The organism is Bacillus sp. TH50, assembly GCF_016650565.1.
GTDB classification, from domain to species: Bacteria; Bacillota; Bacilli; order Bacillales; family Bacillaceae_G; genus Bacillus_A; species Bacillus_A mycoides.
In genome coordinates this window covers 1-461,373 of sequence record NZ_JAEKFM010000003.1, presented here as the reverse complement: position 1 = coordinate 461,373, position 461,373 = coordinate 1, and the positions used below count along the sequence as shown (strand labels likewise).

At 33.4% G+C, this 461,373-nt stretch carries 444 protein-coding genes, 54 pseudogenes, 2 riboswitches and 2 other annotated features; of the genes and pseudogenes, 310 read left to right on the top strand and 188 right to left on the bottom strand.

Going from position 1 to position 461,373, the window contains the following annotated elements:
- Positions 1 to 17: 17 nt before the first annotated feature.
- From hisC to JFU23_RS02440, 4 genes are read left to right on the top strand one after another with little or no spacing between them, the layout of a single operon-like run.
- The gene (gene hisC, locus JFU23_RS02455) at positions 18 to 1,118 is read left to right on the top strand and encodes a histidinol-phosphate transaminase (RefSeq protein ID WP_201031267.1); all 1,101 of its coding nucleotides are present in this window, start codon (positions 18 to 20) and stop codon (positions 1,116 to 1,118) included.
- Positions 1,111 to 2,211, top strand: coding sequence for a prephenate dehydrogenase (gene tyrA / locus JFU23_RS02450; protein WP_201031266.1), 1,101 nt, complete (start codon positions 1,111 to 1,113; stop codon positions 2,209 to 2,211). The genes hisC and tyrA overlap by 8 nt, the downstream gene beginning before the upstream one ends.
- Before the next feature lie 16 nt (positions 2,212 to 2,227).
- A complete protein-coding gene (aroA, locus tag JFU23_RS02445; protein ID WP_201031265.1) occupies positions 2,228 to 3,517 on the top strand; it encodes a 3-phosphoshikimate 1-carboxyvinyltransferase in 1,290 nt (429 codons plus the stop codon).
- Between the two features lie 17 nt (positions 3,518 to 3,534).
- On the top strand, positions 3,535 to 4,041 hold the full coding sequence (locus tag JFU23_RS02440; RefSeq protein WP_113709988.1) for a SpoIIAA family protein: 507 nt from the start codon (positions 3,535 to 3,537) through the stop codon (positions 4,039 to 4,041).
- A 44-nt stretch (positions 4,042 to 4,085) separates the two neighbouring features.
- On the opposite strand, the pseudogene JFU23_RS31155 reads toward JFU23_RS02440, so the two are convergent.
- Positions 4,086 to 4,203 (bottom strand): annotated as a pseudogene (locus JFU23_RS31155) (IS1595 family transposase); the annotation flags it as partial.
- 127 nt (positions 4,204 to 4,330) lie between these two features.
- On the opposite strand from JFU23_RS31155, the gene JFU23_RS02435 reads away from it, so the two are divergent.
- The 7 genes and pseudogenes from JFU23_RS02435 (at position 4,331) to ltaS (ending at position 14,475) form a co-directional block, all read left to right on the top strand.
- On the top strand, positions 4,331 to 5,494 hold the full coding sequence (locus tag JFU23_RS02435; protein WP_201031264.1) for a GNAT family N-acetyltransferase: 1,164 nt from the start codon (positions 4,331 to 4,333) through the stop codon (positions 5,492 to 5,494).
- A gap of 186 nt (positions 5,495 to 5,680) precedes the next feature.
- The gene (locus tag JFU23_RS02430) at positions 5,681 to 6,247 is read left to right on the top strand and encodes a TetR/AcrR family transcriptional regulator (RefSeq protein ID WP_201031263.1); all 567 of its coding nucleotides are present in this window, start codon (positions 5,681 to 5,683) and stop codon (positions 6,245 to 6,247) included.
- Between the two features lie 252 nt (positions 6,248 to 6,499).
- A complete protein-coding gene (locus JFU23_RS02425) occupies positions 6,500 to 9,616 on the top strand; it encodes an MMPL family transporter (protein WP_201031262.1) in 3,117 nt (1,038 codons plus the stop codon).
- 312 nt (positions 9,617 to 9,928) lie between these two features.
- Positions 9,929 to 11,554, top strand: a complete 1,626-nt coding sequence (locus tag JFU23_RS02420) for an ABC-F family ATP-binding cassette domain-containing protein (protein ID WP_002032778.1) — start codon at positions 9,929 to 9,931, stop codon at positions 11,552 to 11,554.
- Between the two features lie 159 nt (positions 11,555 to 11,713).
- Positions 11,714 to 11,898 (top strand): annotated as a pseudogene (locus tag JFU23_RS02415) (ATPase).
- 55 nt (positions 11,899 to 11,953) lie between these two features.
- Complete coding sequence (locus JFU23_RS02410; RefSeq protein WP_201031261.1) at positions 11,954 to 12,127, top strand: ATPase; 174 nt, start codon at positions 11,954 to 11,956, stop codon at positions 12,125 to 12,127.
- 374 nt (positions 12,128 to 12,501) lie between these two features.
- On the top strand, positions 12,502 to 14,475 hold the full coding sequence (gene ltaS, locus JFU23_RS02405) for a lipoteichoic acid synthase (RefSeq protein WP_078206849.1): 1,974 nt from the start codon (positions 12,502 to 12,504) through the stop codon (positions 14,473 to 14,475).
- Between the two features lie 47 nt (positions 14,476 to 14,522).
- On the opposite strand, the gene JFU23_RS02400 is transcribed toward ltaS, so the two are convergent.
- Positions 14,523 to 15,971 carry a DHA2 family efflux MFS transporter permease subunit gene (locus JFU23_RS02400; RefSeq protein ID WP_201031260.1) on the bottom strand — a complete coding sequence of 483 codons (1,449 nt, stop codon included), beginning with the start codon at positions 15,969 to 15,971 and terminating at the stop codon, positions 14,523 to 14,525.
- Between the two features lie 173 nt (positions 15,972 to 16,144).
- Between JFU23_RS02400 and JFU23_RS02395 the strand changes: the two genes are divergently transcribed.
- Together JFU23_RS02395 and JFU23_RS02390 are read left to right on the top strand one after the other, a co-directional pair.
- Positions 16,145 to 16,690: a TetR/AcrR family transcriptional regulator gene (locus JFU23_RS02395; RefSeq protein ID WP_201031259.1), complete on the top strand. Its 546-nt coding sequence runs from the start codon at positions 16,145 to 16,147 to the stop codon at positions 16,688 to 16,690.
- A 118-nt stretch (positions 16,691 to 16,808) separates the two neighbouring features.
- Positions 16,809 to 17,234 carry a WapI family immunity protein gene (locus JFU23_RS02390; protein ID WP_201031258.1) on the top strand — a complete coding sequence of 142 codons (426 nt, stop codon included), beginning with the start codon at positions 16,809 to 16,811 and terminating at the stop codon, positions 17,232 to 17,234.
- 42 nt (positions 17,235 to 17,276) lie between these two features.
- On the opposite strand, the gene JFU23_RS02385 is transcribed toward JFU23_RS02390, so the two are convergent.
- Positions 17,277 to 18,104: a peptidoglycan-N-acetylglucosamine deacetylase gene (locus JFU23_RS02385; protein WP_002127847.1), complete on the bottom strand. Its 828-nt coding sequence runs from the start codon at positions 18,102 to 18,104 to the stop codon at positions 17,277 to 17,279.
- A 218-nt stretch (positions 18,105 to 18,322) separates the two neighbouring features.
- Between JFU23_RS02385 and JFU23_RS02380 the strand changes: the two genes are divergently transcribed.
- From JFU23_RS02380 to JFU23_RS30410, 11 genes and pseudogenes are all read left to right on the top strand, one after another.
- Positions 18,323 to 18,979 carry a hypothetical protein gene (locus JFU23_RS02380; RefSeq protein ID WP_061674126.1) on the top strand — a complete coding sequence of 219 codons (657 nt, stop codon included), beginning with the start codon at positions 18,323 to 18,325 and terminating at the stop codon, positions 18,977 to 18,979.
- Between the two features lie 147 nt (positions 18,980 to 19,126).
- Complete coding sequence (locus JFU23_RS02375; RefSeq protein WP_201031257.1) at positions 19,127 to 19,810, top strand: DNA alkylation repair protein; 684 nt, start codon at positions 19,127 to 19,129, stop codon at positions 19,808 to 19,810.
- 16 nt (positions 19,811 to 19,826) lie between these two features.
- Positions 19,827 to 20,528 carry a nucleotidyltransferase domain-containing protein gene (locus tag JFU23_RS02370; protein WP_201031256.1) on the top strand — a complete coding sequence of 234 codons (702 nt, stop codon included), beginning with the start codon at positions 19,827 to 19,829 and terminating at the stop codon, positions 20,526 to 20,528.
- A gap of 15 nt (positions 20,529 to 20,543) precedes the next feature.
- Positions 20,544 to 21,083 carry a GNAT family N-acetyltransferase gene (locus JFU23_RS02365; protein ID WP_201031255.1) on the top strand — a complete coding sequence of 180 codons (540 nt, stop codon included), beginning with the start codon at positions 20,544 to 20,546 and terminating at the stop codon, positions 21,081 to 21,083.
- Positions 21,084 to 21,115: 32 nt separating this feature from the next.
- The gene (locus tag JFU23_RS02360; RefSeq protein WP_201031254.1) at positions 21,116 to 21,616 is read left to right on the top strand and encodes a GNAT family N-acetyltransferase; all 501 of its coding nucleotides are present in this window, start codon (positions 21,116 to 21,118) and stop codon (positions 21,614 to 21,616) included.
- 87 nt (positions 21,617 to 21,703) lie between these two features.
- Positions 21,704 to 22,642: a DMT family transporter gene (locus tag JFU23_RS02355; protein WP_201031253.1), complete on the top strand. Its 939-nt coding sequence runs from the start codon at positions 21,704 to 21,706 to the stop codon at positions 22,640 to 22,642.
- Between the two features lie 56 nt (positions 22,643 to 22,698).
- Positions 22,699 to 23,109, top strand: a complete 411-nt coding sequence (locus JFU23_RS02350) for a GNAT family N-acetyltransferase (protein WP_137059548.1) — start codon at positions 22,699 to 22,701, stop codon at positions 23,107 to 23,109.
- A gap of 155 nt (positions 23,110 to 23,264) precedes the next feature.
- Positions 23,265 to 24,428 carry a DUF418 domain-containing protein gene (locus JFU23_RS02345; RefSeq protein WP_201031252.1) on the top strand — a complete coding sequence of 388 codons (1,164 nt, stop codon included), beginning with the start codon at positions 23,265 to 23,267 and terminating at the stop codon, positions 24,426 to 24,428.
- Between the two features lie 796 nt (positions 24,429 to 25,224).
- A complete protein-coding gene (locus JFU23_RS30890) occupies positions 25,225 to 25,353 on the top strand; it encodes a hypothetical protein (RefSeq protein WP_274606693.1) in 129 nt (42 codons plus the stop codon).
- Positions 25,354 to 25,488: 135 nt separating this feature from the next.
- Positions 25,489 to 25,620, top strand: a pseudogene (locus JFU23_RS30885) (PAS domain-containing protein); the annotation flags it as partial.
- A gap of 45 nt (positions 25,621 to 25,665) precedes the next feature.
- Positions 25,666 to 26,169: a methyl-accepting chemotaxis protein gene (locus JFU23_RS30410; protein WP_242483475.1), complete on the top strand. Its 504-nt coding sequence runs from the start codon at positions 25,666 to 25,668 to the stop codon at positions 26,167 to 26,169.
- Positions 26,170 to 26,545: 376 nt separating this feature from the next.
- Here JFU23_RS30410 and rfbG read toward each other — a convergent pair whose 3' ends face one another.
- The 4 genes from rfbG to JFU23_RS02320 form a co-directional block, all read right to left on the bottom strand.
- Positions 26,546 to 27,634 (bottom strand): CDP-glucose 4,6-dehydratase, encoded by a 1,089-nt coding sequence (gene rfbG / locus JFU23_RS02335; protein ID WP_201031251.1) that lies wholly within the window; start codon positions 27,632 to 27,634, stop codon positions 26,546 to 26,548.
- Between the two features lie 28 nt (positions 27,635 to 27,662).
- The gene (locus JFU23_RS02330) at positions 27,663 to 28,622 is read right to left on the bottom strand and encodes an NAD-dependent epimerase/dehydratase family protein (protein WP_201031250.1); all 960 of its coding nucleotides are present in this window, start codon (positions 28,620 to 28,622) and stop codon (positions 27,663 to 27,665) included.
- Between the two features lie 88 nt (positions 28,623 to 28,710).
- Positions 28,711 to 30,780, bottom strand: a complete 2,070-nt coding sequence (locus JFU23_RS02325; RefSeq protein WP_201031249.1) for a glycosyl transferase — start codon at positions 30,778 to 30,780, stop codon at positions 28,711 to 28,713.
- Between the two features lie 20 nt (positions 30,781 to 30,800).
- Positions 30,801 to 31,550 (bottom strand): sugar phosphate nucleotidyltransferase, encoded by a 750-nt coding sequence (locus JFU23_RS02320; protein WP_201031248.1) that lies wholly within the window; start codon positions 31,548 to 31,550, stop codon positions 30,801 to 30,803.
- Between the two features lie 123 nt (positions 31,551 to 31,673).
- Between JFU23_RS02320 and JFU23_RS30880 the strand changes: the two genes are divergently transcribed.
- Both JFU23_RS30880 and JFU23_RS02315 read left to right on the top strand, forming a co-directional pair.
- Positions 31,674 to 31,808 carry a hypothetical protein gene (locus JFU23_RS30880; protein WP_274606692.1) on the top strand — a complete coding sequence of 45 codons (135 nt, stop codon included), beginning with the start codon at positions 31,674 to 31,676 and terminating at the stop codon, positions 31,806 to 31,808.
- Positions 31,802 to 32,314: a hypothetical protein gene (locus tag JFU23_RS02315; protein ID WP_201031247.1), complete on the top strand. Its 513-nt coding sequence runs from the start codon at positions 31,802 to 31,804 to the stop codon at positions 32,312 to 32,314. The genes JFU23_RS30880 and JFU23_RS02315 overlap by 7 nt, the downstream gene beginning before the upstream one ends.
- A 473-nt stretch (positions 32,315 to 32,787) precedes the next feature.
- Here the strand turns inward: JFU23_RS02315 and JFU23_RS02310 are convergent, their stop codons facing one another.
- Positions 32,788 to 33,465: a papain-like cysteine peptidase gene (locus JFU23_RS02310; RefSeq protein ID WP_201031246.1), complete on the bottom strand. Its 678-nt coding sequence runs from the start codon at positions 33,463 to 33,465 to the stop codon at positions 32,788 to 32,790.
- Positions 33,466 to 34,156: 691 nt separating this feature from the next.
- On the opposite strand from JFU23_RS02310, the pseudogene JFU23_RS30405 reads away from it, so the two are divergent.
- Positions 34,157 to 34,396 (top strand): annotated as a pseudogene (locus tag JFU23_RS30405) (penicillin-binding protein); the annotation flags it as partial.
- 17 nt (positions 34,397 to 34,413) lie between these two features.
- Here the strand turns inward: JFU23_RS30405 and JFU23_RS02305 are convergent.
- Positions 34,414 to 34,734 (bottom strand): hypothetical protein, encoded by a 321-nt coding sequence (locus tag JFU23_RS02305; protein ID WP_201031245.1) that lies wholly within the window; start codon positions 34,732 to 34,734, stop codon positions 34,414 to 34,416.
- A gap of 172 nt (positions 34,735 to 34,906) precedes the next feature.
- Between JFU23_RS02305 and JFU23_RS02300 the strand changes: the two genes are divergently transcribed.
- The 6 genes from JFU23_RS02300 (at position 34,907) to JFU23_RS30400 (ending at position 39,115) form a co-directional block, all read left to right on the top strand.
- Entirely contained in the window at positions 34,907 to 35,707 is an 801-nt protein-coding gene (locus JFU23_RS02300; protein ID WP_201032250.1) for an AAC(3) family N-acetyltransferase, read from the top strand.
- 12 nt (positions 35,708 to 35,719) lie between these two features.
- Positions 35,720 to 36,409 (top strand): phosphopantothenoylcysteine decarboxylase domain-containing protein, encoded by a 690-nt coding sequence (locus JFU23_RS02295; RefSeq protein ID WP_201031244.1) that lies wholly within the window; start codon positions 35,720 to 35,722, stop codon positions 36,407 to 36,409.
- A 184-nt stretch (positions 36,410 to 36,593) separates the two neighbouring features.
- Positions 36,594 to 37,067 (top strand): tetratricopeptide repeat protein, encoded by a 474-nt coding sequence (locus tag JFU23_RS02290; RefSeq protein ID WP_002084932.1) that lies wholly within the window; start codon positions 36,594 to 36,596, stop codon positions 37,065 to 37,067.
- Between the two features lie 12 nt (positions 37,068 to 37,079).
- Entirely contained in the window at positions 37,080 to 38,135 is a 1,056-nt protein-coding gene (locus JFU23_RS02285) for a hypothetical protein (protein ID WP_113709999.1), read from the top strand.
- A gap of 218 nt (positions 38,136 to 38,353) precedes the next feature.
- A complete protein-coding gene (locus tag JFU23_RS02280; protein ID WP_002013419.1) occupies positions 38,354 to 38,881 on the top strand; it encodes a ribonuclease FAU-1 family protein in 528 nt (175 codons plus the stop codon).
- A 141-nt stretch (positions 38,882 to 39,022) separates the two neighbouring features.
- Positions 39,023 to 39,115, top strand: a complete 93-nt coding sequence (locus JFU23_RS30400; RefSeq protein ID WP_001289318.1) for a putative holin-like toxin — start codon at positions 39,023 to 39,025, stop codon at positions 39,113 to 39,115.
- A gap of 228 nt (positions 39,116 to 39,343) precedes the next feature.
- Here the strand turns inward: JFU23_RS30400 and JFU23_RS02275 are convergent, their stop codons facing one another.
- Positions 39,344 to 40,165, bottom strand: coding sequence for an HNH endonuclease (locus JFU23_RS02275; protein WP_000189680.1), 822 nt, complete (start codon positions 40,163 to 40,165; stop codon positions 39,344 to 39,346).
- 149 nt (positions 40,166 to 40,314) lie between these two features.
- Here JFU23_RS02275 and JFU23_RS02270 point away from each other — a divergent pair, with 149 nt between their 5' ends.
- Positions 40,315 to 41,400: an AI-2E family transporter gene (locus JFU23_RS02270; RefSeq protein ID WP_000837889.1), complete on the top strand. Its 1,086-nt coding sequence runs from the start codon at positions 40,315 to 40,317 to the stop codon at positions 41,398 to 41,400.
- A 343-nt stretch (positions 41,401 to 41,743) separates the two neighbouring features.
- On the opposite strand, the gene JFU23_RS02265 is transcribed toward JFU23_RS02270, so the two are convergent.
- The 7 genes from JFU23_RS02265 to JFU23_RS02235 are packed head-to-tail and all read right to left on the bottom strand — an operon-like array spanning position 41,744 to position 42,901.
- Positions 41,744 to 41,884, bottom strand: coding sequence for a YrzI family small protein (locus JFU23_RS02265; protein WP_002065956.1), 141 nt, complete (start codon positions 41,882 to 41,884; stop codon positions 41,744 to 41,746).
- A 27-nt stretch (positions 41,885 to 41,911) separates the two neighbouring features.
- Entirely contained in the window at positions 41,912 to 42,052 is a 141-nt protein-coding gene (locus JFU23_RS02260) for a YrzI family small protein (RefSeq protein WP_000672237.1), read from the bottom strand.
- 25 nt (positions 42,053 to 42,077) lie between these two features.
- Positions 42,078 to 42,221, bottom strand: coding sequence for a YrzI family small protein (locus JFU23_RS02255; protein WP_201031243.1), 144 nt, complete (start codon positions 42,219 to 42,221; stop codon positions 42,078 to 42,080).
- 26 nt (positions 42,222 to 42,247) lie between these two features.
- Entirely contained in the window at positions 42,248 to 42,391 is a 144-nt protein-coding gene (locus JFU23_RS02250) for a YrzI family small protein (RefSeq protein ID WP_061674118.1), read from the bottom strand.
- Between the two features lie 26 nt (positions 42,392 to 42,417).
- Positions 42,418 to 42,561 carry a YrzI family small protein gene (locus tag JFU23_RS02245; RefSeq protein ID WP_201031242.1) on the bottom strand — a complete coding sequence of 48 codons (144 nt, stop codon included), beginning with the start codon at positions 42,559 to 42,561 and terminating at the stop codon, positions 42,418 to 42,420.
- Positions 42,562 to 42,589: 28 nt separating this feature from the next.
- Positions 42,590 to 42,733, bottom strand: a complete 144-nt coding sequence (locus JFU23_RS02240; protein ID WP_201031241.1) for a YrzI family small protein — start codon at positions 42,731 to 42,733, stop codon at positions 42,590 to 42,592.
- Between the two features lie 27 nt (positions 42,734 to 42,760).
- On the bottom strand, positions 42,761 to 42,901 hold the full coding sequence (locus tag JFU23_RS02235) for a YrzI family small protein (RefSeq protein ID WP_201031240.1): 141 nt from the start codon (positions 42,899 to 42,901) through the stop codon (positions 42,761 to 42,763).
- Positions 42,902 to 43,342: 441 nt separating this feature from the next.
- On the opposite strand from JFU23_RS02235, the gene JFU23_RS02230 reads away from it, so the two are divergent.
- From JFU23_RS02230 to JFU23_RS02205, 6 genes and pseudogenes are all read left to right on the top strand, one after another.
- Entirely contained in the window at positions 43,343 to 43,936 is a 594-nt protein-coding gene (locus JFU23_RS02230) for a DUF4825 domain-containing protein (RefSeq protein WP_201031239.1), read from the top strand.
- Between the two features lie 169 nt (positions 43,937 to 44,105).
- Positions 44,106 to 44,486, top strand: a complete 381-nt coding sequence (locus JFU23_RS02225; RefSeq protein ID WP_000805181.1) for a GntR family transcriptional regulator — start codon at positions 44,106 to 44,108, stop codon at positions 44,484 to 44,486.
- Entirely contained in the window at positions 44,483 to 45,355 is an 873-nt protein-coding gene (locus tag JFU23_RS02220; protein WP_201031238.1) for an ATP-binding cassette domain-containing protein, read from the top strand. The genes JFU23_RS02225 and JFU23_RS02220 overlap by 4 nt, the downstream gene beginning before the upstream one ends.
- A complete protein-coding gene (locus tag JFU23_RS02215) occupies positions 45,352 to 46,023 on the top strand; it encodes a DUF4052 family protein (RefSeq protein ID WP_172805423.1) in 672 nt (223 codons plus the stop codon). The genes JFU23_RS02220 and JFU23_RS02215 overlap by 4 nt, the downstream gene beginning before the upstream one ends.
- 32 nt (positions 46,024 to 46,055) lie before the next feature.
- Entirely contained in the window at positions 46,056 to 46,535 is a 480-nt protein-coding gene (locus JFU23_RS02210) for a CcdC family protein (RefSeq protein ID WP_201031237.1), read from the top strand.
- Positions 46,536 to 46,654: 119 nt separating this feature from the next.
- Positions 46,655 to 47,158: pseudogene (locus JFU23_RS02205) on the top strand (2'-5' RNA ligase family protein); the annotation flags it as partial.
- Between the two features lie 22 nt (positions 47,159 to 47,180).
- Here JFU23_RS02205 and coaW read toward each other — a convergent pair.
- The 8 genes and pseudogenes from coaW to JFU23_RS02165 all read right to left on the bottom strand — a co-directional run bounded on the left by coaW (position 47,181) and on the right by JFU23_RS02165 (position 53,138).
- Positions 47,181 to 48,002, bottom strand: coding sequence for a type II pantothenate kinase (gene coaW / locus JFU23_RS02200; protein WP_201031236.1), 822 nt, complete (start codon positions 48,000 to 48,002; stop codon positions 47,181 to 47,183).
- A 27-nt stretch (positions 48,003 to 48,029) separates the two neighbouring features.
- A complete protein-coding gene (locus JFU23_RS02195; protein WP_001021821.1) occupies positions 48,030 to 48,428 on the bottom strand; it encodes a 3-hydroxyacyl-ACP dehydratase FabZ family protein in 399 nt (132 codons plus the stop codon).
- Between the two features lie 55 nt (positions 48,429 to 48,483).
- A complete protein-coding gene (locus tag JFU23_RS02190) occupies positions 48,484 to 49,683 on the bottom strand; it encodes an LL-diaminopimelate aminotransferase (RefSeq protein WP_201031235.1) in 1,200 nt (399 codons plus the stop codon).
- 176 nt (positions 49,684 to 49,859) lie between these two features.
- Positions 49,860 to 50,228 carry a hypothetical protein gene (locus tag JFU23_RS02185; protein WP_002127817.1) on the bottom strand — a complete coding sequence of 123 codons (369 nt, stop codon included), beginning with the start codon at positions 50,226 to 50,228 and terminating at the stop codon, positions 49,860 to 49,862.
- A 179-nt stretch (positions 50,229 to 50,407) separates the two neighbouring features.
- Entirely contained in the window at positions 50,408 to 50,710 is a 303-nt protein-coding gene (locus JFU23_RS02180) for a hypothetical protein (RefSeq protein WP_078176542.1), read from the bottom strand.
- Between the two features lie 165 nt (positions 50,711 to 50,875).
- Entirely contained in the window at positions 50,876 to 52,078 is a 1,203-nt protein-coding gene (locus tag JFU23_RS02175) for an MFS transporter (protein ID WP_002032512.1), read from the bottom strand.
- 305 nt (positions 52,079 to 52,383) lie between these two features.
- Positions 52,384 to 52,816: pseudogene (gene exsC / locus JFU23_RS02170) on the bottom strand (exosporium protein ExsC).
- 169 nt (positions 52,817 to 52,985) lie between these two features.
- Complete coding sequence (locus JFU23_RS02165; protein ID WP_078176551.1) at positions 52,986 to 53,138, bottom strand: YqbF domain-containing protein; 153 nt, start codon at positions 53,136 to 53,138, stop codon at positions 52,986 to 52,988.
- Positions 53,139 to 53,623: 485 nt separating this feature from the next.
- On the opposite strand from JFU23_RS02165, the gene JFU23_RS02160 reads away from it, so the two are divergent.
- From JFU23_RS02160 to JFU23_RS02125, 8 genes are all read left to right on the top strand, one after another.
- Entirely contained in the window at positions 53,624 to 53,962 is a 339-nt protein-coding gene (locus JFU23_RS02160) for a hypothetical protein (RefSeq protein ID WP_201031234.1), read from the top strand.
- A gap of 218 nt (positions 53,963 to 54,180) precedes the next feature.
- Positions 54,181 to 54,966 carry a class I SAM-dependent methyltransferase gene (locus JFU23_RS02155; RefSeq protein WP_201031233.1) on the top strand — a complete coding sequence of 262 codons (786 nt, stop codon included), beginning with the start codon at positions 54,181 to 54,183 and terminating at the stop codon, positions 54,964 to 54,966.
- Positions 54,967 to 55,035: 69 nt separating this feature from the next.
- On the top strand, positions 55,036 to 55,224 hold the full coding sequence (locus tag JFU23_RS02150; RefSeq protein WP_002065918.1) for a DUF3970 family protein: 189 nt from the start codon (positions 55,036 to 55,038) through the stop codon (positions 55,222 to 55,224).
- Between the two features lie 77 nt (positions 55,225 to 55,301).
- Positions 55,302 to 56,267 (top strand): nucleoside hydrolase, encoded by a 966-nt coding sequence (locus JFU23_RS02145; RefSeq protein WP_002013369.1) that lies wholly within the window; start codon positions 55,302 to 55,304, stop codon positions 56,265 to 56,267.
- 124 nt (positions 56,268 to 56,391) lie between these two features.
- Positions 56,392 to 56,634, top strand: a complete 243-nt coding sequence (locus JFU23_RS02140) for a GlsB/YeaQ/YmgE family stress response membrane protein (protein ID WP_002013368.1) — start codon at positions 56,392 to 56,394, stop codon at positions 56,632 to 56,634.
- Between the two features lie 92 nt (positions 56,635 to 56,726).
- The gene (locus JFU23_RS02135; protein WP_002084959.1) at positions 56,727 to 57,122 is read left to right on the top strand and encodes a hypothetical protein; all 396 of its coding nucleotides are present in this window, start codon (positions 56,727 to 56,729) and stop codon (positions 57,120 to 57,122) included.
- Between the two features lie 254 nt (positions 57,123 to 57,376).
- Positions 57,377 to 58,222 carry a DUF5700 domain-containing putative Zn-dependent protease gene (locus tag JFU23_RS02130; protein WP_201031232.1) on the top strand — a complete coding sequence of 282 codons (846 nt, stop codon included), beginning with the start codon at positions 57,377 to 57,379 and terminating at the stop codon, positions 58,220 to 58,222.
- A gap of 24 nt (positions 58,223 to 58,246) precedes the next feature.
- On the top strand, positions 58,247 to 58,951 hold the full coding sequence (locus JFU23_RS02125) for a YjgB family protein (RefSeq protein ID WP_113769294.1): 705 nt from the start codon (positions 58,247 to 58,249) through the stop codon (positions 58,949 to 58,951).
- A 14-nt stretch (positions 58,952 to 58,965) separates the two neighbouring features.
- On the opposite strand, the gene JFU23_RS02120 is transcribed toward JFU23_RS02125, so the two are convergent.
- Positions 58,966 to 60,171, bottom strand: coding sequence for an MDR family MFS transporter (locus JFU23_RS02120; RefSeq protein WP_078176546.1), 1,206 nt, complete (start codon positions 60,169 to 60,171; stop codon positions 58,966 to 58,968).
- Between the two features lie 62 nt (positions 60,172 to 60,233).
- Here JFU23_RS02120 and JFU23_RS02115 point away from each other — a divergent pair.
- From JFU23_RS02115 to JFU23_RS02095, 5 genes and pseudogenes are all read left to right on the top strand, one after another.
- Positions 60,234 to 62,004, top strand: a pseudogene (locus tag JFU23_RS02115) (ABC transporter substrate-binding protein).
- A gap of 158 nt (positions 62,005 to 62,162) precedes the next feature.
- Positions 62,163 to 62,786 (top strand): YhbD family protein, encoded by a 624-nt coding sequence (locus tag JFU23_RS02110; protein WP_201031231.1) that lies wholly within the window; start codon positions 62,163 to 62,165, stop codon positions 62,784 to 62,786.
- 13 nt (positions 62,787 to 62,799) lie between these two features.
- Positions 62,800 to 63,510 (top strand): bactofilin family protein, encoded by a 711-nt coding sequence (locus tag JFU23_RS02105; protein WP_201031230.1) that lies wholly within the window; start codon positions 62,800 to 62,802, stop codon positions 63,508 to 63,510.
- A gap of 25 nt (positions 63,511 to 63,535) precedes the next feature.
- Complete coding sequence (locus JFU23_RS02100; protein WP_201031229.1) at positions 63,536 to 64,243, top strand: polymer-forming cytoskeletal protein; 708 nt, start codon at positions 63,536 to 63,538, stop codon at positions 64,241 to 64,243.
- Between the two features lie 23 nt (positions 64,244 to 64,266).
- On the top strand, positions 64,267 to 65,802 hold the full coding sequence (locus JFU23_RS02095) for an MDR family MFS transporter (protein ID WP_012261118.1): 1,536 nt from the start codon (positions 64,267 to 64,269) through the stop codon (positions 65,800 to 65,802).
- A 54-nt stretch (positions 65,803 to 65,856) separates the two neighbouring features.
- Here the strand turns inward: JFU23_RS02095 and JFU23_RS02090 are convergent, their stop codons facing one another.
- A complete protein-coding gene (locus JFU23_RS02090) occupies positions 65,857 to 66,177 on the bottom strand; it encodes a hypothetical protein (RefSeq protein ID WP_201031228.1) in 321 nt (106 codons plus the stop codon).
- Positions 66,178 to 66,432: 255 nt separating this feature from the next.
- Between JFU23_RS02090 and JFU23_RS02085 the strand changes: the two genes are divergently transcribed.
- Positions 66,433 to 67,212 (top strand): BC_2878 family exosporium-associated protein, encoded by a 780-nt coding sequence (locus JFU23_RS02085; RefSeq protein ID WP_098168353.1) that lies wholly within the window; start codon positions 66,433 to 66,435, stop codon positions 67,210 to 67,212.
- 286 nt (positions 67,213 to 67,498) lie between these two features.
- Here the strand turns inward: JFU23_RS02085 and ycaC are convergent, their stop codons facing one another.
- Complete coding sequence (gene ycaC, locus JFU23_RS02080) at positions 67,499 to 68,134, bottom strand: isochorismate family cysteine hydrolase YcaC (RefSeq protein WP_002185634.1); 636 nt, start codon at positions 68,132 to 68,134, stop codon at positions 67,499 to 67,501.
- Positions 68,135 to 68,581: 447 nt separating this feature from the next.
- Here ycaC and JFU23_RS02075 point away from each other — a divergent pair, with 447 nt between their 5' ends.
- The 3 genes and pseudogenes from JFU23_RS02075 to JFU23_RS02065 all read left to right on the top strand — a co-directional run.
- A complete protein-coding gene (locus JFU23_RS02075) occupies positions 68,582 to 69,364 on the top strand; it encodes a GNAT family N-acetyltransferase (RefSeq protein ID WP_201031227.1) in 783 nt (260 codons plus the stop codon).
- Between the two features lie 505 nt (positions 69,365 to 69,869).
- Positions 69,870 to 70,562 carry a CsxC family protein gene (locus JFU23_RS02070; RefSeq protein WP_201031226.1) on the top strand — a complete coding sequence of 231 codons (693 nt, stop codon included), beginning with the start codon at positions 69,870 to 69,872 and terminating at the stop codon, positions 70,560 to 70,562.
- A 162-nt stretch (positions 70,563 to 70,724) separates the two neighbouring features.
- A pseudogene (locus JFU23_RS02065) lies at positions 70,725 to 71,606 on the top strand (BC_2427 family protein); the annotation flags it as partial.
- Positions 71,607 to 71,840: 234 nt separating this feature from the next.
- Here JFU23_RS02065 and JFU23_RS02060 read toward each other — a convergent pair.
- Complete coding sequence (locus tag JFU23_RS02060) at positions 71,841 to 72,272, bottom strand: GNAT family N-acetyltransferase (protein ID WP_201031224.1); 432 nt, start codon at positions 72,270 to 72,272, stop codon at positions 71,841 to 71,843.
- Positions 72,273 to 72,499: 227 nt separating this feature from the next.
- On the opposite strand from JFU23_RS02060, the gene JFU23_RS02055 reads away from it, so the two are divergent.
- Positions 72,500 to 73,360 carry a DegV family protein gene (locus tag JFU23_RS02055; RefSeq protein ID WP_201031223.1) on the top strand — a complete coding sequence of 287 codons (861 nt, stop codon included), beginning with the start codon at positions 72,500 to 72,502 and terminating at the stop codon, positions 73,358 to 73,360.
- 189 nt (positions 73,361 to 73,549) lie between these two features.
- Here JFU23_RS02055 and JFU23_RS02050 read toward each other — a convergent pair.
- Positions 73,550 to 73,831: pseudogene (locus tag JFU23_RS02050) on the bottom strand (GNAT family N-acetyltransferase); the annotation flags it as partial.
- 285 nt (positions 73,832 to 74,116) lie between these two features.
- Between JFU23_RS02050 and JFU23_RS02045 the strand changes: the two are divergent.
- From JFU23_RS02045 to JFU23_RS02020, 6 genes and pseudogenes are all read left to right on the top strand, one after another.
- A pseudogene (locus tag JFU23_RS02045) lies at positions 74,117 to 74,485 on the top strand (DUF3888 domain-containing protein).
- Between the two features lie 210 nt (positions 74,486 to 74,695).
- On the top strand, positions 74,696 to 76,309 hold the full coding sequence (locus tag JFU23_RS02040) for a M3 family metallopeptidase (protein ID WP_201031222.1): 1,614 nt from the start codon (positions 74,696 to 74,698) through the stop codon (positions 76,307 to 76,309).
- 13 nt (positions 76,310 to 76,322) lie between these two features.
- Positions 76,323 to 77,024 (top strand): 5'-methylthioadenosine/adenosylhomocysteine nucleosidase, encoded by a 702-nt coding sequence (locus JFU23_RS02035; protein ID WP_201031221.1) that lies wholly within the window; start codon positions 76,323 to 76,325, stop codon positions 77,022 to 77,024.
- Between the two features lie 29 nt (positions 77,025 to 77,053).
- Positions 77,054 to 77,713, top strand: coding sequence for an HAD family hydrolase (locus JFU23_RS02030; protein ID WP_085311619.1), 660 nt, complete (start codon positions 77,054 to 77,056; stop codon positions 77,711 to 77,713).
- Positions 77,714 to 78,018: 305 nt separating this feature from the next.
- Positions 78,019 to 78,715, top strand: a pseudogene (locus tag JFU23_RS02025) (alpha/beta hydrolase).
- Between the two features lie 357 nt (positions 78,716 to 79,072).
- A pseudogene (locus JFU23_RS02020) lies at positions 79,073 to 79,199 on the top strand (GNAT family N-acetyltransferase); the annotation flags it as partial.
- A gap of 128 nt (positions 79,200 to 79,327) precedes the next feature.
- On the opposite strand, the pseudogene JFU23_RS02015 reads toward JFU23_RS02020, so the two are convergent.
- Positions 79,328 to 79,993: pseudogene (locus JFU23_RS02015) on the bottom strand (transposase); the annotation flags it as partial.
- A gap of 236 nt (positions 79,994 to 80,229) precedes the next feature.
- Here JFU23_RS02015 and JFU23_RS02010 point away from each other — a divergent pair.
- Both JFU23_RS02010 and JFU23_RS02005 read left to right on the top strand, forming a co-directional pair.
- Positions 80,230 to 80,555, top strand: a pseudogene (locus JFU23_RS02010) (serine hydrolase domain-containing protein); the annotation flags it as partial.
- 94 nt (positions 80,556 to 80,649) lie between these two features.
- On the top strand, positions 80,650 to 82,734 hold the full coding sequence (locus tag JFU23_RS02005; protein ID WP_201031220.1) for a serine hydrolase domain-containing protein: 2,085 nt from the start codon (positions 80,650 to 80,652) through the stop codon (positions 82,732 to 82,734).
- 422 nt (positions 82,735 to 83,156) lie between these two features.
- On the opposite strand, the pseudogene JFU23_RS02000 reads toward JFU23_RS02005, so the two are convergent.
- Positions 83,157 to 84,077, bottom strand: a pseudogene (locus tag JFU23_RS02000) (serine hydrolase domain-containing protein); the annotation flags it as partial.
- Positions 84,078 to 84,198: 121 nt separating this feature from the next.
- Here JFU23_RS02000 and JFU23_RS01995 point away from each other — a divergent pair.
- Both JFU23_RS01995 and JFU23_RS01990 read left to right on the top strand, forming a co-directional pair.
- Positions 84,199 to 84,510, top strand: a complete 312-nt coding sequence (locus JFU23_RS01995) for a GNAT family N-acetyltransferase (protein WP_201031219.1) — start codon at positions 84,199 to 84,201, stop codon at positions 84,508 to 84,510.
- Between the two features lie 97 nt (positions 84,511 to 84,607).
- Positions 84,608 to 85,105 carry a DinB family protein gene (locus JFU23_RS01990; protein WP_201031218.1) on the top strand — a complete coding sequence of 166 codons (498 nt, stop codon included), beginning with the start codon at positions 84,608 to 84,610 and terminating at the stop codon, positions 85,103 to 85,105.
- A 43-nt stretch (positions 85,106 to 85,148) separates the two neighbouring features.
- Here the strand turns inward: JFU23_RS01990 and JFU23_RS01985 are convergent, their stop codons facing one another.
- Positions 85,149 to 85,571 (bottom strand): hypothetical protein, encoded by a 423-nt coding sequence (locus tag JFU23_RS01985; protein ID WP_201031217.1) that lies wholly within the window; start codon positions 85,569 to 85,571, stop codon positions 85,149 to 85,151.
- 114 nt (positions 85,572 to 85,685) lie between these two features.
- Here JFU23_RS01985 and JFU23_RS01980 point away from each other — a divergent pair, with 114 nt between their 5' ends.
- From JFU23_RS01980 to JFU23_RS01930, 11 genes and pseudogenes are all read left to right on the top strand, one after another.
- Positions 85,686 to 86,333, top strand: coding sequence for a response regulator transcription factor (locus tag JFU23_RS01980; RefSeq protein ID WP_000865958.1), 648 nt, complete (start codon positions 85,686 to 85,688; stop codon positions 86,331 to 86,333).
- The gene (locus tag JFU23_RS01975) at positions 86,326 to 87,702 is read left to right on the top strand and encodes a sensor histidine kinase (RefSeq protein ID WP_201031216.1); all 1,377 of its coding nucleotides are present in this window, start codon (positions 86,326 to 86,328) and stop codon (positions 87,700 to 87,702) included. The genes JFU23_RS01980 and JFU23_RS01975 overlap by 8 nt, the downstream gene beginning before the upstream one ends.
- A 136-nt stretch (positions 87,703 to 87,838) precedes the next feature.
- A complete protein-coding gene (locus tag JFU23_RS01970; protein WP_201031215.1) occupies positions 87,839 to 89,635 on the top strand; it encodes a Xaa-Pro dipeptidyl-peptidase in 1,797 nt (598 codons plus the stop codon).
- 228 nt (positions 89,636 to 89,863) lie between these two features.
- Positions 89,864 to 90,625, top strand: a complete 762-nt coding sequence (locus JFU23_RS01965; protein WP_201031214.1) for a class I SAM-dependent methyltransferase — start codon at positions 89,864 to 89,866, stop codon at positions 90,623 to 90,625.
- Positions 90,626 to 90,737: 112 nt separating this feature from the next.
- A pseudogene (locus JFU23_RS01960) lies at positions 90,738 to 91,295 on the top strand (AAA family ATPase).
- A gap of 143 nt (positions 91,296 to 91,438) precedes the next feature.
- Complete coding sequence (locus JFU23_RS01955; RefSeq protein ID WP_002136786.1) at positions 91,439 to 91,702, top strand: hypothetical protein; 264 nt, start codon at positions 91,439 to 91,441, stop codon at positions 91,700 to 91,702.
- A 193-nt stretch (positions 91,703 to 91,895) separates the two neighbouring features.
- Positions 91,896 to 92,111, top strand: a complete 216-nt coding sequence (locus tag JFU23_RS01950) for a hypothetical protein (protein ID WP_002136785.1) — start codon at positions 91,896 to 91,898, stop codon at positions 92,109 to 92,111.
- Between the two features lie 209 nt (positions 92,112 to 92,320).
- Positions 92,321 to 92,820, top strand: a pseudogene (locus JFU23_RS01945) (invasion protein).
- A gap of 166 nt (positions 92,821 to 92,986) precedes the next feature.
- Positions 92,987 to 93,217, top strand: coding sequence for a hypothetical protein (locus JFU23_RS01940; RefSeq protein WP_000789035.1), 231 nt, complete (start codon positions 92,987 to 92,989; stop codon positions 93,215 to 93,217).
- 384 nt (positions 93,218 to 93,601) lie between these two features.
- Positions 93,602 to 94,093 carry an ankyrin repeat domain-containing protein gene (locus tag JFU23_RS01935; protein WP_113734860.1) on the top strand — a complete coding sequence of 164 codons (492 nt, stop codon included), beginning with the start codon at positions 93,602 to 93,604 and terminating at the stop codon, positions 94,091 to 94,093.
- Positions 94,090 to 94,686, top strand: coding sequence for a DJ-1/PfpI family protein (locus tag JFU23_RS01930; protein ID WP_201031213.1), 597 nt, complete (start codon positions 94,090 to 94,092; stop codon positions 94,684 to 94,686). The genes JFU23_RS01935 and JFU23_RS01930 overlap by 4 nt, the downstream gene beginning before the upstream one ends.
- Positions 94,687 to 94,734: 48 nt before the next feature.
- On the opposite strand, the gene JFU23_RS01925 is transcribed toward JFU23_RS01930, so the two are convergent.
- Complete coding sequence (locus JFU23_RS01925) at positions 94,735 to 95,661, bottom strand: aldo/keto reductase (RefSeq protein ID WP_033715770.1); 927 nt, start codon at positions 95,659 to 95,661, stop codon at positions 94,735 to 94,737.
- Positions 95,662 to 95,949: 288 nt separating this feature from the next.
- Between JFU23_RS01925 and JFU23_RS01920 the strand changes: the two genes are divergently transcribed.
- From JFU23_RS01920 to dltD, 7 genes are all read left to right on the top strand, one after another.
- Positions 95,950 to 96,306, top strand: a complete 357-nt coding sequence (locus tag JFU23_RS01920; RefSeq protein WP_078179081.1) for an FtsB family cell division protein — start codon at positions 95,950 to 95,952, stop codon at positions 96,304 to 96,306.
- Positions 96,245 to 96,520, top strand: a complete 276-nt coding sequence (locus JFU23_RS01915) for a hypothetical protein (RefSeq protein ID WP_201031212.1) — start codon at positions 96,245 to 96,247, stop codon at positions 96,518 to 96,520. Before JFU23_RS01920 ends, JFU23_RS01915 begins: the two co-directional genes overlap by 62 nt.
- Before the next feature lie 88 nt (positions 96,521 to 96,608).
- Positions 96,609 to 96,935 carry a DUF3870 domain-containing protein gene (locus JFU23_RS01910; RefSeq protein WP_201031211.1) on the top strand — a complete coding sequence of 109 codons (327 nt, stop codon included), beginning with the start codon at positions 96,609 to 96,611 and terminating at the stop codon, positions 96,933 to 96,935.
- A gap of 104 nt (positions 96,936 to 97,039) precedes the next feature.
- Entirely contained in the window at positions 97,040 to 98,101 is a 1,062-nt protein-coding gene (locus tag JFU23_RS01905; protein WP_201031210.1) for a dipeptide epimerase, read from the top strand.
- A gap of 39 nt (positions 98,102 to 98,140) precedes the next feature.
- The gene (locus JFU23_RS01900) at positions 98,141 to 99,142 is read left to right on the top strand and encodes a C40 family peptidase (protein WP_201031209.1); all 1,002 of its coding nucleotides are present in this window, start codon (positions 98,141 to 98,143) and stop codon (positions 99,140 to 99,142) included.
- 20 nt (positions 99,143 to 99,162) lie between these two features.
- Positions 99,163 to 100,785 (top strand): peptide ABC transporter substrate-binding protein, encoded by a 1,623-nt coding sequence (locus tag JFU23_RS01895; RefSeq protein WP_002142109.1) that lies wholly within the window; start codon positions 99,163 to 99,165, stop codon positions 100,783 to 100,785.
- A 335-nt stretch (positions 100,786 to 101,120) separates the two neighbouring features.
- A complete protein-coding gene (gene dltD / locus JFU23_RS01890) occupies positions 101,121 to 102,302 on the top strand; it encodes a D-alanyl-lipoteichoic acid biosynthesis protein DltD (RefSeq protein ID WP_201031208.1) in 1,182 nt (393 codons plus the stop codon).
- A 47-nt stretch (positions 102,303 to 102,349) separates the two neighbouring features.
- On the opposite strand, the gene JFU23_RS01885 is transcribed toward dltD, so the two are convergent.
- Entirely contained in the window at positions 102,350 to 102,574 is a 225-nt protein-coding gene (locus JFU23_RS01885; protein WP_002032598.1) for a hypothetical protein, read from the bottom strand.
- A gap of 145 nt (positions 102,575 to 102,719) precedes the next feature.
- Here JFU23_RS01885 and JFU23_RS01880 point away from each other — a divergent pair, with 145 nt between their 5' ends.
- A complete protein-coding gene (locus JFU23_RS01880; RefSeq protein ID WP_002165617.1) occupies positions 102,720 to 103,217 on the top strand; it encodes a DinB family protein in 498 nt (165 codons plus the stop codon).
- 28 nt (positions 103,218 to 103,245) lie between these two features.
- On the opposite strand, the gene uptA is transcribed toward JFU23_RS01880, so the two are convergent.
- Both uptA and JFU23_RS01870 read right to left on the bottom strand, forming a co-directional pair.
- Positions 103,246 to 103,851 carry an undecaprenyl phosphate transporter UptA gene (gene uptA, locus JFU23_RS01875; protein ID WP_002032601.1) on the bottom strand — a complete coding sequence of 202 codons (606 nt, stop codon included), beginning with the start codon at positions 103,849 to 103,851 and terminating at the stop codon, positions 103,246 to 103,248.
- 345 nt (positions 103,852 to 104,196) lie between these two features.
- A complete protein-coding gene (locus JFU23_RS01870; RefSeq protein WP_002085036.1) occupies positions 104,197 to 104,961 on the bottom strand; it encodes a DUF1836 domain-containing protein in 765 nt (254 codons plus the stop codon).
- A gap of 257 nt (positions 104,962 to 105,218) precedes the next feature.
- Here JFU23_RS01870 and JFU23_RS01865 point away from each other — a divergent pair, with 257 nt between their 5' ends.
- Together JFU23_RS01865 and JFU23_RS01860 are read left to right on the top strand one after the other, a co-directional pair.
- Positions 105,219 to 105,668: a hypothetical protein gene (locus JFU23_RS01865; RefSeq protein ID WP_002032604.1), complete on the top strand. Its 450-nt coding sequence runs from the start codon at positions 105,219 to 105,221 to the stop codon at positions 105,666 to 105,668.
- On the top strand, positions 105,656 to 105,964 hold the full coding sequence (locus JFU23_RS01860) for a YxcD family protein (protein WP_201031207.1): 309 nt from the start codon (positions 105,656 to 105,658) through the stop codon (positions 105,962 to 105,964). Before JFU23_RS01865 ends, JFU23_RS01860 begins: the two co-directional genes overlap by 13 nt.
- A gap of 394 nt (positions 105,965 to 106,358) precedes the next feature.
- Here JFU23_RS01860 and JFU23_RS01855 read toward each other — a convergent pair whose 3' ends face one another.
- The 4 genes from JFU23_RS01855 to JFU23_RS01840 form a co-directional block, all read right to left on the bottom strand.
- Positions 106,359 to 107,594, bottom strand: coding sequence for an NAD(P)/FAD-dependent oxidoreductase (locus JFU23_RS01855; protein ID WP_201031206.1), 1,236 nt, complete (start codon positions 107,592 to 107,594; stop codon positions 106,359 to 106,361).
- Positions 107,591 to 107,923, bottom strand: a complete 333-nt coding sequence (locus tag JFU23_RS01850) for a (2Fe-2S)-binding protein (protein ID WP_201031205.1) — start codon at positions 107,921 to 107,923, stop codon at positions 107,591 to 107,593. The genes JFU23_RS01855 and JFU23_RS01850 overlap by 4 nt, the downstream gene beginning before the upstream one ends.
- Complete coding sequence (locus JFU23_RS01845; RefSeq protein WP_201031204.1) at positions 107,920 to 108,192, bottom strand: (2Fe-2S)-binding protein; 273 nt, start codon at positions 108,190 to 108,192, stop codon at positions 107,920 to 107,922. Before JFU23_RS01845 ends, JFU23_RS01850 begins: the two co-directional genes overlap by 4 nt.
- 227 nt (positions 108,193 to 108,419) lie before the next feature.
- On the bottom strand, positions 108,420 to 110,081 hold the full coding sequence (locus JFU23_RS01840) for a sigma-54 interaction domain-containing protein (RefSeq protein ID WP_201031203.1): 1,662 nt from the start codon (positions 110,079 to 110,081) through the stop codon (positions 108,420 to 108,422).
- Positions 110,082 to 110,263: 182 nt separating this feature from the next.
- On the opposite strand from JFU23_RS01840, the gene JFU23_RS01835 reads away from it, so the two are divergent.
- The 7 genes from JFU23_RS01835 to JFU23_RS01805 all read left to right on the top strand — a co-directional run bounded on the left by JFU23_RS01835 (position 110,264) and on the right by JFU23_RS01805 (position 117,946).
- Positions 110,264 to 111,439 carry an NAD(P)/FAD-dependent oxidoreductase gene (locus JFU23_RS01835; RefSeq protein ID WP_201031202.1) on the top strand — a complete coding sequence of 392 codons (1,176 nt, stop codon included), beginning with the start codon at positions 110,264 to 110,266 and terminating at the stop codon, positions 111,437 to 111,439.
- On the top strand, positions 111,436 to 112,473 hold the full coding sequence (locus JFU23_RS01830) for a proline racemase family protein (protein ID WP_012261087.1): 1,038 nt from the start codon (positions 111,436 to 111,438) through the stop codon (positions 112,471 to 112,473). The genes JFU23_RS01835 and JFU23_RS01830 overlap by 4 nt, the downstream gene beginning before the upstream one ends.
- On the top strand, positions 112,470 to 113,411 hold the full coding sequence (locus JFU23_RS01825) for a proline racemase family protein (protein WP_137059032.1): 942 nt from the start codon (positions 112,470 to 112,472) through the stop codon (positions 113,409 to 113,411). The genes JFU23_RS01830 and JFU23_RS01825 overlap by 4 nt, the downstream gene beginning before the upstream one ends.
- 22 nt (positions 113,412 to 113,433) lie before the next feature.
- Complete coding sequence (gene dapA, locus JFU23_RS01820; protein ID WP_201031201.1) at positions 113,434 to 114,330, top strand: 4-hydroxy-tetrahydrodipicolinate synthase; 897 nt, start codon at positions 113,434 to 113,436, stop codon at positions 114,328 to 114,330.
- Positions 114,331 to 114,348: 18 nt separating this feature from the next.
- Positions 114,349 to 115,833, top strand: coding sequence for an aldehyde dehydrogenase family protein (locus JFU23_RS01815; RefSeq protein WP_201031200.1), 1,485 nt, complete (start codon positions 114,349 to 114,351; stop codon positions 115,831 to 115,833).
- Between the two features lie 132 nt (positions 115,834 to 115,965).
- Positions 115,966 to 117,456: an alanine/glycine:cation symporter family protein gene (locus JFU23_RS01810; protein WP_201031199.1), complete on the top strand. Its 1,491-nt coding sequence runs from the start codon at positions 115,966 to 115,968 to the stop codon at positions 117,454 to 117,456.
- Between the two features lie 124 nt (positions 117,457 to 117,580).
- On the top strand, positions 117,581 to 117,946 hold the full coding sequence (locus JFU23_RS01805; RefSeq protein ID WP_002085063.1) for a carboxymuconolactone decarboxylase family protein: 366 nt from the start codon (positions 117,581 to 117,583) through the stop codon (positions 117,944 to 117,946).
- A 54-nt stretch (positions 117,947 to 118,000) separates the two neighbouring features.
- Here the strand turns inward: JFU23_RS01805 and JFU23_RS01800 are convergent, their stop codons facing one another.
- Together JFU23_RS01800 and JFU23_RS01795 are read right to left on the bottom strand one after the other, a co-directional pair.
- Entirely contained in the window at positions 118,001 to 118,273 is a 273-nt protein-coding gene (locus JFU23_RS01800) for a P-loop NTPase family protein (RefSeq protein ID WP_002012986.1), read from the bottom strand.
- Between the two features lie 85 nt (positions 118,274 to 118,358).
- On the bottom strand, positions 118,359 to 119,000 hold the full coding sequence (locus JFU23_RS01795; protein WP_201031198.1) for an HD domain-containing protein: 642 nt from the start codon (positions 118,998 to 119,000) through the stop codon (positions 118,359 to 118,361).
- Between the two features lie 105 nt (positions 119,001 to 119,105).
- Between JFU23_RS01795 and JFU23_RS01790 the strand changes: the two genes are divergently transcribed.
- From JFU23_RS01790 to ppaC, 4 genes are all read left to right on the top strand, one after another.
- Positions 119,106 to 119,609, top strand: a complete 504-nt coding sequence (locus JFU23_RS01790) for a GNAT family N-acetyltransferase (protein ID WP_201031197.1) — start codon at positions 119,106 to 119,108, stop codon at positions 119,607 to 119,609.
- 261 nt (positions 119,610 to 119,870) lie between these two features.
- The gene (locus JFU23_RS01785; protein ID WP_201031196.1) at positions 119,871 to 120,386 is read left to right on the top strand and encodes a DinB family protein; all 516 of its coding nucleotides are present in this window, start codon (positions 119,871 to 119,873) and stop codon (positions 120,384 to 120,386) included.
- Between the two features lie 437 nt (positions 120,387 to 120,823).
- Entirely contained in the window at positions 120,824 to 121,489 is a 666-nt protein-coding gene (locus JFU23_RS01780; RefSeq protein ID WP_201031195.1) for a lytic polysaccharide monooxygenase, read from the top strand.
- 151 nt (positions 121,490 to 121,640) lie between these two features.
- Positions 121,641 to 122,570, top strand: a complete 930-nt coding sequence (gene ppaC, locus JFU23_RS01775) for a manganese-dependent inorganic pyrophosphatase (protein WP_201031194.1) — start codon at positions 121,641 to 121,643, stop codon at positions 122,568 to 122,570.
- A gap of 64 nt (positions 122,571 to 122,634) precedes the next feature.
- Here ppaC and JFU23_RS01770 read toward each other — a convergent pair whose 3' ends face one another.
- On the bottom strand, positions 122,635 to 122,823 hold the full coding sequence (locus JFU23_RS01770; protein WP_085311557.1) for a DUF4017 family protein: 189 nt from the start codon (positions 122,821 to 122,823) through the stop codon (positions 122,635 to 122,637).
- Between the two features lie 316 nt (positions 122,824 to 123,139).
- On the opposite strand from JFU23_RS01770, the gene JFU23_RS01765 reads away from it, so the two are divergent.
- Both JFU23_RS01765 and JFU23_RS01760 read left to right on the top strand, forming a co-directional pair.
- Positions 123,140 to 123,589 carry a DUF6884 domain-containing protein gene (locus tag JFU23_RS01765; RefSeq protein WP_085311555.1) on the top strand — a complete coding sequence of 150 codons (450 nt, stop codon included), beginning with the start codon at positions 123,140 to 123,142 and terminating at the stop codon, positions 123,587 to 123,589.
- A 129-nt stretch (positions 123,590 to 123,718) separates the two neighbouring features.
- Positions 123,719 to 123,904, top strand: a complete 186-nt coding sequence (locus tag JFU23_RS01760; protein WP_137056870.1) for a hypothetical protein — start codon at positions 123,719 to 123,721, stop codon at positions 123,902 to 123,904.
- 52 nt (positions 123,905 to 123,956) lie between these two features.
- Here the strand turns inward: JFU23_RS01760 and JFU23_RS01755 are convergent, their stop codons facing one another.
- The 3 genes from JFU23_RS01755 to JFU23_RS01745 all read right to left on the bottom strand — a co-directional run bounded on the left by JFU23_RS01755 (position 123,957) and on the right by JFU23_RS01745 (position 125,656).
- Entirely contained in the window at positions 123,957 to 124,409 is a 453-nt protein-coding gene (locus JFU23_RS01755) for a hypothetical protein (protein ID WP_201031193.1), read from the bottom strand.
- Positions 124,410 to 124,546: 137 nt separating this feature from the next.
- Positions 124,547 to 124,903 (bottom strand): hypothetical protein, encoded by a 357-nt coding sequence (locus JFU23_RS01750; protein ID WP_002012999.1) that lies wholly within the window; start codon positions 124,901 to 124,903, stop codon positions 124,547 to 124,549.
- 129 nt (positions 124,904 to 125,032) lie between these two features.
- Entirely contained in the window at positions 125,033 to 125,656 is a 624-nt protein-coding gene (locus tag JFU23_RS01745) for an acetylglutamate kinase (protein ID WP_201031192.1), read from the bottom strand.
- A gap of 1,099 nt (positions 125,657 to 126,755) precedes the next feature.
- Between JFU23_RS01745 and recQ the strand changes: the two genes are divergently transcribed.
- The 19 genes from recQ to JFU23_RS01650 all read left to right on the top strand — a co-directional run bounded on the left by recQ (position 126,756) and on the right by JFU23_RS01650 (position 142,964).
- Positions 126,756 to 128,873 carry a DNA helicase RecQ gene (gene recQ / locus JFU23_RS01740; RefSeq protein ID WP_201031191.1) on the top strand — a complete coding sequence of 706 codons (2,118 nt, stop codon included), beginning with the start codon at positions 126,756 to 126,758 and terminating at the stop codon, positions 128,871 to 128,873.
- Positions 128,874 to 128,898: 25 nt separating this feature from the next.
- Positions 128,899 to 129,282 (top strand): gamma-glutamylcyclotransferase family protein, encoded by a 384-nt coding sequence (locus tag JFU23_RS01735; protein WP_002127749.1) that lies wholly within the window; start codon positions 128,899 to 128,901, stop codon positions 129,280 to 129,282.
- 181 nt (positions 129,283 to 129,463) lie between these two features.
- Positions 129,464 to 130,207 (top strand): class I SAM-dependent methyltransferase, encoded by a 744-nt coding sequence (locus JFU23_RS01730; protein ID WP_201031190.1) that lies wholly within the window; start codon positions 129,464 to 129,466, stop codon positions 130,205 to 130,207.
- 117 nt (positions 130,208 to 130,324) lie between these two features.
- Positions 130,325 to 132,400 (top strand): HelD family protein, encoded by a 2,076-nt coding sequence (locus JFU23_RS01725; protein WP_201031189.1) that lies wholly within the window; start codon positions 130,325 to 130,327, stop codon positions 132,398 to 132,400.
- Positions 132,401 to 132,475: 75 nt separating this feature from the next.
- Entirely contained in the window at positions 132,476 to 132,808 is a 333-nt protein-coding gene (locus JFU23_RS01720; RefSeq protein WP_201031188.1) for a DUF952 domain-containing protein, read from the top strand.
- Between the two features lie 168 nt (positions 132,809 to 132,976).
- On the top strand, positions 132,977 to 133,324 hold the full coding sequence (locus JFU23_RS01715; RefSeq protein WP_002085093.1) for a PadR family transcriptional regulator: 348 nt from the start codon (positions 132,977 to 132,979) through the stop codon (positions 133,322 to 133,324).
- Complete coding sequence (locus JFU23_RS01710) at positions 133,311 to 134,312, top strand: HAAS signaling domain-containing protein (protein ID WP_201031187.1); 1,002 nt, start codon at positions 133,311 to 133,313, stop codon at positions 134,310 to 134,312. Before JFU23_RS01715 ends, JFU23_RS01710 begins: the two co-directional genes overlap by 14 nt.
- A gap of 78 nt (positions 134,313 to 134,390) precedes the next feature.
- On the top strand, positions 134,391 to 134,903 hold the full coding sequence (locus JFU23_RS01705) for a GNAT family N-acetyltransferase (protein WP_201031186.1): 513 nt from the start codon (positions 134,391 to 134,393) through the stop codon (positions 134,901 to 134,903).
- 196 nt (positions 134,904 to 135,099) lie between these two features.
- Entirely contained in the window at positions 135,100 to 135,864 is a 765-nt protein-coding gene (locus JFU23_RS01700) for a serine hydrolase (protein WP_307838360.1), read from the top strand.
- A complete protein-coding gene (locus JFU23_RS01695; protein WP_201031185.1) occupies positions 135,861 to 136,232 on the top strand; it encodes a hypothetical protein in 372 nt (123 codons plus the stop codon). The genes JFU23_RS01700 and JFU23_RS01695 overlap by 4 nt, the downstream gene beginning before the upstream one ends.
- A gap of 32 nt (positions 136,233 to 136,264) precedes the next feature.
- Positions 136,265 to 136,681, top strand: coding sequence for a GNAT family N-acetyltransferase (locus tag JFU23_RS01690; RefSeq protein ID WP_137059768.1), 417 nt, complete (start codon positions 136,265 to 136,267; stop codon positions 136,679 to 136,681).
- A 33-nt stretch (positions 136,682 to 136,714) separates the two neighbouring features.
- Entirely contained in the window at positions 136,715 to 137,119 is a 405-nt protein-coding gene (locus JFU23_RS01685) for a GNAT family N-acetyltransferase (RefSeq protein WP_137059767.1), read from the top strand.
- Positions 137,120 to 137,134: 15 nt separating this feature from the next.
- Positions 137,135 to 137,488 (top strand): MmcQ/YjbR family DNA-binding protein, encoded by a 354-nt coding sequence (locus JFU23_RS01680; RefSeq protein ID WP_085311530.1) that lies wholly within the window; start codon positions 137,135 to 137,137, stop codon positions 137,486 to 137,488.
- 92 nt (positions 137,489 to 137,580) lie between these two features.
- Positions 137,581 to 137,967, top strand: a complete 387-nt coding sequence (locus tag JFU23_RS01675; RefSeq protein ID WP_002032651.1) for a ribosomal maturation YjgA family protein — start codon at positions 137,581 to 137,583, stop codon at positions 137,965 to 137,967.
- 21 nt (positions 137,968 to 137,988) lie between these two features.
- Positions 137,989 to 138,495 (top strand): DNA topology modulation protein, encoded by a 507-nt coding sequence (locus tag JFU23_RS01670; protein ID WP_201031184.1) that lies wholly within the window; start codon positions 137,989 to 137,991, stop codon positions 138,493 to 138,495.
- Between the two features lie 59 nt (positions 138,496 to 138,554).
- A complete protein-coding gene (locus JFU23_RS01665; RefSeq protein ID WP_033715781.1) occupies positions 138,555 to 139,232 on the top strand; it encodes a formylglycine-generating enzyme family protein in 678 nt (225 codons plus the stop codon).
- Between the two features lie 92 nt (positions 139,233 to 139,324).
- Positions 139,325 to 140,521, top strand: a complete 1,197-nt coding sequence (locus JFU23_RS01660) for a macrolide family glycosyltransferase (protein ID WP_201031183.1) — start codon at positions 139,325 to 139,327, stop codon at positions 140,519 to 140,521.
- Positions 140,522 to 140,597: 76 nt separating this feature from the next.
- Positions 140,598 to 141,158 (top strand): phosphatase, encoded by a 561-nt coding sequence (locus JFU23_RS01655; RefSeq protein WP_201031182.1) that lies wholly within the window; start codon positions 140,598 to 140,600, stop codon positions 141,156 to 141,158.
- 438 nt (positions 141,159 to 141,596) lie between these two features.
- The gene (locus JFU23_RS01650) at positions 141,597 to 142,964 is read left to right on the top strand and encodes a lytic polysaccharide monooxygenase (protein WP_201031181.1); all 1,368 of its coding nucleotides are present in this window, start codon (positions 141,597 to 141,599) and stop codon (positions 142,962 to 142,964) included.
- 212 nt (positions 142,965 to 143,176) lie between these two features.
- Here JFU23_RS01650 and JFU23_RS01645 read toward each other — a convergent pair whose 3' ends face one another.
- The 3 genes from JFU23_RS01645 to JFU23_RS01635 all read right to left on the bottom strand — a co-directional run bounded on the left by JFU23_RS01645 (position 143,177) and on the right by JFU23_RS01635 (position 144,704).
- Positions 143,177 to 143,611 carry a GNAT family N-acetyltransferase gene (locus JFU23_RS01645; RefSeq protein ID WP_002085113.1) on the bottom strand — a complete coding sequence of 145 codons (435 nt, stop codon included), beginning with the start codon at positions 143,609 to 143,611 and terminating at the stop codon, positions 143,177 to 143,179.
- Positions 143,612 to 143,716: 105 nt separating this feature from the next.
- A complete protein-coding gene (rpiA, locus tag JFU23_RS01640; protein ID WP_002085117.1) occupies positions 143,717 to 144,379 on the bottom strand; it encodes a ribose 5-phosphate isomerase A in 663 nt (220 codons plus the stop codon).
- A gap of 4 nt (positions 144,380 to 144,383) precedes the next feature.
- Positions 144,384 to 144,704 (bottom strand): 2Fe-2S iron-sulfur cluster-binding protein, encoded by a 321-nt coding sequence (locus tag JFU23_RS01635; protein WP_201031180.1) that lies wholly within the window; start codon positions 144,702 to 144,704, stop codon positions 144,384 to 144,386.
- A gap of 143 nt (positions 144,705 to 144,847) precedes the next feature.
- Here JFU23_RS01635 and JFU23_RS01630 point away from each other — a divergent pair, with 143 nt between their 5' ends.
- The gene (locus JFU23_RS01630) at positions 144,848 to 145,534 is read left to right on the top strand and encodes an RNA polymerase subunit sigma-70 (RefSeq protein ID WP_085311521.1); all 687 of its coding nucleotides are present in this window, start codon (positions 144,848 to 144,850) and stop codon (positions 145,532 to 145,534) included.
- 20 nt (positions 145,535 to 145,554) lie between these two features.
- Complete coding sequence (gene clpP, locus JFU23_RS01625) at positions 145,555 to 146,136, top strand: ATP-dependent Clp endopeptidase proteolytic subunit ClpP (RefSeq protein ID WP_002136712.1); 582 nt, start codon at positions 145,555 to 145,557, stop codon at positions 146,134 to 146,136.
- Positions 146,137 to 146,189: 53 nt separating this feature from the next.
- Here the strand turns inward: clpP and JFU23_RS01620 are convergent, their stop codons facing one another.
- Complete coding sequence (locus JFU23_RS01620) at positions 146,190 to 147,047, bottom strand: glycine betaine ABC transporter substrate-binding protein (RefSeq protein WP_085311519.1); 858 nt, start codon at positions 147,045 to 147,047, stop codon at positions 146,190 to 146,192.
- Positions 147,048 to 147,220: 173 nt separating this feature from the next.
- Here JFU23_RS01620 and JFU23_RS01615 point away from each other — a divergent pair, with 173 nt between their 5' ends.
- Both JFU23_RS01615 and JFU23_RS01610 read left to right on the top strand, forming a co-directional pair.
- The gene (locus JFU23_RS01615) at positions 147,221 to 148,426 is read left to right on the top strand and encodes a quaternary amine ABC transporter ATP-binding protein (RefSeq protein WP_000370622.1); all 1,206 of its coding nucleotides are present in this window, start codon (positions 147,221 to 147,223) and stop codon (positions 148,424 to 148,426) included.
- Positions 148,419 to 149,255, top strand: a complete 837-nt coding sequence (locus tag JFU23_RS01610; RefSeq protein WP_002127727.1) for an ABC transporter permease — start codon at positions 148,419 to 148,421, stop codon at positions 149,253 to 149,255. Before JFU23_RS01615 ends, JFU23_RS01610 begins: the two co-directional genes overlap by 8 nt.
- Before the next feature lie 47 nt (positions 149,256 to 149,302).
- Here the strand turns inward: JFU23_RS01610 and JFU23_RS01605 are convergent, their stop codons facing one another.
- Positions 149,303 to 149,539 (bottom strand): hypothetical protein, encoded by a 237-nt coding sequence (locus JFU23_RS01605; protein WP_085311517.1) that lies wholly within the window; start codon positions 149,537 to 149,539, stop codon positions 149,303 to 149,305.
- Positions 149,540 to 149,754: 215 nt separating this feature from the next.
- Here JFU23_RS01605 and JFU23_RS01600 point away from each other — a divergent pair, with 215 nt between their 5' ends.
- The 4 genes from JFU23_RS01600 (at position 149,755) to JFU23_RS01585 (ending at position 151,727) form a co-directional block, all read left to right on the top strand.
- The gene (locus JFU23_RS01600; protein WP_002136708.1) at positions 149,755 to 149,928 is read left to right on the top strand and encodes a glycine zipper domain-containing protein; all 174 of its coding nucleotides are present in this window, start codon (positions 149,755 to 149,757) and stop codon (positions 149,926 to 149,928) included.
- 107 nt (positions 149,929 to 150,035) lie between these two features.
- Positions 150,036 to 150,527 (top strand): HIT family protein, encoded by a 492-nt coding sequence (locus tag JFU23_RS01595; RefSeq protein ID WP_080220990.1) that lies wholly within the window; start codon positions 150,036 to 150,038, stop codon positions 150,525 to 150,527.
- Complete coding sequence (locus tag JFU23_RS01590) at positions 150,511 to 151,347, top strand: PP2C family serine/threonine-protein phosphatase (RefSeq protein WP_201031179.1); 837 nt, start codon at positions 150,511 to 150,513, stop codon at positions 151,345 to 151,347. The genes JFU23_RS01595 and JFU23_RS01590 overlap by 17 nt, the downstream gene beginning before the upstream one ends.
- A 23-nt stretch (positions 151,348 to 151,370) precedes the next feature.
- Positions 151,371 to 151,727, top strand: coding sequence for a DUF4181 domain-containing protein (locus JFU23_RS01585; protein ID WP_201031178.1), 357 nt, complete (start codon positions 151,371 to 151,373; stop codon positions 151,725 to 151,727).
- 216 nt (positions 151,728 to 151,943) lie between these two features.
- On the opposite strand, the gene JFU23_RS01580 is transcribed toward JFU23_RS01585, so the two are convergent.
- Positions 151,944 to 152,453 (bottom strand): GrpB family protein, encoded by a 510-nt coding sequence (locus tag JFU23_RS01580; protein ID WP_201031177.1) that lies wholly within the window; start codon positions 152,451 to 152,453, stop codon positions 151,944 to 151,946.
- A 40-nt stretch (positions 152,454 to 152,493) separates the two neighbouring features.
- Entirely contained in the window at positions 152,494 to 153,339 is an 846-nt protein-coding gene (locus tag JFU23_RS01575; protein WP_207192996.1) for an oxidoreductase, read from the bottom strand.
- Between the two features lie 136 nt (positions 153,340 to 153,475).
- Here JFU23_RS01575 and JFU23_RS01570 point away from each other — a divergent pair, with 136 nt between their 5' ends.
- From JFU23_RS01570 to lpdA (JFU23_RS01540), 7 genes are all read left to right on the top strand, one after another.
- Entirely contained in the window at positions 153,476 to 154,435 is a 960-nt protein-coding gene (locus JFU23_RS01570) for a helix-turn-helix domain-containing protein (RefSeq protein ID WP_201031175.1), read from the top strand.
- 123 nt (positions 154,436 to 154,558) lie between these two features.
- Entirely contained in the window at positions 154,559 to 155,755 is a 1,197-nt protein-coding gene (locus JFU23_RS01565; RefSeq protein WP_201031174.1) for an MFS transporter, read from the top strand.
- Positions 155,756 to 155,796: 41 nt separating this feature from the next.
- Positions 155,797 to 156,276: a DinB family protein gene (locus JFU23_RS01560; RefSeq protein WP_002085139.1), complete on the top strand. Its 480-nt coding sequence runs from the start codon at positions 155,797 to 155,799 to the stop codon at positions 156,274 to 156,276.
- Between the two features lie 169 nt (positions 156,277 to 156,445).
- A complete protein-coding gene (gene acoA / locus JFU23_RS01555; protein ID WP_201031173.1) occupies positions 156,446 to 157,444 on the top strand; it encodes an acetoin:2,6-dichlorophenolindophenol oxidoreductase subunit alpha in 999 nt (332 codons plus the stop codon).
- Between the two features lie 17 nt (positions 157,445 to 157,461).
- On the top strand, positions 157,462 to 158,496 hold the full coding sequence (gene acoB, locus JFU23_RS01550; protein WP_201031172.1) for an acetoin:2,6-dichlorophenolindophenol oxidoreductase subunit beta: 1,035 nt from the start codon (positions 157,462 to 157,464) through the stop codon (positions 158,494 to 158,496).
- Positions 158,497 to 158,523: 27 nt separating this feature from the next.
- Entirely contained in the window at positions 158,524 to 159,723 is a 1,200-nt protein-coding gene (locus tag JFU23_RS01545; protein WP_201031171.1) for a dihydrolipoamide acetyltransferase family protein, read from the top strand.
- 15 nt (positions 159,724 to 159,738) lie between these two features.
- A complete protein-coding gene (gene lpdA / locus JFU23_RS01540; protein WP_201031170.1) occupies positions 159,739 to 161,118 on the top strand; it encodes a dihydrolipoyl dehydrogenase in 1,380 nt (459 codons plus the stop codon).
- A 168-nt stretch (positions 161,119 to 161,286) separates the two neighbouring features.
- Here lpdA (JFU23_RS01540) and JFU23_RS01535 read toward each other — a convergent pair.
- Positions 161,287 to 161,879: pseudogene (locus tag JFU23_RS01535) on the bottom strand (hypothetical protein).
- A gap of 220 nt (positions 161,880 to 162,099) precedes the next feature.
- On the opposite strand from JFU23_RS01535, the gene JFU23_RS01530 reads away from it, so the two are divergent.
- On the top strand, positions 162,100 to 162,756 hold the full coding sequence (locus JFU23_RS01530; RefSeq protein ID WP_201031169.1) for a DUF4085 family protein: 657 nt from the start codon (positions 162,100 to 162,102) through the stop codon (positions 162,754 to 162,756).
- A gap of 49 nt (positions 162,757 to 162,805) precedes the next feature.
- Here JFU23_RS01530 and JFU23_RS01525 read toward each other — a convergent pair whose 3' ends face one another.
- Positions 162,806 to 163,297 carry a hypothetical protein gene (locus JFU23_RS01525; protein WP_060751402.1) on the bottom strand — a complete coding sequence of 164 codons (492 nt, stop codon included), beginning with the start codon at positions 163,295 to 163,297 and terminating at the stop codon, positions 162,806 to 162,808.
- Between the two features lie 251 nt (positions 163,298 to 163,548).
- On the opposite strand from JFU23_RS01525, the gene JFU23_RS01520 reads away from it, so the two are divergent.
- The 6 genes from JFU23_RS01520 to JFU23_RS01495 all read left to right on the top strand — a co-directional run bounded on the left by JFU23_RS01520 (position 163,549) and on the right by JFU23_RS01495 (position 168,026).
- Positions 163,549 to 164,319: a DeoR/GlpR family DNA-binding transcription regulator gene (locus JFU23_RS01520; RefSeq protein ID WP_201031168.1), complete on the top strand. Its 771-nt coding sequence runs from the start codon at positions 163,549 to 163,551 to the stop codon at positions 164,317 to 164,319.
- A gap of 12 nt (positions 164,320 to 164,331) precedes the next feature.
- Positions 164,332 to 164,928, top strand: a complete 597-nt coding sequence (locus JFU23_RS01515) for a GNAT family N-acetyltransferase (RefSeq protein WP_085311489.1) — start codon at positions 164,332 to 164,334, stop codon at positions 164,926 to 164,928.
- A complete protein-coding gene (locus tag JFU23_RS01510) occupies positions 164,901 to 165,239 on the top strand; it encodes an NIPSNAP family protein (protein WP_002127705.1) in 339 nt (112 codons plus the stop codon). The genes JFU23_RS01515 and JFU23_RS01510 overlap by 28 nt, the downstream gene beginning before the upstream one ends.
- Before the next feature lie 314 nt (positions 165,240 to 165,553).
- On the top strand, positions 165,554 to 167,404 hold the full coding sequence (locus JFU23_RS01505; protein ID WP_201031167.1) for a sigma-54-dependent Fis family transcriptional regulator: 1,851 nt from the start codon (positions 165,554 to 165,556) through the stop codon (positions 167,402 to 167,404).
- A gap of 115 nt (positions 167,405 to 167,519) precedes the next feature.
- Positions 167,520 to 167,765: a DUF3977 family protein gene (locus JFU23_RS01500; protein WP_000873838.1), complete on the top strand. Its 246-nt coding sequence runs from the start codon at positions 167,520 to 167,522 to the stop codon at positions 167,763 to 167,765.
- Positions 167,766 to 167,786: 21 nt separating this feature from the next.
- Entirely contained in the window at positions 167,787 to 168,026 is a 240-nt protein-coding gene (locus tag JFU23_RS01495) for a DUF3953 domain-containing protein (protein ID WP_201031166.1), read from the top strand.
- A gap of 47 nt (positions 168,027 to 168,073) precedes the next feature.
- Here JFU23_RS01495 and JFU23_RS01490 read toward each other — a convergent pair whose 3' ends face one another.
- The gene (locus JFU23_RS01490; RefSeq protein WP_002136674.1) at positions 168,074 to 168,685 is read right to left on the bottom strand and encodes a TetR/AcrR family transcriptional regulator; all 612 of its coding nucleotides are present in this window, start codon (positions 168,683 to 168,685) and stop codon (positions 168,074 to 168,076) included.
- Between the two features lie 159 nt (positions 168,686 to 168,844).
- On the opposite strand from JFU23_RS01490, the gene kynU reads away from it, so the two are divergent.
- The 5 genes from kynU (at position 168,845) to JFU23_RS01465 (ending at position 173,336) form a co-directional block, all read left to right on the top strand.
- On the top strand, positions 168,845 to 170,131 hold the full coding sequence (gene kynU / locus JFU23_RS01485) for a kynureninase (RefSeq protein WP_002168240.1): 1,287 nt from the start codon (positions 168,845 to 168,847) through the stop codon (positions 170,129 to 170,131).
- 2 nt (positions 170,132 to 170,133) lie between these two features.
- Positions 170,134 to 170,763, top strand: coding sequence for an arylformamidase (kynB, locus tag JFU23_RS01480; RefSeq protein ID WP_201031165.1), 630 nt, complete (start codon positions 170,134 to 170,136; stop codon positions 170,761 to 170,763).
- 33 nt (positions 170,764 to 170,796) lie between these two features.
- Complete coding sequence (gene kynA / locus JFU23_RS01475) at positions 170,797 to 171,636, top strand: tryptophan 2,3-dioxygenase (protein WP_044444363.1); 840 nt, start codon at positions 170,797 to 170,799, stop codon at positions 171,634 to 171,636.
- 126 nt (positions 171,637 to 171,762) lie between these two features.
- Positions 171,763 to 172,680, top strand: coding sequence for a serine hydrolase domain-containing protein (locus tag JFU23_RS01470; RefSeq protein WP_201031164.1), 918 nt, complete (start codon positions 171,763 to 171,765; stop codon positions 172,678 to 172,680).
- A gap of 20 nt (positions 172,681 to 172,700) precedes the next feature.
- The gene (locus JFU23_RS01465) at positions 172,701 to 173,336 is read left to right on the top strand and encodes a Pr6Pr family membrane protein (RefSeq protein WP_085311477.1); all 636 of its coding nucleotides are present in this window, start codon (positions 172,701 to 172,703) and stop codon (positions 173,334 to 173,336) included.
- 55 nt (positions 173,337 to 173,391) lie between these two features.
- Here the strand turns inward: JFU23_RS01465 and JFU23_RS01460 are convergent, their stop codons facing one another.
- Positions 173,392 to 173,724 carry a DUF3889 domain-containing protein gene (locus JFU23_RS01460; protein WP_002032720.1) on the bottom strand — a complete coding sequence of 111 codons (333 nt, stop codon included), beginning with the start codon at positions 173,722 to 173,724 and terminating at the stop codon, positions 173,392 to 173,394.
- 145 nt (positions 173,725 to 173,869) lie between these two features.
- On the opposite strand from JFU23_RS01460, the gene sleB reads away from it, so the two are divergent.
- The 6 genes from sleB to JFU23_RS01430 all read left to right on the top strand — a co-directional run bounded on the left by sleB (position 173,870) and on the right by JFU23_RS01430 (position 178,297).
- Positions 173,870 to 174,631, top strand: a complete 762-nt coding sequence (gene sleB, locus JFU23_RS01455; RefSeq protein WP_085311475.1) for a spore cortex-lytic enzyme — start codon at positions 173,870 to 173,872, stop codon at positions 174,629 to 174,631.
- A gap of 15 nt (positions 174,632 to 174,646) precedes the next feature.
- Positions 174,647 to 175,987 carry a germination protein YpeB gene (gene ypeB / locus JFU23_RS01450; RefSeq protein WP_201031163.1) on the top strand — a complete coding sequence of 447 codons (1,341 nt, stop codon included), beginning with the start codon at positions 174,647 to 174,649 and terminating at the stop codon, positions 175,985 to 175,987.
- A 26-nt stretch (positions 175,988 to 176,013) separates the two neighbouring features.
- Positions 176,014 to 176,610 (top strand): YhcN/YlaJ family sporulation lipoprotein, encoded by a 597-nt coding sequence (locus tag JFU23_RS01445; protein ID WP_201031162.1) that lies wholly within the window; start codon positions 176,014 to 176,016, stop codon positions 176,608 to 176,610.
- 104 nt (positions 176,611 to 176,714) lie between these two features.
- A complete protein-coding gene (locus JFU23_RS01440; RefSeq protein WP_201031161.1) occupies positions 176,715 to 177,071 on the top strand; it encodes a hypothetical protein in 357 nt (118 codons plus the stop codon).
- A gap of 27 nt (positions 177,072 to 177,098) precedes the next feature.
- Positions 177,099 to 177,596, top strand: coding sequence for a GNAT family N-acetyltransferase (locus JFU23_RS01435; RefSeq protein WP_201031160.1), 498 nt, complete (start codon positions 177,099 to 177,101; stop codon positions 177,594 to 177,596).
- Between the two features lie 164 nt (positions 177,597 to 177,760).
- A complete protein-coding gene (locus JFU23_RS01430) occupies positions 177,761 to 178,297 on the top strand; it encodes a DUF1697 domain-containing protein (protein WP_201031159.1) in 537 nt (178 codons plus the stop codon).
- Between the two features lie 41 nt (positions 178,298 to 178,338).
- Here the strand turns inward: JFU23_RS01430 and JFU23_RS01425 are convergent, their stop codons facing one another.
- The gene (locus JFU23_RS01425; protein ID WP_012261049.1) at positions 178,339 to 178,743 is read right to left on the bottom strand and encodes a hypothetical protein; all 405 of its coding nucleotides are present in this window, start codon (positions 178,741 to 178,743) and stop codon (positions 178,339 to 178,341) included.
- Positions 178,744 to 178,952: 209 nt separating this feature from the next.
- Between JFU23_RS01425 and JFU23_RS01420 the strand changes: the two genes are divergently transcribed.
- Both JFU23_RS01420 and JFU23_RS01415 read left to right on the top strand, forming a co-directional pair.
- Positions 178,953 to 180,122, top strand: a complete 1,170-nt coding sequence (locus JFU23_RS01420) for a ParM/StbA family protein (protein WP_002013097.1) — start codon at positions 178,953 to 178,955, stop codon at positions 180,120 to 180,122.
- Positions 180,123 to 180,133: 11 nt separating this feature from the next.
- Positions 180,134 to 180,468: pseudogene (locus JFU23_RS01415) on the top strand (hypothetical protein).
- Positions 180,469 to 180,747: 279 nt separating this feature from the next.
- On the opposite strand, the gene mleBCA reads toward JFU23_RS01415, so the two are convergent.
- Complete coding sequence (gene mleBCA, locus JFU23_RS01410) at positions 180,748 to 181,605, bottom strand: BCA family alpha/beta fold macrolide esterase (protein WP_201031158.1); 858 nt, start codon at positions 181,603 to 181,605, stop codon at positions 180,748 to 180,750.
- Positions 181,606 to 181,841: 236 nt separating this feature from the next.
- Between mleBCA and JFU23_RS01405 the strand changes: the two genes are divergently transcribed.
- Positions 181,842 to 182,768 carry an NADP-dependent oxidoreductase gene (locus tag JFU23_RS01405; RefSeq protein WP_201031157.1) on the top strand — a complete coding sequence of 309 codons (927 nt, stop codon included), beginning with the start codon at positions 181,842 to 181,844 and terminating at the stop codon, positions 182,766 to 182,768.
- 61 nt (positions 182,769 to 182,829) lie between these two features.
- On the opposite strand, the gene JFU23_RS01400 is transcribed toward JFU23_RS01405, so the two are convergent.
- On the bottom strand, positions 182,830 to 183,534 hold the full coding sequence (locus JFU23_RS01400) for a class I SAM-dependent methyltransferase (RefSeq protein ID WP_137058584.1): 705 nt from the start codon (positions 183,532 to 183,534) through the stop codon (positions 182,830 to 182,832).
- A gap of 383 nt (positions 183,535 to 183,917) precedes the next feature.
- Positions 183,918 to 184,174: a binding site (T-box leader), on the top strand.
- Positions 184,175 to 184,257: 83 nt separating this feature from the next.
- On the opposite strand from JFU23_RS01400, the gene lysS reads away from it, so the two are divergent.
- Positions 184,258 to 185,811 carry a lysine--tRNA ligase gene (lysS, locus tag JFU23_RS01395; protein WP_085311463.1) on the top strand — a complete coding sequence of 518 codons (1,554 nt, stop codon included), beginning with the start codon at positions 184,258 to 184,260 and terminating at the stop codon, positions 185,809 to 185,811.
- Between the two features lie 61 nt (positions 185,812 to 185,872).
- Here lysS and JFU23_RS01390 read toward each other — a convergent pair whose 3' ends face one another.
- Positions 185,873 to 186,301 (bottom strand): cell wall hydrolase, encoded by a 429-nt coding sequence (locus JFU23_RS01390; protein ID WP_002085180.1) that lies wholly within the window; start codon positions 186,299 to 186,301, stop codon positions 185,873 to 185,875.
- Between the two features lie 159 nt (positions 186,302 to 186,460).
- Between JFU23_RS01390 and JFU23_RS01385 the strand changes: the two genes are divergently transcribed.
- The 4 genes from JFU23_RS01385 to JFU23_RS01370 all read left to right on the top strand — a co-directional run bounded on the left by JFU23_RS01385 (position 186,461) and on the right by JFU23_RS01370 (position 190,288).
- Positions 186,461 to 187,375, top strand: coding sequence for an acetamidase/formamidase family protein (locus JFU23_RS01385; RefSeq protein ID WP_085311460.1), 915 nt, complete (start codon positions 186,461 to 186,463; stop codon positions 187,373 to 187,375).
- Positions 187,376 to 187,500: 125 nt separating this feature from the next.
- Complete coding sequence (locus JFU23_RS01380) at positions 187,501 to 188,208, top strand: response regulator transcription factor (protein WP_201031156.1); 708 nt, start codon at positions 187,501 to 187,503, stop codon at positions 188,206 to 188,208.
- On the top strand, positions 188,205 to 189,188 hold the full coding sequence (locus tag JFU23_RS01375) for a sensor histidine kinase (RefSeq protein ID WP_201031155.1): 984 nt from the start codon (positions 188,205 to 188,207) through the stop codon (positions 189,186 to 189,188). The genes JFU23_RS01380 and JFU23_RS01375 overlap by 4 nt, the downstream gene beginning before the upstream one ends.
- 200 nt (positions 189,189 to 189,388) lie before the next feature.
- The gene (locus tag JFU23_RS01370; protein ID WP_201031154.1) at positions 189,389 to 190,288 is read left to right on the top strand and encodes a LysR substrate-binding domain-containing protein; all 900 of its coding nucleotides are present in this window, start codon (positions 189,389 to 189,391) and stop codon (positions 190,286 to 190,288) included.
- Between the two features lie 77 nt (positions 190,289 to 190,365).
- On the opposite strand, the gene JFU23_RS01365 is transcribed toward JFU23_RS01370, so the two are convergent.
- Positions 190,366 to 191,355 carry an aldo/keto reductase family protein gene (locus JFU23_RS01365; protein WP_085311454.1) on the bottom strand — a complete coding sequence of 330 codons (990 nt, stop codon included), beginning with the start codon at positions 191,353 to 191,355 and terminating at the stop codon, positions 190,366 to 190,368.
- A 511-nt stretch (positions 191,356 to 191,866) separates the two neighbouring features.
- Here JFU23_RS01365 and abc-f point away from each other — a divergent pair.
- From abc-f to JFU23_RS01340, 5 genes are all read left to right on the top strand, one after another.
- Positions 191,867 to 193,495, top strand: a complete 1,629-nt coding sequence (gene abc-f / locus JFU23_RS01360; RefSeq protein ID WP_201031153.1) for a ribosomal protection-like ABC-F family protein — start codon at positions 191,867 to 191,869, stop codon at positions 193,493 to 193,495.
- Positions 193,496 to 193,515: 20 nt separating this feature from the next.
- Positions 193,516 to 194,109: a GNAT family N-acetyltransferase gene (locus JFU23_RS01355; RefSeq protein ID WP_201031152.1), complete on the top strand. Its 594-nt coding sequence runs from the start codon at positions 193,516 to 193,518 to the stop codon at positions 194,107 to 194,109.
- 468 nt (positions 194,110 to 194,577) lie between these two features.
- Entirely contained in the window at positions 194,578 to 195,348 is a 771-nt protein-coding gene (locus JFU23_RS01350) for an ABC transporter ATP-binding protein (RefSeq protein ID WP_098776132.1), read from the top strand.
- The gene (locus JFU23_RS01345; RefSeq protein ID WP_201031151.1) at positions 195,323 to 197,254 is read left to right on the top strand and encodes an ABC transporter permease; all 1,932 of its coding nucleotides are present in this window, start codon (positions 195,323 to 195,325) and stop codon (positions 197,252 to 197,254) included. Before JFU23_RS01350 ends, JFU23_RS01345 begins: the two co-directional genes overlap by 26 nt.
- 69 nt (positions 197,255 to 197,323) lie before the next feature.
- The gene (locus tag JFU23_RS01340; protein WP_242483504.1) at positions 197,324 to 197,992 is read left to right on the top strand and encodes a lipoprotein BA_5634 family protein; all 669 of its coding nucleotides are present in this window, start codon (positions 197,324 to 197,326) and stop codon (positions 197,990 to 197,992) included.
- Positions 197,993 to 198,068: 76 nt separating this feature from the next.
- Here the strand turns inward: JFU23_RS01340 and JFU23_RS01335 are convergent, their stop codons facing one another.
- Complete coding sequence (locus tag JFU23_RS01335; RefSeq protein ID WP_088291878.1) at positions 198,069 to 198,410, bottom strand: DUF3914 domain-containing protein; 342 nt, start codon at positions 198,408 to 198,410, stop codon at positions 198,069 to 198,071.
- 278 nt (positions 198,411 to 198,688) lie between these two features.
- Here JFU23_RS01335 and JFU23_RS01330 point away from each other — a divergent pair, with 278 nt between their 5' ends.
- The 6 genes from JFU23_RS01330 to JFU23_RS01305 all read left to right on the top strand — a co-directional run bounded on the left by JFU23_RS01330 (position 198,689) and on the right by JFU23_RS01305 (position 205,528).
- On the top strand, positions 198,689 to 199,930 hold the full coding sequence (locus JFU23_RS01330) for an esterase/lipase family protein (protein WP_085311448.1): 1,242 nt from the start codon (positions 198,689 to 198,691) through the stop codon (positions 199,928 to 199,930).
- 86 nt (positions 199,931 to 200,016) lie between these two features.
- Positions 200,017 to 201,042, top strand: coding sequence for a homoserine dehydrogenase (locus JFU23_RS01325; protein WP_201031149.1), 1,026 nt, complete (start codon positions 200,017 to 200,019; stop codon positions 201,040 to 201,042).
- A 96-nt stretch (positions 201,043 to 201,138) separates the two neighbouring features.
- Positions 201,139 to 202,587 (top strand): MocR-like pyridoxine biosynthesis transcription factor PdxR, encoded by a 1,449-nt coding sequence (pdxR, locus tag JFU23_RS01320; protein WP_002032478.1) that lies wholly within the window; start codon positions 201,139 to 201,141, stop codon positions 202,585 to 202,587.
- Positions 202,588 to 202,591: 4 nt separating this feature from the next.
- On the top strand, positions 202,592 to 203,506 hold the full coding sequence (gene ddlB / locus JFU23_RS01315) for a D-alanine--D-alanine ligase (RefSeq protein WP_002013134.1): 915 nt from the start codon (positions 202,592 to 202,594) through the stop codon (positions 203,504 to 203,506).
- Positions 203,507 to 203,579: 73 nt separating this feature from the next.
- Positions 203,580 to 203,684: riboswitch (TPP riboswitch) on the top strand.
- Between the two features lie 124 nt (positions 203,685 to 203,808).
- Entirely contained in the window at positions 203,809 to 204,495 is a 687-nt protein-coding gene (gene tenA, locus JFU23_RS01310) for a thiaminase II (RefSeq protein ID WP_002032475.1), read from the top strand.
- Positions 204,496 to 204,826: 331 nt separating this feature from the next.
- Positions 204,827 to 205,528, top strand: a complete 702-nt coding sequence (locus JFU23_RS01305) for a pPIWI_RE module domain-containing protein (protein WP_002065619.1) — start codon at positions 204,827 to 204,829, stop codon at positions 205,526 to 205,528.
- Between the two features lie 38 nt (positions 205,529 to 205,566).
- Here the strand turns inward: JFU23_RS01305 and JFU23_RS01300 are convergent, their stop codons facing one another.
- Complete coding sequence (locus JFU23_RS01300) at positions 205,567 to 206,676, bottom strand: site-specific integrase (protein WP_201031148.1); 1,110 nt, start codon at positions 206,674 to 206,676, stop codon at positions 205,567 to 205,569.
- Between the two features lie 764 nt (positions 206,677 to 207,440).
- On the opposite strand from JFU23_RS01300, the gene JFU23_RS30875 reads away from it, so the two are divergent.
- The 4 genes from JFU23_RS30875 (at position 207,441) to JFU23_RS30865 (ending at position 209,073) form a co-directional block, all read left to right on the top strand.
- Complete coding sequence (locus tag JFU23_RS30875) at positions 207,441 to 208,028, top strand: AimR family lysis-lysogeny pheromone receptor (RefSeq protein WP_307873338.1); 588 nt, start codon at positions 207,441 to 207,443, stop codon at positions 208,026 to 208,028.
- Positions 208,025 to 208,591, top strand: coding sequence for an AimR family lysis-lysogeny pheromone receptor (locus JFU23_RS30870; protein ID WP_274606688.1), 567 nt, complete (start codon positions 208,025 to 208,027; stop codon positions 208,589 to 208,591). Before JFU23_RS30875 ends, JFU23_RS30870 begins: the two co-directional genes overlap by 4 nt.
- Before the next feature lie 40 nt (positions 208,592 to 208,631).
- Complete coding sequence (locus tag JFU23_RS01290; RefSeq protein ID WP_151304461.1) at positions 208,632 to 208,778, top strand: complement C1q protein; 147 nt, start codon at positions 208,632 to 208,634, stop codon at positions 208,776 to 208,778.
- A 166-nt stretch (positions 208,779 to 208,944) separates the two neighbouring features.
- Positions 208,945 to 209,073 (top strand): hypothetical protein, encoded by a 129-nt coding sequence (locus JFU23_RS30865; protein WP_272938034.1) that lies wholly within the window; start codon positions 208,945 to 208,947, stop codon positions 209,071 to 209,073.
- A 9-nt stretch (positions 209,074 to 209,082) separates the two neighbouring features.
- Here JFU23_RS30865 and JFU23_RS01285 read toward each other — a convergent pair whose 3' ends face one another.
- On the bottom strand, positions 209,083 to 209,433 hold the full coding sequence (locus tag JFU23_RS01285; RefSeq protein WP_050000402.1) for a helix-turn-helix domain-containing protein: 351 nt from the start codon (positions 209,431 to 209,433) through the stop codon (positions 209,083 to 209,085).
- A gap of 237 nt (positions 209,434 to 209,670) precedes the next feature.
- Here JFU23_RS01285 and JFU23_RS01280 point away from each other — a divergent pair, with 237 nt between their 5' ends.
- From JFU23_RS01280 to JFU23_RS01220, 13 genes are read left to right on the top strand one after another with little or no spacing between them, the layout of a single operon-like run.
- Positions 209,671 to 209,862: a helix-turn-helix domain-containing protein gene (locus JFU23_RS01280; RefSeq protein WP_050000403.1), complete on the top strand. Its 192-nt coding sequence runs from the start codon at positions 209,671 to 209,673 to the stop codon at positions 209,860 to 209,862.
- Between the two features lie 54 nt (positions 209,863 to 209,916).
- Positions 209,917 to 210,183 (top strand): helix-turn-helix domain-containing protein, encoded by a 267-nt coding sequence (locus JFU23_RS01275; protein ID WP_050000404.1) that lies wholly within the window; start codon positions 209,917 to 209,919, stop codon positions 210,181 to 210,183.
- Positions 210,183 to 210,329 carry a hypothetical protein gene (locus tag JFU23_RS01270; RefSeq protein ID WP_201031147.1) on the top strand — a complete coding sequence of 49 codons (147 nt, stop codon included), beginning with the start codon at positions 210,183 to 210,185 and terminating at the stop codon, positions 210,327 to 210,329. The genes JFU23_RS01275 and JFU23_RS01270 overlap by 1 nt, the downstream gene beginning before the upstream one ends.
- A gap of 46 nt (positions 210,330 to 210,375) precedes the next feature.
- On the top strand, positions 210,376 to 210,552 hold the full coding sequence (locus JFU23_RS01265) for a hypothetical protein (RefSeq protein ID WP_201031146.1): 177 nt from the start codon (positions 210,376 to 210,378) through the stop codon (positions 210,550 to 210,552).
- Positions 210,553 to 210,558: 6 nt separating this feature from the next.
- The gene (locus JFU23_RS01260; protein ID WP_201031145.1) at positions 210,559 to 211,443 is read left to right on the top strand and encodes a DnaD domain-containing protein; all 885 of its coding nucleotides are present in this window, start codon (positions 210,559 to 210,561) and stop codon (positions 211,441 to 211,443) included.
- Complete coding sequence (locus JFU23_RS01255) at positions 211,385 to 212,248, top strand: ATP-binding protein (protein ID WP_201031144.1); 864 nt, start codon at positions 211,385 to 211,387, stop codon at positions 212,246 to 212,248. Before JFU23_RS01260 ends, JFU23_RS01255 begins: the two co-directional genes overlap by 59 nt.
- Before the next feature lie 2 nt (positions 212,249 to 212,250).
- Complete coding sequence (locus JFU23_RS01250) at positions 212,251 to 212,445, top strand: hypothetical protein (protein ID WP_050000407.1); 195 nt, start codon at positions 212,251 to 212,253, stop codon at positions 212,443 to 212,445.
- 15 nt (positions 212,446 to 212,460) lie between these two features.
- On the top strand, positions 212,461 to 212,739 hold the full coding sequence (locus JFU23_RS01245) for an AbrB/MazE/SpoVT family DNA-binding domain-containing protein (protein WP_050000408.1): 279 nt from the start codon (positions 212,461 to 212,463) through the stop codon (positions 212,737 to 212,739).
- Positions 212,732 to 213,094 (top strand): cell division protein SepF, encoded by a 363-nt coding sequence (locus JFU23_RS01240; RefSeq protein ID WP_201031143.1) that lies wholly within the window; start codon positions 212,732 to 212,734, stop codon positions 213,092 to 213,094. Before JFU23_RS01245 ends, JFU23_RS01240 begins: the two co-directional genes overlap by 8 nt.
- An 18-nt stretch (positions 213,095 to 213,112) precedes the next feature.
- Positions 213,113 to 213,277, top strand: a complete 165-nt coding sequence (locus tag JFU23_RS01235) for a DUF3954 domain-containing protein (RefSeq protein WP_081085896.1) — start codon at positions 213,113 to 213,115, stop codon at positions 213,275 to 213,277.
- 25 nt (positions 213,278 to 213,302) lie between these two features.
- Positions 213,303 to 213,554, top strand: a complete 252-nt coding sequence (locus tag JFU23_RS01230; protein WP_050000410.1) for a hypothetical protein — start codon at positions 213,303 to 213,305, stop codon at positions 213,552 to 213,554.
- A 19-nt stretch (positions 213,555 to 213,573) separates the two neighbouring features.
- On the top strand, positions 213,574 to 214,029 hold the full coding sequence (locus JFU23_RS01225; RefSeq protein ID WP_050000411.1) for a nucleoside triphosphate pyrophosphohydrolase family protein: 456 nt from the start codon (positions 213,574 to 213,576) through the stop codon (positions 214,027 to 214,029).
- Positions 214,030 to 214,067: 38 nt separating this feature from the next.
- Positions 214,068 to 214,457, top strand: coding sequence for a hypothetical protein (locus tag JFU23_RS01220; RefSeq protein ID WP_201031142.1), 390 nt, complete (start codon positions 214,068 to 214,070; stop codon positions 214,455 to 214,457).
- A 186-nt stretch (positions 214,458 to 214,643) separates the two neighbouring features.
- Here JFU23_RS01220 and JFU23_RS01215 read toward each other — a convergent pair whose 3' ends face one another.
- The 3 genes from JFU23_RS01215 to JFU23_RS01205 all read right to left on the bottom strand — a co-directional run bounded on the left by JFU23_RS01215 (position 214,644) and on the right by JFU23_RS01205 (position 216,374).
- A complete protein-coding gene (locus tag JFU23_RS01215) occupies positions 214,644 to 215,129 on the bottom strand; it encodes a hypothetical protein (protein WP_151304466.1) in 486 nt (161 codons plus the stop codon).
- Between the two features lie 160 nt (positions 215,130 to 215,289).
- Positions 215,290 to 215,484 carry a hypothetical protein gene (locus JFU23_RS01210; protein WP_107134808.1) on the bottom strand — a complete coding sequence of 65 codons (195 nt, stop codon included), beginning with the start codon at positions 215,482 to 215,484 and terminating at the stop codon, positions 215,290 to 215,292.
- Between the two features lie 734 nt (positions 215,485 to 216,218).
- Positions 216,219 to 216,374: a DUF4021 domain-containing protein gene (locus tag JFU23_RS01205; protein WP_001065784.1), complete on the bottom strand. Its 156-nt coding sequence runs from the start codon at positions 216,372 to 216,374 to the stop codon at positions 216,219 to 216,221.
- A 100-nt stretch (positions 216,375 to 216,474) separates the two neighbouring features.
- Between JFU23_RS01205 and JFU23_RS30395 the strand changes: the two genes are divergently transcribed.
- Positions 216,475 to 216,657, top strand: a complete 183-nt coding sequence (locus JFU23_RS30395) for a hypothetical protein (protein ID WP_078214062.1) — start codon at positions 216,475 to 216,477, stop codon at positions 216,655 to 216,657.
- Positions 216,658 to 216,891: 234 nt separating this feature from the next.
- Here the strand turns inward: JFU23_RS30395 and JFU23_RS01200 are convergent, their stop codons facing one another.
- Complete coding sequence (locus JFU23_RS01200) at positions 216,892 to 218,268, bottom strand: BclA C-terminal domain-containing protein (RefSeq protein WP_201031141.1); 1,377 nt, start codon at positions 218,266 to 218,268, stop codon at positions 216,892 to 216,894.
- A gap of 408 nt (positions 218,269 to 218,676) precedes the next feature.
- The gene (locus JFU23_RS01195; RefSeq protein WP_002066656.1) at positions 218,677 to 218,892 is read right to left on the bottom strand and encodes a spore germination protein; all 216 of its coding nucleotides are present in this window, start codon (positions 218,890 to 218,892) and stop codon (positions 218,677 to 218,679) included.
- A 144-nt stretch (positions 218,893 to 219,036) separates the two neighbouring features.
- Between JFU23_RS01195 and JFU23_RS01190 the strand changes: the two genes are divergently transcribed.
- From JFU23_RS01190 to JFU23_RS01055, 28 genes and pseudogenes are all read left to right on the top strand, one after another.
- On the top strand, positions 219,037 to 219,210 hold the full coding sequence (locus JFU23_RS01190; RefSeq protein WP_201031140.1) for a hypothetical protein: 174 nt from the start codon (positions 219,037 to 219,039) through the stop codon (positions 219,208 to 219,210).
- A gap of 18 nt (positions 219,211 to 219,228) precedes the next feature.
- Complete coding sequence (locus JFU23_RS01185) at positions 219,229 to 219,351, top strand: DUF3983 domain-containing protein (RefSeq protein ID WP_002138060.1); 123 nt, start codon at positions 219,229 to 219,231, stop codon at positions 219,349 to 219,351.
- Between the two features lie 113 nt (positions 219,352 to 219,464).
- On the top strand, positions 219,465 to 219,635 hold the full coding sequence (locus tag JFU23_RS01180) for a hypothetical protein (protein WP_201031139.1): 171 nt from the start codon (positions 219,465 to 219,467) through the stop codon (positions 219,633 to 219,635).
- A 20-nt stretch (positions 219,636 to 219,655) separates the two neighbouring features.
- A complete protein-coding gene (locus JFU23_RS01175; RefSeq protein WP_201031138.1) occupies positions 219,656 to 220,126 on the top strand; it encodes an ArpU family phage packaging/lysis transcriptional regulator in 471 nt (156 codons plus the stop codon).
- Positions 220,123 to 220,665 (top strand): tyrosine-type recombinase/integrase, encoded by a 543-nt coding sequence (locus tag JFU23_RS01170; RefSeq protein WP_151304469.1) that lies wholly within the window; start codon positions 220,123 to 220,125, stop codon positions 220,663 to 220,665. The genes JFU23_RS01175 and JFU23_RS01170 overlap by 4 nt, the downstream gene beginning before the upstream one ends.
- Before the next feature lie 287 nt (positions 220,666 to 220,952).
- Positions 220,953 to 221,768 carry a TIR domain-containing protein gene (locus JFU23_RS01165; protein ID WP_307873341.1) on the top strand — a complete coding sequence of 272 codons (816 nt, stop codon included), beginning with the start codon at positions 220,953 to 220,955 and terminating at the stop codon, positions 221,766 to 221,768.
- A 389-nt stretch (positions 221,769 to 222,157) separates the two neighbouring features.
- A pseudogene (locus JFU23_RS01160) lies at positions 222,158 to 222,412 on the top strand (hypothetical protein); the annotation flags it as partial.
- Positions 222,393 to 222,761 carry an HNH endonuclease gene (locus tag JFU23_RS30390; protein ID WP_242483473.1) on the top strand — a complete coding sequence of 123 codons (369 nt, stop codon included), beginning with the start codon at positions 222,393 to 222,395 and terminating at the stop codon, positions 222,759 to 222,761. The pseudogene JFU23_RS01160 and the gene JFU23_RS30390, both read left to right, overlap by 20 nt.
- Positions 222,762 to 222,922: 161 nt before the next feature.
- Positions 222,923 to 223,303: a phage terminase small subunit P27 family gene (locus tag JFU23_RS01150; protein ID WP_050000425.1), complete on the top strand. Its 381-nt coding sequence runs from the start codon at positions 222,923 to 222,925 to the stop codon at positions 223,301 to 223,303.
- Positions 223,284 to 225,056 (top strand): terminase large subunit, encoded by a 1,773-nt coding sequence (locus JFU23_RS01145; protein WP_050000426.1) that lies wholly within the window; start codon positions 223,284 to 223,286, stop codon positions 225,054 to 225,056. Before JFU23_RS01150 ends, JFU23_RS01145 begins: the two co-directional genes overlap by 20 nt.
- A 15-nt stretch (positions 225,057 to 225,071) precedes the next feature.
- Entirely contained in the window at positions 225,072 to 226,286 is a 1,215-nt protein-coding gene (locus JFU23_RS01140; protein ID WP_050000427.1) for a phage portal protein, read from the top strand.
- Complete coding sequence (locus JFU23_RS01135; protein ID WP_201031135.1) at positions 226,264 to 227,016, top strand: head maturation protease, ClpP-related; 753 nt, start codon at positions 226,264 to 226,266, stop codon at positions 227,014 to 227,016. The genes JFU23_RS01140 and JFU23_RS01135 overlap by 23 nt, the downstream gene beginning before the upstream one ends.
- Positions 227,016 to 228,197: a phage major capsid protein gene (locus JFU23_RS01130; protein WP_201031134.1), complete on the top strand. Its 1,182-nt coding sequence runs from the start codon at positions 227,016 to 227,018 to the stop codon at positions 228,195 to 228,197. The genes JFU23_RS01135 and JFU23_RS01130 overlap by 1 nt, the downstream gene beginning before the upstream one ends.
- Before the next feature lie 22 nt (positions 228,198 to 228,219).
- Positions 228,220 to 228,474, top strand: a pseudogene (locus tag JFU23_RS01125) (fibronectin type III domain-containing protein); the annotation flags it as partial.
- Positions 228,475 to 228,482: 8 nt separating this feature from the next.
- Complete coding sequence (locus tag JFU23_RS01120) at positions 228,483 to 228,758, top strand: head-tail connector protein (protein ID WP_050000431.1); 276 nt, start codon at positions 228,483 to 228,485, stop codon at positions 228,756 to 228,758.
- Positions 228,745 to 229,092, top strand: coding sequence for a phage head closure protein (locus JFU23_RS01115; RefSeq protein ID WP_050000432.1), 348 nt, complete (start codon positions 228,745 to 228,747; stop codon positions 229,090 to 229,092). The genes JFU23_RS01120 and JFU23_RS01115 overlap by 14 nt, the downstream gene beginning before the upstream one ends.
- Positions 229,080 to 229,514: an HK97-gp10 family putative phage morphogenesis protein gene (locus tag JFU23_RS01110; RefSeq protein WP_050000433.1), complete on the top strand. Its 435-nt coding sequence runs from the start codon at positions 229,080 to 229,082 to the stop codon at positions 229,512 to 229,514. The genes JFU23_RS01115 and JFU23_RS01110 overlap by 13 nt, the downstream gene beginning before the upstream one ends.
- On the top strand, positions 229,511 to 229,870 hold the full coding sequence (locus tag JFU23_RS01105; protein WP_050000434.1) for a structural protein: 360 nt from the start codon (positions 229,511 to 229,513) through the stop codon (positions 229,868 to 229,870). The genes JFU23_RS01110 and JFU23_RS01105 overlap by 4 nt, the downstream gene beginning before the upstream one ends.
- Before the next feature lie 12 nt (positions 229,871 to 229,882).
- Entirely contained in the window at positions 229,883 to 230,461 is a 579-nt protein-coding gene (locus JFU23_RS01100; RefSeq protein ID WP_050000435.1) for a major tail protein, read from the top strand.
- Between the two features lie 59 nt (positions 230,462 to 230,520).
- Positions 230,521 to 230,916: a phage tail assembly chaperone G gene (gpG, locus tag JFU23_RS01095; protein WP_201031133.1), complete on the top strand. Its 396-nt coding sequence runs from the start codon at positions 230,521 to 230,523 to the stop codon at positions 230,914 to 230,916.
- A 17-nt stretch (positions 230,917 to 230,933) separates the two neighbouring features.
- The gene (locus tag JFU23_RS01090; protein WP_050000437.1) at positions 230,934 to 231,074 is read left to right on the top strand and encodes a hypothetical protein; all 141 of its coding nucleotides are present in this window, start codon (positions 230,934 to 230,936) and stop codon (positions 231,072 to 231,074) included.
- Between the two features lie 211 nt (positions 231,075 to 231,285).
- Positions 231,286 to 236,106, top strand: coding sequence for a phage tail tape measure protein (locus tag JFU23_RS01085; protein ID WP_242483472.1), 4,821 nt, complete (start codon positions 231,286 to 231,288; stop codon positions 236,104 to 236,106).
- A 39-nt stretch (positions 236,107 to 236,145) separates the two neighbouring features.
- Positions 236,146 to 237,603, top strand: coding sequence for a distal tail protein Dit (locus JFU23_RS01080; protein ID WP_201031132.1), 1,458 nt, complete (start codon positions 236,146 to 236,148; stop codon positions 237,601 to 237,603).
- Entirely contained in the window at positions 237,600 to 241,925 is a 4,326-nt protein-coding gene (locus JFU23_RS01075) for a phage tail spike protein (protein ID WP_201031131.1), read from the top strand. The genes JFU23_RS01080 and JFU23_RS01075 overlap by 4 nt, the downstream gene beginning before the upstream one ends.
- Positions 241,926 to 241,941: 16 nt before the next feature.
- Positions 241,942 to 242,307, top strand: a complete 366-nt coding sequence (locus JFU23_RS01070; protein WP_050000440.1) for a hypothetical protein — start codon at positions 241,942 to 241,944, stop codon at positions 242,305 to 242,307.
- Positions 242,308 to 242,400: 93 nt separating this feature from the next.
- A complete protein-coding gene (locus tag JFU23_RS01065; protein ID WP_073516187.1) occupies positions 242,401 to 242,637 on the top strand; it encodes a hemolysin XhlA family protein in 237 nt (78 codons plus the stop codon).
- Positions 242,637 to 242,876, top strand: coding sequence for a holin (locus JFU23_RS01060; protein ID WP_098082073.1), 240 nt, complete (start codon positions 242,637 to 242,639; stop codon positions 242,874 to 242,876). Before JFU23_RS01065 ends, JFU23_RS01060 begins: the two co-directional genes overlap by 1 nt.
- A complete protein-coding gene (locus tag JFU23_RS01055; protein WP_201031130.1) occupies positions 242,873 to 243,937 on the top strand; it encodes an N-acetylmuramoyl-L-alanine amidase in 1,065 nt (354 codons plus the stop codon). Before JFU23_RS01060 ends, JFU23_RS01055 begins: the two co-directional genes overlap by 4 nt.
- 217 nt (positions 243,938 to 244,154) lie before the next feature.
- Here JFU23_RS01055 and splB read toward each other — a convergent pair whose 3' ends face one another.
- The 3 genes from splB to JFU23_RS30385 form a co-directional block, all read right to left on the bottom strand.
- Positions 244,155 to 245,183 (bottom strand): spore photoproduct lyase, encoded by a 1,029-nt coding sequence (gene splB / locus JFU23_RS01050; RefSeq protein WP_201031129.1) that lies wholly within the window; start codon positions 245,181 to 245,183, stop codon positions 244,155 to 244,157.
- Positions 245,180 to 245,443, bottom strand: coding sequence for a transcriptional regulator SplA domain-containing protein (locus JFU23_RS01045; protein WP_201031128.1), 264 nt, complete (start codon positions 245,441 to 245,443; stop codon positions 245,180 to 245,182). The genes splB and JFU23_RS01045 overlap by 4 nt, the downstream gene beginning before the upstream one ends.
- 174 nt (positions 245,444 to 245,617) lie before the next feature.
- Entirely contained in the window at positions 245,618 to 245,791 is a 174-nt protein-coding gene (locus JFU23_RS30385; protein ID WP_000354585.1) for a hypothetical protein, read from the bottom strand.
- A gap of 272 nt (positions 245,792 to 246,063) precedes the next feature.
- Here JFU23_RS30385 and JFU23_RS01035 point away from each other — a divergent pair.
- Positions 246,064 to 246,440, top strand: a pseudogene (locus JFU23_RS01035) (carboxymuconolactone decarboxylase family protein).
- Between the two features lie 119 nt (positions 246,441 to 246,559).
- On the opposite strand, the gene JFU23_RS01030 reads toward JFU23_RS01035, so the two are convergent.
- The gene (locus tag JFU23_RS01030; protein WP_201031127.1) at positions 246,560 to 247,015 is read right to left on the bottom strand and encodes a TspO/MBR family protein; all 456 of its coding nucleotides are present in this window, start codon (positions 247,013 to 247,015) and stop codon (positions 246,560 to 246,562) included.
- A 784-nt stretch (positions 247,016 to 247,799) separates the two neighbouring features.
- Between JFU23_RS01030 and JFU23_RS01025 the strand changes: the two are divergent.
- The 4 genes and pseudogenes from JFU23_RS01025 to JFU23_RS01010 form a co-directional block, all read left to right on the top strand.
- Positions 247,800 to 249,535 (top strand): annotated as a pseudogene (locus tag JFU23_RS01025) (RNaseH domain-containing protein); the annotation flags it as partial.
- Positions 249,536 to 249,745: 210 nt separating this feature from the next.
- Positions 249,746 to 250,513, top strand: a complete 768-nt coding sequence (locus JFU23_RS01020; RefSeq protein WP_201031126.1) for a DUF3959 family protein — start codon at positions 249,746 to 249,748, stop codon at positions 250,511 to 250,513.
- Positions 250,514 to 250,658: 145 nt separating this feature from the next.
- Positions 250,659 to 251,075 (top strand): DUF3995 domain-containing protein, encoded by a 417-nt coding sequence (locus JFU23_RS01015; RefSeq protein WP_201031125.1) that lies wholly within the window; start codon positions 250,659 to 250,661, stop codon positions 251,073 to 251,075.
- 82 nt (positions 251,076 to 251,157) lie between these two features.
- A pseudogene (locus JFU23_RS01010) lies at positions 251,158 to 251,555 on the top strand (homoserine dehydrogenase).
- 596 nt (positions 251,556 to 252,151) lie between these two features.
- Here the strand turns inward: JFU23_RS01010 and JFU23_RS01005 are convergent.
- Positions 252,152 to 252,342: pseudogene (locus JFU23_RS01005) on the bottom strand (hypothetical protein).
- A 624-nt stretch (positions 252,343 to 252,966) separates the two neighbouring features.
- Between JFU23_RS01005 and JFU23_RS01000 the strand changes: the two are divergent.
- Positions 252,967 to 253,170, top strand: coding sequence for a hypothetical protein (locus JFU23_RS01000; RefSeq protein WP_002085220.1), 204 nt, complete (start codon positions 252,967 to 252,969; stop codon positions 253,168 to 253,170).
- 352 nt (positions 253,171 to 253,522) lie between these two features.
- Here JFU23_RS01000 and JFU23_RS00995 read toward each other — a convergent pair whose 3' ends face one another.
- Positions 253,523 to 253,726, bottom strand: coding sequence for a hypothetical protein (locus JFU23_RS00995; RefSeq protein WP_002085221.1), 204 nt, complete (start codon positions 253,724 to 253,726; stop codon positions 253,523 to 253,525).
- A gap of 298 nt (positions 253,727 to 254,024) precedes the next feature.
- On the opposite strand from JFU23_RS00995, the gene JFU23_RS00990 reads away from it, so the two are divergent.
- The 6 genes from JFU23_RS00990 to JFU23_RS00965 all read left to right on the top strand — a co-directional run bounded on the left by JFU23_RS00990 (position 254,025) and on the right by JFU23_RS00965 (position 259,375).
- Complete coding sequence (locus JFU23_RS00990) at positions 254,025 to 255,029, top strand: DUF1835 domain-containing protein (RefSeq protein WP_088291873.1); 1,005 nt, start codon at positions 254,025 to 254,027, stop codon at positions 255,027 to 255,029.
- A gap of 146 nt (positions 255,030 to 255,175) precedes the next feature.
- Entirely contained in the window at positions 255,176 to 255,580 is a 405-nt protein-coding gene (locus JFU23_RS00985; protein WP_044443784.1) for a hypothetical protein, read from the top strand.
- 160 nt (positions 255,581 to 255,740) lie between these two features.
- Positions 255,741 to 256,976, top strand: coding sequence for a cytochrome P450 family protein (locus JFU23_RS00980; protein WP_201031122.1), 1,236 nt, complete (start codon positions 255,741 to 255,743; stop codon positions 256,974 to 256,976).
- 267 nt (positions 256,977 to 257,243) lie between these two features.
- The gene (locus tag JFU23_RS00975; protein WP_201031121.1) at positions 257,244 to 258,527 is read left to right on the top strand and encodes an MFS transporter; all 1,284 of its coding nucleotides are present in this window, start codon (positions 257,244 to 257,246) and stop codon (positions 258,525 to 258,527) included.
- Positions 258,517 to 259,149: a Vat family streptogramin A O-acetyltransferase gene (locus JFU23_RS00970; RefSeq protein WP_201031120.1), complete on the top strand. Its 633-nt coding sequence runs from the start codon at positions 258,517 to 258,519 to the stop codon at positions 259,147 to 259,149. Before JFU23_RS00975 ends, JFU23_RS00970 begins: the two co-directional genes overlap by 11 nt.
- A gap of 70 nt (positions 259,150 to 259,219) precedes the next feature.
- Positions 259,220 to 259,375, top strand: coding sequence for a DUF1540 domain-containing protein (locus tag JFU23_RS00965; protein WP_000046089.1), 156 nt, complete (start codon positions 259,220 to 259,222; stop codon positions 259,373 to 259,375).
- Between the two features lie 102 nt (positions 259,376 to 259,477).
- Here JFU23_RS00965 and JFU23_RS00960 read toward each other — a convergent pair whose 3' ends face one another.
- Both JFU23_RS00960 and JFU23_RS00955 read right to left on the bottom strand, forming a co-directional pair.
- Entirely contained in the window at positions 259,478 to 259,882 is a 405-nt protein-coding gene (locus tag JFU23_RS00960; protein WP_307838459.1) for a PadR family transcriptional regulator, read from the bottom strand.
- Between the two features lie 218 nt (positions 259,883 to 260,100).
- Positions 260,101 to 260,622 (bottom strand): DinB family protein, encoded by a 522-nt coding sequence (locus JFU23_RS00955; protein ID WP_002168266.1) that lies wholly within the window; start codon positions 260,620 to 260,622, stop codon positions 260,101 to 260,103.
- Positions 260,623 to 260,878: 256 nt separating this feature from the next.
- Between JFU23_RS00955 and JFU23_RS00950 the strand changes: the two genes are divergently transcribed.
- The 8 genes and pseudogenes from JFU23_RS00950 to JFU23_RS00915 all read left to right on the top strand — a co-directional run bounded on the left by JFU23_RS00950 (position 260,879) and on the right by JFU23_RS00915 (position 270,346).
- Positions 260,879 to 261,181 carry a hypothetical protein gene (locus JFU23_RS00950; protein WP_002142659.1) on the top strand — a complete coding sequence of 101 codons (303 nt, stop codon included), beginning with the start codon at positions 260,879 to 260,881 and terminating at the stop codon, positions 261,179 to 261,181.
- Between the two features lie 93 nt (positions 261,182 to 261,274).
- Positions 261,275 to 262,141 (top strand): annotated as a pseudogene (locus JFU23_RS00945) (cytochrome P450); the annotation flags it as partial.
- 113 nt (positions 262,142 to 262,254) lie between these two features.
- Complete coding sequence (locus JFU23_RS00940; RefSeq protein WP_201031118.1) at positions 262,255 to 262,833, top strand: cysteine dioxygenase family protein; 579 nt, start codon at positions 262,255 to 262,257, stop codon at positions 262,831 to 262,833.
- Positions 262,834 to 263,010: 177 nt separating this feature from the next.
- Complete coding sequence (locus tag JFU23_RS00935; protein WP_201031117.1) at positions 263,011 to 263,862, top strand: Cof-type HAD-IIB family hydrolase; 852 nt, start codon at positions 263,011 to 263,013, stop codon at positions 263,860 to 263,862.
- A 351-nt stretch (positions 263,863 to 264,213) separates the two neighbouring features.
- Positions 264,214 to 266,001, top strand: coding sequence for an ATP-binding protein (locus JFU23_RS00930; RefSeq protein ID WP_201031116.1), 1,788 nt, complete (start codon positions 264,214 to 264,216; stop codon positions 265,999 to 266,001).
- 223 nt (positions 266,002 to 266,224) lie between these two features.
- Positions 266,225 to 268,350 (top strand): annotated as a pseudogene (locus JFU23_RS00925) (peptidoglycan D,D-transpeptidase FtsI family protein).
- 31 nt (positions 268,351 to 268,381) lie between these two features.
- Positions 268,382 to 268,912: pseudogene (gene lepB / locus JFU23_RS00920) on the top strand (signal peptidase I).
- A gap of 255 nt (positions 268,913 to 269,167) precedes the next feature.
- Positions 269,168 to 270,346 carry a macrolide family glycosyltransferase gene (locus JFU23_RS00915; RefSeq protein WP_201031115.1) on the top strand — a complete coding sequence of 393 codons (1,179 nt, stop codon included), beginning with the start codon at positions 269,168 to 269,170 and terminating at the stop codon, positions 270,344 to 270,346.
- A 49-nt stretch (positions 270,347 to 270,395) separates the two neighbouring features.
- On the opposite strand, the gene JFU23_RS00910 is transcribed toward JFU23_RS00915, so the two are convergent.
- Positions 270,396 to 271,079 (bottom strand): aspartate/glutamate racemase family protein, encoded by a 684-nt coding sequence (locus JFU23_RS00910; protein WP_002127641.1) that lies wholly within the window; start codon positions 271,077 to 271,079, stop codon positions 270,396 to 270,398.
- A gap of 150 nt (positions 271,080 to 271,229) precedes the next feature.
- Positions 271,230 to 271,345, top strand: a riboswitch (SAM riboswitch).
- Positions 271,346 to 271,484: 139 nt separating this feature from the next.
- Between JFU23_RS00910 and JFU23_RS00905 the strand changes: the two genes are divergently transcribed.
- The 4 genes and pseudogenes from JFU23_RS00905 (at position 271,485) to JFU23_RS00890 (ending at position 274,769) form a co-directional block, all read left to right on the top strand.
- A complete protein-coding gene (locus JFU23_RS00905) occupies positions 271,485 to 272,033 on the top strand; it encodes an ECF-type riboflavin transporter substrate-binding protein (protein ID WP_002127640.1) in 549 nt (182 codons plus the stop codon).
- A 10-nt stretch (positions 272,034 to 272,043) separates the two neighbouring features.
- The gene (locus tag JFU23_RS00900; protein WP_201031114.1) at positions 272,044 to 273,744 is read left to right on the top strand and encodes an ABC transporter ATP-binding protein; all 1,701 of its coding nucleotides are present in this window, start codon (positions 272,044 to 272,046) and stop codon (positions 273,742 to 273,744) included.
- Positions 273,737 to 274,535 (top strand): annotated as a pseudogene (locus JFU23_RS00895) (energy-coupling factor transporter transmembrane component T family protein). The gene JFU23_RS00900 and the pseudogene JFU23_RS00895 overlap by 8 nt, the downstream one beginning before the upstream one ends.
- Before the next feature lie 135 nt (positions 274,536 to 274,670).
- Positions 274,671 to 274,769 carry a YjcZ family sporulation protein gene (locus JFU23_RS00890; protein ID WP_000007808.1) on the top strand — a complete coding sequence of 33 codons (99 nt, stop codon included), beginning with the start codon at positions 274,671 to 274,673 and terminating at the stop codon, positions 274,767 to 274,769.
- A gap of 99 nt (positions 274,770 to 274,868) precedes the next feature.
- Here JFU23_RS00890 and JFU23_RS00885 read toward each other — a convergent pair whose 3' ends face one another.
- Both JFU23_RS00885 and JFU23_RS00880 read right to left on the bottom strand, forming a co-directional pair.
- Positions 274,869 to 276,188, bottom strand: a complete 1,320-nt coding sequence (locus tag JFU23_RS00885; protein WP_002141985.1) for a sensor histidine kinase — start codon at positions 276,186 to 276,188, stop codon at positions 274,869 to 274,871.
- Between the two features lie 46 nt (positions 276,189 to 276,234).
- Entirely contained in the window at positions 276,235 to 277,116 is an 882-nt protein-coding gene (locus JFU23_RS00880; RefSeq protein ID WP_201031113.1) for a protein kinase family protein, read from the bottom strand.
- Positions 277,117 to 277,242: 126 nt separating this feature from the next.
- Here JFU23_RS00880 and JFU23_RS00875 point away from each other — a divergent pair, with 126 nt between their 5' ends.
- From JFU23_RS00875 to JFU23_RS00830, 10 genes and pseudogenes are all read left to right on the top strand, one after another.
- On the top strand, positions 277,243 to 277,761 hold the full coding sequence (locus tag JFU23_RS00875) for a GrpB family protein (protein WP_201031112.1): 519 nt from the start codon (positions 277,243 to 277,245) through the stop codon (positions 277,759 to 277,761).
- A gap of 149 nt (positions 277,762 to 277,910) precedes the next feature.
- Positions 277,911 to 278,900: a zinc-binding dehydrogenase gene (locus tag JFU23_RS00870; protein WP_201031111.1), complete on the top strand. Its 990-nt coding sequence runs from the start codon at positions 277,911 to 277,913 to the stop codon at positions 278,898 to 278,900.
- A 273-nt stretch (positions 278,901 to 279,173) separates the two neighbouring features.
- Positions 279,174 to 279,773, top strand: coding sequence for an undecaprenyl-diphosphatase (locus JFU23_RS00865; RefSeq protein WP_201031110.1), 600 nt, complete (start codon positions 279,174 to 279,176; stop codon positions 279,771 to 279,773).
- A gap of 235 nt (positions 279,774 to 280,008) precedes the next feature.
- Positions 280,009 to 282,147 (top strand): penicillin-binding protein, encoded by a 2,139-nt coding sequence (locus JFU23_RS00860; RefSeq protein ID WP_201031109.1) that lies wholly within the window; start codon positions 280,009 to 280,011, stop codon positions 282,145 to 282,147.
- 189 nt (positions 282,148 to 282,336) lie between these two features.
- Positions 282,337 to 282,594 (top strand) — a binding site (T-box leader).
- Between the two features lie 65 nt (positions 282,595 to 282,659).
- Positions 282,660 to 283,897: pseudogene (locus JFU23_RS00855) on the top strand (MFS transporter).
- Between the two features lie 110 nt (positions 283,898 to 284,007).
- Positions 284,008 to 285,033 carry a serine hydrolase domain-containing protein gene (locus JFU23_RS00850; protein ID WP_201031108.1) on the top strand — a complete coding sequence of 342 codons (1,026 nt, stop codon included), beginning with the start codon at positions 284,008 to 284,010 and terminating at the stop codon, positions 285,031 to 285,033.
- A gap of 64 nt (positions 285,034 to 285,097) precedes the next feature.
- Positions 285,098 to 285,222: pseudogene (locus JFU23_RS00845) on the top strand (GNAT family acetyltransferase); the annotation flags it as partial.
- 154 nt (positions 285,223 to 285,376) lie between these two features.
- Positions 285,377 to 285,844 (top strand): CcdC protein domain-containing protein, encoded by a 468-nt coding sequence (locus JFU23_RS00840; RefSeq protein WP_085311398.1) that lies wholly within the window; start codon positions 285,377 to 285,379, stop codon positions 285,842 to 285,844.
- A gap of 79 nt (positions 285,845 to 285,923) precedes the next feature.
- On the top strand, positions 285,924 to 286,430 hold the full coding sequence (locus tag JFU23_RS00835) for a DUF3189 family protein (protein ID WP_002013190.1): 507 nt from the start codon (positions 285,924 to 285,926) through the stop codon (positions 286,428 to 286,430).
- 190 nt (positions 286,431 to 286,620) lie between these two features.
- Positions 286,621 to 287,427, top strand: a complete 807-nt coding sequence (locus JFU23_RS00830; RefSeq protein ID WP_002110177.1) for a DegV family protein — start codon at positions 286,621 to 286,623, stop codon at positions 287,425 to 287,427.
- 239 nt (positions 287,428 to 287,666) lie between these two features.
- On the opposite strand, the gene JFU23_RS00825 is transcribed toward JFU23_RS00830, so the two are convergent.
- On the bottom strand, positions 287,667 to 289,415 hold the full coding sequence (locus JFU23_RS00825) for an ABC transporter ATP-binding protein (protein WP_201031107.1): 1,749 nt from the start codon (positions 289,413 to 289,415) through the stop codon (positions 287,667 to 287,669).
- On the bottom strand, positions 289,408 to 291,210 hold the full coding sequence (locus JFU23_RS00820; RefSeq protein ID WP_201031106.1) for an ABC transporter ATP-binding protein: 1,803 nt from the start codon (positions 291,208 to 291,210) through the stop codon (positions 289,408 to 289,410). The genes JFU23_RS00825 and JFU23_RS00820 overlap by 8 nt, the downstream gene beginning before the upstream one ends.
- A gap of 702 nt (positions 291,211 to 291,912) precedes the next feature.
- Here JFU23_RS00820 and JFU23_RS00815 point away from each other — a divergent pair.
- Both JFU23_RS00815 and JFU23_RS00810 read left to right on the top strand, forming a co-directional pair.
- Positions 291,913 to 292,253 (top strand): annotated as a pseudogene (locus JFU23_RS00815) (MerR family transcriptional regulator); the annotation flags it as partial.
- A complete protein-coding gene (locus JFU23_RS00810; protein WP_201032249.1) occupies positions 292,251 to 292,634 on the top strand; it encodes a winged helix-turn-helix transcriptional regulator in 384 nt (127 codons plus the stop codon). The pseudogene JFU23_RS00815 and the gene JFU23_RS00810, both read left to right, overlap by 3 nt.
- 91 nt (positions 292,635 to 292,725) lie before the next feature.
- Here the strand turns inward: JFU23_RS00810 and JFU23_RS00805 are convergent, their stop codons facing one another.
- On the bottom strand, positions 292,726 to 293,424 hold the full coding sequence (locus JFU23_RS00805; protein ID WP_201031105.1) for a hypothetical protein: 699 nt from the start codon (positions 293,422 to 293,424) through the stop codon (positions 292,726 to 292,728).
- A gap of 505 nt (positions 293,425 to 293,929) precedes the next feature.
- On the opposite strand from JFU23_RS00805, the gene JFU23_RS00800 reads away from it, so the two are divergent.
- Positions 293,930 to 294,730: a GNAT family N-acetyltransferase gene (locus JFU23_RS00800; RefSeq protein ID WP_002127623.1), complete on the top strand. Its 801-nt coding sequence runs from the start codon at positions 293,930 to 293,932 to the stop codon at positions 294,728 to 294,730.
- 46 nt (positions 294,731 to 294,776) lie between these two features.
- Positions 294,777 to 295,652 (top strand): glycerophosphodiester phosphodiesterase, encoded by an 876-nt coding sequence (locus tag JFU23_RS00795; protein ID WP_201031104.1) that lies wholly within the window; start codon positions 294,777 to 294,779, stop codon positions 295,650 to 295,652.
- Between the two features lie 132 nt (positions 295,653 to 295,784).
- Here JFU23_RS00795 and JFU23_RS00790 read toward each other — a convergent pair whose 3' ends face one another.
- The 3 genes and pseudogenes from JFU23_RS00790 to pdxR (JFU23_RS00780) all read right to left on the bottom strand — a co-directional run bounded on the left by JFU23_RS00790 (position 295,785) and on the right by pdxR (JFU23_RS00780) (position 298,450).
- Positions 295,785 to 296,198: a magnetosome magnetite crystal formation protein family gene (locus JFU23_RS00790; protein WP_002141962.1), complete on the bottom strand. Its 414-nt coding sequence runs from the start codon at positions 296,196 to 296,198 to the stop codon at positions 295,785 to 295,787.
- Positions 296,199 to 296,342: 144 nt separating this feature from the next.
- Positions 296,343 to 296,809: pseudogene (locus JFU23_RS00785) on the bottom strand (DUF2306 domain-containing protein).
- Positions 296,810 to 297,016: 207 nt separating this feature from the next.
- On the bottom strand, positions 297,017 to 298,450 hold the full coding sequence (pdxR, locus tag JFU23_RS00780) for a MocR-like pyridoxine biosynthesis transcription factor PdxR (protein ID WP_201031102.1): 1,434 nt from the start codon (positions 298,448 to 298,450) through the stop codon (positions 297,017 to 297,019).
- Between the two features lie 152 nt (positions 298,451 to 298,602).
- Between pdxR (JFU23_RS00780) and JFU23_RS00775 the strand changes: the two genes are divergently transcribed.
- The 14 genes and pseudogenes from JFU23_RS00775 (at position 298,603) to JFU23_RS00710 (ending at position 308,715) form a co-directional block, all read left to right on the top strand.
- Positions 298,603 to 299,514, top strand: coding sequence for a DMT family transporter (locus JFU23_RS00775; protein ID WP_201031101.1), 912 nt, complete (start codon positions 298,603 to 298,605; stop codon positions 299,512 to 299,514).
- Between the two features lie 283 nt (positions 299,515 to 299,797).
- Complete coding sequence (locus JFU23_RS00770) at positions 299,798 to 300,721, top strand: nucleoside hydrolase (protein ID WP_002127616.1); 924 nt, start codon at positions 299,798 to 299,800, stop codon at positions 300,719 to 300,721.
- Positions 300,722 to 300,798: 77 nt separating this feature from the next.
- A complete protein-coding gene (locus tag JFU23_RS00765) occupies positions 300,799 to 301,263 on the top strand; it encodes a GNAT family N-acetyltransferase (RefSeq protein WP_201031100.1) in 465 nt (154 codons plus the stop codon).
- A 183-nt stretch (positions 301,264 to 301,446) separates the two neighbouring features.
- Positions 301,447 to 302,016: a DUF4256 domain-containing protein gene (locus JFU23_RS00760; protein ID WP_002013217.1), complete on the top strand. Its 570-nt coding sequence runs from the start codon at positions 301,447 to 301,449 to the stop codon at positions 302,014 to 302,016.
- A gap of 372 nt (positions 302,017 to 302,388) precedes the next feature.
- Entirely contained in the window at positions 302,389 to 302,835 is a 447-nt protein-coding gene (locus JFU23_RS00755) for an NUDIX domain-containing protein (RefSeq protein WP_002032390.1), read from the top strand.
- Positions 302,836 to 303,034: 199 nt separating this feature from the next.
- Entirely contained in the window at positions 303,035 to 303,310 is a 276-nt protein-coding gene (locus tag JFU23_RS00750; RefSeq protein WP_002032388.1) for a heterocycloanthracin/sonorensin family bacteriocin, read from the top strand.
- 168 nt (positions 303,311 to 303,478) lie between these two features.
- A pseudogene (locus JFU23_RS00745) lies at positions 303,479 to 303,784 on the top strand (penicillin-binding protein); the annotation flags it as partial.
- Between the two features lie 31 nt (positions 303,785 to 303,815).
- A complete protein-coding gene (locus tag JFU23_RS00740) occupies positions 303,816 to 303,959 on the top strand; it encodes a hypothetical protein (protein ID WP_002013225.1) in 144 nt (47 codons plus the stop codon).
- A gap of 279 nt (positions 303,960 to 304,238) precedes the next feature.
- Positions 304,239 to 305,447 carry an L-lactate MFS transporter gene (locus tag JFU23_RS00735; RefSeq protein ID WP_201031099.1) on the top strand — a complete coding sequence of 403 codons (1,209 nt, stop codon included), beginning with the start codon at positions 304,239 to 304,241 and terminating at the stop codon, positions 305,445 to 305,447.
- A gap of 179 nt (positions 305,448 to 305,626) precedes the next feature.
- On the top strand, positions 305,627 to 306,043 hold the full coding sequence (locus JFU23_RS00730; protein WP_002085307.1) for a GNAT family N-acetyltransferase: 417 nt from the start codon (positions 305,627 to 305,629) through the stop codon (positions 306,041 to 306,043).
- A 184-nt stretch (positions 306,044 to 306,227) separates the two neighbouring features.
- Positions 306,228 to 306,710: an NUDIX hydrolase gene (locus JFU23_RS00725; RefSeq protein WP_201031098.1), complete on the top strand. Its 483-nt coding sequence runs from the start codon at positions 306,228 to 306,230 to the stop codon at positions 306,708 to 306,710.
- Complete coding sequence (gene dnaN, locus JFU23_RS00720; protein WP_201031097.1) at positions 306,659 to 307,789, top strand: DNA polymerase III subunit beta; 1,131 nt, start codon at positions 306,659 to 306,661, stop codon at positions 307,787 to 307,789. The genes JFU23_RS00725 and dnaN overlap by 52 nt, the downstream gene beginning before the upstream one ends.
- Before the next feature lie 22 nt (positions 307,790 to 307,811).
- Positions 307,812 to 308,327 (top strand): NUDIX hydrolase, encoded by a 516-nt coding sequence (locus JFU23_RS00715; RefSeq protein WP_201031096.1) that lies wholly within the window; start codon positions 307,812 to 307,814, stop codon positions 308,325 to 308,327.
- Positions 308,328 to 308,469: 142 nt separating this feature from the next.
- Positions 308,470 to 308,715 carry a hypothetical protein gene (locus JFU23_RS00710; protein ID WP_201031095.1) on the top strand — a complete coding sequence of 82 codons (246 nt, stop codon included), beginning with the start codon at positions 308,470 to 308,472 and terminating at the stop codon, positions 308,713 to 308,715.
- 58 nt (positions 308,716 to 308,773) lie between these two features.
- Here JFU23_RS00710 and JFU23_RS00705 read toward each other — a convergent pair whose 3' ends face one another.
- Positions 308,774 to 309,736 (bottom strand): MBL fold metallo-hydrolase, encoded by a 963-nt coding sequence (locus JFU23_RS00705; protein WP_201031094.1) that lies wholly within the window; start codon positions 309,734 to 309,736, stop codon positions 308,774 to 308,776.
- A gap of 744 nt (positions 309,737 to 310,480) precedes the next feature.
- Between JFU23_RS00705 and JFU23_RS00700 the strand changes: the two genes are divergently transcribed.
- Positions 310,481 to 310,876, top strand: a complete 396-nt coding sequence (locus JFU23_RS00700) for a RidA family protein (protein ID WP_201031093.1) — start codon at positions 310,481 to 310,483, stop codon at positions 310,874 to 310,876.
- Positions 310,877 to 311,616: 740 nt separating this feature from the next.
- On the opposite strand, the gene JFU23_RS00695 is transcribed toward JFU23_RS00700, so the two are convergent.
- From JFU23_RS00695 to JFU23_RS00670, 6 genes and pseudogenes are all read right to left on the bottom strand, one after another.
- A complete protein-coding gene (locus JFU23_RS00695) occupies positions 311,617 to 312,432 on the bottom strand; it encodes a YwqG family protein (protein ID WP_016120278.1) in 816 nt (271 codons plus the stop codon).
- Positions 312,433 to 312,510: 78 nt separating this feature from the next.
- Positions 312,511 to 312,918 carry a DnaJ family domain-containing protein gene (locus tag JFU23_RS00690; RefSeq protein ID WP_002136558.1) on the bottom strand — a complete coding sequence of 136 codons (408 nt, stop codon included), beginning with the start codon at positions 312,916 to 312,918 and terminating at the stop codon, positions 312,511 to 312,513.
- A gap of 21 nt (positions 312,919 to 312,939) precedes the next feature.
- A pseudogene (locus JFU23_RS00685) lies at positions 312,940 to 314,136 on the bottom strand (alpha/beta hydrolase-fold protein).
- 87 nt (positions 314,137 to 314,223) lie between these two features.
- Positions 314,224 to 314,586: a hypothetical protein gene (locus JFU23_RS00680; protein WP_002127600.1), complete on the bottom strand. Its 363-nt coding sequence runs from the start codon at positions 314,584 to 314,586 to the stop codon at positions 314,224 to 314,226.
- A gap of 270 nt (positions 314,587 to 314,856) precedes the next feature.
- A complete protein-coding gene (locus tag JFU23_RS00675; RefSeq protein ID WP_201031091.1) occupies positions 314,857 to 315,228 on the bottom strand; it encodes a YxiJ-like family protein in 372 nt (123 codons plus the stop codon).
- Positions 315,229 to 315,240: 12 nt separating this feature from the next.
- Entirely contained in the window at positions 315,241 to 316,092 is an 852-nt protein-coding gene (locus JFU23_RS00670; protein WP_201031090.1) for a patatin-like phospholipase family protein, read from the bottom strand.
- 179 nt (positions 316,093 to 316,271) lie between these two features.
- Here JFU23_RS00670 and JFU23_RS00665 point away from each other — a divergent pair, with 179 nt between their 5' ends.
- The gene (locus JFU23_RS00665; protein WP_201031089.1) at positions 316,272 to 316,649 is read left to right on the top strand and encodes a PH domain-containing protein; all 378 of its coding nucleotides are present in this window, start codon (positions 316,272 to 316,274) and stop codon (positions 316,647 to 316,649) included.
- A 121-nt stretch (positions 316,650 to 316,770) separates the two neighbouring features.
- On the opposite strand, the gene JFU23_RS00660 is transcribed toward JFU23_RS00665, so the two are convergent.
- The 5 genes from JFU23_RS00660 to JFU23_RS00640 form a co-directional block, all read right to left on the bottom strand.
- Positions 316,771 to 317,295 carry a GNAT family N-acetyltransferase gene (locus tag JFU23_RS00660; protein ID WP_201031088.1) on the bottom strand — a complete coding sequence of 175 codons (525 nt, stop codon included), beginning with the start codon at positions 317,293 to 317,295 and terminating at the stop codon, positions 316,771 to 316,773.
- Entirely contained in the window at positions 317,235 to 317,756 is a 522-nt protein-coding gene (locus tag JFU23_RS00655) for a YfiT family bacillithiol transferase (RefSeq protein WP_002013255.1), read from the bottom strand. The genes JFU23_RS00660 and JFU23_RS00655 overlap by 61 nt, the downstream gene beginning before the upstream one ends.
- Positions 317,757 to 317,779: 23 nt before the next feature.
- Complete coding sequence (locus JFU23_RS00650) at positions 317,780 to 318,301, bottom strand: GNAT family N-acetyltransferase (protein ID WP_002127596.1); 522 nt, start codon at positions 318,299 to 318,301, stop codon at positions 317,780 to 317,782.
- A 63-nt stretch (positions 318,302 to 318,364) separates the two neighbouring features.
- Entirely contained in the window at positions 318,365 to 319,687 is a 1,323-nt protein-coding gene (locus JFU23_RS00645; protein ID WP_201031087.1) for an FAD-dependent monooxygenase family protein, read from the bottom strand.
- Between the two features lie 80 nt (positions 319,688 to 319,767).
- Positions 319,768 to 320,547 (bottom strand): undecaprenyl-diphosphate phosphatase, encoded by a 780-nt coding sequence (locus JFU23_RS00640; RefSeq protein ID WP_002013258.1) that lies wholly within the window; start codon positions 320,545 to 320,547, stop codon positions 319,768 to 319,770.
- A 156-nt stretch (positions 320,548 to 320,703) separates the two neighbouring features.
- Between JFU23_RS00640 and JFU23_RS00635 the strand changes: the two genes are divergently transcribed.
- Positions 320,704 to 320,910 (top strand): hypothetical protein, encoded by a 207-nt coding sequence (locus JFU23_RS00635; RefSeq protein ID WP_002127593.1) that lies wholly within the window; start codon positions 320,704 to 320,706, stop codon positions 320,908 to 320,910.
- Positions 320,911 to 321,036: 126 nt separating this feature from the next.
- Here the strand turns inward: JFU23_RS00635 and JFU23_RS00630 are convergent, their stop codons facing one another.
- The 7 genes from JFU23_RS00630 to JFU23_RS00600 all read right to left on the bottom strand — a co-directional run bounded on the left by JFU23_RS00630 (position 321,037) and on the right by JFU23_RS00600 (position 330,627).
- Positions 321,037 to 321,417, bottom strand: coding sequence for a nucleotide excision repair endonuclease (locus tag JFU23_RS00630; RefSeq protein ID WP_002013261.1), 381 nt, complete (start codon positions 321,415 to 321,417; stop codon positions 321,037 to 321,039).
- A 77-nt stretch (positions 321,418 to 321,494) separates the two neighbouring features.
- A complete protein-coding gene (locus JFU23_RS00625) occupies positions 321,495 to 322,058 on the bottom strand; it encodes a GNAT family N-acetyltransferase (protein WP_002141923.1) in 564 nt (187 codons plus the stop codon).
- 74 nt (positions 322,059 to 322,132) lie between these two features.
- A complete protein-coding gene (locus JFU23_RS00620; RefSeq protein WP_201031086.1) occupies positions 322,133 to 322,699 on the bottom strand; it encodes a YybS family protein in 567 nt (188 codons plus the stop codon).
- Between the two features lie 199 nt (positions 322,700 to 322,898).
- A complete protein-coding gene (locus tag JFU23_RS00615) occupies positions 322,899 to 324,329 on the bottom strand; it encodes a PQQ-dependent sugar dehydrogenase (protein ID WP_201031085.1) in 1,431 nt (476 codons plus the stop codon).
- 91 nt (positions 324,330 to 324,420) lie between these two features.
- Entirely contained in the window at positions 324,421 to 326,139 is a 1,719-nt protein-coding gene (locus JFU23_RS00610; protein ID WP_201031084.1) for an alpha-keto acid decarboxylase family protein, read from the bottom strand.
- A 370-nt stretch (positions 326,140 to 326,509) separates the two neighbouring features.
- Complete coding sequence (locus JFU23_RS00605; RefSeq protein WP_201031083.1) at positions 326,510 to 328,384, bottom strand: ABC transporter ATP-binding protein; 1,875 nt, start codon at positions 328,382 to 328,384, stop codon at positions 326,510 to 326,512.
- Positions 328,381 to 330,627, bottom strand: a complete 2,247-nt coding sequence (locus JFU23_RS00600) for an ABC transporter ATP-binding protein (RefSeq protein WP_201031082.1) — start codon at positions 330,625 to 330,627, stop codon at positions 328,381 to 328,383. The genes JFU23_RS00605 and JFU23_RS00600 overlap by 4 nt, the downstream gene beginning before the upstream one ends.
- Before the next feature lie 763 nt (positions 330,628 to 331,390).
- Here JFU23_RS00600 and JFU23_RS00595 point away from each other — a divergent pair.
- A pseudogene (locus JFU23_RS00595) lies at positions 331,391 to 331,911 on the top strand (CDP-alcohol phosphatidyltransferase family protein).
- Positions 331,912 to 332,359: 448 nt separating this feature from the next.
- Here JFU23_RS00595 and JFU23_RS00590 read toward each other — a convergent pair.
- Both JFU23_RS00590 and JFU23_RS00585 read right to left on the bottom strand, forming a co-directional pair.
- Entirely contained in the window at positions 332,360 to 333,475 is a 1,116-nt protein-coding gene (locus JFU23_RS00590) for an NAD(P)/FAD-dependent oxidoreductase (protein ID WP_002085346.1), read from the bottom strand.
- A 126-nt stretch (positions 333,476 to 333,601) separates the two neighbouring features.
- Positions 333,602 to 334,255, bottom strand: coding sequence for a YdeI/OmpD-associated family protein (locus JFU23_RS00585; protein ID WP_002085348.1), 654 nt, complete (start codon positions 334,253 to 334,255; stop codon positions 333,602 to 333,604).
- 114 nt (positions 334,256 to 334,369) lie between these two features.
- Here JFU23_RS00585 and JFU23_RS00580 point away from each other — a divergent pair, with 114 nt between their 5' ends.
- Positions 334,370 to 334,519, top strand: coding sequence for a hypothetical protein (locus JFU23_RS00580; RefSeq protein WP_201032294.1), 150 nt, complete (start codon positions 334,370 to 334,372; stop codon positions 334,517 to 334,519).
- 19 nt (positions 334,520 to 334,538) lie between these two features.
- Here JFU23_RS00580 and JFU23_RS00575 read toward each other — a convergent pair whose 3' ends face one another.
- The 3 genes from JFU23_RS00575 to JFU23_RS00565 form a co-directional block, all read right to left on the bottom strand.
- The gene (locus JFU23_RS00575; protein WP_201031081.1) at positions 334,539 to 335,306 is read right to left on the bottom strand and encodes an arylamine N-acetyltransferase family protein; all 768 of its coding nucleotides are present in this window, start codon (positions 335,304 to 335,306) and stop codon (positions 334,539 to 334,541) included.
- Between the two features lie 190 nt (positions 335,307 to 335,496).
- The gene (locus tag JFU23_RS00570) at positions 335,497 to 335,865 is read right to left on the bottom strand and encodes a DUF4180 domain-containing protein (protein WP_201031080.1); all 369 of its coding nucleotides are present in this window, start codon (positions 335,863 to 335,865) and stop codon (positions 335,497 to 335,499) included.
- 171 nt (positions 335,866 to 336,036) lie between these two features.
- On the bottom strand, positions 336,037 to 336,711 hold the full coding sequence (locus JFU23_RS00565) for an HAD family hydrolase (protein ID WP_201031079.1): 675 nt from the start codon (positions 336,709 to 336,711) through the stop codon (positions 336,037 to 336,039).
- A gap of 462 nt (positions 336,712 to 337,173) precedes the next feature.
- On the opposite strand from JFU23_RS00565, the gene JFU23_RS00560 reads away from it, so the two are divergent.
- Positions 337,174 to 337,839, top strand: a complete 666-nt coding sequence (locus tag JFU23_RS00560) for a response regulator transcription factor (protein WP_201031078.1) — start codon at positions 337,174 to 337,176, stop codon at positions 337,837 to 337,839.
- A complete protein-coding gene (locus tag JFU23_RS00555) occupies positions 337,832 to 339,304 on the top strand; it encodes a sensor histidine kinase (RefSeq protein ID WP_033709149.1) in 1,473 nt (490 codons plus the stop codon). Before JFU23_RS00560 ends, JFU23_RS00555 begins: the two co-directional genes overlap by 8 nt.
- A gap of 57 nt (positions 339,305 to 339,361) precedes the next feature.
- On the opposite strand, the gene JFU23_RS00550 is transcribed toward JFU23_RS00555, so the two are convergent.
- Positions 339,362 to 340,654 carry a hypothetical protein gene (locus tag JFU23_RS00550; protein WP_002168309.1) on the bottom strand — a complete coding sequence of 431 codons (1,293 nt, stop codon included), beginning with the start codon at positions 340,652 to 340,654 and terminating at the stop codon, positions 339,362 to 339,364.
- A 469-nt stretch (positions 340,655 to 341,123) separates the two neighbouring features.
- Between JFU23_RS00550 and bla the strand changes: the two genes are divergently transcribed.
- Positions 341,124 to 342,056, top strand: coding sequence for a class A beta-lactamase (bla, locus tag JFU23_RS00545; protein WP_201031077.1), 933 nt, complete (start codon positions 341,124 to 341,126; stop codon positions 342,054 to 342,056).
- Positions 342,057 to 342,313: 257 nt separating this feature from the next.
- Here bla and JFU23_RS00540 read toward each other — a convergent pair whose 3' ends face one another.
- On the bottom strand, positions 342,314 to 342,991 hold the full coding sequence (locus JFU23_RS00540; protein WP_000447830.1) for an ABC transporter ATP-binding protein: 678 nt from the start codon (positions 342,989 to 342,991) through the stop codon (positions 342,314 to 342,316).
- An 11-nt stretch (positions 342,992 to 343,002) separates the two neighbouring features.
- Positions 343,003 to 344,433: an ABC transporter permease gene (locus JFU23_RS00535; protein ID WP_201031076.1), complete on the bottom strand. Its 1,431-nt coding sequence runs from the start codon at positions 344,431 to 344,433 to the stop codon at positions 343,003 to 343,005.
- 513 nt (positions 344,434 to 344,946) lie between these two features.
- Here JFU23_RS00535 and JFU23_RS00530 point away from each other — a divergent pair.
- The 3 genes from JFU23_RS00530 to JFU23_RS00520 all read left to right on the top strand — a co-directional run bounded on the left by JFU23_RS00530 (position 344,947) and on the right by JFU23_RS00520 (position 347,946).
- Positions 344,947 to 345,408, top strand: a complete 462-nt coding sequence (locus JFU23_RS00530) for a GNAT family N-acetyltransferase (RefSeq protein ID WP_201031075.1) — start codon at positions 344,947 to 344,949, stop codon at positions 345,406 to 345,408.
- A 386-nt stretch (positions 345,409 to 345,794) separates the two neighbouring features.
- Positions 345,795 to 346,808 (top strand): alpha/beta hydrolase, encoded by a 1,014-nt coding sequence (locus tag JFU23_RS00525; protein ID WP_201031074.1) that lies wholly within the window; start codon positions 345,795 to 345,797, stop codon positions 346,806 to 346,808.
- Positions 346,809 to 346,989: 181 nt separating this feature from the next.
- Positions 346,990 to 347,946: an alpha/beta hydrolase gene (locus JFU23_RS00520; protein ID WP_201031073.1), complete on the top strand. Its 957-nt coding sequence runs from the start codon at positions 346,990 to 346,992 to the stop codon at positions 347,944 to 347,946.
- Positions 347,947 to 348,034: 88 nt separating this feature from the next.
- On the opposite strand, the gene JFU23_RS00515 is transcribed toward JFU23_RS00520, so the two are convergent.
- The 9 genes and pseudogenes from JFU23_RS00515 to JFU23_RS00480 form a co-directional block, all read right to left on the bottom strand.
- Positions 348,035 to 349,489, bottom strand: a complete 1,455-nt coding sequence (locus JFU23_RS00515) for a pyridoxal phosphate-dependent decarboxylase family protein (RefSeq protein WP_201031072.1) — start codon at positions 349,487 to 349,489, stop codon at positions 348,035 to 348,037.
- 55 nt (positions 349,490 to 349,544) lie between these two features.
- Positions 349,545 to 356,555 carry a non-ribosomal peptide synthetase gene (locus JFU23_RS00510; RefSeq protein ID WP_201031071.1) on the bottom strand — a complete coding sequence of 2,337 codons (7,011 nt, stop codon included), beginning with the start codon at positions 356,553 to 356,555 and terminating at the stop codon, positions 349,545 to 349,547.
- Positions 356,556 to 356,587: 32 nt separating this feature from the next.
- The gene (locus JFU23_RS00505; protein ID WP_201031070.1) at positions 356,588 to 357,565 is read right to left on the bottom strand and encodes a SagB/ThcOx family dehydrogenase; all 978 of its coding nucleotides are present in this window, start codon (positions 357,563 to 357,565) and stop codon (positions 356,588 to 356,590) included.
- Positions 357,566 to 358,092: 527 nt separating this feature from the next.
- Positions 358,093 to 358,170, bottom strand: a pseudogene (locus JFU23_RS31305) (DM13 domain-containing protein); the annotation flags it as partial.
- A 266-nt stretch (positions 358,171 to 358,436) separates the two neighbouring features.
- Complete coding sequence (gene pulA / locus JFU23_RS00500) at positions 358,437 to 361,007, bottom strand: type I pullulanase (RefSeq protein WP_201031069.1); 2,571 nt, start codon at positions 361,005 to 361,007, stop codon at positions 358,437 to 358,439.
- 516 nt (positions 361,008 to 361,523) lie between these two features.
- Positions 361,524 to 363,227 (bottom strand): M4 family metallopeptidase, encoded by a 1,704-nt coding sequence (locus tag JFU23_RS00495; RefSeq protein ID WP_033709145.1) that lies wholly within the window; start codon positions 363,225 to 363,227, stop codon positions 361,524 to 361,526.
- Between the two features lie 684 nt (positions 363,228 to 363,911).
- Positions 363,912 to 365,858, bottom strand: a complete 1,947-nt coding sequence (locus JFU23_RS00490; protein WP_201031068.1) for a bifunctional metallophosphatase/5'-nucleotidase — start codon at positions 365,856 to 365,858, stop codon at positions 363,912 to 363,914.
- A gap of 556 nt (positions 365,859 to 366,414) precedes the next feature.
- Entirely contained in the window at positions 366,415 to 366,930 is a 516-nt protein-coding gene (locus JFU23_RS00485; protein ID WP_201031067.1) for a DinB family protein, read from the bottom strand.
- 84 nt (positions 366,931 to 367,014) lie between these two features.
- Complete coding sequence (locus JFU23_RS00480) at positions 367,015 to 367,167, bottom strand: hypothetical protein (protein ID WP_201031066.1); 153 nt, start codon at positions 367,165 to 367,167, stop codon at positions 367,015 to 367,017.
- A 299-nt stretch (positions 367,168 to 367,466) separates the two neighbouring features.
- Here JFU23_RS00480 and secY point away from each other — a divergent pair, with 299 nt between their 5' ends.
- Both secY and JFU23_RS00470 read left to right on the top strand, forming a co-directional pair.
- On the top strand, positions 367,467 to 368,771 hold the full coding sequence (gene secY / locus JFU23_RS00475; RefSeq protein WP_201031065.1) for a preprotein translocase subunit SecY: 1,305 nt from the start codon (positions 367,467 to 367,469) through the stop codon (positions 368,769 to 368,771).
- Positions 368,772 to 368,852: 81 nt separating this feature from the next.
- Positions 368,853 to 369,296, top strand: coding sequence for a carboxymuconolactone decarboxylase family protein (locus tag JFU23_RS00470; RefSeq protein WP_201031064.1), 444 nt, complete (start codon positions 368,853 to 368,855; stop codon positions 369,294 to 369,296).
- 203 nt (positions 369,297 to 369,499) lie between these two features.
- On the opposite strand, the gene JFU23_RS00465 is transcribed toward JFU23_RS00470, so the two are convergent.
- Positions 369,500 to 370,417, bottom strand: a complete 918-nt coding sequence (locus JFU23_RS00465) for a DMT family transporter (protein ID WP_201031063.1) — start codon at positions 370,415 to 370,417, stop codon at positions 369,500 to 369,502.
- 148 nt (positions 370,418 to 370,565) lie between these two features.
- On the opposite strand from JFU23_RS00465, the gene pdxR (JFU23_RS00460) reads away from it, so the two are divergent.
- Positions 370,566 to 372,005: a MocR-like pyridoxine biosynthesis transcription factor PdxR gene (gene pdxR / locus JFU23_RS00460; RefSeq protein ID WP_201031062.1), complete on the top strand. Its 1,440-nt coding sequence runs from the start codon at positions 370,566 to 370,568 to the stop codon at positions 372,003 to 372,005.
- Between the two features lie 340 nt (positions 372,006 to 372,345).
- Here pdxR (JFU23_RS00460) and JFU23_RS00455 read toward each other — a convergent pair whose 3' ends face one another.
- From JFU23_RS00455 to JFU23_RS00440, 4 genes and pseudogenes are all read right to left on the bottom strand, one after another.
- Entirely contained in the window at positions 372,346 to 372,768 is a 423-nt protein-coding gene (locus JFU23_RS00455) for a DUF3995 domain-containing protein (RefSeq protein WP_201031061.1), read from the bottom strand.
- 158 nt (positions 372,769 to 372,926) lie between these two features.
- Entirely contained in the window at positions 372,927 to 373,460 is a 534-nt protein-coding gene (locus JFU23_RS00450; RefSeq protein WP_002085377.1) for a TetR/AcrR family transcriptional regulator, read from the bottom strand.
- 230 nt (positions 373,461 to 373,690) lie between these two features.
- Positions 373,691 to 374,187: pseudogene (locus JFU23_RS00445) on the bottom strand (DUF421 domain-containing protein).
- Positions 374,171 to 374,443, bottom strand: coding sequence for a Rossmann-fold NAD(P)-binding domain-containing protein (locus JFU23_RS00440; RefSeq protein ID WP_201031060.1), 273 nt, complete (start codon positions 374,441 to 374,443; stop codon positions 374,171 to 374,173). Before JFU23_RS00440 ends, JFU23_RS00445 begins: the two are co-directional and overlap by 17 nt.
- Before the next feature lie 127 nt (positions 374,444 to 374,570).
- Between JFU23_RS00440 and JFU23_RS30375 the strand changes: the two are divergent.
- Positions 374,571 to 374,812: pseudogene (locus tag JFU23_RS30375) on the top strand (hypothetical protein).
- Positions 374,813 to 374,847: 35 nt separating this feature from the next.
- On the opposite strand, the gene JFU23_RS00435 reads toward JFU23_RS30375, so the two are convergent.
- A complete protein-coding gene (locus JFU23_RS00435) occupies positions 374,848 to 375,051 on the bottom strand; it encodes a hypothetical protein (protein WP_000290880.1) in 204 nt (67 codons plus the stop codon).
- A 422-nt stretch (positions 375,052 to 375,473) separates the two neighbouring features.
- Between JFU23_RS00435 and JFU23_RS00430 the strand changes: the two genes are divergently transcribed.
- A complete protein-coding gene (locus JFU23_RS00430) occupies positions 375,474 to 376,127 on the top strand; it encodes a CPBP family intramembrane glutamic endopeptidase (RefSeq protein WP_002069901.1) in 654 nt (217 codons plus the stop codon).
- A 234-nt stretch (positions 376,128 to 376,361) separates the two neighbouring features.
- Here JFU23_RS00430 and JFU23_RS00425 read toward each other — a convergent pair whose 3' ends face one another.
- From JFU23_RS00425 to JFU23_RS00415, 3 genes and pseudogenes are all read right to left on the bottom strand, one after another.
- On the bottom strand, positions 376,362 to 377,240 hold the full coding sequence (locus JFU23_RS00425; RefSeq protein WP_201031059.1) for an SDR family oxidoreductase: 879 nt from the start codon (positions 377,238 to 377,240) through the stop codon (positions 376,362 to 376,364).
- A gap of 134 nt (positions 377,241 to 377,374) precedes the next feature.
- Entirely contained in the window at positions 377,375 to 377,791 is a 417-nt protein-coding gene (locus JFU23_RS00420; RefSeq protein WP_201031058.1) for a VOC family protein, read from the bottom strand.
- Between the two features lie 243 nt (positions 377,792 to 378,034).
- Positions 378,035 to 379,404 (bottom strand): annotated as a pseudogene (locus JFU23_RS00415) (aminotransferase-like domain-containing protein).
- 124 nt (positions 379,405 to 379,528) lie between these two features.
- Here JFU23_RS00415 and JFU23_RS00410 point away from each other — a divergent pair.
- Both JFU23_RS00410 and JFU23_RS00405 read left to right on the top strand, forming a co-directional pair.
- The gene (locus JFU23_RS00410; RefSeq protein ID WP_201031057.1) at positions 379,529 to 380,467 is read left to right on the top strand and encodes a DMT family transporter; all 939 of its coding nucleotides are present in this window, start codon (positions 379,529 to 379,531) and stop codon (positions 380,465 to 380,467) included.
- Between the two features lie 17 nt (positions 380,468 to 380,484).
- On the top strand, positions 380,485 to 382,176 hold the full coding sequence (locus tag JFU23_RS00405) for a M3 family oligoendopeptidase (RefSeq protein ID WP_201031056.1): 1,692 nt from the start codon (positions 380,485 to 380,487) through the stop codon (positions 382,174 to 382,176).
- Between the two features lie 68 nt (positions 382,177 to 382,244).
- On the opposite strand, the pseudogene JFU23_RS00400 reads toward JFU23_RS00405, so the two are convergent.
- Positions 382,245 to 383,320: pseudogene (locus JFU23_RS00400) on the bottom strand (helix-turn-helix domain-containing protein).
- Positions 383,321 to 383,708: 388 nt separating this feature from the next.
- On the opposite strand from JFU23_RS00400, the pseudogene JFU23_RS00395 reads away from it, so the two are divergent.
- Positions 383,709 to 384,212: pseudogene (locus JFU23_RS00395) on the top strand (phosphotransferase enzyme family protein); the annotation flags it as partial.
- A 114-nt stretch (positions 384,213 to 384,326) separates the two neighbouring features.
- On the opposite strand, the gene JFU23_RS00390 reads toward JFU23_RS00395, so the two are convergent.
- The 8 genes and pseudogenes from JFU23_RS00390 to JFU23_RS00355 all read right to left on the bottom strand — a co-directional run bounded on the left by JFU23_RS00390 (position 384,327) and on the right by JFU23_RS00355 (position 391,462).
- Positions 384,327 to 384,782 carry a cupin domain-containing protein gene (locus JFU23_RS00390; protein WP_201031055.1) on the bottom strand — a complete coding sequence of 152 codons (456 nt, stop codon included), beginning with the start codon at positions 384,780 to 384,782 and terminating at the stop codon, positions 384,327 to 384,329.
- 246 nt (positions 384,783 to 385,028) lie between these two features.
- Positions 385,029 to 386,408 (bottom strand): dihydrolipoyl dehydrogenase, encoded by a 1,380-nt coding sequence (gene lpdA, locus JFU23_RS00385; RefSeq protein ID WP_201031054.1) that lies wholly within the window; start codon positions 386,406 to 386,408, stop codon positions 385,029 to 385,031.
- 205 nt (positions 386,409 to 386,613) lie between these two features.
- Positions 386,614 to 387,209: pseudogene (locus JFU23_RS00380) on the bottom strand (TetR/AcrR family transcriptional regulator).
- Positions 387,210 to 387,365: 156 nt separating this feature from the next.
- Positions 387,366 to 388,073 carry a phosphotransferase family protein gene (locus tag JFU23_RS00375; RefSeq protein WP_201031053.1) on the bottom strand — a complete coding sequence of 236 codons (708 nt, stop codon included), beginning with the start codon at positions 388,071 to 388,073 and terminating at the stop codon, positions 387,366 to 387,368.
- Between the two features lie 114 nt (positions 388,074 to 388,187).
- The gene (locus tag JFU23_RS00370; protein WP_201031052.1) at positions 388,188 to 388,982 is read right to left on the bottom strand and encodes a VOC family protein; all 795 of its coding nucleotides are present in this window, start codon (positions 388,980 to 388,982) and stop codon (positions 388,188 to 388,190) included.
- Between the two features lie 117 nt (positions 388,983 to 389,099).
- Entirely contained in the window at positions 389,100 to 389,933 is an 834-nt protein-coding gene (locus JFU23_RS00365) for an alpha/beta fold hydrolase (RefSeq protein WP_201031051.1), read from the bottom strand.
- 136 nt (positions 389,934 to 390,069) lie between these two features.
- A complete protein-coding gene (locus tag JFU23_RS00360; protein WP_201031050.1) occupies positions 390,070 to 390,822 on the bottom strand; it encodes a class I SAM-dependent methyltransferase in 753 nt (250 codons plus the stop codon).
- A gap of 292 nt (positions 390,823 to 391,114) precedes the next feature.
- The gene (locus JFU23_RS00355) at positions 391,115 to 391,462 is read right to left on the bottom strand and encodes a winged helix-turn-helix transcriptional regulator (protein WP_085311273.1); all 348 of its coding nucleotides are present in this window, start codon (positions 391,460 to 391,462) and stop codon (positions 391,115 to 391,117) included.
- A gap of 186 nt (positions 391,463 to 391,648) precedes the next feature.
- Here JFU23_RS00355 and JFU23_RS00350 point away from each other — a divergent pair, with 186 nt between their 5' ends.
- Positions 391,649 to 392,365 carry an SDR family oxidoreductase gene (locus JFU23_RS00350; protein ID WP_201031049.1) on the top strand — a complete coding sequence of 239 codons (717 nt, stop codon included), beginning with the start codon at positions 391,649 to 391,651 and terminating at the stop codon, positions 392,363 to 392,365.
- A gap of 140 nt (positions 392,366 to 392,505) precedes the next feature.
- On the opposite strand, the gene JFU23_RS00345 is transcribed toward JFU23_RS00350, so the two are convergent.
- From JFU23_RS00345 to yqeK, 12 genes and pseudogenes are all read right to left on the bottom strand, one after another.
- Positions 392,506 to 393,318, bottom strand: coding sequence for a MerR family transcriptional regulator (locus tag JFU23_RS00345; RefSeq protein WP_201031048.1), 813 nt, complete (start codon positions 393,316 to 393,318; stop codon positions 392,506 to 392,508).
- A gap of 130 nt (positions 393,319 to 393,448) precedes the next feature.
- Complete coding sequence (locus JFU23_RS00340) at positions 393,449 to 394,909, bottom strand: serine hydrolase domain-containing protein (RefSeq protein WP_201031047.1); 1,461 nt, start codon at positions 394,907 to 394,909, stop codon at positions 393,449 to 393,451.
- Position 394,910: 1 nt separating this feature from the next.
- Positions 394,911 to 395,426, bottom strand: a complete 516-nt coding sequence (locus JFU23_RS00335; RefSeq protein ID WP_201031046.1) for a DUF1129 domain-containing protein — start codon at positions 395,424 to 395,426, stop codon at positions 394,911 to 394,913.
- Positions 395,423 to 395,764: a PadR family transcriptional regulator gene (locus JFU23_RS00330; protein WP_002085418.1), complete on the bottom strand. Its 342-nt coding sequence runs from the start codon at positions 395,762 to 395,764 to the stop codon at positions 395,423 to 395,425. The genes JFU23_RS00335 and JFU23_RS00330 overlap by 4 nt, the downstream gene beginning before the upstream one ends.
- A gap of 445 nt (positions 395,765 to 396,209) precedes the next feature.
- The gene (locus tag JFU23_RS00325) at positions 396,210 to 399,380 is read right to left on the bottom strand and encodes an ATP-binding cassette domain-containing protein (protein WP_201031045.1); all 3,171 of its coding nucleotides are present in this window, start codon (positions 399,378 to 399,380) and stop codon (positions 396,210 to 396,212) included.
- A gap of 78 nt (positions 399,381 to 399,458) precedes the next feature.
- On the bottom strand, positions 399,459 to 399,953 hold the full coding sequence (locus JFU23_RS00320) for an SRPBCC family protein (protein WP_201031044.1): 495 nt from the start codon (positions 399,951 to 399,953) through the stop codon (positions 399,459 to 399,461).
- A 441-nt stretch (positions 399,954 to 400,394) separates the two neighbouring features.
- Positions 400,395 to 400,955 (bottom strand): annotated as a pseudogene (locus JFU23_RS00315) (class I SAM-dependent methyltransferase).
- 195 nt (positions 400,956 to 401,150) lie between these two features.
- Positions 401,151 to 401,999: a GNAT family N-acetyltransferase gene (locus JFU23_RS00310; RefSeq protein WP_201031043.1), complete on the bottom strand. Its 849-nt coding sequence runs from the start codon at positions 401,997 to 401,999 to the stop codon at positions 401,151 to 401,153.
- 102 nt (positions 402,000 to 402,101) lie between these two features.
- Positions 402,102 to 402,737, bottom strand: coding sequence for an SDR family oxidoreductase (locus JFU23_RS00305; protein ID WP_201031042.1), 636 nt, complete (start codon positions 402,735 to 402,737; stop codon positions 402,102 to 402,104).
- 16 nt (positions 402,738 to 402,753) lie between these two features.
- A complete protein-coding gene (mtnN, locus tag JFU23_RS00300; RefSeq protein WP_044440808.1) occupies positions 402,754 to 403,464 on the bottom strand; it encodes a 5'-methylthioadenosine/S-adenosylhomocysteine nucleosidase in 711 nt (236 codons plus the stop codon).
- 24 nt (positions 403,465 to 403,488) lie between these two features.
- Positions 403,489 to 404,162, bottom strand: a pseudogene (locus tag JFU23_RS00295) (DUF3885 domain-containing protein).
- Between the two features lie 13 nt (positions 404,163 to 404,175).
- A pseudogene (yqeK, locus tag JFU23_RS00290) lies at positions 404,176 to 404,783 on the bottom strand (bis(5'-nucleosyl)-tetraphosphatase (symmetrical) YqeK).
- 197 nt (positions 404,784 to 404,980) lie between these two features.
- On the opposite strand from yqeK, the gene JFU23_RS00285 reads away from it, so the two are divergent.
- The 3 genes and pseudogenes from JFU23_RS00285 to JFU23_RS00275 all read left to right on the top strand — a co-directional run bounded on the left by JFU23_RS00285 (position 404,981) and on the right by JFU23_RS00275 (position 408,019).
- Complete coding sequence (locus tag JFU23_RS00285; protein ID WP_002016575.1) at positions 404,981 to 405,676, top strand: response regulator transcription factor; 696 nt, start codon at positions 404,981 to 404,983, stop codon at positions 405,674 to 405,676.
- Positions 405,666 to 406,823 carry a sensor histidine kinase gene (locus JFU23_RS00280; RefSeq protein WP_201031041.1) on the top strand — a complete coding sequence of 386 codons (1,158 nt, stop codon included), beginning with the start codon at positions 405,666 to 405,668 and terminating at the stop codon, positions 406,821 to 406,823. The genes JFU23_RS00285 and JFU23_RS00280 overlap by 11 nt, the downstream gene beginning before the upstream one ends.
- A gap of 181 nt (positions 406,824 to 407,004) precedes the next feature.
- A pseudogene (locus JFU23_RS00275) lies at positions 407,005 to 408,019 on the top strand (D-alanyl-D-alanine carboxypeptidase family protein).
- Positions 408,020 to 408,077: 58 nt separating this feature from the next.
- Here the strand turns inward: JFU23_RS00275 and JFU23_RS00270 are convergent.
- The 5 genes and pseudogenes from JFU23_RS00270 to JFU23_RS00250 all read right to left on the bottom strand — a co-directional run.
- A pseudogene (locus tag JFU23_RS00270) lies at positions 408,078 to 408,311 on the bottom strand (DinB family protein); the annotation flags it as partial.
- A gap of 20 nt (positions 408,312 to 408,331) precedes the next feature.
- A complete protein-coding gene (locus tag JFU23_RS00265; protein WP_201031039.1) occupies positions 408,332 to 408,892 on the bottom strand; it encodes a nucleoside/nucleotide kinase family protein in 561 nt (186 codons plus the stop codon).
- Between the two features lie 46 nt (positions 408,893 to 408,938).
- Positions 408,939 to 409,454, bottom strand: a complete 516-nt coding sequence (locus JFU23_RS00260; RefSeq protein ID WP_201031038.1) for a GNAT family N-acetyltransferase — start codon at positions 409,452 to 409,454, stop codon at positions 408,939 to 408,941.
- A 215-nt stretch (positions 409,455 to 409,669) separates the two neighbouring features.
- Positions 409,670 to 410,863 (bottom strand): group II intron reverse transcriptase/maturase, encoded by a 1,194-nt coding sequence (gene ltrA, locus JFU23_RS00255; RefSeq protein ID WP_242483470.1) that lies wholly within the window; start codon positions 410,861 to 410,863, stop codon positions 409,670 to 409,672.
- A 672-nt stretch (positions 410,864 to 411,535) separates the two neighbouring features.
- On the bottom strand, positions 411,536 to 411,892 hold the full coding sequence (locus JFU23_RS00250; protein ID WP_002032241.1) for a hypothetical protein: 357 nt from the start codon (positions 411,890 to 411,892) through the stop codon (positions 411,536 to 411,538).
- Between the two features lie 461 nt (positions 411,893 to 412,353).
- Here JFU23_RS00250 and JFU23_RS00245 point away from each other — a divergent pair, with 461 nt between their 5' ends.
- On the top strand, positions 412,354 to 412,656 hold the full coding sequence (locus tag JFU23_RS00245) for a hypothetical protein (protein ID WP_306426517.1): 303 nt from the start codon (positions 412,354 to 412,356) through the stop codon (positions 412,654 to 412,656).
- Between the two features lie 107 nt (positions 412,657 to 412,763).
- On the opposite strand, the gene JFU23_RS00240 is transcribed toward JFU23_RS00245, so the two are convergent.
- Both JFU23_RS00240 and JFU23_RS00235 read right to left on the bottom strand, forming a co-directional pair.
- Positions 412,764 to 413,144, bottom strand: a complete 381-nt coding sequence (locus JFU23_RS00240; RefSeq protein WP_002127497.1) for a hypothetical protein — start codon at positions 413,142 to 413,144, stop codon at positions 412,764 to 412,766.
- A gap of 166 nt (positions 413,145 to 413,310) precedes the next feature.
- The gene (locus JFU23_RS00235; RefSeq protein ID WP_170972723.1) at positions 413,311 to 413,478 is read right to left on the bottom strand and encodes a hypothetical protein; all 168 of its coding nucleotides are present in this window, start codon (positions 413,476 to 413,478) and stop codon (positions 413,311 to 413,313) included.
- 328 nt (positions 413,479 to 413,806) lie between these two features.
- Here JFU23_RS00235 and JFU23_RS00230 point away from each other — a divergent pair, with 328 nt between their 5' ends.
- The 3 genes from JFU23_RS00230 (at position 413,807) to JFU23_RS00220 (ending at position 415,306) form a co-directional block, all read left to right on the top strand.
- Positions 413,807 to 414,175: an FtsB family cell division protein gene (locus tag JFU23_RS00230; RefSeq protein WP_201031037.1), complete on the top strand. Its 369-nt coding sequence runs from the start codon at positions 413,807 to 413,809 to the stop codon at positions 414,173 to 414,175.
- A gap of 197 nt (positions 414,176 to 414,372) precedes the next feature.
- The gene (locus JFU23_RS31010) at positions 414,373 to 414,810 is read left to right on the top strand and encodes an exosporium leader peptide-containing protein (RefSeq protein ID WP_201031036.1); all 438 of its coding nucleotides are present in this window, start codon (positions 414,373 to 414,375) and stop codon (positions 414,808 to 414,810) included.
- A gap of 301 nt (positions 414,811 to 415,111) precedes the next feature.
- Positions 415,112 to 415,306 (top strand): hypothetical protein, encoded by a 195-nt coding sequence (locus tag JFU23_RS00220; protein WP_201031035.1) that lies wholly within the window; start codon positions 415,112 to 415,114, stop codon positions 415,304 to 415,306.
- A gap of 446 nt (positions 415,307 to 415,752) precedes the next feature.
- On the opposite strand, the gene JFU23_RS00215 is transcribed toward JFU23_RS00220, so the two are convergent.
- From JFU23_RS00215 to JFU23_RS00155, 13 genes are all read right to left on the bottom strand, one after another.
- Positions 415,753 to 417,693, bottom strand: coding sequence for an AMP-binding protein (locus JFU23_RS00215; protein ID WP_201031034.1), 1,941 nt, complete (start codon positions 417,691 to 417,693; stop codon positions 415,753 to 415,755).
- 48 nt (positions 417,694 to 417,741) lie between these two features.
- Positions 417,742 to 419,283 carry an acyl-CoA carboxylase subunit beta gene (locus JFU23_RS00210; protein WP_002017014.1) on the bottom strand — a complete coding sequence of 514 codons (1,542 nt, stop codon included), beginning with the start codon at positions 419,281 to 419,283 and terminating at the stop codon, positions 417,742 to 417,744.
- Between the two features lie 2 nt (positions 419,284 to 419,285).
- Complete coding sequence (locus tag JFU23_RS00205; RefSeq protein WP_002017012.1) at positions 419,286 to 420,074, bottom strand: enoyl-CoA hydratase; 789 nt, start codon at positions 420,072 to 420,074, stop codon at positions 419,286 to 419,288.
- A 4-nt stretch (positions 420,075 to 420,078) separates the two neighbouring features.
- On the bottom strand, positions 420,079 to 420,990 hold the full coding sequence (gene mvaB, locus JFU23_RS00200) for a hydroxymethylglutaryl-CoA lyase (protein ID WP_002017011.1): 912 nt from the start codon (positions 420,988 to 420,990) through the stop codon (positions 420,079 to 420,081).
- Between the two features lie 21 nt (positions 420,991 to 421,011).
- On the bottom strand, positions 421,012 to 421,227 hold the full coding sequence (locus JFU23_RS00195) for an acetyl-CoA carboxylase biotin carboxyl carrier protein subunit (RefSeq protein ID WP_001985297.1): 216 nt from the start codon (positions 421,225 to 421,227) through the stop codon (positions 421,012 to 421,014).
- A 26-nt stretch (positions 421,228 to 421,253) separates the two neighbouring features.
- A complete protein-coding gene (locus tag JFU23_RS00190) occupies positions 421,254 to 422,591 on the bottom strand; it encodes an acetyl-CoA carboxylase biotin carboxylase subunit (protein ID WP_201031033.1) in 1,338 nt (445 codons plus the stop codon).
- Positions 422,592 to 422,606: 15 nt separating this feature from the next.
- On the bottom strand, positions 422,607 to 423,752 hold the full coding sequence (locus JFU23_RS00185; protein ID WP_098636724.1) for an acyl-CoA dehydrogenase: 1,146 nt from the start codon (positions 423,750 to 423,752) through the stop codon (positions 422,607 to 422,609).
- Positions 423,753 to 423,968: 216 nt separating this feature from the next.
- Positions 423,969 to 424,937 carry a YbgA family protein gene (locus tag JFU23_RS00180; protein WP_002127490.1) on the bottom strand — a complete coding sequence of 323 codons (969 nt, stop codon included), beginning with the start codon at positions 424,935 to 424,937 and terminating at the stop codon, positions 423,969 to 423,971.
- A 4-nt stretch (positions 424,938 to 424,941) separates the two neighbouring features.
- Positions 424,942 to 425,595, bottom strand: coding sequence for a TetR/AcrR family transcriptional regulator (locus JFU23_RS00175; RefSeq protein ID WP_002065518.1), 654 nt, complete (start codon positions 425,593 to 425,595; stop codon positions 424,942 to 424,944).
- Positions 425,596 to 425,619: 24 nt separating this feature from the next.
- Positions 425,620 to 426,639 carry an ABC transporter permease gene (locus tag JFU23_RS00170; RefSeq protein ID WP_201031032.1) on the bottom strand — a complete coding sequence of 340 codons (1,020 nt, stop codon included), beginning with the start codon at positions 426,637 to 426,639 and terminating at the stop codon, positions 425,620 to 425,622.
- The gene (locus JFU23_RS00165; RefSeq protein WP_201031031.1) at positions 426,636 to 427,361 is read right to left on the bottom strand and encodes an ABC transporter ATP-binding protein; all 726 of its coding nucleotides are present in this window, start codon (positions 427,359 to 427,361) and stop codon (positions 426,636 to 426,638) included. The genes JFU23_RS00170 and JFU23_RS00165 overlap by 4 nt, the downstream gene beginning before the upstream one ends.
- 184 nt (positions 427,362 to 427,545) lie before the next feature.
- Complete coding sequence (locus JFU23_RS00160) at positions 427,546 to 427,797, bottom strand: hypothetical protein (protein ID WP_002017002.1); 252 nt, start codon at positions 427,795 to 427,797, stop codon at positions 427,546 to 427,548.
- Positions 427,798 to 428,013: 216 nt separating this feature from the next.
- Positions 428,014 to 428,856: a metallophosphoesterase gene (locus tag JFU23_RS00155; protein ID WP_201031030.1), complete on the bottom strand. Its 843-nt coding sequence runs from the start codon at positions 428,854 to 428,856 to the stop codon at positions 428,014 to 428,016.
- 644 nt (positions 428,857 to 429,500) lie between these two features.
- Here JFU23_RS00155 and JFU23_RS00150 point away from each other — a divergent pair.
- Positions 429,501 to 430,070: a hypothetical protein gene (locus JFU23_RS00150; protein WP_002065511.1), complete on the top strand. Its 570-nt coding sequence runs from the start codon at positions 429,501 to 429,503 to the stop codon at positions 430,068 to 430,070.
- 421 nt (positions 430,071 to 430,491) lie between these two features.
- Positions 430,492 to 431,906, top strand: a pseudogene (locus JFU23_RS00145) (phosphatidylinositol-specific phospholipase C).
- Between the two features lie 153 nt (positions 431,907 to 432,059).
- Here the strand turns inward: JFU23_RS00145 and JFU23_RS00140 are convergent.
- A complete protein-coding gene (locus tag JFU23_RS00140) occupies positions 432,060 to 433,436 on the bottom strand; it encodes a lytic polysaccharide monooxygenase (protein ID WP_201031029.1) in 1,377 nt (458 codons plus the stop codon).
- Positions 433,437 to 433,724: 288 nt separating this feature from the next.
- Positions 433,725 to 434,300: a TetR/AcrR family transcriptional regulator gene (locus tag JFU23_RS00135; RefSeq protein ID WP_002085457.1), complete on the bottom strand. Its 576-nt coding sequence runs from the start codon at positions 434,298 to 434,300 to the stop codon at positions 433,725 to 433,727.
- Positions 434,301 to 434,447: 147 nt separating this feature from the next.
- On the opposite strand from JFU23_RS00135, the gene JFU23_RS00130 reads away from it, so the two are divergent.
- Positions 434,448 to 435,572 carry an alpha/beta hydrolase gene (locus JFU23_RS00130; protein WP_201031028.1) on the top strand — a complete coding sequence of 375 codons (1,125 nt, stop codon included), beginning with the start codon at positions 434,448 to 434,450 and terminating at the stop codon, positions 435,570 to 435,572.
- A 182-nt stretch (positions 435,573 to 435,754) separates the two neighbouring features.
- Here the strand turns inward: JFU23_RS00130 and JFU23_RS00125 are convergent, their stop codons facing one another.
- Complete coding sequence (locus JFU23_RS00125) at positions 435,755 to 436,048, bottom strand: ArsR/SmtB family transcription factor (RefSeq protein WP_201031027.1); 294 nt, start codon at positions 436,046 to 436,048, stop codon at positions 435,755 to 435,757.
- 459 nt (positions 436,049 to 436,507) lie between these two features.
- On the opposite strand from JFU23_RS00125, the gene JFU23_RS00120 reads away from it, so the two are divergent.
- The 5 genes and pseudogenes from JFU23_RS00120 to JFU23_RS00100 all read left to right on the top strand — a co-directional run bounded on the left by JFU23_RS00120 (position 436,508) and on the right by JFU23_RS00100 (position 444,078).
- On the top strand, positions 436,508 to 436,831 hold the full coding sequence (locus JFU23_RS00120) for a hypothetical protein (RefSeq protein ID WP_002127477.1): 324 nt from the start codon (positions 436,508 to 436,510) through the stop codon (positions 436,829 to 436,831).
- 1,638 nt (positions 436,832 to 438,469) lie between these two features.
- A complete protein-coding gene (locus tag JFU23_RS00115; protein ID WP_085311219.1) occupies positions 438,470 to 439,513 on the top strand; it encodes a Fic family protein in 1,044 nt (347 codons plus the stop codon).
- Between the two features lie 843 nt (positions 439,514 to 440,356).
- The gene (locus tag JFU23_RS00110) at positions 440,357 to 441,865 is read left to right on the top strand and encodes a spore germination protein (RefSeq protein ID WP_085311217.1); all 1,509 of its coding nucleotides are present in this window, start codon (positions 440,357 to 440,359) and stop codon (positions 441,863 to 441,865) included.
- Positions 441,852 to 442,954, top strand: a pseudogene (locus tag JFU23_RS00105) (GerAB/ArcD/ProY family transporter). The gene JFU23_RS00110 and the pseudogene JFU23_RS00105 overlap by 14 nt, the downstream one beginning before the upstream one ends.
- Positions 442,951 to 444,078, top strand: coding sequence for a Ger(x)C family spore germination protein (locus JFU23_RS00100; RefSeq protein ID WP_201031026.1), 1,128 nt, complete (start codon positions 442,951 to 442,953; stop codon positions 444,076 to 444,078). Before JFU23_RS00105 ends, JFU23_RS00100 begins: the two are co-directional and overlap by 4 nt.
- Before the next feature lie 496 nt (positions 444,079 to 444,574).
- Here JFU23_RS00100 and JFU23_RS00095 read toward each other — a convergent pair whose 3' ends face one another.
- Positions 444,575 to 446,011, bottom strand: a complete 1,437-nt coding sequence (locus tag JFU23_RS00095; RefSeq protein WP_201031025.1) for an MBL fold metallo-hydrolase — start codon at positions 446,009 to 446,011, stop codon at positions 444,575 to 444,577.
- 66 nt (positions 446,012 to 446,077) lie between these two features.
- On the bottom strand, positions 446,078 to 447,277 hold the full coding sequence (locus JFU23_RS00090) for an NAD(P)/FAD-dependent oxidoreductase (protein ID WP_201031024.1): 1,200 nt from the start codon (positions 447,275 to 447,277) through the stop codon (positions 446,078 to 446,080).
- Between the two features lie 1,404 nt (positions 447,278 to 448,681).
- On the opposite strand from JFU23_RS00090, the gene JFU23_RS00085 reads away from it, so the two are divergent.
- The 3 genes and pseudogenes from JFU23_RS00085 (at position 448,682) to JFU23_RS00075 (ending at position 450,386) form a co-directional block, all read left to right on the top strand.
- On the top strand, positions 448,682 to 448,915 hold the full coding sequence (locus tag JFU23_RS00085; protein ID WP_193665755.1) for a CGEA protein: 234 nt from the start codon (positions 448,682 to 448,684) through the stop codon (positions 448,913 to 448,915).
- Positions 448,916 to 449,131: 216 nt separating this feature from the next.
- A complete protein-coding gene (locus JFU23_RS00080) occupies positions 449,132 to 449,377 on the top strand; it encodes a CGEA protein (RefSeq protein ID WP_085311207.1) in 246 nt (81 codons plus the stop codon).
- Positions 449,378 to 449,408: 31 nt separating this feature from the next.
- Positions 449,409 to 450,386, top strand: a pseudogene (locus JFU23_RS00075) (CgeB family protein).
- Positions 450,387 to 450,511: 125 nt separating this feature from the next.
- Here JFU23_RS00075 and pseI read toward each other — a convergent pair.
- The 9 genes and pseudogenes from pseI to JFU23_RS00030 all read right to left on the bottom strand — a co-directional run.
- The gene (gene pseI / locus JFU23_RS00070; RefSeq protein ID WP_201031023.1) at positions 450,512 to 451,561 is read right to left on the bottom strand and encodes a pseudaminic acid synthase; all 1,050 of its coding nucleotides are present in this window, start codon (positions 451,559 to 451,561) and stop codon (positions 450,512 to 450,514) included.
- Positions 451,554 to 452,113: pseudogene (gene pseH / locus JFU23_RS00065) on the bottom strand (UDP-4-amino-4,6-dideoxy-N-acetyl-beta-L-altrosamine N-acetyltransferase). The gene pseI and the pseudogene pseH overlap by 8 nt, the downstream one beginning before the upstream one ends.
- Before the next feature lies 1 nt (position 452,114).
- Positions 452,115 to 453,215 carry a UDP-2,4-diacetamido-2,4,6-trideoxy-beta-L-altropyranose hydrolase gene (gene pseG / locus JFU23_RS00060; RefSeq protein WP_201031022.1) on the bottom strand — a complete coding sequence of 367 codons (1,101 nt, stop codon included), beginning with the start codon at positions 453,213 to 453,215 and terminating at the stop codon, positions 452,115 to 452,117.
- Between the two features lie 39 nt (positions 453,216 to 453,254).
- The gene (locus tag JFU23_RS00055; protein ID WP_201031021.1) at positions 453,255 to 454,229 is read right to left on the bottom strand and encodes a cytidylyltransferase domain-containing protein; all 975 of its coding nucleotides are present in this window, start codon (positions 454,227 to 454,229) and stop codon (positions 453,255 to 453,257) included.
- A 21-nt stretch (positions 454,230 to 454,250) separates the two neighbouring features.
- Positions 454,251 to 455,456, bottom strand: coding sequence for a UDP-4-amino-4,6-dideoxy-N-acetyl-beta-L-altrosamine transaminase (gene pseC / locus JFU23_RS00050; protein WP_201031020.1), 1,206 nt, complete (start codon positions 455,454 to 455,456; stop codon positions 454,251 to 454,253).
- Positions 455,456 to 456,418 (bottom strand): dTDP-glucose 4,6-dehydratase, encoded by a 963-nt coding sequence (locus JFU23_RS00045; RefSeq protein ID WP_201031019.1) that lies wholly within the window; start codon positions 456,416 to 456,418, stop codon positions 455,456 to 455,458. Before JFU23_RS00045 ends, pseC begins: the two co-directional genes overlap by 1 nt.
- Positions 456,415 to 457,440 carry an SDR family NAD(P)-dependent oxidoreductase gene (locus tag JFU23_RS00040; RefSeq protein ID WP_201031018.1) on the bottom strand — a complete coding sequence of 342 codons (1,026 nt, stop codon included), beginning with the start codon at positions 457,438 to 457,440 and terminating at the stop codon, positions 456,415 to 456,417. Before JFU23_RS00040 ends, JFU23_RS00045 begins: the two co-directional genes overlap by 4 nt.
- Positions 457,441 to 457,668: 228 nt before the next feature.
- Positions 457,669 to 459,072 (bottom strand): CDP-glycerol glycerophosphotransferase family protein, encoded by a 1,404-nt coding sequence (locus JFU23_RS00035; protein WP_201032247.1) that lies wholly within the window; start codon positions 459,070 to 459,072, stop codon positions 457,669 to 457,671.
- A 6-nt stretch (positions 459,073 to 459,078) separates the two neighbouring features.
- Positions 459,079 to 459,843 (bottom strand): annotated as a pseudogene (locus tag JFU23_RS00030) (glycosyltransferase family 2 protein); the annotation flags it as partial.
- Between the two features lie 270 nt (positions 459,844 to 460,113).
- Here JFU23_RS00030 and JFU23_RS00025 point away from each other — a divergent pair.
- Positions 460,114 to 461,373, top strand: a pseudogene (locus tag JFU23_RS00025) (glycosyltransferase family 2 protein); the annotation flags it as partial.

Genomic DNA, 461,373 nt, shown 5'->3' with positions numbered 1-461,373 from the left:
GAAAAGGTGGATTTAACATGCGAGTAAAAGATCAACTATCATCATTACAACCGTATAAACCAGGTAAATCACCAGAGCAAATGAAAGAAGTATACGGGAATCATTCATTTGTTAAGTTAGCATCAAATGAAAATCCATTTGGCTGTTCACCTCGTGTTTTAGGAGAATTACAAAAATCGTGGCAGGAACATGCTTTATATCCTGACGGAGGTGCTGAAGTACTCCGTCAAACAATTGCAGAGAAATTACAAGTGCAAATGGAACAAGTGCTTTGTGGTAGTGGACTTGATGAAGTCATTCAAATTATAAGTCGTGCAGTGCTCTGTAAAGGAGATAATATCGTAACTGCTGGCGCGACATTCCCTCAGTACCGTCATCATGCAATTATTGAAGGCTGTGAAGTGAAAGAAATTGCTTTAAAGAACGGTGTATATGATCTAGATGAAATTTCTTCAGCAGTTGATGAACATACAAAAATCGTATGGATTTGTAATCCAAACAACCCGACAGGCACATATGTGAATGAGCGAAAATTGACTCAATTCATTGAAAGCATTAGTGAAAATACGTTAATTGTCATTGATGAAGCGTACTATGAATACGTAACAGCAAAAGATTTCCCTGAGACATTACCGCTTCTAGAAAAACATAACAACATTCTTGTACTTAGAACGTTTTCTAAAGCGTACGGATTAGCTTCTTTCCGCGTTGGTTATGCGATTGGACAGGAAGAGTTAATCGAGAAATTAAATGTCGTACGTTTGCCATTTAACGTATCTTCATTAGCGCAAAAAGCAGCGACGATTGCTTTTAACGATGAAGCGTTTATTGAAGAAATAGTTCGTGTTAATACAGAAGGATTACAACAATACGAGAGTTTTTGTACAGAAAATGAAATTCCATTTTATCCGTCGCAAACGAACTTTATCTTCTTGCCGGTAGATAATGCTGGGGAAATTTATGAAGCTTGTGCGCATGCAGGGTTTATTATTCGTCCGTTCCCAAATGGTGTCCGTATTACAATCGGAACTAGGGAACAAAATGAAGGAGTGATTTCAGTGTTAAAACAACACTTTGAAAATAAAAAAGGTAAGTCTCGAGATGAGGCAAATGTGTAAAAAGGTAGTATTAATCGGTACTGGATTAATAGGAGGCTCTCTTGCATTAGCGATTAAAAAAGAGCACGATGTAACGATTATCGGTTATGACATATTTAAAGAGCAAGTAGAGCGCGCAAAAGAATTACATGTAGTTGATGAAGTAGCAATAGATTTACAGCGTGCATGTGAGGAGGCAAATTTAATTGTATTTGCCTCTCCAGTTGAAGAAACGAAAAAGTTGTTACACAAACTTGCATCATTTCATTTACGAGAAGATGTCATTGTTACCGATGTAGGAAGTACGAAAGGGACAATCATGAATGAAGCGGAAGCTTTATTAACAAAGAAAGTTTCATTTATCGGCGGTCATCCGATGGCAGGTTCTCACAAAACAGGAGTTGAAAGTGCAAAGGCACACCTTTTTGAAAACGCATTTTACATTTTAACGCCAATGAATCACGTGCAGGCGGATCAAGTAGACGAGCTAAAAGAATGGTTAAAAGGAACAGGCTCTCATTTTCTTGTATTAAATACAAAAGAACATGATTATATAACAGGAATAGTTAGTCATTTTCCGCACCTAATTGCAGCAGGATTAGTAAAACAAGTTGAGAAACATGCTGGTGATAATCCGCTTATTCATCAACTAGCGGCAGGCGGATTTAAAGATATAACACGTATTGCATCAAGTAGTCCGAAAATGTGGAGTGATATCGTAAAGCAAAATCGCGGGCATTTATTGGAACTATTAGAAGAATGGATTTCAGAAATGGAAGAGCTATATAAGACGGTTTCTAAAGGAGATGCAGGAGAAATACAAAGTTATTTTGCAGATGCGAAAGAATATCGTGACTCTTTACCAGTTCGAAAAAGAGGGGCGATTCCTGCCTATCACGACTTATACGTCGACGTTTTAGATAAAGTAGGGGCATTAGCCCATATCACAAGCATTCTAGCAGAAGAAGAAATTAGTATTACGAACTTGCAAATATTAGAAGCGCGAGAAGGATTGCTCGGAGTTTTACGAATTAGTTTCCAAAGAGAAGAGGATCGAACGCAGGCAAAAATTGCGCTCGGAAAAAAAGAATACCAAACGTATGAAACAATTTAATGAGGAGGGTGACAACGTGAAAGAAAAAAGAGTACAAACTGTAAATAACGGATTGAATGGCACAATTACAATCCCTGGAGATAAATCAATTTCCCATCGCGCTGTCATGTTTGGCGCAATCGCGGAAGGTAAAACAACAATTAAAGGATTTCTTCCTGGTGCGGATTGTTTAAGTACTATTTCTTGTTTTAAAGAAATGGGAGTAGAGATTACACAAAATAGAGACGAAGTTACGGTAATTGGAACAGGATTAGAAGGTTTACAAGAGCCAAAAGCTGTATTAGATGTTGGTAATTCTGGTACAACGATTCGATTAATGTCAGGAATACTTGCAAACATACCATTCTTTTCTTGCGTGCAAGGTGATGCTTCAATTGCGAAGAGACCGATGCAACGTGTAACAAATCCACTAAAGCAAATGGGTGCAAAAATTGATGGCCGAAAAGAAGGAACGTTTACGCCGCTCACAATACGAGGCGGGAATTTAAAGGCGATTGAATATACTTCACCGGTAGCAAGTGCGCAAGTGAAATCAGCTATTTTACTTGCAGGCCTTCGCGCAGAAGGTGTAACAACTGTTACAGAACCTCATATTTCCCGCGATCATACAGAAAGAATGCTTGAGGCGTTTGGCGTTACAGTAACTCGCGTGGGGAAAACTGTAAAACTAGCTGGTGGACAAAAGCTAAAAGGAACAGATGTTCAAGTGCCAGGTGATGTATCATCAGCGGCATTTTTCTTAGTAGCAGGTGCAATTATTCCAAATAGTAAACTACTATTACAAAATGTGGGAATGAATCCGACTCGTACAGGTATTATTGATGTTCTTGAGAAAATGGGCGTTACGTTTACTGTAGAGCAGATTAACGAAGGAGCATCAGAACCTGCTGCAAATATTACAATTGAAACATCGCCGTTGAAAGGAATCGAAATCGGTGGAGATATCATTCCACGACTGATTGATGAAATCCCAATTATCGCTTTAGCGGCAACACAAGCAGATGGAATTACAGTCATTAAAGATGCACACGAGCTAAAAGTGAAAGAAACGAATCGTATCGATACAGTCGTTGCTGAACTAACGAAACTAGGAGCTCGTATTGAAGCGACCGACGACGGAATGATTATTTACGGTAAATGTAAACTAAAAGGAAATACAGTACATAGTCACGGTGATCACCGCATTGGAATGATGCTTGCGATTGCCGGCTGTATAGCTGAAGGAGAAACAACGATTGAAGATGCAGAAGCAGTAGGTGTATCGTATCCTACATTTTTTGAAGAACTGCAAACGTTAGCTAAATAAAGTGATGAGAAGCAGATATGCAATGTATCTGCTTTTTTATGTTGGCTTTTTTCGTAAATAATGTTGCTTTATTGTGTAAGAATTTTATCCTTATTGATTTTATGAGATTTTTACGCATAATTGTAACTAAGGGAGAGGATTCTAAGTTAAGTAAACAGAATATTAGCACAACGGTTTCGGGGGATTTAATTGTTACCCATCTAATTGGCAAGATTAATACAGCTGATGTTTATGAATGGTTTCATGGTTTCGAGCAGGTTTGTCAGCAATTCATTTCCGAGGGGCGGAAATACAAATTGTTGGTGGATAGAAAAGGATACACGCCAGATCATTTTTCTGTTCAAAAAGCATGGAAAGATAAGTTCTTCAATGAAACCATTTTGAATCACAGTAAGGCAATTGCGTTTCTCCTTGAAGAAGGGGAGATAATGAATTATTTACAACAATCCAATACGAAAGAATCCGTAAAATTTTTCGATGATTATGAACAAGCATTAATTTGGTTGAATGAATATCCAATATAAAAACTTTATTGAACCAGTTTCTCTCAATCAACTGGTTTTTTTATGCCCGTAATGTTGCCGTTGTTATAAGTTTCATCACTTTCAATGGTACCTCTTAGCTTCGCAAACCCAAGAGAACGCAAGGCGTTTAATATTCTTATGCCGCCAATATAAAGCAGTTGAAAAGAGCCTTTATGTTAGATTTTTTCTAAATCGATATCTTTTGTTGAAACATCCTCGTAATTTCACTTACCGAACTATAATAGTTTGAATTATGATATAATTCAAACGAGGAATGGAGGAGAAATATATGAACGTTATAAAATTAAAAGAAGATAAGTTTAGAGAAGCATTACGTTTATCAGAATATGCTTTTCAATATAAAGCAAATGAAGAATGGATAGAGCAGAAAATTGCAAGAATGAAGGAAAGCCATCAAATATACGGTATTATGGAAGGAGAAGAGTTAGCTGCAAAGTTGCACTTAATTCCTTTTCATATTTACATAGGAAAAGAAAAGTTTAAAATGGGCGGCGTTGCGGGGGTAGCGACGTATCCGGAACATAGAAGAAGTGGATATGTAAAAGAGTTACTTCAGCATTCACTGCAAACTATGAAAAGAGATGGATATAGTGTATCGATGTTACATCCATTTGCCGTTTCATTTTATCGTAAATACGGCTGGGAACTTTGTGCGAATCGAATCGTATGTCAGATGACAAAGAGCGATTTAATAATTAAAAAACAAGTGAATGGTACAGTGAAACGTTTTAGTAAAGATAATCATCCAGAAGAAGTAGAGAATCTATATGAAACATTTGCAGAACGATTTTCTGGTATGTTAGTTCGCGGACGTAAATGGTGGTTACAAGCGGTGTATCATGATTTAACATTGGCAGTTTACTATGATGAAAATAAAACGGCGGCTGGTTACATTTTATACAAAATAGAGAATTCTAAAATGAAAGTAGAAGAATTTGTCCCATTACATAATGAAGCAAGAATTGGTCTTTGGAACTTCATCTGCCAACATGATTCTATGATTAAAGATCTAGAAATGATACTAAGTGAGACAGAACCACTTCTTTACACATTACAAGAACCACGAGTAAAAGCAGAAGTAACTCCATATTTCATGGGAAGAATTGTAGATGTAGAACAGTTTTTCAAACAATATGAATGGAACTGGAACAACGAAGAGCAAGAAGTAATATTACATATTACAGATTCATTTGCACCGTGGAATAACGTAACGGTTCAACTTAAAAATAACGAAATAACAATCGTTAAAGAAGAAACAGCAAAAGAAAATGGAATTCAAATCGATATTAATGCGTTATCTACTATTATGTTTGGTTACAAGCGACCGCTAGAATTAAATGAAATAGACTTAATAAGCGGTAGCGAAGAGGAGATACGTGCATTTGAGAATGTAGTGCCGGTGCGTAAGCCGTTTATTTATGATTTCTTTTAATTTTGTAAAGCTTTGTGCGGCATACTAATGTGTAAATAGCAATGTACTATAATTAAACATAATTAGTTATAGTACATTGCTGCTTTTAACGAAGCATTATGAATGTTAACCACTTGACTTTTAATTCATGTAATTTATAATTATAAACGGAATGAATTTTCATTCCTGAAAATTGAGGTGAGAAAAATGGCTAAAAATAAGCAAGAGGATATTTTTGATGCTGCTATAAAACTTTTCGCAGAACGTGGTTACGATGGTACGACAATTCCGATGATCGCTGAAAAAGCAAATGTCGGCGCTGGTACTATTTATCGCTATTTTGAAAATAAAGAGGCACTCGTTAACTCATTATTTTCAAAAAGCATGCTACAGCTATCTGAAACAATAAAAACTGATTTTCCTGTTCAAGCAAATATTCGAGAACAGTTTAGTCATACGTATAACCGTTTATTTGAATTTGCGAGAAACAATGTGGATGCTTTTCTTTTTACAAATTCGCACTGTGATAGTTATTTTCTTGATGAACAGAGTAAGAAAATATTTGACGATTTTATAGGCTTCTTTATGAATATTATTGAAGATGGAATCGAAAAAGGTTTTCTTCGTCCATTGCCTATAATTGCTTTAATTATTATTGTATATCAACCGCTTGAAAAATTAATAAAAGTAATGGCGACAGGGCAGTTAGAATACTCAAAAGAATTAGTAAAAGAATTGGAAGAGAGCTCTTGGAATGCTATTAGAATCATTTGATTCTATAGCTTTATAAGGACAGGAATGAACATTCATTCCTAAATGAATATAAAAAACGATTACAGGAGATGATATATCTGTACAATTAAAGGAATGAATATTCATTCCGCTGGTAGTGATTTAATAGAATTGAAAAATAATTTAATAGGATAATAGGAATGAACGTTCATTCCGAAATGATATTTTCAAAAACAGGGAATGAATATTCATTCTCTATGCACCATGAAACTCTAATAACAGGAGATGATTCAAATGAGCAAGCTAAAAAGTTGGAGAAGTTTATCTTTTCTATTATGGATAGTTATTACTATTGCAATGATCGTAACGATGCCTAATATGGATCAGTTAGTGAAGGAAAAAGGGCAAATCACGATTCCTAATACAGAACAAAGCAGTATTGCTGACAAGATGATAAAGGAGATGGATAAAGAAGGGGCTGAAAAGTATGAAATTATAGCTGTCTTTAATAGTGGAAGTAAGAAGGCTTTAACAAATGAGCAAAAAGAGGAAATAACGAAAACAATCAATGCCCTGCAAAATGAAAAAGAGCAATTAGGAATTAAGGAAGTCGTTTCACATTTAGATAATAAAGAACTGGAGAAACAATTAGTTTCTAAAGATAATACGACTATTTTAACGCAAATATCGGTAGATAAAAAACATGGTAAAATACCAAAAATTGTAAATAATCTTCATGAAAAAGTACAAACGAAAGGAGTTACAACGTACTTAACAGGAAGTGATTTAATAGCGGGTGATTTTCTTACATCCTCTCAAGAGGGCGTGAAAAAGACAGAAGTTATTTCGATCATTTTCATTCTTGTAGTATTAATCATTGTATTCCGTTCACCAGTTGTTCCGATTATTTCTCTTCTTACAGTTGGTGTTTCGTATTTAATTTCAATGGGGATTATTGCCCATCTTGTTGATCAATTTAATTTTCCGTTTTCAAACTTTACGCAAGTGTTTGTAGTTGTCGTCCTGTTTGGAGTAGGAACAGACTATAACATTTTATTATATACGAGATTTAAAGAAGAATTAAGTAAACAAGAAAATGCATATTTAGCTACGCAAGAAACTTTTAAATCGGCAGGTAAAACCGTTTTATATAGCGGGATAGCAGTACTAATTGGCTTTGCATCTCTTGCTTTAGCAAGTTTTAAATTATATCAATCTACTTCAGCGGTAGCAATTGGTGTCGCAGTACTACTACTCGTATTAACCACTTTAAATCCGTTTTTCATGGTGCTATTAGGAAAAGGAATGTTTTATCCAGTTAAAACATTTAAAGGACATGAGGATAGTCGTTTATGGGGATTCTTTGCGAAAAATTCAGTAGCAAGACCATTTATCGCTTTAATTATCGTATTCGTGATATCGATTCCATTCGTATTAAAATATTCTAACACGCTTAATTACAATGATTTATTTGAAGTGGATAATAAATATGAATCAAAAATGGGGATTAACGTAATAGAAGAGCATTTTCCGCCTGGTTTTTCTTCACCAAGTACGTTAGTCATTCAATCGGATAAAAAGTTAGATGAGGCGACTTCTTTACAAACTTTAGATGAACTTACCGATAAAATCTCGAAAGTTAAAGGAGTCTCAGAAGTATATTCACCGACGCGTCCAACTGGAGATAAGATTAAAGAATTATATATAAATAAACAAGCCGGAGAATTAAATACAGGCTTAGGAGATGCAAATGGTGGCATAAAAGAAATTAATGAAGGATTAACTGATGCGAAAGATAAAATGGGTAGTAATGACTCAAATAGTCTTGCAAATGTTCAAAAGTTAATTGATGGAACAAATGAAGCGAAAAATGGCGTATCAGCATTAGGGACAGCTTTAAATCAATTATCGAATGGAATAAACAATGGAGCACAAGGAGCGAAGCAAATAGAGGATGGGCTAGCATCATTAAACGGAAATATCAATGCCCTGTCAAATGCAACTTCGCAGCTTCATGCTGGTTATGCTCAGTTAGAAAAAGGTTTAAGTTCGTACGATCAATATTTCGGAAGTATTTCTCAAGCGATTGATGGTGCGAAAAAAGGATATGAACAAATTGAAACGTTAATGAACAATTTCATTCAAACAAAACCAGAATTAGCAAATGATCCTAATGTGCAGCAAACATTAGGAATTGCAAAAGAAGCTCAGAAGCAATTGAGTGTTCTTTCAAATGAATTAAATCAATTAGCGACGCAGCACAAAGCAGCGATGAGTTCATTTAAAGAAGCAAATCAATCATTATTAAAAGTAGATAATGGTTTAAAGGAAATGAACAATGGAGTAACGCAACTACAAAAAGGAGCTGCTGAACTGAAAAATGGATTGAACGAAGGAGCTACAGGTTCAAAACAAATTTCGAACAAATCGGCTGACTTACAATCTGGATTAACGAAAATAAACGATGGGCAAGGACAGTTATTAACTGGACTGAAAGATTTACAAGAAAAGATGGGGCAATTGCAATCAGGTTTATCTAAAAGTACAGAGGGTTTAGGAAAAGTAAGTAACGGTCTAGGTGACGCTCAAAAATATTTAGGAGAGCTAAATGAGTCGAAAAGCTCTGAGAAATTTTATATTCCGAAAGAAGTTTTAGAAGGAGAAGATTTCCAAAAAGCATTGAATACGTACATGTCACATGATAGAAAGACTGCTAAAATGACAATTATTTTAGACGTAAACCCGTATTCAAAAGAAGCGATGCCTATCATTCAAGAAATTAATAAAACGATAGATGGTACGTTAAAGGGAACAGAACTAAATGATGCGAAAAAAGCAATTGGAGGGACAACAGCTAGAAACGTTGATTTAAAAGAAGTAACCGGGCAAGATTTCCTACGTACTGCTACGATTATGTTATTAGGGATTTCGCTTGTATTAATCGTGATTACACGCTCATTCTTAAACTCAATCTTTATTATTGGGTCGTTAATTTTAGCGTACTTTGCATCACTTGGTATAAGTGAACAAATTAGTGCACATGTATTAAACGTAGAGTCATTAAGCTGGAATGTTCCATTCTTTAGCTTCATTATGATTGTCGCTTTAGGAGTGGATTATAGCATCTTCGTTATGATGCGATACAATGAGCTAGAAGGGGATTCAGTAACGAAAATTGTAAATGCATCTCGTCACATAGGAGGAGTCGTATTATCAGCGGCACTTATTTTAGGAGGAACATTTGCAGCGTTAATTCCTTCAGGAGTATTGACACTTATACAAGTAGCATCCGTTGTTGGCGTTGCTCTTTTACTATTAGCTTTAATTGTAATGCCGATATTGTTACCTGCTTTAATAGGATTGACGAGTAAATTGAAGAGTTATAAAGAGAAAATAATAAATACGAAATAAGAAAAACCTGTAGGGAATGTTTTCTCTACAGGTTTTTTGTATATAAAATATGAAATGAAAAAATGATTCAATGTATTACAGAATGAGAAGCGAATAGGGATATTAGAAAGAGGTCGATGATATACAAAAAATAGCTAGGGGAATGGATAAAAACTATTCGATTTCGTTGTAGAAAGCTAATCAACCGTTGCTATTCATCCAGCTTCTACTATATAATAGCTATAGTCTACAATAATTGAGTCGTAATATGCGATTTTTTAAGACAATCGGTGAGAAAACGCTGAAATAAGCGGTATTAGTAGGAGGACACAAATGATTACAGTAAGTAACGTTAGTTTGCGTTTCGCAGATCGCAAATTATTTGAAGATGTTAACATAAAATTCACGCCAGGTAATTGCTACGGTTTAATTGGAGCAAACGGTGCTGGTAAATCAACATTTCTAAAGATTTTATCTGGAGAAATTGACCAATCAACAGGTGACATACATATTACGCCAGGTGAGCGTCTAGCAGTATTAAAACAGAATCACTTCGAATATGAAGAGTTCCCTGCACTAGAAACAGTAATGATGGGTCACACACGTCTTTATAAAGTAATGCAAGAGAAAAATGCAATTTACATGAAAGAAGACTTTAGTGATGAAGATGGCATGCGTGCTGCAGAACTTGAAGGTGAGTTCGCTGAGCTAAACGGTTGGGAAGCTGAGTCAGAAGCTGCAATCCTTCTAAAAGGATTAGGTATTGGTGAAGATATTCATGATAAAAAGATGTCTGAATTAACAGGGGCAGAGAAAGTAAAAGTATTACTTGCTCAAGCTTTATTCGGTCAACCTGACATTCTATTACTAGATGAGCCTACCAACCATTTGGACTTAAAAGCGATTCAATGGTTAGAAAACTTCTTAATGAACTTTGAAAATACAGTTATCGTTGTATCCCATGACCGTCACTTCTTAAATAAAGTATGTACGCACATGGCTGACCTTGATTTCGGTAAAATTCAATTATACGTTGGTAACTATGACTTCTGGTATGAATCAAGCCAATTAGCATTAAAACTAACGCAAGATTCTAACAAGAAAAAAGAAGAAAAAGTAAAAGAGTTACAAAACTTTATTGCACGCTTTAGCTCAAATGCATCTAAAGCGAAACAGGCAACTTCTCGTAAAAAATTGTTAGATAAAATTACATTAGATGATATTAGACCATCATCACGTCGTTATCCGTTCGTTGGTTTCACACCAGAACGTGAAGTAGGAAATGACCTATTAACAGTTGAAGGTATTTCGAAAACGATTGATGGCGAAAAAATATTAGATAATGTGAACTTCACTTTAAATAAAGGTGATAAAGTTGCATTTATCGGACGTAACGATATTGCGATGACAACATTATTTAAAATTCTTATGGGTGAAATGGAGCCAGATAGCGGTTCATTCAAATGGGGTGTAACAACATCTCAAGCTCATTTCCCAAGAGATAACTCTGAGTACTTCGAGAACAGTGATTACACTTTAATTGATTGGTTACGTCAGTTCTCTCCACAAGATGAATCAGAAAGTTTCTTACGTGGTTTCTTAGGCCGTATGCTATTCTCTGGTGAAGAAGTAAAGAAAAACGTTTCTGTTTTATCTGGAGGAGAAAAAGTTCGCTGTATGTTATCTAAAATGATGTTAAGCGGTGCAAACGTATTAACACTTGATGATCCGACGAACCATTTAGACCTTGAGTCTATTACAGCATTAAACAACGGTTTAATCACATTTAAAGGAACATTACTATTCACTTCTCATGACCATCAGTTCGTACAAACAATTGCAAACCGTATTATCGAAGTAACGCCAAACGGTGTAGTTGATAAGGTAGCAACGTATGATGAGTTCTTAGAAAGTCAAGAACTTCAAAAACAAGTTGATGCAATGTACAAAGGTCAATAATAAATGATTAAAACCCCCGCTCTCTTTTATGAGAGCGGGGGTTTTTTAAGTAAACAAATATTCGTTTTAATATAAAGTGGGGGAGGATTAAAATGAATAATTATTCAAAAATAACATTAGCGATGGTAAGAAATTTTTGAAGCGTGAATAAACCCTGAAATGATGAAGAAATGGTTTTTACATTGGAAGGGATGGATAAAGTAACGGGAAATACTCCTGAAGTAGGAGGGAGTTGGGAAATTATTGATTATCGTGGCGGAAAAAATCATCGAGCAATTGGGGAATATATCGAAATGAATCGTCCTAAAAAAATTAGTATTTACATTAAAAACGCTGCAGTTTAGTGAATTATTAGATAAAATCACAGTTGAAATAAAAGAGAAACAACAAGGATTTAAAATGATATTTTCACAAAATATAATCGTTGCTCATGAAGAAGATTGGACAAAATATGATGTTGAAAAAGCTTTAAAGGGGTGTCATGATGGCTCTGAGCATGGTTGGAATGTAATATTCATGGGACTGAAAGAATTGGTTAAAAGAAGAGGGAATAGCTACGATGATAAACGGTAGTCGAAGAAGTGTAGTTTGAGCAAATTGCCCAAACTACATTTTTTATTTTATGAAATTGGGTAGTTTACATGAATGTACCAAAATTGGAGATAGGTTAGTTTGCAAATGAGGAAATAAAGGATTATAGTTTGTGGAGTCATAATTAGTGGATGAGCCCCTGGGAGAAAACAGGAAATGTTACAAATGTATTTTGTTAAATAGAAACCAAGGTCAAAATGTTTAAAAAGAAATAGTTGAATAAATAAAAGCTACAAATTATAATTACTAATATTCTTCATATAGTTAAACAAATAAAATCTATTTGAAGAAGAAAAATTGAATAGAGAGACAGACTTATATAAAATAAGCCTTGGATGATCAAAAGAGGTGGAGAGATGCAACAATTTTTATTGAAGAGTAAACGAGTATTAAGTAATCATTTTGGATTTTTCGTATTTGCCGTTATTTTACTTTGGTTAAAAACATATGCCGCATATGTGACAGAATTTAATTTAGGGATATCGAACACAATCCAAAAGTTCTTACTGTTTTTCAACCCGTTAAGCTCAGCAGTTCTATTTTTAGGGCTCGCATTATTCGCAAAAGGGAAACGAGCTTACATTTGGTTAATTATTATTAATTTGCTAATGTCTATACTTTTATACGCAAACGTAGTATATTATCGCTTTTTCAGCGACTTTATTACGTTCCCGACATTAACACAAACGAATAACTTTGGAGATTTAGGTGGTAGTATTTTTGCATTGCTACACTTATATGATCCACTATATTTCTTAGATACAATCATTTTAATTGTTTTAGTAGCAACGAAATTTGTAAATCCTAAACCAATTCGTGTTGCGAAGCATAAATTATCTCTAGTATTTGTAGCAGGTATTTTATTCTTTAGCGTTAACTTAGGTCTGGCAGAATCTGACCGTCCTGAGTTATTAACTAGAACATTTGACCGCAATTATATCGTGAAATATTTAGGGGCGTACAACTTTACGATTTATGATGGTATTCAAAGTGCGAAAGCATCAACAGAACGAGCATTAGCGGATGGAGATAATATGACAGAAGTTAGAAACTATCTTACATCAACTTATGCAAGTCCAAATCCTGAGTATTTCGGTAAAGGAAAAGGAATGAACGTAATTTATATTCATTTAGAGTCATTCCAAAACTTTTTAATTGATTATAAATTAAATGGGCAAGAAGTTACACCGTTCTTAAACTCATTTACAAAAGATGCGAATACGTTATACTTTGATAACTTCTTCCATCAAACAGGACAGGGGAAAACATCTGATGCGGAGTTCATGTTAGAGAACTCAATGTTTGGATTACCACAAGGATCTGTTTTTACAAATAAAGCTCATAACACGTATCAATCAGCACCAGCTATTTTAGGTCAACAAGGATACACATCAGCAGTGTTCCACGGTAACTATAAAACGTTCTGGAACCGTGATGATATTTATAAATCATTTGGTTTTAATAAATTCTTTGATGCGTCTTACTATGATATGAACGAAAAAGATGTAGTAAACTATGGCTTAAAAGATAAACCGTTCTTTAATGAATCAATTCCGTTATTACAAACGTTGAAGCAACCGTTCTATACGAAGTTCATTACGTTATCGAACCATTTCCCTTATCCGATTGATAAAGCGGAAGCAACGATTGAACCAGCTAAAACAGGTGATTCATCAGTAGATACGTACTTCCAAACAGCACGCTATTTAGATGAATCTGTAAAAGGATTCATTGATTACTTGAAACAATCTGGTCTATACGATAACTCAATTATCGTTATGTACGGTGATCATTACGGTATTTCAGATAATCATAGTGCAGCAATGTCTCAAATAATGGGTAAAGAAATGAACGCATTTGAAAATGCTCAATTACAACGTGTACCATTAATCATTCGCGTACCAGGAATGGAAGGCGGCGTACAACATCAATACGGCGGAGAAATTGACGTTCTTCCAACGTTATTACACTTACTAGGTACAGATACGAAAAATTATGTCCAATTCGGATCAGATTTATTATCACCAGAGCATAAACAAGTCGTTCCGTTCCGTAACGGTAACTACGTAAGCCCAACAGTTACTGCACTTAACGGCAAATACTATGATACAGCGACTGGGAAACCTGTAGAATTTACAGATGAAATAAAACAAAATGAGCAAATGGTTCAAAAATCACTAAAATACTCCGACCAAGTTGTTAACGGTGACTTATTACGATTCTACACACCAGAAGGATTTACACCGGTAGAACCTTCTAAATATAACTATAACAATCGTGATAAAGATAAAACGAAAGTGAAGACGACTGAAGACGGGGAAACGAAATAAATAATAAAAAATCCTACTCGTATAGAAAACGAGTGGGATTTTTTGTTTTAAGATTTACTTTCGGATTTTTGGAGTGCTACTTTTTTAGGCATAAAACATGCAATAATCAAAGCTACAAAGGATAAGACTAACATAAATACGTAGGCATCACTTGAGCTGAAGATAGAAGCTAATTTCGTTACTTGCATAGCTGATATGCTTCCATTCTCACTAGATAACTGTGAAGTATGTGAAGTGGATTGAATTGTATACACAGTGATAATGACTGCTGTTCCAATAGCACCTGCTAATTGGCGAATTGTATTATTTACTGCTGAACCATGTGAACCCAGTTCTCTTGGTAAAGCATTTAAGCCTGCTGTATTTAAAGGCATCGAAATGAAACTTAATCCAATTCGTAGAATAATGGTACGAACCATTAAATACATATAAGTTGTGGATTCGGTCAAATCAATTACACCCGACATCGAAATAATGATACATATTAATCCTGTAATGAATAGTGGTTTTGCTCCGTACTTATCAAACATTTTCCCTGTGATAGGTGATAAGAAGGCATTAATCACAGCTCCAGGTAATAGAAGTAAACCTGATTCAAATGCAGTAAAACCTCGTCCATTTTGCAAGTAAATTGGTAATAGAATTAAATCTACATACATAATCATCGTAATGAGTACGTTAATGACTGAAGTAAGAGTGAAAACTTTATACTTAAATACTGATAAATTTAATAAGGGATCGTTAGACTTTATTTGACGTAAACAGAATAAAGAGGTAACGATTATACCAATGATAATTATTGTAACGACAACTGGATGATCCCATCCTTTACTTCCTGCACTACTAAATCCGAATATAATACAACCAAAGCCAATCGTTGATAAAATGACACTTACGATATCTAATTTTGCTTTTGTTGTCTCAGCAACATTCATTAAATATTTTAGCGCGAGAATAATAACGATTAATACAAATGGAGCGAATCCAATAAATAACCATCTCCATGATACATATTCAATAATAAAGCCAGATAATGTTGGAGCGATGGCTGGCGCAAAAATTATGGCAAAACCGATGGTTCCCATAATACTGCCACGCTTTTCACTAGGGTATAAATATAAAATAACTGTCATCATTAGCGGCATTATAATTCCTGCCCCAACTGCTTGAATCATTCTTCCAGTTAACAGAGTGCCAAAATTCATGGCGCATGCACACAAAACAGTCCCAATAAACAAAGAGAGCATTGAGCTAATAAATAGCTGCCTAGTTGTAAATCGTTTCATTAAAAATGCAGTAATTGGCACGAGAACACCATTTATGAGCATAAATCCTGTCGATAGCCATTGCACTGTTGCAGCTGTAACATCAAATACTCCCATTAAATTACTCATCGCTACATTTAATAGCGTCTGATTTAATGTTGATAAAAAACAACCGGAAATGAGCACAATTAATATAATTTTTTTATTTCTTTCTGATATTTCCTTTTGCATCAGTTAACTCCTTCATTGTTTTCTTGATTTATCAACACTGTGTCGATAAAATTAATGGTAACAAAATAAATTTTCTTTGACCATGAACAGTTTTGTTGAAAATGTTCACTACTCGACATAGAAGGTATGCACTGTCGAGTAAGTAAAGAGAAAATCTATAAAGGAGTTTCAAAATGTCTACACCTAAAAAAGAAGATCCTCGTACAGTTCGTTCAAGAGAAATGTTTAAAAATGCTGTTTTTTCTCTCCTATGTGAGAATCCTAGTATTTCAAGTTTAACGGTTCAGAAAGTCGCAACAAAAGCAGGATTAAACCGAACAACCTTTTACTTACATTATCAAGATATTCAAGATGTACTAGACCAAATCACGAATGAGATTTCAAATGAACTTTCAAATAAAATAGCTGATTTAATACATGCAAAAGATTTATCAGAAAAACAAAAGCTAACACAATTACTTGATTATTTATATATCCATCGAAATTATTTATTTATATTATTTAAAATGAATCAATTTGAGGAGCAATTATTTTTATTTTTAAAAGAGTTAATAGAAACGAGAAGAGAGAATACGAAAAAGGATTTACCAGACGATTATGTTGCAGTTGATATTAAAACAGCTTCATTAGTAGGTATCATCATGTGGTGGATAAGGAATGGACTTCACTTTAGTTCAGATTATATCGCAAATCAAATTTATTTTATGTATAAAGGGTAATAAATGCAAACAATTTATCCGTATTAAAAAAAGATTAAAATAACCTAGTATAATTTAAAGTATCGGGATTAATAAAAATTTATAAAACAAAAGATCCAGAGATAGAAGGGGGATATGCATGAATTTTCAAAATGAAAAAATATCATTACATTTAGAGGTTGTAAATTACCAATATAAAGATGCAAAAGACGAGTGTGATAGAAATTGGTTAAGAGTAAAAGCGAAACTATCAGAAGAAAATAAAGTTTTTGAAACGATGGATCCTTTTTTACAAACTGCCGACTTACAGTACATGATAAAATGGTTTCAAGCATTACCAAACCCTACATATAACGAACTAGCTTTCATGGAACCAAATTTAGAGTTTGAATTTATGGGAGAAAAAGAAGAGGAGTTTCACCTTGTTATTCGCTTATCGCTGGAACTTAAACCCGAATGGTGTAAGGAAGAGGAGTACGAATTTTCTATCAGTATAACTCAAGAGGATAGAGAGAATATGATTCGTTCTATTGAAGAGCAACAAAGGAAATTCCCAAAACGATAAAAAAAGACTTGATAACCTACAAGAGGGAATCAAGTCTTTTTATTACATACGATTATCATGCCAGAAGTTTAATGGGAAGTGTTCGTTCTCATTATAGGCTTCTAATTCATATCCTCTTTCTTTCAGTCCTTTAATAATTCCAGGTACTGCTTTAACTGATTGTGGATGAATATCGTGCATTAGAATAACTTCTGTTGGGTTTGTAGCACCATGTAGAACGTTTTCTACGATTTTAGCAGATGCAGCGTCTACTTGCATTTTGTTGTATTTCCAGTCTAATGAATCAATTGTCCAGTCCCAAACTTTTAAACCATTTTCTACAACTTTGTTGCGAAGAGCTTCATTTAACCCTGGCATTGAGCCGTAAGATGGACGAGTTAATACTGGAGATTTTCCTAGAACGCCAGCGATTAAGCCTTGGTCTTCTTTCATTTCATCAACGTAATGACCTTCTGTGTAAAGTTTCTTATAGTTATGAGTCATACTGTGCATCCCAACATAGTGGCCTTCAGCATCTTCACGTTTTACAAGATCAGGGAAAGCTTTTACGTTTGAACCAATTAGGAAGAATGTTGCTTTTGCATTTTCACTCTTTAACATATCTAAAAGCTCAGCTGTGTATTTTCCAGGACCATCGTCAAATGTTAAGTAAGCGACTTTTCTAACTTGCCCGTTATAGTGCTTTGGAGCTTCTTTCGGAGCAAGGGACGTTTGAATTTCACTTACAAGTTGAACAGATTTCGCTTCATCCTCTGTACTTGCTAGAGCGATATGTGTTGATCCGTAAGCAGCTTCGTATGTAAATAATACCCCAGCGCAAATCAACAGAGCCCTTTTCACTAAAGTTGTCATCCGAATTCCATTGTGCATAATTTTCCTACTCTCTATAAAAGTTCTACTCTACTATATTAGCAATTTTAGAGGGGGAAATGCAAAAAAACTTTTTTACAAGCGCAAAAAAGTTTGTTAAAAAGTATGTAAGATTTCACTGTTTTGCAGGTTTGAAAAAATGAAACAAGAATTAAATGAATGGAACTGCATGTAAAATGGTTCATTCGCGTTTTTTGTTTTAGAAAGGGAGGATAAGTATGAAAAAATTAGCTTGTTTACATGCTCATCATTCAAATATTGAATACATTGACCGAGCGTTGCAATTTTTTGAAATAGAAATACTCCATTTTGTAGATCCAATCTTATCACACAGACTAAAAATAGAACGAGAACAAGCACGAAATAATTTAAAAGATATTATAAAGTATATAGCTGAAAGTGATGTTGATACACTTTTAATAACTTGTACAGATTATATCACGTTATTAGATGAGAATTTCAAAATAGACATACCTATATTGAAAATTGATGAGCCATTCTTTGAAATGATTTGTCAGGTTGAAGAGCCACAGACAATACTATTTACAAATAACCGTACTGTTTCAGGAACGATGGAACGTTTAAGACTATACGCTCAGCAGAATAATAAATCCATACAAGTAAAAGTAGAAGTGATAGAAGGGATATTTGAGTTAATTATGCAAGGGCGTAAAGAAGAGCATGATGTTAAATTAGAAAAGTATTTATATGAAATTATGAAAGATAGAAACGAAATGCTTTCAGTTGCACAATTATCTATGGTAGACGCTACTACAAGGGTAGAAAATATAATAGGAAGGAACATAATAAATCCGTTGAATGCGCTTGTGGAGTATTGTATACAGAGTGTGAATGAACAACCGTGTGAAAAATAAGGAAGAGGATGTTTTTTATTTTAAAGAACATCTATAAAATTTCACATACCGTATTTAAAAAATAAATATAGGAAAACCAAAAAATAATGTAGAATATATCGTACATACATATGTGAAGGCAACAAAATATATAAAAGAGGTGGATCTATGTTACTTGAAGAAGTAATGCAGCAACTAGAAGAATATGGAACAGAACAAAACCGTAAAGTCTTTAAAAATCATGGGGCAAAAGAGCCGTTATTTGGAGTTAGTTTTGCAAATTTAAAATTGTTGAAAAAGAGGATAAAAAAGGATCATGATATAGCAATCTCATTATGGGAAACGAAAAATATGGATGCAATGACTTTAGCAACGATGATTTTTGATCCGAAGAAACTAACGTCAAAACAACTAAATAGATGGGTTCAGGATGTTGATTACTATTGTTTAATGGACGTTCTTATGACAGCTATATGTACGTCACCAATCGCGATAGAAAGAATGGAAGAATGGACGAAGTCTGATGATGAATGGATTGGAAGAGCAGGTTGGTCTTTATTAGCAAATATAGCGATTAAAAATAAAACGTTACATGATGAATTCTTCACTCCGTATCTAGAAGAAATTAAAGCAAATATACATAATGAAAAAAATAGAAAAAAAGAAGCGATGAATAGTGCTTTAATCGCGATAGGGATTCGAAATGAAGCTTTAGAGCAACAAGCAATTGAAATTGCACGTGAAATTGGAAAAGTAGAAGTTGATCATGGTGCAACGTCATGCAAAACACCAGACGCAGAACCGTATATAAAAAAAGCGAGAGAAAGAGCTGAAAAAAAGAAAGTGAAATAAGAAAAGGGGAACGGTTATGAAACCAATGGAAGCGGCACAAAGCATAATTACATCACAATTTTCGAATTGCGATGTTGCTTTACTAGGGGGAAGTGTTGCTAGAGGAGAGGCTACAAAAACATCTGACCTTGATATTGTAATATTCGACCAAAGTTTGTCATCTTGTTATAGAGAATCTTTCTATAGTAATGGCTGGCCTGTTGAAGTATTCGTACATAATTTTGAAACGTATAAAACCTTTTTTAAAAGTGATTGTGAGCGTGGGAGACCTTCATTACCTCAATTAGTTTCAGAAGGGATTGTGCTAAAAGGAAAAGATGAAATTGTAGATATACTTAAAAGAGAAGCGAATGATTTATTAAATAAAGGTCCTGAAAAATGGACAGAAGAAACGATGAAGCAGAAGCGTTATTTTATTACGGATACTTTGGATGACTTCATTGGTGCAACAAAGAGAGAAGAAGAATTGTTCATTGCCAATTTATTAGCTGATTTAGTACATGAATATGTTTTAAGAGTAAATGGTCAATGGCTTGGAAATTCAAAATGGTTTATTAGGGTGTTAAGAAGGTATGACGAGCAATATGCAGAACATTTTGTAGCGGCTTTTGATCATTTTTATAAAACAGAGGAGAAAAATGAATTAATTACTTTTGTAGAAAACACGCTAGATCAATACGGAGGAAGAATGTTCGAAGGATTTTCTATAGGGAAATGAAAAGGGGATAGCAAAATGAATGTACCATTCGTTCAATTAAGAGAATTGACACAAGACGATGTAGAAGATCGATATCAATGGTCATTAGATACAGAAGTAACAAAACATTTAGTTGTACCAGATCAATATCCACCGTTCACTCGTGGCGATACGAGAAGATGGATTGAAGCATGCATAAGTCGAAAGAATGGTTATGAACAACGAGCTATCGTTACAAAGGAAGGTATACACATTGGATGGGTAGACCTAAAAAACTTTGATAATACAAATAAAAATGCTGAACTAGGGATTGCAATTGGAAATAAAGAATATTTGGGTAAAGGATATGGAATGGCGGCCCTATACAGTATGTTACAAATCGGTTTTTCTGAATTCAAATTAGAAAAAATTTGGCTACGAGTAGACGAAGATAATTTACAAGCTAGAAAGAGTTATGAAAAAGCAGGATTTGTTTGTGAAGGAATAATGAGAAATGATAGATTACGTCATGGTAAATTCATTCATCGCTATCGTTATAGTATGTTAAAAGAAGAATATCAATCAAATAGTCTATAAAAATATTATGTAAACTTAAAGGGGATAGAGAAATGATTCGATTACTTACGAAAGAAGATGCGGAAAAATATTGGGACTTACGTTTACAAGCTTTACAAGTAAATCCAGAGGCATTTGTAACAACTTATGAAGAGGCGATTCGCCAGGAAAATCCTATTAAGCGAGTGGAAAGTAATTTAACAGCTACTACTAGTTGTACATTTGGTGCATTTAATGAAGAAAATCATTTGGTTGGAGTTGTCACTTTACTAACAGAAGAGAGGGAGGCGTATAAACATAAAGGTCATATCGTTGCGATGTATGTAGATGCACAAAACAGGCGGAACGGATTGGCACGTGAGTTAATAACAAATGCCATTCAAAGAGCGCGAGATATAAAACTAGAGCAATTGACATTAGGTGTTGTATCTACAAACGAACCAGCAAAAAAATTATACGGATCAATGGGCTTTAAAACTTATGGAATTGAAAAGAGAGCTTTAAAGATGAAGGGTGTATATAGTGATGACGAATATATGGTGTTGTTTCTTTAAAGAATAAATATATAATAAGGATTCCGAATTTTAATTATATTCATTTTGTTGTATAGTATAACAAGAAACTAAACAAGGGGTTTTAAAATGAAAGCTATTGCTGTAGGGATATTGGCATCGTTTTTCTTTGCCTTTACCTTTGTGTTAAACCGGTCGATGGACTTAGGGGGCGGGAGTTGGATTTGGAGTGCATCACTACGGTATTACTTTATGGTTCCAATGCTACTACTTATTGTCATGTATAGAGGGAATTTAAAACAACTCTTGCAATATATGAAAAACAATCCGAAAGAGTGGTTGTTATGGAGTATTGTAGGGTTTGGTCTCTTTTATGCACCGCTTAGTTTCGCGGGTGCGTTTGGACCGGGGTGGCTTGTCGCTTCGACTTGGCAAATTACAATAATTGCAGGGATTTTGTTAACACCATTTTTTGCGGTAGACCCATTACATAAAAAACTTCCAATGAAAGAATTAGTAATGTCAGGCATTATTTTATTCGGTGTTGTTCTTATGCAAGTAGAACACGCTTCTTCTTTAGGGATTCGTGAAACCATTTTATGTGTGGTTCCTGTACTCATTGCTGCGTTTGCATATCCACTTGGAAATAGAAAAATGATGCAAGTATGTAAGGGCGAATTAGATGTCTTCCAACGAGTTCTCGGTATGACATTAGCAAGTTTACCATTTTGGTTTTTACTATCTGGTTATGAAGTATCAACAGGCGGACTACCGTCAAGTAGTCAAGTTTTCCAATGTTTTATCGTTGCGATTAGTTCAGGTTTAATTGCAACAGTATTATTCTTTTATGCGACAGATCTTGTAAAAGATGATCCGCAAAAACTAGCAACAGTCGAGGCGACACAGTCTGGTGAAGTTTTATTTGCATTAGTAGGAGAGCTGCTCTGGTTATCGGCTCCAATTCCGTCTTCTTTATCGTGGGTTGGAATGAGTCTTGTAATTGTCGGAATGATACTTCATAGTTATGTAGCTGTAGTTGTGAAAAAAGAAGAGAAAATAACGGCGTAATGAGATTAGCTCTTTTTATAAAGAGCTAATCTTTTTTCATAGAAAGGCATGGAGATATGAATTTACAACATGTTGAACAAATTGAAAGTGATACAATTCTAAATGTACTACAGTATGCAGTCGGTCCGAGTGAAATAAGCTTAAAGAAAGCAGTATTATTTTATAAAAGTAATAAAGGGACATTATATAAATATGAAGAAAAGGCTTGTATAGGCATTGAAGTAATTGGGGCAACTAAAGCAAGAATATGCCACATAGCAGTCGCTCCACAATATCGTCATAAAGGAATTGCGTTGAAAATGATAAAGGGAGTAGTAACGATGCATCAGTTGACTTATGTAGAAGCAGAGACAGACAATGAAGCAGTTGAATTTTATAAGAGAATTGGTTTTCAGGTTAAAAGTTTAGGAGAAAAATATCCGGGGATAGAAAGATTTCATTTGTATTTTAAAAATAAAACATATTGAAATAATCTTAGAATATAATATCCGGAATAGGGCTTGCAGAGATAGTTCGTTTTTTATTTATCTGTTCTGATTTTTATAGCAACTATTTATTAGTTTTCAACAAAAATTTAAGAAAGATTGGAATATTTATTTGAGGCTAAGGAAGGAAGTAAAATATGAGTAGTTCATTAAACAATGGAACAATTGAGAAAAAGCGTGCAATCTCATTAGATTTAGCAAGGGGTACTATGTTGCTGTTAATCGTACTTGCTCATGCACCGCTGTATTTGTATGCTGCAGATCCTGGAATTATGCATAGAGTGGAAAGCAGTAGTTTCTTTGATCAAATTGTAAATCTTTTTGGTATATTCATAATTGATAACCGTGCAAGAGCAATGTTTGCCGTATTATTAGGCTACGGTTTAGTTCTAGCATTTGAAGGGCAAATATCAAAAGGGAAAAATGAAAATCAGGCTTTAAAAATAGTAAGAAGACGCTCTTTGTATTTAATACTGTTTGGGATTGTGTTAGCGGTCTTAATTGGAGGACAAGATATTCTTATGGCCTATGGTTTAGCGGGTATTTTTGTTTGTCCACTATTAAAGTGTAAAATGAAAACATTAATTCGAACGTTTATGATTATCGCTATATTATATACCATTTTCATCCCAATAATATGGGGATTTAATATGCAATCAATAGGCGATTATGATTTTTCACCAGATGTTTCGGCAAAAGACACGTATCTTAGTACTACAATGATACGATTACTTTTCTTTCCTATTATACCTGTACTCATCCATTTTATGTTCCCAATTCTTCCTTCTGTAATTCTTGGTTTGTGGATTGCTAGATATAAGTTATTAATAAAACCAGAGCAACAGTTAAAAAAATTATATTTTATAACAACTATAGGATTAGCAATTTCTATAATAGGCGCTTTGCCTTTATCTTTTATAGGGACTATATGGTATCCAAGTGTATTTACAGCTGGAATGATAAATGGAATCCATATTTTAACTGGAATTGCTGGAGGGTTAGCATATGCAACAGGTTTCGGGATAATAGGGAGTAGATTGAAAAATCCAGGGTACTTTAGCCTTGCATTAATCGCTCTAGGAAAACGCTCATTAACATTTTTTGTTTTAAATGAAGCACTGCTTGTTATATTTTTATCACCAGTAGCATTTAATTTAGGAGGGCATGTAAGTAACACTCTTGCTGCATTGATAGCAATAAGTATTTGGATATTGTCTGTCATATTAGCTTTAATAATGGAAAAAAATAATCTTAATGGACCATTAGAAATTTTATTGAGACGTTTAGTATATAAAAAATAAATAAAGTGAAAGACGACATAATACACGGTCGTCTGTCATCATAATCACCTCTTGTAAATTTTTTTAGGTTATTTCAAAATATATTCAATTAAGAAATTTAAATAATGTGGATGGACAAAGCTCTATGCGTGCAATAGTAAGGGATGAAATACTCGATAAAAGAAATTTACAAAATTAATTAATCTAGCATGGGAAAATCAAATTATTATAATTATAAGATTGAAACCAATTTCTTACAGTAAGTGGAATCTTGAATTAAATGTAAATCTAAATCTAAAAAATAAAACATACGCTCGTGCATTTTTCATTTTACATCTATGAATATTTTAAGGGAGATGAACATAATATCCTAAAGACAGGGGAAGTTCATTTTATCTTTTTGTTGTCTTTTTTTATATTCTGTTATACCCATTTATAATTTTACAGAAGAGCACCTTGAGTTTTGGGGTGCTCTTTTCATTTTGTCTGGATTTTTAATTTAGTTTGTGAGTTTTATAAGTTCTATAGTCTAAACGAAATTGGCTTCTGTATCAAGAGCGTACGTTCTTCTGAAGGGGAATATAGGACTTACGAAAAAGGTATATTATTGCTAAAGATAAAAATGATACAATTCAGTTAAATATGTGTTTTTTCTTTATGTCAAAGGATTATTATTGCTCCTAATTTATATACAAACTTAGATATACGCCACTTAAATAAGGACAAAAATTCTAATTATTATTATAACAAAATAGAGGAATTTTAAATGGAAAATGCAATGGAATTCAATTAATATTTGAAATGGGAGAATAAATATATGAAAATTAACTATATTTCTAAAACTATCTCACCTAGTACACAAATGCTAAATCAAGGAGCGGTACTTGCTGCTTTAGAACATTCACTTGCTAGGATAGAATTTGATTCTTACGGAAAGGTTATATGAGCAAATCAAAATTTTGCAAATGCGATGAGTTATAAAGCTGATGAACTACTAAACATACATCATCGACAGTTTTGTACATTACAATTTAGCCAAAGTCCAGAATATGATACCTTTTGGAGAAATTTTTGAAATGGAATTTCTTTTCAAAGGAAAATACAGAGAATTACAAAGCAAGGTGAAATTATATGGCTAGAAGCAACGTATACTCCTGTTTTAGATCAGAATGGAGAAATTCAAGCTGTAATTAAAATTGCTACAGATATTACTGCACGTGAGAATGGAACGGCCAAGAAAACGCATGGATTACAAGAAATGGAAGGGAATCTAAAAGAGCGTGCGCAAGAAGGAATTACGCGGAGTCATATGGTTGCCACGGCCATTAAGCAAATTGTTGAACAAACTAATGACAATATGAAATTGTTACAAGAACTTAGCGCTCAAACTAATATTATTCGGGATATGGTGAAAACTATTAATGAAATTGCCACGCAAACTAATTTATTAGCCTTAAATGCTGGAATTCAGGCAGCACATGCTGGTGTCTATGGTAGTGGTTTTAATGTTGTTGCAAATGAAGTTCGTAATTTAGCAAATAAAGTTAAAATCGTAACTAAAGATGTACATTTTAATGTAGAGAATATTACCAAGCAGGTGCAAAAGATTAGTACAGGGACTCTACAATCAGAAAGGACAGTTATTGAAAGTAACTCTTGTATAGAACAAGCAGTCCATGAATTTATTGGTATTGGTGAGGCTGCCCAGAGGCTTGATACGCAAGCTAAAACTATGGTAGAACAGCTACAAGGTCAAAAATAACTACAAATATTCCTAAATCTCGGCAAAATTCTATAATGTTTATATAGAACCATCATAATTTTTTATTTTTAATTTTTTGAGGGGGAGAAGTCGGAAATTGATAATACTTTATATAAACCAAAATTATTTAAAAGAAGCACATTTTTAAAATTACTAGAACAAATAATATTGCAATGACATATGCTATATTATCGTTAAAGCGAGACATTATTCTCTCATAGAAAAGGAATCACTAGCAGAATATGTGATTCCTTTTTTTGATATAATTTTTATGCTTGATTTGGAATAATTCAAGAAATAATATTGTTATTAATTAATAAACAACCGCATGTGTCTAGGTGGTATAGTAGGATATATAACTATAAAAAAATTATTTTTATAAATCGCCATATTGTTCGATTTGGCTAACACACAGCTTTATCATCTCTGTGCTAGAAAAAGAATTATAATTTTTATACCATTCTATTGTATTTTCTAAAGTCTGTTGTAGAGACCACTTTGGTTGCCAATTAAGGGAGAATTTTGCTTTACTAATGTCAAGATTTAGTAAATTTGCTTCATGAAAATTTACTTGGCCTAAATTTTCTGTTGTCCAATCTCCACACCCCCAAGTATCTATTATACTAGTCACTAGTTTTTCTACTGGAACAATATTGTTTAGGGATGGTCCGAAGTTCCATGCTCCGGAAAAAAGGATGCCATTATCTATAATTTTTTCTGTGAGAAGTAAATATCCGCCTAAGGGTTCTAGTACATGTTGCCAGGGTCTAATTGCATTAGGATTTCTAATGAAAATTTTTTTGTTTGATTCTAGTGCTCGTATACAATCGGGAATAATCCTATCTATTGACCAATCGCCTCCGCCAATTACATTTCCAGCTCGAACGCTTGCAATTATTTTCTTGTGTTGTGAAAATTTTTCTTCCGAAAAATAAGAGTTCCGATAGGACGAAATTAAAAGTTCACAGCATCCTTTGCTTGAGCTATATATGTCATGACCACCCATAGGATCATTTTCACGATAACCCCAAGGCCATTCTTTATTTTCATAACACTTATCACTTGTCACCATAATTCCTATTTTAGCTGACTCATGTAATCGAATTGCTTCTAAAATATTCATAGTTCCTATAATATTTACCTCGTATGTTTCTTTAGGTTTTTCATATGAATATTTAACGAGAGGTTGTGCAGCTAAATGGAATACAATTTCAGGTTTATAATCTGTAAAAACCTTATTTAATTTATCAAAATCCCTAATGTCTCCGCGAATATCAATTACATTATTTTGAAGGTTGGTAATATTAAAGTTATCGTTTTTATTTTTAGGATCCAATGAATATCCGATTACAGTAGCGCCTAATTGATTCAACCATAGGGATAACCAAGAACCTTTAAAACCAGTATGTCCTGTAATTAAAATTTTCTTTCCGTAAAAAGCGTTATTAAAGTTTTTATTTAACAATTAGTCCACCTCCTTTAGTACTATATTTTCAGGGAGTTAGGTATATATTTGTATTATTTTTATACCAATTAATAGTTTTAATAATTCCTTCTTCAATATTAATCCTAGGTTCCCAGGAAAGAGAGTTTTTGATTTTTTGAATATTTGCTTCAGGAATCCATCTTTCATTTGTTCTAGAGGAAATTGCACCGTAGTTTGGTCTGGAATGGTTGTTCAAATGTTTGAACAATAATTCTACATAATGTTTTAAGGGATAAATATTACCACTCCCAATATTAAAAATTTCATTCTGTACATTAGTGTTTTCAATTGCTAGGATACAGGCATCTATTATATTTTCTATATAACAATAATCTCTTAATTGATTGCATAAAGTTAAATTTACATCTTTGTTTTGTAATACTTGCAAGATTATATAGCTGAATAATTTATGTGGCTCCTCTGCTTCTCCGAATATGCCAAAAGGTCTTAGAGTTATAAGGTTAATATTGTTTTCGCTAGCGATTTGATGGGCAAGTATAGTGCTGGCAGCCTTGGTGCTTCCATAAATATCTACAGGAGTTAGTAGCATATTTTCATGAATAGGTTCCATCTTGTTGCCGTATTCAGAACTACTTCCCATATTAATGATTTTTTTACAATTCACGAATTTTGCTGCTTGAATAATGTTACATGTCCCTATAATATTTGTTTCTATAGCATGCATGTAATCTGTATGGGCAGAATTTACTCCATAGGCAGCCAGATGAAAAATATAATCGGGATTAATTTTCTTTATTGCGTCTTGTACTTGTGCTTTGTCTCGTATATCTACTTCATAGGTTTCAATATTTTTTAGAATATTTTTGAGTCGCCAAGAATCTGATGATGCTCTTATAAATAGAACAATTTTTGCTTGTAAATGTAAAAGTCTTCGTACCAAATGAGAACCAATAAAACCGTATCCACCCGTGATAAGAAAAGTTTTATTTTTAAATGAAGTAATCATAGTGTTATAATCTATCCTTTATTTATTAAGTTGTATTTTTAGTTAATGGAACAAATAGATGTATTTATAAAAAAGAAGAAAATGAACCTCAATTGTGATGCGAGGAGGAGTATTTAAAATGATTTTTTATTGTTGATGTATCAATTTGATCCGCAAATAAAGGGGATAGGGATATTTCAAAAGTATTATGAAGAATACTACATGTCTTGTTCAATTGTTCAATATAAGGAAGGTATATATAATCTAAAATCGTTGGAGGTAATTCTAAAGTTTCTTGCTTCCATAAATCGAATTCATTTGGATTAATAATCTGCATACTTCCAAAATGAAAAGCAATTAATTCATCTTGATCAATAAGAATTTTGTTATCTGTTTTTGATATAGAACTGCTATTTAGAATTACATTCCAAGGTGCTGCATCAATCCCTTTTTGAGTCATGATTTTTATATTAGAAAAAATGTTAGGAATGTGATTTAAATATTTTTGGTCGCCCCATCTATTCATTTCAACATCATAATGATTTTTGCAATATTCTAGGCATTTATCTTTCCACCATGTTAAAATTTCTTTACTATTTTGATCGTTTTTGAAACCTACTAAACCAGCTTGGTATATACCGTGTTTATTTTCAATTTCAGCAGAACTTCTTTGTGGGCAAAGAAATACAGAATATTTCCACCATTCGTCAAGGATGATATTAGGTGCTGTAAAGAAATACATATCAGCATCACAATATACAATGTGATCAACTTCCGGATAAAGACTAAGGATATGGAGACAAAGAGGCGCTTTTAATGTCCAACAATATTCTTGTAAACTCCGCTCATTTTTTATACTTAAGAGTTCATGATTTTCAATATCTTTTATCGGAATTAGTATGGCATGCTTTAACTTTAATTTCTTCAATATTTGATAAGTTGAATCATCCATACAACAGATCCATACAATAAATTTGGCATTGAAATTTTCTAAGGAATAATAAGAAGTCAATCCTTGGATTAATCGCTCTTTACTTATAATCATGGAAAAGTTCATAAAATGATTGGATTCATTCATTTTTCTTCTTAATTGTGAATCTTTATATAAGGTTTGAGCTTCATTTATATCTTTTTTACTTAAAAATTGTTTATTATTTTTATTGAATTTTTCTTTTAATTGATTTAAAACAAATTGGATTCTTTCTATATATGGGGTGTAAATATGGTTTAATATATTGTTGGGTATTGAAATTGCTCCTAAAGACCAAAGATCAAAATCATTTTCAGTAAAGATGGTAATACATGCAAAATGGTAAACAACTAGTTTATCGTTCTCAATAAATATATCGTTATTGGTCCTCTCAATTTTGTAATCGTTATTATATATACAGTTCCAAGGCGCAGCATTGATACCTAAGTTATTTGAAATTTTTACTTTTGGAAAATAAATAGGGATATAATCTAAATACTTTTGGTCGCCAAACTTTCCCTCCTCAGGTTCGCCACTGCACCAATCTAGACATTTATTTTTCCACCATCTTACACTTTTTAGTCCGTAGAGATCATTTTTAAATCCAATTAGACCAGCTTGATATTTTCCGTACATTTTTTCTACCCAATCACGATCTCTTTGAGGGGTAAGAAAAATAGAATGTTCACCCCATTCGTCAAAAATAATGGTAGGATCAGAGAAAAAGCATAAATCACCATCACAATATAGAATAGATGGCAAATCATAATTAACCAATAAATATTCAATCAAGACAGATTTTAAAGTCCAACAATATTCATTTACTTTTCTTTTTTTCTTAATTGCTTTTAGTTCACTATCTTCTAGTTCTTCAACTTGTAAAAGATTTACGTTACTTAGATTCATTTCTTTTAATAGTGAATATGCAATAGAGTCTATACAACAAATCCACAATGTGAATTTTTGTGAGTACTGCATTAATGATTGTTGTAAGACAATGATTTTCAAGACGTATTCACTACCTACTATGACACAGAAATGATTATTTAAGTCATGTTTTTGTTTAACTAATTGGGTATTGACCCTTTTTTGTGTGTTTTTTTTGGAGAGATTTAAAGCTTTAATTCCTGCTGGAAGTGGACTAACTATTTTCTCATTAGAGGGGATATACAAGCGCGGTAAACTTATTTTTTTATCATTAGAGTACAAACTTTATTCAGTCCTCTCCACTAGTTTTTATTAGGATTCCAACTTTCATTTACAATTTTTAAATCTTTAGGTGTATCGACACTAGCCCAAAAATCATTGTGTTCATATACCGCGAGCTCATTATCTTTTATTAAATTTCGAAGAGGTTCTTCTTCTAGGATACAATCCTCGCTATTACTTAAATAATCAAATATTTCTTTGTTAAATACAAAATATCCCCCGTTAATTACTGCATCAAGTAATGGTTTTTCTTTAAAATCAATAGCAATTCCATTTTCGACTGCCAATAGGCCATACTGACTATTCTTTTTAATTCCAGTTAATGTAGCGATTTTTCCTTTTGTTTTATGGAATGTTATAAGTTGATCAATATCTATATTGGCTAATCCATCGCCATAAGTTAATAAAAAGGTTTCATCCTGCACAAATGATTTAAGTTTTTTTAGTCTTGCCCCGGTCATGGTATTGATTCCTGTATCTATAAAGTGTATATTCCACTGTTCTAATTCCTGTAGTAATTTATATTGATTGGTTTTAAAATTTAAACTAAAATCATTTTCTTTCCAGCTAAAGTCCATAAAATATTCTTTAATTTTCTCACCTTTATATCCTAAGGGTAAAATAAAATCAGAATGTCCATATTTTCTGTACCAATCCATGATATGCAAGAGAAGAGGCTTTCCTTGAACCTGAACTAATGGTTTTGGAATATCCTCTAGAATCCCTTGCATTCGAAGCCCTTTTCCACCACACAAAATTATGACTTTCATAGACCTATCTCCTTCCTCTCAATATATTTTATTAATTTAAACTATGTGGTTTGTTTGTTAAATGTATACACGGTTGTACCATAATGATAATCATCTAAAAAAATGTTAGATTATATAATTAAAATGCGGATTAGATGTGAGGAATACGTATTGCAGTTAAATGACGGATGTATTACATTACTGCACATTAAAAAGTATGATATTTCTGGAGTTATTGACAATGGTGCAAAAAAAGGCGAAGAAATCGGTAGTTGGTAAAGAAAAAAAGCAAGGCGGTAAAAGAGGAAGATCATGAGGGGAATAAAATAACGGCAAGTGAAGAAGGGCATAAAGAAGTGGAGAATAAACAGAGTAAGGATGAAAGTCAGCATCATCATGATGACGGAGAAAAGAAAGAACACCAGGCGAGTGAAAAATCAGAGCATGAGGCTGAAAGTAATAGTCAACAAGAAAGAGAACATCGTCAAGGTCATAAAGAATATAGTGATAGCGGGCATGAAGTAGAAAGTAATAATAGTGAAGAAAATGTAAGTGAAAGAGCGCATAAAGAATCAAGTAATAACGAGCATGAAGCAAAAAGCAATCAGCACAGTGAAGGTGCAAGCCAAAAGGCGTTCGAAATGTCTAGTAATCGAGCTCATGAGGATACTTCTCATTCTCAACATAAGAATACAGATGACAAGGGTCAACACAGACATACTCATAGTGAAAGCGAAGCAGAAAATGAAAAGGTAAGTAGTCGTGAACACACCGCAACGGCATGAACATGAGCATTATATAAATAATTTCAAAGAAATTATTATGGTTTAAGCAAGATCTGAAAAGTTATACTGAAGTATATATAATGAAATTGTAGACGCTTTAGTAAAAGTCTATGCTGCAGAAGATATTCAGCGATTAGCAGTAAAGATATTGTTATGTATTGATTGAATAATTTATTAATCGTAGAAATAATTAGAATGGATTTGCTAAAATTAATTGCTCAAAGATTTTCGAAGGGAGAGGAAACAAATACTTTATTCTAAGTTTACTCGAAACATAAAAAGAGCACCGCATAAAGGTGCTCTAGTGATGAGATTTAATTTGTAAAGAACTATTTATCCTATAAAGAAAGTACTATGGAATATTATATGAACTTACTTTTAATTAAGTGCGTATCAATTTAATGGGAATTTTATTTCTCAACACCCGTGTAAATGCAACTAAGGATGCAATAATGTTAAGAATAAGCAAAAAGTTAGTAAGTTAATGTTATTTTATTTAAAATTTTATCCCAGTCTGAATTATCACCTTCCCATCTATCCTGATAACGTGGGATTTCAATCGAACAAACCCTTGCTATTCCCCAATTTAGTTCAACAACATCCGGTATGCCCTCTGCAAAATTAACAATAAGAATATTAAAATCTTTATTTGTAATTTTTGATAATACCTTTTGTAATTCAACTGCTTCATCTCGATTTCCCCATATCCTAACGAACAAAATTGTTTCACTGGTAGTTATTTTTTCAAGAAATCGATTAATTCTAGTAGTTAATTTAGCATTAAATAAAGGGTAGGTGACTTTCCAATCGACTCCTGGTTCAATTGGAAAGTCATGCATTGAAAAACAATTATAATAAGTGTCCTTTATACAGTAGGTAATTCGTTCTGCCCATTTAGTTTGATTATCAAATTCTGATTCAATAAGGCCGTAGCTTTCTGAACCTTCTACGACCATATTTTCAAGTTCCATAAACTTTTTAAATCGATTTTGAAGTAATCTGTTTGCATCCGAGAGTGATGGATAATAAAACCAATCTAATGGTCCTGAAAATGTTCTTAAATTATGCCTTTTTAATTGATTGGTGACTTGACATAAACCTCCTAAACTCACGACTACATCATATGAGTTTTTTAGATCTTCTAAATTCATCCTCATCATCCTTTTTGGTTAATGATAACTAACTATAAAATATCATCATGTATAAAACCGTTTTAATAGATAAGTTTATTTGTTCATTATTAACAATGAATACCTGTAAATAGAGATTTCATGAGGGGAGGAGAAGAATATAGTGATTTTCAAAAGAATATAAGAAAGTTATATAGCTGAATTTTTTGCGCACAAACAGTGAAGGAATGAGTACAATTTCTTTTTTGTTTGAAATAAATTCACGAAATTTAAAATGGATATGAATTGTATGAAATATAACAATGCATATAGATATTTGTTTTTTATTATATTTTATGATATTTTTTGTTCTGGTGTAAAAAATATATAAAATCAATCTAGTGACCTTAAGCATACTGATAGTAATAATCTATAAAAAGGCTTTTGAAATGAATACTTAAAAGCGGATTTCATTTGGAGTTTCTGATTTTGTAATCTTTATTTATTATTTGCATTAGAACCTTCTATATGAACCATGTACATACAAACCTTATAAGTACTTAAAGGAAAATGAAACATCATATATAGAAGTTAATAGAAAGAATTAAAAATTCATTTTTAAATATAAACAACTGTCTAATTCCTTCCTTAAAGTCAGTCGTTAAATTTATAATTCTTATTAAGTTAATAAATTGATTTAGTTAGAAAATAATACAAGTTTTCATAATATATCAGAGATGAAAAAGGTGCGCGTAGAAAATGCTAGTATTTAACGTTAGCAGGATATGCGCCATATGGCAATTCGGGAGTAGCACTTTCTATTGTTATGCCGTGGATTAGAGATGATAAATCAGGTATTAACTCTGCAATTAGAAGAGAGATATTAGATGCTTATTTCGATTTGAAAAACCAACGATTAAACGGAGAAACTACAAAAATAGACAATTCAAAAGACGTTTTTATATTTTCATAGCATTATTTCTTAGGTCTCTATTCTCTGTTATTGGTGGTAATGTAAATGTGAAAAGCTTTTTCGTCTTTAACTTCTTTTACTGTAATTTTTTCGTTTTTATACTTTTCTCCCAATGCTAAATATACCATTCTCTTTCCTTCACTAATGCTATCATTTGAGTAATGAATCATAGTTGGATCTTCTTGTGCTTTTTCGTATAAGTGTGAAGGACTATATCCACCTTCGTTATATCTAGATTTTTCTAACACCCGAAAATTTCCATATTCATTATTAGAAAAAGTACAGCCACTTAAGTTAATCATCCCTAATATGAAAAGGGATAATATCATTTTTTTCATCGTGTTCACCTTTCTATATTGATTTCAAATTAATACACCATAATTTAACTGTTTTCGATATGATAAGAACGATAGGTGTATAGTAATCTATATGATTATGTTAAAAATTGAGAAAAATATGATAATATATGTATGTATTAGTTTAAAGCAAAATGGGGGAACAATCGTGAAAATGAATGACATAGTGGCGAATACACAATTTCCAAATACAATCGAAACAATTACAAATGATTTAAAAGCATTAGGGATAGAAAAGGGAATGACAGTTATTGTACATTCTTCATTAAGTTCAATCGGTTGGATATCAGGCGGTGCAGTTGCCGTAGTAGAAGCGTTAATGAAAGTTGTTACAGAAGAAGGAACGATAGTTATGCCGACGCAATCTTCGGATTTATCCGATCCAAAACATTGGTCAAGACCACCTGTACCAGAAGAATGGTGGCAAATTATTCGGGATAACGTCCCAGCATTTGATCCGCGTATAACACCAACAAGGGCAATGGGAGAAGTAGTTGAATGTTTTCGTACATATCCGAATGTATTGCGCAGTAATCATCCACTCAGTAGTTTTGCAGCATGGGGGCAACACGCAGAAGAAATTACAGCGAATCATTCACTTTCCATAAGTTTTGGTGAAGAATCGCCATTACGAAAAATATACGATTTAGATGGATACATATTATTACTTGGTGTCGGTTATGACTCCAATACGTCCATACATTTATCTGAGGTACGTACAGGTGCACGCGAGTTAATAAAGGTAGGGGCGCCTATTATAGAAGAAGGTGTAAGAGTATGGAAAGAATTCGTTGAAATGGATTACAATTCTGACACGTTTGTAGAAATCGGAGTTGAATATGAGCTTAAAGGAACAGTTACGCGTGGGAAGATAGGGAATGCGACGTGCCGTTTTATGAGGCAGCGTGATGCAGTTGACTTTGGAACAGAGTGGTTTCGTGCGAAAAATCAGTAAGGGATGGTTATTATGCAGGAGAAAAAAGTATTAATTACGAGCGGCGGCTGCCTAGAAAAATGGGATCAAGTACGTGGGCATACAAATTTAGCAAAAGGTACGATTGGAAGAATTATTGCAGAAGAGCTAATGAAAAAAGGAGCAAATGTTATATATTTGCATGGCTATTTTGCTGAGAAGCCAATGGATGTAAATAACCAATTAGAATTGCACCCATTTGAGGGGATTATTGATTTACAAGATAAGATGAAAAGTATTATTACACATGAAAAAGTAGATGCAGTTATTATGGCTGCTGCTGGCTCAGATTGGGTTGTCGAAAAGATTTGTGATCAAGATGGAAATGTTCTTAATATGAACGGAAAGATTTCAAGTGACATCGCTCCAATTATTCATTTTCAAAAAGCGCCAAAAGTATTAAAACAAATAAAGAGTTGGGATCCAGAAACGATACTCGTTGGCTTTAAACTTGAAAGTGACGTAAATGAAGCAGAACTTATTGAAAGAGCAAGTAAAAGAATGGAAGATGCAAAAGCAAGTGTAATGGTAGCAAACTCACCGCATTCTTTATATTCTCGCGGTGCTGTGCATCACGTTATTGGACAAGACGGTAATGTGAAGTTATGTAATGGGAAAGATGAAACTGCAAAAGAAATTGTCAATATGTTAGAGCATTTATGTAATCGTATCACTACTATGTAGATTTAAGCTTTTAGAAAGAGATGCAGTCGCATAGTATATAATGGAGTTAATATTAAATTAGTGGGGGAACGTATCCCTCACTAATTATTAAATTGAATCAAATCAATGAAATAGGCCATTAGCTGCTCGTAAATGTGTAATACATGATATATGCATAATGAACATTTTGTGAGGAGTGGATTGTATGGAACATTTATTAAAGCAAGCTATTAAACTTAGAAATGAAAAGAAATATGCGCAGTCTAGAGAGATACTTATAGGATTAACAAACTTTACGAGGGATGCAGAAGTACTATATCAATGCGCTTGGATACATGATGTAATGGGTCTTGAAACGGAGGCGGTTCCGTATTATGAACAGGCAATTGCGAACGGACTTGATGGTGAATCCCTTTGCGGTGCGTATATCGGTCTTGGCAGTACGTATCGTTGTATAGGGGAATATGATAAAGCGATTACTGTATTAGAAGCAGGGATAAAGAAGTTCCCGGAAAATGACGTGATGAAAGTGTTTTTATCATTAGCAAAATATAACGTAAACGAACATGAAGAAGCGATGAAATTACTGTTAGAGACAGTTGTGAAAGTAGATGAGATAAAAGAATTTGAACGTGCTATTTCATTTTATAAAGACCATTTAAATGAGGTTTTTGAATAGAGGAGAGAAGGAATGAATCCATCAATTTCACGAAGGAAAAAAGGCATTTGGATTGGACTCGTATCTTTAATTATGTTATCAAACTATTTATTGTATGCCCTGCCAATAGTGCCAGCTGCCCCGAAAGAAGTAGTCCTCGGTTCATTATTAGATTTTATGTTTGTAATTCCAGTCATCACATATTTCTTTATTATACGGAAAAGATATTCGTTAACGTATATGTTTCCTGTAGTTATAGCTGGATATGTATTCGCAAGATTTATAATTCCTAGTGATTATTTACAAGCCTTTTCATTTGTTTCGTATGTAATAGTTGCTGGAGAAATTGTGTTCGTATGTTTTGAACTGTTTCTTATATATAAAATTATAAGAGTACTTCCTAAAATAATAAAACGATATAAAGAATATAGAAGTGAGTATTCTTCATTTTCTTATGCGATTGATGCAGCATTTGATGCTAATATGAAGAGAAGTAAGACAGTAAATATCATTCTAACAGAGTGTAAATTACTCTATTATGCTTTTTTATCGTGGCGTGAAAAAGTATTAGAAAGTGAATCCACATACTCATATCATAAAAAGACCGGTGCAATAGGTGTTTATATCATGATTATTCATGCAACATTAATTGAAAGTATCGGTTTTCATTATTTACTTCATCAATGGAATCCAGTAATAGCTTGGGTTTTACTCATCTTAAACATATATGCGATGTTTTATTTTTTAGCTGAAATACAAGCGATGCGTAAAAATCCAATTATCGTTGCGGAAGAAAAAGTGATTATTCAAATTGGATTAGGAAAGAAAATCGTTATATCATTTACACAAATTGATAACATTGCGTTTTATAAAGGCGAACCTTTAAAGAAAGAAGAAGAGAAAGAGGTTCTTGACGCAACTGTTATGGAATTTATAAAGGAACCTCCAACTTTTGAAATAACGTTAAAAGAGCCAATTAAAGCGCAGTTGTTATATGGATTTTCTAAAACAGTAAGTCGTATTCACTTAAATGTAGACGATGAACGGAAATTTTATGATGTAGTTAAGGGAAAGTTAAAACATGAGTAAAGCTCCTAAATATCATCGTGCGTTTGGTGTATATGGAGTTTGTATTGAAAAAAATAAAAGACCATATATGAATTGTGGTTAATAAAATAGTAGTAGTTCATTAACTCCTTCCATTATAGAAGGAGTTTTTATGATGCGGAATACGGTATACTTTCTTAATCAGGAGCGTAAAGGATATAATTAAAAACGGACTATATGATAAAAGGGGTAACTAAAAAATGAATTGTTTACGTACATCAAGGATTGAAATTATAGAAAGAAAAATACGTTATGATTCTACAACTGTAGATCACGTTTGTTTATTAGTAGAAGCACAACCGAAGAGAATCGTACTATTTCATGAGGTACAGTATCCTTTTACTATGACAGCAAACGAAATAAAATTAACTATTCCTAAAGGTAGTTATACAACCGCATATTATTGGGAAGATCGTCCGTATAACCTATACATATGGAGAGATGATGCTGGGCATTATTTAGGGTCATATTTTAATATCATAAAAAACACACATGTAGGAAATGAGTTAGTAACATTTGAAGATTTAATCATTGATATTATGGTTCTTCCTAATGGTGAGTATTTCATATTAGATGAAGTCGAATTACCTGAGTCATTAGATCAATTTGAAAATGGTTATGTGAAAGAAGCTCTTAACGTATTAACGGATACAATTCATGTCTTCTTACCTCAAATGATTTTAGAAACGGAGACTATATTTAAACAGAAAGAGATTTTTTCTACATGAAAAATAAAAACACTCGCAGCTTACTAGCTTGCGGGTTTTCGTCGTAAACTATTAGAAAATATGATAAAATTAAGAGGTAACTTATGGTACGGTTGGTTGTTCAATTATCACTTCTCCAAAGTAGGAGGGGGGTGATAATAAGTGAGTGAAATTGCGTTGTTATTGCAAGGTGGACTGTTTCTCATTGCATTGTTAACGTTTATTGTCGTCTTAATTGACAAGCTCAAAAAATAACAACCCACCTATGCCTATAGAATGTGGGTTGTTGTGTTTGTACGAAACAAATAGGATAAATGAACAATCCAATCTGCTAAGTTACGTGGACTAGTGTGTAGCCGCACACTAGTCTTTTTTATTTATATACAGGTTTTAATTGTTTTATGTGATTGTATTGTTCTTTTCACACTCATTATAACACAGTGTCTTTTCATGAAGAAAGGAGACCGTATGTTCCTATATGGATTAAATAGAACGTGTAGTTTCTTTAAATAGCCCATCCATATACTGTTTTAAACTTTCCACAAAAAATCCTTTTTTGTCTACATTATTTACGCCGACAATTGGTGATGGAAGATTGTATCTTTTTTCTGATAAATGAACAACAACATCAAAAATATCAAATAGGCGAATGAAGCAGAATAGACCGTCTTTATCACTAAGTAAAATAAAGTAATGGTTTTCGCTCGTTGTATTTAATGTATTCCATAAAGAGCTTTTGCTTAAGTCACGAACGATACTCTTTTCCTTTAATTCCATGAAATCGGCATTTAATAGAATGGTAGAAATATCAATCGCATCTGGATCGTCAAAGTAGCCATCAATTGTTTGTACAGCAAAAGTATAAGCCATTTTTAATACACTCATTTTATATTTACGGTTATCTAAAAGCAATTCACGTTGAATAGAACTAGCTACTTTTGTTACGCGCTCTTCTTTCCAAATTTCATTATGTAATGAAATATCGTGCTTTTTACATAGTTTCATAATTAATGCATTGGAATAAAGTATCTCATCACTTACTTCGACTACATCTGTCTCAGCGGCTGCTAGCTCCTCACCATGTTCATTCGTATAGAGAGGGGAGTCGATTTGTTTTTTCATTTGCTCAATCTTATATTGACTTAATTTATGTCTAATTAAAGGACGGTCAATATTTGTTGTCATATGTTCATGACAGGAATCACAAATTGAGTTTATGAAATAATATCCACATAATATCTCTGGAATGACATATTGTTCACTAAGTTCTTTCGTATCTTTTCTGCAAATGATGCATTGTGTCATATTTATCACCTTTACCTGCAAATTTGTCTGTAATCTCATTGTAGTGTATTTAATGGGATTTTGGAATATTGTAAAGGAAAATATTATGTGAAATCTAAGTTTAATTTGGTACAATGAAGAGAAGTGCTAGTTTAAAGGAGGACGTTTTTTTGAAATCGAAAGTGCACTTTTGGACATTAGAAGTGCTGATGGTTGTAGGAATTATATTTATTTGCACAAAAATATCGTTTCTATTTCAACCGATTGGTATCTTCATATCAACATTATTTTTCCCAATTTTAATCGCGTTATTTTTATACTTCATATTTAACCCATTGTTAGTCTTTTTGGAGAATAAAAAAGTACCTAGAGGTTTAGCGATCTTACTACTGTACCTTTTTATCATTACATTAACTGGAGTTGCTATTGGAGTAGTTGTTCCAACCATCTCACAACAGTTAATGGATTTAGTGAAAAATATGCCGACTTACATAAAAGAGGGAAAAGTATACATACAAGATCTATCCCATCATAGATTATTTGAATGGCTATCTACACAAAACTACGTTTCCATTGAGACAATTGAGAAAAATGCAATTGAATACTTAAAGGAAATACCAAACACACTTACGTCGAGTGCAACGGCTTTATTTGGTATTATCACGAACGTGGCGTTAGTTATCTTTACAGTACCGTTCATTTTATTTTATATGTTTAAAGATGGACATGCATTTCCAGGAAAAGCTGTTAGTGTATTACCAGAGTCTTACCGTGAAGAAGGACTTCGTATCATAAAGGAAACGAACGAAACATTATCTGCATATATTCAAGGTCAAGCGCTCGTTTGTATGTTTATTGGTGCCTTTACATTTACTGGTTATTTAATCATCGGTTTACCGTATGCTTTCGTTTTAGGAATTATCGCAGCATTTACAAATATAATTCCGAACTTAGGTCCATTTATCGGAGCAGCACCAGCTGTCATTATAGGTCTGTTCGTATCTCCGATGCAAGCTCTGTACGTAATTATTATAGTAACAATCGTACAACAGTTTGAAAGTAACATCATTTCACCGCGTATTATGAGTTCAAAATTAAATATCCATCCGTTGACAATTATCATCCTTATTTTAGGGGTAGGTAATTTCGCGGGAATTATCGGGATGATTTTAGCAGTACCAGCTTACGCGGTAACAAAAACAGTTGTTTCGAACTTAGTGAGATTGTTTAAGACGAAACGAAGTAAACGGAAATAGAATATGTTGAGAAAGATACACCGCTTAATAAAAAGGGGTGTATCTTTTATTTTTTAGTGTATGAAATACTTATTATTGTATATTTTTTACACATCAAATCAGGCGGTGGATTTTTGTTAAATAAACTTTATCCCGCTATTTGTGGGCAGTAAAACTCCCACTTCAAAATTCAGGTGAAGAAAAAAGAAGTTAGGTGGGAGATCAACTGCGCGTAAACCCCCACTGATTAAAGTTTCACTTTATAAACTATGTGGAATCCCTCTGAACTATCCAAATCATTTCTTTACACCGCGTTATTAACATCATAATCGACTCCTTTCATTTCTAATATAAGTTCAAACAATTATAGGTGAGTGTAGTACTTGCTTCTACGATCACGAATTTCATCTATAATCTTTTTATACTGTTCCTCTTGTTTTACTTCATTTGCAGATATAGTTTCTTTTTGAATCGTAATGGTTAAAAAGAAAAGGTGAAACTTCATACATGAATTCCTCCTTTCGAATAGGAATTACAGGTGACTACAATAATGACTTTGTCGTTCTTTTACGTTGTACATAGCCTGCTCAATTTGTCGGTCATGAAGCATATCAGACTCAGACAGTTTGTTTTTTTGAATGGTAATTGTTAAAAATAATACTCTGAATTTCATTGGATATTACCCCTTTATAATTTATTTAGTAAAGACGATTGTAATAAGAGGACTGACGCTCTTTCACATCATCCATAATATTTTTAATTTGTTGTTCACGAGAAATTTTATCTCTTGAAAGTTTACGCTTTTGAATGGTAATCGTTAAAAAGAAAGCTTTAAATTTCATTAGGATATTACCCCTTTATAATGTATTTAGTAAAGACGATTGTAATAAGAGGACTGGTGCTCTTTCACATCATCCATAATGTTTTTAATTTGTTGTTCACGAGAAATTTCATCTTTTGAAAGTTTGCGTTTTTGAATGGTAATCGTTAAAAAGAAAGCTTTAAATTTCATTAGGATATTACCCCTTTATAATTTATTTAGTAAAGGCGATTGTAATAAGAGGACTGACGCTCTTTTACTTCGTCCATAATAATTTTAATTTGTTTTTCACGTAAGATTTCAGCTTTTGAAGATTTACGTTTTTGAATGGTGATAGTTAAAAAGAAAGCTTTGAATTTCATTAGGAAATTGCCCCTTTAAAAAATATTTTTAATACATTTGTGTATAATACGAACTTTTAATGTCCGTTATTTTATCCATAGTTTGTTTTAATTGTTGTTTACGAAAGATTTCAGCTCCAGATAAAGTTTTTTTCTGAAGTGCTGTCGTAAAAAAGAAAATATGAAAAGTCATAGACGAATTCCTCCTTTCGAAAAGGAATTACAGGTGATCGCAATAAAGCACTTGGCGCTCCTTAACATCATTCATAGCTTTTGTAATTTGCTCATTATGAAGAATTTCAGCTTTGGAAAATGTATTTCTTTGAATCGTAATACTTAAAAACAATACGCTAATTGTCATCGAATGTTGCTCCTTTCTTTAAAAAATAATGTATGAGACTAAAAAATCGCACGAAAAAGCCACAGGAAGATATCGTTCTCCTATGGCTGGGCGTGAAAAAGCCACAGGAAAGTATACGACCTCCTGTGGCGAATTTATGAATTAAAAGAAATAAAGTACGATTTTTAATTCTCCATTAGGGTGGTCGAATTCATATTTAATTGTCCGAAAAACATAGATGCAGTTAACGCTAAAGTTAAAGCATGTAATTGTAATTTCATCATTTCCTTCGACCTCCTTTTAGAATATTTTTCTTACGTTAGTAATTATATACAATTAATGGATAATTGTAAACATAAAAATTGAAAATTTTTAATTTTGATTAAAATGCGTATATTTAAAAGGGCTTTTTAAAGGATACATTGTATGGATTGGATAATAAATAGAACGTGGGGGTGTCTAATGAAGTATATGAATAGAATAGCAGGTGTTATGCTAACAATTTTATTAGTTGTTACTGCTTGTTCTAATGGGGAGCAAATAAAAGAAATATCACATATTGAACCTGGGGCTTTTAAAAAATATATGGGGACATACGTTGGAAATAATTCCGATGTGTTTGCGATTGTTAAAAACTTACCTGGTGGTGAAACAGTTCAAAGTATAAATTTGAAAAATGAGAAGATCGCGGTGAAATACGGTGAGAAAAAGAACGGTAACTTAACAGAAGATATCATTGAGACGTATTGGTTTGACGAAAAGGATACGATGAAAAAGAACTTTCTCTTTAATGCTATTTATCTTGCAGTTTTAGTACCGAATGCGAAAGGGTATGAGCTTCAGATTGAAAATCAAAGTTTTGCATTAAAAAGAGAAGAACTTTTACCCATACTGTATAAAGAATTTAATGATTTGCCAAAGGATGATCTTATATGGAATAAGGGAATCGTAATGAATTTCTTTTACGGTAATCAAGAAAAAATAGAAAAGCTAGTTAATAATAAAGATTTTCGAAAGCAATTTTTTAATGAACATCCTGTGCGGGAATCTAAGTGATATGGAGGAAGATGTGGTTATTTTACGATTGAAAATACGGACATTTTTTAAAGGGAGTCATTCAGTATCGAATGATTCTTTTTTTGATGAAAATTATGGAAAAAAATATAACGTTGTGCTATGGTTAATTACATAAGTAATGAACCTATGAACCTAAGGTGGTGAAATCGTGAAACCTACTCTAGAACAAAATAAGTTAATATACATACAAATTGCAGAAACAATTGAATCTGATATTTTAAAAGACATATTACTTGAAGAAGAACAAGTTCCGTCGACAAATCAATTTGCGAAGATGTTACAAATTAATCCGGCTACAGCTGCAAAAGGAGTAAATCTACTAGTAGATGAGGGGATTTTATATAAAAAGAGAGGGATCGGGATGTTTGTTACAAAGGGAGCAAAAGAAGTTGTACTAAAAAAAAGACAGCATGTTTTTATGACTGAGTATTTACCTAAAGTGTGGGAAGAAGCAAAAGTACTAGAAATATCAAAAGACGAATTGATGGACATGATACACAAAATTACGAAGGAGGGGAAAGAGGGATGATTGCACTTGAAACGAAAAACTTGTCTAAAAAATATAAAAAGAAATTAGCTGTTAACGAAGTAACTATTTCATTGGAAGAGCATAAAATATATGGTTTGCTTGGAAGAAACGGAGCGGGGAAAACGACATTATTAAACATACTTGCTGGTCAAATTATTTCAAGTAGTGGAAGCGTAGCTGTATTTGGTGAAAATGTTTTTGAAAATAGTAAAGCGATGCAAAATATTTGTATCGTAAAGGTGAAAGAAAACATTAATTTAAGTAGTAAGGTAAAAGATGTTTTTTATTTGTGTAACATGTTTTATGAAAATTGGGATCAAGAATATGCTGAGGAACTTATTAAAAAATTTCAATTGAATGCAAAAGAAAAATATTATGATTTATCCCATGGTATGCAAACAATTGTTGGTATTATTAAAGGTTTAGCTAGTAGAGCACCAATTACTATTTTTGATGAGCCGACTACCGGTTTAGATGCAGCACATCGAGAGTTGTTTTACGAATTACTATTGGAAGATTATAGTGAATATCCACGAACAATCATCTTATCAACACATTTAGTTGAGGAAGTGTCCCATGTTATAGAAAATGTAATCATATTAAAAGAAGGATCATTAGCTGTTCAATCCTTTGTGGAAGATTTTTTAGAAAAAGGACACATAATATCAGGACATAAAGATAAAGTGACAAATTTTTTAATGGGGAAAAATGTTGTAAAGCAAGAGTTGTATGGGAATAAAGAGATTTCTGTGATATGGGAAGATCTTTCTGCTAGAGATTATGAGCTGTTAGAAACTGAAGGGTTAGAAATAGACAGAGTAACACTGCAAAAACTATTTATTTATCTAACAGATAATGAGGTGAAATGAAAATGCTTTTAAAACAATTAAAGTTACATATGAAATTTCATTATAAGGCTGTTCTTATCTTTTGGTGTGTGGCATTACTTATAAAATGGACAACAACTGCAACTGATATAAAGGGACTAAAGGTAGCATTTTTACATGACATCTTCAATAATTCATCTATTGCAATTGCAATATTTATTGTGGCAAGTGTTTTTCTTGTTCAAGATGACATATTTCGTACAGTTGTCTCATTTGGCGTTACTAGATTACAATTCTTTATTGGTTCAGTATGTTTTATCATATTACAATCAGTAATTTTTTCATTTCTTCAGGTTTTGCTTTTACAAGGTACATTTTATGAAACGAAACATATAAATTTAGGAGCACATACAATCGAACAATTCTTTGCACAGTTCGTGTTCTATCTTTTATTAGCTAGCTTATTTCAATTAACAACTATTTTTCAGAAAAGATTTAATTGGATAGGCTTTGCTTTTAGTGTGATTTTTTTCTTGGGGTTGACGAGTACAATTTATGGTAAGGTAGGTTTGAAAGAATTGGTATTTATTGATAGTAAATCGTTACTTGATATACCTAATTTTATATCAATTTCGATAGTGCTTATTTTAATATACTTTATAATTGGCGCTCTATTTATTCGTAAAGTTTCTTTTGAGGATACGATTTAAGCACAATTACTTGAAGAGAGAAGGAAGACTGTATGGGAGATACTTCTTCACTAATAACCGTCTTTTTATGCGTAGCACTGCTAATTTTTTGGCGCCGTTATCGTTCTATGTATAAGCCGATAAAGGGAACGGGAAAACGTATTTTGTGTCCATTACTATTTTTAACACCGGGCATTTTATTGTTTTTTGGTCCAGTACATCCAGCTATAGTACAAGTGACTATAGCAGCATCCATTGGGGTGATTTTCGCAATCCCACTTATATTTCTAACAAACTATGAGCGAAGAGAAGACAGAAACATTTATACGAAAAAAAGTGCTGCCTTTTTAATTACTTTTATCGGAATTGTTATTTTAAGATATGGTTCAAGACAATATATTGTTGACTTAGATCAGCAAACAATAGGTTTATTATTTTACGTAGTTGCAGTATCGTATATTATTCCGTGGAGAATTGCTTGTTATATAAAGTTTAGGAAAGTTTGGCGAGAAAATAATAACCATGCTATATGAAAACTTCTCAAATGAGAAGTTTTTTATTTTTATATGCAAGCAAAATAATTTGTTGAGGTTCACGCTACCATACAATATGATAAATATAAAAAAATTGAGGGGAAGTAGGGGATATAAAAGTGCGTACAATTCTACTGTTTTTACATAATATGCCCATAGATGAAATAGAGAGTATGAGAGAAAAGCATGATCCTTTATTTGAATTAATTTCTCCTCATATAACAATTGTATTCCCGTTTGAAAGTTCCATTTCAAATGATGAGCTGGAATTACATATTTTGAAAGTGGCGAAAGGGGTTCATCCGATTGAAATTGAGTTTGCTAACCGGATAAGTAGCAAGGGAGAGTATCTATTTTTGGAAGTTGAAAGAGGGAAAGAAAAAATAGAAGAATTGCACGATAGATTGTATACAGGTCCTTTACTACAATTTTTTAGAACGGATATTCCATACATACCACATGTAACAGTTGGGAGAAAAGATAGCGCGGGATTAGCGGCTGAAATAGCGAAGGATATTCCTAGTTTTCATGAGAAGTTAAATTGTGTAATTGATAAAATTAGTGTGGAACGAATTGGTGAGAATGGAGAATCAATTATTGAATTTGAAGTACCATTGCAAAAAAAGCTGACAAAAGTCAGCTTTTTTATTTCATACCATGAAGTAAAGTACCAATCGCACCACTATAACCGCCGTCTTGTAAAAAGACAGGTATTTTGTTTTGATATTCTGTATAGCTACTTATAATATTTTGAAGATGTACGTTATTACATAGAGTAGAACCGATGTAAATGATATGGTCAATGTTTTTTGCTTCGGCGAATTGAAGACTTAATGCTGTGACGACTTCACCGACAAGTCCTTGAACGGTAGCTAGTATATCTGAATTACTATAATTTGAGTCTGTAATGGTCGCTTTTCCGAAATTGCTAGCAGTTAAGTTATTATCAAGAGGGGAGAGAATCCCACCATAAATATCTCCAACTGTAATATCTAGACTGTTTCTTGAACCAATTTTCGTAAGCGGAATCACGTCTTCAAAATGATCTATATTTGTTAATAGTTTTGAAAGACCCATAATAGTACCACCGCCAACTCCAGTTCCACCAGCACGAACATATTGATTGTCGTGAACATAGTGAATGGAAGTACCTGTACCGATATTTGTTAATACAAAGTTGTTTATAGCACGTTTTTCTTCTTTTAGTATGTATCGTACTCCTGCTAAAGTAGCTTCAAACTCGTTTAATTCTACTATTTTATATGAACTTGAAAGGAGTTGTTCTAACTGTGTAGCTTTACCACCTGTAATGCATAATTGTGTAATTGAATTATTATTATGAAGGCATTCTTTAATTCTTTCTTGTTCATATGAATAAAATTTTTCGAAAACTAATTTGTTCATTTCGTTAAAGTAAGCAATTTTTGTTAATGTTCCCCCAGCATCAATACCAACAACATTCCGCATTTCCCTACCCCTTACTATGTAATCTGTTTAATCAGCTTGATATATTAATAGCTTTTCAATGGTAACGATTGATTGACCGTTTACAGAGGCAATTCCTTTCCCAAGAACAAAACCTCGTCTGTTACGTGTTAATTCATAATGTAAGTCAAGTTTATCACCGGGATACGCATTTTCATGAAATTCCACCCCATCTAAAGAGGAGAGGAAACCAAGTCCTTCAGATTCACCTGTACTTACAAAAGCACTAAGTTGAGCGAGTGCTTCTACAATTAGCATATGAGGCATATAGTTTTGATTTTTATTAATAAACCACTCGTTATTTGTAATCAGTTTGTATCCTGTAGCCGATTGAGATTCTTTAACGTTTGTAATTTTATCAATCATTAAAAATGGATAGCGATGGGGAAGAGTATCTTTAATATTCATATCGTACCTCCAGGAATAATAATACCCCTGCTAAAGTTAAGCAGGGGAGTTATTATTAATTCTTAACTAATTCTTCTATATTTTCAATAGAGAAAATACCGCTGTTTTTAATGTTTTCAACTACTTCTTGTAATACTACTTTATCTTGAACAAGTGCAATACGTACAAAACCTTCGCCATGAGGACCAAATGCATGGCCTGGTGTGACAACGACATTTGCACGATCCATAAGTGCATAAGCGAACTCTAGCGAAGTCCATCCTTTCGGAATTTCAGCCCAAACGAACATACTTCCAGCTGGTTTATCGACATTCCAACCGAATTTGCGGAATCCGTCCACTAAAGTATCTCTACGTTCTTGGTAAATTCCACGGTTTTTTTCGCAAAATGCAGCGCCGTGTCGTAATGCAGCGGATGCAGCTTTTTGAATTGGTAAAAACACACCGTAATCTGTATTAGACTTAAATTGCGTAAGCGCGCCGACAATTTCTTCGTTACCAATCATATAACCAATACGGCTACCAGCTAAACTATAACTTTTAGATAAAGAATTAATTTCAACGCCAACTTCTTTTGCACCAGGTACAGATAAGAAGCTAATTGGCTTTTGACCATCAAAATAAAATTCAGCATAAGCAAAATCATGGACAACGATAATATTATGTTTTTTCGCGAATGCGATTACATCTTTAAAGAAATCTTCATGTGCCATTGCTGGAACTGGATTTCCTGGGAAGTTCAAAATCATCATCTTTGCTTTATTGGCGATTTCTTCAGGGATAACTTCTAAGTTAGGTAAGAAATCATTTTCTTTTTTTAATGGCATGTAGTAAGATGTTGCACCGGCCATTTGAATTCCTGTTTCATAAGCTGTATATCCTGGATCAGGAACTAGTATTATATCTCCCGGATTTGCAAAAACCATAGGTAAATGAACGAGTCCGTCTTGTGAACCCATTAATAATAAAACTTCTTTTTCAGCATTTAATATAACATTATGAGTGTTGTTGTAATATTCAGTTACAGCTTCGTGAAATTCTTGAATACCAGATAACGTATATCCGTAACTTTCTTTTGCACTTGCTGTATGTACCATTTCTTCTCTCACAAAATCAGCAGGAGGCATATCAGGATTCCCGATACTTAAATCGATCATTTTATGACCTGCTGCAATTTTCTCTTTTTTATAGGCCCCTAATTCACTAAATATAGAAGATTGGAATGCTTTCATTCTAGTTGCTAAAGTGTAAGTCATCAAAACCCCTCCTAAAAACAGTGTTTTCTGTCTGTATTTTTAATTATTCTGAAAACATATGTTTACATTTTATCATTTTTTTATGAAAATTAAAACGATTGACAAATTTAGAGGGAGGATAATAAGGGGAAATATAAAAATAACGTAGAAAATATTTTCTACGTTATAAATGAAGATTAATTGTTTGTTTTTTTATATGTACATGTGTTTTCAGTTGTAAAAAAGTATACATTTAATTCATTATCGACAACTTTTAAAGATTGATCCGATGTAAACGAGTTACCATAATCAATACGATACACGTTAGAATTTTTAACAAACGATCCTTTAAATAAATCCTCTTTTTTATTTGTTGTTTGCATTTCCACTAAATTGTGAACAACCTTTTCTTTCTTTTCTTCTTTCACAACTGTTTCAAATTTATAATATACAGGGCATTCACCTTTTTTATTATCAATGACTTCCCAAGAGCCGTATATATCATTATTGCTACATCCACTAAGTAGAACGATTAATATAGGGAAAATAAATAGAAACTTTTTCATTGTGTACTCCTTTCTTATTCGTTTTTATAAACGTGCGAATACGATAGGAATATTGTAAAAAATAAAGTTTAAATTTTCATAAAGAATTTTTAAATTTCACATAAAAATTTGGAGAAAGGTGAGATTTTTAAAATGAAAAGGCATGAATCTAGTGTAATGCTAGATTCATGCCTAGTACTCTATCTTATGTTATGTCTTTTGAGGATAAATGAAGCGGAAAGAAGAATGACAATTCCATTTACAATATATACATTTAAAATAACGAAGACTAGGTTAGCTACTCCCAAACCACCTTTATCGAATATAGATGTGAGTGCTGTAGTAGTCAAAAAGATAATGGGAGTTAACAATAAAAATAGGAAACCTGCAACAATCCTTCTTTTAAAGTTATTTTGAGATAAGGAAATGGCTAAAAAATTAAGGACGCCAAACATGACCAATGAAAAAAGAAGGATAATTAATAATTGGATGCCATAAGACATTTCCACAGCTCCTTTTTGAAAAATCTATAATTTATTTTATTCGAAAGTAGTAGGGGATACTCCTTTAAATATTTGAACTACATAAAGAAAATAGATTTTAATCCCTGAAATTCAAAAAGAATGGACCCAGTAAAATACGGGATCCATTCTTAAGAAGTATTAGTTTTATATATTCGCAGATTGTGACGTTTGTTTTTTAAATTGTTTCTGCTTAGATAAGGAAATAAAAATAATCAACAACGAAATAACTCCGAAGATGAGAACCATATATTGTAACCCAATCGTATCTAAGAAGAAGCCAGTTCCAAGTAAGACAATTTGGAACATAACTCTTTCAAACATATTACGGAATGAGAAGAGACGTCCGTGATAGCTTTTTTCGACTTTCGTTTGGAAAATTGTCGACATAATAGGGAAGAAGCAGCCTACACTAAATCCAAACAAACCAAATGAGGCAAGTGCCATCCATTTAATATCGCTAAAGAACAACGAAAGGTGTGCAAAAGCGGTACAAATTGCGAAGAAGTATAGTAACTTTTCAGGTTTGAAATGATCAGATAAACGTTTAATAACGAAGGCACCTAACATAAATGCTACACCTTCAATTGTATATATGAATCCTTTAATCGTTGGGTCATGTTGCATTTCGCTAATGTTAATAACCATTAAATTGAATCCAGCTATAAATAATAGAGGGATAATACTTAATATAAGTGCTGTAAAAGCAATAGGAATTCCTTTTAATATACGAAATACTTCCATAAAACTATTATCCTTAGCTGATTGTTTACTTGATGTAGCGGATTTTTTATCTTCAAATTGTAGGAAGAAAGTTGAGAGGAATAATAAAGCGTATGCTGCCATTGAGAAGGCATACATATACTGTAAACTCATTACAACTAAAAGAATGCCACCTAGTGAAGTACCTGCAATACGAGCGATTGTACCGATATTCATATGTACACCGTTCATTTGTAATAGCTCATGTTCATTAACGATGAGTGGAATTACAGATTGTAATGCAGGGAAATAAAATGCCGCGGAAATTTGAAGTGCAATCATAAATGCAATCATGAAAGCGATACTTTCATATTGAATAGCGAAAAACATGAAAATAACACTAATAACACGACCAAATCCAGCGTAAAGAAGAACTTTCTTTTTTTCATATTGATCAATGACACGCCCAGCCATTGGACCGACTAGAACACCAGCTAACAGTCCGATAAATAATATAACGGATTTCATAAAATCAGAAGGGACGTATTTTTGCATAAATTCAAGATTACCAAGAATACCAAGCCATAACCCTAGACCAGCAATAAACTCCCCAATTAATACGATCCAAACATTTTTATTACGCCACATAATTTAAACCTCTCAGTCTTTTAAAATTAACAACTCGTATATAAAACCTCCTAATTTATTCATTATTTTTTAACGCGCTATTTTTAGAGTCAGAGTCTATATTACGTGTTTCATTAGTGAATTTCAATCTTTTTGATTTGTTGAAAATTTGATTAATTATATGATGAAATAAGTAATTCAAAATGTGAAAAACTCTTGATTAAATACAAATTGAAAATAAAGAAAAACATAGAGAAAATAAAAAAGTGAGAACGTAGTTACTACGTCTCACTTTTCTCAAATGCAACATCAAACAATAGATTCCTTTAGCAACACTTATGATCTTGTCCAATAGCTAAACCACTAAAAGATAGAGGGCCAACAACGTCTGCACTTGCAGCATTTGTTAGATTTTCCACAGTTAATGAATATTCGTGAGTCCCGCAGCTTACATCTTTATCAATAGCTTGAAATGTTTGAGCGTAGAATTGCTCTGAATCTGTAGATTCAATACCTACTTGAGCGTTGAAGATTTCTGTATTATCACGGAAAATTCTAAATAATATTTGTGCTATGTCAGTTATACCTTTAACCCCAACTGTAGCAAAATTCTACTCGATTATCACGTGAATCTTTTCTTGAAATTTTCAATTTAATATTTGCTAGAATTGCTTTGTTTGGGGAATGGGGAATTACAAAAGTTGTTTCACCCGTTTTATTTATTGGTTGAGTAGCTTGGTAATCAATGATATGAGTCATATTTGTTACCTCCTCATATACTAAAATATGAAAGTAACGATAAATTAGCTTAGACATATACTAGAAGATGTTAATAGAATTGAGAATAAAGTTGAATATGGGGCGATAATATAAAAGCATCAAGAAAGAGTCACAATACTGTGAGTTGTTTCTCGATGCTGTTTGTACATTAGGCAGAGTATTCCTCTTTACGTACTTCGAAGAATTCATTCCGTCGTAAGTAATTAAAAATTTTCTCTGAAACCTCTTTTTCTTCGGATATTAAGAAACGATGATCAAAAGCATAGAAAGATTGACCTTTAATTAGTTTTACGTAGTATATTTTACACGCCTCCTTTAAATTAGGATTCTTAAATACTTTATATTATGATGACCTATCTGGTTGTTAATAATACTTAAAGTTTCAAAGGGGAGAAGTATAAATTCAAAAAAACATTGAAATAGCTTACAAATCTGTAATGTTTTTGTCACCTTTGCCGATAGTTAAAATTAACCAGTATCTTCTATACTACAAATAGGTTCCATAAAACAAGGGGGTAGAAAGATGGAGGAAGTAATTGGAGAAGTTGTAGCAGGGATTTGTGAATTTGTAGTTGAAGTTACGGTGGATGTTTTAGGAGATTTAGTTTCCGGAAATGATGAAGAGAAAGAAACATTATAAAATTTGTAAAAAGGTTTAAAGATAAACAATGTGTAAAAGCTGATTTCTAAAGGGAAGTCAGCTTTTATATTTTTTACATTATATTAATAATATCTAAATATTAACCTGTTACGATATTAATGAAATCAATAAAGGAGCTGACCGATATGAATATGCCGAATTCTAGATGTGGTGTACCTGATTCTAATACGATTGTAGCGAATATAAATGAAAAAGAATATCACTTTATAGTTCGTATACATCCACTTGCAGGAAAGATGATAGCACTATTTGAAAATGGGAAAGAATATGGCTTGCTTGATAAGGAAATCGCTAGTAGGGATAAATTTATTAGGTCAGAGCTTACTAAGTTGAAGCATTTCAACATAGATATTCTTTATGATAGTCCTGGGTGGATATGGATTGGCATGGACCAATATGGATTGCATGCAAGAGAGGCTACTAATAGCGAAGTAGAAGTTATTGTGAAGTTACAGGGGGATTAGACGTGTAAGAAGATCCTCAAATATAAGAGATACTTTGTGTGGGTGTGGGATAATTCCCCATAACCTTTTTTGTTTTGTGCTTAAAAATAAAAGAGTTAAATTTTTTTGATAGAAGGTCTCTAATACAAGAGACGAGACTAAACTAAAAGAGGATTTGAAATTATATAAAGAGAACTTATAAATTAAATATAATACTTTATAGAAAGAAGATGATAAAAATGAGTAAAGAAGAACTTGTGAAACAACAATTTGGTAGTAATGCAGAGAAGTATGTAAAAAGTAAAATTCATGCAAAAGGACTGGATTTACAATATGTAGTTAAGCAAGTTGAAACTCGTCATAATACTCGTCTTCTTGATATTGCTACTGGTGGTGGACATGTTGCTAATTTGTTAGCCCCAATGTTCAAAGAGGTAGTCGCTCTTGATTTAACAGAAAAAATGTTAGAAAAAGCAAAAGGTTTTATAGAAGGGAACGGACATGAAAATGTATCATTTGTAGCAGGACATGCAGAAAGGTTACCATTTGCTGATGAATCCTTTGATACAATTACATGCCGAATTGCAGCACATCACTTTGTTGATCCTTTGCAATTTATTTTTGAAGTAAATCGAACGTTAGAAGATAATGGGTTATTTATATTAATTGATAACGTTTCACCAGAAAATAATGAGTTTGATACATTTTATAACTTTATCGAAAAGAAGAGAGATCCAAGCCATGAGCGAGCTTTGAAAAAAACAGAATGGATTACTTTATTAGAAAAACATGGTTTACAAATGCAGTCATGTCATACTTTTGACAAGAAGTTCGATTTTGATTGGTGGTGCGATATGATGGATGTTCCTATGCAAAAACGTGTAAAGTTAACAGAGTGTATGATGAAAACATCAAATGAAATGCAAGAATTTTTCGAAATTCAATTTGAAAACAATAAAATAGAATCGTTTTATACTGAAATGGCACTGTTCGTATGTAAAAAAAGTTCAACATTAAAAAGATAAATTTCTTGCAGTCTTTCTGATGTACGATATACTTAGTACAGAGAAAATGAGAATTGAGGAATAGTAATAATGATTCGTGTACGTATTGAGGGAACTGAGGAAGAGATGCTTGAATTTTTAGAGAAAATGCCTGACATTCCTGGGTTTGAAAAAACACATATGAGAGAACCGAGAAAAGGGAATAATCCGAAATATGATTCAAGCAAAAGTATACTAGCATATTTATCTTATAAAAAGATTGAAGTCGCCAATAAATAGGCGGCTTTTTTTATTATCTCTGTTTCACCGCCTTGTCTTTTTCGCATAATAATGATAGTAGATTATGCTGGAGAGGGGTGAGGAAAGTTAATAAAAAAATAATCTTTTTCGGAGATTTTGGTATTGATGATGCAGTGACGTTAATTTATGCGAATAAAACATGCAAATTAGATATTATAGGTATCGTTGCAGAGTATGGAAATGTATCAAGAGAAATTGTTACGGAAAATGTTTATTTTTTAGAAAGATACTATGCTACAAAAGTAAAGATTATCGAAGGTGCCAGTAGACCGATGACAGCTGAAGAACCTTTGTTTTTCCCTGAAATTCATGGGGATCACGGTTTAGGTCCAATTATTCCACCGAAAATGAGAATTTGTGACAGAGAAAATTTTTGTGAATTGATTAAATTAATTGAGCCTTGTCCAGAAGATATTATTATAGTGGCGACGGGACGATTAACAACACTTGCAACATTATTTTTATTGTACCCCAATTTAATGAATCGAGTATGTTCTTATTATATAATGGGCGGTGCTTTTCTATTTCCGGGAAACGTTACACCTGTATCAGAAGCTAATTTTTACGGCGATCCAATTGCCGCGAATATCGTTATGAAATATGCGCAGAATGCTACAATATATCCGTTAAATGTAACGCAGCGTGCTCTTATTACCCCTGAAATGGTCGATATTATTGATAAAGAAGGAACAGGGCAGGCGAAACTCATAAAGCCAATGATCGATTTTTATTACGAGAACTTTTACAAAAAAGAATATCCAGGTATTGCTGGGAGTCCGATTCACGATTTACTTCCGTTCATTTCATTTATAAATGATGATATTTTTGAATATAAAAAATCAGCAGTTTGGATTAGTACGACGAATGATGTAACGAGAGGTCAAAGTGTTGCAGATTTTAGAAAAATAGCTGAGCCAACGACGTTTGATAATCGTCCTATACAAAAAATTGCCGTTGAATTTAATTATCAAGCGTTTAAAGACGAATTTATGAGAACAATATTGAAGCCAGATTGTCCTTAAAAGGGTGAGCAGATTTGAATGATTTTCATAAGACGAATAACTTACGAAAAATGTAACATAACTAATGGTAAGCAATTGTTTCTGATTATAATTTTTATTGGTCAATTATAAAGGAGGAAATGATATGATTTGGTCTTTAATCGTTGGTGGTATATTAGGATGGTTTGCAAGTTTAATTACTGGGAAGGATGTACCTGGCGGTGTAATCGGTAATATTATTGCAGGTATTGTCGGTTCTTGGCTTGGTACAGCGTTACTTGGTAAATTCGGACCTGTTATAGGCGGATATGCGATTGTTCCGGCTTTAATAGGCGCGATTGTTTTGATTTTCATCGTAAGCTTTATATTCCGTGCAATGCGGAAATGAATACAGGGGACTGTTTACATTTGTAAGCAGTCCCTTTGTATTATGTTGTCTAATCTGTTATGCTACTGTTATACAATCAGGAGGTGTCAGCATTGAAATCATTTACAGTAAATTTTCATCAAGAGGATAATGCAAAGGCAACAACAGTACATAAATTAAGTGAAGAGGACTTCGAGAAAGCAACAGAAAAAGGTACTCGTCATCTATTTGATTTAGATACAAACGTTGGTTTCTTCGTATTCTTTGATGCTGAAGATACAGAAGGAAACGAGCAATACTTAATGTTACAATATGAAGGAGATCATGAAGAACCAAGTGCTTGCTACGGATTTGATTTGAAATTGTTCTATCAATTTTTAGCACTATACTTAAATGATCTTGAATTCCAAGGTGAGACAAATGAAGAAGAGGAAGAAAATGGTCCAATTCATCATTTAGCGCACTTACTTTACCATATCGTTGAAGACGGTAAATCTATCGAAGTATAAAAATACATAATTGAGGCTGTCCTTTAATAGGACAGCCTTTTTAATTATATAAATAGTTAATCTTAATGAATTTCTGATCATGACAAATGATTTGAATAAGATTCAGAAGGAACAAAACATTAAACCAGCAGAGAATGAGTATTCACTTTCTGCTGGTTTTTTGCATTTAAAGGAGATTTTGTAGCAGTTTAATTCAAGTTACAAAAAGGATATAGCGAGTATGGAGAGAAGGTGTATACAAGGAGATGAATAAGATGATTAACAATACAATTCCAAGCTTTTTGAAGCTTTTGGAAAGCGATGATATAGGATTACATGACTTGGACAAATATTATGATATGTATCCAGAAGCATTTGAAGAGTATTTTAATTATCATTGTTCTAAGACGGAAGAACGTCTTTCTAGTGCAATTAAAAAATATCCTGAAAAACTAAAAGACATCCGTATTATTTCGGAAACTTTACCCTCTATTATTCAAGAAATTAGTGAGGAGTATCACATTCAATTTGGTTTTAATATAGATTTGACTTTTCATCTATTTGTAGGTGGGTTTGGCTCCAATGCATTTGTAGAAAGAGATATTATTGGGGATATATTTCTTTCGGCAGAAAAATTATCTCCTGAAAGGGAGCATCTTCGTGTTATTGTTGCTCATGAAATTGGTCATATATATCATAATTTCGTATTGCAAGAGAGTGGAATGGATTGGACTAAAGCACAATGGACTGATGCAGCGGTTAGTTTATATCGTGAGGGAGTCGCGACATATTTATCGCAAAGAATAGCTAAAGGATTAAGTAAATCAGTCTATTATTCATATGATAATGATAGTGACGATTGGTTGTATTGCTATGAAGAACATAAAGATCATATTAAGAAACATTTTTTACAAGATTATGTTAAAGGGTGGACAGATGAAAAAGAGAAAGAATGGTTCCGTTTATCAGGAGGGACTTATTTCGGATGCAACCGACTCGGTTATTTTTTAGGAACATCGTATATGGAGTATATTGTGAATACTTTCGGGGAAAGTGAAGCACTTACTTTTTGGACTAAAAATAATTTAAAGAGTAGTGTAATGGAATGGTTACAAAAGTGAATATGTTGAAGAGGGAGGCTGAAAATGATGAAAGTATATATGAAAGTACTTATATTTTTTCTAACTTTAACGTGTGTAGCGGCTTTAACCGCATGTACTAACGCTGAGGAAAAGAAGCAAACTAATTCAACATCAGAAAATAGTACGGAAAAAAAGAGTGATACGTCAGAAACGGGTAAAAAGAATGAAGAGACTGCTCCCAAAAAAGAGAAAGAACCTGTGGAAAAACCAAAAGGTCATGATTCGGTAAAACCTTCAACGGAGTCTAATACGAAAAATACAGTGCTTAATCAAAAATCAATTAACCATGTAAAAGATTTATTTGAGCAAGCGAAAGAAGGTAAAGTACCTAACGTACCATATGCAGCACATACAGGTGACATCGAGGAAATAGAAAAAGAGTGGGGAAAAGCAGATAAAACTGATCAAGCAGGCAACGGGATGTATGCAACTTTTACAAGTAAAAATGTAGCATTTGGCTTTAACAAAGGATCTCAAGTCTTTGACGTTCGCTCATATCATTCAGAACTCAAATCGATTACGTTGCAAGAAATCGAAAAGGCTTTAGGAAAACCAGCGTCTGTTAAAGTAAATGGTAATGACAAAATATACGTTTATAAAGTAAATGACCAATTTGAATTGAAATTCGTTATTCCAAAGTCAACTGGTAAAGTACATCATATTTCTGTGTTCTCACCGGAGGATAGTATTAATAAAATGGCAGGTTAAATGAAGAGCTGTTCCTATAGGGACAGCTCTTTTGTTTTGTTTCTTTCTAACGATTGAACAAAAAAAGCTTGAATGATACCACCGATTATTAATAAGAAGGCGCAAATATAAAATAGAGTACTACCGTTTAATTTACTTAATAACAATGCACCTACAAAAGGCCCGAAAGTTCTTGAAATATCCCAATGTATACCGTATATAGAAAAATATAATCCGCGTCTATGACTTGGAGCGATTTGTGAAACGAATCGTAGTAAGTGATTCAAAGCTATACTTTGCCCAATTACTAAAAAGAGCAATGTGAAGAATAATGACCATATTGTTGTGGAATAACCGTAGCCAATCGCAGCTAACGTATAGCAAGTATAGGAAATAACAATGATTTTAGGCATAGAAAATCGTTCAGACCATTTCACAAGGAAAATTTGGAGCATAACTTCCATGATTGCTTTACAAGTTGAGATAAATACGAGTATGAATAAAAAATTTGGAAATACACTTTCGGCGAATATACGATAATTTGATTCGGTTTGAGCGTAGAAAAAACTAATCGGTAGTGTAGAAACCATAAGTCCAAACACAGCGTAATGCTTTGAAATAAATTGTTTTGGCGAATATACTTCTTTAGTTTTATTAACGCTTTGTCTGAGTGGGACCGTTTCAGGAAGCTGCGTCCAAACGAGAATAGCATATAGCGTAAGGGCTACACCTTGCAAAATAAATAAATACTCAGGGTGACTAGTATAGAAAAAGGCGCCGATTAATGGGCCAATTACAGAGCCGATTGCTCCCGTAGTATGCAGAACAGCAAATATTTCTGCCTGTTGTTCTTCCTTCGTTAAGTCAGCGATTTGTGCTCGCTGTGCCGGAATATATAAAGAGCGTCCAATACCATTTACTACATACAATAAGGCGAAAAAGGCGACCGATTCAGCAAAAACGAAGCCGCTTACGGCAAAAGCTTGTAAAAGTAATCCGAGTAACATTATTTTCTTTCGGCCGTATTTATCTGTTACACCCCCAGCGATTAATGTAAACACAATATCAGCGAGAGGCTGTAATCCGAAAAGAAGCATTGTAACGATGACATTACCATTTAACGCTTTATTAACATGAACGATAAAAATGATAGCTAACATCGCTTCAGTCGTTCGGACTAACAATTCACCGAACAATCGAATGAGAATAGGCTTATTATAACGTTTTAAAAGATACTTCATTTTTATTTCCTCCTTTCTATATTGAAATGATAAGATGGAAGCCAGAAATGAAAAAGGGTAGAATGAAAGAGGAAGATTTTTCATCTTTTAGGGGGCGTTTTATGATTATTTTGGAGCAATATATGCACCTGTGGCTCCAGTATGGAAATGGGAGAGCAGAGGGAGAACAATTAGAAATAACTATACAAAATATATCTGAAACATTATTTTGTACAGAGCGAAATAGTAAATTAATCATAAAAAAATTAGAAGAATTTAATTGGATTATGTGGTTTCCAGGCCGAGGGAGAGGAAATCGTTCAAAGTTGTTATTTCAAAAACATCCACTTTCTTTAATTTTAGAAAGAGGAAAAGAAATAACGAAACAAGGGGACGTAAAAAGTGGAAGTGCATTTATTGAAAGATATAGCTCGTATTTTCCATCACTTCAAACGCAATTTCAAACGTGGATTGATTCGATATTCGGTTATCAAGTCGAAAGGACATCTAAAGGGAGAAGAGATGTGCTACGTTTGCAAGTCCAAATGAATCTAGATATTGCATTAGATCCTGTATACGCTACGATGCGTTCGGAATGTCATATGGTAAAGCATATATACGACACGTTAGTGTATATAGACGGAAATACAAACAGTGTAGAGCCAAGACTTGCGTTTTATTGGGAATATGATGACCAGAAATATATATGGACCTTCTACTTACGAAAAGGTGTTCAGTTTCATAACAGGAAAGAATTTATTGCTTATGACGTTGTACATACATTTAAACGATTCTTGAAAGAGAAAAATAACCCGCATGCTTGGATGTTACAGCACATTGAAAGTTTACATATTCTTGATGACTACATTGTGCAGATTCGTTTATCTACAGATAATAAGTTGTTTTTACATGCTTTAAGTACAGAACAGTGTTCTATTGTAAATGAAGATGGAGATGGAAGGTTAATCGGTACTGGACCGTTTCGATTATGTGAAAAGAATGAGGATGTATTCGTATTAGAAGCAAATGATTTATATTTTCGCGAGCGAACATTTCTCGATCGAATTGAATTATGGAATGTAGAGCACAGCGTAAATACGTGCGATATTTTAGCGAAAGCACACTATAACAATATAGAAAAGCATCATAAAGAACTAACTAGACTTGAGTCGAATGTAACATACATTAAATACCGCAAAAGAAGGACCTATGCAAAACACGATGTTTCGGAAAGCTCTACATAAAATCATTCATAGCAATGCGCTTATCGAGGAATTGCAAGGAGCGCGCGGAGAAATAGCAGAAGAATTGCTTCTAACAAAGGGTGGCACTATACATATAAATGAGGACATATATACGCTTATTAAAGAGAGCTCTTACCGTAATGAAACACTGCGACTATATACATTTACAGAACAAGATCATGTTGAAGATTCATATTGGATACAAAAAGAGTGTGCGAAGTATGGCGTCACTATTGAAGTCGTTTTTCTTGAAACAAAAGAGTTATTGCAAGCAAGTACGATACAAAAGGCTGATATAATACATGATAGTGCGACAATTAGTGAACGGATAGAAGATAGTTTACTATATATGTTTCTTACAAAAAACAGCTTTATTCATCAGCATAGCAATATAAAATTTAACGAAGTATTGCAGTCTTATTTTATAGAGAATCAATTAGAGAAACGGATGACACTGTTACACGATATTGAAGACACATTGTTACGTCAAATTCATATTATTCCTTTATATCGTAACAAACAGCAAGTAAGTTCGCACGAAAAAGTGCAAAATATAATGATTAATCCACAAGGTTGGATTGATTTTTATCAAATATGGTTTAAGGCTTGATATATAAAGGTTTTTATGCATTTTTGTAAGATGTGTAAGAACCTTTTTTGTATGGAAATGAAGTTTGTTTTGCACATTGTTACGCTACATGTTATAAAAGTCCATTTACAGCGTAACAGTGTTATGTTACATTGTTATTAGGAAGGAGTGATATACAGTTGATTACAGATTTAATTTCAAAAAAAGATTTATTAGAGTTAACTGGTATTTCATACGGACAGTTATATAGGTGGAAGAGAAAAAATTTAATACCGGAAGATTGGTTTGTACGGAAGTCAACGTTCACAGGTCAGGAAACATTTTTTCCGAAAGAAAAGATATTAGAGCGCATTGATAAAATTCAAACGATGAAAGAGGATCTATCGCTTGATGAATTGGCAAATATGTTTTCACCAAGCGTAACAGAGATTCTTTTAGCAAAGGAAGATCTCATTCGTAAAGAAATTACATCAGAACCTGTTTTACAATTTTTCATGGAGCAAACGAACAAAACGGAAGATTTTCAATTTGCAGAGATTCTTTATGTATACGTGTTAGAAGAACTTCTTCAATCAGGAGACGTGAGTTTAGAAGAAGGGAAAATGGTTTTACAAGTTTTACGTGAAAATTATGAAGCGATTAAACATAAAAATTGTGACTTAGTTATTATTCGGAAGTTAGGGATTTCTACATGCTTCTTAGTATCAAGCGTTGAGGATTTAATTTTTGAAAAGGGAACAAAGATTGTTTTACGTGTAGCAATTATGAAATTTACCGAAGCATTAAAAACTAAACTGTTGTAGTGGAGGAGAAATAATGCGTACAGAAAATTTAATTATAAACGGATATGGTTCATCAAACGGTGGAGAGTTTCATAAAGTGCAACTAAATGGAAAAGGAACTGTTAATGGAAACGTTGAGTGCGACCAATTTGAATGTAATGGTTACGGAATTGTTACTGGTGATTTGAAAAGTAGCGATGCGAGAATTAGCGGATCAGGTAAAGTTGAGGGTACAGTTAGTGCAGAAATGATGCGAATCGATGGGAAAGGGACAATTACACAAGATGTAAAGGCGACCACTTTAAAAATTGCAGGAAAAGGGACGATAGGTGGTAATGTCACCGGTGAAGAATTTAAAATCAATGGTCAAGCGACGATTGATGGTAATTGCGAGGTTGATGTTTTTTCTTCTGAAGGACAATTTACAGTTGGTGGATTATTAAGCGCAGATGAAATTAATATAAATATTCATGGTACATGTAGAGCGAAAGAAATTGGTGGCCAAACCATTAAAGTAAAACATAGATTGAGTGCTTTTAGTAGACTATTTAAAACAGTATTTGGCTTACAGTTAGAAGCTGAACTGCTAGAAGGTGACAATATCGATATTGATTATGCTCACATTAAAACAGTAAGGGGAAACAATGTTACTGTAGGGCCGAACTGTGAGATTGAACTAATTGAATATACTGGGGTTCTTACTGTTGATAAAAGCGCAAATGTAAAAGAAATTAAGCAAGTTTAAGTTTAAAAGGGAGAGAGGAATCGGTATGGAAAATCAACATAGTCTTACTGTAAATGGATCAGGTAGCTCAGCAGGTGGAGATTATAACAAAGTAAAGATACGCGGCGAAGGAACAATTTCTAATCATATGAGTTGTAATGATTTTAAAACGTATGGTACGAGTGAAGTACGTGGCAATATGAAAGCGAAAAATTATGTCGTGTATGGAGATAGTGAAGTACAGGGGAATATGGAGGCGGAATATGTAAAAGTATATGGCAATGCCCAAGTACAAGGCGACGGAAAAATTAATAAAACAAAAGTTAGAGGTATGATAGAGTTTAAAGGGAAGCTATCCGGTGATTTCGTAGATGTGAAAGGCGCTTTAAATGTAAAGGGAGATATAGAAGTAGAGGAATTATTACTAACTGGTGGTCTTGAAAGTGATGGTTTGCTTAATGCTGAAAATATTGAAATCTCACTTCGTTATGAAGGAAGTAAAGTGAGAGAAATCGGTGGGAAAAAGATTACAGTACGTAAAAAAGCGAGAGTTATTCCTTTTACAAGTCATGCAGGAAGCCTTCAAACATCAATTATTGAAGGGGATGATATTTATTTAGAACATACAATAGCAGACGTAGTAAGAGGAAATCATGTTATAATTGGCCCTGGCTGTGAAATTAGTGTAGTAGAATATCATACTAGTTTTAATCAGAAAGGTAATGCAGTCGTAAAAGAGCATAAACAAATATAAGTAGTATGAGGGAGAGCAAGGTTATGGTTGAGAAGAATAATAAGCTCGGTTTTGTTGTGGCGGGCTTATTGCTAGGAATTTTAATGGCATCAATGGATAATACCATTGTCGTAACAGCGATGGGAACAATCGTTGGTGATTTAGGAGGCCTTGAAAACTTTGTATGGGTCGTTTCTGCCTATATGGTCGCAGAAATGGCAGGTATGCCGATTTTCGGTAAACTATCAGATATGTATGGTAGAAAGAGATTCTTTATTTTCGGTTTAATCGTATTTATGATTGGTTCGGCACTTTGTGGAACTGCTGAAAATATTACACAGTTAGGTATTTATCGTGCCATTCAAGGTATTGGCGGCGGGGCACTAGTGCCAATCGCATTTACTATCGTTTTTGATATTTTCCCTCCAGAAAAGCGCGGGAAAATGGGTGGTTTATTCGGAGCAGTATTTGGTTTATCAAGTATTTTCGGGCCATTACTTGGCGCATATATTACGGATTATATTAGCTGGCACTGGGTGTTTTATATTAACTTACCACTTGGAATTTTAGCACTTATTTTTATTACATTATTTTATAAAGAGTCACGAGTTCATAGAGAACAAAAGATTGATTGGTTTGGCGCAATTACTTTAGTTGGTGCAGTAGTTTGTTTAATGTTCGCCTTAGAATTAGGCGGACAAAAGTATGATTGGGATTCTAGCTTTATTTTAAGTTTATTTGCTGGGTTCGCTATTTTAGTAATTGCTTTTATTGTTATTGAACGAAAAGTAGAAGAACCAATCATTTCATTTGAGATGTTTAAACAACGTCTATTCGGAATGAGTACAATTATTGCCTTATGTTACGGGGCGGCATTTATGTCAGCAACTGTGTACATTCCGTTATTTATTCAAGGTGTATACGGTGGTACGGCAACAAACTCAGGATTATTGTTATTACCAATGATGTTAGGATCAGTAGTTACAGCGCAGTTAGGTGGATTTTTAACATCGAAACTTAGCTACCGAAACATTATGATTATTTCTGCTGTAATTATGCTAATCGGATTATTCTTATTAAGTACATTAACGCCAGAAACAAGTCGTATATTATTAACAATTTATATGGTTATTATCGGTTTTGGAGTTGGTTTCTCATTCTCTGTACTAAGTATGGCTGCTATTCATAACTTCGGTATGGAGCAACGCGGTTCTGCGACTTCAACGAGTAACTTCATTCGTTCATTAGGTATGACACTTGGTATTACAATCTTCGGAATGATTCAAAGAACTGGTTTCCAGGATCAATTAGAAGAATCGTTTAAAGGTATGAGCGGGGGAATGAATACAAACGCTTTAGGAGATTCAAGAGCTATTCTATCAGAATCGGCAAGATCTCAAATTCCGCCGCAAATATTAGATAAAATTATTGAAGCTCTCTCTAGTTCAATCGTTCAGACATTTATGTGGGCGTTAGTCCCCGCAAGTTTAGCGTTCGTATTCGTTTTCTTTATGGGAAATGAGCGCATGGTATATAAAAAAGAACAAAACAAGGTGAAAAGTGAAACATCAAAAGCATAAAGAAAAAGCTCCTTTCAATTTTGAAAGGAGCTTTTTCTTATGTACGGAGTCGAATTAGCCTTCGATAATTTCGTATTCTTCGTCTGCTAATAATAAAATTTGTGTTTTCTTACCTTTGTTTTGAACTTCGATTACATCATATGTACCTAAGTCTCTTAGCTTGTTTTGAGAAGCGTTAACCATAACTTCCATAGAATCAATTAAGATATCTTCTTCAACGTATGATTCAGGCAATGCCATATCTTCAGTATCTAACACACATGTATATAGATTTTGTAAGTTTTCAGCAGTTGGGTTTTGTTCCTCAACATCAATGATGTTTTTTACTGCTTCCATATTTTCTTCTTTTACTTGATATACTTTAATTTTAGTCATTGTTTTAATCTCCTTTATTACGTAATCTTAGAGGCTGCATCTCATTATAACGCTTTTTCATTGAAAGATGAAATTGTTATATGTATTTATAGTAAAAATTATGTGTTATTACTTATTATTGGTGTAATTTCCATATTGATGTTAGGCGTAACTAATTATATCCTTACGTTAAAATTATATTGTCCAAGCTTTTCATATATCCCGCTCATACTATGTGTATTAGATAAAAACATATAGGGAAGGGATTGAATGTAAGTGGATTGCGAGCCGAAACGAAATTGTCAATGTTGTCAAAATAGTATATGTGAATTTTTGAAAAGTTTAGATCCTTATTCTAGGATTGAGAGTATCACAATAGACGGAAACGAAATAGTTGTATCATATTTCATTTCATTTAATGAGATAAAAGGTATAGTTTCATTTGCACAAGAAGACAATGAGGTAATATTTGTAGATTGTTCAAGGATTGATGCGATTCGAATAGGAAAAGTGTGTAGTTGTAAAGCGAAAGTTAAATTTATTGAAGAGGATTTTAGTCTCCTTGGAAATGTTTGTCCACAGTGTTTAACGGAGGGAAGTACACTCTTTTTCGATTTTTATAATTCTGAATTGAATTTATCTCTACAAGCAAAAACAATTGATGCGCCTAGATGTATTGAATTTACAGATGAACTTGGGAATGTAGTAAAGCAAATTACAATAGTAGGTGAAGCGATTGTTTCTAAAGATTTTGTTCAAGTGCCAGAACTACTAGATTTCCGATTGCTTTTATCGCATCCAGCTGGGGATCCTTTGAACTATGGATTGCTATTTATTAATTTCCCTGATGTTACTTTTATTATTATTTTAGTATCAAGCGGATACCTTTCCATTTCGAACTGTTTAAAAATAGAGAGTGGAACTGGCAATGCCGAAATAGAAGAGATGAAAAAAATGATAGTGGATGACAATAATACGTACAAGTCGATTATTAAGTTGACCAAAATATATAAAAATGGTGCGACGGAATCTTTTATTTCTAAGAAGGAGCTATAACGTACCTATTGATTAATCCTCTTAAAATATACGAGGCGGATTGTAGTAACGGAAGAAATCGCTTTGTTAGTATGGATGTTAGAAGTAAATAGGATGGCTAGTTGTACTAATAATTGCTATTTGTAATTTAAATATAGTGACGGAGGAACATACAATATTGGTAAAGCAATTAAGAAAAGGGCTATTAAAGCAGCCCTTTTCTTAATTATGTAAAATAGCTATTGGTAGTGTTTATTGAGTTTACATAGTTATTCAAAATTGATATCAAGTTTAATCAAGAATTAATTTATTTACTAAATTCTTTTTGAGCTCCCATATAGCTTCCGATGATATTTTGATAACTTGGAAGATGCTTAGCAAGTAAAGCTCCAAAGCCTTCAACATCATTTCGCCAGTCACGCTGTAATTCTGCTGCAACGCTAAACCAATTCATTAGCTGGACTCCTCCGTGAGCCATGCGCATAAGGGCAGCATCAGCAACTTGTTTACTAAAAGTTCCAGATGCATCCGTTACAACAAACACCTCATACCCTGCATTTATAGCAGATAGAGCTGGGAATGCAACACAAACATCAGTAACTACGCCGGCGATAATTAGCTGTTTTTTACCCGTTGCTTCAATAGCTTTTACAAATTCCTCATTATCCCACGCGTTAATTTGTCCAGGACGTGCTATTTTAGGCGCATTCGGAAATAGTTCAATTAATTCTTGCATAAGTGGACCGTTAGGACCATCTTCGAAGCTAGTCGTTAAAATAACCGGTAAATCAAAAAAATTAGCGGTATTAGCAAGCGCTAAAACATTGTTCTTGAACTCATCAACACCATAGTCACGCACTAGGCTGGAAATAAGGCCAGTTTGATGATCCACTAGAAGAACCGCGGCATCACTTTTTGAAAGACGAGAATACAAATCAGACATTTAATAATCCCCCTTAAAAAGTTTATTTATAAATCAATCTTACAGTTATTTATCTTGATTTGGTATACATGCAAAAATTTATCAATAAATAGGTTTCATTAGAATATTAAGATGCTTTTATTTTATGTTGAGGAATTACAAATTTTTCGTTTTGGTGAACAATGTATTTATTGAGTAAATAGTAATGTTTTTACCTGTAAATAGAAAATGAGATATGAGGATTAAAATGAATCTGAAAATAGCAATTCTTGATTGGAAAATCATTTCAATGTAATTAGATGTTATAATAAATTTGCATTTAAGTATAATTTATAATTATTTGATATTTGAGAGTTGAGTTTCATAGACATTTACTTAGATAATAAATAAGTGTGTATAAGAATACTAATAAAAGTTAACTCATGAAAATGTTGAGCCTAGTTGATTTTAAGGAAAGCGGGAATGTAAATGATATATGAAGCGAATATACATACAAGAAAAAAATTATTTTCTATGTTTGAGGATTTCAATAATGTTGTTTTACTTTCTTATTTACAAGGACATATGGGAACTGCTTGGGTGAATGATCTTGAAAATCCGACAGTAGCGCAAATTACGGTAGGGATTTTCACATTTTACGCTGGGGATCCAAATGCAAAAGAAACAGAAACAGAAACAGAAGAGTTATTACGTAACATCCCTGAAAGAATTCTAGTAATCGTAAATAGTGATGAATGGAAAAAGCGTTTAGAAGCATTCTCTGAAAGAAAAATAGATAAGTTTTTACGATATAAATTTAAACGAAATCCAGAAGTATTTAATGGCTCAAAATTAAAATCTTTTATAACTGCACTTCCAAAAGGATATGAATTGAGAAAAATAGATGAGCATATTGTGAATAACCCAACATTACATAAGGTTTCTGAAGATTTTACAAGTCAATTTCGATCAATAGATGATTATATAGATCGTGGCATAGGCTATAGTATTTTATATGATGGAGAAGTCGTATGTGGCGCATCATCATATAGTATTTATGATGGTGGTATTGAAATCGAACTTGCTACTGATCCGAATCATAGAAGAAAGGGTTTAGCGACTGTAGTTAGTGCGGCCTTAATATTGAATTGTTTAGAACAGGGGAAATATCCAAACTGGGATGCAGCGAATAGTACTTCTGCCAAATTAGCAGAAAAGCTAGGTTATGTTTTTGATAAGGCGTATGATACTTATTTTGTGAATAATAGATGAATGAGCAGGGATTGTACGATTTGTACAAAATAAAGAACTTAAAGGAAAAGGCAGATGACTAGAATAAAATAATTAGTTCAATAATAAGAGGATTTTACAATTTATTGAGTACAAAAACCGGCTTTTTTAGTCGGTTTTTATTTTTTTATTGAAGGGGACAATAGTCGTGATGTTCTGTTTTATGGATTTTATTAAGTGGGGAAATGATTCTTATTAAATATATCCTTTGCTAGATAGAGTAAAAGACTCTTTAAAAATTAATTTTAGTATTCTTATTAGTTCTATCGTAAAAAGATCGAGAAATTCTATTTTATATAGGTAGATATTCGTATAGGCTCCGTATATTAATTTATGTGTTTGTAACTATCAAGAAGAAATGAATCTCTTACTTTGTAAATGATAAAAATGACTATGATACAAACCCACGCATTAATAGAAAAAGTACATATACAGTAAAGAGAGTTAAAAAACTCTAAATTTTTTATATAAAAGGAGATTATAAAATATGAGTGAACAATGTCCGATTAATGTACCATGCCAAGTTGGGGCACAAAATCAAATACCTTTAGCTGATCAGGCTGCAGCACCAATTGTTACGCCAAATGCATTAATTAAGGTGCCAGTTGTCTTAGCGGAGAGAACAGTACAAATCGTTGTAGAAGCAGATATTCCACTTGATCCTCCAGCTGTTGAAATTAAAAGGGTATTGAAAAATGTATTTTTAACTCAATGTAAGTTAGTTCCAGTAGCATTCTCACCAATTCCGGGTACAAATTATCGCCGAGTTACAAGAGCGAAACTATTCGTAGAAGGCTATATTCGTAAAAATATTGAATATGCATCTAACGAATGTAATGCAGCTTTATATGATCGCATTGCTAATGTTAATTTTTACGGATTTGCAGACTTAACAGCAGCAGATTTCCTTACGCAACCTATAATTGCAGCTTCTTCAGACGCAGCTTCTCATTTCATTAACCCTAAGAATGGCGATTTGCCTCGTTTGGACAAGTACTTCTTTGAAAACACAGTTTATTATAATGAGCAACCGTATTGTGAATTAATTGCTGCTAATTTCTTTGAGTTAGATTTTTCACCATGCCCTACACCTTTAAATGATTCGTTTGATACACTACGTGAAAAAATTGTATTAGACCTTACTTTAAAAGTGTTACAAGTACAACAAGTACAAGCCTAGTAATAGAAAAGGCATTGTCTTTCGTAACGAAGACAATGTCTTTTTTTATTATAAAACATATATAAAGAGGAGAATGATGTGAACATAAAAACATAGATCTGTTCAAAATTTATTAAATGGAGACGGGGGCGGATGATCATGAATAAGCCATGGGTTGGTGCCGAAGTGGGGCACAAAATTTATAAAGCAAAAAAGCTAAACACACCGGGTAATTACAGTCACAAGGTAAAACTAGAAAATAAGGAAGTATCTGGATCGGAAGGTCTAGCTTCAGATTCAGAGAAAGAAGTTGAAGTTGCGGAATTAGAAAAAGAAGTTGTAGATTCAGAATCAGAAATAAATAATTCAGTACGTTCCATTATAGTGAAAACCCCATTTTCCATTATTTCCGAAGTGTCTAGTTTTTTAAAGTTTCCTAATATTAGTGTGGGAAATCAAGAAGAATTTGTATTTCAAAATGAAAAAAATGCAGGGTGTAGAGAATTAGATTCAAAGTTATTAACTACAGTGCATCATTATCATGGAGAGGCGTATTGTCATTTAGTTTCTTCAAATCTTCATGAAGAGAGAGTACTTTTAGAGTTCTCTAATCAAAAAGTCAAAGGTGATATTGAAGAAAATAGGATAGAGACATCTTCGTGGGTTCCTATCCACAGTAGGATATTAGAAAAGGAAAGGGAAGGAGAATTAAATAAATATGTAACAGCGAAACTACCAATAGAAATAGGTAGGTATAAAGGTGAAATTAGTTTGCAAGAAAAGATAGTATTTAAAGAAAAAGTAATAGGAATAAAAGAGGTGTCACAGGAAATTATTTTGACAAAAAATGAAATTTCATTACCAAAAATAAAAAAGAAAGGAAAGAATCCGCGTACCTTTGAAAAAGGGAGCTTACTTGTAGAAGGTTATATCTTTCAAAGGGTTGCATATATTATAGAACAAAGTACATCGCATGATAATGTGTATCAACTAATGCAAAATATTGTATTAGAATTAATCATTCAAGTATTACAAGAACAGGAAGTGCGAGTGCGGATTACATAAAAAATCATATCTCCATCAATTAGCTGAAAATTTCTTCAGGAATATATAATAGAGAGACTTAAAAATAGTGTTAGTAAGTTTGTAAACGAGCTAACTAATAAGCGATGTGGAAAGATGTGAAATACAATTGACAGATTGATTGGAAAAACAAGTTACTTAAATAGGTGAAATGGGTAAACCTTTGTTAAAACATAAGGTGTAATACAACGTGTACCCCCACCTATTATAGAAAACTCAAAACTTAAATAGTAATACATGTTTATCATAAGTTTTTAAACACCAATTATATTTTTTTAGAATAATTGGATGGACAACCTCTTGCGTAGTATCGACTTCAGTAAAACCGTATTTTTTATAAAAGTTTCTTAATTCCTCGAAAGGGAGACAAAATACATTTTGAATATGTAATTCTTTCGCTGCTTGTACTAAAAATAAAACGAGTTCTCCGGCTAATTGTAAGCCTCTAAATTTAGGAAGTATGAAAATACCACCCATTTCAATAGTATCTTCATCAATTTGAACTAAACGACCTACACCTGCATACTCGCTGTTGTATGTAATAATCGCAACCTTATCGCGCTTTAAATCACTTGGTACAAATCCTATTGATTCGTATTGATTATTAATCCATTCTAAATCTTTAGAAGTAGCTAGTTGTATACTCATAAGTAACCACCTTTGGAAAAGTATTAATATTCTCATTATATATGGCTCAATAACTAGTGAAAAGAGGATAAATCAAAATCATTTTTCTTAACAGTTCAAGTTTTGAGGAAGAGTGCATATAATATAAAGTACTTTCCCTTTCTTCATTCTTGTTTTACGTATATAATTTAAAGGTAATATTTTTATTTTATTTTTTTATATATTTATAACAGAATAGAGGTTTAAAAATGGGCGTTAAAATCATTACGGATAGTGCGGCGGATTTACCAATAGAATTGCTGCAAGCATATGATATAGATTTAATTCCACTCCGTGTATATGATGAAGCAGAAACAGAGTATTTAGATGGGGTTACATTAAAATCAGTTACTTTATTGCAAAAAATGAGAGAAGGCGCAGTTTATAAAACGTCATTGCCTTCACTTGAAACATTCCAAGAAAAATTTGTTTCCTATGCAAAGGAAGGTAACCCTTGTATATATTTAGCCTTTTCATCTGAATTGTCTGGTACATATCAATCGTCAGTTCTCATTAAAAAAGAAGTGAAAGAAACATACACTGATTTAGATTTAGAAATTATCGATACAAAATGTGCCTCACTCGGTCAGGGTATTGTCGTATTAGAGGCTGCAAAAATGGCAAAAGAGGGCGCATCAAAAGAAGTAATATTAAACCGTGTCGCTTTTCTAATGGAGCATATGGAACATATCTTCACTGTAGCTGACTTACAGTACCTTGTTAGAGGTGGACGTTTAAGTAAAGTAGCCGGTTTCATCGGTGGTTTATTAAACATTAAGCCAATTTTAAATGTGGATGAAGGAAAACTTGTACCACTTGAAAAGGTAAGAGGGAAAAAGAAAGTATTAAGCCGAATTGTTGATATTATGGAAGAGCGCGGGAAAGACCTTAAAGGTCAAACAATCGGTATGACTCACGGTGATGATTTAGAAACTGCCGAAGCATTAAAAGCATTAATTACTGAAAGATTCGGCTGTGAAGTATTTATCGTAAATACAATTGGAGCAGCAATCGGAGCGCATACAGGACCTGGTGCGTTAACATTGTTCTTCTTAAATGAAGTAGAGTAAAGGATTGATCTTTTGATCAATCCTTTTTTTATTCTAATATAATTGTTTTATGTTAATAAAAAAATATGTAATTATTTATTAGTTAGTAGCTTTCTTTTTAGTAGGTAAGAAGGTAGTTAGGAAACCGGTGAAGGCTAGCATGAAACCAAATGTTTCAGTATCATCAACTACTAAACCATTGTTCCACTGATAATCTGGATCAGTCGCTACACAACTCAGTCTGGCTATATTAAATGGTTGTCCCTTATGATGGATAGTTTTGCGCACTACCCCTGCATAGCTGACTAACTTTCCATCTATGTAGGAATAAAATGAGCGTACATTAAATTCTTTAAGGTGAGTTTCTAAAATTGTTTCCTTAGGCGTGGAATCGAAATCTGGCCAAACCTGCTGTAGCATCACAGCAATTTCGCGTCGTAATGCATCAGATGCTTGATTATAGTCGGTTGATTGTACAATATGAGTTGTCATAAGTTATTCTCTCACTTTCTACTATGTTTAAATTCTATATATACTCAGTAAAAGCCAGCATCTTTAGATATCGTTAGGGTGGTATTTTTTTCAATTTGTTTGAAATATATTTGAAAATCAGTTCCAGTCATTCGAGCTAGCATAAATGTTATTAAAAATATTGACTCGCAAGTAAAAGATCTGATTTATTTGATGCTTAATAAGCTAAGAATAACATAAAGAGAATAGTCATTATTTTTTAGAGCATCCTAAAGTTTATCATCTAATAAGCCTGGAGTGAATCTCATGCTAAAGAGTAAACTATCCCTAATAATTTATGGGATTCTAATAATGGTCATATTTGCATCTCCGAAAGAAGGAAACGCAGCTAACATATCTGATAAAGATTTTTATGATTCCTATAACACTTTATTGGCTCCGTATGCAAGTCGAACGATTCAAAGCAAACTTGGACCTTCGCATCAGTATAGTTTAACTGATGCGAAGGTTATAAAAATTGAGTGATCCCCCAAATACACTTTTAACTTCATTGTCGTTGCAAAGTATCGAACTTATACAAACGCCCATAACCCACCAAATCATGTTGTAACAATTACTTATAACATTAATCCAAGTGGAGTGAAAGTTATAAACTTCAAACAAAAGAAAGAGTAAATAAACAGTGTAGTCTATACGAACCTAGAAATTCCCTAGCAGAAGTAGTAATACTCACAACTTATATAAATAGGAAGAAATAGAAAATGAAATATCAAATTACATTCATATAAGTTTGAATATTTCAAGATATTAAATTTTTGATAGTTCATATATAATAGTGAAAAGAGTAGATTTTTGTAACTATTTGTAAAAAAAGGAGGGTGCAAAATGAATAAAATAATACAATCTCAATGGGATTTGGACAGGCTATATCCTCAAGCACAAAACTTCACGTTTTCTATAGAAATGATAGAAAGATTAAAAATTGAATATAAAGCAACAAAAGACTCAGTAATCCTTTCACAACTTATACAGGCTATCGAAAAAGCAGAGTATTACTTATATTGCCGTGCTGCTGAAGATGAGAAGCATCCTGAAGATACTTTACTAAGTGTAAAAGTAAATCAATTAAAGAAAGAAGTTCAACTATTAATAGAATCTAGTAAGGGACAAAGTGTTAATACAAATCATTCAAGTATTAAACTAATAGAAAATGAATTAAAAGCTTGGGAAGATATGTATACACAATTAAGAAATAAGATAGAAGTAATACACGATAAAGAGACTTTATCATTTGGACAAGCAAATTACGTTGCGATGAATAGTGATGATCATAATGAAAGATTAATAGTATTTGATTCTCTTACAAATACTTTGAATAAGGAAAAAGATATCTTTGCTACTGTATTGAATCAAATAGGAAGATTACGTCATGCTAAAAGTGATGAAATGGAAGGGGCAGAGATTTTAAAACAATCACTACAAGCAAATGGCATCTCTGAAACTGCATTATCCCAAATGTGGAATGCAGCGGAACAAAATTTTACGAAGCTAGTAATTGCGTTAAACGGTTATAAAAAAGGAAAGAATTCAATTACATGGCACGAGCTAATGACATGGAAGGAAAGTAATAAGGCTGTTATTCCTTTTTCAGTAGCAGTAAAAAACATATATGATGCACTAAAAAATATAGATGAAGAATTGGCACAGTTCGCACAGAATGCAATAGCGAATGGCTGGATCGATGCTGAACCGAGAGATAATAAACCGCCGGGTGGATTTTGTGCTCCTTTTTTCAGTGAAAAAGAATCTCGCATTTCACTTCGTTATGATGGAACAATTGATAGTGTAAGAGTACTTGCTCATGAACTAGGACACGCTTGGCATTTTTATGTTATGAGTCTTGAACAATCTACAACATTTTTAGATGATTATCTGCCAATGAGTACAGCTGAATCAGCGTCTATTTTCTTTGAGATGGTACTTGTAGATCACTTAATAAAAACAGCAGAATGCACAGAAATGAAAAAGTCATTGCTTAGCTGGAAAATTAGAAATAGCTTTAATTATGTTATGGCAATTCGTGCATCGTTTCAGTTCGAAAAGAGTTTTTATGAAAAAAGTAAAGAAGGTCCTATAAGTGCTGATGAAATTGAGAAATTATCTATAGCCGCGCAAGAAAAGGCATACGGAAATGCACTAACAGAATATCAGCCGTTTGTTTGGATGAAATACGTTCAGTTTTATATAGCAGATGTTCCTTTTTATAATTATCCATACACATTTGGGTATTTAGCGAGTTTTAGTTTAATTGAAATAGCAAAGGAAAATAAAAATGCATTTCATTTGAGGTATAAAGAATTTTTGAGAGAAACGGGGAAAGCCCCAGTTGAAGAATTGATGAAAAAACATTTTGATATTGATCTAACAGAGTATGAATTTTGGAATAAGGCTTTTATGCAAATTCATAAAGATATTGATGAATATTTGCAAATTAATTAAGGGGACTACATACATGAACAGAATTGGTATTATCGGAGCAATGCAAATTGAAATAGACTTACTTTTAGAAAAACTACATATAAAAGAGGAACATACTATTGCGGGAATACCTTTTTATAAAGGAAACTTCATGGATACAGAAATTATTATTACGCGATGTGGTGTAGGAAAGGTAAATGCCGCCGCATGTACACAAATTTTAATTAATAAATTTGATGTGAATTCTATCATTAATACAGGTGTTGCGGGTGGATTACATCCAGATGTGAAAATTGGCGATCTAGTTATTTCTACAAATGTTACGCATCATGATGTTAATAAAAATCAAATGAAGAATCTATTTCCGTTTCAAGAAGCGTTTCATGCAAGCGAGGGATTAAGAGATTTAGCCCGAAAAGCTGTTAATAGTAGTAGTTTAAATATTACTGTTCATGAAGGAAGAATCGTCAGCGGAGAATGCTTCGTCGAGGATTCAAAATTAAAGGAGCAATTAGTCACTGAATATGCACCTCATTGTACAGAAATGGAAGGAGCAGCAATTGGGCATGTCGCTCATATAAATGACATACCATTTCTTGTTATAAGAAGTATTTCTGACAGCGCAGATGATGAAGCGCAAGTTTCATATGATGACTTTGCGAAAACTGCAGCGAATTATTGTTCAGAAATTATTGTTGAGATGCTTAAAAATATTTCGAGTAAAGCTGTATTGTAGTTCATAAGTAAAGAATGGGAAAGAATATCATGTTACAAGCACTAATTTTCGATATGGATGGAACTTTATTTCAAACAGATAAAATTTTAGAGTTATCACTAGATGATACATTTGATCATTTACGCTCACTACAATTATGGGATGCGGAAACACCTATTGATAAATACCGTGAAATTATGGGTGTTCCTTTACCTAAAGTTTGGGAAGCGCTGTTACCTGATCATTCAAATGAAGTAAGAAAGCAAACAGATGCATATTTTTTAGAAAGACTAATTGAAAATATAAAGAGCGGAAATGGTGCTTTATATCCGAATGTAAAGGAAGTTTTTAGTTTTATAAAAGAAAATAACTGTTCCATTTACATTGCTAGTAACGGTTTAACGGAATATTTACAAGCGATCGTATCTTATTATGATTTAGACCAATGGGTTACGGAAACGTTTAGTATTGAGCAAATACAATCGCTTAATAAAAGTGACTTAGTAAAAAGCATTTTGATGAAATATGATATAAAAGAGGCAGCGGTAGTTGGTGATCGTTTATCTGATATAAATGCAGCTAAAGAGAATGGTTTGATTGCGGTTGGATGTAATTTTGATTTTGCACAAGAAGATGAGCTTGCTCATGCAGATATAGTAATAGATGATTTAATGGAGTTAAAGGGAATATTGCCTGCTGTGCAGAGATAATAAAGGTGTTTAATTTATAATAAAGTCATTTGAAAAATAATATAATTGTTTAAAAATCCTTCTTCTACTATAACGGAGTAGATTAACTCAATAAGGAATCAAAATAAGAACTTGTAGCTTCTGAAGAAATGGAAAAAAAGAAAGATTTTAAATTCAAAATAGCCTCTGTTATATAGAGGTAGAGAGATTATAATTCATTTGTGATGAATTAGTAATAGTTTGATTTGTTTTAAAACTGAGTAGAGGGTTATAAAGTGTGTGCAGTTTTTTGCCAATTCCTATATGTCTTATTCCACGGAGGGAATATGCTTAAAGATAATTTTAAAATTAGTAATATTCCCACGGTTTTATGGGGAAATAAGAGTGAAAAAAATTTTATTGCAGTACATGGAAATATGTCAAATAAGGAAGATGCAGTTATTCAAATATTAGCTGAAGAAGCCAATCAAAAAGGTTATCAAGTATTAAGCTTTGATTTACCTGAGCATGGAGAAAGAAAAAATGATAATACTCCTTGCAAAGTACAGTTTTGTGTTAGTGAATTATCTATAATTATGAATTACGCAAAACAACATTGGAAAGAAGTAAGCGTGTTTGCATGTAGTATGGGAGCTTATTTTAGCCTTTCAAAATGATGTGATAGAAAAGGCATTATTTTTATCACCAGTAGTTAATATGGAACGAATTATCGAAAATATGATGAAATGGTTTAATGTAACACCAGAGCTTTTGCAAAAAGAAATGACTATAGAGACACCTATTGGTCAAAAGTGATATTGGGATTATTTATGCTATGTAAAAGAACATCCTATTAATACATGGAATACAGATACATATATTATGTACGGAGCCAAGGATGAACTGTGCGAATTTGAAACTATTAACTATTTTACAAAAAAACATCGTTTTGAATTAGAGGTCATGGAGACAGGTGAACATTACTTTCATATTGAAAAACAGTTAAAGATATTTGGACAGTGGTTACACAAACATATCGATTAACAAATTACAATTTTTCTTGAACCTGTTAGAGAAGAATGGTGAATATATAAACTGATATTATACTTGAGAGACATTATAAATGTGAATGTATTCACTTAAACAAACAAGTGCTTTAGTTCAATAAGAATTAAACAACTTTATTAATGATTTTTGAGTACACATACCTTTAAATGTATAGAAATTAAACAATTATATTATCGATTTACATCTGAAGTGAAGAATACGCATACTACGAATTGAATAAAGTAACAATCATAAAAATGCTCAGAATAAATGATTCTTGAGCATTTTTATGTATTTTCATATTAAAGAGGAATTTACTTGAAAGATATACATATTTAACAAATTGAAGATTTAATGATATACGAACACGATTATCTTGTTCAAGAAAGCAAAGACGAAGGATTTAATTTCCTAATAAAACTAATAAGTGAATATGAAAATAAACACATTTAATAAAACTAGTGAATGTTTATATGGCATCATACCCATCAACTTAAGAACGGAAACAAAATGAACTTTCGTTCAAATAAACTACAACACTCTTAAAACACTTTTTATTCTTAAAGATGAGCATGCCAAATAAACCTAGGTAGGTATCATTTTTAAAGATTATGCAGCTTTCTTTTGTTTTCTAAGTCCACTATACTCATAGACAACACCCATAATATCAAAAACTGTTTTCTTCTCATATCGATGAGATTTCCGCCCATTTTTCTGTAATAGGTGGAATAGACGGATTAGAATCTTTGTTATTTCTTGGGTGTCTTTCTGTATAGCTTGATACAAAAGATATAGATAATCTTGGATCATTCCTATCGCTTTATATTCGCTTAATTCTCTTTTCTTCTTTTGTAAAAGAAGTTGGCGCATTTTAAACATAGTAGAGGAGCAAAGGAAAATAGCGATTAGCTTTCCATATAGTTGGCACTCTAATCGTTCCTGTTTTACATTACGATAATGGTCTATTTTGAAGAGTGATTTCCACGTTTTAAAGACAATCTCTATTTGCCGACGCAAAGTATATAACTCATGTACCTGTTCCATCGGAACCCATTCCCAAGGTGTATTCGTCACGTACACGTTTAATCCCGCTACCATTTTACTTTTCTCCGAGTACGATCTATTTTGGGGTTTTTCTTTTTCCGAAATTTTCGCTCGTCGTTTTTGAAGTTGTTTTTCTGTTAATCGATTAAAAATTACACGTGCGAACAGTTGTTGTTTATCACCAATATAAGCATTTTTTAATTCCAATGTTCCTCCAGGTTGTAGTTCATCTTGAATCGAGAGATTCATAAGAAAACGTCATCCTTTCTATTCTAGCTTGTTTAGAAAGAATAACGTTTTTTAGTACCTAAGAGTATTAAAATCTCTTAAGTTTATGGGCATGTATGGTGACCCCTATTATAGAAGCTATTTTGAACGTAAGGGATTTGTAAGGAATAGGTAAGGAAAAAGAGATTTTCATTGTGTATGATCAAAATATAAATAAGCATGAAAGGCGGAACAGATATATGATTTCTACTGCTGACGACTTAAACAAATTCTTCTCTTACTTATTCAGTGGCAAATGACTGAAGGAACAGCAACTAAAACAAATGCTTACTACAGTTCCTACAGGAAGAAAAGGGATCGATGGGTATAGTCTTGCAATCTATGAAATTAAGCTTCCAAACGGTGTCTCGATATGGGACACGGAGACGCCATTCCAGGGTTTCTTACTTTTGCTGGAGGCACACTTGGAGGTAAGCATACGTTAGCCGTCAATTTGAACGGCTTGGGTAAATCTTACAGTCTTGATTTTTATAAAAATATTTTACTTGCTGAATTTAGCAAGTAGGCAAAGAGGAAAAACGGATAGATTTTGTCATATTTTTTATTGTTAAACAAATAAGTGATTAAATCGATCACTTATCTAAGGAGGCAATTCTCTCATGAAAAATAAACTATCTGGGGTATTAGCCGCTACATTGGCGCTAACGATGACCCTACCAACAGGCGCGATGGCGTCTTCTAGCAGTAAGACTCCGGTTGTAGCTAACCAAGAAGTTGCTAGCCAAGAACTGGAGAAGATTGCGGCAGATAAGGCTGCCCTACTCACGAAGTCCCATGGGACGACTAGCGTGCAGTATGCGCTGATTGATAATGGCAAACTTATTTTGTCGGGTCAGACAGACAAGAACGATATGAAAAGGAAACAGTTGCTGACTAAAGATACTCTATACGGGATTGGTTCAGTCAGTAAAATGTATGCAGCAACGGCTGTAATGAAATTGGTCGACGAAGGAAAAGTCGATTTGGATGCTCCTGTCGTCCACTATGTTCCTGATTTCAAGATGAAAGACGAGCGGTACAAACGCATTACGCCGCGTATGCTGTTAAACCACTCCTCCGGCTTGCAAGGTTCCACGTTAAGTAATGCATTTTTATTTAACGATAATGATACCTATGCCCATGATGTCTTGTTGCGGCAATTGTCCAACCAAAGCTTGAAGGCGGATCCTGGCGCGCTCTCGGTATACTGCAACGACGGCTTTACGCTGGCTGAGATTTTGGTGGAAAGAGTCAGCGGTATGAGCTTTACCGAATTTCTACATCAACGGTTTACAGAACCCTTAAAGCTGAATCATACGAAAACGCCGCAGGACAAATGGGAAGGCGAAAAGCGGGCTGAACTTTATTTTCCGGCGTACCAAGGGCAACTTCCCATTGAATCGGTGAATGTGATTGGTTCGGGAGGGATCTCTTCCACGGCAGAAGATATGGTACGATTCTCACAATTATTTATGGGACAGGGAAAAGGGATCCTCTCTGATAAGGCAGTCAAGGCGATGGAGCAAGAGGAATATAAAAAAGGAATGTGGCCGGGGGATGGAGATAATATTTTCAACTATGGTCTTGGCTGGGATAGTGTGAAACTATACCCATTCAGTGAATATGGGATAAAAGGCTTGGCTAAGGGCGGCGACACGTCACTGCAACATGCTATACTGGTCGTGCTTCCGGAACAGAAGATGGCAGTGGCTGTGTTGTCATCCGGCGGGCAAAGCTCTACAAATCAACTACTGGCAACTGAATTACTGCTCGCCGCGCTTAAAGAGAAGGGCACAATTAAGGAAATTAAGCCAAACAAATCCTTTGGCAAGCCGGTCAAGGCTAAGATGCCTCAAGACGTGGCGAAGAAAGCGGGCTTTTACGGCAATAGCGACAGTCATTTCAAAATAGAAATTACGAAGAATGGAGAACTGTTCTTACCATCTAATCGAGAAGAAAAATATGTATATACTGCGAATGGAAGCTTTATTAATGAGAAGGGTACTTCCAAGCTCAACTTCGTCACTGAGAAGAATGGAAGAACTTATTTGAAGGAGAGCACATATAAATCGACGCCAGGATTAGGGCAAAATGTGATGACTCACTATTTAGCCGAGAAACTAGAAGACAACGTGCTATCGAAGAAAACCGCTGCCGCATGGGCGAAGCGGGAAGGCGTCAAGTTCTATCTCGTGAACGAGAAATTTAGTTCTATTGAATATCTCGTTCAACCGAAACTTATTACCACAGAAATTACTCGCAAGGAAGGCCTGGCGGGCTATTGGGACGGCAGAAAAATTACAGGTCCGAACACCGCGGCGCATCAGCTCCAGATCCCAGTGATGAATGGCCGTGATACGATGGAAACTTATTTCTATACAGAAGGCGGCAGTGAATATATGGAGATGGCCGGATTGTTATACGTAAGTGGATCCAGCGTAAAACCGCTTGATGCAGGCCAATCATCCAAAGTTACGCTGCAAGCAAATGGGTATGCGAAATGGTTTACGATCCCACAAGCGGCAGCGGGGAAAACGATGACCGTGGCGTTGCCATCGAAGAGTTCGTTCGCGGTGTATGATGAGAAGGGAGTATGTGTCAATTTTACCGTTGTGAGCGGTAATAACAAAGTAAAACTGCCGAAGAACGGAACGGTTGTATTTGCTGGCGCGCCGAACTCGGAATTTGCAATCACGTTGAACTAGTTACAATTCTAGATGGAATTCAACAAAACCAGTACGACACAGAAGAGGTGTTTTGCTGGTTTTGTTTGTATTTACGTATGATCTTTATGAAGAGGCTTTCCACGAATAATATCACGCTCAAACTCTGCAAGAACAGCTAGCATACCAGTTTTGGGCAATCATCTTTTGCCCCACTCATCTTCTCGGTGTAAATACGTTCGCAGCCGGCATTATGATGTACAAGCCCTATACGATGTAGGAATTATCCGAGGTGTTTCGGATACTAATTTTAACCAACATGGCACACTCACACATCAACTTAAGAAGAATAAACGCCACCAAAACAAAAAAAGCCCCAATTTTTCTTGAAAATAAGTTGGGGCTTTTGAACCAGAAAAGTATATTTTTAACTATGAAAACTACGATAAATTTTTCCTTTTTTCCTACTTGCTAAATTCAGCAAGTAAAATATTTTTAAAGGGATTAGGACTGTCAGTTCTACCCAAACTATTCCAATTGACGACCAACGTATGCTTGCCTCCAAGTTTACCTCCAACAAGAGTAGTAAACCCTAGAATGCCACCTGTGTGTCCCCATATCGAGACACCGCTTGGAAGCTTAGTTTCATAGATTCCAAGACCATATCCATCGATTCCTTCTTTTCCTGTAGGAACTGTAGTAAGCATTTGTTTTAGTTGCTGTTCTTTCAGTAATTTACCCCCGAGCAAGTAAGAGAAGAATTTATTTAAGTCGTCAGCAGTAGAAATCATATCTCCAGCTGAGCTACCTGCACTTGGGTTATAATAAGTAACGTCTTTTAGCTCACTTACTCCGTCTGGTTGGACATATCCACGGGCATGCTTGGTGCCTGGAATAACGCTTGAATTGCCTGGTAGGAATGTATTCGACAATTCAAGCGGTTCAATAATCCGACTTTCAATCTCTTCCGCATAGCTGTTTCCGGTTACTTTTTCAATAAGAATACCTAGTAATACGTATCCTGTGTTTGAATAAGACCAGCCCTTTCCTGGGGCAAAGTCTGGGGGCAGAGAAATCCCCATCTTCACTAACTCTTCAGCCGTATACGATTTTTTTGTATCCGTAAAGTCAGCGTCTTTTGACCTTGAGTATTCAGCGATACCACTTGTATGGTTCAATATGTGCCGAATAGTAATCTGGTTACCATCATATCCGTTTCCTTGAATGACACCAGGCAACCATTTTTCGATGTAGTCGTCTAGATTCAAGCGGTTCTCTCCGACTAATTGAAGTACAACCGTTGCTGTGAACGTCTTCGTCACGCTGCCAATGCGAAAGCGAAAATCTGTTTTCATTGGTTGCTTGGTGCTCAGATTCGCTACCCCATCGCCATCAAGCTAAGATTTTGAAGTACCCACTAAATGAAATTTTTCTTTCTCTACAGTTAGTTATTTTGAGAAGTCAGCTCATTTTTTTGTTTTTGGGGTTTTTACTTTTCTTAAGTTGATGGATGTGTTATATGGCATTTTTCAAGGGGAAAGGCTAATTGGGATTGGAGGTATAAATGAAAATCTGTATACAGAAGACAATAAGATTGGTAGGTTAAGGAGATTTTATATTGCAAAAGATTACCGGCGGAAAGGATTAGGAAGGTTACTGTTAGGGAAAATCTTAAGCGATGCAAAAATCTATTTTACTATTGTTGTTTTACATACAGATACAGAACAGGGGAATCAGTTTTATCCTTCGAGTGGATTTGTGAAAGGGCAAATGTATGTAGGAACAAGCCATTATCTAAACTTAGATAAAAGGATGTAGTGAATTATTATTTGATCTCCAAAAGAACGTTTGTTCTTAGTTGTGTAGATTTATGGTATAATTTATTTGAATCTACTATTAGAATGGGGATTAGATGATGGGAGAAAATAAAATTATTAATGATTTTAAAGATTATTCAATGTGGATAACCACATTGAAAGGTATGAAAGAAGAATTGTGGACAGCGCCAATATCAGAGGGGAAATGGACTATTGGTGAGATTGTATCTCATATTATGAATTGGGATGACTATCTTTTACGTGAGACATTATCATCAGTGAGAGATGGACAGGGAATGGAGTTCCCTGACTTTGATACATATAATAAACTAGCCTCTAATTATGCAAAATCAGGTATATCTAAGATAAAACTTCTTGAAGAAGCACAAGCTAAAAGAGATTTACTTGTTCAAGAGCTTAACCGACTGTCTATTGGAAAGCTAAAGGAACATTTAACTTCCAATGGAGTATCATATTGTCCTCATACTGGAATGCCGTACTCTCTAATATATATTATTAAAGAATTCGTAGATCACGATAACCATCACAAAAGGCAGATTATTAATTTTTTAAATGAAAATCAAGTTGTTAACTGATAAAGAAAGATCCCGCGAATGATACTTGCGGGATCTTTTTTAATTATAATTTAACATTCATTTGTTTCAATAAAACCTTCGGATTACCTTTTACATAATAAAAATGTGGATTATTCTCATCATCGTAAAGCATAATGTAAGGTTTTTCATTAAGTGGGAGAAGGATAAGTACCTCATCAATTGTTGTATGTAACCATTGATTTGTAATAGAAACTGGTTTAGATAAAGGGATTTTTATCATGTGACCATCTTTTGGAACGACGTTTAAGTTTTTGAACGGGCCAGTAATGGATTTAGCATATTGAACAGCTTCTTTTTGAATAGCTGGATCTAAAGATTGTTTTTGGACTACCATTTCTTTTTTACAATCAAATACTTCAATTTGTTTATTTGTATTTGCGAATGCATTTGTTGATAATAAAAAGAAGAGAAGAGTAATGGCTCCTATTTTTTGAACATGAAACAACACCTCACGCTTACTATACCCTCAAACGTTGTAAATATTTTTATGTCACATTGATGTAACAAAGAAGTTGTATGATAAAATTGATATTTGTTTATAAGTAACGGAGGAATTGTAATGAAAGTATTAATCGCGGATGATGAACAAGATATGCTGAAAATTTTAAAAGCATATTTTGAAAAAGAAGGCTTCGAAGTTTTATTAGCAAAAGATGGAGAGGAAGCACTTCAAATATTTTATGATGAGAAAATTGACTTAGCTATTTTAGACTGGATGATGCCGAAAAGTAGTGGTATTACTGTCTGTCAGGAAATAAAAAAGAATTCGAGTGTAAAAGTATTAATGCTTACTGCGAAAAGTGAAAGTGAAGATGAATTAGCAGCTCTTCAAAGTGGGGCAGATGAGTATGTGAAAAAACCATTTCACCCAGGAGTGCTAATTACGCGAGCGAAAAAGCTTGTACAGCATGAAGATGTTATTCAAGTTCAAGATTTAAAAATAGATTTCACTAAAAATAAAGTATATAAAAACGAGAAAGAACTAGACATTACAAAGACAGAATTACAATTAATAAAGTGTTTTTTAAATCATAAAGGCACGATTTTAACGAGGAAAAAGTTGTTAGATATCGTCTGGGGATTTGATTATTTTGGGGAAGAGCGAACGGTTGATACGCATGTAAGAAGATTACGTAAAAAAATAGGAGAAAATATTATAAAGACACATCGCGGTTTAGGATACAGTTTGGAGGAAGAGTGTGAATAAACTCGGTAAAAAGTTATTTTTCAGCATCTCTTTAACAGTCATCCTTATTTTTTCCATCTCTTTATTATTAATTAACTATTTTTTACCAAAATATAATGTGCACAAAGCACGCGAAAGCTTAGAAGGCATTACAGCGCAAATCCAGTCAATACCGCGTAAAGAACTGGATGATGCTATAAATCGTATTGAAAATGAAGGTAATGTTACGATTGCTTATACATCAATAAATAGTTCAGAAGATGCTATTAATGAAGAATTACGCATGCAACTTACAAAAAAGAGAGTTGCATTGAATAAACTTTGGATTACAAAAGAAGAAATTACGAAAGTGAAGAACCTCGGACAATCGAATAAAATATATGATCAAGAAAAGATAAAATCTAGTTTTTTTGCGAAATACATTGCGAAAGATGATATGTTGATTTTAGTAGGAGTTTCTATAGCACATTCAAATGAAGTAATTAAAACGCTTAACTCATTTTATTTATACATTTTGGGATTCTCACTACTTCTTATTATTGTGCTCGTCTGGATTTTTTCAAAAACAATCACTACACCACTGAATGAATTGAGTGATGTCGCAGAAGATATTTCACGTCTGAAATTTAAACGGACGAAAGTTAAAACGAATGATGAAATAGGTGATTTAGCAAATAGTATAAACATTATGAGTGATAAATTACATGAAGCACATCAAGATTTAACAGATCGAAATGACCATTTAAAACGATTTATGGGCGATGTAACTCATGAATTAAAAACACCAATCGCATTAGTAAAAGCATATTCTATGGGAATAAAAGACGGTTTAGATGATGGCACATATGTTGATACAATCATTAAACAAACAGATCAAATTTCAAATTTAATTGAAGAGTTATTGCGATTTTCTAAACTAGAAAGAGATATTTTACAAAAAGAAAAATTTCCTATTGAACCACTAGTACAAAGTATAATAGATAAGCATAAGATTGAACTGGAGTCGAAAGAAATCAAGTTGCAAGTGAACTATAGTGTTGGTGACACGATTGTTTATGCTGATTTAAATAAAATGAGAATGGTCTTTCAAAATTTAATTTCTAATGCGATAAAATATACAACGAATCAAAATATAAAAATCACATTAGAAGAGAAAAATGGCATTGTGTATTTTCAAATTCAAAATGGTATTGCTGCTGAGGTAATTAAAGAGGTAGATAAAATTTGGGAGCCTTTTTACGTATTAGAATCTTCTCGCAGTAAAGAAAAATCAGGTACTGGATTAGGATTAGCGATTGTAAAAAGTATATTAGAAAGACATGGTTTTGAATACGGAGTTTCGGTAGAAGATGGAGAAATACAATTTTATATGTATATAGAAAGGAACTAATTGTTATTAGTTCCTTTTCTATTATCTTGAAAGATTCGAATGTTTTACAAATTTCTCAACTTTCCATAAAATATAAACTGAATTTTCTGCAATTTTAATGTATAGTAAAAGAAGGAATATATGGGGAGGGAAGGGCATGAGGAAAAAGAAATTAGCAATAACACTTTCAACTATATTATCTTTAACAATTACTTCAGGAGTTTCTAGTATGACTGCACATGCAGAAAATAAGGAAGGGAGCTCTGTAAAAGGGAGTGATATTAAGTTAAATGGTCAAATTTCAGAAGCTTTAACTCCAAACACAAAAATTCAATTGGAAAATGGGATGACAAAACCAATCTATTCTCTTGATGAAGCAATTATTGAAAATTTATTTGTAGAGACAGAAGTCGATAGTGATAGAGATGGTAAAAAAGATCGTGTATCAGTAAAGGTTATGCGTCCAAAGACGAATCCAGATGTGAAAGTCCCCGTTATTTATGAAATGAGTCCATATCGATCTGGATTAAAAGATGTTCCTGTTTATAATGTTGATGAAGAATTGTATGCATATGGAGGAAAACCGTATGGAGCTGTTAATCTTGGTTCATACGGAAATTATTACGTTCCAAGAGGATATGCAGTCATTTTAGGTGAAAGTATCGGAACTGGGAAATCAGATGGATGTCCGACCACTGGAGATGAGCAAGAAATACTTGGGACGAAGTCTGTAATTGATTGGGTGAATGGTCGTGCAAAAGCATATACAGAGGATGGTAAGGAAGTAAATGCAAATTGGTCTACGGGAAATGTAGGGATGACAGGAGTTTCTTATAATGGTACGTTACCGAATGCTGTCGCAACGACAGGAGTGGAAGGGTTAAAAACAATTATTCCAATCGCAGCGATTAGTAGTTGGTATGACTATTATCGTGCAAATGGGGCAGTAATTGCACCAGGAGGTTATCAAGGAGAAGATACAGACAATATGGCAGAAGCAGTACTAACAAGAAAGAACCCTGAAGTTTGCGGGCAAATTATTAAAGAACTAACAGCTGGACAAGATCGTAAAACAGGCGATTATAACGATTTTTGGGATAAACGTAACTATGTAAAAGATGTTAAGAATGTGAAGGCTAGTGTGTTTGTTGTTCACGGTTTAAATGATTGGAATGTAAAAACGAAGCAGTTCGCACAGTGGTGGGAAGCTCTTGGCAAAAATAATGTTCCTCGTAAAATGTGGTTACATCAAGGTGGACATGGCGGAACATCAAGTAATAACTGGCAACAAACCCAAAATAAATGGTTCGATTATTGGTTATATGGAATTGAAAATGGAATTATGGATGAACCGATGGTAGATGTACAACGTGAAAATAAATCGTGGCAAAAAATAAAAAATTGGCCAGATCCAGCAGCTGTACCATCAAAAGTCCGTATGTATTTAAGTAATAAAGCAGTCAATCTACCATTAAGTATGGGATCAGTAAACAATGTTTTCTCATTAGTAGATGATGCTAAAATAAAGTCAAATCAACTAGTAGAAAACCCTGAGTTAGAAATAGCGAATCGATTAGTATATACAATGCCTGTACTGCAAAAAGATATGCGAATAAGCGGTACGCCTAAAATTTCAATAACAGGAAATATTGATCGATCTGTTTCAAATTTAACAGCTGTACTCGTTGATTATGGCGGAGCGAGGCCTGAAATTGTAACGAGAGGTTGGATGGATCCGCAAAACTTAAATAGTATAGAAAATTCAACAGCGATTCAACCTGGTAAAGATTACACATTTACATGGGACATGCAGCCAGATGATTATGTATTTAAAGCAGGGCATCAAATGGGGGTCGTTTTAATCGCAAGTGACTACGATTATACAATTAGACCGAAAGCAGGAACGAAGCTAACGGTGAAATTGAGTGAAGTGACATTGCCGATTGTGAAATAAATAGTTTTTGATAAAGAGCTTACTATAGTAAGCTCTTTATTTATAATCAGAATTTTCAAATTTGATATGTTCAATCGCGAGGAAATATTATACAATGTAAATATATTAAATGGAAAGTGAGTGATAAATTATGACAGTCAGCTCTTTCGAATTCTCATTAAAATTTGAGGTACGGAAAGATTAAGTAAATTAGAATCTTCCGTACACATAAAACGGAGGAGAAAATAAATGTTTAGTTTTTATAGTACACTTTGTACAGAACTATATGATTTTACAAAACCTGTCGGTTATTCTTTAAATGGTGATATTGAGTATTACCAAGAACGTTTAAATAATTGTGGGGGAAGAATTCTCGAAGCGGCAGTAGGATCAGGGCGTATCATTATTCCACTTCTTGAAGTTGGATTTAAAGTTGATGGGATAGATTATTCAACTGAAATGCTAGATTCTTGCCGTAAGCGTTGTAAAGAGAGAGGCTTAAACCCTAATTTATACCAAGGAAGCTTACAACAATTTTCATTACCATATAAATATGAGGCGATAATAATTCCTACCGGATCCTTTTGTTTAATTGAAAATCGTGATGATTCTATAAACGCTTTGAAATGTTTTTATGAACATCTTAATCTAGGCGGGCGTTTAATTGTAGATCTTGCGCTTCCATATGACTGGAAGACGGGTGAGATTCATACATCGACTTTTTCCTTACCAAGCGGAGACGGGATTACATTAGAAAATAAATCAATTGAAATAGATTGGCTTAACCAAGTAACTGTATCATATTTAAAATACGAAAAATGGAGTAAAGGAAAGTTAGTACAAACTGAACTACAACGTTTTGCAATGCGGTGGTATGGAATAGAAGAGTTTAGACTCCTTTTAGAAAGTATAGGTTTCACTGACATTACTTGCTCTGCTGACTATGTTTATGAAAAGCAACCGTCAAATGCAGAACAAATTATTACTTTTGAAGCTGTACGAAAGGAATAATATAGGAATTATTCATGAAAATAAGGCAATCGACACAACATCGACTGCCTTATTTTCAATGTTAGGATATGTTTTATTTCATTGTTTATAGAGAAAAATCGGAGGAAAACAAATGAAATTCATCTTAATATTTGGCCCGCAAGCAGTCGGGAAAATGACGGTCGGACAAGAATTAGCGAAACTAACAGATTTGAAAATTTTTCATAATCACATGACCATTGATTTAGTAAGTCCATTTTTTGATTAGTACAAAGGAAGCAAAAAGATTAGTAAGTTTGTTTCGTAATGAAATATTTGAAGAAGTGTCTAAAAGTGATTTATACGGAATGATTTTTACATATGTATGGGCATTTGATCTTCAATCGGATTGGGATTACATAAACCATGTAGTAAGTATTTTTGAATCAAAAGGCGCAGCAGTATATTTTGTAGAGCTCGAGGCAGAATTAGATGAAAGATTAGAGCGAAATAAAAGTCCACATAGACTAGAGCATAAACCGAAAAAAGAGACATTGAATGGTCTGAAAAAAATTTAAAAGAAACGATGACAAAACATAGATTAAATTCATTTCATGATGAAATTGAAAAAGAAGAGTACATAAAAATTAATAATACTCATTTGAGTGCTAAAGAAGTAGCTGTAATGATTAAGGAAAAATTCCGATTGTAAAATACTTAAAGGCTGTTACGTTTTCATTGTCCAAGCATTCTCCTACTAACTACATATACTATTTATATTAAGGACGGTCACTAATTTATTGAGAAACCGTCATTTATATATAAATGACAACTTTGGAAGGAGGTAAGAAAAATTTGGAAAATGAACAGCCAGGAAGAATTGAAAATCAAGTGTATTCTAATCGAGTCGTAAGATCAGAATTTGATAAGCATTGGGAAACTTGTATTTCAAAAAGTGGTTATGTAATCTATGTAGCGACAAGTGATCATGCTGAAGTAATAGTTTTACTTTCAGATGGTTCAAGTAAATTATTAATCTTCGAAAAAGGCGGTAAAGTAATAGTAGGCGGTGGTGGAACAAGCCATTATAGTAAACCGCATATTGCAAGAAACATTTAATGTAAAAATGATAATCGAGAAGACGCTGGCAACCTTATAGTCTTTAATTTGTATATAGAGATGTTAATCATAAAGTAAGTTTTTGTTTTAGATTCTGGCGTTTTTTGTAACAAAATAAGATGAAAAAGATCTTTAACGTATAAAGGTCTTTTTTGTTTTATTCACATATAAAATTAATGGAGGTGAGCTAATAATGAAAAATAGTGGAGTAACCTATGTTCTTTCGGGAATTCTCCTATTCGGTCTTACATATATAACTTCCGCAATTTACGCGGGTTCATTAGAAATTTGGGATAGACCAAGCGGAAAATTCTTTACTGCATTTTATGAAATCCAAGGTACAATTTTATCGGTAATTTCAATTTGTTTTATTATAGCAGGGATATACTGTATACATAAAAAAGTGTAGTGAAAAACAATCAGCCTTTCATGTATAGTACATGAAAGGCTGATTGTTTTTATGTGTTGAAGGAGTCTTTTAGAAGAATTGTAGTTTTTAGATTGATAGTTAAAACTGTAACAGCTTATGTATAATTAATATCATTTTGTCAAATGAATGTCACATAAAAGTCTTATAGTGTATATAGAAAGTGAAACATATACAAAGCAGGAGATGAAATGATGAAAAAGGCACTACAATATATATTCATATTATTTACGTTAGTTACTTTAAGTTATGTAATTTATATTAACTATGAAAAGCAGAAAGAGATTAAAAATAATAAACAAGTAATTAGTGAAGTTGCAAAGAGGTATGATATTCCAGATTGGATACCATTATCAATTGCGGATCATGAAACAAAATTTAACCGAAAAGCAATAGGAGATAACGGGACATCTTTCGGATTATTCCAATTACATCGTGGTGGATTAGCACCAGCGCAATCATCGGAAGAGAGTTTAGTGGATTCGCGTATAAATACAACGATAGCAATTTCAAGTATGGTCAAATCGTATGAGCGTGGTGTGAAAAAAGGACTGCAGGATTGGGAGTTGCTTAAATATGTTGCTAATACATCAGGGTGGCCAGGAAATTTAGGGGAGAATGGACAGATAATAATACGAAATATAATAAAGGGCTAGAACAATCATATCAATTATATAAAAAAGAGAAGTAGATATAAAAAGGCATTTTCAATTTGGGGAAATGTCTTTTTTATGTTATAGTATAAAAGTGTTTGGGCGTTATGTTATTTCGATATATCTTCAAATTTGTTATGTAGTATTTTTATATTAAATAACTACTAAAATCATTTTTTTATATAAGGAGTAAGAAGTAGGAATATGAAAAATATAGATTTTATACTAGAAAGTGATGAAACATTAAAACCGTCAGAACGATTAGTACTATTATTATTAGAGAAGCATAGAATGTTATATACGAACGATCTATTAGCTCTTTCAAATTTATCATATAAAACATTAACAGATTCACTAACAGCACTCGTTTTAAAGTCTTATGTTTTAAAGGATACAGGTAAGGGAAGAAGGCAGAATTGTTATAGATTAGTATGATAAGCGTACTGCTATAGATTCTTGTCACATATGTATTTTTCAAATGTAAGGATAAATGCCATTTTTATTTTCAAATGATAAAAACTATTAATTTAAGTAAATAGCCGGTTTTGATATGTAAAGAGTTTATGGCTGCTAAATATATAATTTCATTTCATTTTTATTAATGTTTATTAGTTGTAAGTGAAAATGATATTTTTTTAAACAATTATAAAAATGAAATTCAAAAACAATCTACTCATTAGAGTGGGTTGTTTTTTTTATTAGGATAGCGAATTGTAAAAATAATATTATTATGTAAACTTAATTATTTAGAAAGGAACATGTGATTATTAATGGAATTTATTAAGGGGTACTTAATATTTGTATACATGGAGGTTCATTATGGAACAAATCATATCAATATCACAAGCAGTCATAAGAGGGGAAAAAGAAAAGGTAGTAGAAATCATTAATACGGATCCAAGTGTTGTTAACGAATTTAGTGAAGATGGCTGGACACCACTTCATTTAGCAGCTTATTTTGGACAGAAAGAACTAGCAAGCTTCCTTTTAGAACAGGGTGCAGATATACATATTAGAGCAAAAAACGAAAATGAAAATACGCCACTTCAAGCAGCAATTGCGAACAAACAAAGCGAGCTTGTAGCTTTCTTAATTGAAAAGGGATCAGATGTGAATGCTGTGCAAAGTGGTGGCTGGACAGGACTTCATGAAGCGGCGTTATTAGGAAATGAAGAAATCATTATATTACTTCTTGAAAATGGTGCTAATAAAATGATTAAGAAAAATGATGGGAAAACCGCATATGATATTGCTTTAGAAAAAGGGCATGAATCCCTATTACATCATTTGCAAGAGGAAGTGAGCTTATGATTAGCCACTGGAATGTAGGGATTTTTCTTTTTAATGAAGTGGAAGTGTTAGATTTTGCTGGTCCATTTGAAGTTTTTTCCGTTACAGCAACAAGTGAAGGTCAACCATTTACAGTTCATACTGTTAGTCAAGATGGAGAAATGATTACAGCGAGAAATGGATTAAAGGTACAACCGGACTATAGTATCGAAAACTTGCCTCCAGTTGATATTTTAATTATTCCTGGGGGGTTAGGTGTTAGAGAAAACGAAATGAAAAATGAAATAATAACAAATTGGATCCGTGAGCAAATGAAAGAAGTAAAGTTAATGACTTCTGTTTGTACCGGTGCGCTTTTACTTGCGAAAGCTGGATTACTCGATGGCTTCAAAGCGACAACACATTGGGCAAGTATTGAAAGTTTTAGAAATGATTTTCCGAATGTGGAAGTATTAGAGAATGTAAAGTTTGTAGATGAGGGGCATATTATTACGTCTGGAGGAATTTCAGCTGGAATTGATATGTCATTTCACATTGTGAGAAATTTGTTAGGTGCTCGGGTTGCTGAAGAAACAGCGAAGAGGATGGAATATGATATTGATTTACAATATTAAAAGTAAAACAAGACCAGCAGTTGGATATTTCCAGCTGCTGGTCTTGTTTTATATTGACTGAATATGCGCTAATTCCTCATCTGTAAGAATCGGACGGATAGACGAGTCTGCATTTTCTTTCGCTTGTTTTTCTGTTTTTGCGCCAGGAATTGCGACCGATACCGCTGGATGAGTGAGGACATAACGAAGTGCAAGTTGCCCTAAGGTTTGATTTTCATTTGAGAGTAATCGTAGTTTCTCTACTTTTTGTAAATCTTCTTGAAACCACTTTTCTTTTGGCCATTCTTTGCGTAAATCTCCGTCAAGAAAAGTTGTTTTATTTGTAAATTTTCCAGTTAATATCCCCATTTTTAAAGGGCCGCGTATAACAGCTCCTAAATTGTTCTCCTGTAGGTAGGGCAGTATGTCGTTTTCTGGTTTTCGGTTTAATATGTTGTAATCAAGTTGCACAACATCAATTTCATCGTTTTTATTGAAGTGTTTTATATATTGTATGTCGTGAGTTGAAACACCAACAGCTCTTACTTTTCCGTCCCGTTTTAATATTTCAAATGCTCGTAAAAATGCTTCTGTTTCTTCTTGTTTATCCCACCAAATGTGACAGAAATAAACATCAATATAATCTGTTTCTAGGCGCAGTAAGCTAGTTTCAAATACTGCGATCACTTTTTCTGCAGTATTATAAACAGGCTCTCCACTTGGATCATAGTGATGCCCAATTAAACCGCCTTTCGTTGATAAAACGATATTATTACGGTGCTCTCTTATTGCTTGAGTTACTAACCTTTCACTATGTCCTAATCCGTATACATCAGCAGTATCAATAAAGTTTACGCCACATTCAATTGCTTTTTTCATAGCGGTTATAGATTGTTTGTCGTTAACAGGACCCCATTCATCGCCGCCAATCGCCCACGCTCCAAAGCCAATTTCAGAAACAGTAATTCCAGTTTTACCTAATGTACGGTAGTGCATCATTTTTCCTCCTTGTAAGCATGTTATAACATCGGTATGCAAAACTAGAATTTATATGTGTAAAAATGTTTTCTACAATTAGGGAAAAAGAATAACATAAACTACTATTTTATAGCAGCATAAATAAAAATTCTCATTTTAAATACAGAGATGTCGTCGAACGCTATCTCTAATTGGTTAATTTGTGAGATTTTTTTGTGAAGGAGGTTATTTTATAAGAATAGAATTTAAGTTAGTAAGAGATCGTACCTATGGTAGTGAGAAAATATGGGTTAGGGGGATTTGAAAATGAGGAAACTCAAAAGAGTCAATGTTCCTAATATACCAGAGCAACTATCACAGCCTAACGACAAGCGAACTATAAATAAGAAGAAGTTAAGGCGTTTTATTTTCATGTTCATTTTTATTGCTGCGACTACTTTGTACGTTCAATATATTTTAACGAAACAACAAGAAGTAATTAATGGCAAAAAAAATACAATAACAAATCAAAAGAAACAATTAGTTTCTTTAAAGAAAGATCAAGGTTCTTTAAAGATTAACATTGAGAATTTAACCGATAATGAAGAAGAGATTTTAAAGTTTGCTAGAAAAGAGTATCAATTTTCTAAGTCAAACGAAACAATATTCGTATTGCCAAAGTGAAGTGGTGGAACAGTTAGCGATAGCTAACTGTTTTTTGATGTATGAGGGAAAAGTTGTTTGTAGTGTGAATGTCATGGTACAAGGAGCAATGACATATTGTAAAAATGAGAAGTTTGAGCCGATTTTAATTGTTTCAAGAGATTTTCATAATTATGGAATATATGTCAAAATAAATGTTGTTAAAATTCTGTCAATTTTATATAATACAAGGTAATCGGATACATTTTTTAATCAACGTTGAGTTAACAGCTTATACGTCTGTTAAGAAAACCGTTATCCTCGTATAAGAAAGGAAGATAGCTGTGTACGCTTCAAATACAATTTACGTCGTAGGGGATGCGAAAGCACCTCAAAATAATCCCATTACCGAAAAGTTCAAAAGTTATTTTGTAGCATTTGTACTTGAGAAGGATACAGGGGAAATTGTAGATGCAGATTGCTCAGCCACAATTACATTAACATCTCAATTTGTTAAATATTTGTTTCTACATAAAAATATTAATGACCCAGCATTAGTAACAGAAATAAAAAATCGGTACTTCGGTTCGTCTCAAAAGGCGCTACTTGTAGCGCTAAAGGATGCACAGAAAAAATATAATCAGATCGCTGCTTTGTCTACCCATTCATAGACAAAATCCAGCCGTAAGAATCTTCTTATGGCTGGATTTTTTTGTTTCGCATTAACGGAAAAGCCACCCGGATATTAAAGTATCACTCTATAAACAATGAAAGGATGAACAAAATGAAAATTACCGATGTGAAGGTAAACCGCCGACATGTAAAGCTTCATACACCGTTTAAAACTGCGCTTCGCACTGTAACGGAAATCGAAAGTATAGATGTGTTTATTCATACAGATGAAGGGATTGTTGGAAAAGGAGCTGCTGCAGCAACACCGGTTATTACAGGTGATTTTGCCAACGGGATTGAGGAAGCAATATTAGGGCCAATTCGCTCCGTATTAGTTGATAAAGATGTGCTGCAATTTCAAACGTTATTGTTACACATTCAAATGAGCTGTATAGGAAATACAAGTGCGAAAGCGGCGGTAGATATGGCTTTATACGATGTATATTGTCGATTTCACAACATACCGTTATATGCATTGTTAGGTGGGAAGAAAGAGATTTATACTGATATTACAGTAAGTGTTGATGAGCCTTTATTAATGGCAAAAGAAGCGAAAAAGCATATCGAAAAGGGATTCCAAACATTAAAAATTAAGGTGGGTAAAGAGGCACATTTAGATTTAGAACGCATAGAGGCAATTCGAAATGTAGTACCAAAGAATACGACGTTACGTTTAGATGCAAATCAAGGATGGAAACCGAAAGAAGCGGTTTCTATTATTAGAGAAATGGAGAATAGAAATTTAAATATAGAATTTGTAGAACAACCAGTTCATGCGAAAGATTGGGAAGGATTAAAGTACGTGAAGGACAATGTACAAACGCCTATTATGGCAGATGAAAGTATGTTTTCGGCAAGAGACGCATTAAAGATTGTCCAAGGAGGATATGCAGACCTACTTAATATTAAATTAATGAAATGCGGTGGCATACGAGAAGCATGGAAAATTGCGGATATTGCGGAAGCAGCAGGTGTGAAATGTATGGTTGGAAGTATGATGGAACCTTCACTTTCAGTTAGCGCTGTTGCCCATTTAGCTGCGGCACATCCGAATATTCATTACTTTGATCTTGATGCACCATTATGGTTAGTAGAAGAGCCAGAAGGGATGACTTACACTGGTCCAAAGGTAAACCTGCATTCTATAGTGAATATACAATCTTAGAAGTAGTACCTAGTAAACTATCTTATAAGGGGGATATATATGAAAAAAGTAGGAACTGCATTTTTAACAACTTTATTTATATTTTCATCGTTTACTTCGGTGAATGCTGAAGAGAAGAAGGATAGTAAAGCATTTATAGATGTATCTGCTGCAACGTTATGGACTGCACCAGATTCATTACGACCAATTGATGCACCGAGTGCGACAAATCCAGTTGATTTATGGAAGTGGACGAAATCAATGACGCTAGATGAGAAGCTTTGGTTAACGAGTGCAAATAAATTAGAAACGCAAGCGCTACTCGGTCAAGAAGTAACAATAATTGATAAAAAAGGTGATTGGGTAAAAGTACTAGTGCACGGACAGCCAACGCCGCGAAATGAAGAAGGGTATCCAGGGTGGATGCCTGAAAAACAATTAACGTATAATCAAGAATTTGTAGATAAAACAAACGAACCTTTTGTATTAGTAACGAAACCGACAGCAATTGTATATATTAACCCTTCTGAAAAACATAAATCGCTTGAAGTCAGTTATAATACGCGTTTACCGCTATTAAGTGAAGATACGATCTCATACCGCGTATTGTTGCCAAATGGTCAGAAGGCGTGGCTACGGAAAAATGATGGAACTGTTTACCATTCTCAAAATGATATTCCGACTCCAACCGCTGATGACTTAATAAACACCGGAAAAATGTTTTTAGGATTACCGTATATATGGGCTGGTACAAGTGGTTTTGGATTTGATTGCTCTGGATTTACACATACGATTTATAAATCACATGGCATTACAATACCGAGGGATTCTGGGCCACAATCAAAAGCAGGAATTGCGGTTGGTAAAGAAAACCTACAAAAGGGCGATTTAATATTCTTTGCACATAATCAAGGAAAAGGTAGTGTTCATCACGTTGCCATGTATATTGGTGATGGAAATATGATTCACTCTCCAAAGGCTGAAAGATCGGTAGAAATTATACCGCTAAATACACCAGGATATATAGAAGAATACGCTGGTGCTCGTCGTTACTTACCTTAAAAAAGATAGGGGGGCTTTATATGAAAAAGGTTGTTCGCTACTCATTAGTTAGTACTCTACTTGTATCTTCATTTTTAGTAGGCTGTGCTAAAGAAAAAACAGCTACAAAGCCGAAAGCTGAGAAGAAAGTATTACAACTACTAGAAACGGGTGAAATTCCATCATTAAATTCAGGGAAAGTAACAGATGCGGTATCATTTAACGTTTTGAATAACGTAATGGAAGGGTTATTCCGTTTATCGAAAAATGATGAAGTGATTCAAGCGGGAGCACAAAAATATGAAGTGAGTAAAGATGGTAAGACATATACATTCCACTTACGTGATGCGAAATGGTCTAACGGAGATCCAGTAACAGCTCATGATTACGTATATGCTTGGAAGCAACTTATAAATCCAGATACAGCCTCTCAATATGCATATATCGCGTACGATGTGAAAAATGCGGAGAAGATAAATAAGAAACAATTAGGCTTAGAAGAATTAGGTGTGAAAGCAAAGGATGATAAAACGTTCATTGTAGAGCTGGAACATCCTGTACCGTATTTTACGAAACTACTCATTTTACCATCTTTCTATCCAATTAATGAAAAATATGCGAAGGAGCAAGGTGATAAATACGGGTTAGAGGCAAATAAAGCGATATATAATGGGCCGTTTACATTATCAGAGTGGAAGCACGAAGCGAGCTTTACAATGAAGAAAAACGATAAATATTGGGATAAAAAAGAAGTGAAGTTAGATGAAGTAAACTATCAAATTGTTAAAGAAATTTCAACTGCGGTAAATTTATATGAGACAGATAAAGTTGATAGAGCTGTCATTTCAACAGAATTTGTAGATAAATATAAAAATAATAAAGAGTTGAAACAATATACAGATCCGGTTATGTATTTCTTCCGTTTCAATGAAAATGTGCCGATTCTTAAAAATAAAAATGCACGTCTTGCGCTAAGTACAGTGTTTGATAAAAAGGGCTTGGCGACATCATTTTTAAATGACGGATCAGTTGCGGCGAACTACTACGTACCAAAAGGATTTTTAAAAGGACCAGATAAGAAAGATTTTAGAAGTACAGCAGGCGAGTTTAATAAGACGGATGTGAAACAGGCAAAGGAATATTGGGAAAAGGCGAAGCAAGAGACAGGCACAAATGAAGTGACGTTAGAACTATTAAACTATGACTTAGAGAACTTTAAAAAAGTAGGAGAATATATTAAAGAACAGCTTGAGAAAAACTTACCGGGGCTAAAAGTAAATGTGAAATTACAACCACATACGCAAAAACTAGCGTTAGAGAAGAAAAAAGAATACGAAATGTCGTTATCACGTTGGTTACCTGATTATCCAGATCCAATGACATACTTAGAAGTTTTCCTTTCGGGAAGTACCGTAAATAATACAGGATATGCAAATCCAGAATACGACGCTTTAATTAAGAAGATTAAAACAGAGTTAGGTAATGATGAAAAAGCTCGTTGGAAAGCACTACAAGATGCGGAAAAAGTGCTCCTTGATGATGCGGTAATTGCGCCAGTATTCCAGCGCGGTCTTTCTTACTTACAAAAACCATATGTGAAAGAATTATATGTACATCAATTCGGTCCAGCTACAAGTTTAAAATGGGCAGATGTACAAAAATAAAGTGATGGAGAAACAGACTTCACGTATGTGATAGTCTGTTTTTTCTTATAGCTTCAAATGAATTATAGACATTTTATAAGTTTTTTCATCGCTTAAAAATAAAATTATTACATAAATTCCAGTGTGAAATTTATGTAGAATCTTGTATAATTAACATGTTTCTTTGGAAACATTTTCTTGCGCTATTTGTATAGGACTTAATAGAGCAAGGGAGGAAATACATACATGTATATAATAGATAAATAGAATGGGACATGTATAGAAAAAAGGAGAAAAATGATGACGTGTCATAAACAAGGGTTACAATTTATTCGTAATAGAAAGAGGAATAAACGATGAAGATGAAGCATGCTTTTGGTCCAATTATTTTAGCGTGTCTACTCTTTTTCATTGTATTGCTTATTCCATCTAAGAGTTTAGTATCACTAATAAGCGATAAAAAGATAGAAGATGCAGCAACTTCCTTACAAAAAGAGAAATTACAAAGTGTTTTCTTGCAACAGAAAATGTTAGAGAATTCGCAGTATTTACCGATGTATGGTTCATCAGAGTTTTTACGAATGGATGCATATCATCCATCTAACTATTTTAAAGTAAATCCAGCAGGTTTTACTCCATTTTTAATAGGGACTGGTGGTACGCAAAGCTTGGCTCATATATTAAATATGACGTCTACAACGGATGAATTAGAAGGTAAAAAGGTAGTCTTTGTTCTTTCACCACAATGGTTTACAAAAACCGGTGTATCACAAGGTGATTTTACAAATAATTTCTCCAAACAACAAGCCTATCACTTTATTTTTAATGATGAAATAAAGCCTGAAATGAAGAAAAAAATCGCGAAACGTTTACTAGATTATAAAGTTGTTCGTAAGGATGCGATATTAAGTAGTTCGCTAGAAAGTATTGTATATAACGATACAAAACATAACATAAAAGCTGGACTAGCTAAACCGCTAGCGTATATGTACCGGAACATTTTAGATCATCGAGATTTATTTAACTCTCTATTTAAGATCGAACCGATGAAAGAGGAAACAAATATGGGATTACGTTCGCTTTCTTGGGAAGATGCACGTAAACATGCGGAACAAGAAGGTAAAGTAGGATCCACAACAAATACATTCGGAATTGAAAATCCATATTATTATAAACATAATTTAAAGAAAAAATTAAAAGGTTTAAAAAACTTTAGAGCAAATGAATCGTATGATGATTCACCAGAATATGATGACTTACAAAGTGTTTTAGATCTTTTCAAAGAAAAAAATGTAAAACCACTCTTTATTTCTGTGCCTGTAAACGGACCGTGGTATGATTACGCTGGTTTCCCAAAAGAACGTCGTGATGTGTATTATAATAAGGTTCGCGATCAAGTCGAGAAAGCAGGATACCCAGTAGTCGATTTTTCTAGCCATGAATATGATAAGTATTTCTTAAAAGATACAATTCATTTAGGCTGGAAAGGATGGATCTATTTTGATGAAGCAGTGCAGAAGTTTTACTCTGAAAAATAATGCATAAACAATAGAAACAGGAATGGCAATAAAGCCGTTCCTGTTTTTTAGTATAGAGGATTTTGGTGTGGGCAATTTGGAAAGGCGTGTATATCTTGAATTTGTCTAAAGTCATAATGTTTCATGGCGAACTGGGCTTGGTAAAGGTATTCGTAAACAAATAATTGATTATTTTGAACACCGCATAAAACGCCGGATGTCCCTTGCCCATTAATGAGAGAAACACCAACAGGGCGTCCGATTAAGTATGGTACTTTTTGCTGCCAATGCATAGGGAATCAATCCTTTTTGAGTTACTATACGTATTTTATGGTGGAATTGTTGCTTATCCATGTAAATCTTAGACTGGAGGGTTTTAATGAAATGTCTAGAAATCATTAATATGAATGAATTATTAGTGTGGAAGAGGAGTGCATTATGGAGAAAGGAAGGATTCTGGAAGAAAAGTTAAATCTAATAGAATGGTGCCAAACATTGAATGGAATATCGGAGGATATATGGTTTCAACCATTTAAAAAAGGTTCATGGGCAATTGCGGATGTAATTTCACATTTTATTGTTTGGGATGAGTTTTTAATGAAGTATAGAATTTCATATTTTGTAAGCGGGAAATCTGTACATATCGTTCCAACAGATGTTGAGGAAATGAATAAGGGTGCAATAAAATATGCAAGGTCTGGTATTTCAAAAGAAGAACTAATAGATCAATTTAGCTTTACTCGTAAACAATTAGTAGACCAAATTGAGCGAATTCCTGCTCGGAATTTTAATAATGACTATCAATTTGGCACAAAAAAATTGAGGTTAAATAATTATTTTTCATCACTTATCGAGCATGACTTAAAGCATAAAAAAGAAATAATACAATTTCTAATACATGATCAAGCCGATAATAAAAACCGCTATAATTCTTAATGAATTTATAGCGGTTTTTATTATAATCTTAAGCAAGATTTTTACGTTTTTTTGTCCACTTTTTTATTACGAAATATAAAAGTATAAGTACAACGCCACCGATAGCGAACGATTTCACATACGGTCCAGCAATATCGTTAATATTCTCCCAATTTTCACCTAGTTTCTCACCTAAATAAATGAAAATGATAGACCAAGGGATGATCGCAAGTGCTGTTAATGTAGTGAAACGTAGTAATGGCATTTTTGTAATACCAGCAGGAATTGATATCGCATGACGAACGATAGGAATGAAACGTGCAGTGAAAATTACGCCAGTTCCGTAACGATTAAACCAATCTTCAGCAGCATCCATTTGTTTTTTATGTATGAAAATATACTTACCGTAACGTTCTAATACAGGGCGACCACCATATCGACCAATCCAGTAAACAAAGATTTGGGCAATAACACCACCAATTGTACCGAATATAACTGCGCCTACAAATGAGATACTACCATTGAATACTAAGTATCCCGCATAAGCAAGGACAATCTCACTTGGAATAATTTCAATCATAAGTCCAAGCATTATGCCCCAATAACCTAATCCCTCAAAAAATGTTAATACTGAATGAATAAAACTACTTAACATTGTTGCACCTTCTAATTTATGAATTTTGAATATAAGCCCCTTTATTTAACAATATAAAAGGTTCACTATATGTATATTATACCTTATTCATATAGGGGATTGCCATTTCAATTCTTTTATGTCTCTCATAAGTATTATAGTAAAGGATATAAGCCATGTTTTCATGAAGAGATAATGAAAAGATTATTAAAAATTTCTCATATATTAGTGAGAATAAAAGTGTCTACATAAAACTTTTTTAGTCTCCGAAAAAGTTCATGAAGGGCAATTTCGAATTTCATGTGAGCTTAATAGTACAAAAGATATATTGATATAAAAAAACAGGAGCAAATCTGCTCCTGTTTTTTAAGGTTTCACATCTAAATTTTGTAAAAATAATGTTGCTGTCACATATCGTTTCGCTAGCATTTGTACATAAGCGGTATGTACAGAAAGTGTGGCGATAATAATAGCGTTACGAATTGCTTCGCGTTGTTCGTTATTAATTTGATCGAACTTACTTGCTATTTTATCAGCTTTTTCTTTTACGATATTTTCAATCGTATGAACTGTATCTGTAGCATTTAGTTGCAAGCAATTCCCTTGATTCAGTTCTTCAAATAAAGAAGAATAAGCTACATATAAATGAAGAGGATTAATTAAATCATCACTTCGATCGGCCGGGTCATTTACGATGAGTCGTAATAGTTTGCGAATAGATTCAAAATCAAGCGCTGTTTTTAAATCTTCGACAATGAATAGTAATGCTGCTTGTTCGATTGAGTATTTTTTCCCTTTTTGAGGTGAGCCAATCATTTCTTTTATATCTCGTTTCACCCAGTTTTGCATAGCAGTTACAGAGAAACTCGTGTTTTCAATCTGATTGCCAAGCGCAACTATTTCATTTAAAGAAAAACCGACATCCGTATCGTCAATCTTAATCAATTTTTCAAAAATAGGTGAAAGTGCGGTTGTAATAAAAGCAGTAACGCTTTGTCCGCTTTCAATATCTTTTTTATGTGACTTTGCCCAAGCTTCTTGTAAAATGCCGAGAGGCTTCTTCGTATTCCATCCTCTTAGTGATAGAAGGAGCGTTGCCATTTCGTTTCGTGTGAGATGAAATGTTTCCATCTTTTCACCTCCAAAATTATAAAAAGTTCTTATGAACTTATAATATGTTTTGTTTCACTTAAAGTCAATTCCGTTTTGCTTAATTTTTCCTATGTCATGAAATTGTCGTAAGTAAATAATGCTTGCATATTTCGACAAAAGTTCATATAATAAGTTCATAAGAACCTTTAAAATGGTTTTAAAATAAATCTATCATTCTGAATTTACTAGAAAGGTAGATTTCACATATATCTATATAAAAGGAGAATGGATATAATATGTTGAAAAAACTTGTAGCAGTAATGACAGCATTCATGGTTATCTTTGGGGCTAGTAGCTTTATGTTCGTAGATCATGCGGCAGCGAAAAGTTACAAATCTGGTAAAAAATCATATACACCAAGTTCAGGTCAAAAGTCAAAAGTTGATTTAAACAAAAAAGATTCTAATGTGAATTCACAAAAAACGACAACTGATTCAAAAACAAAAGCAACAAACACAGCGCCAAAAAGTAATAAAGGTGGCTTTATGAAAGGCTTATTACTAGGTGGTCTTGGTGGTTTACTAATGGGTAGCTTATTTGCAAATATGGGAGCACTTGGTTCTGTATTAGCGTTTATGGTAAATATGTTAGTAATGGCTGGTATCGTAATGTTAGCAGTTCGTGCATTTAAATACTTCAAAGATCAACGTAAGAAAAAGGCAGATGAAGTAGCATGGAAACAGTAAAAATTTCTGAACAAGAACTTATAAATGCGCTTTGCGTATATATCGCTGAAAAAAGACAAGTTGGTCCAGAAGAAGTTTCAGTTGAACTAATGTATGATGATGACTACGGTTTCTCTGCAGAAGTAGAGGTAAATGGTCGCCAGCAAATTTTAATTCAAGCAAACTTAATCGAAGCACTACGCTTGTTACTTGATCGAGAATACAACGTCAATTCATTTGCAGCAAGATTGCAACTTGAATTAGATGATGAAGAAGGCATCTACGCATTAGCGAAATTTAATAATAATGAACAATAAAACTGTTAGAGCTGTATGCTCTAACAGTTTTTTATTTGTATTAATATTGCTAGTATGTTTCTTCTTTTAGAATAAAATCCAGTATTTCAAGTGTCTTCAATTTAGTATTTGCATCATTTTATCTATCTAATCCAAAGTTGGCTATCCAAATAAATAATAATTTTGACATAAAACAAATTTTATTTATCTATTCGATAAATTGCGATAAATAAATCGCGACTATATTTGATATGATATTTCAGAAATCTTATATTTTATTATTCAAAGCACGGTAGAAGAATGATGGTGTGATTTTTATTAGGTTAAGTCCTATTAATTTTTAAAATACAGTTGATTAATACATTAGAAAAGAAGGTGTAGTAATGAATCCACCACTTTTTTATATGCTAGTTTTTCACGCTTTCATTTGTTGATTTTCTTCGAATGATTGAAAAGCACGCCAAATCTCATTCATCTTCCGTCTACCAACATCAATCATTGGATTAAATTGAATCGCTGCTTTTTGACGAACAGAGTGAACGTTTTGAATTGCTTGTTGTAATTGTTGGTCGACTACGTCAAGTTTCTCACTTGCATGTTTAGCGATAGATAGACCTGCAACTGTTCCTTGCACCATCGCGATTTTTCCGCTTTCAATGCCAGTAATATTTCCAGCTACAAATAAACCTGGAAGAGGGGTTTCCATTTCTTCTGAATGAAGTGGAACATGCCCGCCAAGTTCAGGAATATAATGGAAAGGGCATCCCGCTACAGCGGCAAGCTCAGCAAGCGGATATAAACCTCCGGCTATACAAACGAAGTCTGCCTCATAGATCTTTTCTGATCCGTTAATAATATTCCCTTTAGAGTCAATGTTAGCAACACGTACACCCTCTACTTGATCTGTACCGATAATTTCAAGTGCAGCTTTACGAAGATGAAGCGGCGTCCCGTTTATTTTCATGCCGCTATTTGGATAAAATGTTAATCCAGCTTTTCGAATCCAATCATATTTCATAAAACGGCTACCTATACGTAGGAAGGGAGATGGGGCGAGGTGAGCCGCATTTAAGAGCGATTTTAAAACTTCTTCTGGTTCACCGGCCTTTTGGCTTAACTCGCTTTTTTCAGGAATTACAATATGATCCACTGTGATGCCAGCTAATTGCAATTCGTTTAAAATGGCGAATGACAAAATATTAGCACCGATAATGATTCCTTTTTTACCAACTTGAACGCGGTGAACATTTGTCATAACTTGAGCTGCGCCAATTGACATAACTCCTGGAAGTGTCCAGCCGGGTAGGGGAATAGAATACTCCGCAGCCCCAGTAGCAATTAGTACGAACGGTGCTTCTAACGTACCGATATTTGTATGCACGAACCAACAACTCTCATCTTTATCTAAATTATAGACGGAAACACCGCACCGAATATCGACTGAAAGAGATTTTGCTTCTTCGTGAAGACGTTTTGATTCTTCTATTCCGTTCCACCATTCCCCAGTAGGCTCTTGATGCAACTGTCCTAACAATCTCCCGCCCGGCTTCATAAATTCATCAATAACAAGTACGTTAAGTCCAAAACGTGCACAAGAGATGGAAGCTGATAATCCTGCTGGTCCTGCACCAATAATAATTGCATCGATCATCGCTTTTTCACCATCTCTCTCACGGTATTTGGATGCTGTTTTCCGCTGTCAACAACCATATCGTTTTCAACTACAGTTAAGCAAGCTCGTACATTCGTTTGATTGTTTACAGTCACGCGGCATTCAGAACAATGCCCGATATTACAATAAATACCTCGCGGAGTTCCGCTATCTTCATGCACTCTTAACGTTCTTATTCCGTTTGCGAGTAGAGCGGCCGCTATCGTTTCATGTCCATATGCTTCATATTGTTGACCATTAAATTGAAAATTGATACGCTGACTACTATTTAAACTACCTAAAATAGGGTGATGTGTAATTCTACTCATTGATTGTCACCTACCGCTCCAAAAGTAACTGCACGCACTGGCGGTTGATATTTTAATGGAATTTCATTTTGGGATATGTTAGGCTTCGCATTTTCTACTATTCGTTCTATCGTCATTCTACATGTTCTACCGCCGCAAAAACCCATACCAGCACGTGTTCTTAGTTTTAGCTCACGAGCTGAGCAATTATATTCAGCAATTGTCGATTGAAGTTGTCTGTATGTAACTTCTTCACAACGACAAACAATTAAGTTCTCTTTATTCGTCATATGTATTCCTCCTCTAGTTCGGTTTACATAAATTATTATGCAAAAACTATGCCAATATAGAGGAGGAGAGGGATTATCCCGCTATTTGCTGGGCAGTAAGACTCCACCTCAAAATTCAGTGAAAGCAAAGAAGTTAGGTGGGGGGCGGGCTGCCCGTAAAAGTCCAATTGGTGAGGGCTGATAATCAAGTGGGGATGAACAAAACCCCCACTGATTAAAGTTTCACTTTATTGTAACCCTAGTCTTTTTAAACGGTTATATAAAGTGGCCCTCGTTACGCCAAGGTGTTTCGCACATTCTAATTTATTACCATCTAAAATGCGTAAAGCTCTTTCAATTACCTTTTTCTCGTGCTCATCCATTTCTTCTTGTAAAGAAAGAATCGTATTATTGTTGCTGAGTAATAGGGATTGAGCTGTATGATTGTCTAAAGTTTCATTTGTATGAAATGGTAAATATTCTTGTTTAATAATGCCGTCTGTCGCAAATACGACGAGTCTTTCAACTACGTTTCGGAGCTCGCGAATATTACCAGGCCAATTGTAATGAAGTAGTTCATGCATAATATTTGAAGGTAAGTCTCGAATAGGCCTGTTATAGTTTATTGAAAAATCGTTTAAAAAGGAGTACGTCAATTCGATAATATCCTCTCGTCTTTCGCGCAGCGGTGGAATAAGCAAGCTAACTACATTTAAGCGATAGTATAAATCTTCTCGGAAAGTTCCTTTTCTCATTTCTTCTTGTAAATCACGGTTTGTAGCAGCGATAATGCGGAAATCAATAGTGATTTCTTTTTCTCCACCAACTCGGTAATACTTTCGTTCCTGCAGTACACGCAAAAGTTTCACTTGCATATCGAGCGGCATTTCGCCTATTTCATCGAGGAATAAAGTACCGCCTTGTGCAAGTTCTATTTTACCTTTCTTACCTTTACTATTTGCACCAGAAAACGCCCCGCGCTCGTAACCAAATAATTCACTTTCAAATAACGCTTCTGGGATTGCGCCGCAGTTAATTGAAATGAAAGGGGCATTTGCTGTCTCACTTGCTTCATGAATTGCTTTCGCAAACACTTCTTTTCCAACTCCGCTTTCTCCGAGTATTAAAACCGTGGATTTCACTGAACAAACCTTTCTAGCTAATTGAATCGTTCTTTGTATAACAGGGCTTTTTCCATTCATCGCAAGGAAAGGATCGGATGTATCTTTATATTTTGCTACTTCTTGTTCTAAACGGTGCATTTCATGCGACATATTAAATAGTTTTTCATTTAATACGACTTGATTTGTAACATCCGTTTCTGAAACGACTGCTCCAATAATTTTATCGTTGCAATAAACTGGGTTTGAATTAATTAATACGAACAAATCTGGACGTGGCTGATGGAACTGAGCAATTATGCTTTTTCCGTCATGTAATGATTGCAGAATTTCTAAATCTTTATAATCAAAAAAACGGGTGATGGGTTGTCCAATAATTTCATTATGGTTCACTGAAAAAATCTTTTCAGCGCCATCTGTCCAAGTACGAACGCATTCTTTATCGTCGATGACTGTAACAGAAGAATCAGACGTTTGAATAACAGTGTTATAAAAAGCTAGTAGTTCATTGTAATACTTATAAAGAAAAGGAATCATTTGCTGAGCAGTTATACAGCATAAAGGCTCTTGATTTTCTTTAATGATGACAACGGCTAGTTCATGAGAAAATGCGTCGATTAAAGTAGTGAAAGAGTCATCTTCATATATAACTGCGCACCTCCATTCCTCAGTAGGTGAATGGAGGTAATAAAATTTTTCACCTACCTGTGTCATGCGCTTAACGATACTTGTACAATCAATTGACAAAATTTTTATTAACTCTTTTATTGTTGGGAATGAAAATGCCATATTGCCCTCCTATTATGTATAAAAATTTAGACATTGATAAAAAAATAATACACCTATTTACGATAAATTTAAAATATTTTTACAAATAAAAATTATTTCATATAAATAGTTCTGTATGTAGAGTTGGCACACCAATTGCATAAATAGAAAGTGAGAGATTTAGGAGAAAGGAGGGGTGCTATGTGAGACACTGTGACGTTTTAATAATAGGCGGTGGTATTATAGGATGTTCTATCGCTTATTACACATCAAAATACGGAAGAGACGTAACAATCATTGAAAAAGGGGAGTTTGTCAGTGGAACGTCTTCACGGTGTGACGGGAACATTTTGGCGATTGATAAAGACCCAGGGTTTGATAGTCAAATGTCGTTAGTAAGTCAAAATTTAGTAACTGAATTAAGTGAAGAATTGGAGCACTCATTTGAATATAGAGCGCCAGGAAGCATTCTCGTTTGTGAATCAGACGAAGAGATGGAGGCAGCGCAGCAATGGGTAAATCGTCAAAAAGAGGTTGGTTTACCATTTCGAATGCTTGATAGGCAAGATATAAAAGAAGAATCACCATTTTTTGCAGATGATTTATTAGGCGGTTTAGAATGTGCAACGGATTCAACTGTAAATCCATATCTTCTTGCTTTTTCACTTCTTGCAGAATCGAAGAAATTTGGTACAAAATCTTTTAATCATACAGAAGTTAAAGAAGTGAAAAGAGATATAGACGGTTCCTTTATTGTAGAAACAACAAATGGAACGTTTACTGCGAAGCAAGTTGTGAACGCAGCCGGTGTGTGGGCTCCTAAAATCGGACAGATGTTAGATGTGAATATCCCAATTGAACCGAGAAAGGGACATATTATTGTAGCTTCAAGGCAACAACACGTTGGCTGCCGTAAAGTAATGGAATTTGGTTATTTAATTTCTAAATTTGGTGGAAAAAGAAAAGTGGATGCTTTAACTGAAAAGTATGGGGTGGCACTTGTATTTGAACCGACAGAAAGCCAAAATTTTTTAATTGGTAGTAGTAGAGAGTTTGTAGGTTTTCATACGAAGATAAATAACGAGGTTATTAAATGTATTGCGAATAGAGCAATTCGTTTTTATCCGAAAATGGCAGATATGATGGTGATTCGTTCATATGCTGGATTACGCCCGTGGACAGAAGATCATTTACCGATAATTTCACGAGTGGAACATATTCCGAATTATTTTATTGCAGCAGGACATGAAGGCGATGGAATTAGTCTTGCGGCAGTTACCGGGAAAGTGATTGAGGAGTTATTAAATGAAAAAGAAACAATCATTCCTATTGAACCACTTCGTTTGAGTCGTTTTACAGAAAGGGTGTTAAACGGATGAGGTTACAAAGAGTCTTTACGACGATTGATACACATACAGGAGGGAATCCAACGAGGACATTAATTAGCGGACTTCCTAAGTTAATTGGAGAGACAATGGCAGAGAAGATGTTACATATGAAAAAGGAGTATGACTGGATTCGCAAATTGTTAATGAATGAGCCACGTGGTCATGATGTAATGTCAGGAGCACTATTAACAGATCCGTGTCATCCTGAAGCTGATATAGGTGTTATATACATAGAGACAGGTGGATATTTGCCGATGTGTGGCCACGATACAATCGGTGTATGTACAGCTTTAGTTGAATCAGGTTTAATTCCAGTAATTGAACCGGTTACTTCTTTAAAGCTAGATACACCAGCTGGCTTAGTTGAAGTAGATATTTCTGTTCAAGATGGGAAAGCGAAAGAAGTCTCCTTCTGTAACATACCAGCTTTTTTACTGAAAAATATTTCTGTACACGTCGAAGAAATTGGAACTGTAGAGGCGGATATTGCGTATGGAGGGAATTTTTATGCCATTATCGATGCGAAGTCAGTAGGTTTAGAGTTAGTACCAGAAAACGCATCTACAATCATTGATAAGGCGATTCATATTAGAAATACAATTAATGAGAAGTTTGAAATCATTCATCCAGAGTATTCGTTTATAAGAGGATTAACACATGTTGAATTTTATACAGATCCTACTCATGAAAGTGCGCATGTGAAAAATACAGTTGTTGTTCCGCCAGGAGGAATTGATCGATCTCCATGTGGCACAGGAACATCAGCGAAGTTAGCTGTATTATACGCTCATAAAAAAATTAAAATCGATGAAGAGTTTATTCATGAGAGTATCGTTGGCTCATTATTTAAAGGGTGTGTCATAAATACGACATATGTGGAAAATATTGAAGCTGTAATAACGAAAATTACAGGATCAGCTTGGCTTATGGGTATGCATAGATTTTTTTACAATGAAAAGGATCCACTTAAAGAAGGCTTTTTGCTAATTCCGCCGATGGAACATGAAACGGAGGATGTAAAATGAACGTTCAAAAAATGTATACAGCAGTAGACGTACACGTAAATGGTGAGGCATTTCGTGTAATGAAAGACGTACCATGCAAATACTACTACAGTTTGGAGCAGTTAAACGAACAATTTTCAGGTGAATTAGCAGAAGAAATGAAGCTTTTATTAAATGAACCACGTGGTTTTATCGGTTTAAATGGATGTATTGTCGTTCCTTCTATTCATAATGAAGTGGATGCAGCTGTATTGTTTTTTAATCATGAAGGATCCATTCCTCTTCATTACGGAGGCATTGTCGCAGTAATAACGATGTTACTAGAAAGCGGGTATTTAAAAAAGAGAGAGTCTAATCAATACAAAATCGAAACGCTATCTGGAATATTTTCAGTCGATGCATATGTAGAGAATGATGAAGTTGTATCTGTTTCGATTGAAAGCAAACTATGTTATATGATTGAGAAAAATTTAAAGATTGGTAATATAAGTTACTCTCTCATACAGGCAGATAAAGTATATGCAGTTGTAGAAAAAGATACGTATTCGCCAGAAATCAGTATTGAAAACATCTCTAAATTAAAAAAATGGGGTGAAGCTACACTTCAAACTATACAAAAACAGTTATTAATAAAAAGACTTATTTTAGTAGATTCTATGCAAAAAGAAAAGAACCATATAAAGTCGATTACATTTCATGAAGATAACTTTATAGTACGTTCACCAGGTTTTGTTTCTACTATTGTGTCTTATGTTCATACATTATTTAAAAATGATTATATAGCGGATAAACCTTTTAGAAATGAAAGTATTTTTAATAGCTTTATAACAGTAGAAAAAGTGAAGAAAGAAGAACTCGGATACATTTTTCGATTTGAAAGTAGAGGGTTTATTACAGGTATGCAAACATTTATATTAGATCCTACTGATCCGTTTCCAACAGGTTTCTTATTAAAATAATATGTTAAAGGGAGAGATAAAGATGCAAAAAATTAAAGGGGCATTTCCAGTATTAATAACACCAATGGATGAATTTCAAGAGATTGATTGGCAAGGCGTAAAACAAAACGTAAACTACTTTATTGAGCAAAAGGTAGCTGGAATTATTATTAATGGAAGTACGGGGGAATTTGTTAGTTTATCAAAAGAAGAACGATTTAACATGGTAGAAACAGTATTAAAAGAAGTTGATGGCCGTATTCCAGTTATTGTTGGAACTGCTGCGGAGACGACGAAAGAAACGATTGAATATACGAAACATGCAGAAGCGCACGGAGCAGATTGTGCCTTAATTATAAACTCGTATTACTGTAAACCGAAAGAAGAGGAAATTTATTTTCATTTTAAAGAAATCTCAAACGCTGTAAATATACCAATTATGCTATACAATAATCCATTTACTTCTGGTGTTGATATGAGTACAGAGCTAATGCTCCGTATTGGAAAAGAATGTGAAAATGTTACACATATTAAAGAATCTAGCGGAGATATTCGAAAAGCGAGAGATTTAGTAAGACAAGGCGAAGGTGCTTTCCAAGTCTTCTGCGGATCTGAAGATTTAGTTATGGAATCTTATTTAGTTGGTGCCTCGGGATGGGTTTCAGTAGCAGGAAATATCGTTCCAGGACTCGTTACGAAAATGTATGAGCATTTTCAAAATGGTGAATTAGAAAAAGCGTGGGAAATGAACGATGCTATTTTACCTCTTTGTGAGTTTCTTGAAGGATCAGGAAAGTATGTGCAAATCGTTAAACGTTCAATGGAATTACATGGGCAAGTCGGAGGACCTTCACGTTATCCGAGATTAGGATTAACTGAAGAAGAAGATCAAAAGCTTCAAACTATTTTACTAGAAATTGCAGCTCATGCAGCTGTTTAAATAAGGAGGAGAGTATATATGTTAACGACAAACATTGAGCTGAAACCAAAAGTGAAAGCGTTTTTAAATGAAGAAATTAAAATGTTTATTAATGGTGAATTTGTTTCTTCAATAAGTGGAAAGACGTTTGAAACATACAATCCAGCAACAGAAGATGTTCTAGCAGTCGTATGTGAAGCGCAAGAAGAAGATATTGATGTCGCAGTAAAAGCGGCAAGATTTGCTTTTGAATCAGGCCCGTGGGCAGAGATGACTACTGCTGAAAGAGCACACCTTATTTATAAATTAGCAGACTTAATTGAAGAGCATAGAGAAGAATTAGCACAGCTAGAAGCTTTAGATAATGGAAAACCATATCAAGTAGCACTTGATGATGATATTTCAGCGACTGTAGAAAATTACCGCTATTACGCGGGATGGGCTACAAAAATTATTGGTCAAACCATTCCAATTTCAAAAGATTATTTAAATTACACACGCCATGAACCGGTTGGCGTTGTAGGTCAAATTATCCCGTGGAATTTTCCGCTCGTTATGTCTTCTTGGAAAATGGGAGCCGCTCTTGCGACAGGTTGTACGATTGTATTAAAACCAGCAGAGCAAACACCTTTATCTTTACTATATACAGCGAAGCTTTTTAAAGAAGCTGGTTTTCCAAACGGTGTCGTAAACTTTGTACCAGGTTTCGGTCCTGAAGCAGGATCGGCAATTGTAAACCATCATGATATTGATAAAGTAGCTTTCACAGGTTCAACAGTTACAGGGAAATATATTATGCGTCAATCTGCAGAAACAATTAAACATGTAACGTTAGAACTTGGTGGTAAGTCACCAAACATCATTTTAGAAGACGCTGACTTAGAAGAAGCGATTAACGGTGCGTTCCAAGGCATTATGTATAATCATGGTCAAAATTGTAGCGCAGGATCTCGAGTTTTCGTTCATCGGAAACATTATGAAATAGTAGTAAATGAACTTGTGAAAATGGCAAATAACGTGAAGCTAGGGGCAGGTATGGAGGCGGAAACTGAAATGGGACCGCTCGTATCTAAAAAACAACAAGAGCGTGTGCTAAATTACATTGAACAAGGAAAATCTGAAGGTGCTACTGTTGCAGCTGGCGGTGAACGTGCATTTGAAAAAGGTTATTTTGTACAGCCAACAGTATTCACAAATGTTACAGACGATATGACAATTGTTAAGGAAGAAATTTTCGGACCAGTTGTCGTTGTACTCCCGTTCGATTCGACAGAAGAAGTAATTGAAAGAGCAAATCGCTCGTCTTACGGACTTGCTGCGGGCGTATGGACACAAAATATTAAAACAGGGCATCAAGTGGCCAATAAATTAAAGGCAGGAACAGTGTGGATTAATGATTATAACTTAGAAAATGCTGCTGCACCATTTGGTGGATATAAACAATCTGGTATCGGACGTGAATTAGGTTCATACGCCCTTGATAACTATACAGAAGTGAAAAGTGTTTGGGTAAATATAAAGTAATAGAGAGTCTAACTGTTAATAAATAGAGGGATGAAATAATGAGAGATGCGGACAACTGGAAGGTTTAATAATAGTTGTCCGTTTTCTTATATATAAAATTGCTTTTTCAAAAGAATTATAAGGGGGATTTGGGTGGAGCAGTTAGTAGAATGGTTAGTAGGGCAAGTTTGGAGTATTGGCTTAGTTGTTTTCGCATTAGGAGCAGGAGTGTATTTCACAATTGCAACTCGTTTTTTACAAATTCGCTATTTTAAGGAGATGATTAAACTATTATTTGAAGGGAAGAGCTCGGAGACTGGGATATCATCCTTTCAAGCATTTTGTTTGGCGTTATCAGGTAGGGTTGGAATTGGTAATATCGCAGGAGTAGCGACAGCTATCGCTTTCGGCGGACCTGGAGCTGTATTTTGGATGTGGGTGATGGCATTATTAGGAGCAGCTAGTGCATTTGTTGAATCAACATTAGCACAAGTATATAAAAGTAAAGTAGGCAATGAATACCGTGGTGGTACGCCATATTTCATTGAGAAAGGCTTGAAAATGAAATGGTTTGCGGTCATTGTAGCGGTCGTTGTAACACTATCATATGGCGTTTTATTACCAGGTATTCAATCGAGTAGTATCGCAGTTGGATTTGAAAATTCTAATGGTATTAGCAAATATATAACTGGTATATTGTTAGTCATATTATTAGCAGCTATCATTTTTGGTGGCGTAAAGAGAATTGCGGGCGTTTCTCAAATGCTAGTTCCATTTATGGCAATTGGGTATGTAATTGTTACATGTATCGTATTAATTGCGAATGTAACGGAAATTCCAAGTATGTTTGCTTTAATTTTCTCAAGTGCTTTTGGTGTAAATGAAATGTTTGGCGGCATCGTCGGCGCAGCTATTGCATGGGGAGTAAAGCGTGCTGTATTTTCAAACGTCGCTGGTGTTGGGGAAGCGACATATAGCTCTGCTGCTGCTGAAGTATCACATCCTGCAAAACAAGGGTTAGTTCAAGCGTTTTCTGTATATATTGATACAATTGTAGTATGTACAGCGACAGCTCTTATGATATTAATAACAGGTATGTATAATGTAATACCTGAAGGGAAAAGCGCTATTGTAAAGAATATAGGGAATGTAGATGCAGGTCCAATCTATACACAACAAGCAGTTGAAACTGTTATGACAGGATTTGGTCCAATATTTATTTCAATCGCAATCTTCTTTTTTGCATTTACAACTTTACTCGCGTACTACTATATCGCTGAAACGACGCTTACTTATTTAGATCGTGACCTCAAATATAGCTGGTTAAAACCAGGTTTGAAAATTGGGTTTTTAATTATGGTTTACATCGGTAGTGTAGAATCAGCTTCGCTATTATGGAACCTAGGAGATTTAGGAATCGGTAGTATGGCATGGTTAAACTTAATCGCGATTTTATTATTAAGTAAAACGGCATTAAAAGTGTTAAAAGACTATGAAACGCAGAAAAAAGAAGGGAAAGATCCAGTGTTTGATCCTAAAAATGTGGGAATTGAAGGTTTAACATTTTGGGAAGAAAGAAGTAAAGAGGTTGAAAGGAAAAATTCTAAAGAAAAAGTGTCAGTAGATAATGGGCTGAAACTGTAAATGTGCAAATTTAAAAGTAAAATAAACTGAAAATTCATTCTATTTTTAAAGTAAATATTTGTATATGTCCTTCATTTTATCTCATACTAAAGTAAGTGTGAATAAAATGAATGGAGGATATACGATGGAAAATCAACAATATGGCTCTATAAATGATGTATTACTTGATTATAAAGAAGGTATAGGGAATTTTACGCAACAAATCCCTGAAATTGCAGAAACATATAACGCTTTTACACAAGCATGTTTTCAGGAGGGTACATTAACTAAAAGAGAAAAGCAGCTCATTGCATTAGGGATTAGTTTAGCAACACAAGACGAATATTGTACGATTTATCATACGAAGGGCTGTATTGACCAAGGATGTTCTGATAAAGAAATTTTAGAAGCTTGTGGTGTTTCAGCCGCGTTTGCTGGGGGAGCTGCAATGAGTCAGGCAGTAACCTTAGTACAAGAATGTCTGGTGGAATTGAAACATCAAAGTCATTAAACAAGAAAAAGCCCTCCTTAAAATATTCTTTTAAGGGGGGCTTTCTAGTTTAGTCTAATTTTTTTGAAAGAGTTTCAATTGTTTCATATAGTCGATAGCTTTTGTTTTATTACTCTGTTTAGAAACATAGTGTGCCTCGTTTAAATCTCTATAAAAACTATTAAATATTTCTTCAGAAAGTATGCCGTCAGAGATAGCTTTTTTTACTGCACAGTGTGGTTCATTTGTATGCGAACAATTAGAAAATTTACATTTCCGAGATATACCCGCAATATCTTCATATCCAAAATCAAAGTTACCTTTATGTTCTATCAAGTCAAATCCCATTTTACTAATAATTATTCCCTCCGATTTTGAAAGAGTTTTTTAGAATCATACATACAAATTCTATCGTTTTTAAGTTGTGTTTATTTTAATATTCTATATTTTTATAAATCGATTTCTCTATATTAGGGAGAAGTGTGTATATGCTCTTACCAATTAAAGATTCTAATTCTTTCTTAATTGCATAGAATCCCTTCCAATGTAAAGAAGTATGAGAGGTTGTGCCATGACGTAAACCAACTGAAATCAATCTTTTTTCAAGAGTAGTAAAGCCTTCCGCATCAGCAAGTGCGTCACAAAGGGTAATCACCTTATTGTATAAGTCGTAGTCACTGTTTTTATTCAATATTTCAATTAATCGGCTTTCCATATAATCAGGAACAATGCTCCACTCTGCCGCGATATCTAAATGCCCATTTTTGCAAGGAAATGAATGCGTCACACATATAATGGCGTTTCCTGTATACCCTAAATCATTCATATACATATAACCATCATAGGAATGAATAACAGATTTAGTAAAACCTTTATATCTTCCTATGTCATGCAGGAGGGCAGTGTTGTATGCTATATCAGCATCTAGGTCGTACCCATTATTAATAAGTTCAACAACTATCTTTTCAGTTGCAAGGGCAACATTACATGAATGATCGAACCACGGACCTGGGTTTTGTTCATATGCCCACTGGAGTAATTCTCTTGCATATGTCCTATCTAATATATATTTCATATAGGTATCCTTTCTTTAAAAAATCATATATTTAATAATTTCATCTTAGAATTTCATTATTCCTTCTTTAAAAGTTGTTACAATGAAACAAAAGGGGGAAAAGGAATGCGAAGTGTAGTAATAGAAGAAATTAAACGACTTGATGAAGACATTGAAGAGCTTTCTGAACTGTTGAAAACTGTAGTAAATGATGGGGCGTCAATTGGTTTTTTACCTCCACTGGAACAAAAAGAAGCAACAAATTATTGGCAAACTGTATTAGCACCAGAAGTGATATTGTATGTTGCTAAAATAAACAATGAAGTGGCAGGGTGTATTCAATTACATTTAGTTACAAAGCCTAATGGGATACATAGAGCAGAAATTTGCAAGTTAATGACTCATCCAAACTTTAGACGTAACGGCATTGGACGTTCACTTATGCAAAAAGCAGAGGAACGAGCAAAGCAAGAAAACAGGTCTCTTTTAGTGTTAGATACTAGAGAAGGAGATCCCTCGAATAGATTGTACAAGTCGTTAGACTATCAAGAATCCGGTAAAATACCAGGGTATGCAATTTCTCCGAATGGTGAGTTAGATGCAACAGTAATTTATTATAAAATGATTTAGTTTTTTATTTGAAAAGGGAGATAATTTCAAACGACATATTTGTTATTATGTCCGTGTGTTGATTTACAAAAAGATTAATAATTCGAAATAAAGTTTGATAAAATCCTGTATAATAGTTTTTTTCTTTTGACCCTTTAACTTCATCTGGAATGTTTAATTTAAAGGGCTAGTCTGTAGAGAATTTTAACAGTTTTTTAGATTTTGATTTTGAAGTCTTTTGGTGAATATTAAATGTTAATCTAAAAGATGGAGGTTGCTGTGATGTTGAAACTGTTTCAATATAACTGGCAAGTTCGTGATGGGTGGTTTACATTGTGCGAAGACATGCCGGATGAAGAACTATTAAAGAAACGGGTCGGCGGGTTCGGCAGTATCCTACATACTTTATTTCATATTGTAGATGTGGAATATATGTGGATCTTAGGTTTGCGAGGTGAGCCAGTTCCTGAGGAGCCATTGTTTGAAGAGTATGCCAGCTTGCAAAAAGTAAAAAATCTCTCAGCTCAATATCACGAGAAAGTGAAGCCATTTGTGACATCTTGGACAAATGAAATGGATTCTCGGAAACTTTCAGAAACTGATTTCAATGAAGAACCGATTAGCTCTAGAGACGCCCCAATCAGGCGCCGAGTCATTGAATGTACACACGGAGAGATAATACGTCATGTCATTGTCCATGAAATCCACCATATCGGCCAGTTATCTATATGGGCACGTGAAATAGGAAAGGAGCCTGTTTCCGCAAATCTGAGAGGAAGAGGGCTATTTGATAACTAGACTACCTTTGCCAATTTCGTAATTTATTTATAAACGAATGGTTTAATTGAGTATATTTAAAGTGTGTTTAGATCAATCTTTTTCAAAACACAATTTTTCTTTGTATTATTTTATCTAGGTTTATAGAGTTAATGTAATCAAACTTTTTTCGAAGCTACACTGTGATATATAATTGTAAGTAATTATTAACTACTTTAACGCCGTTTGTATTTTCAGACGGTGTTATAAGTATTTAACAGTAAAACGACAAAATAAATAATAGATTTGATAACTGGTAATTAAAATGCGTGAAGAATTGATATTTTTGTAGCTAAAAGAATTTGAGAAAGTTTTTAGAGGGTTCTTTTAGTAATGCCCTTCCACTTATAATGGTTGTAGAGAAGATGACTAGGCAACTATAGTTATTTTCGTTTCATTTTTGGGAAGGGGATGAAAGAATGAAAAAGACAAGTTTACAAAAGATGAAAAAGATTATGTTAAGTGGTGGGATATTACTTACGGGATTATTAACATTTGGATTTTCAGAAAAGGCTTCAGCTCATGGGTATGTAGAATCACCAGCGAGCCGATCTTTTTTATGTAAGCAAGGGGTAAATGTAAATTGCGGTCCAGTTCAATATGAACCACAAAGTGTAGAAGGAATAGGCGGCTTTCCGCAATTAGGACCTTCTGATGGACAAATTGCAGGTGCTGGTCATTTTCCTGCTTTAGACGCTCAATCAGTGGATAGGTGGAAGAAAGTTACGTTAAACGGCGGGACGAATACATTTAAGTGGAAACTAACCGCTCCTCATAGTACGAAAGAATGGAAATACTACATTACAAAGAAGGATTGGAATCCAAATATGCCTTTAACAAGGTCTGGTTTAGATTTAGTGCCGTTCTATGTAAAAAATGATGGCGGAGTTAGACCGGGGACAACAGTAACGCATGAAGCAAATGTACCAACTGACCGTAGTGGCTACCATCTTATTTTAGCTGTTTGGGAGATTGCGGACACTGGAAATGCGTTTTATCAAGTTATTGATGTGAACCTTGTGAATAATGGTTTAAATTCCAATTTTGCGTTTAACAATGTAGTGCAAGTTCCTACACTATTTTAAATTAAATATACATTTTGATCATCTAATTCATTTTAGATGATCTTTTTTATGAAAAATATAGAAGAAAGTACAATTATTTATAAAAAAATGTGTCTAAAATATTGTCATATTTGCTTCTTTAAGATATCCTTTTCATGAAGAGGTGGAAAACATGGAAAAAGTACTAGTTTTCGGGCATAAAAACCCAGATACAGATGCAATTTGTTCTGCGATTGCTTATGCAGAATTGAAAAAAGAATTAGGAATGAATGCTGAGCCTGTACGTTTAGGCGAAATCAGCGGTGAAACTCAATTTGCGTTAGACTCTTTTAAAGTAGAAGGACCGCGTTTTGTTGAGACAGTAGCAAACGAAGTGGACAACGTTATTTTAGTTGACCATAACGAGCGTCAACAAAGTGCTAACGATATCGAATCTGTTCGTGTGTTAGAAGTTATTGACCATCACCGTATTGCTAACTTTGAAACAAGCGATCCTATATACTACCGTTGTGAGCCAGTTGGATGTACAGCTACAATCTTAAATAAAATGTACAAAGAAAATGGCGTTACAATTCGTAAAGAAGTTGCTGGTTTAATGTTATCTGCAATCATTTCAGATTCTTTACTATTCAAATCTCCAACTTGCACAGAACAAGACATAGCAGCAGCTCGTGAATTAGCGGAAATCGCTGGTGTAGATGCAGATAGCTACGGCTTAGAAATGTTAAAAGCTGGTGCTGACTTAAGCGGAAAAACAATGGAGCAATTAATCTCTCTTGACGCTAAAGAATTCCAAATGGGTAACGCGAAAGTTGAAATCGCACAAGTAAACGCTGTTGATACAAACGACGTTCTTGTACACCAAGCAGAACTTGAAAAAGTTATCACTACAGTAGTAGAAGAAAAAGGTTTGGACCTATTCTTATTCGTTGTAACTGATATCTTAACTAACGATTCTGTTGGTCTTGCGATTGGTAAAGCAACAAACGTTGTTGAGAAAGCTTACAACGTAACATTACAAAACAACACAGCCACTTTAAAAGGTGTTGTATCTCGTAAAAAACAAATCGTTCCTGTACTAACAGAAACATTCCAAGCTTAATATTATTGAGTATGGATAAAAGAAAGGACAAGTAGTCATATTGGCTACTTGTCCTTTTTATCATTTATTCATAAGATCGTTTCTTATTTATATAAAATGTGATAATAGCAGCGATAATGAAAATAGGTATTGCGTACGCTTGCCCAACAAAGAATTTCCAACCTATAGTATTATAGCCGTCAGATGCTGGAATGATAATCGCGATGATACAAACAATAATATAAGCTAATAATGCTGGGAGTATATTTTTCATAGTTGTTCACCTCCTTTTCATACTACATTTATATATTGTACTATTAAATAGCGATTGGGAGATTAAGTGTACTTGATTTTACGAAATTTTTACAAATTCACTAAAGGATGACGTGTTTGCATGCTGTATGAAAGTGACTTTAGTACGGTGTGTTTATGTAATAAATATGCTTAATAGACTGTTCTGAAATAAATTAAACCAAATATAGGAGATAATGTAATTTTATCTTTCGAGATAAGTATATAGTATTCTGTAAAAAAATGTACTGGAAAATTGATATTCCATAAGAAATATAGAAGCGAGGTAAGAAATAACGATGAAAAGGTTATGCATAATTCCATGCGGAAAGAAGAAAATTTGGGATAAGTACTCAGATTACGGAGAGGCAGAGGCAAAAGATGTATATATTAGTCCATTCGGAAAAGCATGTCAGGCGTATGCAACTGAGTTTTTCGAGAACTGGGTTATATTATCAGCAAAGCATGGATTTTTAAAATCAAATGATATTGTACAGGAAAACTATGATCTTGCATTTGATTCAAAGAGTAATGAAATTATTAGTATAGAACAATTAAAACAACAGATGATTGATAAAGGCTTACTTCAGTTTGATGAAATAGTTTTACTTGCAGGGAAGAAGCATAAGAAAGTAGTGACAAAATTATATCCAGAAGAAGTCATTACATATCCGTTAGAAGGGTGTCAAGGAATTGGGTATATGTTGCAGAGGTTGAAGGGGGCCGTGGAAGCACAGCAGGAAATATAGGCATGAATTAGTACTTGATTCAAATTATATCATATTAATACATTTAAAATAGACTATTAAACAAGCCTTTTTACGCTTTTAAACATAGAATATGATGAATTCAAATATGTATTAGGGGGAGTCATATTCATGTGTAATAATTGTGGTTGTAGACGCAGAGATTGTAATAGATTTTGGGATGATTTAATGTTTGGAAGATGTAGACGCAGAGATTGTGATGATTGTGGTTGTAGACGTAAACGTGACTGTGATTGTGATGATTGCCGTCGCAATCGTAAACGTGACGACGATGATAATAAATGTCGTAAGTGGTAATATTTTAAAAAGAGTACTTTAAAGTAAAGTACTCTTTTTTTGTATGAACCTTTTAAATTCCATTTTGAACAGATTTCTTTTCAATTTCCCATGAATCTTGCTTTTTAATTTTTAGAGCTACATTCGTACTATTAGATTCTGTATAAAAGATATACCCGTGGTTGGAATTAACGTAGGTTGAAGGTTCACCTGTGCAATCTTTAGAACAAGATGTATTGATAAGTTCAATTAAGGATAGTTCGCTAGGATCAGTTTTACTAGCATCTATAAGTGTATCAAGGTTCGTTTTGCGAAAGCCTTGTAAGTTTACATGGAAATTCTTTTCTATTTCTCCAGTAACGCTAGTATTCATTACTTCAACTGAATTTTTTTTTTCTAGAAGAAAACCATTTCCATAAAGGAATTTTGTATATCCAAGCCAGGCGATTAAAAATAGTATAAAAAACATACCAGCAGTTTTAAGTTTTCGAAGCCGTTTACTTACGATTGTTTCTGAATATTTCATTCAGCCTAATCCTCCAATGTTTTTATTTTAAAGTATGCGTGGGTATATATATTTAGAAGGAGATGAAAGTTAGAGAGTTACTGATTCAAAAAAAGAAAGCATCTGAAGTTAGGTGCTTTCTTTTTGAATACTGTCCGCTATCTGTTAGTTACTTGTTTCATAAGAGGTCTTATTTCTTTAACAGGTGGTTTTTTATCATAGGCATCAACGTAAGAAAAGTAATAATTTAAGTTTCTAAGAAGTCCTTTTCCTATTTTTGTGCTTAAGAAGGGGAATACTTGTCCAGTATAATCATCGAGAGATTTACAATAGTATTTTTCATCTAAGTATATGCTGTATTTACATGTTAGTTCTACTAATGAGTTACCTTCATCATCAAATACTTCTTTAGAATCAATAATGTCTATTAATGCGAATTTTTCATTCAGATAAACTTTCTTCTTTTTCTCGTGCTTATTTGTGAGGATAAATACGAGACCAATTGCGTTAATCAAACTATTTCCTCCTATAAAAAACGGATATTAATAAAATATATCGATATACGTTAAATGTAAAGAGGAGTAGTGAAATATCATTGATAGAAAACTAAATAAACCGATTTGTTTTTTCAAATCGGCTTATTTTTATTGAAATACTTGCGGAAATTGTTTTACGATTGCGTCTGTTATCATGTCGGCCATTTCTAATGCTTCTTTTTCAATTTTATCGTATAGTTTTACACTGGCATCATAATCCTTATTTAGGAAGGCGAGTGCTTCCGCTTTCGTTAACGCTAAATGCTCATAAAACATTTTTCTAAATGCTTCTTTTTCTATATATGGGTTGATACTGGTTAGAAACTCAACAATTTCATCTCCATTAGCGTACCACTTCTTTTCTATAGCGGCCGATGCGTTTTGATCACCAGCTTTTGCGGCTTTAACAAGATCAGCAGCGATTGTTAAGTGGTCTTTAATTAATGCACTATATTTTTTTACTGCATCTTCACCGTAGAATGGTTCAAGTGATAGCCCCATGTGTGTTGCATTTTGTAGAAGACGTCCAACGGTAACGTTTACGTCGGGCAAGTTAAAGACGATGCCTATTATAGCTAATCGAGTCCAAGCGACGTGTTGTTCCCATAAAGAACGCATATATCCTTTTAAAAAGTTTTCGTTTTTACTAACTCGGTAATTTCGTACAAATGAATCGACGTTTCCATTAGTGATATGATAAGGGGAGTAATACGATTGCCAATAAGTATACATAAATAGTTACACTCCTTTGAACATGTATACCTCACAATATGATAAACGTTATTTTTAAGTTACGTGTCCAAGAGTTTTTTGAGAGTTGGAAAAGAAGAAAGTTGAAGGTTGAAGGGGAATAAAAAACATGATTATGATATATATGAATCAAAAGAATTTTAAAATAATAGAGGTCCTGCAAGGGAAATTACAGGACCTCAAAAGGGTATTGCCGAGATGTCGGACTCGACTACGTAATATTAACATAAAATTCTTTCGAAAAAACCTGGTAAATGTGTCCAAATGAGAAGGGTACTTTTTAATAAAGTTAAAGGGATCTGCTTCCCGCGGCAGATCCCTTTAACTAGATAATGTTGATGAGCAAAAACTCATCTGGAGTACTTTCATAGTAACAAATGAAATTCACTTTGTGCATTGAGAAAAAATGAATTACTTGTATGAATGTAGCAGATTTATATTTTGCTTTTTGGAATTATAATCATTTGTGGAGAGCGAAATAGGGTTCTAAAATGGAGAAAAGACTTTTCAGCCAGGCTACGATACATTGCAATATGTAAGGATAAAAAAAGACCTGCTAATTTAAGCAGGTCAACATAAGGGGTTTATCTAACAGATTATTATATATGGTAACAACTGTATTGTAGTAAGTCTATAAGTTATATGTTGAGAAAATTTGTTTGAATGATATATATTTGGCACATGTATTAACGTTTAAAAAGTTGAGAAAGGAAATTCATAAGCTTGCTATAAGAAAATAAGGGCTGATACTTATAAAATGATTCATATTTCCACGCATCATTATTAGAGAATTGGAGTTGTTTATTTGATGCTTTAGGTTTGTTGGAATTATTGTAACGACTCTTCATAATTTAACCTCCTCAAATTCATATGTATACGATTAGTAGTATTCTAGGAAGGTAAATTAAATGAATATTTATTTTGAAATTCTTTCTTCTTGTGTACTAGATTTGTTTTTTTTATGTTGGAAAACGTAGGAAGCAAATAGAACTCAAATACTTATAAAATTCAAAGTGGCGAGAATCAGTTTGATGATATAATGGGAATAGATGAAAGATAAAGAAAAGCAGGTGACTCTTTTTTGTTTACAAAAGCACAAGAACTTTTAGCGTCTTATTTCGGTTATTCGTCATTCCGAAGAGGACAAGATGAAACAATTAAAAATGTATTAGATGGGAAAGATACAGTCTGTATTATGCCTACGGGTGGTGGTAAGTCAATTTGTTATCAAATTCCCGCATTAGTATTCGAAGGAACGACATTAGTTATTTCACCTTTGATTTCACTTATGAAAGACCAAGTAGATACATTAGTACAAAACGGTATTTCCGCTACTTATATTAATAGTTCTATTTCTATTACAGAAGCAAATCAACGAATTCAATTAGCGAAACAAGGCCATTATAAGTTACTTTATGTGGCGCCTGAGCGTCTTGATTCAATGGAATTTGTTGATCAACTTATCGATATGAAAATCCCGATGATTGCAATTGATGAGGCGCACTGTATTTCGCAGTGGGGACATGATTTCCGTCCTAGTTATTTACATATACATCGCATATTAGATTATCTTCCAGAAAAGCCGCTCGTATTAGCGTTAACTGCTACGGCAACACCACAAGTTCGTGAAGATATTTGCAACACGCTTGGAATTAATCAAGAAAACACGATTATGACAACGTTTGAGCGCGAGAACTTATCATTCTCTGTCATTAAAGGACAGGATCGTAATGCTTATTTAGCGGATTATATTCGTCAAAATCAGAAGGAATCTGGGATTATATATGCAGCTACAAGAAAAGTTGTCGATCAGTTATATGAAGATTTAGGGAAAGCAGGAGTTTCTGTATCGAAATATCATGCTGGTATGAGCGACCACGATCGAAATGAACAGCAAGGACTCTTTTTACGAGATGAAATAAGTGTTATGGTGGCAACATCTGCATTTGGAATGGGTATAGATAAATCGAATATACGTTACGTTATCCATTATCAACTTCCAAAAAATATGGAAAGTTACTATCAAGAAGCAGGACGTGCTGGTCGTGATGGATTAGATAGTGAATGTATTTTGTTATATTCTTCTCAAGATGTGCAAGTACAACGCTTTTTAATCGATCAATCAACTGGAGAATCACGTTTTTCAAATGAGCTTGAAAAACTCCAAAATATGACCGATTACTGTCATACAGAACAATGTTTACAATCATTTATTTTGCAATACTTCGGAGAAGAGCCGAAGGAAGATTGTGGTCGCTGCGGTAATTGTACGGACGACCGTGAAAGTATCGATGTGACGAGAGAATCCCAAATGGTACTATCTTGTATGATTAGGACGAACCAACGATTCGGAAAGCAAATGATTGCACAAGTATTAACTGGATCTAAAAATAAGAAAGTCATTGAATTTAATTTTCATACTTTGCCAACGTACGGTCTTTTATCAAACCGTAGTGTAAAAGAAGTCAGTGAGTTTATTGAGTTTTTAATTTCAGATGAGTTAATTGCAGTTGAACATGGTACGTATCCAACATTAAAAGTAACGGAAAAAGGAAAAGAAATATTACTTGGTAAAGAGAATGTTTTACGCAAAGAACGAGTAGAAACGAGACAAATTGTTCAAGACCATCCTTTATTTGAAGTGCTTCGTGAAGTGCGTAAAGAAATTGCACAAGGAGAAGGTGTACCGCCGTTCGTTATTTTCTCTGACCAAACGTTAAAAGATATGTGTGCGAAAATGCCACAAAGTGACTCCGAACTCCTAACTGTAAAAGGAATCGGAGAACACAAACTTGTGAAGTACGGGTCTCACTTCTTACAAGCAGTTCAGCACTTTATTGAGGATAACCCAAACTATGCGGAAACAATTAAGACTGAAGTTGTTTCAGAGAGTAAAAAATCAGGAAAAGCGTCAGCGAATTCTCATTTAGAAACGTATGAAATGTATAAACAAGGCATTGATCTAGATGAAATTGCTAAAGAACGTAGCTTATCAAGACAAACAATTGAAAATCATTTAATTCGCTGCTTTGAAGATGGAATGGAAGTAGACTGGAACAGTTTTGTTCCTGCAGAATATGAATCACTGATTGAAACTGCCGTGCAAAATGCAGAGGGTGGTCTGAAATCGATTAAGGACCAACTTCCAAATGAAGTGAGTTACTTTATGATTCGTGCTTATTTACAAATTAGAAAGTAGAGACATATAAAGGGGATAGGGATTTATGCATCACGTTTTCGTGTATGGCACGTTAAGAAAAGAGCAAACGAATGCTCATTTTATGCAAGGTGCAATATGCATCGCAGACGAAGCATGGACGTATGGTAAATTATTTGATACATACGAAGGGTACCCTGCGATGATTTGTTCAAATGAGGACAAAGTATACGGAGAAGTTTATGAAGTAAATGATGATGTTCTGCAAAAGTTAGATGAACTTGAAGAATACACAGGTAATACAGAGAGTGATTTATATGACCGAATCACCGAAACGATTTATTTAGGTGATAGAGAAATACGTGCATTTGTGTATATTGCTCAAGATAAAGAGATGCTAAAGAAAGTTATCATTTCTGGTGATTGGGTGGAGTATCAACAAGGAAAATAGAAGCAGCTATAGAGCAGATAGTGGAATCGACCATTATCTGCTTTTTATATTGGTAATTTCAAAATTCTTATTATTTTGATAAATAATAAATATAGAGAAATAAAAATGGTTTTTTTCATGGGTGTCAGAAATTTAGTTTCTCACCTGTAGCAGAAAAATCTAGTGCAGGAGGAGAATAATAATGAACGAATTAAATGTGAAGGGATTTTACCAAAAACAATTCGAACTGTCGAATTACGATATCAATACAGAAAGCTGGTTAGAGCAGGTTGCTAAAGAAGTTCAAGAACAAGTTGGTCATCCATTTCAAACGATGTTAGAATTAGGAGCAGGAAATGGTAGATTTGCAAGGGCGATGTCTAGGTTACAAGTGAAAATGACTACGGTTGAACTTGTACCAGAGTTAGTTATGTTTGCAAAAGAACATTCTACTAATTATATAGATATTCATTGCGCTGATTTTTATAAAATTAACTTTGAAGAAAAGTTTGATGTTGTTAGTTATTTAGACGGATTTGGTGTAGGAACAGATGATGAGCAATTGATTCTATTAAAACGGATTAAAAATTGGATGAAGGATGATGGATGTGCACTTATTGATATTTATCAACCATTGTATTGGAAAAAAGTAAGTGGACAAGAAATGTCCTTAAGTGCAGCTATACGAAAATACGAATATGATAGTATAAATGAAAGAATGTTAGATCATTGGTGGGACCCTAATTATCCAAATGATGTAGTAACACAGTCTTTACGATGTTATACGGTAGATGAGATTAGCAATCTATGTGCTGAAGCTGGTTTAAGTATTATGGGATTCTTCCCTGGGGGAGCATATGATTTTGAAAAACGAAAATATAAAGAATTGGCAACATTAAATGAATGTTTGGCATATCGAATTAAAGTAAGGAAGAGTAGGGATTAATCTCTACTCTTTTTTAATTTAGAAAATTCTTACTAAAACTATTGACTTTATGAATGGATTTTTAATAAAATTATATTTCGACTGAAAAAATTGGAACGGACAGGAGGGAATCATCAAATGAACAACATTTTTGACGAAGAGTTACAAAAAATGAAAGATACTTTAAGTACGATGGATGATCAATTAGAACAGCTTGAAAAAATCCCGGTTTATTATGGAGAAGATTTTAAAGAGCAAATTCTTGAAAGTATGAGGGAGTCTAATAGACAAAGCTTACGTATTGGTGTACATGAGCCGTATTTTGGAAGATTAGACTTTCAGGAGGATGGCAAGGAAGACGTAATGCCGATTTACATCGGTAAAGTAGGTGTTTCGGATAAAGATACGATGAAACCAATTGTAATTGATTGGCGTGCACCTGTCGCAAGTATGTTTTATTCATTTACCGGTGGTGAAGAATTAGCATTTTATCATTCACCAGACGGATTAGTAGAAGGCGATGTTTATTTAAAACGAAACATTTCGATTCGAAAGAGAGAACTAGAACGTGTTGTTGATACATATGTGAAAGGAAATGAAGATGTCTCACATGCTGATGATTTTCTTCTATATCGATTAGGTGAGAATAAAGATAACAAATTGAAAGATATCGTTTCGACTATACAATCGGAGCAAAATGATATTATTCGCGCGGAAAGAAACTTACCGTTATTAATTCAAGGGGTTGCAGGGAGTGGAAAAACAACGATCGCTTTACATCGCCTTGCTTTTTTAATTTATGAATATCGTGAACAACTTGAAGCGGAGAGAATGATCGTATTCGCTCCAAACAGTTTGTTTTTAGACTATATTTCAAGTGTACTTCCTGAGTTAGGTGTAGGAAATATTAGTCAAACAACGTTTCCAGATTGGGCATTACGTACGTTAGATGGTTCGGTGAAACTGAAGCAGACAGAAGAAAAATTGAAAGAAGCTTTCTCAATTAATCGCGATGAAAAAAAGGTTATGCTAGGTAAATTGAAAGGCACGCTGGAATTTAAGTCGTTTATTGAAGAAAGAATGATTCAATTTGAAAAAGATTTAGTGCCAACAAAAGATTTTGAGGCATGGGATAAAGCTGTTATTCCAGTGGAAGACGTTAAAAAATGGATGCAGGTTGAATATAAACACTATCCATTAAAGAAAAGAAGAGAACGTTTAGTCGGCCGTATGAAGCGCTGGATTGAAATTGAGCTTAAAAAGTTTGGAGAAACAAACGAGAAAAAATTACTAAAAAAAGAAGCGACAAAGAGATTGAACACATATATGAATTTTTGGCCGAAAATGAGCCCGCTTTCAATATATAATTCAATGATAAAGAGTAAAGAAATACTCGAAGTATTACCTGAAGAACTTGTTCAAGAAACAGAAAAGAATTGTCGTAAAAAAGAAGTGTATGTAGAAGACTTACCAGCTTTAATTTACATACAACATCGCATAACAGGAATTGAAATTGGACAAAAGTTCCATCACGTCGTTATTGATGAAGCGCAAGATTTCTCGCCATTCCAAGTATATGTATTAAAAGAAATTACACTAGGTAATTCTTTCACTATATTAGGTGATTTATCTCAAGCGATTTATGATTATCAAGGAATTGAAGACTGGGGTGCTTTTAAGGAAGTATTCCAAGAAACAGGTTATTATGAATTGACGAGAAGTTATCGTTCTACAAAAGAAATTATTGAATTCGCGAATGAAATAATTAAAAATGCAGAGATTCCAGTGGGACTCGCAACTCCAGTTTTCCGTAGCGGTGAAGACGTGAAAGTAATTTCGGCAGAGGACCAATTTACTGAAGTTTTAAAGACATTACAGCATTTGCAAACTGAAGATGTGAAAACAATCGCGGTAATTGGAAGAACAGACGATGAATGCCGTGATATATATGAGAAGTTAACAAATGGAGGGTGGACTGTTAATGTCATTGAAGCAGATCAAAGCAAATATGAAGGTGGTATTTCGGTAGTACCTGTATATTTGGCGAAAGGATTAGAATTTGATGCCGTACTTCTAATCGACGTTGATGAGGAACATTACAAAAATACAAAACATGATGCGAAATTATTGTATGTCGGATGTACGAGATCGCTTCATGATTTATGGATTTTCCATAGTGGGGAAGCGTCACCTTTAATTAAGGAATTAAAATAAACGTAAAAAGAGGATTTTCTAGTAATAAACAGAAAAACCTCTTTTTTTCTATATAAAGATATAGGGGGAATGGATATGATTACAAAAGTAATAACAAAAAGGAATTGGGAAATCGCAAAAACAACTAGAGAGATTAATGAAGCCTCACTTAAAGAAGAGGGGTTCATTCATTGTTCATTATTAGACCAAGCTTTAATAGTTGCGGAAACATATTTCAGTCATGAAGAAGATGTTTTATTACTTACAATTGATCCATCCCTAGTAAAAGCAGAAATAAAATATGAACTTGCTTCTAACGGTCAAGAATACCCGCATGTATATGGAGTAATCAATTTTGAGGCAATTGTAGGTGTTGCTCCATTTTTTAAAGAAAAGGGAGATTTTTTATTACCAGAGGGACAAAGTTAAGAGTGTTATAGGTATTTAAGTTAGCTAGAAAAGCGCAAATTAGATAGTTTGTGCTTTTTATTGTATATATTTTTTGGAAAATTATTGTTTTTGTCACACTAATACTGTACGATACATAGTATAAAACACATACTGTATGACATATAGTAATGGAAATGAGGTGGGTGAATGGATACTTTATTAAATTCATTAATTACTGAGCTAAGGAGAGGGACATTGACATTAGCGGTTTTAAGTCAACTAAGAACGCCGCAATATGGATATTCGCTTGTCCAATTATTGGAGCAATCAGGAATCATGATAGATCAAAGTACTTTATATCCACTACTTCGCCGATTAGAAAAGCAGGAGCTAGTGACGAGTAGTTGGGATAAAACGGAGAGTAGACCTCGTAAGTATTATGTTTTAAGTGAATATGGATTAGAGATATTTTTACAATTGAAAAAGGAGTGGATAAAGGATTCAAAAGAGCTTTATAACCTATTAAAGGAGGAGGACGAGAATGAGTTTGATTGATATGTACGTCCATGAAGTTGCGAAGAGATTACCTGAAAAAAATCGTGAAGATATTACGCTTGAACTACGGTCGACAATAGAGGATATGTTACCTGATGAGTACAATGAGGAAGATGTAAAGAGTGTCCTTGAAAAATTGGGGAGCCCAGTTTCGTTGGCTAATGGGTATTTGGATAGACCGATGCATTTAATTGGACCACGTTATTTTGATGTATATACGACATTATTAAAAATGATCCTACCAATTGCAGCTGTTATCGCACTCATTTCAATGGTTGCAGAAAATTTTATAGGCTATACTGGTGATCAGGCAGTATTGAATGTTATTTTACAATTGATAGGTAAAGGCATTGGGGAAATTGTCGAAGTAGGCCTCCATGTATTTTTCTGGTTGACACTTGTATTTGCTATTTTAGAAAGAACAGATAAAGACAAAAGCACCCAACCGTTGACGACAAGTTTAAAAAAATGGACACCTGATGATTTGAAAAATATCTCGTATGTGCCAAAGAAAAAGTCAATTTCAAAGTTTGAAGTTTTTGGAGGTTTGATGTGGACGGCAGTGTGGGCTACACTTTACTTTTATGCGAATTATCTTGTTGGCGTATATAATGGTACGGCAAATGGATTGAAGTTTGTCGCACCAACTTTCAATCAAGATGTTTTACTTCAGTATTGGCCAATCGTTGTAATTATGATCGTTTTCGAAATAGGTATATCTCTTTATAAGTTAGTGCAAGGACAATGGACGCAAAAATTGGCAATTGGGAATGCAATCCTACAGTTAGCTGCAACAATAGTATTCATTGTAATCGTAGTAAATCCTCATTTATTTAACGAAGGATTCATTACGTATGTGGCAAATGTGTTTACAATTTCTCCAGAGGAATTTAAAACGTGGTTAATTGGTGGAGGGATAATTATCTTCATATTATCTGCGGTACTAAATGCAATTGATGGTTTTCGAAAATCTAGAATTCGGTTGTAAAAATAAGTTTGTATTATTAATAGGTAGATCAGTTGAAAGAAAGGTACAGAGAAAGATCATTATGAAAGGAAGAAAACAATGATAAGGGAAGCAATGAAAAAAGATGTAACATTTATTTTAGATATTTATAATGATGCAATCCTTAATTCAACAGCTGTATATGCGTACAAACCTGTAACCCTTGAAAATAGAATAGGTTGGTATGAACAAAAAAAGGCTGATGGCTATCCAATTTTAGTCTACGAGCTAGATAATAAAGTAGTAGGATTTGCGACATTTGGCCCCTTTAGGGCATGGCCTGCCTATAAATATTCAGTTGAACATTCTGTGTATGTTGATAAAGAATATAGAAAAAATGGAGTTGGGTCCTCTTTACTGGAAGAATTAATTACAATTGCAAAAGAAAGAGAATATATGACCTTAATTGCTGGAATTGATGCGGAAAATGAAAAAAGCATTGCAATGCATAAAAACTTCGGATTTGTTTATTCGGGAACAATAAAAAAGGCTGGTTATAAGTTCAATGGATGGCTAGATTTAGCTTTTTATCAATTGGAGCTTAATGGTCCTAAAAATCCTACTGAAGAATAGCTGTATCTATTACTGTAAAAATAATTTTAAAAAGAAATTGTATATACTTCAAAAGATAGTATGAAGAAATCTCATGCTATCTTTTTCTTATTGTATTCATGATTATCATTTAACAAAAAAGGATTCTTATATTCTATATCGAATTTTGAGAAGATGATAAAACGATATAAGAAGAGGGATGAATATGTAGGCTGTCATTAGAAAAATAAAAGAAATACAAATTGGTCAAGTTGGAATACTTGTTTATTCAACAAAGAATGGAAATATAGTTGCTACCCATAACAATGAGCTATACGTTCCTTTAGCATCAGCAGCAAAAGTGGCAATTGGATTTACAGTAGCAAAGATGGTAAAGGATAAACTAATTAGTTGGAGTGATACACTTCATCACATTAAGTATAGTCCAAATGAGGATAGTGCGCAGTTATATCCTCACTTACAAGACAGAGCTACATTAACACTTAGTAAAGCGGTTGAAGTAATGATAGCATGTCACGACAGCTGTATAGCTCAGTCAATTGTTATGCACTGCGGAGGATGGGAAACTGTCAGAGAAAATGTTTTAACGTACTTTTCAAAGATTCATATACAGGAAAACCCTAGAGATGAGCAAAATGTCGGAGAGTTAAATCAAGTTCTTTCACTTTTAGTACATATTTTTCAAGGATATAAATCAGAACCAGAATTATGGGAACCCATTATTAATGGAATGGTAAGGCAACAAGGTGATTATGAAGGGATACCGTATTATCATTTAGCTCATATGACAGGTGGTTTATCCACCGCTATAATAAATATTGGTATAATAGGAATGTTTCATAAATTTCCGTTTCTTTATGTAATTGGGGGAAGAGATTTACCTAATCGATCTGATAATAAACAAGTTGATGAAATCGTTATAGAAGCTTTGAGGTACGTATACAAAGAATACAGTAAAAGTATATTAGGGGTGAGCGATTGAAGCGAAACTTAAAGACTTCAACAATCATTATTTTAATCCTTACAATTATTGCTCTTGAAGTTGGAATTGCGCTATACGATCACACTTTGTCATTAGATACTATTTACTTTGCAGCGATTCTTATTTGTATTGTTTTGCTTTTTGGCACACGTGTTTCTGAGGAGAAAGAAAGTACATCGAAACAGAGACGAAGAAAAACAGCTCTTATATTTTGGCCATCTATTTTATTATTAATCGCTAGTTTTGCCGTTATAAGTTATGTGAGAACAGGTTATGTCTCTGTACCAGGGATAATTGGGTTTTCTTGCTTTGTTACATATGGCGGATTTGTATTCATTAGTATATTAAAGAGAAGAAGTAAAAATTAAATGTAGCTTACTAAGTTGAAAGGAGGAAATATATGAAAAGCATAGAGAATGGCACTCGCACTGAAGGAGAATACATTAAAAATAAAGTAATTCAATATAACATGTCTATTTTAACAGATGAAGTAAAGCAACCGATGGAACAAGTAAGCTTCGTAGTGAAAGATGAAGATGGAAAAATCTTTGGCGGTGTAACAGGAACGATGTATTTTTATCATCTTCATATAGATTTTTTATGGGTTGATGAATCTGTTCGTCATGATGGTTATGGTAGTCAATTGTTACATGAAATAGAAGAAATTGCGATGGAAAAAGGATGTAGACTCATTTTACTAGATTCATTTAGTTTCCAAGCACCAGATTTTTATAAAAAGCACGGATACCGAGAATATGGTGTTGTTGAAGATCATCCTAAAGGGCATAGCCAACACTTTTTAGAAAAGAGATTATAATAATATTATGTACACTAGTTTAGGGGAGGAAAAATGTACACGTATAAATTACAACATGAACAACCAATCTGTGTAGAAAAAATAAAGAAACTTTACGGTATTGTAGGCTGGTGGCCAGAAAGAAAAGAAGTCGATATTGAAAAAATGTTAAAGAATAGTATAGCTATTGGAGTATGGGAAGAAAACGAATTAATTGGATTTGCTAGAGTTGTTACTGACGGTGTTTTTCGGGCGTATATTGAAGATGTTGTCGTACATGAGAGTGTAAGAAATAAAGGTATTGGTGAGAAGATGCTTACAATGTTACTTCGAGAGATATCTCATATTGATATTGTAAGTCTATTTTGCGGCGAGAAACTAATAAAGTTTTATGGTGAACAGCAATTTAAAGCGACGAAGCAAATTGTGATGCAGCGTAATCAAATAGTGAAAGAATAAGAGGTGCCAATTAGAATGAATGCAACAAGATCGTATTGTTTATCGAAAAGAAAAGCGACAGAGGATTCTCCAGATGGCTGGAGTGCAACATGTATGAGGCTCAATAATAAAATATTTGCGATAGTGAACCATGAAGAAGGGGAAAAAGCTGCGATTACATTAAAATGTGATCCAGAACTCTCTTTACGAATAAGAGAAGATTACCCAGAAACAATAATTCCTGGATATCATATGAATAAAAAGCATTGGAATACAGTGTACATACATAAGGATGTGGGGCAAGAACAAATTAATAAAATGATAGATTGGTCGTATGATTTAGTATTACAATCATTTTCAAAGAAAAAGCAGCAAGAGTTATTGGATTAAATACAAAGTGAAGTCGACTATAAATAGCTAGTAAAATGATTATATTTTACTAGCTATTTGCAGTTTTACATTATATATTAGGGGATTTTGAAATGAATACGAAACGAAATAGATTACTATATGCGGTGTTTACTATAGTTGTTATTATTTTAGGTCTTAGTTCAAGAAAGTTTGCTTTTGCGTTACCAGATTTGTTAAATGGGTACTTAGGTGATGCTTTATGGGCATTAATGATTTTTATTGGATTTGGATTTTTGTTTCCTAAAATAGAAACGAGGAAATTAGCTTTTATTAGTTTGATATTTTGCTACGGGATTGAAATTAGTCAATTGTACCATGCGGAATGGATAGATAGCATTCGAGCAACGACTTTAGGTGGACTCGTATTAGGTTACGGATTTTTATGGAGTGATTTAGTGGCTTACACAATTGGTGTTGGAGTAGGAATGCTTGGTGAGTTTATGCTACGAAAGAAATAAAAGATGTAAAAAGGGGTATTTATGAAAAAAATAATATTAATAGGTTCTGGTGGTTCAGGAAAATCCACATTAGCAAGGCAGTTAGGTAATAAGCTAAATATTAAGGTGCATCATCTTGATACACTATTTTGGAAACCAAATTGGGAGGGTGTACCGAAAGAGGAGCAAAGAACGGTTCAAAATGAATTAGTTAAAGGGGAAAAGTGGATTATTGATGGGAATTATGGCGGGACAATGGACATAAGAATTAACGCAGCTGATACAATTATCTTCCTTGATATTCATAGAACAATATGTGTTTATCGTGCTTTTAAAAGAATTGTGCAATATCGTAATAAAACAAGACCGGATATGGGTGCTGGATGTGAAGAAAGATTTGACTTGCAATTTTTCAAATGGATATGGGAATATCCTAAGTCGAAAAGACCTGCAATTTTAAAAAGAATCGATCAATTCAATAAGGATAAAAGAATTATTATTTTAAAAACACCAAATGAGGTTCAACGATTCATAAAGGAAGTGCAGTAAGTATAAATTGGTGCATTAAAAACATTAAATTATGTTCCATTTTGAATGGAGGAATAATATTGAATGAAATAATTCGCTTGATTGATTCTTATATGGTAAAAATCCCAGCAGGGGAGATAGTTTTAAGAGACGATCGAATTAAAAGAGAATGGAAGGCCCAAATTAAGCCGTTTCTTCTTGCACAATATACTGTAACGATGGAATTATATTATACTGTTATAAATGAATCATCAAATTCTTTTCTAGGCAATCATAAACCCGTTGTTAATACTTCTTGGAATGATGTGATTATATTTTGTAATTTACTTTCAAAAAAAGCGGGATTAAAAGAATATTATTCTATTAGTGATGGCGGTCAAAAGGTTAGTTGTAATGTAGAGTCCAACGGCTACCGATTACCTTCTGAGGCAGAGTGGCAATATGCATGTAAAGCAGGGACTACTGGGTATACATATGGAGAACTTGATAAGATAGCTTGGTATAATAAAAACTCGGATGGGAAAATTCATGAGGTCGGTAAAAAAGAACCGAATGCATGGGGAGTATATGATATGTTAGGGAACGTTTGGGAATGGTGTTATGATTTGTATGATGAAAAGGTATATGGATCGTACCGAATTTTCCGAGGCGGTAGCTGGGCTGAAGAAGCGAGAGGGTGCGGTGCTACTTGTCGCCGTCGTAGTCATCCTACATTTCATATAGATGATCTCGGTTTTAGGCTTGCTAGGTCAATTTAGCAGGAAAATGATACATATAACTCCGTAAAGAGTATGGAAAGTATCCATATTCTTTACAACATAGAAATTTTAAAATTTAAGGAGTGTTTTGAATGGCACGTGTTTTATTCATTAACGCTGGATCAGAAGGACATATAAATCCAACATTACATGTTGTAGAAGAACTGATTTCTCGCGGTGAAGAGGTAGTTTATTTTTCAATAGAGGCTTTCAGGGAGCGTATTGAGAAGACAGGTGCTACTGTACGAACGATTGATGATCAAAAATTTATACAAGCATTTCTTTCCGGTGGTCGGAATTATTTACAGGAAAGAATAAATGGTCTTTTACATACAGCAGATGTTATTATACCGAGTGTTCTAGAACAAATTGAAGGAGAACATTTTGATTATATTATTCATGATTCGATGTTTGGCTGTGGTCGCTTAATTGCCCAAATTCTTAATCTTCCAGCCATAAATTCATGCACATCTTTTGCACAAGATGAAAAATCATTTAAACAAATGTTAGACCATCTTTCTAAAAATATCCCACTGGAAGTTCAGGATAGAATACATAATGATTTTGAAAACTTAACTAATGGAATTACAGAAAAATATGGTGTTAATATAAACTCACCGTATGAAGTTTTCTGTAATCCAGCTTCACTTACTATTGTGTATACAATTAAGGAGTTCCAACCTTTTGGGGATACATTTAATGAAACATTCAAATTTGTGGGTCCATCTATCTCTACACAAGTGAAAAATGAAGGTTTTGATTACACTTCAATTGAAGAAAAAAGCCTGATTTACATTTCATTAGGTACTGTTTTTAATGAAGCGCTTGATTTTTATAAACTTTGTATGAAGGCGTTCGAGAATAGTAAGCATACAATTGTTATGTCTATTGGCAACAAAACGGAAATAAGTGATTTAGGTAATATCCCTAAAAACTTCATTGTGAAAAACTATGTACCACAAACTGAACTTCTCAAATATACGAAACTATTTATTACACACGGCGGTATGAACAGTACGCATGAAGGGATATATAACGGTGTTCCACTCGTTGTAATTCCGCAAAGTGCAGATCAGCCAGTAATCGCAAAGCAAGTGGAGAGTCTCGGGGCAGGAGTTAAATTGCAAATGCAAGGATTAACTGCGGATCAACTAAGTGAAAGTGTAGAAATAGTATTAAATAATCCGTCATGTAAAGAAGCTGCTTTGAATTTGAAGGAGTCTCTCCGAAAATCAGGTGGGTATAAGCAAGCAGTTGATGAAATTTTTAAATTTACAGGCTGTTATTAAAACTATACATGTGAAAGAGTGTCTATATTAAATGATATAGACACTTTTATGTTATATGAAGCGAGGAATTGATGAAATGGAAAGAATGAAAATACTAGATGTAAATTTTTCTGACATGACAGCTACACCATTTTTTCAAGTGGAGGCGAAAAATAGAATTAGATTCGATATAGAATTATTTGAGGGTAATTTGAGAGGGTTAAGAGGGATTTTGACTGAACTTTTTAAAAGTCCTGATACAATTGATGTTTCATTTATTTCCGGTTACATAACATATGGTAAAAGTAAGAGAATAAATGAGAAAACAAAAATTGGAAGGTTCATGAAGATTAAGAATTGGGCAGAAACGAAAGTAGACGTTGATGATCTTGAAAGTACAATCATATTTACTACGATTAAAGGTGTACATGAAGATGAAGTATATAAGTATTGCAAGTATGTCGTTAATGGTGGTCAGCAAGCGTATATTTCTTTTTATAACGATACTTATTTATTGTATATAAGTACAGACGTAATTGATATTATTTCACCAGATACAAGTTTAATAGAAAAGTTAAAACTTCAATACAGTGAAGAATATGATAAGTTTTATGAAACTATATTGACGGATTCGGAAATGTTTACAAGTGATAAGTAATTTCAAAGTATTGATAGAAAGATATATGGAAAATGGAGATGGCACGTTGTTTTAAAATAATGTGATCTCACATTGCCATGCGTTTTAAGTTAACGATGAAGGGTTTCAAGACGACTTGGTACAATTCATCCATATATATACCTAAAATTTTTCATTACAAGTACTACAATTTCTATTGCTCACTTTTACTTTATAAATTTAGGATGTAGTTTTACGTGTTAGTAGTAATTTCACTGTTTCTGCACAACTTCTGCACACATTTAAGTGATTTCTATGTCATGATATATTCAGTAAGTGAAATATTTCACAAGAAATGAAATGTTTCTTTACGACGGTGTATGCATATTTACGCATACACGAAATAAGATTGACTCTTGTTATTCTTTTACATCAAAGCCCACATTACACTACGAAGTATAACAAGAAGGGGACAGGAACATGAATAATCGATTTTTAAAACAACTACAAAACTTGAAAATGAACAAAAAAAGTATTGGAGCTGTTGCATTAACAGCTGGAATTATCGGAACGACACTTATTCCTCAAAATGCATACGCGCACGGCTTTGTTGAAAAGCCTGGTAGCCGTTCTGCTTTATGTAGTCCAACTTATGGTGCTCTAAATGTAAACTGCGGAAGTGTTATGTATGAACCACAAAGTTTAGAAGCTCCAAAAGGATTCCCACAAATTGGCCCAGTTGATGGGCAAATCGCTTCTGCAGGTGGAAAATTTGGCGGTATTTTAGATCAACAAGCAGCAAATCGTTGGTTTAAAAATACAATCACAGGTGGGGAAAATACATTTACTTGGAAGTATACAGCGCCTCACTTAACAAGCAAATGGCATTACTATATTACAAAAAAAGGATGGAATCCAAATAAAGCACTAACAAGAGCGGACTTTGAGCCAATTGGCACTGTACAACATGATGGTTCTGCAGCTTCAAATAATTTAACTCACAAAATCAATGTACCTACTGACCGTAGTGGATATCATGTAATTTTAGCAGTATGGGATGTAGCTGATACAGTAAATGCATTCTATAATGTAATTGATGTTAACCTCATCAACAATGTGAAACCAGACACAGAAGCTCCAAGTATTCCAAATGGACTTCAGGCGCAAAAAGTAACAGCAAATAGTATAGAACTAACATGGAACACTTCTACGGATAATGTAGGGGTGAAAGGATATCAAGTTTTCCATAACGGAGAGATGATTGACACTGTACTAGGCACTCATTTTATTAATAAACAATTAAAACCAAGTACAGAATACACTTATACTGTAAAAGCAATTGACACAGCTGGCAATGTATCGAAAGAAAGTACAGCGCTTACAGTGAAAACAACAGTTGAGGCTCCTGATACAGAAGCACCAACACAACCAAAAGGATTACATAGCATGGGAACAACAGCGTCAAGTGTGGATCTAATGTGGAGTCCATCTGATGATAACGTTGGTGTAGACTATTACGATATTTATAGAGAAATAGAAGGAACAATGAAAAAAATTGCAACATCCAATACGACTTCTTATATGGATAAAAATTTACTCGCTAATACTACTTATAAATATGCAGTGAAAGCAGTGGATGTAGTTGGAAATGAATCCGTACAAAGTGATACGTTCACAATTACTACAAAAACTGAAAGCGCTTCATATGAAGCGTGGGATGCAAAGAAAGCATATAAAAAGGGAGATAAAGTTTTACACGAGGGAAAAGTGTATGAAGCAGTCCAGAATTATGAAGGACATGGGGATCCAAACTGGATTTTTGCTTTATCCTTATGGAAAACAGTGTAAGCTTTACCTCAAAATGAAATGAAAGATGATGGGCTTTGATGCAAAAAAAGGAAGTTTGAGAGTTAACTTTTCTGCTTATAAAAAAGACGACGTATTCAGCGTCGTCTTTTTGTATTAATCTAGAATATTCATCAAAGAGACTTTCAAACGAATAAGCTACAGAAAGGTTACTATACGAATACATAATGTAGAATCATATAGTAACCTTTCTATTATGATAACACTTTCGTCATAAGAATATGTGGAATTCCATCTTCCATAAATACGTCGGAAGAAGTTTGATAGCCTAATTTTTCATAAAACCCTTCAGCTTGTGTTTGACCGTGTAGTTTAACTTTGTTTGCTTCTTTGTTACGAGCAATCTCTTCTAACTTTTGAATGATTACTTTGCCTAATCCGTATTTGCGATAGTCTTTTAAAATACAAATTCTTTCTAGTTTACCCATTCCGTCAACGAATCGTATACGGCCAGTTCCTACAGGAAGTTCATTATAATAAACTAATATATGTTTGCATGCCTCGTCAATTTGGTCATATGTATCGAATTCATCCTCAAGAGGTACACCTTGTTCTTTTACGAATACTTCTTTTCGAATGTAAAAGGCAGTTTCTAAATCAGTAAGTTCTGTTATGAGTTTGGATTGCAAATTGTTCAGCCCTTTCTAGTGTGATATGAATGTGTTGTCATAGTATATCATAATGTAATGCTATAAAAGAAAAAACTGACTTGCAAAAGTCAGCCTTTAAAATGCTTAATATTCTTTTATACCGTTTTTTGTTCCGATGATCGCTTTGCTCGTCATATTGATAAATAATCCTGTTTCAACTACACCGGTAATCATCTTTAACTCTGTATGTGTATCATTTGGATTCAATATTTTGTTTGGAAAAATACAATCAATAATTAAATTGCCGTTATCAGTTATAAATGGTCCGCCATCTTTCATACGTAAACGCGTTTCGCATCCTAAAGATTGAATTCTCTTTTCAGTTTGCTTCCAAGAGAAGGGGATGATTTCAATAGGAAGTGGAAAGGTACCTAAATGTGAAACGAGTTTGGATTCATCTGCAATAATAATAAGTTCTTTAGAGGAGGTGGCAACAATCTTTTCGCGAAGTAATGCACCACCACCACCTTTTATTAATTGTAAATCATTATTGATTTCATCTGCTCCATCAATTGTGAGATCAAGTATATCAATTTCATTTAAAGAGATTAGCGGAATAGATAATTGTTTTGCTAATACTTCAGTTTCTTTTGATGTCGGTACAGCTTGAATAGATAACCCTTCTTGTACACGGTGACCTAACTTTTGTATCGTCCAATATACGGTTGAACCCGTACCAAGTCCAATCGTCATACCATCTCTTACAAAGCCAGCAGCATATTCACCGGCTAGCTGTTTTAAATTCATCATTTTACTCCGCCGGACGTGCTCCAGCATCTAAACCGGAACTTTCAACTGTAAGTATTGGGCGAACAGTAATATCTTTATGTACACGCATTTGGCACGATAATCGTAAGTGGTCTTCAATTCCTTTTTCCGTAATAGCTTGTTTTTCATCATTTGTAGCCTCACAAAAATCACCTGCAATGACTTCAACTCTACAAGTTGTACATCTTGCTTTGCCACCGCAACGATGAAGAATGTGTACACCGTTATCTTCAAGTGCTAAGACTAATTTCGTTCCTTCTTTAATATCGAAAGTTCCGGTACCTTCCACTGTTAATTTTGGCAAATTGATTCCTCCTCATGTAAAATGCTATATAACATATTTATGACCCGTATTCATGAACATAAACATAAAATTAATTATAAGCCCCGTAACTTTTTTCTTTGTTCAATCGTTTAATAAGTAAGCGCTGAAAAGGAGTGGTTATTTTGTGCACAAAAGTAACTCAGGTTTTAAAGGATCATATCGATATGAATCATTCAAATATAAATTTTTTAATTGAACATTATGCAGAGGTAAAAAGATACTGTACGTTTTTGACGAAAAACAAATGGGATGGGGAAGACCTTGCCCAAGAAGCAATTTGCAAAGTTCTTCAAAAGTATAGTGAGAAGGAAATTTGTATAACGCTTCTGTATAAAATTGCTCGAAATCAATGGTTAGATCAAATAAAATCAAAATCCGTTCAAGAAAAGTTAGAACAGCAAAATACATTTGAAGAACCACATGGGAAAATTGCAGATTTGCATGAAATGGTAGGGAAAGTATTGTCTTCGTTAAATGTGCAACAATCCGTAATTTTATTATTGAAGGATGTTTTTCAGTATAGTATCGCGGATATTGCTAAAGTGTGTTCGGTATCAGAAGGTGCAGTGAAAGCATCGTTATTTAGGAGTAGAAATAGGCTGAAAACTGTAAATGAAGAAGGCATTGAAATAGTGGAGTACACGGATGATGTTGAAATCGTTATAACTTCTATTCGAGAAGAAAGACCTGAATTGTTGACGAAACTTCTCCCAACAATAGATTTCACTAAGTTACCATCAATACAACCAGTGTTATTCTTCAGTATGAAACAATCTTCTTCTTACAGTTGTATGCTTAATGCGGCATAAAACAGATGGAGGGATTTATAATGAGTGTAATTCCTTACGTAATAGAACAAACGAAATTAGGAGAACGCTCCTATGATATATATTCAAGATTATTAAAAGACCGAATTATTATGATTGGTTCAGAAATTAACGATCAAGTTGCAAGCAGTGTAGTAGCACAATTATTATTTTTAGAAGCGGAAGATGCAGAAAAAGATATATTCCTTTATATCAATAGTCCTGGCGGCTCAACTACAGCAGGATTTGCAATATTAGATACGATGAACCTTATTAAGCCAGATGTGCAAACGCTTTGCATGGGCTTTGCAGCATCATTTGGTGCACTTTTACTATTAGCTGGCGCAAAGGGAAAAAGATTTGCGCTCCCTAATAGTGAAATCATGATTCATCAACCGCTCGGCGGTGTAAAAGGGCAAGCAACGGAGATTGAAATTACAGCAAAAAGAATATTAAAGTTAAAACATGATATTAACAAAATCATATCTGATCGAACAGGGCAACCAGTAGAAAAGGTAGCTCATGATACAGAAAGAGATTATTTTATGACGGCAGTAGAAGCGAAGGAATATGGAATTGTTGATGCAGTTATTGAGAAAAAATAACATAAAACAGGCTAGAGAATATGATAAATTCCCTAGCCTGTTTTTGTCATTCTTTATTCTTTTATCCATTCATCAACTAAAGCTTGATTCTCTTTAATCCATTTTCGCGCGGCTTCTTCTGGATCTTTCGTTTTATTTAACATGACCATTAAAGTACCTAGTTGTTCATCGTTCATTTTCCATTTGTCAAAGTATTTCACAATATCAGGATGATCTTTTTCGAAACCTTTACGAACGGAGTAATAAATGTCATCTTTTTCACCATATACTTTCTTAGGGTCTTTTAAATATTTTAAGTCAAACTCTGAAAAGCCCCAATGAGGATTCCAAAGCGTAACAGCGATTGGTTTCTTTTTCGTATATGCCTTCTTTAGTTCGCTCATCATCGCAGCTTCTGAAGATTGGACAAGTTTTAGTTTTATATCATATTCCTTCATTGCTTTATTCGTTAAATTCATTAGGCTACTACCAGGTTCAATCCCAACAATTTTATTATCTAGCTCATCTTTATGTGCATTTAAATCTTCAATACTGTTAACGTTTTTCACATAAGAAGGGACGACTAAACCAAGCCCAGTACCTTCATACCATTTTGATTTTAAGACGAAGTCATCTTTGTAACGGGCATTTAATGGTTTATCTGTAACAGGAAGCCATACTTCTAGATTCGCATCAACATCACCACGTGCGACGCCAGTCCATATCGCAGCTTTTTCTAAATACATGAGTTCAACTTTATAGCCTTTTTCTTCTAATAAAACTTTCCACATATTTGCGGTTGCGATATTTTCTTTCCAACTTGTTACACCAAGTTTAATTTTTCCTTTCGAATTTGCATTTGTTGCATTACAAGAAGTGAAAATCATACTAATAAATAGTAACAGACTTATAATCCATATTTTTTTTCGCATTCAAAACCTCCTGTGAAGCTTTTGCTTTTTATAAATTAATCTATAAGTGAACCTTCTTATTATGAACGGAAACAAGAATTTTTAAAGAAATCTTATATATGTCATTTTTATGTAATATTTCTCTGTAAAATCGCAACACTATGTAAATAGATGGGTAGAAAAGGAGTAGTGACATGGATAATACAAAGGTACGTGTTGAAAATGTAACAAAAGTCTTTGGGAAACATCCGCAACGAGCGCTTACCTTATTAAAAGAAGGAAAAAGCAAATCGGAAATTTTAAAGGAGACAGGAATGAACGTTGGTGTGAAAAAGGCAACGTTTGAAGTATACACTGGAGAAATTTTCGTTATTATGGGTTTGTCTGGTAGTGGGAAATCAACGCTAGTTCGAATGCTAAATCAATTAATCAAACCGACAGCCGGGCATATATACATAGATGGTGAGGACATCGCAACGATGGGAAAAGAAGAATTGCGAAGAGTAAGAAGGACGAAAATGAGTATGGTTTTTCAGAAGTTTGCTTTATTTCCACATCGTACGGTAATACAAAACGTTGCGTACGGGTTAGAAATTCAAGGAGTTCCAGTAGAGGAACGAGAAAATAAGGCGTTAGAATCGCTACAGTTAGTAGGACTCGATCATCATAAAGATAATTACCCTAGTCAACTTAGTGGTGGTATGCAGCAGCGTGTTGGAATTGCAAGGGCACTAACGAATAATCCAGATGTATTACTAATGGACGAGTCATTTAGTGCATTAGATCCACTAATTCGAAAAGAAATGCAAGATGAATTGTTAGAGTTACAAGATAAAATGGAAAAAACAATTATTTTTATTACACATGATTTAGATGAAGCTCTTCGAATTGGTGATCGTATCGCATTAATGAAAGATGGAGAAATTGTCCAAATTGGAACACCGGAAGAAATTATGATGAGCCCTGCAAATGAATTTGTAGAGAAATTCGTTGCGGATGTGAATTTAGGAAAAGTAATTACGGCAGAATCAATTTTAAAAAGACCAGAAACGTTATTAATCGATCGTGGGCCGCGTGTAGCTCTGCAAATTATGAGAAATGCAGGTGTTTCTACGGTATATGTTGTAAACAAAAAGTATGAATTTCTAGGTATATTAACTGCGGATGATGCAAGTAAAGCAGTACAAAAACAGTGGCCGATTGCTGATTTATTACTTAACGATATTCCGCACGTTTATTTAGATACTTTACTTGAAGAAACGTATGCAAAAATGGCGGAGATGAAATATCCGTTACCCGTAATTGATGAGAAGAAAAGGTTAAGAGGAATTATTAAACGTGAAAGTGTCATTCAAGCTCTTGCAGGTAACATTGAGGAAGAGGTGAAAGACGATGAATAATATTCCGCGCATTCCATTAGGCGAATGGGTTGATTCATTTGTTGCAAGTTTATATGAGCACTTTGAAGGCTTGTTCCGAGGATTCTCCTATATTATCGGTGGATTTGTTGATTTACTCACTAATTTTTTAACAATAATACCAGCCATAGTGATGATTATCATCTTATGTTTCCTCATTTGGTACACAACGAGGAAATTATCTTTAGTCATTTTTACGCTCATCGGATTATTATTTATTTTAAATATTAACTACTGGGCACAAACGATGCAAACATTAGCGCTCGTACTTACGTCAGTTATTATTTCAATTATTATCGGAATTCCCATTGGCATTTTAGCATCTCAAAATGAACGTTTCTCAAAATTTTTAAAGCCGACATTAGATTTTATGCAAACAATGCCGGCATTCGTCTATCTCATTCCCGCGATAACATTTTTTGGAGTAGGCGTCGTACCAGGCATTATTGCTTCCGTTATTTTTGCTATGCCACCGACAATCAGATTTACAGACTTAGGAATTAGACAAGTTCCAGAAGATTTAATTGAAGCTGCGAATGCATTTGGCTCTACCGCATCACAAAAATTATTTAAAGTACAATTACCGCTCGCAACCGGAACGATCATGGCTGGCGTGAATCAAAGTATTATGCTTTCGTTATCAATGGTTGTAACAGCTTCACTTGTAGGAGCGCCAGGACTTGGCGTCGATGTATATCGCTCTGTAACACAAGTAAATATCGGAATGGGATTTGAAGCTGGACTAGCTATCGTCGTGATTGCGATTATATTAGACCGAATTACGCAAGGGTTTTATACAAAAAGAAAATAATTCAAAAAACACACTTTATACTACAAAGTGTGTTTTTTGAATTCGAATTACATCCGAACAATAACAGAACCTCCAGCTGGTGCACAAACTTGGTTTTGCTGTTGCTCCATTGATTTTATTAATTGATTATTTTCTTCGATTAATGAGATTAATTTAGCTAATTGGCTTTCAAGGCTTGCGATGCGCTGCATCATGTATTGCGAATCATAATGCAGTGTATTCCTTACTGGATGGGGGGAGTAAGCATATTGTTGATTTATATTTGGATTCCAATAAGGATACATTTGAATCGTTCCTCCTTCAATAAATTACTGATCTTTCTTATAGTAAATGCCTATGTATATGTAATGGTGACTTGAAAATTCTTTCAAACGAAGAGGATTATGTAGGGGGAATGGAAAAGTAATAAAGTACATTTTTTGGAAATTTTCAAGCGGAATAGTAAATATATTAGGAGACAGCAACGTTCATGTAAATAGATATTATATAGGGAGAAATGATGAGAGGAGATGCAATTTTGTCTAAACATAAAAAAAGAAATGATGCAATGACAATTGGTGTCGCTATAGGTGTTGTAATCGGCGTAGTTCCTGGTGTATTTACTGATAATATAGCAATCGGAATAGCGATTGGGATTGCAGTTGGAATGGGGATTACGCTTTTGAAGAAATAATGAGTAGTTGTAAATTATTTTAATATGAAAATTCTCATTTTAAGAGATTGAATTTTCGGAATATAAAACCTATTTTTCCTTTTTTTATGATATTATATATGGAAAGGATGGTGATGGATATGCCAATAAACAATCAAGCAGAACAAAACTGCTTCATTTGTGAAAAACATAAAGGGAACATTACAGTTCCAGGTGGAGCTATTTACGAAGATGAACTCATTTACGTTGGACATGTCCATTGGGATGCAGAAGAAACATATCTTGGTTATGTAATGATTGATATAAAGAGACATGTGCCTGGTCTCGCTGAATTAACTGAAGATGAGGCAAAGGCATTCGGACTGATAACAAGTAGAGTAAGTAAAGCGCTTAAAGAAAGCGAAGGAGCAGAACATATTTACACCTTCGTTTCAGGGAATGGTGTACCACATTTGCATATGCACATTATTCCGCGTTATCCAAATACACCAAAAGAGTTTTGGTCACCGACTGAAGTAGCAAATTGGACTGGTGCACCCTATGGAGATTCAGAGAAAATAAAAAAACTATGCGAAAGAATACGAAAGTATATGGTGAATGAGTATGCATACAACAAATAATACACAATATTCATGGATTGGAAGTAGAGAAATGTGTTTAGAAGAAGTTTCAGTCAAGCAATATGGTGATATCGTACTTGGTAGATACGGCGGGAGTATAAGTGCCGGAGCAAAAAAGAATGAAGACGGTGCATTAGTTTGGTCGAATGGTGATTGGGAATTCACCGTTATATTAGACGGACATAATAGTGCAGAAAGCGTTGATTTAGTAGTAAATACAATCCAAAAAGAATATGAAAATATAAAGGCGATTATGAAAGAATCAATTAAAACAGTATTTCGATCTGTTGAAAATTATATACTTACGATATTTCAATCCCGCTCATTTAAAGAAAAGTGCGAAAGGGTAAAAGGTGAAACTGCTTGCTTAATATGCGTAAGAAAAGAAAATTACATATGGTGGCTTTCCATAGGTGATTGCTTAGTTTATGTATTTCATGATGAATTACATAAATTAGGACAATATACATTGAATCAACGCCACTTTTACGAATGGATTGGAAATGTAAACACATTTGATTTACCCGTTCCTTGCTATTCTTCAGGAATTCGTGAACTACGTACTGGAAAGAATCGAATTGTAATGGTGACAGATGGGGTATTAGAATGCGGGGAACGCCGTTATGAAACGCCATTAAACCTATACAGTGATATGAATAGAAATGATATAGAGCTTAAAGAAAATGTTCACAATATTTTAGAACACGTTCATCATCAATTAGGACGAGATAGTGCGACCATTATTAGTTGGGACCTAGAAAACAAAACAAATGCTACGTATCCGAGTGATCAGCCGGAGAAAGTCCAAACGATTAAGTAAAGGAGGATACCTCTCTGTTTCATGTGAAAGTCATTGTATTAGTTTTATGGATCTTATTCTTAGTTGTTTTAGAAAATATAGTGAGAAAAAAGCTGAATATACCGAAACAAAAAGGATGGAATAATAAATATGTGAACAAGTCTCATAAATGGGGAAACAGAATTATTATTTTTTCTTATATAGTGGTTATTATTATATGTTCTTCTCTTTCAACCCCCCTATACATGGGCTTTCTACCTTTTCTGTTTTTAATTACGTTATATAGTTTTGATGCATATATGGAATGGAAATATGACAGGGAATCGAGGGAGTTCTTGATGTCCTTAGGTGGGGCTGTATCGTTAATGATAACAGGGCTGATTCTATATTTTCTTATTTAATACGTATTAATTACAGCCCTATAGCAATGTCATATAATGAGTAATTATTGGATTGGTCACATATATATTTATGATTTCGATACTAGTATATTTTGTTCCACCTGCTGCATAATAAAATAATTATTTATGTTACAAATAATAGGATAACTAATTAATAAGAAACCATTTACCGCTAAATGGTTTCTTATTATGTATATGAAATTCGGTCTTCTTAATTTAATCATTTATTTTAGCCAATATGGATTTAATGAAATTTGTTTTATCCTCTGCATATTTATGCTTATCATTTGGGTTAGCTGTTGAAAGTTGAATCTTTAACTGTTCATACTGCATACGAGAAGTTTTATTGTCTATTAAGTAATCTCTGAATTTTAATTGTTCTATTAAATATGGATTCCCTTGTTCATACATATGAATTTGATGGGTTCTTGGCTCACCTTTATTGAAATAATACCTTTCGGGTAATACATCTTTTCTATATTTATAATTTAATTGTTCTAGGTTTGTAATACATTTTAGACCATTTTTGGAATCTCTTAATTCCATCGCAATATCAATAATAGGTTTTGCGCTTAAATGCGGGATGGAAGTACTTCCAATATGGTGTATCGCTAAAATATATTTTCCAATGTGTTCCTCAATTAATTGTTTTTCTTTTGAAAACTCAAATTCCCACTCTTCGGACCACGGAACTAAAAACACTTTACCATAGGGTAAACCTAGCATTTAATTAGCACCCCCTTACATATTTTTTCAATAAAGTTACTTACATCTTCTTAAAACTCCTGAATACAAGAAACTCCCACAATCTCCAAGGAAGAACCTTCTTCGTAAAGATCATAAATTTGACACCTTTCCCAATTGGGTATCGTAATGTAGTACGCCTTGCTTCAGCAATTTCTACGATTTTATTTGCAACATCCATCGGATTACCAAGTGTATCGTTGCCATTGTTTATGTGCTTTTGTATTTTATCCATATATTCTTTGTAAGGAGAGGGTGTATCAGATTGGTTTTCAGCTAATTGTTTACCAACTTCCCATATGTTCGTGTTATAAGAACCAGGTTCAAGTAAGGCAACGTCTATTCCGAAAGGTTTTACTTCTAAGCGAAGGGATTCACTCCAGCCTTCTAATGCATATTTTGAAGAAACGTAAGGGGATAAACCAGGGAATCCGACTTGGCCACTAATGCTGCTAATATTAATGATTTTTCCGCTTTTCTGTTCTCTCATATATGGTAAGGCAAGCTGAGTGATTGATATAGCTCCAAAAAGGTTCGTTTCAAATTGTTTACGGTATTCCTCTACTGGAATTTCTTCTACAAAGCCCCCAGTTGCATATCCTGCATTATTAATGAGAATGTCTACTCTGTTTATTTCTTTTAAAAATAATTGGAAGTTATGTATAGAACCTTGATCTGTTACATCTAATTGTTGAACTTTTATATTTTGTTGTAAGTGGAGTTTAGTAGCTTGAGATATTAAGTCTACTTGTTTTTCAAGATTTCGCATTGTAGCAATGACAAAATAGTCTTTTTTTGCAAGTTCAAGTGTCGTTAAAAGTCCGAATCCACTTGATGCCCCTGTAATAATCGCGATTTTTGTATTCATTGTTCGCTCGCTTTCTTTTTCTTTTATCATAACGAGTTATAAAGAGAAAATCTATTTATTGTATAAAGATATTTGATATAATTGAAAGTGATTATCAATTAAATTTTGATTTTTACATAAAAGGAGTGTGGGTTTCATGGAGACTAACGGTTTTCATGATATTTTTCATAAATATTTTTATGGTTTACAAGTTGTAGAGAAAAGACATATGAATGTTCCAAAAACAATAGGTATGGGTGAAATACGAAGATGGACTTCGTTTTCAGGAATGGAAATTGTGTTATCAAATTATCAATTTCATAATAACCATCGCATCCAGTTTGCATCTGATGCAGCAATGGTGGAGCTTAATTTTTGTTTACAAGGGTTCGGAGGAGTGCAAGTTGGTCATTCCTCGTATGAATTAATGACTGGAAATAGTTATTTATATTTTATGAATGATTTTGATGTAGTATTTGAATATGAAAAAGAAACACCTCTATATTCATTAGCGATTGGGATTCCTGTACAATTGTTTAATCATTTTATGCTGAATAATGCTATTGAAAAAAGTCTTGATTTTCATTCTATATTAGGAAATCAATCTTTTAAAAAGTTTCAAAATCCAATTGATTATATAACATCTAATCTTATTAAAAGAATGATAGAGCATCCCCAAAAGGATCGTATTAGTCAACTAGAATTAGAAAGTAAAGCGCTCGAATTGCTTTCTATACATTTTGGGAGAGTGTTGCTTAATGATTGTGACGCAAATAAAAGGAGTCAATTATCAAAAAAAGATTTGAATAAAATAAAACAGGCTGAAGAAATTTTACTTCAACGAATGGAATCACCCCCATCATTATTAGAATTAGCTAAAATAGTAGAGTTAAATGATTATAAATTAAAAATTGGGTTTAAAGAATTATTTGGGATGTCCACATTTGCATATTTACGAGAAAAGCGTATGGAACATGCGATAGAGTTACTGCGTTCGGGAAATAGTAATGTGACCGAAACGGCATTTGCAGTTGGATACAATAATGTCAGTCATTTTTCAGAGTTATTTCGTAAAAAGTATGGAATGAATCCATCAGAATTTTTACGTATTTATTAACGTAAAACAGGAATAATCCGCTATACCGTAAACTCCTCCGTCATTTGGTAGTTGTTAATTAAAATGGTCATTATAATTACAAACAACATCCAATTGGAAATAACTTTTTATGGAGGAATTTAAATGAAAGAACGGAATGAAAGTCATTTTTGGATATTTGTATTAACAGGAATGTTTCTTATTATAACAACGACGGGTTTTGCACGTATGGCATATGGAATTATATTGCCGTTTATGCAAGAAGGACTCCATTTATCTACAGCTCAAGCAGGTATGTTAGGAACCATACTCTTTTTAGGGTATTTATTAACAGTCGGAACATCTGGAATACTTACTATCCGTTTTGGAGCAAAATCAGTTTTATTAATAGGGAGTTGGCTCGTCGTTATAAGTTTAATAGGATTAGCATTTGTCTCCTCATTTTGGATAGCCTCTATTTGTATGTTATGTGCTGGAGCTGGTAGTGCCCTTGTATATACACCACTCATGTCAATAACAGTAGGATGGTTTCCAGAAAAAAGAGGAACTGCAATGGGGCTATTATTAAGCGGTGCTGGCATAGGCATGCTATTTAGTGGAATAATTGTTCCTTATATAGTACGTACATTTCCAGAGTATAGTTGGCGTGGTTCATGGCTTTTGTTTGGCGTTATGACATGTATTGTTGTATTCGTTTCCTCAATTGTTTTGAAAAATCCAGAAGTTACTGAAGATGAGGGGGAAAGGAATAATAAGTCGTTTTTATGGAAAACGAAAGAGTTATACATCATTGCATGGATGTATTTTATTGTGGGCGTTGTTTATTTAATTCCAAATTTATATCAAACTAGTTTTATGATTAATAATGGTATTTCGGCATCAATTTCGGGAACTGTTTATGCGATTGCAGGAATGTTTTCAATCGTAGGAGCTCCTGTCTGGGGATTGATTTCGGATCGGATTGGTATAAAGAAGACGTTATGTATTGCACTTTTATTAGCTGTAATAGGTGATATGATTCCAATTATATTTGGACATATCATTGGCTTTATAATGTCGGCAATTATTTGGGGTTCCAGCCTCGGAGGTATCCTTTTATTAATTCAAGTTGCTGCTTCAAAGCAAGTATCTCCGAAATATGTCTCAATGGCAATTAGTTTTATATCCGTTTTCTATGCAGTTGGTCAAATGATTGGACCGGGACTTGCAGGATGGATTATCGGGGAAAGTGGATATACAACAGCTTATGGATTAGGTGCTTTCGGTTTCTTTATGTGCATATGTTTGGGATTAATTCTAAAAAGAGGGGATCTGGCAAATTCAGCGTATATAGAGAAGTGAGTATTGTCTTGAAATGAATCTTTTTAACGGGGGGAAGCAAAGTGTTCCATGTTAAAGACGTATTAGCAGATCAGTTATTAGCAAATGCGAATGATCCCAGTTGGTATATTCCATTTTCAGATGCAGTTAAGGATTTATCTGAGAGAGAAGCTTTCTGGAAACCGAATGAAGAGTGTAATAGTATAGCTGAAATTGTACAACATTTACTGTATTGGAATACGACGTGGCAAACTAGGTACAAAGAATCAAATGTTAATGCTGTGCCCGCTATAGGTGATAATAACAAAAGTTTTATGCTATCAGATAATCAAACATTTGAAGAGTTAAGAGAAAAACTATTAGAGAAACTGTTACAATGGCAAAGTCTCATAAATGAAGACAAGGTTGAAAGTGATGTAATTGGATTTCCTGTATCTGCGAAGTGGTGGGAAGTATTAGCTAATGTAACGACTCATAACGCGTATCACATTGGTCAAATTATTTACATTCGGAAATTACAGAAGAGTTTTGATAATGAATAAGATAATAATTCTCAAATTAGGTGAACAAAAGTGGACAAAACGAGACAGATGTCTCATTTTGTCCACTTTTTTATTATGAAAGAAAAGAGAAAACCTATTAAATCAGGGATTAGAATTTGGCACAGTACTTGCAATATAAAAGATGAACAAGAAAATAGGAGGGCTGGACATGTTAAAAACAACTGAAAGTAAAGGGAATGAAATTACGAAAGAACAAGCTCGTTGGATGTATGAAAAAATGTTAGAGATTCGTAAGTTTGAAGACAAGGTGCATGAATTGTTCGCGCAAGGCGTTCTGCCAGGTTTCGTTCATTTATACGCTGGTGAAGAATCAGTAGCAGTTGGTGTATGTGCCCACTTAACAGATAGTGACAGTATTACAAGTACGCATAGAGGTCACGGCCATTGTATCGCAAAAGGTTGTGATTTAAATGGCATGATGGCCGAACTTTTTGGGAAAGCGACAGGGTTATGTAAAGGTAAAGGTGGTTCAATGCATATTGCCGATTTAGATAAAGGAATGCTTGGTGCAAATGGGATTGTAGGCGGAGGTTTTCCACTTGCTTGCGGTTCAGCATTAACAGCTAAATATAAAGGAACGAAAGATGTAAGTGTTTGCTTCTTCGGTGACGGAGCAAATAATGAAGGAACATTCCATGAAGGGGTTAATTTAGCAGCGATTTGGAAGTTACCAGTTATTTTTATCGCAGAAAATAACGGTTACGGTGAAGCAACAACATTTGAATATGCGTCAAGTTGTGATTCCATTGCAGATCGAGCGAAAGCTTACAATATTCCAGGTGTTCAAGTAGATGGAAAAGATTTACTTGCAGTGTATAAAGCGGCGGAAGAAGCAGTAGAACGTGCGCGCAATGGCGGTGGTCCAACAATAATTGAATGTATGACATATCGTAATTACGGTCATTTCGAAGGTGAAGCGCAAACGTATAAAACTTCAGAAGAAAAAGAAGAACATTTAAATGAAAAAGATGCGATTGTGAATTTCCGTAAGCATTTAATTTATGAAGCTTTATTAACAGAATCTGAACTTGTGGATATGGAAAAGGCAGTAGATGAAGCAGTGCAACAATCAATTGAATTTAGTGAAAATAGTCCATATCCGGAAGATGAAGAATTATTAAAAGATGTATACGTTTCTTACAAATAAGAGGAGGGTGAAAAATAATGACTAGAACAGTAAGTATGTCAACGGCAATTAATGAAGCGATGAAAATATCAATGCGTCGTGATGAAAATGTAATTTTAATCGGAGAAGATGTTGCAGGCGGTGCACAAGTGGATCACTTGCAAGATGATGAAGCATGGGGCGGTGTACTCGGTGTTACGAAAGGACTTGTACAAGAATTTGGCCGAAATCGTATTTTAGATACTCCAATTTCAGAAGCGGGTTATATGGGAGCGGCGATGGCAGCTGCGGCAACAGGTTTACGTCCGATAGCTGAATTAATGTTTAATGATTTTATCGGAAGTTGTCTTGATCAAATATTAAACCAAGGTGCAAAGTTCCGCTATATGTTCGGTGGTAAAGCGAAAGTGCCAGTTACAGTACGTACGATGCACGGTGCTGGATTTAGCGCAGCGGCACAGCATTCACAAAGTTTATATGCGTTATTTACGAGCATTCCAGGTATAAAAGTTGTCGTTCCTTCCACTCCTTATGACGCAAAAGGCTTATTATTAGCGGCAATTGAAGATGACGACCCAGTAATCTTCTTTGAAGATAAAACACTTTACAATATGAAAGGCGAAGTACCAGAAGGGTACTATACAATTCCTTTAGGAAAAGCAGATATTAAACGTGAAGGTTCTGATGTAACAATCGTTGCAATTGGAAAACAAGTTCATACAGCACTTGCAGCTGCTGAGCAATTAGCGAAAAAAGGACTCGAAGTAGAAATAATTGATCCGCGTTCTTTATCACCACTTGATGAAGATACGATTTTAGCATCTGTTGAAAAAACAAATCGTCTTATCATAATTGACGAAGCAAATCCAAGATGTAGTATTGCAACTGATATTGCTGCGATTGTAGCGGATAAAGGATTCGATTTGTTAGATGCACCTATTAAACGAATTACAGCACCACATACACCAGTTCCGTTTTCGCCACCACTTGAAAAGTTATATTTACCAACGCCGGAGAAAGTAATTGAAACTGTATCAGAAATGATCGGAGACCAATCTTTATTACATGTGTAATGAAACGATGAGAAGGGAGAGAGAAACATGGCCGTAGAAGTTGTAATGCCGAAGTTAGGTATGGCGATGAAAGAAGGTATTATTACGAGCTGGAATATTAAAGCAGGTGATAATGTAGAAAAAGGTGAACTAATTGCTAGTATTAACTCGGAAAAAATCGAAACTGAAATAGAAGCACCAGCTGACGGAACTGTTCTTGATATAGCTGTAAGTGAAGATGAGGGAGTGCCGCCGGGTACTGTAATTTGCTACATCGGTAAACCAAACGAAAAAGTAGAAGTTCATGAAAACATACATGTTGTAGAAGAAAAAGCATCTAATCCAGAACCTAAAAAGGTACAACATCCAGAACCATATGCGATAGATGTGACGAAGCAAAGAATTAAAATATCTCCAGTTGCAAAGAAAATTGCAAAAACTGAAAATCTCGATATTAGATCATTAATTGGTACAGGACCTGGCGGAAGAATTACAAAGGTAGATGTATTAAAGGCGCTTGAAGAAAGAGTAGCAATTCCAGAAGTACTTGAACAAGAAGAAAGTAAAGAAATTCCTGTTACTGGTATGCGTAAAGAGATCGCAACTCGCATGCATGCAAGCTTACAAAATAGTGCGCAATTAACATTAACGATGAAAGTAGATGTTACAGATTTAGTTGCTTTACATAAAAATATGGCTGAATTTGTGCAAAAACGCTATGAAAATAAATTAACAATTACAGATTTCGTCGCACGCGCTGTTGTATTAGCACTTCGTGAGCATAAAGAAATGAACAGCGCGTATATAAATGATGCCATTCATCAATTTGAACATGTTCATTTAGGTATGGCGGTCGCGTTAGAAAAAGGATTAGTCGTTCCAGCTATTCGCTTTGCTAATAATCTATCTTTAGTAGAGTTATCTAAAGAGATTAAAAATGTGGCACAAAAGGCACGAGCAGGCAGTTTAAGTAGTGATGATATGCAAGGGACAACATTTACAATTAGTAATTTAGGTAGCTTCGGTATTGAATATTTTACGCCAGTATTAAATACACCTGAAACTGGTATTTTAGGTGTAGGTGCAATTGAACATGTTCCTGTATATAAAGGGAAAAAATTAAGAAAAGGAAGTATGTTACCTTTAAGTTTAACATTCGATCATCGTGTACTAGACGGTGCACCAGCAGCTGCATTTTTACGCACAATTAAACGTTATTTAGAAGAACCTGTAACAATTCTTTTATAAAGAGAAGGTGAGAAAATGAGTAATTTAGTTGTTATTGGGGGCGGACCTGCTGGTTATGTAGCGGCAATTACCGCGGCTCAAAATGGAAAAGATGTCACTCTTATTGATGAAGCTGATCTTGGCGGGACTTGTTTAAATGTCGGTTGTATGCCTACGAAATCATTGTTAGAAAGTGCGGAAGTATACGATATTGTTAATCATGCGAATCGTTTTGGAGTATTAGTAGATAAGCAGAATATATCAATTGATTGGAAACAAATACAGACGAGAAAATTACAAATTGTTACGCAACTCGTACAAGGTATACAATATTTAATGAAGAAAAATAAAATAAAAGTTATACAAGGTAAAGCGAAATTTGAAACGGATCACCGTGTGCGCGTTACACATGGTGATAAAGAAGATGTAGTAGTTGGAGACCAGTTTATTATAGCGGCAGGATCAGAATCAACTGAATTACCTTTTGCTCCATTTGATGGGAAGTGGATTTTAAATAGTAGTCATGCAATGTCCCTAGAAAATATACCAAAATCATTATTAATCGTTGGTGGTGGTGTAATAGGTTGCGAGTTTGCAAGTATTTATAGTCGTCTTGGAACAAAAGTTACGATTGTTGAAATGGCACCGCAATTATTACCTGGTGAAGATGAAGATATCGCAAATATTTTAAGAGAGAAACTAGAAAAAGGTGACGTGAAAATATTTACAGGAGCTGCTTTAAAAGGATTAAATAATTATAAGAAGCAGGCTTCATTTGAATATGAAGGAAGTATCCAAGAAGCCAATCCGGAATTTGTTCTCGTTTCTGTCGGTCGAAAACCACGTGTACAAGAATTAGATTTAGAAAAAGCAGGCATTGAATTTTCAAATAAAGGAATTTCTGTGAATGAACATATGCAAACAAACAGATCACATATTTACGCAGCGGGTGATGTGATTGGTGGAATACAGCTTGCTCACGTTGCCTTCCATGAAGGAACGACAGCGGCATTACACGCGAGCGGAGAAGATGTAAAAGTAAACTATCATGCTGTACCTCGCTGTATTTATACAGCTCCAGAAATTGCTAGTGTCGGTTTAACAGAAAAAGGAGCAAGAGAGCAATACGGTGACATCCTCATCGGAGAATTCGCATTTACAGCGAACGGAAAAGCGCTTATTATTGGAGAACAAACGGGGAAAGTAAAAGTTATTGTGGAACCTAAATATCAAGAAATTGTAGGGATTTCTATTATCGGTGCTCGTGCAACCGAACTAATCGGACAAGGAACGGTGATGATTCATACAGAAGTAACCGCTGATATAATGAGAGATTATATTGCAGCACATCCAACTTTATCTGAAGCAATCCATGAAGCATTATTGCAGGCGGTAGGACATGCTGTACATGCTTGAAGGTAAAAAGACCAGTCTAATAGGACTGGTCTTTTTAGTAAATAATATTTAAGTAGCAATATGTATAAAAAGATACTAGAAAAATCACTATACTCTCATGTTTTTTTAATCGATGAGAGTATAGTGATTTTGAAACTTCTTCACTTATTTAATTGAAATGCGCTGTTACTATTTAATTTCAATAGCTGAAGTTATATCGTTCCAATCTGCAGCTAAATTAGCAGTTTGACCATACCAATCAGAGTGTCTAAAGGAGACACCTTTTCCATATCCTTGAGTTGAAGAATGTTCCCATAGCGTTGTTGAATAACTTGCAGAAGGTGAAGCTGTACTTACAGAAGAAATTCTGTCGTTCCAGCTAGAAGATAGGTTTTTAAAGCCACTGCTCCAATAAATATACTGTCCACCTTTATTTTGATGCTCATAAAAATCGGTACTACCAGAACCACTACCTAAAGGGTTAATTTGATTTTTAAGTGCCTTTTTATCCTTTTCAATAAAAGCATTCAATGTTTCTCTGCTAGTAAAGCCATAAGCTAACCAATCTCCATTTTCATTTTGCTTAGGTAGTACCATAGTAATTTGGATGTCTTTTTTGATTGATCGCTTAATTTTGTGAATGAATTAACATTCTTTTCATCAACTTTTAAATAATCAAATGATTTAATTGTATTATCTTTTTCTGCAGCACTTACTACTCCTAATCCTCCAGTTAATGCAAAACCTGCTACTAATGCCCCTGCTACTAATTTCTTCAACATATAACCATCCCTTTTTGTTTAGATTTTTGTACAGGTAAAACTTGTACATGTAAAATGTATTCTAATTTCGCATTTTTGTAAATATTCTGAAGTTTTAGAAATAATAGGCGGAATATTTACAGTTTTGCATTTATTCTTTAGAAAAAATAGTTATTGGAATGATATAATAAATAGATATATTGCTTTTGTTGGATGTTAAAATGTTTTAGGAGGAAAGCCATTGAAATATTTCAATAAAGATTGGTATAAAGAAATGCAAGTATCTGGATTTTTAATTTTCTCAGAAACATTAGAAGAATGGGAAGAGATTTTGCGAGAGAGCGAAAAGGTAGGAATGGATTATAAGAAAAGTTTGAGAGAAGACGTGGAAGAAAAGAAAGAAGATTTATTAAAGTTTCTACCTAAGTCACTACATCCATACATTTATGACAATACAATTAAGTCAGAATACCCATCAGAAAAGTTAAAGAAATTTATGCTTGATTGGACAGAAGATTATGAGAAAAGAATGAATGATTTAGAACAAGCTTATATAGATAATTATAATGCTATAAAAGAAAAGCTCGCGCAGAATGTCGTTCAACTACATGAATACTCACTACATGACAGTGTAGTCAAATCAGTAGAGAGAAGATCAAAAGATACGCTAATTATTACTTTAGATTGCAGTGGTACTTTCAGTGAATTTGACAAACTGGAAGTAACTTTTACAGGCGTAACGAAATGTTCTATTCCGGAAAATTTTGAAGGTGCTTGGTGGTTATGTCATGAAATAGATCTTACTAATGAAGGTTTCGAATTGGGTGTTTTATTTGATGGCCCATTTGAAGAAGTGACGATTTGTGCAAAAGATATATTGCTTGAGAAAGGTAACTAGTAAACTTTATAACTTTACAAACAAAAAAACAGTCTTATATGACTGTTTTTTATTTAGATGCTAAATTATCAAGTTTCCAATATGTATCTGTTAACGGCGCAGCTTTGCTATCTATGTATAAATACATATTATTTAAATCTTTTGGAGAAGTTTTCATATTAAATACAATGTCGGTAGTTAAAGAAAACTCAGATGGAACCTTTTTAGCATTTTCATTTTGTATAAATTCACCTTCGTATTTTTCACCCGTTTTTTCATCTTTTATGAAATATTTTATTTCTGAAAGATCTATCGTTTGTCCGTCAGCACGAGCATTATTTATAGTAACGCGAGCTGTGAGACGCCACTCTTTGTCTATTTTATCGAATTTTGCATTTTCAACAGTTGCTCTATAGTATTCGTTTTTAAATATTTCCCCATAGTGCATTGCATTCTTTTCAAAAGCGCTCTTTTCTTGTTTTGGTGCAGTATTTCCACTACATCCTGCCATTATTCCTGTAAATAATAATGCTGTACAAGTTACTTTAATTATAGATTTCATAGTAATCCCTTTCTGTATTAAAAAGTAAAACATAGGAATAATTTTACATCAACAGGAAGGTAAATGGAAGTATGTTTGTGGAATATGCAAATATACATTTATTTCGTTTTCAAGTTAATGGGATAGAAAGAGGGAGAAAAACTGTATAAAGCTGAATAAATAAGAATTGAAAATATTGTAATACAGAAAAAGCATGCATATAATTAAAATAAAGATTAAATTTCTGAATCTTCAATAATGGTGGTGATAACATGTTCACTGAAGAGCGTAGAGAGAAAATTTTAGAGTTACTTAAGAAAGATGGAAGAGTAATCGCAAAGGATCTTGCGGAAAGTTTTGATATGTCTATTGATTCTATAAGAAGAGATTTGTCTATTATGGAGAAGGATGGTTTATTAAAAAGAACGCACGGAGGTGCAGTTGAACTTACGCGAGTGAGAAACTTAGCTGCCGAACCATCGAAACGTTATCGTGATAGTTCAATAGATGAAGATGCGATTGCGAAAGTTGCTGTATCCTACATACAAGAAGGAGATTCCGTTTTTATTGGCGGGGCTTCCATTCATTATGCCATGTTAAAGTATTTACCTGAAACATCATTTACAGTTATTACGAATGCTTTAGAAATTGCTAGTAAGTTACGGGAATATAAGAACATTGATACGTACTTAATTGGTGGAAAAGTGAAACCATCAGGAAATATGACAGATACACTGGCCTCTGAATTTATAAGTAGATTCTCTATTGATCTTTATTTCTCTACAGGTGGCGGTATTTCATTGGATGGTATAAGTACTGCGACACCGGAAGTTGCTTATTTTGGAAAAACAGTAAGTAAAATTGCTAGAAGAAATATTTGTTTAGCTCCTCATAATAAACTCGGAATAGACTGCTTTATAAAAGGAGAGTCACTGATAGAAATTGACCTTATAATAACTGATGAAGAGGCTAGTAAAGAAACGATTCAACAATTTGAGAAACAAGGTAAAGAAATTGTAATAGCATCAATAGACTGCATCTAAAAGGAGTTTGAAATGATTATAAAAGGACAAGAGTTTCATATAAATGGATTAACTTATACAATTCGTTCTGCAGCTGAAGCGGATGCTGAGCAGTTATCAGAAATTAGAGTTCAGATCGATGGCGAAACTGAAAATATGGATAGAGAAGCTGGAGAGGGGTTTATTGATAAGATAGGGTTTCAAAAAATAGTAAAAACAGATATTGAAGAGATGAAGAATCTTTTTTTAGTTGCAGAAGTGCACAACCGAATCGTAGGATTTTCGAGATGTGAAGGATCAAATTTGAAGAGATTATCCCATAAAGTAGAGTTTGGTGTTTGTATTTTAAGAGAGTTTTGGGGATATGGAATGGGTAAGAGTCTATTGCAACAATCTATTCAGTGGGCTGATGAAAATGAAGTGAAAAAGATATCATTGCAAGTGTTAGAGACAAATGAAAAAGCCATCCAACTTTATAAAAAATTAGGTTTGGAGGTAGAAGGTATTCTAAAAAATGATAAAAAACTGTCGGATGGTAAGTATTATAATACGGTAGTAATGGGAAGGTTTACTGATACTTTTCATAAAAGAGGTGAAGAAGTATGTTTTACAGAAGGAAATACTATGTAGTAAAAAATGAATTCATAGAAATATTTAATGATCATTTCAATGATACTAATTTACCTAATCAAATAAAATATGGTTCTCGTCTAATAGGACGCTGGATGAAAGATAATAATGATGGTACGACTGAAGTATTTGCAATATGGGAATATGATAGTTATGAACAGTATAAAGAAATTGAATCAAAAATTAGAAGCGACAAGATACATGTTAAAAGAATACATGATTGGTATGAAAAACATGGCGGGAAAGAATATGTTTTACAGGAGTACATATTAGAGTTAAAAAATGAAGAGTTAGTATGTACTGTAAAGTGATAGAGGGGTGAGGAATAATGGGAATTAAAACAAAATTATATTTTAGTTTAGCATCCACCATTTTATTTGCAATAGCGGTGATAGTTTTCTTTATAAACGGCAATCCACAAAAGTGGTTTTGGTTATGTATTTTCTTTGCGTCCATTATACAAAATATAGTTCTACTAAAAAAGAATAAAGAAGTTCATTAAGATATTCAAATTATTAACATATTTGTGTCATCTTTCTAGTTTTATTGAAAACGCTTTTATTCAGTTTTATAATAAAAGTATGTTTTATAAATCTCCAAAACAATTAATAGGGGAGATGATACAATGTTAGCTTCACCGTTTTACTTACATACATGGAAAAAGTTTGTTGATGAAGGAGTCCTTGATTCGAACCGTATAAACGAAAGAATTTCAGAGTCATGGCATCGATGTAAACAAGCAAATGTGAATCCTCACATGAATAAAGGTCAGAAAATTTTGACTTCTAATATTTTTCAGGATCAAAAGAAAAAGAGTGAAATCTTCCTTGATATAGCAATACCTCAAATACAAAATATGAGAAAAACCATTGATGAACTGCAAATGATGGCATTATTAATTGATCCAGATGGTTATGTTCTATCATTAAGTGGGAATCAGCAAACGTTGAAACGAGCGAAACATATTAATTTTATTGAAGGTGTGAAATGGACGGAAGCAGCTGTTGGTACAAATGCGATAGGAACAGCGTTACAGATTGAAGAGGCTATTATGATAAGTGGTACAGAGCATTATTCTGTCGCATCTCATAGCTGGAGTTGTGCGGCCTCTCCGATTCATAATGATGATGGGAAATTAATTGGTGTTCTAGATTTCTCCTGTCCAATTGAGTTTTCACATCCATATATGCTTGGAATGGTAACTTCGATCGCGCATGCGATTGAACGTGAATGTAGTATTCGAGTACATCAAAATGAACTGCATTTAATCCATCGTTTTTTAGATGTAATTGACAGTGATGAACAAGTTGTTATTTGTAACCATCGTGATGTTATCGTTTCTGCGAGCAAGAGGGTTCGTGAACGAGTATGTAATTGGTCACGAATGAAACTTGAAGATTTAATGTACAATGGATTGAAACCTAAATTAGAGGTACCGGTATATAGTAATGATAGAATGATTGGGAAATGTATTTACTTAAAGGAAAATAAACAAGAAAATTTATTTTCTACTTACCCGTTTATAAACGGAATTACTTTCCCTGGAGTTATTGGGACAAGCAGCGTATTTCAACATACTTTAGAAGAAATTAAGCTTGTTTCACCAACTGACGCTAGTGTATATGTATGTGGTGAAACAGGTGTAGGGAAAGAATATGTAGCGAGAGCGATTCATGAAAATAGTCCAAGAAAAAATGGTCCTTTTATAGCTGTTAACTGCGGTTCATTACCGAAAGAATTAATGGAAAGTGAATTATTCGGTTATGCTGAAGGTGCGTTTACAGGTGCGCGGCGCCAAGGATATAAAGGGAAATTCGAACAAGCAGACGGAGGAACAATATTTTTAGATGAAATTGGTGAAGTGCCGCCAGAGATGCAAGTGGCATTATTGCGTGTTTTGCAAGAACGAACAGTAACCCCAATTGGTAGTTCAAAAGAGGTACCAGTAAATATTCGTATTATTACTGCGACACATAAAGATTTACTACGGTTAGTAGAAGAAGGGAAATTCCGTCAAGATTTATATTATCGTTTACATGTTTATCCGCTATATGTTCCGTCGTTAATAGAAAGAAAAGAGGATATTCCGTACTTCATACAACATTTTTGTGAACGAAAGGATTGGAATGTTGTATTTCCAAAGAGTATTTGTAATCAATTTTCACAGCATACATGGCCCGGAAATATTCGAGAATTATTAAATGTATTAGAACGCATATACATTTTGTTGCAAGGACGGGAAATATGCGAAAAACAAATCTCTTTTTTATTACAAACAATGATGGGAAATCAACATCAACTTGAATTGCAAGCAGAAAATAAAACAGAGCATACATTAAATTTCCGTGAAAAAATACAGCGTGATAGCATGATTGAAGCGCTAGAAAAGACGAATGGAAATGTTTCGTTAGCTGCAAAACTATTAGATGTGCCACGCAGTACATTTTATAAACGTATGCAAAAATTCAGGCTATAAAAGTAGATTTTTGTAATCTACTTTTTCTTTATGGGCTCACGTTCTGTCGGAATGTGCGCTTGCCAGGGAAATAATAGAATAATTAGAAAGAAGATTTCCTGAAGGGGGTTAGCATGTGAAGTATATTGAAATTGGAATCGGGAATAGGTGGTTCATTCGAACGGAAACCGAAAATAAAGATGGAACTGAATTCGAGGAACGAGGAATTATTAAACCTATTTATTTTGAGTCTTTATATGTACGGATTTGGTTTCGGAAAACGTGTTTTATTTTTGATACGAAAGAGGGCTTTAAGAAAGTAAGAAAAAGTAGAGCTGAGTATAAGTTTATTGTTGGAATGGTGAGTAGATTAAAACAATAGAATCACACAGGGGGTGTTTTTATGATTAGAATTATCACATTCATACTCGCTTTTATTATAATGGGCTATTCTATTTACAGTTGGAATGATGATTCGAAGCAAAGTATGCTCATTTTACAATTACTTTTAGGTTATATGCTTGCCGGTATGGGGATACAAAACGTTAAGAAGGATGAAAAAGAGAATAAGAATATGGGGCTTTTGCTATTACTTACATCACTTTTTTGTATTATTGTATCGTTAATAAAATATTTTAAATAAACCGTTACTAAGCATATTGAGTAACGGTTTATTGAGGTTATAATGTGCTATTTATATAACCCCGTCGTATACATTACCGTTAAAGTATGTACAATTTCTTCTAATTCTAGTTCTTTATCATTTTGCACGATTGTCCAAAGAAACGTTTCATTCATAGAGAACCAGCCGCATGCGACAATCTCTTTATTTAACTCAGTTCGTACTAATTCATTTTCCTGGGAATGAGTAATGTCTTGTATAATCCGTGTTACAAAGCGTTCGCGAATCTCATCCCATTTTTGACGTATTTCTTTTGAGGTTCTTATTGCTTCTTCAACAACTTGTAATATAGCTCTTTCTTCTTGTGCTAACTGTAAAAAAGCGCGCACTTGATTCTGAATCATATCTCGTGCTTCGGCCTTTGTTTGAGGGGAAAAAGAGCGATCAGCAATATCATAAAAGCGATTCATAACATCTTCCATCAAAACGACGAGGAGAGCATCTTTGTTTTTAAAATATACATATGCTGTTCCATAACCAGTTTCTGCATGTTTAATAATTTGCGTGATTGTAGTTTTCTGAAATCCGTTTTTTATAAACATAGTATAACCGGAATGTAATAGTTTCTTTTTTGTTTCTAAGGAGCGGTGTTTTCTTGTTGAAAGAGTAGAATTTTTCAAGGAATCACCTCTTTATACTGAAATATCTGAAAATATAATTGTATTGTAAAAGAAGTTCGTATATAAAGTCAACTGACATAATATCATTGACGTTATATCAACTTAAGTGATATATTTCAATTAGTTAGAATAAAAAGAAAATTAAAAGAAGGTGACACCATGTATAAAGAACCATTTCAACCAACTTATGAATATGCGCTTGAATGTGATAAACATGATGAACTGAAAGATTTTCAATCTGAATTTTATAAAAAAGAAGGAACAATATATTTAGATGGTAACTCTTTAGGGTTGCTTTCAAAAAGAGCAGAGAAATCGTTACTTACCTTGCTAGATTCATGGAAAGAGTTTGGGATTGATGGATGGACTGAAGGTGAGCATCCATGGTTTTTCCTTTCGGAGAAATTGGGTGAATTGACAGCACCTCTTATTGGATCTTTACCGGAAGAAACGATTGTAACCGGTTCCACGACTGCGAATATACATCAAGTTATTGCGACGTTTTATGAGCCAAAAGGAATACGAACAAAAATTCTTGCGGATGAATTAACTTTTCCGTCAGATATTTATGCACTTCAGAGTCAAATTCGTTTAAAAGGCTTAGATCCAGATGAACATTTAGTACGAGTGAAAAGCCGAGATGGAAGAACACTTTCTGAAGATGATATTATTCATGCGATGACCGATGATATCGCTTTAATATTATTGCCTTCTGTACTATATAGAAGTGGACAAATTCTTGATATGAAGCGATTAACAGCTGAAGCTCATAAACGTGGTATTCATATAGGTTTTGATTTATGCCATTCAATCGGCTCCATTCCGCATCATTTTAAAGAGTGGGATGTAGATTTCGCTGTATGGTGTAATTATAAATATTTAAATGCAGGTCCTGGTGGTGTTGCAGGCCTTTATGTAAATAATAAACACTTTAATAGACTCCCAGGATTATCTGGTTGGTTTAGTTCTAGAAAAGATAAGCAATTTGATATGGAGCATTCATTAACTGCGGCTGACCATGCTGGAGCTTATCAAATAGGGACACCTCACGTATTAAGTACTGCACCATTAATCGGTTCTCTTGAAATTTTTAAAGAAGCTGGTATTGAAAAGTTACGTGAAAAATCATTACATATTACGAGATATATGCTTGATTTAATTGAACATGAATTAAAAGGCTTTGAATTTACAATTGGAAATCCATTAGAGGATGAAAAACGAGGCGGGCATATTTATTTAGAACATGCTGAGGCGGCGCGTATTTGTAAAGCGTTAAAAGCAAATGGGGTTATTCCAGACTTTAGAGCTCCAAATGGAGTTAGACTTGCGCCTGTTGCTTTATACAATACGTATGAGGAAGTATGGAACTCTGTACAAATCTTAAAGAAAATTATGAAAAATGAAGAATATAAAAACTTTGAAAATAAGCGAGAGGTTGTGGCGTAAGCATGAAAACATCGCAGTGGATTGATATTTCGCAACCGTTAAATAATGATATCGCGACGTGGCCAGGGGATACACCGTTCTCGTATGAAGTTTCATGGTCAAAAGAAGACAGTGGTTCAGTAAATGTCGGAAAGTTAACGATGAGTATCCATACAGGTACTCATATTGATGCACCATTTCATTTCGATAATGACGGTAATAAGGTGTTAGATTTAGATATACACGTATATGTAGGCGCAGCACGAATTATCGATGTGTCAGGGCTGGAGAGTATCGGTAAAAAGGAATTAGAACGTTTTAAATTAGAAGGTGTAGAGCGATTATTATTACGTACATCTTCACATGGTAAAGCACAAGAATTCCCAGAAAAAACCCCGTATTTACGTGCTGATATTGCACCTTTTCTATCAAGTAAGGGGATTCGTTTAATTGGGGTAGATGTACCCTCTGTTGATCCTTTAGATGATAAAGAACTAGCAGCACATCATCAATTATTTAAACATGGAATTCACATTTTAGAAAATATCGTACTCGATCACGTAGTAGACGGCGATTACGAACTTATTGCATTACCACTTGCATTAACAGATGCGGATGGGAGTCCAGTTCGAGCTGTTATTAGACCAATATAAGTAGAAATGAACACAAAGGGGCGTTTGGCTAATATGAAAGAAAATGAAAAGGTAATTATGGAAAAAGGGATTCATACGGATTTTAAGGAGAATATGACGTACGGAGAGTATTTACAGCTAGATAGCTTATTATCTAGTCAGCAAAGATTATCAGATCATCATGATGAAATGTTATTTATCGTTATCCACCAAGCGAGTGAGCTTTGGATGAAACTAATTTTACATGAATTGAATGCTGCAATTGAATCTATTAAACAAGATAAATTACCACCAGCTTTTAAAATGTTAGCACGTGTATCAAAAATTCAGTCGCAAATTATTCAATCTTGGGATATTCTTGCGACATTAACGCCATCAGAATATATTGAGTTTCGTGATTCACTTGGTCAGGCTTCAGGTTTTCAATCGTATCAATATCGAATGATTGAATATGCACTTGGTTATAAAACACCACATGCATTAAAGATTTATGAAAAGGACCCAGAATTACATGCTCGTCTTCATAAAGCACTTCATGCACCAAGTTTGTATGATGTGGCGATACAAGCGCTTGTTAAAGAAGGATTCCCAATTCATAAAGATGTGTTAAATCGTGATATTACGCAGCCTTACGAAGAGGATGCAACTGTAGAAGCGGCTTGGATAGAAGTATATGCGGACGTGCAGAAATATTGGGATTTATATCAGCTTGCAGAGAAATTAATCGATATTGAAGACTGGCTACAACAATGGCGTTTCCGTCATATGAAAACGGTAGAACGAATTATTGGTCATAAAATGGGAACAGGTGGCTCTTCTGGCGTATCTTATTTAAAGCGAGTGCTTGATCAATGCTTCTTCCCAGAGCTTTGGAACGTTCGAACGAAATTATAAAAATAAACTTGTCAGCTATTAAATGCTGGCAAGTTTATTTTTTTGTTTTAATAACAAATATGATTTAATAGAGAGAACGAGATGAACTACAAATATTACATAACCATTTAGATGGAGGAAGATTTCTTGAATTTCGAGCAATTACAAAATAAATTTGAAAAGAAAAAGGTTAATACATTTCTTGTTTATCAAAAGGGGGAATTAACGACTGAGTACTATAAAACGATAGACTGTGCAAATGACTTATTTAAAATTAATTCGATTACAAAAAGTATCGTATCAATATTAATTGGTATCGCAATTGATAAAGGATTTATAAATAATATACATGCACAAATCACAACATGGATTCCCAATGTGCCGGAGGAAAAGAGGGAACTAACGCTGTATCATTTATTAACGATGACAACAGGAGAAGATTGGAAAGAGTTCGGAAATGGGGTTGTTTTCCCGAATGATTTTGTGGAATCAGACAATTGGGTGCAATACATTTTAGAAAAGCCGCTCATTGAAGAAATGGGTACGAAAATGAATTATAATTCAGGCTCTTCTCATTTACTTAGTTACATCATTCAAGAAGCAACTGGAATGTCGACGGAGCAGTTCGCGAAAAAGTATTTATTTGAGCCGTTAAACATTACGGAGTATGAGTGGCAACAAGACCCGCAAGGTATATATGTTGGCGGATTCGGTATGAAAATGAAATCTATAGATTTATTAAAGTTAGGAAAAGTATGTTTGAACAATGGATATTGGAAGGGAAATGATATTGTATCATCGAAATGGTTAGAAGAATTAAATACAGCTCTATTCGAAACGTATGAACATGTCGGAGCATATGGATATCACTGGTGGGTATTAAATAACGAAAGATTTCACATACCGTATTGTATATATTTTGCTATGGGATACGGAGGGCAATACATTATTATCATTCCGCAGTTAGAGCTCGTAGCTGTAATTAGTAGCCACATGCCAAAACGTGGCCTCGTACCATTAAAGTTATTTATAGAGCACATAAAAGAGAATTCCGATTATAAGTAAGAAGAGAAATGAGGTGTTTTATGAGGAGTGCAAAGATGATAGCGATTTATAGACTGTTATTAAGTCTTCTAGCGTTTAGTGCACTTATTACTCAATTTGTTACAAGGGCACAAGTGAAACCGTTCAATCCAGTTAACTTTTTTAGTTTCTTCACAATTGAAAGTAATATTTTAGTGGCGGTAATTCTACTATTTAGTAGCTTGGGGACAGCCCTATTTGGACGTTCCGAGCAGTTTGGAGTTCTTCGCGGCGCAGCTACAGTATACATACTGACAACAGGACTTATTTATTTTTTGTTATTAAGGGGATTAGAAGAGTCACTTCAAACACCGATACCGTGGGTAAATACTGTGCTTCATTACATCATGCCGTTAGCGATGATTTTAGATTGGGTTATAAATCCACCTACGAAGACCATTACATTGAAACAGGCTGCGAGTTGGCTTGTTTTCCCGCTTTTATATGTTGTCTATAGCTTAATACGCGGGCCATTCGTGAATTGGTACCCATATCCGTTTTTAGATCCGAGAATAGGTGGATATGGGAGAGTATTGTTATATAGTATAGGGATATCCGTTGTTATTGGAGCTATTTGCGGATTAGTAAAAATGTTAGGGAATCGATCTTTGCATATAAAAAATAATCCTCCTTATTAAGGAAGAAGTACATAAAGAAACCTCTGTCTGTATGTAAAGACGGAGGTTTTTTGTTTTACCGACTTGTCTTCTGAAAGGACATCTTTAAAAATTCCTCTGTTTTCGTATCAAACTCTACATCCACAAAAACACCATACTCTTTTCCACCCTCACGTAGCCATAATTTAAACTTTTCAACTGTTATTTGAACAGTTTTTGGTTGTCTACCTATATGAAGGTAATCGATAATCTCAGCTTTCGGATATTGTTCTTTCGTTTTTTCAACGGCTAGTTTACCCCATTTTGCATATGGCGGCTGTGCGTGAACAATAGATGGGTCGGTATATATATTTGAACATGTTGTTATTAAAAAAAATATAAATGCTGTACGTACGAAGAATCGCTTCATAATAAGCTCCTTTTATTCTTTTTGTATATTGTTTACATATTTCTTCAAGCATATAAGTTTGGATTTTTTTGTCTTCTTTACATAAAAGCGAGGGTTTTACAAAACATAACCATGAAATCATTTCCGTAATTAAGGAGGGAAATACATGCGTCAAAAAGCTGTTTTTAAAATAGCGATCTTGCTTGTCTTTATCGGGCTATCGTTAATGGTAAGTAGTATACAAACCAAAAATGTAGAAGCCTTTTCTAATCAAGTGATTCAAAGAGGGGCATCTGGAGAAGATGTCATTGAACTGCAAACTCGTTTGAAATATAACGGATTTTATACGGGGAAAGTTGATGGTGTTTTTGGATGGGGTACATATTGGGCGCTTCGAAACTTTCAGCAAAAATTCGGATTGCCAGTTGATGGTTTAGCGGGTGCTAAAACGAAGCAAATGCTTGTAAAGGCAACGAAGTATGATAAGTCGACCGCTAATAAAGGGAACAGTGGTGGAGGTACACAGGAAAATAAGCCGCCAAAAAGTACAGGGACAAATGTTCCAAACGGTTATTCTCAAAATGACATTCAGTTAATGGCAAACGCTGTATACGGAGAATCCCGTGGTGAGCCGTATTTAGGACAAGTTGCAGTAGCTGCGGTTATTTTAAACCGTGTCACAAGTGCATCATTTCCAAATACTGTTTCAGGAGTAATCTTTGAGCCGAGAGCATTTACAGCAGTAGCAGATGGACAAATATATTTAACGCCAAATGAAAATGCGAAAAAAGCCGTATTAGATGCGATCAATGGATGGGACCCAACTGGGAATGCATTATATTATTTCAACCCAGATACTGCGACAAGTAAATGGATTTGGACTCGTCCACAAATTAAAAAAATTGGTAAGCATATTTTCTGTAAATAGAGCGGAGGTGGAAACATGTTACGAGGTATTATCATCGTATTGTTAACAGTAGGTGTAGTCGGAACAGGCTATTGGGGCTATAAAGAGCATCAAGAGAAAAATGCAGTATTAATTCGAGCAGAAAATAGTTATCAGCGTGCGTTTCATGATTTAGCATATGAAGTTGATTTATTACACGATAAAATTGGAACAACACTGGCGATGAATTCACGTTCCTCATTATCGCCAGCTTTAGTAGATGTATGGCGTTTAACATCAGAGGCTCGTTCTGATGTAGGACAATTACCTTTAACATTAATGCCATTTAATAAAACGGAAGAGTTCCTTGCGAAAATCGGTGATTTTAGTTATCGTGCAGCGGTTCGTGATTTAGAAAAAGATCCGTTAAATGATCAAGAATATAAAACGTTACAAGGTTTATATTCAAATGCAGGAAATATACAAGATGAACTGAGAAAAGTGCAGCATCTTGTATTGAAAAATAATCTTCGTTGGATGGATGTAGAAATGGCTCTTGCGTCAAACCAAGATCCAGCAGATAACACAATTATCGATGGATTAAAGACGGTAGAAAAGAATGTAACATCATACTCGTCCACAAACTTTGGACCGACTTTTACAAGTGCACAAAAGAATAAAAAAGGCGGATTTGAAGCAAAAGGAAAGGCGATTTCGAAAGCGGAAGCGGAAAAAATCGCGAAATCATTTTTAAACTTAAAAGGGAATGAAAAAGTAGAAGTTGAGAAAAGTGGAAAAGGTGCAAAAGAATCATTCTACAGTGTGAAAATTCAAGATCCAGCAACGAACAATGAGTATTATATGGATATTACCGGAAAAGGTGGATATCCAATTTGGGTAATGAACAACCGAGAAATTAAAGAGCAAAAAATCAGTTTAAATGATGCAGGAAGTAAAGGATTAACATTTTTAAAGGATCACAAGTTTACAAATATGGAGCTGTTTGATAGTTCTCAATATGATAATATCGGTGTGTTTACGTACGTTGTAAATGAAAATGGAGTGCGTATTTATCCAGAAGCAATCCAAATGAAAATTGCTTTAGATGATGGAGCGATTGTTGGTTTTTCCGCAAAGGAATATTTAGCATCACATCAAAAACGAACGATTCCGAGTGCGAAGCTAACCGCTGCTGAGGCGAGAAAGAAAATTAACCCCGATGTAAAAGTTATGGAAGAACGTAAAGCTGTAGTAGTAAATGACTTGCATAATGAAGTACTTTGTTATGAATATATTGGTACTTTAGGGAAAGATACGTACCAAATTTTCATTAACGCAAATAGCGGTGCAGAAGAAAAAGTGAAGAAGATGCAAGCTGTTGAGAAAATTTATGATTAAACATCAATGATAAAGTGGTGAAAATAATGAAAATCATTATATATATGTTAATGCTTTGTTTCGTTATTACTGGATGTAGCATTGGAAAAAAAGACAATCCTAATGAAAAGCCAGAACAAAAAAATGTCTCGATGAAAAATGTTACGTATACAAATAATTCAAATAAGCCAAATGAAAAAGCAGCTGATCATCTGGCATCTTTAGCTGCAAGTATACCTGGTGTAAACGATGCGACAGCAGTAGTAGTTGGCAAGTATGCTGTTGTAGGTATTGATGTGAAAGCGAAACTTGATCGAACTCGCGTTGAGTCAATTAAGTATTCTGTTGCAGAGAGTTTGAAGAATGACCCAAACGGTGCAAATGCAGTCGTTGTTGCAGATGTCGATACGTATGAACGACTAAAACAAATAGGGAAGCAAATTAAAAAAGGTAAAACTGGTGAAGGTATACTTGATGAATTAGCAGCAATTGTTGGCCGAGTAATGCCGCAAGTTCCAAATGATATGATTGAAAATAGAGAAACGAATCCGATTAAAGATAATGATAAACAATTACCAAAAGATGAAGAACAAGAACTACGAAAAGAACAAGAAGATCAGTCAAATAACCATTTGAAAAAATAGTGAAAACCCCGTACTAAATTGTACGGGGTTTTTCTTTAAGATTAAATATTCAGTTTATTTTTAAGGGAATATATGGTTTAATAATGAGGGGAGGGACAGCCGTTATGATGAAAAAAAGCGCACTCATATTAGGTAGTTTATGCATAGGTTTTAGTATGACAGCGTGTGACCAGAAGAAAGAAGTGAAGAAGAAAACAGCTATGTCTTCTACTATAACGGAAAATAAAAAGCAAGAGACCATTAATATAAATCATTTCTCAAATATTAATGAAGGAATGACTTATTTAGAAGTGAAAGATTTAATCGGTTTTGAAGGGGATTTACTCATAGAAGAAGGGGAAGAACATTCTACACGAATTAAGCAAATTTTTGCTTGGAAAGGAAACGATCCAAAATCATTTGCTAAAATAACATTTTTGGATGGAAAAGTGCATTCTAAAGCACAGCAAGGTTTAAGTTAATAACTTGAAGGAGTGGGAGAGTTAAGCATGAACATACATACAGGGGAAATACAATTAGTTCCATATAAGGAGCAGTATAAAGAGATAATACAATCATTTACTTTACCAAGTGAACAAGTTCAATTTACGGCGAATCCAGGTGAATTACTGGAGAAAGCGAAAAATGATCGAACGAAAAATGTAGTTGTTATTTTAGACTATAACGGAGTACCTGTCGGTGTATTTATATTACAAACAGGTGATAGGGTACAGGAGTTTACAGAAAATAAGGATGCTATACTTTTAACTTCTTTTTCTATTAATCACAATAAACAAAATAAAGGATATGCTAAAAAATCATTGGCGTTATTACAAGACTTTGTAAAATATTATTATCCAGTAAAAAATGAAGTGATTCTTGCTGTAAATGAAAAAAATATTCCGGCACAAAAGTTATATGAGAAAGTTGGATTTCAATATAAAGGGTTTAGAAGAATGGGACCAATTGGACAACAATTCATATTACATTTACCTATAACGAGATAATGAGATAAAAAAGCTTACTCTTGAAAAAAATCATGTAGTAAGTTTTTTAATTTGAGATATTTTCCGTACATGATATGTTAGATGTATTAAAGTAAGTATTCGAGAAGCATGAAGGTGCAAAACAATTCGATTGTTAAGCATTTAAATACGTGAGGGGTAATCATATGACAATTTATATTGCACTACTACGGGGAATTAATGTAGGTGGACATAAAGTAATCAAAATGGCAGATTTGAAAATAATGTTTGAATCAATAGGGTTAAAAAGAGTGAAAACATATATTCAAAGTGGAAATGTAGTGTTTGAGTCAGAAGAAGAGATAAGTTTTTTAAAGGAACGAATTGAATGTGAAATTAAGAACGTTTTTGATTTCAATGTTCCAGTCATGTTACGAGCAAATGATGAATTTATTAATATTATTAAAAAGTGTCCTTACGAGACCAATTCGTTATTAGAAGGAGAAAGTGTACATGTGGCCTTTTTAGCTAATCCACTTTCTGAAGAAGACAGTAAGCGGTTACTTATGTACAAAAGTGACATAGAAGATTGCCATATCGAAGGAAGAGTAGTGTATTTATTTTTCAAAAAAAGCATTCGGAATTCTAAACTAATGAACCAGTTTCAAAAATTACATACGCCAGCTACAGTAAGGAACTGGCGGACTGTGAATAAGCTGAAAGCAATAGCAGAAGGTATTTAAACATAAAAAAGTGGTTTTCTGCATTTAGAAAACCACTTTTTTTATTTATATTGTTTGGCGACAATGAGTTCAACAATTGGGAAAATAAGAAAGGATGAACAGAGTGCAATAAAGAGTGGAAGGTTTTTTACACCATCCAAATTGGAACCCATAGAAAATCCTTCCGAGCAGAGTAATATAAGGAACATAACACCTACAAGCACGAAATACGCGATTTTAAAGCTTTTATAGGTAATTTGTTGTCCCATCTCATCTTGACTTTCTTCCGATACTCCGTTTGGATCTCCCCATGTAATATGATTTATTAAATTACTAAGTATTAAAGAGGCAGCGAAAATAGTCCCGCCCAAAATTGAACCTTCAGTTATGTATTTGTATGTGCCATGTACAAGTATAGCGATTAAAGATAAAGTTATGATTACAAAAATAATTTTTTTAGTATTCAATATATAATTGCACCTCCACTTTTGTAAAAAACTCTTTACATCCATAGTATAAAATTGGAAAAGTCTTATGTCAAATATTTTTTACATATGAAGTGAGTGTTTATAATTTTTTATTTTTGGGATAAATAAAAAATTAAATTACATTTGAATGTAAAAGAATGGGCTCGCATATATTTGGAAGGGATGTCAGATTAATTTAGGGGGTAGTTATGTCTATTCTTTTAAAAGCTGGTGCAGATGCAGGAAATAATGGTTTGAAGTTAATGGTGAAAGGGCAGGAACCTATTTTTATTCCGAGTATTTATTCCTTATATATAGGTGAGTCTACGGGGTTGTTAGATGAGGGTGAAGTTTCATCGTCAGAATTAGAGAATCACATTGATGTGACCATTAGTTCTCCATCGCTAATGTTAAATAATGTACGATACATCGTTGGAGAAAAAGTGATTCAAGATCAATTAAAAGGTACTGAAGTGGAGAAAAAATCAAATAAATCGACTGATGAATTAATGGTCATTACAATCCTTTCAGGTTTAGCGATAAGTGCTATGCGTCAAAGTCCAACTTCAAGTCATATTAATATTCGTTATGATTTATCTGTTGCTCTTCCAATGCAACTTATTACACAGGAAATTGCTGCTGAAAATGCGAAACGGTATATGGGTAATCACAAGGTCATATTCCATTATCCAAATGGACGCGATGTTACGATTAATGTTTCTATTGAGTTTTGTAAATGTCTACCTGAAGGCGCTTCTGGGACGTGGGGGATTGTATATGATGAGGAAGGAAATGTTGTGAAACATAAAATAGAATGTGAACAAAATCAAGTTTCAGAAATTGATTTTGTAGATAAAACTTTATTGTCTTTTGATATTGGCGCGGGGACAACGGAAGAAGTTGTTTCATTAGGGGTAAATTTCCGTCCGCAATTAAGTAAAGGATTATCATATGGTGTAAAAGAAACGTTACTACAAATTATTACGAGATGGAATCGGAAATATCCTACGAAAACAATTGATAGCATTACAGAATTTAACCAAATTTATTTAAATGAAAAGCACCCAAGAAATGCATTGTTAGTTGAGGAATCGCAGCCAGCATTTTTAGGTTTAGCAGCACGTGTCGCAACGGATATTATTAACAAAATTGATGATATGAAAGACGATCCATATGTATTTATTTATGGTGGGGGCGCAGTTATTATTAAAAATAGCTTAAAAATGATTTTGAAACAAAAAGGACGCTTGAAAAATGTGATTTTTGTAGATAACCCGTTATTCACCAATGCTCGCGGGTTATTAGTATATACATGCTCGCCAAAATATAGAGAGCATAAGCAAAAAGAGTTAGGGTTTACAAACTTAACGATAAGTTAGTTGGTGGAAGTATGCGATCTAGGCGATATAAACGTGGTGATCGAGTGAAAATTAATATTAATAAATCAGTATCGCCTGAAATGATTGCTTGGCTTAATAAACAATCTAATCCAACTAATTTCTTTTTCTTTGCGGCCCAGCAATTATTTAAACAAGTAGGAGATATTGATGTATCAAAAACCTTGCCAAGTAGCCATGTTTTTTCTTTATATATAGAACCATCATCTCTATTAAAAGTTGAAATGAATCCATTTAAACACGTACCACTAGAAAATAGTAAATCCACAGAAAATTTTAAAAAAAATCGTGGGAATCTGTTGACCAGTTAGATTGTCCATTTTTTTAAGCATAAAAAAATATAGGTAGAGCCCATCACTATACATACGAATGCAGTGATGGGTTTTTGTTATTGTATCGTAATCTTTATAAAGTGAAACTATAATCAGTGGGGGTTTTGTTCATCCCCCACTGATTATTAGCCTTCACCAATCGGGCGTTTACGGGCAGTTTATCTCCCACCTAATTTCTTTGCTTCAGCTGAATTTTGAGGTGGGAGTTTTACTGCCCACAAATGCGGGATAAATAGAAGGGGCAAAACAATTTGTGCCCCTTCTAATAGTTGTTCTTATCTTATACGGGATATATGTTCTGAAACTGTTTTAATAATTTTATCCCAGTCATCGGGATGAATCTCGTGCCCTGTACCTTCAAGGGATAATAGCTTTGAGTTCGGAATTTCATCAATAAGGGCGAGTCCATGTTCAAGTGGAAGAGCTGTATCGTGCGTACCATGAATTACTAAAGTAGGTACTAGTAACGACTTTAGTATACCTTCATAAGAATCATCACCTGTAAGGAGGGCGTGATTAAACATACTTAATAGATTGTTAGCACGTTCTATTTCTTGCTCTACTTGTTTTAAAGTTCTTGCTTCATCAAATATACGCTTTGATCCACATAGTAGACGTGATCCTGTAATTAAATATTTCGCTATAACATCTTTATTTGTCCAATCTAAATTTGCACCATTAGCATGATGTGTCAAAATTCTTTCATCCATTGGAGGCAAATCACGAGTATTGTTATCAGATCCAATAACGCTTGTTGCTAGTAATGTTAAGGTCAAAATTCTTTCTGGGTGTTTTACTGCAGCAATTTGAGCAATCATACCGCCTAATGACATGCCAAAAAGGTGTGCCTTGTCAATATGATACGCATCGAGTACTCCGATTGCATCTTCAGCCATATCTGCTACAGTGTAATTGGAAGTCCCAGGCTCATATGTAACAGAACGCCCAACATCACGGTTATCATAGCGAATGACAAACCTTCCTGTGCTAGCCAACCTTTCACAAAATTCTTCATCCCAATAAACCATTGAACACGTAGCTCCCATAATTAATAATATTGCTGGGTTATTAGGATTTCCAAAGCTTTCTGTACATATATCAATACCGTTTACTTTGAAAACTTGTTCACTCATAGCACACTCTCCGTTTCATTTAAAGGTCATTAATAAATAAAGAGAAATATAACTTTGGGTGTTTCTTAGGCGTAAATTAGATTGTATTTAAGTGAAATAAATGTTTTTTGCACTCATGATGCTTAATTAGTAGAGTAGCATAAATATCACCTCCAAACATATTTATTTTCATTCAAGGCGAAAAATTTTGAAAAATAATTGTTTGTTATTAAAATAAACAGCAAGGGGGAGAGGAAATGAAATCAATTGTTATTGATCAATATGGTAGTGTTGAAGAATTACAAGAAAGACAAGTTCCTAAACCAGTTGTTAAATGTAATGAAGTATTAATACGTATACACGCAACATCTGTCAATCCTGTTGATTGGAAAATAAGAAAGGGAGACTTACAAGAAAAGTTGCGATTTTCATTTCCAATTACATTAGGATTAGATGTTGCTGGAATAGTTGAAGAAGTTGGAGAAGATGTGAATCATTTTAAAATAGGAGATAAAGTGTTTACGAAACCTGAAAATATAGGGAAAGGTTCTTATTCTGAATACATTACAGTGAAATCAAATTTAGTAGCGCAAATGCCTAATAATCTTAATTTTGAAGAAGCAGCATCTATACCTCTTGCAGGACTAACAGCTTGGCAAAGTCTTGTTGATTACGCACAAATAAAAGAAAATGACCGAGTATTAATTCATGCTGGAGCGGGCGGAGTAGGGAGTTTTGCAATTCAAATCGCAAAATCATTTGGGGCCTTTGTCGCAACAACTGCAAGTAGTAAAAATGAAGAGTTTTTAAAGTCTTTAGGTGCTGACCTTGTTATTGATTATAAAAAAGATAAATTTGAAGAGCTACTATCAGATTATGATATTGTGTTAGATACAATCGGCGGAGAAGTACAAGAAAAAAGTTTTCAAATTATTAAATCTGGTGGTGTTCTAGTTTCTATCGTTCATGAACCACGTCATGAAGTAAAGGGCATAAAATCAGGGTTTTTATGGTTGAAACCAAGCGGGAAGCAATTGGACGAATTATCTGTTTTGATTGAGCATGGAAAAATTAAACCTATCATCAGTAAGGTTGTTCCGTTTAATGAAGAAGGAATTAGAGGAGCTCATATTTTAAGTGAAAGTCAGCATGTTAGAGGGAAAATTGTAATTACGATGGAATGATATTTACATAAATATACGAGTGGTGACTATATGAAATGAAAATAGTCACCACTCGTATATACTATAATTTTTGCATGACAAAAGTAATCGCATTCGTATTTAATTGAATGTGTTTACCGTTTCGTACAATATCATACGCTAAATTTTTTATTTCAACTTTTACTTCTTTCCATTCGTTATAAACGCTTTTTAGTGTACGTATCATTTCTTCCGTAGAAAGGTTAATTTCAATTAAAGCATCTAATTCTTCTCCTGTTTCTAAATCTATTTCTTGAATGTTAGAGTTAACGATTAAACAATTGATACCGCCACTCTTTGTCCCCTTTTTCATAGTGTGAAGCACTTTTTTAAAATCGTCTATTGATCTAACATGTTCTAAACTTGATACTGCAATGATGTAGTCATAAGTATTAGGAGCAATATAGTAGTCTTCAATTGCTGCTTGTTCCGTTTTTATGTATTCAAATACACCATATTCTTTGCTATAAACTTGTAACTTCATTAAAGCCGAATTAAGTAGATCAACACAAGTAACAGTGCCGCCACTATTCATAATTTTTTGTGCAATCGGAATACTGTTTCTACCGACACCAAAGCCAAGGTCAAGTATTTGTAGGTCTTTCTGTTCTTCAAGATAGTTCAGCATGTCCATAACTGTTTTAACAGGTTTATAAAGCCAAGATCCTGCTTCGAATAATTTATATTGTTCATAGCAAAGAGCGTGATACTTTTTCTCTTCTTGTCTTATGTAATCGATTCTGTTCATAGTGATTGACCTCAATTCATTAAAGATACATATAAAGTTCGATAAAAATATAGGTAAACCTTTTGTTGGATTGGCATAAAAAAGATGTACTGTGAAAAAACGAAAGCCTTCTCACATTGCTCGAAAATAGCATATAACTATGAGGAGGAAGAAGTATATGATGTTTTATGTGAAAATATATTGCGAGTATATGAAGGGAGTGAAAAGTATAAGCGATTTAAAGAGAAACCGAAAGTGACATAATGGTGTGATGATGTAGTCACAACATTCAACTTGAAGGAATAATGCATTTTTAGATAGAGAAAATATGTGTTATTAATTTTCATTCAGAAAAATTTGACAATATATACGTTATAAATTATCATATGTAAAAACTAATATTCAAAATGGCATTGAAGAGAAGAGTAGTTAAGAATGAATACATACAGAGAGCTCCGGTAGCTGAGAAGGAGAGGTAAAAATCTTAATGAAAAAAGACTTGGAGCTGCGCAAGGAACTAATTCATTTAGGGATGGTGCGACGGGTTCTCCCGTTATAGAGATAGGGTATAAGCATGTTTTGCCGTACCTGAAGAGGTTAATATGGTGACGTATTAACAAACTGAGGTGGTACCGCGAAGTTAATAACTCTCGTCCTCAAGATGAATAATCTTGGGGGTGGGAGTTTTTTTATTGCATAAAACTGAAAATGTGAAAACAAAAATACAATTGAGGTGAGTAACATATGCATTGGGCGTATGAAGTAGCACATGAATTGATTAGAAAAAATCCAAACAAAGAAACTTTTGTTTGTGCAGCTGGAATTAGTCCATCTGGTTCTGTTCATATTGGGAACTTCCGTGAAATAGTAACGACTTATTTCGTTGTAAGGGCTCTGCAAGATTTAGGGAAAAAGACTCGTTTTATCTTTTCATGGGATGATTATGACAGGTTTAGAAAAGTTCCTAAAAATATTGATCCATCTTTTGCAAAATATATTGGTATGCCATACTGTGATATTCCTGATCCGTATGGGTGTCATAACTCGTACGCAGAGCATTTTGAAAAAGAGTTTGAGAAATCGCTCCAAGCATTTGGGATTGAAGTGGAATTCATATATCAACATGCTGAATATAGAAGCGGAAGGTATAACGAAAACATATTAGAGTCTTTGTATAAAAGAAAAGAAATATATGATATTTTAATGGGTTTTAAAACAGGAATACACCGAGAAGAAGATAGAGAAAACTTTTATCCCGTTACGTTATATTGTGAGAGCTGTGGGAAAGATGCAACAACTATTACACATTTTGATGAAGTATTAAAAACAGTTCGGTATGACTGTGAATGTGGAAATCAAAATAAATTATCCGTATTAAATACAAGTCAAATGAAACTGAATTGGAAAATCGATTGGCCGATGAGATGGATGATAGAGGATGTTATTTTCGAACCGGGCGGAAGAGATCATTCATCGGAAACCGGTAGTTATAATGTATCAAAAGAAATTGCAAGGAAAATATTCAATTGTGAAGCCCCTCAATATGTTGCTTATGATTTCATTGGAATTAAAGGGCATCATGAAAAAATGTCCAGTTCTTCAGGGAATAGTATTACACCTAGCGACTTATTAAAAGTGTATGTACCAGAAGTGATTCTTTTTATGTTTGCAAAATATAGGCCCGGCGCAGCTTTTCATATTGGACTTGATGAAGATGTGATTCGCAATTATACAGAGTATGAGAGATTGAAGGATAGTTATGAAAATAAAACACTCAAAAATGAAGATTTATTTGATGCAATTAAACTTTCTAGACTTGATAGCCAATTTAAAGAGTATCCAAAGTTTAATCAAGTAGCAGGAACTTTACCGTTATTAAATTTTGATTCATCTATTTTACAAGATATATTAGAGCAAATAGATAGGAGCTATGCATTACCTGAAATGATAGCGATAAGTAATCGTGCTGAGTATTGGATAAGAAACTTTCAATCTAAAAAATTAATTGCGGTAAATAAAGAGAAAAATACGGAGTTTTATAACACATTAGATGAACGGCAGAAAAAATGGCTAGTAGAAGTTTGTAAAATAATTCGTTCTAATAACGATCATTCTAAACTAATGGAGCAATTGTATACGATTTGTCATCATGAAAATAAAAAAATAATGAAAGAAAATCAAAAACAATTATTTACCATTTTATATAGGCTCATTATGAATCAATCAAGTGGTCCACGTATACCATTATTAATACATGTGGTAGGCGCTAGAAAATTCGTCACATTATTAGATTTCTAAAATATAGTTAAAAGCAACGCAAGTACTCAATAGAATAAGTACTTGCGTTGCTTAATTTTTACTATCTTGAATACATTTTTGGACATTCATCACCACTTGGTTCGTAAAAGCAATGGCTTTTAAATTGCCCTGCAAACGGCTGATTATACCATTCGGGTGGACAAGCTCCAACTGGACGAAAATACCAAAGAGCCCATCGTGCTGGCCAGCGCCATTCACCTTGTAAAACTTTTCTTGCGATTTCTTTTTCTGATTCACGGGCGCGTTGGTAAAAATATCCGAATTGCACTGCTTCGAATCCGCCAGGGCTTTGATATACTGCATCACGCACAGATCGAAGTTGTTTAAAATCTAAACAATCACAAAACACACGATTTACGACAACACAGCCAACAAGTTGTTCACCTTGTCGTCCTTCACCTTCAGCTTCAGCTCGAATTAAACGAGCTAGTAAATCAACGTCACTTTCGTTGTATGGAATAAGGGGCATTGTAATACCACCTTTCTTTACCTGTTATAGTAAAGAGTGTATGTTTCAAAATGAGCTAAGTGCATTTTTCTTGAAAATAACTACTAATTTTAAAAAGGAGCTTATACGGAAAAAAGCTAATTATTATATGGAAGATAAAAACGAAAAAGGAGAGGTACTATGCATCGTATACATAAAGAACATATCATTTACGCAATGTCACCAGAAAATAATCCATGTATTGAAGTAGAAATTGGGAGCCGTCTTGTATTTGAAACATATGATTGCTTTGAAAATCAAATTGATTCTGAAGATGTTGTGTTTCAAGAGTTAGATTGGAATCGAATTAATCCAGCGACTGGACCTGTATATATTAAAGGCGCAGAACCTGGCGATATTTTAGTCGTAATGATTGAAAAAATTAAAATTGCAGGGCAAGGCGTTTTAACGACAGGTGCGAACCTTGGTGTAATGGGTGATAAGTTAAATGAAAATACAGTAAAAATTGTCCCAATACATAATGGACATGTTTCATTTTCAAATGAACTGCAAATTCCAATTAATCCAATGATTGGTGTGATTGGTACTGCACCGAAAGAAGAGAGTATTTCATGTGGTACACCGCATGATCATGGCGGGAATATGGATTGTAAAGAGATTAAAGAAGGAACAGCATTATTATTACCTGTAAATGTTCCTGGTGCTCTTTTAGCATTAGGTGATTTACACGCTGCGATGGGTGACGGTGAAATTGGTGTAAGTGGAGTAGAAGTCGCTGGGGAAGTAACTGTAACAGTTCAAATTATAAAAGGGAAGCAATGGCCATTACCGATGGCTATCCAAAAAGAAAAAATGATGACTATTGCTTCCGAGAAATTGTTAGATGATGCAGCGAATCGTGCTGTACATAATATGGTGACATTTTTACATGAAGAATTAGAAATGTCTAAAGCTGATGCAACTCTTTTATTATCAGCAGCAGGTAATTTGAAAATTTGCCAAGTTGTGGATCCACTAAAAACGGCGCGGATGGAACTAGGAAGGGAATATGTGGAGAAGTTAGGATTTTCTCTAAATGAATTTCATATTAAATAAGAAAAATAGAAAAAGGATACTTTTGCATAAAAGTATCCTTTTTCTATTTTACGGATTTTGTGAAAAGAGGTAGTATTTATTTATATAAGTATATTTGAGATTGTGGATCAAAAAGGAGTTCAGAGATGGTTAAAATTATGATTGTTGAAGATGATATGAAAATTGCGGAGCTATTATCAACATATGTTGCGAAATACGGTTACCAAGGAATTATTGTAACGGATTTTCAAAATGTGTTAGACATATTTTTAGAAGAACAACCGGAGTTAGTTTTATTAGATATTAATTTACCAAGTTTTGATGGTTACTATTGGTGTCGTCAAATTCGCGGGGTTTCCACATGTCCGATTTTATTTATTTCGGCCCGTGAAGGTACGATGGATCAAGTTATGGCGTTAGAAAATGGTGGCGATGATTTTATTTCGAAGCCGTTTCATTATGAAGTTGTAATGGCGAAAATTCGTAGTCATTTAAGACGTGCTTATGGAGACTATGCACCGAAACTAGAAGAACGAATGATTGAGCAACAAGGTCTTAGTTTATATCCCGAAAGACTTGTATTAAAACTTAGGAACCAAGAGATTGATATAACGAGAAACGAAGCCATTTTATTAGAGATGTTAATGAAAAACTATCCGCGTGTTGTGAGTAGGGAAGTATTATTAAATAAATTATGGGATAGTGAATCCTATGTTGATGATAATACATTAAGTGTAAATACAACACGTGTGCGTAAAAAGTTAAAAACGTTACAAATTGAAGGAGCAATTGAAACAATTCGTAGTGTTGGGTATAGATTACATATTACTTGGGATAATGGTATGGAAAAATGATAAGGTTGTTTATACGTGATCATATACCACTTATTTGTTTTACTGCGATCCAACTACTAGCCATATTCTTAGTTTATTGGTTTGATGGGCATGATCATATTTCAACGGCATTATATGCAATGTTTTTAGGTGCTTTTTTTATGGTGAGTTATTTAGTATTTCGTTATTTTACACATCGATCTTTTTATGAACGTTTAGCAAATCCGTTGCAATCTTTGGATGAATCTGTTCAAAAATCTGATTTTGCAGTTTTATCTACTGCTCTCCAAGATTTGCTCGAAGTACAATATCGACATTATCAAAATCAGCTCCAGTTACAAGAGAGGAAAAATAATGATCATTTAACCTTTATGAATCAGTGGATTCATCAAATGAAAACACCTTTATCTGTAATAGAATTAATTACACAAGATGAAGTGGATTCACGTTTTGAAAGTATTAATGAGGAAACAGATAGGTTGAAAAAGGGGTTAGAGATGGCACTGTATGTCGCACGTTTAGAAGCATTTACACAAGATTTTTATGTAGAAAGAGTACAACTACATAAAATAGTGAATGATTCCGTGCATGAACATAAACGCTTTTTTATTCGGAATTTTGTATACCCAGAGCTTGAAATTGATAAGAGTATTACTGTAGAAAGTGATGCGAAGTGGTTACAATTTTTAATTGGACAAATAATATCGAATGCGATTAAATATTCATCAGGTAGTAGAGAAAAGATTAAAGTGAAAGCACGTAAGGAAGGTAATACAGTTGTACTTGAAATTACCGATAGTGGCGTAGGGATACCGAAGCAAGATTTACCAAGAGTATTTAAACCTTTCTTTACAGGAGAAAACGGTAGAGATTTTAAAGAATCAACAGGAATGGGATTATATCTTGTATATGAAATTACGAAACAATTAGGACATAGTGTAGGAATCCATTCAGAGGTTGGTAAAGGTACCGTTGTACGAATAATATTTTTTAATGTGTAAAAAGTGATTCAGGCTAAAGAACTTTTAAGATAAGTTTTTTAGCCTTGTTTTGTACCCTTGATAAAATTAGAGAATGAAATAATATATACCTAAGAGAAGCAAAACGAACCTGATAAGAATAAATGAAATACTAGATACATAAACACTTTTTAATAATAAAATAGAAACTTTATTAGTTGTAACTGATAAGGGGGATTGAAATGGATATTCGGAAAATGAGATATTTCATAATGGTGGCAGAAGAATTAAACTTTAGTCGTGCAGCAGAACGCCTTATGATGGCACAACCTCCTTTAAGCCAAGAAATTCGTAAATTAGAAGAAGAATTAGGAGTTCAACTTTTTCATCGAACAAAAAGAATGGTTGAACTTACGGATGCTGGAAAAATATTTTTAGAAGGTGCGCGGCAAACATTGCTTCAAGTAGATAGAACTATTAAAGAAACACAGCTTGCGGATGAAGGGAAGATAGGACATTTAATAATCGGTTTTGTCGATTCTACAGAAACCGTAATAGACATATTAAAAAAATTTCGAGAACGTTTTCCTAGAATACAGCTTATATTACGCGAGATGACAACAGACCAGCAAATAAAAGCGCTATATGAAAAACAAATTCATATTGGATTTATTCGTTCCAAGCAAAATAATGAAATATTAGTTTCCGAAGTTTGTTCTGAGGAATGTTTAAAATTAGTTTTGCATGAAGAGCATCCTTTAGTTTCATTACGTAACATTTCAATCAAATCATTAGTTGATGAACCATTTATTTTATTTCCTCGTCATTTCGGTACTAACTTTTATGATTTAATTATTAGTTACTTTTGGGAACATGGAGTAAGTTTAAATATTGTTCAAGAGGCGATCCAAATGCAAACGATTGTGAATTTAGTTGCAGCAGGAATGGGGATTTCTGTCGTTCCATCATCGGTGGAAAGCTATAAAAAATCGGGAGTCATATATAAAGCAATACAAGAAAATACCCCGAAAATAAATTTATATGCTGGATGGAGACAAGATGAAAAGTCTGTTGTGTTAGAGAACTTTTTAACAGTTGTTAGAGAGGTTTATATGACTTCACAATTTGAATTTGAAAGGTAAAGGCCCATCTTGATGGGATGGGCAGTGGGAAAGTTGGATAGGAAAACTTCTATTTTTATTTTAAAGTCACTGAAGATTCAACCTGTTTTACTCGGATCGTACTCAGCGAAACCTTTTAGTATATTATCAATCTGATCCATAATTTCAGGTTGCAATTTAACACTAGAAGCAATTACGTTTTCTCTTATTTGCTCCGGATTTGAAGCGCCAATAATTGCAGAGGAAACAGCTGGATTTTGTAGTACCCAAGCAACTGCGAGTTGAGATAGGGTAAGATTAGTTTCTTGTGCGATGGGATTGAGTTTCTGAATGGCAGTAAGTACATCATCACTCATCCAACGTTGCACGAGTTTGTGGAAAAATGGTTTGCCAGCATCTGAATTAGCACGTGATTGAGTCGGTATTGGTTTACCTGGTTGATATTTTCCAGTGAGAATGCCTTGTGCGAGGGGGGACCATACAACTTGACCAAGTCCCTCACGTTGGCATGTTGGTATTACATCAGTTTCAATAACTCGCCACAACATCGAATATTGAGGTTGGCTAGCGATAAGTGGAATGTTCAATTCTCGTGCAAGTGCTGCACCGCGGGTAATTTGTTCTGATGTCCATTCACTTACGCCTAAGTAAAGGACTTTACCTTGTCTTACAAGATCAGCAAAAGCTAACATCGTTTCCTCAAGGGGAGTTGTTGAGTCAAATCTATGTGCATAATAGACATCAATGTAGTCTGTCTGCAACCGCTGTAACGATGCATTGCAATTTTCTATAATATGTTTTCTCGATAATCCACGATCATTTTTTCCAGGTCCGGTCGGATGGCATACTTTTGTACATAGTTCTATGCTTTCTCGTCGTATACCTTTCAAAGACCGGCCAAGTACTTCCTCGGCTATCGTGTCCGAATAAACATCAGCAGTATCGAACGTTGTAATTCCAACATCCAGTGCGGCTTTCACACAATCATTTGCAATATCTTCATTTACTTTCCCGCCATGGTTTATCCAGTTCCCATATGCAATCTTACTTACTGTTAATCCACTGTTTCCTAGTTTGCTAAATTCCATTGTAGAATCCCTCCTTAAAAATGATAACTTTATTATAAGAACTGAAATGTAATATGTATAATATATAATTAATCATAAATTTATATAAAAATTATATAAGAGGGAGTACTTAGAAGTTTACTACTAAGGAAATCTAAAGCCAGTAGTATTACAGATGTTGTTTGTATTTGATCGATATGAAGTGAAGATAAATAGAACTAAAAGAAAGCAATCATTTTCACAGCACGTATAATCGCATTTACTCATACAGTACTACTATGGTACAATATGGTTACTAACGACGGAAAGGAATGATGGGTGGACGATGATTAACTAATCTTATTTTTAAATGTTGAAATTCAATAAATTTCAATTTATAAAAAATAGGATTAGTCTGCCCAATTTCCTTACAACGGTATTGCTATTTATTATGCGTAATAGCTTATTTGGGTATAAATATGTTAACGACTAATCCTGCCAAATTAATTTGGGAGGATTTTTTTGTTCTCCCTTAATGAAAGGGATCGGTAATATGAAAGAAATTTTAAAATTAAATGATGTTTATGTTGAAATAAAGGAAAATACTTTGTTAGAGAAAATGAATGTTACAGTAAAACAAGGGGATGTTATCGGATTAATTGGTAAAAACGGTGCCGGTAAATCAACGTTACTTCAATTAATAAATGGGAAGATTGAGCCATCAAAAGGGATTGTTGAATGGCAGCAAATGAATATGACAACGGCATATGTTGAACAAGAAATAGAATCTTTTATTAGTAATGATATGATTGCAAAAGAAGCAGAACTTCTTGCGAAATGGGGCGTGCCAACGAACGATTTTCTTACATTAAGTGGTGGTGAAAAGCTGAAAGTTCGACTAGCAAAAGGATTTGCCGAAAATCCTAATTTATTAATATTAGACGAACCGACAAATCATTTAGATGAGATGAGTACGGAATTTCTCATTAAGCAAATAAAAAATATGAAGGGTACAGTTATCGTTGTATCGCATGATCGATATTTTTTAGATGTTGTCGCAACGAAAATATGGTCAATTGAGGAAAAGAAACTAATTGACCATATCGGTAATTATACGAGTTATATGAAAGCACGTGAGCATAAAAGAATGACGCAGCAACGTGAATATGAAAAACAACAAAAAAAGATAGAACAAGTAGAAACACATATAAAAGAATTAAGTTCATGGTCACAAAAGGCACACGCACAGTCTACAAAACAAGAAGGAGTTAAAGAGTTTTATCGTGTAAAAGCGAAGCGAATGGATGCGCAAGTGAAGTCAAAACGAAAACGTCTCGAAAAAGAGCTGGAGAAAACGAAAGTAGAACGTGTGAAAGAAGAGTATTCAGTGGAGTTCTCTATTCAAGCGAATAAAAAAGTAGGAAAACGCTTTTTAGAAGTAAAGAAATTAAAAAAAGACTTTCATGGAAAGACATTATTTGAAAACGTTAATTTTACAATCCAACACGGTGAGAAGGTTGCGATTGTTGGACCAAACGGTAGCGGGAAAACAACATTACTGAAGATGATTATGGGAACGGAAACTGTACAAGGAGAAGTATGGATTTCACCATCTGCAAACATCGGTTATTTAACACAAGAAGTATTTGATTTACCACTGGATAAAACACCAGAAGATTTATTTTTTAAAGAGACATTTGAAGAAAGAGGAAAAGTCCAAAATTTAATGAAACATTTAGGATTCCAAGCTTCTCAATGGAAAGAGCCGATTGAGCATATGAGTATGGGGGAACGAGTAAAATGCAAGTTAATGGCTTATATTTTAGATGAAAAAGATGTACTTATTTTAGATGAACCGACGAATCACCTTGACCTCCCTTCACGTGAACAGCTTGAAAATACATTAGCTGAGTATAATGGAACACTCGTTATAGTTTCTCACGATCGATATTTTCTAGAGAAAACAACTAACACGAAACTCGTGTTTTCAAATAATACGATACAAAAGCAGCTAGAGGAACCTATTAAAACAAGAGATGATATTGAAGAGCTACGTTTAACGTTAGAAACAGAGCGACAAGAAGTATTAGGTAAATTAAGCTTTTTAACTTCTAACGATAAAGAATATAAAGAACTTGATGAACGATTTATAGAACTTACGAAGCAGATTAAGGCGCTTTAATGTAATTAAGGGGGATTAACATGGGAGAAGAGAGTTCGACTAATTTATTTAGAATAGACTGTGGAGATATATACTTGCAAGAGTTTACTATCAAAGATGCGGAGAGTATTTATAAAATATCGAATCAACGGGAAATAGAACAGTTTTTACCAGACTGGAAATCAACGAAAAAACAAAGGGCTCATTGGATTATCAATGATGAAATACCAACAAATAAAGCATTTCTTAATGCAGTGAAAAATACATGTAACATAGATGATCATATATTAAAGCTAGGAATATTTAATAAAGATACAAATGAATTTATTGGATGGTGCTGCACAAGTATTAAAGAAGAACTCCCTTCACCAAATAGAGAAATAATGTATGCTATTTCAAGCGAGTATCAAAACAATGGTTACGCTACGAAAGCGACTAAAGGGTTAATTGATTATTTGTTTAAAAATACAAATGTAGATGTCCTCAACGCAATTGCTTTAATTAACAACGTACCATCAAATAAAGTTATTGAAAAATGTGGATTTACTTATTTGAGCCAACAGACGATAGAAAACCAACTATATAATCATTATTTATTAAGCAAATCAGAGTGGATAAAAAATATTGCTCTTTAAAAGGAGTTATAATGGAATGAAATGATTTTAAAAAAGCTTAGAGCTAAAACTCTGAGCTTTTTTATGTACTATTTACTTTTGGATTATACTTATGAATTATAAGTTATTATTCATCGTTTTGAAGTTCTATAGTTATTCTTTATAATATATTTTATGTTGCTAATAAAGAATACAAGGAATACAGCAACTTTTAATGATGATAATCGTTTCTTAAACCCACTTTTATTTATATATTTAATAGGCTTACAAGGTGTCCTGGCAACCAGAAATAAGTAGTATTGTATTTTATACTACTATATAGATATTATAAGATGAATAATCGTTAATTATAGTTTGAAAACAGGTTTGTTATCAGTTTTTTTAGAAATCTTACAAGCGTGTAAGATAAATGAAAGATGAATCAATATGTGCTATAAGACAATTCATTTACACTATATTGTGAGAAGTGCAAATGAAGGGAGAATATAAATGGAAATTTTACATGCAAAAAGTATTAGTAAAGTATATAAAGGGAAAGTACCTTTTAAAGCATTGGTAGATATTGATTTATCAATTCAAGAAGGTGAATTTATAGGGATTATGGGGCCATCAGGGAGCGGGAAAACAACGTTATTAAATATGGTATCTACTATCGACTCTCCAACATCGGGAGAAATATTAATAAATGGTACAAATCCTTTCCAGTTGACATCAGATAATTTGGCTTTATTCCGTAGGAAACAATTAGGATTTGTTTTTCAATCATTTAATTTACTTAGCACACTTACAGTAAAGGAAAATATCGTATTGCCGATGACATTAGATGGTGTTTCTGTACAAGAAATGAACAAACGAGTTGAAGAAATTGCAGAGAAATTAAATATTACAGATATATTGAGTAAAAGAACTTTTGAAATTTCAGGGGGGCAAGCTCAAAGAACAGCAATTGCTCGTGCAATTGTTCATAAGCCGCAATTATTACTTGCAGATGAACCAACAGGGAATTTAGACTCTAAATCTTCAAATGATGTAATGGAGATGCTAGATACTTTAAATAAAGAAGAAAAAGCTACGATGATGTTAGTTACACATGATCCGTATGCAGCGAGTTTTTGCAGCAGAGTCATATTTATTAAAGATGGTCAACTATATAACGAAATTTATTGTGGTGAAAGCAGGCAAGCATTTTATCAAAAGATTATGGATGTCCTTTCTTTGTTAGGAGGGAAAAGGCATGAATTTTCGTCAGTTCGCATTTAATAATATTTTTCGTAATAAGCGTACATATGCTGCTCATTTTTTAAGTAGTGCATTTTCTATTATGATTTTCTTTACGTATGCTCTTTTATTATTTCATCCTGATTTACAAGGTGAGTTAAAATCGACAAGTGCAACTATAAGTGCATTCGGTACAATGGGATTTAGAATTTCGCAAGGTTTGATTTTTGTATTTTCATTTTTCTTTATTCTATATTCAGTTAGTTCGTTTTTAAAAACACGTAAGAAAGAATTTGGCATTTTAATGATGCAAGGTATGTCAATGAGGCAACTTAAGAAATTATTGTTGATTGAAAATATGTTAATTGGAATTGGATCAATTTGTATTGGAATTATCATTGGTCTCATATTTTCTAAATTAGTTTTATTGATAAGTGCAAGTGTATTAATGATCAATAATGGTTTGCCCTTCTATATACCGATACAAGCGGTACTATTAACAGTCATCACGTTTCTTTTCTTATTTTTAATTGTTTCGCTTGTTACTTTTAAAATGGTAAAAGTAACAGAACTTGTAGAACTCATTCAAGCAGAAGAAAAACCAAAACCTGAACCGAAATCTTCAATTTTATTATCGCTACTTTCTTTAATTAGTATAGGGTGTGGATATATTTCAGTATTTCGATTTATCTCAAATCACAGTTTTATTATGCTTGGAATGGGTGTACTCCTTGTAATTATAGGAACGTACTTTTTATATACACAATGTAGCGTTTATATATTGCATCTTGCGAAAAGGAGTGAATCTTTCTTTTTAAAGAGAACAAATATATTAACATTTTCAGAATTGATTTACCGTATGAAAGATAATGCAACGATGTTTTTTATAGTATCTATTATTTCAGCAGTTGCATTTACAGCAATTGGTACGACAGCTGCTCTCGGTAATAGGGATTTGGTAAGAATGACAAATCCGTATACATTTCTGTATGTAAGTTTTGAAAAAGACAAAGAGGTAGATAAAAATCTCTCTACTATAAAAAAACATCTTGCTGATGCTAATATTCCTTATCGAATGGCTTCGTCTTCAAATAAATATACAGAAAGTAACGTATATGTAATGAAGTTAAGTGAATATAACGAACTTGCGAGAGCACTCGGGTATCAGCAAGAAACGATTGGAAAAGAAGATGAAATTTTACTAATTCCTGGAATCGTATCCCAAAAACAAGAATTTAAAAATGGTGACTATAAAAAGAATGTTGAAGTCATTCAAGGAGATTGGACAAAGACATTTCGTGTGAAAAAAGCTGTAGAAAATTTAGTTTTACCGCATGATACTAGAAGTATTTATATTGCTGTTCAAGATCATGTGTATGATGGAATTCCTTTTTCTCCTGACCAAGATGATATAGATGATCAAAATCGTACTTACGGATTTGTTGTAGATGATTGGATGAAAACGAAAGAGATTTCAAACCAATTAAATAGTATATTTGAAAAAGATGTTAGCAAAGATAATTTCTACTTTCAAGCTTTAACATTAGATTTGTTAAGTGCAAAGCAAACGAATGGATTATTACTTATGGCAAGTGTTTTAGTCGGAATCGTCTTCTTCACATTTGCTGCTAGTTTTATTTATTTTCGATTATATACTGATTTGAACCGCGATCAACAGCAATATAAAATGATTTCGAAAATGGGATTAAGTAAACGAGAGTTAAAAAAAGTTGTAACGAGACAGTTATTATTAATGTTCTTCTTACCGATTGTCGTTGCAGTGATTCATACTGTAGTCGCTTATATGGCATTACAGCAATTAGTCGATTTTTCTATAATTAATAGCTCTATCGTTATTTTAATTTCATTTATATGTATACAAGTATTATATTTCTTTATAACCCGTTGGCGTTACCTCCAAAAGCTTTATAAGGTTATGGAGCAATAGAGTTTATTAGCTTGTAAGACTACATTAAAGTATGTGGAAAAAATGAACTGTATGATGAAAGGAAACGCGATGAAAAGAACTTTAACTATTTTTATGTTAACGATACTACTATTAATAAGTTTTAGTGCATGTTCTAAAAAGGAGAATCCATTTCCTGCAAACGGTTTATTAATCATTGGAAATGAAAATAAAATCTCGCCAATTATTAATCGTTATCAGGAAATTACGAAAGCAAATGAAGTGTTTTCTGTGAAAACAGGTACTTATGGAAACGGACAGGTATTAATTTTAAATGAGTCTACAGCACAAGCATTGATTAAAGCTAAAGTTTTCCGTAAACGAGATAATGGCTCCAATTATATTATAGATACGTTACCGAAATTCCCAAAAGAAGGTTCGCTGTTGTTTACACATGAAGACGAAAAGAATATGAAAAGTATTGAATTAGAAGGAAAAGAGATTCCAGTTTCATACGATAGTGACGCTTGGATAGGTAACACTCGTAAATATCCAACGCAATGGTATGTGATTGTAGCACAAAATAGTGTGTATAAAGAAATAAAGGTAAATGAAACGAAAATGCACCTTCTTCATCTGAAAAAATCTTTAGGAGATGAAAAACCTAAAATGTCGACAGATAATACATTGGTTAATGAAAATGTCAAAGTAACAAGGCTAATTAAAGGTTTGGAAGGAGAAGTATCTTTTCAGTTTGTAACGATTGGAGAAAAATCTTAAAAAAGAGTTCAAGGTTGATAAAAACTTTATCAATCTTGAACTCTTTTTAGTTTATAGACCAATCAAATATTATGCTTTACATTACTTCATCTAATCGAGCCTCACTCGTTTCTTCAATCGCATTTGAATTTTGAACTGAATTATTTTGAGCTTCTTTTTCTTTACGAGACTTTTGTAGCATTTCAAGGATGATCCATAAAGGAACACCTTTATCCTTTAACATCTTCCATAAATCTAATTCGTTAAATTTATGCTCAGGCTGTTTCATTTCTTTTTCAGAGGAACGAATATCGAACTTGATAGGATCATCCGCTTTCTTACCTTCAAGTTTAGTAGAAGAGATAGTATTATGCTCAAGATTAGATGGAGTTATTTTAGTAGGTTGAGATAATGTATGAATGTTTGATTCGATTTGCATGCTTTTTCCTCCTTTTCAAGCAATGAAATAAGTTTTCTTATGAGTATTAAATCCATTTAACATGAGGAAACTATATTCAATTATAAATTCAAATAATCAGATTTGCAAGTTGTATTGTAAAAAGCAAATGTTTACTTGAATTAATATTTATCAACATTTGTATATGTTTTCTATATATACAACGTATATAAAATACTTTACATTATGTTTAAGTTGCAAACTAATTTTGTATTTTTTTTCAAAGATAAATGTAAACGTTTTATTGAGGGGGAGAAAGTATGGGGAAATTATTTTTAAAAGTATGTTTTTTCGCACTAGTAACTGTTTGTTCATTCGCAGCGAAAACAACTTACGCTGAAGAGCGACAAGAAAACAATTATCCTATCATTTTAGTGAATGGATTTGCTGGATGGGGTAGAGAGGAAATGCTAGGGGTAAAATATTGGGGTGGTGTTCATGATATACAGGAAGATTTAAAAAGAAATGGTTATATAGTACATACTGCAGCTGTTGGACCAGTTTCTAGTAACTGGGACCGGGCATGTGAATTATATGCGCAAATTAACGGTGGAATAGTAGATTATGGTGCGGCGCATGCTGAGAAACATGGACATAATCGTTTTGGTAGAACTTATAGTGGTTTTGCACCGGACTGGAGTGAAACAAATAAAGTTCATTTAGTTGGGCATAGCATGGGTGGACAAACGACAAGAACATTAGTGCAGCTATTAAAAGAAGGAAGTTATGAAGAAAAAAATTATGAAAAAAAACATCCGAACACAAATATATCACCACTATTTGAAGGTGGTAAATCGTATGTTCATAGTGTTACAACATTAGCAACTCCTCACAACGGTACAACACTCGCGGACGGAAGTCTCCTGTTGCCGTTCGTTAAAGATTTACTCATTACAGCTGCAAGTTTAGGTGGAAACAATAATTTATCATTATATGATTTTAAATTGGATCAATGGGATATAAAAAAGAATGCTGGAGAGTCCTTTTTCCAATATACTGATCGTATTTTAAATAGTTCAATTTGGGAAAATACAAAAGATATAAGTCAATGGGATTTAAGTACTGATGGGGCAAAAGAGTTAAATAATTGGGTAAAGACGCAATCGGATGTATATTACTTATCTTATAGTGGACATGCATCGCAAGCAGCACCAATAACAGGTTTACATTTACCTCATATAACGATGAATAAAGTGTTAATGGGTAATGCATTTTTCTTAGGTTCCTATGCAAGATATGAAGAGAATCGAACATTAATAGATACTTCTTGGTGGCAAAATGACGGTGTAGTAAATACAAATTCTATGATTGCACCATCTTCTAATGCTGCTGTAAATAATAATGAGTCATTACAGGTTGGAAAATGGAATCATATCGAAACGAAAGCAAATTGGGACCATCTTGATATGGTAGGGCTTAGTGTTTCAGACACGTTAGGTTTTTCTAACATTCAAGAGTTTTATAGAACAATTGTTGGAAAATTATCACGTCTACCGAAATAGGTAATATAAAGCGCTCTCGATGGAATTCGAGGGCGCTTTATATTATATTGAAAGAGGGATTTGGTATAAAAATATGGGGGGATATTATGAAAATTCAAATTGTATTATCAGGATACGGGACAGTAGGAAGAGAGTTTATAAAATTATTAAATGAAAAATATTTATATATAAATGAAACATATGGAATAGATTTAGTGGTAAGTGGCGTATTAGGTAGAAATATTGCAATACATAATGAGGAAGGTTTAACTATTCATCATCTATTATCGTATGGTGGCGGTACTGCTGCAATTGAAAAATATATAGAACATCATCCGAAAGAACGTGTAACAAATAGCATAAGTGGTAATGTATTAGTAGAATCAACAGTTACAAATCTTAAAGATGGAAATCCGGGAAAGAAATATATAAAACAAGCGATTGAGAAACAAATGGATATAGTTGCAATTTCTAAAGGTGCACTCGTTACAAACTGGAGAGAAATAAATGCAGCAGCAAGAATGGGCAATGTACGAATTCGATATAGTGGTGCAACTGCTGCGGCACTACCAACTTTAGATATTGGACAATTTAATTTAGCTGGTTGCAATATTGAGAAAATAGAGGGAATATTAAACGGAACAACAAATTATATTCTTTCGAAAATGTATGGGGAAGATATTACGTTTGAAGAAGCACTGAAAGAAGCACAACATAAAGGAATTGCTGAGACGAACCCAGCGTTAGATGTAAGTGGTTCAGATAGTGCATGTAAATTGTTACTTTTAACAAACAGTTTAATGGGAGTAGAGTATACACTTACAGATATACATATAAAAGGAATCGAGCACGTTACAAAACAACAAATTCGAAATGCTAAGGAACAACATAAAATTATTAAATTAATAGCATCGGCGCATAAAGATGAGGAAGGCAATGTAAATCTAAATGTTGAACCGTGCGAAATAGATAAAGATCATCCGTTAGCAAATATAAATGGCACGGAAAAAGGAATTACGTTCTTTACAGATACAATGGGACAAGTCACTACAATTGGTGGAGCTTCTAATCCACGCGGAGCTGCAGCAGCTGCTTTAAAAGATGTAATCAATTTATATCGAAATGATTTATAGGCTTTATAACCATACCGCTATTAATAAAAAATACATATGTAGTGGACCTTTTGAGAATGAAATAAATATGCAAAAATAATTGCAGGGGGTAAGAAATTGTTTAAAGATTTTAAAGTTGTAAAAGATCGTCCCGTTTATATCCAATTAAAGGATTATTTAAAAAAGATGATTATGAAAGGGCATTTGTTGGGGGACCAAAAAATCCCATCAACAAGGGAACTGAGTGAATTATTATCAGTGAGCAGAAATACAGTACTCTCTGCATATGCGGATTTAGAACAAGAAGGACTCATTTATGCAGTTAAAGGAAAAGGAAATTTCGTTGCGAAGGTGGATATAAGTAACACCTCGTCTGTTGAAATAGATTGGAAAAATAAACTTAATACAGTTACCACATTAGCGGATGAATTAGACTTAATGAAGCATGGAGTTCGCTGGGAAAAAGGAATGATTGTTTTTAATAGTATAGCCCCGGACGAAAAGCTATTTGATGTTGAAAATTTCAAAAGAGCTTTTCTTACTCGTATGTCCATTGAAGGGGATATCGTATTGAACTACGGATATGCAAAAGGTTATAGACCGTTAATAAATTATTTACTTCATTACATGGAAATGAAAGGTGTAGATATTTCGAACAAAGATATTCTAATTACAAATGGATTTACAGAAGGATTAGATATTGTGTTATCTTCTTTATCGAAGAAATCAGGGCGTGTTATTTGTGAGAACCCAACTCACCATGCTGCATTGAAGCTTTTTCGTTTACATGGACTTGAAGTTCATGGAATTAATATGAATGATGATGGTATTGATACGAATGAAGTAGAAAAAAGTTTGCGTGAAAAGGATTTTGATTTCGCGTATTTAATCCCTTCTTATCATAATCCAACTGGTATTGTTACGAGTTCGGAGAAAAGAACGGAATTGATGAGGTTATTTTCAAAATACAAGATCCCTATTATAGAGGATGGGTTTAATGAAGAATTACGTTATTCGGGTTCACATTTATCGCCATTATTAACTTTTGCAGGGGCTGGTAATAATGTGATTTATATTAGTAGCTTTTCAAAGGTACTTTTCCCTGGTTTACGTGTAGGTTGGATCATTGCAGATAAAGAACTGATACATTATTTAGAAAGTGTTAAAAGAGCCAGAACCATTCACACTTCTACGTTAGATCAAGCTGTTCTGTTTCAATATTTACATGAAGGATATTTTGAAAAATATTTAAAAAAAGCAAGATCTGTTTATAAGAAAAAATATGAGTTAGCTGTTGGGGCGTGTAATCAGTACATTCCGTTTAAAAGAATGACTGGAGACGGTGGACTTCATTTGTTTATAGAGTTGGAAGAAAAAATTCAAGCCCGCACACTTTTACAAAAGTGTTATGAGAAAGGAGTTACTTTTTCTCCTGGAGATGTTTTTTACTCTGATGGAGGAGGAGCGAACACATTCCGATTAGGATTTTCACGTTTGAAAGAACAGGAAATTGTTAGCGGGATTCAAATAATTGGTGAAACTTTAAAAAATGAAACTTGGAGTTGAGAAAATGAGAATTGGCGTTATTATGGGAGGAGTATCCTCTGAAAAACAAGTATCAATTATGACTGGGAATGAAATGATTGCACATTTAGATAAGAGTAAATATGAAATCGTTCCAATTACGTTAAATGAAAAAATGGATTTAATTGAAAAAGCGAAAGACATTGATTTTGCATTGCTAGCATTACACGGAAAGTACGGAGAAGATGGTACAGTTCAAGGGACGCTAGAGAGTTTAGGTATTCCTTATAGCGGTAGCAATATGTTATCTAGCGGTATATGTATGGACAAAAATATTTCGAAAAAGATTTTGCGTTATGAAGGAGTAGAGACACCAGATTGGATTGAACTTACAAAAATGGAGGATCTAAAGCTTGAGGAGTTAGATAAATTAGGATTTCCGTTAGTGGTAAAACCAAACTCTGGCGGCTCAAGTGTTGGAGTTAAGATTGTCTATGATAAAAATGAATTAATCTCTATGCTGGAAACTGTATTCGAATGGGATTCTGAAGTAGTAATTGAGAAGTATATAAAAGGTGACGAGATTACATGTTCAATTTTTGATGGGCAACAGTTACCTATCATTTCGATTCGACATGCTGCTGTGTTCTTTGACTACAATGCAAAATATGATGATACTAGTACAGTTGAAGAAGTTATCGAACTTCCAGCTGAAATAAAGGAACGTGTAAATAAAGCATCACTGGCTTGTTATAAAGCATTAAAATGTAGTGTTTATGCAAGGGTTGATATGATGGTGAAGGAAGGAATTCCATATGTAATGGAAGTTAATACATTACCAGGGATGACACAATCAAGTTTACTGCCAAAAAGTGCGGAAGCAGCGGGAATTAATTATAGCAAACTATTAGATATGATAATTGAAACTTCATTAAAAGTAAGGAAAGAAGAAGGTTTTTAAGGTAGTTATATAATTAATTCTTTTGACAGTTCCACGAATTATGCTATGATAATTACAATACGACAACTAAATATTTATCCACTAGGGGGCCTTTTATAGGCTGAGATCAGATGAAATTTTGAGACTCTTAGTACCTGATCTGGTTAATGCCAGCGTAGGGAAGTGGGAAAGACGTTGCTATTTAACGAATAAATACTGTCAATTTCACTTTCTTTACGTCTGTAAAGAAAGTTTTTTTATTTTACAGCTTTAATAATTGTGGATAAATACGTATATTTTTTACATTATTTGGAGGGATTTAAATGACTTTTTCACAATCATTACGTAAAGAAGTAGATTCAATTTGGGAAGCAAGTTTTAACCATCCTTTTGTAAAAAAACTAGGCGAAGGAACATTAGATTTAGCTAGTTTTCGATATTATGTGCTTCAAGATTCTTATTATTTGAGTCATTTTGCTAGAGTACAAACGTTAGGTGCTGCAAAGGCTCTTGAATTAGAAACGACAGCTCGTATGGCACACCATGCACAAAATACGTATGAAGCTGAGTTATCATTACATGAGAATTTCGCAAAGAAATTAGGGATTACAAAAGAAGAAAAAGATAATTTTATTCCTGCGCCAACTGCATATGCATATACATCTCATATGTATCGTGCAGCTTATGAAGGGCATTTAGGAGATATTATTGCGGCTATTTTACCTTGTTATTGGTTATATTATGAAATCGGTGAACGATTAAAAGAATGTCAACCAGAAGAGCCAATTTATCAAGAATGGATTTCTGCATATGGATCTGATTGGTTCCGTACATTAGTTGAAGAGCAAATCACACGATTAGATACGATCGCTGAAAAAGTAACAGAGGCAGACCGTAATCGTATGAGACAACATTTTATTTTTAGTAGTCAATATGAATATTCATTTTGGGAAATGGCATATACATTAGAAAAATGGCCGGTGAATGAAGAAGTTAAAGGTGTTATTTAATTAAGAGTATATAAAAGGTATCGCTATATAAAGAGGCGATACCTTTTATTATATTTAGTTTCTGTAATTTTTTTGTAAATCATAGATAAAAAATATAATAATTCATTATAATGATTTCATAATATAAAGTTCCATAAGGAGGTAGTTATATGTTAATAGTTACTTTATATTAATTTGATTTTAACAACGCTTTATTTATATAACTAAATGTAATTTAGCTATTTCCTTTAATGTGCTTGGTTAAAATTTGATTCGTTAATGCTTAAAAAATTGGTATCTTTTCTAGTATTATTCATGATCAATATAAATTAAGAGAGGAAGTATTAATAATATGGAAAAATTACAGTTATTAGCATTTAAAAATATAGTAGAACCCCTCTATAATGAGAAAGTATCGTATATTTATTTTCCTATTGAATGGCTTGAGATTGTAGAGATACATTATAGAACATTTTTATTAACGAGCAAATTAAAACTTGTAAATGAAAGATTGTATGAAATGTTTTCTGATATATTATTCATTCAGCATAATCCATATATATTAAAGGAAGATACGCCCTGGATTGTAGCAAAAGAACCAATGAAACAAGAACAGTTAGACTATATTTTCCAAAGCTGGTATGAGGTTATTCATGATTGGAAACCTAATAAATTAATAGATCCACCACATTTAGAATGGCAGTATGATTTAATTAGTAATTTACCAGCATTACATGATAAAAAAACGTTTTCTAAATGGGTACCAGCTCTAATTACTCATATTTTTTGCGAACAGCCTTTACATATGGAAAATAAAAATGAGGAAGAAATATATTTTTCACCACTGCGATCACAACATGTTTCTGAAGCGATGTCTGAGCCAATTAAAGATGAAGAAACACATGATTATTTCTCTTATGTATATCGGTTTGAATACGTAACTCGTGGAGGTGAGAATATTCCTCTATTAAAAGTATCTGTAGGGATTAGGAGGTTTTATCAACAATATAAGATAATAAGTCAAATAAACCTTGATATAACAACGTTTGTTTGACTTATTTTTATGAAATGCAAACATTTTGCAAACATAAGTTATCCAAAGATGCTTTTACCAAAGTTTTTAACGGCTTCTTCTTGCATGTTCGGTAAAACATGAGAATAAACATTTAATGTCATTGAAATATCTGTATGACCTAATCTTTCACTGATAATTTTAGCATTAACTCCTTGTTTTAATAGTATGGTTGCGTGTGTGTGTCTTAAGTCATGGAATTTAATTTCTTTTATGCCTGCATTGTGTGTCGTTCTAATGAAATGATTTCTGAAAGTTGCTCTTTTTATAACCATTCCAAACTCATTACAATTAATTAAATCCAAATCGTGATAAGCAGAACCAAATCTTAATTTCTCTTTATTAATTGTAATCTTATGCTTTTTTAAGGATTCTATTGTTTCTTTAGGCACAGGAATTGTGCGTTTTGACGAATTTGTTTTTGCCGTTTTTTTGATTTTATTGTTATGACCAGATGTTTGATTTATTGTAACAGTATGTTTTTTAAAATCAACGTCCTGCCATCTTAAGCCTAGAACTTCTCCCAGACGCATACCCGTAGTTATTGCAAGTAGATACCCAATGTGATATCGTGATTCTTGTGAATGCAATAGAAACTTTTTAACTTCTCCCTCTGTCCAAGTCTGGATAGAGGTTTTTTCTTTTTTTGGTATCTCAGCAAAAGCAGCTGGATTTCGAGAAATAACATTTTGTTTTACAGCTAGATTTAAAGAACTCTTTAAAATTCTATGCATAAGCAGAATGGAATTGTTTGTAATACCTTTATCTATAGAGGATTTATAACATTTTTGAATGTGCATAACATTTAATTTATGGAGCGCAATCATTCCTATACTAGGTATAACATGTTGGTTGATAAATGCCCTATAGCAAGCAAAGGTACTCTCTTCTATACTCATACTTTTAATTTCTAGCCAATGATTTAGGTAGTCCTTTAAAGTAACTTTAGATGGCTCTATAAATGTCCCCTCATTTAACTCTGTAATCTTTTTCGCGACATCAGCCTGTGCTTCTTTTTTTGTATTATATCCAGAAAACCACTTCTGTCTTCTTTTTCCTGTCTCTGGATCAGGACCGATATCAATTACAATACAATACTTATTTCCTCTTTTTCGAATATGTCCTTTCACTTAAAACACTCCTTCATTTGTTTTGAATCATGTTGTATAAGTCTAGTTGTAATTTTGCTGCTATGAAAATTACATAGTTGGACATATCAGCGATGGATATATTTTACCATATATGAACAAATTCAGTTATAGGATATGATTGTAAGTTGATGTTAAATAATAGTAGAATATTAATAGATTCAGATTCAGATTCAGATGAAGAGGGGAGGGTAAGAATATGGGAGAGTTCACAAAGGACCCTGGTGGCCACAAAGTAACCGATCCTGGTGCAGGTGGGGGCTACACGAAAGACCCAGGAACAGGGATATAAAAAAAGAGAGCATTGTGCTCTCTTTTTTTGTTAGCAAAAATATGTTAATTTTTACGGTTATGATTGGATATGAGATCTCAAAATACAAAAATGCATAATTACATATTTTATTCATCGAGCACGAGGAACGTTGCTATATAGCGTTTTTTAAACTTTCTCAACAATTGTTAGGTAACTCCATGACCGAATTTTGGGAAATTTATGTTATTATAAACGAAATAACTGGAACGAAAAAAAGACTCACAGCGTGTACAAGTAGTGCTCGCAACACTCTTGTACCGTTCGCCCGACTCACCAGGGGAACATCTGCCATAAGTCTATTTCCGGTCACTTCATGAGTAACATTTACATTATAACATGCCGATATTACTAAATCATTACTATGGTATGAATTTCCTGTTTAGAATTTGAGAAAAAGAGCGAAGCGTCTTTGTTCCAAAGGGAGGAACAAGAAGTGTGGAAAGTTTTAAATGTAATTGAAGGAGAATTGTATGTAGCTGGATTTAAGAAAAAACAGTTAGCTGATTATTGGGGTGTTAAGCCAGCTACTGTAACCAAAGTTTTTAAAGGGACTAATGATATAAGCTTTGGCTATCTTTCAAAGACGCTTATTTTATTAAAGAAAAATTTAATTTCACAATCAAAAATTGTTTCTCAATATATATCAGAGACAGATCCTAAACCTGAAAATATAAGAGAGGCTATGGAAGACCTTGCTCTTAGAGGAAAGTTCGATTTGTTGAAAGGAATTATAGATCAAGAAATTACTTCTGAAGTAAATGAAAATAAAGAGTTCGCTGAAGTATATGAGATTCTTTATAAAAGATATCATGAAGGGTTGGGAGCTTCTGCATACTTTGAATTATTACGCAAAAAAAGCAAAAGTGTTAAAACAACTGAAATGGAAATACTGATGGAAATTTTATTATGCCAAGCTCAATATCAGTCTGGGAATTACAAAAGTTTGTACAAGAGATTAAAAACAGTTAACGATAAAATCAATGATATAACTAATAAGTTTATCAAAGAGTGTCTTTTTTGAGATATAAAGAAGCAATTGCTGTTACTTCTTTACAAGGTGGAGAAATAGACGAGTCACGTTTAACATGTCGAGATATATTAGATGAATTAGAATGGGATAATTTTTTTTCGCTACCAAAACTTAATGCGTATTTGAAAATGGGTGAGTCATTAATATTCGAACCTGAAAATTATGAAAGCGCCAAGTTTTATTTAGAGAAAGCCCTAGAATTATTAGGGAATCCTACTTGCAAAGGGTTAGAAAATAAATGGGAACTTGTACAACAAACTTTATCATTTTTAAAGATTCATCACCAAAGAGATTTAGATACTTTAGACTTTGTGCATTTTAGTGAAAAGGCGTATCTAATGATATTACAAGGAGATTCATTAGGAGCCAGAAAAATACTATTAGACTTAAAAGAGAAAAATGGAGAACTGACAGATGTTCAAACAGCGTATTACGCTCTTACATGTGAAGGTAAAGAGAAGGAAAAAATACTACGAAAGTCCTTATTGATGTGCCAAAAGTCTGGTAATATTCATTATTCACAATTACCTAAAATGTACTTGGGTTTACTTTGAAAAAATGGTATAATTATCTCCGAAAGAAGAGGTGGAAATATTGAAAAAAATATTAGCATTATTACCAATTTTATTAGTAGCAGGATTGTTCACTTTTTCTACTGATAGCCAACAAACAGATAATAATCAAGAAGCGTCTAAACCTGTTGTTCAGCGTATGATGACTGATCCAGGCGGAGGCTGGTAGTAAATCCTAGTTTCGTGACTGCTTTTAATTAAATATAAATTAAAAATGACATCGTCTTAATTGACGATGTCATTCGTATTTTACGGAGAAATTTCCCTTTTGGGAAAAATGATAAAAAAGTAATTAATTCCAAAAAATACAAAAGAGGATGCAGGGGGAAATGAAGATGACAAGAGACGAAGTATTAAAAGCTTTTCTACAAGGTGTGGCTATTACTTCAAACAATAAAGAAGATAAGATTGATGAATGTATCGAAATAGCGTTTGAACAAGAAAAGAATAGCCATGCCTCATAATGGGTTTGGCTATTTTATCGATTTATTATTAAGTTGTTCGAAGCTTTCCATCATACTTTCCATTTGTTTTAACACAATCGCTTGTTGATCTTCAGAAAGTCCATCCATTCTTTCTTTCATCTGTTTGAATTTTTTATCAAGTATTTCATCTAATTCTGGATCGTCACTTCTATTAAGTAAATAATCCGTTGTTACATTAAAATAATTGGCTATTTTTTGTAGTGTTTTTGTACCTGGAGATTTTTTTCCCTCTACATAATAATATATAGACACGTGACTAAGACCTATTGCGTCAGCTAATTGTTGCTGAGTTATTCCTCTACTATTAATCAATTCCTTCAATCTCTCGTAATTGAACATTAAAAACACCCCTATTAGTCTTCTTTTAAATGTCTTCTTTTATATTTTTATTAGTTTTTTTATAAAAGGATATAAATATATATGTTTTTATATTTTCTTTTGTTTTTATTATATATTAACTAACAGTTAAGTTGAAAGAGAAAAATTTATATGTTTTTTTATTGAAAAAGACTTGAACTTAACCGAAGGTTAAGTTATTATGTGATTAACAGCTATTACGGAAGAAAGGAGTTGCTTATGAAAACTCTAAAACAGCTAAGAGAAGAACGTGGTTATACTTGTAAGGATGTAGCAGAAGCTGTTGGTATCACTGAACCTTATTATTGGTACATAGAAAATGGAAAAAGACGCCCTTATTATGATTTGGTTGTAAAAATCGCAAATTTCTTTGATGTTAAATTAGATAATATTAAAATTTTTTACCCTTAACTTAACCAATTGTTAAGTTAAAAAGTTAAGTTGATAGAAAAAGGAGGAAAGAAAATGGGTTTAGATCAAATCATTAAAGAATCCATCCGTGAAGTTGTTCGCGAAGAAATACAAGCAGCATTAGCTTCATTCCAACAACACTCGCAACCAAATAAGGTAATGAGGGTGAAGGAAGCGGCTGCTTACCTTAATATCGCAGTTTGTAGAATGTATGAATTAGCCAATCATCCACACTTTCCAGTGATTAGGGAAGGTCGCAAACTACTTTTCCTGCAAAAGGACTTAGAAGCTTGGCTTGAAGCACAAAAGGAGGTGATTTAGTGGAAGATCCAGCATCGTTAGCAATATTCGGAATGCTAATTGCATGTAGTGCATGGATTGCTAATACCATGTACGAACCAATTAAAAAATGGGCTTGGAGTGATGTAGAACAAAAGGAAAAGACCCACGGCAATGGGTCCCTTTAGAAAAAACACTTGTTATTAGTATATCACGAAAGTAGGGAAGTAGTACATGCACTTAGTTAATTATCAAGTGCTGTTACCTAATAAGTTCTGGGAATTAGCAAAAAGCAAAGAAGAGTTAAAACAGATGATTAATCAATACTTCAGTGTTGGTTACCCGCATTATGATATTCAACAAATTATCAAAAGTGGTACATCACACATAGCTATCTGTAAAAGGGGATAAATGCATATGACGAATATCGTAACTGAAATTGGAGGGCTAAATTTCAAAGGTAATGTGGTAGACCATGAATGGTTTAATTACATCACTTTTAGTAATGGTAAGCCTCATATTGTAGCAATTATGGTACTGAGCGAAATTGTTTACTGGTATCGACCAACAGTTATTAGAGATGAAGTTACTGGAAGGGTTACTTATAAGAAAAAATTCAAATCGGATAAGCTTCAAAAGAGTTACCACCAATTAGCAGAGACATTTGGTTTTTCGAAAATCCAAGTAAAACGAGCTTGTGACTTATTGGTGGAAATGAGCTTAATTGAAATTGAATTTAGAACAATTATTGTAAATGAAATAACGCTAAACAACGTAATGTTTGTTGAGCCAAAAGTAAATGAAATAAAAAGTATTTCTAGTATGTATCAACAAGTAGAAGAAGACCCTATTGACTTTGAAGTAAAGAGGGTCGTCACTTCCAAGTCAGGAACCTCTTCACTTCAAAGTAAGGGAGCTCCTAACTTTAAAGTAAGGACAAATACAGAGATTACTACAAAGAATACTACAGAGAATGTAGGTAGTAGTAACGTCTTCTCATTCTATGAAAATAATTTCGGGATTTTAAATCCATTCGTAGCCGATAGTATTACCCAATGGGCAAACGATACAAGCGAAGAACTTGTACAAGCAGCCATGGAACGTGCATTAAAACAACAGAAAAAATGGAACTACGCTGAGGGGATTTTAAAACAGTGGGCTAATAAAAACATTCGTACATTAGCAGATGTACGAGCTTCAGAAGCTGAGTTTAAAAATAAAGGGAAAAAAGGAGAGAAAAACAATGCAAGTAATCCAAAAGATAGTAGCTTCATCGAAAAATACGACTTCAAGAAACGCTAGTCAAAGATATGTATTGTCTCCTAATAGATGCACGAATGTCTTTTTAGTAGGTCAAGAAAAATATAAAGATGTTTGCAGTAAACGCATGTTGATAGATATAGAAACAAATGAGGAATTTTGTCCTCAATGTAGATCGGTAGAAAAAGAAGATCAGAAATTAGCTATAGAGTCACTAGCTATTAAAAAGAAAAATGAAATCATTCATTTGTATGACTCGTTTGCTGATAACAGCTTAATAAATGACAAACTCAAAAAAGCTACATTTGAAAATTATATACCACCTAATAAGGAATTGAACGATGCGAAAGAAATGATCATGAACTTTGTTGCTTCATTCAATAAGGAAGAACCAACGAGCGTGATTATTACAGGTGATTACGGAGTAGGAAAAAGTCATTTGTGTGTGGCGGCCATTAAAGAACTTATGAAAAAGGGTCACAGTGCAATGTTTATTCAAATGAATAAGCTATTTACTAAAATCAAAGCTACTTGGAATAAAAACAGTGAAATGACAGAGGACAAGCTTATGTCCCTTTTAGCAAAAGTTGATGTCTTAATTATCGATGACTTCGGAGCGGAGTTTACGGAGAAAGATAAAGAAGGCGTCACTTGGAAACTAACAAAAACGAATGAGATCGTTGATAGTCGTATAGGTAAAAGTACTTTATTTACTACCAACTTTAATATCGGTGAATTAGCAGGAATGTATGGAGAACGTGATTTTAGTCGGATGATGGAAAATGCTGAAATGTTAGAAATGCATGGCGATAATTATAGATTACGCAATTTTAAAAAGGGGGAATAACAATGTGTGCATTATGTAATGGTACAGGAATTATTCGTAAAGAAACTTATCCAGGTGTAATTGAAACGAACGGTTGTAATTGTGAAGTGGCAAAACAACAGCAAGAAGAAAATCAAAAGCGTTGGGAAGCATGGCTAGTACGTTTTGAGTCAATGAAGCAAGAAGTTGAACGGAAAAAACAGCGAAAAGTTAGCTAATAAGGGGGAGCAATGATGAAAAACACAGGTGTTGCAAGAAAAGTGGACGAGCTAGGGCGTGTAGTAATTCCGGTAGAGTTACGCAGAACTTTGGGGATTGCTGAAGGAACCGCACTAGACTTTCATGTTGATGGGGAAAACATCGTTTTAAGGAAACATGAAAAGTCATGCTTTGTAACGGGTGAAGTTTCCGAATCAAACATGGAGTTGCTTGATGGTCGAATGTTTTTAAGTAAGGAAGGCGCAAGTGAGTTGCTGGTCCTCATTCAGAAGAGTGGGATGACACATGCCTAAGCAACTAAATATTTTCGATGTAGAGCCAGCAATTTGTGAGTTCGATGTAATGAAAGCCAATGTGAAGAAAGGAACTGGACGCGTTACGTATGCTGATGTACGTGTCCAGGTTCCAAAGAGTGCAAAGGGTACGGATGAATTATTACCTCGCACTACTAAACAAGATGATCGTTATGACATCTTTGAACAATATGTAATGGCAATATGGAGATTCCAACGTGCTTTAGATAAGTTTTTTAATTGGGATACAGCTGAAGAATTGTGTAAGGCAGCAAGGGATAAAAAAGAAGCTATTCCGGTAAGGATTTATTTAGGAAGTGGCTTTAAACCAGATGTTGTCGAGTACATGCGGTAAGAAAAGGGAGATGGACATATGAAAATAGAAATCGATGTTACAAGCAATAAGCTCTATGTAGTTAAGGATGGAAATGTAATAGCAGTTAATCCACCAGTAAGCGGATTCGGTGAGCAAGTTGCGGTTTGGGTTAATGGGAAAGTTGATCGTGTGGATACTAAGTTTACTGAAAAGATAAAATAATCTTTTTTAGAAGGTAGGTTCGCTTATGAGCGTAGCAAAAAATCATGAAGCGATGAAGGAATCACGATTGAAGGTATACATCGCTTTAGAAGAAGCTAACTTTATTTGGGATGAAAGAGATGTAATTCGTTTTCGTGAAATGTGGAGTCAAGGTATGAGTTTACCAAAGATGGCAAAAGCGTTAAGGAGACACCAAGCGGAGGTGGCGCTCCTTGTAATAGATCAAGCTGATAAGTATTTAATTGAAAATCGTCCGATAGGATTAGGAATTTGCTAAATAGGAAGGGGAAAACAAAATGAAAACAATGGAAAACGGTGTATTTGGGGTAACAAAATTAATCAGTAAATCAAAGGAAGGACAAGCTGTAATGAATATCAATCAAATTTGTGAATTAGATCAATATCAAGAAGCAACATTACGTACATGGAATGCAAATAATGATTTTGGTGGACGTGTTTTAAATGCAGCATTAGGACTTACAGGAGAAGCTGGCGAGGTTGCTGATATCGTAAAAAAGGCTATCTTTCACGGTCATGGATTTGATCCGGCTCATTGTCCAGGTGAAGAAAACGGGAATACTCATAAATTGGCTTTAGAGTTGGGGGATATCATGTACTATATCTCCATTATGGCCCACGAAATGGGATATACATTAGAAGATATTGCTCAAATGAACATTTCTAAACTAGCAAAAAGGTATCCAGACGGATTTAGCAGGGAAGCTAGTCAAAAGCGCGTTGATGTGAAGTAAGACCAAATTTGAATTTTGTACAAAAAGGGGAGATTAGAGTGAGTAGTTCAATTGAAGCGGGAGAATGGATGATTAATGGGCATGCAGATGGTATCTGGAGTAGTGACTACTTTAATACAAGGGAAGAAGCAATTGAAGAAGGCAAAAAAGAGTGTGATTTTAAATCTGGTGAAAAATTTTATGTTGGACAAGTTTCAAAAGAAGAAATTTCCATTGGAATTAATGTAGATTCGGTTTTGGATGATATTGCTGTAAATGTACGAGAGCAAGTTGGTGAAGTTGCTGACGATTATTTAAATCATATTGATAAAGAAGACTATAAAGTGTTAGAAGAACGACTTTTGGAAGTAGTGCAAGCTTGGATGAAAGAACGGAATTACGAGCCATCGTATTTTAAAATTGTTAACACAGAATGCATTGATAAATAAAACTAAACAAAAGCGTTATTTGATATGAAAATTCTGCATGCATAAAAAGAGAAATTTATATATGAACTATTAAAAAGATTAACATGGCCTTACTGATTGGGATTAAATGTATGTAGACATTTTTAATAAAGTCCCTTTGAAAAATTAAAAGGGACTTCATGTTTGGATAATCAGAGTTATCGGTTGCTAATTAAGTGCTATTTCTTCGGCAGTGAGGATAACAGATACTATACCTTCAATAAGCGTATTAGGAGGATTAGTTCTACGTACCAAGTTTCCTTCTAATACATAGAAAAAGGTTCCAACTCCAGGTTTATCAAAAGCTGTAAAAGTAGTAGTTAATTCATCAAAATCCGTATTTTGAACAGATTGGATAGTTGCAGCTGGTGCTATGCGTCTAATTCGAAAGCCAACAACAGTTCCGTTAAGTGGAGTGGAACTTACAGATGAGAAAAGAGTTTGCGATTGTATTGTTGCCATGAATCTGATGATATCGTTAGGACTATTAATAGTGATACTTACTGTTGAAAGAGGAACAAATATTGGACTTGTTAAATTTGGAAGTGAAGCGCTGTTAACTCCGACTTTAAACTGCCGTAATCCATTTGGTCCTTCAGGTAAAGGGAAAGCACATTGGAATGGTATATGTGGGTCTTTTTTAAATTGGCTCATAAATTTCACCCCTATTATTTGATTCATTATTAATATATTCATTGAGTATTTAAGAGGAATATGGCAATTATCTAGTATCACTAATAATAGTGGTAAGTATTTAAATAAAATAGTTATTTGGTATTAAAAACATATGTAATGACACAAATAGCGTGTCATCTTATTCAATAAAGATATGTTTAATCTCTTTATTGTCATCATAGATACCAGAAACATGAGCACCTATAAATGGATTGCCATGCACCTTATCTTTGGTAATTATAAAGTTAAATTTAGAATGGTTATCTATTGTACAAGTTATAAGATATTCATTATCAATGTCGCGAATATCAACAAGCGTAGCTGCAAAGAACATGTTGATCACACCGTTTCTTATTCTGAATATAGAAATACTTTATTCTTCACGTAAGGTAACGGCTTGTGCTAATAACGCAGTATTAAACAAAATTCTTATTTAACAACAAATAAAAAGAGCGCATTTTTATATGCACTCTTAGTAAGATAGGTGAATGTCTCATGAGATATAAAAAATTCAAAAAATCGTAATCAGATTTTCATGAGTGAATTTTTTATATTGTATTCGTTACTTGGAGTTATTGAGCCTGTCACTATAAAAATAAAGAGCGCTTTTTAAGGCGCTCTATGACCAGGACTCATATCGAAAAGCTTACCATGATGTATGTATGATTTTAATGTATGTGCAGTTTTTTAATAAAATCCTTATTTAAATAGAAAATGACAGCTGAAATGTCAAGGATGTATCAGCTGTCAATGGAATAGGTATTAACTTTTATTATTAGGTTTTTTAGTTGGCAGTTTTGCTCTTATTTCTAGAAGAGATTGTACCAAATATTGCTCCAGACATTGCTCCAATTAAAGTCATAAAAATTGCACTCCATGCTGCAAATGACATAATTACACCTCCTAATAATAAATTGTTGTAACTATACATTTTATTATATCTAAATTTATGAATGTAAGGTAGGGAAAAGTTTAGAAAACTAAACAAAATCGTTATTTCATAGTAAATAAAAAAGAGCACTTTTGCAATGTGCTCTTAATCAGAAAGATGTTATGTGTAAATATGTACTAGATTTTTGGTGAATTGCTTTTTTTACGGTGATCTTTGTCTTCAATATCAGTTTCAGGCATTCCATATAATCCGTTCATAGTCTGTTCATCTAAATCAAGACCAAGCACATTATTATTTGTCACATCATTTTTTTCTTTTTTAGAGTTATTCATATATATCACCTCCTATTTTTAGGATGTCTAAAAGTGACATAAACATTCAAGGTTTGTTTCATGATAAAAACTTCATTTTAGAGCAAAGGGGAGTTGGGGAATGGAGTTAAAGGAGTACGCCATTTATAAGGGTGAATCACTAATATGTATTGGAACTGTACAGGAGTGCGCTCAACATTTGGGCGTACTTCCTAAGACAATACTCTTTTATAAGACACCAGCTTATAGAGAGAGAGTGGACAGCAGGAAGAAAGCTCGTAATTATTTAACTGTTACGGCGTAAGATGAGGATTAATACAAAAATTTCATTTTGTAGAATAGATGAAACTAAAAAAGAGCACTTACTTACGGTGCTCTTTAGGGGAAAAGTGAAATGTTGAAAAGTAGATTAGGGTTTCTTGCTTCGAAATAATATATGACCATTTCAACGTAATGTGAAAATGAATCACTAATGCTAAATACTTGTTGAAAAAAGAATCCTTTCTAGATTATTGACTGCCAGAGCTTCAAGGAATAATTAATTTAACTTTTCAATTACAATTGAAGCATTTATATTGGTTTGTGTTCCACCCGCTAAAGTCTGCAAAGTAACTGCAGCAGCGGAAGTATGATTATTAAGGGTAAGAATATCACCTGCGGCTAAAGTGAGAACTGTTTGCCCATTGTTTTGTTGAGTACCTGCACCTGATCCATAAACGGAGTTGGTAACGGGAGCCCCATTTAAAAAGAGGGCAAATTGATTAGGCTCAACTCCTGATACAGAAAAAGAAATTTTATAATCTCCAGCATTAATAACTGTCATCTGAGAAGTTCCAAGAGTATGAGTAAAACCGGATGTGATTTTACCGTGTGAATTAAAAAGAATAGGTGCTTGTAAGGCAACAACTTGAGCTACTGTATTGAAAACATAAGCATACTGAGATAAACCAGATGTCGGAAGTCCGGAAGGCCCGGTTGGTCCTGTAGATCCGGCCGCTCCAGTTATTCCGGTTGGCCCAGTTGGTCCTGGAGGTCCACCTGAAGGTCCTGTTGCTCCAGTTATTCCGGTTGGCCCAGTCGGTCCTGGAGGTCCACCTGAAGGTCCTGTTGCTCCGGTTATTCCGGTTGGCCCAGTCGGTCCTGGAGGTCCACCTGAAGGTCCTGTTGCTCCAGTTATTCCGGTTGGCCCAGTCGGTCCTGGAGGTCCACCTGAAGGTCCTGTTGCTCCGGTTATTCCGGTTGGCCCAGTCGGTCCTGGAGGTCCACCTGAAGGTCCTGTTGCTCCGGTTATTCCGGTTGGCCCAGTCGGTCCTGGAGGTCCACCTGAAGGTCCTGTTGCTCCGGTTATTCCGGTTGGCCCAGTCGGTCCTGGAGGTCCACCTGAAGGTCCTGTTGCTCCGGTTATTCCGGTTGGCCCAGTCGGTCCTGGAGGTCCACCTGAAGGTCCTGTTGCTCCGGTTATTCCGGTTGGCCCAGTCGGTCCTGGAGGTCCACCTGAAGGTCCTGTTGCTCCGGTTATTCCGGTTGGCCCAGTCGGTCCTGGAGGTCCACCTGAAGGTCCTGTTGCTCCAGTTATTCCGGTTGGCCCAGTCGGTCCTGGAGGTCCACCTGAAGGTCCTGTTGCTCCAGTTATTCCGGTTGGCCCAGTTGGTCCTGGAGGTCCACCTGAAGGTCCTGTTGCTCCAGTTATTCCGGTTGGCCCAGTAAATCCTGGAGGTCCACCTGAAGGTCCTGTTGCTCCAGTTATTCCGGTTGGCCCAGTTGGTCCTGGAGGTCCACCTGAAGGTCCTGTTGCTCCAGTTATTCCGGTTGGCCCAGTAAATCCTGTCGCTCCAGTTATTCCAGTAGGCCCTATTTGAGGCAAAGGGAGGGCACATGGAAAGGGTGTGTGACAATTCTTTTTAAATTTACTCATTTTTACACCTCCCTTATAAATTAACTACCAATTTATATTTATACTTTAACAACTTATGAGTAAACAGACACAGGGGTGTAAGGAAAAAACCTATAATAATTACATAAAAGGTTTTAAGAGCAAGCCTCTATTTCACATTCCATACCAAAAAGAGCACCATATATAAGTGCTCTTCGGACCAAAACTCTTAATGTAAAAGAGTACGTGATACCATATGTAATTTTTTCATGGGGCGTGAAGTATTTGAACGAAATCGCTATTTTAATTTCAAACAAAAGAGCAGCTAGCAAAAGCTAACTGCTTAGTCTTAAAGAAGATCTAAATGGTTACAGTACATTAAAGATGGGTTATCTATAGTATGGACGGGATATTGAGTTTTATTCAGGGGGGAGAAGGAAGTGAATAAATTCAAGCTGTCCCAACTTGATTTTGGTCTGCAACATCAGCATCAAATGTGTTTGTTGCGCTAACACCGCTAAAGGTATTGACAACAAAACCAACATTTGATGCCCCTGAACCATTATAAGATTTTGTATTCTCTTTTGGAGAAACGTTATAAAAATCGCCTAAGTTGAAAGAACCAGCACTATTTTGTACGACAAGGTTTGCTACAACTGAGGGCATAGTACGCACCTGCTTTCCTGGAAAGTATTTAAATTAGCATATGGCGTAATCGTCTAGAGGTTCATTTAGATCTAATAATTCGAAGTTATGGCTTATGAAGATTTTAATAAAATAATCCTTTGAATAGAAAGCGAGGTTAAAAGAATGGAAGGAAACGTAAAGCTATTAGGTGCAGACGGAATGTATGGAATGGAGTTTATGGGGAATAAGGTTAATGTTTATAACGATGAAGGATATGTGATGGAGAGTATGACAACAAGGGAGCATGTTCAGGAAGCTATTGATTTTCTTGAAGAGTGCAAAGAACAAATGAAATAGAAAGTGAGGTTAACAGAAATGTCTAAATTAAAGAAAAAGAAAACCAGAAAAGCTATTGCTCGACGTGCGAAATCCTTTGAAAAATATAGAGTTAAAAGCGCTTGGAGAAACATTTTTGTACAAGCTGGTATTTTAAAGTGAAAAGAAACTGAATATAGTCCGGCTAGAAAACTAGAGGACACCAATTTTTAGAGCAGCAATAAAGCTGTTTTAAGAATTGGTGTCCTTTTTATTTTGAAAGGGGAGATGGGGAAATGAAGGTGTTAAGAGATCAATTACGTGAATGGAAAAAGCGATCTAATCAAGTGAAAAAGAAAAACAAGAAAAAGCGAAAAGAAAAATTAAGTACTCGTGATATTGAAGATTTAATGGGAATTCGTGGACCGCGCTATGAACGTAGACGTGGAGCATTAAGACAAAAATAATAAAAGTGGAGGAATTTAATATGAATAAACAATTATCATTTAAAATGCCAATTGTAGATGGGAAAAGAACAAAACAAGAGGTTGAAAAAGTATTCGAAGATTATCGTAGATATTTAGCAACAATGCCATGTGATATGCTGCCAAAAGTGACGCCATCATATTCAATTGTTCCTCCATCAGTTACAAATGAATTTAATAGTTCAACAGAGAATATTGCTATTGAAAGAATAGAGTATGAGCAAGAAAGAAATGAGTTCATGAATTGGCTTTATGATGCTGTGAATCATTTGAGAGATGATGAACGTGAAGTCATAGTGAAATTTTACATGGAAGATGAAGTTGGATATGATCCAGACATTTGGATGGATTTAAATATAGGTAAAACAAAGTATTACAAGTTAAAAGGACGAGCTATACTACGTCTAGCATTCAATCTAAAAAAAGAGGTTTATCAAAAAACGCGTAGACAAAAAGAGGTGCCAAGCGTATGAATCTCGTTCAACCAATAAGAGATAAAGAAATGATTCAGGAGCTCAAAGAATATTTTAAGGAACAGAATGAGCGCAATTACATTCTGTTCCTTCTTGGGATTAATACAGGATTACGTATTTCGGATATCTTACGTTTACGAGTACGTGATGTAGAAGGCTGGAGTATATTTATTCGTGAAAAGAAAACCAAAAAGGTTAAAGAGGTAAAGATGCCTTCTAATTTAAAGAAAGCATTGAGGGGATATGCGGAGGGGAAACCTAAGAACGAGTTTCTTATTAAAAGTAGAAACGGTAAGAATAAACCTATTACTAGATCGATGGCATATGTGATTTTGAATCAAGCAGCCCTGAAATTCGGACTAGAACGAATCGGTACCCATTCACTTAGGAAGACATATGGGTACCATCACTACAAACAATTTAAAGATGTAGTTGTTTTGCAAAGAATGTTAAATCATACAGACCAAAAAGAGACTTTAAGATATATAGGGATTGAACAAGATACATTAAATGATTATCAAAAGAAATTTAAAATCTAAACACTTCTTTTTTTAGCCATTTTTGAATTAGCTACAAAAGAAAAGTGTCAAATTCATTTTTAATAAGTATAGAAAAGCTTGATAGCTCTAAGGGAAAACGAGATGGTCTAATTCAACACAATCTAGTTTATAGCTAATTCAATTTTTAAGTTTATTAAGGGAAATGGTAAAAAAATGTTAAAAATAGAATGTTTTTTGATATGATAAAAACATAAATTAGTTTATTAATTTATAAAGTTGTTAAATTTTCAAGGGAAGAGGGAAAAAGCATGTATTATCACATTAGAGTGTACTTGAAGAGTGGAGTAGAAGAAGAACGGTATAATATGTTAATAGACGAGTTAGAGACACGATACCTGTCTAATTATAGAAATAAAAAAGACTTTATATTTAATGGAAGATTAATAAAAATAAGTGATATTGAAAAAATCCAAATTAACCAGTCAGGTGATGAATGGGTACTAGATAATATTGTGCATGAAATAGAACTGGAGGACAGCAGAAGTCATATAGCGATTTTAGGGGGACCTTCAATAAAATCTAGGGCAGCAGATCGTCTTCCAGATGTAAGCGATAAGCTTCTATTAGGACCACCTGGTTACTTAGTAGAAGCAACAGAAAGAAAAGAGGAAAAAGGAGGGGGGCAAGAAATGGATAACAAGAAAGTTTTTATTGTTCATGGACATGATGAAAATTTAAAACAGCAATTAGAAATATTCTTGAGTGGAATTGGGCTAAAGCCTATAGTTTTACATAGGGAGGCTAACCAAGGACGCACTATAATAGAAAAATTTGAAGCACATTCAGATGTTAAATATGCATTTGTTTTACTGACTCCGGATGATATTGGTTGTAGTGTCAAGGATAAAGACCAACCAGTTGAAAATTATAAGTTTAGAGCAAGGCAAAATGTAGTCTTTGAGCTAGGTTTCTTTATTGGGAAACTAGGAAGAGCAAATGTTTGTAGCCTATATGTTGAAGGAGTAGAGCTTCCGAATGATATATCTGGTTTAGTTTATCAAAAAGTAAATAATAACATTGAAGATGTTGGATTTCATATTATAAAAGAATTGAAAGCTGCGGGATTAGAGGTTCAGATATAGTTTTAAACGCGAACTATTCGCGAACAATTTGCGAACTATTTACGGACACGTTTTGGTTTTTAACATGATATATTTGTATTGTGAGAAGTGGCGGAAAACACAACTCACTATGTTGTTTTTTGAATTCTAAACGGCTTCATATTTGCGGCATGATAAAAAATCCGAAACCAGCAGATGGTAACGATTGAATGATACCGCGGTTAGGAAGAGCTTTTGCTCTTCTTCCAGTTACTTAATATTGTTGGAGCAGACAAATGTAGAGGCATTAAGTGATTGGAAGAAGATTAAAACTTCATTTACCGTAATCAAAGTACAAATCAATACGTAATCAAAAAAGCATCCGTTTGGGTGCTTTTTATTTTGGAGGAGGATGAATGATGGATGAGAAACAACCGTTATTAGTAATTACATTATTTGATATAGATTCAGTGCCAGTAGTTCATTACAAAGGCGAACAGATAGATAGGAAGTTACGTGTTGCATTTGATTGGGAAACACAATCGATTGATAAGATTAATCAGACATACATTCATATTGAACATGTACCGTCTGATAATAAGCGTTTCAATAATGAAGTCATCCAACATAATTGTCCGATTGTAAAAGAAAAAGTGGAGTTTTACTATGGCGACGGAAGACAGTAAAACCAAACAACAACGAAAGTTCTATGATAAGTACAATCGAGATAAAAAAGCGAAGAAGTTCTATGACAGCACAGCTTGGCGAAGGTGTAGAGAGTTGGCATTAATACGAGACAACTACCGGTGCCAAGAGTGTATGAAGCACGATCCATTAATACCAGTACCTGCTGATATGGTCCATCATATCAAAGAAAGAAGTGAATATCCTGAACTTGCATTAACATTAGATAACTTAATTAGTTTATGTAATGCATGTCACAACAAAGAACATCCTGAAAAGGGTGGAGGGAAAAAGAAAAATAAAAGAAAGATTCAATTCGTAAAAGTAAAAGCGAACAAAGAATTCATATAGCCCCCCTCCTTTTATTGTTCAGAGTCGTTTCTGCCCAGACCGGTGCCCTCCTTCGTGCGTAACGCAAGTGGTTTTTCTAAAGGGGGGTAAATCCTGAAAACAGGAGCATTTTATTTTGGAAGAAGCACTTTTTATCCATAAAATGTAAGTGAGGTGATATCGTGGATAAAGGATTGATTGAGAGGAAACCACCTACTCATTTGAAAAAAGTCGGAAAGGACACTTGGATTCGTATTTGGTCTGTTCTAGAAGGGGAAGGTAAGGCTGACATCAATGATCCCATTGTAGTTGAAGCGATTGCTTTCAGTTATCAAATGTTTAGGGAGATGGCAGCCAATGTTAAAAAAGAAGGACTAACAATGGAGTATACAAATAAAGCCAATGCTACAAATCTGACTAAGCACCCTTTGATATCAGAGATACCTAAGTATTTACAGCAGATTCGCCAATACTTAGGAGAGCTAGGGTTGACTGGGGCGAGCCGCAAAAAGCTTCAGGAAGAGTTAACTGGAGATTCCGATGATGATTTCGACGACTTCTAAGCCATCTGAAATAACTAAGTGGTATAAAACATGGCGGAATGAGCAGATAAAGCATTTTAATATTTTGGTAGATCCATCTCCTGAACTAAGAACAACTTGGTATGCAGAACAAGTTGTGAAAGGAAACATAAAAGCTAGTAAGAAAAACATCTTGTCTTGTCGACGTCATCTAAATGATTTGAAGAGACAGGGTACTGAAGAGTTCCCCTGGATATTTGATGAAGAAAAAGCTCATCGACCTATACGATATATCGAAAAGTTTTGTCGTCCATCAAAAGGTGACTATAAGAGATTAGTTCTTCAACCATGGCAGCACTTTGTTATAGGTTCTTTATATGGATGGGTTCATAAAGATACAGGGTATAGGCGCTTTCGTGAGGGCCTTATTTTTATTGGGCGTAAAAATGGAAAAACGACAATGATATCCGGTCTATCCAATTACGCTGTTGCTAAAGATAATGAACCAGGTGCTCGTGTTTATGTTTTGGCAAATACAAAACAACAAGCTGGAGAATTATTTGATGAAAGTCGTGCAATGGTTCAAAAATCACCATTTCTTCGGAAACATTTACGTGAAAATCAGAAAGGGATTTTCCATGATAAAACTCATTCTAAAATTGAACCTCGTGCATCAGACAGTAAGAAATTAGACGGGTTAAATACACACCTTGGTATTTTTGATGAAATACATGAATTTAAAAACTTTAATTTAATTAATGTTATTAAAAAATCACGTGGTGCACGTAAACAGCCAATGATTGTTTACATTACTACGGCAGGATATCAGCTTGAAGGACCACTTGTTCAATACTATGAAATTGCAACTGATGTTTTGGAAGGGGTTATTGACCAAGATAGAAAGTTTTATTTCATGGCTGAAATGGATAGTGTGGATGAAATCGAGAATCCTGAACTATGGATTAAAGCAAATCCTAATATGGGGGTTTCACTAGATCTTCCATCGCTTATTGATGATTGGAATACAGACAAACACACAGAGGCTGAAAAGAACGACTGGATTACAAAACAATTTAACATCTTTGTTGATAATGATGAGATGTCCTTTGTTGGTATTGAGATATTAAAAAGAAATGAAGAAGTCATTGATATAAAGGGATTAGCTGGCAAAGAGTGTGTTGCAGGTTATGATTTATCCTCAACAGAAGATTTTACAAGCGCTTGTTTAGAGTTCCCTTTAGAAGATGGAAATGTTTTTGTACTATCTCATAGTTGGGTTCCGCAAGCTAAAGTTGATCGTGATAATGAGAATATCGACTTTAAAGAGTTTAAAGATAAAGGTTGGTTAACTATTATTCCTGGTGAATATGTGAAATACGAGTATGTTTACGATTGGTTTGTTGAACAATCTGAACAGTATTTTATAAAGAAAATCACTTATGATCCCGCAAATGCGTATCGTTTAAATGAAGATTTGAAAGCATATGGATTTGATACAGAAACAGTTCGGCAGGGACATTTAACTTTAAGTCCAGCATTAAAAGATGTAAAAGAACTGTTGTTAGATGGAAAAGTAATAAGTAATAAGAATCGTCTTTTTCGTTGGTATATGAACAATGTAAAACTTGTGGAAGATAGAAACGGTAACTTTTTACCATCTAAACAAAGTAAATATCGGAAGATTGATGGTTTTGCAGCATTTTTAAATGCTCATACAGAAGTAATCCCGATGTTAACTCAATTACAAGGTGATGGAAATATTGAATTTGTATCAGTTAGCGATCTTTTTAGATAGAAAGGTGGTGAGAAATTGAATTTGATTAATCGTATTAAGGGAGCGATTAAAGGAGCTTCAGTGGGATGGAAAGGTGCCGGATATAACTTCACCTCATGGTTTGGAAGGAAGTTTTGGGGTGTTGATAATGCAAAGTTAGCTACAAACGAGACAATTTTTAGTGTAATTAGTAGATTATCTAATACAGTAGCATCATTACCATTAAAGCTTTATAAGGATTATGACACGATTGTTAATCAAGTGTCTGATGTTGTAATGAATGAACCTAATCCAAACATGACCGGATTTGAATGGATAAATAAAATTGAAGTTTCAAGAAATGAAACTGGAAATGGATATGCGGCTATTATTCGTGATATTCGATTTCAAGTGGAATCATTAATTCCTATTGAATCTGCTTATGTAATGCCTTTTTTAAACAAGGATGATAACAATTTGTGGTATGAGGTACGTGGGATTGAAGGTACGTATTACATCCACAATATGAATATGTTTCATGTCAAGCACATCACAGGTATTTCAAGATGGAAAGGTATTTGTCCAATTGATGTTTTACGAAATACTTTAGAATACGATAAGGCAGTACAAGAGTTTAGTCTGTCAGAAATGCAGAAGAAAGATAGTTTTATTTTGGATTATGCGACGCAGGTAGATAATGATAAGAGGCAAAAAATCATTGATGATTTTAGACGATTTTATCAAGAAAATGGTGGGATTTTATTTAGAGAACCAGGTGTGAAAATTGAAGAAATGGAGCGGAAATACTTCGCTTCAGACACGTTAGCATCAGAACGAATTACACGTTCACGAGTTGCTAACGTTTTTAATGTTCCAGTTACATTTTTAAATGACACTGAAGGACAAAGTTATAGCAGTAATGAACAGTTGATGATTCAGTTTGTTCAAATGACTCTAACTCCTATTGTTCGTCAGTACGAGCAAGAAATGAACCGTAAGTTGCTAAATAAAAAAGAACGGCAAGAGGGGCATTATTTTAAATTCAACCTTGGAGGGTTATTAAGAGGTGATACAGCCTCAAGAACCGCTTACTATCAAGCGGCAATTAGGAGCGGATGGTTATCACAAGATGATGTACGCCAAAAAGAAGACGAGCCACCTGTAGGTGGTAACGCTTCGAAACTTTGGGTAAGTGGTGATCTATATCCCATTGATATGGACCCAACTCAACGGAAGGGGGTGAAAAACAGTGGCAAAGAACAAACAGAATAAATTTTTTCAAATGAAAGCATCTGCCAATGGTAAATCGGCAGATATTTTTATTTATGGAGAAATTACAAAGTACGCATGGGAAGAATACGGTGAGGTATCGTCTATTACCTTCAAAAATGAACTTGATGAACTAGGTGATGATATAGAAGCTATTAATCTTTACATCAATAGTCCCGGGGGGGCAGTCTTTGAAACAATGGCTATTATTGCAATGTTACAACGGCATCCAGCAAAGGTTATTTCCTATATTGATGGTATAGGTGCTTCTTGTGCATCAGTATTACCAATGATTTCAGACAAGATTGTTATGTATGCTAATTCAATGTTGATGGTTCACAATGCATGGACATACGCATCAGGAAATGCCGATCAACTACGTAAAGCGGCGGATGACATTGAACGTATTAACCAATCAATGGTGCAACACTATTTAACTCGTGCTGGTGATAAGTTAGATGAAGATAAATTAAAACAATTACTAGATGCAGAGACTTGGTTATCCGCTGACGAAGCAATGGAATACGGACTTTGTGATGAAATTATCTCAGCAAATAATGCCGCAGCATGTCTAGATGAAAAGTGGATGAAGGAATACAAAAATGTTCCACAACAATTAGTAAATACACAAGCAAACATATCACCAAACGAAATGTTAGAACGACAAAAAATTGCCGAAGAAGCGAAAGCTAACGCGGACTATATAAACACAATTTTAGGGGGAATTCATTAATGAAAAATAAACTTCGATTATCTATTGGTAACTTTCAATACTTCTCAAAAAATACATTGTTTGAACTAAAACAAAATTTATCTACTATTGGTCAACAGCTACAAAAAGTAGAGGGTGAGCTTTCTCAGAAGGCGATTGATCCATCCGCAACCATGGAGAGTCTTCAAGTGTTACAACAATCCAAGAAAGACCTCCAAATGCGTTTCAATGTAATTAAAGAACAACATGACACGATGGAAGCTGAACAAAAAGCACAATTTCAAACTCAAACTGGTTTGCAATCTATTGAAGATCCAAAACAAAAGGTAGTTACAGCGAAAGCAGAGTTGGTTCGAGCTACGATTCGTGGGGGTACCTTATCACAAGAAGCACGAGCAGCTCTTGGGGATAAAAATTCAACAGGCGGAGAAAAGATTCTCCCATCCACAATGACGAATGAATTATTACATGAACCATTTGTTAAAAACCCATTAAGAGATGTATCTACATTTACAAGTGTAACGAATCTCGAAATTCCTAAAGTTACATTTACATTAGATGACGATGATTTTATTGCTGATACAGCAACAGCAAAGGAATTGAAAGCAGAAGGTGATGTGGTAACTTTCGGACGTAATAAATTTAAGGTGTTTGTGCCTATTTCAGAGACTGTTTTAGCAGCAACTGATACAAACTTAGTACAAACTGTAGATCAAGCGTTAGAAAGTGGTTTAGCAGCAAAAGAGAAGAAAGTAGCGTTTGCTACAACGCCTAAGGCTGGAGAAGAATCTATGTCATTCTATAAAGCTGGTATTAAGTCAGTTAAAGGCGCAACTTTATATAAAGCTATTAAGTCAGCGGTTGCAGATTTACATGAAGATTTTCGTGAAAATGCGACTATTGAGATGCGCTACACAGATTATCTAGAAATAATTGAAACACTTGCTAATGGTAGTGCTACCTTATATAATGCTCAACCAGAACAAGTTTTAGGGAAGCCAGTTAAGTTCTGTGATTCAGCAGTGAATCCAGTTGTTGGTGATTTCCGATATTCTCACTTCAACTACGATCCAAATATGATTTATGATCGTGACAAAGATGTAAAAACAGGTATTGAACTATTTGTTTTAACAGCTTGGTTTGACCATAAAATTAAGCTGAAATCAGCATTTCGTATCGCAGAAGTACAAACTACACCCTAATCCACCCCAAGCACCAGCAGGACTAAAAGTTGATTCTACTACAGTAACAACGGCCAACATTAGTTGGTCTCCTGTTGTGTATAATGGGGGGATTAATGAGTATCAAGTATTCCGAAATGGAAAACAAGTTGGAACTTCTGTAACAGCGACATATAAAGAAACAGGTTTGACAGGTGATACAACGTATTCTTATCAAGTAAAAGCTGTAGGTAATAATGGGCTAGTCTCTTCTTTAAGTACTGAATTATCAGCAAAAACCAACGCTTCAGGATCATAGGTGATTGTATGTTAGAGCTATTAAAAAGAAAATTAAAAATTGATGGTGTTGAAGAGGATACAGATATTCAACTTCTAATCGATGGAGCAAAAGAATCCTTATTGCAATCTGGTGTTCCTGAAAGTGAAAAGGCACTATATAAAATAGCGGTAATAACGCATGTTTTATTAAACTATGAAAATCAGGATAAATCATTAAATGTCCCTGCATTAAAACAGTCATTAGAAACTACTATATTGCAATTAAGGGAATATAATAACGGTGATAATCATGAATCCAAGTAAATTAAATAAACGAATAACAATTCAACAAGAAATCACAAATAAAAAAGATGAAGAAGGGAATCCAGTTCCGTCAGAATGGAAAGATGTTGTCACTGTTTGGGCAAGAGCAAAAACACCATTCGGAAAGGGATTCAATTATGAAATATTCGCTGGAAATACCGAAAATGCGGTACGTACAGTGAATTTTTTTATGCGATTCCGTAGGGGAATTGATTCGAAAATGAGAGTACTGTATGATGGGCGACTCTTTGAAATAAAGGCTGTTGTGGATGTTGATGAACAACATAAAGAGACATGCTTAGTGTGTGAGGAGCGATCCCTATGGCAGAAGTAACGACCTTTGGCATCCAAGAAGCTATTCAACGATTCGAAGCGTTAGGAAGAAATGTAAAAACTATTGAAAATTCAGCACTAAAGAAGGGTGCTGGGGTAGTAAAAGATGCATTAGAAGAAAGTCCATCGAGTGCACATCCCAAACCACCTTCTCCAAAAGAATCATGGCGAACAGGTAAACATGCAAAGGATGAGGTGCTTGTTGGAAAAGTAAAAACTCGGAATGGCGTTAAATCAATTAGTGTTGGGTGGGAAAAAGATGATAACTCCCCACACTTTTATATGAAATTTCAAAACTGGGGAACTAGTAAAATGCCGCATCCACCACATAAAGGTTTTATAGAAAAGATAGTAACTCGTACAGAAGTTAAGGCAGTTCATGAAATGCGAAATGTCTTTGCAGCGGCATTGCATATCGTATGAGATTTTTAGAAAAAGATGTGTTACGTACTCTTACGAATCCTTTTATTGTAGAAAAAATTGGTGGAGAATATATCTACAATATTGTGCGTGGAGACGATAACGGAAAAACATGGATTACTTATTCTGAGTTAGATAATGGTGCTGGGAGATACGCAGAGGGTGCGGAATCCACCAGCATTATTTTATTTCAAGTAGATATCTGGTCGTTTAGCCCTGTTAAGGGTGATCTAAAAGAAGCAGTAAATACTGCTATGAAAAATATAGGATTTCAGCGTATTACAACAGCAAATTTATATGAACCGGATACGAAAATCTATCATTATGGCATGAGATTCCGTACAGAGTTAAAAAGTTAAGGAGGAAGATATATGATTATTGATTTTAGAGATTTAAATTATTCGATTTTAACAGAGAAAGAAGATGAAACTTTTACTTATGGTGCAATTAAAAGAATTGGTAAAACGGTAAGCGGTAAAGCAGATACTAAATCTGAATCAGCGACTTTCTTTGCAGAAGGTGGGCCAAGTGCAACGGCGTCTGCATTTGGTGGTACAGAAATTGAATTAGAAGTAGATAAACTACCTTTAGCGGTTTACGCAGAATTATTAGGTAAAAAAGTTGTTAAAGGACAAGTTGTCGATAATGTTAACGATATTGCTCCATATGTAGCGTTATTATACCGTCTACCGTATCTCAGTGGGAAAAATTTATATGTATGTTATTACAAAATGAAATTTGAAATTCCAAGTGATGAACACAAAACGGCGGAGGATAAACCAAATTTCCAATCAGCTAAAATAAAAGGAAAAGCGATTCAACGTTCTGATGGGAATTGGAGAAATCGTTTGGATGAAGAAGACCCAGAACATGATAAAACAGTTGCAGCAAATTGGTTTAAAACAGTTCCAGCACCACCAACAGAAACAACGCCACCAGCTGGTAAATAAAAAGATATAGAAGGTACAGCTTAATGCTGTGCCTTTTATTTATGAAAGGGGATCTAATTATGCAGGAAAATCAAAAAACAGAGTCATTTAAATTGGTTTTAAATCTACCCTCTGGCAAAAAAACGTTCTATTTACCAACATACATTTCATCTACTGATGGTTTCGAAGCAGCTGAATGGACAGAGAAATTAAATACTGAAAACGTTCGTTTCGATGTATTAAAAGAAGCTACTCATTTTGTTGTAAAAGTTTTTGGGAATCGCTTTACAGTAGAAGAATTTCTTGAAGGTGTACACATTTGGTTTTTAACGTCAACAATCTATGCAATTTGTTTAGCGATTGTAGGCCGTATTGCTGAGGCGGTTGCTGTTATCAATGCTATTGATTCAAAGACAAATCCGTCAAAAAAAAAGAGACAGAGGAACAGAAAGAACCGTTCAAGCCAACAGAAATGATGTTGAGTATATATAGCATGTTACAAGATTCTGGTATGTCCCAAGCAGATATCAACCAGACGGACTTAGTGCTTTTTTTTAAAACTTTGGCTTATAAGAAAAAACAAGAAGATAAAAAAGTAGTCCGAACAGCAGACCAAGCACCAGCTTGGTTGTAAAGGTAGGTGAGGTAAATGGCTGGAGATATGGAGATTGGCGCGCGGGTCACACTTGACACCCAACGGTTTGAAAATGGAGTTGCAGGAATTAATCTAGCTCGTTCGCTTATTAGATTCAGAGTTTAATCTAACAAGCGAACGAGCTAGATTACTTGGGAATTCTGTTGAACAGTTACAAAATAAATTAACTCATTTGAATGAAAAATTCACCTTGCAAGGTCAAAAAGTAGAACATTATCGTCAAAAAATTGAACAGGCGCGACAAAAGCAAGAACAATTACAAGCTTCAAATTTAACGTTGGCAGCATCCATGGAACGACTTGAGACACAGTATGATCAAGCTGTACAAAATTTCGGTCGTAATTCGAAAGAAGCAAAGCAATTGAAACAAGAGTTAAAACAACTTCAAGTTGAATATACATCGAATGGTCAAGCGCTACAGCGATTAAATACACAGATTGATAATAATACGATTGCTATGAATCGTGCTGAAACAGCTCAAGAACGTATTCAAAATGAAATCAGAGAAACAAACCGCGAATTAGCTGAGCAACAAAATCGTCTGCATCGTACCGGAGAACGAATGCGTGATACAGGAAATAAAATGCAGGATGTAGGCGGACAAGTTGGAACTACCTTTGCAGCCATGACAGGGGTAATCGGTGCTGGACTTGCAATGGCTGTGAAAGAATCTATGAATTTCGAACAGAAAATGGCTGATATTCAAGCGGTTTCTGGTGCAACTGGCGATGAAATGAGAAAAATTAGTGAACTTGCTGTGGAGTTAGGGGAGAAAACAAAATATTCTTCTGTGGAAGCAGGTCAAGGGATCGAAGAGTTAATCAAAGCAGGGGTAAGTCTAACTGATATTATTAATGGCGGTTTAGAAGGTGCTCTTAATTTGGCGACAGCTGGAGAGTTAGAGTTGGGAGATGCAGCAGAAATCGCTTCAACAGCACTAAATGCATTTAAAGATGATAATTTATCAGTAGCCGATGCAGCCGACCTTTTAGCTGGTGCGGCAAATGCTTCCGCGACTAATGTGAGTGAATTGAAGTTCGGATTATCAATGGTATCCGCAGTTGCAGCTGGTGTAGGTCTTAGTTTTAAAGATACTACAACAGCATTAGCTTTATTTGCACAGAACGGGTTAAAAGGTTCTGATGCAGGTACTTCACTGAAAACAATGTTAGCAAACCTAATCCCAAAATCAAATGAAGCGTACGATATGTTTAGTGAACTTGGATTGATTTCGATTGATACAGGGAAAGCATTGCAGTTTCTTGGAGAGAAGGGGGTTAAACCAACTTCCAACTCATTCAAAGATGTAACAGGTTCTTTGGCTGAATATGCCGCAAAACAAGCCGGTGTTAAAGTCGGTTCGGAAAAAGCGGAAAAAGCATTTCAAAAGTTGACATTCTCAACAGGTATAATGACAAATGCCTTTTTTGATTCGAATGGAAATTTGAAAAATATGTCTGATATAGCTGAAATTCTTCAAATGGCGATGCAGGGATTAACAGCTGAACAAAGACAATCCTATATGTATACATTGTTTGGATCAGATGCTATTCGTGCGGCGAACATCCTTTATAAAGAAGGCGCAAACGGAGTAAAGAATATGTATACCGAAATGTCTAAGGTAACGGCATTAGAAGTTGCTGAGACGAAAATGAACACCACAAAAGGGAAAATTGAGCAATTAAGTGGTGCAGTGGACACTCTGAAAAAATCGTTTGGTGATGCATTATTACCTATCTTAGTAGATGTAGTAGAAGGTGTACAAGGTGTTGTAGATTGGTTTAATAATTTAGATGAATCTACACAGCATATGATTGCAAAAAGTTCTTTATTGGCCTTTGGAATAGCAGGAGTAACGACAGCTTTAGGGTTTCTAGCTATGGGGATAGGGGCATTGTTAGCGAATCCAATTGCTTTAGCTATAACGGGAGCTGTCCTCGCAGTCGGCGCGCTAGGTATAGCGTTATTCGATCTAAACGAGAAATCAAAACAGGCCGAATCTCAAGTAGGGAAATTTGGTCAAAGAGTGAGCGATGCAACAAGTAAAGCAGCTGGCGCTTATGTGGATTTAAAAGATAAAGCAATTAATAATATGATTGATTTGAAACTGAAAACAGGTGAAGAGGCAAATAAAGCAGCTGATGAAACGATTAAAGCTTTTCAACGAATGACAAATGAAGTCGTTAAAGAACTAGAAGGTAAGAAAAGCGAGTTTAACAAAATGTTTAGTCAGCTGATGGGAACTGTTCCAGAAGGTGCAAAGGAATCTTTGGAGAAGGTCAAAAATAATATTATTGAATCGATTAATAAAGAAATTGAAGTTGCTACACAAGCTGAAAAGATTTTAGAAGAAGGCATTAAAAGGTATCAAGGGGATACTATGAAAATGCCAAAAGATTTCGCTCAAAAGTTTGATCAAGCCTTACAAGTAGCTGATAAGAATGTTCAACAATTCTATGCAAAGGCGAAAGAAATCACGTCTATTTCAAAAGAAATAGAAGCTGGTGGAATGTTATCTGTAGATGCTGGTAGGAAGCGGTTTGAAAGTATCATTAAAGTATATGATGATGGTGTGAAATCTTTAGAAAAGCAAACAAAAGGTTGGCGTGAAAATGTAGAGAAAGCTTTTAAACTAGGTGAAATTAAGCCAGAGGAAAGAAAAGCTACGTTGGATGCTATTGCACTTTATGAATCTAAGCATGTATCTGATCTGCAAACCATACGTGGTGATGCATTTAAAAAGTTAGAAGAACATCTAAAAGCCGAAGATGCTTCTATTGTTTTTGCGAACGCTAATAAGATAGAGGCGGAAAAGAAAGGGTGGGCAGAGAAAACAAAAGCCTATCTTTTTGGAAAAGAGACGTATGAGGAAGTTTCTAATCGCTTTAATGGTGAGCAAGAACGAGCTGAAAAAGAACATAAAGATAAGTTATTGGCGTTCGAATTACAATATGGTAAATCAAAGATTGAAAGTATAGGAATGTATGTTTCTGAACTTCAAAAAGGGACAGAATCATCTAGATTATTAGCGGAATCAATGGCGAAAGAAATAGATGAGCAAATGAAAATTGATTTAGGTCCAGCAGGACAGTTCACGATAGACACATTTATACAAAAACTTCAAAAAGGTGAATTAGATTCATCAGCTGTAGCAACCGCCAACGCGAATAAATTGAAGGACGTTTATAAAGTAGACCTTTCACAAAGTGGTATTGAATCCATGCAAAAATGGATTGATGGTATTAAAACAAAGGATACTGGTGAAGTAAGGGAATTCCTAAGTAAAAACATGCAGGGCAATACCACAATTGATTTAGGAATCTACGGAAAAATGACAATGGATTCGTGGATAACAGGACTTCAAACAGGAACCTTATCTTTTGATACTGTATTCCAATTCTTTCAACAAAACGTCAAAAACGGAATGAATGTTGATGCTACTCAAGAAGGGCAGAATAACATTCAAACATTAATTAATGGAATGCAAATTGGTGCATTAACATTACCGCAAGTCGCACAGACTATGGGGCTAGATATTAAAAGTAATGTTCAAGTTGATCTTGGAGAAGCGGGACAATTTAATGTACAGACACTCGTTCAAGGTATGCAAAACGGCTCTATTAATGCTGAGTTAGCAGCAAAGACTATCGCTTTACTAATCCAAAATGGAGCAAAGCTAGATTTAACGCAGGTTGGATTTGATATAAGCCAAACGCAAGCGAATGGAATTTCTAGTAATACAGCTCCAGAAACCGCAGCGACAGGAAAGAAACAAGCTGTGGAAGGTATTATGGGGAGTACTACTGATGGCGGAGGTGGTAATAAAAGTGGTAGCGAACTAGGGCAAGGGATAGTTAACCAAGATGGTTATATCAAGGGAAGTGCTTTGCAAGTAGTTGCTAGCGCTCATGGTGCTTTTAAAACTATTAATGGAAATCCAGCTGGTAATCAAGGTGGGCAAGGCGTTGCGAGTGGGATCGTAAATCAGCATGGTTATATAAGAGGAAGTGCCCTAGAAGCTGTAGCTTCAGCTCATGCTGGATTCAATACAATCAATGGTACTCCACAAGGTCAAAAAGGTGGAAGTCAATTTTCTCAAGGTATGGAAAACACAAAAGGGCAAGCAAGATCGAGTGGTTCTAATGTAGCGGAAAGTGGAAATTCTGGTTTGAAAAGTGTTAGTTCAGTTAGTCCGGGTGAAGCATTTTCTAGTGGATTCGCTAGAGGTATCTCAAATGGAGATTGGAATGTAAAAAGTGTAGCGTCTAGTTTAGCGCGTGGTGCATTCGAGGCATTAAAGGCAACTCTAGATGTAAATTCTCCTTCGAAGCTAACGAGGGATCAGGGGGGGAAACCTTTTAGCGAAGGGTTTGCTCTCGGTATTCAAAAGGGATCTTATATGGCTGAACGTGAGAGTCGTACGCTTGGATCAAAGGCAAATAAAGCGTTAGTAAATGAGTTAGCGTTAGGTAGTAATTCAAATGAAATGCTATTTACAGGCGTTCGAATGGCAAACGGAATTGCTGAAGGGATTAAAACACAATATTCTGTAGTACGAGATGCATTACAAAATACAGTATCAGGAGCTATTGATAGTATTCGTTCTATAAAACCAGAAGGAATATTCAGTTTTCAAGGTGATGATCCGTTATCTAAATATTTTAATGCCATCTTTGAAGATGGTGATTGGCAAAACGATTGGATTACACATATCCCTGAGAGTATGCGTGATATGGTAATGGAAATTGGACGTCAAATGGAACGCTTTGAAGGGCTTTCAATCCACGACGTGGGAAACCTTTCTAGATGGAGGGAAGTGTTATCTGACAATCCTAATGTTGTTCAACATAGACCTGACAATGATAATCCAGACAAACAACCATATACCAAATCAGAACCCATTTATATTGAAATACCGGTTGTTATCGAAGGACGGGAGATAGCGCGTGTGAGTCATCAGTATGTAACTGAATATCAAAATAGGGCACAAGCGAGAAACTCAGTCTTTTAGATTTGGGTTTCTTTTCTTTTGTATAAAAGGAGGTAAACAATGAGTTCTTTTTCATTTAATGGGGAACGGAAAAGTTACATTCACATCGAAAGAGGATGGAAAAGACCTGTATGGGCACCGTTAAGAAGAAATTTTTTGAGCGTTCCAGATTATCCAGGTGCAAGACTATTAAATACACAGACTGAGATGCGTGTCTTTTCCGTTCCTGTCGGCATTATTGTTCCATCTGGAGCAAAACTAGAAATACTTAAAGAAGATATAGCAGATTGGCTAATCTCAGATCAACAAAAAGAGCTTATTTTCGATGTAGAGCCTGACAGAACATATTTAGCTGTTATAGATGAAGAATTCGATATTGATGAATTTGTGGACATTGGCAAAGGTACTTTAAAGTTTATTTGTCCAATGCCTTACAAATTAGGACCTACTCGAACGATTGGATTTCAAATGGATGGGCGTGGGTTAATCGCAAATGTTCAAAACAAAGGCAGCGTGGAATCTAATCCAATTTTAGAAATTGAAGTAACGAAACCTTCCACATTTCTTGATGTATGGAATGGAATGAACTACTTTCGTATTGGATATCCACTGAAAGCAGATCAGGTTCCTGTCGAAAGGAATCAGCGTGTATTGTGGGATGAAATGTCCACAACCGTAGGATGGACAAATGTAGCCAAAACAGAGGATATGACTGGAGGCGGTGAATTTAAGCCAGATGGCTATCGCCTTGTACCACTTCATTTTGGAACGGAAGGTACAAAAGGATGGCATGGTGCTATCGCTAAAAAGAATATTCTACAAGGACCATTACAGGATTTCATTATGCAAGCATATGTTGGCGTAAGAGGTTTGCACTGGGACCAAATGGGACGCGTAGAAATCGAGCTTCTTGATGAAAATAGTGATTATGTTGCTCGTATATCTATGAGTGATGTTCAATGGGAAGCCGAGCAAAATAGTGGGTTTGCTAGTGTTGGGAATAGTAAAAAACCAGGTGGGCAAGTCTTTATTAATGAAATAGGTGATCATCCGAATACGTGGAATCAATATCGCGGTCGATTGTGGTTAGCGAGAACAGGTAATAGGTGGGAAGCTTATATTTCAAGATTTAAAGATGGTACAGAAATCGATGACTCAGAACGCTTTGTCGTGTGGATAGATGAAAATAATGTCAATATGGCCAAAGTCGCACAGGTTCAAATTAGCATCTGTCAATTTTCTAATAATATGTTCTGTGAAAATATGTCTATCGATGATTTGAAGATATGGAAAGTCAATATGAATACACAAGATAACCCACCATATATTTTCGATGTTGGAGATAAAGTAGCCATTGATACAGAGAGAAGCCATGTAACGATAAATGGTAAGAGTACTATTAATCTAAAAGATATATTTAGTGACTATCCTGTTGTTCATAAGGGTTCGAATAAACTAGAAATCATGCCTTCCACTGTCGGAAAAGCAAAAGTAACGTATAGGGAGCGATTTAGATGAGAACACCAAGCGGAATATTACATGTTGTTGATTTTAAAACGAGTCAAATCGTTTCCAATATACAACCAAAAGACTATTGGGATGATAAACGACATTGGGAGATAAAAAATAACATTGATACATTAGAATTTAAAGTATTTGATAATACGGACCATGCAGCTACACTCATGCAGCAAAATTTAGTTTTAAAAGAAGTAAGGGGCGGACGTATTGTTCCTTATGTAATTACTGAAGCTGAAAAAGATTCAGACGATCGTTCAGTCATTGCTTATGCATCCGGTGAATGGATTCAACTTGCGAAATCTGGAATTATCAATCCACAGAAAATTGAAGGTAAGACAGTCAATGAGTTTATTGATATGGCTCTTGTAGGTACGAAATGGAAAAGAGGAAAAACCGAATACGCTGGCTTCCACACGATGACTATTGACGAATTCATTGACCCGTTGAAGTTTATAAAAGATATCGCTTCTCTATTTGAATTAGAAATACAATATCGCGCTGAAGTTGTTGGCTCCCAAATCGTAGGGCGTTATGTAGATATGGTGAAAAAACGCGGACGAGAAGGCACAGGGAAAGAAATAACTCTTGGTAAAGATTTGATGGGTATCAAACGTATTGAGAATTCACAAAACATTTGTACCGCACTTGTTGGGTTTGTAAAGAAAGAAGGCGAGGGTTTTATAACCATCTCTAGTATCAATAATGGAATCCCTTATCTTGTGGACGGTGATGCTTTTCAACGGTGGAATGAGCGTGGTCAACATAAATTCGGATTCTATACTCCAGAGACAGAACAAGATATAACTCCAGAACGTTTAATGACTCTTATGAAAACAGAGCTAAAGAAACGTGTTAATACTTCTGTTTCTTATGAAGTTGAAGCACAGTCAATTGGTCGTGTATTTGGACTAACTCACGAGTTAATTAATGAGGGTGACACAATTCGTATTAAAGATACAGGGTTTACTCCTAAGTTATACCTTGAAGCACGCGCTATTGTTGGTGATGAATCACACACTGATCCTACACAAGATAAATATGCCTTCGGAGATTATCGTGAAATTGTGGATGCTAATGAAGAATTACGGAAGCTATACAATAAAATTCTTGCTTCATTAGGAGATAAACAAGAATTGCTGAATCAGCTAGATAAACTTGTTAAAGAGACCGATGAAAAAGCTAACAATGCTCAAAAAGAATCTGAAGCCGCAAAGAAACTTGCTGAAAAAGTACAAGAAAACATAAAGAACTATCAAACGACTATCATTGAAAGTAAAACAGCGCCGACTACAGGATTGGAAGCTGGTAAAACAATATGGCGAGATATTAGTAACGGAAAGCCTGGTGTTTTGAAAGTATGGAACGGAAAAGGATGGGAATTACTTATCCCTGATCCAGAAACTATCAAGAAAGAAACCCTGGATCAAGTGAATAAAGATATTGCAGCCACAAAAAAAGAATTAAATAAAAAAGTGGAAGATGCACAGAACGAAACTTCTGGACAATTCAAGGAAGTGAAAGAAAATCTTCAAGAGGTTTCTCTAACAATTAAAAATGTACAAAACTCACAAGATGAAATTAATAAAACTGTCTCTGAAATGAAACAAACCAACGAAGGTTTTACTAAATCTATAGAATTATTAACAAAAAAAGACGGTGAAATTACTGAAAAATTAAATACAGTGGTAGAGACTTCCGAAGGCACAAAAAAGATAATCTCTGAGGTGCAGCAAACAACAAATGATCTAAAGAAAACCACAACTGAAATTACAGAAAAAGCAGGGAAGATTAGTGAGAAATTAGAGAGCGTAGAAAAGAAGGTTGCTAACGATAAAGCTGGAGGACGTAACCTTCTTTTGGATTCAAATGTTAAATATGAAAAAACGGATTATTTAATTAATCAATATACTCTATCTGAAAACTTTTCTGTAGGTGAGGAATATACTTTTGTAATTAAAGGTAGTGTTCCACAGGGACAGAAATTTGGCATTTGGCAGAATGGTGGTTCGAATAATGTCGGGTATGCAACAAGTGTTTATGCTAGTGGGATTACTTATGTGACCTTTAAAGCTGTTGCAACGACGGTAAGTAACGAGAAGAAATTGTCTTTATACAATGCTCCTCAAAACATAACGAAAGCAACAGTTGAATGGGTTGCTTTATATAAAGGGAATAAACCGCAAGACTGGACGCCAGCACCGGAAAATCAGGTAACAAATGATGATTTTACTAAAAAAACAAATGAGATTATCAAAAGTGTGGAAGGTACTACAGAAACTATTAAAAAAGTAGAAAAAACACAAGGTGATTTTAGTGAACGGGTTAATACTGTAGAAAAGAATGCAGAAGGATTCAATCAAAGCGTTAAAAAATTACAAGAAACACAAACGCAGCAAGGAAAACAATTAACCGAAGCTACTACAACGATAGAACAACACTCTGAGGCATTGAATCTAACAATGAAAAAGAAAGATGTTGAGGACTATGTTGGCGGTTTAGGTACTGTCAACGAGTTGCGTGATGCCGATTTTAAGTTAGGACAGAAATATTGGATTTGGAATAGTGGTAATGGGGCTGCTGGTTCTGTCGATACAAATCTGAAATACAAAGGTATGAATACATTTTCAATTACCGTTACTGGACAGACTCAAGATCGTTGGTGGGGTCTAACAAGTCAATTCATTGAGTGTCAAGTTAACGAGGAATTTGTTGCATCAGGTTATTTCAATACTGACGGGAAAACACCTATTGATAGTGGCGGTGCATTTATTGAAATTGAATGGTGGTCTTCTGACAAAAAAACTCGTATTACAACAACTAGAACGAATGTCAAGGTTGTAAATGATACGTGGGTTCGTGCTGTATGTACAAGCAAAGCGCCTGCTAATGCATCGTTTGTGAGATGGCGTTATTACGTTACAAGAAATGGACGTTTATGGTGTGCTGCACCTATGTTACAACGTGGCACTATAGCTACCGAATTTTGGTTACATCCGAAAGATCAAACTGATGCTGACAAAATGATAGAAGATATAGCCGATAGAGTAGTGACTGAGGAATACGATAAAAAAGTAACGGATCTTGAGAGAGGAATAACAGCTACAAAAGAGGGCATTGAATTAACCTCGAAGAAACAAGAAACCTTTATAAATGAGACTTACGCCGCTTATGTAAAAGAAACTGGTTCTAAGCTTAAAGTTCTTGATGAAGGAATCCTTGCAGAAGTTAAAAAAGGGAATATCATCGCAGCTATTAACTTTTCATCAGAAAAATTAGTAATAGATGTTGCAAAGGTAAATATCAATGCCGATACAATGGTGAAATGGTTAACAGCGAAGGGCATTGATACCAATGTTATTAACGTTAATGGTGATAAAATTACCATTGATAAAAATGGTGTAACCGTTAAAATGCTAGATTTCCTATTCCAAGATGAATGGGGAACAAAAATAACCGCAGTATCAAGAAGAAACTTAATAGCAGATCCCGATTTTTCTAGTGTTGGAAAGAAAAACATAGGACATGCAGATTACTATGGATTTGAAGGCGGATACGGTCTTTCATGGAAGTCACAGGGCAATGTAGTTATAGAAAAAAATACATCTGTATTTGATTACGAACAAATGGTTAATGCAGCAAGGGTAGACATGTACAACTATCCAGAAGCAGTAGTTAACAATGGAATACATCCTGGAAATGAATATACTGTATCTGCTCACTTTAGAACATCTATGATAAATGGTGTACGTAAAACAGCAAAACCACGATTACATGTATGTTGTGTAAAATTTAGAGACAATGTGTCTTATGACATCTGGAACGAGCAAAAAATGGACTTTCCTGAGCCATTTACATTTTACGGAGAGATTAGGAGATATTCATATACTTTCAAAGTACCAACAAACTATAAGCCACAAGAGCATGCATTGATTATTAAAGTCTGTTCTGCAAATGGACAAATAACTGGTGCGCAAACAGCGATTTGCGTATCAGGTGTAACGCTATACAGTGGGAAATATGCATCTATGTATAACTGGGATCGAGCAGCAGCAGAAAGAGCCGCTGGTCTTCAGCCATTTAATAGTATTTCAGTAGGCAGTGTAAATAACAACATAGGTCCGGGACCTGATGGTCAAACGTTTGATATATCAACAGAAAAAGATGTTAAGTTTTTTACTAATATACGCGCTGTACAAGGTGTAAATCTTGGCGGGAATGCATTTCAAGGCTGGGGGCATATTCGTTTTACAGACGGTAATCTCGGCCCGGGTTTTTATGTGAGTAGTGCGAATGGTTGGAAATTCAATGCCCTTGGATAGAAAGGAAGGATAAGACATGGATAGTAATTATATGATGCCCTTACAAGTAGGAGAGACGCTTCCTTATATGGGAAGAATAGTAGACGTAAAACGAACAGAAACAGGAGTTTTTGTTCAAGTACCTGCTGACATGTTAAATAATGCGGGGATTGCCAATGATACTAGTAAAGTTGAGGTATGGAGGGAAATGGCTGACGGGACTATTTGTTTTAGGGTTTTAACAAAATGTGAGCTATGTGGTCGTGGAGCCAAACTATATGAATTGGACTTAGGAGTTGCTAAAAGACGCATTTGTGCAGATGATTATTTTAAACTTACTGGTAAGACTCCTCCACAAGACCCAGTAACAACTGAAAGTGCAATGCAAATAGAGCAGCCGTAAGCTGGTCTTTTTATTTTGAACAAAATACGGCTTTTATAAGAAAAGAGGGACAAATAGATGTCTCTCTTTTTATTTTGAAATGAGGTGGTCAAAGTGGAAGGGTTACAAGAAGTAAGAAGTGATGTTCAAGAAATAAAGCAAGAAATTAAGGAAATAAGGTTAGAGGTTAAAAGTTTGGAAATGCGTACAACAGGCAACGAGAAAGATATTGATAATATCAACAAGCAACTAGATAAAATTAGCGCAAATACTACCTGGATTTTACGACTTATTGTCGGTGGAATTGTAGGAGCAGCTCTTACTTTCTTCTTGAAAGGAGGTGGTATGTAATGTTTGAAATTACAGTAATGATTGGCATTGTAGTAGGTCTTTCGCAGATTGGAAAAACAATTGGATTACAAACAAAATATCTTCCGTTATTGAATTTAACGCTTGGCATTGTGCTAGGCGTTTTATTTTTGGGTGGAGATATTAAAACAAATGTATTTCAAGGGATCATCATTGGACTATCAGCAAGTGGATTGTTTGACCACACAAAAATTATAAAAAAGGATGTTGATACTAAATGAAAAAGACAATAAAACATATTACCTCGTTCCTTATGATTCTAGTACTTGCTGGTTCTTTTGCTACAAGTGCTTTTGCTGATAGAACACTTATTATTCCTGATTTACCTAAACAACCATACCGTAATGGTGTAGGTGCTTATGAGGGCGTTGTAGCACATTCTACAGCAACTCCAGAAGCGCCAGCTATTAACATTCAAAAATATGAGTCTCGTACATGGAGAAATGCATTCGTTCATTATGCAGTAGATTGGAATGAAACAATCCAAATTGCTGATACAAAGTACATTGCTTATGGTGGTGGACCAGGAGCAAATAAACGCTTTGTACATGTTGAACTTTGCGAAACAGCAGATTACGATAAATTCAAACGTAGCTATGATAAATACGTGAAGTTACTTGCTAAAATCCTTCGTGACCGTGGGTTATCTGTAGAAAAAGGTTTATGGACTCACTACGATGTTACGAAATATCTTGGCGGAACTGATCATGAAGATCCACTTGATTACTTCAAGTCTCATGGCGTTTCAGAAGCTCAGTTTAGAGCAGATGTACAACGAGCATACAATAATTCTAGTGTGTATGTTTCTGTACCTGAGAAGTCATCTAAACAAGCGGAAGTTCCAACGGCTGTAACAGATGGTATTGCTTATATTGAAGGTTACAACGTGAACTTACGTAAAGGACCTAGTACAAGCTATTCTAAGATTCGTCAGCTAAATAAACCAGAATCTTATGTTGTATGGGCTGAAAAGGATGGCTGGTTAAATCTTGGTGGTGAACAATGGGTTAAGAACGACCCATCTTATGTAAAGTCTAATAAGAAAAACACTGTGGATTCTTCAATTGTAGGAAAGCGCGTTGTTTCTAAAGTTAATAATCTACGATTCTATGATGCTCCATCTTGGCAGGATAAAGATGTTGCTGGTTCTGTAGATGCAGGGTTAGGATTTACTATTGATGCGAAAATAACTGTTAATGGTTCAACGCAATATAAAGTTCACAATAGCAAAGGTAAAACATACTATGTAACAGCAAATGAAGCCTATGTGTATGTGAAATGAAAACAAGAGCCGTCCTTAATGAGAAAGCTTTTTAGCTAATAAACCTATTTTTTAAAAATTAGGATTTGAATTTCCAATGTTTCTAAAGGGTGCATTAGCACCATATGCCCATCAAGAGAATATGTTGAAAACTTCATAACGTTTTCAACATATTCTTTCGTTTTTGGGGTGAGTAATTTCTTAGATTGGTGAAGAAAAGAACATTGTTCTTTTCCTTTTATGTAAAATATTCTAACTTTGCATTAGGAAAGAACTGTTTCATATAAGAATACAGATAATTTTTTATATCCTCTTCTTCTTCTTTTTGATAAATGTATTTTCCGATTCCATATTTCCCCCATTTATATCTTCTTTTCTCTTCATCTAATTCTAATTTTGTCATCGGGTAATTTTTTTCAATCACTCTCTTAGCTGGCTTGGTAAAACGATGTTGAATAAACTCAAATGTAATATCATCCCGTGCGTCAAGAGGTAATTCAGCATTTAGACGTTCAAACATATGATAGTACCCATCCTGCCAGCCTTCATGAAGATAAATAGGCGCTACAATGAAACCGAGCGGATATCCTGCTCTAGCTACTTTTCCTGCTGCCTCAATTCGTTTCGCTAAGGGAGAAGTTCCTGGTTCAAAGTTTTTAATTACATAATCCGCGTTTACACTAAAGCGAAACCTTGTTTTTCCATTATGTTTAGCATCAAGTAAATGATCTACATGGTGGAATTTTGTAACAAACCTCAATTTCCCATATTCAGATTCTCCAAAATGCTCGATGGCCCGTTTAAGGGTATGCGTTAAATAATCGATTCCTACAATATCTGAAGTACACGACGCTTCAAATCTTGTTAATTCAGGTGCACGCTCCTTCATATATTTGTCAGCAGCATCTAAAATTTCTTCAACATTTACATACGTTCGTATATAAGGCTTACTACCCATCGTTGTTTGTAAATAACAATAATGACAATGGCCCATACAGCCCGTTGCAAAAGGAATTGCGTACTCCGCTGAAGGCTTGGAAGTATCGAATTTTAATGTTTTTCTAACACCAACAACAAGCGTAGATTTGGCTACTCGATACTTTTGAAAATCGTTATCGCCTGGCAAATCTCTTACTTGATTATGGGAAGTAGTATGTCGAATTTCAACATCCATCTTTGAAAACTTCTCAAAAAGCTCTTTCCCCAAAGGATAATCTAATGCTTTAGGCTCAAAATATACAAGCTTAGGCATAAATGGCTTATTCATTCCAACATCCCCTCTGAAATATCACCATAATAGTAAGAGTACGCTTGGTTTGCCTCATCTTCTGTAGCATATACAGCCATCTCATTTGTTAGTGGATAATATGTTTCGTAAAGAAATAGTGCTAATTCATTAGGGCTTTCAGGATTATTTACAACTGCTGCAGCTTGTATATTAGCTACGTCCTGCGTGTGGGGATTTCGATAAAAAATATAGACAATGTCACCAGCATGATACGTGTTACTTTCAGAAGAAAATTCCATTCTATCACCATCTCATTTCATATAATTCAATGCGCAAAGCTTTACTTTATAATTTTCCTGTAGTGTAACTATTTAATTTCATTGATAAGATTACGTCATACAAATATACTTTGAAATATGAATAATAATTGCACTAACAAAAAGGCAAGCATATATCAATGCTTGCCTTTCGTTCTAACGACGATGTTCAACAAGATCAATTACACCTAAAACGACGTGAGCTAAACCAAAACCAAATACTGTATTTGCAATCATTTTATTAGTTCCACGGGTTTGTTTAAGAGCATAACCTGCTGCTGTCACTGCTGTACCTAGAGCTGTTGGAATTAATCCTTCACGAATGTCCACAGTGATGCCTCCTTGTATCGTAGTTAGTAAATTTGTTTCAATGCTTTGAAGTAAAGCATTGAAACAAGTATTAGTATTTTTCTTTTTAGTAAAATTATGTGGAGTTTTCATCAATAAATATTTAGGAGTCATTACAGCAATAGAGATTGAGGAAAACTATCATTCAATTTTCTTTTTAGCCTGTTTCATTTTACCAATTATGAGTAATCAAAACTGTTTCGGCCCATACTAATCTGTGTTTAATACATAATAGATATGGAGTTGAATGTAAAATGGAGCATAAAGGTAGAAATTCAACAGAAGATGCACTACTTCAGTATAAATATGGTTTGGGAGTATTTGCTGGGAAGATGCCGAAACTTACTGAACAATTCAATTCATTTACGGAAGAATGCTTTAAAGATGGTGCACTATCAAAAAAGCAAAAACAATTGATTGCATTAGGCATTAGGCATTAGGCATTAGTCTTTATTCTCAGGATGAGTATTGTATTATTTATCATACAAAGGGATGTATTGATCAAGGAGCTTCTGAACAAGAAATCCTAGAAAGCATTGGTGTAACGGCAGCATTTGGCTGTGGCCCTACCATGAGTCAAGCAGTCACACTTGTTCAAAAAAGTATAGAAGAATTAAAGAACATGAATTAATTAGAATAGGATTGCTTGCATGAAAGTGTAGCTTTTTTATTTCCAAAATGTCTATTTATTAATTAGCAAACATGAAAAAACTTGAGCATTTTTGATTATGCTCAAGTTTTTATACAATATTAATTCATACTAAAAATCGTCCAGGATAAGTATGTAGCAAATGCAGACCATAAAAAATATGGGATGAACAAATAAGCTGATATCTTAGATGATTTTAAAGAAAATACAATTAGTAACAACGTGGTAATAGTGACTAAAAAACAATCTATTGTTGCGAAAAGTAAATTCTTTTGGCTAAATTGAAAATAACTGAATGCTTGATTACAGATATAATTTAAAAGGAATAGGGACCAAAATAGTTTTTGCTTAAACCCATACCTGTTATAAATAATTGTAACTGATAATGCAATGAGTCCATATAATACAGCCCAAATAATTCCGATTATCATACCAGAAGGTGTCCAAGTTGGTTTTTGCAGGGCATTATACCAAACACGATCGATAGGGAATAAAATACTGGAAAGATAAAACAAACCATATGTGAGTAAGAATACCATGATACTAGATTTTTTCATAAACATTCTCCTTATTTTATAGAAGATTACAGAACTCTATACAATAGTATGTCCTTTCAATAAATAAAATTATTTTATTCAATATGTACATAGGTATTCTCATATTTTTAATTCATCATTAATTAACAACTTTATTAACTTTCAAACGACTTTATTATAAATGAAACAACTTTATTGTCACTGTACAGATATGTCACATTTAAAAATAGGTTTAATCAATTAAAAAACACTAATACGAAATACTCATAAAATCATTCGTGATATCAAACATATTATTACCTCCAAAACGAATGCGGTCATTCCTTGGATGAGGAAAAAGCTTTTACCTCTACATTAGTCTATGTTGAGGCGTGCCACTAATCTCCCTATATACGAATAGATTATGAAACGAAAGAGAAATATAGCTGTTTTCTCTCTTATTTTATAGAATGCCAGGTGAAATTTTCATACGGTTCATTAAAAACAGCCACGAATTAAAAACAAGTAGTGATATTACAGAAAAACGTTATCAGATAAACGTACATTTAATGCAGCACGTGAAACGGAATGAAACTATATAAAACGAAGGTATATTCTCCGCACATAAGTACCAAAATGGGAACATAATAAATATATAAGAAGGGATGTGTGTATTATCTTAACAAAAAAGTGCTAACAAGTTTGCAAACGAACTTGCTAACACCTATATGAAATAGACATAAAATATCGCTGATATGTCGTCTTTTAAAATAGCTTTAATCAATTAAATCATACCTATACGAAATGCACATAAAACCATTCGTGATATCAACAATATAATCATAAAGATATCCCTATACTTTTAGGGCGAAAGCGGAGCCAAATACTGATTTCAACTCCTGAATTTGAATCAAATAATAAAAAGCAAAGATTTGTAAAGTTAAAAGTACAACAAGCTGTAAAAGGAATAAAGTGGATTAAACGTTTTAGAAATTTAAAAGATGATTATAGGATAGGGGAGAAGTTAAATTAGAGAACATTCTCCAATGTCCGAAAGAGTATATTAGAGGAACAAAGGTAAGAGTGCTTCTTCCATATAACGAAAATATATATAAAGTTCAAGGAACAAAAATAAAATTTGGTATAAAAGTAAGAGAAAAAGAGGAACTTTTTAATGAATTCCAGCGAATATGCCCATATTTCACATTACTTCCAGAATGTGAAAATGTATTAACTAATAATGAGAATGAGTTATTACCTTTATTTGCCCCAAAGGGATTAGAATCAATTACGTTAGAAGTATGGTCAGATGATATAGTAATAGAGATAGAACAAGCGTTATTAGATAGCAAAATAGTTTTAGCTCAAAACGGAGATTCCTCCTATGTATTAAATGCAGACAATCCGGTGTTGTTAAAAATAGTAAGATATAACATTAGGAAATTGTTACAAAATCCATATAGAATGCAATATAGTCATAAAAACAAAAAGAAACTAGTAGACGATGTCGTAAAAGCTGTACATGCTACGGCAGGTGAGCAAAATGAAATGAAATTAGCATTAATTGCAATAAAAAATTGTGATGGTCGCGAAAAAATTAATCCAAAGCAAATTATTCGGGAAGGATTCGCTCAAACGGAACGTATTTCAGCATTTATTAATTTATTTATCGGACAAAGTGTATCTAAAAAAGAAATTATTAATGCCATTCTTAGTTTGTTAGAACAAAAGGGATTCTTAAAGTGTAGTTGGAATAAGATAAAATTACCGGGGATAATTGTAAATTTATCAATTGAGAAAATGTCTAAATATGATTTCTTACCTATTTTTTCAAAAATAAATGGGAGAGAAATATTATATAAATTATATGGTCAAGAAGAATGGGGCACAATTGATCATACTTTATTAAATATAGGTAATAATAAAGTGTTTTTACCACAACCATCAAAAAGGAATGATATAGGAGTCAGTTTTAAACAATTTATGTCAGAAACATTAGTTGAAATTTCACAAGATGCACATAAACAAAATAAAGAAGTTTATTTTATTGTAGATGCCAATATGAGGAAATATTGGATAGAGGAATTGCAAAATAAAAGCGTTAATATTGGGGCTTCACCTGAAATAATCCCAAATTTAAAAGAGGATATAAACATAATTAGAATTAATACTAACTCAGATGTACCGAACTATATTGTTAGAGACCAAGAACATGTTATGAATGAAACGAGATTATTTGTAGATCAAATGGGAATTTACTATAGCACGGCTGCATACGAATTAGATTGTAATGAGATAGTACAGCAGTACATACTCGAAGTTATCCCGCTTGGTGTAAAATCTGAAGAGAGAGAAGAAATCGCCAAAATGATACATTACATGTGCTGTAAATCAACCTTGCTCTCAGAACAAAATATTCATAATACGTATGTAATGCATATGGCTAAATTAATTAAAAATTATACTACCGATATTGATTCAAGGGAGTTTAAAGAATTCAATGACGAATTAGATGAAGATGTAATAATTTTAGAAAAAGAAGATACATTGATATTAATATAAATAATAGTGTACAAATCCTGCTAGTAATAATGAGCAGGATTTGTCATTTTTTCATGTAAATAAGGCTATCCTTTGTCATGTATCTTTTCTTTTACGTATTTACTTTATTTACATACAGGATTAAGATGTTTTTTAGAAATACAAAAACTACATCATATGGAAAAGCGATTTTTATTAATTGAAAAGAAAATTTGAAAGGAATGGGGAATTGTGAAGAAATTAGATGTATTATTAATGCTACTGAGCGGCCTCTTTCCAATTGCAGGAATGTTAAAGCAAATCCCTCTTGAACAATCTTTATATATTGGAGGACTTTTATTTTTTACTAGTTTCGGTAGTTACTTTGCGAAAAAGATATATTCACGTATATGTAGCTGGATAGCGTATGCACCATTTATAACATTACTGTTAGTCATTTGGAATCAGGATATTTCAATAAGTTCAATAATAGCGAACGCGAAAATCGCCGCTTGCATTGCGTTAATTCCGTGTTTATTCCGGTTTCGTACATACGGGCTTACTTTGGGCTTATTCTCATTATGGGCCGCGTTACTATGGGATATAAAAGAAGTGCAGTCGTTAGTCATACTTGAGCGTATGATGAATTTAATGACAAGCCATTACTTATATATTCTCCTTTTAGTTGGAGGACTTATATTAGGTGGATTACTTGCGATGTTATTACACCGTAAAGAGAAAGACACTAATGAAGAAAATACTAATTTATTTAAACAAAAAAAGAAACGTAAAAGGCTATCATTTAAGATCCGCTTTCCAAGATTACTGAAATTTAAGATGAAATTATTTAAGTTTGGTGGCAAAGGTTCTAAACGTAAAAGGCCAGAAACAATGCATGAGCGTAATAACGAAGAACCAGTTGTAACATATGAAATGGCAGAGCAAATAGATCAATATAAAGAAAGTACTGTTCAAGGACAAACTAGGATGGAACGTCGAAAAAATAGGTATAATGCATAATAAATTCCATTAACTCCTTAATGATTTATCGTAAAATTGATAAATCATTAAGGGGTTTTTTTATGTAATTAAATATAGGCTGCGTATGAAGGATTCATAGCATATTTTAAAGGTAAGGATTTAAATAAAATAATGGGAGGACAAAATGCTTATTATTACATATATTTCTGTTTGCATATTATTCTTAGTTAGTTTTTTACATGTTTATTGGGCTTTCCGAGGTAAGTGGGCGACAAATAGTGTCATTCCAACTAAAGCTGGAGAAAAGGCGTTTACACCAGGTACAGGAATGACATTGTTCATTGCGTTATTATTAAGTATGGCAGCAATGATTTTATTACAACAAGCAAATATTGTTCATTCCGCACTTCCCAATGTTTTTGTTCAAATGGGATCCTGGGTTTGTATGGTTGTTTTTTTCATAAGAGTAATTGGTGAGTTTCATTATTTTGGTATCTTTAAACGAAAAAAAGATACGCAGTTTGCTAGAATGGATACTGTTTTATATGTACCACTTTGTGCATTTTTATCTTTATCCTTCTTATTAGCAATAATAACGTGAACATATAACCAGCATTATTTTAATACTTTATTACAAACTAAAGAGAAGAATAGCTAGGGATTTATACGGAAACAGAGATGAATTGGCGCTGTTATTAAATGAATTTAATAATATGAAATGTACAGCCGCATCTGAAAAAAGAAAAATAGTATGCTATCTCGTTTACAATTAATTTATCAAAATATAAAATTAGATAAGCAGTACCCTCTACCATTTTCTTTAAATAACAAGTTATTGGAGCGGTTAGAAAATGAATCTCTTCAAACTATTGAGGGTTGTGTATCATGTCTACATTTCATGTTGGATATAAATTATGAAAAAATAAAATATTATGGATCGAGCACAAGTAGGTCATTTGTTCCATTATCGCAATCTTCAATTTGTCTTGCTGATTGTGTTTGTTTAACAGGAGTTGTATTGGGGTTAATAGGAACAGTGACATTTGGAGGATTAATGTTATCTGTATGTTCTCTTACATAAAGAAAAAAGGACACCCACTTAAGGTGTTTTTTTAGTTACTTAGGAGAGCTTTTGAGATAGGAGGGACATGGATTCAAATCTATAATTACACATTTTTATTGTGTTGTGTAACTCAAAAAGGAAAGTATCAGCAACTGCTTATTTTGTATGACTATAAACATTGGCTATTTGGGAGCTGTAATAGAATACTTAGAAGGGGGCAAAAAATGGTGTGTGAAATATTAATAAAAAAGGACAAGCAGTCGTACCTACTGTCCTTTAAAGGAGAAAAGTCTTTTGGTTAAGAACTACGAATAAACAGAAAATCTGCTTGTAATTAGTTTTATCCCAAATATACATGCCTATACAAAAAGGGATAAGTTCAAAAATACTTATCCCAGGAAGGGAAATCCCAAACACCAAAATGGCTTGTATTGGTATACAGGTTCAAAAGTAGTATATGTCAAACGAAAAATCTCATACAAAAAGCAGACAATCAAAAGTATTGTCTGCCAGAAAGTCGGATGAATTAGCCAACTGTGAAAAATTGCTTTCCCACTTCAAGAAGAGTAAAGGCACAAATTTGAAAGAAATGAATTGGGATTTAGTTATTGCTTCTATGAATGATGCATTTTTTTCATTTTTTTGTCCCTAAAAAACAACTAATAATTGCGAGTAATGCATTTGAAGAAATGAAATTTACGGTCCAATAAATTCCTGTTCCAGCAATTATATCGATAATTATAAATCTTTTAATTGCCGAACTTTGTACTACATGAAAAATAAATTGATTGTTATCGTTACCCAATGTTATCACATCCCTTATCTAATATATGACAAGGCATGCTTGCTCTAGTCTTCATGATAATATACGAAAAAGAGTAATTAACAGAAGCTTATAAAGTAGTTATAAATAAAAGATAACTATCGGAAGTTAAATTATTAACTTCAGTGAAAAAAATAACAATCATAATTTATCCTGCGTTATTGATGGGATATTATGTTTTACTTAAGGGCTTATGCGGAAAGTTTGATGAAAAATTCTTTCATTAAAAGTACGATTCCTAGCAGAAACAAGACTTCAATTGAGAACCAAAACATACTTTTGTGAGGTTTTTTAAACTCCATAATAATTGATGAAAATAAAAAAATTGCGATAAGTATGATGATTAAGAGTCGGATTGTATCAACCATTAATAACACTCCTAATATTTAATCAGTACTATTATATAATCTTTTCCAAAGATATATAATTCTAGAAACATTCTATTGAAATTTTAATGAAAAGAACAGGTGGTGTTTAGTAGCTTTTTTCTCAAAATCATTTCAAACGTGTAGTGGGAAGTGATAAAAGTGATAAATCCACGTTTTAATAAAAGGATGTAAGCGTATTTTTAGCGAATTATAGATAATTAAGAGAGGCGGTGACACTATGAAGTATGTAAAAGTCAGTATGAATGGTGGAAGTGAGCACAAATTCTCAATGACTTTAGAACGATTTGAAGAGTTTATTACTACAGAGAATGGATTATTAGAAAATAAATTAGTTTGTATTGAAAATGTAATGATTAACCCTACTAATATATCTTCTGTAGTTGAAAAAATTGGTGTACCTGCTAAATTTATGGAAGTTTAAAGGTAATTAGATAAAAAACATCCATGTGGATGTTTTTTGTTTATAAATAAAGCAATTGTACAATGAAAGTATGAGAAAATTTTATTAGTAATAATGTAGGCTATTAAGAATGAATGGATATAGAAAGGTCTTTTCTAGCGTGTTAGTTACTCCAATGTGTATGTATCTATTTGGCATCTAGACATTGTGCTTTCTAGTGCACAATGTAATAAGTACAAGCATATAGTATGTAATAGGACAAGATCTTCGTGTCCTACTAAATACTCAGAAAAAACCTCTAATCACATTAGGGCATCCAATAGCAGGGTGCTCTAATTTTTTATGAAAAATGTAGCTTCACAACGGTTTCGTTTCAATTATAGTTTTCTTTAACGTTAATAAATATTAAGATTAATATGATAGCAATAATTAAATTAGACAAATAGAAATTTTGGTGACACAGTAGTTCAAAGATGACATCGAATGTATACAATAAAGCGACAGCAGGTAATATGCAAATAAATATAAATCTCCAATTTTTTAAATAATGTTTATAATTAGTAAGTACTTTCGCCATTAATATTGCTCCTGTATTTTTTATTTTCTATATAATTATACATTTAAATAAAAAGATTTACAAAGTGTTTAAAAATTATTTAGCAACTAATGTGATTTTGGGAGATAAATAAGGAGGAAGAAAAAAATATTATAGATCTATAGATTGAGAGGAATATAGAGAAAGTTTTTGTTAAAAACTTAGATGGCTGCAACAATCTGTGTAATAAACGATTTGATTTTAAAAAGACTTTTAAACATCTGGGCTAAAATGATACACTATAATCTACGTTATTTTAGAAATGAATAGAGGGATTTATATGATAGATAAAATTAAAAATGTTGTAGAGGATATGTATGAAGATGAAGCAAAACATTTACTTCAAAGTATTCTAATACAGTTAGATGTATTAGACGGGAATTATAGCGAAGATATGATAAAAAATTTAACGAGTATCCCTAAGCAATTGACGAGTCATACAACTCAGGAAAAGAATTTAGAAGAAAGCACACACATTCATATTGCCTTTGATGATTCAACTGCCGGATGTTTAAAATATATGTTGAAACAAGAAGGATTACACGAGGAGAGTGTTGTTTCATACTCTGAATTCTTTTCAATTGGTCCCATACATCAATTACATACGAATGAAGGTCAATTAGCAAGGGCACAGTGGTTATTAAATAACTTAACTTCTTATGATTGTTATTTTGAAGAAGAGTATTTACCAAGATTTAAGGAGACTTTAGAAGAGCTACATTCAATTCCGAATGAAACACCGATTACCGTTTGGAAGGCGGATAATGCCCATGAGCACGTAGGGCTTTGTTTTGCAATTGCGCAATTAAAAGATAAGAAAAATATTCGTGTTATGAATACTTCTGAAGCGAGTAGAGAAATATTAAAACAAGATTATGATATCCGTGGAACTGGAGAAGTATCTCCTGAAAGTTTAGCTCTTTTCCAAAAAAGTTTTGTGGAATTTCCGTATTTAACTGAAGAGAAGCGAATGAAGTTTGCACATGAGTGGGATAGATTATCGCAAAGCACGGAGTTTTTAAGAGTTTGGAAAGACGATGAAGTGCATGCTGTACAAGAAGATTATTTTGATCAATTCATTATTGAGTGTGCGAAAAATGTAGGAGCAGATAAAGAATTTCATAAAGCTCCGAGAGTAATAGGTGAAGCACTTGGACTTTCGGATCAATTGGTTGGGGATACGTTTTTGGAATATCGCTTGAAAGAATTAATTAAGCAAGAAGTATTTGAATATGAAGGTTCGTTAGATCAAATGCGTTTTTATAGTGTGAAGTTAATAAAATAAAAAATATATTTTGTTTATAAAAAAGCTCGTATTTTTAAAATACGAGCTTTTTTCAGATGAATTTAGGCTATACATAAGCTTCCTATGAATGGCGTATCACATATGAATGTTAAAAGAAACAAATGAAAAGAAGGTGATGGGTTATTATGTATAACCAACAAAACTATCCATATGATCAAGAGATGTATTATAATCCACAAAACTACGGTTATGAATCTACAAATGAAGTGAGAGATATTGAACAAGAAGACTATAGACCAGATGATGCGGAAGATGCTCCAACGTCACCACCACCGTCACAAGCTCCGTCGTTACCGTCCACATTTGCTTCTCCAGCACAAGCAGGCAATATGAAATCTTGGATGTGTAACTGTCTAGGAAGATGGGGCTATTTACGTTTACATCGACCTGGTCCTTTCGGAAGAGACTTATGGTTTTTTCCGACAGAAGTAAGAAGAAGTGGGGTATCCGGCTACACTTGGCAAGCTGGTCGCCGCCGTAAAGTAAGTTATCGATATCAACAAATTAGTAATTTTATGTGCTTTGCATAATGGGAAGTGAGAGGGTAGAATGATTTTACTCTCTCACTTTTTTATTTTTCAATATTAGAAGTAAGATTTTAATTGAAAATTTACAATTTTTCAGTTCTTATTGAAGTATAATTCAAATATTGGGTTGATTTTTAAAAATAATTGAGAGTGAGGGAATGTAATGTCAATAAAAAATAAGGTTGGCCGAAAAATAGAGGATGGCATTAATTTAGCTTCTGCTCAGTTTAAAGAAGATGCTTATGAAATTTATAAAGAATCGAGAAAAGTGCAGCCTATATTATTTGTAAATCAAATTGAAATTGGTAAAGAATGGCTCATTACAAGATATGAAGATGCTCTGCCGCTTTTAAAAGATAATCGCTTAAAAAAAGATCAGGCAAATGTGTTTCCTCAAGATACAAAGAACATGCATCTTTCCGTTGACAATAGTGATCATTTAACAACGCACATGTTAAATTCGGACCCACCTAACCACAGTCGTTTGCGATCTTTAGTTCAAAAAGCTTTTACACCGAAGATGATTTCACAATTAGACGGAAGAATTCAGAGAATAGCGGATGATTTAATAAGTGAAATAGAGCGAAAAGGTACATTAAATCTTGTGGATGATTATTCATTCCCATTACCGATTATTGTAATAAGTGAGATGCTTGGAATTCCAAAAGAGGATCAAGCGAAATTTAGAATTTGGTCTCATGCTGTCATTGCATCGCCAGAAACACCTGAAAAAATAAAAGAAACCGAAAAACAACTATCTGAGTTTATTACATATCTCCAATATATAGTTGATGTAAAACGAAAAGATCCAAAAGAAGATTTGGTTAGTGCGTTAATACTTGCAGAAAATGAAGGGCATAAACTTAGTGCTCGAGAGCTATATTCAATGATCATGTTATTAATTGTAGCCGGACACGAGACGACAGTGAATTTAATAACAAATACGGTATTAGCACTTCTTGAAAATCCGAAGCAATTACAGTTATTAAAAGAAAATCCGGAATTAATTGATTCAGCTATTGAGGAAGGATTGCGTTATTATTCTCCAGTTGAGGTGACAACTGCAAGATGGGCGGCTGAGCCGTTTCAAATTCATGACCAAACAATCCAAAAAGGAGATATGGTTATTATCGCATTAGCTTCAGCAAACCGTGATGAAACAGTATTTGAAAACCCAGAAGTATTTGATATTACACGAGAAAATAACCGTCATATTGCCTTTGGGCATGGTAGTCATTTCTGCCTAGGAGCACCACTTGCTAGGTTGGAAGCAAAGATTGCTATTACTGCTCTGTTTAAAAGAATGCCATCGTTACAAATAAAAGGTGAGCGTGAAAAAATTAATTGGCAAGGTAATTATTTAATGCGTTCTTTAGAGGAATTACCATTGTCTTTTTAGAATAGTTATATTGAGACATGCATACACGACAAATGATTAACATAGAGTATGTATGTGTTATTTAAATTCGAAACGGAAGGGTGAAAACATCCCAATGATCAACTAATTCTATTTGTAAGAGATCTTCGTTAAAAAACGAAATATTCTTCTGAATAGGATTAGTATGTGCATGTATAGAAAAGGGATGTGTTTCGCACTGCGAATATATAGTCTTTTCATATGATTTGTGCTGCCTCCTGTTCAGAACACGAAATAGGAGGCTTTTTTATGTCGACGACTGCAGAAACGAAACAAAATCATGGGGTATCACAAGTATTAAAAAATCGATTTGTGCAAGGGATTCTAGCATCAGCATTATTTTTACAAGTTGGAATTTGGGTTCGTAACTTTGCGATATTACTTTATGTTATGGAAATGACGAAAGGTGATGCTTTTGCTATTTCAATGATTTCGGTTGCTGAATTTGCTCCAATTTTCATTTTTTCCTTTATTGGAGGAACTTTTGCTGATAGGTGGAAGCCGAAGAGGACAATGATATGGTGTGAAACGTTAAGTTCTATTTCCGTATTCGCTGTATTAATTACACTTATGTTTGGAACGTGGAAAATCGTGTTTTTTGTGACGCTCATCTCTGCGATCCTTTCGCAGTTTTCTCAACCATCTGGAATGAAGTTGTTTAAACAACACTTATCGACGGAACAAATTCAATTAGCGATGTCATTATATCAAACGATATTTGCAATATTTATGGTGTTAGGACCGATTATTGGAACATTTATCTTTCACAGTTTTGGAATCTATATTTCAATAATAATTACTGGTATCGCATTTTTACTTGCAGCAGCTGTGTTGTTATTTCTTCCGAAAGATCTTGAGAATGATAATGAGAAGAAAGAAATTACGCTGTTACAGGAAATGCTGGATGGTATTAAATATGTAAAAAAGAAAAAAGCATTAACTTTGCTAGGGTTTTGTTTTATGGCAGCTGGACTAGGTATAGGTTTAATTCAGCCACTAGGCATCTTTATTGTGACTGAGCAGTTAGGGTTATCAAAAGAGAGTTTACAATGGTTACTAACAGTAAATGGTGCGGGAATGATTGTTGGCGGAGCTTTAGCGATGGTATTTGCGAAAAACATTGCTCCCCAAAAGATGTTAATTGTAGGGATGCTCGGTCAGGCAATTGGAATTGGTATTATAGGCTACTCCACAAATTTATGGGTGACACTTACGGCACAACTTTTTAGTGGTTTAGCTCTTCCATGTATCCAAATTGGTATTAATACGCTCATTATTCAAAATAGCGATACCGATTTTATTGGTCGCGTGAACGGCATTTTAAGTCCACTATTCACCGGTTCAATGGTAGTAACGATGAGTATAGCTGGTTCATTAAAGGAGATGCTTTCATTAGGTACGATGTATGAGGGGACGGCTCTACTATTTGTTATTGGATTATTGTTTATTTTGCCTATATACAATTTAAAGCCAGTAATAGCAGTAGAAAGTGAAATGAATGGTAAAGGAAGTGCTGTGCAACATGAATCCTAATCCAAATGTTAAATACCCTATTGAAGGAAATCAAAACGTTCATTTTATAAAAAATACAATAACGAAATCTAATATATTTGTTGGTGACTATTCTTATTATGATGCGAAAGATGGAGAAACATTTGAAGATCGAGTATTATATCATTATGAATTTATTGGAGATAGGCTTACCATTGGAAAGTTTTGTTGTATTGCAAATGGAGTTACCTTTATTATGAACGGAGCGAATCACCGGATGGATGGATTTTCGGCATATCCATTTAATATATTTGGGAATGGGTGGGAGAAGTATACACCTAATTTGTCTGATTTACCTTACAAAGGGGATACAGTTATAGGAAATGACGTATGGATCGGTATGGATACAACGATTATGCCTGGAATAAAAATAGGGGATGGTGCAATCATTGCAGCAAAATCTGTTGTGACTAGAGACGTCGCACCATATACAATTGTTGGCGGAAACCCTGCAAATAAAATAAAGGAACGATTTACAAATACAATAGTAGAAGAGTTATTGCAAATTCAATGGTGGCATTTTGACATTGAAAAAATAACTGAAAATATAGATGGTATTGTACAAGGAGACATTGAACCATTAAGAAAACTAAAAAGGGAATAAAAAATGCATGTCAAAGAGTATCATACCTCCGAATTTTGTTAATGATAATAGAACAAGGAGGTGTGATACTATGGCACAAGACGTTTTATGTGAAGTAAACAACTGTAAATTTTGGGCTAACGGCAATAAATGTAGTGCAGATGCAATTTATGTAGTAAGTCATAAAGGTAAACATGCATCTACAACTGAAGAAACAGATTGCAAAACTTTTGATCCAGAAGTATAAATTTTTGAAGGGTAGCCAAATCGTGGTTGCCCTTTTATTAATTATAGTATTGATAATAAATCTCATTTTCATTCATTGTTTTTAACTTTTCTTTTTATTTTTTCATATTTTCTCCATAAGTGATGCAATCCAGAGCAATTCATGTTCAATACGTGATTTACTAAATTCAATGACTTCTGTAATAAAAGATGAGCTAACACGTAAAGATTGAATAGCAGTAAGCTGTTTATGTAGTACGTCTTGGCGTATTGTTAAAATTTCTTTTCTAGCTTCGTAATCAAGTTTTTCAAATAGCGCGATACGCACAAGGAATTCAGCGTTATTTGTCGCAATCTTTTCGGGAAACTCTCTTAACATTTCATAAAAAATTTCTTCTCCTGTTTCAGTTATGTCGTACATATTTCGATTCGGCTTTCCGACTTGTTTATGTATTTGTTTAATTATAGCCCCCATATTTTCGAAGCGCCGAAGAGCGGGATACAGTGTATTATGGGGTTCAGCCGAGATACGTGTAAAAACGGGTCATAAGCTGTAATATATTTCCATTATTGGTTTTTTAGTTAAAAATATCTACCTCATGATTAACAAAAAGCTGATTACCTATGCGCTATAAATGAACTGCCCCCAATTGTTAAACAAAACCTAGCAATTGGGGGCAGTTCATAGTTATCATTTGACTCTTCTAGTGACTTTCTCAAGTAAAGCACCCTTTGGTTGAATAAGATTTATTTATTCATTCCCATCAATCGCTTAATTGTTCTTATTTGTCCACGATGATTAATTTCGTCTTCCATAACGTGAAACCACAAGTAGTAATTATTATAAGGCACACCATTATCCCACTTGTTTTCCTCGAATAACCAGCTATCTTGTTTTGATTTCAGATATGTTAGTGTATTTTCTCTAACTTGTGATAATTCATTCAAATAATAATCTAAAGATTGCTTTTTTATTCCTTCCCTTGCTTTGTCTCCAAGTTCTAAAGAAATTCGCCACTTTAGATATTCACTTTCAGTTAAATCTCTTTTTTCAAACGAGATAACTTGATGAACAAACTCCATCGCTGCAATATGTGATAAGAGAGAACCAATAGTGTTTGAACTACCGTTTGGTAAGAAATCTAAATCACTTTGGTTTAAATTGGAGATTTCGCTCAATGTAACATCTCTTGTATGTTCAAGCATTGTTACAAGCTCTCCAATCTTATTTGAATAGTTTTCTTTTGAAATTATTCTATAATCTATCATATATATCCCTCCAATTCATGCTAAGCATAAGTTTACCAATAAAATAAAAAAACAAAGTCTGAAAATTCATGTAAAATAATGATATAATTTAATTGAATATAAAGAAAAAGGAAACCTGTTTTTATCAGTGTTACCTTATCCAAGACTAAATTTTACCCATACATCATTTTTTTGATGTAGCTCTTGAAGATAAAAACTATTTAATTTTCAAGGAACAGTTATTAACTTAAAACTTATTATACGAGGAGGGTGTATCATGAAAAAAATATGCTTTGTATTAATTGTCGACGCTGGTATAAATTATGGTTCAATATTTTCTCTACCATTTTTAAGGAATCAGGATGATTTGAAGGGATATTTTTCTAAGTATTATGATATTTCAATTAATTATATTAGGGATAAAAACTCAGTTGACTATTTGGTAGTTCCCAAACCGTGTCCACCTTTTGATAATGAAAATAATCTTCCAATAATTGAAGTACCAGCAATCTTATTTATGGAAAAGGATTTTGAAAAAATAAAGACTTATATAGACAATTATTTTTCTAATAACTCATAAAGAAAATAAAAGTACAGTAAAAAGAAGTCCGATAAAAAACGAGTGGCGTAGAATATTTCTATTAATCATTCGTTTTTTATTATATTTACATATCAGTCTATCGCAAATGAACTTGTACAAAATATCGGAAAATATAGTGAGATTAATATCGTTGAAGAGTTTGCTGCACCTTTACCTGTTACCGTCATATCCGATTTATTAGGAGTGCCAACAACGGATCGTAAAAAGATTAAAGAATGGTCTGATATTTTATTTATGCCATATAGTAAAGAAAAATTTGACGATTTGGATGTAGAAAAAGGAATTGCGTTAAATGAATTTAAAACGTACCTGCTTCCAATTGTTCAAGAGAAAAGATATCATTTAACCGACGATATTATTTCAGATTTAATACGAGCTGAATATGAAGGCGAAAGATTAACCGATGAAGAAATAGTTACTTTTTCTTTAGGTTTATTAGCGGCAGGTAATGAAACAACTACAAATTTAATTATTAACAGCTTTTATTTCTTTTTAGTAGATTCACCTGGAATATATGAAGAGTTAAGAAAAGAACCTACGTTAATTTCAAAAGCGATTGAGGAAGTTTTACGCTATCGCTTTCCCATTACATTAGCTAGGAGGATTACTGCGGACACAAATATATTTGGACCTTTTATGAAAAAGGATCAAATGATTGTTGCGTGGGTTAGTGCAGCAAATTTAGATGAGAAAAAGTTCTTACAAGCTTCTAAATTTAATTTACACAGAATAGGAAATGAAAAGCATTTAACCTTTGGTAAAGGTCCTCATTTTTGCTTAGGGGCGCCACTTGCACGTTTAGAAGCTGAGATTGCATTAACTACCTTTATAAATGCCTTTGAAAGAATAGAGTTATCTCCATCGTTCAATTTAGAAAAATGTATATTAGAAAATGAACAAACATTAAAATACTTACCTATTCTTTTGAAAACTAGGTAAAACGTTCAGCAAGGTACAAAATTACTGTACCTTGTTTTTTATTTCTCAATTGTAAATTTTTAGTGGTCTATTTAGTATGGAAGTGTGTGAAAGAAGAGTGGAGGAGGATGCTTATGTTAACGTGTAATGGAAGTAAAACGTTTCAAACATTTATTAAAGCTGTAACGGATTTAATTGATAGTAATTTATTAGAAGATCAAATTGTTTGTGCGATTGAAAAATTACTAGAAGAACTTTTAGAAAAAAAAACATGGCTTCCGCTAGAAAAACAGAAGGCGAATTCGGCTCAATATGCACGACACTTGTTATATGAAGATCCTTTAAAGCGATTTGAAGTATTAGCTCTCGTATGGAAAGATGGACAATCTACACCTTTACATGATCATGATGGTACATGGGGAGTAGAAGGTGTTTTTTCAGGAAGGATAATGGTGCAGAACTTTATACAAACTAAGCAGCTTGAAAATTCACTTGTTTATTTAACCCATACAAGAAATCTTTATTTGGGAGAAGGAGAAACAGATAAAGTCATTCCACCAGCTGATTGTCATATTCTTGAAATAGCTGAATGTGAAAGCGTTGTCACGATTCATATTTACGGAAAATGTTTAGAAAAGTTTAAAGTATATGTCCCAACTGAAGAAAAGAATGTGTATATGTGTGAGACAAAATATATTAGTTATAGTTCATAGTTTAAAATCAAAAGCTTTTCTCTTTAAAGAAAAGCTTTTGATTTTATTTTTAAATATTTCTTGACCTGAAACGCTTTTCATAAATTATAAATAAGAAGTACTTAACGAGCTCAATATGAAAACGATACCTTTTTGTTAAATAGATCTCGTGTATTTATAGAAAGTGGTGAAGAAATAATGAAATTAATAGCAATTGATTTAGATGGAACTCTTCTTTCAGGGAATAAAATGATTAGTAAAGAGAATGCAGAAGCAATTCGAAAATGTCAAGAAGCTGGCCATGTTGTAGCAATTTGTACAGGACGTTCTATTGTGGATATTGAACGACTATTGTTAGAAGTGAATTTAGAATGTCCGATTATTGCTGAAAATGGTGCACTTATTTATACAGATAAAAAGATGATGAAGAGATACCCAATTCAAAATACGCAAGCACTAGAGATTATAGAATATCTTGAAGAGAATGATTTGTATTATCAACTTTATACTAATAAAGGTGTGTATGTACCAGATTATGGAGTAGAGAGTGTACGAAATGAAATCGAGTATGTAAAGAATTCAAAAGAAAATTTCAACTTGAAAGAGTTAGAAACGATTGCTGCATTATATCTTGAGCATACAGCATTTCATAGTACAGAAAGTTGTAAACCAATTGTAGAAATGGATATACATGTGCATAAACTTTTACCGTTTTCTTATGACATAGAGAAATTAAAAAAATTAAAAGAAACATTTCTGCATAATACGGATTTAGCTATTACATCTTCCTATTGGCATAATTTAGAGATTAATCATCGAGATGCTCAAAAAGGAAATGGATTATATACTTTAGCAAAACATCTTAATATTCCAGTTGAAAACACTGTAGCAATAGGCGATGGCTTAAACGATGTTTCTATGATGGAGAAAGCAAATATATCAATTGCAATGGGAAATGCAGTTGAAGAAATAAAAGTGATGTGTCAATACGAAACGTTAACAAATGAAGAACATGGTGTCGCACATGCTTTATATAAATATGTAATGTAATAAAAAAGAAAAAAGAATCCAAATAGATTCTTTTTTTCTTTTTATTAGGAGTAAGGTATTCTATGAGATTCATAGAAGCCTTATTACAACTCATTATATAGAATATATTGGAATAAATGTTTATATTTTTCATGAGAGTTGTGAAACTTTTGTGAATTTTACGGTTATTGTATTTTTATACTGCTACTAGCAGCGCGTAACAATCCCATATTATTTTCTGTTTTTAATTGAAAAATAGAATTTGTTTGAATAATTATTCTACAGCTATATACCTAGGGGCACTTTCTTCGTATAATGAAGAAGTATGAATTTTGAATTTGTATAAATTTTACATATCGAGGTGAAAAAGGAATGAATGCGCGGCTAATGGAACTTATTGATGTGAGTACAATAGAAACCATGGCAGAACAATTTTATAAATTAACCAACATATCACATCAACTTCTTGATGCTGAAAACGAATGTATATTTTCATTTGGAATTAATGAAATGAAAGTATGTAAACTTCCAAAAATTGAAATCCCCCTTTTCTTATACAATCAATATTTAGGATCTTTTGTTGTATGGTCCAAACGAAGCGAAATTTTCAATTGCCAAAAATATTTTGAAATGCTTTCTAACCTCATTATAACTGGGGTGAAAAAAGCAGTTCAAAGTAAAAATACATCGTTACTTTCTCGAAAAGAGGAAGAACTACATACGATTTTACAAAACATGCCTGTTATGGTTGATGCGCTTGACTATAATGGAGATTTTGTTTTGTGGAATCGAGAATGCGAGATTGTAACAGGTTATACTGCTGAAGAAATAATTGGGAATCCAAACGCTCTTCAATTACTGTATCCTGACCATAATTATCGCCATCAAATACAAAATAAATTTTTGACTCGTGGAAAAAATTTTAGAGATTGGGAAATGAGTTTAACATGTAAAAATGGAGAAATTAAAACGATAATGTGGTCCAATATATCAAAGCAGTTTCCTGTAACAGGATTTAGTTACTGGGCTGTTGGGGTAGATATTACACATTTAAAAGCGATAGAAGGGCAATTAAAACAACAAACCTCTGAATTAGAATTAATTTTCAAAGCTTTACCAGATTTATGTTTTTTAACAGAGGACGATGGGACAATTATAGATTATAAAGCAGGATCTCCTACAAAATTTTACGTGCCCGCAGAAGCTTTTATGGGAAAAAAGTTTTACGAAATTTTACCGTCTTCAGTAGCACAGCAATTTCAAGAAGCAATTCGCCAATTGAAAGAAGAAGGAAAGAATGTAATTGTAGAATATCCTCTAACAATTAATGGAAGTATCGATTTCTTTGAAGCTAGATGTTTACCGTTATTACAAGATAAAATTATGATCATTGTCCGCGATATTACAGAGCGGAAAAAGGCAGAAGAATTGCTAAATAAATCAGATACACTTGCGGCAATTGGTCAATTAGCAGCCGGTGTAGCTCATGAAGTGAGAAACCCATTAACTGTAATTAAAGGATTTATACAGTTATTCCAAATTAATAAAGAAGATCAAGAAAAATATTTTGACCTTATGCTTTCCGAAATAGAAAGAATAGAAGCAATCCTCCAAGAGTTTTTATCGATTGCTAAAACAGATGAAATCCCAACTGAAAAGAAAAACATTTATCAAGTATTTAAAAATGTTGTTTCTTTAATGAACACAAAAGCAATCATGACAAATATTCAAGTTGAACTATTTACAGATTCCAAAGAGATAATCATTGAATGCTCAGAAAATCAATTGAAACAAGTATTTATTAATATTTTGCAAAATTCAATTGAAGCAATGCTAGATGGCGGGAAAATTTCAATCTATATAAAAGAAATACATAAAAAAGGTGTCATTATTAGTGTAATAGATGAAGGAATAGGAATACCTGAAGAAAGAATTAAAAGATTAGGTGAACCTTTCTATAGTACGAAAGAAAAAGGTACCGGTATTGGATTGATGTTAAGTTATAAAATAATTGAAGGTCATCAAGGAACAATAAGTATAATGAGTGAGGTTGGCGTCGGGACAACTGTAACTATTTACTTGCCGAAAATTCAGAGTAAACAATCTCTATCAAATTGTGATGATAAATGTATATCGATACGTTCTAGTATTAACTCTTAAATAAATGATTAAATACCCAATGAAAAAAGCTAAACTTTTTCATTGGGTATTTTTATATTTAATTTAGTAAACTTTACCTTTTCTTAACCTTTGTTTTAATTTCTATTAAGTTTTTATCAGTATATTAATATTTGTACAAAGTACTGTATAGAAAATGTGCACTACTTTTAATATATAGATTCAATTATTATTAGAAATACTGTAAGGAGGAGATTATGACAAGGTGAAAAAGCAAGTGAAAAAAAGTGGTAGAGCAATACCGATGCGGTTAAATATTTTATTTCTATGTGTATTTTTATTATTTTCTGCAATGATTATACAGTTAGGTAAAGTGCAAATTTTCGATGGAGAGACTTATAAAAATGAAGTAGAAAAGAGAGAAAATGCAACCGTGAGCCTATCTGTCCCACGTGGGAAAATATTTGATCGAGAAGGGAATCCAGTTGTTGATAATACATCTTTACGCACGATCACGTACACAAAGATGAAAGGTGTAAAATCAGAAGATATATTAAAAACTGCAAGACAACTTGTAGACATAATTGAAATGCCGCAAGAAGATATAGATAAGTTAAATGAGACAGATAAGAAAGATTTTTGGATGCAGTTAAATCCAAAACTTACTCAAGATTTAGTATCTAAAAAGGAAATAGATAAGTTTAGAGAAAAGGATATTAACGGAAAAGAGTTAGACAAAAAAATAGAAGAGTTAAAAAGAAAGCGAGTTACAGAAAAAATCTTCAAGAATTAACAGCAAAAGACATAGAAGTGTTAGCTATTAAAAGTAAAATGACTTCAGGTTATCAAATGGCACCTCAAATTATAAAAAAAGATGTTAGTGAAAAGGAATATACTGTGATTAGTGAAAATTTAGCAAATCTCCCAGGTGTAGACGCTTCAGTTGATTGGGAGAGACTCTATGTAAATGATGGCTTATTCCGTTCAGTCCTTGGAAATGTTTCGAATGCTGATGAAGGTTTACCACGTGAACGATTAGATTATTATTTAGTGCGTGATTATAGCAGGAATGATCGGGTTGGGAAAAGTTACATCGAACAGCAATACGAAGATGTGCTTCATGGTACGAAAAAAGAAGTAAGAAGCGTTGCTGATAAACAAGGTAATACAATTAGAACAGAAACAGTTTCTGAAGGGAAAAGCGGCAAGAATTTAACGTTAACAATTGATATGGAATTACAGAGAAAAGTAGAAGAGAGCATAGAAAAAATATTAAAGGCCTATAAAGGTTCAGAATCGATGTTGGACCGTGCTTTCGTTGTAATGATGAATCCGAAAAATGGTCAAGTATTATCAATGGCAGGGAAAAAATTAGTAGAAAAAGACGGGAAAACAGAGATTGAAGATTATGCTTTAGGTACGATGACAAGTTCATATGAGCTTGGATCAACTGTTAAAGGTGCAACAATATTGACTGGTTTCGAGACGAAATCTATAACACCAGGTACTTATTTTTATGATGCACCTATGAAGTTTAAAGGTACTAAGGAGAAAAAATCTTGGAAAGATTTCGGGAATATTGATGATCTAAGAGCTTTACAAGTTTCTTCAAACGTTTATATGTTTAATACAGCATTAAAAATTGCAGGTGTGGATTATGTGAAAAATAGTTCATTAAATATTAAACAAGAATACTTTGATAAAATGAGATATTATTTCAGGCAATTTGGATTAGGTGTTCCAACAGGCATCGATTTACCGAATGAAACAGCTGGACAAATTGGTAAAAAAGATAATCAACCTGGTTTCTTACTAGACTATTCGATTGGTCAGTATGATACGTATACACCACTTCAGCTTGTACAGTATATTTCGACTATCGCAAACGGCGGTTATCGAATGAAACCACAAATTGTTCAAGAGATTAGAGAACAAACCGTTCAAAAGGATGAAATCGGTAAAGTGGTGCATGCAATAGAACCCGTTGTTTTAAATAGAATTGATATGAAAGAAGAATATATCAATCAAGTAAAAGAAGGATTTAGAAGAGTATTCCAAGAAGGGGATGGAACGGGAGTAAGAGCGTTCCAAAAAGCACCATATAAACCAGCTGGCAAAACAGGAACTGCACAGACTGTATACGGTGGAGAAAGTAATATTGGGAGAAATGAGAAAGGCGATCGTAGAGAATGCTATAATTTAACATTAGCAGGATATGCGCCATATGATGATCCAGAAGTAGCATTTTCTGTTGTTGTGCCATGGGTTATAAATGATAAATCAGGTATTAACTCTGATATTGGAAAAGATGTTTTAGATGCTTATTTTGATTTGAAAAATAAGCGATTAACTGGCGAAGCACCAAAAATAGATGACTCTAAAGAGAATTAAAATATACGAATAGATTAGAAATGAGGTATATATGAAGCAATTGATTCTAAAAGATTGGAGAAAAATATGTAGCTATATTTTAATTATAATAGGAATTATTTTTATTAATAAGTTATTTTTATTTTGTATGGTAGAAGGAATTTCGATGCAACCTACTTTGAATGAGAATAATCGCATACTAGTTAATAAGGCTAGCATCTATTTTTCTTCTTTTCATCATGGTGATGTTGTAATAATAAAAAAAGAAGACTCGCCTACATACTACGTGAAACGAATTATTGGATTACCGGGGAATAACATACAATTAAGAGACGATGAGGTATATATTAACGGTAAAAAGCGTGATGAGTCGTATATACAGTTAGATATGTCACAAGTATCAAATCGTTTTTCAAACTGTAGAGAAATGAAAGTTCCCACGCATAAATTATGTGTGTTAGGTGATAATTGAAATCATAGTAAAGATAGTAGGAATACGCTTGGACTAATTGATGAGTCAAATATAATAGGTAAAGTGAAAATGGTATATTATCCATTTGATCAAATAAAATGGTTAAAATAATTCTATTAGATATGCACGTTTTATAAAATAAATCATATATTGATAGCATAGGACAAGCAGAAAAGCTTATCCTAACCTCACAGAACACTCCTTATCACAGTTAGGCATCTACATTTTATGTAGATGCCTTTTTCAATGTCTGATAATTATTTATCAACCTAAAGTAGTAAGTATATTGGGACTATTAAGGGAAGATTGCTTGTAATAATAACAGTACGATTAATAAGAACATTGAATTGTAGGAGTGAGAAATAAGTGATGAATATTTTAATAGTTAATTTCCCTGCAGAGGGACATGTAAATCCTACATTAAATTTAGTAAAGGCCTTTACTCAAAGAGGTGATAACGTACACTATATTACAACGGAAAGCTTTAAGGAAAGGCTTGAAGTTTTGGGAGCCATTGTACATACTCATCCGGATTTATTAAAGGAGATTTCTATTGATAATGAAACTTCATATGGATTAAAAACTTTCTTTCATGTACATGTTCAAACTTCTTTATACATATTAGAAATTACGAAACGATTATGTAAAAGCATTAATTTTGATTTCATAGTTTATGATATATTTGGTGCTGGAGAGTTAGTAAAGGAATATTTACAAGTTCCAGGCATAGTTTCCTCTCCTATATTTTTAATTCCACCAGTATTATTGGAAACCTTGCCTTTTCATCCAAATGCAGAAATACAATTCCAACCCGATGAACTCTCTGAAAAGTTACTGTATCAAATGGAACATGAATTTGGAGTAAAGCCCAAAAATAATCTTCAATTTATGCATAATAAGGGAGATATTAGTCTCGTGTATACAAGTCGTTATTTTCAACCTAATAGCGATTCGTTCGGAGAAAACAATGTTTTTATTGGACCGAGTATTATAAAGCGCAAAACAAATGTAAAGTTTCCACTTGAATTGCTTTCAAAAAAGAAAGTTATTTATATTTCAATGGGAACACTTCTCGAAGGGATCGAACCATTTTTTAATACTTGTATTGATGCTTTTTCAAATTTCGAAGGGATTGTAGTAATGGCGATTGGTGATAGAAATGATATTTCAAAAATTAAGCAAGCGCCAGACAACTTTATTATAACCCCTTACGTACCTCAATCAGAAATATTAAGTGAAGCAGATGTTTTTATTACACATGGTGGAATGAATAGTGTGCACGATGCAATCCATTATAATGTCCCATTTGTGATAATACCGCATGATAAAGATCAACCTATGATAGCGCAAAGATTAACTGAGCTTGAGGCAGCACATAGATTATTGAAAGAGCATGTTAATGTGCAAACTTTAAAAAAGGCGGTAACAGACGTTCTTTCAAATAAAAAGTATAAACATGGCATTCAAAAACTGAATGAAAGTTTTTTAGAGTGTGGTGGTTCCAAAAAAGCCATTGCAGTTATTGATGCTCTTTTAAATAAATAGTTCGGATAATATAAAAGCATAGAGGCTCTACCTGTATGCTTTTATATTATTATCCAGCAAATTGTACAGCAGTATTCGCATGTAAATAAGCAGTATCAAAAACAGGAACAGATAGATCATTTTGGGAAATGAGCAAAGGAATTTCCGTACAGCCAAGTAGAATTCCTTCAGCCCCATTATTAATTAATGAATTGGTAATTTGTATTAGTTTTTCTTTTGATGTTTCTGAAATAATTCCTCTACTTAATTCATTTAATATGACGTGATGGATAAAAGTTCTTTCTTCGTCATTTGGGATGATTGTCTCAATGTTATATTTTGCTAGTCGTGATGTATAAAAATCTTCTTCCATTGTTTGTTTCGTTCCTAATAATCCGATCCGTTTTATATTCTGTTCTACCATTTCTTTAGCACTTACATCACCGATATGAAGAAGTGGGATTGATATTGCTTGTTCTACTTCCTCAGCAAATAGATGTACAGTATTAGAACACATTAGTAAACATTCAGCTCCAGAGTGTTCTACTTTTTTTGCTACTGCGACTAATTCATTTTTCACTTCTTCATATTGATGATTTTGTAATAATGTAGTTACTTCACCAAAGTCCATACTATATAAAACAAGCTTCGCATTTTGATCATATTGAGAGAGAGTTAGTGTATTAATATGTTTATAATATAACGATGTTGATTCCCAACTTAGTCCGCCAATTAAGCCAATTACTTTCATCATGCATTCCTCCCGTAACAATTTTGAATTTATTATTTCATAATTCCGATAAGAATACAATGATTTAAATGAACTATTTATCGAAAAATAAAAATAGTAAGAAAAGTATTGAAATTATTTATTGTTAGTGCCATAATACAGATTACAAATACATACTTATCCAGAGAGGTAGAGGGAACGGCCCTTTGAAGCCTCAGCAACCCCTATGTAATTACATAGGAAGGTGCTAATTCCGCAGAGGACACTATGTGTCTTTTGAAAGATAAGGGGATTCTTGTACGTGAAAGAAAATGACCTCTTATTTAAGAGGTCATTTTTTGTTGTATAGAAAGGAAGTGTCGATGCATAATTCATTTTCAAAATAAATATAGAGTATTAAAAGTTGAATAATACGAGAGGGGAATTGTAATGAACAAATTAACGACAAAGCTAGTAGTAGCTATTGGAATTGGAGCAGCTCTATACGGGGTATTAGGGCTTTGGGGATTTTCTATCGCACCGAATACATTTATTAAACCCGCATTGGCTATTTTAACAGTTTTTGGAGCGTTATTTGGCCCGGTAGCAGGACTTTTAATAGGACTCATCGGTCATACCGTTACAGATACGATCGCTGGTTGGGGTATTTGGTGGGGATGGGTTATTAGTTCAGGTATTATTGGTTTAGCAATGGGACTCATACAAAAAAGAGTTGGTTTTAGTGTAAAACATGGAACGTATAATAACCGTGATATTTCTTATTTTGCAATTGCAGGGTTAATTGGTATTGTCATAGCAATTATATTTGCTGGAGCATTCGATATTATTGTGATGGGAGAACCGTTTGACAAAATAGTTATACAAGTACTAGGCGCAACAATTGCAGACGTTATCGTATTTTTAGTTCTTGGCTTACCAATCACGATCGGTCTAGCGAAATCAAATAAGAAACATACACATTTAAAAATTGAAAAGTAGGGATGAATACATGCAACCAATTATTTCTTTTGAACAATTTACCTTTCAATATAGGCATACCACACAGCCTACTTTAAAAGATATTACATTTCAAATATATCCTGGGGAAAAGGTACTTATCGCTGGACGAAGTGGTTCAGGTAAGTCAACATTAGCTCATTGTATAAATGGGCTAATCCCATTTTCTTACGAAGGGATAAGTACCGGTAACATTTTAATAGCTGGAAAGGATCCGAGAAAAGGTAGTGTTTTTGAACAGAGTAAACACGTAGGGACAATATTACAAGATCAAGATTCACAATTTATAGGCCTTACTGTCGAAGAGGATGTAGCATTTGCATTAGAAAACGATTGTGTAAATCAAATAGAAATGAAAAAGATTGTTACAGATTCTTTAAAAAAGGTAAGCATGCAGGACTTTCATATACAAAGTCCGCATGAATTATCAGGAGGTCAAAAACAGACAGTCTCTCTTGCAGGTCTGCTAACGACAAATGCCGATATATTATTATTTGATGAACCGTTAGCTAATTTGGATCCTGCATGTAGTTTGAATACAATAGAACTCATTAAAAATATACATGAGAAATATAATAAAGCAATTGTAATTATTGAACATCGAATAGAAGAAATTTTAAACCTTGATTTAGATAAAATTATTTTAATAGATGAGGGAGAAGTTATTGCCGTTGGTTCACCGGATAGTATTTTAAATTCTAATATATTACCAAATATCGGACTAAGAGAACCTATTTATATAGAGGCGCTAAAGAAATTAAATTTTGATAGTAATAATGTTAAGGTATTTCCAATTGAAAATCTTCGTAATGAAGGCATTCATAGCCTATTAAAGAACTGGATGCATAAGCAAGTTTCATCAAAAAACAAATATATTAAAAAAGCTTTATGCAAGATAGAAAATTTATCATTTACGTACAATAACAAACATACAGCCTTAGAAGATATCAATCTTTCAATAGGAGAGGGAGAAATAGTAGCGTTATTGGGTCATAATGGAGCAGGGAAATCGACATTAGCTCATACTCTTATAGGAATAAATAAAACGAAGAATGGGAGAATAACATTCGATGGAGAAAATATAAATTGTTGGTCTATTCGTAAACGCGGGGAAGTTATTTCTTACGTTATGCAAAACCCAAATCAAATGATTACACAGCCTACTGTTTTAGAAGAGGTTTCATATTCATTAAAATTAAAAAAGGTTTCTAAAGATGAGATTGAGAAAAGAGTCGAAAAATCTTTAAAAATTTGTGGATTATATCCATTTCGTAACTGGCCAATTCAGGCATTAAGCTATGGACAAAAAAAGAGGCTTACTATTGCATCTGTACTTATAACAAACCCAAAACTTATTGTATTAGATGAGCCGACAGCTGGACAAGATTATTACCATTACAAACAGTTTATGTCGTTTATTAGAAAACTGGCTGAAAGGGGCATATCCTTTATTATTATCACACACGATATGAATCTTGCTTTAGAATATGCAGATCGAGCGGTAGTTCTGCATGAAGGGAAAATTATTGCGGACAATACTGTATCTGCTGTTTTAGGGGATCAAGGAACGTTACAAAGAGCTAATCTACGGGAGATTTCATTAATAAAACTAGCTAAATTAAGCGGAATTCCAACTCCAGAAACATTTGTGAAACTTTATATTGAAGCTAATAGGAGGGAGGAATATGCATAATACGTATTTTTATCGTATGGATGGTGCAATTAAATTATCTTTATTTATATTTTGTATGACACTTACTTTTTTATTTTTTGATTTTCGTATATTGCTAATTTTATTTATTGTTGGATGTATCGGCCTCTTAATTGCAAAAATTCAATTGCGTAAAATTATAGTTATTTTCAGCGTTATATTTACATTTAGTTTATTAAATTCCGTTATGATTCTTTTCATTACGCCTACCCATGGATCGGAATTAACGGGATCGTATACCTCTTTTTTATATAGGTTATGCAACAATTACATATGAAACTTTATTTTATGCAGCTACACTTTCATTGAAATATTTTACGTTATTACCATTTACACTTCTTTTTATTTATACAACTCATCCAAGTGAATTTGTGAGCAGCTTAAATAAATTTGCTGTTCCTTATAAAATTACATATGCAATAAATATTGCACTGCGTTATATACCGAGCATTCAATCTGAATATATAATCATTAGACACGCACAGGAAGCAAGAGGCGTACCTTTTGAAAAAGGAGAAGCGAGCTTGTGGATTCGTATGAAAAACCGTGTTTTAATTTTTTGGCCACTTATTATTCATTCATTAGAAAGGATTGATACTGTTTCAAATGCAATGGATTTAAGAGGTTTTGGAAAAAAGGATAAACGAACGTGGTACTATGCAAAGGACGCACAAAAGGAGGATTACATCACACTTTTTGTTGGTATTATCATTTTGATTATTGCAGTTTACTTAAAGCTGAATGTATTCCAAAACTTCTGGTACCCATTTTAAAGCACTCTCAATAGAGTGCTTTTACTAATTTTTATGAAGACATGCTCAAAAAAGGGAGATATACATACTGTATAATACGAACCAGTTAAAATGATCAACTACCTATTAGTTTTCAAACCAAAAGGAGGAAAAAATATGAGTTTCGGCGGTTCTTGTGGTTTTGGTGGAGGTTTCGCTTTATTAGTTGTGTTATTTATTTTATTAATTATTGTTGGATGTAGCTGTTGGAGCTAAGGGTACTAATTTCTAATTAGTCTCTTCTAAATGTAAATTTAAAAAACATAGCAGATACTTTTTGTATCGAAATAAAAAAGGAGCCATTATGCTCCTTTTTTATTTATTATGCAACGTGCTCTCATTATTATATTTTGGGAATGTAATAGTTAAAGTAGTTCCTTTATTAACGATACTTCGGATTTTTAAACTGCCTCGCATCGTTTCAATAATTTTAACAGCAACCATCGTACCTAAACCAGTACCTTTCGTTTTTGTACTAAAATATGGTTCGCCAAATCGATTAATTTGCTCTTGCGACATTCCAACTCCACTATCTTGAATCCTTATTATAACCTTATTATTGCTAACAGTTGCAGAAATAATTAGATTACCGCCACATGGCATTGCTTCTATACTGTTTTTTATTAAATTTAAAAAACATTGATGGAAGTGCTGTGTATTACCAATAATTGTTCCCTCTGAGAACTCTTTTGTAATATTAATAGTATTCATGTTACAAAAAGGCAACATCATATTAATAACTCGATTTAACTCGTGCTCCACTGAAATATGATCTAGTTTTTCTGAAGCCGGTTTGGCAAAAGTTAAGTAATCATCAATAATTGCTTGTGCACGATTTAACTCTTCAAGAATATGTTCAATATACTCATCTTTGGATTGTTGAGTTATATTGGGTGTTTTTAAAAGTTGTGTAAATCCTTTTACAACAGTCAATGGATTCCTTACTTCATGTGAAATACTTGCAGCGAGTTGGCTGACAATCTCCATTTTTTCAACTTTTATTAATTTTGATCGCATAAATATTGCATCTTTTAAAACCTCATTAAAATAGACCATAAATAATATTAAAATAGTTGGTAATAGAATGAAATAAATAATGTACAAATTATTCACTTCAAAATCTGATAGAGTTAAAACAATTACTGTTGTAAATATTGCAAGGAAAAAAGTTAAAAACATAGATGAAGTTACTTTTATTTTCCTATTGTATGTATTAAATTTTGAGGATGCGAATGCTGTAATTATTAACATCGTTCCATAAACAATGATTGTTAACAGGCTAAAACCATAAAACATAAAACGTATTATTAATAAAATCATGAGTAATGCAATACCGACTGGAAATCCACCATAAAGTGTACCAATTAAAAAGGGGATTTGTCTTAAATCGTGAATATAATTTTCATCCATATAGATGGGGTACCGCATACATAAAATTAGTGGGATACTCGTACAAAGAATGATAAGTAGTTTCTTATATTTCTTCCCAAAATACCCACTATCATAAATAAAATAAAAAACAAATATACTGCTTAAAATATAAAGAAGATTATTTAAAACATTTTGATTAATGTAAACAAAGTTCATAATACATGCTCCGTTATCCTGAATTTCAATCCCATATGTATTATACATTATAAAAGTACAAGTTTTACATGTACTTTTACAATGTATTTAGTTTTTATAGATTTTCAGTGTTATAGGCTTTTAACCATGCATTATTAAACTCTTCCATTGACGCATAGCGCTCACTACGATTTTCATTTACAGCACGGTATGCTACTTCATATAAGCCTTCACTAGCTTCCCATTTCATAAAGGAACGATCTTGCCCGCCACCTAGTAGTGCAAAAGCTATAGCCCCCATATTAAATACGTTTGTTTGTCCGTCTATTATAGAGTTAAGTTGAAACTCTTCAGGTGACATAAAACGAGATGACCCCCACATTCGTCCCATCTTATTTACATACGGTTTGTTACTGTATAAATCAATATCACAAATTTTTGTTTCATTAGTTTTAAAGTTGTACAAAATACTACCGTCATAAAAATCAATAGCTACATAGTTTTTGTGTTCAACGTAAGTATGGAAATTAAAAATAGAATTTAATGAAACTAGCCTATTTTTAACGGATAATTTTTTATATTTATAAAATGGTGAGTTAGGATCATTATATTTTGCTGGGGGTGGGAAACTCCAGTGCGAGTGAAGACATTCACCGTCAAACCAATCGAAAATTAAAACATATCCATGCTGTACAGGGTAGTGATCAATTAAATTTATAAGAGAAACGTGTTTTAATTCATTGTATATAGTAACTGAGCTTTTTAATCTTTGTATAGCTTCATTTGTAGAAGCATTATATACGAGTGTTTGTGCCCCTGCATATTTTATAAAGTTCTTTTTCCCATTCTTTTCAACACCAAAACTTATATTACCGGAATCTTGTTGGTCAAAAACCGCAAATACTGTACCTAGTGTTGTAAGCCAATCAAAATTATGATGTTTTTTTAGTTGGAATGTTATAGTATCTAACTGAATTTTAACTGGAATATCTTTCATAATTCACCTCAAATTTAATATAATTAAGTTGTCCATTACAGTATTCGACATATTTTGTGAAATCCCTATATTTATAAACTTAAATTTTATAAATATAATAATATATAGTTATAAGGAGGAAAGCAAATGGATGGAAAAATCATAATTAAACCGTACCAACAATATTGGCATACAGAGTTTTTAAATGAAAAAAATAAAATTGTGCCTTTACTCCATGAAGAAATTATTGCTATTGAACATATAGGAAGCACGGCCGTAGAAGGATTAGGGGCTAAACCTCTTATTGATATGATGATCGGCGTCACAAATTTACAAATCACCGAAAATTGGACTGAAAAACTTACGGAAATTGGATATGAATATGTTCCAAAAGAAACACCTAATTGGCGTTTTTTTAGGAAGGGTAAATGGAGAGCTGGTACCCACCATTTACATGTTTATATTTATAATAGCGAGGAATGGAGGAACAACCTTTTATTTCGAGACTTTCTAATAAATCATGAGTGGGCACGTGAAGAATATAGAAAATTAAAAGAGATGCTTGCTGCTACCTATCCTTTTGATCGTGTTTCATATACAAATGCAAAAGCACCGTTTATTCAAAATATATTAACAGTGGCCAAAAAGAGTATTAACAAAGTATAAATAGTATCAATTAAAGTCCTTCCTACAAAAAAGTGTGGGGAGGATTTTTTTCATCATAATGATTTTTATTATTTTCCAGTTGTTACAATCAGATTATTTTATTTATTTCGATATTTTTAGTACATTAAAATTATTAAGGGGGATTATTAATGAAAGCTATTGTACATCAACATAAAAAAGGATTAGAAGGTTTAGAATATAAATTATCGCCTGAGATAACTCCTAACATTGGAGAGGTTAAAGTGAAATTAAAAGCAGCAGGTTTAAATCATCGTGATTTATTTATAATGAATAATAGAAAAGAAATGGAACTACCATTAGTTTTAGGGTCAGATGGTGCAGGTATTGTTATAGAACTAGGAGAAGGAGTTTCAAATATTTCACTACATACCGAGGTTATTATTAACCCTAGTATTGGATGGAATAATACTCATGAAATACCAGAGTTACCTGAAGTACTAGGTGGACCAGCAGATGGAACATTTGCTGAATATGTTATTGTACCAGCAGAAAATGTAGTGGAAAAGCCATCATATCTTACGTGGGAAGAATCTGGCGTTTTATCTTTATCGGCATTAACTGCATATAGAGCGCTTTTTACAAAAGGTAGATTAAAACCTGAAGAACATGTCCTAATTCCGGGAATCGGCGGTGGTGTAGCTACTTATGCTATGTTATTTGCTAAAGCAATTGGAGCAAAGGTGAGTGTTACTTCAAGGATAGAGGACAAAAGAAAGGCTGCTGAAAAATATGGAGCAGACTTTTCTTTTAATAGTTCTGGTAATTGGGACGAGTGCCTACATGGAGAAAAAGTGGATTTAATTATAGATAGTATAGGTCCGGCGACTTTCTTAAAATATTTTGATATATTAAAACCAAATGGAAGAATCGTTAACTTTGGTGCAAGTTCAGGAGATAAAATCGAATTACCGTTACGAGCATTATTTTATAATCAAATTGATATTATGGGAACATCAATGGGAAGCCGTGAAGAATTTAATGAGATGGTTCATTTTATAGAGAAACATAATATTAAACCAATTATTGATAAAGTATATCCATTAGAAGAAGCAATCCAATCTTTAAATCGAATGCAGCAAGGAGAACAATTCGGTAATATTGCCCTTCGTATGGAATAAGAATATGATTTCGTAACTAATATATTTAAATGAATATGTTATGTATTATATCCATGCATAGAGTGTTCACCATACTATTTAAAATGGTTTACAACCTTTATACATATTTAGCTCGTGTAAATAGTTACACCATTGTCAAATGAATAGTAGCAAAATGAGAATTTGATGAGAAAAGTTTAAGCCCATTTTCATATTGATGTTGTATACTGTGTAAATCAAGAACACTTGTATCTTTATTTAAAGTACAATGAGTAATAATAAGGAGAGAGTAATATGAATTACACAGTATTTCAATGGATTAATAACTTTGCTGGATCATCCAAGCTATTAGATACGCTAATGATCGCTATTACAAATAGTGCTGCATATGTAGCTATTCTATTTATGCTTATCCTATGGTTCAATAACGGAAAGAAAGAGAATGCAATTAGAAAACAATATACAGTGTTATATACGACACTTTCAGTTAGTATTGCATTATTAGTAAATGTTCTTATACATGCGGTATATTACCATCCGCGTCCTTTTATAACACAGCATGTAAATCAATTAGTACCGCATGCAGCAGATTCATCATTTGTAAGTGATCATTCTGTACTCGTATTTTCGATTGCTTTCGTATTTATTCTAAGAGGAGAAAAACTTAAATATATCGCGTTAATATGGGCAATATTAGTCGGTGTATCACGCATGTACGTAGGCGTTCATTATCCTCTAGATATACTTGGTGCTGCGTTCTTAACATTTATTACAAGCGGCTTAGTAATGCAAAGTGCACGTATATTTGAGCCGTTAGCAAAATTTATTTTCAAAATGTATGCACTAGTATCAAAACGAGTTCCTTTTTTAGCGAAATATAACCATATAGCTTAATCGTAAGAACCTACAAAAGTAGGTTCTTTTTATTTGAAAATTCTAAAATTTCACTTACCGTATTTTATATAAAAAATACAAGATTAATAAAAAACAAATAGCAACATAGCTGGTTTTCTTATTGTTATAGAGGAATTACTAAAAAAACTTCGAAAAATATAGTATCTAATATAATAAAGAACATATTTAGTAACACATCTTTGCATTAATACATTGGAAAAGAAAGGAGATAAATATGCATAAACTTCAAACGAATAAAGGCGCTCGATATATGATGATTGCTTTTATTATTTTGTTTCTTACTATGCTTTTACGCATGTTTTATATTCAAGCGGTAGGAGTCGTGCATAATGTTAATGTAAAGGATCTTGCGAAGGAACAACAAAACAAAAATGGAGTTTTAGAGGCAAATCGCGGGACAATTTATGATCAAAACGGTAAAGTATTAGTCCAAGACTCAACGACATATCGCATCGTTGTAAACTTAAAAGGAAAAGATAAATTAAAAGATAAAGAAGATACTGCACAACGTTTAGCAGATGCGCTTGAAGTTGATAAAGAGGATATCATGAAAAATTTTCATGAAGGACGTACGCAAGTTGAAATTGGTAAAATTGGACGTAACTTATCTAGAGAAGCGAAGGAAGAACTTAAAAATTTGAAAATACCAGGTGTATCGTTTACAACAGAAAAAGCCAGAGTATACCCAAATGAAGACTTCGCCTCGTATATACTTGGTTTTGCAAGACCAGATGATAAAGGTAATGCGGAGGGCAAGTTTGGGCTTGAAGAAAGTTTGGATAAATATTTACGCTCTACAAACGGAAATGTAAAATATGTAGGTTCACGAAATGGTATCCCACTTACAAATGATATAGGAAAAATAGAACCTGCTAAAAATGGAAATAACGTATACCTTACGCTTGATAAACAAATTAATAGTTTTTTAGAAGACGCGATGAATAAAGCGGCGCAACACTATGACCCTTCTATGTTAGTAGGAATTATTGCAGATCCAAAAACAGGTAAGATTTTAGCAATGTCTAGTAAGCCTAGTTATAATCCTAACAAGGGAGACATTGAATATTTTTTAAACGATCCAATTGCGAATGCATTCGAACCAGGGTCTACAATGAAAGTTTTTACATTAGCTTCTGCAATTAATGAAGGTGTATATAACGGGAAAGAATATTTCCAATCAGGAAAATACGCAGTTGGTTCAGCAGAGATTAAAGATCATAATGGCGGCTATGGATGGGGCTCAATTACATTTGATGAAGGGTTTGAACGGTCATCGAACGTTGCTTTTTCTATTTTAGAAGACCAGTTACTGAAACCAAATAAATTCAAGCAATATATGAATAAATTTGGTTTCAATCAAAAAACAGGGATAGATTTACCTGGAGAAAGTAAAAATACATTATTGTTAAATACTCAAATTCAACAAGTTACTACTTCTTTCGGCCAAGGCTCAACTGTAACTCCTATTCAAATCGTACAAGCGGCCACAGCTATAGCAAATGACGGCAAAATGATGCAACCTTATATTGTTGATAAGGTTGTAAATCCAACAAATAAACAAGTTATTATGGAAAATCAACCTAAAGAAATAGGGAATCCGATTAAAAAAGAAACTGCAGAAGAGGTAAGGAACTTAATGGAGCGAGTTATTACTTCATCAAAAGGAACGGGAACGATGTATAAAATTGATGGCTATCCGATTGGTGGTAAAACAGGGACAGCGCAAATTCCGAATCCTGAAAATGGACGATATATGGAAGGGAAAGATAATTATATTTTTTCATTCTTAGGAATGGCTCCAATTGATGATCCACAATTAGTCGTATATTTAGCCATTAAGCAACCTAAATTAAAGGGGAATGAATACGGTGCTCAGCCTCTTGCTGAAATTTTTAAACCAGTTATGAAAAATAGTCTAGAATATTTAAAAGTGAAACCATATACAGAAAAGCAAATGGCAGATGCAACAAAGCAATCTGAAATAAAAGTACAAAATTATGTAAATCAAACAATGGATACTGTAAAAAATATTGCAGAAAAAGAGAAACTTCAGCCGGTATTATTAGGAGAAGGAAAGATAATAAAACAATATCCACAGACTAGCGAGGTAATGAGTGAAGGAGATCGCATATTTCTAGTAGGAAGTAATGTGAAAATGCCTAACCTAAAAGGTTGGTCAATGCGTGATGTTATGTATTTCTCTAAGTTGTTGAAATTAGATTTAAAAACAACAGGTACAGGGTATGTAACGAGTCAAAGCATTGAAAAGGGAGAATATATACAAGAAGGTGATACTTTAAAACTAGATTTGGAACCGCCTCTAGAACCATTAGCAGAAGCGAGTACAAATTAATATCGAATTTTGTAAGAGTCTATAGTATAATAGGCTCTTTTTTTAGAGTTACAAGCAATTTCACGCACCGTATTTTTTAATAAATAAAAAATCAAGTTACAAAATTATAAAGGATGCTCACTTTTAAAAAAACTGATTATTCTTTATAATTATTTACAATATAAAACCTATGTGATAATATGGAAAAAACCAAATGCAGTGAAGAGAAGAGTAAATAAAATGAATTTTTCACAGAGAGCTCTATTTAGCTGAAAAGGAGCAAAAATTCTTTATTGAACCAAGCCTCTGAGCAGCACATCGGAACCTTTTAAAAGTGGATGGTGTGACGGGAGCTCCCGTTATAGAGATAAGGTATAAGCATGAAAATAGTGCAGTACCTGATAAGGTTAATATGGCGACATATTAACAAACTAGGGTGGCACCGCGATGATAAATCTCGTCCCTAAGACTAAAAGTCTTGGGGGTGGGATTTTTTTATTGTTTTAAAACAATTTAGAAAGCGGGTGCCTAAAGTGAAAAAATTACTTGAAGATTGGAAATATCCTTTATTACTATTGTCCGGAGTTGGTATTGCGAATTTAGGTGCATGGATTTATTTAATCGCACTGAATGTACTTGTCTATAATATGGGTGGCTCAGCCTTAGCTGTCGCTACTTTATATGTGATAAAACCATTAGCCACTTTATTTACAAACGCTTGGTCAGGAAGTATGATAGATCGTTTAAATAAACGAAAGTTAATGATTCACCTCGATATATATCGAGCAGTATTTATCGCTATTTTACCCTTGGTTCCATCCCTTTGGATTGTCTATCTCTTAGTATTTTTTATAAGCATGGCCAGTGCGATTTATGAACCAACTGCTATGACATATATGACGAAATTAATTCCAGTAGAGCAAAGACAACGTTTCAACTCACTACGTAGTTTAATAGGATCTGGTGCATTTTTAATTGGTCCAGCAGTAGCGGGGATATTATTAATAACTGGTACACCAGAGTTTGCTATATATATGAATGCTATAGCATTTCTGTTATCAGGGTTAATTACATTACTTTTACCTGATCTTGATAAAAAATACGATTCTAATACATCAAGTGATAAGTTATCTCTAACTGTACTAAAAAAGATTGGAACATAGTTTTAAATTTCAGCAAAAAATCTGTGTATATAGTATGTGTTTATTTCCTATTCCAAGGAATGATGGTTTTAGCTACCGCTATAGATTCACTTGAACTATCGTTTGCGAAAGAAGTTTTATTGTTAACAGATAGTGAATATGGCTTTTTAGTTAGTATCGCTGGAGCGGGTTTTATTTTAGGAGCCATAACAAATACAATTTTATCAAAAAAATTAGCACCTTCATTTCTAATTGGGATAGGATCATTATTCATTACAATCGGATATTTGATTTATGCTTTTTCAAGTGAGTTTTTAATAGCTGCTATCGGATTCTTTGTTTTATCTTTCTCTATGGCATATGCAAATACGGGATTTTACACATTTTATCAAAATAACGTTCCGGTTCATATGATGGGACGAATCGGGAGTATATACGGGCTCGTTATAGCTGTTTTTACAATTTTTATAACGATTCTGTTCGGCGTTGCAACTCAATTCACTTCTATACAACTTGTAGTCATTGTAGGAGTATTGGTAATGCTACTTATTACTATCATATTGTGCGTGTTTACTTTATTACCATCGTGGTCTAAGGTATATTCCGCTGAATCAATAAATTCGAAATAGTTCCCTTGGTTTTTATTTGAAAATTAGGGGGTGAATAGGAGGTTTCTTTCCCCTATATATGGAAAAATAATAAGGAGAAAGAACAATACCAATAAACAAGGGTGGTTATTATGATAAAAACAAAAGATCAAATAGAGAAAATTGTAAAAGAAATACATCGGAATATAGATTTTTCTGGGGTAGTCTTAATAAAAAAAGATGATGATATTATTTATGAAAATTCATTTGGATATGCTAACCGAAGTGAATGTATAAACAATACACTACAAACAAGATTTGGAATTGCCTCAGGATGCAAATTATTTACTGCTATCAGTATCTGTCAACTTGTTGAAAGAGGTGTAATTACTTTTCATACAAAGTTAAAAGATTGTCTACATATTAAATTCCCAAACTTTAATGAAGATATTACAGTACATCAACTTTTAACGCATAGTTCGGGTATTCCAGATTATTTTGATGAAAGTATCATGGATAACTTTGAAGACCTTTGGAAACAAACTCCTATGTATCTATTAAAAAGTTTAAAAGACTTTTTACCATTATTCCAAAACAGTAATATGATGTTTACACCAGGAAGTAAGTTTTACTATAACAATGCAGGTTTTATTATACTTGGATTAATTATAGAACAGCAGACAGGACTTGAATTTACGGAATATATAGAAAGAAACATATTTGTTCCAGTTGGTATGAATGATTCAGGCTATTTCTCTTTAGATAATTTACCAAAACATACAGCTCTCGGATATATAAAGGATGTAAATAGTCAAAAATGGAGAACAAATGCATACTCTATACCCATAAAAGGAGGTTCTGATGGCGGCGCTTATATTACTGCACCAGACATGGTGAAATTTTGGAAAGCTCTATTTAACAACGAAATATTAAGCCGCGAATATACGAAGTTACTTTTAACTCCTCATATTTTGGTGAATAATAGCCAGTCTTACGGCTATGGAATATGGATTGAGAAAAGACAAGAAAATATTTTTAAATATCATGTAATGGGATATGATCCAGGCGTGAGTTTTCGCTCGGCCGTATACCCGGAATTAGGAATTACATTAGTTATTCCTTCAAATAGAGGGGCAGGACCTGAAAAACTAATGGTGGAAATAGAAGGAGCTTTTTAATTACATGGATATAAAAATTAGAGCATATAAAAAAGAAGACGAAATAGGCTAGGTACGTTGCCGTGTGTTATCTTTTTAGATACAGCATATTATGACAATGTACTTAGAGGGAAAGAAAAATATGAAAATCCCGTAATTGAACTAGTTGCTATACATGAAGAACAAGTAGTAGGAGACGTACGAGTAAAAAGTACGTCTTTTTACTTTTATAAATAATGCTTAAGGCTGATGGGAAATCACATTCCATATTATACAAATTAAAGTAGCTATCGTATTTCAAATATGGTATGAACAGAGACGAATATAATTTTCAAAGGTAAACAAGTATATAGGAGGACTCTAAATGGATATTCTATTTGTTATTCTACTTGTTATTCTTATAATTGTATTAATGCAAGGTAAGGAATACAAAGTGAATATTAATCGTATTTGGCTCATTCCGGCTTTGCTGTGCTTTGTAACAATCCAGTCCATTATTCATATGGGACAATTAAATATATTGCACGTACTACTATTCGTTGCAATGTTTGGAATTGGATTGGCACTTGGAATTATTAGGGGGAAAGCTTTAACATTTCGGTTAGATAGTGGAACGGGTCATGTATTACGAAAAGGAAATTGGTTAAGTACAATTATTCTCCTTGTTATTTTAGGTGTGAAAATCGTGATTAAGCAAAGTATGTTTCCTGGCAGTACTCACCACACATTAATGGTTGTAACGAATGCCTTTTTATGTATCACATTAGGTACCGTAATTAGTAGACGCTATTATATTTGGAAAAAATATAATGAATTAACACAAAAAGCGTAAATACATTCGTCCCTTGTTTAACAACGCTGTGAACGGTAATACTAAATAATATTGAACTTTTACAACAAGGGATGATACTATGATATTCATTTACACAGATTTCGGTGGAACGCATTCAACTGCACTCGCTGCAGCTTATCATTTAAATAAATTACCAACAGATCGTAAGTTAACGAAAGAAGAAATATTAAATGTAGATTACTTTAATAAATTGAAAACAGAGGATATGGGAAAGATTATTTTTCATGGACAAGATGAATATGGGAATCCTGTATATACAATTGGCTGCGGGGCATCCAAAGTCGTTGTACCTGCGATGAAGCATTTAGGAGAGATTCTGCAAAAACATTATCACAGCCATGAAAAGATTATTTTTTCTAATACATCACCAACAGTTCCTTTACCAATGACTTTCGGTGGTCTGTTTTCTAGAAGGTTCCACATCGACTTTATCGGCGTACCATTACTCGTATGGGGAGCAAAACTTAGCTGTGATAACATACAAAGGCTTGTTAATTATACGAAAGAAGCTGGCCGATTGACGAATGATTATGTTGTAATTTTAGATAACGAAACATTTAAGTAATGTTAAAAGAAGGCCGGGGAATTTTGTGGTTTTCTTTTTTTGATAAATAGACAAAAAACATTCACATTTATTATACATCTACTATAGCCAAAATAATAAAGTCCTGTTACTATTACAGGGGATATTCTCTTTTCGTAAGATAAATATATAGAAAAGTCAGAAAAGAGGAACGGAATAAGGGAGGAACAACATGAAGCGTGTTGCTTGGTTTACTGATAGTACAACTGCGAGTTTTACAACAGATGGTGATAACTTTGTTATCCCAATTGAAGTTATTATTGATGGAGTGTCTTATAAGGATTGTGAAGAAGGAGTTCATAAACGTCTTTATGAAGCGTTAAATGATGGAAGAACCGTTACGACTTCGCAACCTAATATAGGGGAAATGGTAGAATTATTTACTAAATGCAAAGAAGAATATGAAGAAGGCTTTGCAGTTGCTATTAGCGGAAAAGTAAGTGGGACCTATCAAAATATGAAGCTAGCTGCTGATATGGCAGGTTTCCCTTTAACTGTATTAGATAGTGAAACGACAAGTTATCCAATGGATGAACTTTTGAGAAAAGCTAAAACGTTATACAATGATGGTATGACTTTACAAGATATACATAAAACATTAGTAGATGAAAAAAGAAGGCCTTTTTATGTATTTCCAAAAAGCTTAAAAGGTTTATATGCAAGTGGTCGTGTAAAGGGAGTTCAATTTTTACTTGGAAGTTTATTAAGTGTCAACTTAATCTTAGAAGTAAAGGGCGGAGAACTTTTACTTGAAAAGAAAGTGCGTAAAATCCAAAAATGTAGAGACTACATTAAAAATGAGCTTGAAAAAGAATTACCAAAAGTACTTCATATGTTCTATGCTAACGATAAAGATGGAGCTGAAGAATGGATTTCAGATATTAAACAAGCATTCCCTGAAATGGATTTCAAGCTTTATCCATTGCCGATTTCATTTGCTGTTCATGCAGGTGAAGGAACAATAGCAATTAGTTATTAAGAGGAAAACCCGTGAATAATTCGCGGGTTTTTTTATTTAGTTAAATCAAAAATGGGGTCCCGACACACCTCCATCAAGCTTAGAAATTGATGGTTCTTCAAAACAAGCCATGAGAGATTTTATTGCGTTATCAGAATTAATTCATGAAGCTGTGTTACAAGCAATAGGGCATGCTTAATAGAAAAAACAAGTATAACCGAATCTAGGTTTATACTCGTTTTTCTTTCAAATAGGAGAAATTATTTTAAAACCCAGTTTTCTGCTTCATGACGAATACGAATGAAACGACGATATGTACCTTCACGTTGGATTAGTTCTTCGTGTGTTCCTTTTTGAACAATTTTTCCGTTTTCAAGTACAACGATTTGATGGGCGTTTTGAATTGTTGCAAGTCGATGGGCAATAATGAGTGTGGTTTTTCGTTTTGTCAGCTCATCAAGTGCACATTGAATGAGCGATTCATTTTCAGGATCAAGGCTTGCAGTTGCTTCATCTAAAATAATAATTGGCGCGTTTTTTAAGATAGCACGGGCGATGGAAATACGTTGTTTCTCACCTCCAGATAGAGAAGATCCACCATCTGTTAGCACCGAACTATACCCATCTTTAAGTGACATGATAAAGTCGTGGCATTGCGCTCTTTTTGCCGCCTCAATGACTTGGTCTTTCGTCGCCTTAGGATTACCGAAATGTATATTGTTATAAATAGAATCATTGAATAAATAAACATTTTGGAATACCATGCTAATCGATGACATTAATGTATGAAGACTTAATTCATTAATATTCATACCATTAATTGTAATAGCCCCCTTATCTACATCATAAAAACGAGCGATTAAGTTACATAGTGTCGTTTTACCAGAACCAGACGGACCGACAATTGCAGTTGTTGTTCCTTCTTTTATATGAAGTGATACATCTTGGATAATTGGGCGATCACTATAGCTAAATGAAACATGATCGAACGTGATATCAAAATGTTTTAAATGTATATCTTTACCTTTTGTATCGACAAATTCTGTTTGTTCAATAGCATCCAGCTTATCTAGCATATTGTCAACTGTTTCAAGAACGTGTGTGGCATCACTAATTGGTTCAATACTATCAAACATAACGAAAGCAAATAGTGTGATTAAGATCAGGTCAGAAAACTCCATATCACCGGATAAAACAAGTGACGAAGCAACGAGAACAAGTAAAACTGATGCAAGTTTCAGCCCCATACGGTGACCGACATTATAAATACCGAATGACTTTTGAATTTCAATGTTAACCTTTTTACTATTTTTAAAGGCCTTGTTAATATTTCGTGATGCTATACCTTCTTGGTTGAAACTTTTTACAACCGACATACCACGTAAGTATTCAAGTGTATTGTTAACGAGTTCATGTTGACTTTGTTGATGTACGGGTGCCTTTTTCCGGCTATGTTTTTGTAGTAATTGTAAAAAAATCATAGATAGTATAACGCCAGTAATTGCAATAAGTGCCATAATGGGATTGTAGAACAATAAGAATAAAATCATTGTAAATGTCATGATATAACCGTTTACAACAATATCAATCATTTTCATTGCCATCATTTCCACAAATGATAAATCGGTAGTTACAATACCATTAATATCACCTGTACGGTACTTATTGAAAAAACCGAGTGAAACTCCTTTTAATGTGTTCCCAAGCTGAATGCGATGTGATGCAGCGAGTTCATAACCGACACTCTCTTGATAAACAGCTTTTAAATAAGAAAAGAGGAATCGTCCTAAAATTGCTATCACCATAAATAAAAGGAGTAACCAAATTGTTTGTGAGGTTAATTCTTTTGTACCATGATAGTCATCGAGCATATATTGCAGTCCCTTAGCAGAGATGACAATGGGTAAAGCAATACAAATAGCTTGGAAAAATGAGAAGACGAACCCAAGATATACGCGCTTTTTATAAGGACCGGTCCAATTCAGAATTCGTTTTATAATCTTAAACATTGGAATGTCCCTCCTTAGTTACATAGTCTGATTGAATGTCTTTTTTACTTGCACCAATATGTGCTCGCCATAGTTTTTGATACAAATTATTACTTTGTAAGAGCTGGTCATGGGTACCCATAGTATGAACATTTCCACTTTGTAAGACGACAATTTGATCAGCGTGTTTAATCGTTGATAATCGATGAGAAATAACAATTAGTGTTTTATTTGAAGCTAACTCATTAAATGCTTTTTGAATTTCAGCTTCATTTTCAGGATCTGTGAACGCTGTTGCTTCATCTAAAATAATAATTGGTGCATCCTTTAAAATAGCACGAGCAATCGCAAGACGCTGCTTTTCACCGCCAGATAGTTTTTTTCCAGCTTCACCAGAGTCCGTTTGATAGCCATTTGGTAATGATTTAATAAATTCATCGCAACGAGCAAGGCGAGCTGCATGGAAAACTTCATCGTCTGAAGCATTTGGATTCCCCATGCGAATATTCTCTAATATACTTGTACGGAAAAGGAAATTATCTTGTGCAACATAGCTAATCATCTTACTGAAATCGTTTGGATGAATATCTTTAATATTGATGCCACCAATGTTGATACTTCCATCAGATACATCCCAAAAGCGTGTTATGAGCCGAGCGATAGTGGATTTACCACTACCAGACGGACCTACAAGTGCGGTATAGTTACGCTCAGGAATAATTAACGATAGATCGCGGATAACTGTATGTTCTTCGTTGTAACCAAATGCAACATGATTCATCTCTATTTGAAAGTGAGTTGGTACTAGATTGTAAGTAGGGGCAACCGATAATGCTTCTAGATGTAAGTAGTCCTTTGTGTCATTCACTGCATATTCGATAGATTTAAAATCATTAACGAAAGTTGTCAATTGTATGAGCGGATGAATTAATCCCATCGATAAAGTTAATGAGATAATAAGTTCTGCTGGTTCAATAGTACCATTTTGGTAAAGAAGCAATCCGACTGGAAGTGTTCCAACAAGCGTTGAGGGGAGGAGCGCATTCCCGAGAGTCATTAAAGGCCATGTGCTACGGAACCAATTTAATGTGTAATCCTTAAATGATGTAATAGCATGAGAGAATTTTTTATAAGATTTGTTTGTTTGATTAAATGTTTTAATGACTTCAATTCCTTCTACATACTCAACAATCACACTGTTAACGTGGTTGCTAGCCTCCATGTAATTTTTGTATTGTGAATTAAAGTTGCGCATCATGATCATATAAATCATGAACGCGATTGGTACGGTAATGAGTGTAGCTAATGCCATTCGATAATCGATTGTTAACAAGTAAATAAAAACACCAATTGGTAATAAAATATTGGATAGCCCTTCAGGGATAATATGGGCAAGTGGAAGTTCTAATGTTTCAACACGATCAACGATGATATTTTTCATCTTACCAACAGGTTGATTGATAATGTGTCCAAGTGGCGCACGCATGAGACGCTCAGCTAATTGCAAACGAATATTCTCTAAAATACTGTAAGCAACTTGATGTGAGTAATAACTTGAGAGTGCATGAAATACTGTTTGTACGAAATAGCCACAGGTAGCAATGAAAATCCAATAGCTAATGCTACTTATCGTTTGGGTACCGTCTATTAATAGTTTAAGAATATAATAGATGGCTACATAAGGAATGAGTCCACCAATAACGCTAATAATAGCTAAGAAAGTAGAAATAATCATTAAGTGTCTAAAGGAAGCTGCAAATTGTAAAATCGAGTGAATCCAATGTTTCTTTTGAGCAGGGTGTGTATAATGTTCCATATTTTCACGTCCTTTATGGTGTAAATGTTTTAATTTCTTTTATACGACCGTTTGCAATTTCAAGTGTTTCATCACAAGAAAGAGCAATCAGTTCAGGGTCATGAGTAATAATAAATAGCTGTTTTTTTATATGCGTAAAATCCTTGTATAAAGCCCAGTATTCATAAAACCTTGTACAGTTAATTTATTTTTTGTCACCATAATGAAACTCCTTTCTGTTTTGAGGTCCTTATATAAATCCAATTGATATATTTAGAATATTCTACATTAGAAATTTTATCGAGAATGATTATCAATGTCAATATGTGGATGTGGAATGAAATTATAAGTATAGTACTCTTTGACAAGGCAGGAGATCGATATGTAGGTTAGACAATGAAAGCGGGAGCTGGGAGGCCTTGTGTAGCTCTCTTTAGCAGGCAGAGTAAGACTTCTAGCGCAAAAGTTAGAGAAAAGAGGGTGGTTCATCTAAACGTACGAAATCTGTAAAACGTTGGTGCCCCCATGCATATTAATAAGGTTTTAAGTGTGGCGTACACTAGTGGCACAGGTAATCTTAAAGATTGAGTTATTATTTATGAACCTGATGCAGAATTGGCAATCCTAATTCATACTATAAATAATCTTGCATAGGGAGATAAAAGGATTTTAAAAAATAAAAAAGAAGTATATATAAACAAATACATAATTGGTAGTGATAATATGAAAATCAGTAAGTTTGCAGAAGTAAATAGTGTAAGTGTAGATACGATTAGGCATTATAGCTAGGATTTAGTTTGAATGAAATTAAAGAACTTTTTCTTTATAAAAATTTAGCGAAATCTATGAATTACGAAACAGATACTTCTTATCAATCTTTATTTAAATTGAAATATGAAAAGGTTGAACAAGAAATAAAAACATTAGAGGAAAGAAAAGATAAATTAAAGACAGCGTTAAATAATTTATCTACAGCAACTAAAATTTCGAATTCAATTTTAGGGATAGATTTAACAGTACTTAATGTATTTAAATGTTTTAAGTGTAACGGAGATTTTATTATGGCACGTTTTAGTTATCAAGATGAATCGGTTTCTGAAGAAACACAGCAAGAAATTTGTCCATTAACAGTTACCCAAAATGCAATTGCAGGAAGATGGAAAATCGTGATTTTGTGGCATTTAAGCAAAAATGAAATTATTAGGTTTAATGAATTATTGAGGATGTTACCTGGCATCTCAAAAGGAATCTTAACTAGACAATTAAGAGAGCTTGAAGAGGACGAGTTAGTACACAGAGAAGTTTATAAAGTTGTTCCACCCAAGGTAGAATATTCTTTAACAGAGCAGGGGGAAAAGTTTATACCTGTATTAGAAGCAATGCAAGTCTGGGGTAAAGATTTACTAAATAAAAAAATAGAGATGTATGAAAAGCATAAGGACTAATAAATTAATAATACCTTCCTATTGGTAATAGGAAGGTATTATGTTCAAATTAAATACTGAAAAATTTATTAATGTAAGTTGTACTGGAAAACTATCGTAATTCAGCAGTCTTTCTAATAACAATCTTATCAATATCATCCTCTTCATCACCAATAAATAACCCTCGTTCTTTTAAGTATGTTTCAAAGTATAAATCTGCTTCTGCACGTTCATCATATGGCTTTACAGATAGAACGAAACCTAATTTATTTTGCTCCTCTAAATGAGAAGTGGAGATGTAAGCCGGTACATTGTGGCGTAAAAAGAGCTCTTTAACAGGAATGATCATATCTTTCATTAACTTCGTTAACATACCCATTTCAAACTCAAAATTAAAGCGATCTATACTAGATAAATCCGCGAATACTACACCAATAAAACCTGTATTAAATACTTCTTGATATTCTACTTCTTCGTTACCGTAAAAATTCTTTTCGATTAAATAATTTATAAAGTAAGCAACGCCATCACTTTGTTCAAACGGTTTTGTTGAAAGAACAAAGCCGAGTTTCTTTTGTTTATGTAAATACACACATGACATGTGTGCGGATATATTATGTTCTTTAAATAATGCACTCGTTGCCCCAGATAGACCATCTAGTACGTGATGCACAATTTGAAGTTTTTTACGAGCGAAATAATAAGATTTCTTTTGTAACTCCAATGTATCAATAAAGACAGAGCCGATAAAGCCTGTATTTGAAATAATAGGTGTTTGCTTTTTTCTTCCTCTGCGCTTTGCTTGAGTCATTGTTGAAATCATCCCTTCATGTACAAATAAATTAAAAGAACGTTTGTTCGTATATTTATATTTTACTATTAAAACGCACTAAAGTAAAGGGTTTTTGACGAAAAAACAATAAAAAAGACACCTATAAAAGGTGCCTTAAACGTTGCAGGGAAGAGGTTTCATCCCATTATTTATATTAAGATACAGATACAATCTCTTCTGTATCTTCTACATCTAAATGACAGTCCATAGTACGAACATCTTGATCTTCATGACTTCCGAAATAAATAGTAATTTTCATATGTATCGCTCCTTTATTCTAGGAATACCTAAAATAATTACTAGTAATGTTAATATTTATTATATACCACTTTTTTCATTCCGACAACGTTATATCATTTTTAATTCTTTTAGGGCGCAAAGAGTGATTTATAGAGATATTTTTATAGAAATAGGTACATTTCTTATATGATATATTTAATACTGAAGGATTCGAATACGAATTTTTATGAAAGGAGCAAAATGAATGAATTATAAACAGTTACTAATAGACAATTTTACATATAAAACCTCATATATTGCGCGGCAGGTAAATGGAATGGATGTAAAAGAAACGAAGGATTACATTACTGTCGACTGCGGATTACCTGCAGATACATTTAATATTATCACACTACTAAATAGTAATGTAACGGAAGGAATCGAGAAATTATATAAGGAGGTAGAATACTATAATCAAAAGAAATTTCCAATGAGTGTTTGGTTTTGGGATGATAAGCAAGAACAGACTATAAAAAGCGAATTAATCAAACTTGGTTTAAAAGAAGCTGAAAAGAATATCGCGATGGTAGCAGAATTAAAAACAATTCATCCAAGAATAAACATGCCAGTAGGTTTTACGATACAAAAAGCATCTTCTTCAGGACAAATCAAAAAGTTTGGAGAAACGTTAGCTAATCTATTTGGTACATCAGAGGAAGGTAAAAATGTACAAGCATACTATAATCAAATTTCTTCTTTAAGTTTATGGAATAGCGATAACATGAAACTATACTTAGGTCTTTATAAAGGTGAGGTAGTATCTGTTGGCTCTTTAGTATGTACGAAAGATAGTGTCGGTATTTATGATATAGCGACTAAAGAAGAAATGAGAGGACAAGGATTCGGCTCTACTATGTTTAATTTCTTGCTGCAAGAAGCTGAACAACTAAAAAATACGTATTGCGTATTACAAGCTTCACCTGATGGAATAAATATTTATAAAAAATCCGGCTTTCAAGTTGTAGGACAAATGACTGTTTTTGAAAATCGGCATTTATTTGAGTAAATCATCCAAGTCAAATTGTTTTAAATATAGGAGTTAACATACCGTTATGAAAAAAACAGCTATAATTACAATCATTTGTTTCTTCATAGTAATAAGCATCTTTGTTTTTCAACAAGTAAATGAACATAATTATATAAAAGCTACTAATCAATCAAATCATATAAAAAACATTGCGCATAGAGGTGCTTCTGCATATGCACCAGAACATACAATAGTTGCTTATACATTAGGACAACAATTAAAAGGTGACTATATAGAAATAGATCTCCAAATGACAAAAGATGGACATTTAATAGCTATGCATGATGAAACATTAAACCGTACAACAAACGGTGCGGGCTTAGTAAAAGAGCATACATTAGAAGAAATAAAGAAACTAAATGCAGGATCTTTTTTCAATAAAAAGCATTCTAATTTAGCAAAGAAAGAATTTGAAGATGCTACAGTTCCAACAATAGAAGAAATTATTGAAACGTTTGGACTTAATGCTAACTATTATATCGAAACAAAATCGCCAGATAAATATCCTGGAATGGAAGAAAAACTATTAGAAATTATTAATCATTACCAAATAAATGATAAAGTTATTATTCAATCATTTAGTGAAGAAAGTCTGCGAAAGATTCATAATTTAAATGCCAATATACCGCTAGTACAATTATTATCACATAAAAAAGCAGTTCAATTAACAGAATCAGAAATAGAAAAGTATAAAACATACTGCATAGGTCTTGGTATGAATTACAAATATATTGATGCAACCTACGTAAAAAAAATAAAGAATTATGGATTAGAAGTTCATCCATTTACAGTAGATAATGAAAAAGATATGAAAAAGTTACTAGTATGGGGTGTAGACGGCATGTTTACTAATTATCCGGATCGTTTACATTCAATATTGGATTTGAAAAATCATAAATAAAAAGAATTACCCGATAGGAAATGATGTACGGCTGTTTTCCTGATGGCAACATAATTGAATACATTGAGCCGAAGTTTAAATAACTATGCAAAGAGAAAATAAAAAGAATCCAATAAAAATATTGGATTCTTTTTATTTAGTTCTATGCACCCATCGTGAAACAATAGGATAATGAAATTCTTTATTTTGTAATTCATATAAAATCCCTTTAAGTGGTCCTAAAATTACGGCGGCTAAAAGTATTATATATAGTGGAATTGTTCCAAAAATAACAAATAAGGAATTTGTACTCAAGTCAATGTGTAATAAGGAAAGCATGATCGTACGGATTACTACGAAGTTCCAAAGAAATACAGCGAGCCATACTCCAAATTGGAAAAGGGCTGATTCTAGATTCATCTCTTTTATACTTTGTGATTTGAAAACGAAATAAAGTATGAGCGGTATAAAGAAAAGTGTATTACCAAAGAGGAAAAAGGCCAAGAAAGATAATAAAGTAATTGCATGTATCACTAGTTTAATGTTTTTATCTTGTGATAGTATCATTAAAATCCTCCTATATTTAATTTAGATGGTAAAAAACAATATAACCCATTATATCATAGGAAACATGAAATCTAAATAATCATACTATTCTCTGTATTGAGCATAATTTTTCATAAGATTACTCAGAAAGTAATCAAAATGCAACTAATTTTCCCTCTGTTTTTTATATTTTTTTGATACACTGGCTACTAGAGGAATGCCAATTAAGGTAGGTAAAAACCAAAACCATATAGGCGGCAGTAAATTAATAATTGGAATATGAATTCCGACGTTTACTAAAAGTGCGGTTACGGCACCGATATAGGAGCCTAACATACCTCTAATATGGTGATGAACCCAATTTTTCCAACGCTTTTTTCCTGCAAGATAGCCATAAATCGCAAATGAATAAGAGAAAATTGCTACATAAAATAAATATGCGATTTTATCCCAGTTTATAATGGACAATATAATTGCAGTAAGAGTTATTACAACGTAGGATGCATGATATATTTCTCCCCATTCTGTATGTTTCCCTTTCTTTTTTGAGCAAGCATCGCTACAATTCCCGTAATTAAACATATGGTTCCAAATAATATGTGAATGGTCAAAAGGATATTGAAAATGCTCATATTAATTTCTCCTTTTTATTCTTATAGTATTGCAGTATAGGAGAAAAGTTGAATAATATTGTTAGTTCGACTTAATATATTGAAATAAGGGTATCCGCTAAAGATTGACGGTGATTCTTATGAAGAACTCATTTTATTAGGACACGAAATGCGGTTGTGGTAAATAAGATATAACAAAAATCCTCTTTACATTAAAGAGGATTTTTGTTATTCCATCAACTCACGGATCAATTCACTTAATATATAAATTCCTCGATTGATTTCTTCAGGGGAAGCATATCCATACGATAAACGTATATATTGATCTGATTCTTCTTCATAAATACGTCCTGGATTTAAAAGAATGCCCTTCGATAATGCTTCTGAAAATAGTTTTTTCATCGAAATGTTAGGTACAACCTTTAGCCATATAAAAAATCCACCACTAGGAATATCCCATGTAGTAATGTCAGCACAGTACATATTTAATGCTTGTATCATTATTTGTCTTCGTTCTTTTAGATGAATCCTTACGTTCGCTACGTGCTCCTCATAAAAAGCTTTACTTAACCATTCTGCAGCAACTCTTTGAGATAAAGAACTTGACCCATAGTCAGTTTGCATTTTTATGTCTGATAATCTCTTAATAACAGGCTCTGGTCCGATAATCCAACCAATCCTAAGTCCTGGGCTAAGTGTTTTAGATAGGCTACCGATATATAAAACATGTCCATATTTATCCATCGACTTTAAAGGAGGGGGCGGGAGTTCATCCATCCATAACTCACGGTAAATATCATCTTCAATGATAGGCAATTGTTCTTTTTCGCATATTCTTAGTATTTCTTTTCGTCGATCCTTGGACATTAATACACCCGTCGGATTTTGAAAACAAGGAATCGAATATAAAATATTTTTCTTTTGACTATAATTAATTCTTCTTAACAAATCATTAGGGATAATTCCATGTTGATCCATCTGTATTCCAGAAAGGTGAATATTAGCCGATTGAAATACGTGAAGAGAATATAAGTAAGAAGGCCGTTCAAGTAAAACAGTTGACTCTCTATGTAAAAGACCGATTGATATTAATTGTAATGCCTGTAATGCACCAGAGACTATTAATATAGAGCTTGGTGATGTATTTATTCCAAATGATTTTACATAATTACTTATTGCTTCACGTAAAGGGAGATATCCTTTTTGTTCTTCATATCCGAAATAATCTAGTTCCTCACATACGTTACGCATAATGAATTGCATAGTTTCTAACGGGAAAAGATGAGGTGCAAGTTCTCCTTTACTAAGATGAATCAATTTTTTATTTGCTTCTGCTTCATTTATTTCCCGTACCATTAACTTGCTTGGTTTATGAATACCAGCCTTTACATATTCACTCCAATCGGGCGGGGGATTGGTGGCTAATAATGACCATGTATTATTCGTTACAATTGTTCCTGACCCAATTTTCCCTTGAATTAAGCCATCTGCCATAAGTTCTTCTAGTGCAGTTATTACAGTACTACGATTTACATGAAATAATTTCGCTAACTGTCGCTGGCTAGGAACCTTACTTCCAATCGGCCATTCTCCGTATTCAATTTTTTCTTTCATATAGTCTATTATCTGCCGATATTTAGGCAGTTTTTTATCAGTAGACATATTAAAAACTCCCTCATTCATTTTAAAAATGCAAAGTGGTTGGTTTTTTCGAGGATTAACTGGTTGAAGACATTGTATCAACTATTAAATATGATGAAAAGAAATAATTGGTAATTAGAAAATGGCTGGTTTATTGGAGAGGGAGAAAAAATATGCATAATAAAAAATGGGATTTTCGTATTGTATGTGCTCACGCTTTTACGATTCTTATATGGGGAACAGCTTTTCCAGGAATTCGGATGGGGCTTGAAGCTTACACCCCTGAACACCTTACTTTGCTACGATTATTAATCGCTTCTTTGATTCTTTTTCTGTTTTCACTTATATACAAATTACGTTTACCTGATTTGAAAGATATTCCAGTAATTTTTATATTTGGTGCTCTTGGATTTACAATTTATCATATTGCACTGAACTACGGTGAAAAGAGTGTGAATGCTGGACCTGCTAGTTTAATTGTATCAGTAACACCTATATTAACGGCAATTCTTGCTTCTGTTTTTTTGAATGAAAAAATGAAATTAAATGTTTGGATCGGTGGTGTAATTAGTTTTGTAGGAATTGCTTTTTTATCGTTAAGTCAAGGAGATTCCATTCAATTGAATAGTGGGGGATTACTAATTTTATTGGCGGCAATTTCAGAAAGTCTATTTTTCGTTTTTCAAAGGCCATACTTAAAAAAGTACGGTTTCTTGCCATTTACAATATATACAATTTGGTCCGGTACTGTATTTCTGCTTATTTTTTTGCCAGGGATTTATGAAGAAATTGTAGCAGCTCCTATAGAAGTTACTTTGAGTGTTATATATTTAGGTGTGTTCCCGACAGTACTGCCGTATATTGCATTAGCATATATTACATCCCATGCCAGTGCTTCTGAGGCAACAAGTTCTCTATATTTAACACCAGTAACTGCATGTATTATCGCTTGGATATGGTTAGGTGAGGTGCCAACCTTTGTTTCGATAATTGGAGGGGGAATTACTATACTTGGAGTTGTGATTGCTCATTTAACATTTAATAAAGATGATTATAAGCAAATTGAGAGTGAAAAAGTATGGTAAGACATCCCTGCGAGTATTTGCAATTTAAATGCAAAATTTCGGATTAATAACAGGCTTTCAATTCTATAAATATAGTGAAAAAAATCTATATTAAAATCAGCTAGTCCAATATTTGTACGAGATTTAATTAAACTGGTAGATTATTTATCTGCAAAAGAACTAGCATAATGCTAGTTCTTTTTTATCAATACATTACTGACCATTAATATTTGCTTAGAACTGTATAGATTTAAATTATTTCCACATATACATAATTATCTTACCTATGAAAGGAGTGCATTTCTTGGAGAAGGTTTTATTTTTTGGAGACCCAGGTATTGATGATTCGTTTGCAATTATGTATGGCTTACTGCATCCTGAAATTGAAATCGTTGGTATCGTAACTGGATATGGAAATGTTGAACATATACATGCCGCTCATAATGCCGCATATATTTTACAGTTAGCAAACAGACAAGATATTCCTGTAATTAGCGGTGCAACGGGCCCACTTACAAATGAGATTACAACGTATTACCCTGAAATTCATGGACCAGAAGGATTAGGGCCCATCCATGTACCGGAAAGTGTGTTATCTATTCCTATATACAATTTTGGTAGTATTGCTGCGATTCTTGTAAAGTATGGAGAAGATTTAACAATTGTCGATGTAGGAAGATCTACCTCGTTAGCGATTGCTTTTAATTTATGGAACGAATTGATGTTAAATATAAAAGGAATTTATTTTATGGGTGGTGTCTTTTTAGAAGCAGGGAATGTTACTCCATTAGCAGAGGCAAACGTGTACGGAGATCCTATAGCAAGTCAAATTGTATTTCAGCAAGCGAAAAATATAACGTTATTCCCTTTAAATGTAACAAATAAAACGGTTTTAACCCCAAGTGTATTTACTTACATTTTAGTTAATACACAAAATCCATTTAAGTCGATTATGAAACCCATGTACGATTATTATTTATCAGCATACCAAAAACTCAATCCATCTATTGAAGGGCCATTATTACACGATGTACTTGCTATAAGCGGTTTAGTGAATCCTACATTTTTAAATTATACATCCCGAAAAGTGACTGTGGATATATGTGGCGAAACGAAGGGACAAACTTTTGCTGATTTTCGCCCACACTCTAAATCTGAAGGGGCGCGTATAGCGTTACAATTAGATGAGGAAAAATTTATTCAGGATTTTATGAAAATCATGTTATAAGTTGATGTCGAAAAAGGGAATCATTTCACTCCGTTGAATATAAAAGATAAATTCTCTTTTTAAAGGAGCTTAAAATAGTGAACGTTCAATTAAAAATTGTTACGAGAGAAAATTGGGAAGACGCATTAAAGTTACGAGTTAAAGAAAATCAAATCCATCTTGTTCCCGCAGTGGCAGTATCACTTGCTAAAGTATACATAAAACCAGATGGTGAAAATGTCGAATATATTCCATTCGCTATATATGATGGTGACCTTATAGTTGGTTTTATTATGCATGCTTTTGTACGAGAGTCAACAGATATGTATTGGATTAACGGATTTATCATTGATGAAAAAGAGCAAGGAAAAGGATATGGAAAAGCAGCATTACAGGAAATCATTAACTTAATAAAAAAGAACTTTAAAGAGTGTGAGGAAATTAGATTAACTGTCCATAAAGATAATATTTCTGCAAAGAAACTATATGAATGTTATGATTTTAAACCATTAGGAAATGTATATGACGGTGAGGAAGTATATCGCTTATTGTTATTGAAATAAAGATATACTGTTTTGAAACAATAAGTTGTTCCGTTAAAGGGTCATATCGCGGAGAATTGGTTGTACTAATTCATATAAATTATCGCAAACTCAATTCACGCAATTATTTAAACATTTTATTATAAAACAGTATTTATATATACTTAAACTATCATTAATAAAAACATCAATGGAGGAACTAATATGAAAGAAAGCAATAAAAAAGAGTTGTCACTAGAGCAACGTGAAGAATTACTACAAACATTGAAAGATCGTTTTGAGAATAATATGAACCGTCATAAAGGTTTAGAATGGGCTAATGTTCAAGAAAGGCTGGATGCTAATACTGAAAAGTTGTGGTCGCTCAACGAAATGGAACGAACTGGTGGCGAACCTGATGTTGTTGATTTTGATAAAGAAAAAGGCGAATATATTTTTTATGATTGTTCAGCAGAAAGTCCTAAAGGTCGTAGAAGTGTTTGTTACGATCTTGAAGCGCTAGAATCAAGAAAGAAACATAAACCAGAAAATAACGCTATTGATATGGCAACTGCCATGGGTATTGAACTATTAACGGAAGAAGAATATCGTACATTACATAATCTTGAAAATTTCGATATGAAGACGTCGAGTTGGGTGCAAACACCTTCTGATATTAGAGAACTTGGCGGTGCCCTTTTTTGCGATTATCGCTTTGGACACGTCTTTGTGTATCACAATGGGGCAGAATCTTACTATGCCGCAAGAGGCTTTCGTGGTTCGTTAAGAGTCTAAAATTTGTACAGGCAGGTAAATTTGAAGTAGAGAATAGATTTGCTTAGGGAATAGTAGTGATTGCATACTTTAGCTACGGATTCGATTTTGAGGCCGCAAAGAATAGGGCTAATCAAACCTTATTGTAAAAGAATGAATCAACTAAAAATATTAAGAGTATGTTTTGATAATTTTCTTCATAAACATACTCTTTTTTAGAATCATTTATCAAAATTATTAGTTTTAATTAACGTATAAACGAGAACTTGTAAAAGATACTCTTGCAATTATCAATGAAATTCACCCATATGAAACACCTATGATTTATATTATCCCGCTTTTAAATGAAAATTTTCGAGCAAGTATAAAGTGAATGATTAGGAGGAATACAAAATGAAAAGTAAATTCCATCATATTGTACGAGCTATCATGATAAAAGATGAAAAACTACTAGTCGCTGAATACATAGGCCATCACTATTTTTTACCCGGTGGCCATGTTGAAATTGGGGAATCAGCAGAGAATGCACTAATAAGAGAGTTACGAGAAGAACTTGGAGTAACTTGCAGTATAAAACAATTTTTAGGCGTCATAGAAAATCAATGGCAAGCCAAAGAAACCCTCCACCATGAAATTAACCACATTTTTGAAATAGATTCAAATGAGTTAAAATCCGATTTCACTCCAATATCTAAAGAGTCCCATTTAGCATTTCACTGGATTGATTTTAATAAAGAAAATATAAATTCCTATACAATAATGCCGACACCTTCAGTAAAAGAATTACTAGAAAGAAAATTAAGTGATGAACTATTAACTTGCTGGATTAGTAACTTTTAATTGTCTCTATTTATATTAATTCCGTCCACTAAAAGAATATAAAGAAAATAGGCTCATAAACAAGGTACATCACCTAGTGTAAAGTCATATTTTGTTGATGTACGCATTTAGTCTATAGCCTTATTTCTACTTTATTTTTAAAAGTAAATAAACTCGGAAATTTGGACGGAATTTACATTTGTAAATGGAGGGTTTCATAATGAATGAATTTCAACAAGAACTACAAGCGTTAAACCTTAATGCTTATCAACCTGGTAATGTTGTGTATTGGGATCAGCAACAAAATCAATATCCATATTACTACATTCAAGACGATGCACGTCGTTGTGGCGGATGCGGTGGCGGCGGACGTTGTGGCGGTTGTGGTGGTCGCTGTGGTGGTTGTGGCGGCGGACGTTGCGGCGGTTGCGTAGGTTGTGTAGGCTGTGTTGGTTGTTTCAGCTGTTCTAATTGCTGGAACTGGTGGATTATTTAAGTACTATAGATCAATAATATTTCACATGAAAGAAAAGTGCAGATGCAAAGTTATAATGTATTGAAACTTTTCTTTCATGCTGTTATTTTTATATGTTTTAGGGGGATATTTATTTGTACAAATATGAAAAATTAATTTCATGGGTAGAAAGCATTAAAGAGACAAATTACGAGCTTACAAAGTCCAGAGTATACAAATAAAGAACTACCTCAAAACGGGTTGTTTTGGTTCGTTCAAAATGAACCTTCTTTATTTAGCGAACTTGGTGAGCGAGTTCCTAAAGGTTCCTATCAAATATTAGGAATTACAGGACCAACGATATTAGTCATTCCAGAATATAATGTCGTCGTTGCTAAAATGTACAATAAAAGATACAACTATGGTGGGCATAATTATTTATATTATTTACGTGAATTTAGCAATTTAGTCGCTGATACATTTAGTAGCAGTAAAAATACTATGGTTAGGGTATAACTACTCCTATAATAAAAAGGAGTGAACTTTAATGAAAAATGAAGTGAATAAAAATAAAAAGCAAAATATAAAGGATGTAAACACAGAACAAAACGCGATTTATAGCGATCCGAAAGATGCAGCTAATATGCAAACTGTACCGCAGCCGAAAGACTTTGAGGAAATTGAATATTAATTTTCTCTCCGACTTATTTATGAAAGAAAAATACGTCTTAAGTCTCATCACTTTCAGCGAATTATTTGATAACATATATACATAAGCATTCGAAAATGTCTTATCTTAACAAAGCTTTCTTTAAATGCTGTATATAACCTACAAAAAGGCACTTCTTGATGAAGTGTCTTTTTTGTGTAAGCTAACTCAATTTCCATTTTCCGTACAGTATCTTGCAACTTATCATGGATATACTAACTGTGAAAATTCATGTCATGATAAAAGAAGGGGACAGTTAGCATGAAACAAACATCTATAAATCCATTGCTAATTGTTCTAGGTACAATCATTGTTCAAATTGGCCTAGGAACAATTTACACATGGAGTTTATTTAATCAACCCCTTGTAAGTAAGTTTGGATGGAACCTCAATTCAGTCGCGATCACGTTCTCAATTACGAGTTTTTCTTTATCATTCTCAACTCTATTTGCAGGAAAGCTACAACAAAAATTTGGACTTCGTAAACTTATCGCTACTGCAGGAATTGTTTTAGGACTCGGTTTAATACTTAGTTCACAAGTTTCCTCATTACCATTACTTTATTTATTAGCCGGTGTTGTCGTTGGGTACGCTGATGGAACAGCATATATTACATCACTATCTAATTTAATTAAATGGTTTCCAAACCGTAAAGGACTTATTTCTGGTATATCTGTTTCGGCATATGGAATGGGAAGCTTAATCTTTAGATATATAAACGGAAATCTTATCAACAGTCTTGGAGTATCACAAGCATTTTTATACTGGGGTATTATCGTCTTACTATTAGTGTTGATAGGATCATTCTTCTTACGTGAAGCAATTGTAAGTAACACTACAACTGAAACATTACACAATGATTATACGCCGCGTGAAATGATGAAAACGAAACAAGTATATCTCTTATTTTTCATGTTATTCACATCATGTATGGGCGGACTGTATTTAATCGGTATGGTAAAAGACATCGGTGTGCAGCTCGTTGGTCTTAGTGCAGCGACTGCCGCAAATGCCGTCGCAATGATCGCAATCTTTAATACAATAGGTAGAATTATTCTTGGAACGTTATCAGATAAAATAGGCCGATTAAAAATCGTCTCGGCTACATTTATTATTATTGGATTATCCGTCTTCACTTTAAGTTTTATTCCACTAAATTACGGAATTTATTTTGCTTGTGTAGCAAGTGTCGCCTTTTGCTTTGGTGGTAATATCACCATATTCCCAGCCATTGTGGGAGACTTCTTTGGATTAAAAAACCATAGTACAAACTACGGGATTGTTTACCAAGGTTTCGGATTTGGTGCACTTGCAGGATCATTCATTGGAGCACTACTTGGCGGATTTCAACCAACCTTCATTACAATCGGTGTTCTATGTGTTATATCTTTCGTTATCTCTATAGTAATCCGCCCTCCAAATGCAGAAAAGAAGAAGGAAATAAAACAGTTAAATCGAAAAATAGCTTAATGCTAAGAAAGAGTCCTTATGCTAGGGCTCTTTTTCATTACAGCATAATGTATAAACAATGGATGCCATTCAAAAAATCTAATTTTGTCCCTGTACTTATTACATAACTAACATTAAAGAAGATAGGAAATTCCGATTATTAAATTGAATAAATAATGTAAAGGGGCGTGATAGTTAAAATGCAAATAGTAAAGCAATGGGTACAAGAAGATAGTGATTACATAAGAGAAAAAGTAATTGAATATAACCAAAAACAACTTTCAAATGAAGAAAAAACACCTTCAGAAAAGATTAGTTTTATAGTGAAGAATGAAAAAGAAGAAATAGTAGGAGGGATAACGGCAATCACATTTTGGCACCATGTATATGTTGACTTCCTATGGGTTTCTGAAGAATACAGGCATGAAGGTTATGGAAGCAATTTAATGAATCTTATTGAAGAATTTGCAATAAAAAAAGAATGTAGGCTAATCAAATTAGATACTTTTAGTTTCCAAGCCCCTAATTTTTATAAGAAGCATGGATATAAAGTGATAGGGGTAAGTGAAGATTATCCTAAAGGGCATAATCATTACTATTTAGAAAAAAGGTTATAAATGAATCATTAAAGAGTGTATTATGATTAATCTTTTTCAAAATATGCTCTTTTCTTTTGTGTGTCTATGAACACGATATCGTTTCGTATTAGTTATTTACTCAAATTACTTTTTATGAATCAAAACAATTTAATGATAGAATAAAATAAAGACAGAAAATTTTCACCATTCAAGGGGGTTACATATGAAAAAAGTAAATGTTACATACGCACTTCTATATGATGAAACTCATGAAAAGCTATTAATGGTTAAAAACAAAGGGGAAAATGGTTCTTATTACACTTTACCAGGTGGAGCAGTTAAATTCGGGGAAACGTTAGAAGAGGCAGCAATTCGTGAAGTGAAAGAAGAAACAGGGCTAGACATATCCGTAAAAGGGGTTTGTTCCATTAGTGAAGCCTTTTTTGAGGAGAGAGGACATCATGCAATCTTCTTTAATTTTTTAGGAGAAATAATCGGAGGGGAAATCTGTATATCACGGCCAAAAGAGATTGAGGAGATTACCTGGATGGAATTAGATTCAGCAGAACCTTATTTACGTATACCAGAACACTTAAAAAGCCTTTTATTCATCAATCTTCATAAAGATAGTATTTCATTTAAGGCGGGGGAAAAATGGAGTTTATCGTTAATCACAAACAATTTACACAAGCTCTTTCAGAAGTAAGTAAAGCTATCTCAACAAAAACTTTAATTCCTATATTATCCGGAATAAAGATAACAGCAGATCAATCTGGAATTACTTTAATCGCAAGTAATTCGAATATTTTCATTGAAAAATTTATACCCATTTCAATTGAAGACGAACAAATTACAACTATTTTAAAAGCAGGGAGTATTGTTGTACCAGCAAAATATTTCATTGAAATTATTAAGAAAATGCCAAGTGATATTTTAATAAAAAGCATGAATGAGCAGTTGATTACAATTCAATCTGATGAAATTACTTTAAACTTAAATGGACTCTCGGCAAATGAATTTCCTAATGTACCATTTTTAGACGCACATACAGAAATACAAGTAGAGACGGAACAATTAATTGAAGTCTTTAAACAAACTGTCTTTGCAACTGCTAAAAATGAATCTAGACCAATTCTTACTGGCGTACATTTCGTTATTGATCATAACAAATTAATTTGTGCTGCTACTGATTCGCACAGACTGGCTTTACGTGAAATACCCATTTCTTCACATGCGAAATTAAATTGCATTGTACCAAATTCCACTATTAGTGAACTACTAAAATTAATGAACAGTAATTTAAATTTAGTATACATATATCTTTCAGAGAGTCACATTATTTTTAAATTCGGTACAATTACGTTGTATTCAAGACTTATTGAAGGAAAATATCCTAATATATCCGGCCTAATTCCAAATGAATCCCAAACAGTTATTAATATAGATAGAAAAAAGATTTTACAAGGTGTAGATCGGTCAAGTTTATTGGCAAGTGAATGGGCAAACAACAACGTTAACTTAGAAATCATCGACGAATGCACAATACAAATTTCTTCCAACGCTTCTCAAATTGGTAAAATATCCGAGACACAACAAATAGATGCTATTCACGGTGAAAAGCAATTAAATATATCTTTCGATGGACGATATATGGTCGATACTTTAAAAGCAATAAAAGAAGATAGAGTTACTTTAAGTTTTGGTGGTTCCATGAGACCGATATTAATTGAAGCAGGTGAACAATCTGCAGCAGTATATTTAATATCGCCTGTTAGAACTTATTAAGAACAAAGAAAGGAATTAAATTATGTACAAGCACACTTTATGTTTTATAAAAAGAAATGAAGAAATACTTATGTTAAATAGAGAATATGATCCTGTAAAAGGATTATGGAACGGTGTAGGAGGGAAGATAGAAAAAGGAGAAACACCGTTAGAAAATGCAATTCGTGAAATAAAAGAAGAAACAAATATAGATGTTGAACAAAATCAAATTCAATTTAAAGGCATTATTAAATGGGAGGATTCCTCATATTCTGGTGGCATGTATGTCTATTTAGTAAAGCTACTTAATGAATTTACATATCACACTCCAAAAAAAGTCTCAGAAGGAATTCTAGATTGGAAAGAGGTATCTTGGATTCTAAGTAACTATAATTACGGCGTAGGAGAGATGATACCTAAATTTTTAACTGAAGTACTTTATAATGAATTAATATTAGAGCATTCTTGCGTTTTATCAAATCATAAATTAATAGAGTATAAGAATAAAGAATTAGCTAAGCAGACCAGCCCAATAGATTCAATACATAAATTAGCGTAAGCAGTAACAGAAAATAGCTAATGTAGTCGAAGTGAAACTAAAGATAAAATTTAACGTGAGGGAGAGTATTTTAAATAGCAGGAAAGCAAATATAGTAAAGTAGTAATTAGGGGAGATTAGTATGTAATAGAAGGAGGAGCTCATGAAAAAAGGAAATCAATTATTTTGGATATATATAACTAGTATTACTATTATAATACCTTTAATTATTTACTTAGCATTGGCAGCCTCTAGCGAAAAAGATACTCTTACTCAAATGAAAAAAGCTCCCAATATCCCATCTGCTATTCAAGATTCAAACGATATGGAAGACCCTACAGGATATTGGACAACAGAAAAGATGAAAAATGCAATTCCAGTAGATAAAACAAAGAATTTTAATAGATGAGTCATAAATGAATAAAAAGCGAACCATCAATATTAAATTGGTTCGCTTTTTATTATACTTACACTTCTCGCCACCAAGCAGCCGTAGGATAATCTTTAGATTGTAACGTAATGGCTTCACCGATTTGTGGCGTTGCAATATTAACCCCTAAACGATTTGCTTCTTTCGTAACACGTTCAATAGGATCACTCCATTCATGTAATGCTAACGTAAAAGCACCCCAATGAATAGGAACAAGCAATTCTCCTTTAACGTCAATATGAGCTTGTACTGTTTCTTCTGGCAACATATGAATAGCAGACCATCTCGTATCGTACTGCCCGCATTCCATTAAAGTAAGATCGAATGGACCATAATTCTCACCAATTTCCTTAAAGTGAGGAGCATAACCACTATCACCACTAAAGAAGACTTTAGTTTCTTGACCAAGAATAAGCCATGAACACCATAACGAACGATCTTTATCTGTCATACTTCGTCCAGAGAAATGCCTTGCAGGAGCGCAAACTAACTTAATATTATCAAACGTAATTTCATCCCACCAATTATGTTCACTAATTTTATTAGGTGAAACACCCCATTTAATAAGATAACACGCAACTCCAATCGGGACATAAAAATGCTTCGCATGATCTTTTAACCGCATAATACTTTTGTAATTTAAATGATCATAGTGATTATGAGAAATGATAATCGCATCAATTTCTTGAAGTTCATCATGTTCTAAAGAAAAAGCACCACTATACCGCTTACTATTAAACACAGGAAATGGGGAAGAGGCATCTCCAAACATAGGGTCTAATAACAATTTTTTACCTTCTATTTTCAAAAGAGAAGCAGAATGCCCAAACCATGTCACACTCTCTAAAGATTCATTATTTTTATTCGATAAAACAATAGGTAAATTCTTTACAGGACGTAGCTTTGTTTTCATTTTAAAGTAATCAGTCATTAAACCGATAATATCTTTCGGATTAAAACTTACATCAGTCGGAATTTGATTCATATATTTCTTTTTCATTAGTTCTCCTTTTTACGTTTAACAATATACGTATGTTGTTATTGTAGCTAATTGTAGTTTAAACTATATCATTTTACCTTTCATCTTAAATGCAGTACATTTCATAAATTCTTCAAATTTATTATTTGGATATATAAAATAGAATTCATTTAGCAGCAGCTAAAACTAATATTATGTATTTGTGAATTGTTTTGTTTAAGTACATTCTTTCTTATAAACAACAAAGACCGTATGTTTCTTTATATGTTATAGAAGCAGATAGGTAACTAATTATCCAAAGGAAGGAGAGTCTATAAATGCTGGAAGAGAGAAAAAAGAAGTCAAAATGTAAACTATCAAATAGCAATAACTAAATGTAGAATTCTAGATAACCTTAGTATAGGTATTAACATAGCTATACTAAGGTTTTTTATTTGAAATCATTAAAGGATACTTATCTTTAAAAGAATACTTTGCAAGCAGCAGATACTCAAAAGAAATAACTTACGAAGAATTTTTTATTTGGTGGTATCACTTTTTCTATACAAAAGTAACTGAAGAATTAATACAAAAAGGCGTAATTATAACAAGCGCTCAAAAAAATCAAACGTACATAATCTATTAAAAACTTTAAATTAAAGTGACTAATATACTTTTGCATATGTAGCAGCTGAATGATGTATAGACAATAATTAGTAAATAGAGGATAATCCAAAATTAAAACCTAATACAAAGAAAATAAGATATTAAAAGGAGAGAAGAGCCATGCAAAAGAAATTTATCAATCCAGAAACAATGCCAGCAACTTTTGGATACTCACATGTAGTCGAAGTTAGTAATGCTAAACGAACCATTTACATATCAGGACAAGTAGCAATTAATACTGACGGTCAAATAGTTGGAATTGATGATTTAGCTACACAAACACGACAAGTATTTGAAAATATTAAAATCGCATTAAAAACTTCAGGCTTAAATTTTAATGATGTAGTAAAATTAACATTTTTCTTGACGGACATTTCTCAAATGGCCATTGTTAGAGATATTCGAGATCAATATATCAACACAAACAATCCACCAGCAAGTTCAGCTGTAGAAGTTAACAAACTAATTCATGACGAACTATTAATCGAAATTGAAGCAATTGCTGTAGCAAACTAATTTAAAAACTTATCATCAATTAAATTAACATCGAAGCAATTTGTTTAAAGTTAACGATTAAACAAATTGCTTTTTTGTCTTAACTAAAATTTGTTTGCGGCATTATTTATGAAAATAAACAACAAAAATATATTAGAACAATTTATCTAAGCTATTAAGCTGTATCAATTCATATAACACACAACCAATCATGAACAAACAAAGAAAAGGGAAGTGTAACAACCGAGACCAATGTGTAATAAGTTTATTACTTTTTTCTAGTTAACATAATATATATTATACGAAGTTGTATAGAGTAAGTGTTTATCTGTATCAAAAACCAAGTAAACTATACTTAATGAGACGAAACGGGGATTTTTAATGAGATTCACATAAAATCTTATCTAAATGAATTTCTACAGTTTTTATCGTTTATTTTGCTATAAATTAATCACAGCAAATCTTAATCGATTAATTATCGTTTAACGAATCAAAAAAATTTTGATTCGCACAGAATTTTTTTATGCGAAATAAATTTTTCTATACAAATGATAAATTTCATTTTATGTTTTGCTTTATAGATTTATTGCTAATTACATATGTTTTATTATTTTATATTTTTGTTGTTATTTCTTTTATTTACGCTTGACTTTCATTGTATTCTTCATTTTAGTTAACATAACGTTTATTTTTAACGTAAAAAAATCCTCCTCACCTTCAGGAAGATTTCTTTTGCTAGCTAGTAATCCATTTATCTATTTTTAGTAACAATCCCAATTGTAAATAACATTGGAAAAATCTAGATTTAATAAATCGTCTTTCTTTATAAAGAAATTAGCAACACCAGAATCTCCCCACATAATATTTAATGAATCATCTGTATCGATTTGCAGCAATAATATATCATGTTGCTGGTATTTTTCTTCCCATTCCCTTGGATCTGTCTGTGTGAAAAATGGATAACCACCAATTTTATGCCCTTGATCTTTACATAAATCATCATACAGTTCGCCTAATTCTGTATTATTTTCTTCATCAACAATTTCTTCCCAATCAATTTCCTCACTAAACATCTTTTCAAATCGATAATCCCTTGATGTTACGGGCTGATAACCCAATTCAAACTTTAATTTCGCTGCTTCAGGTATGATAAAGTCCTCTAATTCTGAAGTGTTTAAATAACTAAAATCAGTAATAACCTTATTTAAATCTTCTATAATTGTAGAATGATAAATAATTCGAAAGTCTTTTTGGATTGTTGGATGATCAAAATCTGCTCCGTAAAGCTCATCTTCAGCACTTACGAAAAACTGTAGCATACCCTTTTGAGGCATATATTCAACATGCGGCATTTCTTCAAAGTTTAGCTGCGCAAGTAACATCATAGGTTGTCCATTTGAATCTTTAGGATGCTCTTGATCTATAGGTAAATACGGATAACCACCAAATTTACTCTCAAAAAGCGTTGTCTCTGCTAATGTTCCAGACGCTTTAATATAAGGTTTCACACTTTCTTCTAAAATACTACGATACTGCTCTAGTTCTTTCGGAATTTGAAGTTGATACGTATTCTTCATTACATTTGCCTCCCCTTAATAATGAATTGAAAATGCCCTACTTAATTATATAGCAACAGATAACTTCATTGAAAATCGTTAAATATCCGTTTTAACCCTCATTTTTTGCGCACTTGGCGGACAAAGTAAATTATGTTCTGAGACCTTTTTATTAATAGTTGTAATTAACATAGCTGCTTCTACATTATCCGTTAGTTCTTTTAAATTTTCTTTTAGATGATCTATTTCCTTTGAAAGTTCAATCCACCTAGGCAAAACATGATTATTTTTCAAAGTTCTATAAAGTTGCTTGTCAGGATTATACGAAAGATCTTTATCAAGATTAAGAGGTTTCCCTTTCCCAGGTAAATCATTAAACGCTCCTGTCTTTTCTGCCTGTTTAACGATAGAGCTAATATGATCCTCATACGTGAACGACCAAACTTTTTCATCTTTAACTAAAATTTCTTGTTTTTTAAGTTTTTTATCTAGCTCATCTTGATTCATAGATTCTCTCTCCTTTTTATTTTATAGTGTGGTTTTTGTATGTTTTAATGCTTTCAACCCATCAAATAACTTTTCTCGCCACCAAACACCGTCATGACCGCCTTGAAACTCTTCATAAGTAATTTGGTATCCTTTTTCTTTTAAAACTTTATACAGGCGTCTATTAGCCGTTAAAAGAGGTTTGTTTTCAAGTTCTCCTGCTGCTATATAAAAATGAGGTTGACTCGTATTGGAATCTATAGATGAAATTTGATTTTCAATCCAAGGAATTTGATTTTCATAACCATCCTTTTTCCAATGCACGGATCCAGACATTGACAACACGTTTCCGAAAACATGTGGATTTTGAAGCGCTGCATAAAAAGCTGCTAAGCCACCAAGACTGAAACCAGCAATTGTTGTATGATTCTTTTCTTGATATACGTGATACCTAGCTTGAATCCATGGAAGTAGTTCCTCCGTTAAAAATGTATTCATTTTATCGTTATAAGTTAGCTCTTCTAGTCGATCAACGGGTTCTATTGCAACAGCAATACAAGATGGGATTTCTTTTTCGTATATTAAATAATTGAGTGTTCTTGCGATTGAAAGGTTATTAATGAATGAATTCCCATCAAACACAATGAGAAGTTCTTGAAGATGTGAAGTGTGAGAATATTCATGAGGCGTATAAATATAAATTTTACGTGTGTCATTTAAAATCGTACTATGAAAAGAATATGTTTCAATTTTTCCAGATGGATAATGATCTGAAGGAAAACGACTGCTATACTGTACTTCCATTCCTATGTTTAACACAGACGCTTTATTGGCATCTTCTCCAAATGTATTTTTATTAAATCGATCTAGTTGGTACTTTTCACTGCGCTTTATCCAATCATTTTCGAAAAAATCGTTTACTGAAAAATAGTACGTTGAAATAAAACTCTCATCCGTCCTAAACGTTACATACCAAATATCTGTCTGTAACAACCGTTGTAGTTGATTTACAGACAGATCCCAACCAGGAAAACTACCGAATACATAAACGTTTTCAGTTTTTTGATCCCCTAACCATATATACGTTATAAGCTTATACTGATTTTCTACAGGACATTGTTCTATTAGTGGCGTATTATTTGACTTTATTTCATGCAAAAAAGTATAAATTGCTTTCTCGTTTCCTTTTTTTTATTGATTATTAAGCTCCTCTAACTTAGGACTAATTATTGAAGTCACCTATCTGCCTCCTTTGTATTTCTTTCTTTTCACTAGATTGCTTTTATAAAATTTAGGATTAGTATGTTATATATTTAGATGAGTTATTTATTTAGAAGGTTTATCAATTGCCTGAATAGAAAGTTCCAACGCTTTTATTCTTCTTTCTAAAAGTGTTCTTTGAGGACTACCAGCCTTAGACTTATCATAGGCTCTCTCAATTGATGGAAGCAAACCAGCAAGGATATTACGAGCTTCTGCTAACTCTTCTTGGCTATACCGATGACTTTCTTGATTCCACACGTTCTCTAACACTGCTAGCCCTATACAAACGGCTTTAAGTCTTTTTTTCACTAAGGTAGTATTTGCTCCCTTTTGAGTCATCTGTGAAAAAGCATTTTCAAGTTTACGAATTGTCGATTGTAAAGATTTTATTGATTCCAATTTATCTATATTTGACACGTTTTCCATGTTACTATTGTTCCTCCTGGCTTAACTTATTTAATACTGAATATAATAAGTACTTGATTTCACTCGAAATATTTTATCATAAATAACTAACTATATTCGAATTGGATAATGGATTAAAGGAAAATGGTATCTAAACGCCTCTCCCTCCTTTACATCATTCTATATGTACTTCTTTCTTCGTATTAGAATCCCTATATAAACAAGGTATTAAAATTGTATTTTTTATGAACAAAAAAACGCACAAGCAGCATAACTTGTACGTTTTTATTTTTATTCAGTAAGATAATACAGTAATAGTTTCCGGTCCTTCTCATAATTCATGAAATCTCTATACAAAATGGGATACTTCACAATTTCTGTTTCTATAAAACGATATTGCGGAAACCATTCAAAAAACGATTTCTTTAGCCACTTTATTTGATCAAACACAATCTCCTTTTCATTGTTATTAAGTATGTAACTTAAAGTACCTGCTGTATGCATCCAATAATAATTTAAATCAGCGCTTATGCAATCATCTTCTGTAAACATATTATTAAAATCTTTTCGTATTTTTCGAAGGTCACAATTCGGAAACGGTTTAAGCAGCGGACTATGCATTTTCTGCAATTCATTAAAAATAACCTTTTTACCTAATAGCAATTTTCCACCCCTTTATTTCCTTACCCAACTTAATAATTTTTCATAATGATGTTGAGCATCTGTATAGCCAAGATTATATAGGTTAACAAGTTTCTCTTTATTTCTTTCTATTCCGCTTATAGGAAGCTGTGCGCTTGGCTGAATTACATAAAAATTATCTTTTTGTTCGTTGTGATTCATATAAGATACAGTTTCATTATAAAAACGATAATGTTCTACTAAATGCTCTGCGATTTTTGGATATCTTCTATATAAAATTTTAGCTAGTCCAGAAAATTTATTACGCTGCTTCTCGTATCCTTCTGGCTTTGTCATTATAACAACGTTTTTTAAATAACCATCATTTTGCGCTTTTAATACTGGAATAGGATCTATAATCCCTCCATCTAACAATTTTCGATTATCATATTCTACAGCAGGTGCTATAAACGGCACAGAGCTTGATGCACGAATAATTTTTAAAATATCATTTCCATGTTCTGTTTTATTAAAATAAACTGCCTGTCCTGATTCACAATCAGTCGTTCCGATTACAAACTGTTCATTTGAATTTAGGAATGTTTGAAAATCAAACGGTACAATTTTGTTTGGTACTTCATCAAATAAAAAATCCATTCCAAATAATTCACGTTTTTGAATTAAGTTTCGATAAGATATATACCTGTGATCTGCTACTAGCTCTGTATTCACTTTCTTATTTCTTCCTTTTTGACGTGACAAATATGTTGCGCCCATACACGCTCCGGCGGATACACCGACTACATACGGAAAGAATAAGTCCCTTTCCATAAAATATTCGAGTACTCCTGCAGTATATAATCCTTTCATTCCGCCGCCTTCTAATACTAAACCGATATTTTTCATGCTATATCCCTCTACTTCTGTTTTCTTAATTATATGTTAGCACAAGATTTTAGGATGAGGTTATATAAATTGGTTGCAATAATAACAAAAAACTATTGAAGCAATGTCATAATCTATTAGTCATTCGCATGGTACAATATAAGAAACTCATTCCACATATTATAAAGGAGGAATTTCATATGGGTTTATTTAGTGGTATTTTAGGAAATGCATCAAGTGCGAGTACAGAAAGCGTTGAACGTGATTTAGAAAAGATTATGCTAGACGATGAGAAAGTTGAGCATGCTTATAAATTAATTCGTGATTTAATCGTATTTACAAATCGTCGTCTTATTTTAGTAGATAAACAAGGAATATCAGGTAAAAAAACAGAGTATCATTCTATTCCTTATAAAGGCATTACACAATTTAGCATTGAAACAGCTGGGCATTTTGATTTAGATGCAGAGCTTAAAATTTGGGTATCTAGTATGGATGATCCAATTACGAAAGAATTTAAAGGTGACGATAGTATTTTAAGCATTCAAAAAGCGTTAGTAACATATACGACGAAATAGTTCATTTTTGTATATTTATTCGAATTCAAAATTACTAACCCGAACTTTTTGGAAGAATATACATTTAAATTGTATATTTAATCTAAAACAGTACAAAAAGGTAAAGCATTTAAAATGTGCTTTACCTTTCTTTTTTATAATAAATTAATGTTGCTTTATCATTTAATTTCTTTTTAAATTCCGTTCTTATATATCCCATCTTTTCGTATAGAAAACAATTTCTTTCTTCCTCTAAAATTGTAGCAAGCTCCCAAGTCGTTATTTCCGGAAACATCTCCTCGATTAAAATTAATACTTTTTGAGCAATTCCGTTCCCTTGATAGTTTGGAATAATAAACATCGGACTTATCCAAAATTTAGATGCCCCTTCTTTACGTGATATACATATCGCGCCGGCAAGATTCGTATTTACGAAAATTTTATAAAATCCACCGTCCAAATTATTTATTCTTGAAATCATTCTTTCAATACGTTCATTTGCCGGACTTGTTTCATAGTCCTTATACTTTTCTAATAATGAACTAAATGATTCTACTTGCATTTGAAATATAATCTCTGCATCAATTTCTGTCGCCTTCTCTAATGTTACCAATTTAAACGCTCTCTTAAAGAAGTAATATGAGCTGTATGATGACGACCGTGCCATGCATATAGTCCAATTGCAGCAGCAAGTTTTGTTTCTCCTGATTCAGGATGATTAAATGTCTTTTCTAAATCTGCCGGTTCTAAAGAATATAATAAGTTAATCCATCTTTTATGTAATGAATCTAGCATTACAAGTGAAACATCTACTGGTAATTTCGAGTCAGGTAGCTCTGCCCATTTTTCTTCTTTGTACGGTTTAATAGTTGGATTCTTTTCTGTCAGTGCTAATTTAAAGCGTATGTAGCTATTCATATGACTATCAACAACATGATGAACAACTTGGCGAACAGTCCATCCACCGACGCGATACGGTGTATCTAACTGCTTCTGATCTAAATCTTTTATCGCTCTTGCTAGTTCATTAGGTAAATCCTCTATTTCTTGAATCCATTTATCAATTATTTCTTCTGTAATAGTTCCTACGTAAGTAAATTGACCTATTGGATAACGTAAATCCTTCATGTACATGTCCCTCCCTATTATTTTTAACCCTTAGTAGTCCTCCAAATATAATGTACGAAATTTACGTTTTCTCCGTTTAAATCTACAGTAGTTGTCTCCGCTTCCTTTTCACGAGAAAATCCGTTCTTTTCTAATACAATTTGTGAAGCTATGTTATTTGTTGTTGTCATAGCATGTATTTCATTAATTTCATAGACTCTTGCTTGAGCCAAAATCAATTTTACAGATGCTGCTGCAACTCCTTTTTTTGTAAAATCCTCTCCAACTCGGTAGCCTAACGACCCAATTCGTTTTTCCTTATCTACATCAACTAAATTGATACGTCCTACAATTTCTTTTTCTGTATTACGTATGAGATGAAAATAAGAAATCCCCTCAGTTTGTTCTTTTAATAGTTCGGCAAGTTGCTTTTGAAAGTATTCATACACGTAATAATTAGAGCCACGACTTGGTACCATTGTTTCAAAAAATGATTTGTTCGTGAGTTCAAAATTAAATAAATCTTCAGCGTCTTGATTCTTTAATTGTTCTATGTATATTTCCATCCCGTTTACCCCTTCTTGATTTACTAACTGTTATACATTCTTTTTTAAACGATAATTTTCCTGCTATTTCTTTCGTCTGAGTAATACAGTAAGTAATACTCTAGGATGAAAAAGATGAAATGGACTACGAATTAAGTTCATAACTCTGACTAACCGAATATAAATATCAGAATCACTTGCAGAAAGTTGATATATTTGTTTCGTATACCATTGCTGAAATTTTTGTTTCGTAGTTAATTCTTTCTGTAACTTAGGATGACGTGCTATCTCCGTTGTGGTCATTTCCCAAGGTGTTTTGATAATCATAGCAGTCTTCCTATAAAACTCTCGAGTTAATGTTTTATCAAGCCTTTTTCTCCCTTGAAGAATTAGTTGCAATTGGTGAGCTTCCATAGCTGCAACTGAAACACCTTGTCCGAAAACTGGATCAAAACGACAATGCGCATCTCCAACTACTAACAATCCTTCAGGCAAATTATTAACTAGATCAAATCGCCTGCGTACTTGATATGGAATTTTGTACGTTTTTATATCGGTAATCGCCTCAGATTTGTTTAGAAACTCTGTAACATTAGTGATTGATAGGTTTTCAGCAAAATCATAAAATTCATCATCTGTTTGCGGTGCTTTTTCATTTGCATATCCACTAAAAGTAACAAAATAACGATCATCTTCAATCGTTTGAATTAGAACACCATAAGGATTCTCAGGAAAACTTGGAGACATAAGCATATCACAGCAGTCTAATTTCTCTTTTTCTTTGAGCCTAAACATTCTAGTTGCGTAAAACAAATCAATTCTTACTTTCTCTTCTTGTACTTCGAAATTGTATTCTTGTAACCAATCTATACTTTTCGAACCAAATCCACTTGCATCAACAACAAGATCTGCATGAAATTCTTCTTTCATTCCTGTTTTCAAACATTTAGCTGTTATTCCATAGACTTTATTAAGTTTGTTATCTACTAGTAATCCTTCAACCAACATTTCATACTTCGAAGTAACATTTGAAACTTGTTCAATTCGTTTTTGAATATGCGATTCTAACAGAAGACGACTTTGTTGAATCATATTTATTTCGCCTTTGAAAGGCTGCTTCCATAGGCCGAACTGATGCCATTTTAAATCGCGAGTAAAGTTATTTACGATGCTACCTACTTCAATTAATTCATTAGTAATGTTAGGAAACAACTCCTCAAGTGCTTCTTCGCCGCCTTTTAATAACACATGCGGATGATTACTTTGCGGAACTCTTTTTCGCGGACCATTTCCATCCCATTCTTCACCAGCTTCTACAATGATTACTTCTTCAAACGTATTTGATAAAGCCTTTGCGGCGAGTTTTCCTGCGATACTTCCACCAATAACAATAGCCTTAGTAAACATTTTTTCCCCCTTAATGAAAAGAGATCCTGTCGTGTATGAATGGAACAGGATCTTAACTAATAATTCCTTGATAATTATATTTAAAACACCTGTGTGAATTGCAACATTAAAATTAAAATACCTAATCCCCATACGTAATACGCGAATACTTTTAAAGAATGACGTTTTAAATATTGAATCATCCATGAAACTGCTATGTAACCAAAGAACGCTGCTGATAATGTTCCGACAATTAGTGATGTACTAGAAATAGATTCAGCTTTCCCTTGAAAAACATCTGCAAATTGCAAGATGATAGCTCCGACAATAGCTGGTGTTGATAATAAAAAGGAAAAGTACGCCGCTGTTTCGCGGTCTAACTTTCTCCATAATGCAGCGACAATTGTCATTCCAGAACGGGAAATTGCTGGAAATATAGCTACTGCTTGAAATGAACCAATTATGAATGCATCTTTATATGTAATATCATTCATTTTTTTACGACCGTTCTTTTGTTTATCGGCCATATAAAGAAATAAACCCGTCACTAAAAACTCCCAACCTATTGTTATACCTGTTTTTGAAATATCTTCAAAAAAGTCTTTAAATAATAAGCCGATTACAACCGCAGGTATCGTCCCGACAATAAGTAATAGCATAAGCTTTGAAAATGGATTTTTTATTAAATAAATAAATTCTTTTCTATAATAAATAAACACCGCAAGTAACGTCCCTATATGCAGCATCGTATCTAAAAACAAACCTGCCTCATCTAACTGAAAAATATGTCGCCCTAAATATAGGTGACCTGTACTGCTTATAGGTAAAAACTCTGTCAGCCCTTGAATAATTCCTAAAATAAAAGCTTCTAGCCAATTCATGATGATCTCCTTTCTCATTTGCTTGTACCAATATATGATGCTTTAATTTTTGTTATGAAAGAAAATATATTTCTCTTGGGGATTTACTTTAACCTTTATTTAGAAGTTATGGATTGCGATAAAGATGGATATATATGTAAAAAAAGGAGGGTTTACATGGAGAAACACACAAAATTAGGCAACATATTACTTTGGATTGGACCAATTCTTGTGTTCTTAGGCTTATGTATGACAAATGTAATTACAGACATACCTTTCTTCGAAGGAAAGCATAAAACTTTTGGAATTATTATGTTATTTATAGGGGTACTTTGTTTAATTGCCGCTCATTACTTTAAAATACGAAAAAATTCTGCCGATTAAATAATCTATTCCCTTATAAGGAGGAACAAATGCGAGGAAAATCATTACGGACAAAAATTACAAAGCTATATAAATAAAAACAATCCTAGTGTATGTACTAGGATTGTTTCATTTCGCTAATGTTGTTTATTTATAAAACACTTTATCAACGTTATATTTCGCTTTGTACTTATTAATGATGTATGTTTCGTAAATTTCTCTTTCAGTTGGATCTTCTACGATACATGCATCGATACGGTATACTTCATCACGATTATTTTTGATTGGTGAAACATTATCTTCAAAATGCTTTTTAATACGTTGTCTAATTTTACGAGCTTTACCTACGAAAAGAAGTTCGTCATTAATATTGTAAAACATAAAAATGCCGCCTTTATCTCTAGGGAACAAGTGGAAATCGATAAAACCGTTAATTGGAGTAATTAATGGCTCGTCTCCTTTAATAACTTGGTTACGTTCAGTAATTGAAACATCAGCTTCAGGAATATTAATTTTAATCAAGTTCATTCACGTCCTCTTTTATTATAAAGATAAATAATAGCATAAGTATGTAAGAAAAGCTATGTTAAGAGAGATATTTCATTTTATAATTCAAATATTATAGGTATATCATGTAAACTTTTTTTCCAAATCATATGATCGTTTGATTCGCCCCAATAATCCTTCAGCACATAACTAGGTTTTCCAAACTTTTTTGTCCATATACTTTGTGCTTTTTTGTATCCACTATCTAAACAGCATTCGGTTATTCCTCTGCTAAGTAATGTAAGATACATTGTATTTAGTAGTAAACTCCCTATACCTTTTCTTTGATACTCCGGAAGTATAAATACAGTTCCTATTTCATACAAATCCTTAAGTACACCGTCTGTACAACTATTAATCAATGCACTTGCTGGACCGATTTCAATCGTTCCAATGATTTTATCGTTACTTGTATCTATTGCTAATAAAAAATAACGATTTTCTCCATTACTATCAAAATCATTTTTTAAATATTTCTTTTTCGAGTTAATTTCATTTTCTATGTCATCTAATAGATGTGATAACCCTTCGTTTTTAAATGTATTAGTAATAACAAGACGAAAAAACAAATGTAATTCATCTAAATCATTCGAATTCGGCCTTCTAATTTCAATGTTATACATGGCTTACATCTCCAACCTTTGAAAATATATGAGAAAGTGTATTTGTTCAAAAAGATTTTATGCAATTGTTAAGACTATACTTTATATACTCTATTCATTATTATTCTACACAACTCTGCATAGATCCAGCAGTATAAAAAACTCAGTATAAATATTAATGTAATAACTTTTATATCCATAGTCGTATGAATAGTAGGACCAAGTACAGGAAAACGGAAGATATCGAGAATGATCATAATTCCTATAAGTAAACATATCGCTGAAAAGGAAATTACCCAAATCATCCTCTTGAATTGTAAAAAGGATACTCCTAACGCTATACCTAATAAGCCTGTAGTAAAGGGAAAGACAATTAGTTCACTTGGCTCAATAATGAATAATAGGAAAATAGTAAGAATATAAGAAAGTACTCCCTCACGAATAGAATAACAAATAGCCAGAAAAATCGGTAGCGTCGCGAAAGGACTAATAAATAACCCAATTCCAGGGATTAAGTTCCCCGCAGATTGAAAAATAGCAGCAAATGAACCGAGTAATGCTGTAATGACTAACCTACTTGCAGGCGTCACCTTTCTTTTATGGACAAAATTTGCATCCTTCTCTATCATCCATTGATACCAATAGCTTCTAAAGCGATTCATCAAATTCCCCCCCTAAAGAGACTTAATTCACCACTTTCTATTTTTATTCAAATACTTATTGGTTATGTTTTACTTTCTGCTTGTTAGGAGTCACTATACAATAGATGTTTATCCATAGAAGGTTTTTTAAGAGGCGCTAAGTCGTGCGTTTGAAAAAGTATGAATTCCATATATTTTTAGACTAAGAGTTTATACCGTATCATGGAACAATTTCAAAAATAGTACCTTTGTTAAAATCCGTTACTTTCATAGATCCATAGACCCCTAAATATAATCTAGTTTGATCTCCGTTGGTTCCCAAGCTCATATAATAAGCTGCTTGATAACCAAAATCATAATTGGTTTCAATAACATGAAAATCATTACGTTTATCGTCTATACTTGCCCTAGTATATGCTAAAACACCTTTAACTGGAGACTGAGATTCTTCTTTCTTAGCAAGATCAGTAAACACGATACTACCAGTTAAACTAGGAATTGTAGTTCCCATATATGGTTGTACTCCTGTAAGTGAGGTTCCTCCAAACTTATCTGCTCTGGAATCTTTATGAAAATAACTAATTAGGGGCTGTATGCGCCTCACTGATGTTTCTATTGTATCATTATAATAAGCCATTGTTCTCTCATCCGAAGTAGGATTCTCAGAACAGTGCCTTATAAAAGAAGTAGGAAATTCTCCTTCCCATCCTCGCCAACCAAAATTAATAAATCCATCTTGATTGGGAGTGGATCTCATTAAATGCGTTTGAACAAGTTCGGTAACCGGTATGGGTTTATAATGAACAAACGAAAAAATAGACTCTACAATATCCTGCCCGACATTTCCAGCATATTTGATATACTGATTATAAAACCTTTGAAATGAAATACCTGTTATATTCCGAACTCCTTTCGCAATTACTGTAAGTGTTTCTTGTATAGATAAAGGAAACTCATTAAAGCGTGTAACTACTGGAGGGTTATTTATGAATGTATTTTTACTTACATCAATTTCAATTATTTTACCCGCTATTTCTAAATCATCCTGGCTTAAGTTAAATGGATCATAACCCGATTCACCATCTCCATTTGTAAAAACAAGTTTTCCAGTCTCAGGTGAAAAGTTTAAACTATTGACTCCGTTATGATTAAAAAAGGGCCTTCTTATGTTAAGTAATGTCCGTCGTTTTTGAGGTTGACTATGTGATTGTAAAATCCATTCCTCAACCGTATCAATATGATCATATTGAGTATCTCTATTTATCCACTTTAAGTTTAAAGTTTTCGGATCACATGGATTAGGTTTAAAAGGTTCAGAAAGGGCACTCGGACCTTGAGTGCCAGCTACTGAATAATGAAGGTAAAATAAACCGTTTTGATAAAATTGTGGATGAAACGCTAGTCCTAGCAATCCTCGTTCATCATATCCAGTACCAGAAACACCTTCTTCAGACTTACCTAATTTTATGATTTGCGAGCGAATATCTAAAAAAGTCCTTATAACTCCGTCTCCTATGTAAAAGATTTCTCCTACCTGGGTTGCAATAAATAACCTTTCAATTGAGTCACCTGGTAGTATAGTTGTTTTCAAAACAGTAGGTAAATTTAACTTACTTGCAATGGGCCGTAAACTAACCTTAACTTTTGTCAACTCACTTTACACCCCTTTAATTGCGTTTTATTAAAAGAGTATGATTAAAACTGTTCGATTAGTATTCAATTAGGGACTAGGGAATTGGATACTAGTTCTGACTGCGCTGCTTTTCCTGCTTCTCCATATAACTACGCATCCGTCGCATATATTCAGGTGCGTCCATTCGATTCCCTGCGATCATTTCAATAATACAGAGTCTTTTGGCGCTTTCCTTTTCAGCATGGATTATAGCCTGATCAAGCTCTCCATAGGTCCGGACCGTAACGGTAAACGCGTTACCTCCAAAAGCTTCGGCCAGCTTGGTGTAAGACCATTGAGGGATTTCGTTGTACTTTTGATCCTCTGTTTTGACATTTAAATATCTCTCGATTGTATAACCATCGTTGTTCAAAACAAAGATTATAGGCTTGCAGCCGTAATAGAGCATAGAACTGATTTCCTGTACCGTTAGCTGCAAGGCACCGTCACCTGTAAACACTAATACTCGGCGTTCCGGCGCGGCCATAATAGCACCAAACGCCGAAGGGATTGCGTAACCGATGGACTGCCATCCACCTTGTCCAATATATGTTACATTGCCCGGCAGTCTTATCTCTCCCATTCCGTAATAAAGCGTTCCGGTCTCGGCGATTACAATATCCTCCTCTTTCAGCATGCGCTGAAAACGTGGATAATAGCCGTCCGCCATTAGAGGTCCGTCGGCAATAGTTGTGAATTGCTCATAAGGGAATGACAATTTTTTTGTCAAACCTTTGCCTGTATAACTCAACTTCTGCACAGCAAGTAGCATGTCGGCTGCAAGAACATTCGGATATTCCGCCTGAGCGATTTTAACTATATCTGGTTGAATATTGACAGTTATCAGTGGGTTCAGCTTTGCGGTAAAACTTGCGGTGTTTGTATCCGCCCATACCATACCAATTGCAATGATACAATCTGCATTCTCCACTGTACTTTGGACTTCAGTCCTCCCGAAAGAGCCTAAATACATTCCGATATAATTTGGATGGTTCTCGTCGAATCCGCCCTTCCCGTACATCATCGTTACAACAGGCACATTCATTGCATCGGCTAGCTGCCGAGTCGCTGTCTGAAGGTCGAATCGCATCGTTTTCACATCCACCAAGATAACTGGTCGGTGGGAACGTTCCAAAAGCAGACGGACATGATTCACTGCAGCCTGAAGGGTATTCGGGTTGGATGTTGGACGTGGTGGTGCCGGTTCTGTCCAGACTTTAATCGGCTTGGTCACTAAATCATTAGCCACAACCAGGTATACCGGCTTTTTCTTTTCCTTAGCAATGCGAATCGCAGTCTGAATCTCAATCTTGGCATTTTCTGGTGTAAGCACGGCAGTATAAGCCGTTATCTGCTCATACACCTTGCGAAAAACGTCAAAATTCCCATCCATTAAGGTGTGGTGCATCAGCTTATGCTCTTTTTGATCCCTCTCAGGAGGGGCACCCACAATGTGTATTATTGGCACATACTCGCTGTTGGCTCCCGCTATCGCATTGCATGCGCTGAGCTCCCCGACCCCAAATGTCGTAATAAGAGCCGATATTCCTTTGATTCTTGCATAGCCATCTGCAGCGTAGCCCGAGTTTAGTTCATTTCGTCCTTCTATAAAACGGATGCCGTTATAACACTCCAAAGTATCAAGAAGTGTAAAATTATAGTCCCCTGCGACACCAAAAATTTCGGTAATGCCCTCGAGTTTCAGGCAATCGAACAAATACTGGCCAACCGTTTTTTGAGCAGGGCCCCTTTGTAAACCAAATTTACCCGTATTAATCATGTTGTCCATCGCTTGCTCACTCCTTATCGATTTCTTTTTAATAGTACTATCCTTTTTGATAATTCCCTTTAATTAAACCGGTTATCCGTTGTGCAACAATTAATCGGGAAGAAATGCTCCTTATCTTTGGAGATATTCATAAAACAAGAGAAGGAGGAGAAACACTAGAACATTACAAGAATGTATTAATTAATCTTCTAATGTTCTTTTTAAATTGTTTCCCTTTAAAACATCCCATTTATCATGCTCCTCACTCTGTTTTGCAAAAGTCTAGCTTACTTTTAAAAACTTTGTAACAGAACCTTAAAAATAATAAAAACCCACGAAGAAAATGCATTTTCTTCGTGGGTTTAGTTATTTAAATGGACTTTCACCTAACTCAAGAAGCATCCGCACCTTCAAACTGACTATTATAAAGCGAAGCATAGAAACCATCAGCTTTCAATAACTCTTCATGATTACCTTGTTCTACAATATCTCCGTCTTTCATGACAAGGATTAAATCTGCATCACGTATTGTTGATAATCTATGAGCGATAATGAAGCTTGTTCTACCTTCCATAAGGTTTTCCATCGCTTTTTGAATTAGTACTTCTGTACGAGTGTCAATGGAGCTTGTTGCTTCATCGAGTATTAATATTTTCGGATCCGCTATAAGGGCACGTGCAATTGTTAGTAGTTGCTTTTGTCCTTGGGATACGTTGCTTGCTTCTTCGTTTAGTTCCATTTGATATTTATTTGGTAATGTTTTTACGAAGTTGTGAACGTGAGCTGCTTTCGCTGCTTCAATTACTTCTTCGTCTGTAGCATCGAGTCTACCGTAACGTATATTTTCCATGATGGAGCCGTTAAATAGCCAAGTGTCTTGAAGTACCATACCAAACATGTTGCGCAGGTCTTCTCGCGTGAAGTCTTTTATATCGTGACCGTCGATACATATTGCACCACTGTTTATGTCATAGAAACGCATTAACAGTTTTACAATCGTTGTTTTACCTGCTCCGGTTGGTCCGACGATTGCTACCTTTTGTCCAGGTTTAATGTTAGATGAGAAATTATTGATGATGATCTTATCTGGATTGTATCCAAATTGAACATCTTGGAAGGTAACTTCTCCTTGAACTTTTTGCAGCTTCACTGGATTTTCTGCTTCTGGCACTTCCTCTTCTTCTTCTAAAAATTCGAAGACTCTTTCTGCAGCAGCTGCAGTAGATTGAAGTACGTTCGCGATTTGTGCTACTTGAGCGATTGGTTGCGTAAAGCTTCTAACATATTGCACAAAGGCTAAAATGTCTCCAACTGCGATGGTTCTCTTTACCGCAAGCCATCCTCCTAAAATAGATACAGCGACGTAACCGATATTACCGATAAATGTCATAATCGGCATCATCATTCCAGATAAAAATTGAGATTTCCATGCAGAATGGTAAAGGGTATCATTTACCTTTTCGAATTTTTTTACTTCTTCTTCTTCTTTGTTGAAGGCTTTTACTATATTGTGACCACTATAAATTTCTTCGACCTGACCGTTTACGTGTCCTAAATATTCTTGCTGGGATTTGAAGTATTTTTGTGATCGTTTTACGACTGCCATGATGAGAATCATCGATACTGGCAATATTAAAAGCGCCACTAATGTCATTTGCCAGCTGATTGATAACATCATGATAAGTACACCGATGATTGTAATAACGGATGTGATGATTTGCGACATACTTTGGTTTAAAGTTTGGCTCACCGTATCTACGTCATTTGTAATTCTCGATAATACTTCGCCGTGCGTTGTTTTATCAAAGTATTTCAGCGGCATACGGTTAATTTTTTCATCGATTTCTTTTCTGAAGTTATAAGATACTTTTTGGGCTACTCCAGAAATAATGTACCCCTGGATAATACCAAACACAGTGCTCAGTATATATAATCCAAGGAGTAAAATGACAATGTTTCTGATATAGGTAAAGTCAATGGCCGCACCGGGTGCTCCTGATACTTTGCTTACGAGTCCTTCGAAAAGTTTTGTTGTCGCGTTTCCTAAAATTTTTGGACCAACGATTGTAAAGGCTGCACTGCCGATTGCGAAAAGGATAACGATTAAGATTGATAATTTATAGGGATTCAAGTATTGAAGGAGTTTATTCATCGTTCCTTTAAAGTTTTTTGCTTTCTCAATCTTTCTCATGCCGCCGCCCATAGGACCGCCACCGCCAGGACCAGGGCCGCTTTGTTTTCTATTTTCTATTTTTCTATCACTCATGATGACAACTCCTCTCTTGAAAGTTGTGATAAAGCAATTTGCTTATAAACTTCACAGTTTTCCATAAGCTCTTCATGAGTACCAGTTCCAATTATTTTTCCTTCGTCAAGTACAATAATCTTATCGGCATTCATGATTGTACTGATTCTTTGGGCAATAAGTAAAATAGTACTTCCTGTAATCTCATTGTTTAAAGCTCTGCGCAATGCTGCGTCTGTCTTAAAGTCAAGAGCTGAGAAACTATCATCGAATATGAAGATTTCCGATTTTTTCGTAAGAGCACGCGCAATAGAAAGTCTTTGTTTTTGACCACCGGAAACGTTCGTACCACCTTGTGATATTTCTGTACGGAAGCTTTCAGGCTTCGCGTTAATAAACTCCATAGCTTGCGCGATTTCCGCCGCTTTTTCGAGTTCTTCTTCAGTTGCTTCTTTTTTACCATATTTCAAATTACTCTCGATTGTACCTGAGAAGAGAACTCCTTTTTGCGGTACATAACCAATTTTCTCTCTTAATTCCTTCTGAGATACTTCTCTAATATCCGTGCCATCTATTAATATTTGGCCGCTTGTGACATCGTAAAAGCGTGGAATTAAGTTGATTAATGTTGATTTACCACTACCTGTACTTCCGATGAAAGCTGTCGTTTCACCAGGTTTTGCAGTAAAGGTAATATTGGAAAGCACATCTTCTTCTGCACCTGGGTATCTAAAGCCAACATTTTTAAATTCAACGTAACCTTTCTTGTCTGAAGCAAATGTTTTCGGCTCTTTTACATCACTAATGGTAATGTCAGTATCTAAAACTTCTGCGATACGTTGTGCGGAAACTGAAGCACGTGGAACCATAATAGATACCATTGAAATCATTAAGAAGGCCATGATGATTTGCATTGTATATTGCATAAATGCCATCAAATCACCAACTTGCATATGTCCCATATCCACTTGGTGTGATCCAACCCAAATAATAAGTACAGTAACGGCATTCATGATAAACATCATCATTGGCATCATAAATGACATTAAACGGCTTACAAATAAATTTGTTTTTGTTAAATCTTGATTTCCTTTTTCAAATTTCTTTTCTTCATGTTTTTGAGTATTAAAAGCACGAATAACGAGCATACCGGTTAAAGATTCACGAGTGATTAAGTTAATTTTATCTACTAACTTTTGGATACGCTTAAACTTAGGAATCGCGATGCTAAATAAACCAATGACTAGGCTTAAAATCGCAATTACCGCAACTGCGATAATCCATCCCATTGAAAGGTCTGTAGTAAGTACTTTAATAATGCCGCCGATACCTAAAATTGGTGCATAGAATACAATGCGAAGCATCATAACCATAAGTGTTTGAACTTGTTGGATATCATTTGTACTTCTTGTGATTAGAGATGCAGTGGAAAACTTATCAAACTCCGCATTCGAGAAGTTTGTAACTTTCCGGAATACTTTCTTTCTAAGGTCTCTGCCGAGTCCTGCAGCTACTTTTGCAGCAAGTAAACTCACGATAACGGTAGCTGCCATACTTACTAAGGATAAAAGTAGCATTTTCCCGCCGGAAGTAAGGATGAAATTGGATTGAAGCTTATCTATATTGATACCGATCTTTTTATACTCATTCTCAATGAATGAAACGGCTGATTGCGTTACCATGCTGCCTGGCATATTCTTAAACTTTTCATCTGCCTTTTCTTTCATTGCATTGATTTGATCTTGAGGAAGTTTCGCAATGATTGCAAAAGGATCTGAATTTGGCGGAAGTTTCGCTGGTGTGTTGTTGTCACCTGTCGCAGCAGGAGAGAAAGCAGATGAGCCACCTTTTTCAATTCCTTGTGTAATTAACATTGGTTTCCCAAAGATATCGTTAAGTTCGTTAATTATTTTTTTATCTTCTGTATGTAACTTATAAAGTGGCTCTTTATCAAGCTGCGGATAATCTTCTAAGTCATTTTTTAGTTCACTTTGAGAGAGGTTGTTCTTATCTAAAAGCACATAGTTGTCAGCAACTTTTTTCTTCTCATTTTCATTCATAAAGAGCGTAAGTTTATCCATTTCACTTTTACGAATAACCTCAGGTACTGCATTTTCTACACCTTTTTGTTGAATCCCTACATTGACAATGTTAGACATGTAGTCTGGCAGTGATAGATCGCATACTGCCTGTACAGTTAAAAGACATACAACTGCAATGATGGAAGCAATAAATGGTTTTAAATGCCTCATGATCTTTAACATTTAGTTCATCTCTCCATTTTCTTTGTCTAATTTTTTTAGTTTTTACTCCGCTTCTCTCCTTTATTCTTCGTATTCTCAGTAATTCATTTCAGCAGCTCTTTACGTATTTTCGACTACAGATTAATTTTATGACTATATGAAGATATGATGCATCTTTTAGTGTGTAGATGTTGTTTTATAGGATTTAAATCCAAAAATAGAACGCACATGTTTCTTAATAAAACGACGATCTTGTTCCACTATATAATTAATATATCTAGCTAATCTTTTCTGACGGAAAACCAGAATTTCGTAAACTACCTGAATTGATTGATGAATATCGGATTAATATGTTTCCTGTAGTCTTAGGCAGTGGACTACCTTTATTAAAGAAATTACGGACAAAATTAATCTTAAACTTATAAAAAACAATACATTTAAAACCGGAGCGGTTGGTCTTATCCACCAACCGGAGGAAAATGCTTGACTACTCGGCACTTCAACTATCGGGTGCTAATGTTCAACAACGCGTACCGAAAATAATCAAACATATTTTGATAACTCTTTTTTTTCAAAAACAGGCTTTTTATATTAGGTAAATCAGCAGTAATAGACTTACCTTTGATCAAACATGTTTATAAACCAACATAACGTACAGGAAATCGGCTTTTCTTTTGCCGAAATTTACTTAGCATACAGTGGTCATATATTTTCAAGAATAACGGAAGAATATATAGAAAATGCTACATAAACGTGAAGTTTGATCAACTTAGGGGGGACAACCTTGTTCAATCAAATAGTAAAAGCTGTACCCAATTTATTTACGATTGGAAATTTATTGTGCGGTGTTTTTTCAATTACCATGAATATGAGTGACTATTTGGAAGTAGCCTCCATTTTTATTTTCTTTTCAGCTGTTTTAGATCTCCTTGATGGAAGAATTGCGAGGAAATTAAAAGTGAACAGTGAGTTTGGTGTACAATTGGATTCCTTAGCTGATTTGGTGTACAATTGGATTCCTTAGCTGATATTGTTAGTTTCGGAGTTGCTCCTGCACTTTTATTTCATTCGATAGCAACACCTTCTATTTTAACTTCTTTGGCATTTATCCTTTTCCCAACGATGGGTGCTTTAAGATTAGCTAAATTTAGTGTAAAACCAACCATTGGATATTTTAAGGGATTACCTATTCCAGCTGCTGGATTACCATTGGCCGGTATGGGATTGTTTTCATATAGCAATGCATGGATTACATTAATCCTCGCTCTCTTAATGGTAAGTCCAATTAGGTTTAAAAAACTTTAATTGGGATCCCGTCTATCGCTTTAATTTCATTTGTGGAACGGTTCGCTAATATCCATCAAGTTGAGGGTTTTGATGTTATTCATCATTTTACGAATGCAGCGATGGGACAGACTTTAAAGAGCTTATCTATTGTAATTAATTATAATAGATTGTGAAATTGAATAGCCTCCAGTTTTTGAGGCTATTGTTTATATTTCTGATATGTATTTTCGCCTCTATATTGAACGAATCAATCTTTCTTCTCTAATACCTCAAACGATAAAAATGTACTTCGTTGCTATAAAGGGCAAAAAATTTTAGTTTTGTGGATATTATTTATTTTTTTAGCTTGATAGCGATGTGGTGATCCCACTTGTTTAAAAGAACTCCTACCTCTCAAAATACTTAGTTACGCCCAAATAACATAACAAAAAGATTAGGAAATCACTCCTAATCTTTTTGTTTATTACTATTCCATTGCCCCAGCAACATCATAATCATTTAAATCTAATTCAATCGGTTGCCCTAACGCAAGTTTCGCAAGTTCTGATCCTAAGTATGGACCTGCTGTTAATCCTGAAGCACCTAATCCGTTTGCAATGAGTATGCCTTCAAAATTAGGGAGTGGGCCAATAACAGGTAAGAATCCTGGCGTAAATGGCCTGAAGCCAACTCTAGTTTCAAGCATTGTACCATCTTCTAAACCAGGCGCTACTGTTAACGCTTTATGGAATACTTCATGTAAACCACCAGCTGTTACACGGTGATCGAAACCAGTATCATTCTCATGCGTTGCACCAATTACGACATGGCCATTGTCAAATGTTAAAATATATTGATCGTTCGGCGGCATTACAACTGGCATATTTTCTGTTGCTGTATTTTCCATTTGCAAATGAACAATTTGTCCTTTTTGGAACGTAACTAAGAAATTAATTCCTAACGGATTCAAGATTTCATTCGCCCATGCGCCTGCAGTTACCATTACCTTTTCCGCTACAATTGTTTCGTCATTTACTTTAACTCCCGTAATATGATTCCCTTCACGGACTAATACTGCATCACCTTTAATGAAAGTTGCACCATGTTTTTTCGCAGCGCTTATTAATGCGTTGCGTAATAATCTTCCATTTACTCGTGCAGCGCCACTAATATGAACAGAACTATATTCTTCCGATAATGCTGGGAATAACTTTTTCGTTTCTTCAGCTGATAAGCGAGTGATTTCACCAATCTCCGGTGCATCTTCACGGCGTTTATACGCTCGCTCTTCCATTTGATCTAGTTTTTTCTCATCAGTATGTAAACTAATTGCACCTACACGGTTGTAACCTGTATCCGTTTCACCGTCTTCTTCTAATTGCTGAATTAACGAAGAATAGTAACGTGCACCGCCTTTAACGATTTTATACCATGCTTTATTACGACGTTGCGACAGCCACGGACAGACAATACCTGCTGCTGCATCAGTTGCTTGACCTAAATCTTGACGATCTACAATAGTAACCTTCGCACCAGCCTTAGCAAGATGATAGGCAGTAGATGCCCCTAAAATTCCAGATCCAACTACAATATACGATTTCATTTCAAACACCTTTTCTCTTTTGCTAATTATTTAAATATAAGAACATACTTTAGTATACTGAAAGGAATCCTTTTTTCAATGTGCAAAGTGTCATTAATTGTTGCATCATTGTGACGTTCCTAATCATTATTTTTTCTTCTTACGGAATAATTCAATTGTTTTATAGCCTTGTGAAAGGATTTCAATCATTTTCTCAAGACGTTTATCGCGTGTTTTTTCTTGTTTCACAGAAAATAAATTACGTGCCCAATCTTTTTGATAACCAGGAGTTAAACTTTGATAAAACTTAAGTTCAGCTGGATGATTAGCCAATAATGCTTCAACATCTTGAATACGGTCTGCATAATCAGCAACACATTGACTCGCTGCAGGTGTTTTCTTCGCTTTTTTCTTTTCACGTTTTAAACCTACAACTGTAAAGACATCATCCATACTTACCATTCGCGCAAATTTAATTTCGCTTTCCCCCACATATCCATCATCTCCAACGTTTAATGCCGGAAACATCTCATCACGGTGAATAAACGTACTGTAACGAGCATTACCTTTTTTCGGATATGCGAAAAACACGTAACCTTTTTCAATTAGTAATTCTTCATTACTAATAATAAAATTCGTTTGTTTCACCATTTCATCAAGTGTTTCAACAAAAATAAAAATAGCATCATGTTCTTTTGAAAATGAGGTTTCTTTACCTGTGAAAATGTCATAATCACTTGGTTCGTTAATTACGACCATATTTGTATACTTATTTAGTTTCAATTTATCAATAACTGACATTATAATCTTCCTTTGCATCCAATATTCATTTTATATACTTCTTTATACTGTTCTAGTGTATTATATCTATTAAGAAAATTAAAGCCGTATGTAATCCGAGATGAATGGCTAGTTTTGCAAGGAGATAATGGAAAAGATCCAGTCTTTCATACATATGAAGAAGCTGAGGAAACGTTAAAAACGTTAACTATACCGCAGTTTCCGAAACATATTAGACGAAAACCATTTAAACCAAAAATAATAAAAATAGCCGATTCTGAATAAGAACCGGCTATTTTTATATTCACAACTCAATAGCAAATAAATTATATAAAAGCTCTTTATATTGATTTTCTGTAATTTCACGCTTCGTTTTTTCTCCATAAATAATTTCAGTTAAAATAGTATTCGTTAATGAGACATGGCCAAAGTTCGTCAATTTTACTGCAATGGGTCCTTTATTGAAAATAGATTTCTCATCTTCTATCACTCTTCTTTGAACATCGTTTACTACTGTCTCATCAATAATATGTTTATAAAAAGCATGACAAACTTTCCATTCTCCATCAACATCTATTCTTTCTAGAACATAGTTTCCTTTACTCGTATCTTTTTGTTTTACTCGATACGAACCGTTTTTAGAAGAAACAAGTTCGCCAGTAAACGGTACTGGCACAAGAGGTACTAATGAAGCAATACCTACATCAATTAAGTATCTTACGTTTTCGTAATTTAAAATAATTGTTATATGCCCATCTTCAAGTGCCCAAGCGTTTATATCATTTTTATATACGGTACCTAGTGCGAGTTGTACATCATAACCACTATCTTTTAAAAAATAGTAAAAAAGAGTATTTAATTCATAACAAAGCCCACCTCGAGAACTAGTTAAAATTTTCTCTTGTAAGTTTTTCATAGAAATTGTATTCGCATTACTTGCTATTACATTTAAATTCTCAAACGGGATTGTGTGGGCAAATGCAAAGAGTATTGTACTTAATTCTTCAAATTTTATTTCAGTACGTTTTTCAAGGTTTAATCTTGTGAAAAGTTGATCTTGTAACTTTGTCATATTCAGCACCCCTTAATAAGTTATAAATTAAAATAATATATGCTGATTGTAAATTTGAAGGGATATAGTAACAATGTACATTTGCAGTTACTGTACCGGTACAAAATTTAAATTTGAAAAACATATTTATATAAAAATACAAATAAGAGGCACCTTCACGGATGCCTCTTTCGAATTACATTTTATATCTTTATTTCAATGAGCTTAATTTTTCAATTGCTTGTTGCTCAGTTGCTAAGAAAAAAATATCCTTACCTTTATTACATTCATAAATAAAATCCTTTAAGCTTTTACTCGTATACATAGAGAAATCTCCAATAATAGCAATCTTTACTCTGTAGTTTATAAACTTTTGAAGAATATCACCCGCAAGCCGTGTTTTTAAGTCAAAGAAGCTTTCACTTATTAATGATTTATTGATAGCAATCCGCTTTGAATCCACTTCATATTGAACTGTTGCCATGAGATCTAATGCAGATTGAACGTCGGATATTAATACTGTATCGTTTCTGACGACGGCAATATTTATTCCGCCAATTACTACTTTCTTTATTTCCATAGTCTCACCCCTCTATAATTTATAAAGTATATATTAAACACGCTGTGTAGATTTTCATTAACACACATAAATGATTTGCCCCTGGCTCAATAACCTCTATTTCATCGTAAATAAATATTGTTTTAAAACTTCTCATACGGTCAATGAAATTAAGGGTAATCTATCTTTTTACTATTTTTGAAAATTTATCTCTCCACAATAACTTAATAAATTATCAAAAGAAGTAATCTCGGCATATGGTTTAGTGTCGGTATTATTCTTAATCATATTAGGATTGAACCATATGCCCTTTATATTTGCATTTTGACAACCAGCAATATCCTTTTCTAAGTCATCTCCAACAAATAGTACATCTTCTGATTGTACATTTAGCTTATTTAATGCTAGTTCGAATATACGTTTATCAGGTTTACTAAATCCCGCTTCTTCAGAAATAATGATTGTATCAAAATAACGATTCAAATTCGTGTTAATTATTTTTGCTTTTTGCCTCTGAGTTGAGCCATTTGTTATAATTCCAACTTTAATATGTGACTTTATAGTATTTATGATATTAATAGTTTTTTGGTTTATAGAAAAACATTTTGGGAAATTATTATTCCAAAAGCCTTGAATGTAATTGCGTGGCAATCTATATTTCGGCGCGAATTCATCAAATAATGATTCTAAAACTATTGTTTTATCACTAATGCCATATTCTCTTTTATCATATTCTTTGAATTTCTGTAACATATTGTTTTTGACTGTATCACTAACATCCTCATAGCACTTCTCTAAAACTAATAAAAACAAGTTATCTACTGCCTTATCCCTATCGAGTAACGTATCATCTAAATCAAACAGCATAGCTTTATAACTCCTCAAATAATTTCACAACCTTTCTCACATGATTTAAATAACCCCTTGTTCGCACCTTAGGCCTTTACTAAATTAGCAAAAAAACTACAAAGTTTGTGGCGTACGCTCTAGAATTTCGCTGGCTTCTTTTATATTTAAATTCATCTCCCTTTCCCCTTCTAGTAAAGTATCGAAAGTATATTTTCAAACAGTTAAAAAAACTACATACAATTTACATTATTATACATTAGTTTTTTGTAAATATTAATCGTTCAGCTTTTTATATGATAAGTTTTTTCAAGCACACAAATATTTCTCCATAAAAAAGGAATATGGGTAATAATCCTTTTTTACAGAGAATACACAATCTTGAAAATGGAGTTAATACGTTAAACGTCCTATGAAGTTTCCTACTGTATCTCCACATAAACTCCAGATAGTACGGCTATAATGACTACCAGAGGTGATATTATGAAAAACTATCATATTCTCGTGGTAGAAGACGATCAAGAAATTCAGGAATTAATTAAACAATTTTTAATGACACAACAGTATACAGTGGTAGTCGCATCAGATGGATTAGAGGGTATGACACAATTTAATAAGCAATCCTTTGATTTAATTCTTCTAGATGTAATGATGCCCAATCTTAATGGATTTGAAGTATCCAAGATGATTCGAAGTCAGTCAAACGTACCAATTATTATGCTAACTGCATTGGAAGAAGAGGAAGATCAAATGAAAGGGTTCGATCTTGGAATCGATGATTATATAACAAAACCCTTTTCGTTTCATGTTTTGATTAGACGAGTCGAAGCTGTACTTAGAAGAAGTTATGATAAAAATGTAAATAATCATTTGGTATTTAAAGAAGTGCGTATCGATGTTGATGCATATAGAGTATATGTAAATGACGTTGAAATTTTATTAACGACAAAAGAGTTTGAAATTCTACAACTACTATTTCAAAATGAGAGAAAAGTACTCACAAGAGAAAATATCGTAGAAAAAGTTTGGGGGTACGATTATTTTGGAGAAACACGAATAATTGATACACATATTAAAAACCTACGTAAAAAGTTAGCTATCCCTTATATTAAAACAGTAAAGGGTATTGGTTATAAAATTGATGAATAGTATTGTGAAAATCATGAAGATGAAGCAAATTACTTATAAACTCTTTATGACTACCTCTCTCATCTTGTTATCCTTTGCAGTATTGATTTATTTAACTTTATACTTCTTTCTCCCTACGTTTTATGAGCAATACAAAACAGATCAACTTCAAACAGGGATAAAAGAAATCATTGATAAATCTAAAGATCTTACGTTTCAAGATGCGATACCACTTTTTGATGAATATGCAAAAAAAAATAATGCGATGCTTTATCTTCAAAATAATGAGGGAATAATTAAATACTCTCCTTCATTTTCTTTTACTCAAAATGGTTCGCAAACAACAGTAGTTACTAGAGCCACACGGTTCGAGAATGCAGGTACCCTTAGCAATTCATATAACGTTACGAAACCAATTCAATTCCAAGATGGTAGTTTAACGCTTATAGTCTTTGCTACATTTCAACCAATTGATGAAGCTTCACAGGTTTTAGTACGCTTTCTCCCCTATATTAGTATCATTGTACTCATAATTGGTGTAGGGAGTGCTTATTTCTATTCCAGGTTTATTACAAAACCACTTATTTATATTAATGAGGGTGCACAAAAGATGGCAAATTTAGATTTCTCCGAAAAAATTGAGGTTCGCTCTACAGATGAGTTAGGAGAATTATCTAATAGTTTGAATGACATGTCTATTAACTTACAACAAGCTATGTTTGATTTAAAAAAAGCAAATCAACAATTAAAAAATGATATTGAAAAAGAACGAGAAATAGAAACAAAACGCAGAGAGTTTTTTGCGATTGTAGCACATGAATTAAAGACCCCTCTTACTGTAATGAAAGGATACTTAGAAGGGATGATATACAATATTGGCCCTTATCAAAATCGTGATCAATATTTAAAGAAAAATCATCAAATTATTGAAAGTATGGAACAATTAGTTCGTGAAATTTTAAGCATGTCGAAATTAGAACAACACACCTTTAAACTAAAAGTAGAAGAAGTTAATCTTTCGAAGTTAATAGATACAATCACAAAAGATCTCGAATTTTTTGCTTCTCAAAAAAGCATCCAAATAATAAAAGAAATTGATTCTGATCTTTCTGTTTATACAGATCGTGTTCTTTTTGAAAAAGCATGTAAAAATATTATCCATAATGCAGTTATGTATTCACCACATAATGAAAAAGTCTATATAAAGTTAAGTGAGGATTCTAAACAAGGTCAAATCAAAATGCAAATTATGAATACAGGTGTCAATATTAAAGAAGAGAATATACAACAAATTTTCAAACCATTTTATCGAATTGAAAAATCAAGGAATCGAAATACTGGAGGAAGTGGTTTGGGGTTATATATTGTTAAACAAATTCTTGAAACGTTAGATATAAAGTATTCTATAAAGAATATGGAACGTAGTGTACAATTTAGCATGAACATTCCATTATCTAAACAAAAAACAAACAAACTCCCCTCTTAGTAGGACGAGTTTGTTTGTTTTTTGTAGTTTTAGTATTGATATTTTTCGAGTTACTTTTTAAGCAATATTGGGATTAGCTTTTTTACCAATCCACATACCTAAGCCCACCATGCCAAGCCAACAGCAAATTGCTAACATAAACATCAATCGTTGTACGGATAACCCTTCAATCTGCATTTGACCCTTCCCAACAATTGTTTGGAAAAGTTGCGACCATTCGACATCATAAAACACCCCTACTCCCACAATCACAATCAATATAAAAAATTGTAAAAATATATTCCCCATATTTCTCCATGTTGTGTAAATGAGTAAAGAAAGCTCTCTATGTGTAGCATTCACCATATATACTTTCATATTATTTTGAGAAGAAATACTATTAATGGCATAGCTTCCAAATGTAACGCTAAGGACTATAAATATTGGAGAATAAAACCCGAATATCATGATTAAAGTACTTACTAAAAACAAATGGATTGGATTAACTTTCTTAGCAGCTTTGATATCTAAAAATATGGACATCAAAATCCCTAATAGGTATGGTCCAACTACAATGAAAATACAGGTTAACATGTTATAGAAAGTAAAACTATAAAAAATACCCATCAAAAATAAATATCCATTTCCTAATCCAAGTAAAAATGATTCTGCCTTTAAGCGGATTGGTAAAGAAGATGAAAGTTTATGAAAGAACTTTCCTTTCAACAAACTCAAAAACATGAAACAAATAAGCGCTATAGAAAGTAGAAAAAAATAAAAAATATATTGTTCATTATTTATGTTACGACTTGTTCGAATCAAAAGAATAAGCATTGAGACAAAAAGAAACTTTCCTACAACCGATACGATGGAGATAGGTAAAAGCCCTTTGGCTAACTCTGTTCTCGGCATTTTTTTTATAGCAAAAAGGATACTGATTAAACAAATCCCATATATGCATGTTATCAGCGGCGGCGATAAAAAACTAATCGCTAACAAAACGATTATTAGTAAAAGAAAAACGATACCAATAATAATCGCTTGTTGATTTTTATTATAAACCTTTCCCCCGCCTTCCACATGTAGAAACAATAAAGTACTCGTCATGGTAGAAATTGTACTAACTGCAAAACCAGAAACTAACGCACTTATTTCTAGCCATCTTGAACTCCATCCAAAGAAAGTAACACTAAGTAATGATACTATCAGAATAGAAACAGTCCAATATAAGGAGCGGTGAATCCCAGCCTTATTCACAATAGGTATCCAGATAAACACACCCGTCATATAAGTTGTATAAAACAGGATTGATGGCCAGTATCCCTCAAAGCCTTTCGAAATCTGTAATCCATAAACAATGTAAATAAGCATGGGTGTAAAGATAGTCGTTATTAGTAGACTAAATGTAGTTATACTTTGCACCACAAGTCTTTTTTGCTTTGTCGTATGTATCGTATAACACCTCACTTAAAATGAAATCAGTAGTTGTTATTACTTATTCTGTCCGGAACGAGGTTGTTATATATGCGCAATCCAATTGAAATTCCCATTACGAGGTAAACTCAATCTAAATCCACATCAAATTAAGTGGCGTGCAAAAAAGGTGGATTTTGTGATTCTTATAAATAAAATTAATGGATATATTCAAAACCTTAATCATAAATGGAACAAATGTGTTACTTAGATTGTCTATTACGTATAAAAAAGGTGCTTTTGGTAGTTCTCTCATTTTGTAATGCAAGAAACACAAGATGAGTGCTATCCTGTGCATTTGTTAATTGTATAGGTATTTAAAATACCTATACAAAATCCATATATTCTTGAAAGAGGTTGAAAATGTATGATAGTTTCAAAGAAGTTTTTTCACATTGCACATTATAAAAAGATGCTCCCTGTAGTATTACTTTCATGTGCAACGCTTATAGGCTGTTCCAATAGTAATATTCAATCCGCACCACCGAAACAAACCAAACAAGAAAATACAAGTAATCATTCTTTTGTAAAGCTGGAAAAAGAATATGATGCTAAACTTGGTATTTATGCATTAGACACAGGTACGAATCAAACCGTTACTTATCGTTCAGATGAACGGTTTGCATACGCATCTACCCACAAAGCCCTTGCTGTTGGAGCACTGTTACAAAAGAAATCAATAGAAGATTTAGATCAAAGAATTAAGTATACTAGCAAAGATCTTGTGAATTACAATCCAATTACTGAAAAATATGTAGATACAGGTATGACTCTGAAAGAGCTTGCGGATGCTTCCCTTCGATATAGCGATAATACTGCACAAAATCTTATTCTTAAGCAATTAGGTGGGCCAAGTGAATTCAAAAAATCACTGAGAGAAATAGGAGATACTGTCACAAATCCTGAACGTTTTGAACCAGAATTAAACGAAGTGCAGCCAGGAGACACTCGTGATACTAGTACCCCAAAGGCATTAGCTACTAGTCTTCAAGCATACGCGCTAGGCGATATACTTTCAGTTGAGAAACGGAACTTTTTAATAGATTTGATGAAAAGAAATACTACGGGGGACAACTTAATTCGTGCTGGAGTTCCAGGAGAATGGGAAGTAGCCGATAAGACCGGCTCTGGGTCTTATGGAACAAGGAATGATATTGCAATCATTTGGCCACCAAATAAAAAGCCAATTATGCTTGCGATACTTTCTAATCATGCGAAAGAAGATGCGAAATACGATGATAAACTTATTGCAGATGCAACTAAAATAGTGTTAGACGATTTAAAAGTAACGAATAAATAATTACTCCAAAGAATGACTTAGTTAAAATTCATATTTCATTTGAAGACCGTTGATATTGAAAGAGTACAAAAAAGAACCTGTAGAATATACTACAAGTTCTTTTTCAAAAATTGTTAAAAAGGGAATAACAAACTATCTTAACATTCAATACAGGGAGACCATTTTGATTATGGCTTGGTTATATTGTATATCAAATATAAATATTTGAAGAAACTAATTTCGAAAATTATGTGAATTAAAAAACTAGGGTGTTTATATTAAATTTCGTTTACTACCAACTTCTTCTTACTTAAATAGACTGCACGATCTGATTTTTTAGCAACTTCCTGTGAGTGCGTCACAACAATAATACATTTATTTTCTTTATGTGCAAGTTCTTGAAATAGTTCTATTATATCCATTGCCGTTTCTTCGTCGAGGTTTCCTGTCGGCTCATCCGCAATCAGTAAATCAACATTACAAGATAACGCTCGAGCGATTGCTACACGCTGCTGTTGCCCGCCACTTAGTTGCAGAACATTTCGTTTCGCTTCTACTTCTGTAAGTCCTACTTTCTCTAATAATTCTAACGCCCTTGCCGTTTTATTTTGCACTTTAACACCTGTAATTTCCATTGCTGTTAAGACATTTTGAAGAGCAGTCATATAGGTAATCAAATTATAAGATTGGAAAATTACCGATACATTTTGATTACGGTACCGATCCAAACCAATTTTCCGAATATCCTTTCCATTAAATAGTACATAACCATTTTTAGGTATATCTAGCCCACAACCTAAGCTAAGCGTAGTGGTTTTACCAGATCCGGATGGTCCTAGAATCGTGTAGAAATGTCCTTTTTGAAAAGAAAAGTTAACATTTTCTAGTATCGCTACTTTTTTTCCGTTACTTTCATAATAATAATCTAAGTTTTTAAATTGTAAAATCGTCTCCATATCGAGCCTCCTTATTCATCTTTTAAAAGAATTTGTTTTGGATTCAGGCGTAGAATAGATAATGCTGGAAGAAGCGTTGCTAATATAGCAATAGCTAGTCCAATCCCTCCCATTTTCCCTACATCTTCTCCTGTTACACTTACATTAATTTTATCAATTGGATCCTCTTTTTGATTTTGTACAGTTCCACCAGGTCCAGCTACCATTACAGTTCCATTTTGTGGGGTGTTTGTTTCTTCTCCTGCTGTAGCAATTTCACTCGAAAGTAAATTATTCCCTATGAATTGAGAAATTTTTGCTCCTGTTGTTATGGATAATCCAAATGCTAAAATAGCGATACATACTACTTCTACTACGAACTGCGCCATCAGTTTCCACTTTTTCTCTCCAATGGACAATAGAATCCCCATTTCCTTACGACGTGCTTTAATCGATAACATAATGATTAACCCTAAAATAATCGCACCTGCAATTGATACAATATAAATAATCATTTGAGAAGTTGATGAGATATTTTCGATAGGCCCAATCATTTGTTTGTACAACGAATCATGTGCATCTAATTTATAATAATTAAAATCAATATCAGATTTTTTTGCTTCTTCTTTAAATGCTTCAATGTTTTGTGGATCTTTCAAGAAATACACGACTTGAATGCTACTTATACCTTGATCTATTTCTAATTTTTTCATAGTTGAATGCGGCATATAAAGTTTATTAGCTGGATCCATTATAGGAGGGGCCTGTTGACCCATTGCTTGCTCATTCGTTTCGTAAATGCCGATAATTTCAACCTCGAGGGTTTCCTTCTTATCCCCTGATTGCACTTTAACTTTGTCTCCTACTTTCAAGTTGTTTAATTCCGCTAATCGTTTTTCCATTAAAGCTACATTCTGATCTTTCATCTGTTCTGTAATTGGTTTCCCATCAATGATTTTACTTTTTCCATTCTTAAAGCTTTCTTGTAATGCAGTTTTGCGAACTCCCTCAATCATAAAAGAAGAATTCATATCTATTTTTGTACCGGAGCCTGAACCACCTCGTACAGCCGCCATTCCCACCTTACCTTTTCCTTCTTCTTCTCCTTCTGAAGCTCCTACTAGTTTAAGTCCGTCAGAAATTCCGAGAGTGCTAGTTATGTAATTATAGTCTTTTACATACTTTGACTTCGCTAATTGATCTGCTTCTTTTGTATTAAGCTTCGGTGGATTAGGCATCTCTCCAGTTTCCCTAGCTTGTTGACCTAATTTGTCAAAATCAAGACTTAAAGTAACATCTGCACCGAGTTTTTTTCTTGCTGCATCAGCAGCTTTTTTTGATGCATTTTGGATTGTGAATCCTGCCAACACTAAATTTGTAACAATTAGGAAAACTGCCATCAAAATTAATGATGTTCCTACTCTTTTTTTCATACTGAGAATTGCTCGTTTCATAAAGTTCATTTTTTCTTACCTCCTTGATAACTTGTATTCTATATAGGTTATCTAGAGTCTATATGGAGCTAATCGGTAGTTTATCTAGAGATATAAGGAGTTTATGTGTAGTTATTCATTGACCTGGTCAAGAAAGACCGGAACACATATTCAAAAACGTAATCGTTTTTGAATATGTGCAAAGAGGTATATGGCTTTAGATAGTATTGAATGAGAGCATACAAATCCATGCTTATTACGTAATTTCTATACAAAAAATAAAAACCACCCTATTTGGATGGTTATATGTGTGCTTGTTAAATATGAAATTCATTAAAGAATATGGAGGTTTTTTGAAGTTGGTCGGATTTTCTAATAATAATATTGTGTTAAAAAGCCTAAAGTATAATTTTATAAGTTAGGCTTTTATGCTATCTATAAGAAAAAGTTATAGAGACTCATAATATTTTATAATTTAACCTTTTGTATTTAAACAAGTAAAATAAAAGTAACAAGTGCATACATTAAGGAGGTTTTTTGATAGTGACAGAAACTATAACATTTAGGATTGCAACGGCAGATGATTTAGATGTAATTGTAAAAATGCTTGCTGATGATGTTTTAGGAAATAAAAGAGAGCGCTATGAAACACCACTCCCTGATAGTTATATAAGAGCATTTCATGCTATTGATTGTGATCCAAATAACGAGTTGATTGTAGCGTGTGATGGGACGGAGATTGTCGGTATTCAACAAATTACATTTACGCCTTACATTGTACGTCAAGGGGGTTGGAGAGCTACAATTGAGGGTGTACGGACAGCCTCATCAAAACGTGGTAAAGGTATAGGAAGTAAACTTATTAAATGGGCTATTCAACGTGCTAAATTACGGGGATGTCATTTAGTACAGTTAACAACAGATAAAGAACGACAAGAGGCTTTACAATTTTATAAGAAATTAGGTTTTAAAGATTCTCATGAAGGATTAAAACTCTTTCTCTAATGAATATAGCTATTTATATACCAAAAAGACGTATATTGTAAGGTTAATTAACTATAGGCTTCGAAAATTATGGTAACTATCACTGTATTAAATATACACATTGTCTTTCATATAAATTACGTCACTTCAAAAGGTGCACCTTTTGATACGAAAATAAGCAAGTTAATGTTCTCTTTTATGAATGAGAACATTAACTTGCTTTTTAGGTTTTTGTAAAAGATATTTATAGTTTTATTTTATTGATAGCTTTATAATATAATATACAAATTCCCCACCTGTTTTATAATTCAAGCATCTACTATTAGGAAAAGAGAATATTTTACAATTAATTTACAGCATAAATTTTGTCCATATTTTAGACGATATGGATTTTGGAGGAGGTTAATTTGATTTTTTCAAAACTCATTGATCGATACGCCTTGTATGATTTGCACAAAAAAAGAAGTGTAAAGTTTCAGTATACTTCTCTTTCTAACACCTCACTATATATAAAGGACATAGAATTTTTTTATAAAGTAAAACCATCTCATATTCATTTTAACATTAAGCATTTAAAACAAGAAAAGGAATACATGGTTGGACAATTCAAATATAAAAGCTCGGTTCAATCTGGTGATTCACGCAACGATTCTGTCACTGGGGAATTATTTTTACATAAAAATGAAGATGCACCTCATGTCATCTTTGTTCACGGTTGGAGAATGGATTCTAACGAACGTGTAAAAAAAATATTCCACGACCATATGACCAACTTGAAGTGGAATATGTATTATTTCACTTTACCATATCATTTTGACAGAAAACCGAACCAATCCCTATACAGTGGAGAGTACATGGTAAGTGCCAATGTTGAACGAACTGTAGAAGCAACTAGACAAGCGGTAGCTGATTTACGAACTTTGATCAAATGGATTAAAGAAAATAAAAATGGTCCCTTGATTTTAATAGGAATCAGTTTAGGTGGAGTTATCACTAACTTAACATCTCTTGTTGAACCAGAAATTGATGTGTTAGCATCCATTTTCTACGCGAATCGACTCTCTTATTCAATTTGGAAGACAAATCCAGGTAAATTTATTAGAGAAGACTTGGAACATCATGGTGTTACGTATGATGATTTAATAGCTTATTGGAAAATCACTGAACCGAGTCAAGCGTTACCAAAAGTAAAAAAAGAAAATATTTTATTAATTTCAGGTAAGCACGATCTATATGTGCACTCTGAGGATACGGACTATTTGTGGGAATCCTGGGAAAGACCTACAAGATATATTTATACATGTGGACATGCCGGGATTGTTCTTAAACGTAAAAAAATTGCAACTGATACTATCAATTTTATTCAGAATCGATTGAACTCCTCACACTTCCCCAATGATATGAATACACTTTTCTCCTAAATTACGTACTTGTATTACTAGTTGCAAAAAACTCCTTCTTGAGAAAGGTTTTAATTTCCGAATATTCTGTTGACTACTAAGACATATCCAATTTACAATTTAATTGTGATGTTTTTTCACAATTAAACTACTTAGAATACACTTCATTTATTCGAAAACAATTACAAATAGAGGTGCTAAAATGAAAACAAGAGTAAATCCAGAGTTATTACAAGGGTTAGAGATGTTTCCAGATCTCGATTTACGCCCGGAAAACTTGCAAGCAATCAGAGAAGGAATAGCTCAAATGAGACCACCTACAGTTGTTGATGAATCCCTTTCGTTAACAGATGAAGTCATTGTTGGACCAGATGCTAATCCGTTACCATTAAGAATTTATCGTCCAAAATCAAATAATGAAGCTTTACCTGTCTTATTATGGATACATGGTGGTGGTTATATTTTAGGGTCTATAGATGATAACGATGATACTTGTATGAGATTCGCAAAAGAAGCTGGCTGTGTGGTCGTATCTGTAGACTACCGCTTAGCACCTGAACACCCTTACCCAGCGCCAATTGAGGATTGTTATTCAGCTTTAAAATGGATTGCTGATAATGCGAAGTCATTAAACATTGATTCGAATCGAATTGGGGTTGCAGGAGTAAGCGCTGGAGGTGGACTAACAGCAGCATTATCATTATTAGCCCGAGATCGAAAATATCCTTCAATTTGTTTACAGATGCCACTCTATCCAATGATTGATGACCGAAATAATACACCTTCAGCGAATGAAATTAAAGAAGGATTTGTTTGGAATCAAAAGGCAAATGAAGCTGGTTGGAAAATGTATTTAGGAGAAATGTATGGAACAGATCAAATCCCTGTCTATGCAGCGCCTTCTCGAGCAGAGGATTATAGTGATTTACCATATACTTACACATTTGTTGGTCAATTAGATCCATTCCGCAGTGAAACATTAACCTATGTAAGCAAACTAGCGCAAGCTGGTGTGGATGTTGAGTTTCATTTATATCCAAATGCCTATCACTGGTTTGAAGGGTTAAATCCAAATGCCGATGTATCTATTTACGCTGTAAACGAAATGGTACAAGCAGTAAAGACTGGTTTCAAAAGAGTCTCTAAGGTTGAGGCTTAATCCCTTTACCAGAAAAACACTCGTAAATAGTATAATAGCCGATTCTCATTTAGAATCGGCTATTAACATGTAAAATTCACCTAATATATCAAGGTTGAGAAACAGATATAAGATGTTTAGGCGATGTGTTTATTTCCTCTGCCAACACCTTAATGCTCATCATGATTTGAAGTATTTCTTCTAATGTTGTCCTCGGGTTGATAGAGCAAAGTCGAATTACTACTTTTTCTTTTAATTTAGTCGTACTTAGCATAGCAAATCCTCTTTGATTAATTTCTTCCACCAGTTTTTTATTTATTTCATGAATTGTTTCTGTAGACGTTCGCTTACAAGGAATATAACGAAAAGTAACAATTCCTAATTGGGCAGGTGTTACTACTTCCCAATCTTTTTCTTTCCTTAAAAACTCTTCAACTTGTTCAGCCAACATAATGCCATGATCTATTGCCTCACGAAAAGCTGTGACTCCAAATGCTTTAAAAGAAAGCCATACCTTTAATGCCCTAAATCTACGAGAAAGTTCAATTCCACGCTCCCCAAAATTCACTTTTTCTTCTATATTAGTTTCCGTATCCTTAATATACTCTGGGATCATACGGAACGTTTTACTTAAATATTGGCTATTGCGAATGAGTACACAACCAACATCATAAGGCTGAAAAAGCCATTTATGCGGGTCTAACGTCAAAGAATCAGCACGATGAATTCCTCTTAACACCTCCCTTCCTTTTTCACTGAGAATTGCTGCAGCCCCATAAGCACCATCCGCGTGTAGCCATACATCTTCATCACCACATAGATCAGCCAATTCATCGAGGGAGTCCACCGCTCCGCAATTCGTTGTCCCTGCATTAGCAATAACACAAAATGGTTTTTTCCCTTTTAATCGATCTTCTTTTATTTGCTTTCTTAAAGTACTAACTGAAATTCTTAAATCTTCATCTGTTTCAATTCGGCAAATTTGATGATGTTTAAAACCTAATACTTTAAGTGCTCGATCTACAGAAAAATGAGTTTGGTTAGAAAAATACACAACCGCATTTTCTATGTCATTATTCAGCTTGACCTGTCTCGCTACAGTAAGTGCAGTCAAATTAGCCATGGAACCGCCACTGACAAATAGCCCTTCAGCTGAATCAGGGAATCCTAGCATTGATTTTAACCAGTTGATTGTCGTTAATTCAATTTGTTCAGCACCTGCACCTACTATCCAAGCTGTAGGAAATACATTAAACCCACTTGCTAAAAAATCTGCTATTACACCAACATAATTATTAGGACCTGGCACAAAAGCCATAAAATGAGGATGATCCACATGAGTAATTTGATTAAACACATTGTTATTAAGAAAATGAAGTAACTCTTTTGGATTAGATCCGTTTTCTGGAATCGTTTCAATTAGCTTGTCTCTAAAAATATTACTATCAATCGTTTCCGAAACTGGTTTACTTTTTAAATGATTCATATGATCAACAATCAAGTCCACCGCTTGATATCCTAACTGACGCATCTCTTCGGCTGATAACTGCAAGTTTTTTGTCATTTGGTTTACTCCTATTCTATTTAAAAAGGCGAGTTCTTGCTCGCCTTTTCATTTTTTATAATTTGTAATCACCGATTGCCTGTATTGGATTTTGAAGAATCATGTTGATTAACTGATGGATGTGACTCAATATTTCCTGTATTTTCTCCGCTTCATATACGGTTTGATCATATCCAAACTTTATTGTAAGTTTCTCTTCAGGGAAGCACATAATTCCATACTTTACATGAGGCTCATCCACAACTTCGTAATCTGTGATGGCAAAAGTTCTGTTTTCATTTGAAGAAAAGATAGCTGAGTTAGTCGGATAGTTTTCAAAAACCCAAAGATGGTCAGTCAACTCAGTTTTTAATTCACTTTGTTTTTGTATATCAACAAATGAATAGTATGCATACTCATTACATTTCAATGTTTCTAGTTGTACTTTTTGCAGGAAGTCCACAAAAGATTGCGTTTCTGTCCATGCTAGTCGGATAGGCAAAACATTTGTGAACAGACCGAACATATTTTCAATCCCTTCTACTTCGGGAGGTCTGACTGATACTAGATTAGGTAATACTACTTCTCTTATTCCGTTGTATTTGCCAAGCAATATTCCCCATACAGCTAGTAATGCCGAATTCATAGTTATATTGTTTTTAGTTACAAATGTCTGTAACTGATTAGTCAAATCCTTATCTAATGTTAAATCCATAAATGTGAAATTTAACCCTTCACTTTGAGTTGGTACTTTCTTTTTAGGAATACTAATTTTCCGATTGTATCCTGATAAATAATCCCGCCAAAAATGACGTGCTTTCTCATGATCTCGTGCTACAGTCCAATCTATGAATGTCTCAAAAGGTTTCACCATAGGTAACTCTGCCGTAGTTCCCGCATTTATTGTTTCATAGAGCTGGAATAATTCGTCTATCAAAATGCTGACGCTCCAACCATCACATAATAGATGATGGGAACTCCAAACCACCTTATGCTCATTATTACCTAGTTGGAATATACAGAGGCGGTTCATAAGTTCATCATTTTTGAATCCTTGACTTAAATTTTCATTCATCCATTGGTCTAGGAATTTTTGCTGTTCTTGTTTCGTCATCTCAATCAAGTTTTTTATCTCTGAAATCATTTGAACATCATGTATAACAGCTTGCCAAGGTTTTGCTTGTTCATCTTGCACTATTATCGTTCTTAAAGAATCATGGCGATCAACTAATTGTTGGAAACACTGAATAAAGAGATTAATATCCAGCTCCCCCTCAAGTGCCCAAATTATTTGTTCAAAATATGCATTTGTATCAGGTTCAGTCGCAGCATGTTCATAAATAACTTCCTGGAAAGGTGCCAATGGGTAAATACGTTCTATTTTTATATCCGGCATTTTTTCTTGTATTTTGGTAAGTGTATGTTGATTAAGTTGTTTATCTTTAACATTTAGTACTGTAACTTTATTATCGTTCATTTTGTTTACATCACTTGTTTGCGAATTTGAAAAATGGTGTAGCTTTTTAACAAATTGAACCATGTCTCCTAATATAGGAAATGAAAATAGATTTTTTGGCTCTAGCTCAAATCCTTGTCTATACAGTCTGACGGAAACTTGAATCGCTTTTATCGAATCTCCACCTAAGGCAAAGAAATGATCATTTACTCCAACCCGATCTACTTTGAGTACTTCTTGCCAAACACTAGTTAATATTTTTTCCATTTCAGTTTTTGGAGCAATAAATATTTCATTTTTTTGTTTCTCTGGAGCAGGGAGCGCTTTTCTATCTAATTTCCCGTTTGGAGTCAAAGGCAATTGTTCCAAATAAACAAAATAAGAAGGAATCATGTAATCTGGCAAGTGGTCTCGCAAATGCTTTCGTAGTTCTGTTGTACTAATATTTTGCTCAGTTACCACATATGCGACTAAAAATCTTATACCATTCTCATCTGTCTGATCAATCACAACAGCGTGTTCGACTTGTTTGTAAGTGAGAAGACAATGGGAGATTTCTTCTAACTCTACTCGATATCCTTGAATTTTGACTTGATAATCTTGGCGGCCTAAAAATTCAATATATCCCTCAGGATGCATTTTGCCACAGTCTCCTGTCTTGTAAATAAGGCCAAAGTCCGGATGTGACACAAACGCTTCATTCGTTTTCTGTTCATCATTTAAATATCCTTTAGCAAGGCCCACTCCCCCGATATATAAATCTCCAATTACACCAACAGGGCACATTTTCTTTTCATAGTTCAACACATAATACGTTTGGTTTGCCAAAGGTATCCCGTATGGAATACTCTTCCAATGTGATTCCACCTGTTTGACCGGATAATAAATTGACCAAATCGATGCTTCTGTTGCTCCTCCTAGTGAAACTACTTCTGCCATCGGGAAATGTCGTTTTATTTTTTCTGGTAAAGAAAGTGGAATCCAATCTCCACTATGTAAAACTAAACGCAAGGAAGAATGTTCAAAATGAGAACCTACTTGCTCCAATGCCAAATCCATGATTGCAGGCACTGTATTCCAAATTGTAATTCCTCTACGTTCGACGGTACGGATTAATTCTTGCATGTCTCTTGGGTCACGAATCATTACCAACATTGCACCTGTGCTTAACGTTCCGAAAATATCGTATACAGATAAGTCAAAACACATGGAAGAAATACCAATAATACGATCATCTTCATTTACCTGATATTTTTGATTAATATCTTGAATAGTATTTGTAACCGCTTGGTGAGTAATAATTACTCCTTTCGGTTTTCCTGTACTTCCTGAAGTGTAGATAATATAGGCAAGATCTTCCGGACCAGCAATAGCAGGCATATCTTCTGTTGTATATAATGACAAATGGTTTTCTTCATAAAGACTAGGTTCTAATAAAAGTTTGCATGAGCTATTTTTTAAAATATATGTTTGGCGATCTAAAGGATGATCGGGATCAATCGGAACATATGCGGCACCTGCTTTTAAAATACCTATCATATTAGCAATGGTCTCAACTCGTCTTTGTGCTAAAAGGCCAACTTTGTCACCTAGACCGATTCCTTGTTCTTTTAAGAAGTGCGCAACTTGATTGGAGCGTTTATGAAGCTCTGAGTATGTTAACCAATCTTTTTCAAAAACCACTGCTACTTCATCCGGTGTACGTTTTACTTGGTCTGTAAATAATTGATACAGAGTAGTTGAAAGTATTTTTTCTGTTGTCTCATTGTATAGCTCAATTAAAGTTTGATCCGATTCTTTCATCTGCAAAGAGGTTACGTCGCTTTTTTTCACCAGTTGTTCCAATAAGTCAACAAATTGGGAAAACATTGCTTCTATCACATCAACATCAAACAATTCTTCAACATAGTTCCAGCTAATTAATAACTCTCCATTTTTTTCAATTACCACATTATCCAAATACACTTGTGGCGTCCGAGCATGAATATGGCGAAGTGAACCAAGCTGTTCCCAAGCAAAAGCCCCCGCACCTGCTAGCATCGAGGTGAAAACAATTGGCATAACTGCTTTTGGCGTCATTTGATGATATCGAGTAAAATCTCGAATAAAATTAACTCCATCGTAATGACGATGTTCAAGGCCATCTAATAAAGTAGATTGCGTTTCTTTTACTCTAGTAAAGAAAGATTGATCTGGATTCACATCAACATCCAACAAGATGAGTGAAGTGAAATCTCCTACAATTTGCTCTACTTCTTCATGAACAGGATTACGGTTAAATACAGTCAAATTAATTGCCAATCGACGCTGATTACTCCAATATGCCAACACATCACCATATATTGTACAAAGTAGAGCCGAAGGAGTTACTTCTTTCTCTTGTGCTAACTTTCGTAGCTTTGTCCATTTTTCATTGTCCAGGATCTTAGTAAGTGATTGGAATTTAGGAGTAGCAATCTCTACCGGATCCTTTTTTAACAGCAAAGAAGGCGCAAACGGAAAGTCAGGAAGCTTACTTGTCCAATAATCTTTTGCTGTTTTATATTCTGTACTTTGTTCCAGTTCATCATAGATAAACATGTAATCTTGAAAATCAAAAGATAGAGGTTCTAACCTTTGCTCTGGTTTATAATAATAATGAAACAAATCCTGTCCAACGATGTTCATGCTTGCTCCGTCCATTAATAAAGCATCGTATCGAAAACATAATAAATACGTGTCTTCTTTTAAAAGAAAGGCTTTTAATTCAAACAAAGGCCATTGCCCTAAAGGAAATACATGATTAGTCATTCGAGAACGTTCTTCTTGTAAGCGAGCATTTTGATTCCTATCATCTAAATCTATGAGACTTACTATTTCAATCTCGTAATCAGGAACGCTTTGTAATATTTGCTGTTCTCCCTCTGGTAAAATTACAGCTCGTAACATCGGATGACGTTGAATTACCTTTTGAAAACTTTTTGAAAGACGATTGATATTCAATTCTGTTTCATATTCAAAATAAGTTTGAGGTGAAATACCACTTAATTCAAACTGTGAATTCCGTCCTAACATGTACGCTGTCTGAACCTCTGTTAAGGGAAATGGCTTAGACAAATCTTTAACATGGGTTGGTCTATTTTCAAAGTTTTCCGTTTTATGCTCTAACTTTACACAAGTACTAAGTTGAGCAATCGTGGGATGCTTAAAAAAATCTGTTGTACTTATTTTTAAGCAGTCTTTTCTTAATAAATTAATTACCTGAAGTGCTTTAATCGATTCTCCTTTTAAAGCAAAAAAATTATCATGAATACCGATTCCCTCAATCTCCATAACTTTTTCCCATGCATGCACCAATTTTTGTTCAATTTCATTGCGCGGGGCAACGTATGGAATTGATACATAATCTGTTTGTGTTATCTCTAATAACCTTTTCCTATCAACTTTCCCATTTGGATTCAACGGAATCTCTTCCACCTGAATCATTTTTTCAGGAATCATAAACTCAGGTAATTTATCACTTAAATATTTTCTGATTTCATCAAAAGAGACCTTATTATCCGATACATAGTACGCAGCTAATAATTTCCTATTTCCATATACTTGATCAACAACGATAGCTTGGTTTATTTCTGGATATTCCCTTAACTGGCTTTCGATTTCTCTTAATTCAATCCGATATCCCCGAATTTTTACTTGATGATCCATTCGACCTAGATATTCAAGTTCTCCATTAGGTAACCAACGAACGAGATCACCCGTATGATACATCATTTCTCCTGCTGTAAAAGGACTCGATACAAACTTTTCATCTGTCAGTTTAGATTTCCCAAGATACCCTCGTGCTACTGCCACGCCACCAATGCAGAGTTCACCCGGAATTCCAAATGGTTTTAATTGACCATACTTATTCAATATATAGGAATGATAATTCGGGTTGGGACTTCCAATCGTAACTTCTTTGGCAGAGCTCAAATCCTTTACTGTTGCACAAATGGTTGTTTCTGTAGGACCATAAATATTTAAAATTGTCGCTTCACTGATGCATCGAATTTTTTCAACCAAATCAATGGAAAATGCTTCTCCTGCTAGCAAAATAGATTTTAAATCTTTTAGAAAATTTGCCCCTTCTGGATCACTCAAAATCACTTCCATTCGCGATGGCGTTGATTCCCATAAATCCACCTTATGTTCTTTGACCAAATAAGCTAATTCTTTTGTTGCGAACTGATCCTCTGTAGCAATAACTACTTTCGAACCTTGTGTTAAAGGCAGACATATTTCTAACAAGGAGATATCAAAAGATACACTAGCAAGAAACAAGAATGACTGATTATCTTTTACTTTTTCTCTCATTACACTTAAAAAATGGACAAGAGATTTCTGTTCTACCATTACCCCTTTTGGATTCCCTGTCGATCCCGATGTGTAAATAACATAAGCTAAATCATTAGGATAACTTTCTCGAACTAAATTACTTTCCTCACCTTGGAAGAGATATTCCTCATCAAGATACAGCACTTCACCCGCAAATTGCGGCAATTCTACTTCTGTTCGCTTGCTCAGTAAACATTTCGCTTGACTATCTTGTAACATATATTCAATTCGTTCATTCGGATAGTTAGGATCGATTGGTAAATACGCTGCTCCTGCTTTTAAAATCCCCACCATGCCAATGATCATTTCCAATGACCGATCTACCATAACCCCAATAATACTTTCTTTCGAAACACCTTTACTTTGAAGAATAGAAGCCAATTGATTTGCTTTTTTATTCAATTCTCTATATGTCAAAGATTGATCATTACAAACAACAGCAATTTGATCTGGGGTTTTTAACACTTGTTCCTCAAACAAATCTTGAAATGATTGAGACAATTCTATGTCCGCCTGACCTTGATTCAATTCTTCTAGCAACTCTTTCTCTTCATCTGAAATGATACAAATATCTTTCACAGCCAAATTCGAATTTGTTGACACTTGCTTTAAAACATAAAGATATGAATTTGCAAACTGTTGCAAAGAAGAGAATGAATGAGACTTGAAAGAAATTTGAATTTCAAATTCATTATGTATTTCATTCCATTTTCTTTGTATCCAGATGGCTAAATTATTCTCTGCATATTCTTCTAGCAAATTTTTATTATGTAATCCTTCCATCCCAATAACAATTTGAAAAGGAGTTAAATGGTGTTTCGCTAATAATTCAGAGAGTGGATAACTCTGATTGTCATACCCGAATAAAGTCGTTTGTTCAATCTGATTTACTACTTGTTTAAAGCTGTGATGCGGATGGATTTCATTTCCTAAAGGAATCAACTTATTAAGATTCTCGCTTTGTTCAATATTCTTTTCAATTGCAGGAATACCAATAGTAATCCTTTCTTGATCTGTATAGTGTGCCAAACAAATCCTTAACGCGGCCTGTAACCAGCTAAATAATAATAAATCTTGAGACTTAATTACTTTTTGTATACTTTTACTAAACTCTACATTCATTATGACTTGAACGTGCTCACAAGGATTTTCTTTATTTAGTTGGTAACCGCTATTAAATACAGAAAAATCGAGAACCTCGGAAGATAACTGCTCCTTCCAAAACGCCTCTACCCCTTTATTTTCATGAATCGAACTTCGATCTTTAATGTGCATTTTTATCTTTATCCCCCTAATATTCAATTCATCTATTCGTTAATTTTCAAGCCAACTTCAAGCCCATGGAGAAATACTTGATGGTTATCCAAACATAAAAATTGCTGAATCTCTTCAAATTTCATATGACCAACTGAACAAACGCCTAAATTCAATGTCTCAGCCACCATATTTAAGGTAGCAGTGATAATACCAGACTCAATACAAGCAAATAAATATCCATCTGAACCGTATTTCGGGATGGAAGCGTTCGCATTATAAACCAAATAAACTGAAAAGGCAGACTGAGTAAATAAATCTTGGTTAATTGACTCATGATCACTTTTGATTACTTGATCAATATTATTTACAATGACAAGACAGTTTTTTGATGGGTTATAATAATAAAACCCAGCTTTCATACCTTCTATACGTTTTGGTTTCATATAAATAAAGATATCAATAGGGTAGAGTCCGCCTGCACTTGCGTAATGATAGTATATATTTTCTTTCCTAACCTGTTTTAGAGTTGATATGAATTGGGAAAATTCTAAAAAACTAATATGTTTTTTCATATCAAATTGGCGACAAGACCTACGTTCCTTGATTATAGTGGGTAACTCATTTGTTGTTTCAAGTTGAATTTCGGTTGACCGCACAGCATGGTGTGTTCGATTCAATTGTTCACTCATATACTTATCTAAATCTTCTTTAGAAAAGCGAATCTGGTTGCTATATGGATTCGGAAAAATCTTTTCTTGTGTGGAAAATACTTCTCTTGGGGGTAATATGTTACTTACTAACACACGATTTTTTATCATAAGCTCTATTGTTTTTTGTGTCTCTTCTACATTTCCTAACGAAAAGTGCTCTACTAGTTCACTAATTTTCACACCTTTTTGAGTCAAAAAATAAAACTCAGGAAACCATTCAGACAGAACGCCTGCAAATCTTGTTTCTCCTATCAAAATTTCATTATGCAACTTCTCCCAATGCTTAATAGGAGACCAGTAATAAATTTGCTCGCTCATATAACCCTCCATAAATGTTTTACTTATTTTCAAAATACAATTTTCTAATCTACAAAAATAATCTTTAGATTCTGCCCCTTGCCTCATAGTGATTATAAATACATGTACTTCAACGAAGCTTGAGAATAATAAAATAACTTTTTCTTCATTAAATTTTTTTATTTCATCATAAAAAATGATTTTTTATTAGACATTTCACATCCTTTCCCATAGTAATCCTATAAGGTATAAACCATTTAGAACATTGAGAATTTTCATGTATTTCCAATGTGAAATTATTGTAATGGATTGGAAAGCAGATGGAAATAGTTATTAAACAAAATAATATTGAGAAAGTTTCATTTGTTATAGCGATAAAATTTTCTAATGAGATTTATTACAAATAGATTAAGAAAAGAATTTGAAATTTTCCTTTAGAAGTTAGTGTAAAAATGCACATACTATTACATACAAGTGAGTTACTAACATATCGTATTTAAAATAGAGAAAAGACACCATTTAAGGTGTCTTTTCTCTATTTTAATTCCATATACTTTTGCATCTTTGCTATTTTTTAAACGATTTGTAGGAATTAATACAACTCGAACATCTAGCCCGTTAGATGTTCGAATATATAATAAAAATTATATAAATTAAGAATGTGCTTCAGATAATTTTATAAATAAATACAAAGATATCTTCTCCTCCTACTGTTTCAATAGCAATAATCTCTTGTCTATTTTCGTTATTAAATTGTAATATAATTACAGTATGTGAAATTATATTACTTTAACTTTAAAAGCGAAGTGAAAACAACCTTCACTTCGCTTTTTTCATTTGCAATCCCTATTCAATTTGCTCAATTCAGTATATACTTTCACATTATTTGCTTTTATTTAATCGGTTTCTCTGTTTTTAAAACTAGTGAACTTAATGCAGGAACTTTAATTTTATTGTCATGGACAACGTAAAGTGTTTTACTTCCCGCCTGATTCTCGTTTACTAGCACTTTCCATGGACCTTTCGATGGAAGTGTTATGTCAACGGCTTCCCTATTTGCATTGTGAGCCACCATAAAGTATTCGCTTTTATTCCCACTTCCCTTTCCATCTATTGTATAAGCTACAACATTTTTGGGAACATCGATAAAAGCTACATACTTTTTAATTTGCTCTGCAGAAGTCATACGAAAAGCTGGGTATTTTTTGCGTAAATCTATTAAGCCCTTCATATACTCTACTTCATTATTAAATGCTGCACGGCGTAACCAATCCATCTGGTTAATAGAATCAGGAGATTTGTAACTATTATGATCACCATATTTTGTGCGCATAAACTCTTGTCCTGCATGTAAGAATGGAATACCTTGTGATGTTAATAAAATAGAAGAAGATAATTTATGCATTTGTTTTCGCATTTCTTCACTGTCACCTGAATTAGTCAACTCAAGTTTATCCCATAAAGTATGATTGTCATGTGCTTCCACATAAGTTAGCACCTGCTCCGGATCTTGATAAGTAGACGAATTTGTATCATAGTCAATACCGGCTGTAATGCCTTTTTTAATACGGTCTTCCATGTTTTGCTTTCCATTTACAAAACCATTTTCTTTCTCCTCAAATACACTACCTTTCAATCCATCACGAATATTATCGTTAAAATGAGCAATCCCTTTCATTTTCTCCGCATTTTTTTGATTTGCTTTCAATTCAGCTGCAAGAGGTGTATTTAAATCCCAGCCTTCTCCATGCAGAATAATAGAAGGATTAATTTGATTAACAGCTTTACGTATCTCATTCATCGTTTCATAATCATGAATACCCATTAAATCAAAACGGAACCCATCTAAATTGTATTCTTTTGCCCAGTATGTGACGGAATCTACCATAAATTTTCTCATCATCTTTCGTTCTGAAGCGGTATCATTCCCTACTCCAGTTCCATTTGCTAATGTTCCGTCTTCATTATAACGATAATAGTAACCTGGAACTAACTTATGAAAATTTGATTCAGCGGCATTATACATATGGTTATATACTACGTCCATCACAACACGAAGATTATTATCATGCAATGTTTGAATCATTTGCTTTAATTCAGTTATTCGAACAGTTGGCTCAAAAGGATTTGTAGAATAGGAGCCCTCTGGGACGTTGAAATTTTTCGGGTCATATCCCCAGTTATATTGTGGTTCATTTAAATTCTCTTCATTTACTGAAGCATAATCAAATATCGGTAAAAACTGAACGTGAGTAACACCAAGATCTTTCATATGATCAAGTCCTGTTTTTACACCTTCAGGCCCTTTTGTTCCTTTTTCTGTTACACCTAAATATTTTCCTTTTTGCTTAATACCACTTTCAGGTTGAATGGAAAGATCGCGTACATGCAATTCATAAATAATAGCATCTTCCGGATTTTTAAATTTTGGCTTTTTATTTGCTTTCCATTTTTTCGGATTTGTTTCTTCTAAATCAACAACTGCACCTTTATCTCCATTTACAGAAGCAGCACGCACATACGGATCAACCGCTTCAGTCCACTTATCCCCAATTTTCACCTTATACGTATAAAAGAGACCTTTTTGGTTCCCTTTAAGTTCTGCTTTCCAAGTTCCCTTTTCACCTTGTTGCATGTTTATTTCAGTACCTATTTTATCGCTCCATTTTTTATATGTAACTAACTTCACTTCACTCGCAGTAGGAGCCCATAAACGGAACTTTGTATGTTGCGGAGTATATATATTCCCTAAATCATTACCACCATAATAAAATAAATTATCAAATTCCTCGCTACGAATGACTTTACCGATTTCAGTATTCGCATCAGCTAAGTTTGCTATTTTAACTTTGTATGTTTGTTTTAAATCAATTTTCTGTTCCGTAATTATTTTAACCTTATTAGTAATATCTCCACTATTTTTATCATAAGGACTAATCCCCTTAATTTTAACGCCTTCAATTTCAATTTTCTGTTCCTTAATATTAAACGGAATATTAGTATTTATAGTGATTTCATTAAAACTATCAATAGTAGCTTTTTGAATAGAGAGATCAGAAGAAGGCTTAGAATCATATACTTTTTCATCACCCGAAAGGATCCATACTTCAGCACGACCATCCCTTATATTTTCAACCCAGTGATCACCTCCATCTTTTTCCCATTCATTGGTACGAACTATAAACCCTACACGATTATAGTCACCATCTATTTTTATCTTAGCGTATTTTCCAAATTCATCTTCACCAGTAAATTCATAAGATTTACCGTTTGCATTTTCTCCCCATACCCAAAGATTCCAGTCTTTTGTATTTCCAGATTTCTCTTTGTAATGAATGATAACTTCAGTTGTTTTCGAATTTGAAACTGCCTTCACACTCTGAAAAGAGAAAACAGATGATAACATAACGATTATGGTCAGTAATAAAAACGATTTGTTAATTAATTTTTTTGTAATTTGCACCCCATACACCCTTTCTTTAAATATTACGAACAATTTATTATGCTCATACTACGAAACACGGTTTAAATTAATCTAGGAATCTCTTTTACTTCACCTCCATATTGGCTATTTTTACGTATGTATTTCAATGATCTTTTATACGAAAATCAAATATAAGATGGAAACAACCCTTACGAAAACGTTTGCATTAAAACTCAAAAAAATAGATTTGTTTATTCCTTCTTATATTTGTAAATACTAAAAGATCAGGGAAATCATTTTAAAGCAATCGTTTGTTATCGCTTTCATTTTATAGCACTTACTATTAAAAGGTCAATATATTATTAATTTTCTGTTTTTATATCCTTGAAATCTTATATATTTGTCATAACTTATTGAAGATAGATGCCTGATTATTGCTTAGTAATTTTATTTTCACTAATACATTGCTACGTAAAAAATAAGCTAATATCCTTAAAATGATATTAGCTTATTTTCATAATGTATTAATATATGAATGAGAACTATATTTCTAACTTACTTAATTTTTGCTGCATCAAATGCTTTTTGCACTGCTTGAACTTCAGCTGTATTCGCACCATATTTATTAGTTGCCACTCGAATACATGCTGATTTCAATTCTTTGAAATTAGATGTCATGTTTAACTCATCTGTATTTGCATAATAGAAAATATCAAACATTTTATCTTCACCAATTCCTTTAACAGTTACCCCGTTATGCGTTCCACCTTTTGCAATGAGATACGCAACTTTATTAATAATGCTTGAATTAAAATGAACGCCACCTTGATCCCATCCATTAAAATCGTTAAATTCACTGTAATCATCTGGATACGGTACTCCAAGTGAAGATGGAACAGAAGCTGGGTTTTCCATATCACGGAAAACAGATCCAGTTTGTTCTCCCATTGTCCAGTTAAAGCTTCCATTATTTACGTATTTCTCAATAGATGTTCCCATAATATCAGATAGCGCTTCATTAATCGCACCAGATTCACCGTAATATTCAAGATTAGATTCGCTAGAAGTAACAGCATGTGTAAATTCATGTCCAGCTACGTCATATGCCTTGACAATAGGATCACCATATACAAGCATACTTCCATTATTAGCACTTAATGCATTTTGCCAATTTTTCGGATCGTTCGTATCTTCAGAATCCCAAGCATGTACAACTGAAACTACCTTTTGTCCCTTATTATCAAAACTATTACGCTTGTATTTATCTTTATAAAAATCAAATACCTTTGTTGCTAAGTAATGAGCACTTACTGCTTTTGGATCGTTAAATGTTGTTGAAGTGCTAGTTGCTAGTGTACCAGGATAATAGCTTTCTTCTTTAGTAATATCTCTGTAATTCACATCATATGTTTCAATTCCTTGCCCTCTTGTATAATCAGCAAGTGCATATTTGCCATTACTTTGTTTAGAAATACCAAATGAACGAGATATACCTAAATCATCTTTTCCTGTTCCAGTTAATGATGTAAGACTACTTTTTTTACTTTCCTTTAAAGCTCCAACTAGTTTTTCACTTGCTTTTAAGTTAGATTCTTGTACCATATTTTTTAACATATCACCATTTTGTGCATTTACTAAATAAGTTCCTGAAACATAGTTTGGTGTTGCCGCTTCAAAGGTAACTTGGTATGCATTGCTAGCTTGTCCATTATTTTCATCAACAAAAATAACTTCCTTAACTTCTGGCTCAGAAATAAACTTGATATCGTTCCCGTACTTCGTATAAATATATTGTTTCGCTCCATCTTTTGATAGATTAATAGGCTTTTTCAATTCTTCTTGTTTTAAATTTTGCGCGCTATCGCCTGAAACACTTTTAATAACACCCTTATTATCTACGTGTGCAGTTAATTGATGGCCATATACTTCTTTTCCTTCGTATGTTTGCTGCATACGCACAAGTGTTGTTCCATCATACGAACCACGTTTTTGAAGAACTTTATAATCTACTCCTGTTTCTCCATTGACTTGATTTGGAGAAAGAGCTTGTTCAGCTTTCTCCTTAAGAGCATCTTTTACTACATTTTCTGGTGCTTTTTGTGACGGTTGTGTAAGTTCACCTGAACGGAATGAGTCCTCCTGAATTTGAACTTGAAGTTGATCTGTTTCCTCTGCATGACCTATTCCGTATGGTGCCACAGCTGTTAAAGCTAATCCTGTTGTTAATGCTACTTTAGTTAATGTCTTTGTGTTTTTCATTTTTTCACCTCGTATAATTTTTGAAATAGAAAGCTTGTACAAAGTATACTGTCTATTTATGTCGAAAAAAGAGAAAATACAAAATTTATGTAATATTATGCAAAATTACATATATGTGGTCGATAAAATAAAAAATGAGCCCTTTTAGGTGCTCATCCAATTGGTTAGTCGTTAATTATCTATATTCATTCTAATCAAAGTACACTTATATCTTATTAACAACATAAAAAACCACTCTTTACTATTTTAAGAATTGTAGTCAAATACTTTAGTGAGGCAACGCATATACAAGTTAGATTTTTCAATGTAATTTTGTTATTTAGTCTATAGCTGCATGGATTGTAACGTTTTGAGACTGCTGAAGTCTTATATGAGTTTCAGGCTTTTTTATCTTGTCAAAAATATCTTTCAAAGATAAATTTGTCTCCCCATTTAAATATAGAAAAGGACATATCTATTGCATGTTATTAACTTAAGGTATGTTCTTTTAAAGCATATTATAAATATACATAGTGAGAAATGAAACAATAATTATTCAAATGAAAAATCCCCTAAATTTTCAAAGCGATTCAGGGGATTTTTTACCGATGATTCTCTATATTTCCATACCGATCACAAACTTTTTTAGGATAATGGTATGTCCAAGTTTAATAGTTTTTTGCACGAGAGCCATCTTTTTTATATTTATTTAATTATCCTACTAAGTTTTTTGTAAAATTCACCTTTTCTTTTTACATGATTAAACTGATTTGGATTAATATTAGCTTTTTGTGAGAGTGCTACAATCTCTTCTTTTGTAATTGAATCTTTAGTATTTATAGATGCTATATTTGTATATTTTCCATCTTCTGTTTTTGGAATTTCTAAAATCCCTTTATTTACAAGATCAACTACAGCCTTATGCTCTGAAGAATGTGTATCTACACCAGTAATTTTCCAATTATGCATAACTTTTGGCGTGTATACACCGTTCTTTACCTCTTTTAAATATGTAATAGCAAGGTTACGAATGGTTCCACCTGTTTCTCCGAATGCATTCTCTTGTTTAGATGACCAAGTTTGTTCAAATTTACGTCCCTCTAAAGCTCCCCCTTTTGCCTGAAGAGCCTCCATTCTATACGCATTCATTCCTAGCGTCATAACATCGCTCATTTTGATTGGTTTATTTGTACGAATAGAGCGTAAATTTGTAATTCTACTACCATATGGTTTTGTTAAGTCAATTTCGTATTTTACCCCTCCAAAGAAATCGTTCGTACTGTATTTAGACGCACGACGATTTTTATCAAAGCTAACTGTTACATCTCCGGCACGAGATGAGTTAAAATATCCTGCTGCCCATTCCATATAGTCTTTTAAATCTTTTCCAGTTATCTTATATACTGTAATTTCTCCCAAAGCATATTGATAATTATAAGCAATATCTTTCTTCTTTATAGGACCTATATCCAAACGGGCATAATCATTATCAATTTGATGGGCTACTACATCCGCCTTACTGTAATGGAGCATGACTTCATGAAAGAAATCTGATAAAGGTGTCTCTTGAATCTGCACACTTGGAATATCCTTTATTTCATTTTGAGGAACAAGGTTTCTACCCTTTAATCGGGCGACTACAACATTTGCATCTCCTCTCGCATACTCATGAAAAGGTGTTAATGTTTCTTCAAGTGTAGAATCAGATAATACTGTAGTTCCATCAGCATTTTTTACAGGTATAGCGGTAGCTGTTTTATCTTTTAAAACAAGCTTCCCATCTTGCTTTGTAAAAGTAAGGTCAATACGTGAAATATGCGTTCCGTATTTATCTGGTTCTGTAATAATTACGCCATTTACAACTTCTTTTTTTACAAGTTTATGCATATGAGCCGCAAAAATAGCGCTTAGTTCCGGACAAGCATTCGCAATATCTTGAACACCAGTACCTGGGATTCCATTCTCATTTTCTAGTCCCATATGCATAACCCCTACCATTACATCTACTTTATCTTCTAATTCTTTAATAGCCTTTTTTGTCTCTTCTACTGGATTTTTCACTACTAAACCATCCAAATGATCTGTCCCTTTTTCAAAATCACTAATCATTGGTGTATTCATACCAATAATCCCGACTTTAATTCCACCTTTTTCAACAATCGTATATGCAGGAAGAAAACGCTCTCCATTTTCCTTATAAATATTTCCTGCTAACGTCTTTCCCTTGTATTGCTCACTAACTTTTTTCAATGTATCTAATCCAAAGTTGAATTCATGATTTCCAAATGCCCAGGCGTCATATCCCATTGTATTCATTGCTACCATCATTGGCGATTGTGGCTTATCGTTGAATAATTCTACTGAGTTTCCTTGAATTGTATCCCCGGCATCTACTAATATGGTATTTGGATTTTCTTGACGTACCTTCTTTATAACCGTATAAAGCTGCGTCAAACTTCCACTCATATTTGCTCCATCAAGCGCATAATCCCAAGGCATAAATCTACCATGAATATCTGCAGTACCTAACAATGTAATATTAACATTAGATTCCTCAGCCTTAGAAATAGCTGGTTTGACTGTTACTGCTGTTACAAGAAGCATAAGAATAATAAAATTGCATACATAGTTCTTCCATTTCAGTTTTTGCATAATAACAATATTTCTCCCCTTTTTGTACTGTCATAAAGTTGCTTGAACTTTAAAAATGTAACTTATTATTCAGAGAAATTCAACTACAAAAGATAATTTTGGAGGTGGTTTTGCTGTGAAAATATAGAGAATAAAATGCATATATCCCCTAACAGAATAGTATTTTATCGTTTTCTAATAAAATACTTCTTCCTCCAACGTGTGAAGAGCGCTAAACCCACGGTAGATGTATACGTACTTTCAAAATTTTGGACATACAACTCATTTTCGGATTTTATTTCTAATTTTTTCCTTCTATATGAAAATACTGAGATCAATTCCAAAAATAATAACCCCGCTCTTCATTTAAGACGGGGTTACACTTATACAGCAAATCGGATTCAGATTTTTTTCAAATGTTCGTTTCCTCTTCAGGAGTAAAATCTGCTAGTTTCGTATTTTTTTCTGCTTATTGGTTGCTTTCAACTAAATTCATCATAATTTTAATCAGGACTTGTATTTTATCACTCGAATCCTTGATGCTATCCCAAATCGCTCAATAAATAGATAATGATTTTTACTTTTCAACTCCACAAAGCAATTTGACCTCTTTGATTTGTTCTATATGACGCTGTTCATGCAAATAGATTAATTCTATCCACTGATCAAGAAATAATTCTCCAAGAGCTGGATGCATCACTGATTTTTTTACCAATTTAGATTCATCTTCTATTGTACTCAGAAAACGCATCAATTCTTTTCTAGAGTCGTTTAACAAATCAACCATTTGCAGCACTTCAAATGGTTCTATACTTGGTTCAATCATTTCTGGTGCTATAAATTTTATCGATCTATCTAACAAAATAGTGTGAATTTCTTTACGCTCATTTAAGATACTATCCACCTTTTTTAATCCCGATGAAATAACTGTTATAACTCTCTCATCTAATAAAACTAAGTGATGACAAACTTGTGCTATACTCCATTTATCCTTATCTGGTTTCCTATTAAATTGAGCATCACTTAACAAAGTAATTTCCTCAAATAATTGATTTCTAGTTTCATAAAACTTGTCATTTACAAATGTATTCATGTGAATTCTCCTTTCATTAGAACCTACATACTTAGATTCCTACGCTAGAAATATTCTCTATGGAAAAAAGATTTTCCTTCACTATTATTCCAATCCAATCTTTTCTTTCTTTAGTAGGTTCTCTAATTCATGCTGAAACGTACGAGTTCTCTCAACATCCTTGAAGATTTCCTTGAGGTTATTATGCGCTACAGCTACATCATAATACTTTCCACGGAATCCCTTCAACATAACCACATAAAACGTTCCTAATTATCAATCTAGCATTAAATATATGTAAAAAATCACTCTATTCATTCATTTTTAATGCTTATGTATGTACATTTGTTAATTTATTAGTTATATTATGGGTATTGAATGATTACGAAAAGTCAATAAATCGCTTGTATAACACCTTATATTTTTATATCCGCGAAAACTACAAAATGTATAAAATTCCATTTGTCAAATGAATTTAATGCGGAAGGAGGTTTGTGGTTACTTCATCGGGATATAATAATCAGTTTTGAACTGATAAAAATATAGGAGGCGACATAATGTTTCGTACGATTTCAAATTTCATGAGAGTAGCTGAGATAAGAAACAAAATTCTTTTTACACTAGCGATGCTAATTGTTTTTCGCATTGGCACGTTTATTCCAGTTCCTCATACTAACGCAGAGGTATTAAAAGTACAAGATCAAGCAAACGTTTTAGGTATGCTAAACGTATTTGGCGGAGGAGCACTGCAACACTTCTCAATCTTTGCTGTAGGTATCACACCATATATTACAGCTTCTATCATTGTACAATTACTACAAATGGACGTTGTACCTAAATTTACAGAATGGGCAAAGCAAGGAGAAATGGGCCGTAAGAAATCAGCTCAATTTACTCGATACTTTACAATCATTCTCGCATTTATACAATCCATTGGGATGTCTTATGGTTTTAATAATATAGCAGGTGGACAATTAATTACAGATCAAAGCTGGACTACATACTTATTTATTGCGACAGTTTTAACTGCTGGTACTGCATTTTTACTTTGGTTAGGTGAACAAATTACCGCTAATGGCGTTGGTAATGGAATCTCAATGATTATCTTCGCAGGACTTGTTGCGGCGATTCCAAATGTCGCTAATCAAATTTATTTGCAACAATTCCAAAACGCAGGCGATCAGTTATTTATGCACATAATAAAAATGGTTTTAATTGGACTCGTAATTTTAGCGATAGTTGTTGGTGTTATTTACATTCAACAAGCTGTTCGAAAAATACCGATTCAATATGCAAAAGCTGTTTCAGGAAACAATCAATATCAAGGAGCAAAAAATACTCATTTACCTCTTAAAGTAAATAGTGCAGGTGTAATTCCTGTTATCTTTGCTTCAGCCTTTTTAATGACGCCGCGTACAATTGCGCAGCTCTTCCCTGATTCAAGCGTATCTAAATGGATAATTGCGAATCTTGATTTTGCACATCCGTTTGGAATGGCGCTTTATGTGGGTCTTATCGTTGCCTTCACATATTTCTACGCGTTTATTCAAGTAAATCCTGAACAAATGGCTGAGAATTTGAAAAAGCAAAACGGATATGTCCCGGGTATTCGCCCAGGTAAATCTACAGAACAGTATGTAACAAAAATTTTATACCGTTTAACATTTATCGGTGCGATTTTCTTAGGAGCAATTTCAATATTACCACTTGTATTTACAAAAATCGCTACATTACCACCATCTGCTCAAATCGGTGGTACAAGTTTACTAATCATCGTAGGTGTTGCATTAGAAACGATGAAGACGTTAGAAAGTCAACTTGTGAAGCGTCATTATAAAGGTTTTATAAAAAAAGTGAATTAATTACAAAAACACACTAGAAGTCACAATAGCGACCTAGTGTGTTTTTATTATAAAAACTTATAATAACGGAGGTTTTGTCTTATGAGTCAAAGAATGTCTTATTATGATATTTCGCCTGATGGTATGAAAATTATGATGGATATGGAGAAATACACGAAGAAATCTTCAATTAATCGAGCTGTTAGAGAGCTTATAAAAATTAGAGTCTCTCAAATTAACGGCTGTGCTTATTGTATCGATATGCATACTTCTGACGCCCGAAAATTGGGTGAAACCGAGCAAAGAATTTATTGCTTAAATGCTTGGGATGATTGTGATTTTTATACTCCTGAAGAAAAAGTTGTTTTGGAACTATCGGAGCATATTACTCTCATTCCTACTAAAGGAGTTCCTGAAAATCTATACAGCCGAGTACGTGAGCACTTTGACGAAAAACAATATGTTGACCTTGTGTTAATCATTAATCAAATAAACAGTTGGAATCGAATTTCTATCGCGATGGGCAATACCGTAATAAAAAAATAACACTCATCCACCAAACAATATGCGACCGATTTAGTTAAGTGTAAAATAAAATACACCCTATATAAAAACACAGTTGGTTATTTCTCCAACTGTGTTTTTGATTTTACTATCTCTAATCTGTTAATCATTTTCTTCAAATTAACTATTTTTCCTTCTAAATTTCGAATACGTTTCCCTCAGTTTTCCACATCATTAAACTTTAACTACATCTCTTTTTTTAACAACCTTCCTTGCTTAAAATAAACTCCAAGTGTAGAACGATTCGCTAAAAATACACCAATCAAGATTAAACAAGCTCCAATTCCCATTGCAGGATTTAATGGTTCTCCTAATACAAAATAACCTACAATAACAGCAATTAACGGAGATACATATAACCACGTTGATGGAAATACAGGATTTGTTTTTGATAAAAGCCAGTAATATAAACCGTGTCCACCGATAGATCCTACAAATATGAGATATAAAATTGGCCATTGTACATTCCAAGATGTTAAGATTATTAGATTAGGCTGTTCCATTACGATAGATACAATTAACAACAAAACTCCTCCATAAAACATTTGAATGCCGTTAATGAGAAATGGTGATACGTTAGGTAAATCTGAAAGTATCTCTTTAGAACGAATAGAACCTATTCCATAAAACAACTCTCCTACTAATATAACAAGGCAAGCGATACTCCATATGAATGTAAGTTCTTGATGCATTCCAGGTAAAGAAATGCAAAAAACACCAAGGAGTGCTATAACTAAAGCGACAAGTTGTTCTTTTTGCAATTTTGTTTTATTTCTCTTTGATTGTAATAGCAAGATCATCATTGGACCCGTAGCAGATAGAACTGCAGCTAATCCAGAAGAAATATATTGTTCAGCCCAGTAAAGGGTCGCGAATGTCATAAATGTTAAACAAAAACCAGCATATATAATACGTTTCGATAATAAGTAAGGCATAATATCCTTTCGCTTTAATTTAAAAATAATAATGAGAATAAGGCCCGCCAAAAAGAAACGAATTCCAGCTGAAAATAATGGTGGTGCCCCCGCTTCTATTCCAATTTTTATCGTTAAAAATGTCGTTCCAAAAATAATACATACTAAAATATAATTTAAAATGACCATTTTCCTTCCTCCTTTTTACTCTTGAAATGAGTATAGAGGAAATGGTGTATAACAGTGTATCCGCGCATATAACAGTTGAATAAAAATATAGTTGATTGTCAGGATGTTTTTCGCTTTAATTAAATTAAAAAGAAAAACAGGTGATTTTATGAAGATAGTACTACGTAAAGAATCCAACATACCATATTACCAACAAATATATATGCAAATTGTTGAGAGAATTCAAAGCGGGATGCTTTCACATGGCGATTACCTCCCTTCTTTACGTTCTATGGCCGATGATTTACAAATTAGTTTATTAACTGTTCGTAAAGCTTATAAACAGTTAGAAACGAAAGGTTATATACGAATTGAACAAGGAAAAGGTGCCTATATACATAAACGTGTGAATAAAGATTTCAAACCAATTCCATATCAATGGCAACAAACGAAATCCATTAATGTTATGCGTTCTCAATATGTGATGAACCAACACCGTAAATATTTCGATTTTTCACAGGCGGTCCTTTATCCGCGTTTATTACCAAATCCGTTTCTTTCAGATGAAATGCACAAATTACTTAATAAAGATCAAATGATACTAGCAACTTACGGACCTGTTCAAGGAGCTAAAGAACTTAGAGTGGAAATAACAAACTACTTAAAAGAACACCAACAAGTAGTTACAGATCCATCTCAATTATTAATTACAAGTGGTGCCCAGCAAGGAATCGATTTAATCGCCCAAACATTATTAAAGCCTGGAGACATAGTGTTAGTAGAAAGTCCGTGTTATGGAGCGGCGCTTGATGTATTTGTTAATAAAGGAGTTCAAATTATCCCTGTTAGTCTTGATAACAACGGCATTCGCTCAGATTTAATCGATGATATTTGTCAAAGAAAGAATCCTGTTTTGTTATATGTGAATCCTACTTTTCAGAATCCAACGGGCACAGTAATGAGTAAAGAAAGGAGAATGGAACTTGTAGAACTAGCAGAGCTTTATCAATTTTTCATTTTAGAGGATGATTCTTTCGGAGAGATATATTTTGAGGATTTTAAAATTCCTCCTCCAATAAAAAGCTTTGATACAAATGGTCATGTTATATATTTAAAAGGATTTAGTAAAACGTTGGCACCAGGTCTTCGCATCGCGGCACTTGCAGCTGAAGGTCCTATCTTTGAATGGTTATACGCCGTGAAGGCTTCGATGGATATTGGTAGTCCCTTATTGACACAAAAAGCACTACTTCCTTTTTTACGAGCGGAACGAATGAAAAATCATTTAGAAAAATTACGGACTGCTTTACAAATTAGACGCGATTTAACAATTGATATATTATCTCCATTAAAAGAATTAGAATTTGAAATACCTAATGGAGGATTTAACTTATGGGTTACACTCCCTCAGTCAATCGATCCTTTTACATTATTACAAAAAGCGAATGAAGTTGATGTTTCTTTTTTACCCGGCACAGCTTGTCTGTTAAGCCATGAAACTCAATATAATCATTTGCGAATTAGTTATTCAATGTTAAATGAAAAAGATATGTTGATTGGATTAGAAAGATTACATGATACAATTGCCAAGTTTAAATCATTCATGTAAACTCCAAAACAACAACTAACCTCTTATTCACACAATAAAAAACCAACACTTTAAAATTTTATTAAAAGTCAAGATATAAGCTGAACCTATTATTAATAGTGAATTCTTATCTAATGTCATACATTATATGTATAAAAATTAAAAGGATAGAAGAGCTTGAATAAATTCGCCCTATCTATCCTCTTTTTAAACACAAATGACTAATCATAGTGGACTTCGCTGTCAACAGAACCTGTATTGCTCTATTGCTATGCTCAAACTTCTTTTTATTGCTACTTGTTCAATAAGAGGTGTTTTCTTCCTGCATGAAATTTATTTTATAGGGAATTCATTATACTTATTAAAACAACAACATGATATAGACAAAACCAAAGAATAAACATAATGGACTATAGAACCAAGTGTCATATCTAGCAAACTGAGAATGTTTAATTTTTTTGAAAAATCCAACAAACTTAAAATCACCAATTGCCCTAACAATGAAAACTAAAGCACAGACAATACTTCCGATTTTAGATAAACTATTTGCTTCGAACCCCTGCAAATAACCTAATTGAACAACAATAATGACACTAGCTAATAGAATAAGAATGGCTACGAATAATGTTCCCCATATTCTCGGAGTAAAAGCAGGCTTATGTTCTCCCTCTTTTACTGGGATAACAGCAGCAGAACCCCATCGACCTCCAAAAGCCCAATAAATATGCAAAAAACTGATAAACCACAGAAGCCCCACAGCTACTACTATTAATAGTAATTTCATTTATTCGCCCCCAATTTCGTAACTTCAAAGATAACATACACTACCGTATGTTATAGTGAAAATTTTGTCCCTTCAGGTTTTATAACCATATTAGGGACATTTATTATCGAATAATCAATTATGCCTCAGCATAATTGCGTCCGGAGGCTTTACTTTTTTCAGTGGATGTTTGGACACCCGCTGAAAGAAGTTAAAAGCTCAACCATTTTATCAATATCAAAATTAGGATTTGCTTCAAACCTTGTCATCCATCCTACATACGTTAAATAGGCAAGTCTCGCTCGATCAATTGATTCAGTTTCGTCTACGCCCATTTTTTGATACAATTTTGCAACACAAGAAATTCTTTGTTCTTCTATATCTACTAAACGTGTTGCCACAACAGGATCGTATTTAGCCCAAGCATAAATACCATTCTCAATTTTTTTATCTCGATTAAAACTAATCTGTAATAGCTGTTCTAAAGAGGCATCCTGTTGCTCCATACTTTGAACAATCAGCTTTGTTGCATGTACTTCCCAAAAGTCGAGCATAGAATCTAAAAGCTCTTGATGGTCACGAAAATAGTGATAGAAGCTTCCTTTGCTTATTTTTAGCAATCGAGCAAGTGCTTCAATGCGAACTTTATGTATTCCTTCATTAGCTAATTGTTGTAATCCTACTTTTATCCAGTCTTCTCTCGTTAATTGCATATCATCTCTCCCATAAAATACGGTAGCGTATGTTTTACGTTAGATTACTACTATTCTCATTTTTTGTCAATTATTCATTCTGTTTATTTTTATGAACTTTAATGTTGTTGTTAATCGTAATATTGATTGTTATCACCCTCGGTAAATTAGAGTCCCTTCAGGATTACTGAAGGGACTCTTACGTTTGCGAAAAGTGCCTTTATGTACAAGAAGCGCTTTTCAGTCTAAAACTATTTTTTCAGATTACATTGCTCTAGAAGCTTTTCTAGCATTTCCAAAGTAACTGGTTGTGCCTTGGTAGTTAGTTGATACCCAATCCGTCCATTCGTTTCTACAGTTGCTTGTTGTAAATTCTTGATTTCATGTATACCTTTTTCTCTCAGATGCATAAATAATTGTTGTTCTGACATTTTCGCGCGTAATAAATTCTTTTTAAGATTTCTCCGTTTTCTATAACAATAATGCTATTTCCATTTAGAAACTTTTCTACTTTTCGTGATTTCAATTCAAAAAAATGAATAATAAGTAAAACACCCGCAAAAATAAACGCAGCAAAAATAGATGGGCCTACTTTCCTACTTAATATAGGTTCTACAATAATACGTCCTATAGAAACCACAATAATAATTTCAGCTCTCGTCATTTGGCTAACAGATTTACTACCTGTCAATTTTAAAACAATAATTCCAGTGAGGATTAAAATAATGCTTTCAAAAAGTATATTCATTACAGCCCAATCCTTTAATAGTGAATGTTACTAGTATTCCTATTAAAGGATTTTTATGACATTTTAAAGTATCCATTCTCTTTACGTGCCTTATTCTTTGAAGCACCTCTCTCCCAGCTAGTACTGGTAAAGCATCAACTTTCTTCATTGCTTCTACTTGTGATTCGTTACGAATCATTGCGTACACAGTATGACCTTCTTTTATTGGCATTGGTATTAAAGAACGTGCTGTTGCACCTGCTAAAAAAATTTCCAAATGTGTTTCTTCTTATTTTGAATATCATAATTGAGACGAGACATATATAAGCTATGTATAATAATCAATATGAAAGATTCATCCAAAATTAAAGCTATAATGTTGGCTAGCAACCAATAGTGATAACATGATAATTGAATTTGATGGATATGGAATTAATGAGTATGTTATTGGTCATAACTGTTCTATCAGTAAGTTAAAAAAATGTATTTTAACGTAAAAAATGAAGAGTTATCTAATGAGGAGCTTATAAATTTATTTTGTGTACGTTATCATTTTGAAAACATTCCAAAGTCATTACAAGAAGACATTAAGAGTGATGTCGTCATTGACTTAGATACGGACTATATTTATATCCCTAATAGATAACAATAACCCAGTAAACTAAAATGGTTTACTGTAACTTACGATTCAGACAAGAATTTAATAAAATAAGTAATTGCCCAAATGGAAGTCGCGAATTGAGTAACAAAATACATTGTCCATTCGAAAGAAGTCAGTTTTCTCTCTCGTTTAATCTTCTTTAAGTATCTGTAAAATATTAATGTACTCAAAAACATAAGTAATAAAGAGAATTGTTGTAAATCATCGACTATACGTACCGCCATAGACCCCCTCACCCTCCTATATAAAATATAGACTATACTTTAAGGATATCATTTTTTGGTAATGATTCCCTATATATTTAATGAAGTTAAAAAATGTTTTATGCGATATATGTGTAAAGATAATAAAGTTGTTTAATTTTGTTCTTAGAAATACATTAATCGCCTACTCATAAATTTGATGGGCGATTATTATTTTTGTTTAATAATTGCTTTATTTCACACCATTTGCAATATGCTTTATTTCAATCACGACATTAATAATAGGTTTGGTCTAAATGATTCTTGCAAGGAATCTCCTAATCTTGGACTTACTGATTTGGAAAAATAAAATTATTATGATCGTCTCAATTACCATTATTTTGGAGAACAATGTGCTATTATATATTCGTAATCAATGAAATAATAAGAAAGAAGGGGTTGTTGTGGAAACAAAGATTATAGAAACAGAGAAGAAAATTGATTCAAAATCCCTTTTGGCTTTGGGATTATTAATTATTTCCGGGATTGTATATCAACTTTTCGCAGTGTTAGGAGATAATATACCTGAAGTATTGGGAATGATTCTTGAAGCTTTATGGAATCTTGTATTATGTGGAATTATAGGATACTATTTTTTAGGAAAAATATCATTAGAGCAATTTAAACATTTTAATTTCAAGACATTACTTTGGGGCGTGCCTTTAACAATTATCGTGGGTATCGGTTCCAGCTTAATATTCAGTTACATTTTTGAACCTGCAACTAAAAATTCCGTTGCTGAAGTAATAAGTATTTCTATGATTTTATTCCGTGTACCCTTTATGTTAATGGGTGAAGAGTTGATTTGCACTAATATAATTATCGCATTACAAAAATTAGGATTAAAATTTGGCACGGCATCAATAATATGTAGTTTGTTGTTCGCTTTGTGGCATATTCCAGCCTATGGTTTTGTGCCAATGCAGTTATTAATAACTATAATCCCAGTTAGATTAGCACTAAATTATATATGGAAAAATTCAAAAAGTATTTGGGTGAGTTGGATTTGTCACTTTATTTTTGACTGTATTTCATTTGTACCAATGCTTTTTAAATAACTATTTTATCCCTCTATTTGCGGGCAGTAAGACTCCCATCTCAAAATTCGGCGAATGCTAGGAAGTTAGGTGGGAGATAACTGCCCGTAAACGCCCGATTGGTGAAGGCTAATAATCAGTGGAGAATGGACACCTCCACACTGATTAAAGTTTCACTTTATTTTTAAGAGGACTTTATTATTTGTGTACAGTATAAAGAAAAAGAGCACTCAGCTATTGAGTGCTCTAAAAACATTAATTTTGATTCAAAACATTCTCCTCAAAATATTCCCCCCAATCTGGGCGTCTTCCATCCATATCTGTAAATTCATACTCTCTTCCTAATTCCCATGAACTTAACGCTCGTCCCGTTTTTTCATGAACATTTGGATCACTTGCTAAGGTTGCTACTGCTCTTCCAACAAAGAAAGGAGTTTCTGATGCGATAAAATGAGGGTCTTGTTTAGCTCCTTCTCGCCAATTCTCCTCTGTTACACCAAATATATCTAACATCGCTTCTGAACGAAGGAATCCTGGACTAACTGCGACAGCTGTAATATTGTGTTGTTCTAAATCTTTCGCCATAGCTTCTGCTAAATGAATTGTTGAGACTTTTGCTAAACTATAGTACAAATTACCTCGATATTGATAATCGACTCCATCTGTAATTTCAATAACAAGTCCCATTTTATTTTTCACCATTAATGGTACACCGTAATGGCTTGTCATTATATGAGAATGAACAGCTCTTTGTTGCATAAGTAGTCCGTTATGTAGGGTGTGTTCCCAGAAAGGTTTCTCCCATTCCGTTAAAGGATCGCCGCCCCAAACATCGTTTACTAAAATATCAAGCTGTCCATTTTGTTCGTCTTGAATCTTTTTAAATAATGCTTTAATATCTTCTTCTACCGTATGATCAACACGAACTGCGATTCCTTTTCCGCCTTGCTTTGTAACAAGCTCTGCCGTTTCTTCAATCGTTTCAGTTCTTCCCATACAGGATAAATTCCCTTTTGTACTTCTTCCTGTTACATATACAGTTGCACCGGCTTCGCCAAGCATCATCGCAATACCTCTTCCGGCGCCTCGTGTTGCTCCGGCCACAACTGCTACTTTACCTTGTAATGGTTTCATGTGATTCTCCTTACTCTTTATAATCAAGTATAATTATTTTCGGTACCCCGTTCTGATTTTAAGAAGGGGTTAAAATAATATTAATTAAATTTGATTAGCATTGCACCCTATGCCTCGTTGTGCAGCAGCGAAGTTCATGCTTTTTTGCTCGAAATCAGCACATTTAAATAGTGCTGATTGTACATAACGCCTAATATGTTTCCGAAGGGATCAACTACGGAAGCCGTGATGAATCCCACGCCGCGCTCTGTAGGTGCCTCATATTCTTTTGCTCCCATAGACAGTAGCTTATTGAAAGTTGCTGTTACATCATCAACATGCCAGTACACTATAGAGCCAGATGGGCCGGTCACTGAATCAGCTGGCGCATAACGGCTATCGATTAAACCTAGCTCGTGTTGGTAGTCGCCAATGCGAAATTCGGCATATCCTGGACGTTCAAAGTATGGTTCACTTCCTAATAGGTCAGCGTACCATTTCTTTGCGGCTGCTAGATTATCTGTCCAAAAACTAACTGTGGTTAGCCCTCGTAATGTCTGTGTATTGCTCATAATCGATCTCCTCCATAATGTTGAGTAATATTTCCACATACTAAAACGAAATAACACCTTCTGAATTACCTTTAATTCACATATAAATAACCCATTCTCTTATCCATATTCAAGAAAATACCCTTTTAATGGCAGATCATGAACGTAACGATTTTTTTGTAATTAAACAATAATATTGTGAATCAATAAGAGCAATACATACAAACAAGGCTATTCTATTCAAAACACGCCCCCTCATAATTTTTATTCTTTTTTAAACTGAAAATCCACACGGTTCGTTCGTTTTATTTCCCCAATTACTTTGCCAATCCCTTCTTCAATCTTTTCTTCTTTTACATTAGATACATTTAACTTTAACAATCTCTCTTTATGAAAGTTACTTAAATAATTTTTATCAATAGAATCTATGCTTATTTGACTCTTTTTTAAATTTTTAATAAATGTGTCCGTGACTATATTTTTTTCAACTGTAAACAAGTCTGTATTCCAATTGGATCTACTGTTCTAGAAGTAAACAAATGTGGATTTTCATTTTGAACACCTTCTACTACTGCCGCTAGTTTTTTTGACCTATTGTAGTAAGATGCTTTTATTTTATGTTTATGCCGGTCAAACATTCCGCTCTTTATGTAAATTTCTAAAGCAGCTTGTGAAATCATAGGACTATCGATATCTAAAATCTTTTTATACTTATAAAAGGCATCTGCAATGGATTGCGGGATGACTGCAACACCGACTCGCAAACCAGGAAAGATGATCTTCGAATAACTTTTTAAATATATAACATGATTACAATTATCTTGGCTGTAAAACGGATCTACTTTTGAATCAGTTTCTAAATCTGCTAAATAGTCGTCTTCTACTATAAATACATTATATTTCTTCGCAAGTTTAACAATCTTTTCTCTCTCTTTTTTAGAATACGAAGTTCCAAGTGGATGATGAAATCTTGGAGTTGTATAAAAGAATTTAATTTTTTCTGTGCTGAATATCCGCTCTAGTTCATTTAAATCTATCCCCTCATGCGTACGCTTAATTCCGATTACAGGAATGTTATTTGTTTCTACATATTCAATATATAAATGGTAACTTGGCTGTTCAATTAGAATCATATTATGTTCATTCGGAAATGGTATTGAAGTTAATATAGCAAGTGCTTGCTGCACACCTGACGTTATAAATATATTATCTTCCTTTGTGAAAACTTGATAGTTTGCTAACTGTTTTTGCACAACCGAAATTAAAGATGGTAACCCTTTCGGTGTTCCGTATATAAACAAATCATTCTTATAGGTATCAATCGCTTTATTAATGCAATGCTGAAAATCTAAGTATGGAAAAACATCTGGATCTGGGGCCGAAGAAGCGAAATCAATAATCTCGTTACTTTCTACGTAACTTCCAGATTTCTTAACAACGTAGTATCCACTTTGAGGTACAGAATAAATAATATGACGCTTTTCCAATTCATGCAGCGCTCGTATTACAGTCGCCTTATTACATTCATATTGTGTAACAAGCGACCGTATAGACGGTAATTTCTTTCCTTCTTTTATCTCACCATTTTGAATCATACTTTCTAAGTTGTTCAAAACATGTAAATATTTATACATCATTACACCTCCTGTTTTTTTGTACCGGTACAGTTTGTATTTGTTCACATTGTAGCACTAGATCAGAAGGATTACTATGTACGTATACTGGCCAGTAAGAAATCAACTACTATGAGGTGGAATTATGACAAATACAACAAAAGCATATTTATCAGCGTTACTCTATTCTTTAATTATTGGATTTTCATTTATGTTTGTGAAACTAGCACTAACGATTACGAGTCCTCTTGATACTCTGGCTCACCGTTTTACAGTTGCCTTCATAGCAGCAAGCATTCCGGTTATTTTCGGTTTTGTAAAGTTAAATATATCATTTAAAAACATACTTGCCCTTTTACCAATCGCAATATTTTATCCAGCATTGTTCTTTGCTTTCCAAGCATTTGGCTTAGTATATACAAGTTCATCTGAAGCTGGAATTATACAAGCAGCAATCCCTATATTTACGATGATACTAGCTTCCTATTTTTTAAAAGAATACACGAATACATGGCAAAAAACATCAGTATGTATTTCTGTCATAGGTGTCATTTATATATTTGTTATGAATGGTATAGGGGCTCATGAAACGAGCTTCATCGGTGTTATTCTCATTTTATTATCGGCATTATCATCTGCTTGCTACAATGTATTAGCTCGAAAAATGACAAAGAAATTCAAGCTGATGGATTTAACATACACAATGACGGCAATCGGTTTTATTAGTTTTAATTTCATCGCAATCATTGACCATATGAACAAAGGTACAATAACTGTATACTTTAAGCCATTTACGAATGGAACATTCCTTATCTCCATTTTATATTTAGGATTACTATCTTCCTTACTGACAGCATTATTATTAAACTATTCATTATCTTATATTGAAGCAGCCAAAATAAGTGTTTTTAGCAACTTATCTACACTTATTACCATTATCGCAGGCGTTGTATTCTTACACGAGCAAATTGCCTACTATCATATTGTCGGTACACTTATGATTGTTCTTGGAGTAATAGGCACAAATTTTCTAGGAAAAAAAGGAATCATAGCGAAAAAGAAGAATACCTCCTTGAGTAAATAAAAAGTGAGGGGTAAATAATGCAGAACTCTAATACGATCGATATCCGTAATATACATGAGCTAGAGAACGAATTATCTACTTTATTAAGTAAACCCATTTCTTCAGGAGAAGATTTAGAAAATTGGCTGAAAATACAGTCGAAATTAATATGGGAAATCGAAGAACAATTGAGATCACACTATATTGACTTTCAATGTAATACAGATAACAAAGAAATAAAAGATACGTTTGAATATGATCAACAATATGTAAGGCCTCTTTTGAAACGTTATCAAAATTCCTTTGATAATAAATATTTAGAGTCACCATTTCGAATGCAACTTGATCCAAAAACTTATAGCTTACTAGATAAAAAAACAAAAAATGCGCAAACATTATTTTGTGAAAAGAACATTGATTTAGAAGTAAAAGAAGACAAATTAGTAACCGAGTACTTCGAAATTACAGGCAGTTTGACTGCACTATGGGATGGCGAAGAAAAAACAATTACTGAACTACAGTCTTACTTACAAAATCCGAATCGTGATATACGAAAAAAAGCAAAAACGCTCATTTCTGAAAAATTCTTATCTGTTGAAAATAATTTACAACATATTTTAAATGAATTAATTGCAATCCGTCACCAAAAGGCAAAAAACATTCAATTAGATAATTATCGTGATTATATGTTTAAAAAACATGAACGTTTTGATTATACGGCTGATGATTGCTATGAACTTGCAGAATCCGTTCGTAAATACGTTGTGCCACTTATTGATAATATATTTAATGAGAAAAAAGCTGAACTTCAAGTAGATACACTTCGTCCGTGGGATCTAAAAGCAGCCGCACCAAATCAAAAAGTATTAAAACCCATTGAAGACGAGAGTGATTTAATCGAAAAAAGTTCTCATATTTTACAAAAACTAGACCCAGAATTTTCTGCATTATTGAGCCGTATGCATAAAAATGATTGCTTAGATTTAGAAAGTCGTAAAGGAAAAGCACCTGGAGGATTTTGCGAACACTTACCTGCTTCTCAATTATCTTTTATTTTTATGAATCTCAATCATACACATTATGATGTTACTACTTTCCTCCATGAAATGGGACATAGTATTCATAATGAATGTATGAAGCAGCTAAAGCTACAAAAATATTTAGAAATCCCTTCAGAATCAGCTGAGCTAGCCAGCATGACAATGGAATTGTTTTCGATGGAGTATTGGGATACATTTTATGAGGATACAGAAGAATTTATAAAAGCAAAATTAGATTTCTTTAAAGATATTGTTAAGTATTTACCACAAATGCTTATCGTTGATCAATTCCAACATTGGATGTATGAAAATCCAAATCATACTGCTAAAGAAAGAAATGAAAAATATTTAGAATTACATAACACTTACCAATCGAATGTGGTAAATATTGAAGGTTATGAAAACTGGATAGCAACTGGCTGGTTACCTGTACTACACATATTCGAAATACCATTCTATTATATCGAATATGCAATCGCGCAACTTGGTGCATTGCAAATGTATAAACAATATAAAGAGAATCCTAAACAAGCACTACAAAAATACAAAAAAGCATTATCTCTAGGTAGCTCTGAATCCTTACCAGAGGTATATGAAGCAGCTGGAATTCGTTTTGATTTTTCTAGTGAGACAATAAAAGAATTAATGGCATTTGTAGAAGAGGAATTGGAATTACTTAAACAAATATAAATAAAAAAATGCATCTGTCCTTATAGGTGCATTTTTTATTGTTTTTTTATTCAATACAAATTGAATCTTTATCTCGCTTTATTAATAAGCTCTATATATTGTAGGTCCCCATATCCTATTGTTGGAAAAAGATTAAACAACCTTGTTAGTAACTCTTGTGTTGGTAAATCTTTATTTTTGGAGATATACTTTACTACTACATTATTTTCTTTTAGCATCTCTAAATATAAATCTATCGCCTGATACATTACAGGTAGTATCTCATGAGATGGCTTTTTATGATTTACTAGAACTTCATTGTAAACAGAAAAATAGTTCCCTAATTCAAGTTCAATTTGACTTACCTTAAATTCATCCTCTCTGAAGCTATTTAAGTATACTTTTCCCTTATAATCAGACTGTTCAAGGTAAGAAAGTACGGTAAGTAGATTCATTTGGCAAAACATATCCTCACCAAACCATAAAACGATACATTTATACTCTTTCTTAAAAAGATTCTCTAAAGGATGAATAAACTTTTTCATATAATTTTCTACAGTACCTTGATGTCCTTCTGCCCTTGTTTTAATAAACTCATCATCAAAAATCTGTGCAGTAGTCGCATTTACACACATAGCTTCATTAAATGGAGCGTAATCAGACTCCCCCATTAGTCTTTCACTTTTAAATTCTTCATACATAAATTGACCATTTAATATGTTTAGTACATCTTTATCAAACAGCTCACTCTTCGCATTTCGTAACTGATTAACTTCAACTTTTCTAGAAAAATTCATTCTATCCCACTCCTTGCCATCATTGATTGAGAGTTTAATAAATGATTGAACCGGTATTTTGTTAAGTTGGAATTTTCCTGGGGTGATACCAAAAACAGTTTTAAATGCTCTACTATAAGCCTCTTGCGAAGAGTAATCGTAATCAAATGCGATATCAATTATCTTTCTATCATTCGTCAAATCTTCCGTTGATAAATACAATCTTCTAAGAAGAATATATCGTCTAATACTTATCCCCGTTACTTGATGAAATTTAAACGAACAGAAGTAAGGAGAATACCCCATATAATCAGATAATTTATCTAATGAAAACTCCTTTTAAAATTGCCCTCAATCCATTCAATCATTAGCTGTATATGTTCATTCATTTATCTCCCTCCTCACTAAATATTATAAGAAGTATCCACTTCTTTCTTTTGATATTTCTTGTGGTTTATAACATTAACCACCCTCTAGAACCTTTAAATATCATATGTAATTACTCATTTCATATTTTTTCAGCTATCTTATTTTGTCATACATTTACTTAACTTTCCAATAAAGTGAAACTTTAAGCAGTGGGGAGTTTGTTCCTCCCCACTGCTTATTATCCCATACTAATCGGACTTTTACGGGATAAATCTTTTTTAAAGGATTCTACCAAATAAAACACGAAATTTGTAAGTTAAGGAACTAGTAGTTTTGTGAGTGGAAAATTTATGTTTGGAAAGGAAGTTAAAATGAATAATATAGAAAAAGAGATACTTAAACTAATTAATAAACTATATCCCTAAAGAAGAAACTACTATAAGAGAAATTGCATCTGACGTTTTAGCTTCTACAAAGGAACTGCCAAAGAATCCTTCAAATTATGGCTTAATACACGGAGATTTATGGTTAGAAAACATATTAGTGGACAATGATTTAAATTTAACAATGATTGATTTTCAAGACTGTCAAAAACATTTTTACATATTCGATTTAGCTGTTCCAGTCTATAGCGCGATAGAATATTCTTTCGTTGGGAATGGCAACATAGTCGACTATGAGAATTCTATTACAAAAGCAATAATCGACGGATACCAGGAGGAAAATGATCTACCTAAAGAAATGATAGAGCAGCTTCCATTGTTTATTAAATTAAAGGAGATATTCGAATATAGTTTAATGCATATGTATTGGAATAAAGAAGAGTTAACTGAGGAGCAAGTACGGATAATGAACCTTTATAGAATAAAGATTGAAAAAAGCCATTCTTTAAACACAGTTGGTTTCCTATGAAGTACACCCAATTGTTACATTCAGTTTAACAATTGGGTGTACTTTTCTATAGATAAGTTTTCTTCAAAAGACAAAATACAAGGAGCGAAACGATATTTAATCGTACAGTGGCACCTATTTTTCAATCCATTCAACGAATTTATCTAGCTTAATACCATCCTCGATATTACTTTCTTCCAAAGTATTTGCCCTAGCTTGAATACAAATAAAATAAAGAGGTTCACTTGAATTGTTACGCCAAATTCTTTCCCCCTCTTGTGCCACCCTTATGACAGTACCCTCTTTGATTTCAAGGATTTCATCATCAATCTTGAATTCCCCTTGTCCTTTGACGAAGATATACAGCTCTTCATTTTCTCTATGCTTATGATAAAAGGGCATTGAAATGCCTGGAGGGAAAACATTTAGTGAAGCTTCCATCCCTGTACATTGTAAGTCATCTTTAAGAAATACCTTTCCAGGAGCTTTAAATGGATTTCCATTTTTATATTGAAGCAGATCCTCCCACTTTCCTACTTGAACAGCACTAAAATTTTTACCTTCCATTGTTGAATTAACAAATTGACTCATTTGTATTCTCCTCTCATATTCATTTTCCATAATTTCACTTTTCATTCTCTAATAAATGAATAAATCCTCTCACAAAAAGAAACCGAATAGTCTCTTTTTTGCGGTAAAAAAACGGCTCAATTAGCCATAATATGTTATTAAGAAGTTTATTAGTAAAGTTTGTTTTTTACATATTTATTTATCTCTACATTTATTTTATTTAGAATTTCTAAAAAACGAAGCAATCCAATTTTTATTAATTAATATTTATTTAAAATTGTAAATTATGGCCTCAGCAGCTTCCATCACAATCTCACTTAAAGTTAGTTGAGCATGTGGTGTTAATGCAATATCCTCAACTGTCATGCCTGATTCAATTGCTAAACCCATTTCGGCAATTATTTCTGATGCACCATTTCCCACGATTTGAGCACCTACTAATACACCATCTTCTTTACGCACCAATAGCCTCAAGAACCCTTTTCCTTCATTTGATACAAGTGCACGACCGTTTGCTGAAAATGGGGATTGAATCACTTTTACTTCCATGCCTTCTGCCTTTGCTCGCTCTTCAGCATAACCAACTGTAGCTAATTCAGGATTTGTGAAACAAACTGCTGGAATTGCCAAGTAATCAACAAATGATAGTTCACCAGAGATAGCTTCGGCAGCTACTTTCCCTTCGTAAAATGCTTTATGTGCAAGCTGTGGACCAGCAATGATATCTCCTATAGCAAAAATGTTCGAAAGGTTAGTACGGCATTGTTGATCAACTTTTAATAAACCGCGGTCAGAAAACTCAATACCGATTTTTTCAAAACCCATATTTTCAGTATTAGGACGACGGCCAACCGTTACTAATACGTAATCAGCGTCAACTTTCTTTTCTTCACCACCAATTTCGTAGGTAACAATTACACCATTTTCAACTTCTTCTACACCTTTAGCGGATGCATCTACTATTACTGTAACACCTTTGTTTATAAGGTCTTCTTTCACAATTTGAGTCATTTGTTTATCGAAGCCAGTTAAAATATCTTTACCTCCTTCAATAATTGTTACTATAGAACCGAGGGAAGCGTAAGCAGAGCCCAATTCAGTACCAATGTAACCACCACCGATTACAACCAATTTACTTGGAACTTCAGTTAAACTAAGTGCACCTGTAGAGTTAATCACACGTTTTGTAAATTTAAATGTTGGAATTTCAACTGGGCGTGATCCAGTAGCTATAATTGCATTTTTAAATGTATATGTTTGAGCTGCATCTTTATTGGTTACTCGTATAGTGTTAGCATCCATGAAATAAGCTTCACCTTTTATCACTTCTACTTTATTGCTTTTTAATAACCCTTCTACACCACCTACTAATTTCTTTACAACGTTGTTTTTAAATTCTTGTACTTTTGCAAAATCAACATTTACACCAGAAGAAAAAATACCCATATTTTCTGAATGCTTTGTTTCCTCAAAACGATGACCTACAGAAATAAGTGCCTTAGATGGAATGCAGCCGACGTTAGCACATACGCCACCAAGATTCTCTCTTTCTATAATTGCCACTTGTTGCCCTAATTGTGAAGCTCTTATTGCAGCAACATATCCTCCAGGGCCAGATCCAATTACGATTGTTTCAAATTCTCTCATATCCCTTTTCACACTCCTCCAAAAATTAGAAACAGGTAGGCCGAAATCGTTCATATTCTACACGTTTTTCAATTTACTATTTTGTATTAGTACCATTCTTCTCTCATCCGTTCTTTCATAGTTCCATCATGGAATTTCTATTAAGTGATCACCCCCTCAAAAAAAAGAAACCGAATAGTCTCTTTTTTGCGATAAAAATTACGGCTTAGTTGGCCGTAATTTGTTTTTCCAATTCATCTAAAAGTCGTGACGATACTGTATCAATATAAACTGTATCTTGGTATAAGCGTGACAAGGCAAGTGCTCCTTCAAGAGAAGAAATCCAGATGATAGCAATCTGTTTTGCTTGAGTATCTGATTTTAACTCTCCTTGCTCAATTCCATACGTAATAATCTTTTCAATTATTCCAAGTAATTGATTCATCGCTATCTGTGCTTGTTCTGCCATGAGAGGATGGGAATCATCTGCTTCTAACGTTACGTTCATGATTGGACACCCTCCAGGAAGAGGATCATTATGAATGAGAGATGTAAAAACTGAAATAAAAGTTTTTAACTTATCCAACGTATTGGATGCTTTTTTATCTCTTCGACATAACGCACTCCCATTTGTGAAGTTGCATGCTGAAAGGCTTGAACAGCCAAGTCATCTTTATTTTTAAAGTGACGATAAATACCGCCCTTCTCTAGCCCAGTCTCTCGCATAATATCAGAAATTGAAGAACCACTATACCCCTTTACATTAAACAGAGCAGAGGAACGATCAAGAATCATTCTTTTTGTTAATTCACCTTTACGCATTGTGTCCTCCTAAAAGAAAACGTTTGGTCTCTTTTAAGTATATGACAAATCGAAATGAATTAGCAAGAAAAATAACGGAGAGAATCAATGAGTAAAAAAATAAATGATTCACTATTTTAATAGGGATCAAAATAAATACTTGAAAACATCTTTTATTTACAGAAGTGTACTCTCTGCCAATCTAGCTGCGTTAATAATAGGAGCCCACTGGAAAATTTCATCTCTTAATAAACCTGTTTTTTTGCAATATATATGTAAATACATTTCAGCTAATTCCACTGAATTCTGTGAATACAATAAGTATGTCCGAAACACATCTGCACGAATATCACCTGAACTAGCATCAACCCAATCTATAATTTTCACATCACCATTACTCATAATTAAATTAAACGGATGTAAATCACCATGACATAATCTAGGTTCAAATGTGATTGAATCTAACTTTTTTAATATATTTCCCTTTTGTTTTTCATCCAGATCATGTACGGAGTTAATTTGACGATAAAGCCTTTCTTCCATCGGTTCTATTTCATTAGAGTTCACAGATATAGCATGAATTTTTTGTTGTATACTTACACAAATACTTATGAAATGCTCCGCTTTACTCAAATTATTAAGCAAAAGCTCACCAACACTTTCCCCTTCTACATATTCCATAATAATAGCTTGTCTACCTTGTATCTCTGTAACTTCAAACACTTTAGGAACGTGTAAACCACATGAATATGCATACTTTTGTTTTTGTGCTTCGTATAGAGATTCTGTATTAGGGAGGCATTCTTTAAACAATTTCACAACTTTATTATAACAAAGATAAATTTCAGCCGTATTTCCTTTGGCTATCGGATTTCCTAGATTCAATTCATTTCTCTCCTTACAGTAAATTAGAATAACGCCTTATAGTCCTCTATAAATTCAGTGTAATTATACTGAAACCCTTCTTCATGAAAATGAAAAAACTTACCCTCCCTATAATTATATAGAAAGTGGTAAGTTTAATTTTCTAGGAATATCGGAATGAAACTCCGGTGTATGCAAAACAGAAAATGAATACCCTTGTTGAATAAACAATACTTCAGTATGTTTACTTTCAAATGGAACACCATTTTTCTTAAAGTTATTTTGGATTTGTTGTAAAAACGCATGATCCGGTGTTCCGAATGAAACATGTACTTTCGGTGGTAAAGCTTTCATCGCGATTGGAATCCACGGTCGCTGCCACCAGGTTGCAACGATATATGCAGTGCCACCTATTACAAAGTTAAAAACATCCCCATCTTCCTTCGTTTTCATGTCTAGATTTGATTTCAACCATTCCGTAAATACAGGTACACTTTTAACCGGAAGACCAATTTCCCTTACGTATAAAATGTTTAACGGTGAATGCGGGACTAATACATCTTCTTTAATATAACTATGTGCAATAATTTCGAGAAGATTTCCATCACCATCTTTAAAGTATAAATTGAATAGACCATTCTCCTCACCAATTGTATGACCATCTTTCCATTTCACAATGAGTAATCCAGACTCTTTAAGCCATTTTTCCGTTTCATGGAACTTTGAATATGGGATCTCAAAAGCGAAATGCGCAGGTGCAATTGGTTCATATACTTCTTGAAAACTAATTGTTGTATACGGTGTTACTTCAAATTGAATATATGATGCGGTTTCTTTTTTTATTGGAAAAGATAATATGTCTTTATAAGCTTGTTTTACCCCTTCTATAGAAACCGTTTGTAGTTTTATATCTGATATATGTGTAATCACTTTACATTCCCCCTTGTTTCTTATTATCTATTCTTATTGTATTACACTTATAAATAGATAAAATCAAACCGAAGGGTGGATTTTTCGTGTAAAAACTACAACTTTAGTATGAATATGTTAGCTCCAATTACTTTTTATTTCCTCAATAACAACTTCTGGTTTATCCCAGTGTAACAAATGTGTAGTATCAGAGATTAATTTTACTTTCGCGCCAGTTTTTAACTTGAAAATTTTCACTGTTTTATCTCTATATTCATCCCATATTTGTGGAACTGTAGCTCGAAGCAATATAATATTAGCCGGTAACTTCTCGTAAATATCTATCGTTTCATCTTTATGCATACCTCTTATTATATTACCAGCTGTTGTACCTCTCGCATGCCAACATACTTTATTATCCATTTCAATCCCTAGATCTTTTACAGAAATTTCTAATAATGGAGACCACCTATTATATGCTTCTTTTTCACTTTTGAAAAATCCATCCCAATTATTAAAAATATATTCTTCAAAATCCTTTTCGTAATACGCGATTTCCTCTTCAAGCGTTTCTTCTTGAAGCCTTTTTGTTTGATATCCTCCATCAATAAGAATGCTTCCTAGTACTTTTTCTGGATTATTTAATAAATAAAATAGTGCTACAAAACTTCCCCACGAATGTGATAAAAAATAGAAATGTTCAATTCTCAGTTCATTTATTATTTCATTTAACCAGTTTGCTAAATTCAGCATCTCATAATCTTCCGTTCTTTCAAAGGGCGGTGTTTTACCATGCCCAGGTGCATCAATGGAGATAAATCTATACTCTTCCTTTAATTCTTCTGCAATTTCTATAAAACTTAAACTCGTACTACCTAACCCATGTAAACAAAAGATGACGGGCTTTTCATTATTTCCCCACTCAGTAATATGTGCGTTTATTTTTTCATTGTTAATATAGTAACGTTTCAAAATAATTATCCCCTATATTTCAATTTTTAGATTACCACTTTACCTATTTCTATGATTTTTAAGTTTTCCCTGCATTTTTTTCCACAAAAAAAGCTGATTTTCTTTTAAAGAAAATCAGCTTTTACGTTAAAATACACTATGATTTAACAGCAATAATCATAAACCTTTTTGAATTCGTACGAATACCTTTTTCGGAACTATTAGCGTCAATGAACTTTTGTAAAATATTAAAGTCCTCTTCTTTTTCTCCAAATCTAGGAATAATAGGCGTATGTTTTAATAAGAAAATAAGATCCTCAGGAGTACTGTAATAATCAGTAACATCATATTCACGTACTTGTACGAGTTCAAATCCTGCACTAATAAGTTCACCCATATACTTATCTTTTAACGTACCATCTCTTTCACCTAAACATTGCCCTCTACCAAATGCTTCTTTAAGATTTAATTTATCATGTTCGCTAACTTGTTGTGTTAAGAAAAAAGCACCTTTTTTCATTACTTTTGCCAATTCAGATGCTACAAACGGCGCATGACAACTTGAAGCAATATCAAAATGAGCATGCGGAAACGTTAAAACTTCAGAATCCATTTGGAGAAATTCAACGTTTTGTACACCTGCTTTATTCAAATTAAAATGTGCTGTTTTGATCATTCCATTAGAATTATCTATTCCAATCAGTGATGCAGCTGAAGATGCTATTTTTAGTACATTCTCGCCTCCACCTGTACCAACATCAATTAGAATGTCTGCTGGTTTACATCTTATTTTTACTTCATCATAAAAGTCCCAAATGTCTCCTACAGTTTCACATTTTAATTTACTAAAGTCCCATCCGTTTAATCGTCCCACTTTATCATAAAAGTTTTTATACTCTAATTCGTTCATTTTATTATTGCCCCTTTGTAAAAATGCATCAAATGTTTAATTATGATGATCCTTGAAATAGACTCATAGTTGATTTTATCGTAAAAGGGCCTATGTCTCCTTTTATATCTGCTACGCATTTTTTCAGCCCCGAACAACTAGTTACTTCGAACGATACAGCATTTCATCTATATCACCTCATCTGGAAGACTGCATATATAATAACCTATAACACTATTTAATTATATATTATAAAATAAAAATTATTAAAACGATATGTTTCGACAAATCCCATTTAGTTTACATAATAATATTATAGTTTATTTTTATCGATATATTCTAAATGTCCTCTTCCCCAACCACACATACTATCCAAAACAATACTGACTGTTTTTCCATGCTCAGTTAAGCTATATTCCACTTTAGGTGGTATTTCTTGATAAATTTCGCGTTTTATTAGTTCATCGTGCTCTAATTCACGAAGCTGCTTCGCTAATGTTCCTTGAGAAATGCCTGGTATTAATCGCTTTAATTCACCAAACCGTTTCGTTCCATCTGTTAATAATATAAATAAAATGAGTGGCTTCCATTTCCCACCGATTATTTGTAATGTCGCTATTACCCCTTTTAATTTCGGTTCCTCTAAATTCACTTTCCTCACCACTCCCCTCAAATCATAAATTATAATGCGTAATTTTTTATATTATGTATCCATATAACAAGCGATTAGTACGAAATTTGCGACTATGTACATATAAAGTGCGTACTTTTCACTTGCAATCTTTTAGCGAATAATAAAAGCATAGCAGTTTTATTTTAAAGTTTTTATTAAAGGAGGGGCTAAAATATGTCTATTACTACATTAAAAGATACTCGTATCGTTATCATTGGTGGAAGCTCTGGTATTGGATTAGTAACAGCAAAACAAGCAATCGAACAAGGCGCACATGTTATTATTGCAGGACGCTCGGAAGAAAAATTAAAAATTTCTCGAGAATTAATAAATAACAACCATCTTCAAACTTATGTATTGGATAATCAAAATAAAGAGCAATTACAAGATTTTTTCAAGACAGTTGGGAATTTTGATCATTTATTCACACCGGGAGCCTCTTACACACTTGGACCAATAACCGCTACAGAGGAAATTGCTGAAAGCAGCTTTATCGGAAAGTTTTGGCCACAATATTACGCCGTAAAATATGCGATTCCTTTTCTTTCAAACTCTGGATCTATCGTGTTAATGTCCGGTGCATTTAGTCAAAGACCACTTAAAGGTGCACCTGCTTATGGCGCTTGTAATGGTGCTATTGAAAGCTTAGGGAAAGCTTTAGCTGTTGAATTAGTTCCTATTAGAGTTAATATTGTTTCTCCTGGAACGATACGAAGAGAGAATGAACAAAATGAGAAAAGACTAGCTGCTTATGAAGATTATAAATCTCTTTCTCTTTTACAGAGACCTGGGTATAATGATGAAATTGCACATACTGTCCTGTATTTAATGCAAAATGGTTTTACTACAGGTAATGTATTATTTCCTGATGGAGGATACACATATCATTAATTTATAACAATTCAATGCCTCCTTAGATTAACTAGTATTAAGGAGGCTATTATGGTTAATCAACGAGTCCTTTGTGCTAAATATTTTCAGATGGAAATAAAGTAAAAAAGGCATATACGATGCCTTTTTTACTTTATTGTTTATTTGTTTATCGGATAACAAACCTCTGTAACCCACTTATTAGGATCTGATTCCATCGCTGGACTAACGTGATAAATATTAAACATCGGTCCAGCTAATTCATAACCTTCCGTTTCAATCCATTTTGCTGCCGCCTCATTTACAGCTGTCATTTGTTCATAACTTCCGTTAACTGTTATTGAAGCTACATAGGATGGATCTATCTTTTTGAAATTAACATCTTTTGTATTTTCATGCTCCCCTAAAATATTTATCTGTATTTCTACATCCACATCATTTTCCTTATATTCTTGATCATGGAATGTAGCAATACTATAACTCGGATTAGCTATACTAATATTTTTAACATTAATTTCTTGCATCAATACACTCCATAAATCCCCTTCGCAATTATACGATGGAATAACCTTTCTAACACTTGCTACATTTCTTTCTGGAATTTCTTTTAATGAAACATGATAGTTCATTTCAATAACATCCTCTCTCATCGTTTTCATTGAGTCTTCGAGGAGACGTAATTGTTTTTTGAGATCGTCCATTTCTTCCTTTACTTGAGCACTACGATTTTCAAATTGTGACTTTATTACTTCAATATTTTCACTCTCTACTAATTCTTTAATAGTGGCAATATTAAATCCCATATCTTTTAACACTTGAATTTGATTTACTTTCTTTAATTGGGCTGCTGAATAAAATCGATAACCACTTTGCTCATCGACTTTTACTGGTTGTAATAATTCCACTTTATCGTAATGTCTCAACATACGTATGCTAATGGAAGAAAGTTTTGAAAAATCCCCTATTTTGAACATTAGTTCCTCCTATTTATTACAATTATTCGAAGCTCAACTTAAGCTTAAACAATGACATTGTGTGAGAGTCAACTATTTATAACAGCTTAAACAATTATTTAATGTATTATATTTATATAATTAAAAGCTCTTACGACTTATTTACCAATTCGCTTTTCAACGCAATATATATTGATATTAATCCATTTACATTCAATAAAGTAACTATAATACTAATGAGCAACGCTACATCTGGAGAAAACGTTTTAATCGTCTGCCACGGTGAATTTGTACTATAAATAAGAAGTGGAATTAAAGTAATAGATAATATTAGAAATAAACTCCCTAGAAAAAGCCAGGTCATTTTTTTACAAATTTTCTTACGTTTATACTTTATTATTAACATAATTGCTGTAATGAAAAGTGCGAATATTAATATTGACATACCAATTTGAACTATTGGTATATTTTTTGGTATATCAACCGGTTCTTCACCATTCAAAATATTAATAATTCCTTTTTTAAATTCTGGTAGTGATGCTTCTTCTAAAACATGATTTTTATTCGTTAAAATCACAACACCCCAGCCAGTTTCATTTAAAATAAATATTTCTGCATGTGAATCAGGAGTTGAGCCTGAATGCCAAACCATCTTTTCGTTTCCATTTATATTTGTTGTCCTCAGTCCAAAACCATAATATTTCGCTGAATCTATTTTATATAATGGAGATAAATAAAGATCCATACTATCTTTATTTAAAAATTGTGTATGCTCTTGGTGATTCAAAAACTTAATGAATTGAATCATATCTTCTAGATTTGCTGTAATATATCCATATGGTGTCCCACCATTATCATACGACACCGTACTTTTTCTTGGTATTCCAAACCATGATTGATAACCTGTTAAATAACCCTTTTTATAAGAATCTTCACTATTTGCTGCTGCACCATTCATTCTTAATGGCTGAAAAATTTGCTTCTCCATATAAGTAGAGTATGTCTCTTTTGAAACTTCCTCAATAAGTGCACCAAGAACGAGATAATTTGCATTACTATATTGATATTTTTGTCCTGGGGGAGCAGTTAATGTTACATTCGACAGTTTCATTACATTTTCTTTTATTGCCGTAGTAGTCTTTGATTGCTTATCTGATAATGCTAAACCTTCATAGGTACTCATTCCACTTGAATGTGTTAGTAGATGTTGGATTGTTATATTTGAGGCCGATTGATTATCTTTTACTTTAAACCAAGGAAGATGTTGTTGAACTGAATCCTCTAAATTTATTTTTTTATTTTCTATTAACTTCACTATAGCTAGACCAGTTAAAGATTTACTTATTGATCCAATTGCAAATGGTGTTTTACTAGTTATCTTTTTTTCAGATTCTCCAGTAACCCCCCATAATTTTGTGTAAAATACATCTCTATTATGTACAATAGCTACTGAAGCCCCTGGAATTTTATGTTCCTTTAAAAATTTTTCAATATAAATATCTAAAGTAACTCTAATATTTTGCTGAGCGTAAACTTTTGAATGTGCAATACATAACATTAATACATTACAAACTATACAAATTAGAAACAATTTATATTTCGATATCTTCATCTTAATGTACTTCGGATAACTTTCTTTTTTTATAAATTACTAAAATTATAGATATTAATAAAGAAACCATTAAACTAATCATTATTAATATAGAGTTCCACCATTGATTTTCTGCTATTCGATATAAAAGATTAAAATTAAAGTTATTTTCACTGTCGGTTGAATTAAGGGATTCAGTTAAAAATATTGAAAGTGTAGTTTGTGAAATGAGGTATGTAATAAATGCGACGAATATACCAATTATGATTAATGTATTAGATTTTTTATTTATATTTTGAAGTTGTTTCATTTTCACTCGCAGATCAATTTCATTTATCTCCAAAAAGTCTTGAACAAATAATTGAGGCGTTCCTAGGTCATTTATACTTTCCTCACCATGTTCACGACATTCTTGGATATGCTCTAAAATTTGTTGTTTAATATTTTCCCTTTCTTCTAAACTTATATCGTATTGCTTTAATTCCTTAAGTACGCCAGTTAAAAATTGCTGTTCTTTACCTTTTAATTCACTCCTCATTTCAGAAGGTCTCCTTTCAAACCACTCTTTAATAATATTTTAATATCAGATTGCAACTCTAACCATTCATTAACTTTCTTCTCAAGACGCAATTTTCCATTTTCATTAATTTCGTAATAAATCCTAACTTTACCACTATCCGTCACCTCTTGATAAGTATTAACCCACTCTTGATTTTTCAGTTTAGTTAAAATGGGATAAATACTTCCTACTCCTTTCAATTTTAAATTATGTACTTCGAGTTCTTTCATAATTTCATAACCATAACTTTTCTTTGTAGACAAAATAGACAATACACACATTTCTAAATTCCCTTTAATTAAACTTGTTCTATCCATAGGATAAATTTAACAGAAATATATACTTCATTCAAGTATATATTTCTGTTAAATTTAAAGAATCAGAAAAACCTCAGATTCTTTTCATCTAATTAGATATAGATATCAGAGTTTTATTTATCACCCCGAAAAAATCATTTTTATATAATAATAATTATATAATAAATTATTATTATTAAAGTGTTAACACTCCATCTCACCGATGTAGAGTTCCTACTAAAACTTAATAAAAACATATTTAATCATGTTTGCCCACCTGCTATATCTTTCAACTTATAATTTACAAATAAATTCTTTAAGTATTACAAGTGACTTTTTTTAAATCTTTTGTCAAAATAAATTAAAATTTTAAAATCAACAAGTTCTTCTCCAAACAAAAACTCACTTGCAAATTATTGCAAATGAGTTTTTAATCACTTACTGACCACTATTTTTTATTCTTAATTTAATTATTTTTCTCAAGACATTTATAAACCGCCATCATATCTCGTTTATCCAACTCACGAATTCGATTAAATATTAGAATGTCTGCAACATCCTCAGTTCGTAAGCTTTCATCCACAACATCACTAACTTTTCCAGTTAACCATGTTTGCACATCTATTCCATCAACAATTTCTTTAAGTCCTTCATCGTTAATACCACTTGCATTACAAGTTATACATGGAATTGTTAATTTAAACACGCCATCATGTAGATTATCTTCGGTTATAACTTTCTTTCCGTTACAGAATGGACACGGGTTGCTTTTTTTAATTTTATTAATTTGGGTAATTAATTTTTTGTAACCAAATGCTTCGTATACATATGTTAGTTTTTTATATTTACCATTTGTGAAATACTTATCTATAATGGTTTCTCTTGTTTCATAAACATTAGGAAAATCACAAATAGTTACTTGATTGTTGAAGCAGATGGATTCTATATTTCCTTTTATTTCGTCCCAGAATGGTAAAACATTTTGTAACACCATTTCATAATTTGAAAAGCTTGCTTGTTCTAATTCAAACATTTTCAGTGCGACTTGTATATTTCTAGGTAATAAAGAAACATCTTCTGTCATAATCATATCGTCACCTACGATAGATTTCAACTTGACGAGTACAGGCAAATCTCCTACAATTTTTAATACTTCGCTAAGCGGCTGATTAATAATTTCACGAATATCTGTATCTCCAAAATTAAGTGGTTTGTGGTGATTTAATAAAGTCCCCTTACAAATTGGACATGTCATCATTTCTTTAGAAGTCTTAATATCTTCTTTAATAGCTGCTTTTGAAATAACAATATACCCGCCAATAATCGTATTAAATCCTACCCATGTTCTACGTGTCTTTCCTTTCTTATCATAAAAGGACTTATCAAAATAGCCGTACCAAAATGTATGTTTCTCTTCCTCAGACATATCATTATAGCTTTTCGTCAAATCATGACCAAGCTCATTTTTAATTTCTTCAAATAGAAATTCTATTTTTTCATATTGATAAAATTTTAATACTTTCATGATTTCCGGATCGAATAGACCATCCCAAAATGGAACGTTTTTATCTTGAATTGTAATTTCTTTATCAAAAACTTCAATTTGAAGACGTCCAGAACAAGATGGGCAATGATTATCCTGAGAATAGAAATCGAAACTTCTCGTATCTTTATTAGTCGGATGAGCAGCTACAATATGATTGATCAATCCACCAATTTCATATAAGAAACTATATTGACTATACAAATGTCTTTCGAGATCAATAGCAACAACAGGTGCCATTGTATCAGATTCATATTCACCATAAATTAATCGTGCCATTGATGATAAGCTTTTTAAAATACCACCCTTATAAACGTTTTCAGCATTTTTAAAATAGTTAATATGATTTGCTTTTAAATAGTGAACTCCTTCTTTACGCTTAAGCGTTGAAGAAATGTGTATTTGTTCAGCATTATTCACACTGCTTTTTTGACGATAATAATCCTCATGACTTACTACATCAAGATGCTCTATAGATTCAACCTGTCTTTTTCCAAAATCGACAATATAATCAGAGCTTTCTAGCATGTAACTGTTATGCTCAATCATTATGATAGTGACTGATTCATCTTGCAATATCCCTCTAACACTATCTATAAATTGATTTAAAATATTTTGCGATAAACCTTTTGAAGGCTCATCAAAAATAAACAATGTATGTGGATTTCTTGTTTTTGCAAATAACTCAGAAACTAAATGAACACATTGAAACTCACCCGTTGATAATGTTTGTGTTTTTCTTTCTAATGTTAAATAGCCCAGTCCTAATTTGATTAGTAGGCTCAAGCGTTTATACGCAATATCTTCGTTTGGAATTTCATCAATAATATCCTCAATTGAGCGCTCAAAAATATCATCAATTTCTTCACTATACTTTGTCAGTTTCTTTTTAATATCTAAGAAAGTTGCTACAGTTGATCGACTTGTAATCGATTGGTTTCGATCTTGCCCTACCATAACTAGTTTATCTTTTGGATATCGTTTCAAGAAATCTGTAGCTAAACACTCATTGACAAGTGTAGATTTCCCGCATCCAGACTCTCCTGTAACAGTTACAAGTCTATTTTTAGGAATCTGAAACTCAGTCATTTGGATATTTCGGCAATATAATTCATGGAATGTATAATATTCTGTTGGCATTTTGTAATTTCGTTCCGATAGTATTGGCTTTGGCCTTGGTGATTCTTTTACGATTTTTCCACCATATTTTCCACTACCAGGTCCGAAGAACAATTGCTCATCTGTTGTATCCAGTACTGTATCTGAATGATCAATGAGCCAGATTTGATTTTTACACCCTAATTGCTTGATTTCTACTAATATTTGCAACAATGTTTCATTATCAAGTCCAACTGAAATCTCATCAATAATAATTACAGTATTTTCACTAACTGCCATGAATTCAGCTAAGTAAAGTCGTGTTAATTCTCCACCTGACAACGTACCCATAATTCGATTTAATGTTAAATAACCAATGTTCATATTGATAATATTTTGCAATATATGTTGTTTTGCTTCACTGATATTTAATTCTTCTGCTAATGAAAGAATAGATTCAACACTTAAATCGTTAATATCCGAAATTGTATGTGATTTAGCAAATAACTCAATAGTACGTTGTTCAACTTCTTCACTATAACGTTTCCCTTTACATTTTTCACACTCAATATTTTTAGTAGTACCACGCCCTTTACAGCCAGCACACCAACCTAATTGATTATTAAATGAAAAGACTTCAGGTGAAAGATTAAATTCTTCCGCTAGTTTTTCACGAATCTCTTTAAAAACACCTGTATGAGTACCAATCGTCGAACGCGGATTGGAAGAAATTGATGATTTTCCTAAAAAAAGTACTAAAGGCATTTCCTCCATCTTAATGGCACTAAAATTAGTTTCCATAATATTAGGAAATAAATATTGATATTCAGCCTTTGGCAATAAGGAAACTAGACGCTTCTTTGATTCTTCACCAATTGTTTGACAAAGAGTTGTTTTTCCAGATCCAGATAAACCAGCAATACCAAGTGATTTATTAAATGGAATTACAGTATCAAGTTTATTTATGTTATTAGCAATTAATTGATTTACTTTCATATTAACCTCTATTCTTATTGTTTTAAAAATCATTTTTATAAGATAATAATTATATAATAAATACCATGAATTTAATCCCTAATCTTTCAACTTATCAACCTTAAACTCATCAACCTTAACCTTATAATTATCAAACCAATATTCCCACTCATCTTTTGAAAACACCTTCTCTTCTCCTTCTAAAACGGAAGAAAAAAGATCTAAACAAATATGCCAACCAGCTATATCTTTCGGTGTATGATCAGTTAATTCCTGAATGTATTCTTTAAGAAGTAAAAGAGAACCATTTTCCTCTTTATGTATTTCAAATCGGACACGATCTTTATCCCATGTGAATTCAAGTACTGAATTTAGTTGGCACTCTAAAATATCAATATTTAAAAATGAACCATCCATCATGTCGAACTTTATAATTCCACCTGTTTTAAGATTTTCAATCTGTAAATTAGACATCCATTTTTTAAGCTTGCTGTTTTCAGTTAAAACAGACCAAACTTCCTCTATTGTATAAGAAAATTGGCGTTCAAATTTCACAATATAGCCGTCAGTTTGTTTCTCTATTTCAGCCAACATATTTATTGCCTCCTACTTGCATATAGAATATATGTTCTTATTTTATTTTACACGAATTTATGTATAAAAGAAATCTCTATGGCAATGAAATATTAATTTAATGTGTGAATGGTAATTTGAACATTGATTTATTATATATTCTCTCCATATGTTTATTACAATAGGCGTACCTCAACATTTCCACAAAAAAATTCAACATGAGAAAACGTTGATTTATTTATTTTATATAATATTTCCATTAAATATTTAAAAGCAATTTCCTTTAAGATAAATGGTGTTAATAAGAGCTAATATAGTATTCAAATCAAGTTATGTAATGTTCAAAATCACTTATTATGTATGTCTAATTCCTTGCTAAACGTAGGTTTACAAAAAAAATAAAAAAAGCCGCATTTGCGACTCATGAACTGATAGAACTAACACCTATTTTAGGTGAATGACTTACCTTTTAATCGCGTCAACAATTAGCGATGGAAAACCCAGTTTATCGCCTCTATTTCTAGAATCATACCTTTTCGAACGGAAAATAACGCCGTCATTCGCATCCCATTCTGTGTAATAAAATTGACCATTTTCATCACAATATTCAAGTAAAACTACCTCAAATCCAGCAATTTCAAACATTTTCGTTAATGTTTTATAATTATGTACGATTTTATGGCTTGCAGCTGGGTGGTCTTTCGGGCCAGGGCCGCCTATTTGAACTATATTTTGTTAGGTTTCATCTCGGAAAAATGCATCAGGCACTCCGCACCGAATATGACCTGGTGGCTTTAAAAATTTATAACAAATTTCAGCTGCTTTTACACCTTCTTCAAAAGTAAGATGTTCCCATACATGCTCTGCTAAAATAGCTGAAATGGAATTGTATTCAAATCTTTCTTCCCAAGTGGTATTGTTTAGTAAATTAAGTTCATCTTCTTGCGTTTGAACCCAACCTGGATTATTATTAAATACTCCAGCTCCGACTACTACTTTAATTTCGTCTTGCTTAATTGCCATCACTTTCACCTCATAAATCTTTTAATGTATTAATATATTCTATGGTTACTATATTTTTTCCTTCTTCAACTAAAGTGCCAGTTAGTTCAATAAGATAGATAACAAAACTTCTGTTGTTTTTACTTATCCTCCCACATACAGCAAAAACGTTTATAGTACAAAATAAAAAGCGAAAAGAATAATTCCCTCCGCTTTTTATAGCAATAAATACATTTCATATTGTGCTAAAGAATTCTTTTCAAATCCAGATTTCTTTAAAAACCCTTCCAGTAAATTGTTGTTTGGAAACCCAATTGATAAACTTGATAACTTTAATTCTTCACTTGCTACCTGTAATAATTTCGTCCCAACACCAATATTTCTATAATCTTTTTCTATGAAAATAAAACTAATTTTTCCTTGTTCATTTACACATACAGAACCTTTTATATCACTATCAACATATGCACCGTAAAATGTATGATTTGTTTTTTCGATATAATCAATATCATTTTGCCAATTTATATGGAAGTTTAGCCATTTCTGAATTTCAACTTTAAATGTTGGAAATTCTAATTGTATTACTTCAATATCTCTATTTCCTTTATTCATTATTTTAGTTAAATCATTTAAATTATAGTAAGAAAGATCATATACTTTTTCATAACCTAATTTGTTATAAAAATGAATCGCCCGATCGTTTCCTACAATAACTTCAAGAAAAAGCTGCTTACATTTATTTTGTGTCGCTTCTTCTTTATGTAACTCAAATAACTTTTGACTTACACCAATACCTCGAAATTCTGGATGAACAGCTAATGTTCCGCAGCGCATTGTTTTTATACTTTCATATACCTTAATACCACCAAGTATTACACCAACACATTTGTCACCGTCTAACGCAATAAAGGAGTGTTCTAGCGAGTTACCTTCTGGTCCCAAAAACCGTTGTACAAAATCCTCTTTTGAAACTTCCATTTTAATAATATAATCAGAAAAACCATCTTTAAACGCTTCATATACTAAATCAATATTTACTTCATTACACCTTTTATATTGAATCATATAGAATTATCCTCCACTTACTTGTATTAAACTCAACATTCAAACACATGAAATAAACTATTACCACTATATCCATTATTCTTTAATTTTTAACGATATCTCTTAATTTGAAATGAGCGGACACTTTCCTATATATCTTTCACTATTAATTTGTTTTATTACAAACGGTGCAATATCCCCATTTTGAATTTTGATTCCTGGCATATCTACTAAACTCTCTTTAATATCACCAATCCCATTTCCCTCTATAACAAACGGTAATCTAACAATTGTCCAATCTACATCACTACTTTGTATAATTTCCAATTCTTTATATTTATCCCTCATCATCTTTGGAAGAAATAATTGAAACAAATTAGCCCCTATTTTATTTACAATTCCCTTCTGATCTCCTTCTACATTTAAGGAGCCTCCAGAAATAAGAATATAACGTTTTATTTCATATTCTTTCATTACTTTTAAAATATGCTTCGTAACTGTGCTAAAAATATAAGGTTCATTTTTCGGTTGTCCCACCGCATTAATTACAGCCCTACAACCTTTAAGTAATTCTTGTATTGTAGAAAGATCACGGGCATCCCCAATAATAGTCTCTATATTTTCATTAGTTATCCTCATATTTTCAGAAGTTCTCGTTAATATTTTTGCTTGATATCCCTTTTCTAACGCATGATTTACGATGAATTTTCCAGCTTTACCATTCGCACCAAGAATTGCTATTTTATTTGTAGCTTCCAATATTAAAACCCTCTAACTATCTATTATTTACTACAGTAATCTCATAAACACGTAAAAAAGTAATTAAATGCTCACATGCTCGTTCACATGCTAACATTTTAAAAACCTTTTGTTCTTCTTTCGTTTTGTCATTCGCTTGATCTGAGGCAGCTTTTAAACATAGGAATGGTTTTTTATTTACATGACATACATAAGCAAATGCTGCCACTTCTTGATCAACGGCTAAAGCACCGTATACAGTATGAAGTAAATACCTCATTTCTGAACTTCGAATACGTTGATCTCCAGATAGAAATGTACCAAAATGGACCGGGTCATACGAACGCAATTTCTTCATTCGTTTTACGAGTGATTTAGTTGTTTCAATAGGTGCCGTTCTACCATCATATAGATTAAAACTATCTTCTCCTGAACCAGCCGCTGTAACATCATGCTGTAAAGTATTAAGAGCTACAACGATGTGTCCATTTTTCACCTTATCTGATAAACTCCCGCAAATCCCTGTCATAAATAACTGGTCTGGCTGGAATTCACTTATTAATAGTTGTACACAACTAGCACAACTTACTTTACCGACACCAGTTACAACTGAAATAACTTCTAATTCATTAATAGAATGAAAATGAAATTCCCAAGCTGCTATTTTTTCTACACGCTCACTTGGATAATGTTGATGCAAATACGTAAGCTCTGGTTCCCATGCAGATACAATTGCGATCCTTTTCATTACACACTTCACTTCCTCCTATTTTCATGTAAATAAGTCATCTATACTCTCTCGTTCATATTCTTGTATCCACTCTTTATACTTCTCATATAACTCCCGTATCTTTTCTTTATTCTTCGCAATTACTTCACATCCTCTATCATCATAAATAAACATGATAATATCCTTTGTTACATTTATAAAAAATACATCTGGATATGAAATTTCTTTTTTCGCCCTAAGCGTGGACGTAGGTCAGGGAAATCTTCATGATTAGCTGCTTGAATAAGCGGTTCATATTTAATATCTTCAGCAAGACATTTTAAAGAAAATTGATATGTACAATATAAGTCAGCTTCTTCATCTTCAAATAGAAAAGGGAATGTTTCTTGTCTTATATGAAACTTTAAACCCCTCTTTTTAATAAACCTATTGTATACATTTATTTTCTGCGCATTTTTTATATTTTCCTGTTTAAATCGATAAACATTTGTGACTAAAAAGACGGCATCTTCTTTTGAAAATATATCTTTAAATAGACTTTTATTATACCTATATAGTTGTGTGAAATATTCCATATTATAAGTGTTACCATCTTCTTTAAATTGATATTTATCTTTCCCAAAATCAAAATGCAGATGTTTTTCCCACTGAGAGTATATGTACGGTACTAACGTAACTCCTGGGAATGTTTGATTCATATATTCTTTTAATTGCATTTTTATACCCTTTCTACTCTACAATTTCTTTTAAATGCCAATATGCTTCTTCTAGCCACGGATGTATGACTTTTAATGTATCTTTTCTTTCCCACAAATATGAAATATATACAAAAGCAGCATGTTCCAAAGATTTTTCCAATCCTTTTTTACCTCAATTAAATATGACGGTGTCCCTATTTGATCCCATTCTAATTTATCAGCAATAAATAATACTAAATCCATCTTTGTTGCATGTTTATGCAACGTAGTGTGGCAACAGATAGCATTTAAAACTTCTTTATCTTCTACTTTAAATACCTCTTTTGCAATTAATCTCGATAATTTTTGGTGAATAATCATTGGAAATTCTCGTTCTTCTTGTAATATTTCTATGCCAAATTCTTCAGCAACTGCAATCCGCTCCTCATTCGGAAAGATTGCACTAATATCATGTAAACACCCTGCAATCGCTGCTTTTTCTTCATCTTCATAAAATATTTTCGCAATTTTTCTCGCCTCATTTGCCAAACGAATTGAATGTTTATATGTAAATTCTTTATTGTATTTTAATAGAAAAGCTTTAATATCATTTTCTATTTTTCCAGTTGGAGTAAATGAATATATATCATTATATAACATAGCAAGTCCCCCTCATAACTATCTTTCAGTATAATGTGGAGTTTAAATATCCTTCTTATTTTATATTCGTTATGAATGTTTTAATTCCTTTTTAATACGATACATGAAATTTTATGTAGAAACATTACTACAAAATACATAAATGTTTGATATTATAGTAATGTTGATTAATTGTAAGGAAAGGAACTAACTATAAAATGAATAAAAACATATTAATTATTGATGATGATAAAGATATTGTAGAATTACTGGCTGTTTATTTACGAAATGAAGGTTATAACATTTATAAAGCTTATGATGGTGATGAAGCATTACAAATGATATGTACATATGAAGTTGATCTTATGCTTTTGGATATTATGATGCCAAAACGAAACGGATTGGAAGTTTGTCAAGAAGTGCGTGAAAATAATACTGTACCTATCCTTATGCTTAGTGCAAAGGCTGAAGATATGGATAAAATTTTAGGACTTATGACCGGCGCAGATGATTATATGATTAAACCGTTTAATCCACTAGAATTAGTGGCTAGAGTGAAAGCTTTATTACGAAGATCCTCTTTCCAAAATGCTACTTCCCAAAAGAATGAAGATGGTATTATTCGTATTCGTTCTGTTGAAATACATAAACATAATCATACTGTTAAAGTAAATGGAGAATATATTAAACTCACCTCTATCGAATTTGATATTTTATATTTACTAGCGAGTAATACTGGAAGAGTATTTAGCTCTGAAGAGATATTCGAACGAGTTTGGAATGAAGACGGTTATGGTTCTAATAAAACGGTAATGGTCCATATTAGTAATTTACGCGATAAACTTGAAACCGTAATGAATGGTGAAAAACTAATTCATACGGTTTGGGGAGTAGGATATAAAATTGAGAAATGAAGCATTTGATATATTAAAAGATATACCAAAGTGGAAGCTTATTTTTTGGCTTTTATTAGCTATCACTCTTACACCAATTACCGAATTAATTATATTTCGCCTCGTAACGAGTGTAATTGAGAGTTCACTTACTCTAAGCGAACTAGGAAAAGAATTCATTAGAATTTTTGGCCATGAAAAATATATTGGATTAAAAGAGTCTTTATGGATGATGATTGTATCTTATTTGTTTTTATTTTCTATTTTCTCATCCTATTTATACATTTTTTATCGTCATGAAAGAAAGGTTTACTATGAAACTTGTATAAAAAAAATGATTGAAGAGATTCGGTATATTGCAAGTGGAAACTTTAATCATAAAGTTTCCATCGTACACCATAATTATTTAGAAGAACTGGCAACTGGGGTCAATCAAATTATTGAGCAATTAAAAGTTTCGATTGATGAAGAAAGACAGGCAGAACAAGCAAAAAGCGAACTTATTACAAATGTATCACATGACTTACGAACCCCTCTTACATCTATAGTTGGATACGTAAATTTAATCCATCATGATAATTATAGAGATGAAGTAGAATTACGATACTATATTCAAGTCATTTACGATAAAGTAACTCGTCTTAATGCATTAATGAATGACTTGTTTGAATATACACGCGTTCAAAATAAGGAGTTAAGTTTATATTCTGTTCCTATTGATATTGTAGAATTGCTTGGACAATTAACTGTCCAATTTCGGATACAGCTTCAAGAAGCTAATATTGAATGTCGCCCTTCTTTCCCATCTCAAAAGCTAATGGTACTAGCTGATGGGGATAAATTAGTCCGTGTGTTTGAAAATCTAATCATAAATGCTATTACTTATGGAAATGATGGAGATCATATTGATATTACTGCTTACGAAAGCAATAACATGATTACAATTGATATAACAAATTACGGACAACCTATCCCTAGTACTGATTTACCTCATATTTTTGAACGTTTTTATCGTGTTGAAAAATCACGTTCAACAAACACTGGTGGATCTGGGCTCGGATTAGCAATTGCAAAAAGTATTGTTGAATTGCATAAAGGAACAATTGAAGTATATAGCGATGATAAAAAAACAACTTTCACTGTAAAATTACTCCCTTATAAAGCTTAATACCACATATTTATAGGTTCAATTTTTTATCATATAAGAAATTGAACCTTTTATATTCCATCAATATCCAAAATTAAAGAATTCCTTAAAATTCTTTAGAAATTCTTTACCTTTTCTTTCTTCCTAATTAAGCATTCCTTTTTACAATAATATTATTGATGTAATAGTAGGAGGATCGCTAATGCAATTCTTGAAAAAAATAACAATTTTATTATTATCTTTTCTTATTACTGCACTTATCGTTTTATATTTTTATCTTTATGTAAATGATCCAATTATTCAAGCTAAATCAGCTATTTTAATAGATACTAATTCTGGTGAGATTGTTTATAAAAAAATGAAGAAACTCCTATACAATCAGCTACTTTATCTAAATTAATGACAGAGTATATCGCACTGGAACAACTGAATGAAGGAAAAATACAGTTAGATGAATTGGTAAAAATAAGTAACGAAGTTTTCCGAGCAGAAACGAGTCCTATACAAATAACTTCGAAAGATAAAACGACGGTTCGTGATCTACTTCATGCATTGTTTTTGACAGGGAATAATCGTTCCGCACTTGCCCTTGCAGAACACATTGCTGGAAACGAAGATAACTTTACACTTTTAATGAATGACAAAGCAAAACAACTAAAGTTATCACAACCATCCCCGTTTCTAAATGCTACTGGAATTAATAACGATACGAATAAACAATCAACTACAACATCGATAGACGTCGCTAAACTAGCAACACAATTAGTAAAAGACTTTCCAGATGTATTGAATGTTACGAAACTAACCTCTTACCAATTTACCTTCAAAGATTCAAAAGTTTTCAATACAAATAAAATGATATATTCCCTTAATAAAAACATTAAACTCCAAGGTGTTGACGGCTTACAAACTAGTTTTTCAACTAATGGTAATTATAGTTTTGTCAGTACAGCCACACGAGGAGATACTAGACTTATTTCAGTAATATTAGACGCCGGTGATGAAAACAGTACTTTTATTGAAACAAAAAAGTTACTTCAGTACGGTTTTGATCCTTCCTCGTACTCTGCACTCCAAGCTTTTAAAGATGCTGTTACATCTTGGACAATATTGTTTCAGTTTAAAAATTTAATCATACAAACGATTATGATCTTTTTCATCATTACAATCTTAATGTTTATATATATACGTCAAAAAAAGCCGAGGATTTTAATTAAGAAATCTTCTTATATATAAAAACCGACTTGTGTTTACACTGCAAGTTGGTTTCTAAATCTACAATCCTCTTCCAATTAAATTCGCTGAAACGGGCTGAAGATTTAATTCTCTTGCCCATATAGATATCTGACCAATATGATGAATTTCATGTACAATTACATGCCTTAAAACTTCACCGTATTTATATGATCTATCTGTCCATGAAGCTTTCAATATTTTTGATTCGAAGTCGCCAGACCATAACTGCAAAAACTTATCTAATTCTCTTCTATATAAATCAGATAATGACTTGTACATATCGTTTTATACATTTAACCATTCACAATCACTTCTCTTCGATTAAGTTCCTCTATTATTTGATCAATTATTTCACTTATAGATAAAGATCCATCCAATACAATATCCGAATTCGGCTTAACAGTATGAATTGCCTCTAAATAAGCTTTTCTCGCATGTGTCATGTAATGTTTCAAATTATTATGTATTTCACTCATTGTATCTTCTTTAAAATCTCTCAAAATTCTTCTAGCCAACGCAATATCTAAAGGTGTATCGATAAATATAGTTACATCAATGAATTGTCCCACTTCTCTATTTAAGTATGCAAAAGGATAATCTACAATAATATAATCTAAACTACTATCTTGTATAGAACGCTGAATATCATTCATTAGCGGTGTAAGTACCCATTCATCGTAATTAGCTCCATCATCAATCCATTTACAAAGATCAACCGGACAGTTATCAAATTTATATCTATCAAAATATAGAGCCTTTGAGTTTTTCAACTCATGAGCTAAACTTTCTGTAATGGTAGTTTTACCGCCCACTGAAACAGCTGCAATTGAAATTATTTTTGTTTTTTTATTCACGATTCCCACCAAACCCCTTTTGTTAACATAATATAATTATAAAACACTATTTTTTATTGTTCCATTCATATTCTAACATACTCATTTCCCATAAATTCCAATACGTTTCTCCTACTTTTTTTGACTCTCTTAATAAACCTTCTTTTACAAAACCTATTTTTTCGTAACAAGAAATAGCTGACTTATTAAAGTCATAAACACCAAGAGTTACTCTATGTAGTTTTAATTCTTCAAAAGCAATACGAAGTACGGCTTTCATCATATGTTTCCCTATAGAACGCCCTCTCATTTTCGTATTACCAACTAGCACTTTTCCAATTCTAGCAGACTTATTTATATTATCTATTTGTCCAAGAGAAATATGACCAATAACTGCTTTAGTCTCTTCATCCATTATTTTGAATGCCAGTGTGTTTGCACATTCTGTATATTTCTCTAATTGCTGTTCATTTAAAGGATATGTGAATGCATTTCCCGACCATTGTATTAAAAATTCTTCGGAATTAATCCAATTTATTAATTGTTTGAAATCAGTTCTTGTAAATTGTTTCAGCTTGATCACTCTCATTCTCCTTTCACACAACCTTTTATACACCTTCAAATTTATTTCTATATGAAAAATATATTCCCTTTTAAACTTAGAGTAGAAAACTGAAACAGAAAAGGGATGGCTTTGCCATCCCTTTTCTGTTTCAGCTTCCCCTCATCAAACCGTACGTGAGGTTTTCCCTCATACGGCTTTCCGATGTTCTTCCTTCTTTGGCGTTCAGTTTTGTTCTATCCTCCTACTTTCACGAGTGTATATGTTGTTTTCTTCATCAAGTCCTTGATACGACCATGTTTCTTTCGAACATTTCTTTTCTTATTCCAAAAAAGGTTAAGTCGTTCTAGGACGTACCAGTCTATTTTACAGAGCCACCTCTGTCCAATTGAAGATAAGCTATAATAATTCTTGAATCCTTGCAGAATTTTATTTAAACCTTTCACCATCTCTTCCAATTGTAGATACAGTTTGTTCCTCGGCTCTGTGTATCTTTTAATGCGTTCCCGCATTTTCTTCATGGCTTTCTGGCTCGGAATATGTGCCATCACATGCACTTTCTTCCCGCCTTTCACATGTTTAGGGTATTTTCGGTGGTGAAATCCTAGAAAATCAAATCCCTCGTTTCCATCCCACGTATTCACTAGCTTCGACTTTTCTGTATGGATTGTAAGTTCTAACTTATTCATAATGGATTGTAGTATCCGAATACTCTCTAATGCTTGTTGTTTTGTTTGACATACGCTGACAAAGTCATCCGCATATCGAATTAGTTCCCCCAAATGTTTACACTTCTTTTCCCAAATGGTATCCATATAGTTTAAATATATATTAGAAAGTAATGGAGATATCACGCCACCTTGTGGTGTACCTAATGTCGTTTCATGAAATTGCGCATGTTCCATGATTCCCGCTTTCAACCATTTTCTAATGAGTTTTAACACTCTTCGGTCACTGATTCTTCTTTCTACAAGCCTCATTAATTTGTCATGATTAATATTGTCAAAGTATCCTTGTATGTCTACATCTACAATCCAATGAGATGTTTTACTCGCTTTCCGTATCTTCGATATCGCTTGATGTGCGTTTCGTTTCGGGCGAAATCCATACGAACAGTCTTGAAAATCGGCTTCGAAGATGGGTTCTATCACCAATTTCGTTGCCATTTGTACAACCCTATCCTTGATCGTGGGAATTCCAAGCGGTCTTTGTTTTCCATCACCTTTTGGAATATACATTCTTCTTACAGCTTGTGGATGGTAGGATTTACTTTTCAATTCTATATATAATTCATTGAGAAAGTTTCGTTCTCCATATTGATACACGATTTCTTCAATCGTCTGTCCATCAATTCCACCGCTCCCTTGATTCCGTTTTACCCTTCTCCATGCTTCAGCCAATATGTCAGGACGATATATTTTGTCATACAACGCGTGAAACCTACGATTTGAACTTTCTTTGGCACAAAGATATAAAGTCTTCCAAAGTTCTTAAGCTTTTACATCAGTGTAGTTAGCTAGTTTTCCAGCATTCACTCACTCTTACCTCCTTCCAACTTATGAACAAAGTAGAGGTCCTTCCCTACATAACGTTGTGTTGTCGTTATGATATTCAGTACTATGACCTCCTCCGACTCCCTCTTTACAGTCCACCATTTCGTATATGCTTATAGGTTTCCTCTCTCCTTTCTGAAAGAAAGGGCAAAGGAGGGTCTCCCCAGTTCCAGACACTACTTTCTCAACATACCGCCCTCCGTACCCCGAGGGATTCTTCGATGTCGTATTTCCAAGTTCTTCACATCTTCCATGGTCTTCGCCCATATTCACCAGGCTCGACTTCCCTTTGTCCTATTGCTAGGTTGCTTTTAACGAGGCGGCAAGGTTCACTTTATGTTACGGTCTGTTGATTCGCTCGCACTTCTAGTAGAAGTTACTTTGTCACAGGGCTTCAACCTTAGGATTTCTCCACCAGCTGCCTGTCAGCTACTAGGCGACTTGGCTCTTACCTAGGCTGGACTTTCACCAGCAAGCAGTGCCCAGCTTAGCTGGGCACGCAAAATAAAAAGCCATTCATAAGAATGGCTTAGCATCAATAAAGCATAATTAATCTTTATTTGCTACGTCAACACCGTTAAAATCAAACTCATCAGTAACAGTTGTAGCAGGTGGTAAAATTGCTTCAATTTTACAAAGAGATATAATTGCTGCAACTGAACCAGGAATAGCAGCTAGCTTAACAACATCGCAAGTTACCGAAGAAACAGTACCTATATAAGTACGTCCTTCAGTGTTAATTCGCACTGTTTTATTAATTAATTTTTTAAGCTCATCTCTAATTCCTTGTACACAAGAGCTGTCACATTTCTCATTCTTTTCCTTTTTACACTCTTCAAAAATGTCCCAACAATCATCATGCTTACACGTACATTTCTTTCTACAATTATTAAATCGAGAACCCAAAACCTCACCCCCTAATCCTTTCTACTAGTAAAGTATGTCAAATAGCTTAAAAGTGTACGAGACAAAAGCATAGAAACAAAAAAACAAACACTTGTACTAAACCTTCTTATTTATACTTTTAATAAGCCGGCTCCTTGAATAGGGACCACCTTTTCCTATTACTTCACATATACATAGGTTTTGTTCGCAGTGATATGGTGTATTTTTCCTTTACCATTGTGAAATATACATTCAGAAAAGCGTACTCCAAAATAAGATATTATTTAAAATCATAACGTTTCCTTCAACAAGTGTTTGTTGATTAATATCATAACCAGTAGTTCTCTCAACTATCTCTTGAAAATTAGCATAGTTTGTATGAATTCTATATCTAGTAGAAAGCACTCTATCATATAAAGGTTAAATAATAGGTTAATAAACAAGCCATTCTTTTACTAAAACATAGAATAGTATGAATCCTATTGAAGGGAGGTATAAAAGAATGTCCTGGAAAAATGATTGCTGGAGTTCTAAGAAAAAGCATTGTTGTGATGACTGGTGGAAATCTAAAGAAAAGGATCATTGTGATGATGATTGGAGTTCTAAGGAAAAGCATTGTAATGATGATTGGTGGAAATCTAAAGAAAAGAATCATTGTGATGATGATTGGAGTTCTAAACGAAATAAGTGTCGTTGTAAATGTTTCTTTATTTGTTGTCATTGTAAAAGAAAAAATTGGTAATATTTTCGATATCGACTTAAAAGAGAGAACATGTCTTTTGTGACCGATAAATACTAGAATGTAATATACAAAAAGCTGACTAAGTATAGTCAGCTTTTTGTCAATGAACACGTAGAGATTTATTTTAATATAGTTCTTATTAGAAAAGGATTATTTTATATAGATTACTATAAGCATCCATAAAGCCAAGGCGCCAATGATAGCGAGCGCTATACGTGTAGATAGTACCCTTAATTCAAAGTCTGTTTTCTTGGATGGTTCAGGATATGCAATTATGTAGATTCCCTTTAATAATGCAAGCCATGCAATAACCGTTAGGAACCCCTGCCAGTTGAATACCCATACATTATGTAGGATTACACTACCTAACCCTAGGAAAATCGATAGAAAACCATACATAATACCAAATCCTCTGTCTTCAACCACTAATTTTTTCAATTCACGTAGTACCGATGGACGTACGAAAAGTATTCCCGATACGATAACCGTTATCCATCCCCAAAACAATCCTAAAAAAGTACTAGTTTCCATTATTAGTTCACTCCCCTCAATTATTTATATTTCAGATATTCCCCCCATTAGAACAATTCCAACATCTTTATATATAGGCTAAATTCTGCTCTTTTTTAATACAAACATGGCATATTCTATGCCCATCCTTAATCACCTCATTTCTCTACAAAATGAAATTTTTATATCATTCTTCATCATCTATCCGAATCAACCGAAGTCGCTTTGTACTATTACCGCACACTTTTTCATAGCTTGGAGCTAGCATGCACCAAAGCCAATATAATGAGTTATTCGCCTTTTCACTAACCTCTAAAATTGTCCCCTCTGTAATAAAATGATCACCTTGATACAATGTATACTCGCTTGTCCCATGGAATCATCATTATTCCCCTCCCTATTAAAATAGCGTTTTTGTTTCAAATAATGCTCTCATTAATTTGGACACATTTACCAGTTTATTTACCAAAAAATTCATGATATCGTTAACTAGTCGAGTACGTCATTACTTGACGATTACCCTTAGGAGCCCGCAGACAATCGGAGTTCCTTTTATTTAAATAGGGATTTTGTTTAAACTTTACAAAACGCACCTATATTAAACTATCTTCTAAAATTCCCATTGAACATTTATAATACTTTTAAACAGTTTAAATTCTACAATCAGTAATGGAGGCATTTTAATGGGAAACATCCCAAAAATATCATCACAACAATCAAATCCTAAGATACCCTCACAGCAAGTGAACGCTAACACCAAACAAGGTAATAATAAAAAAACAAGACACCGTATTATAGCTACTTTGGCTTTTATATTACCTGTAATTTTTGTCCTTCAATATTCTCTTAATAACCAACAAGAAATGATTAAAGAAAAACAAATCACGCTTAATACGGAGCAACAAAAATTATCTTCTTTAAAGAAGGATGGTCATTCCCTTAAAAATGATGTTAAGGCTTTAACAGGTAGTGAAGAAGAAATTTTAAAATTCGCAAGGAAACTGTATGGATTTTCTAAACCGAATGAAACTATATTTCAAATAACTGAATAAAATTACACTGCATTACCCAAAAGGCGATTTGACGATAATCGCCTTTTTATATTTAATTTCTAAAATAAACATACTAATTTCTTTTTCTATCAAATAACTATTTTGTTTAATTTATTAAAATACAACCGCTTGTCCATTTCACATTGCTCTATCAATACATTTACTATTAGTAATACGATTTTTAGAGGTAATATATAATGGACGAGTTTTTATCTTTTGCTGCACTTAATCCGGGTTCTATTGGACCTACACTTCCACCTGTTCCACCCTTTCAATTCCCTACTGGATCAACCGGACCAACTGGATTTAATCTTCCTGCTGGGCCTGTATCTATTATCTTGACTTCTAACGAAACCACAGCATGTGTATCCACTCAAGGAAATAATACTTTATTTTTTTCGGGTCAAGTATTAGTAAACGGTAGTCCTACTCCAGGGGTAGTGGTCAGTTTTTCATTTAGTAACCCTTCTCTTACTTTCATGGCTCCTCTTGCGGTCATTACCAATGCTTCAGGTAACTTTACCGCTGTATTTCTAGCCGCTAATGGGCCTGGAACAGTAACCGTTACTGCTTCACTTCTTGATTCTCCTGGAACAATAGCTAGCGTCACTATTACCATTGTGAATTGTCCGTAACGGTTTTATTTTTAAGGACTAAGCAATATCTAATAAGATGAGCACTGATTTACAGTGCTCTTTTTTATCATTGGGATGTTCCTTTCAAATGAAATTTCGTAACACCCTACTAAAATAACGCTTTTATTAAGAACTAATGATTTTTATATTTTTTAAGCTTGTCAGCACAAGTAATTTTTATAATTAGTTAAATTCTCAATATAGTTTGTGTATATAATTCCATTCAAAGATACATAATACCCACGTAACTATTTAAAAATACTTTGTTTTTATATCTAAGTTCAAAAAGGAGCTACATAACATGGATAAAAAAGATTTATTAAGTCAACAACTTGATTCTGTGTCATTAGATGCGCTGAATACCCCTAGTAAGGCCCAAGAACAACTGCAAGAAACCTCTCAGGAGGCACATAATTCAAACAAAAAGGACAGTACTCAAGCTTTACATGGCGAAGATTTACCAATTTCAGATGTATATAGAACAACGAACAAATAGTAAATTTAAAAGGGAAAAAATCTTAAGAACGAGTGAACTTAATTCTTTTCCCTTTTCCTATTTAAATAACACTTTTATATGAAAGCCGTACACATTTTTGACACATCCACTATCACAATCTCCTGAAAATTCGTGATAATATTAATTTGTCGGATACGCCAAATTTCGACATTGAACAACAATAATATCTCCCTTATTGAATCCCTGTCCCCCAGGGATTTCTCCTTTTATTCATTACTTTTTTCTTCACTAAATTTTCATTCTTAACAAAATTCAATCACTCCATTGAATAGACAGCTATAGTATCCTATTTTGATAAAAACTAAAAACAAACAGATATACTTAACACTAATAGTAGATTTTTTAACTTCAAATTTACTTTTTCTCTCTTATCTTTTTGTAAACATTAAAAATGAGCTCTATTTACATAGAGCTCATTCGTAATTTTATAGTTTGCTAGACTGTAGTCCTTGAATAAAGGGTACTACTTCAGGATTTACTAGTGACGATAAATCGCCTAACTCTTTTCCTAAGTAAGCTGCTTTAATAACACGTCGCATTACTTTAGAATTACGTGTTTTTGGTAAATCTTCTACAACATGAATATCTTTTGGACATAATGCTTTTCCGATATGAGAGTTTACTAAACTCATTAATTCTTTCTTTAATTCTGCTGTAAATATTACACCGTCTCGTAATACTACAAAGCAATGACAAACCTCACCTTTAACATCGTCAGGTACACCGATTGCAGCTGCTTCTATTACATTATTATGTTTCACAAGAATAGATTCATATTCAGCAGGCCCAATACGTTTCCCTGCAATATTTAGCGTATCGTCTGAACGTCCTGTGATGATGTATTGCTCACCGTCATAAATAACCCAGTCCCCATGGACCCATTTATTTTCAAAGCGTGACCAATATGTGTTTACATAACGTTCATCATCTTCCCAGAAACTTTTCGTCATACCTACCCAAGGTTTTTCTAAACATAATTCTCCGACTTCATCTCGAATTGGTTTACCCTGATCATCAAGTACAACCGCTGCCATTCCTGGTAAAGATGCGTTAAAACTAATCGGTGCGATCGGCTTAATTAGGACATTCCCGAAAATCCCACCTGAAATTTCAGTTCCACCTGAATAGTTACAAATTGGTACTTTACCTTTACCAACTGTATTAAATAACCACATCCATGGGTCTGGATTCCAAGGTTCTCCTGTTGATGCGAATACTTCTAAACTCTTTAACGAGTGTTTATTTACATATTCATCACCTTTTGCCATTAATGCACGGATTAACGTTGGTGAAATACCGAGATGAGTAATTTCATATTTATCGACTGTCTCCCATAAGCGGTCTGCTTCTGGAAAGTCTGGGACACCTTCATACATAACCATTGTTGCGCCATTAATTAAAGAGCCGAATAGTAAAAATGGTCCCATCATCCAGCCCATATCAGTTACCCATAATACTCGGTCGCCTTGTTTTATATTCATTCCAAACCCTGCATCAAATGCAGATTTTAGCGGGAAACCAGCATGTGTGTGTACTGTCCCCTTCGGCTTACCAGTCGTTCCAGATGTATATATAAGCATTAATGGATCATCACTGTTCATTTCTTCAGCATGTATAAATGGTTTTTCTTTTTCTAACGTACTCCATGAAAAATCATAATTATGCGGTGTAAAATCATTTCCTGCATGACGAACAATTACCACCTTTTCAACAGTTGGACAATGTTCACAAGCTTTATCTACTTCATCTTTTAATGAAACAATTTTCCCACGGCGTGAAAAGCCATCTGCGGTAATAACCATTTTTGAACCAGCCGCTTGTACACGTGTCATTACTGCATCAGCAGCAAAACCTGAGAATATTGGTGAAATAATCGCTCCAATTTTCATTACCGCTAACATAGCAACAACTGTTTCAGGAATCATTGGCATGTAAATTGTTACACGATCACCTTTTTCAATACCAGCATGTTTCAAACCGTTGGCAACACGGCTTACCCAGCTGTCAAGCTCTTCATATGTAAATGATTTCGAAGTTCCGTTTTCCCCTTCATACATAAGTGCTGCTTGTGTTTTCGTTTTATCGTCTGCAAGCCAGCGAGATAAAGCAGATTCTACAACGTTACAAGTTCCCTCAGTATACCACTGTGCAAACGGTGTACCATTTTCTAAATCTAACACTTCAGTATATGGTTTCATCCACTGATAGCCAACTGCTCTCTCAGCTTCTCCCCAAAACCAAGCTGTTTCTTCAATTGACTTATTATAAAAAGCTTCGTAATCTTCATAGCCTAATGATTTCATCCAACTAAATAAACGCGTTTTTTCTTTATATTCTTCTGTTGGAAACCAAACTGCTTGTTTCATGTTTTCCCCTCCTTGATTTTTTGAGCAAGAAAGCCCTAAATAGGACTTTTAAACTGGATATACAGGATGTTTACGATCCGTGAATACTTGATATTTGCTCATATACATTTCGAATCGTCCTTTTAACTCTTCACGTAAATTGTTTGGATGAACAATACCATCAATCACCATCTCAGATGCTAAACGGTAAATATCAATATCTTTCTTATACTCTTCTCGTTTTTCAGCAATAAAGCTTGCACGCTCTTCTTCTGGTAAAGCTGCAATCTTATTTGCATATACAGCATTGACCGCTGCTTCTGGACCCATTACTGCAATAGAAGCTGTTGGTAATGCTAAGCAGCAATCTGGTTCAAACGCTGGACCTGCCATTGCATATAAGCCAGCTCCATATGCTTTTCGAACGACGATAGAAATTTTCGGTACAGTTGCTTCACTCATTGCAGAGATCATTTTTGCACCGTGACGAATAATTCCGGCACGTTCTACTTTTGTACCAATCATAAATCCAGGTACATCTGCAAGGAATAATAATGGGATATGGTATGCATCGCATAAATTTATAAACTTCGCTGCTTTATCAGCTGAATCGTGGAATAATACGCCGCCCTTCATACGCGGCTGATTTGCAATAATGCCAATTGGCTTACCATCAATGCGTGCTAAACCTGTAATTAGTTCTTGAGCAAATAATTTTTTCACTTCAAAGAAAGAACCTTCATCAATAATTCTGTTAATGAGATCTTTCATATTGAAAGGAGCATTTTGATTTTCTGGAATGATTTCTTCTAACGTTTTATCGAACTGTTTCGGTTCTTGAGGTGTAATCAAAGGAGTCTTTTCTAAATAGTTACTTGGAAAATAAGAAATATATTGTCTTGCTTGCGTAATTGCATCTTCTTCTGTTTTACATAAAACATCTCCGCATCCTGATACTGAGCAATGCATACGTGCTCCGCCCATTTCTTCTAAAGTTACCTTCTCACCGATAACCATTTCAGCCATACGCGGAGACCCTAAATACATAGAAGCATTTCCTTCAACCATCATAACAACGTCACAAAATGCTGGAATATACGCACCACCAGCTGCTGAAGGTCCAAATAATAAACAAATTTGTGGCACTTTTCCAGATAATTTCACTTGGTTATAAAAAATTCTTCCCGCACCGCGGCGTCCAGGGAACATTTCAACTTGATCTGTAATACGTGCCCCAGCAGAGTCAACTAAATAAAATAACGGTACACGTAATTTCTCAGCCGTTTCTTGAATACGTAAAATCTTTTCAACTGTACGTGCTCCCCATGATCCAGCCTTAACAGTTGAATCATTTGCCATTACGCACGCAGTGCGACCATGTATTTTACCAGTTGCAGTTACAACGCCGTCAGCTGGTAACCCGGTTTGTTCACAATTTGCAAATAATGCATCTTCCACATATTCACCATTATCGAATAAAAGAGCTAAACGATCTCGAACAAAAAGTTTTCCTTTTGCTTTGTTTTGTTCATGATATTTCGGTGCCCCGCCTTGCTTAATTGTTTCAACTCGTTCTTCAAATGAATTAGATTGTTGTTTTTGATCTAACATATTTACTCCCCCTTATACATTGGTTTGCGTTTTTCCTTGAATGCCTGTAATCCTTCTAATCTATCTTTCGTATGGATTACGCCCTCATACGCCTGTTTTTCCATTTGTAAGCCGGTATGTAAATCTACTTGAATACCATTTGAAATTGCTTCTTTTGCTAATCGAACGGCAATTGGACCATTTTTAGCAATTCGATCTGCAATTTCAATTGCTTTCTCTTCTAGTAAATCAGCTGGTACTACGAATTCTACTAAACCATATTCTTTCGCTTCTTGCGCCGAAATACGTCTTCCTGTATAAATTAATTCTTTTGCTCTACCGACTCCAATTAATCTCGGTAAACGCTGCGTACCACCTGCTCCAGGTATAATTGCAAGAGAAGTTTCAGTAAGACCTAGACTCGCAGTGTCAGAAGCAATTCTAAAATCACAAGCTAAGCTTAATTCAGTACCTCCACCAAGTGCGATTCCATTAATAGCAGCAATAACTGGTTGTGGTAATTGTTCCACCATCTCCATAGTAGAACGAATCATACCCACAGCATGGCGAACTTGTTCTTCACTCATGTTGGCACGCTCTTTTAGATCAGCACCAGCGCAAAATGCTTTTTCGCCATCCCCTGTTAAAATAACAACGCGCGTATTTGATTCTTCGTTTATTTGAGTTAATATAGTTTGTAATTCTTCTAATAATGCCAAAGATAATGAGTTTGCTTGTCTTTCACGATTTAACGAAATCTTTACAACATGCGGTGTTACATAGTCAACGGAAATGTTTTGTAATTGTAGCATCTTCTCACCTACTTATCGTTTTATGTTGAAGCGCTCTATACACATGACTCGGTAATTGGATATTCAACTTACTTTGAATAAACTGACTAGCTCTCAATAACTTTTCTTCATCAATATTAGTTTGGACTCCCAGCTTATGGAGCATATGCACTAAGTCATCAGTAGCAACATTACCCGATGCTCCTGGTGCATAAGGACATCCTCCGAGTCCACCACAAGAACTATCAAACGTTGTAATACCATATTCTAAAGACTTAACTACATTCGCCAGAGCCATTCCATACGTATTATGAAAATGCATTGCAAACTGCGAAGCATCATACTTCTTTAATAGATGTTCTAATACTTGTTCTACTTGTAATGGATTCGCTACACCAATCGTGTCCCCGAGAGAAACTTCATAAATGCCGTATGAAAATAGTTGATTACATATTTCGTCAACTGCTGTGGCACTTATATCCCCTTCATAAGGACATCCAAATACAGTAGAAACATAGCCTCTTACCTTTTTACCTTCGAACGTTGCCTGTTTTGTTATATCTTCAATTACAGCTAATGCTTCTTTAATAGATTTATTAATATTACTTTTATTGTGAGATTCACTTGCTGATAAAAAAACATTCACCTCATCTACATTTTGCAAAAAAGCTCGTTCCAAACCATTTTGATTTGGAACAAGCGCTGCATATGTAACATTTGGATCCCTTTTTAGCTCAGAAAATACATCACTTGCATCTGCTAATGCAGGAACCCATTTAGGGTGAACGAATGAGGAAACTTCAACGTACGACAATCCAGCTTCTGTAAGTAGTTGAATCCATTTTACTTTATCTTTTGTGCCAACAATCTTTTTTTCATTCTGTAAGCCATCACGTGGCCCGACTTCTTTAATGACAGCAAAATTAGGTAGTTTCAATTCGCTTCCCCCTATATCTCCCTATTCAATTTCTAGTAATACATCTCCTTCATTTACAAAATCGCCTTCTTGTACGTTAATTTTCATAACAGTTCCGGCTTCTTCTGAAACGATTGGAATTTCCATTTTCATAGATTCCAAAATGACGACATCCTGCTCTTCCTCTACTGTATCTCCTACTCCTACAACAATTTTCCAAACATTTCCTGCCATCGATGCATATACTTTCGTCATCATTTTTTCCCCCTTAATATTCATAACTCTTATTTTTTAACAAGTTGTTTCGTTACAAAACCCGTTGTATAAATACCACTTTTGAACACATCGTCTCCGAGTACTTGCAGTAACATTGGTGTGTTTGTTTTAATACCTTCTACTTTTAACTCTTCTAGAGCAATTTTTAATTTTGAAATCGCTTCTTCACGAGTTTCACCATGTGCGATTACTTTCGCAATCATTGGATCATAGAAAGGTGTAATCGTTACTTGATTCTCCAAAAAGTGATCAATACGTATATTTGTCGGTAACGTTAAATCTGTAATTTTCCCAGGTGATGGGAAGAATGTTTTCGGATCTTCTGCATAAATACGAGCCTCAATGGCATGACCACTACGTTTTACATCATCCTGTGTAAATGATAGCTTCTCACCATATGCGATAAGTAATTGTTGTTCAACTAAGTCTAACCCAGTAATTTCTTCTGTAACTGGATGTTCTACTTGTAATCTCGTATTCATTTCTAAGAAATAAAAGTTCTTTTGATCATCTACAAGAAACTCAACTGTACCTGCATTTGTATAACCAAGTGCTTTAGCAGCTTGTACAGCAACTTCTCCCATAGCCTTTCGTATACCCTCATCTAAAAATGGTGAAGGTGCTTCTTCAATTACTTTTTGATTTCGGCGCTGTACTGAACATTCGCGTTCCCATAAATACACTGTATTACCATGTGTATCTGCTAAAAGCTGAATTTCAATATGATGTGCATCTGCTATATAGCGCTCTAAATACATTTCTCCGTTACCAAAGAAATTTTGAGCTCTTGTTTTATTACTTTCAAATGCTTTGGTGAGCGTTTGCTCAGTTTCCATCAACTGCATTCCAATGCCTCCGCCGCCCGCGGATGCCTTAAGCATTAATGGATAACCAATTTGTTTCGCAATTTCAATTGCTTCTTCAGCAGTTTCAATATTTGTAGTAATGCCTGGAACTACTGGCACATCTGCTGCTTGCATCGCTATACGTGACTCAATTTTACTTCCCATCTTAGTAATGATTTCTTCTGAAGGACCGATAAATACGATTCCTTCTTCTTTACAGCGAATCGGAAAAGATGGATTCTCTGATAATAATCCGTACCCCGGATGGATTGCTTCAGCATTTGTCTTCTTAGCTATTTCAATAATTTTTTCAAGGTTTAAATAGCTTTCTTGGACACGTGGACCGCCTACTAAGTAAGCTTCATTTGCCAATTTTACATGAAGGGCATTTTCATCAGCCTCAGAATAAATAGCAACAGTGCGAATGCCAAGTTTTTGACAAGTTTTCATAATGCGAACTGCGATTTCCCCGCGATTAGCAATTAATATTTTTTGAAACATAGTGACCCCTCCTTTTTATCTACATCCTAAATGTCTTGCAATTACGAGACGTTGAATTTCAGAAGTTCCTTCACCAATTTCTAAAAGTTTTGCATCACGAATATATCGTTCAACTTCATATTCACGCATATAGCCATATCCACCATGAATTTGTACTGCATGATTTGCTATACGACTTGCAGCTTCAGATGCAAACAACTTTGCCATAGCCGCTTCTTTACCGAAAGGTTTATCGTTATCTTTTAACCAAGCTGCTTTATGTACTAAATTACGCGCTAATTCTACTTCAGTCGCCATATCAGCCAATTTAAATTGAATCGCTTGGAAATTAGAAATCGGTTTTCCAAATTGTTGACGTTCTTTCGCATATTGCAATGCACGCTCAAATGCAGATTGTGCAATACCTACTGCTAATGCTGCAATTGAAATACGTCCTCCATCAAGTGTATATAAGAATTGTTTAAATCCTTTATTTACATCACCAAGAATATTTTCTTTCGGTACACGTACACCATCAAGTACGATTTCACAAGTATTAGAAGCACGAACACCCATCTTATCGTAAGGGCTTGAGATCGTTAATCCTTCACTAGTAGTCGGTACGATAAATGCAGAAATACGTTTTTTACCATTGTCTTCAAAACCGTTGATAGCGGTTACAATAATTGTATTTGCATACTCTGCGTTTGTAATCCAGCACTTTTCACCACTAATAACATATTCATCGCCATCTAAAAATGCTTTCGTTTGTGTGCCCCCTGCATCAGATCCAGCATTTGGCTCCGTTAATCCGAAAGCACCTAACGTTTTACCTGACGCCATTGGAACTAAAAATTTCTGTTTTTGTTCTTCTGTACCGAAATAATAAATTGGAGAAGCACCTAATGAAATTGTTGCAGCATAGCTTAAACCTGTTCCACCACAAGCACGACCAATCTCTTCAACAGCTAACGCGTACGATAACGTATCGCCACCTGAACCTCCATACTCTTCCGGGAATGGGATACCTAATAATCCTAGTTCGCCCATTTTTTGAAATGTTTCATATGGAAATTCCGCAGTTTTGTCATAATATACAGCTTTCGGTGCGATTTCCTTTTCAGCAAAATCACGTACCATTTCTTTAATCATTTGTTTTTCGCGAGTTAGAGTAAATTCCATTCCGCTACACACCCCTTATCGAATATTGAGTTTCGACAGCGTGCGAGTTTCTACTACAAACATTACTTCTTAAAAGACACGAATATTAGTTAGACAATTGCTACAATTCTGTCATAACTTAATTTTAAAACAGATTCTGTACCAATGCACAAAAAAATTCCTACATTGTTCTACAACAACATAGGAGGTTTTGTGTCGAATTATGTAATTTATTGTTTAATAATCTCTACCTTTTCCCGAATCAGAAATTTCTACTAACCCTTCAGGGTATGGTTCGAAATATGTTTGTCTTAATAAATACTTTTCATCAAATCGAATGGCCCATGTTTTTAAAATGACAAGTAAACTACTAAGTGGGATTTTCTTTTCAGAATACTTCTGTAACAGCTCTAAAAAATGATCTTTTTCTTGTTTTTTTAGCTTTGTTTTAAAATATCCGAAAATGTGCTCACATACATTTACATTCGATGTATAGCGAGGCGCGCGAATAAATAATTCATATAAAGTCTTCTCATAGTTATCAAATACGACTTCAATTGTTTCATTTTTTTGATTTGCAATAATACGCCCTAATTCTTTTTGTTTCACCTGATTATATGCCATAAATAAATACTTATAATCTGATTGAAACGCTACGAGTTCTTTTATGTTTTTAGTATGTTTAATCATTTTGTAATGCGCGATTGTAAACAATCTTGTAAAGAAATGCTCTCTAATAATAAAATTCGACAATCTACCTTCTTCTTCAATTGGAAGATGCGAAAATTTTTTTATTACTGCTCCACCAAATAATCCAGTTCCTTTTCCTTTTACTGGCCCTTTTTCAAAACCAGAATAGATTTTCACATCACGAGTTCCGCAACTTGGCGAACGATTCTTCAAAATAAAACCGTCAACTTCAGGTAATGTTTGTAAAAATGCATTTGAAAATTCATTCATTTTTTCAGTTACATCTTCTCGTATTGACGGTTGTACAAGCCTATTCGCACCATTTTTTTCTACAATACGTATCGTTTCACGAGGAGTCCCTAAACCAATTTCTACTTCAGGACATACAGGTATAAATGTAACAAATGGCTGCAAGTTTCGAATTGTTAAATCTGGAACCATCTCTCCATTATAACGACAGGCATCAAATTCTAAACATTTACTTACAACAATTATCGGTTTAGCAAATTGTCGCATCACATTACCTCCGTGGCGTTAGTCCATACAATATAAATTGAATCGTATTTTCAATTTCCACTTCATCGTCCCATTTCTCTTCCGGCAATAATAAAAACCTCGTTAAGAGCAACCCTAATACAGCTGATAAAGTAAGACGTAATACGGAAGATGGTGGAAGTTCAATAATTTCCCCTTCTTCTTGAAACTTTGCAATCAGCTTTTTAAAATGTACAAGCAGTTCTGTTTCTATTAATTGTTGTATTTCACTTTTTAGTTCCGGCTGAAATGGTACTTCTTGAATTAATATTTTTATCATTGGAAAGTGCTTTTTAGCAAATTCAAATCTATTTTGAATTATTACTCTTAAAAGCACTTCATACGATTCATACTCTGTTTTAAATATTTCTTTTGCAAAGGCTTGTACGAAAAATGGTGCAGCAAACTTTGTTAAGGTCGGCATCACGACTGCAAACAATAAATCTTTTTTCGTTTTATAGTAGCGGAAGATTGTTCCTTCCGCTACACCAGCTCGCTTTGCAATTTCACTCGTTGAAGTTGAGGCGTACCCTTTTTCTCCAAACATATCAACAGCTGCCTCTAATATACGCATTTGACGTTCATTACGTTTATCAGTATTCGTTGCGGCAACTAATTCTTCCAGCCAATCCTTCTTCATTTATTGTGCTCCTTTTTATCATCATTATATTTTGCGATGTTTCTTTAATGCAAATACATTTCCTACTGCAAATAATAGTGAAAAAAGTAGTAATACAGTAAGATCTAATGCAATCTCTGTAAACCCTTGATTCCGAATCATTACTTGTCTCATAGCGTCAGCACCATATGTGAGTGGAAATAATTTACCTAACATTTGTAACCATGTATTCATGGATTCCATTGGAAACAACCCAGAAAAGAAGACTTGTGGCACGATAACAAGCGGTATAAATTGAATCATTTGAAATTCATTATTTGCGTATGCCGATAAAAATGTGCCTAATGTTAGTGCAGTTAAAGAAAGCATACATGTTATAAGTAGCGTTAGCCATATTGAGCCAGCTACATATAAATCTAAAATATAAACTGAAAAACTTACAATTATAATAGATTGTATAAATGCAAAGATTCCAAAACCAATAATATATCCTAAAACTATTTCCCATCTTCTCACTGGTGTGGACAATAATCTCTCTAATGTACCACTTAAACGTTCTCTTACAAAAGATACTCCGGACAATATAAATACAAAGAAAAATGTAAAGAAACCAATTAATACGGGACCAAGCCCATCGAACATCGTAATATCTTTAGAGCCATGTAAATAATCCACTTCAGGCTTCATCATTGATACATTATTCTTCTCTGTACTCTTTTGCAATACTTGAAGTACCGCACGGTTTTTTGATGAATCACTGCCTTCTAATAGAAGATTCATTTTTCCATTTTCTAAATGAATTACTGCATCTACCTTTTGCTTTTCTAATTCCGAAATTGCTTTGTCTTTACTATATTCATAAATTGATGCTTCTTGATTTTTCATTGCTTTTACTATAGGAGCAGGTACATCGACTACAGCAATATGCGTTATATAGTCTTTTTGTGTAAATATTAGCGATAATAACCAAAGTAATAACATTGGTGCCCCAAACATCATTGCTAAAGAACGCTTATCTCGAAAAAATTGACGAATGATACGGATAACTACACCATTAACTCTCATGATTCAATCACTCCTTCTAACATAAAGACATCTTCAATTCGTCCAGAAGATGTTTGTTTTTTCAATTCCTCCGGTGTGCCAATCGCAACTAAATTCCCTTCTCTAATTAGCCCTAGACGTTCGCAAAACTCAGCTTCATCCATAATGTGCGTTGTTACAATAATAGTTGTTCCTTTCTTTTTAAGGTCATAAAACTTCTCCCAAATCGATTTTCGAATTAGAGGATCTATCCCAACTGTTGGCTCATCTAAAATTAATATTTCTGGTTCATGAAGGAGTGCTATCGCCAATGATAAACGTTTTTTCATTCCACCTGAAAAATGCTGTACTTGCTTTTTCATATGCTCTGATAATTGCACAATTTCAAAAACTTCTACGATTCTCTCTTTCTTACGCTTACCTTTTAACCCATACATCGTTGCAATAAAATCTGCATTTTCATATGCCGATAGTTCTTCGTATAATGCATCAGCCTGAGCCATATAACCAATTCTTTTCATTTCATTTAGATTAGGCATGTTTGTATTAAAAACAATTACATCCCCTGTAGTTGACTCATTAATACCTGCAATCATTTTAATGAGTGTTGTTTTCCCAGATCCGGAAGGTCCAACCAAGCCAAAAATTTCTGCTTTTTCAACTTGCAGCGAAAGGTTATGCAAAACTTCTTTTTTCCCAAAACTTTTTGATACATCTCGTAAAATAATTGAAGGTTGCTGCACTAAAAATCCCCCTTTTCTTTAAAATGAGTGAGTACTCACTTTTATTTTACTCTCGAGTTATTATATGTCAAACTTTTCAAATAAATATTTTTTCTGTTATTTACTCAAGCAATGAAACAGAGTCGACATTAGAATATTTTTTCTTAAAGTCGACTCTGTTTCATTGTAAATTATTCGATTTTATTTATGTTTTTAAATTTAAATACCTTCTAATTCTAGCAACATCTAAAGAATATTCGATAACTATTTGCTGTATTGGTAATATAACCGTTTCCGGATATAAATGTGCATATTGTAACGTTTCTGCATACTTTTCCAACCGTTTTTCTAAATACTTTACAATTTGCTCAGGATGACTTACTAATAAAGACGTACTATAATAATGAATTTGCTCCTCAATCGCCGTATATTCTTCAATTTCAAATTCTTTATGCATTTGTACACCCCTTTATATTTTTAATATTGCTTAATAATAACTATTTTAACTCGACTAATTTTTAAGTTTTTTGATTATTTACACTATAACAAACTCAATAGGTCAAATTTTGTTACTTTATGTAACGTTGAAAAATTTTAACAAAATTGTAATGGAAACTTGTACTCAAGAAAAACTACCTTTAAATTATTCCCCTGAACAAAAAAGCCGTACAGATTAATTTAACTGCACGACTACAATCTCAGGTCTATTAAAAATTCTTTGCGGAATGATACTATTGCCTAATCCTCTACTAACTATCATAGACGTATTTTGTTGTTCATATAAACCCGCTGTATATTTGGGCAGTATTCCTTGATTAGGAGCAACTAATCCCCCGATAAAAGGTAACCGAACTTGTCCCCCATGTGCATGACCCGATAATACTAAATCTACTTGCTCATCAGCATATGCTTCTAAAAATTCAGGCCTATGGGATAATAATACATTATACCTATCTGGCTGCGTTTCAATTTTTGCTTTTACAATTGCATCTTTTACAATACTTCCTTCATCAATATCTCCAGTATTAAATTCCGGATCATCAATACCTAGCAAGTTTATTTCTTGCTCACCTTTTCGAATGCTTACATGTTCATTTCTTAAAACAGTAACATGGTGTTTCTTCAATTCTTTCTCTAAACTGTTATATTTTCCCGACCACTTTTCATGATTTCCTGTCACAAAATATATAGGATACTCTTTTACAAGTTCTCGTATTACTTGCAGACTAATTTCTGCATCGTACGATTTACTATCTATTAAATCACCAGTAATAACAATGATGTCAGGATTCGAATTATTCACTTTTTTGATTAATACGTCCTGATTATCACCAAATTTTTTATTATGTAAATCTGAAATTTGTAGTATTTTATATCCTTTAAAAGAAGAGGGAATTTTACTAGAGGTTATTTTAACCTCAGTTATACTTATTAAATTGTTTTGTAAATATAAAAAGATACTAATGCCTACTAATATACCAATAATTAATATGATTCTTTTAGTCTTCTTGTTCATATTTCCTCCTAAAATCTTAATCAGTACTACAGTTCACAATAAATATTACGTGCCCTTCGCATTCAGAATAACTGATATTATTTAATTGATTTGCAGTGTTTTTTATAGTTTTATACGCCACTAATAAAATTTTTCAATCTCATTCGTATTAGCTCATTCGCTATAAAGTGGAGCTTTGATATCCTAGTTGTCGTGCATGAGTGTATGATGTCATGCTCATTTTTCAGTGAATTTATAGCGAATCACTGGAAGCTCTTCATCATATTATTATTTATCTTACTTAGTTTGATAACGATATAACGATAATTCCTATAGTTTTTTATAAAAAAATTGTGTACTTTTCTCGAATTATATACGACATTTGCTTGCAAATATATTATTACCACTCCGATTTTAATTTGTTTAAAACGTGCATAGAGAGAATTGAAACAATAAATTACCTTATGAAAAGTTATTATTGTACCATTTGTTAGAAAATTGAAAAAACATGTGTAGATAGATATCATTGTAAATGAATATATAATTAATTTTGATTTTCTGACATAATTCTTAACCTAGTTTTTGCGTGCATTATGAAATAAAATATTGCCCCATGTCAGTCTTTTAAAAATTATATATCATAACTTTAAGGGAGGAAGAAAACTATGAAGATGAAAAGAAAAATCATGATGACGACAGCACTTGCAGCTACATTAGCTACAGGTGCACTACCGACTACATCGGTGTTTGCTGCAGAAAAAGAGGCTCCTATCCAACAAAAAGAGGCACAAATGAGTATTCAACCATTCGCACAAAATAATTTGGAAACAGCGGTTAAGGCTGCCTTAAATGGTCCAGAAGTTAAAAAAATTAAAGTATTTGAGCATGAATTTAATGTAAAACCAATTGAAGTAGTAAATTTAGGTGGCGGTAAAACATATGTTAAGGGACAAATTTCTCATCATTTAAGTTTTCGTCCAGATGATCAATTTTATTATGAGTTTACAGTGCAAGATGGAAAGGTAATAGATAAGCCTGTATTTAATATTGATAGAGGTGGTTGGACACCTTTTGCCGCTCCACTTTTATCAATTCTTGCTGCTTATAATGGGATTCCAGTTAATCCAAATGATTTAAATGCACTCGGTCAGCAGATTGGGAAAGTTATAGATGGCAGCTGGGAACATGCAGCCCAATCTATCGCAACTGTAGTTAGTTTAAGTTTTAATGAGTAGAATTTCTTAATTTTTGTTAGCCTAACAGAGTCCCATTTTTCATAAGTAACCTTGTTATAAAAAATTCTGAAACAGCTATAAATAGATTTTTACCACTCAGTCACATTATCTTGATTTGTTAACCACCTTATCATTCATTATATGTCACAAAATAGAAGTCTTTTTTAAGACTTCTGTTTTGTTTGTATACAGTACAGCGGAAAGTTTGTTTTTTACCTATCTATGCTTCAATTCTTTAAGAATCCGTTTGACTATTAGATACAATTCATTACAACAAACTATTAAAATCTCAAATAACTTCCTACCCTATTTTGATTTTTTCAAACACAAAAATTCATTACTTTAAGAATGAAAACAATAGATGTAGTAAAAAATCATCTTGTTTTATTATATCTATTGTTTAAAAGTCAGGAGAGATAAAATGAACAAAATAAAAATGAAGAATTTTTTAAAATTAGTATCCTTACTTGTTTCACACTAGTAAGTTTAAGTACACCATCTACTATTTTCGCTGATAGTCATCCAGGTTATTCCTATGAATCCAATATAGGCTATCAAAACCCAGCATGGATGTCGAAAGTAGCAGATTCAACAAAATTGAGTGAAATATCTATTCCAGGGACTCACGGTACAATGGCTTTACATGGAGCAAGTTTTCTTGATGAAGATTTGACAAGAAATCAAACTATGAGTCTACCACAACAATTAAATTCCGGAATTCGATATGTAGATATGCGTGTTAAACGTGTAAAAGATTCTTTTGCAATGTACCATGGGATTGTAAATCAAAAAGCAATGTTTGAAGATGTATTAAAAGAGGCAATTCAATTTTTAAAAGATCATCCCACAGAAACAATTTTAATGCGCTTAAAAGAAGAAACTACTCCTGAAAGTGGCTCACTATCATTCGAGGAAATACTTAATAAATACAAAGACCTTAATTCTTCCTATTTTTGGGATCCGAGTTCTGTACCAACTTCAAAAAGAAATAATCCTACTCTAGGAGACATCCGAGGGAAAATTGTAATCTTACAAAACTTTACAGCCTCTCAGCAATATGGTATTAATTACGATAGCTTAAATATACAAGATACATTTGAAATTGAAAACGGACCAGACGGAATGTATGAAAAATGGAATGCGGTGAAAACCCACCTTCAAAATGCAAATAATAATTTTAACAATGATAAAATCTATCTTAACCATTTTAGTGGCACAGGTGGTGCTGCTGCATTATTAAATAATGTTTATCCTTGGTTTGTTGCAAGTGGTAAAGAGAGCAGAAATACTGATAGTAACCCCAAGATGATTCAAAAAGCTACAACTAATGCGTGGGAAGATTTCCCTCGTGATATAAATGGTCAAGTATTTTATGGTGGAATGAATACACTTGGAACTGAGTTCTTACAACAAGGTGGAATGAAACATACTGGTATCATTGCAGCTGATTTTCCTGGTCCAGGTTTAATTGATAGTATCATTAAATTAAATGGTATACATTCGAATGAAAAAGAAATATTAATTTCGCAAATTTCTTCCGAATCTAGTCCTTTATCCGGTCAAAAAAATCGATCCAGTCAAAACTTTAAAATTGATAGTTTACCTGTAGGTACTAAGGAATTAAAATGGATTATTGAGCCTTCAGAAAAAGATCATCCTTCTTCTATCTCTTTCAATGTAATGATTGACGTTTCCCTAGGTACAGATTCTACTCGTTGGAAAAATATTTCACATGGATCTAGGACTGAAGCTTATACGAATACTAAATATTATATTGCAAGCCCACTTGGTGCCACTAACAAATTTACAGTGAAAATATACGCTATTACAAATTAAAAAATAAAGAATCCCAATGGAATTCCTTTTTGATGGAATACCATTGGGGTTCTTCAATAATTTCATTTCGTATATATTGGGATGAAGAGTAAAAATTGCACCCCTGTTCCAGTATTGCACATAGAATAAGTGATAACTACCCTTTTCCACATATCATTTATTTAAAACTGGCTTCCAAAGCGATAGTGCAAAAATCCAATTTGGATCGCCGTTCCCTTGATAACTTTGAATCGCTTCATACACTTTTCCCTCATGTACTACTTTATCACCTTTATTGTATGCTTTTCTTGCATCCCATTTTTCATAAGTAGAACCCTCTAGTTTTGTTGCTACAGTTAAAACATCACTTCTACTAGACTCATTTCTAGCTAAATCAACCGCTGTCACTACATATTTGTACGATGTATTTGCCTTTAAATTTTTATCCACAAAGGATGTATTATCCGTTGTCCCAATTTTATTCATAACCCCTGCGTTTTCTCTATATACAACATAATGGTCAACACCTACATTATCTTCAGACGGACTCCACATCAAATCAACAGTTGTCGCTGTTGTACCCATACTATGTAATCCTTTTGGTTGAGTCGGAGCCTCTTTATCTGGAATTTCATTTGTTGTCTTAGCCTTTAGTTTTTCACTTTCTTTTGATATGTTTCCAGCAGCGTCTAATGCCTTTATTGTATAGGTATATTCCGTATTTGCTTTTAATTTTTTATCAGTAAAAGTTGTACCTAGTACCGTACCAATTACTTCTCCATTACGTAACACTTGATATTCTTTTACGCCTATATTATCAGTAGAGGCCTTCCATGTTAGTTCAACACTATTGGCAGAAACTTTAGACGCATTTAACCCCGTTGGTTGACTTGGAGCTACTGTGTCGGGAGTTTCATTATTTACTAAATTCACATCAATTACGTTATAAAACGCATTTGACGTATCTGCTACATCCCATACAGCTAAAATAACATGATAACCATTGCGATCAGTTGGTACATTAATTGTATGTGTTAAATTATTTGATGCTGCCGAACCGTCATGATTCACAGTTCCAATTGGTTCTAATTCAGCACGTGTTAATGGTTTATTAGGATCCCATCCCTTTTTTGTAATGTAATAATGCCATTTACTTGTAGAATGTGCCGCTGTGTATTTCCATGTAAATGTATTTGCTCCCCCCTTTATTGTGTTTTTGAACCAGCGATTTGATGTTTGTTGGTCAAGAATCCCTCCAAACAATCCTCCTGCCGAAGCAATTTTCCCATCAATCGGTCCACCATCTGGGAATCCTTTAGGTGCTTCTAGACTTTGAGGTTCGTACATTACATTTCCACAATTTAAATTTAATGCTCCATAATTCTGACTACATAAAGCAGCACGACTACTCGGCTTTTCAACAAACCCATGTGCATATGCACTTTGAGGAATCATTGTAATTGCCGTCACCCCTGCAGCTAAAACACAAGCACCAATTCCTTTTTTACTTTTTCTTAATCTTTCTAACTTAGATGTTAATTTCAAATTCATACTTGTCCCCCCAATATATTGTTTACGCTAATATAATAGCAATATAGGGATAAACGAACAAATCACCTACTAATATATTAATAGTTCAATAACATAAACACATTTAGTTTATTTATTAACCTGATATGGGGCTAAATTAAGCAAATTAATTCTATTTTGTAACATTATGTAGTAAAGAGTTTATAAAAAACCAATAAAGATTCACAAAAAATCCAAATATCGATTACTTAATTTTTTACAACCACACCCCACACGATAACTACATTATTAAGCAGGTTTCATGATTTATTACATTCTCTCACCACCTGATAAAATCAGATCAAAAACATATCCCTGCATATTATCGATTAGTTCAACCACATCTGGATTTTTATCGTTGCTCAGCGACCAATTGATTGACACCATTGCGTTTGCTGTATACAACTGAGCTACAAAGTCAATCGGCACACTTACTTCAACCTGCTGCTCTTTCAAATAGGAATAGCAGGCATTATATAAAATGGATTCTAATTCTAAACGTAAATCCGCTGAGGGAACACGTACATGGAGTAAAGTTGCAACCTCTTTTTTTCGCGCTGAGATCTTATCGGTTATCATATTAATAGCTTGAGCCACATTTCCATTCTCTATTAATGCGAAACGAAATTCAATTTCTTCCTTGAACCAGCAGACATAATTTTGCACTAATTTTTCCAAAAGATCATATTTATCTGCAAAATGGCTGTAAAATGTGGACTTACTCACCATAGCATGTATGCAAATATCTTTAGTTGTAATTCGCCCAAACTCTTTTTCGTTCAAGAGGGTAATAAGTGTATTAGAAATATTTTTCTTCGTTTTATAAACGCGAACATCCTCTCCCATTAATAATCAATCTCCTTCCCAAAGTTGCTTATCAAACCATTTATATCCTTATGGTTCGATTTCGTACTTCTTACCCTTTCCTGCTTGTTGTTTCTTTAATATACTTCTCTTATCCTTACCTTGTAGTCAAATATAAGGAGGGATTTTATGTTTAAACAGTATGTAAACAACGAACAGTTCAATTTGCAAATTAACCGTTTTTTCAACGATTTCTATCAAGACGATGAGCGGGCAAATCAGGATTTGCAAGCCATCATCCCAAGACTTACAGACACGGACAGCTGGTATAACACTTGGATAGAATATGCAGCAATGCGGGAGCATCAGAAAGACTTCGATCTAGCTTCGGTTTATTATCAGGCTGCCGAGTTTTATATGGAATCATCCGATCCAAAAAAAGAAAAAGTGTACCAAAAATACCGTGAAACTTTTTATAAGGGCTTTCATGACTTTGAGTATGAAACCTATCAAATTCCTTATGAAGATTCCTATCTTCCTGCAATCAAATTCATGACACCAGGCGCATGTAATACACTACTTTTCTTTGGAGGCTACGATTCCTACATGGAGGAAATGATGAAGATGATGAACTACCTCATAGGAATCAATTATAATATTATAGTTTTTGATGGACCTGGACAAGGAACAGCACTGAAAAACGGCTTAAAATTCATCCACAACTGGGAGAAGCCCGTTTCCACAGTCATTGACTATTTCAAACTTGACCGTGTTAGTATTCTCGGGGCTTCTTGGGGCGGCTACTTGGCAATGCGTGCCGCCGCTTTTGAAAAACGAATCGACAAAGTCATCGCCTTTAATATTTTTTATAGTGGCCTTGATGCACTCAAGATGCGCATGCCGGATAATATCTGGAATAAATTGACCACGCTTCTGGCTACTAATGAAGCTGACAAAATTAATACCATGTTTAAACAAATGATGGCCACCAGCATCGACCTGAACTGGAAAGTTAAAAAAGGTATGGAAAATACAGGTGAAAAAACGCCATTTAACTTACTTAAAAACTTTGAAAAACATACGATGGCAGGAATCGGTCAGTTCATAAATCAAGAAGTATTGCTCCTGGCTGGTGAAGACGATCAGTACGTTCCAATTGGCCGATTACCGCAAATCGAATCGGAGCTATGTAATGCAGCCTCCATCACTTCTGTAGTTTTCACTAAGAAAACTGGTGGTGAACAACATTGTCAGGCTGGTCATCGTCACTTAGCTTTTGATGAAATTAAAAGATTTTTGCGACATAACTTCTAGTGAATAATATTAAGCATTTTAGCAATTTCAAAATTTTTCATATACTAACACATTAGAACATGGTGACTATCGTGACACTCCTCAAAAAAACTGATATTTTGTCATAAAAGAAATCCCCCACTTATTTGTGGGGGGATTATTCTGTGCTTTACTTATAATGATATGTGTGAAGTTTTGTTTATTTACAAACCTAAAATCCCTACAATCTGACTCGCCTTTAAATTAGTAATATAATTGTACATCTCTAAGCCTTTTCTTTCAGCCTTTAGCACCTTGCCTCTCATTTTCGATAAATGTTGGGAAACAGTAGATTGTGGAATTTTTAAAAGCTCCGTCAATTGTGTAACATTACATTTTTTATACTGAATTAACTCGTTTATAATTTGCAATCGAATTGGATGTGCCATTATTTTTAACATATCTACATCCTTTTCAGTTATTACACTCTTTTTCATTTCACTTTTATACATTGTCATAAGAAATTCTCCTTTATTATCCGTGCATTTCCGCACGTCTTTTAATTAGAAGTATATTCTAAAATTATTACGGTTTAATATTCTTACTTTTTGGTATATTGAAGTTTATATTTTCAAAATAATATAATTTCAGAAACGCCTTACACGCATATTGTAAAATTCCAATATGCGATTCATATGAACTTAATATACGGTTTAAATGAATCTTATATAATGAATCTCACTTCACTATGGAGACACTGTTGAAACGTTACTTCAATAACTCTGTAGGAAACTTATAAACAACTAAAAAAGGACACACCTATAGCATATGTATTCATAGGTGTGTCCTTTTCTAAGATAAATTTTAGAGTATTAACTTCTTTTTATCTCATCGTATAAGATAACTATTTAAATTTCAAAATATATAGTATAGAATAGGAATATTCGCTATATTTATGTATGAAAGGATTCTCGGAAATGGACTTGTTGCAAATCAAGAAAATGGAAAATTTAATTTGGACTATTGAACATAGTAGTGACCTCTCAAAAAGGTTTTACATAATAAAATTTTTTGATAGAGAAAATACAATTAAGCCAATTGAAACATTAGAATTTGGAAATAGAAATATCGACAAATTTGAATGGGTGTTTATTAATATATTTCCAAGGGTAGTAACAACTTATGTCCCTTCCACTGGAAGGAAACCTGATGAATCATTAATAGATACAACTAGAGAAAACAGTAAAGAATCACTTATTTTACAAGGAATACGAACCTACACCAAGTTTTGGTCATGTTAACCCCCACCCTTCTATAGCAGCAAATATAATTTTGCATAAAATGTGTTTTTTTGAGTTAAGATGAATTCTATATGTAAATTCTTCTGAGAGTTTCATTCACATTGTATTGTTCGTTATTTGAAGAACAAGGAGTTTTTTATAATATACGATATATCAATTTTTAAAATGTATGCTTATACTTATTTTTTTAGGCATTTTATTCTCTTAAGAGCATCCACGCAAATACATGCTCTTAAGAAAATAAAAGTAGTACGCATGAGATTGAATGAATATTAAATAAAACACTTTGGATCTGGAACTTACCTTACACTTTGTTTTATATACATAAAAGAAGAGTAGAATATCCTTTTTTATTTTTAGATTTGCCTACTAACACTTCAAACAATCTATCAGGACGTTAAGTAGTGAATAGTTCAATTTAAGGTTTAGTCTCTACTAATTTAGCAGAAAATTCAGTTCCACATTTAACCTTTTTAAATTCTAGATGATTAAATCCTTGATTAGCGCCTCATCGGTTGAATCAAAAAGGGTATGCACTTTAATACACCTAGTCCAACAAACGTAAATATTACTCCTACCAAATCAAACAAAAAAATTTGAGTAGCCCCCTATTTATTGCACTAATTATAACTAGAGCTAGCCCTTTCCTTTTCTTTAAATTCCTACTTTAACTAGAACATACGGACGTTAAGTGATATGAATTCATTTTATAATGGGGGAATTTTTCACCTTTTCTAAACAACTTATTATATTATTTTTATCTAATAAGGCACAGAAACAAATTAAAAAACTTTAGTGCTCCTGAAAATCTTTCTTGAGGAAAAACGTTTTTAGGGTGAAACGTTTTTCAGGGTACTTTTATACTGACTCTTTTCCTTAAAATGTTTCTGTACCTAATATTTAAATTAACTTATTTCAAAATATTTCGCAATACAAGCGCTAAATGCTACATGGATATATAGAAAATGACACTTTTTATGAGCATACCCCATCAAATACTTATATTAAATATAGAAAAGTTACCTTACTATTATTAAATTTGTTAAATTAAATAATGAAAATGGAGAATACTAACTTTATAATTGTCACAATTTAATTTATATATCTACTCTTTTATTACTCGTAAAAATCATTTGATAATTCCTTCAATATTAATTTATGAAATGCAGAGACCATCTAAAGCAACAATTTTCTTACATTAGATTGTTTTTCTATTTAATTTATTTTGTCGAAAAAAGTCGATATTTTCATATTTTTTTCATTTAATTATTGTACATTTGCACATTTAATGTTAGGATTATGCCTATTCAAATTAGATCCTATTGATTCCTCTTTAAGCTTTCTTTATTTTATTTGTGAAAATTAGTTACTTTCTAGTAAATTCCCAGCAATAATACAGCAAACTACACTAATAATAATTCTAAAATTATATTTTCTATCTGTGTATATTCATTCTTTATTCAAACATGATTAATCATAAGTTCTAACTCGTTAACCAAATTTAAATAACAATTTTGATTCTAAAATAAGTTCAAAATCAAAATAAATATATTGTTATTTCAAAATAATGTTGTAAACTATCTTTAGAATGGAAAGATTTATGTAACAGCATGTTAAGGGGTTACAGGGGGAATAAAAATGAGAAATTTTTTCGATGACAAGTATAAAAATATTGAATTAAAAAGGAGACTATTAAATATAATCAGTGAAATTAGTGAATTAAAAGGAAAATTAGCTGCTTATCAGGAACAAAATCCTGATATATTTACTAGCTTAGAAAAAACCATACCACTTCATTACATAAAAAACTTTACTACTACCTATGAAGATATAAAAGTCCCAAATAAAAGATTAAAAGAACTTATTTTAGATGATATAGTACCTCAAAATATTTCGGAAGATGCTATCTTTTGTTTTTATCAAACACTTACTTTTGTACATAAGAATTCCTGTGATTTATTAATCAATCCAGAGACTATACAGGAATTACATTTTCAATTAATACATTACATTACCTCTGACAGTGCCAAATGGCGCGAAAAACCGTTTACTATTCCAGGTATTCCTGAAAACGGAATGCACTTAAATAGTTACCGCATTCTTCCACATGAGCTTATTCCACAAGTAATGGAACAATTATGTGATCAATATAACTCATTAAATTCTAGTAAGGGCCATCATTCACTTTTATTAATAGCTCGTTTTATATTTAATTTTTATTGCATAGTCCCTTTTAATCAGGGTAACGGCAGATTGGCACTTATGTTAATGCAATTGCTATTAATTAAGAGTGGAAATACATTTGTAAAATATGTATGTCTGGATAAATACATTAAGAAAAATGAATCTGAATATTACAATTCGATTTATAAATCTTCGGTAAATTGGTACTGCGAGGAACATAATAGTAGCTTTTGGTTAAAAACGTTTTTAACTATTATATTAGAGGCGTACAAAGATCTTCATAATACAGTTCTAGATTCTATATGTAAGCATACTAAAGTGGAGAGAATTCAGGATTTTATCCTTAAACAAAAACAACCCTTTACTAAGGAGTGTATTCGTAACACATATCCAGACATAGCAGAGAGTACAATCAGTAAGGCTTTAAATTCCTTGCAATTGTTTGGCCATATTAAGCTAGTGAAAAAAGGAAGAAATGCTAGTTGGATTAAAGTTTAACTATACTTGTAAAACACTTACAGTTCAAAAAAGAAAATTATAACTTTATCATTTAAATTCATGCCTTTGGACTCTTATTCATTGAATTTCACTTTAATATATTAAGCTATTATTACTAATTTAGTTATTTCTAATTCCTACAAAACGTTTTATAGGAATATTTGTCGAAAAAAGTCGCATTTTAATATTTTTTCTTTATTTTCTGGTTGTAAACGTTTCATTTTCGTGTTACCATCTTAATCAAACAATAGATGGTAATAAAAATAAAAATATTTCTTTCCCTTAGAAACATATAAACGTACGGTCATATCAAGAAAATAAGGCCAAAGAAATATTTGATACCTATCCAAATTACCAATAGGAATTTTGCCGCATTAACTTTCTGTTATTTCAGAATAAAACTTCACATTTTGTCCCTAAACAAAATTTGTTAGCGTGCAAAATTCAAATACACTAAAACACCCAAATAAATGAAATGTCCTTTTTTATTGAGCATTGAGGTATGAAAAAATAATTCTTCCTACAAAATTCAGCTGAGTAACATAAAGACATCTAAATTACTACCTTTATCGCCATCTATTGTTGACAACATATTTACCAACTATTAAAAAGAACCTATCAAGGGTTCTTTTTTATTATAATCATTCAAATTTCACTTCTATCTTGATACTTAGATTTCTACACAAATTACATCTACTTTTTTACTCTCAATTATTGAATTTATAATATAGTACTTCAATTTTAGTTATTCTTGATCTCAATCCGTTTAAATTAGTGAATAAAATTCAAACATATAAAAATAATAACTACAACGAATCGTTATATATTAAAGAGGTGTCAATTTTGTCCTTAAATGAAAAGACCCTAGAAACAAAGACAGATAAAACCATTGAAAAAATCCAAACAAGTAACTTAAAAGAACTTAAAAATACATTAGATAACATCTTTGATATTAGTGCAGATTTGATTGAACATCCTTTGCAATTAAAAACAAACACGAATATTTTACTATATTATTTTGAAGGCCTTACAGATGGTGTTGCATTAAAAGGAAATGTTGTTACACCATTATTACAAGAAGTGAATGAAGACAGTCAAATATTTAATTCTAATATTATTGCTACTCATACCAAAATAGTATGTACGTGGAATGAAATTAAAGAAGGATTACTTGAGGGACAATGTGTACTGTTTATGGAAGGAGAAAAGAGGTCCCTTCTAATAAATACAAAAGGCTGGGCAGAAAGAGCGATTCAAGAACCCATTTCAGAAGTTACTATTAAAGGCTCACATGATGGGTTTATTGAGAATGCCACAAAAAACATAGGCTTAATTCGTCGATATATTCCTTCTACTGAATTGAAAATTAAAAAAATGACAATTGGAGAACGCGCCACTTCTTTAGTCTATTTAATTTACTTAGGGGATGTAGCAAACGAAGATGTGGTCCAAGAAATAGAAACTAGAATCTGTAAAATTAAAACGGATGCGATATTGAGCATTGGAGAACTATCTAATTTTACAAAGGATCAAAATTGGACTCCTTTTCCACAGGCTTATTTAAGTGAACGCCCAGATGCCATTTCTAATCATATACTTGATGGAAAAGTAGCAGTGTTAATTGATAGATCTCCTGGTGCGATGATTGTCCCAATGAATTTAATTGGATTTTTTCAGACTCCAGATGATTATAATATACATTGGCTCATTGCATCATTTTTTCGCTTATTACGATTTGCAGGATTTATTATAGCTATTTTTTTACCCGCAATTTATATTGCTATAGTCTCTTTTCACTTTGAAATCATTCCTTTAGATCTATACACTTCTATTGCAACGTCAAGAGTTAAAGTCCCTTTCTCTCCTTTATTGGAAGCTTTTATAATGGAAATCACACTAGAAATGCTACGTGAAGCTGGTATTCGCTTACCACAACCAATTGGACAAACAATTGGAATTGTTGGAGGGATTGTAATTGGTCAGGCGGCTGTTCAAGCTGGGCTTGTAAGTAACGTTATGGTTATTATCGTATCTATTACCGCCATTGCATCATTTATTGTTTCTAATTATGATTTATCAAGTTGTATTCGGCTTATTCGTTTTCCAATGATGTTATTGGCCTATTTTTATGGGATTGTAGGTATTGTTAGTGGATTAATGCTCTTATTTGCTCATTTTGTTTCATTAACTTCCTATGGTTCACCATATGGATTGCCAATTGCACCATTTCGTCTCCAAGAGTTAAAAGATTCTTTTGTAAGATTTCCTATTTCCATGATCACGACCCGCTCGAGTACAGGACAGCCGAAACAAAAAAAGAAAAAAGAAGGTGGTTCGCATGGGGAATCTTAAATTTCAAAACATAACTTTATTTGAATTTATTGTTTTCATCCATTCACTGCAACTTGCATCAGGTATGTTAATTATGCCAAGCCCACTTGCTACTACCGCTGGCACAGATGGCTGGATTTCTATCATTATGGGATGGATGGTTACTTCTATAATTGGCGTATTTATTGTATTAATGTTACAAAAAAGTCCTAGCAAAAATTTCTCACAGATTTTAAAAGCATACTTTGGTAAATGGCTAGGAACAATTTTTCTTCTTTTATATGCCTTTTATCTATTTTTTGCTGGTTTTAATACTTTATTAAAGGCAACTGACATTATAAAAGTGTGGATATTCCCTTCCACTCCTGCTTATCAAATCGCCATATTATTACTATTGCCTTTTATTATTTTATCATTGAGTGGGATAAGGGCTCTTACTAGTTATTCTATGCTTGTTTTCTTCTTCACTGCTTGGATGCCACTATTTCTTCTGTTTTCATTAAAAAGTAACTACAATCCTTTACACCTACTACCTATTTTTAAAGATGGCATATCCCCTATTGTAAAGGCAACAAAAGAAACAATTACCCCTTATGCTGGCTTAGAAATTGCATATTTTATTTATCCGTTCTTACAAAAAAAACAAAAAGCCATAAAAGGAATACTAATAGCGAATACTGGAACCATGTTTTTCTATCTATATGTGACTATTCTTTCTTATATATACTTTAGTCCGGAGGGGATAAAAGACGTAATTTGGCCAGTATTTCATTTGTTAAAAGGGGTTCGTTTTTCATTCATAGAACGATTAGAAATTATATATATCGCTTACTATTTGGTTGTATTTTCTACTACAATATATCCGTATTTATTTTTCAGTTTCGAATCTGTGACCATTTTATTTCAAAAAACCGTTCGCAATTGGTTGCTGGCTGGTTTTATGCTATTAATAGTCGGCTTATTCGTTTTTCTAAATCCCGATGTGGATCAATATTTGTTTATATATTCTCTTATGGATATCTTAAATATCATTTTCTTTATTCTATTACCAATCTTTTTTTCGCATACAGCATTCTTTTTACTTGGTTTACTAGGAGGAAACAGCTTTGATTCGAAAATGGATATGGATTGTAATCTGTTGTGTATGTTTAATTAGTTGTAGTCAGAGAATTCCACTTGAGAAGGTTTCATTAATCCTTTTAATTGCCTTGGATAGAAACTCTAATGGAGACGTAAAGGTGGGCACAAGCATACCACTCTTTCATCATAAACAGCAAAAAAGTACTATAGAGCATTGGACGCAGGCATCAACTGTATATAATGGATTCAGTAAGATAGATACGAAGTTAACGGGTTATATGACAGCCTCAAAAGCTGAAATCATTTTAATTGGGAAAAAATTAGCACAAGAAGCAAATTGGATGCAGGAGCTTGATTCTTCTTACCGTGATCCTTACGCTACCATTAATGCTAAAGTAGTACTTGTTGATGGACCTGTAGAAGAAATTTTCACAATTAATAAGCCCGATAAACCATCACTACCATCTTATATAAGTAGTGTAATCGAATCCTCCATTCAAAATAATCAATCCGTTTCTTCCACTATCCAACAATTAATGAGAGAAAAAAACGAAGAAGGAATGACACAAGCTGTTCCAGTTATTAAAAAAACAAAAAATGAAATTGACACGATAGGAATTGCACTTTTAGATCGACAAGGAAAATTTTTAACTCGTATCCCTAAAAAAGATGTTAAATTCTTCAATCTTATAAATAAGCCCAAAAATAAAGGCCGGATGATACTACACCTTGTGCTTCCTCCTAAAAAATCCAACAAAAAACCAAACACTTCTATCTTGGTACAGAATACGACAAGGAAGGTAGATGTTAATTTTCGAAACGGAAAGTTTGTATTTAATCTCGATATAAATGCAAATGTAGCTTTAATAGAAAAAACTAACGCACATTTAATTAAGGAGCATTATGATAATAAAAAAAACATACATAATTTAGAAAATGAGGTTCAAAAAGAAATTAATAAGAAATTACAAAATATGTTGTATGAATTACAAAAGAATAAAATTGATCCTATCGGATTATCGTTATATGCTAGAGCTTTTCAATATAACGAGTGGAAAAAACTAAAAGGAGATTGGTTGCAAGCATTAGCAGAGGCTAAAATAACTGTAAAAACACACGTCAAAATAAAAGATACTGGGACCATTAGAAATTAGATTAGCCTATTCTTTTGTTTGACAGCATTTCTCAGTCGAATTTCCCTTCCTCAATAATTATGATATAAAAGACGCTAATTCAAAGAAAAATCTTTCGGTTAAATGCTAACCAATAGATTTTTCTTTTTTCTCTAACCAGTTCTTTTAAAAGGGCAACAATTTAACTACGGTAATCAAGTACAAGTTTCTAATTTAAGGAATTTAAGAACTTATAACTCTATTGCGGTAAACATGCCAGATACCATTATCAAAGCCGAAATTCCTAAGTTAAGGGGTTTCGGCTTTTTGAGTTCGTTCGAATATCTTAGTTTTATGTACTTTTATAGAATAGATACACATCAGCATATTTGTGCTTAATTTTATCGTTTAATGCGGCTTTAATAAATCATTTTTAGTTTATATATCCCATACTGATAGCAATTGAATTTTATTATTTATCCCCTTAGATTATTTCAAATGATTCTATTTTCTTTCCATTTGACTCTTTTGATATATTTCAAATTTCTTGATTACATGTTGTATAGGGGAGCCCTTCTTTTTTCCACGTAAGAAATCCTCCCTTTAAATTAACTACTTTCTTTATATCAGCTTTTTGTAAAATGCTAGCTGCTATAGCGGAACGTAACCCCGTTCGACATTGTAAAACTATTGGACAATTTTTCGGTACATCATCTAGCCGTTCAAGTAGATTACCTAAAGTGATATGTATTGCATCATGAAGATGTCCTTCATCCCACTCTTTTTTACTACGCACATCGATAACCTTTACACTTCCATCTCTTATTAAAGGATATAATTCATTTGATGTTTTTTCCTTATAAATCTCTAAACTATGGAATCTTTGAATTACCTTTGAAGGTGCAAAAGCAATAATATTATCTAAGCCAATGGACTCAAAGTCTCTAATAACTTCCTCCACTTTAACATTTTCCGCATCTAAAATTATTAAAGTTTCTTTTTTATAATCTAATATCCCCCCACACCAAGTTGTGAAAGAATTGTTATAAGGTATGTTAATTGACTTCTCGATGTGGCCAGCAGCAAAACACTCTACATCCCTTATATCAACTATTTGCTGAACACCCCTCATCACTTCTTGAAGTTCTTCTATTATATAAATAGCAGTAATCTCTCTCTTCTTACGAGTTGGTGGACCATACTTATTTAAATGCTTCATTAATGGAAAATACTTTGGAGGCTCTGGCTGTCCCGTCAATAAATTCGATATAAAATTATCTTCATCATTACATTGAAACGCCCAATTAAACATCTTTTCATAACCTAATGTGGAAGTTGGAATTGCTCCTAATGCTTTTCCACATGCACTTCCTGCACCATGTGATGGCCATATTTGCAAATAATCGGGGAGTATTTTTATTTTTTGTATAGAATCAAATAATTGTTTCGCTCCTATTTTTGCGGTATCTTTAATACCAACAGCAATTTCTAATAAATCGGGTCTACCTATATCTCCTACAAATATAAAATCACCTGTGAATATTCCTATCGGTTTATCATTCATATAATTATTTTGACTTGTATCGGTTACTAAAAAGGAAATACTTTCAGGCGTATGCCCTGGGGTATGAATGACATTGAATTTTATATGACCAACCTTAAACTCTGTTCCCTCTCTAACCAAATTGTATCGGCCCTCGTTAAGATTTTGATATTTCCAATCACTATCGCCTTCATCTGATACATATAAATTTGCATTAAAAAGAAGGGAAAGTTCTCTAGACCCAGATAGGAAATCTGCATGAATATGAGTCTCAGCCGCAGCAATTACTTCCATTCCCTCTTTCTTAGCAAATTCTATATATTGTTCTATATAGCGGCTGGGATCAATTACAATTGCTACGCCTTCCTTCTGACAACCGATTAAATAGGAAGCATGTGCTAATTTTTCATCATAAAAATATTTTAAAAGCATAGCTATTCCCTCCAAATAGTTATTTCAAATTACTTTTCAGTTTTAACAACAACTTTCTAACTTCCCCTATAGAATCCCTTTCAACATTAAATTCCAATACATATAGGGCAACATATACCTTTTAAGTAAAAACATACTATACCGTTCTTTCGCTTGATTAAACGGAAACGTTTCTTGAGGCTCATGTTCATAGTTAAATTCAGCGAGTATAAGACTTTTATATCCTGTAACAATCGGACAGGATGTATACCCATCATAATTAGCCTGCAAGTCTCTTCCATTAAGTACGTCCAAAATATTTTGTTTTAAGACAGGTATTTGTTTTCGAATTGCCGCTCCAGTTTTAGATGTAGGTAAATTGGTACAATCTCCAAGTCCAAAAATATTCTTATATTTTACATGCTGCAAAGTATAAGGACTTATATCTACCCACCCCTGATGATCACTTATCTCACTTTCTTTAATAAAGTTAGGTGGCCCCATTGGTGGAACAACATGTATCATACTATATGGTACTGTTTCTCGTTTCAGTGTTTGCGTATCTTCAAAAATTGCTTCTCTCTTTTCAGCGATAATTTCTACTAAGTTTTTATTATAGTTCGTTATAATTTGCTTTCTTTCTAGTACTTGTTCTAATGTTTCAGCATAACGCGGTACCTGAAATATGTTAGCGTTCGCAGAATAAAACATTACTTCACTTCTGTTTTTCAAACCGCCATTACAAAAATACTCTTCTGCTAAATACATAATTTTTTGTGGGGCACCACCACATTTAATAGGAGTATTGGGGTGGGTAAAAATCGCATTTCCTCCTTTGAATTTTTCAATTTCTCTCCAAGTAGAATCAACATATTTATAAGAATAATTGCTACAAACCCCATTAGTCCCAATAGACTCCTTTAAGCCTTTAATACCGCCCCAATTTATTTGTATACCGGATGCTACAATAAGAATCTCATATTCAAGTAGCATTCCATCATCTAAAAGTATCTTATTTTCATCTGGAAACAACTTAACGACACTTTTAGGAATCCACGTTGCTCCTTTTGGAATAAGTGATTCTTGATCACGCATCGTACATTCCTTTGAAACAATTCCTCCCCCAACTAAACTCCATAGTGGTTGGAAGTAATGTTTTTTAGATGAATCGATAATAGCTATACTTTCTTTCAATAGGGATACATTTCGTAACAAATGTGCAGTAGAAGATAGTCCTGCAGTCCCAGCGCCAATCACAATAATTTTATAATTATCTCTGGTCTTCATTATCCTCTTCCTATCTGAATTTAATTTTTAAGTTAACTAATTATTAGCCTTATTTCATCGTAGTAACAATATTATAAGAAAAAAATACTATTATTTTATCTTATTAAAACGAATATTCCGTTAACTTTATCCGTCGACATTACTATATGCTTAAATCCCTTATGTTACTTCTTTAATTTGTTTCAAACTCTACAAACTTTACATTTCTCAATATTAGCCTGTATCCTATCTCACTTTAATGACATTACACTTCTATAGATAATGAAATGCAAGTTTCTTTGGTATGGTTTGTCCATCCTCCTTTTCAGGAGATAGACAAAAACAATCTTATTCCAATAGCTATATTACCTATTCTTTTTTGAATCTTTGTTATAAATATCTATACATGCATTTGAGAACGTCTTTGTTGTTTTTCTAGTCCCTCAATAATGTGAGCAGTCGGTATATATAATAATTGAGCTGCTGTGTAAACACTTATTATAAAATTACATTATTTACCTACAGAAAGAAAAAAGATGAATATAAGCTTTTTATGCATTATATATTAATGTATTACTGTGGACTAGTTTGACCTAGCTTCGACTGAATCCCTTTGTTGTAGATATTTGATTTTCTTATTAATAATTACGGTACATGAAATTGTCAAATTGTAATAAAAAAATCCCTCGGATAGGAGCCCATTATATTACAAAACAATTAAGAAATCCCTCTATTAAAAGCTCTGCTTAAGCTTTGGGGTGAAAATTGGCAATAACTCATCTAACTCCTATTTGTTACGATAAATAATTGGTTGAAAACCATTCTCCTTCTGCGTATTATTTTAAGCTCTTTAGAGCTTCACTTTCACTATTAAACTCAATTTTTGAGAAAGGGTACTTCTATCGGAGAAAATAATAGAATCTTTTAACTCTGCATGGGAAAATGCATATATTAGTTGGATTGGCATCTATATTCAGCTTGCAAATTAGTCCTTATGAGCTGTCACCTTTTTATGGAGCACATATGTATTTTTTTTCTTTTTATTTAATTTTATTTACACACTTAAAAGAAACTAGCATATGATATTATATACTAATCCAAAAACCATATAGTCTACTTTCTAAGAGCACTGATTTGTGTTCTTTTTTTAGATAATGCTTTTGTTCAATTTTTTGCTACATTTTTAAGACATTTATTTATTACCCTTAACAAGCCCTTTTAAAAATAGTTACATATAAACCTTCTAACCATATTGTATTTTTAACCCTTTGTATTGTAGGTTTAATAGTTATCAAATTGATTATGAAGGGATAAAGCCCAGAGGTGACTTCTATTAGTCCAAACACTTCACATTACTATCACATACACTATAAAATGTTTGGACTTTATTATTTTAATCAAAACTTAAAGTTAGGAGGATTTAATATGGCAGATTGTACAGGTTTAGCCTGTTTTTTATTCTCTTCGTGGCCAACGGGAACAGTTGTTACAGTTACTACTAGATCAGGTCAAATTATTGGACCTGCTATTTTTTCACTGTTCTTTCCGAATATATGTGCAGTAGTATTGGTAGAAGAAGATGTGATAACCCCCTCTTCTACCAATACTATATTCATAAGTTGTGAAGATATAGAAAGTGTTACTTTAATCACTCCTTAAGATGATTCATATTGTTCTAGCTTAATCCATATTTAAGACATTCTAATGAATGTCTTTTTTCATGAAAAATCTAATCAGCGTACCTTAAAATGTACCATTCTATTGTTTCAATAAATTGATTTAATTTCAATTTTTTCTCTTCTAAAGGTTACTTGTCTACACATCGTTCTACAAACTTTCATATGATATAGTATATTGTTTAAAGGAGGGATAAATTTGTTCTTATGCAATTTATTTGGTTGTTCAGGTGGAGTATGTAGTATTTTTAAAAATTTACAACCAGGCGAAGTCGTTACTGTTACTGGTAAATCTGGAAATATTATTGGACCTGCTATTTTTACAAATTTCAATCCTACTACTTGTATCGTCACATTAGAAGAGGAAAATTCAGTTACTCCTCCTACTACAAGTATTACTAAGATCAGTTGTAAAGAAATAGAAAGTGTTACGTTTATCTCATAATATATTTTAAACCTAAAGCAGGGATTGAAATATGAAACTCTTATACATTACTTCTGGTTACTCAAAAATCTATCAATATCTAGATCAAAGCATACAGAGAGCATTTATCGATCAAAATTTTGAATGGTTAGCAGTACAGCCGTGTGAATTACTCGAACAATTGGATTTCATTACGGCAACATTTCATCCTGATATTGTTTTCACCTTATTAGGGAATCATCTACCACAAAAAGCAATTCATTATTTTAAAAAAGGAACATTAAATTAGCTGTCTGGTTAACTGAGGATCCATTTTATATAGATACTTCGCTTCTTCTATTAAATAACTTTGATTTTATATTTACTATTGATAGCGAAGCACTTAAATATTACACAGCTTTAGGATATATCAATGTATATCACTTACCATTAGCAACTAATATAGATGTATTTAAACCTAGTCTAAAAAATCCAAAATATAAAAGTGAAGTTTTGTTCATTGGATATCCTTATCCAATCCGTGTGAAATTGATACAGTTTCTTTTGGAAAAAACCCCTTATCACTATACCATTATTGGTAAGCACTGGAGAAATAAGTTATTAAAAAAATGGAAAAATCACCGAAGAATTAAGATTATAGAAGAATGGATTCCACCTCAAGAAGTTGCTCTCTATTATAATAACGCTAGTCTTATATTAAATCCGCATCGTAGTCATCTATTTCCACAGAATAAAAATAAAAATAGAGTGAAAAATAATACTATTAATAATCGTACCTTTGATATTGCAGCTTGCCAAGGATTTCAAATTATTGAAGAAAAATCTGACCTTTCATCTTTCTTCAATAAAGATGAAATTATATCCTATAACAGCTTTGAAGACTGTTTAAATAAAGTATCTTTTCATTTGAATGATACGATTTCTAAAAGAATTAATGGTCGGAAAAATCCATACAAAAGTTATTACCCAGCATACTTTTCATGAGAGAATCCATTTTATAAAGACTATTTTACAATCACAACTTCATTAGGTTATTAAATTAAAAATATCTTTTCTTCTATAATCATTCTGAATAACTTAAAATGCCTTTTCATTAAATTGAAAAGGCATTTTAAGTTATTCAACGAATTCCTAGTAGTATCTAATTGTACCCTATCAAATAAGATCCCACGAAACAGGCGTTCCTTTTTCAATGTCCTTATTCGCTTTCTTTCCGATAATTTTGGATAAGTGTTTTGGCAATAAACCATTCCCTGGTCTAATAGCTTTAATATTCTCATTTGTAAAGACTTCTCCCGCTTTTATGTTTTCTACTACATATAATGATCTTCTAAATTTTAACGAATCTTTTTCTATATCAGTAGGGCCATAATATACATTCCCCAAAGATTCCCATGCTTTTTCAGTTTCGCTTACTAATAATTTAAATTCAGCTGGTTCCATTGAAAAATCAGCGTCAACTCCTCCATCCGATCTCGAGAGCGTTAAATGTTTCTCAATTACTGTTGCCCCAAAGGCAACACTCGCTACAGATACCCCTACTCCAAGTGTATGATCAGATAAACCTACCTCACATTTAAATAACTCCTTCATATGAGGTATGGTAACTATGTTTGTAGATTTTGGAGATGCAGGATACGTACTTGTACATTTTAATAGAATTAATTCTTTACATCCCTCTTCTCTCGCAGCACTTACTGCTTCATCTAGTTCAGCAATCGAAGCCATACCTGTCGAAATGATTATTGGTTTTCCTGTTGCTGCTACTTTACGTATAAGGGGAATATCAGTATTTTCAAAAGATGCGATTTTATAACAAGAAACATTTAATGACTCTAGAAAGTCTACAGCTGTTTCATCAAACGGCGTACTAAATGGTACCATCCCTAACTCTATACAGCGATCAAAAATGGGTTTATGCCACTCCCATGGTGTATAAGCTTCTTTATATAAATGATAAAGTGATTTACCTTTCCATAAGCTTTTTGTATCGTGAATTAAAAAATCACCATTTTCTATATTTAAAGTCATTGTATCTGGTGTATATGTTTGAATTTTAAATCCTTGTGCCCCAGCCTCCGCAGCTGCCTCTACAATTTGCAACGCCCTATCTAATGATTGATTATGATTCCCTGACATTTCTGCAATAATAAATGGTGGCAAGCTATTGCCAATCTCTCTACCTCTGATATATACATTACTCATTTTTTTCACCTTCAAGTTCTTTTTTTATTGCTTCTTTCCTTTCCGCCCATTGTTCATGAGACAGGGCCATTGTAATAACATCAATATAATCATTATCCCTGTAAATATAGTTTTCATATCTTCCATCTTCTTGGAACCCAAATTTCTGATGGAAATTTAAACTAATACGGTTTGATTCTATTATTTCTGCACAAACTTTGTGTATGTCTTTTTTTCAAAAATATAGTCTAATGCTAATAAACCTAATACCGTTCCAGCACGTTTTACGCTTTGTTTTTCACCTATATAAAATCCCCAATAACAAGTCCGATCCATTTTATCTATTTTTGTAAAATTAACAAATCCAATTGGTTTTTCTTCATATGTTAATAATCTTGCAACTTTTGTATCATCCACTACTAGTTTTTCATACCACTTTAAATGTTCGTCTATTGTTATTTGATGATCTTCATACATAACCGAGCGAATTTCTTTTGTATTCCGCCACTGTAAAATAAGTTCTAAATCTTTCTTTTCTAACTTTTTCAATTGAAAATCCCCAATATTTAACATACTATCCTCCTAAAATAATTTTTGCTATTTCATTTGAGTTACTGGCACACTGTATAGAAAGAGCTTTATTAGACATTTCTTTCACTATTTTAGAATCTGATAAAAGTTTGTTTAGGCATTTCGTAATTGTTTTATCCGAAACACTTTTAGCTGTGCCAATATTCCATGTAGCTCCAACCTTCGCTACAGCCTGGGTTACTTCAATTTGATTTTGGGCAGTTGTAATTGTTATAGAAGGTAATCCAAGAAAGCAGCGTTCCCATGTGGTTGTGCCCCCAGCTCCTATCCCAAAATCAGCTTGTACGAGAAGCTCTTCCATATTCTCTATTTGACAATAAAATGAGGCGTTACAAACACTCTTACAATAAGTTTGAATCTCCTCTTTATGCGGATTTTGGCTCCCTACCACCACGTCTATTTTTAAGTTATCTTTATTTATATTTTGTAAGGCTCTTAACGTTTTTAATGTCTCATTTGTTACATCATGTCCACCAAAAAAAATAAAGATTCTCTCAATTTCTCCTGTTCTTTTTCGTGAAAATTTCTTAGCGGCATGAAACTCTGGCCGTAGTATAGCGTATTTAGGCCCCAATTTTACTAATGAGTGCTCTGGTATTAAATCTTTATAGCGACCATTAAGGTTATCGTATAAATTTTGGTCTAGTAACAAATCACAGTCGTGCATTCGATTTGCAAGATCATCGATTACCATGATTTTTCTTACATTTTTTCTTAAAGCAGACTCCCACTTATTATCTAATCCATAATGATCAACAATTACCCAATCAAAGTTGGGAAGTTGTGACAAGATATCATTTGTCTGTTTTGCATCAACAAACCAATGATATTTTAGCCAGTATAAATAACTCCCGTGTACTGTACTTAAGAAATTCGTATTTTCACCATCTGCATCTAATAAAAATACATGAAATCCTTTATTTAAAATATATTGCTGAAGATCACCTTGTAGCTTACGACAAATGAAATATACTTGAGCACCTTTATTCCGTAACTCATGAGCCAATGTTAAACAACGCATAATATGACCAGTACCTATCTCAATAGATGCATCAGCGCGAAAGACAATTTTTTTCTCATCCAAGTTACTCCCTCCTCGTTAAAAGCACTACAATTTATTAATTTATAATTTTGTTTCTCTATTTAGCTCATCTACTAATGATTGTTGATTTGCCCATTTCAATTTCACATGACTATTAATTTGAATAAGTTCAGAATTTCGAAGGATGTAATCTTTTATTTGATGAAAAAATAAAGGTTTAGATTTTACATTCAAAATTTTATAAAGTTTATTGAACATATCTAGATCTGGTTGTTCATCTAATGTTAACCTCCAAGAAGGATAACAAAATGAAGGAGGGAGTTTTACTATATTGACCCGGAATAAATGAGGATTATTTGTAAAATAAAATGGAAGGTATTCTGTATAGGTTAAGGTTTTCGGGGTTTGTAGCAAACGTTCAATTGCTTCTAATGTGAAAATATCGCCTGCTGTTCCGACAGGTAACGTACTTAGCTGTGCTTGTGTATAATCTGCTCCACTTTTCAAATGTTGCTCTAGTAAATAATTATTGATTTCTGGTGATACAACTGGGCAATCTCCTGTAATCCGCATAACAATGTTTGCATTTTCTTGTTTTGCAGCTTGGAATATGCGATCTGCGGTATTTTCTGGATCGCCCCTAAAAATCTTAACTTCCCCATCTAAATCAAATTTTTCCAAAGGATCATCTTGCGTAACATCTGAAGTAGCAAGTATGACCTGGTGTTTTCCTGGAATAGCTAATGTATTTACTAGACATCGTTCAATGGAAGGAACTCCGTGTATTGGCAATATCGCCTTTAAAGGTAACCTAGTAGATTTTAACCGGCAAAGTACAATTATTACTACCTTTGGAGGTTCAATCACCTCTTTTGTTAATGGGGTACCTGCAGACAAATTATATACAGCTACCTGAGGTAATAATTCCTCTGCTTCAAGCTCGTTCAGTGCATTTTCAACAATATCTAATTCCATAGTTACTTTATTAGCTGTAATAATCTCTCCCCTTTTAATATCAACTTTTGTAACTGCTCTTAACAATTTTTGGTTTTGCAATTCTAATAACACCCCTTTCTTTTAATTTTTAGTAACTCTATAAAACGAAAGAACTTTTCTCACTGCTTTTATTACATCCCACACATCAGCTTCTGTCATTTTAGGAAATAGAGGCAGCGTAATTATTTCCTCATATACGTTTTCTGCTTGCGGACAAATACCTTTTTCATAACCTAATTTTTGATAAAACGGTTGTAAATGTACGGGAATATAGTGCACATTCACACCAATATTTTCTTTTTGTAATGCCTCGTAAATTTCTTTTCGATTACATTTTAATAATTTAGTATTTATACGGATGATATAAAGGTGCCAACTTGAATCGGTTTGAGGCAATTGCTTTGGTATGATGATTTCAGGTAAACAACTAAATTCTTTATTATAGATGTCTACATATTTCTTTCGAATCTTAATAAAAGACTCTAATTTACTTAACTGTGATAAACCAAGAGAAGCTTGTATATCCGTTAATCTGTAGTTGTAACCTAAGAATTGCATTTCATAATACCAAGGCCCATGATTTTCAAGGAGTTTTTGAGGATTCCTTTCAATTCCATGCGTACGAAATTGAACAAGTTTTTCATAAAACAGAGGATTATTTGTGGTAATTACTCCGCCCTCTCCGGTAGTAATATGTTTCACCGGATGAAAGCTAAACATTGTCATATCACCAATTGAACCAATCTTTTTATTTTTATATGTGGCTCCTAATGCGTGAGCTGCATCTTCAATGATAATCAAATTATTTTCTTTTGCTATTTTTTCTATTGCATCTAACTCTACAGGCTGCCCAGTAAAGTGTACGGGAATGATGGCTTTTGTTTTGTTTGTAATCTTTTCCTCTATAGATTTAGGACTAATGTTATATGTTTCATTGTCAATATCGGCGAAGACCGGCTTTCCACCCTGGTATAAAATACAATTTGCACTTGCTACAAATGTCATTGGAGTTGTAATTACTTCATCTCCCTCAGTTATGCCAGCTGCATAGCAGGCAGCATGCAATGAAGCTGTACCATTTGAAAAAGAAACAGCGTATTTTGCTCCCGCATATTTCGCTATAGCCTCCTCAAACTGTTGAACCATTGGTCCTGTTGTTAAAAAATCCCCTTTTAATACGTCTACAACAGCTTGAATGTCACATTCATCAATTTGTTGCTGACCATATGGTAAATATTTTTCTCTAACAGGTTTTCCTCCATGTATACCGAGAATTTGCCTTACCATTATTCTTTCTCCTTAGGATAAATTTTTAAAGATTTAATCCACTCTTCTGTTTTATTAACTCCATCTTCTAAAGAAACTTTCGGTTCCCAGTTTAATATTGTTTTTGCTTTTTCATAGTTACATAATAATTTTTGAATTTCACTTTGTGGATGGATATGAGTTACATGTTGAATATTTACTTTATTTCCCGAAATCAATTCTGCTAATTTATTAATGGATATATCTTGTCCTGTTCCAGCGTTGATAATATGCCCATTTGCTTTTGCAGAGTATCCTGCTGCCACAACAAAATCTGCACAATCTTCAACGTATAAAAGGTCTCTCGTTTGTTTTCCGTCCCCATAAATATTTAGTGGTACTTTATCTAATTTATTATTTATAAAAATGGCAACAACCCCACCTTCACCACCAGTTTTCTGGAATGGGCCATACGTATTAAATGGACGAATAACCACAACAGGGAGCTTATAAGCATAATAGTAAGATAACACCATGTTTTCAGCAGCAATTTTTGATCCAGCATATGGAGAAGCTGGTTTAATCGGATCTAATTCTGATATCCCTTGTATATTAGTAGCTTTATCATATACCATACAAGTACTCATAAAGACCATTTTGACATTATACTTAAGACATTGTTCTAACAAATTAAAAGTACCTATTGTATCATTTTCAAAAGTTGTTCTAGCATCATCTATACTATCTTGAACATTGATACTCGCTGCTAAATGATAACAAAGGTCAAATGAATAATTTTCAAATAATTGAGCAACTAATTTTTTGTCTTTAATATCTCCTTGAATGCATTGCTTTAAATTTAAATCGTGTGCAAACTCGGTAATATTTGCAGTAGTTGAATTTGCTAAATTGTCTAATATCCACACTTCATGCTTATCCTGCAACAATTTCTTTACAACCCACCTACCAATAAAACCTGCACCACCAGTTACTAATATTTTCATAGTTTCTCCCCTCCTGCTAATAGTTGCTGGTTTAAAATTAAATTTCTAAGCTCTTCTTTTGAAATCGCATTTTGATGATCAGAACGGTAAAACCCTGCCTTCGCCCTTTTTGCATTTTCATATTGAGTACCCTTTTTTAATGGACTTGGTATGATAAACATATCCGGTAATTCAAAAGCCTGTAAAGATTCATCATGTGTCATAAGTTCTTCATACATTTTTTCACCAGGTTTTAATCCAATTTCTTCAATCTTAATACTATCCTTGGACAAACTATACAACTTTGTAACTTCTTCTATCATCACTTCACTTAAATCTTTTAATGAAATAACTGGCATTTTCAATATGAAAGTTTCACCGCCCTTTGCTATTTTCATTGCTTCAATGGTTAACATCGTTGCTTGTTTCAGTGTCATCATAAATCTGCTCATACTAAGATCAGTTACAGTTATTTTGTGATTTTCTTTAATTTGATTTTCAAATAAGGGAATAACAGAACCTCTCGATCCCATAACATTTCCGAAACGTACACTTGCAAATATTGTTTCACTAGATCCTTTTGAATATTCCGCTGACGTAATCAATCTTTCAGCAGTCAATTTTGTTGCACCGTAATTATTTGTTGGTGAAATTGCTTTATCAGAGCTTGTAAAAATCACCTTTTTTACTTTCTGGGCAATTGCCGCTCTTATTACATTTTGTGTTCCAAAAATATTGGTCAAAACCGCTTCAAACGGATTATATTCACAAAAAGAAACATGCTTCATCGCTGCCACATGGAACACATAATCAATATTTTCCATCGCACTAAATAATCGATCATAATTGCGAATATCCCCGATTAAATAACGTATATTTTGATTATTATCCCTAAATTCTTCTTGTAATAAAAATTGATTATATTCACTTCTACTAAAAATCCTTACAACTTTTGGCTTTTCCTGTAGAACATTAGAAAGAATGCTTTTTCCAATTGTTCCTGTTCCACCAATAATTAAAACGTTTTTATCTTTAAAAAACATAGAAATGTATACCTCCTCTTATTAAAATAACTTTTAGCCAAGAATATTCTCTCCTCAATTCGTGTGTAGTTCTATAGGCAAACAATTAAGTGAGAGATAAACTAGCTTTTGCATATTGAAACATACGTTTTTATTGCAAATTTATGTTACATATTGATCATTAAAATCTGAGGATATGGTGTTGTTTTAGGAATCCCTTACTTCAAAAATAAATAAGGGATGATGAGCTCAATCTTTTTCACTTTGAATTAAATTTATCAACTTTTTGGTGCTTACTTCTTGTGGATAATTTTCACTAATAAATTGTTGTCTTAATTCTTTTGCTAGACTTGACTGCAAAGAATCGTTTAGGACCTTTTCAATCGTGCTCACCATATCTTCAATAGAGTGATTTACAAGCCAATCTAATTTATCATAATACTTATAATCTCTATCCTCTAATAACGATTTATAAACAACTACAGGTATATCTAATAACATTGCCTCTAACCCTACCGTTGAATTCGAGATAACCACAAGATTCGCATGTAAAATAACATCATACATGTTCACTTCATTTGTTATATATTTAACATTAGGATATAAGTTACTTAACCGAACATATTCTCCCACTAGGTTACGCCCTTTTTCCCAAGGATGAGGCTTTATAATAACTGTGATATTTTTGTCTTTAACTAATTTTTCTGTCAATTCTATATAAAATGAAGTTTTAAATGGCTGGGTTGCAATAAAAACCACTTTTGTAGTGGGGTCTATTTTTAATTGTTTAAAAAGATTCTTTTTATCCATATATACCCTATCGAAAATATCATCATATCTGGGATGCCCTATAATCTCAATTTGAGATTCACTGACCCCTTTTTGAAGGTACCAATCTCGTTCATATCTTCCATATACAACCTGTTTTGTAGCGAAAACTGGAAAGTATGCTTCTTCTCCCATTATTGCACCATGCTGAAGACAATAACTTGGTATCCCCTCACTTCTAGAAAGAAAAGTAAGAGCTCTACTTGTTACATCTTCCGTAGTACCAACAATCACACTAGAAATATCTTGTTCTTTAAAAATGAAATAGGCCATATTAAGTTTCTCAATCATGATAGGAAGGTCACTTAGTAATTTTTTTTGAAAAAACATGTTTGAAAATAGTGGGTGCTTATTAAACTTTAAAAAGATTTCTTTAGCTTTTTCTATGAAAACATGTGCGGTATTAGAGGCTTTATTTATATAATCTGGTGCACAAATTGTAGGAAGACCATAAAGTTCTGTCTTTTTTGATCTTGTTAATATCTTTGTTTGATTTGGATTAAAGTGGATAAAGTTACTTACTGAAAAACGGAGATAATCTGAATTTAGAAGGATTGCTCCATTTCGATTTTTTCTTTTTATTTTTGCTTGAAATGAAGACATTCTTTTTTCAAACTCTAACTGTAACTGTGTTTCCTCTATGGGCTCAATTGACAGTTGCTTATAAAAATTATTTTCTTTCATTTTATTTTTAACATCTGCATCTAAATATTGATAAAAATTACTTAGTAATGGTAAAGGAATGTTATAATGCTTTAACTCGGAAAAAATATTTATATACTCTAGATTTAATAACCAGTAATTTTTCAAATAAATTTCACTCAATTTTTCACCCTCTTTTTTTCTTAAGTCTTCTCTTAATTCTTTACATGTTCTTTGTGGCGGTAATAATTGTACAAATTCATTTTTTTCTTCAGCAAATAACTGCGCATGTATTGAATGAGGAGTTATATAATTGATATCTAAAATTTCATCTAAAGGATAAAAATCCCAATAGTGATTTAATCTCCAAAAAAAGCGTGCATCTCCTATCCGATAAAACTGAGGATCTTCATCCCAGTAAGAATTCCACCTTTTTTCAAGAATTGGTAAAACAGAGGCTCTATGCATAATAGAACAATGATCAATTGTACATGGGGCATTATTAGTAATTTTTTTAGCAGGCCTTTCCACCGTTTTTATTGGCAAATCTGATTCATCTATATGAATCGTTTTTGATGCAGAGTAAATAATTTGAACATCTTTATTCTTATCAAGATAACTAGACATCTTTTCGAGTCGTTCTTTTTCATATTGATTATCATCTGTAATATAAGTTATATATTCCCCTTTCGCATACTTAAGTGCCTCATTAATTAAAGCAGCATATCTGACTTTTTTTGTCCGTTCAGAAATATGGGCCACATTACTTTTATAAAAATGTACATTTTCCTTATTTATAAATGGTTGAATTACCTTCTGGGTCATTTCATTAGAATCATCGTCCATTATAAAAAGTTCAAAATCTTGAAAAGTTTGGTTTAATACACTTAATATCGATTTTGCAACAAACGTAGGCTTATTGTAACTTGTCATTATAACTGAAATTTTAGGCAAATCTCCCTCTCCTCCTTATCAACAAATACAAAAACAGTTACGTTATTATATAAACAAGAAGGACGAATCCGTTCCGATAATTTTTAAAAAGATTTATATATCTATTAAAATTTATAGCAGCATATATTTTTCCACTCCACTATAATCCATACCATATCTATTACAAAGTAATAAACTATTCAAGTATAAATAAGAAAGTATCAATACAGGTTTAATTATTAGATTTCACTAGAAAAACCACATTCAATATTCTCAAAAGAGGTGAAGACTTTGCAACCCCTAATATCAATTATCCTTACTAGCTATAATAAACCATCATTAATCAATCAAGTTATTGAAAGTGTCCTAATGCAAACTTATAAAGAATGGGAACTTTTCATTATGGATGATAACTCCTGTCCGGAAACTATAAATATTATAAAAAATTATTTAGATGATCCTCGAATTAATTATAAAAATAGTATTATACAAGATAATGAGAGATATAAAACTACAAGATATGCAACACTTATCAATGAGGCACTTCCATTAACCCATGGGGATTATATTTGTTATTTAACGGATGATACTATGTATCTTCCAAATAGATTAGCTGAAATGTTATCTTTCTTAGAAAAACATCCTGAAATAGATGTAGTGTACTCTTCTCAATACGTAAAATATGTTGATTATAACCTACAACCTATACATGAATTTGTGAGAGAAGCTTCAAAAATTTTATATACAGCTGCAAATGTTGTAGATCACTGTTCAGTTATGCATACTAGAAGAATATTATTAAAGGTTTATGAAAAATATTGCGAATATTGGGATACAAATCCTATATATTGGTTTGTTGGAGATGCAATGTTTTGGAAACGCCTAAATACATTCCAACCTTTTTATCCTATTAGCAAAGTGCTCGATATTACTTTTAAAACACCATTTTCTTTCCAAAACCTATATGCTAACCTCCCTTCAAAGGATTTAAATGGTATTTTGTTTAGTAATTCACAAGGTGAAGTATTTTTAATTGATAATTTTAAACGTAGGCTCATTTCAAAAGACATGCTTTCCTACTTCAAATATAATCAAAATGAAATTGTCTTAATCCCTGATCCATTCATCTACAAATATACAGAAGGTCCCCCCATAACCCTTGCAGAATCAATTCCAAATTTACGGGTTGTACAAAACGAAAAAAAGAGTTGTTTTATATAGAAAATAATCAAAAACGTCTTTTCATTAACACGATAGCATTTCGCAAATTTAAATTTACAGCTCAAGAAATTATTAAAGTTTCACAAAATAGTTTAGATCAATTTTCAGATGGACCACCTATTCATCCGAATTTATCCAATCAAACGATCCTCCCTGAAGGAAAAGTATTTATTTATCATCACAATTATTTCATTATGACAAATCACATGCTTCATCCAATAGATAAAGACATATTACAAAAACTTTATTTATTAAAGAACTGTATAGCAATTTCAAAGACCAATTTAGCCCACTTTAAGATTGGCCCTCCTATTTCATCATATCCCTCTC

Bases quoted from the DNA above. Each gene is read 5' to 3' on its own strand.
- JFU23_RS01870 (WP_002085036.1), bottom strand. From the start codon at position 104,961: ATGGAAACATTTCATCTCACACGAAACGAAATGGCAACGCTCCTTCTA.
- JFU23_RS00865 (WP_201031110.1), top strand. From the start codon at position 279,174: ATGAATTACACAGTATTTCAATGGATTAATAACTTTGCTGGATCATCC.
- JFU23_RS00575 (WP_201031081.1), bottom strand. From the start codon at position 335,306: ATGACAAAGTTACAAGATCAACTTTTCACAAGATTAAACCTTGAAAAA.
- JFU23_RS01565 (WP_201031174.1), top strand. From the start codon at position 154,559: ATGAAAGAACGGAATGAAAGTCATTTTTGGATATTTGTATTAACAGGA.
- JFU23_RS30880 (WP_274606692.1), top strand. From the start codon at position 31,674: ATGCGGATTAGATGTGAGGAATACGTATTGCAGTTAAATGACGGATGT.
- JFU23_RS00310 (WP_201031043.1), bottom strand. From the start codon at position 401,999: ATGATTCAATATAAAAGGTGTAATGAAGTAAATATTGATTTAGTATAT.
- JFU23_RS00935 (WP_201031117.1), top strand. From the start codon at position 263,011: ATGAAATTAATAGCAATTGATTTAGATGGAACTCTTCTTTCAGGGAAT.
- JFU23_RS02265 (WP_002065956.1), bottom strand. From the start codon at position 41,884: ATGAAGTTTCACCTTTTCTTTTTAACCATTACGATTCAAAAAGAAACT.
- JFU23_RS01060 (WP_098082073.1), top strand. From the start codon at position 242,637: ATGTTTGAAATTACAGTAATGATTGGCATTGTAGTAGGTCTTTCGCAG.
- JFU23_RS01595 (WP_080220990.1), top strand. From the start codon at position 150,036: ATGGTGATGGATATGCCAATAAACAATCAAGCAGAACAAAACTGCTTC.
- JFU23_RS02380 (WP_061674126.1), top strand. From the start codon at position 18,323: ATGAAAAAATTAGCTTGTTTACATGCTCATCATTCAAATATTGAATAC.
- JFU23_RS01815 (WP_201031200.1), top strand. From the start codon at position 114,349: ATGTTAACGACAAACATTGAGCTGAAACCAAAAGTGAAAGCGTTTTTA.
- JFU23_RS02420 (WP_002032778.1), top strand. From the start codon at position 9,929: ATGATTACAGTAAGTAACGTTAGTTTGCGTTTCGCAGATCGCAAATTA.
- JFU23_RS00510 (WP_201031071.1), bottom strand. From the start codon at position 356,555: ATGCACATTAAAGATCGAAGTTCGATTCATGAAAATAAAGGGGTAGAG.
- JFU23_RS01605 (WP_085311517.1), bottom strand. From the start codon at position 149,539: ATGTATCCTTATTGGAATCCAAATATAAATCAACAATATGCTTACTCC.
- JFU23_RS00705 (WP_201031094.1), bottom strand. From the start codon at position 309,736: ATGAAAAAGAAATATATGAATCAAATTCCGACTGATGTAAGTTTTAAT.
- JFU23_RS00600 (WP_201031082.1), bottom strand. From the start codon at position 330,627: ATGTTAAAGATCATGAGGCATTTAAAACCATTTATTGCTTCCATCATT.
- JFU23_RS01770 (WP_085311557.1), bottom strand. From the start codon at position 122,823: ATGAAAAATATACTCCCAGCATTATTAGCTTATATTATTGTTTGTATC.
- JFU23_RS00230 (WP_201031037.1), top strand. From the start codon at position 413,807: ATGGGAAACATCCCAAAAATATCATCACAACAATCAAATCCTAAGATA.
- JFU23_RS00985 (WP_044443784.1), top strand. From the start codon at position 255,176: ATGTATAACCAACAAAACTATCCATATGATCAAGAGATGTATTATAAT.
- JFU23_RS02005 (WP_201031220.1), top strand. From the start codon at position 80,650: ATGAAAAATAAACTATCTGGGGTATTAGCCGCTACATTGGCGCTAACG.
- abc-f (WP_201031153.1), top strand. From the start codon at position 191,867: ATGAAAGAAATTTTAAAATTAAATGATGTTTATGTTGAAATAAAGGAA.
- JFU23_RS00045 (WP_201031019.1), bottom strand. From the start codon at position 456,418: ATGAAAATATTAGTAACTGGTGGTGCAGGTTTTATTGGTAGGTGGGTT.
- JFU23_RS00890 (WP_000007808.1), top strand. From the start codon at position 274,671: ATGAGTTTCGGCGGTTCTTGTGGTTTTGGTGGAGGTTTCGCTTTATTA.
- JFU23_RS01710 (WP_201031187.1), top strand. From the start codon at position 133,311: ATGAGTTTGATTGATATGTACGTCCATGAAGTTGCGAAGAGATTACCT.
- JFU23_RS00215 (WP_201031034.1), bottom strand. From the start codon at position 417,693: ATGAAACAAGCAGTTTGGTTTCCAACAGAAGAATATAAAGAAAAAACG.
- JFU23_RS01190 (WP_201031140.1), top strand. From the start codon at position 219,037: ATGGAAGGAAACGTAAAGCTATTAGGTGCAGACGGAATGTATGGAATG.
- JFU23_RS01765 (WP_085311555.1), top strand. From the start codon at position 123,140: ATGAAAAGGTTATGCATAATTCCATGCGGAAAGAAGAAAATTTGGGAT.
- JFU23_RS00470 (WP_201031064.1), top strand. From the start codon at position 368,853: ATGAGTCAAAGAATGTCTTATTATGATATTTCGCCTGATGGTATGAAA.
- JFU23_RS00730 (WP_002085307.1), top strand. From the start codon at position 305,627: ATGCAAATAGTAAAGCAATGGGTACAAGAAGATAGTGATTACATAAGA.
- JFU23_RS01525 (WP_060751402.1), bottom strand. From the start codon at position 163,297: ATGAAATCTATAATTAAAGTAACTTGTACAGCATTATTATTTACAGGA.
- lpdA (WP_201031054.1), bottom strand. From the start codon at position 386,408: ATGAGAGAATTTGAAACAATCGTAATTGGATCTGGCCCTGGAGGATAT.
- JFU23_RS00555 (WP_033709149.1), top strand. From the start codon at position 337,832: ATGAATAGTATTGTGAAAATCATGAAGATGAAGCAAATTACTTATAAA.
- JFU23_RS01725 (WP_201031189.1), top strand. From the start codon at position 130,325: ATGAACAACATTTTTGACGAAGAGTTACAAAAAATGAAAGATACTTTA.
- JFU23_RS01440 (WP_201031161.1), top strand. From the start codon at position 176,715: ATGATGAAAAAAAGCGCACTCATATTAGGTAGTTTATGCATAGGTTTT.
- JFU23_RS01790 (WP_201031197.1), top strand. From the start codon at position 119,106: ATGCGAAGTGTAGTAATAGAAGAAATTAAACGACTTGATGAAGACATT.
- JFU23_RS01420 (WP_002013097.1), top strand. From the start codon at position 178,953: ATGTCTATTCTTTTAAAAGCTGGTGCAGATGCAGGAAATAATGGTTTG.
- JFU23_RS01735 (WP_002127749.1), top strand. From the start codon at position 128,899: ATGCATCACGTTTTCGTGTATGGCACGTTAAGAAAAGAGCAAACGAAT.
- JFU23_RS02210 (WP_201031237.1), top strand. From the start codon at position 46,056: ATGGGAGATACTTCTTCACTAATAACCGTCTTTTTATGCGTAGCACTG.
- JFU23_RS02410 (WP_201031261.1), top strand. From the start codon at position 11,954: ATGATATTTTCACAAAATATAATCGTTGCTCATGAAGAAGATTGGACA.
- JFU23_RS01570 (WP_201031175.1), top strand. From the start codon at position 153,476: ATGGAGACTAACGGTTTTCATGATATTTTTCATAAATATTTTTATGGT.
- JFU23_RS02320 (WP_201031248.1), bottom strand. From the start codon at position 31,550: ATGAAAGTCATAATTTTGTGTGGTGGAAAAGGGCTTCGAATGCAAGGG.
- JFU23_RS02395 (WP_201031259.1), top strand. From the start codon at position 16,145: ATGTCTACACCTAAAAAAGAAGATCCTCGTACAGTTCGTTCAAGAGAA.
- JFU23_RS01545 (WP_201031171.1), top strand. From the start codon at position 158,524: ATGGCCGTAGAAGTTGTAATGCCGAAGTTAGGTATGGCGATGAAAGAA.
- JFU23_RS00775 (WP_201031101.1), top strand. From the start codon at position 298,603: ATGCATAATAAAAAATGGGATTTTCGTATTGTATGTGCTCACGCTTTT.
- dnaN (WP_201031097.1), top strand. From the start codon at position 306,659: ATGGAGTTTATCGTTAATCACAAACAATTTACACAAGCTCTTTCAGAA.
- JFU23_RS01445 (WP_201031162.1), top strand. From the start codon at position 176,014: ATGAAAATCATTATATATATGTTAATGCTTTGTTTCGTTATTACTGGA.
- JFU23_RS01015 (WP_201031125.1), top strand. From the start codon at position 250,659: ATGCTTATTATTACATATATTTCTGTTTGCATATTATTCTTAGTTAGT.
- JFU23_RS01030 (WP_201031127.1), bottom strand. From the start codon at position 247,015: ATGAAAAAATCTAGTATCATGGTATTCTTACTCACATATGGTTTGTTT.
- JFU23_RS01145 (WP_050000426.1), top strand. From the start codon at position 223,284: ATGATTTCGACGACTTCTAAGCCATCTGAAATAACTAAGTGGTATAAA.
- JFU23_RS01305 (WP_002065619.1), top strand. From the start codon at position 204,827: ATGGAAAAATTACAGTTATTAGCATTTAAAAATATAGTAGAACCCCTC.
- JFU23_RS00735 (WP_201031099.1), top strand. From the start codon at position 304,239: ATGAAACAAACATCTATAAATCCATTGCTAATTGTTCTAGGTACAATC.
- JFU23_RS01335 (WP_088291878.1), bottom strand. From the start codon at position 198,410: ATGCAAATCGAATCAAACATTCATACATTATCTCAACCTACTAAAATA.
- JFU23_RS02425 (WP_201031262.1), top strand. From the start codon at position 6,500: ATGAGCAAGCTAAAAAGTTGGAGAAGTTTATCTTTTCTATTATGGATA.
- JFU23_RS01880 (WP_002165617.1), top strand. From the start codon at position 102,720: ATGGAGAAAGGAAGGATTCTGGAAGAAAAGTTAAATCTAATAGAATGG.
- JFU23_RS00995 (WP_002085221.1), bottom strand. From the start codon at position 253,726: ATGGCGAAAGTACTTACTAATTATAAACATTATTTAAAAAATTGGAGA.
- JFU23_RS00910 (WP_002127641.1), bottom strand. From the start codon at position 271,079: ATGATGAAAGTAATTGGCTTAATTGGCGGACTAAGTTGGGAATCAACA.
- JFU23_RS01070 (WP_050000440.1), top strand. From the start codon at position 241,942: ATGGATAGTAATTATATGATGCCCTTACAAGTAGGAGAGACGCTTCCT.
- JFU23_RS00095 (WP_201031025.1), bottom strand. From the start codon at position 446,011: ATGCTTTTAAAATATTTTTATGATGAAAAATTAGCACATGCTTCCTAT.
- JFU23_RS01430 (WP_201031159.1), top strand. From the start codon at position 177,761: ATGACAATTTATATTGCACTACTACGGGGAATTAATGTAGGTGGACAT.
- JFU23_RS02130 (WP_201031232.1), top strand. From the start codon at position 57,377: ATGATTAACAATACAATTCCAAGCTTTTTGAAGCTTTTGGAAAGCGAT.
- JFU23_RS01170 (WP_151304469.1), top strand. From the start codon at position 220,123: ATGAATCTCGTTCAACCAATAAGAGATAAAGAAATGATTCAGGAGCTC.
- JFU23_RS00630 (WP_002013261.1), bottom strand. From the start codon at position 321,417: ATGAACTTGATTAAAATTAATATTCCTGAAGCTGATGTTTCAATTACT.
- JFU23_RS01610 (WP_002127727.1), top strand. From the start codon at position 148,419: ATGAATAATATTCCGCGCATTCCATTAGGCGAATGGGTTGATTCATTT.
- JFU23_RS01715 (WP_002085093.1), top strand. From the start codon at position 132,977: ATGGATACTTTATTAAATTCATTAATTACTGAGCTAAGGAGAGGGACA.
- JFU23_RS00825 (WP_201031107.1), bottom strand. From the start codon at position 289,415: ATGTTTAAGATTATAAAACGAATTCTGAATTGGACCGGTCCTTATAAA.
- JFU23_RS01865 (WP_002032604.1), top strand. From the start codon at position 105,219: ATGTTGAAAAAACTTGTAGCAGTAATGACAGCATTCATGGTTATCTTT.
- JFU23_RS02375 (WP_201031257.1), top strand. From the start codon at position 19,127: ATGTTACTTGAAGAAGTAATGCAGCAACTAGAAGAATATGGAACAGAA.
- clpP (WP_002136712.1), top strand. From the start codon at position 145,555: ATGAGTGTAATTCCTTACGTAATAGAACAAACGAAATTAGGAGAACGC.
- JFU23_RS00160 (WP_002017002.1), bottom strand. From the start codon at position 427,797: ATGCATAAAGAATTTGAAATTGAAGAATATACGGCGATTGAGGAGCAA.
- JFU23_RS01675 (WP_002032651.1), top strand. From the start codon at position 137,581: ATGAATACGAAACGAAATAGATTACTATATGCGGTGTTTACTATAGTT.
- JFU23_RS31010 (WP_201031036.1), top strand. From the start codon at position 414,373: ATGGACGAGTTTTTATCTTTTGCTGCACTTAATCCGGGTTCTATTGGA.
- JFU23_RS01195 (WP_002066656.1), bottom strand. From the start codon at position 218,892: ATGCCCTCAGTTGTAGCAAACCTTGTCGTACAAAATAGTGCTGGTTCT.
- JFU23_RS00405 (WP_201031056.1), top strand. From the start codon at position 380,485: ATGCAGAACTCTAATACGATCGATATCCGTAATATACATGAGCTAGAG.
- JFU23_RS01225 (WP_050000411.1), top strand. From the start codon at position 213,574: ATGAAAACAATGGAAAACGGTGTATTTGGGGTAACAAAATTAATCAGT.
- JFU23_RS02355 (WP_201031253.1), top strand. From the start codon at position 21,704: ATGAAAGCTATTGCTGTAGGGATATTGGCATCGTTTTTCTTTGCCTTT.
- JFU23_RS01685 (WP_137059767.1), top strand. From the start codon at position 136,715: ATGTACACGTATAAATTACAACATGAACAACCAATCTGTGTAGAAAAA.
- JFU23_RS01940 (WP_000789035.1), top strand. From the start codon at position 92,987: ATGAAAAATATAGATTTTATACTAGAAAGTGATGAAACATTAAAACCG.
- JFU23_RS00210 (WP_002017014.1), bottom strand. From the start codon at position 419,283: ATGTTAGATCAAAAACAACAATCTAATTCATTTGAAGAACGAGTTGAA.
- coaW (WP_201031236.1), bottom strand. From the start codon at position 48,002: ATGCGGAATGTTGTTGGTATTGATGCTGGGGGAACATTAACAAAAATT.
- JFU23_RS02275 (WP_000189680.1), bottom strand. From the start codon at position 40,165: ATGACACAATGCATCATTTGCAGAAAAGATACGAAAGAACTTAGTGAA.
- secY (WP_201031065.1), top strand. From the start codon at position 367,467: ATGTTTCGTACGATTTCAAATTTCATGAGAGTAGCTGAGATAAGAAAC.
- JFU23_RS02260 (WP_000672237.1), bottom strand. From the start codon at position 42,052: ATGAAATTCAGAGTATTATTTTTAACAATTACCATTCAAAAAAACAAA.
- JFU23_RS01245 (WP_050000408.1), top strand. From the start codon at position 212,461: ATGAAAAACACAGGTGTTGCAAGAAAAGTGGACGAGCTAGGGCGTGTA.
- JFU23_RS01235 (WP_081085896.1), top strand. From the start codon at position 213,113: ATGAAAATAGAAATCGATGTTACAAGCAATAAGCTCTATGTAGTTAAG.
- JFU23_RS01110 (WP_050000433.1), top strand. From the start codon at position 229,080: ATGGCAGAAGTAACGACCTTTGGCATCCAAGAAGCTATTCAACGATTC.
- ypeB (WP_201031163.1), top strand. From the start codon at position 174,647: ATGTTACGAGGTATTATCATCGTATTGTTAACAGTAGGTGTAGTCGGA.
- JFU23_RS01830 (WP_012261087.1), top strand. From the start codon at position 111,436: ATGAGGTTACAAAGAGTCTTTACGACGATTGATACACATACAGGAGGG.
- JFU23_RS00725 (WP_201031098.1), top strand. From the start codon at position 306,228: ATGAAAAAAGTAAATGTTACATACGCACTTCTATATGATGAAACTCAT.
- JFU23_RS00940 (WP_201031118.1), top strand. From the start codon at position 262,255: ATGTTAACGTGTAATGGAAGTAAAACGTTTCAAACATTTATTAAAGCT.
- JFU23_RS01850 (WP_201031205.1), bottom strand. From the start codon at position 107,923: ATGAGTAGAATTACACATCACCCTATTTTAGGTAGTTTAAATAGTAGT.
- JFU23_RS30865 (WP_272938034.1), top strand. From the start codon at position 208,945: ATGACAAGAGACGAAGTATTAAAAGCTTTTCTACAAGGTGTGGCTATT.
- JFU23_RS00170 (WP_201031032.1), bottom strand. From the start codon at position 426,639: ATGAGAGTTAATGGTGTAGTTATCCGTATCATTCGTCAATTTTTTCGA.
- JFU23_RS02190 (WP_201031235.1), bottom strand. From the start codon at position 49,683: ATGACTTACACTTTAGCAACTAGAATGAAAGCATTCCAATCTTCTATA.
- JFU23_RS00140 (WP_201031029.1), bottom strand. From the start codon at position 433,436: ATGAATTTGAAATTAACATCTAAGTTAGAAAGATTAAGAAAAAGTAAA.
- JFU23_RS01200 (WP_201031141.1), bottom strand. From the start codon at position 218,268: ATGAGTAAATTTAAAAAGAATTGTCACACACCCTTTCCATGTGCCCTC.
- mleBCA (WP_201031158.1), bottom strand. From the start codon at position 181,605: ATGAGTGAACAAGTTTTCAAAGTAAACGGTATTGATATATGTACAGAA.
- JFU23_RS00590 (WP_002085346.1), bottom strand. From the start codon at position 333,475: ATGAAATCGTATATTGTAGTTGGATCTGGAATTTTAGGGGCATCTACT.
- JFU23_RS02350 (WP_137059548.1), top strand. From the start codon at position 22,699: ATGAATTTACAACATGTTGAACAAATTGAAAGTGATACAATTCTAAAT.
- JFU23_RS01840 (WP_201031203.1), bottom strand. From the start codon at position 110,081: ATGGCATTTTCATTCCCAACAATAAAAGAGTTAATAAAAATTTTGTCA.
- JFU23_RS02155 (WP_201031233.1), top strand. From the start codon at position 54,181: ATGAGTAAAGAAGAACTTGTGAAACAACAATTTGGTAGTAATGCAGAG.
- JFU23_RS01285 (WP_050000402.1), bottom strand. From the start codon at position 209,433: ATGTTCAATTACGAGAGATTGAAGGAATTGATTAATAGTAGAGGAATA.
- JFU23_RS01795 (WP_201031198.1), bottom strand. From the start codon at position 119,000: ATGAAATATATATTAGATAGGACATATGCAAGAGAATTACTCCAGTGG.
- JFU23_RS00330 (WP_002085418.1), bottom strand. From the start codon at position 395,764: ATGGATAGAACAAGTTTAATTAAAGGGAATTTAGAAATGTGTGTATTG.
- JFU23_RS00495 (WP_033709145.1), bottom strand. From the start codon at position 363,227: ATGAAAAACACAAAGACATTAACTAAAGTAGCATTAACAACAGGATTA.
- JFU23_RS01615 (WP_000370622.1), top strand. From the start codon at position 147,221: ATGGATAATACAAAGGTACGTGTTGAAAATGTAACAAAAGTCTTTGGG.
- JFU23_RS02195 (WP_001021821.1), bottom strand. From the start codon at position 48,428: ATGAATATTAAAGATACTCTTCCCCATCGCTATCCATTTTTAATGATT.
- JFU23_RS02140 (WP_002013368.1), top strand. From the start codon at position 56,392: ATGATTTGGTCTTTAATCGTTGGTGGTATATTAGGATGGTTTGCAAGT.
- JFU23_RS01280 (WP_050000403.1), top strand. From the start codon at position 209,671: ATGAAAACTCTAAAACAGCTAAGAGAAGAACGTGGTTATACTTGTAAG.
- JFU23_RS00455 (WP_201031061.1), bottom strand. From the start codon at position 372,768: ATGAAATTACTATTAATAGTAGTAGCTGTGGGGCTTCTGTGGTTTATC.
- JFU23_RS00790 (WP_002141962.1), bottom strand. From the start codon at position 296,198: ATGATACTATCACAAGATAAAAACATTAAACTAGTGATACATGCAATT.
- JFU23_RS02150 (WP_002065918.1), top strand. From the start codon at position 55,036: ATGATTCGTGTACGTATTGAGGGAACTGAGGAAGAGATGCTTGAATTT.
- JFU23_RS02075 (WP_201031227.1), top strand. From the start codon at position 68,582: ATGATATATGAAGCGAATATACATACAAGAAAAAAATTATTTTCTATG.
- JFU23_RS01970 (WP_201031215.1), top strand. From the start codon at position 87,839: ATGAGGAAAAAGAAATTAGCAATAACACTTTCAACTATATTATCTTTA.
- JFU23_RS00425 (WP_201031059.1), bottom strand. From the start codon at position 377,240: ATGAAACCATTACAAGGTAAAGTAGCAGTTGTGGCCGGAGCAACACGA.
- JFU23_RS02390 (WP_201031258.1), top strand. From the start codon at position 16,809: ATGAATTTTCAAAATGAAAAAATATCATTACATTTAGAGGTTGTAAAT.
- JFU23_RS00830 (WP_002110177.1), top strand. From the start codon at position 286,621: ATGAAGCGTGTTGCTTGGTTTACTGATAGTACAACTGCGAGTTTTACA.
- pdxR (WP_201031062.1), top strand. From the start codon at position 370,566: ATGAAGATAGTACTACGTAAAGAATCCAACATACCATATTACCAACAA.
- JFU23_RS01935 (WP_113734860.1), top strand. From the start codon at position 93,602: ATGGAACAAATCATATCAATATCACAAGCAGTCATAAGAGGGGAAAAA.
- JFU23_RS00700 (WP_201031093.1), top strand. From the start codon at position 310,481: ATGCAAAAGAAATTTATCAATCCAGAAACAATGCCAGCAACTTTTGGA.
- JFU23_RS00040 (WP_201031018.1), bottom strand. From the start codon at position 457,440: ATGTTTTTTAAAGATAAAAACGTTTTAATTATTGGTGGAACAGGAACA.
- JFU23_RS02070 (WP_201031226.1), top strand. From the start codon at position 69,870: ATGAGTGAACAATGTCCGATTAATGTACCATGCCAAGTTGGGGCACAA.
- rpiA (WP_002085117.1), bottom strand. From the start codon at position 144,379: ATGAATTTAAAACAGCTAGCCGGTGAATATGCTGCTGGCTTTGTAAGA.
- JFU23_RS01780 (WP_201031195.1), top strand. From the start codon at position 120,824: ATGAAAAAGACAAGTTTACAAAAGATGAAAAAGATTATGTTAAGTGGT.
- JFU23_RS00980 (WP_201031122.1), top strand. From the start codon at position 255,741: ATGTCAATAAAAAATAAGGTTGGCCGAAAAATAGAGGATGGCATTAAT.
- JFU23_RS00620 (WP_201031086.1), bottom strand. From the start codon at position 322,699: ATGAATCGCTTTAGAAGCTATTGGTATCAATGGATGATAGAGAAGGAT.
- JFU23_RS01380 (WP_201031156.1), top strand. From the start codon at position 187,501: ATGGTTAAAATTATGATTGTTGAAGATGATATGAAAATTGCGGAGCTA.
- JFU23_RS01590 (WP_201031179.1), top strand. From the start codon at position 150,511: ATGCATACAACAAATAATACACAATATTCATGGATTGGAAGTAGAGAA.
- splB (WP_201031129.1), bottom strand. From the start codon at position 245,183: ATGAATAAGCCATTTATGCCTAAGCTTGTATATTTTGAGCCTAAAGCA.
- JFU23_RS01230 (WP_050000410.1), top strand. From the start codon at position 213,303: ATGAGCGTAGCAAAAAATCATGAAGCGATGAAGGAATCACGATTGAAG.
- JFU23_RS02345 (WP_201031252.1), top strand. From the start codon at position 23,265: ATGAGTAGTTCATTAAACAATGGAACAATTGAGAAAAAGCGTGCAATC.
- JFU23_RS01755 (WP_201031193.1), bottom strand. From the start codon at position 124,409: ATGAAATATTCAGAAACAATCGTAAGTAAACGGCTTCGAAAACTTAAA.
- JFU23_RS01400 (WP_137058584.1), bottom strand. From the start codon at position 183,534: ATGAACAGAATCGATTACATAAGACAAGAAGAGAAAAAGTATCACGCT.
- JFU23_RS02100 (WP_201031229.1), top strand. From the start codon at position 63,536: ATGGAAAATCAACATAGTCTTACTGTAAATGGATCAGGTAGCTCAGCA.
- JFU23_RS01075 (WP_201031131.1), top strand. From the start codon at position 237,600: ATGAGAACACCAAGCGGAATATTACATGTTGTTGATTTTAAAACGAGT.
- JFU23_RS01365 (WP_085311454.1), bottom strand. From the start codon at position 191,355: ATGGAATTTAGCAAACTAGGAAACAGTGGATTAACAGTAAGTAAGATT.
- JFU23_RS01895 (WP_002142109.1), top strand. From the start codon at position 99,163: ATGAAAAAGGTTGTTCGCTACTCATTAGTTAGTACTCTACTTGTATCT.
- JFU23_RS00820 (WP_201031106.1), bottom strand. From the start codon at position 291,210: ATGGAACATTATACACACCCTGCTCAAAAGAAACATTGGATTCACTCG.
- JFU23_RS00740 (WP_002013225.1), top strand. From the start codon at position 303,816: ATGAAAAATGAAGTGAATAAAAATAAAAAGCAAAATATAAAGGATGTA.
- JFU23_RS01340 (WP_242483504.1), top strand. From the start codon at position 197,324: ATGAAAAGAACTTTAACTATTTTTATGTTAACGATACTACTATTAATA.
- JFU23_RS01900 (WP_201031209.1), top strand. From the start codon at position 98,141: ATGAAAAAAGTAGGAACTGCATTTTTAACAACTTTATTTATATTTTCA.
- JFU23_RS02370 (WP_201031256.1), top strand. From the start codon at position 19,827: ATGAAACCAATGGAAGCGGCACAAAGCATAATTACATCACAATTTTCG.
- JFU23_RS00650 (WP_002127596.1), bottom strand. From the start codon at position 318,301: ATGGAAATATACATAGAACAATTAAAGAATCAAGACGCTGAAGATTTA.
- JFU23_RS00660 (WP_201031088.1), bottom strand. From the start codon at position 317,295: ATGGCACGGTCGTCATCATACAGCTCATATTACTTCTTTAAGAGAGCG.
- JFU23_RS02250 (WP_061674118.1), bottom strand. From the start codon at position 42,391: ATGAAATTTAAAGCTTTCTTTTTAACGATTACCATTCAAAAACGCAAA.
- JFU23_RS02185 (WP_002127817.1), bottom strand. From the start codon at position 50,228: ATGAAAAAGTTTCTATTTATTTTCCCTATATTAATCGTTCTACTTAGT.
- JFU23_RS01580 (WP_201031177.1), bottom strand. From the start codon at position 152,453: ATGCTAGGTTTACCCTATGGTAAAGTGTTTTTAGTTCCGTGGTCCGAA.
- JFU23_RS01905 (WP_201031210.1), top strand. From the start codon at position 97,040: ATGAACAAAATGAAAATTACCGATGTGAAGGTAAACCGCCGACATGTA.
- JFU23_RS00115 (WP_085311219.1), top strand. From the start codon at position 438,470: ATGAGAAATTTTTTCGATGACAAGTATAAAAATATTGAATTAAAAAGG.
- JFU23_RS01185 (WP_002138060.1), top strand. From the start codon at position 219,229: ATGTCTAAATTAAAGAAAAAGAAAACCAGAAAAGCTATTGCTCGACGT.
- JFU23_RS01465 (WP_085311477.1), top strand. From the start codon at position 172,701: ATGAGGAGTGCAAAGATGATAGCGATTTATAGACTGTTATTAAGTCTT.
- acoA (WP_201031173.1), top strand. From the start codon at position 156,446: ATGTTAAAAACAACTGAAAGTAAAGGGAATGAAATTACGAAAGAACAA.
- JFU23_RS01045 (WP_201031128.1), bottom strand. From the start codon at position 245,443: ATGGAATTTTCTTCTGAAAGTAACACGTATCATGCTGGTGACATTGTC.
- JFU23_RS01600 (WP_002136708.1), top strand. From the start codon at position 149,755: ATGAGAGGAGATGCAATTTTGTCTAAACATAAAAAAAGAAATGATGCA.
- JFU23_RS01260 (WP_201031145.1), top strand. From the start codon at position 210,559: ATGACGAATATCGTAACTGAAATTGGAGGGCTAAATTTCAAAGGTAAT.
- JFU23_RS00840 (WP_085311398.1), top strand. From the start codon at position 285,377: ATGGATATTCTATTTGTTATTCTACTTGTTATTCTTATAATTGTATTA.
- tenA (WP_002032475.1), top strand. From the start codon at position 203,809: ATGACTTTTTCACAATCATTACGTAAAGAAGTAGATTCAATTTGGGAA.
- JFU23_RS01690 (WP_137059768.1), top strand. From the start codon at position 136,265: ATGAAAAGCATAGAGAATGGCACTCGCACTGAAGGAGAATACATTAAA.
- JFU23_RS00665 (WP_201031089.1), top strand. From the start codon at position 316,272: ATGGGTTTATTTAGTGGTATTTTAGGAAATGCATCAAGTGCGAGTACA.
- JFU23_RS01670 (WP_201031184.1), top strand. From the start codon at position 137,989: ATGAAAAAAATAATATTAATAGGTTCTGGTGGTTCAGGAAAATCCACA.
- JFU23_RS00570 (WP_201031080.1), bottom strand. From the start codon at position 335,865: ATGGAAATAAAGAAAGTAGTAATTGGCGGAATAAATATTGCCGTCGTC.
- JFU23_RS01330 (WP_085311448.1), top strand. From the start codon at position 198,689: ATGGGGAAATTATTTTTAAAAGTATGTTTTTTCGCACTAGTAACTGTT.
- JFU23_RS00335 (WP_201031046.1), bottom strand. From the start codon at position 395,426: ATGAGGAGTGAATTAAAAGGTAAAGAACAGCAATTTTTAACTGGCGTA.
- JFU23_RS02125 (WP_113769294.1), top strand. From the start codon at position 58,247: ATGATGAAAGTATATATGAAAGTACTTATATTTTTTCTAACTTTAACG.
- JFU23_RS01825 (WP_137059032.1), top strand. From the start codon at position 112,470: ATGAACGTTCAAAAAATGTATACAGCAGTAGACGTACACGTAAATGGT.
- JFU23_RS00680 (WP_002127600.1), bottom strand. From the start codon at position 314,586: ATGGAAAACGTGTCAAATATAGATAAATTGGAATCAATAAAATCTTTA.
- JFU23_RS02310 (WP_201031246.1), bottom strand. From the start codon at position 33,465: ATGAATTTAGAAGATCTAAAAAACTCATATGATGTAGTCGTGAGTTTA.
- JFU23_RS02360 (WP_201031254.1), top strand. From the start codon at position 21,116: ATGATTCGATTACTTACGAAAGAAGATGCGGAAAAATATTGGGACTTA.
- JFU23_RS02430 (WP_201031263.1), top strand. From the start codon at position 5,681: ATGGCTAAAAATAAGCAAGAGGATATTTTTGATGCTGCTATAAAACTT.
- JFU23_RS00195 (WP_001985297.1), bottom strand. From the start codon at position 421,227: ATGATGACGAAAGTATATGCATCGATGGCAGGAAATGTTTGGAAAATT.
- JFU23_RS01650 (WP_201031181.1), top strand. From the start codon at position 141,597: ATGAATAATCGATTTTTAAAACAACTACAAAACTTGAAAATGAACAAA.
- JFU23_RS00810 (WP_201032249.1), top strand. From the start codon at position 292,251: ATGGCACGTTTTAGTTATCAAGATGAATCGGTTTCTGAAGAAACACAG.
- JFU23_RS01730 (WP_201031190.1), top strand. From the start codon at position 129,464: ATGAACGAATTAAATGTGAAGGGATTTTACCAAAAACAATTCGAACTG.
- JFU23_RS01435 (WP_201031160.1), top strand. From the start codon at position 177,099: ATGAACATACATACAGGGGAAATACAATTAGTTCCATATAAGGAGCAG.
- JFU23_RS00670 (WP_201031090.1), bottom strand. From the start codon at position 316,092: ATGAAAAATATCGGTTTAGTATTAGAAGGCGGCGGAATGAAAGGATTA.
- JFU23_RS01215 (WP_151304466.1), bottom strand. From the start codon at position 215,129: ATGAGCCAATTTAAAAAAGACCCACATATACCATTCCAATGTGCTTTC.
- JFU23_RS01100 (WP_050000435.1), top strand. From the start codon at position 229,883: ATGATTATTGATTTTAGAGATTTAAATTATTCGATTTTAACAGAGAAA.
- JFU23_RS00850 (WP_201031108.1), top strand. From the start codon at position 284,008: ATGATAAAAACAAAAGATCAAATAGAGAAAATTGTAAAAGAAATACAT.
- JFU23_RS00750 (WP_002032388.1), top strand. From the start codon at position 303,035: ATGAATGAATTTCAACAAGAACTACAAGCGTTAAACCTTAATGCTTAT.
- JFU23_RS02440 (WP_113709988.1), top strand. From the start codon at position 3,535: ATGCAATGTATCTGCTTTTTTATGTTGGCTTTTTTCGTAAATAATGTT.
- JFU23_RS02235 (WP_201031240.1), bottom strand. From the start codon at position 42,901: ATGACAATTAGCGTATTGTTTTTAAGTATTACGATTCAAAGAAATACA.
- JFU23_RS01105 (WP_050000434.1), top strand. From the start codon at position 229,511: ATGAGATTTTTAGAAAAAGATGTGTTACGTACTCTTACGAATCCTTTT.
- JFU23_RS00715 (WP_201031096.1), top strand. From the start codon at position 307,812: ATGTACAAGCACACTTTATGTTTTATAAAAAGAAATGAAGAAATACTT.
- dapA (WP_201031201.1), top strand. From the start codon at position 113,434: ATGCAAAAAATTAAAGGGGCATTTCCAGTATTAATAACACCAATGGAT.
- JFU23_RS01510 (WP_002127705.1), top strand. From the start codon at position 164,901: ATGTTTTACAGAAGGAAATACTATGTAGTAAAAAATGAATTCATAGAA.
- JFU23_RS00635 (WP_002127593.1), top strand. From the start codon at position 320,704: ATGGAGAAACACACAAAATTAGGCAACATATTACTTTGGATTGGACCA.
- JFU23_RS00760 (WP_002013217.1), top strand. From the start codon at position 301,447: ATGAAAGAAAGCAATAAAAAAGAGTTGTCACTAGAGCAACGTGAAGAA.
- JFU23_RS02300 (WP_201032250.1), top strand. From the start codon at position 34,907: ATGAATGACATAGTGGCGAATACACAATTTCCAAATACAATCGAAACA.
- JFU23_RS01860 (WP_201031207.1), top strand. From the start codon at position 105,656: ATGGAAACAGTAAAAATTTCTGAACAAGAACTTATAAATGCGCTTTGC.
- JFU23_RS01980 (WP_000865958.1), top strand. From the start codon at position 85,686: ATGAAAGTATTAATCGCGGATGATGAACAAGATATGCTGAAAATTTTA.
- JFU23_RS00350 (WP_201031049.1), top strand. From the start codon at position 391,649: ATGTCTATTACTACATTAAAAGATACTCGTATCGTTATCATTGGTGGA.
- JFU23_RS00340 (WP_201031047.1), bottom strand. From the start codon at position 394,909: ATGAAGATATCGAAATATAAATTGTTTCTAATTTGTATAGTTTGTAAT.
- JFU23_RS01345 (WP_201031151.1), top strand. From the start codon at position 195,323: ATGAATTTTCGTCAGTTCGCATTTAATAATATTTTTCGTAATAAGCGT.
- JFU23_RS00605 (WP_201031083.1), bottom strand. From the start codon at position 328,384: ATGAGTGATAGAAAAATAGAAAATAGAAAACAAAGCGGCCCTGGTCCT.
- JFU23_RS00585 (WP_002085348.1), bottom strand. From the start codon at position 334,255: ATGTCAGTTATTGATAAATTGAAACTAAATAAGTATACAAATATGGTC.
- kynA (WP_044444363.1), top strand. From the start codon at position 170,797: ATGAAAGAAAATGAAAAGGTAATTATGGAAAAAGGGATTCATACGGAT.
- JFU23_RS02255 (WP_201031243.1), bottom strand. From the start codon at position 42,221: ATGAAATTTAAAGCTTTCTTTTTAACGATTACCATTCAAAAGCGTAAA.
- tyrA (WP_201031266.1), top strand. From the start codon at position 1,111: ATGTGTAAAAAGGTAGTATTAATCGGTACTGGATTAATAGGAGGCTCT.
- JFU23_RS00610 (WP_201031084.1), bottom strand. From the start codon at position 326,139: ATGGACAACATGATTAATACGGGTAAATTTGGTTTACAAAGGGGCCCT.
- JFU23_RS00085 (WP_193665755.1), top strand. From the start codon at position 448,682: ATGGCAGATTGTACAGGTTTAGCCTGTTTTTTATTCTCTTCGTGGCCA.
- JFU23_RS00190 (WP_201031033.1), bottom strand. From the start codon at position 422,591: ATGTTTCAAAAAATATTAATTGCTAATCGCGGGGAAATCGCAGTTCGC.
- JFU23_RS00465 (WP_201031063.1), bottom strand. From the start codon at position 370,417: ATGGTCATTTTAAATTATATTTTAGTATGTATTATTTTTGGAACGACA.
- JFU23_RS00125 (WP_201031027.1), bottom strand. From the start codon at position 436,048: ATGACAATGTATAAAAGTGAAATGAAAAAGAGTGTAATAACTGAAAAG.
- JFU23_RS00900 (WP_201031114.1), top strand. From the start codon at position 272,044: ATGCAACCAATTATTTCTTTTGAACAATTTACCTTTCAATATAGGCAT.
- JFU23_RS00955 (WP_002168266.1), bottom strand. From the start codon at position 260,622: ATGATAGATTATAGAATAATTTCAAAAGAAAACTATTCAAATAAGATT.
- JFU23_RS00240 (WP_002127497.1), bottom strand. From the start codon at position 413,144: ATGGAAACTAGTACTTTTTTAGGATTGTTTTGGGGATGGATAACGGTT.
- JFU23_RS00800 (WP_002127623.1), top strand. From the start codon at position 293,930: ATGAATTATAAACAGTTACTAATAGACAATTTTACATATAAAACCTCA.
- JFU23_RS00505 (WP_201031070.1), bottom strand. From the start codon at position 357,565: ATGAGCGAGCAAATTTATTACTGGTCTCCTATTAAGCATTGGGAGAAG.
- sleB (WP_085311475.1), top strand. From the start codon at position 173,870: ATGCGTCAAAAAGCTGTTTTTAAAATAGCGATCTTGCTTGTCTTTATC.
- JFU23_RS00870 (WP_201031111.1), top strand. From the start codon at position 277,911: ATGAAAGCTATTGTACATCAACATAAAAAAGGATTAGAAGGTTTAGAA.
- JFU23_RS00345 (WP_201031048.1), bottom strand. From the start codon at position 393,318: ATGTTCAAAATAGGGGATTTTTCAAAACTTTCTTCCATTAGCATACGT.
- JFU23_RS00835 (WP_002013190.1), top strand. From the start codon at position 285,924: ATGATATTCATTTACACAGATTTCGGTGGAACGCATTCAACTGCACTC.
- JFU23_RS00990 (WP_088291873.1), top strand. From the start codon at position 254,025: ATGATAGATAAAATTAAAAATGTTGTAGAGGATATGTATGAAGATGAA.
- JFU23_RS01785 (WP_201031196.1), top strand. From the start codon at position 119,871: ATGTTGAAACTGTTTCAATATAACTGGCAAGTTCGTGATGGGTGGTTT.
- JFU23_RS02400 (WP_201031260.1), bottom strand. From the start codon at position 15,971: ATGCAAAAGGAAATATCAGAAAGAAATAAAAAAATTATATTAATTGTG.
- JFU23_RS00130 (WP_201031028.1), top strand. From the start codon at position 434,448: ATGTTTAAACAGTATGTAAACAACGAACAGTTCAATTTGCAAATTAAC.
- JFU23_RS30395 (WP_078214062.1), top strand. From the start codon at position 216,475: ATGGAGTTAAAGGAGTACGCCATTTATAAGGGTGAATCACTAATATGT.
- dltD (WP_201031208.1), top strand. From the start codon at position 101,121: ATGAAGATGAAGCATGCTTTTGGTCCAATTATTTTAGCGTGTCTACTC.
- JFU23_RS01405 (WP_201031157.1), top strand. From the start codon at position 181,842: ATGAAATCAATTGTTATTGATCAATATGGTAGTGTTGAAGAATTACAA.
- ppaC (WP_201031194.1), top strand. From the start codon at position 121,641: ATGGAAAAAGTACTAGTTTTCGGGCATAAAAACCCAGATACAGATGCA.
- JFU23_RS01250 (WP_050000407.1), top strand. From the start codon at position 212,251: ATGTGTGCATTATGTAATGGTACAGGAATTATTCGTAAAGAAACTTAT.
- JFU23_RS00970 (WP_201031120.1), top strand. From the start codon at position 258,517: ATGAATCCTAATCCAAATGTTAAATACCCTATTGAAGGAAATCAAAAC.
- JFU23_RS00975 (WP_201031121.1), top strand. From the start codon at position 257,244: ATGTCGACGACTGCAGAAACGAAACAAAATCATGGGGTATCACAAGTA.
- JFU23_RS01680 (WP_085311530.1), top strand. From the start codon at position 137,135: ATGAATGCAACAAGATCGTATTGTTTATCGAAAAGAAAAGCGACAGAG.
- JFU23_RS01855 (WP_201031206.1), bottom strand. From the start codon at position 107,594: ATGATCGATGCAATTATTATTGGTGCAGGACCAGCAGGATTATCAGCT.
- kynB (WP_201031165.1), top strand. From the start codon at position 170,134: ATGAAAACATCGCAGTGGATTGATATTTCGCAACCGTTAAATAATGAT.
- JFU23_RS01660 (WP_201031183.1), top strand. From the start codon at position 139,325: ATGGCACGTGTTTTATTCATTAACGCTGGATCAGAAGGACATATAAAT.
- JFU23_RS02105 (WP_201031230.1), top strand. From the start codon at position 62,800: ATGCGTACAGAAAATTTAATTATAAACGGATATGGTTCATCAAACGGT.
- JFU23_RS00795 (WP_201031104.1), top strand. From the start codon at position 294,777: ATGAAAAAAACAGCTATAATTACAATCATTTGTTTCTTCATAGTAATA.
- JFU23_RS00540 (WP_000447830.1), bottom strand. From the start codon at position 342,991: ATGGAGACGATTTTACAATTTAAAAACTTAGATTATTATTATGAAAGT.
- JFU23_RS01240 (WP_201031143.1), top strand. From the start codon at position 212,732: ATGCCTAAGCAACTAAATATTTTCGATGTAGAGCCAGCAATTTGTGAG.
- JFU23_RS00625 (WP_002141923.1), bottom strand. From the start codon at position 322,058: ATGTATAACATTGAAATTAGAAGGCCGAATTCGAATGATTTAGATGAA.
- JFU23_RS00710 (WP_201031095.1), top strand. From the start codon at position 308,470: ATGAAAAAAGGAAATCAATTATTTTGGATATATATAACTAGTATTACT.
- JFU23_RS02330 (WP_201031250.1), bottom strand. From the start codon at position 28,622: ATGATTACTTCATTTAAAAATAAAACTTTTCTTATCACGGGTGGATAC.
- JFU23_RS01355 (WP_201031152.1), top strand. From the start codon at position 193,516: ATGGGAGAAGAGAGTTCGACTAATTTATTTAGAATAGACTGTGGAGAT.
- JFU23_RS01000 (WP_002085220.1), top strand. From the start codon at position 252,967: ATGAAGTATGTAAAAGTCAGTATGAATGGTGGAAGTGAGCACAAATTC.
- JFU23_RS01620 (WP_085311519.1), bottom strand. From the start codon at position 147,047: ATGCGAAAAAAAATATGGATTATAAGTCTGTTACTATTTATTAGTATG.
- JFU23_RS01800 (WP_002012986.1), bottom strand. From the start codon at position 118,273: ATGGGATTTGACTTGATAGAACATAAAGGTAACTTTGATTTTGGATAT.
- JFU23_RS00320 (WP_201031044.1), bottom strand. From the start codon at position 399,953: ATGTTGGCTGAAATAGAGAAACAAACTGACGGCTATATTGTGAAATTT.
- JFU23_RS00410 (WP_201031057.1), top strand. From the start codon at position 379,529: ATGACAAATACAACAAAAGCATATTTATCAGCGTTACTCTATTCTTTA.
- JFU23_RS02160 (WP_201031234.1), top strand. From the start codon at position 53,624: ATGAATATGCCGAATTCTAGATGTGGTGTACCTGATTCTAATACGATT.
- JFU23_RS02030 (WP_085311619.1), top strand. From the start codon at position 77,054: ATGTTACAAGCACTAATTTTCGATATGGATGGAACTTTATTTCAAACA.
- JFU23_RS00285 (WP_002016575.1), top strand. From the start codon at position 404,981: ATGAATAAAAACATATTAATTATTGATGATGATAAAGATATTGTAGAA.
- JFU23_RS00645 (WP_201031087.1), bottom strand. From the start codon at position 319,687: ATGTTTACTAAGGCTATTGTTATTGGTGGAAGTATCGCAGGAAAACTC.
- JFU23_RS00180 (WP_002127490.1), bottom strand. From the start codon at position 424,937: ATGCGACAATTTGCTAAACCGATAATTGTTGTAAGTAAATGTTTAGAA.
- JFU23_RS00535 (WP_201031076.1), bottom strand. From the start codon at position 344,433: ATGAACTTTATGAAACGAGCAATTCTCAGTATGAAAAAAAGAGTAGGA.
- JFU23_RS02175 (WP_002032512.1), bottom strand. From the start codon at position 52,078: ATGTGGCGTAATAAAAATGTTTGGATCGTATTAATTGGGGAGTTTATT.
- JFU23_RS02280 (WP_002013419.1), top strand. From the start codon at position 38,354: ATGAATTGTTTACGTACATCAAGGATTGAAATTATAGAAAGAAAAATA.
- gpG (WP_201031133.1), top strand. From the start codon at position 230,521: ATGCAGGAAAATCAAAAAACAGAGTCATTTAAATTGGTTTTAAATCTA.
- JFU23_RS01505 (WP_201031167.1), top strand. From the start codon at position 165,554: ATGTTAGCTTCACCGTTTTACTTACATACATGGAAAAAGTTTGTTGAT.
- JFU23_RS01720 (WP_201031188.1), top strand. From the start codon at position 132,476: ATGATTACAAAAGTAATAACAAAAAGGAATTGGGAAATCGCAAAAACA.
- JFU23_RS01495 (WP_201031166.1), top strand. From the start codon at position 167,787: ATGATTAGAATTATCACATTCATACTCGCTTTTATTATAATGGGCTAT.
- JFU23_RS00805 (WP_201031105.1), bottom strand. From the start codon at position 293,424: ATGACTCAAGCAAAGCGCAGAGGAAGAAAAAAGCAAACACCTATTATT.
- JFU23_RS00860 (WP_201031109.1), top strand. From the start codon at position 280,009: ATGCATAAACTTCAAACGAATAAAGGCGCTCGATATATGATGATTGCT.
- JFU23_RS00905 (WP_002127640.1), top strand. From the start codon at position 271,485: ATGAACAAATTAACGACAAAGCTAGTAGTAGCTATTGGAATTGGAGCA.
- JFU23_RS02095 (WP_012261118.1), top strand. From the start codon at position 64,267: ATGGTTGAGAAGAATAATAAGCTCGGTTTTGTTGTGGCGGGCTTATTG.
- JFU23_RS00420 (WP_201031058.1), bottom strand. From the start codon at position 377,791: ATGAGCAATACACAGACATTACGAGGGCTAACCACAGTTAGTTTTTGG.
- JFU23_RS30390 (WP_242483473.1), top strand. From the start codon at position 222,393: ATGGCGACGGAAGACAGTAAAACCAAACAACAACGAAAGTTCTATGAT.
- JFU23_RS00185 (WP_098636724.1), bottom strand. From the start codon at position 423,752: ATGGAATTTACTCTAACTCGCGAAAAACAAATGATTAAAGAAATGGTA.
- hisC (WP_201031267.1), top strand. From the start codon at position 18: ATGCGAGTAAAAGATCAACTATCATCATTACAACCGTATAAACCAGGT.
- ddlB (WP_002013134.1), top strand. From the start codon at position 202,592: ATGAGAATTGGCGTTATTATGGGAGGAGTATCCTCTGAAAAACAAGTA.
- JFU23_RS01375 (WP_201031155.1), top strand. From the start codon at position 188,205: ATGATAAGGTTGTTTATACGTGATCATATACCACTTATTTGTTTTACT.
- mtnN (WP_044440808.1), bottom strand. From the start codon at position 403,464: ATGAAAAGGATCGCAATTGTATCTGCATGGGAACCAGAGCTTACGTAT.
- JFU23_RS01925 (WP_033715770.1), bottom strand. From the start codon at position 95,661: ATGCACTACCGTACATTAGGTAAAACTGGAATTACTGTTTCTGAAATT.
- JFU23_RS02215 (WP_172805423.1), top strand. From the start codon at position 45,352: ATGAAAATGCTTTTAAAACAATTAAAGTTACATATGAAATTTCATTAT.
- JFU23_RS01180 (WP_201031139.1), top strand. From the start codon at position 219,465: ATGAAGGTGTTAAGAGATCAATTACGTGAATGGAAAAAGCGATCTAAT.
- JFU23_RS00220 (WP_201031035.1), top strand. From the start codon at position 415,112: ATGGATAAAAAAGATTTATTAAGTCAACAACTTGATTCTGTGTCATTA.
- JFU23_RS00150 (WP_002065511.1), top strand. From the start codon at position 429,501: ATGAAGATGAAAAGAAAAATCATGATGACGACAGCACTTGCAGCTACA.
- JFU23_RS01805 (WP_002085063.1), top strand. From the start codon at position 117,581: ATGGAAAATCAACAATATGGCTCTATAAATGATGTATTACTTGATTAT.
- JFU23_RS00565 (WP_201031079.1), bottom strand. From the start codon at position 336,711: ATGCTGTTTGATTTAGATGATACGTTACTCGATAGGGATAAGGCAGTA.
- JFU23_RS01385 (WP_085311460.1), top strand. From the start codon at position 186,461: ATGCATCGTATACATAAAGAACATATCATTTACGCAATGTCACCAGAA.
- JFU23_RS01845 (WP_201031204.1), bottom strand. From the start codon at position 108,192: ATGACGAATAAAGAGAACTTAATTGTTTGTCGTTGTGAAGAAGTTACA.
- JFU23_RS01275 (WP_050000404.1), top strand. From the start codon at position 209,917: ATGGGTTTAGATCAAATCATTAAAGAATCCATCCGTGAAGTTGTTCGC.
- JFU23_RS01120 (WP_050000431.1), top strand. From the start codon at position 228,483: ATGTTAGAGCTATTAAAAAGAAAATTAAAAATTGATGGTGTTGAAGAG.
- JFU23_RS00880 (WP_201031113.1), bottom strand. From the start codon at position 277,116: ATGAAAGATATTCCAGTTAAAATTCAGTTAGATACTATAACATTCCAA.
- JFU23_RS02435 (WP_201031264.1), top strand. From the start codon at position 4,331: ATGAACGTTATAAAATTAAAAGAAGATAAGTTTAGAGAAGCATTACGT.
- JFU23_RS02090 (WP_201031228.1), bottom strand. From the start codon at position 66,177: ATGACTAAAATTAAAGTATATCAAGTAAAAGAAGAAAATATGGAAGCA.
- JFU23_RS01705 (WP_201031186.1), top strand. From the start codon at position 134,391: ATGATAAGGGAAGCAATGAAAAAAGATGTAACATTTATTTTAGATATT.
- JFU23_RS00965 (WP_000046089.1), top strand. From the start codon at position 259,220: ATGGCACAAGACGTTTTATGTGAAGTAAACAACTGTAAATTTTGGGCT.
- JFU23_RS02290 (WP_002084932.1), top strand. From the start codon at position 36,594: ATGGAACATTTATTAAAGCAAGCTATTAAACTTAGAAATGAAAAGAAA.
- JFU23_RS00930 (WP_201031116.1), top strand. From the start codon at position 264,214: ATGAATGCGCGGCTAATGGAACTTATTGATGTGAGTACAATAGAAACC.
- JFU23_RS00135 (WP_002085457.1), bottom strand. From the start codon at position 434,300: ATGGGAGAGGATGTTCGCGTTTATAAAACGAAGAAAAATATTTCTAAT.
- JFU23_RS01130 (WP_201031134.1), top strand. From the start codon at position 227,016: ATGAAAAATAAACTTCGATTATCTATTGGTAACTTTCAATACTTCTCA.
- JFU23_RS01255 (WP_201031144.1), top strand. From the start codon at position 211,385: ATGCAAGTAATCCAAAAGATAGTAGCTTCATCGAAAAATACGACTTCA.
- JFU23_RS01175 (WP_201031138.1), top strand. From the start codon at position 219,656: ATGAATAAACAATTATCATTTAAAATGCCAATTGTAGATGGGAAAAGA.
- JFU23_RS00435 (WP_000290880.1), bottom strand. From the start codon at position 375,051: ATGGCGGTACGTATAGTCGATGATTTACAACAATTCTCTTTATTACTT.
- kynU (WP_002168240.1), top strand. From the start codon at position 168,845: ATGTATAAAGAACCATTTCAACCAACTTATGAATATGCGCTTGAATGT.
- JFU23_RS00490 (WP_201031068.1), bottom strand. From the start codon at position 365,858: ATGCAAAAACTGAAATGGAAGAACTATGTATGCAATTTTATTATTCTT.
- JFU23_RS01205 (WP_001065784.1), bottom strand. From the start codon at position 216,374: ATGAATAACTCTAAAAAAGAAAAAAATGATGTGACAAATAATAATGTG.
- JFU23_RS01655 (WP_201031182.1), top strand. From the start codon at position 140,598: ATGGAAAGAATGAAAATACTAGATGTAAATTTTTCTGACATGACAGCT.
- JFU23_RS01350 (WP_098776132.1), top strand. From the start codon at position 194,578: ATGGAAATTTTACATGCAAAAAGTATTAGTAAAGTATATAAAGGGAAA.
- JFU23_RS00205 (WP_002017012.1), bottom strand. From the start codon at position 420,074: ATGCTACAATTACAAAACATTTCCGTTGACTATGTAACACCGCATGTT.
- JFU23_RS02245 (WP_201031242.1), bottom strand. From the start codon at position 42,561: ATGAAATTCAAAGCTTTCTTTTTAACTATCACCATTCAAAAACGTAAA.
- JFU23_RS01920 (WP_078179081.1), top strand. From the start codon at position 95,950: ATGAGGAAACTCAAAAGAGTCAATGTTCCTAATATACCAGAGCAACTA.
- bla (WP_201031077.1), top strand. From the start codon at position 341,124: ATGATAGTTTCAAAGAAGTTTTTTCACATTGCACATTATAAAAAGATG.
- ycaC (WP_002185634.1), bottom strand. From the start codon at position 68,134: ATGTCTGATTTGTATTCTCGTCTTTCAAAAAGTGATGCCGCGGTTCTT.
- JFU23_RS02365 (WP_201031255.1), top strand. From the start codon at position 20,544: ATGAATGTACCATTCGTTCAATTAAGAGAATTGACACAAGACGATGTA.
- JFU23_RS02055 (WP_201031223.1), top strand. From the start codon at position 72,500: ATGGGCGTTAAAATCATTACGGATAGTGCGGCGGATTTACCAATAGAA.
- JFU23_RS00325 (WP_201031045.1), bottom strand. From the start codon at position 399,380: ATGAAAGTAAATCAATTAATTGCTAATAACATAAATAAACTTGATACT.
- JFU23_RS01930 (WP_201031213.1), top strand. From the start codon at position 94,090: ATGATTAGCCACTGGAATGTAGGGATTTTTCTTTTTAATGAAGTGGAA.
- JFU23_RS00450 (WP_002085377.1), bottom strand. From the start codon at position 373,460: ATGCAATTAACGAGAGAAGACTGGATAAAAGTAGGATTACAACAATTA.
- pdxR (WP_201031102.1), bottom strand. From the start codon at position 298,450: ATGTCTACTGATAAAAAACTGCCTAAATATCGGCAGATAATAGACTAT.
- JFU23_RS01575 (WP_207192996.1), bottom strand. From the start codon at position 153,339: ATGAATACAAAAATCGCGATTATTACAGGGGCATCAAGTGGATTCGGA.
- JFU23_RS30890 (WP_274606693.1), top strand. From the start codon at position 25,225: ATGAAAATTAACTATATTTCTAAAACTATCTCACCTAGTACACAAATG.
- pseI (WP_201031023.1), bottom strand. From the start codon at position 451,561: ATGAGTAATGTATATATCAGAGGTAGAGAGATTGGCAATAGCTTGCCA.
- JFU23_RS00640 (WP_002013258.1), bottom strand. From the start codon at position 320,547: ATGAATTGGCTAGAAGCTTTTATTTTAGGAATTATTCAAGGGCTGACA.
- JFU23_RS01390 (WP_002085180.1), bottom strand. From the start codon at position 186,301: ATGCCCCTTATTCCATACAACGAAAGTGACGTTGATTTACTAGCTCGT.
- JFU23_RS01325 (WP_201031149.1), top strand. From the start codon at position 200,017: ATGAAAATTCAAATTGTATTATCAGGATACGGGACAGTAGGAAGAGAG.
- JFU23_RS00520 (WP_201031073.1), top strand. From the start codon at position 346,990: ATGAAAACAAGAGTAAATCCAGAGTTATTACAAGGGTTAGAGATGTTT.
- JFU23_RS00885 (WP_002141985.1), bottom strand. From the start codon at position 276,188: ATGTATAATACATATGGGATTGAAATTCAGGATAACGGAGCATGTATT.
- JFU23_RS02040 (WP_201031222.1), top strand. From the start codon at position 74,696: ATGAATAAAATAATACAATCTCAATGGGATTTGGACAGGCTATATCCT.
- JFU23_RS01950 (WP_002136785.1), top strand. From the start codon at position 91,896: ATGAAAAATAGTGGAGTAACCTATGTTCTTTCGGGAATTCTCCTATTC.
- JFU23_RS00175 (WP_002065518.1), bottom strand. From the start codon at position 425,595: ATGAAGAAGGATTGGCTGGAAGAATTAGTTGCCGCAACGAATACTGAT.
- JFU23_RS01990 (WP_201031218.1), top strand. From the start codon at position 84,608: ATGGGAGAAAATAAAATTATTAATGATTTTAAAGATTATTCAATGTGG.
- JFU23_RS00690 (WP_002136558.1), bottom strand. From the start codon at position 312,918: ATGAATCAAGATGAGCTAGATAAAAAACTTAAAAAACAAGAAATTTTA.
- JFU23_RS02295 (WP_201031244.1), top strand. From the start codon at position 35,720: ATGCAGGAGAAAAAAGTATTAATTACGAGCGGCGGCTGCCTAGAAAAA.
- pseC (WP_201031020.1), bottom strand. From the start codon at position 455,456: ATGGTAAGGCAAATTCTCGGTATACATGGAGGAAAACCTGTTAGAGAA.
- JFU23_RS00090 (WP_201031024.1), bottom strand. From the start codon at position 447,277: ATGAAGACCAGAGATAATTATAAAATTATTGTGATTGGCGCTGGGACT.
- JFU23_RS00560 (WP_201031078.1), top strand. From the start codon at position 337,174: ATGAAAAACTATCATATTCTCGTGGTAGAAGACGATCAAGAAATTCAG.
- JFU23_RS02035 (WP_201031221.1), top strand. From the start codon at position 76,323: ATGAACAGAATTGGTATTATCGGAGCAATGCAAATTGAAATAGACTTA.
- JFU23_RS01370 (WP_201031154.1), top strand. From the start codon at position 189,389: ATGGATATTCGGAAAATGAGATATTTCATAATGGTGGCAGAAGAATTA.
- JFU23_RS01995 (WP_201031219.1), top strand. From the start codon at position 84,199: ATGGATGTGTTATATGGCATTTTTCAAGGGGAAAGGCTAATTGGGATT.
- uptA (WP_002032601.1), bottom strand. From the start codon at position 103,851: ATGTTAAGTAGTTTTATTCATTCAGTATTAACATTTTTTGAGGGATTA.
- JFU23_RS00695 (WP_016120278.1), bottom strand. From the start codon at position 312,432: ATGAAGAATACGTATCAACTTCAAATTCCGAAAGAACTAGAGCAGTAT.
- JFU23_RS01090 (WP_050000437.1), top strand. From the start codon at position 230,934: ATGTTACAAGATTCTGGTATGTCCCAAGCAGATATCAACCAGACGGAC.
- acoB (WP_201031172.1), top strand. From the start codon at position 157,462: ATGACTAGAACAGTAAGTATGTCAACGGCAATTAATGAAGCGATGAAA.
- JFU23_RS01080 (WP_201031132.1), top strand. From the start codon at position 236,146: ATGAGTTCTTTTTCATTTAATGGGGAACGGAAAAGTTACATTCACATC.
- JFU23_RS00120 (WP_002127477.1), top strand. From the start codon at position 436,508: ATGGACTTGTTGCAAATCAAGAAAATGGAAAATTTAATTTGGACTATT.
- JFU23_RS00155 (WP_201031030.1), bottom strand. From the start codon at position 428,856: ATGAACAAGAAGACTAAAAGAATCATATTAATTATTGGTATATTAGTA.
- JFU23_RS01520 (WP_201031168.1), top strand. From the start codon at position 163,549: ATGTTCACTGAAGAGCGTAGAGAGAAAATTTTAGAGTTACTTAAGAAA.
- JFU23_RS00950 (WP_002142659.1), top strand. From the start codon at position 260,879: ATGAAAAAAATATGCTTTGTATTAATTGTCGACGCTGGTATAAATTAT.
- JFU23_RS02220 (WP_201031238.1), top strand. From the start codon at position 44,483: ATGATTGCACTTGAAACGAAAAACTTGTCTAAAAAATATAAAAAGAAA.
- JFU23_RS02060 (WP_201031224.1), bottom strand. From the start codon at position 72,272: ATGAGTATACAACTAGCTACTTCTAAAGATTTAGAATGGATTAATAAT.
- JFU23_RS01115 (WP_050000432.1), top strand. From the start codon at position 228,745: ATGAATCCAAGTAAATTAAATAAACGAATAACAATTCAACAAGAAATC.
- JFU23_RS02385 (WP_002127847.1), bottom strand. From the start codon at position 18,104: ATGCACAATGGAATTCGGATGACAACTTTAGTGAAAAGGGCTCTGTTG.
- JFU23_RS00755 (WP_002032390.1), top strand. From the start codon at position 302,389: ATGAAAAGTAAATTCCATCATATTGTACGAGCTATCATGATAAAAGAT.
- JFU23_RS01885 (WP_002032598.1), bottom strand. From the start codon at position 102,574: ATGCATTGGCAGCAAAAAGTACCATACTTAATCGGACGCCCTGTTGGT.
- JFU23_RS01760 (WP_137056870.1), top strand. From the start codon at position 123,719: ATGTGTAATAATTGTGGTTGTAGACGCAGAGATTGTAATAGATTTTGG.
- JFU23_RS01515 (WP_085311489.1), top strand. From the start codon at position 164,332: ATGATTATAAAAGGACAAGAGTTTCATATAAATGGATTAACTTATACA.
- JFU23_RS01745 (WP_201031192.1), bottom strand. From the start codon at position 125,656: ATGTATACTTATTGGCAATCGTATTACTCCCCTTATCATATCACTAAT.
- ltaS (WP_078206849.1), top strand. From the start codon at position 12,502: ATGCAACAATTTTTATTGAAGAGTAAACGAGTATTAAGTAATCATTTT.
- JFU23_RS02240 (WP_201031241.1), bottom strand. From the start codon at position 42,733: ATGACTTTTCATATTTTCTTTTTTACGACAGCACTTCAGAAAAAAACT.
- JFU23_RS01055 (WP_201031130.1), top strand. From the start codon at position 242,873: ATGAAAAAGACAATAAAACATATTACCTCGTTCCTTATGATTCTAGTA.
- JFU23_RS00390 (WP_201031055.1), bottom strand. From the start codon at position 384,782: ATGAGTCAATTTGTTAATTCAACAATGGAAGGTAAAAATTTTAGTGCT.
- JFU23_RS02305 (WP_201031245.1), bottom strand. From the start codon at position 34,734: ATGAAAAAAATGATATTATCCCTTTTCATATTAGGGATGATTAACTTA.
- lysS (WP_085311463.1), top strand. From the start codon at position 184,258: ATGCATTGGGCGTATGAAGTAGCACATGAATTGATTAGAAAAAATCCA.
- JFU23_RS02120 (WP_078176546.1), bottom strand. From the start codon at position 60,171: ATGAAGTATCTTTTAAAACGTTATAATAAGCCTATTCTCATTCGATTG.
- lpdA (WP_201031170.1), top strand. From the start codon at position 159,739: ATGAGTAATTTAGTTGTTATTGGGGGCGGACCTGCTGGTTATGTAGCG.
- JFU23_RS00515 (WP_201031072.1), bottom strand. From the start codon at position 349,489: ATGACAAAAAACTTGCAGTTATCAGCCGAAGAGATGCGTCAGTTAGGA.
- JFU23_RS01965 (WP_201031214.1), top strand. From the start codon at position 89,864: ATGTTTAGTTTTTATAGTACACTTTGTACAGAACTATATGATTTTACA.
- JFU23_RS01265 (WP_201031146.1), top strand. From the start codon at position 210,376: ATGCACTTAGTTAATTATCAAGTGCTGTTACCTAATAAGTTCTGGGAA.
- JFU23_RS02285 (WP_113709999.1), top strand. From the start codon at position 37,080: ATGAATCCATCAATTTCACGAAGGAAAAAAGGCATTTGGATTGGACTC.
- JFU23_RS02230 (WP_201031239.1), top strand. From the start codon at position 43,343: ATGAAGTATATGAATAGAATAGCAGGTGTTATGCTAACAATTTTATTA.
- JFU23_RS00485 (WP_201031067.1), bottom strand. From the start codon at position 366,930: ATGAATACATTTGTAAATGACAAGTTTTATGAAACTAGAAATCAATTA.
- JFU23_RS01460 (WP_002032720.1), bottom strand. From the start codon at position 173,724: ATGAAGCGATTCTTCGTACGTACAGCATTTATATTTTTTTTAATAACA.
- JFU23_RS00655 (WP_002013255.1), bottom strand. From the start codon at position 317,756: ATGAAGGATTTACGTTATCCAATAGGTCAATTTACTTACGTAGGAACT.
- JFU23_RS00875 (WP_201031112.1), top strand. From the start codon at position 277,243: ATGGATGGAAAAATCATAATTAAACCGTACCAACAATATTGGCATACA.
- JFU23_RS30410 (WP_242483475.1), top strand. From the start codon at position 25,666: ATGGAAGGGAATCTAAAAGAGCGTGCGCAAGAAGGAATTACGCGGAGT.
- JFU23_RS01210 (WP_107134808.1), bottom strand. From the start codon at position 215,484: ATGTTCTTTGCAGCTACGCTTGTTGATATTCGCGACATTGATAATGAA.
- JFU23_RS02180 (WP_078176542.1), bottom strand. From the start codon at position 50,710: ATGTCTTATGGCATCCAATTATTAATTATCCTTCTTTTTTCATTGGTC.
- JFU23_RS00550 (WP_002168309.1), bottom strand. From the start codon at position 340,654: ATGCTTATTTACATTGTTTATGGATTACAGATTTCGAAAGGCTTTGAG.
- JFU23_RS00360 (WP_201031050.1), bottom strand. From the start codon at position 390,822: ATGAACGAATTAGAGTATAAAAACTTTTATGATAAAGTGGGACGATTA.